Consider the following 461,373-nt stretch of genomic DNA (forward strand, 5'->3'; position numbering starts at 1 on the left):
GCAGATGACTTATTCTAATACTCGCCCTGATTTTGAATGGCTAAATGAAGATAGCCGCTTATTTTTACAACGTGGTTACTTACTTGAAGGAACAACCGCATTAGAGCGTATTCGTTTTATCGCTGAACATGCGGAGCATAAACTCGGTATCGAAGGTTATGCGGATAAATTCTATCACTATATGGCACGTGGTTATTTCTCACTTTCTTCTCCGATTTGGTCGAATTTCGGTTTAGATCGTGGTTTACCTATTTCTTGTTTTGGGAGCTATATCGGGGACTCAATCCACGAAATTATGGTGACGACCGCTGAAGTGGGGATGATGAGTAAAATCGGTGGCGGTACGTCTGCTTATTTCGGTGATATTCGTCCACGTGGTTCAGCAATTAAAAATAACGGTAAATCAGACGGTTCATTCAACTTTAGTAAATTGTTTGATACGGTGATTGACGTTATTTCTCAAGGTACGTCACGTAAAGGCCAATTTGCCGGTTATATCGATATTGAACACGGCGATATTGACGAATGGTTAGATATTCATACCGAAGGTAACCCAATCCAATTAATGTATTACGGCGTATGTGTCGGTCATGATTGGTTAGAATCAATGAAAGCGGGTGACCCGTATAAACGTCAACTTTGGGCAAAACTTTTACAACGTAAAACCGAAACAGGTATTCCTTATTTATTCTTTAAAGATAATGCGAATGCTGGTCGCCCGGACGTGTATAAAGATAAAAATATGACGGTACACGCATCAAACTTATGTACCGAAATTATGCTTCCGTCTAATTCTGACGAGAGTTTCGTTTGTCGCTTGTCTTCAATGAACTTACTCTATTTTGATGAGTGGAAGGATACGGATGCACCTGAAGTGTTAACTTACTTCTTAGATGTGGTCATGAGTGAGTTTATCGAGAAAAGCCAAAATATGCCGTTCTTAGAACGAGCAAATCGCTTTGCAACTCGCCATCGTGCATTAGGTTTAGGTGTTTTAGGCTGGCATAGCTATTTACAAGCAAATAACATTGCGTTTGATAGCTTTCAAGCAATGCAAAAAAACAATTTAATCTTTAAAACGTTACAAGAGAAAACCTTAAAAGCATCACAAGAGTTAGCAAAACGCTTTGGTGAACCGGAAATTTTAAAAGGCTACGGTCGCCGTAATACGACTTTAATGAGTATTGCACCGACGAAATCAAGTAGCTTTATTTTAGGTAGCGTATCACCATCGGTTGAACCGTTTAAATCTAACTACTATGTGAAAGATTTAGCGAAAATCAAAACTGTGTATAAAAACCCGTTCTTAGAGAAATTACTCCAAGAAAAAGGTTTAGATACGGAAGAAATTTGGGAATCGATTTTACACAATGACGGTTCTGTACAGCACTTGGAACAATTAACCTACGAAGAAAAAGAAGTGTTCAAAACTTTCTCTGAAATCAGTCAGTTAAGCGTGATTCAGCAAGCGGCACAACGTCAGAAATATATCGACCAAGGTCAAAGTATTAATATCATGGTTCACCCGGCAACACCGGCTCGTGACTTAAACCAATTGTACTTAACTGCAGAAGAACTCGGTTTAAAATCAATTTATTACCAATACTCAATGAGTGCGGCACAAGTGTTTAACCGTAACTTATTAAGTTGTTCTAGCTGTGAAGGTTAATTAAAATCTAGTAAACACCACCGTAAGGTGGTGTTTTTATATCTGTAATATTTCTCGGAAATTACACCGCTTATTGTTTTATATATTGTTATTTTGCGTAAATTTGTGTAATCTTTGTGCAACCATATATAAAATATCAATAACAGTTAAGGAGACAATATGGCTTTAAACTTAGCAACATATGGGGTGATAGACCTACATTTGCATTTAGATGGTTCTTTATCACCACAATGGATGATTGAATGGGTCGCTAAACAGCAAATTCAACTCCCATCCTGTGATCCTAAAACCCTACTTCCTTTTATTTCTGTCCCGAAAGATTGTAGCGATTTAAATCAATATTTACGTTGTTTTGAACTACCAATTTCTTTATTACAAACGCCCGAATCTTTAGCTTCATCCGTGACTGATTTATTACAAAGATTGGATCAAATAGGGTTGCTTTATGCTGAGATTCGTTTTGCACCGCAATTTCATACCCGAAAAGATATGAATCAAGAGCAAGCAGTACAAGCAAGACTCAAAGGTTTACAGGACGGTTTAGCAAAAACACGTTTGTTTAAAGCGAATTTAATTTTGTGTTGTATGCGAGCGGCGGATAATCAGGCGGAAAATTTAGAAACTGTACGCTTAGCCTATAAATATCTAAGTAAAGGTGAAGCCGGAGTAGTGGCAGTAGATTTAGCTGGGGCGGAAGGGTTGTATCCAACGGAAAAGTTTGCAGTAGAATTTAGTTATGCGAATCAATTAGGTGTGCCGTTTACTCTTCATGCGGGAGAAGCCGCCGGTGCGGAAAGTGTCGAGCAAGCACTTAACTTCGGTGCATCGCGTATTGGACATGGTATTCGCTCAATTCAGTCAGAAAGAGTGATGTGTAAATTAATTAATACTCGAACACCGCTAGAAATGTGTCCATGTAGTAATTTGCAAACTAAAACGGTTCAGCATTTGAAAGATTATCCGCTACGTACTTTTTTGAAGCGTAGTGTGGTAGCAACGCTAAATAGCGACAATATGACGGTTTCGCAAACCAATGTGAAAAATGAATTTCAATTATTGGAAAGCGATTATCAACTTACCAAAGAAGAAGCACAGCAACTTTTATGTAATGCGATAGAAGCGGCTTTTCTTTCTAAGCAAGATAAAACAGCTTTATTGAACGAAATTCAACAACGTTATCCTGCATTACTCTAGCTTCGCAAGCGGTTACATTTGGCTGAAAAGTTACAAAAAAAGCACGAGTTGAATAACTCGTGCTTTTTCTATGTTAGTTAGTAGTAAGAATGTTCACCGTGTTGGTGTTCAGTCACGTCTTTTACACCAGCCAGTTCATCAGGGAACATCGCTAGTAATTGTTTTTCGATCCCTTCTTTTAAGGTGACATCTACCATTGAGCAACCGTTACAACCACCGCCAAATTGCAGAATTGCATATTTGTCTTCAGTCACTTCAATTAACGTTACTCGACCACCATGGCTGGCTAATTGCGGATTAACTTGAGTTTGAATTACATAATCTAAACGCTCAATAAAAGGTGCATCATCTGCCACTTTACGCATTTTTGCATTCGGGGCTTTTAACGTTAATTGAGAGCCCATTGGATCCGTTACGTAATCAATTTCCGCTTCATCTAAGAACGGTAAACTGATTTCATCCACAAAAGCAGAAAAACCGTTATATTCAAATTGTGTATCAGTTTCTTCAACGGCATTCGGCGGACAATAAGATACACCACATTCAGCATTAGGTGTGCCAGGATTGACGACGAAAATTCGGATATTGGTATTTTCTTCTTGTTGTTCTAAAAGACGGCGAAAATGAGCTTGTGCCGCATCGGAAATCGAGATATGAATTGTGTCTTGTTGTTCCATTATTACTTTCCAAATTGATTATTAAATTGACTAAATTTATCAAGTATTCTACGCCTTACTCGCTGTTTTTTCTAGCCAAATATTTTACAAATCTAAATTGTTACGAAGTTTGCAAAAAGTTCAGAAAATTGTACCGCTTATGCGAGTAAAGCGTTTAACTCTTAAGAGTTATTTGTTAAAAGTTTGTGCAATAAATATTGATTTATTTCAAATTTTCAAGGGCTAAGGGACAAAAAAATGGTCTTCTTATGGATATTTGACTGCTTTTTAAGTTAAAATAGCTCGTTTATTTTAGTTTGTGAAAAAAACAAATTAAATCAGATTTGAGAACTTTATGTAACGTGAGAAATAGGTGGGGGAATTCGTTTATTTCTGTATCGGTTACGGCTCAAGAGAAGCGATTGCGATTTTTCGCAATCATATTTTTAACCCAACAAAAGTAGTGCAAATAATATGATTACAATCAAAAAAGGCTTGGATTTACCTATCGCAGGTACACCAGCACAAGTAATCCATAACGGCAATACCGTTAATGAAGTTGCGATGCTTGGCGAAGAATATGTGGGTATGCGTCCTTCGATGAAAGTTCGTGAAGGCGATTCGGTAAAAAAAGGTCAGGTTCTTTTTGAAGATAAAAAGAATCCGGGCGTAGTATTTACTGCTCCTGCAAGTGGTACTGTGGTTGCGATTAACCGTGGTGAAAAACGTGTTCTTCAGTCAGTCGTGATTAAAGTTGAGGGTGATGAGCAAATTACCTTTGACTGCTATGAAGCTACGCAATTAGCGTCTTTATCAGCAGAACAAGTGAAACAAAATCTTATTGCGTCAGGCTTGTGGACTGCATTCCGTACTCGTCCGTTCAGTAAGGTCCCTGCGGTAGATGCAATTCCGTCATCAATTTTCGTTAATGCAATGGACACAAATCCGTTAGCAAGCAGATCCGGAAGTTGTTTTAAAAGAATACGAAACTGATTTTAAATTCGGTTTAACGGTTTTAACTCGTTTATTTGACGGTCAAAAACCAGTATATCTATGTAAAGATGCGGACAGTAATATTCCATTAAGTCCAGCGATTGAAGGAATTACGATTAAATCATTTAGTGGTGTTCACCCTGCTGGTTTAGTTGGTACACATATTCACTTTATCGATCCAGTTGGTGCAACCAAACAAGTTTGGCACTTAAATTATCAAGATGTAATTGCTATCGGTAAATTATTTACTACTGGTGAATTATTTACTGACCGTATTATTTCTCTTGCAGGCCCGCAAGTGAAAAATCCTCGTTTAGTGCGTACTCGTCTTGGTGCAAATCTTTCTCAATTAACTGCGAACGAGTTAAATTCAGGTGAAAATCGTGTGATTTCAGGTTCGGTCTTAAGCGGTGCAACGGCAACCGGTCCGGTTGATTATTTAGGTCGCTATGCGTTACAAGTTTCCGTACTTGCTGAAGGTCGTGAGAAAGAGTTTATTGGTTGGATTATGCCGGGTTCGGATAAATTCTCTATTACTCGTACCGTGTTAGGTCACTTTAGTAAAAAACTATTTAACTTCACGACAGCTGTTCATGGCGGTGAGAGAGCGATGGTTCCAATCGGTGCCTATGAACGTGTAATGCCGTTAGATATTATTCCTACGTTATTACTTCGTGATTTAGCCGCTGGCGATACCGATTCTGCACAAAACTTAGGTTGCTTAGAGCTAGATGAAGAAGATTTAGCATTATGTACTTATGTTTGCCCGGGTAAAAATAACTACGGTCCGATGTTACGTCTTTGCGTTAGAGAAGATCGAGAAGGAAGGTTAAGAAAATGGGTTTAAAAAATCTTTTTGAAAAGATGGAACCTGCGTTTCACAAAGGTGGAAAATATGAGAAATGGTATACGCTTTTTGAAGCAACATATACCATTCTTTATACACCGGGTACGGTAACTCGTAAAGATTCACACGTACGTGATGCGTTAGATTCTAAACGTATGATGATTATCGTATGGTTAGCATTATTCCCAGCAATGTTCTGGGGGATGTATAACGTTGGTCATCAAGCATTATTAGCTACGAATCATTTAGGTACATTAGCCGATACGATTGCAAATAACTGGCATTATGGCTTTGCTGATGCGTTAGGCGCAACCTTAACCGCTGATGCAGGTTGGGGCAGTAAAATGTTCCTTGGTGCAACTTATTTCCTTCCAATCTACTTAACGATTTTCTTAGTAGGTGGTTTCTGGGAAGTTGTATTTGCAATGGTGCGTAAACATGAAATTAATGAAGGTTTCTTCGTTACTTCTATTTTATTAGCATTAATTGTTCCTCCAACATTACCATTATGGCAAGCAAGACTTGTCGCAACATTCGGTGTTGTGGTTGCAAAAGAGGTATTCGGTGGCGTAGGTAAAAACTTTATGAACCCGGCATTAGCGGGTCGTGCGTTTTTATTCTTTGCATATCCAGGTCAAATTTCTGGTGATTTAGTGTGGACGGCAAGAGACGGATTCTCTGGTGCGACAGCACTTTCACAATGGGCACAAGGCGGACAAGGTGCGTTAAAACACGTTGTAACCGGTCAAGAAATTACTTGGATGGATGCCTTCTTAGGTAATATTCCAGGAACAATCGGTGAAGTTTCAACACTTATGTTAATCATTGGTGCCGCAATTATCGTATTCACTCGCATTGCTTCATGGCGAATTATTGCCGGTGTAATGGTTGGTATGGTCGCGACTGCGACTGTATTTAATCTAATCGGTTCAAACACAAACCCTCTATTCTCAATGCCATGGCATTGGCACTTAGTGTTAGGTGGTTTCGCATTAGGTATGTTCTTTATGGCAACAGACCCTGTATCAGCGGCATTTACTAATAAAGGTAAATGGTGGTACGGTGCGTTAATCGGTGTGATGTGTGTTGTTATCCGTGTAGCAAACCCGGCATATCCGGAAGGTATGATGTTAGCAATTTTATTCGCTAACTTATTTGCTCCGATCTTCGACTATTTAGTCGTTCAAGGCAACATCAAACGTAGAAAAGCGAAGGCGGCATAAAAATGGCTAAATTTAATAAAGATAGCGTAAGCGGTACTTTAACCGTTGTTGTGTTATTAAGTTTAATCTGTTCTCTTATTGTAGCGGGTGCGGCAGTATTGCTTAAACCTACGCAAGATATTCAGAAAGTGCTTGATAAACAAAAAAACATCTTACAAGCGGCAGGTTTAATGCAAGAAAATACTAACGTGCAAGAAACCTACGCTAAATTCATTGAGCCGAAAATTGTTGATTTAGCAAGCGGTGATTACGTTGAAGGTGTAACAAACTTTGATGCGAAAGCGTGACGAAAGATCCTGCACAAAATGTAGCGATCAATCCGGCTGATGATAAAGCAAATATCAAAGTACGCGCTAAATATGCGGAAGTTTATTTAGTAAAAGACGAAGCGGGTAAAGTAAGCCAAGTCGTACTTCCTATGTACGGTAACGGTTTATGGTCAATTATGTACGGCTTTGTTGCGGTTCAACCTGATGCGAATACCGTAAATGGTATTACTTACTATGAACAAGGTGAAACTGCGGGTCTTGGCGGCGAAATCGCTAACCCTAACTGGCAGAAAAACTTTGTAGGTAAGAAATTATTCAACGCAAACAATGAAGTGGCATTAACCGTTGGTAAAGGTGCTTCAGCAGATAAAGATCACGGTATTGACGGCTTATCTGGTGCAACATTAACTTCAAACGGTGTTGACGGCTCATTCAAATATTGGTTCGGTGCTAACGGTTTCGGTCCATATTTAGCGAAATTCAAAGCGACAATGGGAGCTAACTAATGGCGAGTAACAATCTTAAAAAGTTATTGTTATCTCCAATCGCGGATAACAACCCGATTGCATTACAGATCTTAGGTATCTGTTCTGCATTAGCGGTAACTACTCAGTTACAAACTGCGGTAGTAATGGCGATTGCAGTAAGTTTAGTTACTGCTTTCTCTAGTATGTTTATTTCAATGATTCGTAACTTTATTCCTAATAGTATTCGTATCATTGTACAAATGGCTATCATTGCATCACTTGTAATCTTAGTTGACCAAATTTTACGTGCGTATGCATATGACTTATCGAAACAGCTTTCTGTATTCGTAGGTCTTATCATTACTAACTGTATCGTAATGGGTCGTGCTGAAGCATTTGCAATGAAATCAGGTCCGGTAGAAAGTTTCGTTGACGGTATTGGTAACGGTTTAGGTTACGGTGCGATGTTAATCATCGTGGCATTTTTCCGTGAATTAATCGGTTCAGGTAAAATCTTCGGTATTACCGTATTAGAAACTGTTCAAAACGGCGGTTGGTATCAAGCAAACGGTTTATTCTTATTAGCGCCAAGTGCGTTCTTCATTATCGGTTTTGTGATTTGGGGAATTCGTACCTGGAAACCAGAGCAAGTGGAGAAATAAGATGGAACATTATTTAAGTCTATTTGTTAAGTCTGTATTCATTGAGAATATGGCACTTTCTTTCTTCCTTGGTATGTGTACATTCCTTGCGGTGTCTAAGAAAGTTTCAACTGCTTTTGGTTTAGGTATTGCGGTAATCGTAGTATTAGGTATTGCGGTACCGGCTAACCAATTAGTTTATACACACGTATTAAAAGACGGCGCACTTGTTGAAGGTGTGGATTTAAGTTTCTTAAACTTCATCACGTTCATCGGTGTGATTGCAACACTTGTTCAAATCTTAGAAATGATTTTGGATAAGTTCTTCCCTGCATTATATAGCGCATTAGGTATCTTCTTACCGTTGATTACCGTAAACTGTGCAATCTTCGGTGGTGTATCATTCATGGTTCAACGTGAATACAACTTCACGGAATCTGTGGTTTATGGTATCGGTGCCGGTACGGGGTGGATGTTAGCAATCGTTGCGCTTGCAGGTTTAACTGAAAAAATGAAATATTCTGATGTTCCGGCAGGTTTACGTGGTTTAGGTATTACCTTTATCACTGTTGGCTTAATGGCGTTAGGCTTCATGTCATTCTCAGGCATTCAATTATAAGGAGCATATCGTGGATAGTAATTTTATTTTCGGTATTATCGCATTTACTGCTCTTGTATTAGTGCTTGCGGTGATCATTCTTTTCGCTAAATCAAAATTAGTCGATTCAGGTGATATTACCATCTCAATCAACAACGATCCGGAAAAAGGCATTACGCTTCCGGCGGGTGGTAAATTACTTGGTGCTTTAGCGAGCAAAGGTATTTTCGTATCATCAGCTTGTGGCGGCTCATGCGGTCAATGTAAAGTACAAGTAAAATCTGGCGGCGGTGAAATTCTTCCAACCGAGTTATCGCACATTTCGAAGAAAGAAGCGAAAGAAGGTTGGCGTTTAGCGTGTCAGGTAAACGTAAAATCTTCAATGGATGTTGAACTTCCGGAAGAAATCTTTGGTGTGAAAAAATGGGAATGTACCGTTATTTCTAACGATAACAAAGCAACCTTCATCAAAGAGCTTAAACTTCAAATTCCTGAAGGTGAAGAAGTACCTTTCCGTGCGGGTGGTTATATCCAAATTGAAGCGGAACCTCATACAGTTAACTATAAAGACTTCGATATTCCGAAAGAGTATCACGAAGACTGGGATAAATTTAACTTATGGCGTTATGTGTCAAAAGTAGATGAGCATATTATTCGTGCTTACTCAATGGCTTCATATCCGGAAGAGAAAGGCATCATTATGCTAAATGTGCGTATTGCAACGCCTCCACCACGTAACCCAGATGTTCCACCGGGTCAAATGTCTTCATATATTTGGTCATTAAAACCGGGTGATAAAGTAACGATTTCTGGTCCGTTCGGTGAATTCTTTGCGAAAGAAACCGACAATGAAATGGTATTTATCGGTGGTGGTGCTGGTATGGCACCAATGCGTTCACATATCTTTGACCAATTAAAACGTTTAAAATCTAAACGTAAAATGTCATTCTGGTATGGTGCTCGTTCTAAACGTGAAATCTTCTATCAAGAAGACTTTGACCAATTAGCGACTGAAAACGATAACTTCGTATGGCATGTAGCACTTTCAGATGCGTTACCGGAAGATAACTGGACAGGTTACACAGGCTTTATTCACAACGTACTTTATGAAAACTATCTGAAAAATCATGAAGCACCGGAAGACTGTGAATACTATATGTGTGGTCCACCAGTAATGAATGCGGCGGTAATCGGTATGCTGAAGAGCTTAGGTGTTGAGGACGAAAACATCTTATTAGATGATTTTGGTGGTTAATACCAAATAGAACACAGGGGGTAAATTCTCCCTGATTTACAAGCGGTGTAATTTGCAAAGTCTTTTGTAAATTACACCGCTTGAAGTGCTTTAAATTGTTAGTGAAAAAGTTTGCTAGTGCAGTCTTTTTCAATAGTAATTTTAATTTATAAGGGCGAGCAGATTGACTTGTTTAAAAATCTTACGTACCAAAATAAAGAGGTTTAATTTGAAACTTAAATCTATTTTAATTTTTGCAATATCGGCAATTTTTTTAACCGCTTGTAACAAAGCTCCGGAGCAGGTTACCTTACAAGGTAAAACAATGGGTACAACTTATACGGTTAAATATATTGATGACGGTAAGTTACAAAATCTTCCCAAATCGGAGGAAGTACAAAAGACGTTAGACACTCTGCTTAAGCAAGTGAATAATGAAATGTCCACTTATCAACCGGATTCGCAGATCAGTCGCTTTAATGCGATGCAAGAAGCAGATAAAGCGGTACAAATTTCACCGGATTTTGCTAAAGTTGTGCGTGAAGCTATCCGATTAAATAAGGTAACCGAAGGGGCATTAGATGTCACGGTTGGTAAGCTAGTAAATTTATGGGGATTTGGTCCGGATAAACGCTTAAATAAGGCACCGAGTGCAAGACAGATTGCCGAGTTTGCCTCGAGTGTCGGAATTGAGAAATTAAGCGTAAGCGATAACGTATTGATGAAATCAGTACCAAACCTTTATTTAGATCTTTCTTCGATCGCAAAAGGTTTTGGTGTAGATAAATTGGCGGAACATTTGGAAAGCCTCGGTTTAGCCAATTATTTGGTGGAAATCGGTGGTGAGTTGCGAGGTAAAGGGAAAAATTTACAGGGTGTTGATTGGCGTATTGCGATTGAGCGACCAACACTAGCACAAGGGCAGGCGGACAGATTACCGTACCGTTACACAATCTAGGTATGGCGACTTCTGGTAATTATCGCAATTATTTCGAAGACGAACAAGGTAATCGCCTTTCACATATTATCAATCCGAAAGAATTACGTCCGGTTAGCCATAAATTAGCTTCGATTACTGTATTTGCCCCGACTACAATGACAGCGGACGGTTTATCAACCGGTTTATTCGTGTTAGGACCGGAAAAAGCACTTGAAGTCGCTGAACGTGAAAAGTTGGCGGTTTTCCTGATCATCAAGAATAGCGAGACATTTGAAACAAAAATGTCGAGCGAATTTGAAAAATTAATTAACCAAAAATAATTGGAGTAAACAATGGAAACATTATTAATTACTTTCGGCTTTTTTATCGCCGTGATTTTTGCAATGTCGATTGGTTTTATCGTAAAAGGAAAAACAATCAAAGGCGACTGTGGCGGTATTACCGCATTAGGTATGAAAAAAATGTGTGACTGCGAAGAGCCTTGCGACAATCTGAAAGCTAAAATGGCAGACGGTACGGCTGATCCTGAAGAAGTGGCACGCTTTAGTAAAGAACCGCAATTTTATGAAGTAAAATAATTTTAAAATCTCCCCCATCCCCTCTTTATTAAAGAGGGGCGTTTTCTTTTAATTGATGATAGCTTTGTTATCTATTTATGTTCAGTTATAGTCCCCCTCTTTTGCAAAGAGGGGTTAGGGAGATTCATAGCAAGCGGTGAAAAGCAAAAATTTTTGATTTTTTCACCGCTTGTATTTTATTTAATATTAACCAATGTGCTTCGCCTTAACCGAAGTTACGGGAGAATTATGACAAATCAAACTCAACTTAGCTCAAAAACTTATGATACTCACTTTGCTAAATTAACCGCTGAGCAATTAGCGGAGAATGCGAAAAAGAAAGTGATTATTGGAATGTCCGGTGGCGTAGATTCATCAGTATCCGCTTTTATTCTGCAACAACAAGGTTATCAAGTTGAAGGCCTGTTTATGAAAAACTGGGAAGAAGACGATGATACTGATTATTGTACCGCGCGGCAGATTTAGCCGATGCTCAAGCGGTGGCGGATAAACTAGGTATGAAACTGCACAAAATCAACTTTGCGGCAGAGTATTGGGATAATGTCTTCGAGCATTTCTTAAACGAATATAAAGCGGGTCGTACACCGAATCCGGATATTCTTTGTAATAAAGAAATCAAATTTAAAGCCTTTTTAGAATATGCGGCGGAAGATTTAGGTGCGGATTATATTGCGACCGGTCATTATGTACGCCGTAGCGGCGATGATAATAATGCTCAATTATTACGTGGTTTAGATGCAAATAAAGATCAAAGTTATTTCCTTTACACACTAAGCCATAAGCAAGTCGGGCAGAGCCTATTCCCTGTAGGTGATATTGAGAAACCGATTGTCCGTCAAATTGCTGAAGATCTTGGCTTAGCGACAGCGAAGAAAAAAGATTCGACCGGTATTTGCTTTATCGGTGAACGTAAATTTAAAGATTTCTTAGCACGTTATTTACCGGCACAACCGGGTGAGATCAGAACGGTGGACGGTAAAGTTGTCGGTCGCCATGACGGTTTAATGTATCACACCCTCGGTCAGCGTAAAGGTTTAGGGATTGGCGGCGTGAAAGGCTTGAGTGAAGATCCGTTTTATGTAGTCGAAAAAGACCTGATTAATAATGTGTTAGTTGTGGCGCAAGGTCATGATAATTCGGCATTACTTTCAAGCGGTTTAATCGCAACTCAGTTACACTGGGTGGACCGTCAGCCGATTCGTGAAAATGTACGTTGTACGGTAAAAACGCGTTATCGTCAAACGGATATCGCGTGTGAAATTCAGCCGATGGATAATGATACGATTCGAGTGATCTTTGATGAACCGCAAATTGCGGTGACACCGGGACAATCAGCGGTCTTCTATCAAGGTGAGGTTTGCTTAGGTGGTGGAGTCATTGAAGAGCAATTAAAGTAAGTCATTATTTACAATAAATAGCGGTCATTTCTTGTTAATTTTTAGCAAAAAATGACCGCTTATTTTTTGATTAACGCAATGTGGCATTAAATTTTTTCGGTACGATTAAAATGGCCGGTATAACGATAATCGCCATCAACCAGAAGACAAAATTTGGATTATCTTGATATAGCATGCCTGATATAAAGGTAAAGATTGCGGTAAACCCACAATTCGATAACGCAAAATATAAGCCCTGTAATTTAGTGATTTTTTCTGGAGCTTGAGCAGAAATATAGCGAATCATTGCATAGTGTGCCATACCAAACGTGATGGCGTGAAATGTTTGTGAGATCGCTAATAAGCTAATTTCAGTGGTTGACGCTAAAATTGACCAGCGAATAATCGCAATCACACTTGCAATGATCATTAAGTGAGAAATACGCCACGATTTAAATAAACGGTTAGAAAATAAGAAAAATAAAATTTCGGCACATACCGCAAAGCCCCATAACAAGTCGCTGGTTTGGGTGGAAATACCGGTCGCTGACCAATGAATCGTACTATAAATATAGTAAGCGACGTGTGAACCAAGAATTAACGAAATCGCTAGCATCATTCGTAATGTAGTTGGTTCTTTAAGAATTTGCCAATAGCTGAGGTTTGATGAAGATTTCTTATCTTGTTGATTTTCAAAGCTAACTTTAGGTGTAAGTAATTGCCCACAACCTAATAAGATAAAGAAACCGAACATAATCCAAATAATCGAGTCTTCTCCCAGCCAGCCGCTTAAATAGCCTGTACTCAATGAACCAACTACAAAAGCGATTGAGCCAAATAAACGGGCTTTGCCGTAATCAATGCCGACTTGTTGTTGCCAAAGCGAAGCGATGCTGTCACCGATAGGCATTGCACCGGCGTTAAAAATATGGAAAAGCATCAACGCAGGGAATAACAACCAAATAGAATCTACCGACCACACAATGAGAATAATCGCAATCAGATTTAATAACGTGAGCACACGTGCGGTTGGAATTAATTGATTGGACGATTTAACCTGTTGTGATGACAGCATTCCGCCGGCAAAACGGAATAGATAGCCGAATGAGGCGAGTAAACCGATCATCTCGGTGCTATAGCCATGATGTTTTAACCATACTGGCATAAATGGTAAGAATACGCCGAAAGCACAAAAGAAACCGAAAAAGTTAAATGCCGACCACTGGAAAGGAGTAGGCCTTATCATAACTGTTGCTCCATTTCTTCTGCTCGGTGAATGGTCGCCCACATCGCTTGATCAACTGTTTTTACTAATGATTGCTGTTCAAATACTGCTAAGGCTTGAGCTGTGGTTCCGCCTTTTGATGTAACGTTCTCTCGTAGTGTGGCAAGCGAAGTACTCGGATTTGCTTCGACTAATTTTGCTTGCGCCTAACGCCGCTTGTTGCACTAGTAAACGTGCATCAGCTTCGCTAAATCCCATTTGTATTGCACTTTGTTGCATTGCTTCCATAAAACGGAAGAAATAGGCAGGGCTGGAACCGGTCACTGCAATAATATGATTGATTTGTTGCTCTTGCTCAACCCAATAGCATTTTCCGACCGCGCCATCAAGCTCTCTGCAAATTGGCAAGCGGTTGAATTTACCGATTTTTTTGCAAATAACCCGGTCATTCCTTCGCCAATCAGCGAGGGCGTATTCGGCATGGTGCGGATGATATTTTTTGCACTCGGTAAAAGCTGTTCTAAACGAGCTACTGAAATCCCCTCTTTGCGACAGAAATCACGGTCTTATTCGAAAAATCTACGTTAGCAAATTCGCCACAAACTTCCGCCATCAGTTGTGGTTTGACTGCTAACACAACGACTTCCGCCTGTTCAACCGCCGCACGATTGGTAAAATTTGTGGCAATTCCGACCGCTTGTAATTCCGCTCGGCGAGCTAAATTGCTTTTATTGCAAGCGATGATTTGCGAGGCAGGATAATGGCTTCTGAGTAAGCCTTGAATGATGGCGTATGCCATATTGCCGGTGCCGATAAAGGCAAGTTTTTGATGATTCATTTTTACCTCATAAAAATCTCCCCCTCCCCCTCTTTGCAAAAGAGGGGAGCTGTTATCCAATCTGCCTGATAATTTTCCCTCTTTAGAAAAGAGGGGGGAGATTTGATTAGAGCCAAAAAGAGAAATCTGTTAGAATTTTACCCATTCTAACACCCTAAAAGGATCCTTAAAAATGTTCTGGTTCAAAAATGTCATGATTTATCGCCTGACTTCGATGCTTTCGTTGGAAAGTCATTCTTTGGAGGAGCAACTTCAACAAACTAAATTTAGCCCTTGTTCGCAAAGCGATATGAGTAAATTCGGTTGGTCGAGTCCGCTTTCCGGGTCGGAATTATTACATTTCTCACAGGGCAAACAGTTTTTATTGGTTTCACATAAAGAAGATAAGCTGTTACCGGCGAATGTGGTTAAAAAAGAAACGGAAGAACGTATTGCCGTTTTAGAAGAAAAAGAAGCCCGTAAGCTCAAGAAAACCGAAAAACAGGCGATCAAAGATGATGTGGTGGCAATGTTGTTGCCTCGAGCATTTAGTAAACATCAATTTACCGCAATTTGGTTGGATTTAGATGCCCAGTTAGTTTATGTCGATGCCGGTTCAAGCAAACGAGCGGAAGATACGCTCGCATTATTGCGTAAAACATTAGGATCGCTACCTGTTGTGCCAATGTCATTTGCTTTATTGCCGAGTGAAGTGATGACGAACTGGATTGCCAAAGGACATACGCCGAATTGGTTGAATTTATTGGAAGAAGCCGAGTTAAAATCCTTTGATACAGACAGCGTGATCCGTTGCAAACGCCAAGATCTGGAAAGCGAAGAGATTGCCCAACATTTACAAGCGGGCAAATTTGTTACCAAACTTGCAATTGATTGGGAGAACCATTTCTCGTGCGTATTGAATGAAGATGCAACCCTTTCCCGTGTTAAATTTGCCGATGAAGTGCGTGAGAAAAATGACGATATTTTAAAGGAAGATATCGCCCAACGTTTTGATGCGGATTTCTTGTTAATGACCGAAGAACTTAAATTATTTACTCAAAAAATGATTGAGGAATTTGGCGGTATTAAAGAACGTATTTAGGAGAAAGCGATGTTAGTCAGTGCAGAAATTTTGGAACAGTATCAGGCTCTTATCTTTGATATGGACGGCACTATTATTGATACGATGCCAAGCCACGCAAAAGCATGGGAAATTACCGGCGAACATTTTGGTTATCAAGTGGATAGCTCGGTAATGTACGAGCTAGGCGGTGCAACCACTTACACCATTGGGCGTGAAATTATGCGGCGTGCGAATATGCCAATGGAGCTTTTGGAAGAAGTGGTACAGATGAAACGTAAAATTGCGATGGATCTCACTTACGAACATTCCTCGTTGCTACCGGCATTTGAGATTATCCAACACTATTCGGGCAAAAAGCCGTTAGCGGTCGGTACAGGCGCTCACCGTGTGCAGGCGTATAAATTACTCGGTAAATTTAACCTACGCCCGTATTTCAACACGATTGTCGATGCGGACGATGTGAAACAACATAAGCCGTCACCAGAAACCTTTTTACTCTGTGCTGAGCGTTTGAGGGTAGAGCCTAAACATTGTCTGGTATTTGAAGATGCTGATCTCGGCATCCAAGCCGCCCTTGCCGGCGGAATGGATGTGTTTGATGTGAGAACGAATGTAATTACACGATCTGAGTAGCTATTTTATATTTCTTAATTAGAATGGCATGTGTTTTTATACAATATTTCTTGATATACTAATCTAAAATTTTATAGTGGGAAAAAGTATGTGGTCTTCATTACCTACCGAGCAGAAAGAGAGATATCAAACATTAATCACAAATTTTGCTAGTTTAAGTGAAGCATTTTCACAAAAAGTAGAAGATGCTAAAAATGAAATTGTTGCACCTATTGTAAATTCGAAATTTCAAGAGACTGCGTTTCAAAAATCTTTTAATGCGATAAGTGAAGATATTGCAAATACATCTTATGATGCGTCCGTAAAATTATCTAATGGAGAAAAGTATTTAGTAGGTATTAAATCTTTCGGTTACGAATCTGGCGATCAGAAAATTGCACAATTTAAAAGTGTGAGTGTGTCTGATGAATGGACTGCATTATTTGAAAAAATTAAAGTGAATGCAAAGGGCAGAGAAAAAGAAGAAGCTGATTCACTTAATAAAGATCTGTATAGGGAATTGGCATTAAAAATTGCGAGTTTAAGAAATAATCGAATTGCATCATCAAAAGCCCAAATTAGAGGGTTTAATGGAGAAAGTATTGATGTTAAAGCTGTTTATCACGTATTAATGACATCTAAAAAAGGGAAAGAACCTACAATTTATGTTGGTGAGGCTTCATATTTACCAATCAACATAGATAATTTAGAAGTCCTTGGTTCAACCACAGCTGGGAATCCTACTAATTTCAAATTTAGAGATGAAAATCATACTTATAAATATACATCTGCAGACAGTCAGCTATTAATGACCTTTGATAACAAAAATATCGTTAAAGAGTCTTGGAATGTTAAGTATATAAAGAACCCTTTTTCTGTATTTGAAAATCTTCATAATTATATTGATACAGAAGAATTATTTTCAGATTCAGTATCTTGGGTTATCTATAATAATAAATATGAGTTAGAAGAAAGTTCAGGGTTTAATGCCTTTGATGGTTCTACTAAGCTACCTAAAAATAAAAGAAAATTAGAAATTAAAAGAATAGAGAGCGAATTTTATGACAAATTACCTGAAAATATTTTAAGTAATATAATAGCTCTGTTAAATGAAATTCTATTAAAAGACTGGTCGCAACAAAAGATTGATATTCAGAAAAGAAAAACATTAAGAAAAAATTTAATTAAATTAGTTGAAGGATCTGGAGAAACGCAACTTTTAACGAGAATTGAAAAATTAGTTTTCCGTTCATCAACAGAAATGTATATTCCTATTCCAGACTCTAAAGAATTTCATAATCAAAGACCTGATTTTTTTGGAGAAAAGGTTGGGACATTCAAAAATAATGGAAAAACATTAGCGTTAGATAAAGAACAAAGAAAATTTAAATTAGAGTTTTTAGCTTCAGGAAATATTATTGAGGCATATATCAATCAAGATCTAGGTAAAGCTATTCAATCTATTCATAATCAAGATATTCTTGGAAAATGGGTTTTATGGGAAGTATTTCAATTACAAGAAAGAGAACTTTTAACAATTCAAAAACTTAATGAAATTGGTATTAATGGTATTCGATTAATTAAATTTAAGGATACAAGCCGAGGAATTGGTCTTGATTTTATTTGGATAGATCCAGAGAATCCGCCAGCTGATGCAATAGGCTGGGTTGCAAAAAATAAGAAAACAGAGGAAAAATAAATGAAATGTGCATCTTTTTTCGCAGGTGTTGGCGGAATTGATTTAGGTTTTCAACAAGCAGGCTTTGAAATTATTTATGCAAATGAAATTGATAAATTTGCAGTAGAAACTTTTAGGGCTAATCATAATATTTTTATGGATCATCGTAGCATCTTAGATGTACCTGCAAATGAGATCCCTGATTTTGATGTAATGTTAGCGGGTTTTCCCTGCCAAGCATTTTCTATTGCTGGATATAGAAAAGGATTTGAGGATAAAGGGCGAGGCGATTTATTTTTTGAATTAGAAAGAATTTTTATCGAAAAACAGCCATCTATTATTTTTTTAGAAAATGTGAAGAATTTAGTAAGCCACGATAATGGTAGAACATTCGCAATTATTAAAGATTCATTGATAAAAAATGGTTATCATATTAAATATCAGGTAATGAATGCGGCTGAATATGGAAATATTCCTCAAAATAGAGAGCGTATTTATATTGTTTGTTTTAAAGATAAAGCTTTATCGGATAAATTTGATTTTCCTGAAAAGATAAAATTAACGAAAACAATTGAAGATATGCTAGAAAATGAAGAAAATATTGAGCCTAAATATTTCTATACTAACAAAACACCATTTTTTAATTCTTTAGTCGAAAGCATTAAAGATGCTAAAACGCTATATCAGTGGAGAAGACAGTATGTTCGAGAGAATAAGAATAACCTCTGTCCAACTCTAACTGCTAATATGGGAACAGGTGGGCATAATGTACCGTTACTAAATGTACAAGGATTACCATCAACAATTCGAAAATTAACACCTAGAGAATGTTTTAATTTTCAAGGTTATCCAAAAGATTTTGTTTTACCTAAAATTAGTAATGCTAATTTATATAAACAGGCTGGTAATAGTGTTGTTGTTCCTGTAATCAGACGTATTGCTGAAAGTATTAAATCTATACTATAGAAGAAGCGGTCAAATTTTTAATAAAATTTGACCGCTTCTTCTATGAATTAAGCCGCTTCTCTATGATAAAAACGCAAGCTGTGTTCTTTTTGGCGGGCAGAGCTGAAGGCGGATACGCGTTTTAAGTAGCCGATCACTCGTGTGCCATAGTCGATATTTTGCGAACCGCATTTTGAACAACTGCATAAGGTGCGTTTATCAATGTGTGCACATTCGTTACAAATGGTGATTTTCACGTTAATACAGAAATAGTTGCGACCGGTTTTTTGCCGCAATATCAAGCAATGAGCGATAGCCCGTTTGAGTTAATGCTTCGTCTAGGTTGAGGTGTAACGCAGAACCGCCATCTAACCACTCAATTAGCTTTTTTCCGTGGAGCAAGAATTTATCCAAAGCATTAGTATTTTCGTCTTCAACCACATAGAAATAGGAATTGTAGCAATCACGAGGCACAAAATAGCCATCTTGTTTATCCCATTTCGCATTTTTCACGCCAAGATTTTCTGCCGGTACAAATTCGGTATTGAATTTCACACCATATTTTTTGGAAGCGGTCTGATTTGCATCAAAAATGACTTTTAAACGGCTTTGTACAAACTGCATATAATCCGGGTTATAACCGACTGTTAGCCCTTGTGATTCGGCGACCTCCGCCATTCCATTAATACCAATCGTGAGGAATTGCTTATCCAAAGAAATAAATCCAGCGTCATAAACCGGTAGCATTCCGGCGGCTAAATATTCTTCCATTAATTTACGATAAGCGTATTGATATTTATGAATTTTGCCAACTTCTTCTTCTAAATTGCGTCCATCTTGCACTAAACGGTTCATATTGATGGTAATGACGTTAATCGAACCGGTCGCCACGCCGCCGGCACCTAATGAATAAGAGAAGGTGTGATCCGAGATTTCATTACGTAAACGGCAACAAGAAGCGAGTGAATCAGGATTATCGGATTGATAGATAAAAAATGAGTTACCTTGCGAAAGCTCTTCTGCCATTTGATCGGCAAATTCGTTGTCTTTGCATTTACCATTTTCGGTTAGCATTGCGCCGTTACTACTGGGAAAGTTAAAATCGCTTTAGTACGTTCTTGGTTAAACCATTTCATAAAGAAAATTTGCAATGCGGCAGTCGTTTCCCAATTCGGGCGTTCAAAATCAGGGAACACAAAATTACCGAACATCGCATCAAAATAGTGTTTATCATAAAGTGAAATATTCCAGAACACGCTTTGGTAACCACGAGCGTGACCGGTTGATTAATACTATAAACCACTTGTTGTAGATGATTTTCGATTTCACTGCGGTGGGTTTCGAGATAGTTATCACCAAAATCTTTACGGGCGAAATAGTCAAAATAGGTTAAAAATTCAACGGTTGCCACAGCACCGGCAAATTGTGAGCTAACTGCAAACACGAAATTCACAAACGAACCACAAAACGAAGCGAGGTGTTTTGGTGCTTTAGATTCGCCACCTAATTTAGTTAAGCCATCACGTAAGAAAGGGTACATTGTTACTGAAACACAATATGGTTTGAGGCTAGTTTCATCGTGTACATAGATTTCGTGTGATTCAATTTGACGTAAGTATTCGCCAGCAAGCTCTTCATCAAATAATTCTGCAATTTTGTTACTCACTTTGGCACGGTTAATTTGCACAAAGAAGTCTTTCATCATTTCATTTTCCATGGTCGCAATATTTTTTTGCGTAACATTGGCATTTGCGTCCATTTTTGAGCCGTCAGTCGCATTTTTGGCGTGTAAATAATGATGAATAAAGTCTAATTTTCCTGTTACTTGATTCGGCGTTAAGCGGATCATAATGATTAAACTCCTTTGAGAAATAAGTGATTAAGATTTTCGCCAGTGCGTAAATCGATAAAACGTTGATTGGTGGTAAGACGGTTTAAACCGCCTCTTTCTGCAACCCATCGACCTGTCTTGAGGTAGGTTAATTGCGAAAGTAGCTCTGCAGAAAGCTCATGTTGCTCCAGTCCAGTATAAAGACAGGTTTTTAAACCTTTCTGTTTACAGTAGCTGAGTAACGGAATAAGTTGTTCGGGTAGCCATTCGCCGCCCATAAAAAGTACGCGACTGATTAAGCTTTGGTATTTATTTAATTGATCGGCGAGGTAATTTTTCGTCAAAATTTGACCGCTTCCGACTTTCCAGCTCTCGGTGCTATGACAGCCTTTACAGCCTAATGGGCAACCGGTAATTAAGAAGGCGAGAGAGGTTTCATTCGGTACTTCTTGCCAAACAATCTGTTCGGAACAGAATCTAAGTTTTTCCATTTGTTATAAAATTGTTACTATATGTTGTGTTTGTTTTGTTATTAAGCACAAGATATTGTGTATTCTAATTGTTGTTTTTGGAAAATAAAATCAAAAAATTTTTAGATGAAGACTTGCAATTTTCTAACTAATGGAAAAATAAAGCAGATAACGGATTGTAAATTTTTCTGACATTCTATTTTGTAAGATTCGTCATAATGAGTGGTAAGGAAGACAATATATACCTAATCTTTTTTATTGTGAGAAAGGCTAAAAAACAGGATAATAGACACCATTTTTATAAATGATTTCTAAAGAATAAGCGGTGGGATTGAGTAAAATTTTTGCAAAATCTTAAATAAAAACAACCGCTTATTTTTATTTTGTCTTTTTATTGTGGATACTATGGTCGATTATATTCTGTTAATTATTAGTACCGCACTTATAAATAACTTTGTGCTTGTGAAGTTTTTAGGGCTTTGTCCGTTTATGGGTGTGTCGAAAAAAGTAGAAACCGCAATCGGTATGGGAATGGCGACAACCTTCGTTCTTACGGTCGCTTCGTTATCGGCATATTTGGTTGAAACTTATGTGCTGATCCCTTTAGAAGCACAATTTTTACGCACTCTCGTATTTATTTTAGTGATTGCAGTCATTGTGCAATTAACAGAAATGATTGTGCATAAAACCAGTCCGACTTTATATCGCTTATTGGGGATTTATTTGCCGTTAATCACGACTAACTGTGCGGTTTTGGGTGTGGCGTTATTAAATGTGAATTTAGCGAATAATCTCGTTGAATCGGTACTTTATGGGTTTGGTGCGGCACTAGGTTTTTCTCTTGTACTTGTCTTATTTGCGGCATTACGTGAGCGTTTAGCGGCGGATGTGCCACGTCCGTTTCAAGGGGCTTCAATCGCTTTAATTACGGCGGGATTAATGTCGCTTGCCTTTATGGGCTTCACCGGTTTGGTAAAAATCTAATGTTAGCATTTCCTATTATTGTTTATATCATTATCGCTATTGCTGTGATCGCCCTCATTTTTGGTGCGATTTTAGGCTATTCGTCAATTAAATTAAAAGTTGAAGCCGATCCTATCGTTGAACGAATTGATTCATTGTTACCGCAAAGCCAGTGTGGCCAATGTGGCTATCCCGGTTGCAAGCCGTATGCAGAAGCGATAGCTAACGGCGATCAAATTACGAAATGTGTGCCGGGCGGTCAACCTTTGGTGGTAAAAATTGCGGATCTGCTCGGTGTAGAAGTACCGGCAATGGACGGTGTCGCAGAACCAGAAGTGAAGGTGGCATTAATCCACGAAGATATGTGTATTGGCTGTACTAAATGTATTCAAGCCTGTCCGGTCGATGCGATTATCGGTACAAATAAAGCGATGCATACGGTTATTCCAGATTTATGTACAGGTTGTGAATTATGTGTTGCACCTTGCCCGACCAATTGTATTGAAATGGTTAAACAGCAGACGACTACGAGAACATGGAATTGGCAATTTGATGAGAATTTAGTGATTCCGGTAGTGAATACAACGGATTTACAGAAAAAACTGGTAATTGGCGGAGGTAAATATGAGTAATGCGATAGACGTATTGGATCGTATTCGCCAAGGAAACCAATCCGGTAAGCTATGGCACTTTCCGGGCGGTATTCACCCGATGCAGAATAAAAAACAATCGAATCAAAAGCCAATTCGCAGTTTGCATTTACCCAAATTTTTCTATGTGCCGGTAGTACAACATTCAGGTTGGGCAGGCGAGCTGTTGGTTAAGGTTGGCGATCATGTATTAAAAGGACAGCCACTCACTAAAGGCGATAATTATCGCCAGTTACCAGTGCATGCACCGACATCAGGAACGGTTATCGGTATTGAGCCTTATGTATCCGCACATCCGTCCGGCTTACCTGAAATTACCGTGATTATTGAAACAGACGGTAAAGATGAATGGATAGAGCGTCAGCCGATTGAAGATTTCTTAACGCTGACAAGCGGTCAAATTATCGAAAAAGTTTACCAATACGGTATCGCAGGTTTAGGCGGTGCGGTGTTCCCAACCGCTTCAAAACTCAGTTTGGCGGATAAGCGTTGCAAAGTATTGATTATCAATGGGGCGGAGTGTGAGCCTTATATTACTTGTGATGATCGTCTAATGCAGGATTATACCCACGAATTTCTCGAAGGGATTCGCATTTTGCGTTATGTGCTACGTCCGGAAGAAGTGGTATTAGCGATTGAGGATAATAAACCGCAAGCGATTAAAGCGATAGAAAAAGCGTTAAAGGGTTCGAACGATATTACACTACGAGTAATTCCGACCATTTATCCCTCCGGTGCAAGTGATCAACTGGTACAAGTCTTAACCGGTTTAGAGATCCCTCAAGGCAAACGTACCATTGAAATGGGTATAGTAATGCACAATGTCGGTACGGCATTTGCGGTTAAACGTGCGGTGATGGATGATGAACCATTAATTGAACGCGTGGTAACATTAACCGGCGATAAAATTCGCAATAAAGGTAACGTGTGGGCAAGACTAGGTACGCCGATTCAACATTTATTGGAGCAGGTAGATTATCAGGCGGATAGCCGTTTTCCAGTCTTTTTAGGCGGACCAATGACCGGTTTTATTTTACCGTCATTGCAAGCGCCGATTACGAAAACCGCAAACTGTATTATTGCCCCGGATCATTTTGAATATGCACCGCCGGAGCCGGAACGTAGCTGTATTCGCTGTTCAAGTTGCTCAGATGCTTGTCCTGTCAGCCTATTGCCGCGAAGCAACTTTATTGGTTTGCTCGTTCGGATGATCATGATAAATCGAAGGAATATCATTTAGATGCTTGTATCGAATGTGGTGTTTGTGCGTATGTTTGCCCGAGTTACATTCCGTTGATTCAATATTTCCGTCAAGAAAAAGCCAAAATAGCGGAAATTGAGGAAAAAGCGAAAAAAGCGGAAGAAGCGAAAATTCGTTTTGAAGCGAGAGAAGCGCGTTTACAAAAAGAAAAAGAGGCTCGGACTGCACGTATTGCACAAGCGGCGGATAAACGCCGAGAAGAAATCGCAAATTCTGCCGGAGAAGATCCGGTGGCGTACGACTCGCTCGTATCAAAGCGAAAAAAGCAGAAACCGAAACACAGGTGGAAGCAGTCCACGCAAAAGCTAATGGTGAGCCGGATAATAGCGAATTAATGGCACAACGTAGAGCAAGACGTTTGGCAAAACAAGCTGAGGCTGTAACTGATGCAGGTGACGAAAATTTATCAATCAATACCGTACAACAGGATAAGCAAACCAATCCTAAGAAAGCGGCAGTTGCGGCGGCGTTAGCTCGTGCAAAAGCGAAAAAAGTGGCACAGCAAGCACCAGCGCAAGCGGTTGAAAATACTGAAGAAGTTGCAACGGCAACAGAAGCGGAAGACCCACGCAAAGCGGCGGTTGCGGCGGCGTTAGCTCGTGCAAGAGCAAAAAAGCGACTCAGCAATCACCAGCGCAAGCGGTCGAAAATACCGAAAAAGTTGCAACCGCAACAGAAGCGGAAGACCCACGTAAAGCGGCGGTTGCGGCGGCGTTAGCTCGTGCAAAAGCGAAAAAAGCGGCACAGCAAGCGGCGAGACAAGCGGTTGAAAATACCGAAAAAGTTGCAACGGCAACAGAAGCGGAAGACCCACGTAAAGCGGCGGTTGCGGCGGCGTTAGCTCGTGCGAAAGCGAAAAAAGCGGCACAGCAAGCACCAGCGCAAGCGGTTGAAAATACTGAAAAAGTTGCAACCGCAACAGAAGCGGAAGACCTACGTAAAGCGACAGTTGAGGCGGCGTTAGCCAGAGCGAAAGCGAAAAAAGCGTACGACGAATCACCAGCGCAAGCGGTTGAAAATACTGAAGAAGTTGCAACGGCAACAGAAGCGGAAGACCCACGCAAAGCGGCGGTTGCGCGGCAATTGCTAGGGCTAAAGCGAAGAAAATGGGATTAGAGTGACCAAATGACGAATTTATTTGACAGTCTATTACCATCGTTGCCTTGGTCATTCTTATTTATTCAAGATTTGATCGGTACTATCGTGTTTGCTGTTTCGGGGGCAATGGCGACTCGTCAGCATAAAATGGATATATTCGGTATGTTCATTTTGGCATTTGTGACTGGCGTTGGTGGCGGTACGTTGCGTGATGTGATGATCGGTAGCACACCTGTATTTTGGATGAAACAACCGATTTATGTACTGATGATTGCTCTGGCAGTTATTCTTACGGCTGTTTTTAAGAATAATATCAGCAAAAAAGAATGGCAAACAGGGTCGCTGATTTTTGATGCGATTGGTTTAGGTGTATTTACCGTAATTGGCGTACAGAAAGGTTTAGATTTCGGTTTGCACCCATTGATAGCTATTGCATTAGGTGGAATGACCGGCTGTTTTGGTGGAGTTATTCGGGATATTTTACGCAATGAAGTCCCCATCGTATTGCAAAAAGAAATTTATGTTACGGCAAGCCTTATTGGCGGTGTGATTTTTGTCTTGTTCTATGCCTCCGGTGTGGAAAGTCGTTGGGTCGATATTGCTACGGTTGGTACGGTGATTGTCATACGCTTATTAGCGATTCGATTTAATTTAAATTTACCGAGAATTTAAACGGAAAGGAATAATTTAATGTTTAAAATGGTCAGTTCTCCCCATACTCATTCGTCCAATTTAACGGCGAAATTTATGCTGTGGGTAATGGTAGCTATGTTACCGGCACTGGGCGTGCAGTGGTATTTCTTCGGTTACGGTGTGTTTATTCAAGTGGTTATTGCAATATCACTGGCGGTGGTGATTGAAATCGCACTTGCAAAATTGCGCCGAAAACCGACCGCTTTTTATGTTTCGGATTTAAGCGGTTTGTTGACTTCGTTGATTTTAGCGATGTCGATTCCGCCTTACGCACCTTATTGGGTTGTTGTGATTGGTGTGATTGTTGCCCTATTACTGGCAAAGCATGTATATGGCGGTTTAGGGCAGAATTTATTTAATCCGGCAATGGTCGCTTATGCGTTATTATTGGTTTCTTTTCCGGTGCAAATGACCGGCTGGCTTGTGCCGATTGATTTATTAAATGAACCGCCGACATTCGGTGACGCAATGTCATTAGTGTTTTCCGGCGTAACCAGTGACGGCTTTAGCGTACATCAATTACTGGGCAGTGTGGATGGTATTGCACAAGCAACGCCGCTCGACAGTGCTAAAACCAGTATGCAGAAATTAGGTGTAGAAGGTGTATTACAATCCCCGATTTTTAGCGGTATGTTCGCAAATGGTTGGTGGCAAATTAATTTAGCCTTTCTTGCCGGCGGTTTATTGCTAATTTATAAACGCATTATTCACTGGCAAATTCCGGTGGCAATGTTGGCGATATTTGCTTTATTAAGTGGACTAACCGATTTATTGTTACCGCATACTCACTTAAATGTTGTTAGTCAACTTGTTAGCGGTGCAATGATGTTTGGGGCTTTCTTTATTGCAACCGATCCGGTTACTGCTTCGATTACACCTCGTGGTAAATTGATTTTTGGCGGCTTAATCGGTTTATTTGTGTATTTAATTCGTTATTACGGCAATTATCCGGATGCAGTAGCATTTTCGGTGTTATTAGCAAATATTTGCGTACCGTTAATCGATCATTACACTCAACCAAGATTATATGGAACCGGAAGATAATGAATACCTCAAAAATTACCGTTAAGTATGCGTTATTATTAGGCGCAATTGCGCTTATTTGCACTGCCGTTTCGACCGGTGTTTATTTACTTACCAAAGGGCGGATTGATGAAGTCACGGCGGCTCAACAACGTCAATTTTTACAAGAGGTTGTGCCAACTCATTATTTTGATAATGATTTACTTGCTACTTGTAAAATAGCGAGGTTAGCTAATGCACCTTATTTAAACCGTATTTATATGGCTAAAAAAGCAGAAAATTTGACCGCTTATGCCATTCAAGCGACAGCTCCAGACGGCTATTCGGGCAATATCGTATTATTAATCGGGATTCAGCCGGATGGTAAGGTACTTGGTGTAAGAACACTAGAACATAAAGAAACACCGGGATTAGGCGATAAAATTGAAACACGTATTTCGGATTGGATTTTGTCCTTTAGTGGCAAGTTATTTAGCCTAGAAAATGAATCGTTATGGGCAGTCAAAAAAGACGGTGGTCAGTTTGATCAATTTACCGGTGCGACCATTACGCCTCGTGCAGTAGTGAATAATGTACGTCAAAGTGCAAAATGGGTGGTGACGGAGCTAGTAAAATCTCCTGAACAATTAGAAACGTTTGCGAGCTGTAAATAAGAAAGAATCGTATGAATACTGAGAATCAAATTCCGGTGACGGAAATCGATACGACAAAACAGGTAGAATCGTCAATTTGGCGTAACTTACTGACTGAAGGCGTATGGAAAAATAACGGTGCTTTAGTGCAGTTATTAGGGCTTTGCCCGTTATTGGCGGTGTCAAGTAATGTGACTAACGCCCTTGGTTTAGGATTAGCGACCTTATTAGTATTGGTTTGTACTAACACAATGGTATCGTTATTTCGTAAATTTACCCCAAATGATATTCGTATCCCGATTTATGTGATGGTTATTGCGACTGTTGTGACGGCAGTACAGCTGTTAATGAATGCTTTTGCTTATCCAGTTTATCAATCGCTTGGGATTTTTATTCCGTTGATTGTGACTAACTGTATCGTCATCGGTCGAGCAGAAGCCTTTGCGTCTAAAAACTCGGTAGCACATTCCGCCTTTGACGGTTTTGCAATGGGACTTGGTATGACGTTCAGTCTGGTCGTATTAGGTGCAATTCGTGAACTGATTGGCAACGGCACCTTATTTGACGGTTTGGATTTATTGCTGGGCGATTGGGCAAAATCTTTACGTATTGATGTGTTACACTTAGATTCCGGTTTATTGTTGGCAATTTTACCTCCCGGTGCTTTTATAGGGCTTGGGGTAATTTTGGCGGTAAAGAATGTGATTGATAAGAAATAGAGAACCGAATGACAGAGCGAATTACAGCCCGACAAGGGTATGAGCATAAATTTTTAACGGAATTTTTGTATCCGAAATATTGGGGCGTATGGTTTGGCGTTCTTGCACTGGTTATTTTGGCTTATGTGCCAGTTCGTCTACGTGATAAATTAGGTGTATGGATTGGTCGAATCGTTGCCAATCATTTAAAACGTAAAGGCAAAAAACAGTATCATCGTGCTGATGTCAATTTGCGTTATTGCTTTCCTGAATGGTCGGAACAAAAACGTGAGGAAGTGATTGAGAAAATGTTTATTACCGTTTCTCAAACAATGCTGGCAATCGGCGAAACCGCATTACGTTCAACTGCATATTTACAAAAACGTTGTGAGTTTAGTGGCTTTGAATATGTGAGAGAAGCTCGAGAAAAGGGTAAAAACGTCATCTTGCTCGTGCCGCATACTTGGTCGATTGATGCCGCAGGCGTTGCGATGTACACCCACGGTTTCCCGATGACCTCAATGTATAATCCGCATCGAAACGCACTTGTCGATTGGCTTTGGAATATTACCCGTGAAAGATTCGGTGGTAAAATGCACACTCGCCAAAACGGTATTAAGAAATTCTTAAATGATGTACGCAAAGGGAATGTCGGTTATTTCCTGCCGGATGAAGATTATGGTGAAGATCTTAGTGTTTATGCCGATTTTTTTGCGACGGAAAAAGCGACTTTACCGGGGCTGAATAAAATGGCAAAAGTGGCGAATGCGGTCGTGATTCCAATGTTTCCGATTTACAATGCGGAACGGGGCGTATATCAAATGGAAATCTTACCAGCATTGGAATTTTCTGGCGATCCGGTGCAATCTGCCCGAGAAATGAATAAAGTGATTGAGTATTTCGTCACGAAAAATCCGGAACAATACGTGTGGATTTTACGTTTACTTAAAACTCGCCGAAATGGTGAGGATATTTATCAGCGTTAACTTATCTCTTTATCTCGTTTTAAGTTCAAACAGGCGGTCAAATTTCGCAAATTTTTTGCAAGATTTGACCGCTTGTCGTTTCTTTGGAAGTCCCCTTCTTTCTTTTTAAACACTTTTTAGTAATTTTTATCAAATCTAATCTTTCGCTCATTTTTACTCCTCATACAACCGCTCAATATTGCTTTCTGTCATTAGTTATTTTCATTTCTTTTATATCTTTTTCATTCTGAATACTTTCTGAATTAATTGTCGCTTTACATAGCTTTTTGTTATCAATTTCTGTGTTTTAAATGATTTTTGAAGACTTTTATTTCGTTTTGTATTTATTTTTATTTTATTTTGATAATTTATTTTCTGTTTTGTGAGATTGATCACGTTTTGTTTTGAAAAATAAATGTATTATTTGCTCCGTTCCTGATTTGGAATGAAATAGATTCTTTTATTTTAAACATTGGAGGTCTTTATGATCGAAGCAATTACCCATGGTGCAGAGTGGTTTATCGGCTTGTTCCAGAAAGGGGGAGAAACACTTGTTGGAATGATGACAGGCATTTTACCGCTACTCATTTCACTATTAGTTGTAATGAACGCTTTAATTAAATTTGTTGGACAGGAACGCATCGAGCGTCTTGCGCAACGCAGTGCCGGCAATCCGATTTCTCGCTATTTAATTTTACCTGTGATAGGGACTTTCGTGTTCTGTAACCCAATGACATTAAGTTTAGGTCGTTTCCTACCAGAACGTTATAAACCAAGTTATTACGCGCGGCGTCTTATAGTTGCCATTCAATGAATGGCTTATTTCCACACATTAACCCCGGAGAATTGTTTGTTTATTTAGGTATTGCAAACGGTTTAACAACATTAGGCCTACCGCTTGGTCCGTTAGCAATTAGCTATTTGTTAGTGGGCATGTTTACTAATTTCTTCCGCGGTTGGATTACAGATTTTACCACAGCATTTTTTGAGAAACGAATGGGGATTGCCTTAGATCGTACGGTGAATTTATCACACTAATCCATTGTTAAAAATAAATTTTCAAAATGAAAATTTTATAAAAGGAACTGATTATGAGTAACAAAGCAATTTATATCGAAAAAGGTAATGGTGGTTGGGGTGGGCCTTTAACTCTCCCTGTGGTGGAAGGAAAAAAAGTGTTGTATATGACCGGCGGTTCTCGTCCGGCGATTGTAAATAAACTCGTGGAATTAACCGGTTGGAAAGCGGTAGACGGTTTTAAAGACGGCGAGCCGCCAGCAGAAGAAATCGGTATTGCAATCATTGATTGCGGTGGCGTATTACGTTGTGGGTTATATCCAAAACGCCGTATTCCGACTATCAATATTCACGCTACGGGGAAATCAGGACCTTTAGCTGAATTTATTGTAGAAGATATTTATGTTTCCGCTGTGAAAGAAAACAACATTCGTTTAGTTGACGCTGACGGCTCAGTAGTCGCTTAAGTTGAAACCGCAAAACCTGAAGTCGCAAAAGCGCAACAAGTGGGGCGAAGGAATACGATTCAACGAAAAAAATTACCGAGCAAAGTGACGGTTTGCTCGCCAAAATCGGAATGGGAATGGGATCGGTTGCCGCTCTGTTTTTCCAAGCTGGGCGAGATACGATCGACACTGTATTAAAAACAATCTTGCCATTTATGGCGTTTGTGTCCGCTTTGATTGGGATCATCATCGCATCTGGTTTAGGCGATTTCATTGCACAGGGCTTGACCCCGTTAGCAAATAGCCCGATTGGTTTGGTCACTCTTGCTTTAATTTGCTCGTTCCCGCTACTTTCGCCGTTCTTAGGACCGGGGGCGGTTATTGCTCAGGTTATCGGGGTATTAGTCGGTACACAAATTGGTTTAGGTAATATTCCGCCGCATTTGGCTCTACCGGCATTATTTGCCATTAACGCACAAGCGGCTTGTGACTTTATTCCGGTTGGGCTTTCAATGGCTGAAGCAAAACAAGATACCGTACGTGTTGGTGTTCCATCAGTATTAGTGAGTCGCTTTTTAACAGGTGCTCCGACAGTATTACTTGCTTGGGCAGTATCTGCATTCATCTATCACTAGAGATTAGACAAGCGGTTAGATTTGCAAAAGAGTTCACAAAATAGACCGCTTGTTTCCATAAAACAGTTTAAAAAACGAAGAGGAATTTTATATGGCGATTATTTATCAAACAACATTTACCAAAATTGGCGATTTTGCCCGTGATGCTTTAGCGGAAAATATGCTGATTACCTTCAAGCAAGGTGCTCCTGCTGATTTAGAAGATTACTGTTTTATTCATAGTCATAATGCAGTATCAGCGAATTTACAGGCAGGCGATATTGTTGAATTTGACGGTGTTGTTTACCCGATTACCGCTGTTGGTGATGTCGCATCAGAGAATCTAGTCGCACTTGGACACGTTACTTTCCGTTTTGATGGAGCTAATGTCGCAGAATATCCCGGAACGATTCATCTTACCGGCGAAATACCTAAAAATTTAGCAGTTAATTCAACCTTAGTTATTAAACGTGCATAAGCACAAATCACGATTTCAAATTAAAAATTTAGAGGATACAAATTATGAGTAGCGTAAAAAAAGTGGCGGTAGTCGTTGGTGGCGGTCAAACATTAGGTGCATTTTTATCTGCGGGTTTAGCTGATGCGGGTTACCGTGTAGTGGTTGCGGATTTAAATGGCGAAAACGCACAAAATATAGCGAATGAGATTAACTCAAAACAAGGTGCCGGTAATGCGATTGGCGTACAAGTTGATGCGACCAATGAAGTGAGCGTTGAGGCTTTGGCTAAAGCAACGGATGAGGCGTTCGGTCGTACTGATGTGCTTGTGTATAGTGCCGGTACGGCAAAAGCTTCTCCAATTTGGGATTTTGATATTAAAGATTTCGATCTTTCAGTAAAAGTAAATTTAACGGGCTATTTCTTAAGTGCGAAACATTTCTCCCGCTTGATGATTCGTGATGGGATCAAAGGTCGTATTATTCAAATTAACTCAAAATCAGGTAAAGTGGGCGACAAATATAACTCAGGTTATAGTGCGGCAAAATTTGGCGGTGTCGGGTTAACGCAGTCGCTTGCTTTAGATTTAGCGGATAAAGGTATTACTGTTCATTCGTTAATGTTAGGCAATCTGCTTAAGTCACCAATGTTCCAATCTCTTATTCCGCAATATGCGAAAAAATTAGGGATTCCGGAAAGTGAAGTGGAGCAAGTTTATATTGATAAAGTGCCACTAAAACGTGGTTGTGATTACCAAGATGTATTGAACGTATTGAAATTCTATGCGAGTGAAGAAGCATCATACTGTACCGGTCAATCAATTAATATTACGGGTGGTCAGGTAATGTTTTAATCGATCAGCGGTTGGATTTTGCCCATTTTTTGCAAAGTTTTGCTAAAATCCGACCGCTTACTTTTTTAAAGGAAATAAAGATGAATTCAACCACAGCACTGATAACCCTTGCAATCGCAATGTGGCTGTTACAAATTTTTTTGGGGTGGCGACAAGTGAATGCGTTTAACCAAGCCTTTATGGAAATTAGTCGCAAAGGCAAAATCACTGTTGGGAGAAATAGTGGTCGATTTAATCCTAAATCTGTGGTGGTACTTGCTTTTGATGATGATAAAAAAGTGATTGATAGCCTTTGTATGAAAGGCTTTTCTGTTTTTGCTCGTCCGCAAAAATTAGTCGAAGTAATCGGATTACATTTAGATGAAATTGTGCCTGAAAAGATATTTCCAACTGACAAGCGTTCACAATTTGCTTTAAAGATAGCACTTTCAACATCGTATAGTGGTTCAAAATAAACGAAATTTTGCAAAAATTTTCATTTTGAAACAGAATTAAACGTGGGATAATAGCGAGGATTTATTGGTATGAATATTACAAGCGTCATTTTTGATATGGACGGCGTGATGATTGACTCTGAACCACAATGGGCGGAAGCTCAAATCATCGAGCTAGCGAAATATGGTGTCACGATTACCGAACAAGATTGCGAAAAATACACTCGGGGGACTCGAGTTGATCAGCTTGCAGATATTTGGATACAGCGTTTTAATTTGAAAGTTGAAAACACAGTATTGGTAGAAGCTATTTTAGACCGTATTTGTTATGCAATAGCTCAAGAAGGCGTTGCAATGGAAGGGCTTTATGAGCTACTGGAGTATTTAAAATTGAAAAAGTTGCGTTTAGCCGTAGCAACCTCTTCGCCAAATCGAGTAATTCAAGCCGTATTTGAGCGTTTAAATATTGCAGACTATTTTGAAATCCAGTGTACCGCTTTCGATGAGAAATATGGTAAACCGCACCCCGCAGTTTATCTTCAAGCAGTAGAAAAATTAGGTGTTCCAAAATACGAATGCTTAGTGATTGAAGACACAGTAACGGGACTAATTGTCGCTAAAGCGGCAAGCCTAACAACATTACTCGTCAATCCAAATTATCAACAAGAGTGTTTTGCCATTGCTGATGGACGTTTTTACTCGTTACTTGATGTGGTTGAGTATTTAAAGCAACTTGAATAAAAATGTATCAAAATGACCGCTTGTTTGGGAGAAAAAAATGAAACCCTATGAAAGACAACAACAAATTTTAACTTATTTAGCTACAAATGGTCGTACGGACGTTGATGTATTATCAGATTACTTCCAGTTGACCGGAGCGACTATTCGCAAAGATTTAACTGCCCTTGAAAACCAAGGTAAAGTATTGCGTACTTACGGTAGTGTAGTATTAGTAAGTGAAGATCGTGTTGATAGTAAACAGGCGGAAGATCGTGAGGATAAGCCTTTAGTGCAAAAGACCGAAATCAATTTGGCACAAAAGCAGTTAATTGGCAAAAAAGCGGTGAGTTTAATTAACGAGGGCGATTCTATTATTTTTGATGCAGGTAGTACGGTTTTACAATTAATTCCTCACTTAACGCATCTGACGAATTTGTCAATTATGACGAATTGTTTAACTATCTTCCGTGAAATTTTAAAGCTGAACAAGTCCTATAATTTATTGATTTCCGGCGGTTCTTACCGTGAAAAATCAGAATCGTTTCACGGCTATTTTGCAGAATTGGCATTTAAAAGCTCCACTTTCGATACGCTGTTTATTGGTACTGATGGTTTTGATTTGGATGTCGGTTTAACCACATTTAATGAAGTATATAAAGTCAGTTCTTTAATGTGTGATGCGGCAAAAAAAGTGGTCGTGTTAGCCGATTCCAGCAAGTTTGGGCGAAAAAGTCCGAATATTGTTTGTGGTTTAGATAAGATTCATACGATTATTACGGATAGCAATTTACCTGAGGAAATGCGAGATCAGATTCGAGCGAAAAATATCGAATTATTGATAGTTTAAGAGGATTTTATGAATTACTTAGAGAGTGCAAAACAAACCCTTGGTAATTATTGCTATGAAATTGACCGCTTGCGACAACGTTTATCAAATGAATTTAATGATGCGATTGAGTTGATTTTAAATTGCGAAGGACGTGTTGTCGTTGCTGGGATTGGTAAATCGGGGCTAGTGGGGCAGAAAATGGTGGCAACACTCGCTTCAACCGGTACGCCTAGTTTTTTCTTACATCCAACGGAAGCGTTTCACGGCGACTTAGGAATGCTAAAGCCGATTGATGTTGTTATTTTGATTTCTAATAGCGGTGAAACAGATGATGTTAATAAGTTGATTCCAAGTCTGAAAAACTTTGGTAATAAGATTATTGCAATGACTGGAAATCCGCTTTCTACGTTAGGTAAGCACGCAGATGTAATTCTTAATATCAATGTAGAGCGTGAAGCTTGTCCAAACAATTTAGCACCTACTAGCTCAGCAATGATCACAATGGCGTTAGGCGATGCGTTGGCAATTGCTTTAATTAACGCACGAGATTTTAAATCTGAAGATTTTGCTCGTTTTCACCCAGGTGGTAGTTTGGGACGTAAGTTACTAAATCGTGTGCGTGATGTGATGAATAGCCAGCTTCCAATCGCGACATTAGACACCTCGTTTACCGATTGTTTATCTATAATGAATGAAGGCAGAATGGGGGTTGCGGTGATTATGCAACATAACAAATTAGAAGGCATTATTACCGATGGCGATATTCGCCGAGCGTTAGCAAAATTTGGTACAGAAACACTGCATAAAACGGCCGGCGAGCTTATGACTCGTAATCCGAAAACGGTGGATGAGAATCTGTTTATCGCCAAAGCGGAAGAATTGATGAAAGCACAACATATTCATTCATTGATAGCAATAAATAAAGAAGGCGAGCCGACAGGTCTGATTGAATTTTCAAGTTAAAAAATAAGGCAAATGTATGTTTGCCTTATTTTTTTAGATAAATCACTATTTTGTTACGGTTGCTTCAATTAATTTTTCTGCTTTAGCTAAGCTGTTTTCAACCGCTTGATATGGCGTATTTGAGTGTGCGACAACTTGTTCCGCACGGTTTAACATCACTTCAACTTCTCCTGTTTTCGGTTCCGTTACTAACACTTTTAAAGGCAACTGTAATGCTAAGCTAGGATCTTTCACCATCAACGGTGTTCCGGCTTTTGGTGTACCGTAAATAATCACGGTTGCCGGTTGCATTTCAAGAGCGGCTGACTTTTGCCGCTTGGTGATCGATTTTAGCGAAGATTGTCATTCCTTTACTTTTCAAGGTGTTTTCTAATGTATCAACTGTTTGTTGAAAACTAAACTTGCTTTTGAATACTGCCGGTTTTAGGTCTGTTTGTGCATTTGCATAACCGGTTACAGAGAATAAAGATGCTAGTAATAGAGCTTTTAATTTCATTGGATTGTCCTCAGTTAAAATAAGCTAATATTAGACTGTAATCTATTATTGCCCTTACACCAAAATTTCACGCTAGGCATTTAGCCAGTTTCGTAACATTTGCTCGCCATACTCAGTAATAAACGATTCGGGGTGGAATTGCACACCATAAATCGGTAAATGCTGATGTTTAAATGCCATTAAGACATTTTGATCACAAACTGCTGTGGCAACAAGCGGTGTATTTTGCAACGATTTTTGCGAAATAGCCCACGAATGATACAAACCGATCTTAAAACGCTCGGGTAAACCGTTAAAAATCGGGTTATTGCTAATTTGAATTAACGGACGTTGTTGCCCGTGTCTGACTTCATTCAAGTTGTATAGCTCGTCGCCAAAAAATTCACACAGCGTCTGATGACCTAAGCACACACCTAAAATCGATTTGGTTTGTTGAAAACGTTCCAACATTTCAAAGGTTTGCGGATAAGCTCTCGGGACATCCGGACCGGGTGAAATCAGAATATGGCTAAAGTTTTCCACCTCATCAAGTACCAATTGTTCCACTAATACCACTTTCATCGGTACGCCGATTTTGCGTAGCAGATCCACCAGATTGAAAGTAAACGAATCGTGGTTATCGATAATTAATAAATTAGTAGCTTTCTTCATTGTTTGTCGCATTGCTATCTTCAATCTTTTCTGCAATTAATGTGAGTTTATTTGTATCAAAATCGTTGGTGAGCATTTCAACTGCCGGCATCGTTTGGCTCGCTTTGGCGGAAAGTTGCTGGAAGCGTTCCACCTTGCCGACTAAGCCTTGGCGACCAACCAATGAGGTTACCGTCTGATTATATTGATTATTGACCGTATTCAGTGTATTGCCCAATTTCGCCAAACGGTCGGCAACGGTACACACTTGATTATAAATTTCGCCCGCTTTTTCACTGATTTCACGTGCTTCGGCATTGCCTCGCTCAATTCGCCATAAATTTGCCACGGTACGCAAAATTGGCATTAAAGTGGTGTAAGACACTAAAATGACATTACGTTCATAACCGTAATTAAACAGTCGCGGATCGTGCTTCATCGCTTCAATATAAGCCGGCTCAATCGGCACGAACATCAACACGAAATCCGGACTTTTCACCCCTTGCAAACTGCTGTAATTCTTTTTCGACAAGCCGTCAATATGTGTACGGAGTGATCTGCAATGCTCATCTAACGCCTGAGTAATTGCAAAATTTTCTTCGGATCTGACCGCTTGATCATAAGCCAGTAATGACACTTTACTATCAATAATTAAGTGTTTTTGATCCGGCAAATGCACCACAAAATCGGGTGCAAAACGCTTGCCTTCCTGATCTCGGAAACTTTCTTGAGCCACATAGTGTTCACCGGCTAATAGCCCTGCCGCCTGTAGTGCCGATTCAAGCTGAACTTCACCCCAATTACCTGCAATTTTATTATTACCTTTCAGTACGTTGGTTAAATTTTGTGCTTCTTCCGACATTGACACACCGATTTGTAGTACCCGTTTCAGTTCAGCTTCTAAACTTGCCGTGCCTTTTAGCGACTCACTATGCACTTCATTTACTCGTTTTTGGAAGCTTTCAATTTGTTCTTTAAACGGTTTTAATAGGGCATCTAATGAAGATTGATTGCTGGCGGTAAAACTTTTGGTTTTTTCTTCCAAAATTTGCTGTGCCAAATGTTGAAACTCAACATTAAGCTGTTGTTTTACCTCGATAAAATTGCGTTGTTGTGCTTCAAAATTCGCTTGTTTTTCTGAAAGTGAGGTTCTCAATTCGGTTAATTCATTTTGCGTCTGGCTAAGCTGGGCGACAAGCGATTGGCTTTCACGTTCTTTATGCGAAAGCGCATTTTGATTAAATTGTAATTGCTCTTCTAAACTTTCCGACTTGGCTTGGAATGCACCGATACGTTCTTTCAGCTCATTGATATAGCGTTCCAATTGCTGTTCTTGTTGTTCCGCTTCTTCAATTTTGCCGTGTAAGCGGTTAATTTGCGCTTCTTTTTCGCTAATTCGTTCAATACCGGCTTGGGCTTGTGTTTTATACTGAATTGCCCATTGTTCGATCTGATTTTTTTCAACGGAAAGTTGCTCAAGTTTTTGGTTAATTTGAGTGAGATCGGCTTGTGCTTTAGCCAAATCTTGCGAAAGTTCAAACGCATCACGTTGGTAGCGTGATTGCAGAAAAAACAGAAAAACAGCGATAACCAGTAACACGGCAATCGCCACATAAAACCATATTTCGTCAATAATCATAAAGGTAAACCTGAATCTAATAGAAAAATATACAGTATTATAGCAATCCGGCGAAAAATGAAAAGTGAAAGAACGTTGCTAAATTGGCGGAAATTCCCCTAGAATAACGGCAATATTCGTCACATTTTGAGTTTATGCAACATTTTATCCAAACCGCCAATCAACTCGGGCAACAGAAAAGCCCGTTTTTCTTTTTAATTGATTTTGAACAGCAAAAACCGATGATTTGCCCGCTAGAACAAGCGGCAAAGCGGCCTATTTTTCGATTTTTTTTGCAAGTCGAATGTTCAGTCGCAAAACGTTCGCAAGCCGTTTGCATTTCAAATCAATCCCATTTCGTTTGAAACTTATCAGCAAGGTTTTGAGCTTGTTCAAAAGGAAATCCAAGCCGGTAACAGCTATTTATTGAATTTGACTTATCCGACTGAAATTCAAACTAATTACAGTTTAGAAGAACTGTTTTTCGCCAGTTCGGCAAAATATAAATTGTGGCTAAAAGGGCAGTTTGTCTGTTTTTCGCCGGAAACGTTTGTGCGGGTTCAGCAAAATAAAATCTACTCTTACCCGATGAAAGGCACGATTAATGCGAATGAGCCTAATGCGGCGGAAAAGCTGATGCAATCGGACAAAGAATTTACCGAACACAATACGATTGTCGATTTGATTCGTAATGATTTGGCGTTAGTTTCACAAAATATTCAGGTGACGAAATATCGTTATTTAGAGAAAGTGAACACTTACCGTGGTGCGATTTACCAAACCAGTTCCGAAATTTGTGGTGAGCTAAATGAAAATTGGCAAGCGAGTATTGGCTCACTGTTAGCAAAATTGTTGCCGGCAGGCTCAATTAGCGGTGCGCCGAAAGAAAAAACCTTAGAGATTATTCAACAAGCGGAAATTGGTCAAAGAGGCTATTACACCGGTATTTTCGGTTATTTTGACGGCGAGAATTTAGAGAGTGCGGTGGCGATTCGTTTTATTGAGCAAAATGGCGAACAACTTCTGTTTCGTAGTGGCGGTGGTATTACCGCAAAAAGCATGTTGAACGATGAATATAACGAGCTATTGGAGAAAGTGTATGTGCCGATTTCCATTGTTTGAAACGATTGCAATTATTGATGGCGAACCGCAAAATTTAGCTTATCATCAGCAACGTTTTGAAAGTGCGATGGAGCAATATTTTAATGTGACATCACAACGACAATTAGCTGAGATAATTTATGTGCCAAATGAATTTCAGCAGGGAAGAGTTCGTTGCCGGATTGATTACAATGCTAATGAATTTCGGCAACAATTTTTCCATTATACGCCACGTAAGATCAATGCTTTCCAATGTATTTATACTGAGGATTTGGATTACCGCTTTAAATATAGCGATCGCAAGCGGTTAGATTCGCTTAAAACGTCGCAAGCGGATGAAGTGATTATTATCAATAATGGCAAAGTGAGTGATTGCACAATTGGAAATTTACTATTTTTAAAACAAGGACAGTGGTTTAGCTCACAAGATTATTTGCTTAAAGGGACGCAATTAACCGCATTAGTTGAGTGTCAGCAGGTATTTTTAACCGACATTTCAGTAGAGGATCTGTCGCAATATGAACGTGTAATGATGGTAAATGCGTTAAATCCGTTTGATCCGGTTCGATCTTTGCCAGTATCGGCGATTAAATTTTAGGATATGGATCGAAAAACAGTAAAAAAACACTTGAAACTGTATAAGTAAACACTATAATAATACACAGTTAATTGACGACAAGCGGTCGTTTTATCGAAAAGTTTGCAAAGGACAAAATTATGGCAACGGACAACAAAAAGAGTCAAAAAAATACAACAGCAGTAAAACAAACAGATCCAGAACAAAAAGAAAAGGCATTAGTCGCCGCGCTTGCTCAAATTGAAAAACAATTTGGTAAAGGTTCCATTATGCGTTTAGGCGATACGCAAGCACTTGATATTGAAGCGGTTTCAACCGGTTCAATCGGTTTGGATGCAACATTAGGTATCGGTGGTTTACCGATGGGACGTATTGTAGAAATCTATGGTCCGGAATCATCAGGTAAAACAACGTTAACGCTTTCTGTCATTGCTCAGGCACAAAAAACCGGAAAAACTTGTGCGTTTATCGATGCGGAACACGCATTAGATCCTGTTTATGCACGTAAATTAGGTGTGGATACCGATGCGTTATTAATTTCACAACCGGATAACGGTGAACAGGCTTTAGAAATCTGTGACGCGTTAGTGCGTTCTGGTGCGGTTGATTTAATTATTGTGGACTCGGTTGTCGCATTAACACCGAAAGCGGAAATTGAAGGCGATATGGGTGATTCTCATATGGGCTTACAAGCGCGTTTAATGTCACAAGCATTACGTAAATTAACAGCAAATATTAAAGCGACTAACTGTTTAGTGGTGTTCATCAACCAAATTCGTATGAAAATTGGTGTGATGTTCGGTAATCCAGAAACGACAACTGGTGGTAACGCACTTAAATTCTATGCTTCGGTACGTTTAGATATTCGCCGTTCAGGTGTGGTAAAAGACGGTGATGAGGTTATCGGTAGCGAAACGAAAGTGAAAATCGTGAAGAATAAAGTTGCTCCGCCATTCCGTGAAGTACAATTTGATATTATGTACGGCGAAGGTATCGCTCGTATGAACGAGTTACTTATCCTTGCGGAGAAAAATGGTTTTATTCAGAAAGCCGGTGCATGGTTCTCTTATGAAGGAACAAAAATCGGTCAAGGTAAAAATAATGCGATTAAATGGTTAAAAGAAAATCCTGAGATTGCAGAAAAAATTGAACAAGAGATTCGACAATTATTAATTGCTAATCCGGAAAAACATTTAGCTTCATCAAGCGATGATGAGTTATCAGAATCAGATGATGTGGAGAGTTTTTCTGATGATTCATTTAATGACGAAGAGTTATAAATAAGATAAAAATGCGGTTTCTGCATCTCAAATGTGGAAACCGCATTTTGTATTTAATAGATAACGATAATGACAAAATATACTGCGACAAATTATCTGCTATATTTGCTTTCTAAGCGTGATTATAGTGAGCAAGAATTAAGGCGTAAGCTCTTACAAAAAGAGTATACTGAAACGGAAATTGATGAAACAATAGAAAAGGCACAATCTAATCATTGGCAAAGTGATGAGCGATTTTGTGCTAGTTTTATCCGTTATCGTTCTCAACAAGGAATTGGTCCTCGCCGTTTGAAGCAAGAATTAAAACTGAAAGGTATTAAAGATTGGTTGATTAGCCAAGAGTTGGATAATGCGGAAACGGATTGGTTTGCATTAGCGGAACAAGTTTTTGAGAAAAAACGACCGCTTGTATGGGATATTAAAGCCAAACAGAAAATGTGGCGTTTTATGCTTAGCAGAGGCTTTTATAATGATCACTTTAGCCATCTAATGGACATAGATTACAATGATGCAGAATATGAATAAGATTACTTTTTTTAGCCGTTTCGAGGCAGATATTTTAGCCGGTAAGAAAACTATTACCATTCGAGATAAATCCGAGTCTGATTTTCAGCCTCAGCAACAACTAGCGGTTTTTACCAATGAAACTGATCGTTTCTTTGCTAATATTCGAGTGATTTCCGTTACACCAATCCATTTTGAGCAATTAAATGAACAGCATGCTAAACAAGAAAATATGTTGTTAGCAGAGCTGAAGCAAGTCATCAGAGAGATTTATCCGAATGACAATGACTTTTTTGTGATTGAGTTTGAATTAATTGAATGAGTATTTTTAAATCTACGAAACAAGTAGAACTTTGTCCTGATTGTGGATCTGCATTACAAATTAAACGAGGGAAACAAGGTTTATTTTTAGGTTGTAGTAGTTATCCGCAATGTGATTATATAAAACCGTTACATCAAACTAACCGTGTAATCAAAGATTTAACAGAAATCTGCCCTGAGTGCGGACATTTGCCGCAATTAAAACAGGGTAATTTTGGCATTTTTATTGGCTGTAGTCATTACCCAGAGTGTCATTTTACTGTACATGATGAGGCGGAAGAACAAGAAGAATTTGATTGCCCAGAGTGCAAAACGCATAAATTAGTCGCTCGGAAAGGACGTTCAGGAAAAACGTTTTATGGCTGTAGCGGGTTTCCTAGTTGTAAGTTTACTTTGGCATCCAAACCTATAGTAAAAACGTGTCCTCAATGCCAGTGTTCAATCGTAACGCTCAAGAAACAGCGTGGAAAATCAATGTATCTTTGTGCAAATAAGTCATGCCAATATCTATTTAGTGAAGAAAATGAATAATTTAGAAAATATTGTTGAGCAATTAAAACAGAATAGAGTGGTTGCTTATCCTACGGAAGCGGTATTTGGTTTAGGCTGTAATCCTAATAGTGAGGCGACCGTACGAGCTTTATTAAAATTAAAAAATCGCCCTGAAGAAAAAGGGCTTATTCTTATCGCTCCCACTAAAGAGCTATTACTTCCGTATATTGATGAGTGCAAATTAACGGCAGAGCATTGGCAAATTTTTGAAACACCTTCCGAGCGTGCGATTACTTGGGTCATGCCGGCTAAAAAAGATGTGCCTCAATATTTGACAGGGCAATTTGATACGATTGCGGTACGTTTATGCCGTGTGCCAGCAGTTATAGAACTGTGTCAGGCAACCGGTTTTGCTTTAACATCGACCAGTTGCAATTTGACTGGACAAGAACCATGCCGAACGGCAGACGAAGTAAAATCACAATTCGGAATGGATTTTCCGGTATTAGACGGTAATACAGGAGGAAAAATCAATCCTTCTGAAATTCGGGATATTTTTACACAACATATTTTTAGACAAGGATAATATGAATCAATATGCGGTTTGGGGAAACCCAATTTCTCAGAGTAAGTCGCCACGTATCCACCAACTTTTTGCGGAGCAAACGGGTAAATATATTAGTTATGTAGCAAAACTAGGTAGCGAACAGCATTTTGAAAATGAGTTACTGAACTTTTTTGCTAATGGTGCAAAAGGTGCGAATATTACTGCTCCGTTTAAGGAGCGTGCATTTGCACTCGCAGATGAATATAGTGAAAGCTGTTTGTTAGCTGAAGCCTGTAATACATTAAAACGTTTGGAAGATGGACGTTTATATGCGGATAATACGGATGGTTTCGGTCTTTGTTCAGATCTAGAGCGTTTAGGTTGGCTAGTGCCTGAGCAACGTGTGCTTATTTTAGGGGCTGGTGGTGCAACCAAAGGTGTGCTTTTCCCTTTATTAGCGGCTAAACAGCAGATTACACTTTATAATCGAACGTTAGAGAAAGCGGTCGATTTAGCGGAAAAATTTGCAAAATATGGACAAATTCAAACCGCTTCACTTGATCAGATTGCTGAACAAAAATTTGATTTGATCATTAATGCAACATCGTTAGGCTTACAGGGTAAATATGTGCCTGTTGCATCACACCTTTTAAAAAATGCGACCGTTTATGATATGCAGTATGCTATAAATATGCAGACACCATTCTTAAATTACGCTCGTGAGTGTGGTGCTGTACGTTATCAAGATGGCTTAGGAATGTTGGTTGGTCAAGCCGGTTTTTCCTTTAAACTTTGGGAAAATGAATTTCCTGATGTTGAAAAAGTGCTTAAACAGTTAAAAATTGAAATGGAAAATGCAAAATAAGAATCTGTAACTTATTATAAAATAAACAGAAATTAGCTGTTTTTATGGCAAAATGTGCAATGTATAGCCAAACAAGCAGATTTATCAACTTTTTTGAAAAAAGTGTTTGACGAGGTTGAATAAAATCAGCATAATACACCCCGTAAACCGATGTGGTGAACGCAAAAATAAATGGCTACATAGCTCAGCTGGTTAGAGCACAACACTCATAATGTTGGGGTCGCAAGTTCGAATCTCGCTGTAGCCACCATTTGCGGGAATGGCGAAATTGGTAGACGCACCAGATTTAGGTTCTGGCGCCGCGAGGTGTGTGGGTTCAAGTCCCTCTTCCCGCACCATTATCGATTTATAAAAAAAATTAGTGTTGGGGTATCGCCAAGCGGTAAGGCACCGGGTTTTGATCTCGGCATCCCTAGGTTCGAATCCTAGTACCCCAGCCATCTAATTATCATATCAAATAAGCTAACATTATGTTAGTTTTTTTCTTTTGGGGTATCGCCAAGCGGTAAGGCACCGGGTTTTGATCTCGGCATCCCTAGGTTCGAATCCTAGTACCCCAGCCATCCTATTAATTATTTCCAATTTATTTTGCCTGATTAAAAATATTTTCTATTTTTGATTTATTCCTAATTATTCTTATTCTCTTCTTTAGATTTAACGAAAAACCCATTAAAATTGGCCCTTATTCTATAAGGAGAAAGTGAATGTTAAATCCAAAGAATTTAGAGTCCTTAGCTCAGCAACTCCATAATGCATTACCCCAACCACTAAAAAATGTCGGTAATGATCTCGAAGAAAAATTCAGACAAATTTTACAAGCCCAATTAGCTAAACTTGATATTGTGACTCGAGAAGAATTTGATGTGCAATCGCAAGTTTTATTACGTACACGTGAAAAGCTCAACGAATTAGAAAAACGATTGAATGAGCTTGAAAATCGTCAATCCGAAAAATAATTTATTTTTAATTTTATCAAGCAAAAGGATAATTCAAATGCAAAATATTAATCCAACGCAAACGGCGACTTGGTCTGCTTTAGAGCAACATAAAGCGGATAACTTAAATATTCCTCAATTATTTGCGGAAGATACAAACCGTTTTGATAAATATCACTTAAATTTTGAAGAACAAATTCTAGTTGATTTTTCTAAAAATGCGATTAATCAAAAAACATTAGAGCTATTACGTCAGTTAGCAAGTGAATGTGGTTTAGCTTCTGCGACTGAAGCAATGTTCTCAGGTCAAAAAATCAATCGTACAGAGAATCGTGCGGTATTACATACCGCATTACGTAATCGTTCAAATACGCCTGTAATGGTTGACGGCAAAGATGTGATGCCGGAAGTAAATGCGGTATTAGCTAAAATGAAAGATTTCTGTGAGCGTATTATTTCTGGCAGTTGGAAAGGCTATACCGGTAAAGCGATTACTGATGTGATTAATATTGGTATCGGCGGTTCGGATTTAGGTCCTTATATGGTAACTGAAGCGTTACGCCCATATAAAAATCATTTGAATATGCACTTTGTGTCAAATGTAGACGGTACGCATATTGCAGAAGTGCTGAAAAAAGTGAATCCTGAAACAACATTAGTCTTAGTTGCCTCAAAAACGTTTACCACTCAAGAAACAATGACCAATGCGTTAACTGCACGTGAGTGGTTATTAGCGGCGACGAAAGATGAATCGGCAGTAGCAAAACATTTTGCGGCATTATCAACGAATGCAAAAGAAGTTGCAAAATTCGGAATTGATACGGCAAATATGTTTGAATTTTGGGACTGGGTAGGCGGTCGTTATTCTTTATGGTCTGCAATTGGACTTTCTATCGCTTTATCATTAGGTTTTGAGAACTTTGAAGCATTGCTTTCGGGCGCTCATGCAATGGACAAACATTTCCGTACTGCACCGATTGAGCAAAATATCCCGACAACATTAGCGTTAATCGGTATTTGGAATAGTAATTTCCTTGGCGCGGAAACGGAAGCATTATTACCTTATGATCAATATTTACATCGTTTTGCGGCATATTTCCAACAAGGGAATATGGAATCAAATGGTAAATTTGTCGGTCGTGACGGCAAGCCGGTAACGCATCAAACCGGTCCGATTGTATGGGGTGAACCGGGTACTAACGGTCAGCACGCTTTTTACCAATTAATTCACCAAGGTACGAAACTAATTCCTTGTGATTTTATTGCTCCGGCACAAACACATAATCCGGTAGGCGATCATCACGCCAAATTGTTATCAAATTTCTTTGCACAAACAGAGGCACTTGCGTTCGGTAAATCAAAAGAAACCGTTGAAGCGGAATTTGTGGCGGCAGGTAAAGATTTAGCAGATGTTGCGGAAATCGTACCGTTTAAAGTATTTACCGGCAATAAACCGACAAACTCAATTTTAGTGCAAAAAATTACACCGTTCACTTTAGGTGCATTAATTGCAATGTATGAACATAAAATCTTTGTACAAGGGGTTATTTTCAATATCTACAGCTTCGACCAATGGGGTGTAGAGTTAGGTAAACAACTCGCAAATCGTATCTTACCAGAGTTACAAAATGCGGAACAAATTACTAGCCACGATAGTTCTACCAATGGTTTAATTAATCAATTTAAAGCATGGCGTTAATGATTTTATCGTGAGTAAATAAGCGGTTGAATTTTGTAAGAAAATTACAAAGTTTGACCGCTTTTTTGTGAATAACAGATTAGAGTATATAAAAATCCCTTCCAAATTTTTGAAAGGGATGATTAATTTAGGTTGGATAATTAACTACTTAATTCAGAATTTTTATTCTACAGATTTTTTCTTTAAGATTGCATATAACTCATCTTTAATGTGAAGTTTTTCTTTTTTCAATACCTCTATTTCATCATTGGTTGCAAGCTCAATATTTGATTCCATATTTTTAATGCGTTGATCTAACTCATTATGTTTATCAAATAAACGAGAAAAGTGAGTATCACTATTTTTTAATTGAGTAATTAATTCACGAAATTCAGGGAACATATACAACTCCTATTATGTCTTAGTTAATCATTTAGGTTTAATTTGATACTACTCTTTTTTATTTCTTTCGCGTTGATTTTGTTTTGATTTTTTGAAGTGGATCACAAAATATTTACATTGACGTTAATAGATGAATTTACTCTCATATCAGCTCAGGTATAATACAGCCTCATTTTGTTTGTAGGGACAATAATAAATGCGTTACAAAGCTCTCTTATCTCTTTTCTTAGCTCTATTAAGTGGAGCCGCTGTCGCTAAGTGGGAAAAAATCAATGATATTGATTACACTTGGGGACCGTTCAAAATTTATAATATTTCCCTCTTTACAGAAACGGGCGAATATAAAGCGGATACACGCCCTATTATGTTAACTTTAAAATATAGTAAACCGGTTGATGGCCGAGATTTTGCGATTTCTGTGGCAAAATCTTGGACGAATTTAGGTATTACGTTACCAGAACAAGATGCAGTGATTGATCGCCTGCGTAAAATTCTGCCTGATATAAAATCTGACGACAAATTAAGTTATATTGCATTGGCAGATAAAGGTTATTTTGTATTAAATAATCAAGTGATTGAGCAGGAGTTTGATCAGGCGTTTAATAATGCGATGCTTGCGATTTGGTTGGATCCTAAAGTGGAATTTAGCCAGAAATTAATTACCAAAAAAATTGCTGGGGCAGAGCAAGAGGTTCATCATTCATTAGATTACCCGCAAAGTTTGGAAGAAGTATCTATTGAGCCTAATAAAGAAAATGTTTCAACAGTTGAATTAAGTGATGATGTTGCACGAACAGATCAAGCTATAGATTCCGAGCAACAATCAACTAAATTAGAATCCACAAAGCCGATAAAATCTATTGGTGTGCCAAGTTTACTTTCGCCAATTACTAAGTCTGTAGAGCAAAGTAAAGCGGTAGAAGCTAAAGTAGCAGAAATGCCAAAAGAAACAGTCAACACTGAGAATAAGCCAAAGGATTTACAGGTAGCTCCACCAGAAAAGCAATCTGAAGTTGCAAAATCAACGGAAATTAAGAACAATGCAGAAGTTAAGACAGACATTCCGGTAGCTAAAAATAACAGTCGCGGATGTAAAAGCGACTGATACGGAGAAAACAGCAAAGCCTCAAAAAGCAGAGGAAGCCGTTAAAGCAAAAGATGAAATTAAAGAGAAAGAGGCGACTACTTCTCCAGATAAACAATCTAAAGAGGAAGTAGAAAATCCAGAAAAAGAGATTATTCCGGAAATGGATCCGACACCGGATTATAAACTTCCACTTTCATAAGCAGAGTATTAAGCGACCGATTGGTCGCTTAATTTTTTTAATGGCCTTAATAAATAATAGTGGCGGACGATGTTGTAGATCTTTAAATTCGTTATGCCATTGCGGTTGTTCCGCCAGCATTGGCTCTTCCACTTGCACGATTTCAAAACCGGCTTGAATCAGCTGATTGCAGATTGTTGCCATGGTGCGATGATAGGTTTTGAATGCTTGTTGGAACCAACTTCTGTCTCGCTCACCCTCATCTCGATAATAATTTAAACGATAAGCAACTTGTTGTTTTTGCTCATTTTTATCCCAACGATAGCCATCTTTATAGCAAGTGACAATCGGGTGTTCTTGGGAAAAAATCAGCGTGCCGCAAGCGGTCATTTTTGCGGAAATTTTTGCAAGTAAATCGGCAAAGTCCTCAATATAATGGAACGCAAACGAGCTGGTGACCACATCAAAATGATCTTCCGGAATTTTATCTAATTGTTCCATTGGCAGGCAATGCAACGAGAAAGCGGTCGATTTTTGCCAATTTTTTGCTAAATCACTTTCCGCCTGTTTTAGCATGAGTTCCGATAAATCCAGACCGATAACTTTACTTGCTCCCAATTCCAAATAATGTGCTAGATGTACGCCGGTACCACAACCCAAATCTAACACTTTTTTCTTGGTAAGATCCGGTAAAAGTGAAAACATAGTAGGCTTTTCCACCACTTCATTCATACTGATTGGGTTTTCACGTAATTGTTGATAACGTTCAAAGAAAATCGGGGTATCGTAAATACTTTTTTTCATTTTATCCTTTTAACCATTCTTGATATGCAGGTAATGCTAACATTTGTTGCAGGTATATCCTCACATTTTCATCAAAATAGTGGGCTAATCCGTAAGTATTAATTCTTGCCGCTACCGGCAATAAAAATGCATCTGCCGCAGTGAAGAATGAACCTGTTAAATATTTGCCACCAAATTGTTGTAAGCCTTGTGCAAAAATCGTGTTTAAGCGTTTGAGCTCATCTTCTAATTGTTGAGGAATTTCCGTGAGCGTAATTTTTTCAAGCGGTCGAAAATCACAAATATTTCGCAAATTCTCAAAACCGGAATGCATCTCGGCACAAACAGAACGAGCCCATGCTCGAGCTTTTTTATCCTTTGGCCAAACTTGCGGATAACTTTCGGCAACGTACTCAATAATCGCCAAACTATCCCAAATTTGTACCTCATTATCATATAAAACAGGAATTTTTGCTGTTGCTGAAAAGGTTGAAAATTGTTGTCGTTGCTCATTTATATCTGCGAGGTAGCGGACAATTTTTGGCTCGAAAGGAATATCCAGCATTTTCAGTAGCATCCAAGGACGAAGCGACCAAGACGATTTAGGCGGATTGATATAAAGCTGATACATAAATTTTCCTATAAAAAAGCCCACAAGCGTGGGCGATATGTTACTGGTATTGGGCGAGTTTTTGCAAGGTCTGATAGGCTTTATCTGTTCTCAGCAAATCTTTGACACGTTGTACGTTAGCTTTTAAATCTCGCTCGCCGAAAGTACGCATGAGCATAGCAGTATTTACTGCAACCGCATCAATATGTGCCGCTTCGCCTTTGCCTTTTAATAAAGCGGTAATTTTTTCCGCATTTTCTGCAGGTTCCCCACCTTTTAACGCCTCAATTGAATGGCGTTGGATACCGAAATCATCCGGTGTTAGTGTGAAATAATGGATCTCGCCTTGTTCAATTTCAGCGACTAACGTTTCGCCGTGTACCGCCACTTCATCTAAACCGGAACCGTACACCACAATCGAATGTTGATGATTTAAGGTGCGTACCGTTTCTGCATAAATTTTTAACACATCCGGTGAATAAACGCCGAGTAATTGGCGTTTAGCGTGTGCCGGATTGACTAACGGCCCCAGAATATTAAATAGTGTGCGAGTTTTCAGCGCTTGGCGTACCGGTACGGCGTGTTTAAAACCGGCGTGGTAAAGCGGTGCAAATAAGAAACAGAGATTATTTTCATCTAACGCTTGGCGTGCGGTTTGGGGTGAAATCGCCACATTAATCCCTAATGCGGATAGTACATCACTTGCGCCGGTTTTACTGGAGACGCTGCGGTACGCCATGTTTTGCTACTTTATAGCCTAAGGTTGCGGCTACAATCGCACTGGCTGTAGAGATATTGATTGTATTTTGCCCGTCGCCACCGGTTCCGACAATATCGGCAAAATCGTAATCGGGAGTTGGGAATACGGTTGCATTTGCAAATGCGGCTTCAACCGCTCCGGCAATTTCCTCAATTGTCTCGCCCCGTACTTTTAACGCAATTAATGCGCCGGCGAGTTGTTCGTTAGAAACATTACCTTGAATTACTTGTTCAAAAAAGTATTGCGATTCTGCTTTTGTGAGCGCTTGGTTCTCAAATAATTGGCTAAGAATGTTGTCGAGTTGCATAGTGTTATCCTGTTTTCGTTATGCTGATAAGCGGTTATTTTTCTAAATTTTTTTGCTTAATGTTGTGTGGAAAGCGACCATTCGACCGATTGTTTTAATAATTTAGTACCTTCTACGGTTAGGATTGATTCAGGGTGAAATTGAAAGCCGCAAATCGGTAATTGTTTGTGGCGAACCGCCATCACGATATTATTAAAGCGAGCATTGATTTCTAATTCATCCGGCAGATTATCCCCCATTAATGAATGGTAACGGGCAACCGGCATCGGGTTATTGATGCCGTGGAACATTGCTTGGTTATCATGTTCAATTTTAGACACTTTGCCGTGTAAAACTATACCGGTATGCACGATACGCCCGCCTAACGCTTCGATAATTGCTTGATGACCCAAACAAATGCCAATCATCGGTACAACGCCTTTGAGCTGTTTAATGATAGCTAACATATTGCCGGCTTCTGCCGGTGTGCCGGGGCCGGGCGAAAGTGCCACAATACAATTTTCAGTAGTTTGTGCTTTGTTTAAAAAATCTTCTAACGGGTAATCATTACGAAAAATCGTCACTTGATGACCTAATTCACGAAATTGATCGACTAAGTTGTAGGTAAACGAGTCAAAATTATCAACAAAAAGAATATGTGCCATAGCTTATCCGTCCTTATTTGGTATTCACTTGTGCGATTGCTTTTAATACGGCTTTCGCTTTATGACGTGTTTCATCCGCTTCCGATTGCGGATCCGAATCCAATACTTCGCCGCAACCGGCTTGTACGTAAGCGATGCCGTTTTGTACGAATGCAGAACGAATCACAATGCAAGTATCTAAATCACCTTGTGAGGTTAAGTAACCGACTGCACCGCCGTAACTGTGGCGTTTTTGTTGTTCTACTTGATAGATTAATTGCATCGCTTTAATTTTTGGCGCACCGGTTAATGTACCCATATTCATACACGCCTGATAAGCATGTAACGCATCTAAATCACTACGTAATGTACCGACCACACGAGAAACAAGGTGCATAATTTGTGAATAGCGATCGATTTGCATCAGCTCCACAACTTTACGTGTACCGGCTTGGCAAACTCGAGCGACATCATTACGAGCCAGATCGACTAACATCAAATGTTCTGCCAATTCTTTTTGATCTAAACGCAATTCCAATTCTAAGCGTGAATCCAATTCCGGATCGATATTGCCATTAGCATCAAATCCACGCGGACGAGAGCCGGCAATCGGATAGATTTCTAATTGACGATTAGCTTGTGAATATTTCAGCGCACTTTCGGGTGATGCACCGAATAAAGTAAAGTTTTCGCCTTGCATAAAGAACATATACGGGCTTGGATTATTGATTTTGAGCTGACGATAAGCGGCTAAAATATTTGGGCAAGGTAAGCTAAAACGGCGTGAAGGCACAATTTGGAACACATCACCGATATGAAGATGATGTTTGAGCTTTTGAACGATTTGCTTAAAGTCTTCGTCTTCAATATTGGTTTTCACTTCATCACTTGCCGTTCTAATCGGTAGGCGTAATTCGCAAGGCTGATATTTTGCAAGAATTTGGCTAAATTCGACCGCTTGTTGCTGTAAACGGCTCTGTTGGGTTTCATCGAAACAGAAAGTATGTAGCACCGATTCCTGTTTTTGGTGGTCAATAAACACTAATTGTTCGGCAAGATAGAAGCTGTAATCATGGCAACTTAAGCCGTCATCTTGTAGTTGAATACCGTCCATCGGAATAAAATGGGCGACCAAATCGTAGCTAAATAAACCGCCTAAATAGATTGGATCTGCTTTATCAGCAAAAAGTTGGCTCACACAACGTAAACCGTCAAACACGGTGCTGATTTTAAGTTTACTATCTTCATCTAAATTTTGGGCAATGGGCGGAAAGGTTGCCGACAAGCGGTCTAATTCCGCTGAAAATTTGCAATTTGGTGCTGGTGATAATTGCTCCAGCGCAGCTTGAATATGGGGAAGTACGGCTTTACCGTTTTCAGTTAACGCTTCAAAAGTGACGGTTTGTGCATCGCAATAAATATGTAAGGCGGATTGGGCGAATAATAGGCTTTTTAAGCTATTTTTACTGTGGATTTCTGCTGAATCTAATAACAACGTATGCGGTTTCTTATCACATAAGTGATAAAACGCTACGGTTGTATCTTCATAATAGGGAAGTTGTGTTTGCTGAGTATAGAGATTCATTTCACGATTCCTTGTTTAAGTTATTTGTGTACTATTAAACTAGTATAAAAGCAATAAGTCAAGCATATTTTTTAAATGTGCAAGATTTGACTAAAACGACAGATTTTATTTAATTGCTTTTGTACAATAGCCATTATTTCTTACCTATTTTCTTATTTACGGGATACATTATGGCAACTCCACAATCCGGCATTACACTAACCCATCGTAAATCAGGCATTTTCATTGAAGCGAATGTGCTAAATATTGAAGCCTTTCGTTCTAGCGTTCATACCATTCAGCATCAATTTCAAGAAATTCAGCAACAGTTTGCAACAGAGACATTAGGGCTTACCCTTGCTTTCGGCAAAACGCTTTGGAGTCAGTTAAAAGCTAATTCCGCTACCGAATTAAAGGATTTTGTCGCATTAGGCAAAGCGGAACGAGAGTATGCGCCGGCAACCCAACATGATTTTTTAGTGCATATTCAATCAAATCGTCCGGATATTAATTTTTCTATTGCTTTAATGGTGGTGGAACAATTAAAAGCGGTGGCGGAAATTGTAGAGGAAACCCATGGTTTTCGTTGGGTGGAAGAGCGTGATTTAACCGGTTTTATTGATGGCACTGAGAATCCGCAAACCGATGAAAAATTGCGTGAAGTTGCTTTAATTGAAGAGGGTGAAGATGCCGGTGGGAGTTATGTATTGAGCCAACGTTATGTTCATCAATTAGCAAAATGGCATAAGATGAACACGGAGCGTCAAGAACAAGTCATTGGCAGAACAAAAGTGGATAGCGTTGAACTTGATGATGTGCCGGAAAATTCTCACGTAGGGCGTGTGGATTTAAAAGAAAACGGCGAAGGTCTAAAAATTCTACGTCACAGTTTACCATACGGCTTAGCGAGTGGTGAGCATGGCCTATATTTCATTGCTTTTGCAAAACATTTACACAATATCGACCAACAGCTTAAAAGTATGTTTGGCGAATTAGACGGTAAAACTGACCGCTTGTTAGGTTTTACCAAGCCGGTTTCCGGTAGTTATTATTTTGCTCCGTCGTTAGAACAATTGGCTATGGTGTGATAATAGATACAAAAGTAGATTATTTTGCGATCTCAATCGTAAAAATAAGCATGGTTTACTGCTTAGAAGTGCTTTTTCTTTTAAGGTTATATCTTCTGATAAATGGAGATATAAATGCTTAATATATTTAAGAAGCCTTTTAATAAAGAAAGCTTAGATTCTTGGTGTAAGATCTTGGACGATATTAGTAAAATTGAGCTTTTGGCAATTCCTGTTGTACTATATAGCCCGAATGGTTTGTTTTATAAATTATTTAATAGCTTCGTGTTTTTATTTTCAATGTATATATGTTTATTTATGGCAGATTTTATACGTAAAAATAAAGAGAATTTGATGGAGGAATAAACAATGGGATTATCAATCGGACTTGTTATTGTTGCTGTGCTTTTATCTACATTTGCTTTTTTTATTGTACGTAGTGTTAAAAAATCTCATCTATAGTGCTCTTTTACTAGATGATTTCTATAACGGCACAATTACTTTAGAGAATATAAGAATGTTGGTGTATAATGCACCAACATTTTTTTCGAAGGATATTACGCTATGAGCCAATTTTTTTATATTCATCCTGATAACCCTCAGGCACGTTTGATTAATCAAGCGGTAGAAATTATTAAAAATGGTGGCGTTATTATTTATCCGACAGATTCAGGTTATGCTTTAGGCTGTGCAATCGGTGAAAAACATGCAATGGATCGCATTGTTGCGATTCGTAAATTGCCTGAAAATCACAATTTTACCTTGGTATGTAGTGATTTGTCAGAGCTTTCTACTTATGCATTAGTCACTAATCAATCTTATCGCTTAATCAAAAATAACACCCCAAATCCTTACACCTTTATTTTACCGGCAACCAAAGACGTACCGCGTAGATTAATGACCAAACGTAAGACGATAGGGATTCGTGTACCGGATAATGCGATCGCTTTGGCATTAATTGCGGCGCTAGGCGAGCCGATTTTATCTTGCTCGCTAATGTTACCTGATACGGAAATTACCGAATCGGATCCGGATGAAATTCGAGAACATTTAGAGCATCGTGTGGATTTAATTATTCACGGCGGCTATTTAGGTCAAGAGCCGACAACTGTGATTGATTTAACCGAAGAGAGTCCTCGAATTATTCGTGAAGGATCGGGCGATATTACGCCTTTTAACTAATTGCATTTTTCCGCTTGTGTATCAGCGGAGAAATCTATATTTCAGACGCTCGTGAGAGCGACAATTTAAGGAATTTTAATGACAACATTTCAAAAAAAATCAACTGATAAACGTTCACCGTCTTTTAAACATTCGCAAGGCGAAAAGCGTTTTGATAAACGTAGCGAAGATAAGCGTACATCATCTAAAAAATTTGATGAACAATCGGAAAGACGTACCCGTCCAACGTCTAAACCATTAGTAAAAAAATCAGTAAAACCGACCGCTTCTGTTATTGAGACAGCAGAGAAAAAAGCGAAAGTAGCGGGTGAAAAATTACAGAAAATTTTAGCACGTGCTGGTCAAGGATCTCGCCGTGAATTGGAAGAAATTATTGCCGCAGGGCGTGTGAGCGTTGACGGTAAAATCGCCAGCTTAGGCGATCGTGTGCAAGTCAGCAGTGCCACTAAAATTCGTATTGACGGTAATTTAATCAGCTTAATTCCGGCACAAAAAGAAATTTGTCGTGTGTTGATGTACTACAAACCGGAAGGTGAATTATGTACTCGTTCAGATCCGGAAGGTCGTGCAACCGTATTTGATCGCTTACCTCGTTTAACCGGTGCACGTTGGATTGCAGTGGGTCGTTTAGATATAAATACTTCCGGTTTATTACTGTTTACTACAGACGGCGAATTAGCGAATCGTTTAATGCACCCGAGCCGTGAAGTAGAGCGTGAATATTCGGTGCGTGTGTTTGGTAATATTGATGAAGCAATGTTGCAACGTTTACGTAAAGGTGTTCAGTTAGAAGACGGCCCGGCAAACTTTAAACAGATTAAAACCGTTGGCGGCACAGGTTTAAATCAATGGTTTGATGTCACTTTAACCGAAGGACGTAACCGTGAAGTACGTCGACTATGGGAATCGCAAGGCGTTGAAGTTAGCCGCTTAATTCGTATTCGTTACGGTAATATCAAATTGGAAAAAGGTTTACCTCGTGGCGGTTGGGAAGAAATGGGCTTAGAGCAAGTAAACTATTTGCGTGAGCTTGTTGGCTTACCGGCGGAAACTGAAACCAAAGTGGATGTAACAAAAAATCGCCGTCGTACTAATGTTAGACAAATTCGTAAGGCGGTAAAACAACATGCTAAATATCGTACAGTAGCATAAAGATAAATAAGAGCGGTCGGTTTAAGAAAATCGACCGTTTTTTCTTTGCGTAATATTTACAATGCAAACAATTTATTTACCTAGAACTATATATACTCCAATTTATTTCTATTAACCTGAATGAGGAGTTCATATATGAAAAAATTGACCAAGTTAGGTTTAGCTGTGTTATCAGGCATTGTATTAAGTGCTTGTAGTAGCGGTGGTGATGGTGGTAACTCGGATACTTCCGCTAATACACCAATCGCAGATAAAGCCTCTCAATCAAACCAATCTTCTAAAACAAATAATTCAAGTGCTACAAAACCTTCGCAAGTAAATAATGCATCTTCTTCAAGTTCCGTTACAGGAAATGCTATTGTGCTTTCTGCTCAAGATGATGAGGTTATTGAAAAACGTGTAGCTATTAGTGGAGCAAACACGGAGATAATTAACGTAGATGGCAAATCAATTCGCGTAAGTTATAAGAGCCAAGGTATTTCTGCCGGTACTTGGTTAAATATGAATGGTTTACATACTTGTTGTGATAAATATAGTGCAGTACGCTTCGGTGTGATCGAAAATCCTGAAGATGAGAGTAGCTATGTGTTCTATAATGGTTTACCAACGGAGTCAATGCCAACAAGCGGAACTGCAACTTACCATGGAGATGCACTTATTACCGGTAGTACAACTCAGTTTGAGAATGAGGATTGGTTAAAAGGGACATCTAAATTTAATGTTGATTTCGGAGCGAAAAAACTAAACGGCTCAATTGATGTGGAAACACTTGAAACTGTCAATATTACAGCAGATATTTCAGGTAATAGCTTTGATGGTAAAGCCCATTCTGATAGCTTCTCAACTCAAGCGAAGGTAGAAGGTAAATTCTATGGCGATAATGCGAAAGAGCTTGGCGGTATGCTTAAAGACGATTCAAAAATTGGTGCTGAAACCTCTTGGGGTGGCGTATTTGGTGCCAGCCAATAATTACTGTTAAATGACAAGCGGTCTAATTTTATGCTTATTTGCAATAATATTGCAAATAGACAAATAAATCAGACCGCTTTATATTTAATGTTTAGTTGAGCTCATTCCTCAAGTACCAGTAGCCCCGGTAATGTTGCGAAACTTTGCGATTTAACCGTATTATGAAAATCATTAAGATAAGCATAATGCTGATCCGATTCTCTAAATGCACCGTAAAGATTGCTGTATAGCCCTTGCTGAGTAATTTTCTTGGCAACCACATAGCCTCGATCCAAATAAGGTTTGACAGCCCAATAAGGTAAAGTCGCTATGCCTCGTTTACTTGCCACTAACTGAATAATTGCGATGGTTAATTCGCTGGTACGGCGTGTCGGATTAATGCCGGCAGGGCGTAATACTTTACGCAATAAATCTAACATATCATCTGGAACCGGATAAGTAATCCAAGTTTCATCAATAAAATCTTCCGCTTCCCACACTTCTTTTTGTGCTAATGGGTGATCTTTAGCACAAATACCAACCATTTCATACGAAAATAGTGGACGGTAAATAATGCCTTCTGTTTCCTCAGCTTCGGCAACAACAGCCCAGTCCGAGCGATGGGTTAAGAGTAGACCGACGGTATCAGTATGGAAACCAGATACAATATCCAATTCGACTAGTGGCCAACTTTGACGGAAAGTATCCATTGCCGGCATCAGCCAGTCAAAGCAAGTATGACATTCGACCGCAATTCTTAATTCCCCAACTTCACCTTGTTTTACTCGAGCAAGATCAAGTTCCGCTTCAACAATTTTAGGCAGAATGTCGTGAGCCAGTTTCACTAAGCGATCACCGGCAGGTGTAAAACGTAGCGGCTGTGTTTTCCGTTCAAATAGAGTTAGTTCATATTGATCTTCTAATAATTTGAGCTGATGAGAAAGTGCAGATTGAGTGAGATGTACTCGTTTTGCGGCTAATGAAACACTACCGCTTTCTTTTAAAGCAACTAATGTTTTTAAGTGGCGTAATTCAAGAAAAATTGGCTTCATCTAAATAATTCATCATATTAAGGAAAATGATGAAATATATTATAGAGGAATGTGCTATATGCCAAGGATAAAATGAGATGGGTCACTAAATAGACTAGAGTAGATGAATACGTGATCTATTTTTGGCTTATATTAGAGTCTTGATAATTTTTTATATTTAAAAATAAATTTTAATTAATATCAAAAATAGGATGTTTTTTTGTATATTCAAGAATAATTATGGTTAAACTATAAGCTGTTTTAGTCAGGAGAAACATTATGTCAGCAGAGAAAAAGCCACCTCAAGTTGAGGTAAAATTAGGATTCAATTGGCAAGGATTGTTAATTTCCGTGCTAGTGGGGGTCGGTATTATATTAATTCCAACACCGGAAGGACTGAGTGAGAAAGCATGGGGAATGTTAGCGTTATTTGTCGCAACTATTGTAGCGATCATTGCCAAAGCGATGCCAATGGGAGCAAGCAACTTTGGTCGCATTAGTTATTAGCGGCATTACCGAATTAACTCCGATTAAAGCAGGTAAAGATGAAGTTGCAATGTTGTCCGGTTTTTCCAATGCAACAATTTGGTTAATCGGGATCGCAATGTTCTTATCGCAAGCGGTGATTAAAACAGGATTAGGCAAACGCGTCGCTCTTTATTTCGTTTCTCGTTTTGGTAAGAAGATGATGGGAGTAGCTTACGGTATAGCTTTAGCTGATTTGGTTATCGGACCAGGAATCCCATCTGCTTCGGCTCGAGGTGGTGGTATTATGTATCCGATTATGAAATCAATCGCGGAAGCATACGATTCTAAACCTGGTCCGACAGCAAAACGTGCTGGTGCATTTCTAGCTTTAGCAGTATCACAAATTGATACCATTGTGTGTACAATGTTTTTAACAGCAATGGCTGGTAACCCTTTGATTGCCGAACTTGCTCGCGGTCAAGGCGTAGAGATTTCATGGATTACTTGGTTTATCGGTGCATTAGTTCCCGGTGTGGTTTGTTTAATCGTTCTGCCGTATTTACTCTATTTGATTTATCCGCCTGAATTAAAAGATACGCCTAAAATGGCGGAGATGGCTCGTCAAGAATTACAAAATATGGGCAAAATGAGTAAAGCGGAATGGATTTTAGCATTAGATTTTGTGTTATTACTGTTCCTCTGGACCGTCGGTGATCTTGCATTTGGTATCCCTGCAACCGTATCCGCTTTTATCGGTTTAGTCATTTTACTCTTATCTAACATTATGAACTGGCAAAATATCATTTCTGAAAAATCAGCGTGGGATACGATGTTCTGGTTTGCAGTGTTAGTGATGATGGCGAATGCGCTAAATAAATATGGTGCAATCACGTGGATTTCTTCGCATATTTCACAATCGGTCGGCGGTTTGGATTGGCCGATTGCATTTGGTATTTTAGTACTGGTTTACTTCTACACCCGCTATTTCTTTGCCTCTGCAATGGCACATATTTCAGCGATGTATCTTGCTTTCCTTGCGCGGCAATCGCAGTCGGCACTCCGCCGATGTTAGCGGCAATCGGTTTAGGTTATACCTCAACTTTATCAATGAGTTTAACTCAATATGCCGGTGGCCCGGGACCTGCATTATTCGGTTCAGGTTACAACACAACAGGGCAATGGTGGGGCGTAAGTTTCATTATTTCGGTTGCTTCGTTAGTTATTTGGTTTACTGTCGGTGGCGTTTGGATGAAGCTACTCGGTTGGTGGTAATTCGATAACTTAAGATGTTATAAATAACTAAGCGGTCAAATTTGTATAAAAAATGCAAATTTGGCCGCTTGTTTTTTATATAGATAACAATTTATTTATTAATATGTTTCATAATTAAATTGAAAATTATGAGTTTGCATAATGTTTGACGTTTCTGCATTATCTAGCTATTGAATTTAACAAGAGAGTTAACGAAATAGCAGGAGTAAAGTATGACAACATTACATATCTTAGGTTTCCCACGTGTAGGGGCAAAACGTGAATTAAAATTTGCACAAGAACGCTACTGGCGTAAAGAATTAGCTGAACAAGATTTATTAGATCTGGCAAAAGCATTACGTGAAAAAAATTGGCAGTATCAGGCACAGGCCGATGCGGATTTTGTCACGGTCGGTGATTTTACGTTTTACGACCACATTTTAGATCTACAAGTAGCAACTGGCGCGATACCGGCTCGTTTTGGTTTTGATAGCCAAAATTTGACCCTTGATCAATATTTCCAATTAGCACGTGGTAATAAAGAGCAGTTTGCGATTGAAATGACCAAATGGTTTGATACTAACTACCACTATCTTGTGCCGGAATTCCAGAAAAACACTCAATTTAAGGCGAATCCTACGCATTATGTGAATCAAATCCGTGAAGCGAAAGTCGCCGGACATCAAGTTAAACCGGTGATTGTCGGCCCGCTAACATTTTTATGGCTAGGTAAAGAAAAAGGTGAAGCCTTTAACCGCTTTGATTTGCTCAAGCAACTTGTGCCGGTTTATTTTGAGATTTTAACCGCACTAGTCGCTGAAGGTGTGGAATGGATCCAAATTGATGAACCGGCATTAGCATTAGATTTACCTCAAGAATGGCTTGCGGCTTATCAAGACGTTTACGCTCAGTTAGCTAAAGTGAATGCGAAGTTATTATTGGCAACTTATTTTGGCTCGGTGGCAGAACACGCCGCTTTATTAAAAGCGTTGCCGGTAGACGGTTTACACCTTGATCTCGTGCGTGCGCCGGAACAACTCAGTGCATTTGAAGATTATCCGAAAGTGCTTTCTGCAGGTGTGATTGACGGGCGTAATATTTGGCGAGCGAATTTAAATCGTGTATTGGATGTGTTGGAGCCATTAAAAGCGAAATTTAATCAGCGTTTATGGGTTGCACCGAGCTGTTCGCTATTGCATACACCTTATGATTTAGCGGTAGAAACGCAATTACAGCAAACTAACCCTGAATTATATCGCTGGTTAGCTTTTACCTTACAAAAAGTGGCAGAGCCGCAGGTTTTAAAACAGGCATTAAATGCGGGGCGAGCAACGGTTGCGGAACAGCTGAATGATAGCCAAATAGCGGCAGATGCACGAGCAAACAGCAAAGTAATTCATAAAACGGAAGTCGCGCAACGTTTAGCTAACTTACCGGCAAATGCGGATAAGCGCCAGTCACCGTTTGCCGAGCGAATTAAATTGCAAAATAAATGGCTAAATTTACCGCTTCTTCCAACTACCAATATCGGTTCTTTCCCGCAAACATTGGAAATTCGTCACGCCCGTGCCGCATTCAAAAAAGGGGAACTATCGCTTGCCGATTATGAAGCGGCAATGCAAAAAGAAATTGAATTTGTGGTACGTAAGCAGGAAGAACTTGATTTAGACGTGTTGGTTCACGGTGAAGCGGAACGTAACGATATGGTGGAATATTTCGGTGAGTTGCTGGACGGTTTTGCTTTCACCAAATTCGGTTGGGTACAAAGCTACGGTTCTCGTTGTGTCAAACCACCGGTAATTTATGGTGACATCACTCGCCCTGAACCGATGACGGTGCGTTGGTCGCAATATGCTCAAAGTCTGACGGATAAAGTGATGAAAGGCATGCTAACCGGCCCGGTGACGATTTTACAATGGTCGTTTGTGCGTAACGATATCCCTCGTTCTACCGTATGTAAGCAAATTGGCGTGGCACTTTCTGACGAAGTATTGGATCTGGAAAAAGCCGGAATTAAAGTGATTCAGATTGACGAACCGGCGATTCGAGAAGGCTTACCGCTTAAACGAGCGGATTGGGATGCCTATTTACAATGGGCGGGAGAAGCGTTCCGTTTAAGTTATATGGGGGTGAAAGATGATACCCAAATCCACACCCATATGTGTTATTCGGAATTTAACGATATCTTACCGGCGATTGCAGGGCTTGATGCGGATGTGATTACGATTGAAACCTCACGTTCGGATATGGAATTACTCACCGCATTTGCCGATTTCAAATATCCGAATGATATCGGCCCAGGCGTGTATGATATTCACAGCCCTCGTGTGCCAACTGCCGGCGAAATCGAACATTTATTACGTAAGGCATTGAAAGTAATACCGAAAGAACGTTTATGGGTGAATCCAGATTGCGGTTTAAAAACGCGTGGTTGGAAAGAAACTGTTGAGCAGTTACAAGTCATGGTTGAGGTCACGAAAAAATTACGTACGGAGTTAGCGGAATAATTGGGATTACATAACGTTTAATTCTTAATAAAAACAAGCGGTTTAATTTGCAAAAAAATGTGTAAATTAGACCGCTTACTTAAATTATTTGTTAGAATGTCGCTACTTATTTCTCTCTTGTTTTGGGCAAGAGGATTTTCTATTTAGGAAAATAAAAATGCGTATTATTTTAACTTCTTTGGTGTTATTTACCGCTTCAGCGGCAAGTTATGCAGAAAAAAGCGAGCCGATTCAAGGGCAATTTGAGAATGGTTTACGTTATACCTTACTTCCATTACATTCGGAAAAAGGACGTATCGAAATCCGAATGAAAGTCAATACCGGAGCGATTGATGAAACCAATGAACAGCTAAGTGCGGCAAATACGCTTAAGTACCTTGTTTTCCGTGGTACAAATGCGCATCCAAACGGTTTAATGACATATCTTAATGAGCAGAAATGGAAGAAAGATAAAAATTATCGTGTGATGACAGATTATGATCATACCACTTATACAATGATTCCTCCGTCAACTTCAAATTTGGATAAAAGTTTTGATTTACTCAGTCAGATGTTATTCCAAGCAAAATTAACCCAAGAAGATTTGGATGATGAGCGTAAATATATCTTGGAAGATTGGCAACAGTCACAAAGTGTCGGTAGTTTGATGAATCAGAAACGTATTTCAGCCGTACGTGCGGATTCTCGTTATGCGGATAGAACCATTATCGGTACGGCGGAAAATATTCAAAGTTTACCGGCAACCCAATTACAGCAGTTTTATCAAACGTGGTATGTACCGAATAATATGCAACTGTTAGTGGTTGGCGATATTGAACCGGAAGCGACAAAACAACAAATTCAACAATATTTTGCCGGTATTACGGCAAAAGAAACACCTAAACGAGATTATTTAGAGCCGGTATTATCAGAGAAATTAGTGATAAATCAGCTTCAAGATGCAAGAAGTAATGTAAGCCAAGTAGCTTATATTTTTCGCTTTGATGAAACTAAACATCGCGTACGTACTAATGAAGCTCGTTATGCACGTTTGATTGATCGTTTGGCACTTTCATCAATAGAGCGACGATTACAATTACAAACGAATAGCTTACCAAAAGGTATATCGGCGATGAGTGTACGTAAATCTGATATTGGTAAAAATACAGCGGCACTAGGCTTTTTTGCAACGGTAGGATCAACCCAGCACGAATTAGGGTTAAAGCAAATTTTTAGTGAAATAGAGAATCTGAAACGCTCTCCTATTACGGAAGAAGAGCTGGCTAAACAAAAAGAAGTTGTTCAGCTTCAAATCGAAAATGCAAAAAAAGATGAAAATGATCGAGATTTTCAACAATGGTTAAAGCTCATGTCAGAAACAGTATTATCTGATAAGCCTTACTTAACACAAAATAAGTTAGCGGAATTACTTGAACCTATGCTTAAAAAAGTATCGGTTGAAGAAGTTAATGAGAGAATCCAGCTGTGGAGTAATGCTAAAGATGGTGTGATCAATTATCAACTGCCAAGAAAAGTACAGGTTAAGCCAATTACGCAAGAAACCGTAAATCTGCTAAAAGCAGAGGTGGAAAAAGTAGAAGTGATGTCACCTGTTACTGCGCCTACTAAAGAAAATAAACAATAGAGAAAAAGAGTAATCAAGAAATTGATTACTCTTATTTTTTATCCTTTTAAACGGAATCGTCCACGGCTATACCGAGTTTTCATTAACGCGAGAATTTGTTCTTTATCACTACTGACTTTCTGATTACTTTGTTTTGCAACGACCAAAGAATGTTGAATCGAATGGGCGTGGGTAATCGCAATCGCAAGGGCATCGGCGCGTCAGCTTGCGGTTTGGACGAAAGTTGAAGCATACGGGTGACCATATCTTGCACTTGGATTTTATCCGCTGAGCCAATGCCGGTTACAGTTTGTTTGACTAAACGAGCGACATATTCAAACACCGGTAAATCGTGGTTTACCGCGCGACAATCGCCGTACCACGAGCTTGCCCGAGTTTGAGAGCGGAGTCGGCATTTTTCGCCATAAACACTTGTTCAATCGCAAACATATCAGGTTGGAATTGGGTGATGATTTCTGTTACGCCGGCATAGATACGTTTTAAGCGAGTCGGTAAATCATCAACGGAAGTGCGAATTGCGCCGCTTCCTAAATATTCTAAATGACGTCCGGTTTGACGAATCACACCATAACCGGTAACTCGTGAACCCGGGTCAATTCCTAAAATAATCGGCATAGCTTATCCAATGAATGAAAACAAGCGGGCAGATTTGCAAAAAATTTTACAAATCCGCCCGCTTATTTAAACGAATCAATCTGTTATTTATTTAATTTTGCAGTTGCAGTTTGATTAACTTCGCAGTTTTTTGCAAGGATTTCATCCGCATTTTTTCCTTTTTTGAATAACATTCCCGCTTCAGTTTTATTAAAGGTTGAAAGTGAGAAGGTGTCATCTAGGTTCCATACGTGCGTTTTTGAGGCAAATGATGCAAAGTCTTTATTTTTCTCATCACGCATTAACTCTTTTACCGCCACATCATTTACCGTTAAAGTTAAACCGGTTGCTTTTTCGCCTTCAAAATCATAGGTTGCTACTACAGTTTTGCTGTTTTGGCATTGATAAACTACGGTTTTAGAAGATGCAGTTAATTTATTTTTTACCGTATTTACTGTGTTTGAAACGCCATTAGATACGGCTGTTGCACCTTCTTTTACCGCATTTGTGGTTGCTGAAGCCGCATTTGATACGCCTTCGCTTACAGTTGAAGCCACATCGCCTGCTGTTGAACAAGCCGCTAAAAGAGTCGCTAAAGATAACGCCGAAGCAAATTTGATTAATTTCATTTTTATATTCCTTATGTTAGGGATAAACATACACGTTTTAAACGCATCCACTAGATGCCAACTTATTGAAGTTAGTTCAATTTAAGTAAAAAAGAAGCCAACCTAAATGGTTGGCTTATGTATTACGATTTATAGTAATGCGACAACTTCGTCACTGATTTCACCATTGTGATATACGTTTTGTACGTCATCACAATCTTCAAGGCGGTTAATTAAATCAAGTAATTTCGGTGCAGTTTCCGCATCGAGTTCAACAGTTGTTGATGGAATCATTGTTACTTCCGCTTCTTGAATTTTAAAGCCCGCCGCTTCAATACCATCACGTACACTACCTAAATCTTCCCAAGCAGTATAGATTTCAAATGAACCGTCCTCTTGTGCTTGAATATCGTCCGCACCTGCTTCGATCGTCGCTTCAGTTAACGCATCTTCATCGCCTGAAGCAATTAAAATTAAACCTTTTTTGCTGAATAAGTAACCAACAGAACCTTCAGTACCTAAGTTACCGCCACATTTAGTGAAGCTTGGACGAACTTGTGAAATGGTACGGTTAGCGTTATCACTTAAACATTCAACCATTACCGCTGTACCACCCGGGCCGTAACCTTCATAGATTTTGGTTTCCATATTGGTGTCATCGCCACCGCCTACACCACGTTCAATTGCTCGGTTGATGGTATCACGTGTCATATTGTTGGATAACGCTTTATCTACTGCAGAACGTAAACGAGGGTTTGCAGAAACATCACCGCCGCCGATTTTTGCCGCAGTAACTAATTCACGAATTAATTTAGTAAAAATTTTACCGCGTTGTGCATCTTGTGCCGCTTTACGGTGTTTAATGTTAGCCCACTTACTATGACCTGCCATTCTGTTGTTTCCTTCTTTTAAATTTATGTTTTGAAAAAGTTCCCCTCTTTAGCAAAGAGGGGTTAGGGGAGATTTGGCAGAATAACCTTGCACTCGTAAGAGAATTTGACATGACTATCAAATCTCCCCCTGCCCCTCTTTTCTAAAGAGGGGAGTTAAATATTTTGCAATTGCCGCCGCATTATTCGGTGATTTTGTTAGCTGGATGGCTTCTTTAACGCTCACCCATTTAAACGCTAAATGTTCACTTAATATCGGTTGTCGTTCTTGCGTTAAGGCAAGTAAAAACCAATGTTCCGAGCAGTGCGTGACATCAGGCGCGTATTTATACCGAAAATGCGGAAAAATCTCAAATTCCACCGATTCGTTACAATCCGTTAGCGTAAGTTTTTCCGCTAAAATATCGATACCGATTTCTTCTTTCACTTCACGAATTGCCGTTTCAAACGGCTGTTCGTTCGGTTCAAGCGAACCGGTCACCGACTGCCAAAATTCGGGATCGTCTTGGCGTTGCGGCATTAAGACTCTTCCCGAATTTTCTGCATAAATCACAACTAAAATGGAGTTAGGATTTTTGTATTTCATCAGCAAAAAATAAGCGATTTTTGACCGCTTGTCTTATTCCGCTTTCTCTTTTTTCACGACCGCAATACCAAGCTCTTCCAATGCTTGTGGGTTTGCAAAACTCGGTGCTTCTGTCATTAAACACGCTGCCGCAGTGGTTTTCGGGAATGCAATCACATCACGGATATTTTCCGTGCCGGTAATAAGCATGGTTAAACGGTCTAAACCGAATGCAAGACCGGCGTGCGGTGGCGTACCGAATTTTAATGCGTCTAATAAGAAACCGAATTTTTCTTGTTGATCTTGTTCGTTAATACCGAGGATACCGAATACGGTTTGTTGCATTTTCGGATCGTAAATACGTACTGAACCGCCGCCTACTTCGTAGCCGTTGATAACCATATCGTAAGCATTCGCAACTGCATTCACCGGATTTGCCGCTAATTCTTCCGGCGTTAAACCTTTCGGAGAAGTGAACGGGTGGTGCATTGCAGAAAGGTTGCCTTCATCGTCTTTTTCAAACATTGGGAAGTCAATAACCCAAAGCGGTTTCCACGCTGAAAGATCGGTTAATGCTAAATCACGACCAACTTTCAGACGTAAAGCACCCATTGAGTCGGTAACGACTTGCCATTTATCCGCACCGAAGAATAAGATATCGCCGCTAGTTGCGTTAGTACGCTCGATTAATGCTTTGAAAACCTCTTCGTTTAAGAATTTTGCTACCGGGCTTTGGATACCTTCCATACCGGCATTTACATCATTGATTTTCGCCCACGCTAAGCCTTTTGCACCATAGATACCGACAAATTGCGTATATTCGTCAATTTGTTTACGAGTAAGCGTTGCACCGTTCGGTACACGAAGCACGGTTACACGACCGTCTGCTGAATTTGCCGGCTCGTTAAATACTTTAAACTCAACGTCTTTTAAAATGTCCGCCACGTCCACTAATTCTAACGGGTTACGCAAATCCGGTTTATCTGAACCGAAACGTTGCATCGCTTCCTGCCATGTCATAATTGGGAATTTGCCTAAATCTACGTTTAAGCGATCCAACCATAAGCCGTGAATCATATTTTCCATTAATTCACGCACTTCTTCAGCGGTTAAGAATGAGGTTTCCACATCGATTTGGGTAAATTCCGGCTGACGATCAGCACGTAAATCTTCATCACGGAAACATTTTACGATTTGGTAGTAGCGGTCAAAACCTGACATCATTAACAACTGTTTGAAAAGTCGCGGTGATTGCGGTAACGCATAGAATTTACCGTTGTGTACACGGCTTGGTACTAAATAGTCACGCGCACCTTCCGGTGTTGCTTTGGTTAGCATTGGTGTTTCGATATCAAGGAAGCCGTTGTCGTCCATATAACGACGTACGAAGCTCGTGATTTTTGCACGTGTTTTAAGTTTTTCCGCCATTTCCGGACGGCGTAAATCAAGATAACGATATTTTAAACGTTGCTCTTCTGTGTTGTTTTGGTTGAAATCAAGCGGTAAAACTTCCGAGTTGTTATACACAATCACATTTTTCACTAACACTTCGATTTCGCCGGTCGCCATCTCTTTGTTGATTTGTGATTCATCGCGTGCAATCACCTCACCTTGAATTTGTACGCACGCTTCTGAACGTAGACCTGATGCAATTTTGAAAATCGCTTCGTCTTTCTCGTCAAAGAAAACTTGCACGATACCTTCACGGTCACGAATTTGCATAAAAATAAAACGACCAAGGTTACGCACACGGTGTACCCAACCGCTTAATGTGACGGTTTGACCAACGTGCGAGCGGTTTAAAGCACCGCAATAATGAGAACGCATCATAAAAATATCCTTAATATATTAAAAAGAGGTTTTCCGCTTTGCTAAATGCGGAGAAAAAATCTTTGGGATTATAGCGGAAAATTGCTGGAAATTGGAGAGAGGAAAAGAAACAAGCGGTCGAATTTACAGATTTTTTTGCAAATTTGACCGCTTGTTAGTACTAAATCAGCATAAATATGCGTGAATAGTCGGAAATTAGAGTAAACCTAAAACTTTTCTGCCATTAATTGAGGCGATATTTGCCATTTCTTCTAAGTTAGTAAAACGGCGACCGGCAGACAATAAGCTAAGTTCTTGCCACATATCGCCTTCACATAACGGAACCATATAATCACAAATATTATCAGTACCGATTGCTACGGTAATACCTTCTGGGATTAATTCATCCGCCGGAGTCAGTGCATTGTGGAATGGCTGTAAATCTTCTTTACGACCGCTATCAATCCACGCCATTGGGCAAGCGATCACCATCATTTGTGAATCACGCATTTTTTGATAGAGCATTTTACGATATTCTTTCGGATGTGCGCCGATAGAGATGCCGTGAATTGCTACCACTCGACCTTGCATACCATGTTCGATTGCTTTGTCACATAATTGTTCGGTTTCTTTTTCTTTCGGGGTATTAAATTGGTCCACGTGTACATGCAACATCTTGCCGAGTGATTTGGCTTTATCCATCAAAATATCCATTGCTTCCATGCCTTTACCGAAATCTAATTCATCACGGTATGGCAAGCCACCAATCATATCTACCATTTCAGAACCGATATCAAACCATTTTTTGGCATTCGGTTCGATAACACCTTTTAACGTTTGATTGGCAAATTTTAAGGTAATATCACTTTTATATACTTCACGTGCTTTATGAGCGACGATAATGGCACGATCTTCACATACACCGTCAATATCAACAAATGTACCGAATGCGGTTACCCCTTGTGAAATCATTAATTCAATCGCTTGTGAAAAACGACGATAATAGTCATCAACGGTTGAGTTACGTTTTACTTCGTCCACTAAATCCCATTTTTGTTGGAGGTTGGCATTTTGGTAAATGGTAATTTTTTCTGGTGTCATGGTAAATGCACGGTCTGCATGAGCGTGAGCATTTACCCAACCGCCTTTTTTAATAATTTCGTCACGGATATGGCTTTTTAGTGTACGAATTAACTGACTCATCTTAAATTATTCCTCTTTACGACTGCTGATTTTTAGACAAAAAAAAGATCTCTATAAGAGATCAATGAAATTTTGAAATACCAAAAAAAGAGCCAAACACCATAATGAAATGATGTTTGGCTAAATGAGTGTTTAAGTATGTTGTAAGGTTTTGCATATGAATTTATCTAGGTCCTTTCTTGGCACTAGGATTGTAGTATAGTCATTTCTTCTTAAAAAGGCAAACGTTTGCTTGTGGTGTTTGCATTATATTTACGCATACCTTACAATTAACACGTTCTCATTGGGGTGCTTTACAAAAGCTGAGAAATTACCCATAGAACCTGATCTGATTAGTATCAGCGTAGGGATTTGAGACGCTTTTTTCTGATTTCTTACAACAGAAGTAAAGTAAGATTTACTCAAATCCTTCTATATTCCGTAAAATTAGAAGGACAATTCATGAAACTGACTAAACTTGCTGTGTTATCAGCATTTTTCACCGCCACCGCTTATGCTCAACAACCGGCATTAACCGTTTATACTTATGATTCATTTGCCTCAGATTGGGGACCTGCACCAAAATTAGAACCGTTGTTTGAACAGCAATGTCAATGTGATGTGAAATTTATGCCGTTTGAAGACGGAATTACGATGTTGAATCGTATTCGTTTAGAAGGCAAGAAAACCAAAGCGGATGTAATGCTCGGCATTGATAATTTCACGATGGCAGAAGCGGAAAAAACCGGTTTGTTTGTTCCGCATGGTTTAACGACAGGCACATTAAATTGGCAAAATAAAACATTTTATCCGTATGATTATAGTGAGTATGCTTTTATTTATGACAAACAGAAATTAGCAAGTCCGCCGACATCATTAAAAGAACTGGTTGAACGTCAAGATTTAAAAGTCATTTATCAAGATCCCCGTACCAGTACTGTTGGACGAGGGTTATTATTTTGGCTAAACACGGTATATAGTGAACAAGCTGAACAGGCATGGAAAACTTTAGCGAAACATACGGTAACTGTCGGCAAAGGTTGGTCGGAAACGTATAGTGCGTTTTTAAAAGGTGAATCGGATTTAGTGTTGAGCTATTCGACTTCTCCGCTTTATCATCAATGGCACGATAAAACCGATAAATATGTAGCGGCACAGTTTAGCGAAGGGCATTTAGTCCAAACAGAAGTAGTCGCGATATTAAATACGAGTAAGCAAAAAGAATTAGCGACTAAATTCCTCGCTTTCTTACAACAGCCGGAAGCACAAAAAGTAATTTCTTACCATAATGTGATGAAACCGTTAGTGGATACAGTGGCTGATCCTGCGTTTAAAGTAATGCCGGAGTATAAAAATTTAGCATTTACGATGCCGAATGCTGAAACGATTAAAGGTTGGTTAGCAACTTGGTCGAAAAGCTGGCAATAAAATAAAGAAGAAGTAAAAATAATTTGAGTAAATTTTAACGGCTGAAGGAATCTTTAGCCGTTTCATTGTCTGCTAAGCGGTAAAAATTGCAAAAATTTTTGCAAATATTCATTGCCAAATAGGGCGACATTTGTTATTTATACGCCCTTTTAAAATTCGTCCCAAATATTTTTATGACACTTTTATACTAAATTGGGGAATGTGCTATCCAACAAGGAGTGAAATTATGGCTCAAGTGGCAAACACCACTTCATTAGGTTTATTAGCTTTAGCAGGCGTAACACCTTACCAACCGAAAAAAGATGAAGAGTATATGAATGATGCTCAGAAAGAGCATTTTCGTAAAATTCTTCGTGCATGGCATGTTCAAATTATGGACGAAGCTGAGCGTACCAAAAATCAAATGCAGGAAGAAGTAGCAAACTTTGCGGACCCTGCCGATCGTGCTACTCAGGAAGAGGAATTTAGCCTTGAGTTAAGAAATCGTGATCGTGAACGTAAATTACTCAAGAAAATTGAGCAAACATTAAATAGTATTTCGGAAGATGAATACGGTTATTGTGAAACATGTGGCGTAGAAATCGGCTTACGCCGTTTAGAAGCTCGCCCGACAGCGGATATGTGTATCGATTGTAAAACACTCGCTGAAATCCGTGAAAAACAAATGGGCCTATAAGCTAATTAAAAAGAGTAAATAGCGGTATAATAATGGACAATCTCGCATTGTCCATTATTTTTATTTTACATGGCTATTTATTTTAATTTACTAGGGGTGGATTATTTTTAACTATATTAAGTCGTTGTTTTCTCGACAAAAAAAAGGAAAAAAACAACCGCTTACAGAACAAAACTTGTCTGAAGTAAAATCGGAAAAACGTGTTAAAGCGGTAGAATCTCAAACAAAATCCAAGCGTTCTGCTCCGACATTGAGTGAGCGACCTCAGCGTTCTTCTCAAAAATCTAAAAAAAATTCAGATGTTCCTTCTCATTTACTGCATAAAAAATTTACGGTAAGTGGTGGTCATTATGATATTACGCCGAAAGATTTTCCTAAAAATGCGTTAGCAATTGTTGAAAAATTACAACGTGCCGGTTTTGAAGCGTATGTGGTTGGTGGTTGTATTCGAGATTTATTACTTGGGCATAAACCCAAAGATTTTGACGTGGCAACCAATGCAAAACCGGAAGAAATTCAAAAAATCTTTGGTCGTCAATGCCGTTTAATCGGACGACGTTTCCGTTTAGCCCATATTGTGTTTGGACGTGATATTTATGAAGTCGCAACTTTCCGAGCGGATCACAGCAATCATAGCAGTGATAAAATCTCGAAAGTGAGCGAAGAAGGTATGCTGTTACGTGACAATGTGTATGGTACATTACGTGAAGACGCACAACGCCGTGATTTCACGGTGAACTCGCTTTATTATGATCCGAAGCATAATCTGATTTTCGATTTCTTTGATGGTATTGCGGATTTGAAAGCCGGTAAGTTACGCTTAATCGGTGATCCGGTGGTACGCTATCAAGAAGATCCGGTACGTATGTTACGTGCAGTTCGCTTTATGGCGAAATTGGATATGTTCTTGGATAAACCGAGCGATGCCCCTATTCGTGAACTTGCCTATTTATTGAAAAATATTCCGGCGGCACGTTTGTTTGATGAATCATTAAAATTGTTGCAATCGGGACAAGGTTTTAAAACCTATCAGTTGATGCGTCAATATGGCTTATTCGAGCAGTTATTCCCGGTGCTTGTTCCTTTTTTCACCGAACACAATGATTCGAATGCAGAGCGTATGCTAAGTAAAGCACTTAACTCAACGGATGAGCGTATTCGTGATAATTTACGGGTTAATCCTGCATTTTTATTTGCGGCCCTTCTTTGGTATCCATTACGTGAGAAAATGGAAGTGCTAAAAAATGAAGGTGGTCTAAACAGCCATGATGCAATGATGTTAGCGGCTAATGATGTATTGGATGAAAGCTGTAAAGCCATTGCCTTACATCGCCGTCATACCTCTGTGATTCGTGATATTTGGGCGTTACAATTTCAGATGACTAAGCGTTCGGGTAAGCGTCCACAGCAGACGCTAGAACACATAAAATTCCGTGCTGGTTTTGATTTATTAGTGATGCGTGCTGAGATTGAAGGTGGTGACTTGGTCGAGCTTTCAGCGTGGTGGCACGAATACCAATTTAGCAATGACGCACAACGTGCGGAAATGTTGAAAGCGGTCAGAAATTTGCCGAATTTTGCCGGCGAAGAAAAGAAAAAACGTCGTCGTAAAATATTTAGAAAGAAAAAGCCGGTGAAGAAAGTCTCGGCAGAGTAAATAGAAAGATGGTGCAAGCGAGAGCTTGTGCCTTTTCTTTTAGTTAGAATAAGTAGAAACGGAAATCATTATGAAAACAGTCTATATCGCTTTAGGGTCGAATTTAGATAATCCGCTGGCACAAGTTAAACAAGCGGTCGAATCTTTAAAAACATTTGCAATCAATTTTGAAATTAGTCCGTTTTATGGCAGTAAGCCGGTCGGACCACAAGATCAGCCGGATTATGTGAATGCGGTGGCAAAATTCGATACCGATTTAACAGCGTTGGAATTGTTGGATAAATTACAAAGTATTGAAAATGCACAAGGGCGAGTACGGATTCGTCGTTGGGGAGAGCGTACGCTAGATTTGGATATTATTTTATACGGCGATGAACAGATTCAAAATGAACGTTTAACCGTACCGCATATCGAAATGAAAAATCGTGAGTTTGTAATTGTACCGATGTATGATCTTAACCCTGATTTGGTACTACCAAGCGGTGAAAAATTAGCGGAAATTTACCAACAATTTAAACATCATCAAATGGTGACGTTCTAATTACAAATGCACGGAATGTTCCGTGCATTTTTTTATGGGAGCTATTCTGCCGGTGTTGCTACCACCGCTTCTGATTTAGCCGCTTTGTTATCTGAGGTTTGCAATACGGCACGAGACTTTTCATCAAATTTCACATCAATACGGTGATCAACCACCACATTCATATTAATCGTGATCCCTTCCGCCGGCGTTTCAAGCTGTACTTTTGGCGTACAAGCGGTCAAATTTAGGCAAAAAATTGCAAAAAGTAGGCTTTTTCTCATTTTCTTTTATCTAGTTGCTGGTAAATAGAATTTTCAAGATTCTGTTCGACATAAGAACCTGAATTGATCATATGCCAAAGGCTAAAGATATTCTCTTTATGATGATAATTAAAGTTAATTTTGGCTTTTTCTTGCTGATTAAGTCGCATTTTTAATTTGGCATCTAACGCCATTTCACCATTTGGTCCAACATTAATCAAGCTACGTAAATCGGTAATTTTCGTATCGTTAAGTAAATAGAGTAATAGTCGCTCGGAATAGCCGCTGGTTTGTGAAATTGCTTTCATTAATTCGGGCTGAATTTTTAAATTCGATTCCACAGCTTGGGTCAGTAAGCCGTCACATACATAACAAGGTTTACCTTCCAACCAAAACGGCAAGGTAGCATTGGCTTTGCCTTTGAGCTCAATTTGCTGATATTGCACCAATTCGAGGATACGTTCGAAATTGATATTTGCCAGCTTTAAATAAGCAATTTGAGTTTGTGGCAAGGCAAATTGCTCAACACTCAGCTCACCGTCTAATAAATTCATTGAAAGCTGTTTGAGCATTAACGGTTTGTGACGGCTATAAGGGTAATGCCCAAACACTTTTACTCGAATATTTTCAATCGGTAAACCGAGATTTAATTGCCCGATTTTTAAGTCGATAGGCTGTTTTAAACCAAAGTCAAATTCATTATCTTGTAAGCGATAAGGCAAATTAAATTCAATCGCTTTTGCTTCGCCATTCGGCATAGAAAGCGAAGCGTTACGAATGGCAAAATGTCCCCCAGCAATAATACCTTTTTCTACACCGGCACTAAAAGCGGTTTCGCCTCGTACCGTTCCACCGGTAATTAACCAATTTTTGCGAAATGGAATGAGTGGTTGAAATACTTTTGCCGGCTGTTCTTGCCAATATAATCGCCCAATAAGCTCACTTGCGGTTTTAGTTAGTTTACGGCGAGCAAATAAGCGAAGTGGCTTAATTTGTTGGGCTTGTAGTTCGCCTTTGAGATTCAGGTTTTCAATTTCACCATTTACCTGTAATTTCGCAGACGGTAATGGAATTTTTCCACCATAGCTAAATTGTATTTCCGGTGATTTTAGCTGGATACCGCCGTCAAGTTGCCATTTTTCATAAGCAAATTTAATTGGCTCCAGTAAACGTAATTCAGTTTTAGGAATATACACGCCTTTCTGGTGAATTTTGCCTAATTCACCACTTAATTTGTGGAGTTGTACTAAATTTTTGTGCCAAGTTCCTTGTCCGCTAATATTGAGTTTGCTGGCTATGGTGTGGATATTTGTATCGCCCCAAACTCGCCATTGCCACAAATCTTGTACTGCATTTTTATCCGCAACGTCTTCAAAAAAGTCTAATTGTCCCATTTTGAAGTTTTTGGCAAAACCGTCTAAATGCAGATTGATGTTTTTAAAATCGGGGCTTTCACCTTTGAATACTGCATGTAAGCGACCATTTACACCATGCTTATTAATCTGAATACCGGCAAGCGGAAAACGTAATTCATGAATTGCCAGTAATCGTTGTTTCCCGACCAAACGTAATAGCGATTTTGGCTGAAATTTAAAACTCAGATGCTCAAATTTACCGCTAAATGCTACCGGTAAAGAACTGTACAGAATGAAATCGTCATATTTCACATTACCGGTAATTTGAAACGGCATATTTAAACTGTCAGCTTGTAATTCACCGTCACGGCTTTCCAATACAATATTTCCTTTACCGGCATTTTTACTTTGCGATAGCAAGTTAAAACGTAAGTAGGTTTTAATCGGATAATAATCACCATTCGCAAAACTGTTTGGCGTGAGTTTTGCATTAATAAAGCCTTGCGGCGGAAAATCTTCCAGCCAATCCCAATAGAATTTACCCTGTTTAATTTCAAGGGTTTGTGAATCAAAACGGAATGGGAAGTTTAAGCGGTTTTTCGGGGCAGTCTCGGAAGCGAAAGCCCAATCGCCGACTAACTGATTTTGTTCATCGGTTTGCCAACTGAGTAGAGAGTCGCCTTCTCGAATTACTTCATTTGCGACGATTTCTTTCGGTAGAATCCAGTGATAATCGCCTTCAAATTGTGATGGAATGGCGAACAAATCTTTCGGATTCACGTGGGCGGAAAACAGTAAATTATGTTTTTCCTTTTCGCTCGGTTGATAGCTTAAATTGCCGGAAAGCGTTTGATTATCAAATTCCGCCGTTAATTCTATCGCTTGTTGACGGATTAAAGCGGTCAATTTTTGCTGAAAAAATGCAAATTTGCTATAACTCAGTGTGCTTAATAATTGTGCTAAGCGTGGATGCAAATCATTAGGTAAATTCAACCAATGTAATGCTTTAATTTCCGCTTCACCCTCGGGCAACAACGCTAAAATTGGCGTAAGAGAGAAGGTAGATGATTCATCAGAGTCGGGTAATTGAGTTAAACATTGATAATCCAGCGTTGCTTTATCGATTGAAACTCGATTTTTACTATGCCAATGCACAGCAAGATTATCGACTGTAATTAAAGGACAATTTTGATAGGTGAGAGCAAATTTTGCTAGATTTGCATTTTCTAAATTCGCTTGAATACCGCCGGCAGGCGTTTGAATTTGCCAACCGTCCGGTAAAAACCAGTTGGTAACTGTAGAAAGTTGCTTACCTGAAAGCAAGGTTGCACTGCTGATAATCAGCAGTGCAACAAAAGTACCGATAACAAGTAAGCTACGTTTTAGCATTAGATCATATTGGTAAATGGATAGAGCATCGCTAATAAGGTAGCTAATGTCCATCCGAGTGGGTTTTTAATTTGTTTTTCGCCTTTGCCGAGTAATAACCAAGCGAGTAAAGCGAAAATCACAAATTGCACGAGAAAATAAACTACATAGGGCAATAACGACATACCCGGCATAATTTGCAATTGTTGGTACAGTACGAATGCACTCCATAAATAATTTAGTACTAAAACGATTAGCGCAAGCTGTACTAATAATTTAAAGAAAACATCAAGACGGCTTTTTGCCAACATCAAATACCAACCGGCAAGTAAAATACCGAATAACAGTTGGGCAAAATTATTGGCGCGCACACCGTTAAATAAAGAGGGAAGTTCAACCCAATAAATCGCTAAATACTGAATCATTCCCACCGCAAGAATACCGAAAGCGCAGTAAATTAAGGTGTTCATCGGTTTTTCATGTGCGTTAAATAACCAATAAAAAATACCGATCATTAATGATGCCACTCCGGCAAGTGCCATCGGATTGTGTTTTGGTGTGAAACCGATTGAATAAACGAAATTGCCAAGCGCAAAAACGATGAAGAATTTTAGTACGAATAACAATCTACCCGTTTGCCCCGGGCAAATTTCTCCTTTCCATAACACAAAAAATGCAATGAGATTTGCAACGAAAAAGGCGAGTAAATACGGCGAGATAAAAATCGCATTTTGTGGAGCAAAATAGTGATTAAGTAACATTTGTACAAACAGCATTAGTACCATTGGTAGTAGTGCGTGTGTGGCAATATCATATTTTTTTTCAGAATCGTGATTGTGCGACATAACTTAAAATTGATAGATAAGTAAAATTGAAAAATGATTTTAGCGTGAAATTATGCCATAATATATGTAGTTTTTTAACTTAAATAAGGAATGAACTATGCGAATTTTACATACCATGTTACGCGTAGGCGATTTGGAGCGTTCGATTAAATTCTATACCGAAGTATTAGGTATGCGCTTACTTCGTACTAGCGAAAACCCTGAATATAAATATTCATTAGCATTTTTAGGCTATGCGGACGAAAGCGAAAGTGCGGTTATTGAATTAACTTATAACTGGGGCGTAGAAAGCTATGAATTAGGTACGGCGTACGGTCATATTGCATTAGGTGTTGACGATATTTATGCAACGATTGAAAGCGTGCGTGCGGCAGGCGGTAAAATTACGCGTGAGCCGGGCCCGGTATTAGGTGGTAAAACAGTAATTGCTTTTGCCGAAGATCCGGACGGTTATAAAATTGAGTTTATTGAAAATAAAAATGCACAGGTCGCATTAGGTAATTAATTTTATTTGCTATAAATAGCCTCCGGCTATTCGTAGTGCAAGCGGTCAAATTTTGAGAGATATTTGCAAATTCTCTTTAAAATCCGACCGCTTTTTCTTTAAGTAGGTGTAAAACCACCTGTAATGAATAGACAATGACAGAACAAGTAACAGACTATAATTTATTAAAAAATCGTTTTCGTGGTTATTTACCGGTAATTATTGATGTGGAAACCGCCGGATTGAATGCACAAACAGACGCTTTGTTGGAACTGGCGACCATCACGGTAAAAATGGATGAGAACGGCTATTTAGTGCCGGATCAAAAATGCCATTTTCATATTCAGCCGTTTGAAGGGGCGAATATCAATCCCGACTCACTGAAATTTAACGGCATTGACATTGATAACCCGTTGCGAGGTGCAGTGTCGGAAAATATTGCGATTCCCGAAATGTTTAAAATGGTACGCCGAGCATTGAAAGATCAGGGTTGTCAGCGTGCGGTTATTGTGGCGCATAATGCGACCTTTGATCAGGCGTTTGTACAAGCGACAGTGAAGCGTATTAACGCAAAGCGTGATCCGTTTCATCCGTTTGCTATGTTTGATACCGCTACACTTGCTGGTTTTATGTACGGACAAACCGTATTAGTCAAAGCCTGCCAAATGGCAAAAATTCCATTTGACGGTAAACAAGCTCACTCAGCTTTATATGATACGGAAAAAACCACAGAATTATTCTGCACAATGGTAAATCGTTTAAAAGATCTCGGTGGTTTTCCGCTCGTGAGTGATAACGTATCAGACGTATAATTTGAATAAAAATAAGCGGTCTATTTTCCTGATTTTTTGAAAAAAGTAAGGAAAATAGACCGCTTGTATATTTCTATCTTGTTTGATTAAGACAACATACCTAATTCATACGCAATAAATAAGAGTGTGAAAGCCGTCAGATAAATTAAGCCGACAATAGATAGCCAGAATAAGCCACCTTTGACTTTATGCTCACCTTTCAATACGAGTGAAAGATTTAATGCGGCAAAAATTGGTGTTGAAACAAATGAACAAATCATCGCAAAAGAAAGCATTTTAGCTACATCGCTCATAAATACCGAAATAATCAGAATTCCGATAGCAGATGTGACCGTCATCCAAATATTTAGGCTTGTCGGAGAACTTTCTTTTCTGTTTAGCAATAAACGTAATGCCTCATTATTCGCTCGAGAGTAACCGTCAATTACAGTAATGGTTGTGCCGAACATACACATAAAAGCAATTAATGCGATCAATAATTTAGACCAATCGCCGATAGCGAAAGCGTACATTTTAATTAATTGTGCAATATATTTCACACCCGCCTGTTCAACCGCTTCGCCTGAACCGTATTGAACTAATGCACCTAACGCTAAGAACACTAAGGCAAGAATTGCCGTGCCGATAAAACCGACGTTAAAATCAAAAATACCGTCTTCATAGCTTACTTTATTTAGACGGCGTTTCGCCACTACCCACATTGAGTTGATTGCAGAAATCTCAATTGGTGCCGGCATCCAACCCATTAATGCTACAATAAAACCAAGTGAAGCTAAATTCCAAGGACTTGGCTCAATAAAATCAGGTGCAACTTGCACACCACCTTTTGATGCGGCAACCACGACTGCAGTTACCGTGGAAACCGTCAGTGCAATCATAATAAATTTAGAAAGCGAGTCTAAGAAGCGATATTTACCTAATAATAAAATACCCCAAGTGATCGCAATAATTATGGTACTCGCAACCGGAATACTTAAGTCAAATTGCACGCCTACTGCTGAAAAGATAAATTTCAAAATAGTCGCTGTTACAATACCTACCGCGGCAGTATTGATCATTGCCGCAATGACATTCAGGATAAAGAAAACCCATAAATAGATTTTGCCTTTTTCTTGATAGCCTTCCAATAACGATTTATTAGAGCCTAAGGTGTATTGCACCCCAAAGCGGAAAAATGGATATTTGAATAAATTCGCTAAAATAATAATTAATGCTAATTGCCAGCCATAAATTGCACCGGCTTGCGTTGAGGCAACAATATGCGAGCCACCTACTGCGCGGATGCCATTAAAATACCCGGTCCTATCGCTCTGAACTTTGATTGCCAGTTTGATGCTGGTTCTATTTGTTGTGTCTGTGTCATTTTTTCTTTCCCTTTATTGTAAAAAATACTATACGTTTTGAAACATTGTATGCTCAAATTCTTAATGGAAACAATCACTTTTTTATGATTAATTTAATTCGTAAAAAAAATGATAAAAATTTTGTAGGCTGAAATGTTTCGGCTAAAGCATAATCATATAAACTTTATAGGTATTTAGTGAGTTATGCTGATCTTTATTTTTTTTATAGAATTTTATAAATTTTAATTAATTTGTGCTAATTGCGGAGATATTGCTCGAATATATTGAAACTGTTAGGATTCACGCTGTTTTATAACAATTAAATGAGATTTATATTTATGCCTAACACAGCACAAAATTTAAGGAATGATCCTAAAAAAGTAGCGATTGCTTCTATGGTGGGAACCGCAATCGAATTTTTTGACTACTATATTTATGCCGCTGCAGCCGGTATTAGTTTTTAATACGCAATTTTTCAAAAGTGGTGATCCCGTTTCGGATGAGTTACTTTCTCTTTCCACTTTGGCATTAGCGTTCTTCGCTCGTCCGATTGGCTCGGCTTTATTTGGTCACTTCGGTGACAAAATTGGTCGTAAGAAAACATTAGTTGCTTCATTGCTATTAATGGGCGGTTCAACCGTTTGTATTGGTTTGTTGCCAACTTATGCGGATATTGGCATTTGGGCTCCAGTGCTTTTATGTTTATGTCGCGTTGGGCAAGGGTTAGGTCTTGGCGGCGAATGGGGCGTAGCTGCGCTTGTCGCAACAGAAAATGCACCTGACGGCAAACGAGCTTGGTATGGTACATTCCCACAATTAGGTGCGCCAATTGGACTGTTTTTAGCGAATGCTCGCATTTTTCCTTGTCAGTTACACCTGGGGAAAAGAAGGGTTGGTTGAATGGGCTTGGCGTATTCCGTTCGTTTCTTCCGTTATTTTAGTCATGGTGGGGTTATGGGTTCGCTTAACATTACATGAAAGCCATGTATTCCGTGAAGCGGAGCAAAAAGGTAAAACTCAAAAAGCACCGGTGAGTGCTGTGTTTAAGCATCATATGAAGCCATTGATTTTAGGCACATTCATTATGACGGCGACTTATGTATTGTTCTATATTATGACTGCTTTTGCACAAGTGTATTCAAGAACGCCGGCAAAACTTTCAGAAGCAGGTCATCCGATGGGATTAGGGATTGAACCAAATACATTCACCGGATTATTGCTATTAAGTGCGATTGTATTTGGTGCTTTTACCAGTATTTCTGGTGTATTAGCAGATAAAATGGGACGCCGTAAATTCTTATTATGGGTAACGTTTGCAATGGGTATTTTTGGTATGGCAATGCCTCTTTTCCTCACAAATGGAACGCCATATAGTGTGTTTGCTTTCCTTGTGATTGGAATGGCTTTAATGGGCTTTACATTTGGTCCAATGGTCGCATTACTCCCAGAGCTTTTCCCGACTGAAGTTCGTTATTCTGGTTCATCGTTAGCCTATAACTTTGCATCAATTATTGGGGCAACAGTAGGCGCAACCTTTGCGATTACTATCAATGCAAATTACGGAATGATTGGGGTGGGCATTTATTTAGCAAGTAATGCACTACTCACTTTCCTTGCATTATTGGCTTCACAAGAAACTAAAGATTTAGATTTAACCAAAGCATAAATTGATTTAAAGCACTAAAAGGCTCCTATATGGAGCCTTTTGTGTTTGGCAATCGGTTTAATTTTGTCGTTTTTTGGCAAAATAAGACTGTGAAGTAGAAGGATTATTAATTGAATCAAGGAAATTGATTAAATTTCTTTTTTGATCGTTAGAAAGCCTTGCCCAATGAAAGTCTAAGCGTTGCTTTAAGGCATCTTGCCGAATAGGAACATATTGTTCTTTATCTGAAAAGGTTAAGTTTTCTGCTTTACTGTCACTAAAAAACCAACTAATCGGTGTGTTTAATATGACTGCAATATTGACTAAATGCGATACATTTATTTTGGTAGCCCCTCGTTCATAACGTGAAAATTGTTGTTGTGAAACACCGATTTGTTCTGCCAGATTTTCTGCTGTTAGCCCCAATTCTTTTCTACGTTGCTGGATCTTTCTTCCGATTAGAAGATCAACTTCAGCCGCTACAAATCTGTTCATAATTTATTTCTCATCAATGATTTACTCAATGAGTGATATTTTTGAGATTTTTACTCTTGTTTTTGAGTCTTTAGAGTTGTATATTTTAATTAATACTCATTTATTGAATTATTTTCTTTCTTAATCAATATCAGTAAGGATCTCTTATGAAAATGTTAAAACTTTCTTTTTTGACTACTTTAGTGCTTACGCTTGTTGCTTGTGGCGGAGGAGGTGGAGGCTCATCTGCAAAAGAGCAAGTGAAAAAGGCAATGAATGAATTGGAACAGAAAATAGAACAAGAAAAGGCATCTTCTCAAAAGACTGTTGAGTCAAAGCCAAATACTGAAAACCAATCGGATCAAACTACACCATCATATCGGGTTTATGATCCTAATAACCCACCTAAAAATAACGCTATTCAGAATACATCTTCAACTCAGCTAGATAATGGGTTATCAGTTGAACAGTTTAAATTTCCTAAAGGGGAGATAAATAACCAAGATATTGAATACGGTAAGATCTCGGGATATAACCGTAATTATTCATTCAATGGAGCGTGGTTAGAGTCAGAGAAAGAACCTACCATTTTAGATGTTGCAGGTAAAAAAATAGCAACCTTAGCTCAAGAGAAAGCGAGTGCTTTAGGTGGATTAACAGGATCTGCTTTAGCTAAGGCATTAGGAGGTGCTTATAATTGGGTTATGAGTCAGGAGAATGATCCTGAACGTCAAATGTTCTATTTTGGTAATGAAACACTTGTTGAGAATATTCCAGTACAAGGAAAAATTACTTATCAAGGTAATGCAACACGTTACGATAATCTTACACAAAGTGTAAAAAATATTGGTACAAGTACTTTAGTTGCGGATTTCGATAATAAGAAAATTTCAGGTGATTTAATAATATCAGGACTTCGCCGTAATATTTCTTTAAAAGAAACAGATATTAAAGGTAATAGTTTTGAAGGACAAGCGGTCACTAACGTTGTGCATAGAGAAGGAGTTTATGAAGGTAAATTCTTCGGACCAAATGCGGAAGAAGTAGCTGGGAAAGCAACATTTGGTATAACAGAGCAAAGAGAAACAAGCGTTAAAAGATCTTAATACTAGCTTTAGTGCGGAACAAGTTAAATAACAAGCGGTTAACTTTCCTTAAATTTTTACAAAAAATCTGAAGAATTTCACCGCTTGTGATAAGAAAAAAGTGCGTATTAAACGCACTTTTTTACTTTATATAATTTGGTGATTAGCCGTTGTATTTTTGGAATACTAAGCAAGAATTTGTACCACCGAAACCAAAGCTGTTAGACATTACAGTGGTTAATGCTTTGTCTTGACGCTCTGTTACGATATTTAAGCCTTCCGCTTGTTCATCTAATGTTTCGATGTTAATACTTGGTGCGATAAAGCCGTTATCTAACATTAATAATGAGTAGATTGCTTCGTGTGCACCTGTCGCACCTAAAGAGTGACCAGTCATTGATTTAGTTGATGAAATCGCTGGTTTTTTATCACCAAATACGTTTTTAATTGCACCTAACTCTTTCACATCACCAACTGGGGTTGATGTACCGTGTACGTTAATGTATTCCACTTCGCTATTGACTGTTGCAAGTGCTTGTTTCATACAACGTTCCGCACCTTCACCGCTTGGTGCAACCATATCATAACCATCAGAAGTTGCACCGTAACCTACGATTTCAGCATAGATTTTTGCACCACGAGCAAGTGCGTGTTCTAATTCTTCAACCACAACAACAGCACCACCGCCTGCGATAACGAAACCATCACGATTTGCGTCATAAGCACGACTTGCTTTTGTTGGCGTGTCATTATATTTGGTTGAAACTGCACCCATTGCATCGAATTCGGTTGCACATTCCCAAGAAAGTTCTTCCGCACCACCGGCAAACACAACGTCTTGTTTACCTAATTGGATTAATTCCATTGCATGACCGATACAGTGAGCTGAAGTTGCACACGCAGAACTGATTGAGTAGTTCACACCGCGGATTTTATATGGTGTTGCTAGACACGCAGACACGCTTGACGCCATTGTTTTGGTTACTGCATAAGGACCAACTGCTTTCACACCACGAGGGCTACGTACTGCATCACAAGCAACTAATTGGCTGTGTGCCGAACCAGTACCAGCACCGATAACGAGACCTGTACGGTCATTTGATACTTGATCTTCCGTTAAACCTGAATCTGCAATCGCTTCTTTCATTGAAAGATAAGCATATGCTCGCAGACATCGCCCATAAAACGATAGACTTTACGATCGATTAGTTCAGCAGGATTTAATTTAATTGTGCCTGCGACTTGGCTACGCATACCAACTTCTGCGAATTCAGGAACAAATTCGATACCTGATTTGCCTTCTTTTAATGAAGCTAAAACTTCCTCTTTATTGTTACCGATACTAGAAATAATACCCAAACCAGTGATAACGACTCTTTTCATTTTGTTTCCTTCATCATAATAAATTAATGAGATATAACATTCAGCTTACACTTTACACTTTTTTATCAAAGTAAGTAGCTAAAACTTGAGTAGTTTACACGATTTTGCTACTTGTCTGAACTGTTTTAATACAAGTTTATATTCTGATCCGAGCTGTTTTTCGGGAATGTTTGTGAGATGTCAAAAGTTATTTTATGGGTAGCTTTACTTTTTTTATCAAAATGTTACATTGATCACACTTTTATGTACGATAAAGGAGTAAGTGTGAAAACGTTACAGTTATCAGCAAGCATGATAAATCTTGATTTATCTGATACTCTTTTTTCAGAACATACCGATTGGTCGGTATTATTATCGCATAGCATTTCACGTGTTGATGTACTTAATGATTTTAGAATTAAGCGTGCTTTAACTGCCAATAATTCACGATTCCAGCACGTTTTTTCCCTTTTACCTCTTCTTATCCATACAAATATCCCGGAATTACCTGCATATACGAAGAATGTGCCGAGCGGTATTGCTCATTTTGCATTATCCGAATATCAGAAGCAGTATCTTTCTGGTATGTCTTTGCCTGTGAGTTGTACTTTAGAGTTTGAAGATAGTCCTGCCTTTGATGCACTTTATTCAATGGGAAGTACCGGTTCAATTACACAAACTAGTCTTTCTGATCTTGATTTATGGTTATGTTATTCTGATCGATTAAATGCGATGGAATATCAACTGATAGAACAGAAATTGGCAAAAATTAAGCAATGGGCAAAAAGTTTTGAGGTTGAGATTAACTTCTATTTAATGAATCCGACTCACTTTAAGGCACATTTATATCATGATGAGTTAAGTGAAGAACATAGTGGATCGGCACAGCATTATTTCCTGTTAGATGAGTTTTATCGCTCTACGATACGTATGGCTGGCAAGCGTTTACTCTGGCAACATTTACCTGATGGCTTATACCAAAAATATTTAGCTTCCGATGCTTTTAATGCAGAAGAATGGATCGATTTTGGGGATTTTTCCTCACTTTCCACCAATGAATTTTTTGGAGCAAGCCTTTGGCGACTTTATAAAGGTATTGACTGTCCTTATAAATCGGCAATCAAAATTTTATTGCTTGAAAGTTATGCGGATACTTATCCGCAAACCAATTTAATATCGAAACAGTTTAAGCAAAAATTATTAGGATCGTCTGCTTGTACATATCATTTTGATCCTTATTTAGCAATGTTGGAACAAGTTACTGATTATCTAACTGAACGAAAAGAAATGTTAAGGCTTTCTCGTTTACGGATGTGCTTTTATGTGAAAGCGAGTGAAGGTGAAAAAACGGAAACTTGGCGAACACAGGTATTGAGAGAATTAATTGATGGTTGGAATTGGAATCTGCAAGAACTGAATTTATTAGATAATCGGCAAAGTTGGAAAATTAAACAAGCGGTTACTCATCAACAAATTATCGTTGAGCAATTGTTGCAAAGTTATCGTAATTTAATTCATTTTGCCCGTAAATTTCATATTGATCCGAGCATTTTAACCAGTGATATAGATACGTTAATGCGTAAGCTTTATTCCGTATTTGAGATCTTACCGGGAAAAGTACCATTGATTAATCCGCAAATTGCCCATAATTTAGCGGAAAATGCGGTCACTTTTATTGAGGTACGAGAAGGTTCTGCAATGCAAGCAGGTTGGTATATGATCAACCAAGCACCGAAAAGCCCTTATGATTCGGTACACCGTTACGTTAGACATGGTAAGAATCTCACTAAATTGGTGGCTTGGGGGTATTTTAACGGCGTGATTACTTCGAATACGCAATTACATCTCGTTAGCCGTAGTCTAGAGCTATCTCGTTTACGCCAGTTTATTACCGATTTACGTTTATCATTTCCAGTTAAAGCACCAGAAATGTCAGATGAAGACTTATTGCATCCGAATGAAATTCGTAATCTTGTTCTCGCTATTAATTTAGTCAATGATCCAACACAAAGATTAGTCAAGACACGGAGAGCTGTTCAGCCAAGCGATTTATTTAATTTCGGTTCTACTCAGCAAAGTTTGGTCGGAAGCGTGAGTATTATTTATCGCAATTTATGGAATGAAATTCGCACTCAGCATTTTGAGGGCGATGATGCTATTTTAAAAGCGTTGAAGCTGATTTCGAATAAAATTTATCGTAGTTCCGCATCTCCGCAATCGGTCAATGTATTCTGTTATAGCCGACATTTAAATAGCGAGCTACGAGATGCTATTGCGGATTTGGTGCATAAATGTATTACGATCCAAACTGGTACTATTTTACCTAAACAACGTTTAGATACTTTGAGAGTCGCCGGAAAAACGTGGCAATTTATTTTTGGTAGACAGAAAGTAGATATTCAGCAAATAGAAGAAAAAGCGGTTGAATTTAAGCAAGATTTTGCTCACACCAACGTGAGGCGACAATCACCGCAGGTGACTTCCAGCTTTCCTAAAACGATAGAGGAATTTGCAAGTGAAGGATTTTTACAGTTCTTTTTTGAGGATAATTCGGATGGGAGCTTTAACGTCTATATTCTTGATGAAAAAAATGCGTTAGAAAGCTATTACAATTGTTTTGGTGCTAAGGAAGATAAAGTAAGAGAAATTAATCGAATACATACGGGAAAATATAATCAGAGTGCCGAATCGGAAAGTTTTAATTTTCCTCAATTTTATCAGCTGATAAAAATGAATGATGAAATACAGATTGTACCGTTTCAAAGCAAACAACATCGAGAATATCTGCAACAATCTCAAGAACGATAGTGATTAATTTATTTTGGAAAGTTTATGTCGATAGATATTGCACATTTAGCAAATTCAGAGTTAGGAAAAATAGTTGCACTCCTCGCAACCAGTATAACGATTGTTCCGCTTTTTAAACGAATTGGTTTGGGCAGCGTACTCGGTTATTTAGTCGCTGGTTGTTTGATCGGCCCTTCCGTATTAGGCTTATTTCAAGATCCACAAGCTATTGTCCATTTAGCCGAATTAGGGGTGGTCATGTTCCTCTTTATTATCGGTTTGGAAATGCACCCTGAATTATTGTGGAGTATGCGTAAAGCGATTTTTGGGCGAGGATTCTTACAAGTTGCCAGTTGCGGTACGTTACTGACGTTTGCTGGTATTTATATTTTGAAACTATCGACAGAGGTTGCTTTTATAGCAGGGGCAGGTTTTGCATTATCTTCTACCGCAATCGTTATGCAAATGTTAGAAGATAAAGGGATTGCTAGTACCTTAAAAGGGCAAAGGATTGTTTCGACATTATTATTTGAAGATTTAGCGATTGTACCGTTATTGGCATCTATTGCATTTTTAGCACCGGAACAGGCAAGCCAAGAACAAACTTCCAGTCTGACCTCGATAGGGATTGCTGTAATCGGCGTTATTATTCTGATTGTCGGTAGTAAATGGGTTATGAATCCATTATTCCGAATGATTTCAAAAGCAAAAGTGCGTGAAATGATGACTGCCGCCGCATTATTAGTGGTATTAGGTGCGGCATTATTAATGGAAATGAGCGGACTTTCTATGGCGATGGGCGCTTTTGTTGCCGGAGTCATTTTATCTGAATCATCTTTTCGTCATCAATTAGAAGCAGATATTGAACCGTTCCGTGGCTTATTGCTTGGCTTATTCTTTATGGGTGTCGGTATGTCGCTCGATCTGAATTTTGTCTTCAATGATTTAGTTTGGCTGTTGAGTATTGTGGCTCTATGCGTTTGCGGTAAGGCGTTGGTCGTGTATTTAGTGGCGAGATTAACTCGCTTAACTCATCAGGAGGCAATGATGCGAATGTCGATTATGGCACACGGCGGTGAGTTTGCCTTTGTATTATTTGCGCTACAGCAGCTAGCAGGTTTATTAGACGAAGATCAGCAAGCAACTTTTACCGCGACCGTCATTGTTTCGATGTTAATTTCGCCTTTAATTGTATTATTAGTGCAACGCTTTATGGCTCGTAAAGTAAGCCAAGAAACCCCGAATATGACCGGTATTGAAATTGCAGAAGATTTGGAAAATAACGTCTTAGTGATCGGGTTTGGGCGTTTTAGCCAAATTGTGTGTCAAACGTTGTTAGCAAGGGGTATTACCGTAACCGTGATCGATTCTAATACTGACCGTATTCGTGCGGCGACCAGTTTCGGTTTTAAGGTTTACTATGGTGACGGTACGCGTTTAGATGTATTAAGAGCAAGTGGTTTAGCCAAAGTAGATTGTGTCGTGTTAGGAATTAACAATCCAGCAAGAAGTGCCTTGATTGTTGAACAAATTAAACAAGAATTTCCATTAACACCAATTTTCGCCCGTACTTATGACCGCCATAGTGCAATTGAGCTGACCAAGTTGCATGTAGATTTTCAAATTAGAGAAACTTTTGAATCGGCATTGTTATTGAGTAAAGCGGCAATGGTTAAACTGGGGATTGATGAAATAGAGGCAAATGAAGTGATTGAAAGTGTTCGTTCACTAGATAAAGCTCGTTTTAAAGAAGAATTGATTTATGGCACTTCAGCTGAGTTGATTCGCAAATATTTCACACCAAAACCGTTTGTTCAGCCACAACAGGAAGCGGAAGCGTTAAATGAACACGCCGCAGAAATTTTGGCAGATGGAGAACAAAATGATAAACCGGCTGAAAGCAATTCGAAGGATGTAACTGTAAATCCTCTCGATTAAAAGTCGTGTTTGATCAAAACTTTTTGTTACAAAGGGCGAGTTAGTCGCCCTTTTCGTTTACATAGCCGTAACAAATCTTTATGATTAATTTTTGTGATTTTAAGCGGTGATTTTTGCAAATATTTTTGCAAGATTATTTTATTTATTGTAGTAGGTTTTTTATGCTCCCTGAATTGGGTTATTTTGCACTAATTTTAGCGGCAACGGTCGCAATCAGCCAAGTGGGATTATCATTGTTGGGTGAGGTTACAAAAAAGGCGGCCTTACTTCAATATAATATGTTATTAAGCTATGTTCAGACTTTGAGTTGTGTACTTTCTTTCGGCGTACTTGCTTATGCTTTTTTAAGCGATGATTTTTCCGTGATTTATGTTGCACAACACTCTAATAGTCAGCTACCTGATTTTTTTAAATTCGCCGCAACGTGGGGAGGGCATGAAGGATCGATGCTATTTTGGTTGGCGGCATTGACACTTTGGACTGGCGTATTTTGCTTATTTTCCGATAAATCGGACCGCTTATTTATTAATAGAACGTTAGCAATGCTAGGGCTAATCAGCCTTGGCTTTATGCTATTTATTCTATTGGTATCGAATCCGTTTGAGCGTAGTTTCCCTCCACCGCCGGAAGGACGTGATCTTAATCCGATGCTACAAGATGTCGGGTTGATCTTTCATCCTCCGTTACTTTATTTAGGCTATGTTGGTCTTGCGATAAGTTTTGCGATGATTGTTGCCGCCTTAATGGAAGGAGTATTAGATGCAGCAATAACGCGTTGGATTCGTCCTTGGACAATGATTTCGTGGGGATTTTTAACCGCTGGTATTATGCTCGGTGCGTGGTGGGCATATTATGAACTCGGCTGGGGAGGCTGGTGGTTCTGGGACCCGGTAGAAAACGCTTCATTAATGCCTTGGTTGTTAGGCACGGCTTTAGTGCATAGTCTGATAGTGAGTGAGCAACGTGGTATTTTTAGTTATTGGACAATTTTACTGGCGATTTTTGCTTTTGCGTTGAGTTTATTAGGCACATTTATTGTTCGTTCCGGCGTATTAACTTCAGTTCACGCTTTTGCGGTTGATCCGGACAGAGGAATGGCATTACTGATTCTTTTTTCAGCCTCAGTTTTATTGCTTTAGCCTTATTTGCTTTCCGTGTAAACCTATGGCAAGGCGAAGTAAAATTTCAATTCTTTTCAAAAGAAACTGCTTTTTTACTCTTAAATGGCTTATTGAGTGTGGCGGCTTGTGCCGTATTACTCGGTACATTTTACCCGATGATTTTTACTGCAATGGATTGGGGATCAATTTCAGTCGGTGCACCTTATTTTAATAATGTGTTTGCACCATTGGCATTGTTACTGATGATCGCAATGGGATTGTCGGTAGTATTACGTTGGAAACAAGTTCCGCTTAAGCAAATTATGTTGAGATTATGGTTAATACCGGTTGCGATTGGTGTTTCTTTGTTACTGGTTCAGCATACAATTTCGCAGACAAAATTGCATCAGATAGAAGTATTACCGACCATTTTTATGAGCCTGGCCGTTTGGATTATTTTGACTCACATTCCATATTCGGCAAAATTATTACAAATTAGGCCGCTTGCAATGCGTTTGGCTCATATCGGTTTTGCCATTTGTGTCATTGGTGCCATGATGAACAGCTATTACGGCGATGAAATCGGCGTGCGTTTAAAACCGCAACAACAAGCGGAATTAGCTGGCTTTACTTTTAAATATGAAGATTATCAAGATGATATCGGAGCCAATTATACGTCTGAGAATGCGATTTTCTCGATCCGTAAATCGGATAAGTTGTTGTCAACAGTAGTCGCAGAACGTCGTTATTATGATATTCGTACAATGACGATGGCAGAAGTGGGCTTATATCATCACGGTTTAGACGATATTTATATTGTGATGGGCGATAAATTCGGCAATCTTGAATATGCGTTCCGCTTACATTATAAACCTTATGTGAGAGCGTTATGGCTAGGTGGAATCATAATGGTTTTAGCCTCTATTTTAGCTTTATTCGGTTATCGTCGTAGATAAAAGAGATTGGTGGAATGAATATGAAAAAAGTTTTTTTGTTTTTACCTTTGTTATTACTGGTTGCATTAGTCGGTTTTTTGACTGTGCCGTTAATGAATAAAGATGCTTTATCACCGACCGAAGATTGGCGAGATAAGCCATTCCCGGAATTTGTCGGAAAAAGTCTGCTGGATCATAATGCACATATTAATAATAACAGTTTGCCAAAAGAGCCTTATATTTTGAATGTTTGGGCAAGTTGGTGTACTTGGTGTATCAAAGAATTTCCGATTTTATTAAAACTAAAAGAGCAAGGTGTGCCGATCGTTGGTTTAACCTATTCCGATCAGTCTAATGATGCGAGAGAAGCGTTGGGGCGTTGGGGTAATCCATTTACGTTAATTATTGATGATTACGAAAAAGGTTTTTTGATTCAAACTTTAAAAGTATCTTCAGCACCTTCCAGTTATTTAATTGATAAACACGGCATTGTTCGTTATCAGCAAAAAGGTTATAACCCTGATTTTGAAAAAGACTTTTTACCTCGTTTGCAGGCGTTACGAGAGGAAAAATAATGATTAAGTTTTTGCAAAAAATGACGTTAATTTTACCGCTTATATTCAGTATGCCTCTTAAGGCGGAAATGGTGGATACCTTTCAATTCCACAATGAAGCTGACCGAGTACGAGCAGTTGCTTTAGCAAAATCCTTACGTTGTCCTCAGTGCCAGAACCAGAATTTAGTCGAATCTAATGCAACAACAGCATATAAATTACGGCTTGAAGTCTATGAGATGGTCAATCAAGGTAAAAGCGATGATGAAATTATCCAAATAATGACGCAGCGTTTTGGACATTTTGTAAATTATAAACCGCCGTTTAATTCGCAAACTTGGGCATTATGGGGTATCCCGCTCGGTTTATGTTTAATGTTACTGAGTGCGATTGTGTGGCGAACTAAAAAGCGTAGATAAAAATGAAAACAAGAGATCAGTTTAATCAACAAAATTATCAGCAAGCGGTTAAATTTGCTGAATCTTATTCAGCGGAACTGAAGCAAGAATATTTAGCAGAAACGCAAGATCGTTATCAATTTGAACAAACGCAAAAGTGTCATCATTTGGAAAATACCACTCAAAAACGACCGCTTGTCATACTGGGGTTGGCGGTACTGTTAGGGGTAGTTACAACTTTAATTTATTGGCAAACAGGTCGTTATCAAATTGTCCGAACCGGTACGCAAATGCACCAAGCATTTCAGGTAAAAACTGCATTGGAAGATAAAGAACAAAAAAATTATCGTTATGTAACCAATTTACAGGAGCGTTTACGAGAAAATCCGAATGATGGTGATTTATGGTATGAATTAGGTCAAGCGTATACACTGAATAATGATTTTGATTCCGCATTAGTTTGTTATGATAATGCTCAAAAAGTATTAGGGGAAAAGGCATCAATACTCGGTGCGATGGCTACTGCCGAATATTATGCTAATCATAAAAAGTTATCGGAAAAAGCACTGCACTGGATTGATAAAGCCTTGAAACTAGATGCTAAAGAGAGCTCAAGTTTACTTTTATTGGCTTCCGATGCTTATGCTAAGAAAAATTACCAACAAGCAATAGATTTTTGGCGTAAAGTGTTAGATAGTGATAATGATGCTATTGATCGTAAAGCGATTATTTATAGTATTCAAACAGCAAAAGAGAGGCTGAATTAGCTGTGTGTAATGAGCAAGATAGCTGGGTTGCCAAATTACCCATTACATTTTTTATTATTTAAGATATTCGTAGATTTTAATCGTATCAGTTAGGCGCTGTTGTGCACTTTGAGATGCTACAAATATTACGGCATTATTTCCTTGTGGTAACTGAACCCAACTAAGCATATGGAAATATGCGGGAGTTAGTGTTCCTGATTTTCCACCAATAAACCATGTATTCTCATATAAATGTTCAAATGAGGATACTACTTCAATAGTTCTAGCGTTTTGACCTCTAATTTGTAGCTGTTTTCTAGGGGTGCTAAATATCTTTACTAATTTCTCATTCTTAGTTGCCTGAATGCAAAGCATAGCTAAATCGTATGCCGTAGAAGTGTTTTGCTTGGATGCTAATCCGGTTGGATTTACAAAATAAGAATTCTGCATACCAAATAATTGTGCTTTTTCATTCATATATGAAATCACGTCAACATTCATATATTCGCTGATAGAACGGGCAACTAATTCAGCAGATGTGTTACTTGAGGGCGACATCATATTATATAGAGCATCTTCTAGTGTAATTAGATCCCCTGCTTTCAGATTATTGCCACTTCCTTTTTTAATGTCGGATTCTATAACTGTCAATTCTGTATCTAATGATATACCGGATTCTAAAGCAATTAATGCTGTAAGTATTTTTGTTGTTGATGCGGGAGGTATCGGCGTATGTAAATTATGTTGTATAAGAATAGGTTGGATATTTCCATTAGAGGATATAGGGATAATAGCCATGGCTTTTGTATTAATATTCTTAAGATAACTAAAGACGCTATTAGTGTTATCCATATCGTTTTCTTTTGGTGGTTGTCCCTTATAGTTATAGTACGCTTCATCAATAATATAGCCCCATAGACGTGATGACGGTATTGTTTGTAAATGCCTAAAATTATTTTCTAATCCTGTAGTATCAAGAATAATATCAAATGATATATCACTACCATCTGTTGCATATATTGTAAATTCTACAATTCCAGTATTTGGTTCTATACGGTACTTTGATTTATTTGCTAATGTTATGTACTTTATTTGTTCACTTTCATGGCCATAAGTATCTTTCTTAACTGCTACAAATCCCCAGCCATTATTGATTCCCGAATTACTACTATCATTAGGTTCATGATAAAAATTTCGTAGATAATATAAATAACCTGATTCAGCATTATTGACCTGAATAAACAAAATATTTTTCTGTAATTTATCAATGGGAATGATTTTATCTATTGACTCCCTTCCCCTATTGTGATAAGAGAATGGAGCTAATTTTCCTTTATTAGCTATTAAAGTGCGATAATTAGACTCTTGTGTAAGATTTTTCGTAATACAAACCATTGTATCTCCAGTACTCATGTGTAAAACTTAGATAACTTATAAGAAAATAAGAATTTCTAGATAGAGGATAGTTGCTTAAATCTAAATAAAAATGAAATTCTTATGTTATTCTAACAATCCTAACAGCTAATGAGAAGAGAGCAATAATTTGCTTTCTTTTTTATCGTCTATGAACTGTTTGATATTCATCACTACTTTCTGGATCACCTTTTTTCCATTCCATTTTTCCATATCTTCCTAATGAATGATCAATTAATCGAATTTGTTCTAATTGAATTTCCCAAATATCTAACGAATCATCCGTATAGGGCTTAAAGGCATTGTTATATATTCTTCTTGCATTTTGAGCGGATTCGCCCTCTAAACAATAAGATTTTCCTGAAAATTGAATGCCTTGTAATAAGGAATGAAAGCGTGTCGGAGTATAAATTGTTCCAGAGATACAAGGATTTTTATATAGGATTTGAGCGTGCTTAGTTTGATTAGATGTGAGGTATATCAGACGATCATATTCCGGATCGAATTTATAAAAGCAAATAAATGACCAAGGCTGATTATTTTCACAGCCAGAGATAGTACATAGATATTTCTTATGGAGAATATTAGTGATACGTCTTTGCATTCGTCCTCCCCAATAATGTAAGTTTAGTCAGTCTTATGTGATTTAATATAGCATAATTTATAATGTTTTATATTGTTTGCAATCAATAATGTTATTTTTTGTTAGTATAATGTCAAAATTTACACTTTTATGGGTTGCTAAACGTAATAAGATAAATATAATTACGAATGGTTTTTATTTGTAATAAATATAAAATATTAATAAATTTAATTAAAAGGAGATCTTATGACCACAAATCGCCAAGACGTACTACAAAATCGTTTAAGGCCTGAAATTCAAGAATTAAAACAAAGTATTCAGACTATTGTGCTTTCAACGGTAGATAAAGCTGGTAAGCCGAATGTGAGTTATGCACCTTTTGTCATTAATAATGGTGAATATCAAGTGCTTATTTCGACGATTGCACGTCATGCTCGTAACTTAATGGAAGTTCCGAAAGTGTCATTAATGTTGATTGATGATGAAGCTAAAAGTCGCCAAATTTTTGCACGTCGCCGTTTAACTTTTGATGCGAGTTCACGTTTAATTGAGCGTGAGGGAGAAGAATGGGAAAGTGGTTTAAAAGCACTAAAAGCTCGCCATGGTGATTTAATTGATGAGCTTGCAAAAATGAAAGATTTTAAATTATTTAGCTTTAAACCTATACAAGGCCTTTTTGTGAAAGGTTTTGGCAAAGCATTTGAAGTAAGTGCCGATGATCTAGTGAATTTTGTTCACTTAGATGAAGGTCATAAAACAGAATAAATATATGACGAAATATTTACTGTGCTAGTTTGATTAGCACAGTTTTTTTATCTCACATAAAGGAGAATGATTGTGATTAAGTTTCGCTTTAATCTGTCTGTTGCAAGCATTGTGTGTTTTACAATACAACATTGCATTAGCAGAAGAACAAATCCAGCTGGATACCATTATCGTTAAAGAGGGCCTTCAGAAACAAAAAATTTCTGAAATCAAAAAATCTGCAAAACAACTTGCTAAACAACAGGTGCAAGATTCTCGAGATCTAGTACGCTATGAAACCGGTGTGACAGTAGTTGAAACAGGACGTATGGGCAGTAGCGGTTATGCAGTACGTGGTGTAGATGAAAACCGTGTTGCCATTACCGTAGATGGTTTACAACAAGCGGAAACACTTTCATCTCAAGGATTTAAAGAATTATTTGAAGGGTACGGTAATTTTAATAATACGCGTAATTCGGTGGAAATTGAAACCTTGAAACAAGCGACAATTCGTAAGGGAGCGGATTCAGTACGAGTTGGAAGCGGTGTTTTAGGTGGTGCAGTGATATTTGAAACTAAAGATGCTCGTGACTTTTTAATAGAAAAAGATTATCACTTCGGCTATAAAACTGGCTATTCAAGTGCAGATAATCAAAAATCAAATTCACTTACATTTGCCGGTCGTTATAAGAACTTTGATCTTTTAGCTTTAAAAACTTGGCGTGACGGACATGAATTAGAGAATTACGATTACAAGACGGCAAACGGTAATTTGCAAGGTAAAGAACGAGAAAAAGCTGATCCTTATGCCATTAAAAAAGATAGCACATTAATTAAACTCGGATATTCTCCCTCAGAGAATCATCGTTTTAGCGTAGTAGCAGATATATATGAAAAGAAAAATCGAGGTCACGACTTTTCTTATACTTTAAAACCGACTACATATATTGATGTTGATGAATATGAATTACGTCATACGAATGATAAGAGTAAGCGTCAAAATTATGCATTTGTGTATGAAAACTTTAGTGCCAATCCATTATGGGATAGTTTAAAACTGACTTATTCTACTCAGAAAATTAAGAACAGAGCGAGAACAGACGATTATTGTGATGGAAAGCATTGCAAAGAAACGGAAAATTTAGCTGGTTTACAGCTAAAAGACGGTAAAGTCGTCGATAGAGATGGTAAGGCACCACAATTAAGTGTTGAACCGTCATCAGGACTAACAATGATCACGGACTCAAAAGGCACTTATACTGAGGGGCTAGAGTTAGTGAACGATTATTGGTTTGATTGTAATGTCTTCGATTGTAACTCACCGATTACCGCTTATAAAAAAAGTTATGATAACTCAATTCGTTTTGGCGAGGTAAAGCTTAATAAGACATATACTAACGAAAAGGGACATAAGTTTGCTACGCTTACTCGTAAACAGGATTTTTATAGTGTTTTGCTTCCAAGTAGTAAAGGTTATACGGAGAATATTTATTCAGAACGAGATTTAGATACTGAAACTAAGCAAATTAATTTAGATTTAACTAAAAATATCTTGTTATTTGGTCAAGAGCATTCTTTTGAATATGGCGGTAGCTATAATCAAACTGAAAAGAAAATGGTGAATCACAGTGGCTTTAGTGCTACGGGAAATACGCAATGGTGGGCAAGACGTTTTTTAGGTGTAAAAACGAATTACTTTAAGAATGGGGAAGAGGAAGCTATTACTTGTAGTAATGCTTCGGGAAGTGATCAGTGGAACGGTTTACTTTGCCCTAATCAAGATACTTTTTCATTTTTAATTCCGGTTGAAGCAAAAAATAGCTCGTTATATTTTACTGATAATGTAAAAGTGAATGACTATTTAAGCTTTGATTTGGGTTATCGTTATGATCACATTCGATATAAGCCTCAATATATTGCCGGTAAAACGGCGAAGATTCCGGATGATATGTTACAAGGTATTTTTGTACCGTTACCGAATAATCCCTCAAATGAGCAGATTCGTCAAAATGCGGAAGAAAATATTAAATATTTCTCACGTAATGTTAAATATCAAAAACACTCTTATTCCTTAGCGGCAACAACGGATCCACTTAGTTTCTTACGCTTACAGATAAAATATGCTAATGGTTTTAGAGCACCGACTTCCGATGAGCTTTATTTTACCTTTAAGCATCCGGATTTTACTGTATTACCGAATGTAAATTTAAAAGCCGAGCGAGCTAAAACAAAAGAAGCAACATTAACGTTACATAGTGATTTAGGTTTTATTACGACCAGTTATTTTAAAACGGATTATGAGAATTTTATTGATTTAAAATATATAGGGTCTAAAAATTTAACGAATGTTTTTAGTGGAAGTGCCACGGCAAGACCTTACCAGATTTACCAAAATATAAACCGTCAAGATGCGAAGGTGAATGGTTTGGAAATTAACTCTAAATTGAATCTCGGTCAGCTATGGCAGATTTTAGATGGGTTTAATGCAAGTTATAAATACACTTATCAAAAAGGTAAGATGGAGGGTAATTTGCCGCTTAATGCGATTCAGCCGAGAACATCTGTGTTTGGTTTAGGTTATGCACATCCGGAAGATAAATTCGGGGTTGATGTGTATGTTACCCGTGTAAGTGCGAAGAAGGCGGAAGATACTTACAATATGTATCATAGCGAAGAAAAGGCAAAAGACAGTTATTTAAAATGGCGTAGCGGTGCTTATACGTTGTTAGATATGATTGCTTATGCGAAACCGTGGAAAAATGTCACGTTACAGGCAGGTGTTTATAATTTACAGAACCGCAAATATCTGACTTGGGAATCGGCTCGTTCGATTCGTCCGTTTGGGACAAGTAACTTGATTAACCAAACGACAGGTAGAGGATCAAACCGCTTCACTGCTTCGGGAAGAAACTTTAAGTTAAGTGCAGAGGTAACATTCTAAGTCTAGTAAATAAAATGCCCGATAAGTCATTACTTATCGGGCATTTTTTGTAATTTGAACCACGGAAAATACCGAATACACAGAATAAATGGATATTAAGTAGTACAACATAAACATCATTTACATGATGCTTGCATGCTATTAGGTTAATAACATGATTTTGTGCTCTTGTTTATGAAATTCTCCCCAAAGAACAAATCGGTAATAAATTTTCCAAATGCTGATGGTGTAAGGTTCAAACGCAATCGACTCTTTGGTACAAACATCTTACTTCACAATTTAATTTCATTGCTTTGTTTGATATCGTGAATGGTTTTTACCTTGTATTCATAGGAGTTAATCTTATCCATAATTCGATAGTGGGTAATTCTCAGCCATGCGTTGGCAATTGAGCCCTTTGAGCGAATGAGCTTCATTGTATTCTTGGTGAGAATCGTCAAAAAGCACCTGTTGTTTGCTCAAATTATGTTTCGCTTTGGTTGGGTTGGACGTTGTTGCAAAAAAGCTTTCAGGTAGTGGTGCATTCGTACTATACTTTTTAATAAAAACGGTATGAAATCAGAAAAACTCATACCGTGTAATTTATAGAGGATTATTTCATCCAACTTACAATTTCTTCGAGCGGTTTACGTGATTTCGGGGCGATTTCACCAGCACGATAGCCGAAGGTTGCCATTACGGATACGCCATATTCATTTGGATCGAAGGCACCGGCTTCAGCAAGAATTTGGTTAACCGCATCATAGTTGAAACCTTCGATTGGGCGACTGTCGATACCAATCATCGCGACACCGCTCATCATATTACCTAATGCGATATAGGTCTGTTTTGAGCACCAGTCGAATAACGCACGCTCATTACCGGCGATTTTAATATCTTCAACGTGGAATTGTTTGTATAACGCTAACGTTTTTTCCATTTCTTCGGCGGTTAAACCACGTTGTTCAAGTGCTTTTTTGAAGTATTCGCTATCGTGACTTGCATTTTTCTTAGCAAGTAACACCACTAAATGGCTTGTCGCGTCCATTTGTGCCGCCATACCCCACGCAACCGGTTTTAATTTGTTACGTAATTCTTGGTTTTGAATTACCACAAATTTCCACGGCTCAGAACCGACCGAACTTGGTGAAAGACGAGCTAATTCTAAAATATAAGCGAAATCTTCATCGCTGATTTTTTTAGATGCGTCATAGTTACGTGTCGCACGACGATATTTAAATGCCGCTAAAACATTTTCTTTTTCAATATTAAACATTGCTTTCCCTTTTTATTTATACGCTTGATGAGTTAGTGCAACGAATAAAGATGCAAGAACTCAATGCGATTTCATAGTTGCTTTCCGAGTAAAATATTTTTGAAGTTTAAGCGATTCCAAGATATAAAATCCAATCACATTTTATTATAAGGAATATAAATGTAATTTATGTTAGATAAGACTATTTTTAGCCGTTTACAACCTTAAAAAATAAGCTACAATCAATAAAATTTATCCCGCATCAGAAGGAAAATACTATGACGGCAACATTTACACAAATTGGTTGGATTGGCTTAGGTCAAATGGGCGTACCGATGGTTAATCGTTTACTGGCGAACAATATCAATGTCAGCGTTTATAACCGAAATGCGGCGAAAAGTGCGGAATTTGCAGAAAAAGGTGCAAAAGTTGCCGGTTCGGTAGAAAAATTAGTTGCAGAAAACCAAGCGATTATTTTGATGGTTTCGGACTATGCGGCGGCAGTAGATATTTTAAATCCGGACGTTTGTGCAACGCCGCAGGGTAAAGTTATCGTGAATATGAGTACGGTTTCCCCAACCGAAAACTTAAAACTAAAAGTATTGGTGGAAGAACACGGCGGTTTATTTGCTGAAGCACCGGTTTCAGGTTCGGTTGTGCCGGCAACAAACGGTACTTTATTAATCCTATTCGGTGGACAAGAAGCTGTATTAAAACCGTTACAACCGGTATTTGACGTACTTGGTCAGCGTACTTTCCATTTTGGTGATGTGGGTAAAGGCTCTGGGGCAAAATTAGTGCTTAATTCATTATTAGGCGTATTCGGTGAAGCCTATGCGGAAGCAATGTTAATGGGTGAACAATTCGGGATTAACTTAAATGATCTTGCCGAAGCGATTGGCGGATCGGCAATGAACTCACCGATGTTCCAAACCAAAAAACCGTTATTATTAGAAAAATCATTCCCTGCGGCATTTATGCTGAAACATGCAAGTAAAGATCTCAATCTCGCTTGCGGAGAATTAGAAAAAGCCGGCTTAACGCTACCAGCGGTTGAAACGGTTGCGGCACAATATCGTGAGGCTGTAAAAGCGGATTTAGGAAGCCAAGATGTTTCAGGTATTTACTTACAATTAGCGAAAAAATAATCAAATTTGTATAAATAAGCGGTCGTAAATAGTTAAAAATTTACGACCGCTTTTTCTATTACATACTCGCTACAACATCCTTCAACAAGCGGTAAGATTTCGCTTGTTTTTGTTCATCGTAGATATAAGTTACCACCATAATTTCATCAATTTCCACGCGTTTAGCTAATTGGGTTAATTGAGCTTTAACCGTTGCTGGCGAGCCGACTAGCGTGCAAGCGGTCATTTGTTCTACCACCGCTTTTTCTTGGTGGTAAATCTGCATTTCACGTAAATCGACCGGTCCAAAGTGTAGCTCGTTTTCCGTGCGGTTAAAGTTTTGCCACACTTCCGCATCATTTGCCATTGGCGGTTGTAAATTCTGTTGTGCGTTGGTCACGACATTGATAAAGAATTGGGTTTGGGTGGTCACCAGACTTTGTGCTTCCGCATCGCTATCCGCCACAATCGCATTCACGCCCATAATTACATAAGGTTTTGCTAAATAGTCGGACGGTTTGAAATAACGGCGATAAATTTCGACCGCTTCCATCATCATTCGTGGGGCAAAGTGAGCGGCAAACGCATAAGGTAAGCCCAGTTCTGCGGCTAAATAAGCACTTTCGGTGCTGGAGCCTAAAATATAGAACGGGATATCTAAACCGGCGGCAGGGTAAGCCGAAACCGGATTAGTATTTTGGAAATAACCTCGCAGTTCGGCAATTTCATCCGGAAATTCGAGATGTTTTGCCCCTCGGCGTAACGCATTAGCGGTACGCATATCGGTGCCGGGCGCTCTGCCTAAGCCAAGTTGGACACGATTTGGATAAAGAGTCGCAAGCGTGCCGTATTGTTCCGCCACAATATAAGGGCTGTGGTTCGGTAACATTACACCGCCTGAACCAACCGCAATTTTTTCAGTATTGGCTAATGCGTGTTGAATCAGCAGGGTGGTCGCCGAGCTGGCTAAGTTTTTCATATTATGGTGTTCGGCAATCCAATAGCGAGCCAAATCCAGTTCTTCCGCCAATTGTGCCAGTTTCACCATAGACTGCATTGCTTGTGCGTAGTCTTGTCCTTCACGCACTGGGACGAGATTTAAAATAGAAAGTTGCATAATGTGATAAATCCGAGTGTGATAAATAAGAAAACGGTGTAAAAAATGCTTCTTTTTACACCGCTTGTATAGACGTTAATTAGAAATAACCACGTTGATATTGTGCCGGCACAAATTCAATACCGCTGTTATTTGACGCATTTTGTGCGTATTGTACATTCAATAACCATTGTGGGTCACGTAATAATGCACGACCAACGCCCACTAGATCCGCATCGCCGATTGCTAACACGTGATCAACCACATTCGCATCGTCTAACATACCGACCGCAATGGTTGGTAAACCGGTCGCTTGTTTTACTGCACGAGCTAGATACACTTGATAACCTGCGTTAAATGGCGGATGTTTGCCTTCGGCTAACACGCCGTCACCGCCGGCACTTACGTGCATACAATCCGCACCGGTCACGCAAAGCGTTTTGCCATTTCCACACCGTAATCCGCATCAAAACCGTCCGCACCGAATTCTTGTGCTGAAATACGTACGATTAACGGCATATCCGCCGGCATTACCGCTTTAGCCGCTTTAATTACCTGCTCACCGAATAAGAAGCGATCTTGACCGTATTCATCGCTACGTTGGTTTGATTTCGGCGATGAGAATTGGTGAATTAAATAGCCGTGTGCGCCGTGAATCTCAATCGCATCAAAACCTGCATCAACTGCACGTCTTACCGAGTCTTGGTAAGATTGAATCACATCTTGAATTTCCGCATTGCTTAATTCACGAGGTGTTTTTAAATTCTGACCTGCATAATCTAATTCACCGTAATGAATTGCTGAAGGGGCAACCACATCATCGCAATCTTGCGCTTTACGACCGGCGTGACCGATTTGCACCGCGATTTTACTGCCGTATTTATGTACGGAATCGACAATCGGTTTAAACGCATCACGCTGTTCATCATTCCATAAACCCAAACACTTAGGCGTAATACGGCCGTTTGGTGCAACGTTAGTCATTTCCACAATGATTAAACCGACACCACCAATCGCACGAGCGGTGTAATGCACAAAATGCCAGTCGTTCGGCATACCGTCTGTTGCCGAATATTGGCACATCGGCGGCATCACGATACGGTTTTTAAGTTCAAGATTTTTGAGTTTGAAAGGTGTTTGTAAATATCTAAATTTTGCCATGGGTCTAATCCTTTATGTCTAAAAAACGAATGGATTTTAATCGGCTGAAGATATAAAATCTAATCACTATTCTTTATACTAAATATAAATATGCGTGATATTAGAACCGTTGATTTAAACTTATTGAAAGCGTTTGATGCACTCTTGCAAGAACGTAACGTAACCAAAGCGGCACAACGTTTATCCGTGACTCAGCCGGCAATGAGTGCAATGCTAAATCGCTTGCGTGATAGCTTTGGTGACCCGTTATTTGTGCGTGTACAACACGGGATTGAACCGACTGCCAGAGCCTTGGCATTAATGCCTTCGGTTAAAACCATTTTGGCGGAAGTGAATCGAATGTTGCGCCCGGTGGAATTTGATCCGCAAACGGCTGAAATGACGATTAAGATCGCTTCTACCGATTATGGTTTGGAAGCGATTGGCACACCTTTTTTAGCCCATTTAAAACAACTTGCACCAAAAATTCGTGTCGCTTTTTTACCGGCACAAGATGTGGATTTGTTAGCCCAATTTGAACAGGCGAGAATTGATATTGCCTTGGTTTCTACCCAACATATTCCGGCGGATTTACACAGCAAACCGTTGCTGACAGAACATTATGTTTGTGTGATGCGAGCAGATCACCCAATGGCAAATCAATCGCTCAATTTAGATAACTTTTGTGAATTGGATTTTGCAATGATGTCCTATGACGGCGGACAATTTTACGGTGTTTGTGATGAGGCATTGGCGAAACTCGGTAAAACTCGCCGTGTATCAGTATCGGTTAATCACTTTTCTTTGCTACCGAATATCTTACGTAGCACAGACGTGGTGGCATTGGTGCCATCACGTTTATCTCATAACCTTAGCGGATTGATTTGCAAAGAGCTTCCGCTTGAAGTACAGGGCTTTGCAATCCAAATGGCGTGGCACGAACGCACCCACCAAGATCCTGCTTATCAATGGATCAGAAATTTGTTGGTGGAGAGCCTGACGAAACCATAATTGACAAACATATTTGCAAAAAATGAGGGAAATTAGACCGCTTGTTATCTTAATTTCCCGCATTATTTAAGCTTGTAAAACAAATTCAACAAATGCTTTTAGCACAGCGGAAGGATGTTTATGAGAGGGGTAAACCAAGTACATTTGATGTTGGTATTTAGGCTCGTTAGGCAGAATTTCAACTAATTGCCCTGATGTAAGATATTGTTCTACACAATAAGGTGGCAAAAAGCCGATAGCACAATCATGCAGTGCATATTCCAAAATCGCTTGAAAATCATTACTAACAAAATAGGTAGGAAGCTCAATATTTTGTTGTAAAAACATTTTTTCGAGTCGTAATCTTCCATTTTCTCCATAACCTGCGAGAGGGAAATGTTGTAATTCTTCCAAGGAATTAGGAGTCCCGAACTTGGCTAAAAATGCAGGGGTGGATACCAATATTTGCCCAACTGCCGTTAATTTTTTGGCGATTACTCGGTCGTCCGATTCTCGATAAAACCGAAAAGCGACATCAACACCGTCAGCAAAAAAGTCGGTAATACGTTCGCTGGCGGTACATTGTATTTGAACATTTGGATAACGCTGTTGGAAGTCTCGAATGATTTTCCACGCAGGAAAATAAGAAGGCGGCGTGGTAATTCTTAGTAGACCGCTGAGTTGTTGTTCATCATGGTGTAGATTACGTTCCGCCTCTAAAATAGCTTCCATATTGAGATAGGTTTGCTCGTAAAATTTTTGACCGGCAACAGTGGGTGTAACGCCGGTTTTAGCTCGCTCAAGAAGCTGAATTCGTAAGTTCTTTTCTAATTCACTGATGTTACGACTTAGGGTAGAAAGAGGCAGTTGTAATTTTTCAGTCGCTTTTGACAAACTGCCCATTTGTACCGCACAAATAAACATTCTAATTGCATTTAAATCCATATCATCCTCTATTAATACCCTTCCATTTTTGGAAGATAAATTCCTATTATAGATTATTCTGTTCAATATATAAAAACATTAAACTAGCCAACCTTAATTCATTTACATTGCTCGGAGAATAGGATGATTGCAGTTTATGCGGTTGCGGTAGTTAAACCGGAACATATTGATACATTTAAAACATTGGTTAATTCATTGGTTGAGGCTTCTCGCCAAGATAAAGGTTGTGTGAGTTACCAAGTTGGTACTGTTGCCGGCAAAGAGAATACTTTTGCTTTTGTTGAACAGTGGCAGTCAATGGCGGATTTAGAAGCTCACACACAACAAGCTCACTTTACGCAAGCGGTTGAAAAATTTGCGGATTTACTTAGCCAACCACTTGATATTAACGTAGTCGAATTATTTTAAGGAGAAGTTTAATGGCAATTTCTAAACAAGAAATTTTAGACGCATTTCATTTCCGTCACGCATGTAAACAATATGATCCGACTAAAAAAATTAGTACGGAAGATTTTGAATTCATTTTAGAAACAGGGCGTTTATCACCAAGTTCATTTGGTTTTGAACCTTGGAAATTTTTGGTCATTGAAAACCGTAAAATTCGTGAACTGATTCGTGACAATGCTTGGGGCGCGCGGATAAAGCAACGGATTGTAGCCATTTTGTCGTGTTCCTTGTTCGCCAAGAAAATACGCTGAAACAAGGTAGCGATTACACCCAATATATTATGAATGATGTATATCATTTACCAAAAGAAGTGGTGGATTTACGTAATACTTTCTACAAAGATTTCACAGAGGAACATATTGCGATTGCGAATAATCCTACTCGCTTTTACGATTGGGCTTGTCGCCAAAGCTATATTGCATTAGCAAATATGATGACTTCTGTCGCAATGATTGGTATCGACAGTACGCCGATCGAAGGTTTCCATGTAGAAGAGATGAATAAAATGCTGGCAGATGCCGGTTTGTTTGATCCAAACCTATTCAAAGTGAGTGTAATGGTCGCTTTTGGTTATCGTGGTATGGAACCATTCCCGAAAGCTCGCCAGCCAATGACTGATGTCGTTGAGTGGGTAAAATAAGTCTCGCTAATCAGGTTATACAAGCGGTGGTAAATTCCTAAAATTTTACCACCGCTTGTTGTTTGTTACTGAATAGCAAAACTACACTATCTCGCATCCCCTTTCGGGCTTACCCCAAAATGTCTTTTATATTCTCGGCTAAACTGACTTGGGCTTTCGTAACCGACTTGGAAAGCAATATTGGCGATATTGCTTTGCTTGGTTTGAATAAGCTTTTGTGCGGTCAGTAGACGATGCGATTTTTGATATTGTAACGGCGACATATTGGTCATTTTTTTAAAATGTAAATGAAAACCTGAAACCGACATTCCCGCCTGTTTCGCTAAATCATCTACCCGTAACGGTTCAGACAAATGTTGCTCGATCCAAAGTGCGGTTTGAGCAATTCGATTTGTGTGGTCGCCTACTTGTACCAATTCTCGTAATTTCTGCCCTTGATCACTTTTTAGCAGGACATAATAAATTTGTTGCTGAATAAGTGGCGCAAGAAAATCTATATCTTCCGGAGTTTTGAGCAAATCAATTAGGCGCTCAAACTGAGCCAGCAAATTTTCTTCCATTTGCCATTGTAAGAAAGCGGTCGATTTTGGCTGATTTTTTGCAATTTTCCTTGGAATATGCGGCACGATACTTGCCACCATTTTTAGGTCGATTTTCATCGTCATCATCAAGTAGGGCTTTTCAGGGCTTGCTTCAACCACTTCCACCGACAACGGCACATTGACAGGGCAAAACATAAAATGCTGATTACTGAATAGCGTACATTGATCGCCAATGCAAATTTTGCGTTCGCCTTGTAAGACGATACAAATACGAGGTTCAAGAATTGTGTTCACCACTGGTGTAGGGCGGTCGGCATGCTGAATCACAAGTCCATCAATCGGCGTTTGCCAAAGTTGGTTTTTCGGTACAAGCGGTAATAATTTATCAATAATTTGCATTTTTGGAGAATTAGGCAAAATTTTTACCGAAATGATATACCGACAATCGTGAAAATTCCACAAAAATAACTTCTCGTTCAATGAATATTTAGAACGGTGCGAAAATGGAAGTGCAAGCGGTCAAATTTGTAAATCATTTTGCGAATTTGACCGCTTGTGCTTAGAATGGCGAAATTTTATTCAACTTTTGGAGCAATGATGAAAAAAACATTACTGGCTATGATGATCGCAACAGCCGCAGTTGGTACAACGGCTTATGCTGAAACGAAAGCGGTGGCAAATCCTGTGGTGGCGAACCTTGAACAAGAAATCAAAAGTTCGGTATTGGTGGACGGCTTAGACGGCGTTTGGGATATGGTTTGGGGGGCTGACGACAAAATTTGGATCACCGAGCGTCAAGGCAAGAACATTGCGACCATTGATCCCAAAACGGGCGAGAAAAAAGTGCTTTACACCTTTGACAAAGCCTTCGCTCAGCCCGTTCATCAGGGTGTATTGGGAATGGCGTTCCACCCCAACTTCTTGAAAGGCAAAGGCGAGGACTATGTTTACGCCTACTACACTTATGCTAAAAATCCAACGGACGGCAAATCAACCGCTGGGCGTATCGTGCGTTTAAGCTATGATGCCAAAGCGGGAACACTCGGTAACGAAACGGTGGTGCTAGATAATTTAACAGGCGGTGATGATCATAACGGTGGGCGTTTGATGTTCGACCAAGCGGGCAAATTATTGGCAACCTTTGGCGATAACGGTTTCAACCAATACGGTAATAGCTGTAAGGAAAACCTCGCTCAAAAATTACCAACCGCTGAGGAAATCAAGCAAGGCAACTTCAGCCATTATCGTGGCAAAATTCTTCGTCTGAATTTGGACGGCTCAATCCCTGACGATAACCCAACAATTAACGGTGTGAAAAGCCACGTTTGGGCGTATGGTTTCCGCAATCCGCAAGGCTTAGTTTGGGTAGGCGACCAACTGTTCAACGTGGATCAAGGTCCGGGCGTGGACGATGAAGTCAATCTCATCGAAAAAGGGGGCAATTACGGCTGGCCGCACATTGCTGGCTACCAAGACAATCAGGCTTATAGCTATGTGAATTACTCTCAAGTGAACAACTGTACTCAAGCCCCGATGTACGATGAAGTGACCGTGCCAGAGGGCGTGAAAGCACAATTCCAAAAAGAAACGGACGTGAAATTAGACAATTTCAAAGAGCCATTAAAAACGTTCTATACCGTGCCGAACAGCTACAATTTCAATGATCCAAAATGCAATGGCGACTATATTTGCTGGCCAACGGTAGCGACTACCAGTATCGCTTATTATCCGAAAGACGGCAAAATCAAGCATTTGCAAAATTCCTTGCTTATCACAGGGGTAAAAACAGGTATTCTCTACCAATTACCGTTAAGTGGCGATGCAAAACAGGTTCAAGGCGAAGTGCTAACCCACTTCCGCACCAGCAACCGCTACCGAATGGTACTAGTGTCGCCTGATAGCTCGAAAATCTATGTTGCTACCGACAGTGCAGGCTACATTATGGGTAAACAGCAACAGCCCGTAAATGAAGTCGAAAACAAAGGGGCAATTCTCGTTTTTGAAGCGAAATAACAATGCTAGAAAAGGAGGGCAATAGTGCCTACCCTACAAAACACAAGCGATCGAAATTCGCAAAAAATTTGCAGATTTTGACCGCCTGTGGCAAAGCTATTGATGTTTTAACTCTTTAAGTGCTTGGCGAATAATCGCATAACTCGCTGAAAGTGAGAGATAAACCATCACAATAGCAACGATAAGATCAGGTAGATTTGAGTGAGTAAGATAAACAAAAAATGAGGCTAAGATAATGATTAAATTACCAATCGCATCATTTCGTGAGCATAGCCATACGCTCATCATATTGCTGTCGCCTTGACGAAAGCGATAGAGTAACCAAGCGGCAAGCATATTTGCCATAAATGCCGCTAATCCCATTCCGCCCATATCGTTATAACTTGGAAGTGAGCCTTCAGCAAATTGGTAAAAGGTTGTAATGAAAACCCACACGCCAACCAATCCCATTGTTATACCTTTAAGAAGACTGGCTTTTGCTCTTATGGAAAGAGACTTACCTAAAACCAAAAGGCTAATCAGATAATTGGCACTATCACCTAAAAAATCCAAACTATCCGCTAATAGTGACACCGAATTTGCTCGCAAGCCGACCAAAATTTCAACTATAAACATTACTGCATTGATCGAAAATACGACCCATAAAATTTTCCGATAAGTGTTGGAAAGCATTGTTTGCTCAACAGCACAATGATTGCAAGCCATAAAAAAAATCCTCTCTAATTGAAAATAGAGCTATACTGTAAAGCCTGTTCTTAGCACAGGGTCAAGAGGGAATTAAGATGAATGATTTTTTTACGGTAAAAGAAGTGAGCAAACAAACGGGGCTTTCACTTGAAACGATTCGCCATTACGAAAAAGTCGCATTAATTTGCCCGCCAAGAGCAGAAAACGGCTATCGCCAATTTAATCAAACCATTATGGAACAGTTAATTTTCATCAGAAATTGCCGAGCATTAGGGTTTTCGCTTGAAGAAATCAAACAAATGCAGGCTTTACAACAGCAACCGCAACAAGATTGCCATAATGTCGATGAGCTTCTCGCCAGCCACATTTTGCAAATTGATGAAAAACTCTCTCAATTACAGCAAATCAAGCAAAAGCTACAAGGCTTGCAAGGATGCAATAACCATAAAATTTCACAATGCAAGGTCATAAACGGCTTAAAAAATAGGTAACTTGCGTGGGCTAAAATGCCCACGTATTCATTTTTTGATGTCCTACCAATCTTTCTGTTCAAATTCTTCCACTAAAAAATCAATGATTTGTCGCACCGCAAGCGGTAATTTTTCTCGGCTTGGATACAAAGCGTAAAGGCTGTATTTGGGGGGTGTCCATTCAGGCAAGACGTTGAGAATTTTACCGCTTGCCAGTAGGTCGTTTAACATATATTTCGGTAACATCGCAATGCCATTATCGGCAAGCACACTATTGAGCAAGGCTGTAGAATCGTTGGTGGTAAATTTACTCGACAAATCAATTTCGGTGGTGCGTTCCCCTTGCGTTAAGTGCCATATTTTCATACTGCTATGGCAAAGCTGATGATGTTGCGACAAGTCGTTGGGTGTGGTTGGCGTGCCGTATTCCGCAAGGTAGGCAGGACTTGCCACTAGCAATGAATGGCACTCCGCCAGCTTTCGGGCAATTAAATTGGGGTCGGGATTATGGGTAATACGAATGGCAAGATCGATACGCTCACTAATTAAATCGACCAAATTATCTGTTAGTTGTAACTGCACATTGAGTTTAGGGTGCTGTTTGATAAAACGGTTAATGCTATTTGCTAAATGCAAACTGCCGAAGGAAACCGAACTCGCCACCCGAATCACACCTCGCAATTCGCCTTTTTGAGCGGAAATTTCTCGTTCCATTTCCACCGCACTTTCGGTAATTTTTCGGCAAAAAACGACCGCTTGCTCTCCAATCTCGGTAAGTACCACTTTGCGTGTGGTGCGTTGGAATAAACGAGCGTTGAGCCAGTCTTCCATTAGGGCAATATAACGGCTGATCATTGATTTAGAGATGTTTAATCGTTCAGCCGTTTGGGTAAAACTGCCCGTTTCAGCCACCGATAGAAAAACATTGATTGCAGTAAGTTTATCCATTTTTTCTTCCATTGTTGCTCATTAAGAAACAATGTTATTCAAAAAATGCCATTTATTCAATTTTTTGTTTCGTTATACTGTGCAACATCAAAACGGCAACGTCATTATTTTTTAATTTAACAGAAGGAAAACGTTATGAAAATCGCAGTAATTGGCGCAACAGGTTTAGTGGGCAATGCAACAGTGCAAGAATTGGCTTCTCGTGGACACGAGGTGGTGGGCTTTGCTCGCAATGTTGAAAAGGTGTTTAAGGCAGAGAACGTTCAAGCCGTGCAAGCGGACGTAAATGCAGAAGATTTTGCAGAAAAATTAGCAGGGTTCGATGCGGTGGTGAGTGCGTTTAATGGCGGTTGGACAAACCCAAATTTGGCCGAAGATACCGAGCGTGGTTCAGCATCTATTTTGAACGCGCCAAAGTGGCTAATGTGCCGTATTTATTGGTGATTGGCGGTGCAGGTAGCCTTTATGTCGCCCCTGATTTACAGTTGGTGGATACACCAAATTTCCCACCTGAAGTGTTCCCAGCGGCAAATGTGGTGCGTAATTTACTTACCGAATTAAAAGGTCGCCGTGATATTAACTGGGCATTTTTATCGCCTGCGGCAATGTTTGCGGTAAACCCGCTTTCGTTTGAAAAAACAGGCAAATATCGCCTAGGCAAAGATGATGTATTGCTCAACGGTGACGGCTCGCCAGCAGATATTTCAGTACCAGATTTAGCCGTGGCAATCGCTGATGACGTGGAACAAAAAGCCCACTTATTTAGCAGATTTACGGTAGCGAACTAAGAAACAGGGCGGAGACGCCCTTTTTTTGTTATAGGAGTAAATAATGGCACTGTTGATTTTTAGCCTAATATGTGGAGGCATTTTTTGGAAAATGCTTAACCATTCGCCCCGCTTACTCCATTTAGGTGAACTATAAAAGATGGAAAACATCCAATTAGACAACACCGTTTTTTATGTTGAAGAAACTCGCTTTGCAACAAATGATTTAGCGGTTAATCAGTACCAACATTTGGCGATGAATTTTTACGATAGAGGGAAACTGTTGAAATATCGCCACGATTGGTACGATCTCTGCCTAACGGTATTTCAATTTGAAGATTGTTCAATGTGGCTTTGGCGGCGAGGTAATCATATCCGCTTAGTCAAAAGCCAAGAACCAATGGAACTTGCTGAATTTGAAAAAAAGATTGCCCCTATCGCTTATAGTTAAATGTCTTCACTAATGACATAACATTTAGAGAATTAGGCAAGTGTTTTAGAGAAATAATCTACCTCCCATCGTCAAATCCCCCCTAAAATAACCGCACTTCTAACGGATAATGCTTAACAGGAGAACATAATGAATTCACTTTTTCAAACTTATACATTAAACAATGGCGTAGAAATTAAAAACCGCTTAGTGGTTGCACCAATGACTCACTTCGGTTCAAACGAAGACGGTACATTAGGCGAGCAAGAACGTACTTTTATTAGCAACCGTGCAGTAGATATGGGGATGTTTATCACAGCGGCTACGTTAGTGGCGAAAAATGGTAAAACCTTTGTAGGACAACCTGAAGCCCTTGACGATAGCCACTTAGACAGCTTGCGTGAAACGGCAAAAGTGTTGCAAGCGCAAGGTACCAAAGCAATTTTACAAATTCATCACGGTGGCGTGAATGCACAAGCAAATTTAACAGACGGACAAGCACTGATTAGTGCCTCAGACCACGCTGAAAGCGGTGCAAAAGCGACAACTGCAGACGAAGTGGTTGAATTAATTCAAGCTTATACCAATGCGACTGAATTGGCGATCCGAGCAGGCTTTGACGGTGTGGAAATTCATGGTGCGAATGGCTATTTGATTCAACAATTCTTCTCTGGCGAATTTAACCGCCGTACAGATGAATGGGGTGGTAGCCTTGAAAAACGCTTACGTTTCCCATTGGCGATTGTGGACTCAGTTATTGCATTAAAAGAGAAATATGCAAAACCTGAATTTATCGTGGGTTACCGTTTCTCACCGGAAGAACCGGGTGAAAACGGCTTAACAATGGCGGATACTTTCGCTTTAATTGAGGCGTTAGTGGAAAAACCATTGCAATACTTGCACGTTTCATTGCACGAATTTGACAAAAAAGCACGTCGTGGTGCAGATACTAACTTAACTCGTATGCAACTTATTCACGAACGCATTAACGGCAAATTGCCATTAATCGGCGTGGGTGGCTTACTTTCAGGCGAACAAATCCGAGCGGCATTCCAAACAGGTTGGGCGGAATTTATCGGCTTAGGTAAAGCGGTAATGGTCAATCCAAACATTGCAACTTTATTGAAAGAAAATCGTGATAGCGAAATCGCAACCGAGCTTGATCCAACTCGTGCCGACCAATACGGCATGCCAGACATTCTTTGGGGCTTATCTCAACAAGGCGGTGCGTGGTTGCCACCTGTGAAAGGTCAAGATTGGAAACCATTAGATATTTAATTTTGATATTAAGAAGGAATAAACAATGAAAATTTTTTACCAAACATCAGCAACAGCAGTGGGCGGTCGTGACGGACATACACGAGTAGATGACGGTTCACTCGGTTTAGATTTAGTTGGTTTCCAAAACGAAAGCGGCAAAGTGGGCGCTAACCCAGAACAACTTTTTGCAATGGGCTATGCGGCGTGCTTTGATAATGCAATTATTCACGTTGCCCCAGCACTAGGCATTAAACCAACTAAACATTCAACGACAGTGGGTGTGGGTATCGGTCAAAAACCAGACGGTGCATTCGGCTTTGAGATCGACATCACCATTACCGTGGAAGGCTTAAGCGTAGAAGAGGCGAAAACCTTAATCGAAAAAGCCCACGCAACTTGCCCATACTCAAATGCAACCCGTGGCAACGTGGACGTGCGTTTACACGTGAATGTAATGCAAACCTTTGATCTATAAGGAAATTACCAATGACAACCTATGTGGTTTTTATTCGTGACGAAATGAAAGATCAAACCGCTTACGATGAGTATTTACAACTAGGCGTGCCAACATTGGCTCCGTACGGTGGCGAGATTTTGGTGGCAAACGGTGAGTGCCAAGCCCTTGAAGGTGCAGAAATTGACGGTTCCGTAGTGTTACGCTTTCCTGATATGGTCGCCGCCCGTGCTTAGTACACCAGCCCTGAATACGAAAAAATCAAATCAATGCGTTTGAATGCCACACTTGGGCGAGCCGTGCTATTGAATGGCGTTGCCTAATTTACTGACAAGCGGTTAGATTTTGCAAAGTTTTGCGGTATTATGTAGCAGTTGCACAAAGATTTAACCGATTGAAAACATTAACATCCCTATTGAAATTTTCCCTCAATAGGGATTTTTATTGCAACTGATGATAGATTTGGGCAAATCGTCTGCTCATTTCTCATCGGACAGCCCCGCTCAAATTGGCACAATTAACGAGCCGATGATAAACGCTTTGCACCGCTTGGCAAGTTTGGCGTGTTCACCTTCTGATGTGGCGATATTAGCCCCGCTCATTCAGCGAGAATTACATTATCATTTGCTAAAAAGTGAAATGGCGGACAGGCTTTATCAAATGGTTGCGGTGGGTGGTAATGTCGCCACAATCGCCCAAGCGATTGCTTTTTTAAAGGCAAATTTTCGGCAAACCTTGACCATAGAAATGCTGGCAAATCAAGTCAATATGAGTGTGCCGAACTTTTATCGCCATTTTCGCCAAGTTACCGCCATTAGTCCCCTGCAATATCAAAAGTCATTGCGATTGACCGAGGCCAGACAACGCATCAAACAAAAACAAGGCACGCTTGCCCAAATCGCTCACGATGTCGGTTATGAAAGTTCCAGTCAGTTTAGCCGTGAATACAAAAGAATGTTTGGGATTAGTCCGAGTGCGGATTTTCAGGTCGCCTGAAAATATTTTGCAAAATTTAAAAAGAAAAACACCGCTTATCATCACGATAAACGGTGTTTTGCTTTACTTTTTCGCCTGTTCCAAAACCGCCCGATAGCCATTCGCTCGTTCTTTAGAAAAATAGTCAATCACGGCAAACGAAGTCCCCAAAATAAGTAACGCCACCGCCCACGCTTTCCATTTCACGCCCACATCAAAATGCAATAACGCCAACGCCACCGCAAAACTAACCACACTAATCGCAATAGACATCGGATACAAATATTGAAAATTCGCTACCCGTTTTAATTCATCGACAACAAATTGCGTTTCGCCCACGGCTTGATAAGTGTCTGCCACGTTTGCCATGGTCTGTATATTGCTATAAATCATCGGCACACCAATCGCCAAAAACAGCACCAAAAGCACCATCATCGGCACAAACAAGGCTTTCGCCCCTGTACTTTGCCCATAAAAATGGCACAGCAAACCAATCAGCCCCAAACAAACGCCCGCCCCCACAATAAACCATGCTTCCAAAATTTCGCCTTGATACCAAGCAATCGTGTGTTGATACATTTTATTATCCTAAAAAGTGAAAGGTTTTGGCATTATTAAAACACCAAAAACCATTGATTTTTAAAAATTACTTGGCACAAAAACCGCCATCAACATTTAAAATCGTTCCTGTCATAAACGGCACATCAGGCGATGCCAAAAACACAATCGCATTAGCAATAGAACTCGTATCGCCCATTTTATTCATCGGGTGAATGCCTGCAATTTTATCTTCTGGATAAACGCCTGCGTTAATAGCATTTTGCAAAATATCGGTTTTAATTGCCCCAGGGGCAACGGCATTGACCCGAATGCCTTGCGTCGCATAATCTAACGACGCACTTTTGGTTAAGCCGACCACTGCGTGTTTGCTTGCCGAATATTGTGAAGTAAATTCAATGCCATTTAAACCTGCAATAGACGCCAAATTGACCACCACGCCACCGCCAGTTTTGAGCATTGCGTCAATGGCGTATTTCATTCCCCAAAATAACCCCATCACATTGACTTCAATCAACTCACGGAAATTTTCGGTAGAATGTTGATGTAATGGTACATTTTCACGCCCTGCAATGCCTGAATTATTGACCATTACATCAATTTTACCAAAATGAGCAACGGCTTGTTCAATCAAGGCTTTGACTTCATTTTCTTGGGTAATGTCTGTTTTGACAAAAATCGCATTCGCCCCCAATGATTTGATTTCATTGACAACTTCTAAACCTTCTTTTTCACGGCGACCGCTGACCACGATATTGTCGCCTAATTTGGCAAATGCCAATGCCGTTTCTTTGCCGATACCCGATGTTGCCCCAGTAATGACGATAGTGCGTTTCATAAAAAATCCTTGTGTGTGTTGAAAATTTAAGATGAGCGTATTGTAGGAGATTTTTATGTGTTAAAATAGCTATAAATTATATTTAAATTTCAGCATATCCATACAAAATATATAGAAAGTATGCTTATAATGAAATTAACCAGCAAATAGTTTAACCAACGAGTAAGCCATGAACAAAACCGACCTACGTGTGATTAAAACACGCGAAACTATGCACCGTGCTTTAATTGATTTGTTACACGAAAAGCCATTTGATGAGATTACCGCCAAAGATGTGATTGAAAAAGCAAGGGTTAATCGCACGACTTTTTACCGTTATTATTCGGGATTGGTTTCTTTAATTGATGAAGTGTTTTTTGATTTTAAACAAAAATTTGCGGATTTGCTCGCTAATGAACATTGTCAAACCGAACAAGTTTTTCAAGATTTTCTCAATTCTCGGCATACCATTTCAGCGTTATGGAAAATCCAATCTCGCCGTTATGGGCTATATGATGATATGCACAAGATGTTGCGAGTTACTTTTGCTGATGAATTGGTTAAGCAAAATATGGTGGGACATTCTTTGCATTATCAATCATTTATTTGTGCCAGTTTGTGTATGGAAAGTTTGCGATATGCGATTTTGCATAATGAAACCATGAGTTTGAAACAGAGTATTGATGATATTAAATCATTGACTGGTTTATTTTGAATTTGTATTTTCAGCCAGCCTGAAAATATTTTGCAAAATCCCCAAACAAAAACACTGCTTGCTTGATATGAATATCAAATTCAAACGGTGTTTTTATTATCCACTACTCAACCCCTTCCCACCATTTTTCAAAATCAGGATTATCATCAAGGTAGAATACTTCGCCGATTTTGGGAGTAAAAAGCGGTAAATTTTCTTGTTGGGCGGATTGGCTTGCTTTCAGGCGAACAAATCCGAGCGGCATTCCAAACAGGTTGGGCGGAATTTATCGGCTTAGGAAAAGCAGTAATGGTTAATCCAAATATTGCAACTTTACTGAAAGAAAATCGTGATAGCGAAATCGAAACAGAGCTTGACCCAACTCGTGCCGACCAATACGGTATGCCAGACATTCTGTGGGGCTTATCTCAACAAGGCGGTGCGTGGTTGCCACCTGTGAAAGGTCAAGACTGGAAACCATTAGATATTTAATCTTTATTTAGAAGGAATACACAATGAAAATTTTTTACAAAACCTCTGCAACATCAGTAGGCGGTCGTGACGGTCGCACACAAGTAGATGACGGTTCACTCGCATTAGATTTAGTCGGCTTCCAAAACGAAAGTGGCAAAGTGGGTGCGAACCCAGAACAGCTTTTCGCAATGGGCTACGCGGCGTGCTTTGACAATGCGATTATCCACATTTTGCCCCAACGCTAGGCATTAAACCGACTAAACACTCAACGACTGTTGGCGTGGGTATCGGTCAAAAACCAGACGGTGCATTCGGCTTTGAGATCGACATCACCATTACCGTGGAAGGCTTAAGCGTAGAAGAGGCGAAAACCTTAATCGAAAAAGCCCACGCAACTTGCCCATACTCAAATGCAACTCGTGGCAACGTGGACGTGCGTTTACACGTGAATGTAATGCAAACCTTTGATCTATAAGGAAATTACCAATGACAGCCTATGTGGTTTTTATTCGTGACGAAATGAAAGATCAAACCGCTTACGACGAGTATTTACAACTAGGCGTGCCGACACTGGCTCCGTATGGTGGCGAGATTTTGGTGGCAAACGGTGAATGTCAAGCCCTTGAGGGGGCGGAAATTGACGGTTCCGTAGTGTTACGCTTTCCTGATATGGTCGCGCCCGTGCTTGGTACACCAGCCCTGAATACGAAAAAATCAAATCAATGCGTTTGAATGCAACACTAGGGCGTGCGGTACTATTAAATGGTATTGCTTAATTCGCTGACAAGCGGTTAGATTTTGCAAAGTTTTACCGCTATTGGAAGAAAGTAATACCGCCTGAGATTGATATTTCAGGCGGTATTTTGTCTATATGGCGAGTAAACAAGCGGTCGAATTTTCGTGAAATTTTGCCAATTTATGAATATCGCTCAAACTTTACAAAAAAATTAGCGACCTAACAAACCGACAGCTTCAACGATTTTGATTAAGCCTTCTGTTTGCTACATCGTTGATAATTTTGCCTTGTTTATTGAAGTAATAAAAATTCATTATGCGTGTTGCGAATTTATTCCCCGTAGGGGCTTTACCCATAAAATCGCCCAAGTGAGTGCCTGTGCATAGCCATTGCACCACAACGATATTGCCTTCTTCGACCATTGCTTCGGCTTGCCATTGAACATCAGGGAAGCTTTGGCGGAATAAATGAACAATCGCCAGATAACCTTTTCCGCCAACCATTGGTTCAGGAGACATTGGTGTATAAAATGGGGCATCGTCAACTACTAACTCACACATTAATGCTTCATCAGCAGTGTTAATGGCAGTTTGAAAACGTTGCATTTGCTCTTTTTGAAAACTCATAATTTCTCCTATGAAATAGTGTCTTTTGAGTTGTGAGAAATTATATCTTATGTAAGATAAATTTATAATAATCTATTTTCTTTAAACACTTTGAAGAAAAACTTATAAATTAAAGCAGGTTATAAGTTATAGAAGTTTTACATTCCCTGTTACTTAAGGAAAAAAATATGATCACGTTACACTATCTAAAACAATCTTGTTCACACCGTATTGTATGGCTACTTGAAGCCTTAGGTTTGGACTACGAACTAAAAATTTATGACCGCTTAGAAGGCACCGGCTTCGCACCGGCAGAACTGAAAGCACAACATCCGCTTGGCAAAGCTCCTGTATTGCAAGACGGCGATTTAGTGTTAGCGGAAGGCAATGCAATTATCCAACACTTGCTCGACCGCTACGACACGGAAAACCGTTTTACCCCAGCACACAAAACGGACGCTTATTCCAATTACGTTTACTGGCTAGCGATTTCAGCGTCAATGTTCTCCGCAAACTTACTGGCGTTAGTGTCGAAGAAAGGTGATTTAGGCGAATTCGCACAATACACCAACGCGCAAGTGGGTTTATATTTCAATCACGTAGAACAATCGCTAGAAGGCAAAACTTGGATCGTAGGCGAACAACTCACCGGTGCAGATTTTGCATTAAGCTTCCCACTGCAATGGGGCTTAAATTATGTGAACAAAGCGGATTATCCAAATATCACCCGTTACCTCGAACAAATCGAAACCCACCCCGCTTATCTCAAAGCGAATGAAAAAACGGCAGGGGAATTGGAGTTGAGTCGATTCTAAAATACAAGTGGTCGTAAATTGTTGGGAGTTTACGACCGCTTGCTATGTTAGTTTTTATTTTACTCATGCTTCCCAAACATTCCTCCATTCATTTCTGACTTAGACGCGTTGTTTAAAATGTTGGGGAAAATCAATCACACTTGTTGTGTTTTACGGTACAGTATTTCCATACTTAATGAGATTAGTAATGCGATGCCACCAAGGATGAACAGAATTCGGTGGTCATTGTGGGTGGCGCTAAATACAGCGGATAAACCATAACCAGCTAATGCCTGAGCAGATGCAAAGAAAATGGTAGCTTTACTCCAGTTTACGTTGCGTAGCCGTGGACAGGAGGTCATTTCAAAAATGCGAGCAAGCATTAATGGCACGATACCTGGTGGAAATGAACCGATGATAACCGTAAGTATCGCCATTACAATGATATTTTCTGTGGCACATAATGCAAAAATAGCTAAAAATTCGACCGCTAGTACCGTGCGTAAAGTTGGTTTTGCACCAACTTTATCGGCGAAATATCCATAAAGTGGTGGCCCAATCATCGAACCGATGCCATATAGGCCCCAAAATAGTGCGCCTGTTCCAGCGCCAAATTGTAAGCCTCGTGCAATGTAATCCACAATAAATACGGCTGGTGCAACAATAAATACAGCCATCAATCCGTATTGTAGGTATAAAATGAGAAAGATAGATTTAGGTTCGGGAGCGTGTTGTTGAACCGATGCTGATATTGGGGAATTACCCACTTCTTGTACTTTTGCTACGGGATCAGGAATATTAAACCAACTCAGCGAGGTTAAAATTGTAGAAAAAATACCCAAGCCAAACCACGTTGTTTTTAGCCCTAAATCAATCAACATTGGCACGATGGTAGCGGAAGCGAAAATTCCTAAGCCAATACCTAAGAAGATTGCACCGCTAGCAAGATTACGGCGTTCTGCAGGTACGTGTGGTGTGATAGTTGCCGCAACTAATACCATAATTGCACCACCTGAAATCCCTGAAATTAATCGCCAAACGAAATACCAAGCAGTTGAAAGCGGGAAGGCGCAAGCAAAAAATGAGAGTGTAACTAACAGCATCATTACACGTAATGTTTGCTTGTTAGAAAAGGCATTTCCCATCGGTCGCCCAGATAACGCACCGATCAAATATCCAGCTAAATTTGCCGCACCTAAATAAGGCGCATCTGAAGCTGAAAACCATTGTTCACTAATTAGCAACGGTAATAGTGGCGTATAAGCAAAACGTGCCAAGCCGATAGAAATCAAACTTGCTGACAGTCCTGCAAAAATAAACCATGCAATGGATTTTTGTGTTTGCATTTTTTCTCCTTATGGCAAGCGGTCTAATTTCGCTATTTTTTTGCAAAAAAAGACCGCTTGTATCTTATTGATTTTCTAAAGGTAAGTATTGCACTGGCACCCAAGAATATCCTTGTTCTTCTTTCACAATATGTCCGATTCCTGGGAATGGAATATGTGCCGCACCTACCCAAAGTTTCCCTTCACTCACCAGTTTTAAAATGCGTTTACGGGTAGCAATCGCCGCTTTTTCATCACTATCTACTTCCATTGAAATATCAGGATTTTTTAACTGAATCGTATGGCTGTGAATAATATCGCCCCATACCAACAATCGATCTTTGCCTGAACCAACTAAATAGCCTGTCATACCTGGTGAATGTCCGAATTCTTGTACAGTTTCAATGCCCTCAATAGGGTTTTCACCTTCATTAAATGTTTTAAATTGTCCTGTTGCTTGATAAGGCGTTACCGCTTGGCGAGCCGAATCAAAGAAAATTTGTACTTCTTTCGGCTGTTGGGTCGCAATTTCTTTGCTTAACCAAAAATCTGCATCTTTTTTCGGCGCGTAAAGTGTTGCATTTGGAAATGCCATTTTACCATCGGTGGTTGCCACACCACAGGCGTGGTCAGAATGTAAGTGCGTAACCACAATGTTTTTCACTTCTTCAGGTTGAACACCTGATGCTTTTAAGTTTTCAACAATATGACCTAACGTATCGCCATAGCATTTTGCGGCCTCCTGCATCAATGAGGGTATAACCTGAAGGTCGCTTGATTAAAAATGCATTAACAGCTGTTTGAATTCCGTCTGCAGTGCGTGGTAAAAACATTTTGTCGAATACCGCTTGCATTTCATCTGCTGAAATGCCGTGGATCCATTTATGTGGCACGTTCACAGGGCCGTCATATAACGCAGTAACTAATAAATCGCCTAATTGCATTCGGTAAAAGCCAGCAACTTGCTGTTCAGCTTGTTGCACGGTAGGTAGTGTGGTTGTTTCTGCGTGTAAAACAGGGGTAAAAGTTGCCATCATTGCGGTTGCAATAAGGGTTTTCATCATTTTATTTAATGTCATTTTTGCTCTCCAAGTTAAAGTTTTGTTTGAATCCATTTCCCCATTTCTTCCACTTCGGGCATTGCCACAAAATGTTCAATAGGATAAATCTTGAAAGTGAAATCACGGTTTTTCGCTAGCATCTGCTTGCCTTGCTCAATCTGCGTGAGCGTAATCAGCAGATCTTGGCTTCCGTGTAGCCATAAAATCGGCGTAAAATATCCGCTGTCTTGCCATTGGTTAGCTAACGGAAGATAGCCTGATAAGCCAACAATACCGCCTAGTGGTTTAGAGTAGGTTGTGCCAGCTAGCAGTGATATGGCACAGCCTTGGGAGAAACCGCTCAAAAAAATCCGTTCGCTTGGAATGCCTTGAGCGATTTGTTCATCGATCAATTTATGTACATAATTGACCGCACATTGAATGCCCTCTTCATCTTCTTCAACGAGAAAATTATCGCCTAGTAAATCGTACCAGCCCGAAACGGGGGCGTTCGCCCATTTGACGAACCACACAGGGGCAGAAGGCAAAACGAATTTTACATTCGGCAACAACTTCGCTAAATACTCGGCAACAGGGCGGAATTGCAAACCGCTGGTGGTTAAGCCGTGTAGGAAAATCACGCAAGTGGTAGGATTTTCAGGATTTTTTGCAGACGGCACAACAAGCGGTTCGCAATGTGGAATAAGAATGTTTGCCATCAGTTACACCCATCAATACCGCACGCTATTCCTGCGGTGATCTCAGATTCGGCTTGCTCGTTCCACGCTTGGTTTAGGGCTTGCAACATATAGTCTGCAGGTTGTGCGCCTGATAAGCCAAATTTGCCGTCAATCACAAGAAAGGGCACGCCTTGAATGCCAATTTGGCGGGCTTCTTGTTCGTCTTGGCGAGCTTCGTTAGCGAATTGGTCAGAGTCCAATAATTTTTCTATCAATTCACGATTAATACCGACATCTTCGCCACATTTCACTAAATTTTTACGTTCCGCAAGAGCCAGATTTTCAGTGAAATAAGCGTACATTAAACGCTCGTTCATCACATCGGCTTTGCCTAAGCTTTCTGCTAATTTGGTCAAACGGTGTGCATCAAAAGTGTTGGTGTTTTGCACCGTTTCGTATTTCATCTCTAAACCAGCCTTTTGGGCTGTGGCTTCTACTTGACGGATAAATGCTTTCGCATCTGCAGATGTTCTACCGTATTTACGTTCAATACGTTGCTGTGTTGTCGTGGTAACTTCATTTGACGCAGTTGGGTCTAGCTCAAAAGCTTTATGTACGATTTCAACGTTCTCAGCGTGGGCAAACTGGCTCAATGTCGCTTCCAAATGGCGTTTACCTACATAGCAAAACGGGCAAGCATAATCAGACCAAATTTCAATTTTCATAATAAATCCTTATTTTCTTAAATCTAAAAATGTAGATATGTATTAGCTTTAAAAAACGCCAAATGACGGCGTTTTCAGTTAAATCGCAACACGAAGAGCGGTTAGAAATCGCTCGATTTTTTCAGCATTGTAGCGGTAATACGTCCACTTGCCTGAACGGCTTATTTCCACTAGCCCTGCTTTTTTCAAACTATTTAAATAACCTGATACTACGGATTGTGCTAAACCTGATTTAATCGTGATTGCTTGCACACACACGCCACCATCAGCCGCAATTGCATCAGCAGTAAATTCTGCCCCACGAAAATACTGCTCGGGCGATTTAATCCAACGTAACATTTGCAAGCGATGTTCATTCGCCAATACTTTAAAAATTTCGACTAATTCCATATTCGCTCCAAAATTTGATGTGAATATTATATCTATAAATTTAGATTTGTAAATGAACTCGTAAAATATTGGGGAAATTTAACCGCTTGTAGAATGGAAATACTGTCTGAAAATACTTCCAGACGACATGAGTTTGACTTTGTGTTCTATCAGCGCTGATTCCTAGAGCCAAATAATGCTCTATTCAAAGTGTGGGGTATGAACTGAAAACCTACAACCACTTAGAAGGCACTAGGCTGTGACTCAGCACACAAAACAGATACTTATTCTAATTACGTTTATTGGTTTGCTATGTTGTACATTAAAAAAACAAAACCGTCCATTACTAATGAACAAAAGCGTTCGATGGTAATGAATGGTTTTATTGATAGGTATTTACAAGCGGTTTAATTTTCTTGAATATTCACACTGGAAATAAGTTAGTGTTCTTGAGTTGAATTAGCTGTTGGATGTATTGATTGCATGTCATCAGAGTAAATTGGAACTACAGTTCCAATTTTTTACTTTTGTTAGTGAATTGGAATTATAACTCCAATTAAAAAAGGAGGGCATTTTACTCCCACTCCCCAAAAGTCTTCCGCCATTCATTTGGGCTGACATGGAAGCGTTGTTTGAAATGTTGGCGGAAATTGACCGCACTTTGAAAGCCGATTTGTTCTGCAATTTGTTCGATAGAGAGTGTGGTGCTTTCTAGTAAATCACGAGCTTTTTGCAAGCGGGTGTCAATCAACCATTGCGCGAAGGATTGTCCTGTGGCTTTACGGAAATGACGAGTAAAGGTGCTACGGCTCATTGACAAACGATTTGCAATTTCGTCAATAAAATAGACCACTTGCAGATTTTTGCGAATGTCGTCCAGCAGTTCGTTGATGTTTTCATCAGGTGTTTTGCGTGGGACGGGCTGTTCGATAAATTGTGCCTGACCACCTTCACGATGAGGCGGCGTAACAAAAAGCCGAGCTAAATGATTAGCTGTTTTTACACCATAAATTTCCCGCACAATCGCCAAACAACAATCCAGCCCAGCCGCTGTGCCGGCGGATGTCATCAAGTTGCCTTGTTGCACATAAAGTGCGTTCAAATCTAACCGCACTTGTGGAAAACGTTGATGGAAATCTGCTTCGCCCATCCAATGGGTTGCCGCCCGTTTGCCATCTAATAAACCTGAATATGCCAAGGCGTAAGTGCCTAAACACAACCCGACAAGCATTGCGCCACGGGCATTTGCTTGTTGCAACGCCGTTTGCAATGTCACCGTTGGTTTTTCATCAAAATCATTCCAAGCGGGGACAATAATAATATCAGCGGTTTCAAGCGACCTTAAATCACTGTCGGCTTGCACTACTGAACCGCCTGAAAGCGAGATTTCAGGTTGTTCCGCCACAATTCTCAAATCAAATAACGGCTCATTTGCCAATCCTGTTGCGGAAAATACCATTTGTGGCACGGCAAAATGAAATAAGCTGAAATGTGGGTAAAGAATAAGGGCGACAGTTTTCACGGTGTTTTCATCTCTTTTTCAAAGCGAAACATTTCATCAAGCGGTGAATTTTGTTCGTTTTTTTGCAAATTTGGCGAATGTGGATCAGGATTTTTCTCGTGATAAAATTCCACAATTTTGAAACCGCATTTATTCACATAAAAATGAATATTGCGTTTTTCAAAATACGGTGTGTGCGTTTCCCATATTTTGGTTTGTGGATAATGTCGTTCAATCGCTTGCCATGCAGTTAGCCCGAAGCCTTTGCTATGCTCATTGGCGGTAACGAAAAACAGATCTAAACAATTACGTTGGGTCTGTTCATCAATTCTCACCACCGCACCGGCTACTGGTTGTCCTTGATATTCAATCTGTAAACTCTGTGCATTATCGGCTTTCATTGTAGCTTCAATTTCTTCTCGACTAATAATTTCTTCATTTTCCGCAAGTTCATCTAACATGGCTTGCTTAAAAGCCCATTGTAATGAGCCGATAAACCATTCTCTCTTTTCTTCTGCTAACGGTTTCAGTTCTAACATTTTCGATCCTAGTTTTAAGATAGATTGCATTCTATTTTACAATAAAAAAACGGTCGCAAAACTTTCTCGTTTTTCGACCGCTTGTGAATTGAAATTTGCGTTAGAACATTGAACGACCGCTTGCCGTTTTTTCCGGTACGGCTTGGATTACGTCCCAGTGTTCTACGATTTTGCCGTTTTCGTCGAAGCGGAAAATATCCACCACCGCTTCGCCTTTATCTTGCGGATTTAACTTGCTATGAACGTGCAACATTACTAAATCGCCTTCCGCTACCACACGTTTGATTTCAGCACGTGATTGCGGATGTTCTTTTAAGAACGGCGCGAATGCGTCCACAAATGCTTTGCCACCGTCGGCTACGGTCGGGTTGTGCTGTAAATATTCTTTGCCGATATATTTGTCTGTGCCTTCTTGTACTTTGTGTTGGTTAAACACTAATTCATAAAACTCAAGAGCGTTCTTCTTATTTTGCTCCGGTGTGGTGTGTGCCATTGTTGCTGTTGTGGCTAAAAGTGCGGTTGAAATTACTGCAGTTTTAAGTAATTTTTTCATATTGATTTTCCTTTGCTTGACTTGAATAGTTTCAAATAATCTGTTGCCATTATATTGAAATAAAAAATGGGAAAAAGGCTGGTTTCTGAATATAATTGTTTTAAAAATTGAAACAATAAGAGTGAAAAGTGGATAGAATTACTGCAATTCAAGTGTTTTTAATGGTGGCGGAAACCGGCAGTTTTACTGCAACGGCAGAACGATTGGATCTTTCACGCCCGAAAGTTACCCGTGCAGTCGCCCTTATGGAAGAATGGTTTAACGCTCGGCTTTTGCAACGCACCACCCGCCACGTTTCACTGACCGATGCTGGCGAACAAGCGGTCGAATATTGCAAAAAAATGACGGAATTAACCTCGGCCATTGAGCAAGATTTTGTAACTAAACAAGGTGAGTTAAGAGGTTCGTTAAGAATTGCTTCAAACGCAAGATTTGGCGGACCCATTTGCTCAATGCGATTCGTACTTTTTTAGCCAAACATCCGAAGCTGAATATTCAACTGATTTTGGCGGATAACACGGTAAATTTAGTTGAAGAGGGAATCGATCTTGCCGTCCGTTTTACTAACAATCCCGATCCAAATGTCGTGGCTCGCCCATTATTCCCTTGCCATTCTTTATTAGTGGCAACGCCTGCTTATTTGGCTCAGCACGGCACAATTCACTCACCGCAAGAATTAGTTAATCATCGTTATTTAGCACACGCAAATGTAAACCGAAAAGAGTGGACATTTATCAAAGACGGACAAGAAACTGTATTAGAACTGACCAGCCAACTCACCATCAACGACAAGGGTGCATTACTTAATTTCACCTTAGCAGACGGTGGCATCGCAATGTTGCCGAAGTATTTTATTGAACAACAGCTCGAAAACAATCAACTACAAATTGTGCTACCCGACTGGCAAATGCCGACTTATCAAGTGTACGCCGTTTATCCCTCCCGCCGCCAACTCTCCCAAGCCATCCGCATGACTTTGTGGATTTTTTAGTGGAAGAATTTGAGGGAAAGGGGGATTGGTAGGGGAAAATTAGCGGAGTTTCATGGATAAGATTTGAAGTGCGGTTGGATTTTTGCAAGTTTTTAGGGAAATTTGACCGCTTGTGAAGAAGGAATGCCGTCTAAAGGTAATTTCTCAGACGGCATTTTATATAGTTAGAACATTAAGCTATTATACACGAACTAAGAAACACCAAGATTCATAGCCGTAGTCTTTAGCATAAAGAACTTTATTAGATTTTCCACGAACTCTACGTTGCGGAGTAAAAATCCATTTAAAGCCTTTAGGAGCGGGTTTATGTTTTTGCGACATAAATTACTTTTCCTATATAAGATCTAAATTGCCATCACTTATTTATAGACAACGTAGTACAATTTAACTAGAATATAGGGCACCGTTTTTCGAAGGTGTTCTTCTTTGTACACATTGTGTATAGCGGATGGAGAACTATACATAGTAATAAATATTGGCGTATTTATTACCACCTAAACCCAATTCTTATGATTGGGTTTTTCATTTTTTGTATTTATTTATTCTTATTTGGGCACATTCATAACTAATCCCAAACATCTCGGCAATATCTCCCACAGATGAACCTTTATAAAGTTCAATATAGTTATCAGGGAGTAGTAGTCGTCCTGCAAATTCATTTGCTTGCCATTCTGCATTACAAAAAATTTTTGTACTCTTTTCTACTGGGCGAGCTAATCCAATGTGTTCCTTATGCATAATGGCATGAGCTATCTCATGAGCGATAGTAAATCTATCTCTGCCATTCCCGTCACATGCCCCATCATAAACGCTTTGTCTTAGTAGAATATCTCCACTAGGAAGCGTTAATCCTAGGATACCTTTCATTTCATGATCGGGGATAATATGATATTTTCCATATTTGATTTCCAGCAATGCTAATACATCAATTGCCCCATCTTTGTTAATTAAGTCAGGATTAGCGGCTCTAATAAATTGAGTTATGCTATCAATTTGCATTTTAGATTTTGGAGGAACCGAAAATCCCTCTTGATAAAAAACTGAATTCACTATTTAACTCCTTTTAATAGGTCTAATAATTGCTGTTTTTTAGATTCATCCAATTCATTAAAATTGCGACAAAACGCTCCAACTAGCATTTGATCTAATGAATTTTGAGGAACATTGATAGTACTGTGTGTTCTTGTTGTATCAATAGACTCATATAAATTTTCTTTCTCTTCGTTAGAAAACTTGTAATTAGCTATGAGTTTGTCTTCTATCCCCTGTGGTATAGGTTTGTTACCATTCTCTACAGATGAAAGAAACGCTGAACTAAATCCGAGAGCATCCGCCATTTGTTTTAATAATATATTGTTGGCGATCCGGTACCCCCTTATAAATTTACCAAAGTTTGTCAATTTCATAGTTCGCTCCTTTGCCTTATCTATGTATTAAATCAGCTATAAACTGAACTGTTAACATATTAACCCTTAGGTTAATTTAAGTCAAGAGGAATTGTATTTAATGCTGGTTACCAAAGCTATACTTTTGTAAATTCATAACATTCTCCTTAAATCTCAACACAATAGCTAATCTTATCCCAAAACCTCCTTAAAAAAACTCTCAAACTCAAACACTGCACCCCGTCAAACGTATTCCCCTCAAACTCATCCATTGTAACCACATATTTCGGGTAGTTATCTTGTATTTTCAGCAAGTTACCAAATTTTCGTTCTAGCGTTTTTTCCTCGTTAATTGTCAGTGTGGCTTGCACATAAATGCGTTCGCCATTTTTTTCTGCAACAAAATCAATTTCTTGGCTGTTTAATCCACCGATTTTAACCTCATAGCCTGCAATTTGCAGATGATTGAAAATGGTGTTTTCCAGTAACTTTCCTCGGTCTTGCACTCGATAGCCGATGAGGGCATTGCGTAAGCCTAAGTCTTCAAAATAGTATTTCTCGCCAATTTCAAAAATACGTTTTCCTTCAATGTCATAGCGTGGCACTTTGTGGATTAAAAAGGCATTGGCAAGGTATTCAGCGTAGTTTTGCACCTGTGTGGTGGAAGTGGTAATTTTTTGTGATTTTAAGAAGTCCGAGATTTTTTTTGCGGAAAACAAGTTACCGATATTACTTGCTAAAAATTGCGTCAATTGTTCCAAAAATTGCACATTACGTAGAGAATAACGATTTACAATATCCCGAATTGCGATAGTGGAATAAATGTTCCGCAAGTATTCAAACACGATATTGTCTTGCGGCAAATCTTTCAAATAAGGTAAACCGCCATATTTTAAAAACAGCGACATGGCTTTGTCGCTGTCTTCTAACTGCATAAATTCTAAAAATTCAAAATAAGAAAGCGGATGTACGTTAATTTCTATCGCCCGTCCGCTTAATGCACCGGCAATATCTCGTGACAGCAAGTGAGCATTGCTACCTGTGCAATATAAATCTAATTCATCATCAAGCAGGAGTGAGCGTAATGCCTGTTCAAAATCTGTGATTTCTTGGATTTCATCAATAAAAATATAATTTTTCTGACCGCGCTTTTTCTGTTCTTGAACAAATGAATTTAGCGTTTCGGCATTTGTGATGTGGCTAAAAGCAAGATCTTCTTTATTGATATAAATGATATGGGCGTTTCTATCCTCAACTTGGATCTCTTGCATAATCTGAAACAGTAAGTAGCTTTTGCCAACACGGCGTTGTCCGGTGAAGACTTTAATTAAGCTTTTACCGATAAATGGACGAACTTTTTCCAGGTATTTTCTACGAAAGATTAAATCTTTTTTCATAACCCTCCCTTAATTTATAATTGATACTATAGTGATAATTTCAAAAAGTTTCAATTATACTTTAAACTTTTTAGATAATTACCAAAAGTTTTATTTATAAATTAAACGGGTAAGTGTATTGAGTTATCAGTAATAGGAAATAAAAAAGCGGTTAAAATTTGCCAACTTTTTGCAAAATTTAACCGCTTGTAAATATTACTCTCTCGCCAAAATCTTCTGGATTTCCGCCATAATTTCTTGGTCTTGTTCGAGAGCGATACGATACATTTCTTCGTTTTTGAAACGCTCGATTTTCGGGTCGTACACTTCTGACATAAGTTTCACGCTATGGCGATCTTTGCCGAAGTACATATTACCGATTTCATGCACTTTATCCGCATCCAAGCCGAGTTCGCGTAACGCTTGTTTGCCGGTACGTAATGCACTGTCAAAAGTTTCTCGCACTTCAATATCTGCACCGGATTGTACCAAGTCGTAAACGTGATAACGGTCATAAGCCCGTGCAATAATTTTAATATGTGGGTTCACGCGCGTGCGTATTTCACGATTTCTAACGCTTGTTGCGGATTATCAATCGCGACAATCAGCATTTGGGCGGTTTGAATGCCTGCCGCTTTAAGTAAATCAGGGTGAGCGCCGTTGCCATAATAACTTTTTACGCCACGTTTTTTCATTGCGGCGATAAGTTTTGGGTTCAGTTCAATAATGGTCGGGTGATAACCTGTCATTTGTAATAGATGATTAACCACTTGTCCGAAGCGGCCCAAGCCGACCAAGATAATCGGGTTTTGCTCTTCAATATGATCATGCGGTTTAATTTCATCAATTTTTTGCAAACGAGGTGCAATAAATTTCTGACTTACAATAATCATTAACGGCGTGAAGACCATCGATAACACCACAATTGCCGTCATATTGGCGTGTACCGTGTCATCAATCACTTTTTGTGCGTGTCTTTGCGCAAACAATACAAACGCAAATTCACCACCTTGTGCCATTACGATTGCACGGTCGTGTGCGTCTAAATTGTTACTGCCAGAAAGGCGAGCGACTAGAAAAATCACCCCACCTTTAATTAGCATCATCAATGCTACACCGAAGATAATCAGCCCTAAGTTATCCCACACCACATTTAAATCGAGCGACATCCCGACCGCAAGGAAAAATAAGCCGAGTAATAAGCCTTTAAATGGGTCGATATCGACTTCTAATTGGTGGCGGAAGCTGGAAGTAGAAAGCAATACGCCGGCGACAAATGCCCCCATTGCCGCTGAAAGTCCGCTCACTTCCATTAATAATGCAGAGCCAAGCACCACGAAAAGTGCCACGGCAGTCATCATTTCTCGGATTTTGGTACGTGCCAGCATTTTAAAGAATGGATTTAGCACCTTGGTGCCGATAATAAATAAGAAAACCATTGCAAACACGGCAATCGCAATTTTTTGCCAAATTGGCGTACTGGTCGTTTCTGAATGAATTGGTGATAAAAAGGTAACGACAGCAAGTAGTGGCACAATCAACATATCTTCAAATAACAGAATAGAAACCATTTTGCGGCCTCGCTCGGAAGTCATTTCCCCCCGTTCGCTTAATACTTGCATCACAATCGCGGTGGAAGTTAACACGAAACCTGCTCGCACTGACAAATGCCACTTGCCATGAATAGCCGAATGCCATCACTAAACCGGTGAGTGCAATCGCCGCACCCACTACCTGAAAGCTACCTAAGCCAAAAATATATTTGCGTAATCCCCATAAATGTGCAGGTCGCATTTCTAATCCGACTAAAAACAGAAACATGACTACGCCGAGTTCGGCAACGTGCAAAATGGTATGCGGATCGCTAAATAAGCCGAAGCCGAAAGGTCCAATGACTAAACCGCCGGCTAAATAACCTAATACTGAACCTAAACCGATACGTTTAAAAATCGGTACGGCAATAATTGCCGCACCAAGCAAAGCCACTACGCTCGTTAGCTGGCTTGCCCCTTCTGCTTGCCATATAACCTCCAAAATTTAGTGTGAAAAACAGTTATAAAAATAACATAAAATATATAAAGGTTTGATAAGAATTGAAAAGTTAGAAAAAGATCAGCTTATCAGCTGGTCTTTGAGAAAAGCTAAAAGCACTTTGGATGAATTATATAATTATTTGTTTAACATCAAATAAAAAAGATCTTAACTTACTTTTTTCTTCTATACTCATGCTTATCTTCTTTATTTAAGGACATAAACTATGAAAACTATTAATGTTGCAATTGCCGGAAGCGGTTATTCCAGCCGTTTGTTTCATGTTCCTTTTCTCAAAAATGATGAACGTTTTTGTATTCAAAAGGTGTATGAAAGAACAACCGAACGTGCAAAGGAATGGTTGCCAAATGTGGATATTGTGCATGAATATCAAGAATTACTTACGCCGAACATTGATTTGATTGTGATTACTACGCCAAATCAGACACATTATGAAATGGTAAAAAGTGCCTTATTAGCCGGTAAACACGTACTGGTTGAAAAACCGTTAGTGGCAAGTTCTATGGAAGCATTAGAACTTGAAATGTTAGCTAGACAGCAAAATGTGGTGTTGTATGTCTATCAAAATCGCCGTTGGGACAGTCATATTGCTACGGCAAAAGCAATTTTAGATAAAAATTTAGTCGGTGAAGTTGTAGATTGTGAAATTCGTTTCGATCGTTATGCGAAAGGTAAAAATCCAAAGGCTTGGAAAGAAGTGGGTGATCGTGGAACAGGATTAGTCTATGACTTAGGTGTACATTTAATTGATCAATCGGTTTATTTATTTGGCAAACCACAAGCGGTATTTGCCGATATTCGTTATCAGCATGACGGAGCTTTAGTAGATGATAACTTTGATATACATCTCTATTACGAAAACGGTTTAAAGGTTGCACTGCAAGCCTCTAAATATGCACGCGAACCAAACCCTGCTCTAGTTTTACACGGTAAAAACGGTTCTTATGTGAAAAAAGGGGTAGATATTCAAGAATCGCTTTTAGATAGAGGTGTACAACCAGTTGGAAATTGGAATGAAGAATCGGAAGCAGAATGGGGTATATTACATACGGAAATTGAAGGGGAGATAATCCGTCAGCCTTATCCAAATGTGCAAGTGAGTTATCAAAAGCTATTTGATGATTTATATCATGCAATTTCTACTGGTGCAGTGCCAGTTGTAAAAGTAGCGGAAGTGACGCTAGTTTTACAGATTATCGAAGCGGCATTTGAAAGTGCGAGCAAAGGACAAAAAATTAACTTATAAGTCGATATGAGTTTAACAAGCGGTTGAATTTGCAAGAAATTTTGCAGATTCGACCGCTTTTTTGTAAGGTTTAATTATATATTGCGACTTATAAAAATCTTTTTTTATTATTAGGTTTTAGGATATTTTATGGAGCATATTACAGTAGAAAACTTGGTGATTGGTTTTGGTAAAGCAGGTAAAACTCTAGCGACGGATTTAGCTAAAGCAGGGCAATCGGTAATTTTGGTGGAACAAAGTGAAGCAATGTATGGCGGCACTTGTATCAATATCGGTTGTATTCCTTCTAAAAAATTATTGGTAGAAGGACAGAAAGGGCAAAATGTATCTGATAAAGTTGCGTTATTTAATCAATCAATGACGGCAAAAAACGGCTTAATTGGTAAATTACGAGTAGCAAACTTTGCAAAATTAGATAGTCTTGAAAACGTGTGTATTATTACCGCTAAAGCGAGTTTTAAAGACGAACATACCGTGTTATTAAACGGTCGTGACGGCGAGTTTGAAGTACGTGCCGATAAAATTTTTATCAATACCGGTGCGAGTTCAAATCGTTTAGCGATTGAAGGTGCGGATGGTGCGAGAATTTATGACAGTACCGGCATTCTATCTTTAACTGAGTGTCCGGATCGTCTTGTGATCGTTGGCGGCGGTTATATTTCATTAGAATTTGCCTTTATGTATCAAGCATTTGGTAGCCAAGTTACTATTTTAGAGAATGGCGATACTTTCTTAGCACGTGAAGATCGTGATATGGCAGAAGCGATGCTTGATGTATTGAATCGTAAAGGTATCCAAGTGCATTTAGCTGTGCAAACGGAACGTTTTGTTGAAAATACAGATTCGACTACCGTAGTCACCAATCAAGGTGAATTTATTGCCGATGCAGTATTAGTGGCGATCGGTCGCCGTGCCAATACGCAAGGTTTAGCACTTGAAAATGCCGGTATTAAGCTAAATGAGCGAGGCGCAATCATTACCGATGAACACTTACGTGTTGCAGGTAAATCACATATTTGGGCGATGGGGGATGTTGCCGGTTCTGCGCAGTTTACCTACATTTCATTAGATGATTACCGCATTGTGCGAGACCAATTATTTGCGGAAGGTAAACGTAGCCGTGATGATCGTGCGGTATTCCCGACAGCGGTATTTACCGAGCCACCGTTTGCGCATATCGGTTTAACCGAAAGTGCGGCACAAAAATCGGGGCACAATGTAATTGTGAAGAAAATGAAAGCCGAAATGATTCCAAAAGCCAAAGTATTGGGTCAAACAGACGGATTGCTGAAAGCCATTATTGATGCGGATACGGACGAAATTTTAGGTGTAACGTTATTCTGTGCGGAAGCGCATGAAATTATCAATCTGTTTAAAATGGCGATGGACTACAACATTCCGGCAAGCTATATCAAAAACCAGATCTTTACCCACCCGACCATTATTGAAGGCTTAAACGATTTATTTGCTTAGTTGGTGAAGAAAGTAAGCCCTCATTTGTAAAATGACTTATATGTTGTTATAAAAATCTGCACTTTAGTTCGTTTTCTTATTAAGCTTAACTATTAAAGTGCAGTTTGTTTTTTTATTCAGTTGCGGTAAAAAACTCAATCACCGCTTTAATTCGCCCTACTTTTTGGCTGTGCTTGCATAAAGTAAAGATATAACGCCCCAAAAGTTTGCCAATGTTTTTCTAATACAGGTATAAACTCTTGCCTATCAGGCTGAATTGCCATAAGTGGTTCAAAAAAACGTCCGATTCCCACCCCTTGTAAAATAGCGGATTTTGCGACCACCAAGCTATTAACGATCATCGGCATTGGCATTTCTATACGAAGATTTTCCCCTTTATCTTGCAATGTTAATGGCATAACACAGTTACTGGTTGCAAAGCGAAAACCAATTAGTTTATGTTGTTGTAAGCCATTGATTGTTTTAGGTAATCCATATTTCTGCTGATAAGTTTTTGAAGCGTAAATGCCTAAACGAAACGGCTCGGTCAGCTTTTTGGCAACCATTTGCTCTTCAACCTGATTCCCAAAACGAAATCCCAAATCAAAGCCTTGTTTCAGAATATCCACTGTGCCGTCATTGATTGAAATTTCCAACTGAATATCTGGAAATTGCTCAGCAAATTCCCCTAATCTCGGTTCGATCAACAACCAGTAAGCGATATGTGGCACGGTCATACGAACCAACCCTTTTGGTTTCTCACTCAAATCTTGCACGGTTTCCACCGCAGTTGAAAGCGATTGCAAGGCATTTTGAGTGCTATCAATTAAACGATGTCCTGCTTCGGTTAATTCCATTCTTCGAGTCGTTCGATTAAGAAGAGGCAAACCAATATGCTTTTCAAGCAGTTTCAGCGACTGACTCACTGAAGGTGATGTCATTTGCAATCTCCGTGCCGCCCCTGAGATAGATCCTTCAGCAACAATAGTATGGAAAATGGTAAGTGCGTTATAGATTGAGCTATTCATTGTGTAGTTTTACCTAAGAATAAATTAAGTATTCATCATCTTATCATTAAAAATCATTAAGTTAAAATAGCCACACTTTCAACGAATAAAGGACAACAAAATGTATATCATCAACATTGCTGTAAATAACAATGTAACCGCAGAACAACAAGAAAAACTTTTTGCTGAACACGTAGAATGGTTCAAAAAATACTTTCAAGCGGGAAAATTTTTAATGCTCGGACCATTCAAAGATCAAGCTAATGCTGGCGTGATTTTTGCTCACACTGACAGCCGTGCGGAGTTGGATCAAATTTTAGCGGAAGATTGTTACTACCCAAACTTAGCCAGCTATGACATCCGTGAATTTGAACCGAAATTAATTGCCGCAAATATTAGTGAATTTGCAGGAAAATAAGGATCTCAACATGAAAAATGTGCTTATCGTTTCAGGACACCCTGATTTAACAACCTCTATCGCTAACCAAGTGATTTTAGATGAAACGGCAAAATTATTGCCGAATGCGGAAATCCGAAAATTAGATCAACTATTTAAAAATGGTACGTTTGATATTGCCGCTGAACAGGCGGCGATACTCAATGCCGATATTATCGTGTTCCAGTTCCCATTCTCGTGGTTCAGTTTTTCTGGCGTAATGAAATTATGGTTAGACGAGGTGTTTGAACACGGTTTCGCTCACGGTTCAACCGCCAAATTAGCGGGCAAAAAATTGATTATCTCCACTACCACAGGTGCGCCATCAGCACTTTATCAAAAAGACGGTTTTTTTGAGCATACAATGGAAGAGCTTGCGCCGCAGTTTGAAATGATGGCAAAACTCTGCAACCTTGATTATGTAGGTTTTATCTACACTAACGGCATCGGCTACACCAGCCGTGAAAATCAAGAAAAAATTAATGCCCAAAAACAAGAAGCGAAAAAACACGCAGAGCGTGTGAACAGCTTAATTAGGAGTTTGCAATAATGAAAAGATTACTTACCACTTTTTTATTGGGAGTATCGACAATGAGTAATGCTGATCAAAAAATGAGTCTATTTGAACTAACGGTTAAACCAGAACAACAGCAAGCGATTGATGCGGTGGGTAAAATAAATCTTGGCACGTCAATTCAAACTGAAGCCGGCACGCTGGCAATGTTCCATACTGTGAAAAAAGATGAGCCAAGCAAAAATGTGATTTTGGAACTTTACCAAGATAAAGTCGCTTATCAAGCACATACTAACGCATCACATTTCAAACAGTTTGTTGAAGTTGCTAAAACTGCAGTAACTGGTCGTAAAGTCATGCCACTAGATTCGCAAATTTTATTGGAAAAACAACCGCTTACAGCATTTGAAAACGGTGATTATCTCATCAATTTAGCTGAAGTGAGCGTAAAACCGGCACAAAATGAAGCTTTTAAAGCGATAGTGTTAGACGAGATGCAACAGTCGATGGCAAAAGAAAATGGCGTGATTTTAATGTACGCGCCACACTCAAAGATCAGCCGAATGCGTGGCGTTTTTTTGAAATTTATGCGAATGAAACCGCTTACCAACAGCACCGTAATACACCGCACTTTCAAGCCTATTTAAAGCAAACTCAAGCAATGATCGAACGTAAAAATGTCACATCTTTAGTGGGTAAAACACTAGCGAGTAAAGGTCTGTTTAAGTAAAAATTGACAATTTTTGTTTTCCGAAAATAGTCGTTAAAGTGCTTGATCTCCGCACCCAACTCGCCTACATTTATAAATCTTTGTATATAAATAATACAAATGGTAAAAAAATGGGGAAATTTAACCGCTTGCAATAAATAATTATTGAATAATTTTGCATATTTATGCAAAATATCTCTATTCAGATGTACAGGACATCTTTTAATAAGATTAAAGAAGCGAAAAGGAACACAATATGGCACTTTGGGGTGGACGTTTTAAACAAGAAGCTGATGCAAAATTCAAATTTTTTAATGACTCATTACGTTTTGACTATCGTTTAGCATTACAAGATATTGACGGTTCAATCGGTTGGGCGAAAGCGATTACTTCGGTTGGCATTTTAACCGAGCAAGAACACCAACAATTAGTGGTAGCGTTAAAAGAATTACGTGCGGAAATCGAGCCGAATATTGCGATTATTTTACGTGATGATGCGGAAGATATTCATAGCTGGGTTGAATCAAAACTGATCGAAAAAGTCGGTGATTTAGGTAAAAAACTCCACACCGGTCGTAGCCGTAACGACCAAGTTGCGGTGGATATGAAAATGTGGTGTAAGGTTCAGGCGGTCGTATTGCAAGAGCGTATCCGTAACTTACAGCACAAATTGGTCGAAACCGCCGAAGCCAATCAAAATGCGATGATGCCGGGCTACACCCATTTACAACGTGCACAGCCGATTACGTTTGCTCACTGGTGTATGGCGTATTACGAAATGTTAGAACGTGATTTCAGCCGTTTAACCGATGCTTATAAACGGATGCACTCTTGTCCGTTAGGTTCAGGCGCATTAGCCGGCACGGCGTATTCAATCGATCGTGATGTACTTGCGCAGGATCTCGGTTTTGCGATCGGTACACGTAACAGTTTGGATTCGGTTTCGGATCGTGACCACGTGTTGGAACTACTTTCAACAGCCTCGATCAGTATGGTGCATTTATCACGTTTTGCTGAAGATCTCATTTTCTTCAATAGCGGTGAATCGGCATTCTTGGAATTATCGGATCGTGTCACCTCTGGTTCTTCATTAATGCCGCAAAAGAAAAATCCGGATGCGTGTGAGTTAATTCGTGGTAAATCGGGACGTGTTTTCGGCGCATTATCAGGCTTGCTCACCACCTTAAAAGGTTTACCGCTTGCTTATAACAAAGATATGCAAGAAGATAAAGAAGGCATTTTTGATGCGATGGAAACTTGGCAGGCTTGCTTAGAGATTGGTGCGTTAGTGCTGGAAGATATCAATGTAAACGTAGAACGTACTCGTGAAGCTGACGCGGCAAGGTTATTCGAATGCGACCGAGCTTGCGGATTATTTAGTGGCGAAGGGTATTCCATTCCGTGAAGCGCATCATATTGTAGGTGAAGCGGTAGTCTATGCGATCAGCAAACGTGAACCGTTAGAAGCATTAAGCGTGACGGAATTTAAACAGTTCCACCCAGTGATCGATGAAGACGTTTACCCGATTCTTTCGTTAGAATCCTGTTTAGAAAAACGTAGTGCGAAAGGTGGGGTAAACCCGGAACGTGTCCGTGAAGCGATTGAAGCGGCTAAAGTAAATTTGGGTGCTTAACTACAATTCATACTCTATAAAAGCGGTCTGATTTTGTAGGAAATTTCGGTATTATATAGCAGTTGCATAAAGAACGAGATTCAACCTTAACCGCAGTAAAATTTTCGATGCTCTTAATGTTAAAATAGGGTTAAGGGCATTTTAGCCTGCCAACTTTTTCGTAATTTTAATATACAGTATAAGATCATATTTACCCTTGCACATAAGATTCGTGAAAGCTTGACTGTTTAACGTGAGCTTTTTAAGATTCAGGCGACACACCATATTGGTGGCACTTATGTGCATTCTGCTAAACGTCCAAAGAATAAGAAAGTAGGACGTATGGATGCTCAAGGCCAATACCAATCTAATATGTGGTATTGAGCATGCTTGAGTGTTATTTAGAATAAGACACTTCTTTCTAATCCGCGGTTAGTTGGAGCAAAGAGAACTATCGCATTTCCAATTTTCTCTGAGAATACGGATAGGGTGAAAAAATTAGTTTAAGCGTATATTAAGCCAATCAATAATCTTACCGAAAGATATTTCACAAGCTTTAAAGGAACGTATTACGGAGAAATCCACAAGATGGATAATGTTTATCTTGATAGCTATGCGAATGAAGCCGCTTATTGTGAAGATACTCGGAAGTTAAGAGAATTTAACTATTTTGTCTACTGTGTTTGCTACTAAACAAGTAAAATTAAAAGGGCTAAGTATCTGTACAATCAGAACTTAGTCCTTTAATTAAGCTAATCTAATTTTGGGGTAAAACCCTTTGATTGTACTAAAGTGAGTTAAAGAAAATCACTAGAATAATAATCGGGATCACAAATTTTACATAATTAAACCAAATTGTGGTAAAGGTTTTGCCTGCTCCCAATTCGGTTTTTGCTTCATCTTTCAGAACAAATCCCACGAAAATAGCACTACCTAAAGCAGTTAGAATGAATAATATATTACCACTAATATAATCAAATGCATCAAAAATACTTTTATCCATAATGCGGATATTCTGCCAAATATTATCTCCTAGTACCGATGGAATATTTCCGATGATAAAAATGGTTGCTAATGTTACCGCAATTGCTTTTTTACGGCTCATCTTAGTTTTTTCTTGTAAAGCAGTAATAATTACTTCATAAATAGTTAATGAGGTTGTGAGTGCCGCCACAACTAATAAGCTAAAGAATATGATCGCAAAAACAGTTCCGCCCCACATATTAGAGAATACAATTGGTAAACTTTGGAATACTAATGTCGGTCCTGAATTTGGTGCAACACCGAAACTAAATAAGGATGGGAAAATCATAAAACCGGCAAGTACAGCTATGAGTGTATTCATAATACCGGTAATAGTAGCTGTTTTAACTAGATTTTCATTCTTATCAAGATAACTTGAAAGAGTGATAAGCACACCAAAGCCTAAACTTAATGCAAAGAATACTTGTCCTAATACGAAAACAAAAAGTTTTGGTGTGATTTTTGAAAAATCAGGCATTAAATAAAAAGAGATACCTTCAGCGACTCCCGGTAGTGTGACATTACGAATTACCATGATAAGTAAGAAGACAAAAAGTAAAGGCATAAGGTATTTCACGGAACGTTCAATACCATCCACAATGCCTTTAACTAAAATAAAATAGTTAACTAATACAAAAATTGAGGTATAACCAATAATTGCTAAAGGACTATTTTGGATACTTTCTTTGTAATATGAAGCAGTAGTTTCAACGCTGATCGGACTAGAGAGATCTAAAGAACCGCTTACTAAGCTACCGATATAATTAAGTACCCAGCCACCTAATACCATATAGTATGCCAAAATGCCAAAAGCACCGAGCGACCCCATATAACCTAAAATTTTCCAGCTGGAATGAATCGGCTTACCATTGGCAGTCCCCCTAAAGGCATCAATCGCATTTACTTTAATACGGCGTCCGATAACATTTTCAACTAAGATCATTGGGATACCAATTACGATCATAGCCACACAGAAAAGAAAGACATAAGCACCACCGCCGTTTTCTCCTACAAGGTAAGGAAAACGCCAAGTTGCTCCAAAACCGACAGTTGCACCGGCAACGGTCATTACATAAGCCAATCGGTTTGACCAAGATTGGCGTTCTACAGGTTTGTTTGCCATTATTACTCCTAAGTCAGGCTGTTATCCGCTGATATGTAAGCGGTTAAATTTTTAGAAATGTTTGTAAATTAAGAGAAAAGTGCGAATAGTTCGTTAACTTTGATACGAGAGTTAGCATTTTGTCCGATAGAACGTTGAACTTTAATTTTTTTTATTTTCGCACCTTGGTATATTTTCCGAGTGAAAACCGTATCATGGTTTGAAATGAGTACAGGTATATTATTTTGTTGTGCTTGTTTGGCTAATTGTGCCAATTTCTCTTGTTGAGAAAGGCTAAATCCACCTCCAGCATAATGAGTAAAATTACTTTCTTGTTGCAGAGGTGCATAAGGCGGATCACAATATACAATATAATTGTCCGGATTCTGGTTTAAGTAGGCAAATACGTGTTCAAAGTCGGCACAAATAAATTCGGCTTTCTGTGCTTTTTCCGCAAAAAATCGTAATTCATTCTCGGGGAAATAATGTGTTTTATAAGCACCGAAAGGCACGTTATATTCGTGTTTTTGGTTATAGCGACAAAGTCCATTAAAACCGAAGCGGTTTAAGTAAAGGAATAGCACGGAGCGTCTAAATGGATCCGATGAGGTATTAAATTCCTGACGGCGAGCGTAATAAAAATGAGCCGTATTGGCTTCGGGTGTCAGAAAAAGTGTACGAACCGCTTGAATATAATGTTCCACATTATGTTTAATGGTATTAAATAAGTTAATTAAATCAGGATTGATATCGGCAAGCAAATAGCGTTCATAATCCGTATTAAGAAATACGGAGCCAGCTCCTACAAAGGGCTCAACGAAACAAGCCCCCTGAGCAGGCTGAGGGGGCAAATATTTACGAATTTCAGTGGTTAGGCGATATTTTCCTCCTGCCCACTTTAAAAAAGCTCTTCTATTACTCATTAAAACTAATGTTGGGTAAATCGTTCAATCGCAGACAGAACTTGTTGCTCTGATGCGTGAGCACTGACATAAGCATTTCCTAACGATTTCAGTAAGATTAGACGTAATTGTCCACCTAATACTTTTTTATCTCGCCACATATAAGGGAGATATTGGTTAGGTTCCATATTATCTGGAGATATTGTCGGTAATACGGCTTGTGCAAGCAATTTTTCTAAACGAGCTACATCTTGTTCGGATAAGTCGCCTAAAATACGAGATAATTCCGCCGCTTCTAACATACCTACAGATACGGCCTCACCATGTAACCAGTTACCGTATCCCATATGAGCTTCAATCGCGTGACCAAATGTATGCCCTAAATTAAGTAAAGCACGGTCACTTTTTTCTGTTTCATCGCGAGCTACAACATCTGCTTTTAGCTGACAACAGCGTTGAATACAATATTCTAATGCACTTTGCTCTAATGCTACTAGATTATGAATGTGTTGTTCTAACCATTCAAAGAATTGAATATTGAAAATCGCCCCGTATTTGATCACTTCAGCAAGACCGGCACTCACTTCACGTTTTGGTAATGTCTGTAAAGTATTCGTATCAATAATAACGGTAGCTGGTTGGTAAAATGCACCGATCATATTTTTACCGAGAGGATGATTAACCGCTGTTTTACCGCCTACAGAGGAATCCACTTGAGCTAATAACGTCGTCGGTATTTGAATAAAACGGATACCACGTTGATATGAGGTCGCAGACATAACCGGCAACATCGCCGATAACACCACCGCCTAATGCGATAAGTGTGGTATCTCTGTTATGATTTTTTTCTAATAAAGCGGTAAAAATCATATTCAGAGAGTCTAAGGTTTTATATTTTTCTCCGTCAGGAATCAGCACATAATCAACGCTACAACCGAGTCTTTTCAGTGTATCTTGAACAGCGGCAAGATAATGTTCGGCAATTGTCGGATTAGATACAATCATAACTTTATCGCCTGAGGTTAACGGGGCATAGCTTTTCGGATCCGTTAATAAACCTGAGCCAATAATAATCGGATAACGACGTTCTTTTAATTCAACATTTACTTGTAACATTTCTTGCCTCTCTCATTACTGTAAGTTATCAATCAACTCAATAATATGAGTTGCAACAACTTTTGCACTTTGTTCATCTGTATGTAATGTAATATCAGCAATTTCTTCATACAAAGGATTGCGAATTTGTGCCAATTCTTCCAATGTTTGACGAGGATTTTCTGTTTGAAGTAACGGACGTTTTTTATCTCTCTGCGTTCTTTCAAATTGTTTGTCAACAGTGGTTTCTAAATAGATAACAATACCTCGTGCCGATAATACATTGCGGTTTTCTTTTGAAAGAACTGAACCGCCGCCAGTGGAAAGCACGATCCCCTGATTTTGCGTTAATTCATTGATAATACGCTCTTCACGCTTACGAAATCCTGCTTCACCTTCAACATCAAAAATCCAATCAATATCAGCACCGGCACGTTCTTCAATTACGTTATCAGAATCAATAAATTCCATACCTAACATCTGTGCAAGTTGACGTCCAATGGTGCTTTTACCAGCACCCATAGGCCCTACAAGGAAAATATTACGTTTTTCTGCCATTTTTATTTCTTCTTAATATTCTAAATTTATATAACTATCAATTTGTGGAAAGAAAACGACCGCTGGTGCTTAATTGCTTTATTTTTAGCAATAGCAAGCGGTCTGCTTTACGAAAAATGTTGCAAGAGTGCTTTTTCGGTTGAGTAAAATCGTATTAAATACCACAAATTGCCCAAAGATAATTAGGTAAGATTATCGCAAGAAATCATACCTAATTTCAACCTTATAGGGAAAGAAACCCTAAAATTTTATAAATTATTTTTAGAATAATTCAAAGCTCCCCGGAGAATTTAGTAACTCTTTTGGCGGTAGTCCCAATCGTTGCTCTAAATGCGGTTTTGAGCCTGGTTTTGTTTCTTGCAGTACTTTATAGGCTTTTTCCACAATATATTTTTTAGTTGGTTCAGTTCCTTTAATAAAGTACTCAGTTAAATTGTTACCAAGAAAACCACTGCTAGCGTCAATTTTTACTTCAATAATATTAGGTGGGGTGGCAATGATACGATCCTTTTTATCTGCAAGAGCGACCTTCATATATTTAGTCCAAGCGGGCATTGCAGTTTTGGCACCTGCTTCTCTTTTACCTAAATCTCGTTTATTGTCATCAAAACCGACATATACGGTTGTAACAATATTTGCTCCAAAACCGGCATACCAAGTGATTTTAGCATTATTTGTCGTACCGGTTTTACCTCCAATATCTTTACGATTTTTAAATTCGGATGCCAAAGCTTTACTGGTTCCATTCCAGCTTTGCCCTGGCTCGCCGTAAATCGCACTATTTAACATACTACGCATTAAGAATGCTAATTCTCCGCTAATGACTCTTGGTGCATATCGTACTTCAGTGCTGTTCTGAGCGGCTTCAGTCATTAAACTTGGCACATTCGCTTTGACAGAAGATTTGATTTCAGGCTCTCCTTCACTTTCTGCTGGACTATCATCACTTTCGTTATTGTCTTCAGCATCTTGAGCAGAAATAGCTTGAATTTGTGCTTCATCATGAATTTTTACACCGTCAAAATAATCTGGTTCAGGATATTTCACTGGCAGATTGCATTCTAAACAAGCGATAGCAGGATTTGCTTTAAATAGTTCATTGCCTTGATTATCTAAAATACGCTCAATGATATAAGGCTCAATTAAATATCCACCATTGTCAAAAACGGCATAGCCTCTTGCCATCTCTAATGGTGTGAATGATGCGGCACCTAATGCAAGAGCTTCAGTTGCAACAAATTGATCTCTATTGAATCCGAAACGTTCTAGATATTCGGCAACATAATCTACCCCAGCCATTTGTAATGCTCGGATTGCAACCATATTTTTAGATTTACCTAATGCGACGCGTAAACGTAATGGACCTTCATAGCGGTTATCCGCATTTTTAGGTGTCCAAGGTTTTTGCCCACGTTTGGTTATTGTGATTGGCGAATCACTTAATGTGGTCGAAAGGCTTAAACCTTTATTCATTGCCGCGAAGATAAATAAACGGTTTAATCGATGAACCGACTTGTACGAGAGATTGAGTAGCTCGGTTAAAGCGGCTTTGTTCAAAGCTAAAGCCACCGACAATTGCCTCGATTGCACCGTTATCACTATTTAACGAAACTAAGGCAGAATTGACTTCCGGAATTTGACCGAGAATCCATTCTTTTCCATTTTTAGCTTTACGAATCCAGATTTGCTCACCTACGTTAAGTTTAATTTGTCGCCCGAAAACTGCATTAGATTTAGGTAATTCGTCCTTATCTCCGTTTGGTAATAAAATTGTATAACCATTTTTAGCGATACCAATAATTACAGCTCCGGTAAAGGGATCTGAATTTGGTAATTTGCTCAAATGCTCAATAATTTTTTCATCATCCCAAGCGGTTTTTCCGGTCCAAAGTTTATCAGCACCACGCCAACCGTGGCGTATATCATAATTAATAAGATTTTCTTTCAATGCATCCTGTGCCGCTTTTTGGTCGGTAGAGAGGACGGTCGCATATACTTTAAAGCCTTTATTATAGGTCGCATCTTCGCCATAACGTCTTACCATTTCTTGACGAATCATTTCGGTAACATAATCGGCTCTAAATTCTAACGCAGTACCGTAAAATGTCGCTTTAACTTCCTCAGTTTTCGCTTGTTCGTATTGCTGTTGAGTAATTTTTTTAACTTCCAACATTCGACCTAATACGACATTACGGCGGTTTTCCGCACGTTTTACCGAATAAAGAGGGTTCATTGTGGAAGGTGCTTTTGGTAAACCAGCGATGATTGCTATCTCTCCCAAGGTTAATTGGTCAAGATTTTTACCAAAATAAGTCTTCGGCTAGCTGCTGCAACGCCGTGAGAACGATAGCCTAAATAAATTTTATTTAGGTAAAGTTCAAGAATTTCATCTTTGCTCAGCACTTTTTCGATTTCTAAAGCAAGAATAGCTTCTTTTAATTTACGTTCAAGATTACGCTCAGGTGTTAAGAAAAAGTTACGAGCTAATTGCTGAGTTATTGTACTTGCACCCTGAGTATCCCCTTGGCTAGAACGCCAAATCGCACGTGCGATCCCTTTGGGATCAATGCCTTTGTGTTCATAAAAACGGACATCTTCGGTTGCAATGATGGCATCGATCAATGTTTGGGGAATATCAGCCAATTTAACTGGAATACGACGTTGTTCGCCTACTTCACCAATCAACTTGCCGTCAGCAGTAAAGATTTGCATAGGTTGCTCGCAATTCCACCGTTTTTAAACTGGATACATCGGGTAAACTTTCTTTGATATGAATATAAGTAATACCTGCGGCTACACCACCTAAAATCAGCAGTGAAAGTAAAGCACTAAGTATTATTTTTGCGATCTTCATCGAAAAATTCTCTTTTGGTAAATGACGAAATTGAAGCTTATCGCCAAGATATAAACACAATTAAAAAATTAAAAAGTAAGTATAAGACAAAAATCGCAAAAAAACCGCTTAAAAATTGCATAAAGTCGATTCAAAGGAACAAAATTGTGAAAAAATTCACCAAAATGATGAAAAAAACAACGAGAAATTGTTTGGTTGGGGTTAGTGAGAATCAGGCTTATCGCTGTTTCTGTTTTGATAATGAATATAAGAGAATGTGCTATTGGCAAAGCATAATAGAGAATAACTCTTTTTCATTACCGAAAGCGGTCGAATTTCCGTCTAATCCTGTCTTTGTTCGTTCTGTTCCTTTTCAATATATTTGGCGAAAATATCTTTTTTTACCGATACGTTATGACCAAACGATGATTTATCGCCAACTTTTACAAGTGCTACAACAAGAATTACCGCTTTCGCTTGAAGAGGTTTATTTTGATTACCAGCTTTTTCCTCTTGAAAAAGAAGGGTTGGTTAAAGTGATTGTTTATGCGTTACGTAAGAGTTATGCCCATACATTGATGATTCGGGCTGATACCATTCTAGATTGTGAGCTTTATTGCTTTGTTCGAGGTTTTAATGCGCTTTCCTCATCCGATTTGGCTCAAGAAAATCGAATTTATGCTTTAACGGATAGAACTTTTAGACTTACCGGTAAAGAAATTGAATTTAATACGGATCTTACCTTAGCAAATTGTCGTTTGGAGCAACTGGAATTAGACGACTCAATCAAAGATCCGTTTTTATATGTGACCGCATTAGGGGCAAGTTTATGGAATGGAAAGGGATAAATTTAACAGATTATCGAGCGAAGCAATGGAAGCAAAACATCTATAAAAAGGGGATTTATCTATTTCTGATAGCTATCGTTGCAGTCACTTTAGCAATTTACTTGCAATTAACCGTTTTACAAATAAATCAACAAAATAGACCGCTTGTCAACCAAGTTGCATATCTTAAAAAAGAATTAGTACATTTAAACGGAAAATTGGCACGATCTCGAAGTTCTCCTCCTATAAATATAGGACGAATATTTACGGAGGAGCATATTGCTAAATATTTGACGCTTTTACAAGATTTGCCATTACCGCAAGGTGGTATAGAAGAAGTCATTTTTGAATATAACGAGATGCCAACGATGAAAATAGTCGGTATTTTTAGCCATTCGGATCAATTTGAAAGGCTGGAAAAATATCTTTCCGAGCAAAAAGTATTTGGTTTTGAATTAGTTAACTTTCAGATAAATGATCAACATCAACTTGAATTTAGTTTTAATATTACCTTAAGGGAGTAAATTATGTTTTCACTTAATAGGCTTTATTTATTACCAAATAGTTATATTTTCCGTCTTTTATCTTTTCTACAACTCTATTTTAGAGCGGTTTGTTTAAGCGTATTTATATCAATAGTAAGCTATCCCTCTTATCAATACATTTCCCAATCTTCATATCAAAAAGAATTATTAGCTACAGTACAACAATTATCTCAAGATACTACACAAAAGCAGAAGCTATATCAAAGTCTTAGCCAACATCAGAATCATTTGAAAGAGAAAGAACAATACGTGAGCCAACTTAACCAGCAATTACAAAGCATCTTCAATGCTTATCAAGTAAAACTGGAACAAATGCAATGGAATTTAGAACAGGGAAAATCCATTTACTTTTCGTTAAATCATCAAGTATCAATTATCTTTAAGCTCATTAGAAAGCTATCGAAATTGAAGCCATTAAAATTTAGAGAAATTCATTTAATCAAATTGGAACAGGAGAAGCAGTTGCAACTACGGGCGAGTGTTATTGTTACGGAGGATAAAGGTGAATAAGTATCTTTTAAGTTTCTTATTTTTCTCATCTGTGAGTAGTGCTGATCCGTTTTACGGTGAACAATTAGAAGATAAAAATTCGGTATTTTCAGCAGAGAAGAATATTGCAGCTTCTTCCGACAATTTAACCGCTTGTCCAGCACCTTCACCAAGAAATAATCGCTATTTACCTTCCAAATTAACCCAATTGAAATTTATCGGCGTACTCAAAAAACAAGATAAATATAAAGCGATTTTTATGGATTCGCAAAAGCAACTGTTTGATCTGCAAGTTAATGATTGGTTAGTCGATGAACATATTCAGATTATAGATATTGATTTAAAATCAATAAGTTATATAGATTGGCAAACAGAGAAAAATTGTCAATCTCCGACTTCTATTACCTTAAAGTTATAGGAGGAAAATATGAAAAGAATGATTTTGTTACTCTTTTTTATGTTTTCATCGGCTTACGTATATGCTTTTTCTATCTCGTTGAGGAATGCACCGACTTCAGAAATCCTGAGTTATTTGGCGGAAGAATACAGCAAAAATATTGTGTTAAGCGACAATATTGAAACGAATACCACGTTAAGAATTGAAAATAGTGATTTTGATAGTGTGTTAAAAAGTATCACTCGATCAAATAAGTTGACCAGTGCGTATGAAAACCAAATCTATTTTATTGGTCATAAAAAAGACGATAAGGATCCTAACAGGGGATTAAATCCGGAATTATTAAAACCTAAATTGATTACTAAAACTATTAAGTTAGATTATGCCAAAGCAACGGAAGTGATTGAATCTTTAACTAAAGGTAGCGGTAATTTTTTATCAGAAAACGGTTATTTACATTTTGATGATCGCAGTAATAGCTTAATTATTAAAGATAGCCCGGAATCAATGAAAAATATCGTAAAATTAATTAGAAATTTAGACAAACCGACCGAACAAATTGCGATTGAAGCGAGAATAGTCACAATAAGCAGTGAGAATTTGCAAGAACTTGGGGTACGTTGGGGAATGTTTTCGCCGACAAATGGACATCATAAAATTGCCGGTTCTCTTGAAGTGAATGGATTACCGGATACTAACCATTTAAACGTCAATTTTCCGGTAAATAACGCCGCTTCTATTGCGTTACAGGTGGCTAAAATTAATGGACGCGTACTTGATTTGGAATTAACCGCTTTAGAACAAGAAAACGATGTAGAAATTATTGCCAGCCCACGTTTACTGACTACCAATAAAAAACCGGCAAGTATTAAACAGGGAACTGAAATTCCATATGTACTTTATAACCGTAAAGATGAAGTGAAAAATATCGAATTTAAAGAAGCCGTTTTAGGGCTACAAGTCACGCCGCATATTTCAAATGATAAGCAAATTTTGCTCGATCTAGTTGTGACACAAAATTCGCCAAATTCAACCAGTTCGACCGTGCATGGTTTAGTCACGATTGATAAACAGGAATTAAATACGCAAGTATTCGCTCAACATGGTGAAACCATTGTACTTGGCGGTATTTTTCAGCATTTAACCGCAAAAGGTGAGGATAGAGTGCCAATTTTAGGTTCAATTCCGTTTCTTAAAAAATTATTTAGTCATTCCAGTAACAGAGTTAGTAAGCGTGAGTTAGTCATTTTCGTTACACCTTATATTGTTAAAAGTGGAAAACAGAAAATTTCCTCTCATTCTTCACATAAATTACCGCCAAAATAAGATAAATTGTGTTAAAATCTCTCGCTTAAATCGCAATAAGTTGTTTATTGATTGCGTACGAATTTTTGTGTGGCGGTTTATTTAAATGCCGCCATTTTGCTCTTTATGATAAACGCAGAGGTTTTATGAAAGTTTCTCCACGTCGCCGTGCCAGAGAGTGTGCGGTTCAGGCTCTTTATTCTTGGTATGTATCGCAAAATAGTGTAGAAGAAGTTGAATTATCATTTGTCACAGACCAAGATATGAATGGTGTTGATTTGCCTTATTTCCGTAAATTATTACGCGGTACGGTTTTATATATAGAAGCGATTGATGGCGTACTTCGTCCGTTTTTAGATCGTGCGGAAGATGAGGTTGATCCGATTGAACGTACTATTTTACGTCTTTCGGCATACGAATTAAAATATGAACTTGATGTACCTTATAAAGTGGTGATTAATGAAGGTATTGAAGTGGCGAAAGTATTCGGTTCAGACGATAGCCATAAATATATTAACGGTATTTTAGATAAATTAGCACCGGCTTTAGGTCGTAAATAATTGAAGGATAAGAAGAAGGTGAGCGTAAGGTTCACCTTCTTTTTTGTTATATAGCGGAGGAAAAATGACGGAATTTGAAGTCATTGCACAATATTTTAAACGTAATAAGGTACGTTCGGACGTGGATTTATCAATAGGCGATGATTGTGCGGTTACGACTTTAAAACCGAATGAGCGTTTAGCCATTACTACCGATACATTGGTATCGGGAACGCATTTTCTTCCGTCCATTTCTGTCGCGGATTTAGCTTATAAAACATTGGCGGTTAATTTAAGTGATTTAGCCGCAATGGGTGCAACTCCCGCTTGGGTTTCTTTAGCTTTAACGCTTCCGAAAATTGATCACCAATGGCTTGCTGAGTTCAGTCACAGTTTATTTGCTGTGTTAGATCGCTATCAGGTAGATTTGATCGGCGATGATACTACCGGTGGTACTTTCGCTAACGCTTACAGCACAAGGTATTTTACCGAAAGATCAAGGATTGTTTCGACATCAAGCACAAGTCGGTGATTGGATTTTTGTTTCCGGCAGTTTAGGGGATAGTGCGACCGGTTTATCGCTGTTGTTGAATAATTGCAAAATTTCGGACGAATCCGACTGCTATTTAGTACGACGCCATTTACGACCTACGCCAAGAGTGGAATTAGGACTGGCACTACGAGCATTTTCCCGTTGTGCAATCGATATTTCAGACGGCTTATTAGCGGATCTAGGGCATATTTTAGATCGTAGCCAAGTTGGGGCTGAAATTGAATTGAATAATATACCGCTTTCTAGCCATTTAATGGCTAAATATAGTGAACAAGAAGCACTTCATTTCGCTTTAACCGGTGGGGAAGATTATGAGTTATGTTTTACCGTATCGGATGACAAGCGGTCGGAAATGGAACAAATTTTACGTTCTCAAGGGATTAAAGTGAGCTGTATCGGTAGGATCATTTCGGCGGCAAGCGGTCTGATTTTACGCCAAAATGGTAAACAAGTACCGTTACCGGCTCAAGTTGGTTTTGATCATTTTAAATCAGTATAAAACGATGAAAAATTTTAATTTAAAAAATCCGATTCATTTACTTGCTTGTGGTTTTGGTTCAGGCTTATTAAAGCCGGCACCGGGAACTTGGGGGGCGCTTGCCGGTGTATTGATTGCTATTTTATTGTGGAATTTGACCACGAGTGCTTTATTCTTTATTGGTTTAACTCTTGTGAGCTTTATTGCCGGTTGCCATATTTGTGAGCAAACCAGTCGCGATCTAAATGTACATGATGACGGGCGTATCGTTTGGGATGAAATTGTGGCAATTTTTCTGATGTTTGCATTTTTGCCTGAATACAATTGGTTAGCTTATCTACTAACGTTTATTTGTTTTCGTTTCTTTGATGTATTAAAACCTTATCCGATTCGTTATTTTGATGAAAAATTAGAAACTGGTTTAGGTATTATGTTTGACGATATTCTTGCCGCAATTTATGCACTAACTGCTTTACATTTAATTTATTGTTTTATTTAGGAGAGTATATGCTTACCATTCTGTTGGTTCATCTAGCAGGCTTAGCCAGTCCCGGTCCTGACTTTTTTTATGTAGTACGCCAATCTGCAAGTCATTCAACTAAGGCGGGCATTTTAGCGGCGATCGGGATTTCATTAGGGATCATCTTTTGGGCGAGTTTTGCTATTTTTGGTTTGGCTTGGTTGAGTAATACGATTGGTACAATGTTCCAATTTTTGATTATGGCGATTGGTGGCATATATTTATTTTATATCGGTTCACTTATGGTGAGGGTTACAAAAAATGCAACCTTTACGAATGAGCCAACGAATCTTAGAGAGTTAGATAATGTGACTGAAATTAAAAAAGGCTTATTGATCAATATTTTTAATGCAAAGGCAGGTGTTTATTTTACGAGTGTGGTATCTGCATTCCTTGCTCAATTTATTCAAACCTCTGATCTATTTCTTTTATTATTTTTGTTTGTATTTTCAACGCTAATTTATTTTGTATTAGTTGCATTGTTATTTTCTCGCCGACCGGTACAAGAATTTTATACAAAATATAGTCGCTATATTGATAATGTTGCCGGTATGATTTTTATTGTATTCGGTATGATTTTAATTTTTGATGGAATAAAAGGGCTAATAAGCTAACAAAGCTCCAAAGTAAAACAGGCTTACGTTTTTGCGTAAGCCTGTTTTTTTAGTTTCAATCTTAAACGATATGCGTTTGATACCATTGATTCAACACGATACCAGCACTTACCGCTACATTTAGGCCGCTGTTTAACGGGTTTTCAAAAGAAAGCTGTACGGTGGTATCTTCCGGATACTCAGCGTCTTGTGCCGGAATTTCACTTAATACGAATACTGTTTTTGTAGCTAATTTCGTTTTTGCCAGTGATCTTGCTTGTTTATTGCGGGTTAAATGGATGATTTGATAGCCGGCGTTACGTAATTGCGTCAGTGCGATTTGTTTATGTTTAGTTTCGAGCGGACGAACAAATTCTAAACCACCTTCAGCAACACGTCTTTGCAGCGCTTGAATTAAGCGTATCGGCACTTTCTACAATTACACCGCTTACACCATAGAACGCACAAGTACGAATAATACCGCCTACGTTTTGTGCATTGTTCACTGCATCCAGTAAGACTAAACAATCACGTTTACGCGGCACTTGTAAATAACCTTCTAATGAGAACGGCACGGCTTTTTTGACTAATAAACAGACATCGCCGTGGTGTTCTGTGCCGGTGACACGTTCCATTTCGGCACGATCTACCACGTGGTAAGCTTTTTTGTGTTCGGCTAAGTAGCTAAGCATATCGCCTAACTTTTTTGCACCTTCTACAGTTGCCCATAAACGCACAATCGCATCCGGTCGTTGTTTAAACAATGCAAGGCAAGCATTTTCGCCGTATACTTTCATTTCTTCCGCACGGTTTTTCTTAATTTTTTCTGGTGCACGAGGAGAAAGCGGGCCGGTTTTTTTCTCTTTAATTGTGCTATTGCCCCCTTTTACGCTAATTTGTACATTACCTTCGCCGCTAGCTTTTTTTGCGCTTGTCGGGTAAAGCACTTCACGAGCTTCTTGGCGATCTTTACGCTCAAAGCGGGCTTTGTCGCCAGCGAATTTAGGTTTGTCAAAACGAGGTTTATCTTCGAATCGGTTTGAAGAACGATCATTACGCTGTTCGCGGCGATTTGAGTGATGTTCATCGTTAAAGCGGTTTGATTTTGTTTGGAATTTGTTATCTCGGCGCTCATCAACGGTTTGAAAGCGAGGTTTATTTTCATTAAATTTTGGTTTCATTCTATCGTTCCTTAGGGAAAATTTCGGGCTATTATAGTTTATTCGCATAGTAAAATATCGCTTTTTTGCAAAAAATTTTGAGAATCAGACCGCTTGTTATTTCTTTATTTATCGAGTTTATTTATAATCAGTCGTCTTTTTATGTTCTTTAAAATCTGGTGGAATTATGAACCCAATGTTAAACATTGCTATTCGTCTTGCACGAAAAGCAGGCAATATTATTGCTAAAGGCTATGAGCAAGCCGCGAGTGAAATCGAAGTGGCTCAAAAAGGTACAAATGATTACGTAACGGCAATTGATAAAGCGGCGGAAGCGGCGATTATCGAAGTGATCCGTAAATCTTATCCTGATCACGCTATTGTTGGCGAAGAATCAGGTATTTTGGCAGGCGAAAATGAAAATGTGCAATGGGTGATTGATCCATTAGATGGCACAACTAACTTCGTGAAACGCTTACCTCATTTTGCAGTTTCGATTGCGGTACGTGAAAATGGCCGTACAACGGTAGGGGTTGTTTACGATCCAATCCGTAATGAGCTTTTCACTGCTGTACGTGGTGAAGGTGCAAAACTCAATGAATTTCGTTTACGTGTAGAAACAGATCGCCGTGATTTAAACGGTACTGTACTTGCGACCGGTTTCCCTTTCAAAGCGACTAAACATCGCCCTGCGCACTTAAATATGCTCGAAGGCTTAATGAATAACGGTGTGGCGGATTTCCGCCGTACTGGTTCTGCGCACTTGATTTGGCTTATGTGGCGGCAAATCGTGTGGATGGTTACTTTGAAATCGGCTTAAAACCGTGGGATTGTCTTGCAGGCGATTTAATCGCACGTGAAGCGGGTGCAATCGTCACAAACTTTGTTGGCGGTACGGATTACTTAAAATCAGGTAATGTTGTTGCAGGTCAGGCTCGTGTGGTAAAAGAGATCTTAAATACGATTCAGCCGACATTAACCGAAGATCTTAAAAATTAATTCAAAATTTAAACCAGAGATGACACGGGTAAAGCAAATAAGCGGTGAAATTCTCCAATTATTTTGTAATATCCGTGTTAATTCTTTCCTTTGTGGTTAAATTAAATAAGAAAACACTATGCAAAACAAATATCCTCTGTTAAGTCAAATCAACTCTCCGGAAGATTTGCGTTTGCTTGCAAAAGAGCAATTACAGCCTGTGGCAGATGAGCTTCGTGCTTATTTACTGGAATCGGTTAGCCAAACAAGCGGTCATTTAGCCTCCGGTTTAGGGGTGGTAGAGCTTACGGTAGCTTTGCATTATGTTTATCAAACACCTTTTGACCAACTCATTTGGGACGTTGGTCATCAGGCATATCCGCATAAAATTCTGACCGGTCGTCGTGACCAAATGCATACCATTCGTCAAAAGAACGGTATTCATCCTTTCCCTTGGCGTGAAGAAAGCCTCTATGATGTGTTAAGTGTCGGTCATTCCTCTACTTCAATTAGTGCCGGTGTCGGTATTGCCGTAGCGGCGGAAAAAGAAAATGCCGGACGTAAAACCGTATGTGTGATCGGCGATGGTGCAATTACTGCCGGTATGGCATTTGAAGCGATGAACCATGCAGGTGCGATGCATACGGATATGTTAGTCATTTTAAATGACAATGAGATGTCAATTTCCGAGAATGTCGGTGCATTAAATAATCACTTAGCACGAATTTTCTCTGGTTCAATCTATACGACCGTGCGTGACGGCAGTAAAAAAGTCTTGGATAAAGTCCCGACCATTAAAAACTTCATGAAGAAAAGTGAAGAGCATATGAAAGGGGTGATCTCGCCGGAAAGTACCTTGTTTGAAGAGCTGGGTTTTAACTATATCGGCCCGGTTGACGGTCATAATATTGATGAGCTGGTCAAAACGCTTAGCAATATGCGTGAGCTAAAAGGCCCGCAGTTCTTACATATTCGTACCAAAAAAGGTAAAGGCTATGAGCCGGCGGAAAATGATCCGATTGGCTATCACGGCGTGCCTAAATTTGACCCGACTTGTGGACAATTACCGAAATCAAAAACGATTCCAACTTATTCGGATATTTTTGGTAATTGGCTATGTGAAATGGCGGAGCAAGATAGCAAATTAATCGGGATCACACCGGCAATGCGTGAAGGTTCGGGCATGGTGGAGTTTTCAAAACGTTTCCCAGAACAATATTTTGATGTTGCGATTGCCGAACAACATGCGGTGACTTTTGGTGCCGGTTTGGCGATTGCCGGTTATAAACCGGTGGTGGCAATCTATTCAAGTTTCTTGCAACGTGCTTACGATCAGCTGATTCACGATGTCGCTATTCAAAATTTACCGGTGATTTTTGCGATTGACCGTGCTGGGATTGTCGGTGCGGACGGGCAAACTCACCAAGGTGCATTTGATGTGAGCTTTATGCGTTGTATTCCGAATATGACGATTATGTGTCCATCAGACGAAAATGAAATGCGTCAAATGCTTTATACGGCTTATCGTATGAATACACCGGTAGCGGTACGTTACCCAAGAGGTAATGCGAAGGGTGTGGCGTTAGAACCGATGCAAGCACTTGAAGTCGGCAAAGGCAAGCTGATTCAGCAAGGGCAAAAAGTGGCAATTTTAAACTTTGGACCATTGCTAAATGAAGCACGTATCGTGGCAGAAAAGCATAATTACACGCTGGTAGATATGCGTTTTGTGAAACCGATTGATGAACAATTAGTAGCGGAGTTAGCGGATTTTCATGAGTTATTAGTGACTTTGGAAGAAAATGCGATTCAGGGTGGAGCTGGTAGTGCAGTGAATGAATACTTGCAAAAAATCGGTAAAATTCGACCGCTTGTGATGCTTGGTATTCCTGATTTCTTCGTGCCGCAAGCAACTCAGGCGGAAAGCTATACGGATTTAGGCTTAGATGCGACAGGCATTGAGCAGAAAATTCAAGCAATAGTAAATCAATAAGGAAAAAGCTCATCTTAGCAGATGAGCTTTTTTACTATTTACGATTATCATTCGCTTGTTGCAATAAGATTCTGCTTTCTTTTAAGAATTGCTCTGAATAATCACCAAACCAATGATGGACCTCTTCAAATGCCTGAATAAAACCGGCTTTATCATTGTTTTTAAAGAACAATAAGCTGGTTGTAAAAGTGTCTTTCAGTGATTCGATTACCGCGAGATTTTCCGGTTTATCCGAAATAATGTCTGCATATAAGCCACCGTCTTGAGCGAATAAACGTCCTATCATGGCTAATTCTAAACGATAAATCGGTGAAGAAAGAGCCAACAGCTGTGAGAGTTTTACTGATTGACGAGATAAATGTAGACCAAAAGTAAACGTTGAGAAGTGACGCAAAGCTTGAATATAAGTCATTGCGTGATCATGCTCGTGGGCATCAATCACTTCGATTTTTGCTCCCCAGATTTTGATTTGTTCAATCAACCATTCATATTTTTCAGAAAAACGTCCGTGACAGCAGGCAACTAATTGTTTTGCCATTGAAGCGATATCCGGCCCAAACATTGGGTGTAAACCAACCACCGGACCGCTGTGAATTTCTAACATTTTTTCAAGCGGTTGAGCTTTTACTGAGGTCAAATCCGCTAGAATCATATTTTCAGTTAGGAACGGCTGTAAACGCTCAATCGTGTCTAACGTTTTGTTAATTGGCACGCAGACAATTACTAAATCACTACCGCTAAGAATTTGCTCCGCATTGTCCCAATCTTTGTCGCCCAATGTTTCGACTTGGTAACCGGAAAGCCCAAGAAAACGAGCAAATAATCCACCTAATTTACCTTTACCGCCAACAATTACGATTTTATTGATATTTGGGTTAGTTGTTTTGAAGCCGTGCTTATTCTCATTTGCATAAGATTCACGCATGACACGTCTTAATACGTCTTCAATCAAGTCAGCAGGCACACCTTGCTTTTCCGCTTCCTCTCGGCGAGCGGCAATCATTGCGGTTTCACGTTCCGGTGCGTATACAGGAATACCGTGTTCTGATTTTACTTTTCCTACTTCGGCGACTAATTTTAATCGCTCGGCAAACAGCTGGATTAATTGCTGATCAACTCGGTCGATTTTTTCTCGTAAAGGATTTAATGGGGTCATTGATTGTTCCTTCATTCTGTCAGGATAGGTCCTTAAACAAGCGGTCAAATTTGCATAAAATTTTGCAAAATTGACCGCTTCTTCTATTTATCTAGATCCGACTAAATTATTTTACTGTCTTAATTTTTCAGCAAAATTTGTTAATACGTCTTCGGTTGTTTGCCAGTCGATACAAGCATCGGTAATCGATATGCCGTATTTCATTGCACTAAACGGCTGATCTGATGATTGATTACCGGCATTTAAGTGGCTTTCGATCATTAAACCGATAATTGAACTGTTACCATTTAATAATTGTTCTAAGGCATTTTCCGCTACCAATGGTTGACGGCGATAATCTTTATTGGAGTTACCGTGGCTACAGTCAATCATAATTGCTTCTGGTAATCCTGCTTTACGTAATGCTAATTCACATTCTTCCACATATTGCTTTTCAAAGTTTGGCGTTTTACCGCCTCGTAAAATGACATGACCATCTGAGTTACCTTTGGTGTGTAATAGGTTTACTTGACCTTTTTGGTTGATACCGATAAAGCTATGGCTTTGGGTCGCAGATTGTAACGCATTGATTGCCACTGCTAAACCGCCATCCGTACCGTTTTTAAAGCCGACTGCCATTGATAAGCCAGAAGCGAGTTCACGGTGTGTTTGTGATTCGGTTGTACGAGCACCGATCGCAGACCAACTAAACAGATCCGCTAAATACTGTGGCGTCATTGGATCCAATGCTTCAGTTGCAAGTGGTAAACCTAATTCAGCGAGTTCTAGGCATAGTTTACGTCCGACACGTAAACCCGTTTCAACATCAAAAGTCCCATCAATTTTCGGATCGTTGATTAAGCCTTTCCAACCTACGGTTGTACGTGGTTTTTCAAAATAAACACGCATCACGATATAAAGTTTATCTGAAACGGTGTCGGCTAATGCTTTTAATTTTTTTCCATATTCGATAGCCGCAACCGGATCGTGAATAGAGCAGGGACCGATAACAATCAGTTTGCGTGGATCACGTTTATGAATAATATTTGAGATTTCACGACGTGATGTTTCAATTTGTTTACGCAGATGTTCTGGTAATGGAAATTCTGCTTTAAGTTCAGCCGGTGTGAGTAATACTTTTTCGTCAGTAATATTTACATTATGTAAGCTATCTTGGTTAACTACGGTGTTCATTTTTGTTTCCTGTATGTGTAAAAAAAATAATACAGTGCTACTTTACAATTTTACAGCCAGAGTTTCAACTATTTTTTTCTTCACTTCGTCAACAGTAATGCGTTCCATTAATTTTTCGCCTGATTTACTTCTTGCTTTAGTTGCCCAAGGTAACTCATTCCATGGTTTTCCATAATAATCAAGAATAGCTTGATCATACGCTGATACAACGTTGTGTTGATCATTATAAGGCGCTGTACGGCGAGGATTATGAATTGCATATAAGCCGATAACAGGTGTCGATTGTGTGGTTGCAATATGTCTTTGCCCCTGTATCGGGAGAGATAACTAAGTCAACTTGTTTAATTAAGGCGACAAGTTGTTTTAGGCTGGTTTTTCCTGCAATATTGATACAATTCGGTGCAAGTTGTTGAATTTTATTGGCGGTTTCCATTTCATAAGCAGAAGGAGAACCGGCAATGATTACATTAATATTTTGAGCGATAAGCCATTGAGCGATTTCTGCATTAGGTTCTGCACCCCAATCTTTTTCTTTTTTACTGGAACAAGGCGAAAGTAAGACATTTTTCTTAGTTTTATCAATAAAAGCGACACTGTAATCAAGATCGGGTTGGCTTAAAGGCGACGACCAACGAGGGGTTAAATCCGTTACGCCTATTGCTTTAGCAAACATCATTTGCCCATCCAATACATGTGGAGAAGATGTCATTTCCACTTTTTCATTAGTAAAAAGCCACTGCATTTCACGTGCACGATCTCGATTAAAACCGATTTTTTTAGTCGCTTTAATGCCTAATGAAATCATTGAGGCTCGAAAAGCGGTTTGCATATTTAACAGGAAATCGAACCGCTTATCGGCCAGTGTTTTCCAAAGTGTAAATATTCCTTTCCAGCCGGTTTTTTTATCATAAGGAATCAGTTCGACATTTTCCAAACCTTGCATCAGCATAGCTTCGGTTTTGCCGATTATCCAGCTGATCTTAGCATTGGGATATTGGCGTTGAATCGCCTGCACGACAGCAAGAGTATGGCATACGTCACCAATAGCGGAGAGGCGTAAAATACAGATATTAAGCGGTTGTTTTTTCATTAAAATTTGCAAATCAGAGTTATTGATGAATATAACAAAAACCCACGCATTGGCGTGGGCTTTTTAGGATGAATTTAGTGATTATTCAACTGTTAAGATACGGCAAGTATTTGTACCGCCTTCTTTTAATTCATCGCCGTGTGTTAATAACACAACATCACCGGACATTAAATAACCTTTCTCTTTTAATAATGCAAGTGCTTTTTTCGCACCATCGATCGTACGACTTTCTTCATCGTAGAATACCGGTGTTACACCGCGGTAAAGCGCAGAAAGATTTAATGCTTTTTGGTTACGAGATAATGCGTAAATCGGTAAACCTGAGCTGATACGACTCATTAATTTAGCGGTTTCACCTGAGTGAGTTAATGCGATAATTGCAGAAACGCCTTCTAAGTGGTTTGCTGTGTACATTGCTGACATTGCAACCGCTTCATCAATACTTGCAAATTTGCCTTCCATACGGTGACGAGAAATATTGATACTTGGCATTGTTTCAGCACCTAAACATACTTCAGCCATTGATTTAACGGTTTCGATAGGATAATCACCGTTTGCCGTTTCGCCTGAAAGCATTACCGCATCCGTACCGTCTAATACTGCGTTTGCAACGTCCATAACCTCTGCACGTGTCGGCATAGGTTTTTTGATCATTGATTCCATCATTTGCGTTGCAGTAATCACTACGCGGTTTAATTTACGTGCACGACGAATTAAACGTTTTTGTACGCCAACTAATGTCGCATCACCGATTTCAACACCTAAGTCACCACGTGCAACCATTACGACATCAGAACCTAAAATAATATCTTCCATTGCTTCTTCAGTTGCAACGGTTTCAGCACGTTCTACTTTTGCAACAATTTTCGCATTTAAACCGGCTTCTTGTGCTAATTGACGAGCATAGTGTAGGTCCGCACTTGATTGTGGGAATGATACTGCAAGATAGTCAACACCGATTTTCGCCGCTAATTTGATGTCTTCTTTATCTTTGTCTGTTAATGCAGGTGCAGATAAACCGCCACCTAATTTATTGATACCTTTATTGTTTGATAACGGACCGCCAACAGTAACTTCAGTATGAACTTTTACACCTTCAACAGAAAGTACTTTTAATTGAACGTTACCGTCATCTAATAAAAGAATATCGCCCGGTACTACATCGTTTGGTAAGTTTTTGTAGTCTAAACCAACCGCATCTTGGTGGCCTTCACCACGTGGTAAATCAGCGTCTAATGTGAATTTGTCACCGATGTTTAAGAAAATTTTACCATCTTTGAAAGTTGATACACGGATTTTAGGACCTTGTAAGTCACCTAAGATTGCAACTGTTTTTCCTAATTTTGCCGCAATTTCACGTACTTTATTTGCACGTTCAATGTGATCTTCCGGTACACCGTGAGAGAAGTTCATACGAACCATGTTCGCACCAGCGACAATAATTTTTTCTAAGTTATTGCCACGGTCTGTAGCAGGTCCCATAGTACAAACAATTTTAGTTCTTCTGAGTTTTCTTGACATTGATAGACTCCGTAATGGTAGATTTATTTGAAAATTAAAAATTCTTTTATAGACGCTATTGTAACGCCTAAAACGTGAAGTATTATACGCTTAAATCGTGTTGGTTTAAATACAGTAATGAGGTTTTACAATGAATATTTGGGTTATGCGACATGGCGAAGCCGGTTTTAATGCGTTAACGGATAGTGAACGCTCTTTAACTGAAAATGGGCGGAAAATGGCTCTAGAGCAAGGTATTTGGCTTGCTGAACGGCTAATGGCAACTGAGCGAAAATTAGATAAAGTTATAGTGAGTCCTTTTATTCGTGCGAAACAAACCTTTGAATATTTGTTACAAGGTGTCGCTAAGATTGATGTAAATCAAGAGATGTGCATAAAACGTCATTTAGAAATTTGGGATGGCATTACCCCAGAGGGTAATTTAGAAAATGTATTGAATTATTTAGATTTTTTACGTGCAGAAGGTGCAACAAATATATTAATGATTTCCCATTTACCTCTTGTATATGATTTAGTCTCAAATTTAACGATGCATCAAGATTCGGTACATTTTTATCCAGCAGTCATCGCGGAGTTAGAGTGGACAACAAACCTAGGGAAAATTACTTTGGTCAAAAAACTGTAAGACCTCTCATTTTGGCAAAAATCTTTAAGAATTTTAAATTTTTTAACAATTGTCGAATAAATAGACTTCCATATTTAGGAAAAAGTGCGTATCATACGCACCTCAAAATCAGCTTAGGCTGACAAAGATTGATGAAAGAGTACGGTTTTTTAGCCGTACTTTTTATTTGGATTTTCGTCTTGTTAAATTTGTTTTAAATTTAATCACTTATAGGGAAAAGTAATGCGTATTGGACAATATGAATTTAAAAACCGTATTTTCCTTGCGCCTATGGCAGGTATTACCGATCAGCCTTTTCGCCGTTTGTGTAGTAAACTTGGAGCAGGTTTAACTTTTTCAGAGATGATGTCCGCAAATCCTGATGTATGGCATACGGAAAAATCTCGATTGAGACTTGCTCATCATGAAGAGATTGGCGTAAATGCAGTACAAATTGCAGGATCTGATCCGACTGAAATGGCGATGGCGGCAAAAGTAAATGTCGAGTATGGTGCTCAAATTATTGATATTAATATGGGATGCCCAGCAAAAAAGGTAAACAAAAAAATGGCAGGCTCTGCTTTATTACGTGAACCGGATTTAGTTGCTCGTATTTTAGATGCTGTTGTTAGTGCTGTTGATGTTCCTGTAACATTAAAAATTAGAACGGGGTGGGATCAAGAGAATAGAAATTGCTTAGCGATTGCACAGATTGCGGAAAAAGCTGGGATCTCAGCATTAACCATACATGGTCGTACGAGAGCTTGCTTATTTGAAGGGCAAGCCGAATATGACAGTATTAAAGCAGTAAAGCAGGCAATATCTATTCCGGTTATTGCTAATGGCGATATAACTTCTGCAAAAAAAGCAAAATATGTCTTAGATTATACTAACGCAGATGCGGTCATGATTGGTCGAGGCAGTTTTGGTCGCCCTTGGCTTTTTAAGGAAGTTGAACAATTTTTAGAGAACGAGCAAATTGTTGATTTATCTCTTATGGATAAATGCCAACTTATGTTCAAGCATATCGAAGAACTTCATCAATTTTATGGTGAGGAGAAAGGTTACCGTATTGCGAGAAAACATGTAGGTTGGTATATGGATCAATTAGTGCCGGACTCAAATTTTAGACGTACTTTCAATACGTTAGATTCAGCAAAAGAGCAATTAATAGTATTGGAAGATTTCATAGAATCGATTCGTTAGAATCCTTATTTTAGTTGGATAGAGGACAATGTTAGAACAACAACCTGTACAAAACCCATTAACGGTATCAATGTTAAATGCTCAAGCTCAACAAGTGAATAAACCACTTCGTGATAATGTGAAAGCGACATTAAAAAATTATTTATCTCAATTAAACGGTGAAGATCCAACAGAATTATATGAATTAGTATTATCTGAGATCGAACACCCAATGTTGGATATGGTAATGCAATATACACGTGGTAACCAAACCCGTGCGGCAACAATGTTAGGTATTAACCGTGGTACATTACGTAAAAAATTAAAAAAATACGGTATGGGCTAATCTTTAGGGATTTAGGGATTCTTGATAAAAAACCTCACTATTCAGTGAGGTTTTTTTGTTTTCAGATAATAGGCGGTTAATTTACAATATATGAATTTAACCGCCTATTGAATGTTATTGCACTTTGAGTTTTTTGCCTACGGTAATCTTATTGTTCTTGATATCGTTTAGTTTACTCAATTTTTCCGGTGTCGTGTTATAAACTCGAGCAATAGAGTAGAGCGTTTCATCTTGTTGAACAATGTGATATCCGTTTGTAGATTTTTTTGGGTCAGTACGTTTTGAATTTTCATCATTTGTCTGTTTAGATTTACTTTCCGGCTCTTTAGCCTTTTCCTGAGCTGGTTTATCTTTAGATGATTTTTCTGGCTTCTTATCAGATAATTGTTCTTTAGATTTCTCTTTTGGTTCTTGTTTATCTGATAATTTTGCTGTACGAACGGTATCAGATTTTTGAATCTTATCTTCTTCCTTCACCTCTTGATAAACTGTCGTTTTATTACTTCCGTAATGTTTTGAACGGTAATTAACTAATCCATTATAAATTGCTCGAGCAATTTTACGGCGATAAGCCGGATTAGCCAGTTGTTGCTCTTCCGTTGTATTCGATAAAAAGCCTGTTTCCACTAAGATAGAGGTAATATCAGGAGAGCGTAATACACTTAAGCTCGCATGTTGAGGAGCATTTTTCGCCAAGGCAGTAACATTCCCCAAACGGGAAAGGACGCTTTTACCTAACTCATAGCCTGAACGTTGAGAGTGTGAAAACTGGAGATCAAGTACGGTTTGATTGAGATAACGCTCATTATTATTCGATAATACCGAACCGGCTCCGCCTAATAATTCGGATTGTTTTTCATGATCTTCTAGCCATTTACCCATCTCATCACTTGCTCGGCGATTCGAAAGTACCCAAACTGAAGCCCCTTTTTGGCTGGCTGAATTAGGGGAAGAATCTGCATGGATTGATATTAAATAATTAGCACGATTTTTTCTCGCAATTTCAGTACGTTCAGGAAGTTGAATAAAATAATCGCTTTTACGTGTCATTACTGCTTTAAAATTAGGATCAGCATCTAATAACGCCTTTAATTCTTTTGAGATCCCTAATGTCACTTCTTTTTCTTTAATACCCAACGTTTTACCAATCGCACCGGGGTCTTTACCACCATGTCCTGCATCAATCACAACAACAGTTTTCGCATAACTTGTTAGGCTAATGGTTAAGCCAAATAAACTCATAGCGAGATAATTTACTAACTTTTTCATCTTCTTCCTTATTAAGCGGTCTAATTTTCCTGATATTTTGCTAAAATTTGTTTTCCTGTTTCATTTTGAGGGATAAGAGTAAGATTTCGACCTTTATCAGCATAATCGATTTGAACTAGAACATCCGCATCCGGAATCATTCCTTTTCCCTTACCTGCCCATTCCAGTAAACAAAGCGTTTGTGGACGAAAATAATCACGAATCCCCATAAACTCTAATTCTTCAGGATCACTTAATCGATATAAATCAAAGTGATAAAGTGAGAATGGCGGTAAATGATATTCTTCTACTAGCGTATAAGTTGGGCTTTTTACATTCCCCAGATGTCCAAAGGTATGCACAATACTACGTGTTAAGGTAGTTTTCCCTGCACCTAATTCCCCATTTAGATAAATGACTAGTGAATGTTCCGTATTTTGTTGTAAGTAGGATTTTATTGTTTGGGCAAATTGTTGCCCAAACATTAGCATTTGTTCTTCGGTAGGAAAATAAAATGTTACTTGTGACATCTGATTCATTATTTCTCTAAATTGATGAAATGTGTACGATAAAATTTAAGTTCTTCAATAGATTCTCGAATATCATCTAAAGCTAAGTGGGTATTTTTTTTGGTAAATTGCTCAAGAATTTGTGGTTTCCAGCGGCGAGCAAGCTCTTTTAATGTACTCACGTCAAGGTGACGATAATGAAAGTAATCAGCAAGATCCGGCATATATTTATATAAGAAACGTTTATCTTGCGGTACGCTATTACCACAAATCGGTGAAGCACCTTTTGGCACCCATTGTTTTAAAAAATCCAGCGTTTGTAATTCAACTGCACGTTCGGTTAATTTACTCTGTTTAACACGCTCGATTAAGCCGTTCTCAGTATGCGTTTTTATACACCAATCACTCATTTTATTCAGTAATTCATCAGATTGATGTACGGTTAAGACAGGACCTTCCGCAAGAATATTTAGATCTTTATCCGTTATGATAGTTGCTACTTCAATAATTCGTTCTTTTTCAGGATCTAGTCCAGTCATTTCAAGATCGATCCAAATTAAATTTTGACTATCTAATTTACTCATCTTTATTCCTTTTCTTTTAATGCATTTAAAACCGGGTATGGGACAAATTGTGCGATATTTCCTTGATGTCGATAAATTTCTCTGACCATAGTAGAGGACAGATAACGCCATTGTACGGCAGGGGGAAGAAAAATCGTTTCTAAACTCTCGGCCAATTTTTCGTTAAGTTGTGCTAATTGAATTTCATATTCAATATCATCGCTTCCCCGTATACCTCGAATTAACGCTTTTGCTTGATGTTTTACGGCAAAATCTGCAAGTAATCCACTAAATCCGACCGCTTGCACATTACTTAGATGACTACAACTTTGCTGAACTAATGTGGTACGTTCTTCGAGTGAGAAAAACGGTTGCTTACTTGGATTTTTGGCCACAGCGACAATTACCTTACCAAATAATTGTGCTTGCACGTTCAATAATGTCCAAATGTCCGTTGGTAATCGGATCGAAAGTTCCTGCATAGATAACGGTATAACTCATTTTCTGTCCTATATTATGTGTCTAAATAAGGCGAAAGTAGATTGATATGACGTTTCAAAGCACCTTGATTTTCTTTTAATACGTCAAAACCGGCTTGGCTAATTTTTTGTCCGACTTTAGGATTGCTCAGTAGGAAATGTACAGCTTGGGCCAAATCCTGCTCATCACTTTTTACTTCAACTACACCTTTAACATAACGTAATTTAGAGAATATTTCTGGAAAATTAAACGTATGTACACCAGAAATGACAGGAAGTTCAAAAGCAATCGGCTCTAATGGATTATGTCCGCCGTGTTTGACTAAACTTCCGCCAACAAATGCGATTTTAGCCAGTCCATAAAAGAGCATCATTTCTCCCATGGTATCGCCTAACAGCACTTGTGTTTGCGGTTTTAGTGGTAATTTGCTAGTACGTGTAGCATAAATTAATTCAGATTTACTTAATAATTCTTTAACTTGATTAAAGCGTTCAGGATGACGAGGGACTAAAATCAATACCAAATCAGGCCATATTTCGAGTAATTTTTTATGTGCTTCTAAAACGAGTTTTTCTTCCCCATCATGGGTACTACCTGCAACCCAAACTGAGCGAGTAGATAATTTTAATTCTTTTCTAACGCTTTCTACTTTTTGGCGTAGCTCGGGAGTAATTTCTAAATCAAATTTAAGATTTCCGGTATTAATTAAATGTTCTGCCGGAAAACCTAAGTTAAGATAACGCTCTGCACTTACAGCATCTTGAGCCATAATGGATGAAATTTTAGTTAGCATATCTTTTAATCCGGCTTTAATCCAGCCGTAACGTTTTGCTGAACGAGGGGATAATCTTGCATTGGCAATTACAAACGGAATTTTTTTCAGATGTGCTTGATGAATAAGATTTGGCCATAATTCCGTTTCGATCACAATAATTAATTTAGGATCGATAAATTTCAGAAAACGATTGACCGCATCCGGTAAATCGTAAGGCAGATAGAAATGGGATACACTACTGCCAAAAGCCGCTCGCACACGAGCCGAACCGGTAGGAGTAACCGTTGTTACCGTAATTTTAAGTTTTGGATATTTTGTTTGAATCGCTTTGATCAGTGGCGTTGCGGCAATAACTTCTCCGACGGAAGCGGCGTGAATTATCACTCCTTTAGCTTTTGGTTTTGCATTTTCATTATAATAGCCGTAACGTTCTAAAAGTCTACGGCGATAAGCCGGTTGCTTATAACCCCGTTTCCACATCATTAATAAAATAAACGGTTGGATAATGTAGCTTAAAATAGTATAGAAAAAACGTAACACTATTGTGTCTCCGTAAGCGGTTTATTTAAGGTCGCTTTTTGTAAGCCTAAGAAAATTACGGTTGTAATAAAATAAAACATAGCACCCGAATTATGCGATAAAAATGCTTGAGTCAAAAAATAACTCATCATTAATAAAATATGGGTAATCCCCAATACCCCCCATAAATGAGGGAGAGAACTTGGTTCTGATTGTTTTAAGCGAGTCCAGAATAAAGCCAGCGGCACGAATAAAGTCGCAAGTAATGCGATAAGCCCTATGATGCCTCTAGTTGAAGCATCATGTAGATATTGATTATGTGCATGACCAAAACTTGCGGCATATTCAGAGATTTTTCCTTCAGAAAAATGCTGTTTGCGCATTTCTTTCACACCTTGGAGTCCCCAACCGAAGATAGGTTTTTCTTGAATACCAAGAACAGCACTTTTCCACATATCAAAACGAGCACCGACTGAGGTACTTTTATTTGAACCATCGACGTAAGCCATAATATCACTTTGTGCATCAAGGTAACGTTTGTGAATTGTCTCACTAGTAAAAATGCCGCCGGTAAGCGTAATTAATAATACGCCTGAGATAAGCCATTTTGATAGTGATTTACGGTTAAGCCAAAAGATAATGAATAGTACGAACGGTACACCAACCCATGCTCCTCTTGCAGTAGTGAGAAAGCTGGCAATAATAGCAAATAATGCTGCAATTAGGCTGAAATACATGGCGAAACGCTTTTTTTGTGTATAAAAATAAAATAATGTGCAGAATGAAAACATTGCTAATGACATGGCGATGTCTCCAGCTTGAATATGCATAACTTTGGGAAACGGTCTGATAAAGTTAAACCCAAATACTTGGACCATACTCGTAATACCGATACCAATTCCAGCAATTAAGATCGCATAAACAATCCATAGTTGTTTGAGCTGGTGTTTATAAAATATCGCTAAAATAGGTAAGGCTAATAAAGCTCGAGCGACAAGCTCTAATTCGCTACTTTTTCCTTTATGTACAATAAACGATATGACGAAGAGTAAGAAATAACAGATAAAAGTGATAATTAGCCATTTATCGGATTTTACTAAATGATAGGAGTTATTTTTTATGTCCGATACGAGTAATGCTATGCCGGATAATGCTAATAAGATAGGGATAAGACTGTAACTAAGTTTAAATTGAAGTATTAAAATAAAAAACAAAGCAATTAGTCCCGAATAGATTTGGCTTTTATTATTTTTAATTTTCTCTAGCATAAGAGTCCCACATAAAAAAGTGTAATGAAAATGAAATATTATACTGAAAAATTAAGAATATACGGAAGCAAAAGCAAGATCTTTTAATTAAATTCACAAATTAGATAAAAATAGACATAAAAAAACCCCTCATTCCAGAGGGGCAAAACTTATTATGGAGTCATACTTCTTTGAGTATTGAACAAAATTATATGTATTCAACATTCAAATTCAATAACAAACGTGTAACATTTACATACTTCTGATTAATTTTGTGAAGTCGATCACGCTTTATGCGGATTTCTTGTATTAGAGTCTATAAGATTACGCATTAAAAGGGCATAATCCAAATCGATATCCGCCGGTACGTCTAAAAAGACAAAATGCCCATCACCAAGCCCCGCTTCCACTTGTTCGTTTTTACGGTTTAGCATACGTTCGATTTTAAATACGATATTACCTTTTGGCGTCATCATTTCTACCGAATCCCCCACAAGGAATTTATTTTTTACCGCCACTTCAGCCATACCTTCGGCGTTACGCTTACCGGTAAATTCACCGACAAATTGCTGGCGTTCAGAAATTGAGTAGCCATATTCATAGTTTTGGTATTCATCATGCGTATGACGGCGTAAGAAACCTTCGGTATAACCACGGTGTGCAAGTGACTCTAAAGTATCCATTAATGATTCATCAAACGGTTTACCTGCCGCCGCATCGTCAATCGCTTTACGGTAAACTTGAGCAGTACGTGCACAGTAGTAGAATGACTTAGTACGTCCCTCAATTTTAAGTGAGTGAACCCCCATTTGGGTTAATCTTTCTACGTGTTGTACGGCACGTAAGTCTTTGGAGTTCATAAAGTAAGTACCGTGTTCATCTTCAAATGCGGTCATTTGTTCGTCCGGACGGTTTGGCTCAGTATATAAGAATACTTTATCCGTATGTGAACCTTCGCCTAATGTCGGCGCAATATTTTTCACTTCAATTTCCGGCTCATAACGTTGAACGGCAGATTGCGGCACGATATTACCGACTTCATCGGTTGTGCCTTCTTCCATTTTGTATTCCCAACGGCAAGCGTTGGTACAAGTACCTTGGTTCGGGTCACGTTTATTGATATAACCGGATAATAGGCGACGACCTGAATATGCCATACAAAGTGCACCGTGTACGAAGATTTCAAGCTCGATATCCGGCACTTGCTGGCGGATTTCTTCGATTTCTTCCAATGATAATTCACGTGAAAGAATGACACGAGTAAGTCCCATCTGTTTCCAGAATTTTACCGTCGCCCAGTTTACCGCATTCGCTTGTACCGAAAGATGAATATCGATTTCCGGGAAGTTTTCACGTACTAACATAATTAAACCAGGATCGGACATGATCAACGCATCCGGTTTCATATCCACCACAACTTTTAGATCTTTGATAAAGGTTTTAAGTTTTGAGTTGTGCGGCGCGATATTCACCACCACATAGAATTTTTTGCCTAAGCTATGTGCTTCATCAATCGCAATTTGTAAATTAGCGTGGTTAAATTCATTGTTACGGACACGTAAACTATAGCGAGGTTGACCGGCATAAACGGCATCTGCACCATAAGCAAAAGCATAGCGCATATTTTTTAAGGTGCCGGCAGGCGAAAGTAATTCGGGTTTAGGGTATTTTAATTCGGACATAGGTTTATTCTCTTCTGATAACAAGTCAGGACCTCCCACAAGTGGAAGGCGTAAAAGTGTCTATTTTCCAAGAAATATCGCTTTCTAGCAAGCAATAGATAGATTAGAATGCGACTTTTTGTGCTTAATTCATTTCGTTGAAATGTGGGAAAATTATGAAAAAATTTAAATGGCTAGTTGTAGCGACAGTTTTGGCATTTTCGAGTATGGCTTTTTCAAAGGGAGTTATGATGGAAATGTTCCAAATGAAAAAACAGTTAAATGTATTGCAAGATGCGGAGACAACGGAACAATTCCAAACTTCTATCGCGGCATTTTTACAGCAAGCTGAAAAAGCGAAAGAGAAGATGCCGGCTAGTCTGGACGGTGATCAAGAACGTTTTGTTGGTTATCAAGCGGCAATGCAACAAGTAATTGATGTTGCGAAGCAAGCAGATAAGCAAGCTCAGCAAGGGAATTTAGTGCAAGCAAAACAGATGCTGGAAGTACTTAATGATATGAAGCAAAAGTATCATTCAGAATATAAGTAAAAATAGGAAGCGGTTGGGTTTTAGTGTTTATAACAAAAAATATTAAAATTTGACCGCTTATTTTTTATCCTGGCTCATTTTTTGGGGAATTATGGAACACACTTCATCATTAACTAAAGTCTTAGTCGCTACGGCTTCAATCATTATCATTCTTGCCGGTGTAAAAATGGCGGGCGAAATTATTATTCCGTTTTTACTTTCGTTATTTATTGCGATTATTTGTTCGCCGATTATTAAATTTATGACGAATCGCCGTATACCATTAGGTATTGCAATCAGTCTGTTATTAGGCTTGATTATTTTGGTGTTCTTTTTTATTGCCGGTATGGTTAATAGTGCAATTCAGGAATTTACCGCATCAATTCCACAATACAAAGTATTACTCACTGAGCGTTTAGATACGATATTCGCTTTGATTAAAGCCTATAATTTACCAGTTAGCGTGACCCAAGAAGACATAATTAGTAAATTTGATCCAAGCGTGGTAATGAATTTTGTTAGCCGTTTGTTATTGAGCTTTTCCGGCGTAGTGTCGAATATTTTTGTACTCTTTCTTGTCGTCATTTTTATGTTATTTGAATCACCAATGGCGAAATATAAATTGGCGTTAGCACTAAGCCCCGATGATGATTTATCAAATGAAGAATATTATCTTAATCAAGTCCTAGACGGCGTAATCGGCTATTTAGGGGTGAAAACCGTCGTGAGTGCCTTGACCGGCATTTCAATTTGGATTTTACTGGTTATGCTTGATGTACAATATGCCGTACTTTGGGCAACACTTGCATTTTTACTTAATTATATTCCTAATATCGGTTCATTTTTAGCTGGGATTCCAATAGTGTTGCAAGCTCTCTTGTTAAATGGTTTCTCGATAGGTATCGGCGTATTGGCCGGAGTCGTCGGTATAAATATGCTGTTTGGTAATGTGTTAGAGCCGAGAATGATGGGAAAACGTTTGGGATTATCAACATTGGTGGTATTTCTTTCCTTATTATTTTGGGGCTGGTTACTCGGCACGGTCGGTATGTTATTGTCCGTACCATTGACGATGGCATTAAAAATTGCATTAGAATCCAGTCAATCGACCCGCCGTTATGCAATATTGCTGGGAGATGTTTCAGAAATCTCTCGGATTAATAACCATAATGATTAGCAGAAGAAAGCGACCGTTATTAATGATAGCGGTCGTTTTTTTATTATATTGTGTAACCTATAATCAAAAAGCAAACGTTTGCGTAAAAATGTATTTCAGAACTATTGACGATTATTAAAGAATATGTAGAATTCAATTTATTCTTTTTTATAAAAGATACGTTCGGATGAAGGTAGCTGGAGAAGAGTGAAAACTCTACCGACGAGGTAAAATCTTTCAGGTGCTAGCGATAGCGAGGACAGTTACTGGACGAACCCTTGGAGAGATCCAATCCATATCAATGGAAAATGGACGCCGAAGGCGCAAGTACGTAAGTATGAAACGCTCAGGCAAAAGGACAGGGGAGAAAAGTGCACCTATTTTTCTATAGGTGGTTTTTTGTCATTTTTTTAGCAAAATTTAACCGCTATAGTCTGCTTTTCTTTCCTTGTAATCAAATTTTACGAGGAACCAACAAATGTCATTTGACGCAATTCTTAATCAAATCAATAGCCTTATTTGGGGCGCCCCTCTTTTAATTTTACTTTCCGGTGTCGGTTTATATTTAACTTTCGCTTTAAAAGGGATTCAATTTAGCCAGTTAGGTAGAGCATTTATCTATATGTTTAAACCTGAAAAAGGAGAGGGACAATCGGGAGATATCTCTGCTTTTGCGGCACTTTCTACTGCACTTGCCGCAACAATCGGTACCGGTAATATTGTCGGTGTGGCAACCGCTATTCACTCAGGCGGGCCGGGTGCATTATTTTGGATGTGGCTGATTGCGTTATTCGGTATGGCGACCAAATATGCGGAAGGCTTATTAGCGATTAAATTCCGTGGTCGTGATAAAGACGGTTTTATTGCCGGTGGTCCAATGTATTATATCGAAATGGGGATGGGTAAAAAGTGGAAATGGTTGGCAAAAGCCTTCGCTTTCTTCGGTGTATTGGTTGCATTATTAGGGATCGGTACATTCCCACAAGTAAATGGGATTACTCACTCATTAGAATCGACCTTTGATGTGCCGGTTGTATTTAGCTCAATTATTTTAACTTTAGTAGTCACTTCGATTGTGTTAGGTGGGGTTAAACGCATCTCTAAAATCGCAACGATTGTCGTTCCATTTATGGCTGTCGCTTATGTGATTGCTTCGGTCAGCGTGTTAATTATGAATGCGGAAAAAGTGCCGGATGCGATTGTATTAATTGTGCATGCGGCATTTGATCCGGAAGCGGCATTAGGCGGTGCATTCGGCTTCACGGTGATGCAAGCGATTCAATTAGGGGTTGCACGTGGTATTTTCTCGAATGAATCAGGCTTAGGTTCTGCACCGATTGCCGCTACAGCAGCCGCAAACTAAAGAGCCGGTGCGTCAAGGTTTAATTTCAATGACGGGTACTTTCTTAGATACGATTATTGTATGTACTATGACCGGTTTAGTTATTGTGTTAACTGGAGCTTGGACCGGTGAAGCTAAAGGTGCAGAATTAACCAATTTAGCATTTAACCAGGGTTTAGAAAGTTCGTTCGGTGCCGTGGTTGTGACGATCGGTTTAATTTTCTTCGCATTTACGACGATTTTAGGTTGGTGTTATTACGGTGAACGTTGCTTCGTTTATTTAACGAATGGTAAAACGCAAGGCATTAAATTCTATCGTTTACTATTTATTTTATTGATTGCATCTGCACCGTTCTTACAATTAAATACAATTTGGACAATTGCGGATATCGTAAATGGCTTAATGGCATTTCCAAATCTGATTGCATTGATCGCATTACGTAAAGTGATTATTGAAGAAACTAAAAATTATTTCTTCCGTTTAAAAAACGGCGAACTTGAATAAGGCTTACGCCGAGTGATTGAAAATCTGTTAAAGTGTAGGGTAAAACCTACACTTTTTTATTTTTATATGAAATTTAGCTATTTTTTAATTTTTTTATCTTTTAATTTATTGTTTACATCGAGTGTTTATGCTGATTCAAATGAAGGAATACGTTGTAAAGTGGTTGGTATCGCCGATGGCGATACATTGACGTGTTTGCATAAACGTACACAACTTAAAGTTCGTTTATTATATATAGATGCACCGGAATCAGCCCAACCTTACGGCAAGAAAGCGAAACAAGCTTTAGCAAATTTAGTGTTTAAACAACAAGTGACATTACATAATAGCGGTTATGATCGCTATCAGCGTGTTTTAGCAGTCGTTTATGACGAACAGGATCGTAATATCAATTTGTTATTGGTCAAAAAAGGTATGGCGTGGGCGTACCGTGAAACGCAACCAATTTATGAGCAGACGATGCTAAAAGCAAAAAAAGCGGAGATAGGCTTATGGCAAGATAAATCGCCTATTGACCCGGCAGAATGGCGAAAGGTACATAGTCATGACAAGCGGTCTGATTGGGGCTGGAATTGGCAAGATATTTGGAAAAAACGACCGCTTGCTAAAGCAGAGGCGATTGATTGTAGTCAGACCTTACATTGTAGCGATTTTAGTGATTACCAAAATGCAAAACGTTATTTTGACCAATGCGGTTCCAAAACAATGGATGGTAATCACGACGGTATTCCTTGTAATAAATTGTATCGAGAGGCAAAGCATTAATGAATATGCAACAAACGGAAGCATTTAGAGCTCAGTTTCCTTTTTTTAAGCAACAAGCCGCATGGACCTATCTGGATTCAGCGACAACCGCCTTAAAACCTCAAGTATTGATTGATAGCACTACAGAATTTTATACCTCGGCAGGTTCGGTGCATCGCGACCAATATGATCTTGCTCAAAGCCAAGCTTATGAACGAGCAAGAGATTTAGTTGCCGCTCGTTTTAATGTGGAATCTCGTAATGCCGTTATTTGGACAAGTGGTACAACTCATGCGATTAACTTAGTGGCATATGGTTTAGAGCATTTAGTACAAGCTGATGATGAGATCATCATCTCGGTTGCTGAACATCATGCGAATTTTATTCCATGGCAACAGTTAGCACAGCGTAAGCAAGCGAAATTAATCGTTTTGCCATTAGACACAAATTTTCAGTTAAATCCGACCGCTTTACAGAAAAATATTTCTGAAAGAACTAAAATTATTGCCTTGAATTTAGTGTCAAATGTTACTGGTGTACGCCAGCCTATTGAGCAACTCATTCCAATCATTCGCCAACATTCAAATGCAAAGATTTTATTAGATTGTGCCCAAGCAGTCTGTTGTGAAAAGGTTGATGTACAACAACTGGGTGCGGATTTTTATGCTTTTTCCGCACATAAAATGTATGGGCCGACCGGAGTCGGCGTATTAACTGGCAAATTGCAAAGTTTAGAGCAAATCCGACCGCTATTTTTCGGTGGTAAAATGCTGAATGATGTATCAGAATCCTCGCTTTCTGTTGCTGATTTACCTTATCGATTAGAGGCTGGTACTCCGAATATTGCGGGGATTATTGGCTTTGGTACTGTTTTAGCATGGTTGAAACAATGGGATTTTGATGCTTTAAATCAGTCAGTAAGTAACTTGGCAGAAACGGCTTACAAGCGATTAAAAAATTATAAAAATATTCAAGTTTTTTCACAACAAGGCTGTTCTACAATCAGTTTTACCTTTGTGGGGATTCATCATGCCGATATTGCGGCAGTCATGGCAGAGAGTAAGATTGCTTTACGGGCAGGGGAACATTGTGCTAAACCCTATTTAACTTATTTAAAACAAAGCGGTACGCTGAGAATTTCCTTAGCTCATTATAACAATAGTGTAGATTTGGAACGATTGTTTAATGCCTTGGATTTAGCCCTAGATATTTTAGTGGATTAGATCAAAAAAAATTTAAATTTTGCTAGAACGAATACCCTAAATAAGGTAATCTTCACGCCAATTTCCGATTTATTTTACAATTTTAAATTTATAGCAAAAGGTGTCTAAAATGACTAAACAAATCAAAAAAATTGCCGTGTTAACGAGTGGTGGTGATGCACCGGGTATGAACAGCGCGATTCGTGGTGTGGTGCGTCTTGCATTAAACGAAGGCTTAGAAGTATATGGTGTACAAGACGGTTATTACGGTTTATATAACGATAAAGTGATCAAACTTGATCGTCGTTCTGTATCTGAAACGATTAACCGTGGCGGTACGTTTTTAGGCTCGGCACGTTTCCCTCAATTTAAAGATCCGGAAGTGCGTAAACAATCCGTTGAAACATTGAAAAAATATGAAATTGACGCATTAGTGGTTATCGGCGGTGACGGCTCTTATATGGGAGCTAAACTGTTAACCGAAGAATTTGGCTATCCGTGTATCGGTATCCCGGGAACGATTGATAATGATATCGTTGGTACGGATTACACAATCGGTTATCAAACTGCATTAGAAACGGCAGTAGAAGCGATTGACCGTTTACGTGATACTTCTACTTCACATCAACGTATTTCTATCGTAGAAATTATGGGACGTCATTGTGGTGATTTAACCATTAGTGCGGCATTAGCAAGTGGTTGTGAATACATTATCGTGCCAGAAAAAGGTTTAGATAAAGAATCATTAATGCGTAATATTGAAGACGGTTTTAGCAAAGGTAAACGTCACGCAATTATTGCGATTACTGAATTAATGACGGATGTTCAAGCATTAGCTAAAGAAATTGAAGCACGCTTCGGTCATGAAACTCGTGCAACGGTATTAGGTCATATTCAACGTGGTGGTGCGCCTTGTCCGTTCGACCGTATTTTAGCATCTCGTATGGGCGTATATGCAGTAGACTTATTATTACAAGGTTACGGTGGTCGTTGTATCGGTATTAAAAACGAGAATTTAGTGCATCACGATATTATTGATGCAATTACTAATATGCGTCGTCCGTTCAAAGAAGAGCTATTTGAGGCGGCTAGAAAATTATTCTAATTTTTCTTAGAATACAAAGGCGACTATTTTAGTCGCCTTTTGTTTTAAGTGAGGATACTATGCTGAAAGATAAACCGGTTATATCAAATCAACACGGAGCGTTAGTGATGGCATTTGTGCCGTTCTTATATGCCGGTTTTAAAAGCGGTTTTAGCTTGCAATATTTTTGGTTTGCCCTTTCTTGGCTGTTTCTTTACCTTTTCTCTTATCCTTATCTTTCGTTATTTAGCAAAAAACCGACCGCTCGTAATAAAAAATGGGCAATGATTTATTTTGTTCTAAGCCTTGGTTTCGCCTTACCGGTGATTATGGATAAGCCGAATATTTTGCAATTTTTACTGATTATTTTACCGCTTGGATTAGTACAGACTTATTATGCAAAGCAAAAAGACGAACGTCATCTTAATAACGATCTTGCTGGTATATTGACCTTTGGTGTGATTGGTATGGCAAGCGGGTATTTAATGAGTATGGAATATGACTGGGCAATCTTGATTCATCCGACTTTATTCTTTGTTGCCACAACCTTTTATGTAAAAAGTATGGTCAGAGAGAGGAAGAATCCGCTATTTATGGAATTGAGCTTAGGCTTGCATTTATTATTAGCAATGATTTATTGGTGGTTGGGGTATCACTGGTTGTATTTTGCCTATTTAATTGGATTTATGCGAGCGGCACTTGTGCCAAGTTTCGGCTTAAACGTCAAACAGATTGGCATGTTAGAATTTATAACGGTATTTATATTCTTTATTTGCTTGATTCACTCACCATAAAAGAAAAAGTCTGTAACTGTTCAAGGCTACAGACTTTTTTATTAATAGTCTAAATCGTCTTTATATAACTGATAATCCGCTTTTAACGCCTCAATTAACTCCACAAAATCGTCCGGCAACGGAGCGTGCCATTCCATTAATTCGCCGGTAATCGGATGTTCTAAACGTAGCATAGTTGCGTGTAATGCTTGGCGTTGAAAGCCTCGTAGTACAGCTAAAAATGCTTCGCTAGCGCCTTTGGGCGGACGAGGACGACCGCCATAGAGTTGGTCACCTAATAATGGGTGAGCGATATGTGCCATATGCACACGAATTTGGTGTGTTCGTCCGGTTTCCAAACGCAAACGTAAGCGAGTATAGTTGCGGAAACGTTCCATAATACGATAATGGGTTACTGCCGGTTTACCCATAGGGTGTACCGCCATTGCGGTACGTTTAGTTGGATGACGAGCCATCGGTTCATCCACTTTACCGCCTTGTGTCATTACACCACTTGCTACCGCTTCATATTCACGTGTAATACGGCGTTTTTGTAATGCAGTCACTAAATGGGTTTGTGCTGGAATATTTTTGGCAACAACCATTAAACCGGTTGTGTCTTTATCCAAACGATGCACGATACCCGCACGCGGTACTTCCGCAATCGGCGGATAGTAGTGTAATAACGCATTCAATACCGTACCGTCCGGATTCCCTGCTCCGGGGTGGACGACTAAATCTTTCGGTTTATTGATGACGATAATATCATCATCTTCATATACAATATTTAGAGGGATATCTTGTGGTTCAAAACGGATCTCTTCTTCGATCTCCGCTTGGATTTCTACGCTTTCGCCACCGAAAACCTTTTCACGTGCTTTATTGACGATAATTCCGTTTACTTTTACTAAATCATTCTCGATCCAAACTTTAATACGAGAACGGGAATAGTCCGGAAAGAGTTGAGCAAGTGCTTGGTCAAGACGACAGCCTAATAAATCGGCAGTAACTTCTGCCGTTAAGGTCATTTGTTGAGTCATTAAATATAAATTCCAATATTTGTTTGTTGCTTATTTAGCGATGTTCTATAAAATAAGACTATTTGTATGAACTTAGCAAAATGCCATTGGTCAAACATAACCATTGTACATTAACTTTTCATTGCACACACTTTTTATAGGTAAAATAATATGCGTAAATTTACTTCTCTTGCTTCTTTAGTCTTAGCTGGGCTTTTAGTCGTAGGTTGTTCTAGTGCGAATAAAGAATTAGAAGAATCATCCGCACAGGATCTCTATACTAAAGGGCAAACCTATTTACAAGACGGTGATTATAATTCAGCAATCCGTTACTTAGATGCTGTTGGTACTAAAGGTGGTCAACAAAGCTCATTTGGCGAACAAACGCAATTAAGTTTAATTTATGCAAATTATAAAATCGGTGAATATTACAAAGCATTAGATGCGGCGGAACGTTTTGTACGTGCTTATCCGAATAGTTCAAGTATGGATTATGTTTATTACTTAGCAGGTTTAAGCAACGCACGTTTAGGTGATAACTTTATTCAAGATTTCTTTGGGGTCAATCGTGCTTCTCGTGCATTAGATAGTGTACGTAATGCGTATGGCAGTTTCCAGACAATTGTTCAACATTACCCACAAAGCCAATATGCCCGTGATGCTCAGAATTGGATGGGATATTTGATTAATCGTATGGCAGAACACGAATTAGCAATCGTGAAATTCTACGATGAGCGAGATGCTTATGTCGCAGTGGTAAATCGCGTAGAAGAAATGATGCGTTTTTATCCAGAAAGTAAGCCAACCTATGAGGCTTTAACCTATATGCAAAAAGCCTATGAGCAAATGGGCGTAAAAGATTCAGCAGAGAAAGTTGCCGGATTAATTGAAGCCAATAAAGATAAAACTTTCCCTGAAATTAATAAGCCTGAATACAGTGAACAATTCTAATTGCTTGATTTTATTGAAAGTTTAGCAAGTTTAGGGGCGTTATTTTTGAATAATGCCCCTTTCCCATTTCATAAGTAAGACGAAAATATGCGAATTTTAGGTATTGAAACTTCCTGTGACGAAACGGGAGTAGCAATTTATGATGAACATAAAGGTTTAATCGCAAACCAACTTTATAGCCAAATTGAAATGCACGCAGATTACGGCGGTGTCGTGCCGGAGCTGGCTTCACGAGATCATATACGTAAAACATTACCGCTGATTCAAGAAGCATTGAAAGAAGCGAATTTAACCGCAGATGATATTGACGGTGTTGCCTATACGGCAGGTCCGGGCTTAGTTGGAGCATTGCTAGTTGGCTCTACGATTGCTCGTTCGCTTGCTTATGCGTGGAACGTGCCGGCGCTTGGTGTACATCATATGGAAGGTCATTTGATGGCGCCGATGTTGGAAGACAATCCGCCAGAATTCCCATTTGTAGCGTTATTAATTTCTGGTGGACATACGCAGCTAGTCAAAGTAGATGGCGTTGGACAGTATGAAATTCTCGGCGAATCAATTGATGATGCGGCAGGCGAAGCCTTTGATAAAACCGGTAAATTACTTGGTTTAGATTATCCAGCAGGTGTTGCTGTATCGCAATTAGCTGAGAAAGGTACACCGAATCGTTTTGTTTTCCCTCGTCCAATGACGGACAGACCGGGGCTTGATTTCAGCTTTTCAGGCCTAAAAACCTTTGCCGCAAATACGATTAATGCCCATTTAAATGAGAGCGGACAGTTGGACGAACAAACTCGCTGTGATATTGCTCATGCTTTCCAACAAGCAGTGGTGGATACGATTATCATCAAATGCAAACGAGCTTTACAGCAAACCGGTTATACACGTCTTGTGATGGCTGGCGGTGTGAGTGCGAATAAACAATTACGTGCCGATTTAGCTGAAATGATGAAAAATTTAAAAGGAGAGGTATACTATCCTCGCCCACAATTCTGTACCGATAATGGTGCAATGATTGCTTACACCGGTTTTCTACGTTTAAAAAACGGCGAAACTACCGATTTGAGTGTGAGTGTTAAACCTCGCTGGCCAATGACTGAATTACCAAAAATCGGGTAAGGTTATGTTAGAAAAAATTGAGCGTTTAATTGTTGAAATAAATAAGTCGCATTTAGCTTTTTCGGAAGATTATTTTGAAACGGGTAAAGTTGCCAAAGTAAACTTAAAACATACGCTTGCTAAAGTGCCAACAGAGCATATTTTATCTTACCGTTTAAATTTACGCGAATCGATCAATGATTATTTATTCCGTGCGGATTTATACGATATTCCTTATTTTTATCGAGTAAAAGCCTCAGAATCTATTTTAGATAAAATCAAACGTATCCAGTTAATAGCATTATGAATGACATATTTGGTGCGAGAATAATCGTTTCTAGTGAAGAAATCGCAGAGATTATGGAACGTTTAGATGAGTGGAAAGATAAATATGGCTTAAAAAATTGGTATTTGAGAGATAAAGAAGAATATCTAGGCATTCATATTTACTTTAAAAATGCCAGTAACTTTTATTATCCTTGGGAACTACAAGTTTGGGATAAAAAAGATGCGGAGAAAAATATCCAAAGCCATATTAAATATAAACGTAATTTTGTAAATAATATTTAGTAACATATTGAGATTAAATGAGGAAAAAAATGAACGTAGCAGAATTTCACCAAAAAGTTGAACAAGTCTGGCAACAAATCGAAGAAAAAATTGATGACGAAGGTTTAAGTGTCGATACTGAAATTCAAGGTGCAGTTTGCACTCTTACCTTTGATGATGAATCGCAAATTATCATCAATAAACAAGAAGCAATGTTAGAGCTATGGCTTGCGAGCAAATTAGGTGGTTTCCATTTTGCTTTCCATGATGGTGAATGGGTTACTGCAGAAGGGCGTACTTTTTGGAGTCACCTTGAAGAAGCCTTTGCTCGCCATGGCGAACAAGTTAGTTTCTAATCAATAAATGAATAGCGGTCGTGTTTGTAAAAATTTTTGCAAATTTGACCGCTTGTCTATTTCTTTTTAGCTTATCTTATTGGAATCACAATGCAATTATCTCAACCTGCCGCCAAAGATGTGTTAAATAATGTCTTCGGTTATCAATCTTTTCGTCATGGACAGCAAGAAGTGATTGATTCGGTATTAGCAGGAAAAGATTGCCTTGTGATTATGACCACCGGTGGCGGTAAGTCACTTTGTTATCAAGTGCCGGCACTTTGTTTAGACGGCATCACTTTGGTTATTTCTCCACTGATTTCTTTGATGAAAGATCAGGTTGATCAGTCGCTTACCAATGGTATCGAAGCCGGTTTCTTAAATTCCAGCCAAACTTTTGAAGAACAGCAACAAGTCGAACAGAAGGCTCTTTCCGGTCAGTTAAAATTGCTTTATCTTTCGCCGGAAAAAGTGATGACTCAAGGCTTTTTCCATTTTATTTCGCTATGCAAAATTAGTCTGATTGCGGTGGATGAAGCACATTGTGTTTCGCAGTGGGGACATGATTTTCGTCCGGAATACACCTTACTCGGCAATTTGCGTGATACCTTTCCGAATGTACCGCTGATGGCATTGACGGCAACCGCAGATCCAACGACCCGTCACGATATTCTACAACACCTACGCTTAACCGATCCGCATACTTATCTGGGCAGTTTTGATCGCCCGAATATTCGCTATACAGTGCAAGAAAAATTTAAGCCGATGGAACAGCTAGCTAAATTTATCAGTAAGCAACAGGGCAAGAGCGGTATTGTTTATTGCAACAGCCGTAAAAAAGTTGAAGAAATTACTGAAAAACTGGCGGCGCGTAAGATTTCAGTAATGGGCTATCACGCCGGAATGTCGGTTCAGCAGCGTGAAACGGTTCAAAATGCGTTTCAGCGAGATAATATTCAAGTTGTGGTGGCGACCATTGCTTTTGGTATGGGAATTAATAAATCAAATGTCCGTTTTGTGGTGCATTTTGATTTACCCCGCAGTATTGAGTCTTACTACCAAGAAACTGGAAGAGCCGGGCGTGATGACTTGCCGTCAGAAGCGGTGTTATTTTATGATCCGGCTGATTACGCGTGGTCGCAAAAAGTGTTATTGGAAGAACCGGAAAGTGAACAACGAGATATAAAACAACATAAATTACAAGCGATTGGTGCGTTTGCAGAATCGCAAACCTGTCGCCGCTTAGTATTGCTGAATTATTTTGGTGAATCACGCCAAGAACCTTGTAAAAATTGCGATATTTGTTTAGATCCGCCTCGTAAATATGACGGCACATTAGATGCACAAAAAGTGATGTCAGTTATTTATCGTACTGGGCAAACTTTTGGTGCACATCATGTGATTGGTGTATTACGAGGTTTAAATAATCAAAAAATTCGCCAATTTAATCATGATCAGCTTTCGGTGTACGGTATTGGCAAAGAACAAAGCCAAGATTACTGGCTGAGTATTATTCGTCAATTAATTCATTTGGGGTTAATTCGTCAAAATATCGTGAATCATTCGGCGTTACAACTTACGGAAGAAGCTCGTCCGGTGTTACGCTCGGAAAAAAAGCTCGAATTAGCGATGCCTCGTCTGACATTCTCGGCTACGGCTTACGTGCAGAAACAGGCTTCTGTTCGTTATGATAAAGACTTATTTGCTCGCTTACGTTTCTTACGTAAGCAAATCGCCGATAAAGAAAATATCCCGCCTTATGTGGTGTTCAATGATGCAACTTTGCAAGAAATGGCAGAATTTTTACCGCTTAGTGAGGTGGAAATGTTGGATATTAATGGTGTCGGAGAACGGAAACTGGAGCGTTTCGGCGGTGCATTTTTAAGTTTGATTCGAGAACATTGCAACAATCGTCAATAAATCGGAAAGCGGTTAAATTTACTGATTTTTTGCAAAATTTAACCGCTTGCTTAACTTATTAGCCCAGCCACTTTTCAACTAATTCAGCATTAGTTTCTTTGTGAACCCACATACTGCCTAATTCCGGTTGAGGGAATTTTGTATGGTTATAGCCGACAAACTGGCTAAAATCAAAAGCCGCGTGCGGATAGCCGTTTAGTAATAAAAACGCTTGATAGCCGTTTTCCGACCAGCAGATTTCTAAGCGGCGAGGTTCCGTTAAGGTTTTCTCATCAATATCCGATTTGCTATAGACAAATAAGCTGTCTACCACAGGATTTTCTGTCTGGTGTAAATCCATCGCATAAAAATAGCCGGTTTCGCCATCATCCTCAAACATTACGACGAGATGTTCGTGTTGTGTAGAATGGGCTCCGTTACGGTAGCCCTGACCAATAAGTAATTGGTCAGTTAAAACAGAATATAACATTGTTTTTCCCTTTTAATTGAATTTCTTATTTTAGTTTTTAGATGATTGAATACAAAAATGCCACAGAAATTTCTGTGGCATTTATTACTAATCAAATAAGATTATGCTTGACCTTTAACTTCTTTTAAACCGTTAAATGGTGCAGGTGTACCTGCTGCCGCTAATGCTTCTTCGATACGGATTAATTGGTTGTATTTAGCAACACGGTCTGAACGGCTCATAGAACCTGTTTTGATTTGACCTGCGGCTGTACCAACCGCTAAATCAGCGATAGTTGCATCTTCAGTTTCACCAGAACGGTGTGAGATAACTGCTGTGTAACCAGCATCTTTAGCCATTTTGATTGTCGCTAAAGTTTCAGTTAAAGAACCAATTTGGTTAAATTTGATTAAGATTGAGTTTGCGATACCTTTTTCGATACCTTCTTTTAAGATTTTGGTGTTAGTTACGAATAGGTCGTCACCAACTAATTGGATTTTACCACCTAAAACTTTAGTTTGGTATGCAAAACCTTCCCAGTCAGATTCGTCTTGACCGTCTTCAATTGATTTGATTGGGTATTCGTTACATAAACCTTCTAAGTAGTGAGTAAATTCTTGAGAAGTGAAAGATTTACCTTCACCTTTCATTTCGTATAAACCGTTTTCTTTGTTATAGAACTCAGAAGATGCACAGTCCATTGCTAAAGTTACGTCTTTACCTAAAACATAACCTGCTTTTTCAACTGCTTCTTTGATACATGCTAATGCATCTGCATTTGATGCTAAGTTTGGTGCGAAACCACCTTCATCACCTACTGCAGTATTTAAACCTTTAGCTTTTAATACTTTCGCTAAGTTATGGAATACTTCAGCACCGATACGAAGTGCTTCTTTTAATGTTGATGCACCAACCGGTTGAATCATAAATTCTTGGATATCAACGTTGTTATCAGCGTGTTCACCACCGTTGATGATGTTCATCATTGGTAATGGCATTGAGTATACGCCCGGAGTACCGTTTAATTCAGCGATGTAAGCATATAATGGTAAACCTTTAGATGCTTCGCTGCTTTAGCTGTTGCTAAAGAAACCGCTAAGATTGCGTTTGCACCGAATTTAGATTTGTTATCTGTACCGTCTAAATCGATCATGATTTGGTCGATTTCAGCTTGAGCAGAACCGTCTTTACCTAAGATAGCTTGTGCAATTTCGTTGTTTACTGCAGAAACAGCTTTTAATACACCTTTACCTAAGAAACGTGATTTGTCACCGTCACGTAATTCTAATGCTTCACGAGAACCTGTTGACGCACCAGATGGAGCGTACGCTAAACCAACGAAGCCACCTTCTAAGTGAACTTCCGCTTCAACTGTTGGGTTACCACGTGAGTCGATGATTTCACGACCAATTACTTTAACGATTTTAGCCATTGTTAATATCCTCTAATTGAGAGTTAATGAAAAAAAGAATAGTGATATAGTAAAGACATTTTACGCATTTGTCTTGTAAAAAAGTGAGTTAGCTCACAAAATCTCATAGTTCTTTGATCGAATACGGATAAATGAAACTAAAGTCATTCAATTATACCTAGATTTTGTAAAAAAGATAAACGTCTACCGAAATTAAGGTAGGGAAATAATTATTTTTTCACTAAAAATGTTAGCACTTCATAATGTGATGTATGTGGAAACATATCGAATAATTGCACCTTTTGGAGTGAATAATTGCTTAATACTTCAAAATCTTTAACCATAGTTTGGGCATTACAGCTGGAATAAATGAGATAGGGCGAACCTAATTGATTTAAAAATTCTGCAAGCGATTTGCCGATACCACGGCGAGGTGGATTAACAATCACTAGATCCGGTGTTACACCTTTCTCATTTAGTGCAAATTGTGCTGAGTCAAGCGAAGCGAATATCACATTTTTAAGTTGTAATTGCTCAGCTGATTTCATTGCACTGGCGATCGCTGAAGCAGAAATTTCAATACCGGTTAAGTGTACATTTTCATTCTTCTCTTGTAGCGTTTTGGCACAATGTAAACCAAAGCCTCCAACACCGCAGAAAAGATCCCAAAATTGTTGGATCGGTAAATCTTTTATCCAGTTTTGTGCAGTTGCATAAAGTTGACTAGCGACATTCGGATTGGTTTGGAAAAAGCCCTGCGGACGAATAAATAACGGAATATGGTTAAAATTTTCTTCGAGCGTGGTTTTTTCTGTGAGAAAGATTTCGGTCTCACCTTCTAAAATTGCCGCATGTTGTGGTTGGATATTTAAGCTAACCACAGAATCTTCCGGCGACTTAGCTAATAAATTTGGTAATTCACGTTCAACAAGCGGTCTTTTTTGTTCACTTCTTAATACAAAACGTAACATAACGGATCGGTTATATTGGCTTTGCGTGATCAAAATATACTTCAATTCGCCTTTCTTTTTTGAGATGTTATAAGGTACGAGTCCGGCTCGGGCGATAAAATCTTTAAGAATCGGAAAAAGCACTTCAAATTCAGTCGGATAGAGCGGACAATTACATAGATCAATGCCACTTTGTGGATCGGTTTGATCTTTTAAAATGCCTAAAATCGGACGTTCGACACTACCGGAAATTACCATTTTCGCTTTATTACGAAACTGTTTTTGTGAAGATTGAACAGGCGGTAAGATGTTAGTGAAATTTTGCAAAATAAAGGGCGAAATTAACCGCTTAAGATCGGCTTCTTTATCCATAAGTCGCGTAGAATACGGTTTTTCTAACCATTGGCATGAAACACAATGTTGCTGTTGAAAATGGGGGCAGTTTAGTATCATTTGTACAAAGAATAACGGAAAGTGATATAGGTTTGTTAGGGCATATCATGTTATGCCCTAAGTTGATGCTGACTAACAGTGTTGTGCTTTATATTCCAGCCATTCGTTTTGTAATGCGATTAAGCGTTGTTGTGCTTGCTGATAACGAGGGCTAGATTCAAGTTCTCGCCAACTTACCGTTTTATGCTTCATTAAGGAAATATGGCGTTCAGTTTGGGCTTTAGTCGGTTGATATTTTAAGCCGTCTAATACTTGAATCACACCTTCCGGCTCATTACAAAGTAGTAATAAATCACAACCTGCGTGAATTGCTTTCTCCGATCTTTCGACAAAATTACCCATAAAACCGGCACCTTTCATGCCTAAATCATCGGAAAAAATCACACCATTAAAATTCAGCTGACTACGTAATACTTGCTTTAACCAATATTCAGAACCACTTGCCGGTTGACTGTCACATTGCGTATAAATTACGTGAGCCGGCATAATTGCAGACAGTTTACCTTTGGCAATAAGTCGCTTAAACGGCAAAATATCGTGCTTGAAAATAGACTCTTTTGGACGATCATCAAACGGTGTTTCCAGATGCGAATCAGCTAAGACGTGTCCGTGACCGGGGAAGTGTTTACCGGTTGTCGCCATCCCCATTTCTCTCATACCATCAATAAAGGCTTCGGCGATCGGCAAAATCATATCCGGATTTTCGCCGAATGAACGATCGCCAATGGCTTTACATTGATGACCTAAATCCAAAACTGGAGCAAAACTTAAATCAATATCTAAGGCGAACATTTCAGCGACCATTAACCAACCGGTCTGCTGAGCTAAAGCGGTCGATTCTTGCGGATTTTTTGCAAGTGTATGAAACGCTTGCATTGCCGGCAATTTAGTAAAGCCTTCACGGAAACGTTGCACTCGGCCACCTTCTTGATCAACAGTAATCAATAACGGTTTTTTTACCCGTTGGCGAATCGATTTTACTAAGGCTTCTAACTGAGCTTTATCGTGAAAATTACGGCTAAATAAAATTAAACCGGAGATAAGCGGATGTTCAAGGATTTCCACTTCTTCTTGGTTTAATTCCTTATCTTTAATATCAACAAGTAACATATGTGATCCTAATAAAACGCCCTCAAATGAGGGCGTGTAAACTATTTTTGATGTTTCGCTTGGTTTTTACGCATTTTTATATTGAGCAATTCAACGACAACCGAGAAGCCCATCGCAGTATAAACCGCTGATTTTGGAATATGGATATTAAAGCCTTCGCCAACTAATACCACACCGATTAAAATTAAGAATGCTAATGCGAGATTTTTGATCGTCGGATTATTATCCACAAAGTCACCAATTGCTTTAGCCGCTAGCATCATAACGCCAACTGCAATAATAATGGCAATAACCATTACTGGAATATCATCAGCCATTGCAACGGCAGTAATTACTGAGTCTAGCGAGAAGACCACATCAAAAATCGCAATTTGTACTAAGATCATCAAAAAGCTGGCTTTTTTGACTGAATCCTCTTTTTCTTCATGTGATTCAGTCGCGATAGATTCTTTTAATTCCATTGCACTTTTCACAATAAGAAAGATACCGCCGAGTAACAAAATTAAATCACGACCAGAAATTGGCATTCCTGCAATGGAGAAAAGCGGATCAACTAATTTCATCATCCAAGCAAGCGAAAGTAATAACAGGATACGTGTTCCCATTGCTAATGCTAAACCAATAATACGAGCTGATTGGCGTTGATGAATAGGTAAACGTGAAACTAAAATACTGATAACAATAATGTTATCGATACCTAATACGATTTCAAGCCCGGTAAGGGTTAAGAGGGCAACCCACGCTTCGGGGCTAGCAATCCAATCAAACATAAGATGTCCTTCAAAACGAGAGAAAAATTATAGGCTCTTGCCTATATTTAAAAGGTGCTAATCATAGCGATACTTGTCCCAAAATTAAAGGGGCGAACGTAAAAAATTCTGTAAAATTTCAGCAGTAAATTGTTTACGTAAATAGAAACCTAGCGGTAAAGATTGAACACGTTCTCCATGCTGATTTATTGCGGTAGTCAATGAACGGCTATTTCTTCCTTTCGGGCGTAATTGCATTACTTCGCCAAGTGTGGCATTAATCTCATTTAAGCGCCCGAAAATAATGTATTCCATTAATTCTTCCCAATCGTTTTTAAGCTGTTGTTCTTGCTCAAATGAAGGTATCCATAAAATTGGTTGCCCAATATGACGTTCTGCAACTGGGATTTGTCTTTCTCCCTGTACTGGGATCCATAACACTTTTTGTAATTTATGACGAACGTGTGAAGTTTGCCAAGTAATGCCAGTATTTTGCGTCAGCGGTGCTAAACTGACGAAAGTGGTTTCAAGTGGAAAACCTTTATGATTGATGGGAATCGTTTTTAGTTCGATTCCTAAGTGGGCAAAATCTTGCTCTGGTTTACTGCCGGCTTTTGCACCTAAAGCTGTTTCGATTAATTGTCCGACCCAACCTTTATCTCTACGAAGATCAGATGGAACATTAACATTTAATTGTTTTGCGATTTCACCAAGCGTAAAACCGGCAAGCCAGTTCGCTTTTTCGAGCAATTCGGATTCGGAATGTGAGAAGGTAGACAATTGCATAAGGCGATAAAAGAGATTTAGGAGAATAATGTAACTTTATTCTCCTAATATAATTGAGATTTACATCCATGCATTATTACGAATTACGCCCACGGCAATGCCTTCAATTTCGATATATTCAATGCGAGGATCAACAATAATGGGTTCTAATTCATCATTTTCAGGATGAAGATAGATGAGATCACCTTTTTTCTCTAAACGTTTTACCGTAACTTCATCATCAACACGAGCAACCACAACTTGACCGTTACGAGCAAAATTTGTTTTATGCACAGCAAGTAAATCACCGTCTAAGATACCGATTTTTTCCATCGAGTTGCCATTTACTTTTAGTAGATAGTCGGCATTTGGATTAAACATTGCACCGTTTACTGGATAATGGCTTTCAACATGTTCAATCGCCATAATCGGTGTACCAGTTGCTACTTTACCAATTAAAGGTAATCCATCATCATTTGTCGCTTCTTCTTCATTGTCAATTAAAATACGAATGCCTCGAGAAGTACCAGAAAGCATTTCAATATAACCTTTACGTGCTAGCGCTTTTAAATGTTCTTCTGCGGCATTGGGTGATTTGAAACCAATTTCACGTGCAATTTCAACTCGTGTAGGAGGCATTCCAGTTGTTTCGATATGATGTTTGACGAAATCAAAAATTTCTTGCTGACGAGCAGTTAAGTGTTTACGTGACATTTTTTCCTCGCTGTCTTTATATACAGATTTTTTGTTATTATATACAGTAATTTGAAATTTGTAACTAGATAAATTCATAAATATTCCTTAAATTTATGCTAAACTATAAATTGAGTACACTTAGGTGGCGTAAACCATAACAATTCTAAGGATATAACAATGTCTAGCCTCTTAAATCTTTATCGTAAAGTGTTAAATATCCCACTTTCTTTATTAGTGAAATCTCGTTCTATTCCAACTGATCCTATCAAAGAACTCGGTTTAAATTTAGAGCAACCGATTCTTTATGTATTACCCTACACTTCTCAAACAGATTTATTAATTCTTCAAAAAAACTGTTTAGCTCTGAACTTACCTGATCCATTACAAAATAACGAAGTAGGCGGTCAATCATTGCCTCGCTACGTCTTTTTAGATGAAGGACGACGTTTCTTTAAATCGAAAGGTGCTAAAAGTGAGACGGAATCCATTTTTTATCGTTATTTAGATTTACATCGTACTCATCAAGATTTAGATGTGCAATTAGTGCCAGCATCGGTGCTTTGGGGAAGATCTCCGGGTAAAGAATCTGAACCGCATTTACGTTTAATGAGTAATTTCCAACGTATTATTTCGATGATTTGGTTTGGACGAGATAACTTTGTACGTTTTTCTCAAGCACTATCATTACGCTATATGGTAGAAGAACACGGTGCTGATGAGGGGATCGCTCAAAAACTTGCTCGTGTTGCTAAAATGCACTTTGCAAAACAACGCTATTCCGCAATGGGGCCTCGTTTACCTGATCGTCAGGCAATGTTTAATAAAATTATTCAATCGCCTGCTATTGAGATGGCAATAGAGGAAGAAGCTAAATCTAAAAAGATTTCGCTTGAAAAAGCTCGTCAAGAAGCGGAAAAAATGGTGAATGAAATTGTTGCTGATGTGAGTCATGAAAGTTTACGTGTGGCAGATAGAGTGCTAAGTTGGTTATGGAATAAGCTCTATCAAGGCATTAACGTTCAGAATGGCGATAGAGTACGTAAATTGGCATTAGAAGGACACGAAATTGTTTATGTTCCGTGCCACCGTAGCCATATGGACTACCTGTTACTCTCATATCTACTATATCACCAAGGTTTAGTGCCGCCACATATTGCGGCTGGGATCAATTTGAATTTCTTTCCGGCAGGCCCGATTTTCCGGAGTTGGGGAGCGTTTTTTATTCGCCGTACATTCAAAGGAAACCGCCTATATTCAACGATTTTCCGTGAATATTTAGCGGAGCTTTTTTACCGAGGATATTCGGTTGAATATTTTATTGAAGGCGGTCGTTCTCGTACTGGTCGTTTGCTTGAGCCGAAAACCGGGATGATGTCAATGACTTTACAAGCATTGCAACGAGGATTAACTCGCCCAATTAGTATTGTGCCGGTTTATATTGGTTACGAACACGTCTTGGAAGTTGATACTTATGCAAAAGAACTCCGTGGTGCGGAAAAAGAAAAAGAAAATGCCGGTTTAGTATTGCGTGTGATTAAAAAATTGAAAAACTTAGGGCAATGTTATGTGAATTTTGCAGAGCCGATTCAAGTAAATAACTATTTAAATCAACACTTTCCGGAATGGAAAGATACGCATACGGAAGATAGTCGTCCGAAATGGTTAAATGAAGCGGTTGATGCGGTAGCTCATCAAGTTATGATTAATATTAATAAAGCCGCGCAATTAATGCGAAAAATCTGATTGGTTCGATACTACTTGCTTCTCGCCAAAGAGCGTTAACTCGCGAACAATTAATTGAGCAGGTTAATAGCTATTTGCAATTATTTAAAAATGTGAGTTATTCATCAGATGTGATTGTTCCAAGTGAAAGTGCAGATGATATGCTTGAGCATGTGCTTACGTTACCTCGTTCAGGTGTAATTAGTGAGAAAGATAGCTTCGGAGAAATCATTCGTTTAGATCGAGAATCTGCGGTGCTGATGACTTATTATCGTAATAATATTCAACATTTATTTGTATTACCGTCATTGGTGGCAAGCATTATTTTACATCACGAATCAGTTTCTAAAGATCTGATTATCAAAACAGTAAATCGCATTTATCCGTTCTTAAAAGCGGAATTATTCCTACATTTTGAGGACAGTGAAATTCGTGGACAAGTTGAAGCGATTCTTAATGAATTTGCTACACAGCGTATTGTGAAATATGAAAGTGACGTGTTACAAATCAATCGTTCGCGTGTTAGAACATTACAGCTACATGCGGCCGGCATACGTGAGATTTTGCAACGTTATTACATCAGTTTGAGTATTTTATTGGAGCGTCCGGAAATCAGCCGTATTGAATTAGAGAAAGAAAGTCGTCTGATTGCACAACGATTATCTATTTTACATGGTATCAATGCACCGGAATTTTTCGATAAAGCACTATTTTCAACGTTTAGTAGTTGTTTGAAAGAACAAGGTTATTTTGATGCAGATGGAAACTGTATTCTTGAGAAGGCTAAAGAAGCGGAAGATATTTTAAGGGCATTAATCTCCGTTGAAATTCAGCTCACTATTCAAGGTGCAATGGAAAAAGTCGAAGACATTGACACCGCAGAAATAAAAGCGGTAGAAACGGAAAAAACGGAATAGATTTTCCGGGCTTAGATATATAAGCGGTAAGATTTTACAAAATTTTCACAAAATCTTACCGCTTTATTATATAATTCACGCAAACGTTTGCTTTAACTTTTAGAGGAAGAAAAAATGACCGTAATTGGTACGCCATTAAGACCGAATGCGACAAAAGTAATGATGCTTGGCTCAGGTGAGTTAGGTAAAGAAGTTGTAATTGAACTACAACGCCTAGGCGTAGAAGTGATTGCAGTGGATCGCTATGAAAATGCGCCGGCACAACAGGTAGCTCATCGAGCTTATACAATTTCAATGTTGGATGGTAAGGCGTTACGTGCATTGGTGGAACAAGAAAAGCCAGATTTTATTGTGCCAGAAGTTGAAGCGATTGCAACGGCGACACTCGTTGAGTTAGAGCAAGAAGGTTACAACGTTGTACCAACAGCAAAAGCAACGCAGTTAACGATGAACCGTGAAGGTATTCGCCGTTTAGCGACAGAAGAACTTGGTTTAAAAACCTCGCCTTATCGCTTTGTAGATAATTTGAAAGATTTTAAACAAGCGATTGCCGAGATTGGTATTCCGTGTGTGGTTAAACCGATTATGTCATCGTCCGGTCACGGACAATCAGTGATTAAATCCGAAGATCAGATTCAGCAGGCATGGGATTATTCACAAGAAGGTGGACGTGCTGGTGGCGGACGAGTGATTGTGGAAGGTTTTATCAAATTTGATTATGAAATCACGCAATTAACCGTGCGTCATGTAAATGGTACATCTTTCTTAGCACCAATCGGGCATCGCCAAGAAGATGGCGATTATCGTGAATCTTGGCGTGCGCAAGCGATGTCTGAACTTGCATTAAAACGTGCGCAAGAAACCGCAGAGCGCATTACAACAGCATTAGGCGGTCGTGGTATTTTCGGTGTGGAATTGTTTGTGTGTGGCGATGAAATTATCTTTAATGAAGTTTCGCCTCGTCCACACGATACGGGAATGGTCACCATGGCTTCGCAAGAGCTTTCTCAGTTTGCCTTACACGCTCGTGCGATTTTAGGCTTACCGATTCCGGAAATTTATCAAATTAGCCCGGCGACTTCCAAAGCGATTGTAGTGGAAGGTAAGTCGAATAACGTGACTTTCGGCAATCTTGATAAAGTGTTGGAAGAAATCGGTACCAATATTCGTTTATTCGGCAAAGGCGAAGTAAATGGTCACCGCCGTTTAGGCGTCATCTTAGCTCGCGATGAAAATACCGAAAAAGCCTTAGCCAAGGCTGAACGAGCCTATGCGAAATTAGCGGTACAGCTTTAATTCATTAAATAATAAGCGGTTGAATTTGCAGATTTTTTTGCAAATTTAACCGCTTGTTTTGTTATTCGAACTCCAGTTCTACGGCATTTTCACCGAGTAGAGTTTTGAGCTGGTCGAGCATTTCATCTTTCGGGGTAATTCGCCATTCTACACCGCTTCGCAATAAGGCTCTGCCTTCAGGACTCTGGTAGTAGAAATGTAACGGTAACGTCCCTTCTTTATTCGGTTCGATGATTTCTCGTAATTCTTTTACAAATTGCGGTGTGAGCTGTTCTTGACTAATCGCTAAAGCAAGGCTTTTCGCATAGCGGTACGCGAGCTTCGTCTAAAGTAGCTATTTCTCGCACCGACATTTTTAACCCACCGCTAAAATCATCGAACTGTACCGAACCGGTAGCGATCACAATACGATCTTTCTCTAAAAGATGACCGTAAGTTTCGAGTGCTTCCGAGAATAGTGTCATATCTAATTTACCAGAACGATCTTCAATGGTAGCAATGCCAAGACGGCTACCTCGTTTAGTTACGGCGATACGTGACCCCATAATAATACCGGCAACGGTGACCACTTGCCCACGGCGTGTTGGTTGTAGTTCATTTAGACGTACTGGTGCATAGTGTGATAACTCTTTTAAGAATCGTCCGATTGGGTGACCGCTTAAATATAAACCGAGTGTGGTACGTTCGCCTTCTAAAATGGTTTGTTCCGACCATTTCGGCGTATTCGCATAGGCATTTTGCACTTCTTCCGGCGTTTCAGTTAGCACACCGAACATATCACTTTGTCCGAGTGCTTCCATTTTGCTATGTTGGTCAGAAGCTTTTAGTGCATCTTCTAAATTTTTCATCAATGCAAGACGATGCGGGCCTAATTTATCGAAAGCGCCCGACATAATTAAGCCTTCAAAGGTACGGCGATTGATTTTTTTCAGATCGACTCGAGCGGTCAAATCAAATAAATCTTTAAAGATACCATCTTTTTCACGTGCTTCTAAAATCGCTTCAACCGGGCCTTCACCCACACCTTTAATTGCGCCTAAACCGTACACGATCTCGCCTTTTTCATTAACCGAAAAACGGTGTTTACCACTGTTTACATCAGGCGGAACAACGGTTAAGCCCATATTGATACATTCATCATAGAAACCAACGATTTTGTCGGTATTATCCATCTCCGAAGTCATTACCGCCGCCATAAATTCAGCTGGGTAGTGTGCTTTCAGCCATAATGTTTGGTAAGAAACCAACGCATAAGCGGCAGAGTGCGATTTGTTAAAACCATAACCGGCGAATTTTTCCACCAAGTCAAAGATTTTCATCGCAAGATCGCCATCAACACCTTGTTTGATCGCCCCTTTTTCGAAGATTTCACGCTGTGTCGCCATTTCCTCCGGTTTTTTCTTACCCATTGCACGGCGTAATAAGTCCGCACCACCTAAGGTATAGCCGGCAAGCACCTGTGCGATTTGCATTACCTGCTCTTGGTAAACAATAACGCCATAGGTCGGTTCCAAAATCGGTTTAAGCGATTCGTGCTGATATTGTGCATCAGGGTAAGAAACTTCTTCATGACCATGTTTACGGTCTATAAAGTTTTGTACCATGCCTGATTCAAGCGGGCCGGGACGGAATAATGCCACTAACGCGATAATATCTTCAAAACAGTCGGGCTTCAGACGTGAAATCAGATCTTTCATTCCTCGTGACTCTAGCTGGAATACCGCCGTTGTTTTCGAAGCGAGTAACAGATCAAACGATTTCTTATCATCCAACGGAATACTTTCGATACGTACCGGCTCTTTGCCTTCTCGAGCTAAACGCTGGTTAATCATCTCCAACGCCCATTTAATAATAGTGAGTGTCCGTAAGCCTAAGAAGTCAAATTTTACTAAACCGGCATATTCCACATCGTTTTTATCGAAGTGAGTCACCGGATGCAACCCTTCCGAATCGCAATAAAGCGGTGAGAAATCGGTAATAGCGGTTGGGGCGATTACCACACCACCGGCGTGTTTACCGGCATTTCGGGTTACGCCTTCCAATTTACGTGCCATATCAATCAAGTCTTTCACTTCTTCATCGGCTTCGTAAAGTTCCGGCAATTTCGGCTCGGCATCAAACGCTTTTGCTAATGTCATACCCGGATCGGGCGGAATCAGCTTAGAAATACGATCGACAAAATTATATGGATGACCAAGCACACGGCCTACATCTCGGATTACCGCTTTTGCCGCCATCGTACCGAAGGTAATGATCTGCGAAACCGCTTGACGACCGTAAGTATCGGCAACATGTTCAATCACACGATCTCGCCCATCCATACAGAAATCGACATCGAAATCAGGCATTGAAACACGTTCCGGATTTAAGAAACGCTCAAAGAGCAAGTCGAAGGCAAGCGGGTCTAAATCGGTAATTTTTAACGCATACGCTACTAAAGAACCTGCACCGGAACCACGTCCCGGACCAACTGGAATATCGTTATCTTTCGACCACTGAATAAATTCCATTACGATCAGGAAGTAGCCGGGGAAGCCCATTTGGTTAATAACATCCAGCTCGACTTGCAAACGTTCATCATAAACAGATCGCTTGTTTTTACGTTCTTCCGGATCCGGGAACAGAAATGCCAAACGTTCTTCCAAACCTTCACGTGATTTTTTCACTAAAAAATCTTCGGTGGAAAGATCGCCGGTTGGAAAATTCGGTAAGAAATATTCGCCTAAACGTACGGTTACATTGCATCGCATTGCAATTTGTATCGTATTTTCGACCGCTTGCGGTAAATCGGCAAACAAGGCACACATTTCTTGTTCGCTACGGAAATATTGTTGCGGTGAATATTTTTTCGGACGTTTCGGATCATCCAAGGTGTAGCTGTCGTGGATTGCCACACGAATTTCGTGCGCATCAAAATCGTCTTCTTTCAAGAACACCACGTCATTTACCGCAACTAACGGTAATTGGTGTTTTTGTGAAAAAGGCACCGCTTGTTGAATATAGCGTTCTTCATCCGTACGACTGGTACGACAAAGAGAAAGATAGTAATGATTCGGAAAATATTGCTGGTAAAAGCTAATTAATTCGTCCGCTTCCGCTTCATTTTCTTTGAGTAATGCTTTGCCAACATCGCCGTTGCGTCCGCCGGAAAGCACGATGATGCCCTCATTTAACTCGGCAAGCCACGCCTTTTCAACTAGCGGAAATTCGACATAACCTTGTTGATAAGCTTTTGAAAGTAAAAGGGTAATATTGTGATAACCGGTGTTGTTTTTTGCCAACAAAGTTAATTCAAAGAAGTCTTCGCTGTCCGGTTCGGGACGCACGAAAATATCCGCACCGATAATTGGTTTTAATCCGGAACCTAACGCTTCGCCATAAAATTTTACCAATCCGCAAAAGTTGCTGAAATCGGTTAATGCCATTGCCACCATATTGTTGGCAACCGCCGTTTTGACTAACGGTTTTACTTTAGCCAAACCGTTAATCATAGAGAAATCACTATGGACTTTAAGATGAACGAAACGTTGTTGAGTCATTACGATATTACGATTGAGATAGAAATAGAAACTTAACCTATGTCAGGTTACACAACTCAGTTTTGAAACTGAAAGATATATGTAGAGAGAGCCACAGAGTGGCTCAACTGGCTCGAAGAGCCTCATAACCACGTACGGCTCGCACGTGGTAAAGCGGTTAATTTTTTGCAAAATTTTGCAGAAATTTAACCGCTTGTATTATGGATTAATCACGTTTTTTGGTCAGTAACCACCAAACGATGCTTAAACAGATTAAACTCGGTATTAACGCACCGATAGCAACCGGTATCCATGAAAAGACGAGCGTCATATTGCCAAACACGATGTTGGATACATAGAACACAAAGCCTGCAATGATACCGATAAATAATTTGGTTCCCATTGCACTACTACGGAGCGGTCCAAAGACAAACGAGATTGCAAGTAACATCATTACTGCCATTGAAATAGGCTGATATACTTTACGCCAAAATGCAATTTGGAAGCGTTTGGAATCTTGTCCGGTTTCTTTCAAGAAGCCGACATAATCGGATAAACCCGAAATAGACAGTGATTCTGGCTTGAGCGATACAATGCCTAATTTACTTGGCGTGATCGTTGTTTGCCATTCTTTTCTATCTTGTCGCGACTGCTGAACACTATTTTCTGCTAATGTTGAGGTCCGTACTTGTTGTAATGCCCAATTTCCATTATCAAAAGTCGCATCATTCGCCTGAGTAATAGATTTTAATATTTTGTTTTCAAAGTGATAAATCGAAATATTATTCAGTTTACGTTCGTTTTCAATATGACGAATATAAATAAAATCATTACCGTCTTTCGCCCAAAAACCACCTTTTGTTGCCAGCATTGAGCCACCACTTTGTGCAATGGAACGCATATTACGAGCATATTGTTCGGTTTGTGGAATCCCCCATTCGCTAACAAACATCGTTAGGATAATAAGCGGAATTGCGGTTTTCATTACGGCTAATCCGATACGAAAGCGAGAAAAACCGGAAGATTGCATTACCACCAATTCACTACGGCTGGCAAGATTGCCTAAGCCTAATAAGCCACCGATTAGGACGACAACTGGAATAAACTCTTTAATATCGCTCGGTAACATTAAAAGTGAATAGTAAGTGGCAGTTAAAGCATCATAGGAACCTTTACCGACATCTTTAAATTCTTCGACTAACTTAATGATAAATACTAAACCACTCGACATTAACAACACAGCAAACATCATCACAATAATAGTTTTGCCGATATAACGTTCAAGAATATTCATACCAAATAAATTCATTTACGCCACCGCCTTATGACGACCGAAAGAATAACGAATAGCAGACATCCATTTTGTATCCCAAAAATTCATCACTAATGCCAATACTAAAAACGCAATAGAAACTAACGGCATTAATAACGTCGCATCTAACTTACCGGAAGCACCAGAAGATTTAAGTGAGCTTTGTAATAAGAAATAAATCAGATACAACAATACCGCCGGAATCACTTTGGCAAAACGACCCTGACGAGGATTTACGCTACTCATCGGTACGGCTAAGAGAGCCATTAATGGCACAGCAAAAATGAGTGCGAAACGCCATTGTAATTCGGCTTTTGCTTCATTGGATTTATCAGTTATTAACTTATGAAAATCCGCGCGTTGCACTAACTTTTCATTTGAATCCACATCTTGATAACCAAGATAGGCTTGGTAATTTTCAAAGTGAGATACTCTAAAATCAACAACGTCCGCTGTCCCTTCATAACGGGTACTATTTTCAAGAGTAAGAATTTGATCGCCGTTTGGTAAACCTTGTAATTGACCGGATTCCGCAACTACTACGGAAGGGCGATTTTTCTTTTGTTGATCCGGTTGGAATACATAAATATCGTTTAATTTATTTTGCTCGTTATTAATATTTTCGATAAATAGCACATAGCCACCGGCACTCATAAATTGTCCGGCGGATAAAGCGGAAAAACGAGGATTGGACTTCGCCTCTGCTAACATTTCGCTTTGTTTATTAATCGCCCAAGGAGTAAGCCAAAACACGTTATAAACGGCTAATGCGGTAGTAAAAATTGATAGGAATAGTGCAACTTTTGTTAATAACCCTTGACCGATACCGCACGCTCGCATCACGGTAATTTCACTCTCAGCATAAAAGCGTCCAAGGGTCAGTAGTAGTGCGACAAACAGAGAAAGTGGTAACATAAATTGAGCTAAAGCAGGCATACCTAGTCCTAATAAACTCAGTACTAAGTCGGTCGGTACTTTTCCGCTGACGGCAGAATTTAGCACGGTAATCAGTCGCTGACTAAAAAACATTAATAACAAAATAAATAAGATCGCCAATTGGCTTTTGAAGATCTCTTTCGTTAAATATCGACTTAAAATCACGATAACACTCTCATTGAGGTAATGTTAACCGTTAATACGGTTTAACTAGAAATAGGGTAAACGGTATGCTTTGACTAATTATTATCAGTAAGAAAACACATTTTTGTGAATGTTTGCGAAACCGCACGAATATTTGCAAAAAATTAGTAAAAATAGACCGCTTATAAAAGTCGTTAATCATACCTTTTTTACATCAAAAAATCACGAAAGGATTTTTACTGGCGGTAAATTAATAAGCCCCGAAGTTTAATCTGACCCCCAAAAGTTAGACGGTTTAATTTAAGGACTGAGTTCTGTATTGTACAGGGCTGAGTCCTTTTAATTTCACTTGAATACGCTCATTGTTGTAATAATGAATGTACGCATGAATCACTTTCTCAAGTTGTTCGAACGTGTCAAATCGCTTACCAAAGTAACATTCCGTTTTCAATCGTCCAAAGAAACTTTCCATTGCCCCATTATCCAAGCAATTCCCTTTTCTCGACATACTTTGTCTAATATGATGTTTTCTCAGCATGTCTTGATAGCCTGCCATCTGATATTGCCAGCCTTGGTCGGAATGTAAAATCGGTTTAGCGTCCTGAGGCAGTTTTGCGACCGCTTGCTTTATCATTCGCATGACTTGCTCAAAGTTCGGGCTTCTTGCTAAATTATGGGCAATAATTTCACTATTAAATAAGTCCTTAAGCGATATTTCTTCTGCTTAATCACTGCATTTTTATCGATTTTAAGCGGTAAGTGATAAAAGAAAGTACTGCGTTTTAAACCAGTCAAAGAGAGGAGGATTTCTAAGGGAAAATTCACCCGCAACGTTTTCACGATGGTCGCTTTTGCCGCATTTTTTGTTGGTTGAACTCCCGCAACTTTTTTAGGTAAGCGACCTCCGCTTCCAACTCTAAAATACGATAACGTAAGCGTTCTTCTTCAGTTTTAGGTGGAGGAGGCATTTTCGGGTATTTGGGTTTCATTGTCGGACGACCTTTAGGTTTGGGTAATAAGCCGTTTATACCTTGTTTTTCAAAGGCTTGCAACCATTGGCTAATCGAACCTGAATTGGCAATGCCAAAATGAAGGGAGGCACTTTCTGCAGAAAATTGCCCTTTTTTGACCGCTTGTATGACGGTTAATTTGAATTCGGGGGAGTATTTTTGCTTCTTACCCAGTACAGCTAACCCATTGATTCCATTATGATTAAATTGAGCAATCCACCGAGTTAAGGTTTTCTTGGATAATTGAAAATGTCGTTGAGTGAATGAATAGTTTTTGTCATTTTGAAGATAAAACTCGATGACTTGTTGTTTGAATTGTTGATTATATTTAGTCATAAAAAATCTGCACCTTAATTCGTTGGAGGTTTAGTCCAACTTTTGGGGTGCAGATCAAGTTCGGGGCTTTCTGCTATTTAGATTTTGCTACTGATTTTCTTAAAAGTAGTTTTTTACCTTGCCCATCTATAATTACAATTTCCATTGGCGGGGTACGTTCTTTATGCACAATGGCAATTAAATTATCATGTTGTGCAATATCTTCAAATTTCCCTGTTACTTGTAACGCTTTGACATTTACGTTATCTGCAAACATTAAGAAAGTACCTAAAGGCGTTACTCGGATATTTTGTAAACCTAATTGTTCTTTACTCGTAATTTTGTATTGAGGAGCTTTATTTTTCGATTTAGCAATTGTTTCCTTATTAGTAACTAAATCAATAATGCTCTGTAGTTTTTGCGCACTCTCACTATCTTGCTCAGTTGGCTGTTCTGTTGCTGTTGAAACAGTTGTTAAAGCCTGTTCTTCATCAGTAGAAAAAACCGCTTCCCCAATAAATTGTTCAGCACTTGATTCTTGAGCAACCAGAGGTTCCCCCCTTTATTTGATGCGACTAAAAATAAACGTGAACCAATTTTTTCAAAGCGAATATCTGCATTTGGTAATTGCGATTCCAGTTGTTGAGTAAGTGATTTAATTGTCACTTCGCCGTTGTTTGGAATAGATACTGAACGTGTGGTGTCTAATTCATAAGTAATAAAGCCGACTTTTAAACGTTGGGCTAATTGCTGTAGTAATTCACCCGCTTGTCCTTCGTAAGCAATACGGAGTTTTGCCTGTTCGTAGCGGTTAAATAACTTATTGTCATCTGCTAATGCCGGTGCATTGACGAATAAGCATACGAGGCTGGTAAGAAAAGTTTTATTCATTAATTTTTTCATTGTAAGTTCCATTTATGATTTTATGGGCTAATTATGACAATTTATTTGTTGATAAATTCATCATAAATAATAACTTATTTAGTATAAAACAACGCAGTCTGAAAAGGCAAAGGGCTTAAAAGTATGCATAAATGAGTTGTATTTGGTTTGTTTTATAAAAATTTCAGATAACTAACCCTATGAATCTTTTATGGTATTTTACAGAAACTTCTTATTTTATTCAAAATAAGGTGATTTTTCGATGAAGTTTGCATTTTTACTATTTTCTACTTGTAATTTTAGGATTAAATCGGTAGTTTTATTTCATTATGATTAAGTCGGAGTCGGCTTAGATTTAACCTCGAAGCACAGGAGCTAATAATGGAATTTAGTGTTAAAAACGGTAGTGTTGAAAAACAGCGTACAGCGTGTTTAGTTGTCGGTGTCTATGAGCCTCGACGTTTATCGGGGGCGGCGGAGCAACTGGATAAATTAAGTGAAGGCTATATTAGTGCTTTATTACGCCGTGGTGATTTAGACGGTAAAGCAGGGCAAACCTTGCTATTACATAATGTGCCGAATGTGCCTGCCGATAGAGTTTTATTAGTCGGTTGCGGAAAAGAAAGAGAATTGACTGAACGTCAATATAAGCAAATTATTCAAAAAATGGTGCAAACCATTAATGAAACCGGTTCAATGGAAGTGGTCTGTTTTTTAACCGAATTACATGTTAAAGCTCGTTCAAATTATTGGAACGTCCGTTTTGCGATTGAAGCGATTCAAGAGAGTTTATATGCCTATAATGATTTCAAGAGCATTAAACCGGAAGTACGTCGCGAGTTACGCCGTGTGATTTTCAATGTCGCTAATCGTAAAGATTTATTAGAGGCAGAAAGAGCGTTGGAACATGGAAAAGCAATCGCAACTGGTGTTGCCTTTGCAAAAAATGTCGCAAATTGTCCACCTAATGTATGTAATCCGGCTTATCTTGCTGAATTAGCGAAAGGATTAGCGAGTGAGTATGAAACGATTAAAACTACTGTGCTTGATGAAGCGGAAATGGAACAATTAGGTATGGGTGCTTATTTAGCTGTATCTCGAGGCTCGCATAATCCTGCATATTTATCGGTCATTGAATACCGTAATCACCCGAATCCAGATGCGAAACCAATCGTTTTAGTAGGTAAGGGACTGACGTTTGACTCCGGCGGTATTTCAATTAAGCCGTCTGAAGCGATGGATGAAATGAAATACGATATGGGCGGAGCCGCTTCGGTTTACGGGACAATGAAAGCGTTGGCGGAAATGAAATTACCGCTAAATGTTATCGGTGTTTTAGCCGGTTGCGAAAATATGCCGGACGGCAATGCATATCGACCGGGTGATATTCTGACAACGATGAATGGCTTAACCGTTGAGGTATTGAATACCGATGCGGAAGGTCGCTTAGTTTTATGTGATACATTAACTTATGTAGAACGTTTTGAACCGGAATTAGTGATTGATGTGGCGACTTTAACCGGCGCTTGTATGATTGCACTTGGCGCACACAACAGCGGCTTAATGTCGACCAGTAATGTTCTAGCAAATGATTTATTAAATGCGGCGGAACAAGCGGATGATAAAGTATGGCGTTTACCGTTAGGCGAAGAATATCAAGAACAGCTTAAATCGAATTTTGCTGATCTCGCTAATATTGGCGGACGTTTAGGCGGTGCAATTACAGCCGGTCAGTTCTTATCGAACTTTACCAAAAAATATACTTGGGCGCATTTAGATATTGCCGGTACAGCTTGGAAATCCGGTGCGGCAAAAGGCGCAACCGGCAGACCTGTTTCATTATTTAGTCAATTTTTAATTAATAAAGCGAGTAATTAGGTTAAGCGGTTAATTTTACTCAATAATTTACAAGCCCTCAGGTAGTGATACCTGAGGGCTTTATTATAAACAAACTTATTCAATACCAACCAATTTATGTGTTTGTAAACTCAATTGCCATTTGGGTTTATTCGCTCGTTGATTCAAAATACCGAGTTGGGTAATGGTTTCCAATAAATTCATTTTGCCATCCACTTCGCAAGGAGAAAGGTAGTAATGTTCAGCGGTAATTTGTGTTTCGATTTGTTCACAAAAACCTTGTACATCGCCTTTATCCATTACGATACGGACTTCGTTGGCAAACGAAATACATTCTCTCAAATATTTTTCTTGATACATCAGTTTCGGGCTAGTAGCGATATAATCAATCTGTTTCGGTACGGCTTTTAAGCCGTTTGTTTCAATTGCTAGCCAATAACCTTCTGCTTTAAACACATCGAGCAATACGCTTAAATTGGCATACATAGTAGGCTCACCGCCGGTAATGATAATACTCTTAGCGGAATAAGATTTTACTCGTTCAAGAATTTTCGCCACGCTCCATTTTTCGTATTCGTTATAGTTGGTATCGCACCACGGGCAAGCAAGATTACATTTGCCTAAACGCACGAAAATACAGGGTAAGCCAGTATTAAAGCCTTCACCTTGCAGGCTTTCAAAGATTTCGACAATCGGGAAAGTCGTTGTCGTAAAAATAGTATTTGTCATAATTTCTACAAATCTCCCCTTACCCCTCTTTACTAAAGAGGGGGAAATCGAGGTTAAGATTTATGCTCTATATTTATTTAGATGGGAATGTTTAACGAGAATATTCACAATATGAGGTTGGTGTTTCCCAAAGACGAATTAAACTGACCGGTAAACCGACTTTTTCCAGCTTTTCAAACATATATTTCGCCATTTCTTCCGCTGTCGTACGGCTTGGAATACCGTAAACTTTAGAGTTTAAATCGATTAACAGTTTGGCAACTTGACTTTCTCTGTCGCTATTTAAATCGTAGATATAGGCGTGATCCATTGGGTCTAAGATTTCATGTTTTACCACCGATTTTAAATCGGAATAATCCATCACCATGCCCCGTTTCGCTCCATCAGAAACTAAGTTACCGCTCACTTCCACCTGAAGTTTATAAGTATGTCCGTGTAAGTTTTGGCATTTGCCGTCGTGCCCATCGAGCATATGTGCCATATCGAAACTAAATTCTTTTGCAATTTTAAACATTTTTGACCGCTTGTTTTAGGTTATGACCTAGCACGAAACCTCGTACTAGGTTAAAGATAAGTCAGCCACGTTGTGGCTAGAATAAGATAATGTTTACTGATTATTTTTTTCAGCAAGGTACTCGTTAAGCCCTTTTTCACGTAATACGCAAACTTGGACAAGTGTGACAACCGCCTTCCACACCTAAATAGCAAGTATGGGTATGCTGTCTGATATAGTCGAACGCACCAAGTTTATCGGCTAATGCCCATGTCTGTTTTTTAGTCAGGTACATCAGCGGTGTGCGAATGTTGAAGTTATAATCCATTGCTAGATTTAAGGTGACATTCATTGATTTCACGAACACATCTCGGCAGTCAGGATAGCCGCTAAAGTCAGTTTCGCATACACCGGTAAAAATAGTTTGGATACCTTGTCCTTTGGCATAAATAGCGGTGTAGAGTAAAAACAGTGCATTACGACCGTCAACAAAGGTATTCGGCGTATTGCCTTCTTGCTTAATTTCACGTTCTTCCATCATTGCGTTGGATGTGATAGCTTTGATCACGGAAGTATCAATCAGCGTTTGTTTAACGCCGAGATCTTTGGCGATCCAAGTCGCTTTTTCCAGCTCGATTGCGTGGCGTTGTCCATATTGAAAGGTAACCACTTCAACATTTTCCACGCCAAATTCTTGAATGGCTTGGAAAAGGCAGGTGGTTGAGTCTTGACCGCCGGAAAAAATCACGACGGCTTTTGAGGTTGAATTCATTTTGTATCCTTAGTTTTGGTTTCAAAGAGAATCTTTGGCGTGGGAGGTTTTCGAACCACGAGAAAGAATAAGCGGTCTGAATTTGCAATTTTTTTGCAAAAATAGACCGCTTTTAAGACGATATTATAATGATTTTTGTTGGAATCGCCATTTTCTTTGCAATTCTTTCTAATTTCTTAATATTTGATTCTTCCGCAAACGTTTGCTTGTGCTATAATCCACCTGTTTTTTGTTATCACTCAGTTTGTCGAGGTTAAATTGTGAGCAATACACAACTCAGTTATAAAGATGCCGGCGTGGATATTCACGCAGGTAATGAATTAGTCGAACGTATTAAAGGCGATGTAAAACGTACTCGTCGTCCTGAAGTTATGGGCGGTTTAGGTGGTTTCGGTGCATTATGTGCGTTACCGACCAAATATAAAGAGCCTATTTTAGTATCAGGAACCGATGGTGTTGGTACTAAATTACGTTTAGCGATTGACCTCAACAAACACGACACCATCGGTCAAGATTTAGTCGCAATGTGTGTAAATGATTTAGTGGTACAAGGTGCAGAACCTTTATTCTTCTTAGATTATTATGCAACCGGTAAATTAGAAGTTGATGTTGCGGCAGACGTAATTAAAGGTATCGCAGACGGCTGTGAAATTTCTGGCTGTGCATTAGTCGGTGGCGAAACGGCAGAAATGCCGGGTATGTACCACGAGGGGGACTACGATTTAGCCGGTTTCTGTGTCGGTGTTGTAGAAAAATCTGAAATTATTGACGGTTCTGCTGTAAAAGCCGGCGATATATTAATCGCATTAGGCTCAAGCGGCCCACACTCAAACGGTTATTCATTAATCCGTAAAGTGATTGAAGTTAGCGGTGCAAATCCGGCAACAGATACTTTAGACGGTAAATTATTAAGCGAGCATTTACTCGCACCAACCAAAATCTACGTAAAATCCGTACTTCAATTAATTAAACAAGCCGATGTTCACGCAATCGCTCACTTAACCGGTGGTGGTTTCTGGGAAAATATTCCACGTGTGCTTCCTGCAACCACAAAAGCAGTCATTGATGAAAAATCATGGGAATGGCCGGCGGCATTTAAATGGTTACAAGAAAAAGGCAATATCAGCCGTTATGAAATGTATCGTACTTTCAACTGTGGTGTTGGTATGGTCATCGCTTTACCGGAAAAAGATGTTGAAACTGCATTAGCCGTATTAAAACAAGCAGGCGAAAATGCTTGGGTAATCGGTAAAATTGAAAACTTAGGTGATGGTTCAGAGCAAGTTGAAATTATCTAGTTTACAAAAAAATTAAAAAATCAAACCGCTTGTGGCTTAGGCCATAAGCGGTTTTTTTTGTGAAAAATGTGAAGTGTGTCACAGATTTTTATTGATTATATTAAATATAGGAAAAAGTCCTAGATTTTATAGAATTTGTTCTCAGGCTTTTTATACTAAGAAAGCATAGGATTGCACGCATTAATAATCTATGAGTAATGAGGTTCCTATGCTTGATTTTTTAAAAGAGGTGAGAAAACCGACCCTAGACTTACCGGTTGAAGAACGCAGAAAAATGTGGTTTAAGCCGTTTATGCAATCATATTTAGTTGTGTTTGTTGGGTATATGGCAATGTATTTGATTCGTAAGAATTTTAATGTTGCACAAAATGACTTAATTGAAACATACGGCTTAACTAAAACCCAATTAGGTATGATTGGATTAGGTTTTTCTATTACGTATGGTATCGGTAAAACGGTGGTTTCTTATTATGCGGATGGCAAAAATACTAAACAATTTGTACCGTTTATGCTGATTCTTTCCGCTATTTGTATGCTTGGCTTTAGTATGAGCTTAGGTGGCGGTAGTGTTGCATTATTCTTAATGATTTCATTTTATGCCTTAAGCGGTTTCTTCCAAAGTACCGGTGGTTCATCAAGTTATTCTACAATTACAAAATGGACCCCAAGTAAAAAACGCGGTACTTACTTAGGCTTTTGGAATTTATCGCATAATGTAGGCGGTGCAAGTTGCCGGTGTCGCATTATTCGGTGCGAATGTGTTATTTGACGGACACGTTATCGGTATGTTCGTATTCCCTTCCATTATTGCATTAATTGTCGGTTTTGTCGGTTTACGTTATGGTAATGATTCTCCGGAAGCCTATGGTTTAGGTAAAGCTGAAGAATTATTCGATGAACCTGAAAGTGAAGAAGATTTAGCGGCAGAAAAAAATAATCTGACAAAATGGCAGATCTTTGTGCAGTTTATTTTGAAAAATAAAGTGATTTGGTTACTTTGCTTTGCGAATATTTTCCTTTACATTGTGCGAATTGGTATCGATCAATGGTCACCGGTATACGCATATCAAGAATTAGGTTTTACCAAAGAAGCGGCAACATCCGGTTTTGTGTTGTTTGAAGTTGGAGCGTTAGTCGGTACATTCTTATGGGGATACTTGTCGGATCTTGCGAATGGTCGTCGTGGTTTAACAGCGATTGTGGCATTAGTTCTGATTGTATTTATGCTAGAGTTTTATCAATTCGCTACAAACGAATATATGTATCTTTTAGCATTATTTGTGTTAGGCTTCTTAGTATTCGGTCCCCAGCTTCTTATCGGCGTAGCGACAGTCGGATTTGTACCGAAAAAAGCAATTGCCGTGGCGGACGGTGTAAAAGGTACATTTGCGTATCTTATCGGTGATAGCTTTGCTAAATTAGGTTTAGGTATGATTGCGGACGGTACGCCAATCTTTGGCTTAACCGGTTGGTCAGGTACATTTGTCGCACTAGATATTTCAGTTATGATCTGTATCGGTTTACTTGCTTTTGTTGCACTTGCGGAAGAACGTAAAATCCGTAGAAATAAAGCAAAAGCGTAAGATATATAAGTCATGAAGGCTATCTGAAAAGATAGCCTTTTTTGTTTTATAATATGCTTAAAATAAGGAGAAAATATGATTAAAGTTGTTTTGATTGATGATCACGTTATCGTCCGTTCCGGATTTTCACAATTATTATCATTAGAACAAGATATTCAAGTCGTGGGGGAATTTTCTTCTGCTCAAGAGGCTCGTCTGAAATTACCCGGTATTAAACCGGATGTGTGTATTTTGGATATTTCAATGCCGGATGAAAATGGTATGGAGCTTTTAAAAGATATTCCTTCGGCGATTCATTGTATTATGTTAAGTGTGAATGACTCTGCTGTTATTGTCCGTAAGGCATTAGAGTTGGGGGCAAAAGGCTATCTCAGTAAGCGGTGTAATCCTTCTGAACTTATACAAGCAGTGAGAACAGTTTATGCCGGTGGCGTATATTTAATGCCGGAATTAACTTCTAAGTTAGTGTCAAATAAATTCACTCTAACAGGGAATTTGACTAAGCGAGAATATGAAATTTGTGAGTTATTGATCTTGGGATTGGATACAAAAGAAATTGCAGAAAAATTATCTTTGAGTGTAAAAACGATTTATGTTCATAGAGATAATGCAATGAGTAAATTAAATGTGAAGAATAATGTAGAACTGGCTAAATTATTCTATCAGCAAGGGTAAGCAGATGATCGCTGTTTTTAGTGGGATTTTCATATTTTTTAGTTATTTATGTTTATGGGTGATTTCCGATTATTTATTAATAGATCCCATTTTAGCACTGTTATTCTTGCCATTTGCTTTTAGAGTTGGACTGACTTTACACACAAATATACGTTATTGGTGGGTCGGTTATCTTTCCGAATGGATATTTTTGTACTTTATTTTTAAATCTTACTCAAATATCAGTATTTTTATCCTTTATATTTTAAGCGTGATTTCTATCCCTATCGTTTGGCGTTTTCAGAAAATTTATGTCGGAAAGCAATGGCAGAAGTTTATCGTTCAGGCTTGTTTAACCTTGGTGATTAGCTCATGTAATTTAATTCTTATTGTATTTACACCTTTTCAATTTTCTTCCGTTTTTTTAGTCAGTTTGGTTGGTTGCGTCCTTATGTTACCGGCTTGCACGCTTATTTATGATTATGTCTTTAATAAGTCTTGGATTCCGCTGACCGCGAATCATATTAAAAAACCGATAAGGCTTCGTATGGGATATATCTTTATATATTCTATGCTGTTTATTTTAAATATCATTATTCAATCTTTAATGCCCGGCGAATTTACTCGTTTTGCGATTTTTTGCTTGGCGATTCCAATCGTTTTACTTGCCTTTCACTATGGGTGGCAAGGGGCTTTACTCGGTACCTTATTAAATAGTGTTGCTTTAATCGCGACGACGCATAGCTTTTCTTATGTGGAAATTACTGATTTATTATTATTGATACTGATGCAGACCGTTACGGGGATTTTTCTCGGCTTATCAGTGCAATATCAGAAAGAGTTAAATAGCTATCTATCTATCGAGTTAGAGAGAAATAAGTTATTAACCAAAAAACTTATCAATACGGAAGAAGAAATCCGTAAAGATATCTCTAGGGAATTGCATGATGAAATCGGACAAAATATAACCGCGATTAGAATGCAATCCAGTATCCTAAAAAAATTAGAGTCATCACCAAATTCACAAAGATGTGCAGATATGATCGAGCATTTATCTTTAAATATTTATGATACGACAAAAGGGATTTTAAATCGTATACGTCCTAAATTATTAGATGATCTAGATCTTTATCAAGCGATACAAAATCTGTTTATCGAATTAGATATGGGTAAACAAAATATAAGTACGCATTTAATCTTTGAAAATAAGTTAAAGCACAAGTTAGATCATGTGTTAGAAATTACCATATATAGATTATGCCAAGAAGGTTTGAATAATGCGATGAAGTATTCTCAGGCATCAGAAGTGAGAATCATCATTTTGATTGATCAAGAGATTAAATTATCTATCCATGATAACGGAATCGGATTTGATCCGATGAGCGTTGTTCACGGATTCGGATTAAAAGGTATGAAAGAGAGAGTCGAAATTTTAGACGGGAGCTTTAAAGTGATTTCTCAATCAACAACGGAAAATGAAAGTCAATCAGGTACATCTATTTTTATCACATTGCCTTTGATCTCATAGGGAAAAGAAATGGAAAGATTAAACAATATAGATAATTCGTACCGCCATTGGCGTATTCAGTTAATGATAGCGATGTATATTGGTTATGCCGGATTTTATTTGACGCGTAAAACATTTAATTATGTAACCCCCTCTTTAATTAATGATTTACAGATAGATAAAAATGATATTGGATTGATTTCTACATTATTTTATTTAACCTACGGTATCTCTAAATTTATATTTGGCATTGTGTCAGATCGGGCTAATCCTCGCTATTTTATGTCGATCGGCTTAATTATCACCGGGATAACAAATATTTTATTTGGATTGAGCAGTTCATTAATTGTCCTTACATTATTAGTCATTATAAATGCTTGCTTTCAAGGATGGGGCTGGCCACCGTGTGCGAAGCTCTTAATGATGTGGTATTCTCGTAAAGAAAGAGGCGTTTGGTGGTCTATTTGGAATACCGCGCATAATTTCGGTGGAGCATTAGTTCCGCTTATCGTTGGATTTTTAGCGTTACACTATAGTTGGCGAATCGGCTTTTTTACGGTGGGAGCTTTAGGTGTTTTTATCGGTCTTTTTCTGTTTATTCGTTTAAGAAATACGCCGGAATCAATGGGGTTACCCTCAATCGGCAAGTGGCGAAATGATCAGTTAGAATTAATTCATGAAGAGGAAGAAAAGGCCCTTTCATGGAAATTGATTTTAGGCCGTTATGTTTTTTGTAATAAATATATTTGGCTTTTAGCATTAAGTTATACATTAGTCTATGTTGTTCGTACCGCCATTAATGACTGGGGGAATATCTATCTCACAGAAAAATATCATTATGATTTAATGTCGGCGAATAGTGCGATAACATTATTTGAGATTGGTGGTTTTGTCGGTTCTCTAGCCGCCGGTTGGGGATCGGATAAATTATTTTTAAGTAATCGAAGTCCTATGGCATTAATTTTTTCAGTGGGCATCTTTTTCTCGATTACCGCATTATGGCTAATGCCAAAAGAAAATTATTTACTGCAGTCAATCTTATTCTTTGCAATCGGTTTCTTTGTCTTTGGACCACAAATGCTAATTGGTATGTCCGCAACAGAATGTTCTCATAAACTTTCTCCCGGAGCGGCAACCGGTTTCGTAGGCTTATTTGCTTATTTAGGTGCGGCATTAGCCGGCTATCCTTTGGCACTAGTCTTAGAGAATTTCCAATGGAGTGGCTTTTTTACCGTTGTGGTGTGCTGTAGTTTAGGCATCTCTTTACTCTTACTTCCGTTTTTAGTAGTGAAACGGGATATTCTTGATTAATTATTAAACATTTATTTATGCGTATTTTTATTCTCCTTTATTTTCTTGTGATCAACATCATTAGTTTTTATCTGATGTATGCCGATAAACAAAAATCTGTTAATAAAGCGTGGCGGATTCCCGAGTCAAATTTATTTTTCCTATGTTTTGCCGGTGGATTTATCGGAACGTTTCTCGCAATGAAGTATATTCGCCATAAAACTAAACATTGGCAATTTCATGTCGCCGTGATTGTTTCTGGTTTATTTTGGGTAATCGGTTTACCGGCGTGTTACTACTTCCTCATTTTTAATCATTAGAATTTCTAATCCGAAACCTTAATTTATATCCTATAAGCGATTAGATGAAATGTGATTTAGATCACATTTCTTTTTAGATTAAATCGCTATGATCTCTCTCGGATTTTAATTTTATTATTTTTATTTTTGAGGTGAGTATATGAGTAACGTACGTGTTGAAGTGGATTTATTAGGCGAAAGAGAAGTGCCTGCTGATGCGTATTGGGGAATCCACACATTAAGAGCAGTTGAGAATTTTAATATCTCAAATAACACTATTTCTGATGTACCGGAATTTGTTCGCGGTATGGTGATGGTTAAAAAAGCGACTGCCTTAGCAAACGGCGAATTAGGTGCAATTCCGAAAAAAATCGCAAAAGCTATTGTAGAGGCTTGTGACGAAATTTTAGTTAAAGGTCGCTGTATGGATCAGTTCCCGTCAGATGTCTATCAAGGTGGGGCGGGTACATCAGTAAATATGAATACCAATGAAGTGGTGGCGAATTTAGCGTTAGAATTGCTCGGGCATCAAAAAGGCGAATATAGCGTGATTAATCCAATGGATCACGTGAATGCAAGCCAATCAACCAATGATGCGTACCCAACCGGTTTCCGTATTGCAGTCTATAACAGCATTTTACATTTAATTAAACAAGTACATTACTTACAACAAGGTTTTGAAGCGAAAGCGGAAGAATTTAAAGGCATTTTAAAAATGGGTCGTACTCAATTACAAGATGCCGTACCAATGACAGTTGGTCAAGAATTTAAGGCTTTTGCGGTACTATTAGAAGAAGAAGTGCGTAATTTAAAACGTACTGCTGAATTATTATTAGAAGTCAACTTAGGTGCAACGGCAATCGGTACCGGTTTAAATACCCCAGAAGGCTATTCTCAATTAGTGGTTAAACATTTAGCAGAAGTAACCGGATTACCATGCGTATTATCAGAGAACTTAATTGAAGCGACTTCAGACTGCGGTGCCTATGTAATGGTACACGGTGCGTTAAAACGTACGGCGGTTAAACTTTCAAAAGTATGTAACGACTTACGTTTACTTTCATCAGGCCCACGTGCTGGTTTAAATGAAATTAACTTACCTGAATTACAAGCTGGATCTTCAATTATGCCGGCGAAAGTAAACCCAGTAGTGCCAGAAGTTGTGAACCAAGTTTGCTTTAAAGTAATTGGTAATGATACGACAGTTACCTTTGCGACAGAAGCTGGTCAATTACAATTAAACGTAATGGAACCGGTAATCGGTCAAGCGATGTTTGAATCTATCGACATTCTTGCCAACGCTTGCGTGAATTTACGTGATAAATGTATTGATGGCATCACCGTTAATAAAGAAATCTGTGAAAACTTCGTGTTTAACTCAATCGGTATCGTGACTTATCTCAATCCGTTTATCGGCCACCATAACGGGGATATCGTGGGTAAAATCTGTGCAACAACCGGCAGAGGCGTGCGTGAAGTGGTATTAGAACGCGGTTTACTCACCGAAGCGCAATTAGATGATATTCTTTCAGTTGAAAACTTAATGAACCCGACTTATAAAGCGGCGAAATTTACTGAAGAAGAGTAATTAAATAAATAGACAAGCGGTTGAAATTGCAAGATTTTCTGTAAATTCAACCGCTTGTTTTTATCTTAATATTTCAATAATTATTGAAATATAAAAATAGCACAGTATAATTCCCAATATGAATACAGAACACGCAAGCCAAGTATTTGGTACACTCAATTCGCCGATTAGGTTACAAATTTTTCAGATGCTTGCCGCTCAAGGCAGTAAAGGAATGATTGCTGGAGAATTGGCTAAGCAGTTGAATATTGCGCCGAATAACCTTTCTTTTCATCTAAAAACATTGGCTACCGCCGGCTTAATTCATAGCCGACAAGCGGGTAGATTTGTGCATTATTATGCAAATTTAGCACTTATGATGGAACTAGTAGCTTTTTTAACTACGAATTGTTGTAAAGAAAGTGATGATCCGAATTGCAAATTTTGTGGGTGAAATGCTCACAAAATTTTTTACCTGAATATTTCAATAGGTATTGAAATATTGGAGAAAATATGGAAAAAGTGACAATTTATCATAATCCAAAATGTGGTACATCTCGTAATACATTAGCGTTAATCCGCCACTTAGGCATTGAACCTACGATCATTCACTACCTTGAAACACCTCCCGATGAGGCTACACTACGAAACTTAATTTCAGCAATGGGGATCTGTGTGCGAGATCTACTTCGGATGAATGTAGCTCCCTATGAAACATTAAATTTAGGTCGTATGGAATTGAGCGATGACGAACTAATTGCGGCGATGCTTGCTGAACCGATTTTAATAAATCGTCCGATTGTTATCACAAGCAAAGGTGTTCAACTTTGTCGTCCGTCTGAAAAATTTTTGGAAATCTCACCGGTTTCCTTGGATAAACCTTTTATTAAAGAAGATGGTGGAGTGATTGAGTTATAAGGAAGAAATATATGGGAATTTTTGAACGATTTTTAACCCTTTGGGTTGCTTTGGCAATTACAGCCGGAGTTGCATTAGGTGTAGCATTTCCGCAAGCGGTCGAAAAAGTGGCATTATTGGAAATCGCACATATTAATTTACCGGTAGCGGTATTAATTTGGTTGATGATTTACCCAATGATGATCCAAATCGACTGGTCGGCAATCAAAGATGTAGGTAAAAAGCCGAAAGGTTTAGCAATGACGATCGTGGTAAATTGGTTAATTAAGCCATTTACAATGGCATTAATCGGTTGGCTATTTTTCCGCTTTTTGTTTGCTTCATGGGTTGAGCCGCAAACGGCTCAGGAATATATCGCAGGTATGATCTTACTTGGTGTTGCACCTTGTACTGCAATGGTTTTCGTTTGGTCTCAATTAGTAAAAGGGGATCCGAATTATACGTTGGTGCAAGTATCAGTAAATGACATTATTATGATTTTTGCTTTTGCACCGATCGCCGGTTTTCTATTAGGAGTGAGTGATATTACGATTCCTTGGGAAACATTGCTATATAGCACGCTACTTTATGTGGTATTGCCGTTAATAGCAGGTAGTGTCACTCGCAAAATTTTGCTGAAATCCAACCGCTCTATTTCTCAATTCGGCAACAAATTAAAGCCGTTTTCAATGATGGGGCTGATCTTAACCGTAGTGTTATTATTTGCATTCCAAGCGGAAACAATCTTAGCCAATCCACTGATTATTGTACTGATTGCAATACCGTTATTGGTTCAGACATACGGTATTTTCTTTCTTAGCCATTTAGTGTCGAAATGGTTAAATTTACCAAAAGAAATTGCCGCACCAGCTTGTTTAATCGGTACTAGTAATTTCTTTGAATTAGCGGTGGCTGTTGCAATTTCGCTGTTTGGTTTACATTCTGGTGCTTGCTTTAGCAACGGTAATTGGTGTGTTAGTTGAAGTGCCGGTTATGCTGTCGTTAGTCTGGTGGATTAATCATCATAACGACTAAAAGAAAAGCGGTCGAATTTGCAAAATTTTCTGCAAACTCGACCGCTTATTTATGGAAGACTAGCTGTTGCTAATGCTTAATTGGTCATTTTGATAGTCCACCACAACAGGGCTATTCGGTAATAATTTGCCGCTTAAGATCTGTTGTGCAAGCGGATTTTCAAGCTCTTGCTGAATTGCACGTTTGAGCGGTCTTGCACCGAATAACGGGTCAAAGCCGGCTTTGCCGATATGGTCTAATGTTGCATCGGTAACTGTTACTTCGTAACCGCGTTCCGCAAGGCGAGCAATTAAACGTTGTAATTGGATACGAGCAATCGAACGAATATGCTCTTGACCAAGTGGGTGGAATACAACAGTTTCATCAATACGGTTGATAAATTCCGGACGGAAATGTTGTCCTACCACTGACATTACCACTTCTTTCATTCCAGCATAATCTAATTCCGGATTTTCCTGGATTAAATGTGAACCTAAGTTTGAGGTCATAATCACCACCGTATTGCGGAAATCTACCGTACGACCTTGACCATCGGTTAAACGACCGTCATCCAACACTTGAAGCAAGATATTAAACACATCAGGATGAGCTTTTTCTACCTCATCAAGTAACACAACAGAATATGGACGGCGGCGAACCGCTTCTGTCAAATAACCGCCTTCTTCATAACCGACATAGCCCGGAGGTGCGCCGACTAAACGAGAAACGCTATGTTTTTCCATAAATTCCGACATATCGATACGTACCATTGCATCAGGATCGTCGAAGAGGAAATTCGCCAAGGTTTTGCAAAGTTCGGTTTTACCGACCCCAGTCGGACCGAGGAATAAGAACGAACCAATCGGGCGATTCGGATCCGACAATCCGGCACGACTACGGCGAATTGCATTTGCCACTGCTTCCACCGCTTCATTTTGCCCAATTACACGGCTGTGTAACACTTCTTCCATACGCAACAGTTTTTCTTTCTCGCCTTCCATCATTTTGGAAACCGGAATACCGGTCGCTTTTGAAAGCACTTCTGCAATTTCTTCATCGGTGACTTTGGTACGAAGTAGCTGATTCTCTCCGCCTTCTTCCTCTCGTTTTACCGCTTCGTGTAATTGTTTTTCTAGTGCTGGAATTTTACCGTATTGCAATTCGGACATTTTCTCGAAGTTACTTTCACGGCGAGCCTGGTCCATTTCAATACGGGCATTTTCTAACTCAGTTTTGATATGTTGCGTACCGAGTAGAGCAGATTTTTCCGCTTTCCAGACTTCTTCCAATTCAGAATATTCACGCTCACGAGCGGTCAATTCTTCATCTAATTTTGCAAGACGTTGACGGCTTGCTTCATCTTCCTCTTTTTGTAACGCTTGGCGTTCCAATTTTAGCTGAATGATACGGCGTTCAAGTTTATCAAGCGGTTCTGGTTTTGAATCAATTTCCATACGTAAACTTGATGTTGCTTCATCAATTAAATCAATCGCTTTATCTGGTAATTGGCGATCACTAATATAACGGTGTGAAAGTGTTGCTGCCGCTACAATCGCCGGGTCGGTAATTTGTACGTGGTGGTGGATTTCGTAACGTTCTTTTAAACCACGTAAAATTGCAATCGTATCTTCTACAGTCGGTTCATCCACTAATACTTTTTGGAAACGACGTTCAAGTGCCGCATCTTTTTCGATATATTGGCGATACTCATCTAGTGTAGTTGCCCCAACGCAATGTAATTCGCCACGAGCAAGTGACGGTTTGAGCAAGTTACCGGCATCCATTGCACCGTCTGTTTTACCTGCGCCGACCATGGTGTGAATTTCATCAATAAATAAGATAACCTGACCTTCTTCTTTGGATAATTCATTGAGTACCGCTTTTAGACGTTCTTCAAATTCACCACGATATTTTGCACCGGCAATTAATGCACCCATATCGAGAGAAAGCACACGTTTATTTTTTAAACCTTCCGGCACTTCGCCGTTGACAATACGCTGTGCCAAGCCTTCTACGATCGCAGTTTTACCAACGCCCGGTTCACCGATTAATACCGGGTTGTTTTTTGTACGGCGTTGTAAAACTTGTACTGCACGGCGGATTTCTTCATCACGACCTATCACCGGATCTAATTTACCTGCTTTGGCACGTTCGGTAAGATCGATAGTATATTTTTGTAGTGCTTGTCTGGTTTCTTCTGCGTTTTGATTATTCACGGTTTCTCCTCCTCGAATTTGGCTGATTGCTGCGTTTACTTTCTCTTTAGTCAAGCCAAATTGTTTTAATAATTTACCTAAATCGCCGTTATCATCCAGTGCGGCAAGTACGAATAATTCCGATGAAATAAAGCTATCACCGAATTGTTGTGCCAATTTATCACATTGATTTAACAGGCGAATCAGTTGTTGTGACGGCTGTGTCGTACCGCCGGACACGGTCGGTAAGCGGTTTAAAATCGCTTCTAATTCACTCAAAATACGTTGCGGTTGCACATTGAGAGCAGTAAATAGCGGAGCGATAGAGCCGTCTTGTTGTTTGACTAACGCATAAAGTAAATGTGCTGGTTCAATGTAGTTATTATCTTTTCCGATGGCTAACGATTGTGCTTCTGCAAGGGCTTCTTGCAGTTTGGTCGTAAATTTTTCGAAATTCATATGTTTACTCCTAAATTTCATTAATCTGTATCGAGCAAGATTTATACTTGCTTCAACGCTGTAATAAATGGAGCTAGTCGAATTTATTTCAAGTGAAAATGTGAAAAAGATCACAAAAAAGGAATAAATACCCAGTTATAGGTATTACTTTGTGTTTTTTTTGATTCTTGTCAATAAAACTTATCAGAACTGTTCTTAAAATGTTATCAAGGTAACAGATTAGTTACCTTTTTATTTTCAATCACAACAAATTAGAGGTCAAAATGAAAAAAACAGTATTAGCGGCAGTATTAGGTAGTGTGTTATTAGCCGGTTCGGCAATGGCACATCAAGCGGGCGATGTGATTTTCCGTGCCGGTGCGATTACAGTAGATGCAAACTCTAGCTCAACGACAAAAACAGCAGTAGATGTAGATTTAAAAGTAAAAAATAATACTCAATTAGGTTTAACCGGTACTTATATGTTTACGGATAATATCGGTGTGGAATTATTAGTCGCAACGCCATTCTCACATAAAATCCATGCAAATGTACCAGCACTTGGTTTAGGTCTAGGACGTGTAGCCATTGTTAAACAACTTCCACCAAGTTTATATGCTCAATATTACTTTGGTGATGCAAATTCAACATTCCGCCCGTATGTTGGTGCAGGTCTAAACTACACTCGTTTTTATCACGCAAAATCAACACATTCAGCCGTTACTGATCTCAAAGTGAAAAAACACTCTTTTGGTCCAGTAGCGAATGTGGGTGTAGACGTGAAATTAACTGATAATATTTATTTTAATGCGGCAAAGATGGTATACACGCATTAAAACAACAGCGAATTTCAAAGCGTTAAATTTAGATCACGAAGTGAAATTAAAATTAGATCCAGTTGTTTATTTTGCTGGTTTCGGGGTTAGATTCTAGTAGAACGATAATTGGAAACAGAAGGGAGCTTTTAAAGCTCCCTTTTTCGTGGTAAGAAATGAGTCAAAAATAACCGCTTGTTAAGCACAAAAATGTAGGATCATTTTGGTGAGTAATTCTCGGGTCGGCTCAATAAATTTCGTTTCTAAAAATTCATCCGGTTGATGAGCTTGCTCAATGGAGCCGGGACCTAAAACGAGAGTCGGGCAGAGTTGCTGAATAAAAGGTGCTTCGGTGCAATAGTTTACCGCATCGCATTTTTCGCCTAACAGCTTTTCAACCACTTGTACTACTTGTGCGGAATGTTCACACTCATAACCGGGAATACCGTCGTGCAAATGGCGAATTTCAATTAGATCGCCGTATTGTTCCAACATTGGTTTTAGATTTTCGTTTACCATTGCATATAAATCTTCAACCGGCAGATTTGGCAATGGGCGCATATCGAATTGCAATTCACAACACGCACAAATACGATTAATTGCATCGCCGCCGTGGATATTGCCGAAGTTCATTGTTGGATATGGCACTTTAAACAGATCATTATGATATTTTTCACGTAGCTGATTACGCATATTCATCAGATAACCAGTCGCTTGGTGCATTAATTCAATCGCATTAATACCACGATCCGGATCACTTGAGTGACCGCTTTTTCCGGTAATTCTGACCGCTTCACCGACATGACCTTTATGCGCTCGAATCGGTTTTAAAGAAGTTGGTTCGCCAATAATCGCACAATCAGGGCGAATATGCGTATGTTGAGCAAAGGTTCTCGCACCAAGCATCGTGGTTTCTTCATCGGCAGTCGCTAGAATACGTAACGGCTTAGTCAGTTTGCTTAAATCAATTTGGCTAAGCACATCGACAATAAAAGCAAAAAAGCCTTTCATATCCGCTGTACCTAAACCGTAGAATTTACCGTCTTGTTCGGTTAACGCAAATGGATTAAATGTCCATTTCCCTTCGTCAAATGGCACGGTGTCGGTATGACCGGCTAACAATAGACCGCCTTCGCCTTCGCCGTAAGTGGCTAATAAATTATATTTATCACGACTGCCTTCCACTCGGATAATCTCGGTTTTAAATCCGAAATCGGCAAGCCATGTTGCCAGTAATTCGATAAGTTGTTTGTTAGATTGATCTTCCGCCGCTTCTAAACTGGAAATAGTCGGCACGCAATTAAATTGCGGTAACGTTCGATAAATTTTGTGTTTGCCATAATACTTTCTCTTTTTATTTACGTTTTAACATTGCTAGACCGGCGAGGATTTCCCAAATCATAATTGCATAGATAGCTATTCGCTCAAGTATCGGTGTTAGTATATTTGGGAAAAAGATTGTTATGAGTACGCAAAATACTCCGATTGTACCGGCTTGCATACTAAAACGGCGTAACCAAATAAGTTTCGGTTTAACAATATCAATTCCTGCCATAATAATTGCCAAGTTACCGAATAAATAGGTCAGACTTGCCCCTAAATTTTGCAAACCGCCGGCAGTCATTTTGCCTTGTGATGAAGGTATTAAACTCATACCAATCGTGAAGAAAACCGCAAAAATCAGTGCTAATAACCAATATTTACGGCGAGATAATTGTAGTAGTACAGCAAGATATGCAATGGCAAAGCCTAGACCTTGAAGACTGAATACCGCATTCATCACTTGATATAACGGTGAGAACGTATTGGTTTTGCCATCAATTACAGCACCAAACGGAAGCAATAATTCTAGTACAGTATGGCGAGGGTAGGTAATCAATGATGACTCGCTGAATAATGCGGCTACAAATTCCGCAAAAATATAGAATACCCCCATAAACGAAAGCAGAACAGAGAGTAAAATCACGATAGAACGTGCACTGCCTCGAATAATCGGGTGCATTAAAAATGGATAAAAGGCAACGCCGAATGACCCGTTGCTGAAAAAATTTTGTAGTTGATGAGAAATATCAACAATTTTATTTGCAAAAAATTTTAGAAACGCAACCGCTTGCTTAACCAATGTTGTTTTCATACGAATGCCTAAAGTTAATGTATAAGAAGAGAATAAATTGCACCGATAAAGAGCAGGCTAATAAGTAACAATAAACCTTTTTCTAAAGCATTTAAGTTAAGTTTTTCGCCATTTTGTTTACGTGAATAGAAAAAGAGCAAGATGCCCGGCACGTATAATACTACTGATAATAATAAGTAATCTAACCCAGCGGCATACACAATCCATAAACCATAAATTGATGCCATTGCACCGGTTAATTTGATATACCATGCTTCATTTTGTTTCATCGCTACTTTGAATAAATAAGCACCGACTAAGAAATAAGGCACTAAAATCATTGTAGTCGAAAGTTGAATCAACATACTATAACCTTTGCCGGTAAACAGCACCAAAAGTAAGCTAATTTGAATAGTAATATTAGTTAACCATAAGCCAGCAATAGGTGTGCCGTTGATATTCGTACGGTTTAATAATTTCGGAAATACTTTGGTTTTTGCCGCTTGGTAAGGGATTTCCGATGAAAACATTGTCCAGCTCATATAAGAAGCCAGTACGGAAACAATTAGGCAAAGCGTAATAATAATCTTACCGCTTGCCCCAATCATATGTTCCATTAAACCTGCCATAGACGGGTTCGGCATTTGTGCGATCACTTCACGAGGCAAAATACCGAGTGAAAGCACAGTAATCGCAACATATAACACTAATGTAATTAAAATTCCTAAAATGGTTGCTAAGCCAACATCACTTTTCTTTTTTGCATGTGCCGAAAGCACCGAAGCCCCTTCTACACCGACAAAGACCCAAAGGGTAATCAACATGGTATTTTTTACTTGTGTTAACGTATTTTTTTCTAGCGTGGCTCCGCTGAAATCTTGTACAAATTGTTCAGGGGAGAAGAACCAAATTGCCAAGCCGATAAATAAGAAGAGCGGTAAAGTTTTAACAATTGTCGCAACTAAATTCACAAAGGCGGCTTCTCGGATACCTCGTGCAATCAGATGATGAATTAACCAGACAATCAGAGATGCACCTAAAATCGAAGCGACGGTATTACCTTGCCCAAAAATAGTATAGTTTTCGCTATCAATAAAAGTCCCCACGCCTTCAAAAGCCACGACTAAATAGCCAACAGCGCCGATCGCCGTACAAAGCCAATACCCCCAAGCGGCTAATCCACCGACTAAATCCCCAAAACCTTCTCGAGCGTAAGTATATACGCCACCTTCCAATTCCGGTTTAATACGAGATAGAAAGAAGAAAGATAAGCCTAAAAAAATGATACCAATACCAGTAATTAACCAACCGATTAATAATGCTTTCGCACCAGATACTTCCGCCATATTTTGCGGAAGGCTAAAAATGCCTGAGCCGATCATTGAGCTAAGTACCAAAGCAGTTAATGAAAAAAGACCGATTTTGCCTTTTGACATAAAATGTCCTTCTTATAATTGTTATTCACACAAACTGCATAATTTAGCATAAAAATAAAAAATCCCCTAATGTAGAAAACACAAGGGGATGATGAATGTTAGCTCCAATCAACGTTGGTAAAACTATTATAAACTGCCCAAATAAATAAGAGTCCGATTAAGAGTAATAAGATTTTTTCAAATGTTGTTAAATTTAAGGCTTTACCTTGATGTTGATAACGTGAGTAAAGGAATAAAGCAATGCCCGGTACATAGAGGAGTACCGATAATAATAAGTAATCTAACCCTGCCGCATAAACAATCCATAAACCGTAAATTGATGCGATAAAACCGGTCAGTTTGATATACCACGCTGAATTTTGTTGGAATGACAATTTCAATAAATATGCACCGATTAAGAAATAAGGAACAAGAATCATTGAAGTTGAAATTAATAATAATGCGTTATAACTTTTTCCGGTTAAAAGCACTAAAAATAAACAGAATTGAACAACAAAACCGGTAAACCAAAGTGAATTAATCGGCACTTCATTTGCGTTTAATTTATCTAAAATTTTCGGGAACGCACCGTTTTTCGCACCACGATAAGGCACTTCAGCCGAATACATTGTCCAGCTTACATAAGAAGCAAGCACCGACACAATTAAGCAAAAAGTAATTAAAATCTTACCGCTTGAGCCGATCATGCTTTCCAATAAACCCGCCATTGACGGGTTTGACATCTCCGCAATGGTTTCACGCGGTAAAATGCCGAGTGAAAGCACGGTAATTGCAATGTATAAAACCAAAGCAATTAAAATACCGAAAACAGTGGCTAAACCGACATCGCTTTTCTTTTTCGCATGCGCAGATAATACCGACGCACCTTCCACACCGGTAAATACCCAAAGGGTAATTAACATCGTGTTTTTAACTTGTTCCGAAACGCTGTTATTCAGTGTTGTACCTTGCAAATCTTGATTAAAGGTTTCGCTTTTAAAATACCAAATCGCTAAACCGATAAATAGTACGAGCGGGAACACTTTCACAAACGTTGCAACCAAGTTTACCGTTGCCGCTTCTTTTACGCCACTTGCTACTAAAGCGTGAACTAACCACACGATAATTGAAGCGCCGATAAAAGAAGCAAGTGTATTACCTTGCCCGAAAATAATTTTGGATTCCGTGTCGGTAAATGAACCAATCCCTTCGAATGCCACCACTAAATAGCCGACAATCCCGATCGTCGCACACAGCCAGTAACCCCAAGCGGATAAAAAACCGACAAGATCACCGAATCCCTCTCGTGCATAAGTATAAATACCGCCGTCTAAATCCGGACGCAGACGAGAAATAAAGAAGAAAGAAAGCCCAAGGAAAATAATTCCGATACCGGTAATGATCCAACCGAGAATTAACGCCTCACCGCCGGCGACTGCCGCCATATTTTGCGGTAGGCTGAAAATCCCGGAACCAATCATCGAACTGAGAACCAGTGCGGTTAAAGAAAGTAACCCAATTTTTTTGTTTGACATAATTGCCCTTATTTTGATGTTGTGTTTGATACAAGCGGTTAAATTTTGCGGATGTTTTGCAAAAAATTGCCAATTTTGACCGCTTATTCGGTTATTTTAAATGTTTCGCTAGTGTGTTGATGTATTCGATGCCGATACCGCAACAGCCGCCGACAATGGTTGCGCCTTGTGCCGTCCATTTTTGCGCCCACGCAAGATAGGCTTCAGGATCTAAATCTTTACGCACTTCGTCTAAACCGTCATTGGCGGTTGCATCTTTCGGTTGCGGAGCAAAGGCATTTGCATACGCACCGGTTTGGATATGTGTCGCATTTTTTTCTTTTAGAATAGATTGAGTTATTGCAAGTGCTTGCTCGATCACTTCAGGCTGGCGACAGTTAAATAAAATCGCATCAACGCCTAATTCCACCATTTTTTCAATCGCAAGAGCTACTGGCTCGCCGGAACGTAGTTGCGGCTCTTGTGTCGGTTCATCATCGGTTAAGGTAAACGAAACCCAAAGCGGGCGATTATCTTTTGGCAATAACGGCTTAATCGAAGTCGGTTCAATAATCGCACTTTGCGTTTCACATAACCAAATATCCACATAAGGCGCAAGCCCGTCAATAATCGGTTGAGCGATTTCCGCAAAACGATTCGCTTGAATCAAATCGGCACGGTAAGAGCCGAACATCGGTGGTAATGAACCGGCAATTTTTGCAGATTTTCCGCTATTTTTAACCGCTTGTTTTGCCAAACGACCGGCTAAATCGGCAAGCATTTTACCGTCTGCGCTAAAGCGCTGTTCGCCAATATGGAATGGCACAACCGCATAGCTGTTGGTCGTAATCACTTCTGCGCCGTTTGCGATAAAATCTTCGTGGACTTGTTGCACCGCAGACGGTTTTTCATAAAGCGATAAAGCCGACCATTCAGGTTGTTTGAAAGGTGCGTTTAAACGCATTAACTCACGGCTCATACCGCCGTCTAAAATTGTGATTGCCATATATTGCCCCATAAAATCATTTAGAAGTAAAGTTGAAAAATAGTTTGCCTTAGATGCTCAAAAAATATATTATAGACGTCTAGATGGAAAAACTTCCAAAAGAATTTAATATAAGCGGTCGAATTTTGCAAATATTTTGTGATTTTTGACCGCTTGTAAATTTTAGTGAGGGAGCAACGCTCCTGCCTATATAAAGGTATAACCAAAGGATAATTACAATGGCGATTAATTTATTTACTTCAGAATCAGTATCAGAAGGACATCCGGATAAAATTGCGGACCAAATCTCGGATGCGGTGTTAGATGAAATTTTAAAACAAGACCCGAAAGCGCGTGTGGCGTGTGAAACTTATGTAAAAACCGGTATGGCATTGGTCGGCGGTGAAATCACCACTTCTGCGTGGGTGGATATCGAAAACTTAACCCGTCAAGTGATTTGCGACATCGGCTATACCCATTCGGATATGGGCTTTGATGCACATTCTTGTGCGGTATTAAATGCGATTGGTAAACAATCTCCGGATATTAACCAAGGTGTTGACCGTGCGGATCCGTTAGAGCAAGGTGCGGGCGACCAAGGTATTATGTTCGGTTATGCAACCAATGAAACCGATGTATTAATGCCGGCACCGATTACATACGCCCATCGTTTAATGGAACAACAAGCGAAAGTACGTAAATCTGGCAAATTAGACTGGTTACGTCCGGATGCGAAAAGCCAATTAACCTTCGCTTATGAAAATAACAAAATCGTAGGGATTGATGCGGTGGTGCTTTCAACCCAACACGCTGAACACGTTTCACAAAAAGATTTAGTGGAAGGTGTGATGGAAGAAATCATCAAGCCGGTATTGCCAAGCGAATGGTTAAGCCAAAACACCAAATACTTCATTAACCCGACTGGTCGTTTCGTGATTGGCGGTCCAATGGGTGACTGTGGTTTAACCGGCCGTAAAATTATCGTAGATACTTACGGTGGTGCGACTCGTCACGGTGGCGGTGCATTCTCTGGTAAAGACCCATCAAAAGTTGACCGTTCGGCGACGATACGCAAGACGTTATGTAGCAAAAAATATCGTGGCGGCAGGTTTAGCGGATCGTTGTGAAATCCAGCTTTCTTATGCAATCGGTGTGGCGGATCCGACATCAATTATGGTGGAAACGTTCGGCACAGGTAAAGTTTCAAATGAAACATTAGTGAAATTAATCTACCAAAACTTTGATTTACGTCCATACGGCTTAATCAAAATGTTAGATTTAATCCGTCCGATTTACCGTGAAACAGCAACTTACGGTCACTTTGGTCGTGAACATTTCCCATGGGAACAAACAGATAAAGCGGAAGCATTACGTGCTGGTGCAGGTTTATAATTAAGTTGAAATAGCTTAGCCATATAGAGCGGTTGAATTTACAGAGAAATGTGTACGTTCAACCGCTTGTTTTTTAATTCGGTATTATTACGCAAACGTTTGCCTAAAAGGCTGTAAAAGCGTATAATTCGCCCCAATTTTTTAGTTTGAGGCATTTATGCAAAATTTACGTTATCCTGTCGATTCTAAACCGCCTTTCGGTTTAACCCTTTTACTCGCAAGACACAACATCTTTTAGCCGCACTTGGTGGAATTATTGCCGTGCCGCTTGTTATCGGAAATGTATTAAAACTTCCAACACCGGATACCATTGTATTGGTTAATGCGGCGTTATTGGTTTCAGGGATTGTGACGATTATTCAATGTAGAGGCGTTGGCCCTATTGGTTTGCGTTTACCGAGCGTGATGGGAACGAGCTTTACTTTCGTAGCGAGCACTTGCGATTGGTTTTAGCGAACATGGTGTTGCCGGCATTATGGGCGCTTCGTTAGTCGGCTCATTAGTGATGATTATCGGTAGCTTCTTTATGCCATATGTCCGTAAATTATTCCCACCAGTCGTGACCGGCGTAGTGGTAATGATGATCGGTCTGAGTTTAATTCCTGTCGCAGTAGACTGGTTCGCCGGCGGTCAAAAAGGCGATGCACATTATTCGGATCCGGCAAATCTTGCAATGGCGACTTTTGTACTTGTGCTGGTTGTGATCTTAGTACAATGGGGTAAAGGTATTTTCTCAGCGGCGGCGATTGTGATCGGTATGATGGTCGGTTATGTAGTGGCGTTAGCATTAGGTTGGATCAACTTTGATGCGGTTAAAAATGCAGAAACTTTTGCCATTCCGCGACCGTTGCATTTCGGATTAGCTTTTCCAATTTCAGGTATTATCGGGATGTCGATTGCTTATTTAGTGACGATTGTTGAATCAAGCGGTAACTTTTTAGCATTAGGTAATGCAACACAAACCGAAATCACCGGTAAGCATTTACGTGGCGGTGTATTATGTGACGGTTTAGGCTCTGCATTTGCGGCAATTATGTCGACTACGCCATTCTCATCGTTTGCACAAAATATCGGTGTCATTTCGTTGACCGGTGTGGCAAGTCGCTATGTAGTAACGGTTATGGGCGTATTACTGGTTTTAGCCGGTGTATTTCCTTGGTTTGGCGCATTAATCGTTTCGATTCCTAGCCCTGTTTTAGGTGGTGCGGGCTTAATGATGTTTGCGATGATTATTGTCGCTGGTATCCAAATGTTGGATAAAGTAGAACGTTCAAAACGTAATGGTTTAATTATTGCGATTTCAATCGGTTGCGGTTTAGCGGTGACGACTCGTCCTGAATTATTAGATAAATTACCGAGCTTCTTTAAAGAGGTATTCGGTTCAGGCATTACGGTCGGATCACTACTTGCATTAGTGCTAAATCTGATTCTTCCTGAGGATAAGGAATAAATAATTAGTGCAATTGGAAAAACTTACTTGAAATTGGGTAAGTGAAGCCTTATCTTACGAAATAACTTAACGCCACGGTCAAGTGGCGTTTTCTTTTTAGATTATCAATTAAGGAAACAAATTATGACATTACAAGTTACTGACGCAACTTTTGAACAAGAAGTTTTAAAATCAGATGTACCTGTATTATTAGACTTTTGGGCACCATGGTGTGGTCCTTGCCGTATGGTTGCACCAATTTTAGACGAATTATCAGAAGAGTTTGCAGGTCGTGCGAAAATCGCTAAAGTAAATGTGGATGAGAACCAACAAATCCCAGCACAGTTTGGTATTCGTTCAATCCCAACTTTAATCCTTTTCAAAAATGGTGAAGTGGTTGCAACACAAGTTGGTGCATTACCAAAATCACAATTAAGTGCATTTGTTGAACAAGTGCTTTAATCTTTAATTTTCTAAATCGGGCGAGTTAATTCTCGCCCTTTTTATTTGCAAAAAAATTGTTAAAAAAGACCGCTATTTGCTATATAAAGCCTAGCAAAATCAAGTACAAATAGGTACAATCGACAAGCTACGTTATTTTTAATAGACGTACAGAAATTTTTTATTTTGGAGAAATTTATGTCGTGGAATGAATCAGGCAACCAGCAAGATCCGTGGGGTAAACCGGGTCAAAAAAAGCCTGAGCAACAAGGGCAAGGTTCGCAACAAGAACCGAATCAACAGAATAATCGCCAAGAGCCGCCGGATTTAGAGGAGGCTTTTAGCTCGTTACTAAAAAAAATGGGTGGTGGTAAAAAAGGAAATCAATCGGGAAATTCGCAGAATTTCGGTAAATTCCTACCGCTTACAGCCATTTTAGCCGCTATCGTTTGGGGTGCATCCGGATTTTATACCGTTCAAGAGGCGGAAAGAGGGGTTGTGACTCGTTTCGGGAAATTGCACCAAATCGTAATGCCGGGATTAAACTGGAAACCGACTTTTATTGATGAAGTGATTCCGGTCAATATTGAGCGTGTATCAGAATTAAAAACCGGCGGTTCAATGCTGACACAAGACGAAAATATGGTTCAGGTTGAAATGACAGTTCAATACCGTGTTGAAGATCCGGCTAAATATAAATTTAGCGTGCGTGATGCGGATGATAGCTTAAAACAAGCGACAGACAGTGCATTACGTTATGTGATCGGTCATATGTCAATGGACGATATTTTAACTACCGGTCGTGCAACGGTGCGTGAGAAAACTTGGCAAACTCTCCGTGATATTATTAAAACCTATGATATGGGGTTATTGGTTACGGACGTAAACTTCCAATCTGCTCGCCCACCAGAAGAAGTAAAAGATGCGTTTGATGATGCTATTAAAGCACAAGAAGACGAACAGCGTTTAATTCGTGAAGCGGAAGCCTATGCTCGTGGGCGTGAACCGATTGCACGTGGTCAGGCACAACGTATCGTTGAACAAGCGACGGCTTATAAAGATCAAATCGTGTTAGAAGCAAAAGGTGAAGTAGAACGTTTTTCTAAACTTTTACCGGAATATAAAGTCGCACCGAAAGTAATGCGTGAGCGTTTATATATCGAAACCATGGAAAAAGTGATGAAAAATACGCCGAAAGTGATTATGGACGGCAATGGTAATAATTTAAACGTACTTCCAATGGATAAATTATTGGCTAAACCAACAGTATCTGAGCCAGTGAAACAAGCGACACCAATTATTGTTCAGCAACCGCAAGTCATGCAACAACCAGTACAAACTTCTGTGCCAAATACACAACAAAATAAAGAGCCGGTACGTAAGGGGAGATTTTAAAAATGCGTAAATTCTTATTACCTATTTTATCTCTCATTGCTTTTGCGGTGATTTCTTGTATTACGATAGTACCAGAAGGTTATCGTGGAATTATGTTACGTTTTAATAAAGTACACCGTGATTCAGACCAAAAAGTAGTGGTTTATGCACCGGGTTTACACTTTAAAGCACCGTTTATTGATAGCTTAAAAGTATTGGATGCACGTATTCAAATTTTAGACGGTCAAGAAGATCGCTTTGTCACGGTTGAGAAAAAAGACTTATTAGTTGATTCTTACGTAAAATGGCGTATCAGCGATTTCGGTCAATTTTATACCGCAACCGGTGGTGATGCACAACGTGCTTCGGATCTTTTAAAACGTAAAGTGGGCGACCGTTTACGTTCTGAAATTGGTTCTCGTACGATTAAAGATATCGTATCGGGTTCTCGTGGCGAATTGATGGCCGGCGCACAAAAAGCATTAAATGACGGTGATGACGGTGCTGAGAAACTTGGTATCGAAGTGGTTGACGTACGTGTGAAACAGATCAACCTACCGAATGAAGTTTCATCTTCAATTTATCAACGTATGCGTGCGGAACGTCTCGCAGTTGCAAGTGAACACCGTTCGCAAGGCGAAGAAAAAGCTGAAATTATTCGTGCCGAAGTCGATAAGAAAGTCGTGCTTATTGAAGCACAAGCGAAGAAAACTGCTGAAACTTTACGCGGTGAAGGCGATGCACAAGCGGCAAAAATTTATGCAGACGCATTCAGCCAAGAGCCAGAGTTTTATAGCTTCGTTCGTAGCTTAAAGGCATACGAAAACAGCTTTGCAAAAGATCAAAGCAATATGATGCTACTTAAATCGGACAGCGAGTTTTTCCGTTTTATGAAAGCACCGACAAAATAATTGTATCTATAAGACCCGATCTATATCGGGTCTTTGATTTTTTTATTTCGCTCTGAAAACAACGTATTACAAGCGGTAGGATTTAGCCGTTTTGGGGTAAATTTCTTAGAATATTTAACCGCTTGTTATTGGTGTGTTTGGAGTGAAGATACCAATTCAATTCAAAACTAACTAAAGAGGCAATTCCTATGGGTAAAAGTGTTGCTATTCTCGGCGCTCAGTGGGGCGATGAAGGGAAAGGTAAAATCGTAGATTTATTAACAGACCGTGTAAAATATGTGGTTCGTTATCAAGGTGGTCACAATGCGGGCCATACCTTAATTATCAATGGTGAAAAAACTGTTCTTCGTCTTATTCCGAGCGGTATTTTACGTGATAATGTCACCTGCTTAATTGGTAACGGTGTAGTGCTTTCTCCGGAAGCTCTAATGAAAGAGATGGGTGAATTAGAAGCACGTGGAATTAACGTTCGTGAGCGTTTAAAAATTTCAGAAGCTTGCCCATTAATTCTTCCTTACCATGTTGCAATGGATCACGCGCGTGAAGCGGCATTAGGCAAAAATAAAATCGGTACAACCGGTCGTGGTATCGGCCCGGCATACGAAGATAAAGTTGCTCGCCGTGGTTTACGTGTAAGTGATTTATTTGACAAAGAAGCATTTGCTGAAAAATTAAAAGATATTTTGGATTACTACAACTTCCAATTAGTACATTACTATAAAGTTGAGCCGGTAGATTTCCAAAAAACTTTAGACGATGTATTTGCGGTAGCTGACGTGATTAAAGGTATGGTTGCGGACGTAACAACTTTACTTCACGAAGCACGTAAAGAAGGCGTGAATATCTTATTTGAAGGTGCGCAAGGCACAATGTTAGATATCGACCACGGTACATACCCGTTTGTAACTAGTTCAAATACTACTGCAGGTGGTGTTGCAACCGGTTCAGGTTTTGGTCCTCGTAATCTTGACTATGTATTAGGTATCATCAAAGCATACTGTACTCGTGTGGGGAGTGGCCCATTCACTACGGAATTATTTGATGAAGTGGGGGCGGAAATTGCACGTAAAGGTAATGAGTTTGGTGCAGTAACCGGTCGTCCACGCCGTTGTGGTTGGTTTGATGCGGTAGCAGTACGCCGTGCAGTACAAATTAACTCGATTTCTGGCTTCTGTATGACAAAATTAGATGTATTAGATGGCTTTAAAGAGTTAAAAATCTGTACCGCATACAAAATGCCAAATGGTGAAATCGTAGAATACGCACCGATGGCGACCAAAGATTGGGAAGGTGTTGAGCCGATTTACGAAACAATGCCGGGCTGGTCTGAAAACACCTTCCGTGTCACTAAACGTGAAGAGTTACCACAAGCGGCGTTAGATTACATCAAACGTATTGAAGAGCTTGTTGGCGTGCCGGTTGATATTCTTTCAACTGGTCCGGATCGTGTGGAAACAATGATCTTACGTGACCCATTTGCGGCGTAATTTCGTTTAAATTTTAAGTTGTTTTCTTACCACGGAAAACACGGAGTTCACGGAATTTTCTGTGTATTCTGTGCTTTCCGTGGTAATTGTTTTTTTGATACTTGTCTGAAAAGCAGTTAAATTTGCAAATTTTTAGCGAAATTTAACCGCTTGTTTGGGCAACTTATTTTCCGTAGTGAAACCGAAAAATGAAATTTATTATTAAACTTTTCCCTGAAATTATGATTAAAAGCGATTCGGTTCGTAAACGCTTTATCAAAATTCTGACCTCAAATATCCGCAATGTTTTATTGCGTGAAACTGAAAATGTGGCGGTTATTCGTAACTGGGACTTCATTGAAGTGCGAGCCAAAGTGGTGGAAGAAGCTCCGATGGTATTGGAATTACTGAAACGTACGCCGGGTATTCACCACATTTTAGAAGTGGAAGAAATGCCTTTTGTTACCATGCACGATATTTTTGAAAATACATTGGCAAAAGTACGTGATGAATTGGAAGGTAAAACGTTCTGCGTGCGTGTACGCCGTAAAGGTAAGCATGAATTTCGTTCGTTAGATGTAGAAAAATATGTGGGTGGCGGTTTAAATCAACATATTGAATCGGCTCGGGTAAAATTAACTAAGCCGGATGTAACCGTGCGTATTGATATTGACGGCGATAAAATGTTGCTAATCAATGCTCGTCACGAGGGTTTAGGCGGTTATCCGATAGGAACGCAAGAAGATGTGTTATCGCTTATTTCCGGTGGCTTTGATTCGGGCGTATCGAGTTATATGCTGATTCGTCGTGGCTCGCGTGTACATTACTGCTTCTTTAATTTAGGCGGTGCGGCGCATGAAATCGGTGTAAAACAAATGGCATACCATATTTGGAGCCGTTACAGCACTTCACACAAAGTCCGTTTTGTGGCGATTAATTTTGAAAATGTGGTTGGCGAAATTTTAGAGAAAGTCGATAACGGTCAAATGGGCGTGGTGTTAAAACGTATGATGGTGCGTGCCGCAAGTAAAATCGCCGAGCGTTTCGATATTCAAGCGATCGTAACCGGTGAAGCGTTAGGTCAGGTTTCAAGCCAAACTTTAACCAATTTACGTTTAATCGATAAAGCGTCCGATACATTGGTATTACGTCCGTTAATCACCCACGATAAAGAACAAATTATCGCTATGGCAAAAGAAATCGGCACCGATGATATTGCGAAATCCATGCCGGAATTTTGTGGCGTTATCTCGAAAAATCCGACCGTGAAAGCGATTGAAAGCAAAATTGTGGAAGAGGAAGGGCATTTCAATTTTGAAGTGTTGGAACAAGCGGTAACAAACGCACAGTTCCTCGATATTCGTGAGATTGCTCAACAAACGGAACAAGAAGTTGTGTCGGTTGAAACGACTTCTGAATTAACCGAAAACGATATTATTTTAGATATTCGTAGCCCGGAAGAAACTGATGAAGCTCCGTTTAGTTTGGACAGTGTAGAAGTAAAATTAATGCCGTTCTATAAACTTTCAAGCCAGTTCGCTTCGTTGGATCAATCGAAAAACTACTTACTTTACTGCCAACGTGGGGTAATGAGCAAATTACAAGCGCTTTATCTCAAAGAGAATGGCTTTAGTAATGTAAAAGTGTTCCGACACTAATTATTTTAGCAACTTTAAAAGCGGTCATTTTTTGCAAAAAATTTGTAAAATTTGACCGCTTTTTCATTATTTATATTTTCCAATTTAGCAAAACTTATTTAATTTCTCGTTGCTTTTTTATCAAAAATAAATCCGTAAAATCCCCCCTCAACGAAACGCACAAAAGTGCCAACTCATACGGAGAATAAGAAAATGATGAATCCCAAATATGCCCCTTTGTTTACCCCTTATACGCTCAACAACGGCGTAGAGATCAAAAACCGCCTGACGGTTGCACCGCTGACCATTTACGACTCTGGCGAAGACGGCGAGATGACAGAAGCTGGTTGCCATTTTTGGCAAAATCGTTTTGAGGGCTTTGGCTTGTTTATTATGCCGTTTACCAACGTTCACCCAAGTGGTATTGGTTTTGAAAGCCCAAATGCTTTTGATGAACGCCACTTACCTACCTTGCGTGAATATGCGGAAATCGCCCACGCACAAGGAGCAAAAGCGGTGGTACAGATTGCTCATTCAGGCAGTCGTGCCGAGCGTTCGATGACCCAAGGACACGATGTGATCGCCCCAACTAGCGATCTGTACGGACGTTTTCGCTCGATGACAGAACAGGAAGTGTGGGAAATGGTGGATAGTTTCGCCTATCTTGCAGAATTAGTGATGAAAGCAGGCTTTGATGGTGTGGAAATTCACGGTGCAAATGGTTGGCTTATTCAACAATTTATGTCGGCGACAACCAATCTTCGCACGGATTACTGGGGCGGAAATTTGGAAAAACGAATGCGTTTTCCGCTAGCGATTGTGGATAAAATTGATGAAATGCGTAAAAAATATAACCGCCCTGATTTCATCATTGGTTATCGTTTCTCGCCAGAAGAACCTGGTGAAGATGGCATTACGATGAAAGAAACGCTCGCATTAGTGGACGCATTATTGGAAAAACCGTTGCAATATCTGCACATTTCATTGTGGGATTTCTACAAAAAAGTTCGCCGTGGGGCTGATAGCAATCTTACCCGAGTGCAAGTGGTACACGACCGTATCAATGGACGAATGCCGTTCTTTGCCTCGGGCAATCTCTACACCGCAGACGATATGCTTAATGCCTACCAAACAGGCTGGGTGGAAAGTGTTTCAATCGGTAAAAGCATTATGCTCAACCCGAATCTAGTGGAACTGATCCAGACTGGACGAGAAGCAGAAATTGAAAGCACCTTCGACTGGGAAAAAGCAGATTACTACCGCTACACCCCAGCAATGCTACAAGGCACAATGGCTGGCACGGATTTCTTCCCACCGTCAAAACAAAATGGTGTGAGATATAGAACCAATCATTTTTAAATGAAGGAATGCCGTCTAACAGTTTTTTCAGACGGCATTAGCTCATCAATGTTATCTAGATATTGCTAAATCTAAAACAAAAATATCTATTCGTTGTTTCAATTCTGCAGGTATTTGTTTTTGAATATTTAGGTACAATTCTTCTGCGCTATTTATGCCATGATTTTTTCTATTAGCAACTGTTTCATTAGTACCAAACCATAATACCAAGTAAATACCTTGTCCTTCGGCATCAGGATGGATGGTATATAAACGATCTAATTGGTGAGCAAATGCTGAATACAGCTGTGGATGCCATTGTCCTTTAACTTCAACAGGTAGAATTTTTCTTTTACCATTAATGAGTTTAGAAAAAACAATATCGCACCGATTATCATCTTTCATATAGCCTTCACGAATAGGAATTACTTGTCTATTTTCAAGACGTAATCTTAAACGCTCTGCAATACGTTGGGTCGCAGTATTTTCATCAACTCTATTGGCAATATTCATTTCTCCATTATAAAAAATTGATTTTGTAGAAATATCATGTCCATCTAAATCATTTTGGTAAGTTTGAAGCTCTTCTAATATAACTGCACGTAAATTTTCAACGCTAATGATTTCATCTTTATCTAACAAATTTACAATTTGCTCAGCCGTTGGGGCTTGGAAATTTTGAATTGCTGACTTACGTAAATAATTAAATCGGATACTCTTTAAATCAGTATAAAATTTTGTATAGCGAACATCCTGTAATAAACGATCTATAACTGGTATAGGGTTATCTTCATTACTTCCTTCTAATTTATAAATTAGCCCACTTAAAAAACGATACGCTTTTTCTGAAGGTGGACTATCTGAACCATGCATACTAGGCAAATGAACTTCTTGCCATTTTTTAATAAAGGTATTCAAAATTAACTCTATTTTTATAGGAGAAAGAGTTATCCATTCTGAATAATCTCCAAAAGTGCCAAAATGATCTTCTAAAATAAAAATGCTATTATCATCTTTAATTAGTTCCTGCCAAAAAGGTTCATAATCTTTATCTAATAAATAAAAAGCATGAGCAAACCAGAAATATCTTTTAGATTTTAGCTCTGTATCTTCTTCTGCAGGAATTATATTCCGTAATTTCTCACACTGTTGCTGAACTATCTCTTTTAGTTCTTCACGATTACCAAATTGAATAGCTAGTTGCAATAGTTCTTTTTGTCTTTGCAAAATTCATATTAGGGAATTTTTTCAGCCATTCTAAAGGGAGTGTACTCTGTAAAAATTTAAATGTTTCATCACGTGCTAGCCAATCTACTAGTGTATTTTTACACTCTACACAGGCTAATTGTGGCTCAATATATTTACGTAGAAATTTCTCAGCATCTGCAGGATTAGAGAATAAGCATCTATCTACTTCTTGCTTTAGTATCTCTCTATCATCAGAATTCATTCCTGCCCAATAAGTAGAAAAACCAGCTCGTAATGCGACTAATGTATCTACCGATACAGAATTTAGTGAACTATTGCGTTTTAAAATTTCTAAACAAGCAACATATAATATAGGTTCAATGTTTAATATTTCAGATTTACAGCGCAATTCTGCTAGTTTAGCTAGGCTTGGGATATCTGGTTCAATATAATCCAAACAGTTATACATAGCATTTCTCACTAGTTGCTCATCACCAAATTTTTCTAAAATTTTATCAGGCTTTTGTAAGATAGTTCGAGAGAATGCCAGAAGAGCATTCCAATGCCTTCCACTTTCTATTAATTGTCTATTTTCTTGAATATATTGAATATCTTTATTACGACTATTTCTTTGTCTATTATTATATTCTCTAGCTCTCTTTTTACGATTGTATCTTAAAATATTTTTTCTATAATATTTTTCATGTTCTATATTATTTCTATACCAGATACGTAAAAATTCAGGTTTTTGTAATGCTTGCATACGCATATACTGACGTAATGAGTTAGAAATTTTTTCTTTACTATAAAAATTATGTCTAACCATAAAATAAGACCATAATTCTGTATTATTAGTATTAAAAGCCAAATCAATAATATATTTAAGATCTTGAGGTTGAAAATTCAAACCAGAATGAGTGTGCCATTCAAAGCTATAAACTTTAGTTTCATGAATAGCTTTATGATCAAATTTATTCTCAAATGCAATTTTTATAATAGCTTGTCTTAAAGTATCATGTTCAGATAAGATTTTTACTGATAGACTATCTTCTTTTCTCACACCATTTTGAAAATAGAGGTTTTTCACCCATTTCCAAATTTGTTCTGGCTCCCAAGGCTCCTGAGACAGTTCAAAATAACGATCTAATAGCATACTGATAATCTTACTGATACCAACTCGACATTGGCAATCATACTTCTCTTGGCAAGTGCAGAATAAATTAGCAGATAGCTCATTAAGTAGAGATATAACCAAATCTAAACGCAATGTTTTAATAAATAATTTAATAAAGAAACGTTCTCCAATAACTCGCTCAATACGGTGATCTGTAGGATACAATTCTGCACAAATTCTTAAAAATTCAATATAGTCAATTAGTTGAAATTCATTATCAGATTTGAGCATTATGTCAGTCGCGATAGAAAGTGAAGTATTATCTCCAGCTTTAATTAAATATTTCCAAGTTTTCTGATGATTATAATCTTCAATTTTTGTTAAACATTTTCCTGCCAATGTACGTATATATCTATCTTTATATTCAAAGCTAGTATTACAAATGATATTGGTTAATTCTTCTGTTAATTTTGAAACTATAGGAGAATCTTTTAATATTTCTAATAAAAGGCTTTGTAAATCCCCATCTGTGGTGCCTAAAGATAATAAATTTTTCAGTTCATCGAGCAATTCATCGGTAAAAAATCCTGAAACACTAAAATTTCTCCATCTATCACTACGGCGAAAATATGGATCTTCTTGATTTAATTTTTTTAATTTCAATAGTAATTTTCTTTTTGAACTAGGCAATAGTAAGGCGGGATCTCCGTTCGACAAAATTGCATAAGGATCTAAATCAATTAACGTATCTTGAATGTGTTGATTTTCTGACAATACAGCCATCCAAGCGAACAAACCACGTAACTCATCGCGTACAATATTATTTGGTGCAATAATAGATAAGATTTTACCTAGCGATAATGGATTAGTCGCTGAAGTCAATTTCTTAGCAAGATAATTACCAGCACAATATTCTGCAACAATTCTATGAACAGGGCGATGTTGTTCTGTCCCATCAGCAGGAAGAAAAAATTGCGTAGATAAAATTTGTTTAATGTTTATATCTGAATTTAAAGTAGCAATATGTGGATAGAAACGATTAGATGCTAAATCACTTAAACTTACGCCTTCTGAGCCTGATAACATTAATTTAGTAAACACATCTTCAGATAATTCAATTTTCTTGAGTGCAGGCAATATATTGTTACCCAAAGAGTAACTACTATTAGTTTCTTTTGCTAATCCCTCAATAGCTAGCTTAAATGCATAATAACGATTTTCAAAACATTGATTATTTTCTACATAAGACTTTGCGAACAATTGTAAAAATAAAGGATTAGATAATAAAGGAGTTAATTCAATATTAGCCGCTTCTAAAAATTGTTCTGCATTTTGTTGTGGGTAATAATGTAAGAAAAGATCTTTTTGCTCTTTTTTCTCAAAAGGTTTTAAATAAACTAATAATGGTTCTTCACCAAATAGCTCTTTGCAATGATGTGTATAACCTTCAGACCATTCACTAGAACGGCTAGATAAAATAATTCTTTCTGCTGAGGTATTTTTAGCCATTGTGAGTGCTTTTATTACCGTTGGTGGCTCAATTTTTACTAATTCGTCAAAACCATCAATGACAAGCGAGGAACATTTTCCTTCATTTGAATGAATGAAGATATTTGCAGTATTTTTAGTGACACCTATTTGTTCTGCCAAACTATCTAATAAATAACTTTTCCCAGCACCAGGTTCCGCAAGAACAATAATTATCTTATTCTCAACTAAAAGCAGTTCAGATTCATTAAATTCTTGATTATTAGTTGTGTGTAAAATTCTAGAAAGATAAAATTTTGAATCCATAATATATTACTCCCCCAACAAAAACGCCCCAATATGCTGATGCACTATGCCATCTATATTTTCCTGCCAAAAATCGTCCATCGTAATCACATATTTCGGGTGGTTATCAGTAATGGCTTGCAGGGGCGAAAATTCTCGTTGGACAGTTTGTTCGCTTTCTAGTTTGTAGGCAACTTGAATATAGAGTTTTTCATTCTGTTTTTGGGCGACAAAATCAATTTCTTTTGTGCCGAGTTTGCCGATGTAAACCTGATAACCACGGCGTTTGAGTTCAAGATAAACTAAATTTTCCAAAATGCCTGCTATCAGACTGGTACGAAAGCCCATAGTGGCATAGAGCAAAGAGACATCGCCCAAATAGAATTTTTCTTGGGTTTTCAGAATTTCTTTACCTTTCACATCAAAGCGTTCTACTCGGTGCAAAATAAACGCACTTTCTAAGGCTTTCAAATAGTTATAAACGGTGTTTAAGTCCACTTTACGTTGTTGGCTTTTGAAATAATCGGCGACATTTTTGCCCGAAAATGTGTTGCCGATGTTGTCAAACGCATATTTCACAATCCGCTCTAACAGCTCCACATCACGGATTTTATGGCGTTGCACGGTATCGCGTAAAATCACGGACGCATAAATATCTTGCACGATTTTATAGGCAACTTCTTGCGGATAGTCCGCTGTATGCACCATTGGAAAGCCACCTTTTTGCAAATATTCATTGAAAAGTGCGGTGGAATTTGCAAGATTTTGGTGTGAATAGCCCGCTTTAAAATCCAAAAATTCCTTGTAGGAAAGTGTGAAAATCGGGATTTCCACATAACGTCCCGCAAGATAAGTAGAAAGCTCGGACGACAACAAGTGCGAATTAGAACCTGTGATGTACAAATCCAAATGGAAATCCACCATAAACGCATTGACCGCCTTTTCCCAATCAGCCACTTCCTGAATTTCATCAAGCAACAGATAGTATTTCTCGGCAGTTTGAATTTTTTCTTTCACGAAGGCATAGAGCTTATCAGCGGTTTTGTACTCGCTAAATGCAAAGCTCTCAAAGTTGATATGAATAATTTGTTGTGCATTAACACCTTGGGTAATCAGTTCCGCTTGCAGTAACTTCATTACCGTTGATTTGCCTGAACGGCGAATGCCTGTAATCACTTTGATTAAGGGGGTATTGATAAAAGGTTTGAGCTGTTGGAGGTAATTTGGACGGTTAATCATAGCAAAATCTTTTTGGTTATACTCTAAATTACTACTGATTTTACTATCTTATTTTGGTTATAACCATAAAAAGTTTTGATTTTTTGGTTTTTTAGGCGGTGTTTTGCTCATATATTTTCCAAATAAGCAAAACTCATTTAACTCCCCATTGCTTTTTCATCAAAAATAAATCCCTATAATTGACCGTACTTAAATTATTTTAGGACAAGAAAATGAAAGAACTTAATATCGCCACTCAATCAGGTACGGTATTGCACGGTGTGCTGTTCCCTGCTGAAACCCAAGCGAAAACGGTGGTTATTGCGATTACAGGCATTCACGGTAACTTTTATTCCAATCCGTTTTATTACAACATTGGGGAAACCTTGAGTAAGGCGGGGGTGGATTTTCTTTATGCACAAACTCGCAATGCGTTCGGCAAAATGCAAGAAGTGAACGCCTTAACCAACGAACCTGAAATTATCGGGTCGTTCAATGAAGATTTTGCAAAAACCATTGAAGATTTGACCGCTTACCTTGATTTTGCCGAACAGCAAGGCTATGAAAATATCGTGCTGGCAGGACATTCGCTTGGGGCGAACAAAGTTATCTATTATTTGAGTGAAACGCAAGATCCACGAGTGAGCAAATTTCTGCTACTCAGCCCCGCTAATGTTACCCATTTAACCAATTTTGTCGGTGAGCCTGAGCGTGCCTACATTCGCCAAATGGTCGAAAAGGGTCAAGGGCAAAAATTACTCCCTTTTGAGCTATTTGGTTGGTTACCCGCCACAGCGGATACCGCCTATCAATGGCTGTATAGCCCGTTGCTGAATAATGTCCACGTGGAAACAGATGGCGATTTTTCTCAAGTGGAAAAAATTTCTCATTCAGGGGCTTTGTTAATCGGTACGCTTGACCGTTTTACTTACGGCGATCCAAGTGGTTTTTTAGGCAATATCAATGCTCACTTCACAAATAGCCAAGCAAACGAGCTGATTTTTATCTCAAACACAGGACATACTTATCAGCAAAAAGAGCAAGAACTGGCGGATAAAATCCGTGATCTGCTGACAACTTGGGGGATTTAATGCCATTTCTATTTTTAAAGACGAACGTCGCTATTTCGCCAGAACAAGAAGTTAAGCTAAAAACCGCTTTCGGCAAGGCGATTGCGTTAGTGCCAAATAAGTCGGAGGCGGTGTTGATGATGGAATTGCAAGACAACGCCCAAATGTGGCTTCGTGGCGGTCAGCCACCAATGGCGTTTATCAAGTTGAGTTTGTTCGCCAACCCACAACATTTGGGCTACCCTGAATTGACGGCGATGCTCACGCAACAAGTGGCAGAAATTTTGCCCATTCCGCCCGAAAATGTGTATATCCAATTTGACAACATTCAGGCGTGGGGCGTGAATGGGTTTTATCTTGAGTAACAAAATATGCTGAAAATAACTGTCTTTACCGATCCGATGATGGGGCTTTCCTACGAAAGCGAGCCGTTTTTACGCCAGTTGGAAACGCATTTTCCCAATCAACTTCAATTTGCTTATGTAATGGGCGGTTTGGTGCGAAATGTCGCTGACTGGTCACGCCGAATGAAACCCTAACCGAATACAATGCCCGTCTTGCTCGCATTTACGAGGCGGAACAGGCAATTTCAGGCTTGCCGATTTCAATGCCGAATCTCAATTTGTTTACCGCTGAACGCTCCTCGTCCCTGCCGTTAAATTTGGCATACAAAGCGGCACAGTTGGCGGAGAGTTGCAAAGCGGACGCTTTTTTATACCGCTTGCGATACGCCACCATTGTCGAAGTTCGTCCAACCAATGATTTAAACGAGATTTTAGAGGTTGTGCGAGCGATTGGCATTGATGAGTCGCTGTTTTTACGCCATTTTCAAGACGGTTCAGCCCAAGCGGAATTAGAGCAGGATTTTGCCTTGAAAGAACGCTTAGGCGTGCGTGGCTTGCCTGCCTATCTATTTGAATTTGAAGGGAAAAAGCTATTGGCAAATGGCGTGCTGAATTTTGCTCAATTTACGCAAATTATCCGCCAAATTTCAGACGGCAAATTGCAACCTCAAGCCCCCAAATTCACTCAAGAAACACTCTCGGCACTACTCGCTAAGCACCCCGTGATTTCACTCATTGAGTTGCAATATGCTTTCAATGCAAGTGAAGCCGAAGTGCGGTTAATGTTGGCAGATTTTTTGGCAAAGGGCGAAGTGAAATGGATGAACAGCCCAGCTTTTATTTGCACGGATTTAACCGTTTTATATTGCAACAATAAGCGGTAAAATTTTTGCTAAATTTTGCAAAAGAGAACACAAAATGGACAGAATCCAAACCTTACAAGTTTTTACTCATGTGGTAGAAACCGGCAGTTTTTCTAAAGCGGCAGATCAGCTAAATTTGCACGTTTCAGCGGTGTCCAAAGCAGTAAAGTATTTGGAAAATCAGCTTGGTTTACGCCTGCTTAACCGCACTACTCGTAGCCTAAAATTAACCACAGAAGGCGATGCCTTTTATGAAAAAGCCCAATTTTTATTAGCCGAGTTGGAAGAAACATTTCAGGATTTATCAGGCGTGAGCCAGCAGGCAAAAGGCAAGTTACGCATTGAAATGCCGACTGCGGTAGCCCCTTTTGTGATGGCAAAACTGCCTGAATTTCAACGCCAATATCCAGAAATTCAGCTGGTGCTGACAGCCAGTGATCAGTTGAGCAACTTGATTGATGATGGTTTAGATTGTACCCTTCGCTTAGGCGAGCTAGCTGATGCCGGTTATATTGCCCGTCGTTTAACTAATGTGGCAATGATAACTTGTGCATCATCAAGCTATCTGGCTCAACATGGCACGCCTGAAACTTTGTCTGATTTAGCTCAACACCGAGCAGTACATTATGTTTCAGGTCAGCAAGGAAAAATTATGGCATGGCAATTTCTGACCTCATCAGGAGAAGTTGAACGATTAAAAAATACCCATACTACACAAGTAAATGACTCAAATGCCCTATTATTTGCGGCTCTTTCAGGGCTTGGTATTGTGCAAATGCCAGATTTGATGCTTCGCCCTTATTTAGAACGTGGCGAGCTTGTGCCGATTTTAACAGAGTTACAAACCCCAACCCGTCCGCTTTGGATTATTTACCCTCAACGTCAATTTATTCCAAAGCGTTTGGCGGTGTTTATTGAATGGTTAATGGCATTAGCGTGGAATGTTCAATAGGTAACTAAGACCGTCCGCTTTTGGTACTACTTTTATGAGGCTTATTTTCTTTTTTACATAAAATTTTGCAATAAAAGTGATTATTTTGATTTCTTAAGATTTAATTAAGATTTTCTTGATTTAATGCGTGTCATCGAAAGGGCATTGGGCTTTTCGAACCAAACATAACATTTAACAAGGATCTTAATCTATGAAAAAATTGTTTACATTTACCGCTGTTTTGACAGCATCTTTACCGGCAATCGCAGGTTTCCAAGATAATACTCAGGCTATTAATTCTAATCAGGTTACTGTTATTAAAAGTGTGGCTAAAGCGAAAACAGCAAATGAAGATATGCCTGTGCGACTAACTGGTTATATTACTCGCCAAGTGGATAGCGATGAATTTTATTTTAAAGATGCTAGTGGCGAAATTAAAATTGATGTTGAGGATCATGCTTGGAATGGTCAGAATGTGACACCTAAACATAAAATTACTATTGAAGGTAAGGTCGATAGAAATGATGCAGGCAGAGCAGACATTGATGTTTATCGTATCAAAAAACACTAATATCTAAAGAGGATTTTTATATGAAGAAAATAATGACTTTAGCAACAATTTTAACTGCAACGGTATTAACAGCGTGTTCTAAAAATGCTCCGCAAAATCAAGTATTTGGTGAGGCAACAAATACGGTTGCTACGGTGCAACAACTTTCATCTTTAGCGGACGATAGTCGTGTGACTTTAGAAGGAACTTTATTAAGTCGTATTGATGACGATGAATATAAATTCCAAGATAGTACCGGCACCATTAAAGTGGAAATCGACAATCACGTTTGGAACGGCTTAAATGTCACACCTAATGATAAAATTCGTATCCAAGGTAAATTCGATAAAGAAACCTTTGATTCAAGTATCGATGTATATAGCGTTGAAAAAGTACAATAATTCTATTTAAGCATCTCAAGCGGTCTGTTTTGGCAAGAATTTTGCTAAAATAGACCGCTTTTTGTTTATACAAGGGAAGTGCTATGCGAATTTTATTGATTGAAGATGATAAATTAATCGGTGAAGGTTTAAAATTGGGACTCACTAAGCAAAATTTTGTCGTAGACTGGTTTCAAGACGGTAAATTAGGCTTTGATGCCCTGTTTTCCGCGGAATATGATGCGGTGGTATTAGATCTTTCTTTACCAAAAATGGACGGATTAGCGATTTTAAAAAGCTGGCGGAAAGAGAACCAAGATATTCCTGTTCTGATTTTAACCGCTAGAGATACGCTCGATGAACGAATTTTAGGTTTTAATGCCGGTGCAGATGATTATTTATGCAAGCCTTTTGCTTTAATGGAAGTCGTGGTGAGATTACAGGCGTTAGTTCGTCGCTGTTATCAGCAAAGTTCAGCTGAAATTATTGTTGGAAATTTGCGTCTAGATACGAATACTCATAGTGTTACATTGGGTGAAAATCCTATCATGTTAACCGCTAAAGAATTTCAATTGTTACAACTGTTTGTGAGTAATAAGGATAGAGTGTTAGCTCGTTCAACGATTGAAGAAAAGTTATATAGCTGGGATAGTGATGTAGGAAGTAATACATTAGAAGTTTATATCCATAATTTGCGTAAAAAATTAGGTAAAAATTGGATTAAAACCGTTCACGGAATTGGTTATCGTTTAGGCTCTGATGAAAATGACTAAGATCTTGAAAACACATAGTTTACTCTATAGGCTGATTGTAACTTTATCTGGCATATCATTTCTGATTTGGGTCATTTCAGCAATGATAGAATGGCGAACTTTACATAAAGAAATCAATGCGTTATTTGATTCCCAACAGGTATTTTTTGCCGAACGTTTGGCTTCGTCTAATATTGCCGAAGGTTTTCATTCTATCCAACAAAAAGCAGATTTCTATCAAGCAGATGTGGATGATGATGCGTTAGCTTTCGCCATTTTTACGGAAAAAGGCGAACAAATCATTAACGACGGTAGGGATGGACAATTTTTTACGTTTCAACCCGTTGATGGTTTTCAAACAATACATTTAGTGGAAGAAGATGATGAATTAACTGGTGAATCCGATGTTGATTTATGGCGAATTTATTGGCTTAAAGATAAGGATATTTATGTCGCTGTCGGTCAAGAAGTTGATTATCGAAATGAGCTAATCAATAAAACGATCCTTTCACAGTCGTGGAGTTGGCTATTTGGTTTTCCGATGACGATTTTAGCTATTTTATGGATTATTCATCGAGAATTTGCTTCGTTGAAACGTTTAGAGCGTGAAATTGCTTTGCGAAAACCAGACGAATTAAAAGTGATTAGTACGGAGAATTTACCTAGTGAAATTATTCCACTTATCAATAATCTCAACCATTATTTTGAGCGGACGCAGACGATGTTTAATCGTGAGCGACGTTTTACTTCAGATGCGGCACATGAATTGCGTAGTCCATTAGCCGGTTTAAGGGTTCAAACCGAAATTGCTCAAATGACAATAGATGATCCGATTGAACATCAAAAGGCATTATCTAATATCACGAATAGTACCGATCGTATTGCTCAATTAATAGAGCAATTATTAACCCTTTCTCGTTTAGAAAATTTAGAGCGACTCGATAAACTGGAACGGATTCATTGGCGATCTTTAATTGAAAATAGTGTGGTTCAACTTTATTCGCAAGCAGAAGAGAATCGGTCGGAAATTATTGTGAATTTGCAAAGTGAACCTCAAAATCAGCTGGGAAAACCATTGTTATTAAATCTTATTCTACGTAATTTATTGGATAATGCGATCAGCTATACACAAGTAGGTAGCCATATTTATTTGACGTTAACTGCTGAGAATTTAATTGTGGAAGATGATGGGCAAGGCGTCAGTGATGAAGATCTTGTTAAACTAGGACAACCTTTTTATCGACCGGTTGATCGTCCAGTTCAATCGGATAAAGATGAAAAAGGGAGCGGTTTAGGCATTTCTATTATTAAACGAATTGTTGAATTACATGGTTTTTCAATGCGACTGACACGAAGTAAAATGGGCGGTTTGAAAGTGGAAATTCTGTTTTAGTTTAGATAGTAGAATCAAAAGACGAAGTGATTAACTTCGTCTTTTTAACATTTATTGAGCAATTAGCGTTTTGATTAAGTCAATGGCTTGTTGAATCTGTGCTGAAGATAATTTTCCTTCCGCAACAAACTGAACCTTTCCGTTTTTATCTAGCACGACCACAAAACTGTCTTTTGCTTTAAGTCCCCAAGCATTTTTGACGCTACTGCTTTGATCTAGCACCACTTGGCTATGTGGATTTTCTCGTTTGCCGTCTTCCGCACTGCTTTTAACAAATGAGCCGGTGGCAACAATAGCATCATCCGCATTAATAATAGATGTTGTTTGATATTTGCTACGGTCAAAATTTGTCGCTTTAATCGCATTAATTAATGCTTCGTTTTTTTCTTTTGCTGAACTTCTACCAGCGAAATGATGTACAACTCGAACTTTCCCGATAAGGCTATTGCTTGACCATGACTTATAAGAAATCTCTTTACCTTTATTAAGGATTTCTCCATCTTTAGCTACGCTTACTGATGGTAATGCTACATTCAGTTGAACATTATGTGCAAAAGCTGTATTAGCTAAAAACAATCCAGAAATGATTGCTAATTGAGTGATTTTTTTCATTCTTTTTTCCTTTAATGAATTGAATTATGAAAAATAGTTACAATATTGCAATACTACTGTAAAAGTAAGCATATCGCATTAAAATTTTCTTCTCGTGAAATGTGTGATTTTATGCTATTTTAATCACCAATTTTTCCGTGTATGCGGAAATTTTATCTTTTAAACACTAACTTATTGATTTTAAGGAGCTTTTATGCAACAAGGTGGCGGATTAGAAATGATCGTAATTTTAGCGGTTTTCGGTCTTATTTTTTACTTTATGATTTATCGTCCACAAGCGAAACGCCAAAAACAACAACGTGATTTACTTTCTAACCTTGCAAAAGGCGATGAAGTATTAACAAATGGTGGTTTAATCGGTCGTATTACCAAAGTAAGTGCGGAAAACGAAAATATCGTTATTGCCTTAAACGATACAACTGAAGTTGTTATTTCTCGTAACTATGTTGTTGCGGTATTACCTAAAGGTCAAATGAAAGCCCTTTCTTAATTTTCCTATAATATTAGGGGACTAATTGTGTTAAATCGTTTCCCATTATGGAAGAATCTGATGATTGTCTGTGTGATTCTCATCGGTGGCTTATACGCTCTTCCTAATCTATATGGCGAAGACCCCTCAGTACAAATTTCTGGTACAAGAGGTCAAGTCGCTACGAGCGATACGCTCGCTCAGGTTCAGGGAACTTTGTCATCAATGAATATCACCCCAAAATCAGCCGTTCTTGAGAACGGCTCGATTTTAGTGCGTTTACAAAATGATGATGAACAACTTCCTGCCAAAGAAAAAATTTCCGAAGTATTAGGCGATAAATTTTCTGTTGCATTAAATCTTGCACCGGCAACGCCGAGCTGGTTAACCGATATCGGCGGCACCCGATGAAGCGAGGTCTAGACTTACGTGGTGGTGTCCGTTTCTTAATGGAAGTGGATATGAATACGGCGTTGGCTAAACAGCAAGAAAACTTGCAAGATAGTTTACGTTCAGAGTTTCGTAAAGAAAAACTTCAATATAAAGCGGTTAAAAAAGGTGAGAATTTTGCCACTATCGTTGAATTTGCCGATAGCGATACGGCAGATAAAGCATCTCGTTACGTACGCCGTGTACATACGACATTAGAAGCGAATTTCCTGACACCGACAGAAGTTTCATTTAGCCCATCAGAAGCAGGATTAGCGACATCTCGTGATACAGCTATCGAACAAAACTTGTCTATTTTACGCAAACGTGTTGAAGAATTAGGTGTATCAGAACCGACTATTCAACGCCAAGGTGCTGATCGTATCGTGGTTGAATTACCGGGTGTGCAAGATACTGCACGTGCTAAAGAACTTTTAGGGGCTACAGCGACTTTAGAGTTCCGCTTAGTTAATGCGGAAGCGAGTCCTGAATCTGCCGCTCGAGGTATTGTACCTGCCGATTCAGAATTAAAATTCAGCCGTGATGGCGGAGCTGTAGTATTACGCCGTAAACCGTCTTTAGGTGGTGAACATATTATTGATGCGACATCAGGTAAAGATGAACGTGGTTTACCGCAAGTAAGCATTAATCTTGATGCGGAAGGCGGTAATATGATGTCTGAAATCACGAAGAGTGCGGTCGGTAAACCGATGGCGACACTTTATAGCGAGTTTAAAGACTCCGGTCGTAAAGATGCAAATGGTAAAGTGATTTTAGAAAAACACGAAGAAGTGATTAATGTGGCAACCATTAACTCACGTCTTGGTAGCCAATTCCAAATTACCGGTATCAATTCACCGGCTGAAGCACAAAACCTAGCGGTGCTTTTACGTTCAGGTGCATTAATTGCACCAATTGTCATCGTAGAAGAACGTACTATTGGTGCTTCATTAGGTGCGGATAATGTTGCTAAAGGTATGGAAGCCGGGATGTATGGCTTGGTGTTAACCATTTTATTCTGTTTAATTTATTATAAAGTGTTTGGGCTATTTGTCTATGGCAGCATTAACAGTAAATATGGTGTTAACTATCGGTTTGATGTCATTAATTGGTGCAACACTTACTATGCCAGGGATCGCTGGTATTGTACTTGCAGTCGGTATGTCAGTTGATGCGAACGTATTAATTTATGAGCGTATCAAAGAAGAATTACGTAATGGTCGCTCGGCACAACAAGCCATTCACGAAGGTTATAACGGTGCATTTACTTCAATCTTCGACTCAAACTTGACGACGGTATTAACCTCTTTAGTGTTATATGCGGTGGGGACAGGTCCGGTAAAAGGCTTTGCGATTACCCTTGCTTTAGGGGTAATTATCTCAATGTTTACCGCAATTACCGGTACACGTATGCTTGTTAACTGGGTATATGGTGGTAATAAACGTGTGAAAAAACTTTGGATTTAAGGTGGAATAAATGGCAATTATGCAAAAAGAAAAAGATGCGTCAGAAATCAAACTGCCGTATAAGCTCATTCCATTTATGAAATATCGTTATGTCGGTTTCGTATTTTCATTAATCGTTACTGCATTATGTATTTTCTCTATCGTTACCAAAGGCTTTAACTGGGGCTTAGATTTTACCGGTGGTACGGTAATTGAAACGTCATTCTCACAACCTGCCGATTTAGGTAAAGTTCGTGGTTTATTGGAACAAAACGGTTATGGTAATGCGTTAGTACAAACAACTGGTAGCCAAAAAGAGCTAATGATCCGTTTACCAGCCTCTGCCGGTGATATGTCATTAGGTAACAAGATTATGGCTTTGGTACACAAAGATCTTGATGCTGGTGCAACGATTAAAAGCGTGGAATTTGTAGGTCCTAATGTAGGGGAAGAGCTAACTCAAGGTGCAATTTGGGCAACGCTTGCGACACTTGGTATGTTATTGCTTTATGTTGGTACACGTTTTGAAATTCGTTTAGCGATTGGCGGTGTACTCGCGTTATTCCACGATGTGTTAGTGACTATCGGTATTTTCTCATTCTTACAGATTGAGATTGATTTAACTTTTGTGGCGGCAATTCTTTCTGTGGTAGGTTATTCATTGAATGACTCTATCGTTGTATTTGACCGTGTACGTGAGAATTTTAGTAAAATTCGTCGTGTAACCTCAAAAGAAGTGATTGATATTTCATTAAGTCAAACCTTATCAAGAACATTAATGACATCCGTTACTACACTATTTGTGGTAGTTGCATTATTTTGGTTTGGTGGCCCAACAATTCACAGCTTCTCTCTTGCATTATTAATTGGTATCGGTTTCGGTACTTATTCATCGATTTATATTGCGATTGGTGTGGCACTACAACTTGGTTTAAACCGTGAACATATGGTGAAACCAGTTGTAGAAAAAGAAGGTGCAGATCAAGCATTTATTGATCGCTAGTAGATAAATATGAAAAGGGCAGAATTAATAATCTGTCCTTTCTTATATTTGGAGATAAGCCTAAAAATAGGCTAGCAAATTTTGCAACTTGCAACCACAGAATACACGGACTTCACAGAACTTTTGTGAAGTCTTTTTTTTTAAAAGAGATTTGTAAATTTTAAAAAAATCATACCGCTTATTTATTTCGATTTATGCAACCGTTTGCTTATTGCGTCCGACTTCTGTAAAATTCGCCCCTTAAAATTTTTATTTCGTTATTTGAGGTTTTCATTTTATGTCTTTGTTTAAGTTTGAAGAACGTGGCACCAATACCCGCCAAGAAATTATTGCGGGCTTAACCACATTCTTAGCAATGGTGTATTCGGTGATTGTCGTACCGGGTATGTTAAGCCAAGCAGGTTTTCCGGCTGAATCGGTATTTATCGCAACCTGTTTAGTGTCGGGTTTAGGTTCAATTCTAATCGGCTTATGGGCAAATGCACCAATGGCGATTGGCTGTGCGATTTCTTTAACCGCATTTACCGCATTCAGTTTAGTGCTTGGTCAAGGAATCTCAATTCCGGTTGCACTCGGTGCAATTTTCTTAATGGGGATATTATTTACTCTTATTTCGGTAACTGGGATCCGTGCGTGGATTTTACGTAACCTACCGGCAAGCATTGCACACGGTGCTGGTATCGGTATCGGTTTATTTTTACTGTTAATCGCCGCGAACGGCGTGGGCTTAGTGGTTGGCAATCAAGCGGGTTTACCGGTAAAAATGGGTGATTTTACCTCATTCCCAGTCATTATGGCATTACTTGGCTTAGCGGCAATTATCGGTTTAGAGCGTTTAAAAGTTAAAGGCGACATTTTATGGGTGATTATTGCGATCACAATCATCAGCTTAGTGTTTGATCCGAACGTAAAATATGCCGGCTTCTTCAAAATGCCTAGCTTCGGAGAAAATTCTCAATTCTTAAATCTTGATGTGATGGGTGCATTAAATACTGCAATTTTACCTGTTGTATTTGCATTGGTGATGACTGCTATCTTTGACGCAACCGGTACAATTCGTGCGGTAGCGGGTCAAGCGAATTTATTAGATCAAGACGGTCAAATTATTAACGGTGATAAAGCCTTAACGTCAGACTCATTAGGTTCTGTACTTTCAGGATTATTCGGTACTGCCCCAGCGGCGGTTTATATTGAATCAGCGGCAGGTACGGCGGTGGGCGGTAAAACCGGTTTAACCGCAGTCGTTGTCGGTATCGGTTTCTTATTAATGTTATTTTTCCAACCGCTTGCGTTTTTAGTACCGGGTTATGCAACGGCACCAGCATTAATGTACGTCGGTTTATTAATGTTAAGTAATGTATCAAAACTAGACTTCGATGATTTTGTCGGTGCAATGTCAGGCTTGGTGTGTGCGGTATTTATCGTATTAACTGCTAATATCGTCACCGGTATTATGCTTGGCTTTGCGGCGTTAGTGATCGGTCGTATTATTTCGGGCGAATTTAAAAAACTCAACGTCGGTACGGTAATCATTGCGATTGCGTTAGTGGCTTTCTACGCATTTGAATTAGCCATTTAATCCACAAAAAGACCGCTTGTAAGCCGGTAATAAGGCAGACAAGCGGTCTAATTCTTTTAAAAATTTGCAAATCAAACTGCTTTAATAATTCTGCGGTTTCAAATACTGGTAATCCCATCACTCCAGTAAAACTGCCTGATAATCGCTCAACAAACACTCCTCCAAATTGCTGAATACCATAAGCACCGGCTTTATCCATCGGCTCATCGGTTGCAATATAAGCATAAATTTCAGCATCACTTAATGATCTAAAACTCACTTCACTAGTATGCAGACATTCAATTTGCTTACCTTGATAACTAATGCAAACAGCGGTAAATACTTGGTGTGTTCTGCCCGATAACATTTTCAGCATTATAAAAGCATCTTGCTCGTCTTTCGGTTTACCGAGAATTTTGCCGTCAACTGAAACAGTCGTATCCGCCGTCAAGATCGGGTGTTCTGCAAGATTTTCCGCCATTCTGACCGCTTGTGCCGCTTGGTTCTTTTGTTTCGCAATCCGTAAGCAGTATTCATCTGCTTTTTCCCCAATTTGCGGCGATTCATCAATTTCACTCGATAAACGAAGCAAATCCAAGCCTAAATTTTGTAACAATTCCCAGCGACGCGGGCTATTTGATGCAAGGTAAATCTGTTTATTTTTCATTAGCGTCTGTCCTTTTCTAAATTTATTACATAACATTTTATTATATAAAATAGGTATTTATATGCATAAAATGTTAAAAAATCTTTGCATTTAAGGGAGTTTAACCTTTATTATTCAACAAAATAGATTACTCTCTATAAGGAACTTATAATATGTCAAAATTTCAAATTCATACGATTGAAACTGCACCGGAAGCAAGACAAGAAGCATTAAAAGCAGTACAACAAGCCAACGGTTTTATTCCAAATTTAATCGGTGTATTAGCTAATGCTCCAACTGCGTTAGAAACTTATCGTACGGTAGGTGGCATTAACGGCCGTAATAGCTTAACACCGCTTGAACGTGAAGTAGTACAAATTACGGCGGCAGTAGTAAACGGTTGTGGATTCTGTGTTGCCGGTCATACTAAAATTTCTTTAAAAGCATTAAATGCACCAAAAGAAATTGTTGATCAAATTCGTGCAACCGCACGTATTTCAGATCCGAAATTAGATACATTAGCTCGCTTCACGCTTGCGGTAATGCTACAGAAAGCAAAATTAACGGAAGCACAATTAAATGAGTTTTTTGTCGCCGGCTATAACCAACAAAATGCGATTGATGTGATTTTAGGCGTGAGCTTAGCGACATTATGTAACTACGTAAATAACATTGCCGAAACACCAATCAACCCTGAATTACAAGATTTTGCTTAATATATTCATTTTCTTATTTTAGAAAAGCGGTTTGTTTTTGTATAAAAATTCAAAAGCAGACCGCTTTTTTTATTCTTTATATTGCCTTGAAGCAAGCTATTTTTGGGGTGAGTGATAATGTTGAGTGTCTTTATGTGTAATCATAGGCATTTACTTGATGATTAACGCTATTTTTGCATATCTTCAAACCTTAAAAAAGGATAGAATCCTATCGTTCTTATTTTATGAGTAAAGCGTATGAAATCAGAAAAACGATTTTTTAAATGTATTGCGATTGTTGGTAAGCCTCGCCATGATATTGCATTAGAAACGCATTTGGCGGTATATAATTGGCTAAAGGATCGTCGTTATGAGGTGTTAGTCGAAAAAAACATTGCCCATCAACTTAGTTTACCTGACGGAAAGAGTTTAGATGAGATTGGCAAACAAGCTAATTTGGTTATTGTGATTGGTGGTGACGGCAATATGCTTGGTATGGCTCGTCAATTGGCAAAATATAAAGTGCCGTTAATAGGTATTAATCGGGGAAATCTTGGCTTTTTGACAGATATTGCCCCTCATTCTACTTTTGAACAGCTTTATAATTGTATTGAGAGAGGTGAATTTGTGATTGAAGAACGTTTCTTGTTAGAGGCTCGTATTGAACGAAACGGTAAGATTATCGCTTCTAATAATGCCCTCAATGAAGTGGTTGTTCACCCAACTCAGGTGGCTCGTATTATTGAATTTGAAGTTTACATTGATGGAAAATTTGCATTCTCACAACGTTCGGACGGATTAATTATTAGTACACCGACCGGCTCAACCGCTTACTCACTGTCTGCTGGTGGACCGATTTTAACACCGAATATGAATGCAATCGCACTTGTTCCAATGCACCCTCATACGCTTTCTTCCCGTCCGTTAGTGATTGATGGCGATAGTCAGATTTCATTACGCTTTGCCCAATATAACCAACCAAGCTTAGAGGTGAGTTGTGATGGACAATATGATCTGCCGTTTACACCAGAAGATCGTATTATTGTGACGAAAAGTCCGGATACTTTACATTTATTACATTTAAGTGATTACAATTATTTTACGGTACTAGGTTCAAAATTAGGTTGGTCGAGCAAATTATTTTAGTCTAAAAAAAGACTATCCGAATAGGTAATAAGTGTGTAAAATGCGACTAAATTTTCAAAGCAAACGTTTGCGTAGGCAAAAATATCGCATTTCTAACTAAACTAAAGAGAGGAAAGCACCAATGTTTAGCACAAATATGAACATCAAAAGTTATGACGCTGAGTTATGGGCGGCGATTGAAGGCGAAAATCGTCGTCAGGAAGAGCATATTGAATTGATTGCATCTGAAAACTATGCAAGTCCGCGAGTAATGGAAGCACAAGGCTCACAATTTACTAATAAATATGCAGAAGGCTATCCGGGTAAGCGTTATTACGGTGGTTGTGAATATGCAGACATTGTTGAGCAATTAGCGATTGATCGTGCAAAACAATTATTCGGTGCGGATTATGTAAACGTACAGCCTCATTCTGGCTCACAAGCTAATGCGGCGGTATATATGGCATTATTACAGCCACATGATACGATTTTAGGTATGAGCCTTGCACATGGCGGACACTTAACACATGGCGCATCAGTAAGTTTCTCCGGTAAAATTTATAATGCGGTACAATACGGGATTACAGATGAAGGTTTAATTGATTATGAAGATGTTCGTCAAAAAGCATTAGAATGTAAACCGAAAATGATCGTTGCAGGTTTTTCGGCTTATTCTCAAGTAATCGATTGGGCTAAAATGCGTAAGATCGCCGATGAAGTGGGAGCTTATTTATTTGTAGATATGGCCCACGTAGCGGGTTTAATTGCCGCTGGCGTTTATCCGAATCCACTTCCACATGCTCACGTTGTGACAACTACCACACATAAAACCTTAGGCGGTCCTCGTGGCGGATTAATTCTTTCTGCTTGTGGAGATGAAGACATTTATAAAAAACTGCAATCAGCGGTATTCCCAGCAGGACAAGGCGGTCCATTAGTACATATTATTGCGGCGAAAGCGGTTTGTTTTAAAGAAGCTCTTGAACCGGAATATAAAATCTATCAGCAAAATGTTGTGAAAAATGCAAAAGCGATGGTGGAAGTATTCAAACAACGCGGTTATGAAGTAATTTCAAATGGTACGGAAAACCATCTTTTCCTGGTGAGCTTTGTTAAACAAGGTTTAACCGGTAAAGCGACGGATGCGGCATTGGGTCAGGCAAATATCACAGTGAATAAAAACTCGGTGCCGAATGATCCACAAAAGCCGTTTGTTACTTCAGGGATTCGTGTCGGTACACCTTCAGTGACTCGTCGTGGTTTTAACGAAAATGATGTGCGTGAACTTGCCGGTTGGATGTGTGACGTTTTAGACAGTATCGGCAAAGATAATCATGAACAAGTGATTACGGAAACGAAAGCAAAAGTATTAGCAATTTGCCAACGTTTACCAGTATATCCAAAATAAGAATATCATAATCATTTAAAGATCAAGCGGTCAGATTTTTGCAAAATTTTGTAGGAATCTGACCGCTTATTTGCATTTTGTGATAGAATCTACTCGTTTTACTATTCACCCAAGGTTGGGGTGATGTAAAACCAAATTGTCAAAAAAGATTCAAATCAGACCGCTTGTCAGCGGTTTTTATTTTTTAATCAACAAGTCACCTCTCGTATGGGTGACCACTGTAACAAGGATATAAAAATGCCTATTATCACTTTACCAGACGGCTCACAACGCCAATTCGATAATCCCGTTTCTGTAATGGAAGTTGCACAATCAATCGGTGCAGGCTTAGCGAAAGCCACGATTGCCGGTCGTGTAAACGGCGAACGCCGTGATGCGTGTGACATCATTTCTGAAGATAGCTCACTTGAAATTATTACCGCAAAAGATGAAGACGGTTTAGAGATCATTCGTCACTCATGTGCACACTTATTAGGTCATGCGATCAAACAATTATTCCCAGATGTAAAAATGGCGATTGGTCCAACAATCGACAATGGCTTCTATTATGATGTGGATTTAGATCGCTCGCTCACACAAGAAGATTTAGATGCGATTGAAAAGCGTATGCTTGAGCTGGCTAAAACCAACTATGACGTGGTGAAAAAACGCGTGAGCTGGCAAGAAGCGCGTGATACGTTTGAAAAACGTGGCGAACCGTACAAAATGGCGATCTTAGATGAAAATATCGAACGCACTGCAACGCCTGCGTTATATCATCACGAAGAATATATTGATATGTGTCGTGGTCCGCACGTACCAAATATGCGTTTCTGCCACCATTTCAAATTACAAAAAGTTGCAGGCGCATACTGGCGTGGCGACAGTAAAAACAAAATGTTGCAACGTATTTACGGCACTGCTTGGGCAGATAAAAAACAATTAGCGGAATACTTAACTCGTTTAGAAGAAGGCGCAAAACGTGACCACCGCCGTATCGGTAAAGCGTTAGATTTATACCATATGCAAGAAGAAGCACCGGGTATGGTGTTCTGGCACAATGACGGTTGGACGATTTTCCGTGAGCTCGAAACTTTCGTACGTACTAAATTAAAAGAGTACGATTACCAAGAAGTAAAAGGTCCGTTTATGATGGACAGAGTGCTTTGGGAGCGTACTGGTCACTGGCAAAATTATGCGGATTTAATGTTCACTACGCAATCTGAAAACCGTGAATATGCAATCAAACCGATGAACTGCCCGGGGCACGTTCAAATCTTCAATCAAGGTTTAAAATCATACCGTGACTTACCAATCCGTATGGCGGAATTCGGTTCATGCCACCGTAACGAGCCATCTGGTTCATTACATGGCTTAATGCGTGTACGTGGTTTTACTCAAGATGATGCACATATTTTCTGTACCGAAGATCAAATTGAAAGCGAAGTAACCAGCTGTATCCGTATGGTTTACGACATTTACAGCACTTTTGGTTTCAGCAACATTCAAGTGAAACTTTCAACCCGTCCTGAAAACCGTATCGGTGATGATGTGATGTGGGATCGTGCAGAAGACGGCTTAGCAAAAGCTTTAACGGCAAACGGTTTAAGCTATGAAATCCAAGAAGGCGAAGGCGCATTCTACGGTCCGAAAATTGAGTTTGCATTACGTGACTGTTTAGATCGTGAATGGCAATGCGGTACAATTCAATTAGACTTCGCATTACCGGGTCGTTTAGATGCGTCTTATGTGGCGGAAGATAACGGTCGCCGTACACCGGTTATGATTCACCGTGCGATTTTAGGTTCTATCGAACGCTTTATCGGTATTATTACCGAAGAATACGCTGGCTTCTTCCCAACGTGGTTAGCACCGACTCAAGCGGTGGTAATGAACATTACCGATAGCCAAGCGGACTATGTACAGAAAGTAACGAAAGCATTATCGGATGCGGGTATCCGTGCGAAATCAGACTTACGTAATGAAAAAGTCGGCTTTAAAGTACGTGAACACACCTTACGTCGAGTACCTTATATGCTTGTGTGCGGCGATAAAGAAATCGAAGCAGGCAAAGTATCGGTACGTACCCGTAAAGGTGCAGATTTAGGCACATTCACGATTGAAGAATTTGTTGAAATCCTTAAAAACCAAGTGAAAGCTCGTGAACTTAAATTATTAGGCGAAGAGTAATTTCATTATTTGTAAAAGGGCGGTCAAATTTGACCGCTTTTTTTATATCTATCAAAAGCTAAAATCCTGTTAGATTATTTATGTCTGTGGAATATTTATTTTTGAGCGTATTGTTATGTTATTTATTGTAAATTTAGGTTTGTGTTTTTAGGTAAAATAAATATAATTAAGAATCATTCTTATTAAAAGGAGATTCATATATGAGAAAAATAAATAAACAAATCTTATTATGCAGTTCTATTACGCTCTTATTTCAAGCGGAAGCCCATGCTTCGGTATCGGAACAGTTAGATATGATAGATGTCATTGGGGAAACTGAAATAAATATTCGAGAGAAAAAAGTGGGAGAAACAAAGATCTCTGCTAAAACCATTAAAAAGCGACAGGTGGCGGACGGTAAAGATTTAGTTCGCTATGAAACCGGCGTCACTGTAGTCGAAAATGGACGTTTTGGAAATAGCGGTTTTGCGATTCGTGGTGTGGATGAAAATCGAGTAGGGATAATGATTGATGGTCTGCGTCAGGCAGAAACGTTATCTTCGCAAGGATTTAAAGAATTATTTGAAGGATATGGAAATTTTAATAATACGAGAAATGGTATCGAAATAGAAAATACGAAAATGGCAACCATCACAAAAGGGGCTGATTCAATTAAATCAGGGAGTGGTGCATTAGGTGGTTCGGTACTGTTTGAAACCAAAGATGCTCGAGATTATTTGATTAATAAAGATTACTATTTGAGTATGAAAAAAGGTTATCAAAGTATGAATAACCAAGATATGTACTCAATGACGGCGGCAGGTAGATATAAGGGGATTGATGCTTTAGTGGTACATACTAAGCGTAATGGGCATGAAACAGAAAATTTTAGCTATAAAAATGAGGACGATCAGCTTGTAGGGAAAGCAAGAGAGAAAACCGATCCTTATCATATTAAGCGTGAAAGTACGCTAGTCAAATTAGCATATCAACCGAATGAAAATCATCGTTTCGGTGTGGTTTATGATTCCTCTAAGTTAGCTTCAAAAGGGAAAGATCTATCCTATACATTAAGACCTACACAATATTCAAAAGACGAACGTTATGGAGAACGTTTAACGAATGATAAATCCAACCGAAAAAATATTCAGTTTACCTATGAAAACTTTGTACCTACATCGTTATGGGATTATGCCAAAATATCATTTTCATCACAAAAAATTACGAATAATGCTCGTACGGATGAATATTGTTTTTCCTCAAAATGTAAACAAGTCGCAAATCCTAAGCGACTCCATTTTGAAAATAAAGATGGCGTTAATATGATCGTTGACGGTAATGGACAAGCAATTAGCGGTAAAGGCGAAACTCAAGGTTGGTCGACTGAGAGTGTGTATTTTGATGCCTCGGGAAATAAACTCAGTTCGCTTGGCGATTATAGAGAATATCGAGTTAATAATATTTATATTGATTGTAGTAAGCAAGATTGTTCGAAACCTTACCGTGTATTTTTGAAAAAAGATAAAGAATATGAGGATAAATATACTTTCGTTGATAGAACACTCAAGATTGAGACGATTAATGGTAAGAAATATGGTTCAGTGATTCCTCAAACAGGTCTGAAATACGGTTGGTTGACAACAGAAGAAGAACTCTTTTTTGTTTTACCTCATTCTGCAGGATACAGCCGTAATGATTATAACGATAGGGATTTAAATACGGATACACGGCAAATTAATTTAGATTTTGACAAAGCATTTTCTTTATGGGGCTTTGAACATAGTGTGAAATATGGCGGAGTTTATAGCCAAACCAAGAAAAATATGTTGAATAAAGATGGTTATATCGGCGGCAATATACAATGGTGGGCGAATGATTTCTTTTGTGGCGAATCAAATAACGATTATCCGGTAACTTATACACCTCGTCCTGATCAGTGGGCGACAACTGGTAACTGTACGGGGGAATATCGTTATAAAATAAATGGACGTTATAGCTATTTATTACCGGTAAACAACCAAAATCAGACTTTTCATTTTGGGGATAATGTCAAGATAACGGATTGGCTAGGATTTGATCTGAATTATCGTTATGACAGAGAAAAGCAGAAACCAGCGTATGACGATAAAATCCCAGTACCAAAAGGTATGATTGCCGGTATTTTTGTGCCATTGCCGGGAAATGCTTATGGACCTAATGCGGATTGTGGTTATAACACGGAATGTATGAATCAGAATTTGCAACAAAATTTATCTCATCTCTTACAGAATAAGTCTTATAAACATCATTCTTATAGCTTAGGGGTAAATTTAGATCCGACAGATTGGTTACGTTTACAATTTAAATATTCAAATGGATTTAGAGCACCGACGTCAGATGAAATTTATATGACCTTCAAGCATCCGAGTTTTTCGATTAGTCCGAATACGCGTTTAAATAAAGAAGTTGCAAAGACGAAAGAAGTTGCGATGACGTGGTATAAAGACCAAAGTTTTTTAACATTTAATTTATTCCGAACTGATTATAAAGATTTTATTGATTTGGTGTTTATGGGCGAAAAATTTGTTGATATCGGTAGTGCGATAAAATATCCATTTTACCAAAATCAAAATTTAGATTATGCCCGAGTTCAAGGCTTTGAAATCAATTCTCGTTTTTCATTAGGCGATTTTTATCAAGCATTACAAGGTTTTCATTTGGGGTATAAATTGACACATCAAAAAGGACGTATAAATGGCCATCGCCCAATGAATGTTATTCAACCGACAACATCTGTATATTCTTTGGGGTATTCCGGATTAGATGATAAATACGGCGTTGATTTTTTTCTTACGGATGTTTCAGCTAAGAAAGCGGCAGATACCTACAATATGTATTGGGAAAATCAGAGTAAAGATTCCGATTTTCTGGTTAAAGGTGAGCGTGTAAAAGATAGTTATATTCCTTGGCGTAATAAACATTACACGGTGTTAGATATGATTGCTTATAGTAAGCCTTTGAAAAATCTCACGATAACATTCGGCGTCTATAATATGCTAAATCAGAGATATATTACTTGGGATTCTGCACGTTCGATTCGTCCTTTAGGTACGATTAATAGAATTGATCATAATACTGGTGCTGGCTTTAGACGATTTTATGCACCGGGTAGAAATTTTCGTTTTACGACAGAGTTAACTTTCTAACAGATAATTTCTGTGATTATTACGCTTAATATTGATTATTTTTTCGTTCGCTATTGCATAACTTGGCAATATCTTTTAGAATCCGGACGTTTGTGTTTCAATTAATTTCAATTGAAGGACTTGAGAGATTTTAATCTTCTGCTCAGCAGTCGATTTCAGAGTAAAACTTACAATTACAAGAAGGAATAATACTATTAAACCTGTAAAACGTGTTCAGTCAAATCGCGCACATCGTCTTAATGATGAAATTCGTGGCGTGAAGGAAGTTCGCCTAACTGATGAAAATGGCGAACAAGTTGGTATCGTATCAATTCAAGATGCTTTGGCGAGAGCGGAAGAAGCTGAATTAGATTTAGTTGAAATCAGCCCTAATGCAGAACCGCCGGTTTGTCGTATTATGAACTACGGTAAGTTCATCTACGAAAAAGAAAAAGTCGCGAAAGAGCAAAAGAAAAAGCAGAAAGTCGTACAAATTAAGGAAATTAAATTCCGTCCGGGTACAGACGATGGCGATTATCAAATTAAGTTACGCAAACATTTTACGTTTCTTAGAAGACGGCGATAAAGTTAAAATTACCGTTCGTTTCCGTGGTCGTGAAATGGCTCACCAAGATATCGGTTTAGACGTTTTAGATCGTGTTAAAGCAGATACGGCTGAAGTGGCAGTAGTTGAATCAGCACCGGGTAAACTTGAAGGTCGCCAAGCGGTAATGGTTATTGCACCGAAGAAAAAATAATTTATTCTTGCATAAAACGGGCGGTTCCTATAAAATCCGTCCGTTTTCTCTTTTGTAAAAAAGAGAAACAAAAGCGATCTACAGGCACATTTCGCGACCTGATTTGCTTTTTAAGTCGCAAAGCTTATGAGCGGTAACGCTCTTTCGAGATAATTAGTGCTTTCCAAGTAGAAATATGATTAGTGATAATTGCATTTTTCGCCTAATTATTGTGTATTATGTAAAACAATGCGGAGTTTATAAAACAATGCCTAAAATTAAAACAGTACGTGGTGTTGCTAAGCGTTTCAAGAAAACAGCTTCAGGCGGTTTCAAACGTAAACAATCTCACTTACGTCATATTTTGACTAAGAAAACCACTAAACGTAAACGTCACTTACGCCACAAATCAATGGTAGCGAAAGCAGACCAAGTATTAGTAGTAGCGTGCTTACCATACGCATAAGCGTTGAGTCAAGTTAAAACGTACTTTAGTGAATTTTAGTTAATTATATACATTAGGAGATTTAATAATGGCTCGTGTAAAACGTGGTGTTATTGCAAGAGCACGCCATAAGAAAGTTCTTAAGGTCGCTAAAGGTTATTATGGTGCGCGTTCACGTGTTTATCGCGTTGCGTTCCAAGCTGTAATTAAAGCTGGTCAATATGCTTACCGTGACCGTCGTCAACGTAAACGTCAATTCCGTCAATTATGGATTGCACGTATCAACAATGAAGACGTCAAAACGGTTTATCTTACAGCAAATTCATCAATGGCTTGAAAAAAGCTTCTGTTGAAATCGACCGTAAGATTTTAGCTGACATCGCTGTATTCGATAAAGTTGCATTCGCGACTTTAGTTGAAAAAGCAAAATCTGCTCTTTAATTTTAAAGAATAGAGATTAGGACGCCTTCTGGCGTCCTTTTTTATATAATGCGAAAATTAATCATTATTCGAGGGCATTCCGGAGCGGGAAAATCAACGTTTGCTAAGCAAAAAATAGTGGAATTTAAGCAAGATTTCCCGAGAGGTAAAGTTTTTCATATTGAAAACGATCAATTTTTATATGAAAACGGCGAATATATTTGGACGAAAGAAAGATTCCAAGCCGCCAAAGTATTGGCAGAACATAAATTAGCATTGGCTTGGCAGTTTGCAGAAACGTATTTGCAAATGCCGATTTTAATTATAATAAGTAATGTGAATATTAGTTTGCAAGCGGTTGAAAAATATCAAAATATTGCAAATGCTTTACAGATGAAAACCGAAAAGTATCGATTGATGAATTTCTTTAAGAATCAGCATAATGTTGATGTATATACGGTATTGAATATGTATTTAGCGTTAGAACAGCAACCGTTAGCAGATGAAATTCTCATTAAGCCGATAAAGAAAATGCCCTATTTTATGCGTATAATATTAGAAAAAATGCGTAAGCGTAGGGATAAAAAAGACAGATAAGTAGTCTAATGTTCACTTATTTTTACAAAAAGGAAATAGTAATGAAAAAATTAGTTTTATTGGCATTGCCTTTGGTCGTAACAGCCTGTTCTACACCGGTACAACAGAGTACAGTACCAATGGATATGCAAGCAGTTGCAGAGTATCAACAACGTGTGGCAAGTGGGAATACCGTTTCGGAAAAACAAAAGCAACGTGTTGCTCAGCAGATTGAACCAGATGAGCCGCTTAATCAAAGCGATAAGCGTCCGAAAGTAGTCAGACAGGTTGTAAGAGAGCCAGTGATTTATCCAAGCATTGGCATTGGTTACGGTTATCACAGACATCGTCATCATTGGTAATAAAAAAGACCGCTTATGATCTGACCCCAAAAAGTTAGACTATTATTTAAGGGATTGAGTACGGTATTGCACTGGACTCAATCCTTTCAGTTTTAGTTGAATTCGTTCATTATTGTAATAGTCGATGTAATCACGAATCGTCAGTTCCAATTCCACATAGGTTTTAAACTCCCTTCCGTAGTAGCATTCGGTTTTCATCGCTTGAAAAAACTCTCCATCGCCCTTTTATCAAGGCAATTCCCTTTTCTCGCCATACTTTGCACTATCCCATTGTTTTTTAACAGGTTCTGGTAACAAATTTGTTGATATTGCCACCCTTGGTCAGAGTGCAAAATCGGTGTCGCCCCCTTCGGCAATTTGGCGATTACCCCTTCCAACATTCGCACCGTTTGGAGGAAGCTTGGGCTTCGACTCAAGTCGTAACTGATGATTTCGTTGTTAAATTGGTCTTTTATCGGTGACAAATAGAGCTTGCCCTCGCCACACTTGAACTCGGTCACATCCGTCAGCTATTTCTCGTTTGGCTGTGTTGCAGTGAAGTTTCTTGCTAAACGATTTGGGGCGATTTTTACCACTTTGCCACGATAGAATGCAAATTTTTGGTTATCATTACCACACTTAAACAAAGTTATAAGGTTATTTTTATGAACAAAATCTTTAAAACCAAGCAAAACCGTTTAGGTCAATCTGTTGTGACTTCTGAATTAGCAAGGATATTGCGTTAAAGCAACCGTATTAACTAAATCTGCGGCATTAAGGCAAGCTATTCGTGCGGTAGAGAAATCAACAACGACAGAAAATATTGCTTTAAAAACAAGCACAGTTGCAGGCGAGGTGAAAAATGTATCGGATAATGCTAACATAACAGCAAAAAACGCAAACACCAAAGCAGACAATGCAGAAAAACAAGCAAGTGAAGCAGATAAACAGGCTCAAACGGCTTTCGATACAGCAAGTATCGCTAACAACACAGCGAAATATGCAGAAATCAATGCACGCCAAACAACCACAACCGCAACAGAGGCAGAACTTTAGCAGAAAAATCAGTGCAAACGGCAACACAAGTAAACGAAAAGGCTAAAATTGCCGAAAGTCAAGCAAGCGTAGCGGTGAAAGCGACTGAGGACTTAACCGTTAAAGTTGAAACTAACGCCCAAAACATTGAGATTGTGAAAACCAATGTTGGCACGGTAAACAACAAAGTGACTTCGCTTGAAGAGCGTATAGTGCAAGCTCAAACAGCTAATGTGGCTCGCAATACGCAAAATATTCAGCGAAATGCTCAAAATATCGAGCGCAATAGCCACCGTATTGATAGCCTTGAAAACCTAGTTAAGAAAGACCGCCAACAGTCTTGTGCGGGCGTAGCTGGTGCAATCGCTTTAACGCAAATCTCGCCAGTACAAGGTAAGAAATTTACCGTTGGTGCAGGTGTTGGTACATATCGTGGCGAAAGAGCAGTTGCTGTCGGTGTGAAATATGCTCCAACCAACGACACCATTTTCAGCTTAGGCGGGAGTGCTGATAGCAGAGGTGGCGTAGGTGCTGGTGCGAGGGGAGTTTTGGATTTTAGTCTTAACTAAGGTAATCAAACAGCAAGATAGGTGACTTATAGCCAAGTGTCTTGCTGTTTTTTTTTGATTTTTAGCGTAGCATGATTTAATTATATAAATTCATAACCATCGAGCTTTAATTTATCATTTTTTAAACTATCGATAAAATTAAAAAACTCTTTAACACTCATAAGAATAGGATAGTTATCATTTATCCATAATTTACTATCTTCAGAGTCAATCCATTCCACATCGGCAGTTATACCGATAGAGACAAATTTTTTAACCCAAGTTAAGTCATGATTTAATTCAAGTTTATTTTTTTCAACAAAATCTTTTATAGACAATATACTATCAATTTTCTCTTTTATGATTTCATTTCTTTTATTTACTGTTTTTGGTGTGCCTTTTATAAAATCAATGGGTTTCTCAATGCTTTTACAGTCACACAGTATTAAGTTATCTCTAATTCGGATAGCTATGTCTGTTTCCCTGTATTTATCATTTTGAGTATTTTTGATATATTTTATGTCAAGTATTTCAACGCCAGTTTCTTTCACTTTTTCTTTTATATATTTTTCAAACAAACCTCCTCTTTCGGCATGATTTTCTCGCAATCCAAAAAATATATTGGATAGAATGTACTCCAAATGCCCTATATCACAATAAATTAAATTATTACAGGTGACTAATATAGGTAAAGGACCATATGACCAAAGTGAGATATTTTCCCTTTTAAAATTGGAAAGAGTCAAATCAGAAAGTATAGTTTTTATATCCTTTTTAGATAGGATTTGATACGATTTATTATTTAAGTCATTATTATAATCACTAAGTGTATTGACCATGTTATCAATTGTTCCTTCTTCTGTAATAAAATACCCTCTTTGTAAAGTTCCATACATATGGACTCTATTATCATTATCGTCAGTTGCTCTATTGGATATATAATAAAAAGAAAGTAATTGAATTACTGTCAAATATGAATCTAATGTATAGCCATATTTTTTTAAGAAAGGTTCTTTCAAAATGTTAACAGCAGATAAAATTGACTTTATATTCAACAGGTTTGGAAGAAAATTGGGTGCAAAATCATCACTCAAAAGTTCAGGGAATACATCCCTATTGTAATTGTAGTGGCAACTAAAAATAATATCCTCATTTATATTTTTAACATCATGATAACTAATAATGCCTTTTGAAAATGAGCTGTATGTTTGAGGTATTTCTGATCTTTTGTCATAAGATAAAATCAACCTGTTTAAACTATTGTCTCTTATCTCTTTTGGTTCTCCATTTTCATCTATGTATAATTTTGCTCCTTTACTTACAGCCCTCATTTTTGCCATTATTTTCCAATAGTAATAAGAATAACATTCTAATACATATATATCTTCATGATTTTTATGTGAATAATTTTTTAACATATATGTTTTCTCATATCGATGATATAGCTCTTTTATTTGTTTATTACTTACTCCTTTCTTCTTAAGATCTTTATAGAATAAGCCACCTAAAACCATTTTATGATTCATATCACTTCCTTTGGCTATATCTATTCCGCATTCAATTTTCCCGTATTTATAAAAAGCAGTTTCTATCGTACATCTTATGTGACTTAAAACTGTTGGATTTACGAATTCGTCATCATTTGTAATACTTCCTACTCCAACTCTACGATATAAATGAAACCAATAAAGAATAGAGTGCTTAGATATTATATTTTTCATTTTCTCTTCTAACATAGGAAGAATTGAGTTAAGAAAATCCCAAGATTCGGTTGAATCAAAACTATTTTTAAAGTTATTAATGGTAATTTCTTTTATTTGACTTCGAATTTCCTGTTTGGTGTTTTCTATTTTGTTCTGAAATAATGAATCATATTTTTTATGCACATTTAAGAAAGTATATTGATAATACTCTATTACTGTTTTTTCGATCATAATTATTAACCTGTGAAACTATATAAAACAATTAAACGTCTAATCGTTTTCGAGAATTAGACTCTTCTTTAAATCTGTTATAAGCGTAAAAGAAGTCAGGAATGATCTGACCCCAAAAAGTTAGACTACTATTTCAAGGATTGAGTACGGTATTGCACTGGACTCAGTCCTTTTAATTTTAGTTGGATTCTCGCATTATTGTAATACTCAATATAACTGTGAATTGTCCGCTCTAGCTCGGCATAGGTTTTGAACGCCTTGCCGTAGTAACATTCGGTCTTGAGTCTTGCAAAAAAACTTTCCATAGCCCCATTATCGAGGCAATTTCCTTTTCTCGACATACTTTGCACTATCCCATTGATGTTTAGCAGGTTTTGGTAGCCAATCTTGCTGATATTGCCAGCCTTGGTCTGAGTGCAAAATCGGTGTCTCCCTTTTGGGCAACTTGGCGATAGCCCCTTCCAACATTCGCACTGTTTGGAGAAAATTTGGGATTCGGCTCAAGTCGTAACTAATGATTTCGTTGTTAAATTGCTCTTTTATCGGTGACAAGTAAAGTTTACCCTCGCCACATTTGAACTCGGTTACGTCCGTCAGCTATTTCTCGTTTGGGCGTGTTGCCGTGAAGTTTCTTGCCAAGTGATTTAGGGCGATTTTCCCCACTTCACCACAATAGGAACGATATTTCTTCCGATTACATATCCCTTTTAAATCAAGCTGTTGCATTATTTTCTGCACTTTTTTGTGATTGACAATCTTGCCTTGATTTTTTAACGCCGCCGTCACTCGCCGATAGCCGTAAATCCTGTGGTGTTTGTGGTAAATCGCGGTAATTCTCTCGCAAAGTTTTGCATTTTTATCACTTTTTCGACTCAAATGATAAAAGAACAAACTGCGAGGTAAGTCCGCTAGTTGAAGCAAAATCTCTAGCGGAAATACCTTTCTCAACGCTTGGACACTTTCCGCAACCGCTCTTCTTCCACCCGAATTATCTCGTCCAACTTTTTTAGGTAGGCATTCTCCGCACGCAAACGTAAGTTTTCAAGCTCTAATTCTTCGAGCCGATTGGTTGGTTTTGGAGGTATTGGGGCGTATTTAGGGGCGTTTGTTTGTCATTGTTTTTCGTCCTTTTGGCTTGGGTTCAAACCCTTTTATACTATCTTTCACTACTGCTTTCAACCATTGAGTGATGACGCCGGAATTTGATATACCAAAGCGAAGACAGGCTTGTCGTGCAGAGTACTCGCCATTTTTGACCGATTGTATTACCTGCCATTTGAACTCCGGCGAGTAAGTTTGCTTGGTATGCAACACGGCTAAAACGTTCGAGCCTGAATGGCGAAATTGAACAATCCAGCGGTAGAGCGTTGCTCTTTTTAGTTCAAACTTGCGAAGTGTTAGGGAAAGATTCTCGTGGTGGGTGAAGTAAAAATCGACTACCTGCTGTTTGAAATGTTGATTGTATTTAGTCATAAAAAAATCTGCACCTTAATCCGTTGGCGGTTTAGTCCAACTTTTGGGGTGCAGATCATTAAGTCAGAGCTTTTTCACTATGCTAATTTGCGATATCTTTGCGGAAAGAAACCATTAATTGGTCGATTTTAAAATTTTCGGTATCAATAATTTCAAATTTGTATTGATCATAAAGGACAAAATCGGTTTTCTTCGGAATTTTACGTAGCATATACATCATAAAACCGCCGATAGTTTCGTAGTTTTCCGCATTAGGGAAACTTTCGATTTCTAACGCTCTCATCACGTCTTCCAGCGGCGTAGCACCGTCAATTAACCACGAATCTTCATCTCGGCGAACAATCTGTTCTTCTTCGGTTGAAACCAATTCACCCATCACGATACTCATTACGTCATTGAGAGTCAGAATCCCCACCACTAATGCGTATTCGTTTACGATAACGGCAAAATCTTCACCGGCGGATTTAAATAGCTCTAATACTTCGTAAAGTGATAACGTATCCGGAATAAAAAGCGATTTTTTCAGTAGTTTTGCATCTGTTAGCGATACGTTATCGTTTTTGAGATATTGGGTAAGTAGATCGTGCGTTTCGATATAACCTAAAATTTTATCTAATCCGTCATCACAGATCAGCACTTTGGAATAGGGATCTTCGCCCAGTGTTTCCAACACCTTTTCTCGATTATCGGTGCGATTTAAAAATACGATATGCTCGCGTGTAGTCATAGTAGAAGTTACACGACGTTCCTGCATTTCAAACACATTTTCGATTAAGTAATGCTCTTGTGCTTTTAAAATACCGGCTTTAGCTCCCGCATCAACCACCGCAACAATATCTTCGGAAGTCATGTTGTCTTGGCGTACGGTAGAAACGTGAAATAATTTAAATAATGTGTTGGCAATCCAATCGAAAAAAAGCACAAGCGGTTTAAATAATGCGATAAAAAACATCATAATACCAATGGTGCGCACCGCAATTTTTTCCGGATAGGTCATTGCCAAACGTTTCGGCATTAAATCTGCAAAAAGCACAAACGCCGAGGTAACAATGATAAACGCAATCCAAGAAGCGGCACTATCAACCCATTCCGCTTGCGTATATTTTGCAAGTAATTCACTGAAGTAGGGGTTGATTGCACTTTCACCGACTACACCACCAAGGATCGCGACCATATTTAAACCGATTTGTACCACGGTAATAAAACGTCCCGGCTGTTCTTGGAGCTTTAAAACTTTTTCGGCACGGAGGTCGCCCTCGTTAATCATTGCCTGTAATTTCAGCTTTCTTGCACCGGCAAGAGAGATTTCTGAAGACGAGATAATCGCACTGGCAATAATCAGTAATAAGATAATCAAACTTGCTTCAAATAAGCTCATAAAATCCTCTGTTTGATAAGTTATGATGTATAAAATTATAGCATTAAATATTTTTTATATGCTCAGTATTGCAAATTTTTGCCCAAAATTGACCGCTTGTCGGTGAGCTTTGGATACAGAAAGATTCGCCTTGATATTTAAATTTTAGCTGGTAAGCATGTAAGTACACCCGATCCGCCGCTGTACCAGTATAAAGTTGATCGCCTAAAATCGGGCTACCTAAGCTTTTCATTGCCACCCTTAATTGATGCGTTTTACCGGTTTTTGGTTGCAAAATAAAATGGCGTAAATTTGGCTCAAGCGAATGCGAAACAAATTGAGTCACGGCAGGATTCTGTTTGCTATGGCACAGTTTCCATGCGCCGTTACGGCTTTTTTGCATATCACCGCTAATTTTACCCTGTTTCTTTTTCGGTTTTTGATCGCTTAATGCCCAATAGGTTTTTTCGATTTTATGCTGTTCAAATAAGTGATAAAAGTGCACGGCGACTTGTTTGTTCAAAGCGAAAATTAATAAGCCGGACGTAACTTTATCTAAGCGATGTACCAGCCAAACTTGTTCCACTTGTAATTGTTCGGCGAGTTTTTCGGTTAATCCGACCGCTTCCTCGTCTTTGTGCACACTCATCCCGACGGGTTTATCAATCACAACAAAGTCGTGATGTTGGAAGCAAATAGTCAATTTTTCAGTCATTTTTTGCTATACTCCGATAAATTTTGTCTATTTTAACAGGGAATTGAATATGGCACTCAACATTTATTTAGTCCGCCACGGGAAAACCGTTTGGAATTTAGAAGGGCGTTTGCAAGGCTCAGGTGATTCACCTTTGGTTGAAGAAGGTATTGAAGGGGCGAAAAAAGCGGGGAGAGCGTTAAAAGAGGTTAAATTTTCCGCCGCTTATTCCAGTATGCAAAAACGTGCGCAAGATACCGCAAATTATATTTTGGCGGAAAATAACGAGAAGAATATTCCGCACTTTCACCATTTCGGTTTAAATGAGTTTGATTTTGGGCTTTGGGAAGGCACTAAATCGGTCGATTTATACTCAATTGATGAATATTGGACGATGAAAAAAACACCGGCAGAATATCGTGCGGAAACGAATGGCGGTGAAACTTATGAAGATCTTTATAATCGAGTGATTAAAGTGTTTAATCAAATTGCTCAGTTGCACCAAAATAATGAAAACGTATTAATTGTTGCACATGGTATGACATTAACTGTTCTCACAGCGGTATTACGAGGCTTGCATTGGTCGGAATGTCGTGACGAAACTAAACACTGTTTTGTGATTAACACCGCTATTAACCGAGCAGTTGTTGAGAATGGTAAGGCTGAATTAGTTGAGTTTAACCGTGTGGAACATTTGGCCTAGACTTGCAAAAAAATCCAAAAATTAGACCGCTTCTTTGCGTTGTTCAAATCAGCGGTCTTACTATTTTTTTATTGGGTTTCAAACCAACTTTCTAAAATTAAGCAGGCGGAAATCGAATCTACTTTATCTTTTTTTAAGGCTTTGTAGCCACCTCGTTCAAAAATTTCCGCTTTCGCGGACACAGTTGTAAGGCGTTCGTCTTGTAACTCAACCGGCAAATTAAAGCGTCCGTTTAAACGATTCGCAAATTTTTTCGCTCTTTGGGTCAGCGTACGCTCGCGCCGTCCATATTGAGCGGTAAACCGACTACTAAGCGTTCCGGTTGCCATTCTTTGATCACTTTTTCAATTTGATCCCAGTTAGGAATCCCATCTTGTGCTTTAAAAGAGGGAAGTCCTTGTGCTGTGCCGGTAATATCTTGTCCGACCGCACAACCGATGCTATAAGTACCGAAATCGAATGCGAGAATTGTTCTTGCCATATTATCCTTTTGCAAAAAATGATTTATTTTTGACCGCTACTTAAGCCGTCATTAGGCTCTACCAGCACGGGCTAACACACCGGAAATACCGAGCATTTCATTTGCTTCTACCCAACGCTCTAAATAACCAGTTTCGAATAAGGTTTTGTCGTTCGCTTCAGAAATCAACCAGTAATTACGTGCGATTTCTTGTTCGAGTTGTTCTGGTTTCCACGTAGCGCAACCTAAACAGACAATAAATTTTTCCGGTGCTTCCGGTTTACCGAGGCTGTCTAGTACATCGCCGGAAGTTGTGAGCAAAATATCATCAGTCACTCGGTAACTATGTAAAAATTCTTGCTCAGTTTTAGTATGAATAATAAATCCGCGATCTTGATTGATCGGTCCACCGCTTAAGACCATTTGATCTTTATGATAATTACGTTGACTTGCCATTTGGAAATCCATACGGGTAATCAATTCCAATACGGATAAGTCGGTTGGGGTATTAATCACTAAGCCCATCGCACCGTTACTGTTATGTTCGCAAATATAAATCACGGTACGATCAAAGTAATCATCATCAATTTCCGGCGTTGCAATCAAAAATTTGCCTTGTAAATTTTCTAACATTAAATATCTCCAAAACAAACTTGTAGGGCGGTAATGGTCGCAAGTGAGGCGGTTTCTGTACGCAGGACGCGTTTGCCAAGTAAAACTTCGGTGAAGCCTTCAGTTTCGGTCATTGCGATTTCTTCAGCAGATAATCCGCCTTCCGAGCCGATTAATAAACGTACACCGGCTTCAGGCACATTTGGTAACTGGCGAATGGTGTATTTCGCACGAGGATGAAGATTTAATTTCAGCATATCATCTTGTTCTTTACACCAGTCAGTTAACTTCATAATCGGGCGAATTTCAGGAATTTCATTACGCCCGCATTGCTCGCAAGCGGCAATCGCAATTTTTTGCCATTGTTGTAATTTTTTGTCTTGGCGTTCATCATTCAGTTTAACTCCGCAACGTTCAGACCAAAGCGGCGTAATGGTTTTTACGCCTAATTCAACCGATTTTTGAATAGTAAATTCCATTCGATCGCCACGAGAAATCACTTGTCCTAAATGGATCGGCAAATTGGATTCACGATTATCCAATTCACTGCCATCAATTTTGGCAATAATTTGTTTTTTTCCGACCGCTTGTAATGTTGCGTGGAAAATATGGTTTGAGCCATCAAATAAAATAATTTGCTCGCCTTCTGTCATACGTAACACACGGCCGACGTGATTCGGCGCATCTTCACTTAAAATACAACTGGTTTGACTCGCTAATAATTCGGGATGGTAAATTCTTGGGATACGCATAAGTTATTATTTAATGGATAAAGCGATCTGATTTCAGTACGATTTACAAATAATCTAGGCAATCAGACCGCTTTATATTGTTAAACTATTTAAATTGATGAATTGCAGTGGCGACTTCATTATCATTATAGATAGCTTTAACGACATCATCATAGGCTTGAGCTAATACTTTCTTAATATCATCGTTATCTGTTGTGACAGATGCACCTTCATAACCTCGAGTCGCGTTAAAGTTTTTACTAAAATTGCCTTTAGGGCCTTTAACTGCAACTTCGACACCGACTTCAGCATTAACTTTATAGAGTAAATTACCTTGTTCTACGGTAGCGAAGAATTTACGAACGCTTACGATAACATTTGCATTTGCCGCACCTTGTACAATTTGGAAACCCTTCGCATTTAAATCTTGTTGAACTGCTTGTTGGAACATTAAACCAACTTCTGGGCTAGAGGTTAAACGAGTAACTTGACCACTTTTAGTATAAGCGGCAACTTCACGAGAAGTTCGTAAATCTTGAGTCATCACACTTACCGCGACGGTTTGGTTATTTGTATTAAACGTAGCTGTCGGACTTGGTGTTGTGAATGTTAATACATTAGATTGAGACTGGCGACCGGTTAATACTGCCGTTGCAAGTGTTGTTGCAACAAGTAAGGCTTTTTTTGAGAATTTCATAAGATATCCTTTTAATTGATAAGAAATAATGGATAATGCGTATCTGAATAGTAACGCGAGTAAATCGTTATTAATTATTACTTATCAACTCTGAATTAGCAATTCATAAGGAATAAAAATGTCGGTAGAAAATACAATTAGAGAGAAATTAACGGCACAATTTCAGCCTCATGTTCTTAACATTGAAAATGAAAGCCATATGCATAGCTCAGGACGTGGATCTGAATCGCATTTTAAAGTCACGATCGTGACCTCTCATTTTGATAATATGAGAACAGTAGCTCGTCATAGAGCAATTTATAGCTGTCTTGCTTATGAATTGGAACAGGGTGTACATGCTCTTGCTTTACATACTTATACACTTTCGGAATGGGATGAAATAAATGGTGTTGTACCAAAATCGCCAAATTGTACAGGTGTGGGACAGTAAGATATTTTAGTGTGATAATTAATTTAATTTGCAAATAAAATACTTGATTAGAGTAAGAAAAATCGGTATAGTTCCCACATCTTTCAAATATACTTTAATGTATATTGTTAATAGTTCGGTGAGATGTCCGAGTGGTTGAAGGAGCACGCCTGGAAAGCGTGTATATGCGAAAGTGTATCGGGGGTTCGAATCCCCCCTCTCACCGCCATTATTAATCAGAAAGATTCCTTACTGTTTTCATAGATATTTCCTTGGTTAAGTTAAAGTAATTAATTACTTTTTTCCTTATTGGTTTAGTCCCCGAAAGTTTTTTCGGGGATTTTTTTATATCTTCCGTTTGGTTACGAGAGTTTGAAGGATAGCAAGCGGTATAAATTAAATGATTGTTTGCATAACGCTAAGATTTACATTTCATTTCTTAAAGATTCAAAAAAAGGGCTAACATTAGTTAGCCCTTTGTGCATTTCATCAATCATCAATAAGGATTTGAACGGTTTATTTTCCGTAATACGCCTTAGTCATTAGTTCTTCCATATCAGCAACCATTGCAAGACGTGGATTTGCCGGTGTACATTGGTCTTCAAAGGCATTTAATGCAAGCTCACGACGAGCCGCTAAGAACTCTTGTTCATCAATACCTTGCTCACGTAACGACATTTTCACGCCACAACGTACTGCTAAATCGTGTACGGCTTTTGCATAAGATTCCACCGCTTCTTCCGGTGTTGCCGCAGGTAAACCTAAAATACGAGCGATGTCTTGGAAACGTTTATCTGCAACATAGTTAGTGTATTTCGGCCAAGTTGCCACTTTAGTAGGGCGAGTACCATTATAACGAATCACGTGTGGTAATAAAATCGCATTGGTACGACCGTGAATGGTGTGGAATTTACCACCGATTTTATGCGCCATTGAGTGACAAATACCTAAGAACGCATTCGCAAATGCCATACCCGCCATGGTTGATGCGTTGTGCATTTTCTCACGCGCAACTTCATCAAATTCTTTTACTGATTTTTCTAAGTTTTCGAATACCAGTTTAATTGCTTGTAATGCTAAACCGTCAGTGTAGTCGTTGGCAAGAATTGAAGTATAAGCCTCGGTTGCATGGGTTAATACGTCTAAACCTGTATCCGCCGCAACGTGAGCCGGTACTGACATTACTAACGCAGGGTCAACAATTGCAATGGTTGGAGTTAATGAGTAGTCTGCTAACGGATATTTAATATCGCCATCAGTAATTACCGCAAATGGAGTAACTTCAGAACCTGTACCTGATGTGGTTGGAATGCCGACAAATTTCGCTTTACGACCTAATTGTGGGAATTTGAACGCACGTTTGCGGATATCCATAAATTTTTGAACTAAATCACGGAAATCCACTTCCGGTTGTTCATAGAATAACCACATTACTTTTGCCGCATCCATTGGTGAACCGCCACCTAATGCAATAATGGTATCCGGTTGGAAGCTACGCATAAGTTCTGTACCGCGTTGCACGGTTTGTAAACTTGGATTCGGTTCAACATCGGTAAATAATTGAATCATTACGTGATTACGACGTTGACGTAATTGCTCGGTAATTCTATCGACAAAACCAAGTTCTACCATTGAACGGTCGGTAACAATCATCACTTTCTCCGCATCTTTCATTGATTTAAGATATTGGATTGAATCACGCTCAAAATAGATTTTTGATGGCACTTTAAACCATTGCATATTATTTCTCCGTCTGCCCACACGTTTAATATTAATTAAGTTCACTGCACTTACGTTGTTGCCTACGGAGTTTTTACCGTAAGAACCACAACCTAATGTGAGGGACGGTAGGAATGAGTTATATACGTCACCGATACCACCGAATGTTGACGGAGAGTTCCAAATCACACGAATCGCTTTAACACGTTCACCGAATGTTTTGGCTAATTCGGCATTTTGGGTGTGAATTGCCGCAGAGTGACCTAAACCGTGGAAATTTACCATGGCTTCAGCAAGTTCTAAACCGTGTTCGGTTGAATTTGATTTTAATAATGCTAAAACCGGTGAAAGTTTTTCACGAGTTAGTGGTTCACCTTCGCCAACAAATGCACATTCTGCTAATAAAATATTGGTTTTTTCCGGTACGTTAAAACCGGCTTGTTCAGCAATCCAAGTCGCCGGTTTACCTACAACCGCCGCATTTAGTTTTGCACCAGCACAGTTTTCGTCTTTCGCTTTATCTACACCGAAAATGAATTTTTCTAAAAGCGCTTTCTCTTTTTTATTCACGAGATAAACGCCGTAAGATTGCATTTCTTTAACAAAATCAGCGTAAATTTCTTTATCGACAATAGTCGCTTGTTCAGATGCACAAATCATACCGTTGTCAAACGATTTTGACATCACAATGTCATAAACAGCTTGCTCTAATTTTGCCGTTTTTTCTACATAAGCTGGTACGTTACCTGCCCCAACGCCTAATGCCGGTTTACCACAAGAATATCTTGCTTCAACCATTGAATTACCACCGGTCGCTAGAATAGTTGCGATCCCCGGATGTTTCATTAATGCTGATGTGCCTTCCATTGATGGTGTTTTAATCCATTGCACGCAGTTTTTGGAGCACCGGCGGCAATAGTCGCATCATAAACAACTTGTGCGGCATGAGCTGATGATTGTTGAGCGGAAGGGTGGAAAGCAAAAACGATAGGATTACGGGTTTTGAGAGCGATTAACGCTTTGAATATGGTGGTTGAGGTTGGGTTCGTTGTTGGTGTGATACCGCATACGACACCAACTGGGTCTGCGATTTCAGTAATACCGGTGACATCATCCTCACTTATTACGCCAGCTGTTTTTAAGTGGCGCATATTATTGACTACGTATTCGCAAGCAAATAAGTTTTTAGTTGCTTTGTCTTCAAATACACCTCGACCGGTTTCTTCATAAGCATGCATTGCCAGAATACCGTGCTTATCTAGTGCCGCAACAGAGGCTTTCGCCACAATGTAATCGACTTGCTCTTGATTTAGCTGGCGAAATTCTTCGAGAGCTTTTAAACCGTTTTCAACAAGCTCGTTTACTTCAGTTTGAGCATCATATGGTTGTGCATTTTTTGCATTGTTAGCCATAGTTTGGTTCCTCTAAAAATTAAAAATCTAAAATTTTTTAACTGATGAAATTATTACTCGAAAAGGAGTAAATTGCATATAAATTTATAACTCTTTAGAGGTGTTTTTGATCTATATCAAATTTTATTTTTTGTAATAATTATCAGAAATAACAACATAAACCTTTGATTAACAATATACTAACTTTACACAGAAATTTTGGCAGTTGACTCTAATTAATGGTAGGATAACAGTATTTATATAACGACAACTGAATTAATGAAATTTCCTATGAAAGACGTATTACGTATTGCAACACGCCAAAGTCCATTAGCATTATGGCAAGCAAATTTTGTAAAAAGCGAATTAGAAAAACGATTTCCGGAACTGACGGTCGAATTAGTAACGATGGTCACTAAAGGTGATGTGATTTTGGATACGCCGTTAGCTAAAATCGGTGGTAAAGGTTTATTTGTCAAAGAATTAGAATTAGCACTGTTAGAAAATCGTGCGGATCTTGCCGTTCACTCAATGAAAGATGTGCCGATGACGTTTCCGGAAGGTTTAGGATTAGCGGTGATTTGTGAGCGAGAAGATCCTCGTGATGCGTTTGTTTCAAATAAATATCAAAATTTAGATGAGTTACCAGCTGGAGCGGTTGTAGGGACATCAAGTTTACGTCGTCAATGTCAATTAATGGCAAAATATCCGCATTTGGAAGTGAAATCTTTGCGTGGTAATGTTGGAACGCGTTTATCTAAATTGGATAATGGCGAATATGATGCGATTATTCTTGCGTCCGCCGGTTTAATTCGTTTGGAAATGGCGGAACGTATTCGTAGTTTTATTGCCGTTGAACAATCATTACCTGTCGCCGGTCAAGGTGCAGTTGGAATTGAAACGCGAGTGAATGATGAGCGAGTGTTAAATTATCTTGCAAGTTTAAACCATAATCCGACCGCTTGTTGTGTAATGGCAGAGCGAGCGATGAATACACGTTTACAAGGTGGATGCCAAGTTCCTATCGGTGGTTTTGCAACATTAAATGGCAATGAGATTACCTTAAATGCTTTGGTTGGATCTCTTGACGGTTCAACAATTATTCGAGCTTCCGGTGTTGCTACAATCGAACAGGCTGAACAGCTTGGGATTAACGTGGCGGAGCAATTACTTGCTCAAGGTGCGGATAAAATTCTCGAAGAAGTATATAAAGACGCATAAAAATGAATGTGTTAATTACTCGTCCGGATCACCGGGGACAAGAATTGCTGGAAATGTTGACTCAGCATCAAATTTTTGCGATTCATCAACCGCTGTTTACGCTAGAAGCAGGAGCAGAATTGCCTTTGCTTCCATCAGTAATGGCCCGACTGAATAGTGGTGATTATGTGTTTGCTGTATCAAAACAAGCAATTGATTTCGTTTCAGACACATTAGAACAAACCGGTTTTCATTATCGTAGTGATTTAAAATATTTTGCCGTTGGCAAACAATCGGCTCAATATTTTTCATCTCGTAGTGAACAACCTGTGCATTACCCGATTATTTCTGAAAATAGCGAGGGATTACTCTTATTAGATGAAATGCAAGATTTAAGCGGTAAAAATCTATTAATCTTGCGTGCTGAAACAGGACGTGATTTGTTGGCGGAAACAGCGATTTCTCGAGGTGCTGACGTTCAGTGTTTAGAATGTTACCGTCGCAAATATGTAGAAGAAAATCTTGCAGAAAAAATGAGTTTATGTAAGAGAGCCGGTGTTGATACGATAGTGGTAACAAGCGGTGAAATTTTAAAAACTTTATACGAGCAAACCGCAGAAGATGATCGTGCTTGGTTAGTTGAGTGTAATTTGATTGTAGTGAGTACACGTATTGCAAGTATGGCGTATCAATTAGGCTGGCATCAAAATAAGGTTCTGCTTTCAGAGAGAGCGGATAATAATAGTTTATTAGAAAGCATATTAAAATTTATCGGCAAATTTAACTAAGGTGGGAAGTATGTCAAAGAATAAGCAGATTATTGAACAAACTGAAGAGGTAGTTGAAACGGCTATATCTGAGGTGGAACAAGAAGCAACACCAACCGAAAAAGAGGATGTTGTAAAAAATCCTGAAAAAGAAACCGCTTCTCAATCGAGTAAAGAGGATGTCAAAGTGGAACAGAAAACGGATGAAAAAACCGTCATTGTGCAAAAATCTGGTGGTAAAGCTATTGGATTATTAGCGTTATTGGTTGCAATCGCTGTGGGTGGAGCCGGTCATTATATGGCAAATAAAAAATTTGCTGAGGTAGAACAGCAAATGGCTAAAATTGCCGGGCAACCTAGTTCGGTAACACCAACAGATATGCCTAATTTTGATGCAGAAAAAGCACAGCTTGCTGAATTAGCAACATCATATCAAAAAGCCTTAGAGCGTATTAGTCAGTTAGAGCAGGAACAAGCAACTTATACCAACCAAATTAATGGGCTAAAAACGCAGTTACAGAAAGTAAGTGGTGTGCCCCAATCTGAATCGGTGGTTTGGAAATTATCGGATGCGGATTTCTTATTAAATAATGCATTGCGTAAACTAGTATTAGATAACGATATTGATACGGCGAAAAATCTGTTATTAGAGGCTGATGCAGTATTGGCACAAGTTTCTAATACAGAAGTAGCCAATGTTCGTAGTGCAATCAAAAGCGATTTAGCTCAGATTGCTAATGTGAATAAAGTTGATCAAAATAACTTAATGCAACGTCTGACAACACTTGCTAATCGCTTAGATGATTTACCAATGATTGCGAATGAAGCAATCGAAGAAAATGAAATGGCAAGCGGTGAAGTAAGTGATTCAATTCAAGACTGGCAAAAAAATATTGAGAAAAGTGCGAGTTCTTTCTTAGATCATTTTATTCGTGTGAGCGATCGTAATAAAGCGGATGAAAAAGCATTTGTAGCTCCGAATCAAGAAGTTTATTTACGTGAGAATATTCGCCTACGTTTACAAATTGCGATTTTAGCAATTCCTCGTCAACAAAATGAGCTTTATAAACAATCGTTAGATGCAGTAAGCACTTGGATTAGAAGTTATTTTGAAACCCAAAATGAAAATGTTAAAAATTTCCTTAAAGAGTTAGATGATTTGAGTGAACAATCCGTTTATATTGATGCACCTAATCGTCTGAAAAGTATTGAATTACTGGATCATCTCTTAAATAAAGCTCCGCAAACAGTTGAAAAGATTGAAATTAAAGCGGAAAAAGAATTGACCCAGCCGATAGTTCCGGAAGTAAAAAATGAGCCGGTAGAATCAGCTCCGCAACAGCCTGCTCAGCCTCAAACTGAACAGGTGACGCCAGTTGCACCGCAAGGAGAATAAGATATGTTTAGAGTTCTTTTTTTAATGCTGTTATTACTGGTAAGCTTAGTTGTCGGTCCTTATATTGCCGGTAGTCAGGGCTATGTACGTATTGAAACGGATACGAAAGTCGTCGAAATGAGCCTGGTGATGCTAGTGGTTTTCTTTATTATCGCAATGTCAGCCGTTTATTCCGTTGAAGTATTGATTAGCCGTTTTTGTCGCCTAAGTAAAGGATCATATAATTGGTTCTTTAATCGTAAACATAAAAAAGCTCAGCAAGAAACCTTAGAAGGATTAATGAAAATGAGCGAAGGCGATTATTCTAAGGCTGAAAAATTATTTAGTAAAAATGCTAAACACGCAGATGAGCCTGTTCTCAATTTAATTAAAGCGGCAGAAGTCGCTCAGCAAGGTGGTGATGAGTTTGCCGCCAATAAATATTTAATTGAGGCAGGAGAATTGGCAGGACCAAATAATGTTGCGGTAGAATTGGCTCGTACTCGTATTTTAGTTCAGCAGAATAAATTACCGGCGGCACGTAGTGCAATTGATAGTTTAATCGAATTAGCACCGCATAATATGGAAGTGCTTCGTTTAGCGATTAATATTTATAAAGACTCTAAAGCCTATAATGCGTTAGACAGCGTATTGGAAAATATTGGTCAACGTAGCTTCTTGTCTACAGAGGAATATGATGAGTTAACGCATTTTGTTGATGACGGTTTACTTGATGAAAAAATGAATGAGGAAGGTCAAGACGGATTATTAACGTGGTGGGAAAATCAACCGAGCCGTCGCCGTAAATCAATTTATGTCCGTACTGGTTTAATCAAACGATTAATTGATACCGATGATCATGATTCTGCACAAGAAATTGCACTTGAAACCGTGAAAAAATATGAAGATGATGTACTTGTACCACTTCTTGAGCAGTTAACCCGTTTACAAGTTTCAGAGAACAGTAAATTAGTCAAAGTGCTTGCGAAAAGAGCGGATAAGGCAGATGTCCACTATTCTGATGATTATGCAAGAGCATTGGGATATATCTATACGCGAGAGGGTTTATTTGATAAAGCTAAAGCGTATTTTGTGCAATTACTTGAACATCAAGAATGTGTAGCAAATGACCGTATTATGGCATTACACGTTGCAGAGCAGACACAAGATACCGCATTAATTGAGCGTATTCGTGCGATTAATCTGAAAGAAGTCAATATGGATAAGAAAGAGGAAGTTCAGACTGTAGGTGAAGTAATACCAACCGTTTAATTTCTCTAACATATAAATAAAAGCCGTTTATTAAGGATTAGATAAACGGCTTTTTTATGCATACGATTAGTGTTTTTTACTAAATACTTTCATTAACGGCAAAATGATTAGGCAACAAATTGTGCCGATAATAATACCTACCACAAAATCAACGAGGCTTGCGAATTGTGCCGGAATACCTAAGTGTTCAACAAAATGATGAATTTCGGCAATATTGTGCGAGAAAATACCGCCACCAACTAAGAACATCGCAATTGTCCCAATAACCGAAAGTGATTTCATAAACCATGGCATAATCACAAGTAGAGCTTTACCGATAGATTGCGATAAGCCGCTTTTCTTCTGCATTAACCATAAACCGATATCATCCAGTTTTACAATTAATCCAACCAAACCATATACAAAAACAGTGATCCCGATCCCGATACTTGAAAGAGAAAGAATTTTGATCATCGTTGATGATTCTTGTAATACACCTAATGCGATAATAATAATTTCTGCTGATAAGATAAAATCAGTACGGATTGCACCTTTGATTTTGTCTTGTTCAGAAACTTGTTCTTCTGTGTCGGAGTGATGATCATTTTTGTGTAGGAATTTATGTAATAATTTTTCTACTCCCTCAAAACATAGATAAGCACCGCCAATCATCAATAAAGGAAGAATGGCTTGTGGTAAATAAATGGATAAGAGTAGGGCAAGCGGAATTAAGATAACTTTATTGATAAACGAGCCTTTGGCTACGCCCCAAACGATAGGTAATTCACGTTCGGGGCTAATATTTTTTCCGCTAACTTGATTTGCATTCAGTGCCAAATCGTCTCCGATTACGCCGGCAGTTTTCTTGGCGGCAACTTTAGTCATGACAGATACGTCATCCAGAACTGCCGCAATATCATCTAATAGTGTAAATAATGAGCTAAATGCCATTGAGATACTTTCCTTAAAAATAAAAGTTATATAAAAAAACCGAGCTAAATAGCTCGGCTCTTCTGATTTCAATTCGAAATTAGCGACGTAAACCTAAACGTGCGATAGTTTCTGAATATTTAGCAAGATCAGTACGTTTTAAGTAGTCTAATAATTTACGACGACGTGAAACCATACGTAATAAACCGCGACGACCGTGGTGATCTTTTTTATGCTCAGCAAAGTGTGCTTGTAAGTGGTTAATTTGAGCTGTTAATAATGCGATTTGAACTTCTGATGAACCAGTATCTTTTGCATCACGACCAAATTCAGCAACGATTTTTGCTTTTGCTTCTACGCTTAGAGACATTTTAATATCCTTTTTCGTTAAGGGTTGATAATACATCCATAGCCGATCTCTAACTCAGCTAGGACAGGAGTGGCGAATTTTAAAGATAAAGCGGTTAAATTTCAACTAAAATTTGCAAAATTAAAGCGAAGAATGACCGCTTGGTTTTAAATATTCTTCTCTATTTGGATCAACTGTTTTTGATTTTCGAATCATGGGTTCAATGGTTGAGCCTTGTACCAAGATAGAGAACATGACTACGGCATAAGTCATGACTAAAATAAGATCTTTGACATCAATATCGCCAGCAAATGCGACTTTACTTGGAATAGACAATGCCATTGCTAATGCCAATCCGCCACGTAATCCGCCCCAGCTCATAATTTTAAGAGTGTAAGGGTTATAGGTACGGAATTGTTGCATCAGTTTGAATGGAATCCATAAACTGAAATAACGTGCGGCTAAGCAAACTGGAATAGCGACAATCATCAAAATGACGCCGTAAATATCAAAATCGACCAATAATAATGCGAAACCAATGAGGAAAAACAGTAAAGAATTGAGGAAGTGATCAATCATTTCCCAGAAATGGTCTAAATAACGTTGGCTTTGTTCTGAAAAACCCGAATGACGAGTCCAGTTTCCCATCATAATACCGGCTACCACCATTGCTAATGCACCGGATACGTGTAATACGTTACTGGCAAACATAAAACCGGCAGTCGGAATGGTTAAGGTAATCAAAATCTCCATTGAACCGTCATCAGTAGATGAAATTAAAATATGGGCGATAAAACCTAATACAAAGCCGAATAAAATACCTCCAATCGCTTCGTGCATAAACAGGCCCATAATACCTGAGAAAGTTGCTTCTTGACCGCCAAATGCCACAGCAAAGACGGTCACAAAAATCACTAAACCGACCCCGTCATTAAATAACGATTCGCCTTCTACTTGCATTGATAAGCGTTTGGGTGCACGTAAGTTTTTGATGATTGCTAAAACAGCAATCGGGTCGGTAGGTGAAATTAATGCACCGAATACGACGCAGTAAATGAAATCAATCGGTAAGCCGATAAGGTAACTAATTGCATAAATTAAACCGGCGATAAAAAAGGTAGAAGCGAGTGTTGAAAAGAGAGCGAAAGTGGTAATTTCCCATTTTTGATCTTTAAGAATCGGCAGTTTTACGCCTAATGAGCCGGCGAATAATAAGAAACCTAAAATCCCGTTCAGTAAGAAACTTTTAAAGTCAATTTGCTCCATCACTTCTTTGGCAATTGTATCGATATGAAATAAACCTAAAGAACCTAAAATCCAAACTAGCAGAGAACAGACCATCGCAGCCGGTAATGGCTATAGTTGATTGTACTTTGGCACTAATTTTACTTGTAATAAACCCGAGTAAAATTGACAGAGCCGAGAGGAAACAAAGATATGCATAAATTCCCATTGGGTAATCCTGTCGAAAAGAAAATAAAATAAAAGAGAAACTTGCGATAAAGCAAGTACAGGAGGGCGGAAATTAAAACAAGTTTCCTGATTAATGTAAAGAGGTAGATGAGAATCTATCAAGTCTAACTTACTTGGTAAGCGGTGCTTTTTTACTGGATTTTTGCTTGTAATTATTAAAATTACACATTTGAGAATTAACCGATTTACAGTATAATCGGCATAATTTTTTCAATAAACTTCATTAGGAATTTATCAATGATTGAAAATATGCACGAACGGACAAAAGGTCCTGTGTTTAAAATTATTTTTGCCCTAATTTCTGTATCCTTTGTGATTACTGGTATCGGTACAGGATTAGTCGGCGGAGATACATCGGCAGTAAAAGTGAATGGTACGGAAATTAGCCAACAGGCTTTCAATACTGCAAAAAATCGTCAACAAAGTGTGTTAAATGCACAAATGGGCGAGCGTTTTTGGGATTTACTGGATACACCTGAATATGCAAAGCAGTTTAACCAATCCGTACTAAACGGTTTGATTGATGATGAATTATTACGTCAATATGCAAAAGAATTAAAATTAGGTATTAGTGCTGATCAAATTAAAAGTGAAATTGTACATAGCCAAGCATTTCAACAAGACGGTAAATTCAGTAATGATTTATACCAACACACATTGAGAAGTAACGGACTGACGGCAGACGGTTATGCGGCGATTGTTAATGAAGCGATGCTATTCTCACAAATCCAAGAGGGAATTATTGGGAGTAATTTTACTGTTCCGGCACAAAACGAATTATTAGCGAAATTGTTATTACAAAAACGTGAAGTGCGTTTAGCTAACTATTCCGTTGCAAAAGAAGCGGAAAATCAGACCGCTTCAAGTGATGAATTACAGAAATATTATGAAGCCCATAAAGCAGAATTAATCGAACCGGAAAAATTGACGGTTGAATATGTTGCTTTAACGCCGGCTGACGTAGCAAAGAATGTGCAAGTGAATGATGAGCAAATTACGACTTATTATGAAAAAAATAAGGCGGACTATGCAACAAAAGGTGAAGCTCGTGTTGCTCATATTCAATTAGCCAATGAAACTGAGGCAAAAGCTGTAGCGGAAGCGCTTCAAAAAGGAGAGGATTTTGCTACATTAGCAAAAAGTAAATCAACCGATAAATTATCTGCGACACAAGGCGGTGATTTAGGTTGGGCGAAAGCCGGTACCTTCCCTAAAGCGTTTGAAGGCGCGTACGCAACGTTACAAGCCGGTCAGGTTAGTGCGGTTGTGAATGTGGATGGTGCATATCACATCATTAAAGTATTAGAGCGTAAAGGCGAAAAAGTGATTCCGCTTGAGCAAGTGAAAGATCAGATTGCAAAAACCATTCGCCAAGAATTATTGTTAACTGAATATTCTAATATTGCTCGTGAAATGGCGAACAAATCGTTTGAAAATAACGGCAGTTTAGAAGCGGTGGCTCAAGCCGGCGGCGTAAAAGTGCAAAAAACAGCACAATTTACTCAGCAAAATTTACCGGCGGAGCTTAATCATGAAAAAGTGGTCAAAGCCTTATTTAGCGGTGAGTTACGTCAAAACGGTCAAAATTCTGATGCGTTGGATATTGGTACAGAACACGAACCAAAAACGATATTTGTACGTGTAAGTGATTACCAAGCTGAACGAGTTAAAAGTTTTGACGAAGCGAAAAGTGAGCTAGACCTTGCAGTAAAACAGCAGAAAGCAGAACAAGTGCTTCGTACTAAAGCGGAACAACAAGTTAAAGCATTAAATGAAGGTAAATCTGTTGATGTGACTTTTGGTAATCCGCAAACATTAGTTTTTGTACAAGCTGAAAACGATAACCCAGCATTAGCTCAAACTGTTTTTGCTATGTCGAAACCGACTGATAAAGCGGTTTACCAAGTGGCTCAAAATCAGCAAGGTGATGTGATTATTGTTGCATTGGATAAAGTTACAGATGGTAATGTTGATGAGTTTAAGTCATTAGCAAGCCAGTTTAATCAAGCGGAACAGCTTTTATTACGTAATGATTTATTAAAAGACTTACGTGCAAAAGCGAAGATTGAGATTAATGATGATTTTATGGGACAAGCAGAATCATCAAGCCATTAATTTCAATGAATGATAAAATAAGAGAAACGCCTAAAGCCTAAGTTTTAGGCGTTTTTATTTTGTCTTATTTATCTTACTCTATATAATGGCAGATAATTTTATTTATAAAGGTTGGCGTTAGTGGAACTCAATATTAATTTTGCGATTTATTTGCAATTTTTCATTGGATTATTTGCGATAGTAAATCCATTCGGTTCATTGCCGATTTTCTTTAGTATGACTACGCACCAATATGAAGCAGAAAGAAATCATACCAGCTTAATTACTTCGGTTTCGATTGGTATCATTTTGTTAGTCAGTCTGTTTTTTGGAAAATTGATTTTAGATGCGTTTAGTATCTCGTTAGATTCTTTCCGTGTGGCAGGCGGTTTTCTGATTGTAAGTATTGCAATGACGATGATCAGCGGAAAATTAGGGGAACATAAACAAAATAAAGAAGAAAAAAATGCTGATGTGAGTGAATACGAAAATATTGGCGTTGTTCCTTTAGCAATGCCGATTATGGCAGGGCCGGGAGCTATTGGTTCTACGATTGTTTGGGGAACACGTTACAACCATATTACAGATTATATCGGTTTTAGTATTGCGATTATTGTCTTTGCGATAGTGTGTTATACCTTATTCCGTTTTTCCGCACCGTTAGTTAAAAAATTAGGTAAAACGGGTTCAAATGTGGTTACTCGTATTATGGGATTAATTCTGATGGCTCTCGGTATTGAAATTATTGTTGCAGGATTAGGGAATTTATTCCCCGGTCTTACTTCAATTCACTAGCAGGAGGAATAATGCCATCTTGTAAACAAGCGGTTAAATTCTTGAGAAATCTTACCAGCGTGCTCATCGGTTTTATGCTGTTAAGTTGCGACCAAAATTTACCGGTAAAACAAGTTAATGTAGTTAAGAATGAAGTATTACCTGAAATTGATCGTACCATTTTAAAACGTGCAATTTATACTAATAGATTTCAGTTAGATCCACATTTTGCCTATTCCGCGCAGATAGTGTGCCTCTCAGGGATATGCTTGTCGGGTTAGTGGCATATAATCAAAAAGGAGCTGTACAACCGGCGGTCGCGAAGACTTGGTTTACTGATAATCATAAAGATTGGTTGTTTATTTTAGATGAAAATGCCAAATGGTCGAACGGGGCCGCTGTAACGGCACAAGATTTTGTATTAAGTTGGCAACGCTTGGTAGAGCCTAAAAACGGTTCGCCGTTAGCGCCTTATTTAGCTTATATGCAACTGAATAATGCTAAAGAAATCGTAGCCGGCGAAAAATCTGTGGACGAATTGGGTATTAAAGCACTAAACAATTCCACACTACAAATTCAATTAAATAAACCGAATCCGATGTTGCCTAAAATGTTGGCTCATATTGCATTATTACCGACGTTTCAAGGTAAAGCACCGGATGGGAAGCAATTAGTCACAAACGGTGATTATTATTTAATGGCAAATACAGATAAAATGTTGGCTTTGCAAGCGGTCAAAAATAATATGGACTTTGTAAAAGTGGAATATCATCGTATTTCGGTATTACAATCAATTAAACCCTTTGATGTCATTGAAAATCCACTAGAAGGGCGAGAGCATAACATTTGGGAATTTCCACGTTTATGTACCTATTATTATGAGTTTAATTTAGCCGATCCCCAGTTAAGTCGTAAGGAAGTTCGCCAAGCAATTAAAACGATGATTTTATCCACTCGTATTGCTCAACAGTATGGTTTAGCCAATCTTTCAGTCTTACCCCCAAATATGCTGAAACCGACTCAGCGTCAATGGCATCCATTAGTGATAGAACCCTTACTGAAACAAGCCGGCATTAGTTCGACTAATCCGTTAAAATTGACGTTAACTTACGATGAACAACATAAACATGCGGAGATTGCGAATCAAATCATTCGTACATTAGGAGAGTCAGATCTTATTAAGATTCAGCCTCAAGCGGTAAATTGGCAACAATTATTAACTTTGCGAGATAAAAAACAGTATCAGATGAGTCGAGCTGGTTGGTGTGCGGATTATTCTGATCCGTTACCGTTTTTATTACATTTCCATTCAAAAAGTGTAGATAACAAAAGTAATTATCATAATCCGCAAGTGGATCAACAGTTAGAACAATTACAAAATCAGAATTTAACCGAGCAAACAAGAACAGAGCTTATTCAAAGTATCGTTCAACAAATTGATGATGATGTTGCGGTACTTCCGATGTTTCAGTATTATCGCCGCGTGGCATTAGATCCCTCCGTTTTAGGTATTGATCTAAATAATGATAGTGAAGTAATTTATAGTAAACATTTATATCGAATGAAACCTAAGGATTAATCGATGAATCAACTTAACGAACAGCAATTAAGTGAAATTAAATTTGTTTTACAAAATTTCACTCACCCAACATTGCAAAAAGATTTAATCGCGCTGAATGCGTTTAAGAAAGCGGAATTAGGTGCAGGTATTTTACGCTTAGAATTGACGATGCCATTTGCTTGGAACAGCGGTTTTGAAGTATTAAAAGCGGGAACGGAAGCAAAACTGAAACAAATTAGCGGTGCAAATGAGGTCAAATGGATTTTAAATTATCAGATTGCAACCTTAAAACGTGCGAATAATCACCCAGCAGTAAACGGTGTCAAAAATATTATTGCGGTGACTTCAGGCAAAGGCGGTGTAGGTAAATCGACTACCTCAGTCAATCTTGCCTTAGCATTAAAAGCACAGGGGGCAAAAGTCGGTATTTTAGATGCAGATATTTACGGGCCTTCTATTCCTCATATGTTAGGTGCTCAGGATCAACGCCCGACATCTCCGGATAATAAACATATTACACCGGTTGAAGTTTATGGGATTCAATCGAATTCAATCGGCTATTTAATGGCGGAAGATAATGCAACCATTTGGCGTGGGCCAATGGCAAGTTCAGCATTAAGCCAATTATTGAATGAAACATGGTGGACAGAACTGGATTATCTTGTGATTGATATGCCGCCGGGTACGGGTGATATTCAGCTTACCCTTTCTCAACAAATTCCAGTAACCGGTGCGGTAGTGGTTACGACGCCACAGGATATTGCATTATTAGATGCGGTAAAAGGGATTTCAATGTTCCAAAAAGTTTCTGTACCGGTATTGGGTGTGATTGAAAATATGAGCGTACATATCTGCCAAAATTGCGGTCACCACGAAGATATTTTCGGCACCGGTGGTGCGGATAAAGTGGCGAAAAAATACGGTACGCAAGTGTTAGGACAAATGCCGTTGCATATTCGTTTACGTCAGGATTTGGATGCTGGCACGCCAACGGTTGTCGCCGCACCGGAACACGAAACTAGCCAAGCATACATTGAATTAGCGGCAAAAGTTGCTTCGGAATTATATTGGCAAGGCTCAGTTATTCCGTCTGAAATTATGATCCGTGAAGTGAAATAATCGATAGATAGAACAAAAAGTTGATAATAATTATATTTTATAATCGTTACCAACTTTTTGTCTACTATACCTCTTTTTAATTTAAAGAGGCTATATTCCGAGTTTAAGATATTCGGTAAATATCTTGTTAAACTTGACCGCTTGTTTTCAATTTTTCGGCAACAATTCCCAAAACGCTCTAATAATCGGTTCTTGTAGCCTTTTTTCTTGTACACAAATTCCCAGTTCAAACGGCGATATCGGCTCAGGCAATTTCAAATAAGAAATTTGGTTATTCATCGGGCTGTGTTTAATCGCCACATCCGGTAACAATGCCACACCGCATCCTAATGCGACCATCGGCACAATCGCTTCATGCCCTGCAACCGTGGCATAAATTTTCGGTTCTTTAATTTTTAATTCTTTAAACCAACGATCGATTCGCTTTCTAACCGGCCCGTCAAGCGGCAAAATAAACGGCATATTTTGCCAATCAATCGGCGACTGTTGCAAACATTGTGTTGCCGCACACGCCACTCGTGGTGCAATAACTGACAGATGAATATCATCAATATAATGAAATACAATACTATTCGGCAGATGCTCCGGCTTACCGGTGAGTGATATATCTGCTTCAAAGGAATGAACCGTATGCACAGCTTGAGCCGGGTCGCCGGTACTTAGTTTGATCTCCACTTTCGGATATGCTTGACGGAACTGCTCTAGAATTTGTGGTAAATGGCTATAAGCCGCCGTTACCGAACAAAACACTTTTAATTCGCCTTCTAACTGACCTTGTGCTGGTGAAAGCTGATGCTGTAATTGTCGCCAATCAGACCAACTTTGTTTTGCAAACACCAAAAACTTTTCACCCGCTTCTGTTAAATGAACCTGTCGGTTATCTCGGATAAATAACGGTCGCCCTAACTCTTGTTCAATTCGTTGAATATGGCGAGAAAGAGTCGAAGCCGTCATATAGTTTTTTTCCGCATGACACGAATAAAACTTTTTGTTTGAGTAATATCTAAAAACAGTTTAAGGGATTGAAATTCCATCTAATTTTTCTTTTTTAGGATTAACTAATACAGCTTTGTTGGGTTCTTCAATTTCTAAGTATCCACTATCTCCACTTAATAAAGATGTATATACGACACCTTTTTTACAATCTGAGATTGGCATATCAAATCCCATTGTATTAATCATAAAAGTAGCGATTTGTTGATGGAATAATCTTTGACATTGATCAAAACTACTCATATTTTCGATAACATCTCTATTTTGAGTATAAATAAATGAAGGTACAAGATATTGTGGCTCATCCATAGTTCCTTGATTATAAGTTTTTTCTGTAACAAGTTGACCATGATCGGAAGTATAGATTAATAGATAATCATCTTTATTTCTACTTGCTAAATAGTCATATATTTTCTTTATAAATTGGTCAGTATTATATATAGTGCTATCATAATTATCTAAATAAGTACCATTTTTGAAAATCTTTTCATCTTCTGATAAATATTCTCCATAATTTGTATGAGAACCTCTTTGTTGCAATACTATAAAATTATTCCCTTTATCTAAATCAATATCTTTAAGTAATGGGATTAGACGGTGATCATTCATCCCTCTTGAAACATCTTCTCCTAGTTGGGTTGGCATAATTTTGTTTTGCATCCAATTTTTGCCCATTAAATTAATTAAGCTCATTTCTTTTTCAGGCTGAGATGTATAAAAATACGTTTCATACCCTTGTTTTATTGCTAAATTAAAAATATTCGTATCTCCTTTCATTATTTGTTCTATACCATTCGGATATGGAATTGCACTAAATAATGCGGGAACGGAAAGTGCAGTTAAAACACCAGCACTATAAGTTTCTTTTAATAATAAATTCTTATTTGGATTATTTTTAGCAAGCTCAGTCAAAAAAGGCATTGTATTACGATGATAACCAAAATAATTAACATGTTTAGCAGACAAACTTTCCCCCACAATTAAAATAATATTTTTTACTTTAGGCTGAGAAACGATTTCTGGCATGGGATAGCTATATTTCGGCAGATCACTTAAATTTAACAGATCATAAGGAAGTATCTTTCCTAAAAATATACTTACAGAATAAAAATGGGATTTAATTCTTGAGTGAGCCAGATTAGTTGTTACATTTTCTGAGCTTGAAAAAAATGAACGAACAATTATAAATAAGAAAATCAGAGAGAATAAGACATCAAAATAAATGATTCCTTTTTTGTTTTTACGATCGTTATGTCTAAAAAATAATATGGATAGGAATATAAAAGATTCAATTAATGCATAAATTAAGGCTGGTAGAACTTTATCCACCATACCAAAACCAGCATGCGTAACCTCGGTAACCTCTTTAAACATTAAAAGGTAATTAATGCTGTTAATCCAATTTTGATATACTTCATAGTGAATGTTATTAGCGATTACACCAAAACAAAATAGAAAAGTAAGTAAAATTCTTGTGATTTTCCATTTTGAAAAATACAAGCATAAAACAAATAAAAAGAAAATAAGGTAGTTTTCGAAATATTTCTCTAATGGATTGATATCAAATAATTTTCTAAAAAATATCTCGCTACACAAAAAGATTAAAGGAAATCCAAATAAAATTAGTATTGTTTTTAGTGTTATATTATTTTTAATCATTAAATACTCCTTTTAATTAAATAGTTATATATGACTTATATATAAAAAAACCCTGTCAAAAACAGGGTTCTTCTTACTTCCAATAAATTATTTTGTGCTTGGGATTGAGAAACGTTTGTTGAAACGTTCAACACGACCACCAGTATCAACAACACGTTGTTTACCAGTATAGAATGGGTGACAGTTACCGCACACATCAAGATTTAAGTTTTTACCCACTGTTGAGCGAGTTTTGATTACGTTACCACATGAACATGTTGCAGTAATTTCTGTATATTCTGGGTGAATACCTTGTTTCATTGGAAAACCTCTAATGAAGCCATATCGCCACTTATCTTGTTATACATTCGTATATCCGCTGATAAGTACCATATGTGAATAAATAATATGCCGAGCATTTGCTCGACGCCAAAAAGAGCCAGTATTCTATGGTATTTGGCAATTAAGATCAATACTCAGCCTAATCAATTAACATAATTTTCCACAAAAATATCCTCATTATATAACTTAATCAAAACAAATCATTTTCAATCAGTTTTTTCTCATATTTTGTGAAGAAGATCACAGATTTTCCTAGAGATTTTTTGAGTATTACTTCAAAAATAGTGTAAAATTAATTCCATTAACTAATCTATCTATTTCATAGAGTATTTGTCATTTTCTTGTCTAGGAGTAAACACATGGCAGAACGTAAAGTATTAGCGAATGCAATTCGCTTTTTAAGTATGGATGCAGTACAAAAAGCTAACTCTGGTCACCCTGGTGCCCCAATGGGTATGGCAGATATCGCTGAGGTATTATGGCGCGACTTTTTAAAGCACAATCCAACTAATCCTAAGTGGGCTGATCGCGACCGTTTCGTACTTTCAAACGGCCATGGTTCAATGTTAATTTATAGCTTATTACATTTAACAGGCTATGATCTTTCAATTGAAGATTTAAAACAATTCCGTCAATTACATTCTAAAACCCCAGGTCACCCTGAATATGGTTATGCTCCGGGCGTTGAAACCACAACAGGCCCATTAGGTCAAGGTATCACTAATGCGGTGGGTATGGCGATTGCAGAAAAAACATTAGCCGCACAATTTAACCGTGAAGGCCACCAAATTGTTGACCACTACACTTATGCATTCTTAGGTGATGGCTGTTTAATGGAAGGTATTTCGCATGAAGCCTGTTCATTAGCCGGTACTTTAGGCTTAGGTAAATTAATCGCTTTCTACGATGACAATAATATTTCAATCGATGGTCATGTAGACGGTTGGTTCTCCGATGATACCGCACAACGCTTTGAAGCTTATGGCTGGCAAGTTATCCGAAATGTAGACGGTCATGATGCGGAACAAATCAAATTTGCGATTGAAAATGCAAAAGTGGAAACAGATCGCCCAACATTAATCATCTGTAAAACTATCATCGGTTACGGTTCTCCAAATAAATCAGCATCACACGACTGCCACGGCGCACCATTAGGTAACGATGAAATCGCATTAACTCGCCAAGCGCTTAACTGGGAATACGCTCCATTTGAAATTCCAGCAGAAATCTATGCAGATTGGGATGCTAAAGCACAAGGTGCGGTAGTAGAAAAAGAATGGAATGCGAAATTTGCGGCTTATGAAGCAAGATACCCTGAATTAGCGGCAGAATTTAAACGCCGTATGGCTGGCGATTTACCAGCGAACTGGGAAGCAGAAAGCAAAGCATTTATCGAAAAATTACAAGCAAATCCGGCGCGATCGCAAGCCGTAAAGCATCACAAAATGCAATTGAAGCTTATGCGCATATCTTACCGGAATTCTTAGGTGGCTCTGCAGACTTAGCAAGTTCTAACTTAACATTATGGTCTGGTTCAAAACCAATCCGTGCAGATCATAACGTGGATGGTAACTACATTAACTATGGTGTGCGTGAATTCGGTATGTCTGCAATTATGAACGGTATTGCATTACACGGTGGTTTTATTCCTTACGGTGCAACCTTCTTAATGTTCTATGAATATGCGCACAACGCAGTTCGTATGGCGACATTAATGAAACAACGTTCATTATTCGTTTATACTCATGACTCTATCGGCTTAGGCGAAGACGGTCCAACTCACCAACCGGTAGAACAAACCGCATCATTACGCTATATTCCAAATTTAGAAACGTGGCGTCCGGCTGACCAAGTAGAATCTGCGGTAGCATGGAAAGCGACGGTTGAACGTAAAGACGGTCCAAGTGCATTAATTTTCACTCGCCAAAATCTTGCTCAACAAGAACGTACTGCTGAACAATTAGCAAATGTAGCTCGTGGTGGTTATATCTTACGTGAATGTTGTGAAAAAGGCGGTTGCCCTGATTTAATCCTGATCGCAACCGGTTCTGAAGTTGATTTAGCGATGAAAGCAACTGAAGTATTAGATGCAGAAGGAACAAAAGTTCGTGTAGTTTCAATGCCAAGTACGAACGTGTTTGATAAACAAGATGCGGCATATCGTGAATCTGTATTACCAAGCTCAGTAACAAAACGCGTGGCAATCGAAGCTCAATTATCTGACTTCTGGTACAAATACGTTGGCTTAGAAGGCCGTATCGTAGGTATGAATCGCTTTGGTGAGTCTGCACCTGCTTCCGAGCTATTTAAACTATTTGGTTTTACGGTTGAAAATGTTGTAGCGAAAGCGAAAGAAATTCTATAATTTCCATAAACTAAACAAAAGGCGAGAAAATAACATTCTCGCCTTTTTCTATTCAGCAACTAAGCGGTCAAATTTACAAAATTTTTTACCAAAATAACCGCTTATCTCTTTATAACTGTTCTGCTTGTTCTAAAATTTTCTGTTGTTCTAAAGCAAGTTTTTCCAAACGGCGTTGCTCACGACGCAGTTCATCCTCTGCTTCCCAAACATCATAAGCCTGTACAATCTTCGCCACTACCGGATGACGAACAATATCTTGGCTATCAAAATAATTAAAACTTAAATCAGGTACATCTTTCAACACTTCCATTGCGTGTCTTAGACCTGATTTTTGACTACGAGGTAAATCAACTTGGGTAATATCTCCCGTAATAACGGCTTTTGAATTAAAACCGATACGAGTCAGGAACATTTTCATCTGCTCTGTCGTAGTATTTTGGCTTTCATCTAAAATAATAAACGCATCATTTAGAGTACGCCCACGCATATAAGCAAGCGGTGCAATTTCAATCACATTACGTTCCATCAATTTTTGTGCTTTTTCAAAACCTAACATTTCAAATAAAGCGTCATATAATGGTCTTAGATACGGTTCGATTTTCTGCCCGAGATCACCGGGTAAAAAACCGAGTTTTTCGCCGGCTTCAACCGCCGGACGAGTAAGTAAAATGCGGCGAATCTCTTGACGTTCAAGTGATTCTACTGCGGCAGCAACGGCAAGAAATGTTTTTCCTGTACCGGCTGGTCCAATACCGAAACTAATATCGTGACTAAGAATATTTCTTAAATAAGCTTGCTGATGTTCGCCTCTTGGCTTAATCACGCCTCGCTTCGTTTTGATTGAAATTTCTCCTTGTCCTCCAACATTCCATTGATTTTGAAGTAACATTCGGCTTTCTTGAATCGCTAAATGAATATCTTCTAAATCCAATTCTTTGATTTTACCTTTAATGGGTGCGGTATCAATGTAAAGCTGTTTTAAGAGCTTTACTGCATTTTGAATTAATGTTGCTGAATAATGGTTTTCGTCATCGGCTTGAATTGAAAAAGAGAAACCATTACGAGCAATAGTGAGATTAAAACTTTTCTCAATTAAAGTTAAATGTTCATCAAATGCACCACAAAGCGATTGTAAACGTGCGTTGTCTTGAGGTTCTAAGGTTAAGAGAATTTCGTTCAAAATAACTTGGTCCTATTCGTTTTCGCCAAAATTTTCCGGTATGTTTTGTAGCAATTTTGCCCAAATTGCACTACTCGATTGACGATGCTTGCATCATTAATTCTGACGCTTTCGTATGATTTTTTTCGATACAGGCATTCAATAATTCTCGATAAAAAGCTAATGTTAATTGACGATACGCCGCATCAGAGAAAAAGATACTTGCCACCTGATGGTACATACCTTTAAAGCTATTGAGGATAAGTGCATATACCGGTTTGTTTGCCGTAAAAGTAAATTGTCTAAATAATGTATAGTCAAAAGAAGCAAATGCCTCTGCGGTATCTTGTAAATTATCTAACTGAGAAAAGAAGCTGATACATTCTTCCGGCTTTAACTTAATCGCTTCTGGGATATAGGCTTCAGCCATACGAGTACGTAACGAAACAACATTAGAAATAATCACTGGTAAATATGATTTATCTAATTTGATGATTGTACTAATGATATTAGGTCCGGCAGTTTCCCATACATTATTGACTCGTGTAGGTTTACCGTGTTGAATATGTAACCAGCCATCACGAGCTAATCGTTGTAGCACTTCTCGTAATGTGGTTCTTGTTACGCCGATTTTATCGGCAAGTTCTCGTTCTGCTGGGAGATCTGTACCTGCTGGGAAGGTATTGTTCCAAATACTGCGTACGATATACTCTTCCGCCAATGTCGCCGGACTTTGAGCTTTTAAAATATAAGAACTATCCATGCAATCCCCTGTACTCATCCATTAAAATCATTAAAAATAAAAAAAAGAAGTGATTTTTATCTAAAATCAAAAAAAATCTCATCAAAATATGCGATAAAAGCTATTATCCTTTAATCGAAACTGGATTACAATTCACAACAGTTATTTATTTTTAATGGAGGTTTTTTTAATGAATAGCTCAAACGCTATATTCAAAAGCTTTTTAGGTAAAGCACCTGAGTGGTATAAAATTTGTATTATCGCTTTTTTAGTGATCAATCCTCTTATCTACTTCTTCATTAGTCCATTTGTTGCCGGTTGGACACTTGTTGCCGAGTTTATCTTTACTTTATCAATGGCATTAAAATGTTATCCGTTACAACCAGGCGGTTTATTGGCGATTGAGGCAGTTGTTATCGGTATGACAAGCCCTCACCATGTAAAAGAAGAAATTATGGCAAATTTTGAGGTAATTTTGCTGTTAATGTTTATGGTTGCCGGTATCTATTTTATGAAGCAACTGCTTTTATATGTATTCACAAAATTACTGATTTCCATTCATTCTAAAAAAGTCTTATCTCTTGCTTTCTGTTTAAGCGCCACATTCCTTTCCGCATTCTTAGACGCCTTAACTGTTATTGCCGTTATTATCAGTGTCGGTACCGGTTTCTATGGGGTATATCATAAAGTTGCTTCGGGTAACAGTTTTGAAGATTCAACTGATATTAGTAATGACGATAAAATTATTACTAACAAACAAATTTTAGAGCAATTCCGTGCTTTTTTACGCAGTTTATTAATGCACGTCGCGGTCGGTAGTGCATTAGGTGGTGTGATGACAATGGTCGGTGAACCGCAAAACTTAATTATTGCCGGTCAAGCAGAATGGGGATTTGTGGAATTTTTATTACGTGTGTTACCTGTTAGCTTACCGGTATTAGTTTGTGGTGTAATTACTTGTTTGTTATTAGAACATTTCAAACTATTTGACTACGGTGCTAAATTACCTCGTCGTGTATGGGGTGTGCTTGCTCGTTACAATCTATTGAAAGAGCAACGTATGACTCAACAAGATCGTGTAAAAATGGGTATTCAAGCGTTAGCCGGCATTTGGTTAATTGTTGGACTTGCATTACATCTTGCCGATGTAGGGATTATCGGTTTAACCATCATTATTCTTTGTACGGCATTTTGTGGTATTACTGATGAACATGCTATTGGTCGTTCATTCCAAGAACCAATGCCGTTTACCGCTTTAATCGTTGTATTCTTTACTGTAGTCGCTGTTATTGTCGATTTAAAATTATTTGAACCAATTATCAGTTTTGTTCTTTCTGCCGATCCGCATTCACAGTTAGGTCTTTTCTACGTATTTAACGGTTTACTCTCAATGATTTCAGATAACGTATTCGTTGGTACGGTGTATATTAATGAAGCGAAAAGTGCATTAACATCAGGTGTTATCAGCCGTGAACAATTCGATTTAATTGCAGTCGCGATCAATACCGGTACAAACTTACCTTCTGTTGCCACACCAAATGGACAGGTCGCATTCTTATTCTTATTGACTTCTCCTTTCGCACCGCTAATCCGACTTTCATACGGTAAAATGTTATATATGGCATTACCATATACGATTGTGCTTTCAATTATTGGTTTTATCTCGTTAGAATTTTTACTTCCAACTTTAACAGAGATGATGACACATTGGGGCTGGATTATTAGTCGCTAATTATAAAACTCTCCCCTTTTGGGGAGATTTTTTTACGAAAACCGAGCAAAATCAGGTACAATGTCTAAAGTATTCAGATTAAAGGAACTATTATGCTCAGTTATTTCAAACAACTCTCTCTAAATCGTACGGCATGGTTATTCCTTGCTTTTATTGCTTTCGCTCTTGAAGCTAGCGGTATTTATTTTCAATATGGCCTAGGATTAGTTCCTTGTGTTATGTGTGTTTATGAACGCCTTGCAATTTTAGGACTAATCATTGCCGGTTTATTCGGTGCAGTTTCTCCCCGTTTTTTTCTTACTCGCTGGATTGCTTTACTAATTTGGGGCTTTAGTGCCGTTAAAGGACTGGCATTAGCTATCAAACATCATGATTATCAAGCTAATCCTTCCCCATGGAACCAATGTGAATTTAAACCGGAATTTCCGCAAACAATGCCGTTTGATCAATGGTTCCCAAGTATTTTCGCTCCCGGTCCGGTGAATTGTAGTGAGAAACAATGGGAAATGCTTGGCTTAGGCATGCCGGAATGGCTTATCGTTGCTTTCGCAATCTTCGCATTTGCTTTTGTTATCGTGCTAATCAGTCAATTCAAACGTACTAAACCACAATATCGTAGCGTATTCAGATAATCTACAAGCGGTCGAATTTTTGCAAAATTTTGCGGAAATCCGACCGCTTTTTCATAACTACAATAAGGAAACACAATGTCAAATTTCTCTCAACTTGAAACAAAATTGGTCCATGCCGGACGTAAATCTCGTTATACTCAAGGTGCTGTTAATCCTGTTGTTCAGCGTGCTTCTTCTTTAGTGTTTGACTCTGTGGCACAAAAAAAGAATGCTACTCGCAATCGCTATAAAGGCGAATTATTTTACGGTAGACGAGGTACGCTTACTCATTTTGCCCTACAAGATGCGATGTGTGAATTAGAAGGTGGAGCTGGCTGTTACCTTTATCCATGCGGAGCGGCGGCCGTGACTAACTCAATCTTAGCTTTTGTTGCTCAAGGTGATCACGTCCTAATGACTGGTGCGGCTTATGAGCCGACCCAAGATTTTTGTAACGTTATCTTAAAAAATATTGGCGTAAGCACTACGTATTACGATCCACTCATTGGCGAAGGGATTCGTGCGTTAATTCAGCCGAATACTAAAGTTCTATTTTTAGAATCGCCAAGCTCACTGACAATGGAAGTACCGGATATCCCGACTTTGGTTCGGGTCGCTCGTGAAATAAATCCGGATATCGTGATTATGATCGATAATACTTGGGCAGGCGGTGTCCTTTTTCCTGCGCTTGAATTTGGGATTGATATTTCGATTCAAGCCGGTACGAAATATTTAGTTGGTCACTCTGATGTGATGATTGGTACAGCGGTATCTAATGCACGTTGTTGGGATCAGCTCCGTGAACGTTCATATTTAATGGGGCAAATGGTGGATGCGGATTCCGCTTATACTACAGCAAGAGGCTTACGCACGCTTGGTATTCGTTTGAAAGAACACCAAGAACGTTCAATTCAAGTGGCACAATGGTTGGCACAACGTCCGGAAGTGAAAGCAGTCTTCCACCCAGCTTTACCAAGTCGCCCGGGATACGAGTTTTTCAAACGAGATTTTAAAGGGGCAAGCGGTCTGTTTTCATTTGAACTTAACCAAAAGTTAAACGATGAACAATTAGCTGACTTTTTAGATCATTTTGAATTATTTACTATGGCATATTCTTGGGGCGGTTTTGAATCCCTTATTCTTGCTAACCAACCTGAAGAAATTGCTCGCATCCGTCCGGCAATCGAAAGAAAACTTAGCGGTACACTGATTCGTATTCACGTCGGTTTAGAAGCGGTTGAAGATCTGATTACCGACTTAGAAGCCGGTTTTGAACGTTTGAAATAGGCTTTATGGGAGATTAAATTTGCAGAGTAATTTGTAATGTAAAAACAGCTACTGTTATGAGATAGGTCTGATAATTGATTGAAAAATAAGTGAAAAGTAATGCCTCCCCACAGAGTTAGATGCCATCCAAACGGTGAACTATACGATATGCTATGCATTTCTAAATTTCAGCCCTAGTAGGGCTGAAGTATGCTTAATCTAGTACGGTTTTGCCGTGTTAGGATTTCGGGAGTGTTTCAAAGAAGCAAAACTAGCTAAGTAATGCTTCAAGTCGCTCTTGGCAGTCCAGCCATTCCATTTCAATTTCTTCAACGGCTTTTTTCGCTTCGATTTGCTTCGCGAGTGTTTTGGTAAGTTGTGCTTTATTTTCCATTTCATAGATCTCGCTTGAAGCCAGTAGTGCTTCGAGCTGATTTAGCTTTTCACTCGCTTTTTCAAGATCTTTCTCTAACTGTGTGATCTTTTTGCGTAATGGTGCGGTTTGTTGGCGTAACTCCGCCTCTAAACGTTTCTGCTCCTTGCGATTTGCGGCGCTATTATCTGCTTTTTCCTCTGCGCAAGCGGTCGAATTTCCTGAATTTTTTGCTGTTTCAAGTGCATTTTGCTCGTTCAGCCATTTTTGGTAATCCTCTAGATCACCTTTAAACTCTTCGACTTTTTTATCATGTACTAGATAAAATTCATTCACCGTACTGCGCAATAAATGACGATCGTGCGAAACCACTACTAGCGAACCTTCATAATAAGTGAGTGCATCGGTGAGTGCCTGACGCATTTCCAAGTCTAAATGGTTGGTCGGTTCGTCCAACAACAGTAAATTTGGGCGTTGCCATACAATTAACGCTAACACTAAACGGGCTTTTTCTCCACCGGAAAACGAGCCGACATTTTGTTTCACTTTGTCGCCTTTAAAATCAAAGCCTCCCAAATAATTACGTACTTCTTGTTCGGTTAGTTCCGGTGCAATTTTCTGTAAATGCCATAACGGGCTTTCATCAAAGCGTAACGTATCCACTTGATGTTGAGCGAAATAACCTAATTGTACACCTTTAGCTAATTGGATATGTCCGGTTTGCGGAGCTAATTCGCCGGCGAGTAATTTAATCAGCGTGGATTTACCCGCGCCATTTCGCCCGAGTAAACCGATACGTGAGCCGGGCACTAAATTTAACTTAACCGATTCTAAAATGGTTTTGTCACCATAACCAGCACTGGCTTTTTCCATCATTAATAACGGGCTTGGCAAAGCGAGCGGCGGACGGAATTCAAATTCAAATGGGCTATCCGCATAAGCCGGCGCAATCAGTTCCATTTTTTCCAACGCTTTGATACGACTTTGTGCCTGCTTCGCTTTGGTTGCTTTAGCCTTAAAGCGATCGATAAAGCTCTGTAAATGTGCAACTTTTCGCTGTTGTTGTGCATAAGCGGCATTTTGTTGCGAGATTTTGGTTGCGCGCTGAATTTCAAACGAGGTGTAGTTACCGGTGTAATCATTCAACTGTTGATTTTCGATATGAATCACGCGATCAATAATCGGATCAAGAAAATCTCGGTCGTGGGAAATCAGCAATAATGTGCCACGATAATTGGTCAGCCATTTTTCCAGCCAAATCACCGCATCTAAATCCAAGTGGTTAGTTGGTTCATCGAGTAGCGACAAATCAGAACGGCAGATCAAGGCTTGCGCCAAATTCAAACGCATACGCCAACCGCCTGAAAATGATTTCACCGGTAAAGAGAGTTGTTCGTTAGAGAAGCCCAAACCGTTTAACAAGGTTGTTGCTCGGGCTTGAATTGTCCATGCGTCAATTGTATCCAGTTGAGTGTGAATGAGAGCAATTTGATTGCCATTGTTTTCTTGATTAGCTTTCTCTAATTGGCTCATTAAACCGGTATATTCGCGATCGCCTTGGATCACATAATCCAATGCGGAAATTTCAAGTGCCGGTGTTTCTTGATTTACCCAAGAAATCGCCCAGTTTTTCGGTAGAGAAACATCGCCGCCTTCCGGTTGTAATTCGCCTTTCACTAAAGCGAAAAGTGAGGATTTGCCACAACCGTTTTTGCCGACCAATCCAACTTTTTGACCGGTATGAATGGTGACGGATGTATTTTCTAAAAGGACGGATTGTCCACGTTTTAAGATAAGATCTGTGAAAAAAATCATTATAAGTGCTTGGTTTATGTTAAAATTTTGCCGTTATTCTAACATAAATAGAGGAAGCTATGTTTGATTCATTAGCAGTACAATTTGTTGTATTGTGGGCGGTAATTGACCCTATCGGTTCAATTCCGGTGTATTTGGCGAAAACGATCGGTTTGCCAATCGAAGATCGTCGTAAAATTGCACGTAATGCGGTGGTGATTTCTGCTGGTATTTTAATGTTTTTCTTAGTCGGCGGGCAGATGTTGCTGGAAGCAATGCAGATTCCGCTATCGGCATTCCAAAGCGCCGGCGGCTTAGTATTATTACTGTTTGCGTTAACAATGATTTTTGGTGAGAGTAAACCGGAACAAGAGATGAAAATAAAAGCCAGTATTAGTGAGCTGGCGGTTTACCCTTTAGCCGTGCCATCTATTGCTTCACCGGGAGCGATGATGGCAATCGTATTACTTACCGATAACCACCGTTTTAGTATTACCGATCAAGTGGTTACGGCAGGTATTATGCTGTCGGTATTGGCGATTACCTACTTATTTTTACTGGCGGCAAATCGCATTCAACACTTTATTGGTAATGCGGGAGCGGCGATCATTAGCCGTGTCATGGGTTTAATTTTAGCGTCAGTTGCGATTAATAATTTATTAGTCGGAGTGCGAGATTTCTTTATTCAAGTGAGTTAAATAACTGAGGATTTTATGGCATTACGTACTTTGTCGGAAGCATTACAAGAAATGCTAAACCGCTTACCAACAGCATCAAAAACAGAAACATTAACACTGGCAGAGTGTGCGAATCGTATTTTAGCAGAAGATATTTTTTCCCCGATTAATGTACCAAGTTTCGATAATTCGGCAATGGATGGCTATGCGTTTCGTTTAGCTGATCTTGCGCAGTTTGAATGTTTAACCGTTGCCGGTAAATCTTTTGCCGGTAATCCGTTTAATGGCGAAGTGAAAGCCGGCGAATGTGTTCGCATTATGACCGGTGCGATGGTGCCGGCAGACTGTAATGTAGTGGTAATGCAAGAAGAAGCGGAAGTAGAGACACTTACAAGCGGTCAAATTTTAGTGAAATTTTGCAAAATGCCGAAGCTTGGACAAAACATTCGCCGAATTGGTGAAGACGTAAAACAAGGCGCATTGGTATTGGCAAAAGGTAGCTTATTAAACGTAACCACTTTGCCGTTATTAGCTTCGTTAGGCATTGTGCAAGTGCCGGTATTTAGCCGTTTAAAAGTTGCGATTCTTTCCACCGGTGATGAATTAACTTCGGTCGGTCAGCCGCTAGAACAAGGCAAAATTTATGATACGAACCGTTTTGCGGTGCGTTTAATGTTAGAAAAACTGAATTGTGAGATTTTAGATTTTGGCATTTTACCGGACGATCCGGCAGTGTTCGAACAAACATTTAATCAAGCGCGGCAGCAAGCGGACGTATTAATTACCAGCGCGGCGTGTCGGTCGGTGAAGCAGATTTCACCAAAGATGTGTTAGAAAAACTGGGCGAAATCGGCTTTTGGAAAATTGCGATGAAACCTGGCAAACCGTTTGCTTTCGGTAAATTGCAACACGCTTGGTTCTTCGGTTTACCGGGTAATCCGGTTTCCGCTTTAGTCACCTTTTACCAATTAGTGCAACCAGCGTTAGCCAAATTAGCTGGTATGAATGCGGAGCGTATTGCAAATCTTACCCAAAATTTAACCGCTATTGCGGAGATGAATTTGAAAAAAGCAGTTGGTCGCCAAGATTTCCAACGTGGTTTCTATTATGTTAATCAACAAGGTGAAGTAGCAGTGCGTCCGGTCGGTTCGCAAGGTTCTCATCTGTTTAGTGCATTTTATGAAAGTAATTGTTTTATTGTGTTGGAGACGGAACGAGGCAATGTGAATGCCGGTGAAAAAGTGACGATTCAGCCGTTTAACAGTTTATTGAGATAGTGAGTGAATATGGAACTTAGCGATCAGGAAATGTTGCGCTATAACCGTCAAATTATTTTAAAAAGTGTTGATTTTGACGGACAAGAAAAGTTAAAAGCAAGTCGCGTATTGATTGTCGGGCTGGGCGGTTTGGGTTGTAGTGCGGCACAATATCTTGCTTCCGCTGGTGTTGGACATTTGATCTTGGTGGATTTTGATGAAGTATCATTATCCAATTTACAGCGCCAAATTTTGCATACGGATGCCAATATCGGACAACCGAAAGTAGAGTCGGCAAAAGCGCGTTTAAGCCAAATCAATCCGCATATTCAGCTTGAAGCGATTAATAAACAATGTAGCGATGCCGAATTTGCCGAGTTGATTGAGCGAGTGGATTTAGTGTTGGATTGCACCGATAACGTGACGGTACGTAATCAGTTAAATTTGCAATGTTTTGCGCAAAAACGACCGCTTGTTTCCGGCTCAGCGATTCGTTTTGAAGGACAAATTTCAATCTTTACCTATGCGGAAAATGAGCCTTGTTATAACTGTTTGAGTCAATTATTCGGTGACGGCACTTTAAGTTGTGTGGAAGCTGGTGTGATTGCACCAATCGTTGGTGTGGTGGGGAGCTTACAAGCGTTGGAAGCAATTAAATTATTGCTGAATATCGGTAAAAGTTTATCCGGAAAATTATTGATGGTTGACGGATTACATTTTTCAGTAAGAGAAATGACCTTGCCAAAACTTAAAGATTGTGAAATTTGTTGTCAATAAATTGCTAACATTCAAGATGTGCAAAGAATTGACAAGTTAGGTTATAGTGTTTGACGCTAAAACGGTTTAGCGATACCATGGCTCCCGTTTTGTTCCTCCTTAGTTCAGTCGGTAGAACGGTGGACTGTTAATCCATATGTCGCAGGTTCGAGTCCCGCAGGAGGAGCCAACTAATTTCCTTTAGTTTTGCTTTTGTTCTTGTTTTATTTGTCTCCTTTTATAAAACAGTGATTCATACCTCCAGAATTAGAACAAAAGAATTTGCCCCGTAGGTTTTCTATGGGGTTTCTTTTTTTCTAGCTCTTGTCCAAATATTTTCAAGTCTTCAATATTTCCACCACAGAATTCCTCAACTATAAAACCGATCGATTTTGAGTTTATTCTGTGGCGAAGAGTCAATTATTTGGTAAATAACGAAATCGATTCCAAATGTCCGGTATGTGGAAACATATCGATCATGGCCGCTTTTTGCAGTTTATAGCCGGCTTGAATCAGTTTCTCCGCATCTCGTACTAAGGTGGCGGGGTTGCAGGAAACATAAACGATCGTTTTGGGATTCAATGTAGCTAAGTGATCCAAGCAAAAAAATGCACCGTTACGCGCTGGATCTAATAATACTTTGTTGAATGGCTCATTTGCCCACGTTTTATCGGCAAAAGGTTCATCTAGGTTGGTTTGGTAAAATGCTACGTTTTTTAGACCGCTTGTAGCTTGATTCTGCTTGGCCTGTTCAACCATCGGTTGCACGCCTTCCACGCCGACGACAAAGCCGGCTTGTTTGGCGATGGGTAAGGTAAAATTGCCCATACCGCAGAATAAATCCAATACGCGATCTTGTGCGGAAAGATTGAGCCATTCCAATGCTTTATCCACCATTTTTTCATTTAAGTTACCATTCACTTGAATGAAATCACGAATCGAAAAGCCTAGTTTAACACCATGAATTTGATAGTACGGTGCTTCGCCACATAAGTGAACAATGTCATTTTCAGCGGTCATCACAAACAGCGAAAGTGAATATTGTTCGGCAAATTGTTGCAAATTTTGGCTATCTTGCGAGTGTAATTGCCCTACGTTACGCACCAGCATCGCAATGGTATTATCCGCTTGAACCAGTTCAATATGCCCAAGTGCCTTTTTGTTCTGCCAAGTGTTAAATAGGCTTTGCAACGGTTTGATAAGCTGAGAAAGTGGCTCGACCAAAACTTCACACTGCTCAAGCAGTATGATTTGATTTGAATTTTGCATTCTAAAACCAATCGCTAACTGATTAGTTTGTGAGGCAATGCTGAGTTTTGCGCGCGGCGATAGCCTTTATCATTACCGACAATCATCGGTTGAAAATCAATTGGCTGTGATTGCAATTTTTGTAAGCGTTGGAAAAGTGCTCGCTGTTTTGCTTCACGCTGTAAATTCAGCGGAATATGTTGCATTTGGCGTACGCCACACTTACCGTAGAGCTCGCAACTCGGCTGTTGGCGTTCGGTGGATGGCTTTAAAATTTTAACCGCTTTCGCTCGCCCGTATTGGCGTTTTTCTTCCAATATACGGATTTCAACTTGTTCGTTAGGTAAGGCATTTTCGATAAACCACGTTTTACCGGCGATTTTCGCCACGCCTAAGCCTTGGTAATCAAGCGATTGAATAGTAACCGGCGGACAAGCGGTCGTTTTTGCTGATTTTTTTGCGTGCTGTTTTGCGGCTTTTTCAGAGTAGAACAGTGCCATTTTTAGTGTAAAATCAAATTCGTAAAGTTAGTTATTATATATGAAAAAGGGGGGAAAGATGATTTCGAATGTTTGGACCGAACGTTTTTTGGCGGATAAAAAACGTGAACAAGACCACCGTTCACCATTTCAGCGAGATCGCGCAAGAATTTTGCATTCCGAAGCCTTTCGTTGCCTGCAAGCTAAAACGCAGATTCACGCAGTCGGTGAAGATGATTTCTATCGTACACGTTTGACCCACTCGCTTGAGGTGGCTCAGATCGGCAGTAGTATTCGTGCCAAATTATTGCAAGATAAACAAGCCTTTCAAGCGGTCGTTTCTGATCAAAAATTTGCAAATTTAGCCGAAAATCTGACTGCTCTATTACCGTCTCGTAGTTTGATTGAATCACTTTGTTTTGCTCACGACATCGGACATCCTCCATTCGGACATGGCGGCGAGATGGCACTCAATTATAAAATGCGTACGCATGGCGGTTTTGAAGGTAACGCCCAGTCATTTAGGATTGTGACCCAACTTGAACCTTATACACCGCAACACGGTATGAACCTCACGCGTAGAACCTTGTTAGGCATTATTAAATATCCGGCACTGCTTGAAGAAACCGAACCGCAAGCACGCCCGCAATTTGCTGAGTCACCTTATATCAACCTGCACCAATTTAAAACCTGTAAAGGCATATTTAGCGATGATCAAACCTTTTTCGATTGGGTATTAGCACCGTTAAGCGAGCAAGATCGTAAGTTACTACGTACGATAAGTTTCAGTAAGGATCCGCTTGAACCGCATAAAACGCAATATAAATCGCTGGATTGCGGCATTATGGAACTTGCCGATGATATTGCATACGGCGTACACGATTTGGAAGATGCGATTGCCGGCGGTATGGTCACGCCACAATCATGGCAACAGGCAGAGCAACAATTAGCACAATGTTCTTCTAGTTGGATTCAAACGATTTTACCGACCCTTAGCCAGAAATTATTTTCACAACATCGTTATGAACGGAAAGATGTGATCGGAGCGTTAGTCAATTATTTTGTGACCAATGTCCAATGGCGTGAGCGACCGGGTTTTGATGAGCCATTATTACGTTTTAATGCTTATTTACCGGATGATGTGAAATGTGTGCTGGAAATTTTAAAACGCTTTGTATATCAATATGTGATTTGTGATGTGAAGACGCAAAGAGTGGAATACAAAGGTCAGCGAATTTTAATGGCATTATTCGATATGTTAAGTACTGATCCGGAGCGTTTATTACCACAAAATGTTGCTTTACGTTGGCAACAGGCTGAAGTGGCAAAACGCCCTCGGGTGATTTGCGATTATCTAGCTAGTATGTCGGATGGACAAGCCTTTAAACTTTATCAAAGTTTATAATCGCTTGCTTGTTTTACAGATAAAATTTAGATTGTTTATTCATTAGCCGCTTTATTTATAAAGCGGTTTTTTTCATAGAAAATTTGCAAATTTTCCGAATAATCCGACCGCTTAAAGTCTGAAATTTGCTAGAATAGACGTTAATTTATAAGTAGGAGAAATAATTAAAAAATGTTCGTAATAGGGCAACGCTGGATCAGCGAATCAGAAAATAATTTAGGTTTAGGGATTGTGACGGCAAGTGACAATCGTACTGTTACCATTCAATTCCCGGCGGCAGAGGAAGAGCGTATTTATGCACTTTCGGTTGCACCTTTAACACGTGTGCAATTTCAAAAAGGTGATCGCATTAATAGTGTGGAAGGTTGGCAGTTAGATGTCGAAGAGGTTGTTGAGAACCAAGGGGTTATAATCTATTTAGGTAAACGAACGGATTCCGGTGAAGAAACCGTATTACCTGAAATGCAGTTAGACCATAAAGTGAGCTTCAGCAAGCCACAAGACCGTTTATTTTCAGCACAGATTGATCGTTCCGACCGTTTTGCCTTACGTTATCGGGCATTACAACATCAACAAGCACAATTTCAATCGCCGTTACGTGGAATGCGAGGCATTCGTGCGAGCTTAATTCCGCACCAATTACATATTGCTAAAGAAGTCGGACAGCGTGTTGCACCTCGTGTGTTATTAGCGGATGAAGTCGGTTTAGGTAAAACCATTGAAGCAGGGATGATTTTACAGCAACAGCTTTTCTCAGGTAGAGTTGAGCGTGTATTAGTGCTTGTGCCGGAAAGTTTGCAACATCAATGGCTAGTTGAAATGTTACGCCGTTTCAACTTGAAATTCTCATTATTTGATGAAGAACGTTGTGCCGATTTTGATAAAGCGGATGAAGACGGTAATGATGTCAGCGAAAATCCGTTTGATAGCGAAGCGTTAGTGATCGCTTCAATCGACTGGTTAGAAAGTTCACCGAATCGAGCTAAACAAGTATTGGCAAGCAATTGGGATATGCTGATCGTGGATGAAGCACATCACTTAGCATGGTCGGAAAACGAACCGAGTGTTGGTTATCAATTTGTTGAGCAGTTATCAAAACAAACTCCATCAGTATTGCTTCTCACTGCAACGCCTGAGCAATTAGGACAAGAAAGCCATTTTGCCCGTTTAGCATTATTGGATTCAGATCGTTTCTATGATTACCACAGCTTTGTTGCCGAACAAAAAGATTACAAACCGGTAGCGGATGCGGTCGCGACTTTATTGAATGATAAACCGTTAAGTCATGACGAACAAAATAGCATTGCCGAATTACTGAGCGAGAAAGATACTGAACCGATGTTTAAGGTGATTAATAGCGAAAAATCGAAAGAAAATGACCGCTTGCAAGTGCGTCAAGAATTGATTCGTGAGCTGATTGACCGCCACGGTACTAGCCGAGTGTTATTCCGTAATACTCGTCAAGGTGTGAAAGGTTTCCCACATCGTGTTTATCATCAAATTACCTTGGAAATGCCGAGTCAATATACCAATGCGTTAAAAGTGATGGGGATGATGGGCGGTGTAACCAAAGATGATCAGCTTTATCCGGAACGTTTATTCCAACGTATGAATCCGGCGGCAAAATGGGCGGATTTTGACCCTCGTATCGAATGGTTGATTACTTTCTTGAAAAATCATCGTGACGAGAAAATTTTAGTCATTTGTAAGCAAGCGGATACAGCGATTGCACTTGAGCAAATTTTACGTGAACGTGAAGCGATTCGTTCGGCGGTGTTCCACGAAAAAATGTCGATTGTAGAACGAGACAGAGCTTCCGCTTATTTCGCACAAATGGAAGAGGGCGCTCAGGTCTTGATCAGTTCAAGTATCGGATCGGAAGGGCGTAACTTCCAGTTTGCCAGCAATTTAGTGTTGTTCAATTTACCGGATAATCCGGACTTATTGGAACAAAGTATCGGACGTTTAGACCGTATCGGTCAGAAAAATGATATTCAGATTCACGTACCGTGCTTTGAAAATTCAATGCAGATGATATTGGCGACTTGGTATCATCAAGGTCTAAATGCGTTTGAAGAAACTTGCCCGATGGGCACAGCATTATTCCGTGAATTCGGCGAAGAGTTGGAAATCTTCCTGAAGAACCCGCAAGCGGTCGGATTTGACGAATTTCTTGCAAAAACCTTTAAGCGCCAACAACAGTTGAAAGCGGAATTAGAGCAAGGTCGAGATCGTTTACTTGAGCTAAATTCAAATGGCGGTGAAGTGGCACAGGAACTCGCTGAAGCGATTGCGAAAGAAGACAATAACCCGCATTTAGTCAATTTTGCTTTGAGTTTATTTGATGTTATCGGCTTAGAGCAGGAAGATTTAGGTGAGCAATCTATCGTGATTAGCCCGACCGGTCATATGCTTGTACCAGATTTCCCGGGCATTGCGGAAGACGGTACGACAGTCACCTTTGATCGTCAGCTTGCCTTAATGCGAGAAGATGTTGAGTTTTTAACCTGGGATCACCCAATGATTCGTAACGGTATTGATTTGATTACTTCCGGCGATATCGGTAAATCGGCAATTTCGTTACTGATTAATAAAAACTTACCGGCAGGTACTTTATTGCTTGAAGCAATTTATATGGTGGAAACACAAGCACCGAAAGGTTTGAATCTGACTCGTTTCTTACCGCCAACACCGGTACGTATCCTATTAGATAATAAAGGTAACGATATGGCGGCTCAGGTGTCGTTTGCAGGGCTTGAGAAGCAGTTAAAACCGGTGAATAAACAAATGGCAAATAAAATTGCGAAAATGGCACAAGCGGATATTAAAAAATTAATTAGTATCAGCGAGCAAAAAATCGCAGTCAAATTACCGGAATTGATTGAAAAAGCCAGCCAAGAAGCGGATAGTATCTTAAGTGCGGAATTACAGCGTTTAACCTCGTTACAAGCAGTAAATAAAAACATTCGTGCCGATGAAATTGAAGCATTGGAACAACAGCGTGTCGAATCGCTGAATCAAATTGCATTAGCGAATTGGCGTTTAGATAGCTTACGTGTCATTGTAAGTAATAAAGAATAGGGTATTTATCACGGAATAGACCGAAACCACGACAAGCGGGAATTTGCAGAAAAAAGCTCAAAATTCACCGCTTGTTTCTTGTATTCGTCCATTCCGTGTTTTTTATGGTAAGAAACATGGCATTAATTGAATATCATCCCCCACTTGAACCGTTTTTAACGGAAGTTTATCGTGATAATCATATTTTAGTGATTAATAAACCGAGTGGGTTGCTTTCCGTACCGGGCAATCGTCCGGAATATTATGATAGTGCAATGACGCGTGTGCGGCAGAAATACGGCTTTACCGAACCAGCACACCGTTTGGATATGGCAACCAGCGGCATTCTGTTGTTTGCACTCAGCAAAGCGGCAGAAAAAGAGTTGAAGCGTCAGTTTCGTGACAGAGAACCGAAAAAGCACTATATCGCTTTATTATGGGGAAAATTAGGCGAGAAGGTCGGCGATACCGGCGAAATGAATTTTCCACTGATTTGTGATTGGGAAAATCGCCCTCGTCAGAAAATTTGTTACGAACGAGGCAAAAAGGCGGTTACGCATTACGAAGTATTGGCACATTTGCCGAATAATACCACTCGAGTGAAGCTTACCCCGATTACCGGCCGTTCACATCAGCTAAGAGTGCATTCGCTTGCGTTAGGACATCCGATTCTCGGTGATAAATTTTATGCTAATCCATTAGCTAAAAGTTTAGCACCTAGATTGTGTTTACATGCAGAAAGTCTAACGATTACGCATCCGATTACAGGAGAAGTTATGACATTTATCGCTCATCCGGAATTTTAAGAATATTTAAATAATTATATTTTTCTTTACACATGTTGAATAATGATTTACAATGTTGGCGTTTTATAACAAATTACTTTGTTATAGAGCAAGTCATCATCCAAATGACTTAGAAAATTTTATTCATTCCTAATATTGGCTAGGTTAAAACCTAGCCTTTTTTATATATTGTTGTTGGCAATATAAATAAATTATTGATGTCCTACACTAAATTAAGAGATATTTAAATTTATATAACGATATGGTATTTTATATAAAATAAAATTATGAAATATAAAGGGAACTTTCTAAAGAAATGGCTTGCAGTTTATTGTGATTAGCTTAGACTGATTACAGTTAATTCGGCAAGGTTATATCTATTATTAAGATAAAGATTGTCAAATAACTAAGAAAATTTTATTCATTATATTTTGGGCTAGATAATTTATCTAGCCCGTTTTTTATACATAAATAAAAATTTATTTTATAGATTATAAATAATGTTTAATTTTTATGTTCTTATTTTAAGCAATTAAACTTTTGTAGTAATGCCAATCAAAATATTGTCCCGGATCGATTTTTCTTTCGGGAGCAATATCACAATGACCTGTAATTCTTTGTGAAGTAATGTCGGGGTAAGCTTGCATCAATTCTTTAGTTAATTGTGCTAATGATTGATATTGTGCTTCGGTAAACGGTTGATTATTGTCGCCTTCCAATTCAATCCCTATCGAATATTCATTACATTTATCCCTTCCATTAAATTCAGAAAGTCCGGCATGCCATGCCATATCGTTGAAATTTACGTATTGGGTAATTTTGCCCTCTCGATTAATTAAGCAATGTGCCGAAACACGTAACTCTTTGATTTCTTCAAAATAAGGATGAGTGGTCGGATCTAACTTTCCTTGAAAAAAATCGTCGATAAAATTCCCACCGAATTGTTCTGGTGGCAAGCTGATATAGTGAATAACCAGTAATGAAATATCATTTTCTTGAGGTCGCGGATTAAAATGTGGAGATGGAACTTGTCGTTGGTAAATTAATTTACCGTTTTGAATAGTAAGATTCATATTATGCCTTATAAGATGCCAGATGATTTTCGCTGAAATTACGATGACATTTCTGTGTTTTCCGTGCTATTCCGTGTTAAAATCAACGAATTAACTTATTGAAAAAAGAGAAATTTATGCTTAGTTATCGCCATAGCTTCCACGCAGGCAACCACGCCGATGTTGTGAAACATATTGTCCAACTTTTGATTTTACAATCATTAAAACAGAAAGATAAGGGATTTCTTTATCTCGATACCCATTCCGGTGTCGGGCGTTATAGCTTATTGAGTGCGGAGTCGGAGAAAACCGGCGAATATTTGGAAGGTGTTGCTCGTTTATGGGAGCGTACGGATTTACCGGAAGAAGTAGCGCTATACATTAATGAACTGAAAAAAATTAATAAAGGCGATAAGCTACGTTATTACGCAGGTTCTCCGTTGTTGGCGGTTAATCAGTTACGTCCACAAGACCGTGCAATTTTAACCGAGCTACACCCGAACGATTTTCCATTATTACGTCAAGAATTTGCCAAGAAAGCGAATGTGGTGACTAAACGTGAAAACGGTTTTCAGCAATTAAAATCCGCATTACCGCCGAAAGAACGCCGTGGTTTTGTGTTAATCGATCCGCCGTATGAATTAAAAGAAGATTACGAATTGGTGGTTAAGGCGATTGAAGAAGGTTATAAACGTTTTGCGACAGGTATTTATGCGATTTGGTATCCGGTCGTGTTGCGTCAGCATACTAAACGTATCGTGCGAGGCTTAGCTGACACAGGAATCCGTAAGATTTTACAAATTGAATTAGCGGTACGACCGGATTCAGATCAACGAGGTATGACCGCAAGCGGTATGATTGTGATTAATCCGCCTTGGCAATTAGAAAGCCAGATGAAAAAAGTGCTGTCGTATCTTGCCGAAGTATTGGTTCCGGAAGGAACGGCATCTTGGACAGTAAGTTGGATTACGCCGGAATAGTTTGATTAGCCACAGATAACATTGATGAACGGAAGTTTCCGTGAAATCCGTGTTATCTGTGGTTTTTTTATATAAGGAAACAACATGGAACAATATAAACACGATTTTATTGAATTTGCATTAAGCCGTAATGTTTTAAAATTTGGTGAATTTACTCTAAAATCGGGTAGAAAAAGCCCGTACTTTTTTAATGCAGGCTTATTTAACACTGGCAGAGATCTTGCCAAACTGGGTGAGTTTTATGCACAAGCAATCCAAGCAAGCGGTCTAAATTTTGATGTGCTTTTCGGACCAGCTTATAAAGGTATCCCGATTGCAACTACGGTTGCCGTTGCGTTAGTAAACCAATTTGATGTGGATAAACCTTGCTGTTTTAACCGTAAAGAAGCGAAAGATCACGGCGAAGGCGGTAATCTTATCGGTTCGCCGTTAAAAGGCAGAATCTTATTGGTTGATGATGTGATTACTGCCGGCACAGCAATTCGTGAGTCAATGGAAATTATTAATGCAAACCAAGCGGAATTAGCCGGTGTATTGATTGCGTTAAACCGTAAAGAAAAAGGCAGAGGTGAACTTTCTGCGATTCAAGAAGTTGAACGTGATTACTGCTGTCAAGTTTTCTCAATTGTTGATTTTGATGATTTACTACAATTTATTGAAAAATCGGAACAATATGCACCGTATTTAGCGGCAATGAAGGCATATCGTGAGCAATATGGTGTATAGATGTTAAAAGTGATTATGAATCTATTTCATACAAGATAGAAAAACTTTCACATTAATTTAAATCATTTTTCTTGAGTGAGGCATTTTGTTCGCTTAGGATAAGGACAAAACATTACATTAACGGAGTAGCAAATTATGGTGGTAAAAAATTTACCTTTTCACGCTGATACTGTGGGTTCATATTTAAGAACAGATGCATGGAAAAAAGCACACGCGACTTACAAAGCTGGCACAATTTCTCTTGAAGCACGTGATGCGATTGTTGAAGAAGAAGTAAAAAAATTGGTACAGGCGCAATTAGATGCGGGTATTCAAGTAGTAACGGACGGAGAATTCCATCGTTCTTGGTGGCATATCGATTTCTTAGAAAACTTGAACGGAATCGAAGGTTATGTGCCTGAAAAAGCCTATGCTTTCAAAGGTGTCGAAGTACGTCCGTATAACACGCGTTGTCTGCGGTAAAGTATCTTGGAATCCAAACCATCCATTCCTTGAACATTTCAAAAAATTCAATGCGATTGTTGCGGGCAGAGCAGTAGCAAAATTCACCATTCCAAGTCCGAACCAATTAATGTATCCGGCACAATGGGATCACGGTATCTACGCAACTCGTGAAGAATTTGCTAAAGATGTGCAAGCAGGCTTATAAAGATGCAATTAAAGCATTTTATGATGCAGGTTGCCGTTACTTACAAATTGATGACGTGTATTGGGGTTCACTCTGTAATAATTATCAGCAACCAACTTTTGAGGCGGATAAAGCACAAGCGGTTGCTAATATTCAAGCGATTTTAGCGGACAAGCCGGCAGATTTAACGGTCACCACTCACGTTTGCCGTGGTAACTATAAATCTTCTTATTTATTAGAAGGTGCTTACGACCCAATCGCTGACGGTTTATTCGGTCAAACCAATTATGACGGTTACTTCTTAGAATATGATGATGAGCGTTCTGGCGGTTTTGAGCCATTAAAACACTTTGCGAATAATAAAGGTCGTGTGGTGTTAGGTTTAGTGAGTTCAAAATTCCCGGAATTGGAAGACAAAGAAGTGATCAAAGCACGTATTGCGGAAGCGACGAAATATGTACCGCTTGAGCAACTTTGCTTAAGTCCGCAATGTGGTTTCGCTTCAACTGAAGAAGGTAATGTGATGACCGAAGCACAACAATGGGCGAAAGTACGTCACGTAGAAGAAATTGCGAAAGAAGTATGGGGCGAAGATTAATTCTTCATTTGCGGCTTTTTAAGTAAAAATGACCGCTTGTCAGTAATTACAAGCGGTTATTTTTTTATCTATTTTGCATAGCTTTTAAATCCAATTTAATTGGTGTAAAAGTAGTAATCCTAAACTTGCAGTAAACATTGATCCAATAGTTGTTATGCCGATTAAGTTTGTCGCTCCTGTTCCGCTTCCGCCATAAGCTCGTACCATAGCATAAGTTGCCGCCGCAGTCGGTGTGCTGGCTGTAATGAATAAAATACCTAATTGCATCGGATTAAGAACAAAGAACCATTTTCCTAGGATAAATAAGAAAATAGGCGTTAAGATTAAACGTGAAAATGAAGCATATATTACAACTCTATTTAATTCATTTTCTTCTGCACTTTGGCGACGGAATTGACTTAAGGCTTTAAAATCTAACGTTGCACCAATACAAATTAACGCCATTGGTAAGGTGATATTTGAAAGCGATTGTGCGGTTTGCATTAGCGGCTTAGGAATTGGAATTTGCAGATAATTTACGATAATCCCAAGTACAATGGCTTGAATGAGCGGATTCTTGGTTACTGCCAAGGCTAATTTAAAGGCATTAGGTTTTTGATCACTTAATGAGTTTAAAATAGTAATAACACTCAGGACATTAAATAAAATCACGAGTGATGCGGTATAAATAGAAGCACTAGCAAGCCCTGTTTCGCCATAGGCATTAATCGTTAATGCCAAGCCTAAAATTGCCGCATTAGAACGAAAAACACCTTGCGTGAAAATGCAACGATAGCCTCGTTCCCGAATATATTTGGTCGCCCACCATTCTGCAATAAAATAGAGTATTAATGTTCCGCTCAAGCCAGCAAAAATTAAGTTAAGATCTTTGGAATAATCTAACGGACTTTTTAAAACATTTAAAAACAGCATTGTAGGGAGGGCAAAATTGAACATCACTTTTGAGGCGGTGTTACAAAAGGCATCATCTACAAATTTACGACGACGTAAAAAAATACCCAATAGCATCAACAGAATGGTCGGTAGCATTACCCCTATACTAAATTGCAAAGATTCAAAAAACATAATCTAGCTCCCGAGTAAAAAATAAGCGGTCAAATTTGCAAAATTTTTTACAAATTTAACCGCTTGTCATTAAAGCCCCGCTTTAAGGCTGGCTTCAATAAATTTGTCTAAATCACCGTCAAGCACCGCTTGGGTATTGCGGTTTTCAACACCGGTACGTAAATCTTTAATACGTGAATCATCTAATACGTATGAACGAATTTGGTCGCCCCAACCAATGTCTGATTTACTTTCTTCCATCGCTTGTTTTTCCGCATTCTTCTTCATCATTTCCATCTCGTATAATTTTGCTTTAAGTCGCTTCATACATTGATCTTTGTTTTGGTGTTGCGAACGACCGTTCTGACATTGCACCACAATACCGGATGGAATATGGGTAATACGTACCGCCGATTCGGTTTTATTAACGTGCTGACCACCCGCACCGGACGCACGGTACACATCAATACGTAAATCCGCTGGATTGATCTCGATATCAATATCGTCATCGATTTCCGGATAAACGAAGGCGGCGAAGAAATGAAGTATGACGGCGGTTATTCGAATCAAATGGCGATTTACGCACTAAACGGTGAATACCGGTTTCGGTACGCAACCAGCCGAATGCATATTCGCCGGTAATTTTAACAGTTGCCGATTTTAAACCGGCAACATCACCGTCCGATACCTCGATTAACTCGGTCTTAAAGCCTTTGCTTTCCGCCCAACGTAAATACATACGCAGTAACATTTCCGTCCAGTCTTGCGCTTCGGTACCGCCAGAACCTGCTTGTAAATCGACATAACAATCCGCCGCATCGTGCTGACCGCTAAACATACGTTGAAACTCAAGTTTGGCTAATTTTTCTTCTAATTCGTTGGCTTCAGCTTGTGCTTCGTTAAACGTATCTTCATCTTCCGCTTCTACAGCTAATTCAATTAAGCCTTCAACATCTTCCACACCTTGATCTAGCGTACGAATGGTATTAACCACCATTTCTAACGCAGAGCGTTCTTTTCCTAACGCTTGGGCTTTTTCCGGCGTATTCCAAATTTCCGGCTGTTCTAATTCGGCATTAACTTCTTCTAAACGCTCGACTTTGGCATCAAAGTCAAAGATACCCCCGAAGTACATTGGTACGCTCGGTTAAATCGGCTAATTGAGTTTTAATTGGATTTAGTTCAAACATTATTTTTCCCTCTGTTAAATTTAATCGAGAATTATAGCTCAAGCGGTCATTTTTTGGGGAGGTTTTGCAAAAAATTGCTCAAATTTAACCGCTTGCCATTGTTATAATAAATAAAAACAAAGGAATAAATTATGCCTAAGCGTCCCCAAAATATTCATAATACCCTTTTCCAATTGGAAATCTTGCGTCGTATTCCAAAGGGAAAAGGGCGTTACATTACTGCAAAGCAATTACATACTCAATTAGAAGAACTTGGTTTCGATAAAGATATTCGTACCGTACAGAGAACATTAAATATTTTATGTGAACATTTTGATATTGAAAAAGATGATCGTGATATTCAGCATGCTTACCGTTGGAAAGAACACGCGAAAGGACTGGCAATTTCTACGTTAACTGCTCACGAATCTTTATTATTAATGTTGGCTGAGGAACATTTAAAGAATCTATTACCGGCGAATTTAATGAAATCCCTTAAGCCGTTTTTTGATGAAGCCCGTTATCAAAAACAATTTGGTAAAGAAACGCTTGAATATAAATGGTTGGATAAAGTCAGTAGCGCACCGACCAGCCAGCCATTACTTCCTGCGAAAGTTTCTCCTGATATTTTTGAAGCAGTCAGTTCGGCATTATTTGAAAATAAATTGCTGAATGTTGAATATCAAAATCAGCACGGTAAGAAAAATAAAGCACAAGTGATGCCACTTGCTTTGGTTCAACAAGGTGGTGCAATGTATTTGGTTGTGCAATATGAGGGTTTTGAAAATTATCGTCATCTTGCTTTACATCGTATTAAAAAAGCGACAGTTTCGACTTTCAGTTTTGAATATCCGAAAGATTTCAACCTTAAACACTATCAAGAACAGGGTAATTTCGGTTTTGGTGACGGTAGTATGGTCAAGCTGACTTTCTCTATTTCTCATTCGGCAGGTTTTCATTTAACTGAAACACCGCTTTCCAAAGATCAGCAAATTTTGCAAGAAACCGACGCGTTTTACCGAATCCAAGCCACTGTTCCTGACAATGAAATGCTGACTTGGTGGATTCGTAAATTTGGGGAGGATATTTGGGATATTGAGAGAGAAGTAATTTCAGAATAATTGAGAATAAATCAAGCGGTAAGATTTACAATAAATCTTACCGCTTAACTTTAGCTTTTCAACATATGCATTATCAATCTAATTAAGATTTCTTTCTGCTTCGGATCGGATTCGGCAACTAATAATGTCAGTGCCGCAAGCCCGGTATCATTAATAATCGGCATATTGTTTTGATTAAATAAGCGTTGATTTCTATGTAAAAAATCAATAAATAAAAAAGCACCGCTTCGTTTATTACCGTTAGCAAACGGGTGATTTTTGACTACAAAATAGAGTAAATGTGCGCTTTTGCCTCAATGCTTGGATAAGCCGCTTCACCGAATACGGTTTGTTCAAGATTACCTAAAATAGCGGAAAGTCCGTTATAATTATTGCTTTAATTCGTGTAATGCTTGTTTAGTTTGTTCAATGGTGGGTAATTTCCCTCCGACTTGAACTTTAGGTTCGATTAGCAATCCCTCATCATATTGTTGCAACCATAAAAACGTATGAGTATAGCGACTGACAATATCGATCAACCCCCGCCCGCTTTCAATCGTTAATTCCGAAGAGTTTGCTGTTTTTTGAATTAAGGCTAAGGCTTGTTCCAATTCATAGGCATTTTGTTGCAAACGTTTTTGATTAATGGCATAGCCTTTCGTTAAATAATCTTTTAAACGAGTGGTCGCCCAAATACGGAATTGAGTGGCGGATTTGGATTTTACACGATAGCCAACAGAAATAATGGCATCAAGATTATAGTGTTTGACTTGTCTGGTAACTTTACGATTACCCTCCAATCGAACTACCGAGAAATCCTTGGTAGTTCGAATTTCTTCTAGTTCTTTCTCCTTAAAAATATTCTTTAAATGTAAACTGATATTATCTGTTGAGGTTTCAAAAATCTTCGCCATTTGAGCTTGTGAAAGCCAAACTGTTTCATTTTCAAAGAGAACTTCAACTTGCATTGAGCCGTCTTCGGCTTGATAGATTTCGATTGGATTTGTCATATCTTTCTCCTTTTATTGACATCATTACCTTAGTGGAATATGCGGAAAAATATTTGAATAGTTTTGCTATGTAGATCGAAAATTTACAAAAATTCAGTGATTCTGCTCAGTTATTAAAGGTGTGTTATTTGAGAGGGTAATTGATATTGCGACATAATGTGTCACATATTTTGTAAGAGTGTTTTAAGTGGAAAGCGACATATATTGTCGTAATATTATTTATTATTACTGATGTGAAATCAGCAAAAGGAGCCGTTTTATGAGTAGCGAATATAATTTAAATCCACCAACTGTATCCCTTTTTTCTGAAAAACTTTTACTTAAGATTTTATGTGAACATAATGGCTTTAATCGCTTTTTTCGTTCCCATGGTTGGAGTGATGATACATTAGCTTATGCGTTAGGTTTGAATAATGAATGGGATAATCAAGAAAGTATTTCGAGAGTGAAATTACTTCTACAAAAACGTTATCAAGAAATTAAAAAATGCCCTTTCTCCGTGCCGAGTGAGTTAGAAATTGCTTATCAAAATATTAATAAATTAACGCAATATATTGAGTTGAATGAAGTTGAAAAAGCGATTTTTACGTTAGTTTTTCATTTAAAACATGAAGAGATCATTGAAAATGGATTTAATTTTTTAGGTTCGGTAAATATTACTTCTGCAATTGGCTGGATCAGTAAATTATGTTCACTAGATAAATCAGCGGTTAAATTAGCGCTTGCAAAAAATCAAAAATTAAAAACCTACGGGTTAATTGAGCAATCTCGTCATAATACTGATCTTGAAGGTTATTTAGAATGGGGAGACACATTAGATTTTGATGAATTTCTTAATGAACCGTTAACGGAAAAAAGTCTATTAGCTCGTTGCTTAATTCCGGCGTCAGAGCCACATTTGACATTAGCTGATTTTGAACATATTCAATCCATGCAACAAATTATGCTGAATTATCTCCGACAAGCGGTAGATACGCATAAAAAAGGTGTAAATATTTTACTTCACGGCTTACCGGGAACGGGTAAAACAGAATTTGCAACTTTATTAGGTAAGTTACTTCAAATTGATACCTATATGCTACATTTCTCAGATAGCGATGGCGAAACGTTAAATGCGAAGACTCGTCTGAATAGCTGTGTATTAGCACAAAAATTATTAACGGATCGCAGTGGTATGATCATTTTTGATGAGATTGAAGATGTGTTTTCAGCTGGCTTATTTGAACGTTCAGTTGCACAATCGAATAAAGCGTGGGTAAACCATTTTTTAGAAAATAATAATGTACCTATGATTTGGATTTCAAATGATATCAATAGTATGGACAACGCCTATTTACGCCGTTTTGATATTATTTTTGAAATGCCTGATTTACCTTATAAGCAGAAAGAACATTTAATTCGTAACTTAGCCGGAGAACAGTTATCTGAACGTTATATTCAGCATTTTGCGAAAATTCCAGCCTTATCTCCGGCAATATTAGAACGGACATTAAAAGTCGTTACCAGCCTTGAACCTAATAGTCCAGTAGCCTTTGCCGAACAGACCAGAACGCTATTCAATCAAACGTTGCAGGCACAAGGTTTTAAGAAAATCGAACCGCTTACTGAAAGCCTACAAGCAGACTATTCTTTGGATTTCGTTTCGTGTAAAGCGGATATTTATAAAATCAGTAAAGGATTAAAACAAACAAAATGCGGACGAATTTGCTGTTATGGTGTACCGGGAACAGGTAAGACTGCATGGGCAAAATGGTTGGCACAAGAGCTTGAAATGCACTGCTTGTATTACAAGGATCTGATTTATTGGATATGTATGTAGGAGGAACGGAGCAAAAAATTGCAATGCTTTTGAACGAGCAAGAAATGAGAATATGTTACTGATTTTAGATGAGGTGGATAGTTTTCTGTTTACTCGACAAAGCGGACAACGTAGTTGGGAGCATAGCCAAGTCAATGAAATGCTCACACAAATTGAAAAATTTGAAGGTTTAATGGTGGTTTCAACCAATTTGCTTGATGAGCTTGATCCGGCAAAGACTTCGCCGTTTCGATTTAAAATTACAGTTTGATTACCTCAAACCGCAAACAAAGTGTTGCATTAGCTAAAATTCAAGCGGCTAAATTTGAATTGAATTTTACAGAAAATGTTCAGCAAAAAATTGAACGACTTCCTATGTTAACACAAGGTGATTTTGCCGCTGTGGCTCGCCGTCATCGTTTTGCTCCTTTTGAAAATGAGAATGAATGGATTGATGCATTGGAAGATGAATGTCGCCTTAAACAGGGAAAAGTACCTAGAAGAATTGGTTTTTAAGTTCGTTTATTGCGATTTTTAACAGTTTATTTTTGTTAAGCGACATAATTTGTCGCTGGCTTATAAAAAATGGAAATAAAACAGGAGTAAAAATGAAAAACGATCTTGATTATGCGATTTCTTTGTTAGCCAAAGCAGATGGAATCTTAATTACGGCGGGTGCTGGAATGAGCACAGATTCAGGGTTACCTGATTTCCGTAGTTCAGGCGGATTATGGAATGCTTATCCGCCCTTAGAAAAATTTCATCTCTCTTTTATGCAAATCGCAACGCCAAAAGCATACATTGAACGACCCGATTTATCTTATTGGTTTTGGGGGCATCGTTTGAATCAATATCGCCAAACACCACCACACGAGGGATATGCGATTTTAAAATCTTGGGCAGAAAAAATGCCGAATGGCTATTTTGTTTATACCAGCAATGTTGATGGTGCTTTTCAAAAGGCAGGCTTTTCAGATGAACGAGTGTATGAAATTCACGGCACAATTTTTCGTACGCAATGCTTTTATAACTGTAATGATGAAAGTTGGGTAACGGATTTTCAACCAATCACAGATGATCAGCAATGCCGAGTATTAAATAAAACACCAATTTGTCCCCATTGTGGGGAAATGGCTCGCCAAAACGTATTAATGTTTGATGATTATTTCTTTTGTGAGAAACATTATGCACCGAAAGAAATTGCATTACAGAATTGGTTAAAGCAAGTAAATAATTTAGTGGTTGTTGAGCTCGGTGCTGGGAAAACGATTCCTACTGTCCGTAGATTTTCAGAAAGCACCGCCAAAGCTAAAAAAGCAGGTTTTATTCGGATTAATAAGTTAGATTCGGGAGTCCCTAAAATGCATTTTTTAAGTTTAGAAATGAATATTCTCGAAGCATTAAAAACGCTTAATGCAATGTGGGAAGTAAGGCGATAGATAAGCGGTGAAATTTTGCAGAAAATTTGTAAAATTTCACCGCTTATTTTTTATGACACAAATTGTCGCTTTATGGTTTATTGTATTCTTTGAAAGGAATAAAAGGAGCAAAAAATGCAAAAACCAATTTTATATATTGATATGGATAATGTACTGGTCGATTTTAAATCAGGTATTGAACAATTATCTGATGAAATTCGACAACAATATGCAGGTCGATTAGATGAAGTGCCTAATATTTTTTCACTCATGAAGCCAATGAATGGTGCAATAGAAGCCGTAGAACACTTAAAAGAACACTACGACATTTACGTATTATCTACTGCTCCGTGGGAAAACCCTAGTGCGTGGTCGGATAAATTAAATTGGATTAAAACTTATTTTGGTGATGTATTTTATAAACGTTTAATTTTAAGTCATCATAAAAACTTAAATGCAGGTGAGTATTTGATTGATGATAGAACGGCAAACGGCGCTGGTTATTTTAAAGGAACGCTTTTGCAGTTCGGTAAAGAATATGCAAATTGGCAAGCTATCACAGATTATTTATTATCAGAAGCTAAATTATATAAAAATATCGAGGTTAAGTTAGCTAAAAATTTGGCATTAATGAATCAAATTTGGTCACTACATTCAAAAGACGAAAAAGTTTTTATTTACCCAAATGGGGAACGTAATTTATCTACGGAACAAAGTAAACGTCCTGAACATTCCGCATTTAATTTATCTACATTTTTACAAGAGAAAATGGCTTGTTTACGTTATGAAATTCATACTCAAGAGGGAGTGGTTTATTGTTTAATTAATCATAAACGTTATAAAACATTTGAACAGATTGTAAATAAGTGGCAAAAAATGTATTCACGAGAATTTATTGAATATGCTAAAGATAATACGTCATTTTTAAATTCATTAAGTTTATTTGCTGATTTTAAAAAATGTTCCTTTATTCAACTAGAAAAAGTAGAAAAATGTTTTGTGAGTTATCCTACTACTGGGCGAGGACTTGAGTATAAGCGTAAAATAGATGAGGTTATTCAAGGTAATCTTAAAAATTTGAAGGAGTAAATAATGAATAAAAATTTACCGAAAGTGGTAGTTCTAACGGGAGCAGGGATTTCAGCGGAATCAGGGATTGAAACTTTCCGAGCTAGCACCGGATTATGGGAAAATCATAAAGTAGATGATGTTGCAACACCTGAAGGCTTTATGCGTAATCCTAAATTAGTGCAGCGTTTTTATAATGCACGTCGGGCAAGGTTATTTGATGCAGATGTGCAACCTAATGCCGCACATTTAGCCTTAGCAGAATTAGAAGAAAAGCTAGGCGATAATTTCTTATTAGTTACGCAAAATGTAGATAATTTACACGAACGTGCAGGCAGTAAACGTGTTGTACATATGCACGGAGAACTGCTTAAAGTACGTTGTGTAAGAAAGGGAACGGTATATGGCTGGCAAGAAGATATTACGGATGAGAGCCTGTGCCAATGCCGCCAGCCTCCTCAAAAATTGCGCCCACATATCGTTTGGTTTGGGGAAATGCCACTACAAATGAATCGTATTGAAGATGCTTTATGGGAATGTGATTACTTTATCTCGATTGGTACTTCCGGTAATGTTTATCCGGCAACAGGCTTTGTGAATATTGCGGATCGAGCCGGTGCTGTGACGGTGGAGCTGAATTTAGAACCGAGTGAAAAACATTCCTCATTTCATTATAGCCATCAGGGAAAAGCAACTGAAATTGTGCCAAAGTTTGTGAGAGAATTATTGGATAAATATGTTTAATATTTATTTTACCCAACAATCCAAAATTAGATTAATTTCGTCAAGTTCAAGATTTAAGCCTGATTGTATATCGATAAGGACAGCATTGACTTGACTGGAATATCTAAATTTAGCCTGTTCGATAAATTTATTTATAATTAATTCTACTCTATTTTTCCCAGATGCAGATTCGATTATGAAAAATGCGTTATCCGCTCCTCGAAGGATTGAGCAAACATCTTGAATATCAATATTAATTAACCCCGGGCAGGACATTATATTCGGTAGGTGTGAAAATTGAATTAATCTTTGTTCAAGATGACTTTTCGCTTCTTGCTCAGCTAATTGATAAATTTCACATTCTTTCTGTAAGTCAAAATGTACTATGCAACTGTGATCAGTATGGAGTTTTTTTGTACGTGCAATAATTTGAGCATTTTCTTGTAAATATTGGGCGACAATCACTACAAGCGTGTTATGGCTTGTTTGAATCAATGCTTGAGCAATATTAAAGTCTTCTTCATTATCAATATCAACATAGATCAGTAAGAAATCGACACCTTTGAGTAATTCTATCGCTTTTTGTTGCTGTTCTGCCGAGGTTACAAGTAATTTATGATGTGCCATCACTTTACTTAAACGCTGTTCATTGTGATCAATGGCAATATAAAACACATTTTCAGCTGGCTTTTTTATCATTTTCTGAATAAGTTTGCCGCCTGATTCGTCAATACCGATAAGGCGAATAATTAGATTATTTGGTTCTTGTATTGGAACAAACATATTTCCTCCAGGGTAAGTTATGATTTATAGATACTGATGTGAAACGGGCGTTTAGCAGTAAGTCCTAGATAATGCTCAATACGTTGAATAATGAGATCATTTTGTGTTTGAATTGCACTTTCCATTGTGATTGTGTCTGCCAGCCTTAATAAATCATTGTTATTAAACAGCTCACAAATATCACAAGCGGTTGCTAATTTCTGTTTGGCGAAATAGACCAATCGGCTACGTTTATTACCCTCAAAATAAAAAGGCGTGACGATAAATGCCAAAACTTGACAGCCCTATGCTTTGGCCAAACGAGCTATTTCCGGAGCAATACCCGTACCATTTCCTCCGCCTAAACCACAAAATAAAACGATAATATCTTGTTCGGTGACTGCCTCAATAAGTTGCGGTGTACTTATCTTCACAGATTCTTGAGCAAGTAATGGATCAGGTCCACAACCAATGGGAGAATTGCCTATATGTGGCGTATTAAACGATGATTTACGCAGAGAAATCAGATTGGTATTGATTAATAGATAATCCTGTTCGGGTAAAACATTTGCCACTTCCATTAAGATATTTTGTCCGGCACTGCCAATACCGATAAAGCGAATCTTACTTTCAGGCGTAACGGTAATACGATTATTTCTCGGTGTAATTAAGGAGGGTTTTAGGGTGATGATCGGATAACGTTTTCTATATTTTTTAGGCAATATTGTCACTTTGGGCGATTGACTAGATTTAGGTTGTGAAACGGTTTTAGTTTGTGAGTTTTTTTGCTGAAAACTTTTAAAGAAAGAACAAATTTTACGAAACATATTCAGTGACCTATATAACCAAAATGTAATTTATCAGCCGTTATCGTAAAAGAACAATGCGACATTTCGTGTCGTTTTGAATCACGGCGATTATTTTTATAAAAAATCACTCAAATCTGACCGCTTGTTGGCGTACAATAACAAAATTCAGAAATAGATTACGAGGTATAAAATGGCGGAAGAACCGATTCGTTTGACGCAATACAGTCACGGTGCCGGTTGAGGCTGTAAAATTTCTCCTAAGGTGTTAGGGACTATTTTACAAAGTCAGCTGGACAAATTTGTTGATCCGAATTTATTAGTGGGTAATGAGACCGCCGATGATGCCGCTGTTTATGATATCGGTAATGGCATTGGTATTATCAGTACCACAGACTTCTTTATGCCGATTGTGGATGATCCGTTCGATTTCGGGCGTATTGCGGCGACAAATGCGTTAAGTGATGTATTTGCGATGGGTGGTAAGCCGATTATGGCGATTGCCATTTTAGGTTTCCCGGTAAACAAGTTACCGGCGGAAGTGGCCCAAAAAATTGTGGAAGGTGGGCGTTTTGCTTGTCAGCAAGCTGGGATTGCCTTAGCCGGCGGTCATTCGATTGATTCGCCTGAGCCGATTTTTGGGCTGGCAGTAACCGGTATGGTTAGCACTGAACAAGTGAAAAAGAATGCTTCGGCAGAAGTCGGTTGTGAACTGTTTTTGACTAAACCGCTCGGTATCGGTGTACTGACAACTGCTGAGAAAAAAGGTTTATTAAAAGCGGAACATCAGAATCTTGCACGTGATGTGATGTGTCAGATTAATTTGATTGGCGCAAAATTTTCACAATTAGCAGAGGTGACGGCAATGACGGATGTAACCGGTTTCGGCTTATTAGGGCATTTGAGTGAAATTTGCCAAGGCTCTAATGTACGTGCCGAAGTGAATTTTGCTGAAATCCATACGCTTGATGGTGTGAAAGAGTATATCGCTCAAGGTGCAGTACCGGGTGGAACAAATCGTAACTTTGATAGTTATGGGCATCTGATTTCAGCCATGATCGATGAGCAAAAGGCGATTTTGTGTGATCCGCAAACATCAGGCGGTTTATTAATTGCAGTACGTCCGCAAGCGGTTGAAAAGGTACAACAAATTGCCAAACAAGCCAATGTGTCTTTATTTAGGGTGGGGCGTTTACTTGAAGCGAACGATGCGAAGCCGTTAATTGAGGTCATTTAAGCGGAAAAGTGAGGAATGAATATGCATAAACCGAATATCACGTTAGCCTGTGTGGTGCATTGCAAAGGTAAATTTTTATTTGTGGAAGAACTCGAATACGGTAAACGAACCTTAAACCAACCGGCAGGGCATTTGGAAGCCAATGAAACGTTGTTGGAAGGGGCGAGTAGAGAGTTATTTGAGGAAACAGGGATTCGTGCCGAAGCCCAACGCTTAATTAAGATTTATCAATGGCACGCACCTCGTTCACAAACCGATTATTTACGTTTTGTATTTGCGGTTGAGTTAGACGATTTTGCGACGATTTCACCGCAAGATAGCGATATTACCCAAGGGTTTTGGCTGAGTTTGGAAGAGTTTAAGCATTTTATTCAGCAAGAGGGACAAGGCGAACGTAATCCATTAGTTAGTCAGTCAATCGAAGATTATTTGAGTGGTGAAAGCTATCCGCTTGATGTGTTGCGTGTGTTTGAATAAGAGGTGGAAATGGGCGAACAATTTGATGTGGCCATTGTCGGCGGAGCGATAACCGGTTCGGTGTTGGCATTGGCGTTAAGCGACTTATCACAACATAAGATGCGGATTGCAATTGTTGAAAAACAGTTGCCTAATTATGCACAACAAGGTGGTTTTGATGCTCGTTGTATCGCTTTAGCACAAGGCAGTTTGCAAAAAATTGCCCAAATTCGAGCGCTTGTTGGTGGGGATCTTGCCGAACAAATTCAGCAAATTGCGACACCGATTCAGCAGATTCAAGTATCGGATCTCGGACATTTCGGTAAAACGATATTAAAAGCGAGTGAACTAAATTTAGCACAATTAGGCGTTGTGGTTGAACTTGCGAAATTAGGCAAAATTTTAACCGCTTGTATTGAGCGACAACCGAATATTCATTGGTTTTGTCCGAATCAAATTGTTCATTTCGAACGTTCACAAACTGAAGTTTTGCTTACGTTACAAAATGGTGAACAAATTTGTACACAATTGATCATTGTCGCAGATGGGATTCAATCCAAAATTGCTCGGCAGTGTGGCGTTGAAACGGAGCTATTAAAGGATTATCAACAATCGGCTTTGATTGCAAATATCGAAATCAGCGAACCGCATCAAGGACAGGCTTTTGAGCGTTTTACGATGCAAGGGCCGTTAGCCTTATTGCCGTTAAGTGATAATCGAATGTCATTAGTTTGGTGTGTGAAACAGGCGGAAGATTTGCTGAGCCTTGCCGATGAAGATTTTCTTTCACAATTACAACAGCAATTTGGTTGGAAATTAGGGAAATTTGTGAGAGTCAGCAAGCGGTTTGTTTATCCGCTCACTTCGCAAAAAGCACAATCACATATTCATCACCGTTTGGCGATAGTCGGTAATGCCGCACAATTATTGCATCCGGTTGCCGGACAAGGTTTTAATCTTGGAATGCGAGATCTGTTTACCCTTGCACAACTGTTGGCAAAAGCCTTTGAACAAGGAAAAGATTTGGGCGAATTTGCATTGCTAAATCAATTCGAACAATGTAGAAAACAGGACCAAGCACAAATTATCGGATTAACAAGCGGTCTGGTTTCATTATTTTCTTGCGATTTTTTACCGTTACAAGCGGTTAGAAATTTAGGATTACTTGCGATTTCACATAGCAAGTTATTGCGAGAAAATATTGCAAATAAAGCGTTAGGCTGGCAATAGAAGTGAAAGGACGCTTAGCGTCCTTTTGTTTATAACTGATATTTCTTCATTAATTTTAATTTTTCATACGAGATTTCATTACCTAATTGGGTAATCATTTTCCCTTTATCTTGCACCGCTTGTGCTAATGCCTCATTCGGTTGAGATTCCAATTTAATCATATCTCTGAAGGTTTCTTGGCTTAATTGCAAAGCTCTTAATCCAATATTTTTAATGGGAAGAATTTCATTATTTTGGATATCCAAATAGTCTAAAGAGGCCTGAATAGTATCGACTTCTTCTAAATAATGCCGCATTGCCTCAATTCGGGCATGAGAATTTTTGGCAGTTTCTAACCCATACATTGCAAATGCGGTCGCTTGAATATAATCATTACCGTAAACTTCATCCCAATGATGAAAGCGTTGAAAATCAGCTTGTGGAGAATGGTTTTCTTGCATTGAGGTACAGGCAGTAAGACTTGAAAAAATAAAAAAAGAAAGTATCGTTTTTATTATGTTGTACATTTTGGGCGGCATTAATTTAATGTAAAAAGGCTAGGCAGAAGCCTAGCCGGTAAATATTATTTTTGTGGAGCTGGAGCTGGAGCTGGAGCTGGAGCTGGAGCTGGAGCTGGAGCTGGAGCTGGAGCTGGAGCTGGAGCTGGAGCTGGAGCTGGAGCTGGAGCTGGAGCTGGAGCTGGAGCTGGAGCTGGAGCTGGAGCTGGAGCTGGAGCTGGAGCTGGAGCTGGAGCTGGAGCTGGAGCTGGAGCTGGAGCTGGAGCTGGGCCATATTTAGCGGTTAATTCAGCTTCAATTTTTTGACCTTCTGTTGCAATCTTATCTAATTGAGCTTGTAATTCACTAAATGCTTTATGGGCTTCAGGAGTTGGATTTTTTGCAAGTTTATCATTTTCAGCAATCATTTTTGCACCTAATGCCATTGCTTCAAGTGCTTTATCTTTTAGTGCATTTACTTGTACATCCTTGATATCTAAAGTCGCGGCACTTTTTTGAATATTCTCAATTTGAGCAAGCACGGCTTTATTCATTGTATCTTGAATAAGTGCTGCATCTTTTGCTTTTTCGCCTAATTTTTCGATTTCTGCATTAATTGCATCACCGATAGATTTTTCTTGCACTTGTTGCCATTCTTGGAATTTTTTGTAATCTTCCGCACCGGTATCTACGACTTTTTCAACCGGTTTTGTCGCTTCCGATTGTGTTTGAGTTGCTGGGGTTTGTGCCGCCGGTTCAGCAGACTTATTAGCCGGCTTATCACAAGCGGTTAAAAACAAAGCAAATAATGCTGTGGCACTAATTTTTGTGAATTTTGTCATTTCATTACCTATTTATGTGGAAAAAGGCTAGTACCTTTTCGGCACTAACCTTGAGTTATTTTAGCTTAGATTAGCAAAATTATTTTTCAAATTTTGCTTTTAAATCAGCTTGTAATTTTTGAAGTTCTTGAGCGACTTGCGTTAATTGTTGAGCTTTAGCTTGGATAGCTTGTTGTGCGGCTTGAGCTTCATTAGCCGGTGTCGACATTACTTTTACTTGTTCGGTTAATACTTCATTCGATAAGCCTAAAACCGCTTTAGTTTTATCTTTTAATGCTTTAATTTCTTCACTTTTTACGTCAATCGCATCTAAACTTTTGAGTGTTTCTTGAACTTTACTTGCGAAGTTACTTAATAGGGCTTCAATGGCTTTCGGATCTTTTTGTTGTTGTCCCATTACTTCTGCTAATTGTTTTTGGAACTCAGCTTGAGCAGTTGCTTGAGTTTTCTCTTGCATTTGGTACCACTCTTGGAATTTTTTATAATCAGCAACAGGATCTGCTTTGTTACATGCTGTTACGCTGAATGCTAAAAGTGCTACTGCACCAAGTGTTGCTAATTTTTTCATTAGTATTCCTTAAAAATAAGATTAAAGTTCCCTTAAAGGGAGGTTGTTGATTGTACCAATAATAGACCGTTACTGAAAAGAGTAGTTCAGTAAAAACTTGTATACCGTAGTTATTCGGCTAAAAAACAAACACTCAAGTTAAACGCCAACAGCTTGAGCTAAGAAAAATTTTTTCAACGGCGGTAATTGATCAGTTACCGATAACCCGATATCCCTAATAAATTTTTTGAGCGGATGATTACCGTTAAACAGTTGTTTTAATCCTTCCATTGCTGTTAATAATTTAATAGCTTCGGCTTTACGGATTCTTTCAAAGCGACGTAAATTGCGATATTCACCAATATCATTACCTGCTACCGCATGCTGTTTGATTTCTTCTGCTAATGTCATAGCATCTGCAAATCCTAAATTCACCCCTAGTCCGGCAAGCGGATGAATAGTATGAGCCGCATCACCAATTAATGCGATTCGAGATTGAGCGAAATCACGGGCATAACGAGCAACAAGTGGGTAAATGGCTCTTTCACTTTGTACTTCAACCAAACCCAAACGGTTGTCAAAAGCGATGGTTAACGCCTGATTGAATTGTCGCTCATCACACTCTTGTAATTGTTGGGCTTTATCTGGTGGTAAAGACCATACGATAGAACAGCAGTGTTGGTCTGGTAATGGTAAAAATGCCAAAATACTCTCGGGAGAGAAAATTTGTCGTGCCGTATATTGATGCGATTCTACCGTTTTAACATTACATACTAACGCAGTTTGCTCATAATCCTTGCTCGTTAGCGGAATATGAGTTTGTTTTCGTAACCAAGAATGTGCGCCGTCTGCACCGATCACTAATTTTGCACTAATCATTTCAGCATTTTCTAAGGTTAGAAACGCACCAGTTTCACTAATACCGATTGTTTGAGGAGAGCTTAAAATGATTTCGACATTATTTTGTTGACTAACCTTTTGCCATAGTGCTGTTTGGATTTGCTTATTTTCAATAATAAATCCAAGCTGGTCGAGTGCTAATTGTTGAATGGCAGGATCATTATTATCAAATTCAATGCTAGCAAAACTATCCTGTTCCCATACCGACATTTTTTGGTAAGGCGATAAACGTTCAGATGGAATAAGTTGAAATGCACCGATCTGTTTAAGCATTTTCTCGCTAGTGGCATTGATTGCACTGACACGATTTGAGAATGTATGATCGATTTTCGGAATATGTCGCTCAATAATTTTAATTTGAAGATCGGTATCGGCTAGTAATGCGGCGAGAGCAAGCCCAACCATTCCGCCACCAATAATGACAATATCTGCTGATTTCATATAAGTATCGTATATAAATGATAAGCGGTCATATTTAGACATAAATCAGCAAAAATTTATGTAAACTTGACCGCATGTTAATTAGTTTGTTTTCTTATGATGCTTTTCCAAACTACGATGACGAATTTGTACATCTTTATCTCTACTTTGGAAATATTTTGCTAACTGTTCCGCAATAAATACGGAACGGTGCTTACCACCGGTACAACCGATGGCAATCGTGAGGTAACTACGATTGTTTTTTTCTAACATTGGCGACCACATTTCCAAATAACTACGAGTTTGGTAGATAAAATTATGTACTTCGGTTTGGCGTTCTAAGAAATCAATGACAGGTTGCTCCAAACCGGTCATTGGACGTAATTCTGGATTCCAATGTGGGTTCGGTAAGAAACGTACATCAAATACATAATCCGCATCAGCTGGCAACCCATATTTAAAACCGAAGGATTCAAATACGATTTTAAGGGCTTTATCACTGGATCCTCTTAAAATACCGCGTAAATTTTCAGCTAACTCGTGCGAAGAAATATTCGTGGTATCAATAATGTAATTGGCGTGTTGAAAAAGAGGCTCCAATAACGTGCTTTCTAAATCAATCGCACTTTCCAATGAAAGATCTTTCGTTGAGAGAGGATGTAAACGACGAGTGTCACTATAACGACGAATAAGTGTGTTACGATCACAATCAAGAAAAATAATTTTAGTATTAATCGTGAGTTTTGATAATGTAGCAAGTAATTCTTCTAGTCTTTGAGGATTTTCCGGTAAATTCCTAATATCTAAACTAACAACAGCTGAACGCCCTGAACTGGAAAGAAACTCAGCTAATTGAGGAATAAGCGGTAAAGGGAGATTATCTACGCAATGATAACCGACATCTTCTAAAGCTCTTAATGCAACAGACTTTCCCGAACCGGATCGTCCGCTAATAATAACTAATTCCATAGCTTTCCTCTAAAATAAAATACATCAAGATTATGATACTTGACTTTCAATATGAGTATCGGCATAAACCAATAATTGCCAAATATCTTCAATATTATCTGCTGAACGTAATTGTTTAGCTAATGTTTTATCGCTTAATTTATATGCAATTTCTTGCAAGCCGTTTTTGTATTGTTCGCAACAATTTTCCGGAATCATAATGGCATAAATGAGATCGACTTCTTTATTATCGCTCGCTTCGTAATCAATCGGTGTTTCAAGCTGGATAAAAGCGGCTATCGGCTTTTCGATCTCGGATGTAGAATAAGGAAATTTAGCGTGAGGAAGAGCGATACCGTTATTGATGCTGGTAGAACCCAATTTCTCACGTTTAAATAAATTACTGAAACATTCAATTGGACAGACACAGTCTTCTTCAGAACTAGGGTTTGTTTTATTTAATGATTCCGCAATAATTTTACCGGCTAATTCAAGCACTCTTTTTTTACTTGAAACAAGCACGCCCTGACGGATTCTATCAGGTGTTAGAAATTCAGTTAATTTCATATGACTATTATTTGGATAAGTAAAAATTTACTTATCCATATAGATTAAAAGTTAAAGTTTAAACTGATCGCCTAAGTAAACACGTTTTACATCAGGATTATTTAATACTTCTGCTGGTGTTCCGCTTGCGATCATTTGACCGTCGCCAACGATATAGGCACGTTCACAAACATCAAGCGTTTCACGTACATTATGGTCAGTAATTAATACACCTAAACCACGTTCTTTTAAATTAACGATGATTTTTTTAATATCAATCACAGATATGGGGTCAACCCCAGCAAAAGGCTCATCCAACAGAATAAATTGTGGGTTTGCCGCTAATGCTCGGGCGATTTCAACACGGCGACGTTCACCGCCTGAAAGTGATTGACCTAGGCTATTACGAATATGCTCGATATGAAATTCACTAATTAATTCATCAGCACGTGCTTTGCGTTGTTGGTTATTTAAATCCTTACGCACTTGTAAAACCGCCATAAGGTTATCATAAACACTTAAACGGCGGAAAATGGAGGCTTCTTGAGGAAGATAACCAATTCCTTGTTTTGCTCGGTCGTGCATCGGTAAGGTACTCATATCTTGCTCATCAATACGAATTTTACCTTGATCGTGACGAACTAAACCGACCACCATATAGAAGGTGGTCGTTTTGCCTGCTCCGTTCGGGCCAAGTAAGCCGACAATTTCTCCTGCTTTCACATTTAAACTGACATCTTTTACTACTTGGCGATTTTTATAGCTTTTTGCTAAATGTTCTGCATAAAGCGTTGGCATTGACTTACCTATTTTTTCTTATTGTTTAATTCATTTGGAATTAACACGGTTCTTACACGTGATTTATTTCCGCTCGTTGCTTTTAATTGTTGCTTTTTGACATCATAAGTAATTTTACTTGCTTTAATAAAACTACCTTGCTGTTTTAATTCTGCGTTGCCGATTAGGGTTAAGAACTCAGAATTTAAATCATAATGAACATTGTTGCCTTTGCCGTTAACTGGTTTACCGTCATCAAGCGTTTGTTGGAAAGTCACCGGTGAACCTGTTGCGTCAAGTGTTTCTTTTTTACCTTCTTGACGTACAATTGTTACTTGATTCGCAGTAACTTTAATTGAACCTTGAGTAATGACAACATTATCGGTAAAAACAACCACATTACTATTCATATCGAGAGACTGGTCGCCCGAATCAATATTGATTGGTTGGTCTGTATCGCCTTTGAGTGCATGAGCAGAAATACTTGCACCGAGTAAAGTCGTAAGAACGACGGTTTTCATTAAAAATTTCATTATATGTCCTTAGGAGATCGAAATCTCTAATCCTTATTTTCGTTAGATTGTTGAATAATTGTCGGTTCAAGATAGGTTTTTACGTCTTTAGTAATCGTAGCAACTTGTTGTTTTAAATTACCTTTTAAACCTGTACCGCTTGTGGTAAAGCCTAAGCCGACAGATTTCACAACACTATCGGTAAATACATCTTGGGTATTTAAATCAACCGATAATTTATCTGTTTCAATTTTCTGTAAACGAGAGGTTGACTCAAGTGCTTGTAATTTCACATTACCTGTTAGGTTTAATATCTTTTCTTTGGTAATTTCTGCATGATCAGCACTGACTTTCCATTGTTTAAGTGCTGTTTTGCTATCAAATAAGTCTACAAACGGCTTTAAAAATTCCGTTCTCTCGGTTGATTCATAACGTTTTATTTCATCGGCTTGGGCGAAATATTGCGGATTTCCTTTTATATCATATACCGATGTACTCATTTTATTGCCGGTATAGTCAGGGTTTCCTTCTTTTTTAATTAATTGATCTAAGCCATCATTCTCTGGCTTCTGCTGGCTGAAATACCAACCGCTCAGAGCGACGACTATTATTAATAGAATGATATTTAGTCGAATATTCATAAATGTTTAAATAGAGTAAAAACAATTTCTGATCTTAACATAATTTTTAAATAGGATATAGCAACCGAAAGTGAGAAATCTCGTAAGAATGCGTAAACTTTTCTATAAAAAAGACCGCTTACTATTGTAGGTAAGCGGTCTTTTTTACTGGTTTTTTAGCAATATTAGCCGGTATTACGCATACCTGCGGCAATACCGGTAATCGTGATCATAAGAGCTTGTTCTAAAGCCGGATCTCTGATTTCTCCTTGGCTACGTAAACGTTGTAATAACTCGACTTGTAATAAGTTGAGTGGGTCGGTATAAACATTACGTAATGCAATTGATTCAGCAATCCAAGGTAAATCCGCCATTAATTGCCCATCGTGAGAAAGCGATAGCACAGTTTGAATGTCCGCCGCTAATTGCGTGCGAAGCTCTTTACCCAAGCGGTGTAATTCTTTTGCTACCAAACGTTGATCGTAATGTTCAGCAAGCCATAAATCTGCTTTTGAGAATACCATTTCCAGCATACCGATACGGGTAGAGAAGAATGGCCATTCTTTACACATTTCTTTAAGGGTGGCTTCATCGCCCTGTTCAATCATTTGACGAAGTGTCGCACCGGCACCGAGCCAAGCCGGTAACATCAGGCGGTTTTGCATCCAAGCGAAAATCCATGGAATTGCACGTAGACTCTCGACACCACCGTTTGGATTACGTTTTGCCGGACGAGAGCCAAGCGGTAATTTGCCTAATTCTTGCTCCGGTGTTGCACTACGGAAATACGGGACAAAATCCGGCTCGCCACGAACAACGCCGCGATAAATTCCACATGAAATATCAGCACCTTTATCCATAATATCTCGCCATGCTTGTTTTGGTTCCGGCGGCGGTAATAAGTTAGCCTCTAAAATTGCACTTGCATAGAGATTTAACGTTTCTACCGCAACGGCTGGTAAACCGAGTTTGAAACGAATCATTTCGCCCTGTTCGGTTACACGTAAACCGGATTTTAATGAGCGAGGCGGTTGAGATAATAATGCGGCATGTGCCGGTGCACCACCGCGACCAACCGTACCGCCACGACCATGGAATAAGACTAATTCGATATGATATTTTTCCGCTAAATTGACCAATGCTTCTTGTGAACGATATTGCGCCCAACTTGCGGCTAACATACCAGCATCTTTCGCTGAGTCTGAATAGCCGATCATCACCATTTGATAGTTATTGATCACGCCACGATACCAGCCGATATTAAATAAATCGGTCATTACTTTTTCACTATGATCCAAGTCGTCTAATGTTTCAAACAGCGGTGCAACTGGTACGGTATATTTACAGCCGGCTTCTTTCAATAATAAATGTACTGCTAGTACGTCAGAAGCCTCACGTGCCATAGAAATCACATAGGTGGAAATTGTTCCTTCAGGTTGTTGAGCAACCACTTTACAGGTATCTAAAATTTCTTGTGTTTCAGGGCTCGGTGTCCAGTTGGTCGGCACTAAAGGACGGCGAGAGCTTAATTCACGCACTAAGAAGGCTTGTTTGTCGTCTTCAGTCCATTGTGCATAATCGCCTAAACCGATATAGCGAGTAATTTCAGAAATCGCCATTTCGTGACGGGTACTTTCTTGGCGAATATCTAGACGAGATAAGCCTAAGCCAAAGCAACGAATACGGCGTAAGCAGTCTAACAAACCACCGTTTGCAATAATACGCATTCCACAAGCGTGTAATGACCGGTAGCAGTCATAAAGCGGTTCCCATAAGTCATTGTCACAAGTGATAATTTCGTTTGGATCAATCGTAGTTACTTTGCCTTCAATCAGTTCGCCAAAGTAAGTTTGTGTTTTCTGTAATTTTGCACGTAACCCTTTCACTACAACACGATACGGTTCGATATGATCACCATATTTTGCACGAAATTCAGGCGTACACTGTACAATGGAAAGTTCTTCAGCTAAATCACTGACATCATTTAGAAATAATTCTGCCGCTTTCCAACGGTTCATTCGTAAGACTTTTTGAGTAATTTCTGCGGTAACAAATGGGTTTCCGTCACGGTCACCCCCCATCCAAGAAGAGAAACGTACCGGAGCAAGCGCTACATCGTGTTGTACACCAAAATGCTTTTCCAGTTGGAAATTCAGTTCACGGCAAAAATCAGGTACGGCTTTCCATAAGCTGTTTTCAATAATTGCCATACCCCATTTAGCCTCATCAACCGGGGTTGGGCGAGCAAGACGAATCTCATTGGTATGCCAAGCAAGTGCAATCAATTGCATTAAACGGCGTTTAAGTTTGGTTTGTTCCGCATCGGTTAAATCATCGTGTTCTAATTGACCTAAACATTTATTGATTTCAACGTGTTTATGTACTAATGAACGGCGGGTAACTTCAGTCGGGTGTGCGGTTAATACTAGTTCAACCAATAATTTCTCAACGGTTTTAATGACGGTTTCAACCGGTGTATTTTGTGCTTTTAAACGAGCGAATAACGCATCTAACGAACGGTTGCCTAATGAGGCATCTTGATGGTGACGTGAGATAGTTTGATATTGTTCGGCAATATTGGTGAGGTTTAAGAATTGGCTAAAGGCACGTGCAACCGGCAATACATTTTCAGTTGAGATATTTGCCAATTTATCTAGTAATTGTTCACGTGCTTTTTCATTGCCGGCACGAGAATCTCTTGAAAGGACACGAATACTTTCGATGAGTTCTAAAATGTCATTCCCTTGGGCTTCACGGATGGTTTCACCTAAAAAATCACCAAGCATATGGATGTTGTTACGCATAGCGGAGTATGGCTGATTCATAATTTTTTCCTATATATAGCATAAATTTAATTAGGGGTAGATATACCTAAAAATAGTCAAAATAGCAATAAGGAATTAATTAATTTTGTGAAATAATGATAAAACGCAATAAATAATGGCATTTATTTTAAATAAAAAATAAAGCGGTTAATTTTTCTAAGTTTTTGCAAAAACAAAAGAAAATTTAACCGCTTACTACGATTTGTGTAAGTTTACCAACTTCCGCCTGCACCGCCACCGCCGGAAGAACCTCCACCAAAGCTGTCACCGCTACCTCGGCTTCCTCCTCCGAAACCTCCGCCAAATCCGCCGGAAGAACCGCTACCAAAGCCACCACCGAATCCACCGCTACGACGAGATGAATTGATGATAATTCTGCCTAATTGATCCGCGGCACTCGGGCTAATATATTGCGTATTTCTGCCCGGTCGGAAAATTAAGAAAATCACAATACCGGCAACAAGGAAGAACAGTAAACCATCAATTTGCTCTAAAGATTCTTCGCCTGCGTTTTCGCCATAACTATCATAAGCCGCATATTCGCCGTTAATTGCCGCCATAATCGCCGATAAACCACTAGCAATCCCTTCCGCATATAAGTTTTGTTTGAAGTACGGCGTAATGTTATGACGAATAATGGTTGAAGCAATCGCATCAGGCAATACACCTTCTAAGCCTCTGCCGGTTGCAATAAACAGTTTTCGATCGTTTTTGGCAATTAGTAATAATATACCGTTATTCTCATTATTTTTAGTGCGACCGATGCCCCATTTATTAAATAAGTTATGTGAATAACTTGCAACATCTTCGCCATTAGTTGACGGCACAATGACCACAATAATTTGCGAACTGGTTTTCGTACGGTTAGCAATTAATGCATCTTCTAAAGTTCGCCATTCTTGTTGGGTTAATGTTTTGGTGTAATCGGTCACATAATAAAATGGATTCGGCGCAGTAGGGTAGCTATCCACAGCAGAGGCTTTTAATGTGAAAAATGCCAACAGGATAAACCAAACCGGCTTAAAGAACGCTTTTATCATTTAATTACCACCTCATTTGACAATTCATTCATATCATTATCACGACGAGGGAAATAAGTAGCTAATTGCACTTCCACTTGTTTAATACCTTCGCAGATCGCTTGAGTGTAATTCGCTTGTTGGCATTGTTGTTTCATCGCATCATAGACCGATTGCCAAAAAACTTGACCGACTTTTTCATGAATAGCTTTATCGCCGACAATCGCTAAATTGTGCGGTTTGAACGAGAGGTAAATTAGTACGCCGTTACGCTCTGCCGTTTCTCGCATCTTTAATTCATCGAAAAGTTGATTGGCACGAGCCATTGCATCGGTTTTTCCTTTGACTTTACGCTCGATTACCACACGTAATTCGGCAGAAGTTTGTTGTTCTAAATGTGAAATTGCCTGTTCGATCCGCTGGGTATCGACAGGCAATTTATTCGAAAGAAAAGAAAATAATTTCATAGAGTTATCACTAAATTCACAAAAAACACGGAATATTTTTAAGTATTCCGTGTTTTGTGTAAGAAATTAATTAAAGTTTACTGTTGGTGCTCTTTCTGAGCCTGCTTCAGCTTTGAATTGTGGTTTAGCTTTAAAGCCCATAATCATCGCGCGATTTTGGTTGGGAACTCACGCACTTGTTTGTTGTATTCTTTCACCGCGGCGTTGAAGTTATTACGCTCAACATTGATACGGTTTTCCGTACCTTCTAACTGCGCTTGAAGATTTAAGAAACCTTCGTGCGCTTTTAATTCAGGGTATTTTTCAACTGAAACTAATAAGCGAGAAAGCGCTGAATTTACGCCTTGTTGCGCTTCTTGGAATTTCGCCATTTGTTCTTCAGTGGCATTGTTTGGATCAATGGTTACCGCTGTCGCTTTGGCTCGAGCTTCAATCACAGAGGTTAAGGTTTCTTTTTCAAAGTTTGCTTGACCTTTTACTGTGTTGACTAAGTTAGGGATTAAATCCGCACGACGTTGGTAAGCTGATTCCACATTACCCCAAACTGAGTTGATATCTTCTTCCGCACGCATTAAGTCGTTATATTTCGTTAAAGAGAAACCGCCGACTGCAAGTACGGCAATCACTAAGATCCAAAAAATTTTCTTCATATTAAAAAGTCCTATTTAAGGTTAAAAAAACGGGCGGATTTTATAAGCAAGCGGTCGAATTTCCTAGCAAACTTACAAAAGTTTTCAGAAAAAATGATATGTGTTAGATAAAAAAACGGAGCTTTTTAGCTCCGTTTTTGTTTATTGTAAAAGAATTATTCTGATGCTTTTTGTTTGATTGCCGAGTAAACCACACCAGTTACTACTGAACCGATAGCAATTGTCGCTAAATACATTAACGGTTGTGATACGAATGGGATCACAAATAAACCGCCGTGTGGTGCTTGGAGTGTAATTGCAAATGCCATTGAGATTGCACCAGCGGTTGCACCACCTAATACTGAACTAATAATGACACGCACCGGATCTGCCGCAACAAACGGTAATGCACCTTCAGAAATAAAGCATAAGCCTAATACGAATGACGCTTTACCTGCATCACGTTGGTTAGTCGTAAATTTGTTACGTGCGATTAACGTTGCAATCGCCATTCCGATAGGTGGAACCATACCGGTCGCCATAACTGCCGCCATTGGCGTATATTGTTGTGAAGCAATTAAACCGACACCGAACGTATATGCCGCTTTATTTACCGGACCGCCCATATCGATACACATCATTGCACCTAGAATTGCACCTAAGATAATCGCATTTGCTTGACCCATTGAATTTAACCATGCAACTAAAGCATCCATGATGCCTTTTACCGGTGGATTGATGAGGTAAATCATCGCTAAACCGACAATTGCAGAACCTAACAACGGTAGAATTAAAATTGGTTTAAGCGAAGTTAAACTTGCCGGTAATTGAATCACACCGTTTAAGAATTTCACGGTATAACCCGCAAGGAAACCGGCTACGATACCGCCTAAAATCCCCGCACCAGCTGTGGTTGCTAACATACCGCCGATTAAACCGACCGCTAATCCCGGACGGTCTGCGATAGAAAATGCGACATAACCGGCAAATACTGCGATCATTAAGTGGAATGCCGCACCACCACCGATATCCATTAACGCTTTCGGTAAGCCGCCTGCGATGGTTTCATCTTTGAACGCTTCAATACCGAACATAAATGAAATCGCAATTAATAAACCACCGGCAACCACTAACGGTAACATATGCGAAACGCCGGTCATTAAATGTTTATATAAACCTTTTTTCTCACCGCTTGCTGAGCCTTCAGCTTGTTGTGCGACCGTTGTGCCACCTTGATAAACGGTTGCTTGTGCAAACGCTTTTTCAAATTCTTGTGCGGTTTTCTTCAACGCTAAACCGGTTGAGGTACGGTACATCGGTTTACCTTTGAATTTGTCTAAATCCACGTCAATATCCGCCGCCACGAAAACTAAGTCTGCCGCAATTTCTTCCGCAGAAATCGGGTTACCCGCACCAACCTGACCACGGGTTTCAACTTTAACGTTCCAACCTTGTGCTTTAGCGTAGTTTTCGATAGCTTCCGCAGACATAAAAGTATGTGCAACGCCAGTCGGGCAAGCGGTTACTGCTACGATGTTTTTTACACCTGAATTTGATGCGCTAGAAACGGTTGCATTTGCAAAAGTTTTTGCATTTTCGACCGCTTGTTTAAGAGTCGTTTCCGGTTGAGTAAAGGCTTGGTCTAAATTCACTACCGCACCTTGTTTGCCGGCGCAATAGTCGGAATTTCATCGTTAAATAACACGACAAAATCAGCTTGTTCAGCGTTTACAACTTGATGACCTTGTTGCTTGGTCGCCGCTGATAATACTTCATTCACGAGGAAAGCTCGGGCTTTACCCAGTGATTGAGGGAATGCAAAGGAAATATTCATTTTGAGATCCTTATAAGTTTGAGAGAATTTTATTTCTCCCCCTCTTTAGCAAAGAGGGGCTGGGGGAGATTTAGCAGAAATAACTTTATACTCATATGAGAATTTGACTCTATAATCAAATCTCCCCTAACCCCTCTTTTCTAAAGAGGGGGATTTACTTACAAATTATTAATGTAATTGAGTTAATTTCACTTGGGACACAATTTCATCTAGGGCATTTCGGTTGCTGATACCGACATTGCTTTGTGATACTGCTAATGCTGATGTACCGCTTGCGAAAGCGAGGGTTTTCGCTTTATCCCAACCTTGAGCAAGCCCATAAATTAAGCCTGCCACCATCGAATCACCGGCACCGACCGTACTCACAACATTTTGGCGGCGAGGCGGTTGAGCTTGAACCACGCCTTCGCTGTTAAGCCATACGGAACCGTCTGCGCCCATTGAAATAATCACGTTCTCAATACCGCCGGCACGCAATTCTTGTGCCGCAATCACTTCTTCTAAGCTGTTTAACGGACGATTCGCCCAAACTTCTAACTCACGGCGATTCGGTTTTACTAACCACGGATGGGCTTTTAAACCTTCGGTTAATGCCGCATTGCCGCTGTCTAATACCACTTTTAAGCCTTGTTGGTGAAGTGATTCCAGCCATTGTGAGAACTGTTGTGCCGTTACACCACGAGGGAGTGAACCGCATACCGCCACCAAATCAAACGCTTTTGCCCATTGTTGTGATTGAGCGGTAAAGTTTGCCCAATCTTCAGCGCTAATTTCAAAACCTAAGAAGTTTAAGTCGGTTACGTCCGCTTCGGTTTCGGTAATTTTTACGTTAATACGGGTTTTACCGTCAATACGATAGAATTGATCGTCCACACCGTTTTGTTTAAATGATTGAACGAAATCGCCTTGATTTTCAGCGCCTAAAAAACCGGTAACTGCTAATTTAACGCCGAGATCCGCTAATACTTTCGCTACATTGATGCCTTTACCAGCAGGGTATAAACCTAATGTTTCAACAGTATTTACTTCCCCCACTTCAATTCGTTGAAGGCGGCCGACTAAATCGAATGCCGGATTTAAGGTTACGGTTGCAATTCGTAATTGTTGTGTCATTGTTTGTTCCTTGTTACTCGCCTAAACCCGATGCAATCGCCGCACCGATACCGTCAATTGCTTTTTGAGCGTCATCACCGGTTGCAACGAAACGTAAGCGATGACCTTTTACTACACCTAATGCCACAATTTTCATTAGGCTTTTCGCACTAACTAATTGGCTGTCTCGATCTAAGTTTTGTACAACGATAGTCGCATTATATTTTTTTACTTCGTTGACTAACACCGCACTTGGGCGAGCATGTAAGCCATGTTCGTTTTGAATCACGAATGTACCTTCTACTTGGCCTTCTACCGCAGGTTCAGAAGCAGTCGGATTTGCAGAATTTTTTGCAGATTCAACCGCTTGCGGTTGTGCTGCGCCTTCAATCGTATCTTCAACCGTTGGTACAAATGACACGCTTTCGCCTAAGCCTTCTACGAATGCTTTTGCCAACGCTTCGATCGCTTGTTGAGCGTCTTCACCTTCCGCCACAAAACGTAAGCGGTGTGCTTGGCTTGCACCTAACGCCACCACTTTCATTGTGCTTTTCGCATTCGCCGGTGCAGTACCGCGATCTAAGTTCTCAACAGTGACTTTTGCGCAAACGGTTTTAAAGTTTGCACTAATACCGCACTTGGACGAGCGTGTAAGCCGTTGTCGTTACGTACGGTGAAAGTACCGATAACCTGACCCGCGACCGGTTGCTCGGAAGCGGTCGGATTTGCAGAATTTTTTGCAGATTCAATCGCTTGCGGTTGTGCTACGCCTTCAATCGTATCTTCAACCGCCGGTACGAATGAAACGCTTTCGCCTAAACCTTCTACGAATGCTTTTGCTAATGCTTCGATCGCTTGTTGAGCGTCTTCGCCTTCCGCCACAAAACGTAAGCGGTGTGCTTGGCTTGCGCCTAATGCCACTACTTTCATTGTGCTTTTTGCATTCGCCGGTGCAGTACCGCGATCTAAGTTTTCTACCGTTACTTTTGCCGCAAACGGTTTTAAGGTTTGCACTAATACCGCACTTGGACGAGCGTGTAAGCCGTTGTCGTTACGCACAGTAAAGGTACCGATTACTTGACCAGCAATATTCTGAGTGGAAACGGTTGAATTTTGTCCTCTATTTGCAATATTTTCCCCATTGAATAAAGCAATAATTTGAGCAAGAGACGCTGTGCTAAATTGAGTTCTCACTTCACTATTTAATAAACGGCTTAAGTATGTTTGAAGTGCATTATCCGTTGCGGAAGCCGTTACTAAAGTTTGACCGGCTGTGTTACGAGCAACGGCAATACCATTTGCCTGATTACCTTTTGCTGAATCGGCAAGATAAACTTGATTACCGAGATTAAGCGGCATATTTGCAACAACGTCACTAATAAATGCTTGAGTAACATACGCTTTTTCTTGGAGCTTACCGGCATTAATCGCCGAAAGTGTCACTAAACTTGGCGTATCTACATTTAAGGAAATTAATGACTCATCTAATACAGCTAGTGATTTTTTACCGCTTAACACACGAATAAATTCTTCAATATCTTGTGTTTTTGCTAACACTTCAGCGGCATCTTCATCGCTTAATACGGTCGTTAATTGGCGTAAGAGAGTAAGATGTTCGTCTGATTTCGCCGCAATACCGATCGCTACGTAGGCTTTATTGTCTTCACCCCATTCGACACCTTGAGGAAATTGATAGATTTGTACGCCGGTTTCTTTTACTAAGTGACGGGTATCTAATGTGCCGTGCGGAATCGCAATGCCATTACCTAAAAAGGTTGAGGTTTGGGTTTCACGAGCTAACATTCCTGCTTCGTAACCTTCCGCTACATTACCATTTGCCACTAAACCTGCCGCGACTAATTTAATTGCTTCTTCTTTACTGTTTACAGAAGCATTTAAACAGATATTTTGTGCCGATAAATTGAGCATCTTAACTCCTTATTTGGATTTAATTTAGAAAATAAAAATATTATGGAATATTGTACTCGAATATTTGCTAAATCGTTCTAGCAAACCTAAAAAAATGTCAAAAAATGTGATCTGGTTCGCATTTTTGCAGGGAAAACTATGACTTTAATCACAAAAATCAATACTGATTCAGCGGAATTATAAAGCCGGTGTTATAATGCAAACGTTTTCGTAAAAAAGAACAATAATTTAGTTTCTGAAAAAATGTAGGGGGAGAGTATGAGTAGTTATATGTATTCGAAACAGGATTTAATTTTTATAGAGCAACTTTCCCAAGCCTATTGTAAAGACCCTTTTTCCTACCTCGGGTTACATCAAGTAAATGATACATCCGTTATCCGAGTATTTTTACCTGAGGCTACCTCAGTTACTATCATTGATAGAGAAGGTAAAGTATTAGCAGAAACACAAAAAATTGATGACTGTGGTTTATTCATTGCGACATTAGCTACTCAATATCCTTCTTTAAATTACCGTTTACGGGTTGGTTACTCGTTAGCGGAAATTGAAATGGAAGATCCTTATCGTTTTACATCTTCTCTTTTACCTTTGGATAATTGGTTATTATCCGAAGGTACATATCTTCGTCCTTATGAAAAACTAGGTGCACATTTAGAAAGCCAAGAAGGGATTTCCGGCGTACATTTTAGTGTATGGGCCCCGAATGCTCGCCGTGTGTCCGTTGTGGGCGATTTTAATTATTGGGACGGACGTTTGAATCCGATGCGTTTTCACTCGGAAAGTGGCATTTGGGATATTTTCTTACCAAATGTTGAGAAAGGGGCACTTTATAAATTTGAAATTTTAGACAGCAATGGTGCGATTCGTCTGAAATCGGACCCTTACGCATTTGCTTCTCAATTCCGCCCGGATACCGCTTCGGTCGTGACCGGTTTACCGGAAAAAATGGCGATACCAGATAATTTACGTCGAACGAATGAAGCGGATCAGCCGATTTCTATATATGAAGTTCATCTTGGATCATGGCGTCGTAATCTTGAAAATAACTATTGGTTGAATTACGAAGAAATCGCTAATGAACTGATTCCTTATGTAAAAGATATGGGATTTACGCATATCGAATTATTGCCAATTACGGAATATCCGTTTGACGGCTCTTGGGGCTATCAACCGACCGGTCTTTATTCTCCGACTAGTCGATTTGGTTCTCCGGAAGATTTACGTACTTTTATTCGTAAAGCTCATGAGGCAGGAATCAATGTCATTCTTGACTGGGTTGTCGGACATTTCCCAACTGATTCGCACGGATTAGCACAATTTGACGGTTCGCATTTATACGAGCATCAAGATCCAAGAGAAGGCTATCATCAAGATTGGAATACCTTAATTTTTAATTATGGTCGTCATGAAGTGCTTAATTATCTTTCTGGAAATGCCTTGTATTGGACCGAGCGATTCGGCATTGACGGATTGCGTGTTGATGCGGTGTCTTCAATGATTTATCGCGATTATTCCCGTAAAGACGGGGAATGGATTCCGAATCAATATGGTGGACGAGAAAATTTAGAAGCATTGGATTTCCTACGTAAAACAAATCAAATGTTAGAAAAAGAAGGCAACGATGCGGTTGTAATTGCGGAAGAGTCCACTTCATTTGCCGGCATTACGCATAGTCCAGCGGAAAACGGCGTCGGTTTCGACTATAAATGGAACATGGGTTGGATGAACGATACCTTACGTTATATGTCGCTTGATCCGATTTATCGTCAGTATCATCACGATTGGATGACATTCGGCATGATGTATCAATACAGTGAAAAATTTATATTACCGCTTTCACATGATGAGGTTGTACACGGTAAAGGATCGTTACTTGGCAAAATGTCAGGTGATTGTTGGCAAAAATTTGCGAATTTACGTGCTTATTACGGCTATATGTGGGGTTATCCGGGTAAAAAATTACTGTTTATGGGGAATGAGTTTGCCCAAGGTCGTGAATGGAATTACAACGAAAGCCTGGATTGGTTCTTATTAGGCGAACAAGGCGGTGGTTGGCATAAAGGTGTGTTGAATTGGGTGCGAGATTTGAACCGAGTTTATAAACAATATCCGGCACTTTATCAGTTAGATTATGACCCTCAAGGTTTTGAATGGTTAGTCGTTGATGATTGGCAACAATCCATCTTTGCCTTTGAGCGTAAAGCTAAAGAAGGGGAAAGTATCATTGTGGTCAGTAACTTTACCCCGATTGTTCGTCATAATTACCGTATCGGCGTGAATCAAGAAGGAACATATACCGAGATTTTAAATTCGGATGCGGCTTATTACGAAGGTAGCAATGTGGGGAATTATGGTGAAATTAAATGTGAAAAAATCGCCTCACACGGTAAAGATTTTTCGATTGAGCTTTCCATTCCACCGTTATCAACGATTTTTATCCGTTGTCAGCCTAACGTGAAAAAAGAGAAGGCGGCTAATATAACAAAAGCGAAAGGTGTTACTTATGTAAAAGCATCGAAAACGCTTAAAAAATCGAAAACAGAGAAAAAACAATATAAAAATAAGAAGTAAGCAATGAGAGTAACAGCGGGTAGCCCAATGCCATTAGGTGCGAAAGCGGTCGAAAATGGTACAAACTTTGCAATATTTTCGGAAAATGCGACCGCTATTGAGCTTTGTATTTTTGATAATTGCCAAGAATTACGTTTTCCGATGCGCGTACTGCTGATATATGGCATTTATTTGTCGAAAATGTCGGAGCCGGTACGCGTTACGGTTTCCGTGTTAGCGGTTTGACGGATGAGAAAAACGGGGCGTTATTTAATCCGCAAAAGGTGTTATTAGATCCGTATGCTAAACAAATTATCGGGAATCCTTCGGCTAAAACTGAAGATGAATTGCAATATTTTCAGTGGGATGATCCTCGTGATAATGCTCATTTAGCCCCTAAGTCCGTTGTAGTAAATGAAGATAACTTTGATTGGCAAAATGAGAAAAGACCGAATTACCCTTGGTCAGAAACCATTATTTATGAATTGCATATAAAAGGATTTAGCCAATTAAATCATAAAATTCCACCGAATTTACGTGGTACTTATGCCGGTTTAGCTCATCCTGAATCTATCGCTCATTTAAAGCGTTTAGGTGTCACGACAATCGAATTACAACCGATTAGTCGCTATATAGATGAAGTGCATTTGCAAAAAATGGGTAAGACGAATTACTGGGGATATAGTGTTATCGGGCATTTTGCTGTTGAGCCTCGTTTAGCAAGTAATCAAGAGGATCCAATTTGTGAATTTAAGCATTTAGTCAAAATGCTCCACCAAAATGGTTTTGAGGTCATTTTAGATGTAGTTTACAACCATACGGCAGAAGGCGGAAAAGACGGGTTTATGTTGTGTCAAAGAGGCATTGATAACCCAAATTATTATTGGTTGGACGAGCAAGGCGAATATCAAAATTGGACCGGTTGTGGTAATGCTCTTAATCTGACCCATCCACAAGTTTGTCAATGGGCGGTAGATAGTTTGGTGCATTGGGTAAATGAATGTCATATAGATGGCTTCCGTTTTGATTTGGCAACGACACTTGGTCGAACACCAAATTTTGATATAGCGACCCCATTTTTTGAAAAAATTAAACAAACACCGGAATTACAACATATTAAATTCATTGCGGAGCCTTGGGATATTGGTCCTAATGGCTACCAAGTCGGTGGATTTCCGCCGCAATTTGCCGAATGGAATGATAAATATCGTACGACAATGCGAGATTTTTTCTTGTGCGAAAGCGGTAATTTGAGTGAATTTGCACGGCGTTTAGCCGGGAGTGATGACCTATATTGGCAATATTCTCCGGCAAAAAGTATTAATTATTTTGCTTCTCATGACGGTTTTACGTTACAAGATCTCGTGAGTTATAACAACAAACATAATGAAGCAAATGGTGAGTGTAATCGTGATGGCGAGAGTCATAATCATAGCAATAATCACGGTGTTGAAGGAGAAACGGATAACGAATTTGTAAATATTTTGCGAGATCAAACCGCTTGTAGTCTATTAGCTACGCTATTTTTATCAAATGGTGTGCCAATGTTACTTGCCGGCGATGAGTTGGGTCATTCTCAAAAAGGCAATAATAACGGTTATTGCCAAGATAATGAAACAACTTGGATTGATTGGCAAAATGTGAACGAATCAAGAATAGAATATGTAGCGAAATGGATTGCATTACGTAAGCAAATTGCTTTGCTTTCTCATCAAAATCATTGGTGGACGAAAAACGATGTTCAATGGTTTTCTCCGCAAGGAACATTGATGGAAGTGGCAGATTGGCATAATAAGCAATTAAAAGCGTTACAAATTCTGTTACAAGATCATTGGTTGATTTTAATCAATGCCAAGAAAACCACCCAGCAATATGTTTTACCTGATGGAAAATGGCATATTTGTATCGGTAAAAATATTGCAACTCTAGTAGCAAATACGCAATCGATTGCTTTGCAATTGGAACACATGGGCGTATGTGTGCTTCAGAGAAAATTAGGCCTATTAGCCTAGGAGAAAATTATGCTTACACAAGAAAAAAATGATCTGACAAAAACAGGTCTTGATATTACTAATGATACATTAGTGCTTATCTTAGCGGGTGGTCGTGGTTCTCGTCTTTATGAATTAACCGATAAACGGGCAAAGCCTGCCGTGTATTTTGGTGGTTGTCGTCGTATTATTGACTTTGCATTATCAAACTGCATTAACTCTAATTTATTAAAAGTCGGTGTGATTACCCAGTATGCGGCACACTCGTTACTTCGCCATTTACAACGCGGATGGTCTTTCCTTCCGTATGAACGTAACCAATATATTGATATGTTACCGGCTCGTCAGCAATTGGATGAGAATACTTGGTATCGTGGTACAGCGGATGCGGTTTATCAAAATATGGCGATTATGAAATCGCATTATCGTCCTAGATATGTCGTGATTTTAGCTGGCGACCATATCTATAAAATGGATTATACCCAGATGTTGCGTGACCACGTAGAAAGTGGTGCTAAATGTACGGTTGGTTGTATCGAAGTGCCACGTGAGCAAGCAACAGAATTTGGTGTAATGGCAGTAAACGATAAATTAAAAGTCAAAGAATTTGTCGAGAAACCGGCGAATCCGCCAGCAATGCCGGGTAGACCTGATTCATCGCTTGCCTCAATGGGTATTTATGTATTTGATGCAGATTATCTCTATAAAATGTTAGAACAAGAGGCATCATCGCCGGGTACATCACACGATTTTGGTAAAGATATTATTCCGAAAGCGGTAGAAGAGGGCGTATTATACGCACATCCGTTTGAGCGCTCTTGCAAAGGTAGAAATGCAAGTGGGGCAATTTATTGGCGTGATGTTGGTACGATTGATAGTTATTGGTCGGCTCATATGGATCTCGTTTCAGAACAGCCACAATTAGATTTATATGATGAATCTTGGCCGATTCACGGTCGCCCACAACAAACTGCGCCGGCACGTTTTTACTATAATAAACAAAGACAACGTACTTTAGATAACTCGTTAATTGCCGGTGGTTGTGTGATTACCGATGCTGAAATCAGTAATTCAGTATTATTTAATCGTGTACACGTTGAAGCCGAAGCAATCATTGAGCATAGTGTTATTCTTCCACAAGTCACGATTGGTAAAAACTGTGTGATTAAACGTGCAGTGATTGACCGTCACTGCGTTATTCCTGATGGCTTACAAATTGGGGTAAATGCAGAAGATGATGCGAAACGCTTCCGTGTAAGTAAAGGCGGAATCGTGTTAGTTACGCGAGGTATGTTGGATGCTTTACAAAAGCAACAATCTGAAGCGGAATTAAATCAATCTATTTAGATAATGTTTATGGATCAAGGACGTACATTGTACGTCCTTTAACCGTTTCTATAAGCGGTCGGATTTTTTTATTTTTTACAATCAATGAAATGGCAATTAGATGAAAATTTTACATATTTGCTCAGAAATGTATCCGTTAATTAAAACGGGCGGATTAGCCGATGTGATGGGAGCATTACCTTATGCACTACAAACAGCAGGCAATGATGTTCGAGTGTTGCTTCCTCTGTATCCCCAAGTGGCGGAAAAAATCGGAGAAACTAATGAAGTGGCGACAATTGGCACATTTGCCGGTTTAGTAACGATTCGTTTTACTTATTTTAATGGTTTAGGTGTGTATGTGATTGATGCACCGCATTTATTTCAGCGTTCGGGAAATCCATACCATGATTCGGGCTATGCAGATTATCCGGATAACTATAAACGTTTTGCGCTTTTAGGCTATTTAGGTGCACAAATTTCTGAGGGATTGGATAAATGGTGGGGTAAAGCAGATATTCTACATGCTCACGATTGGCAAGGCGGTTTAGCCTGTGCTTACCTGAAAAGTTGGAATAGTCCGGTAAAAAGTGTATTTACTATTCATAACATTGCGTATCCAGGACGATTCCATTCATATCATCTGCACGAATTAGGTTTACCTTGGCATTTCTTCCAAGCCGAAGGTTTAGAGTTTTATGGTGAGATTTCATATCTTAAAGCCGGATTATATTTTGCAGATAAAATTACAACAGTAAGCCCAACTTATGCGTTGGAAATTACCGAAGAAATCGCTGGTGGCGGTATGCACGGTTTATTACAAACTCGTAAAGCACAAGGTCGATTACATGGTGTATTGAACGGGGTAGATGATGCTGTTTGGAATCCGGAAACAGATACGAATATTGTTGCGACCTATAAACCGAGTTATATGCACGGAAAAGCGAAAAATAAAGTGGAATTACAGAGAATGTTCCACCTACCGGAAGATAAAGATGCAATGTTGATGGTAATGGTGACTCGTTTAACCGAGCAAAAAGGTGCGGATTTTCTGCTTGATCGTATTGATGATGTGATGACTCAACCCGTACAACTTATTGTGTTAGGTAGTGGATCGCCTCATTTAGAGTACTTATTAAATGAAGCTCGTAGTCGCTATCCTGAACAAATTGGGATCTATATCGGCTATAACGAAGCACTTTCTCATCAAATTATTGCCGGTGGCGATGTGATTCTAGTGCCTAGCCGTTTTGAACCATGCGGTTTAACCCAGCTTTACGGCTTAAAATATGGTACCTTACCTCTTGTCCGTCGTACGGGGGGATTAGCCGATACTGTTGTAGATAGTCATAAAGAAACGATAGAACAAAGAACGGCTACCGGTTTTGTATTTAATTATCCGAGTAGTGATGATTTCTTAGAGGCTTTCCAGCGAGCAGTAAACTTGTGGCAAAAACAAAAATTATGGTCAAGTGTACGCCAAAATGCGTTAGCCCAAGATTTTGGATGGGCGAGAGTCAGCGCTTCATATCAAGCTATTTATCAAGAAATTGTATAACGAATTTAATTTATTATTAGGAGTCGCAAATGGGCAATAAGGTTTTAAGTCCGGAGAATATTCAACAAGTTAAAGATGCTATTTTATATAAGATGGTGTTTGCTCTAGGGGTAGAGCCTCGTGATGCAAGTAAACGTAACTGGCTTAATGCCGCATTACGCGTTGTGCGTGATCTATCTACTGAATCTTGGTTGCAGACACGCCGTAGCCAAATGGCAAATGGCGACCGTCGTGTATATTATCTTTCAATGGAATTCTTAATGGGGAGAACCTTCTCAAATGCAATGATCGCAGAAGGTGTCTATGAACTGATTGATGCAACATTAAAAGAACTTGGTCAAAATTTAGAAGAGATTATTAACGAAGAGGGTGATCCGGGATTAGGTAACGGCGGTTTAGGACGTTTAGCCGCTTGTTATATGGACAGTCTTGCCGCAATGAAAATTCCGGCTATTGGTTATGGTATCCGTTATGAATATGGTATGTTCCGTCAAGAAATTCGTAATGGCGAACAAGTTGAACAGCCGGATCAATGGTTGGAAAATGAGTTTGTATGGCCATATTTACGCTCAAGTAAACGTTTCCCGATTCGTTTTGGCGGACGTGTATGGAATGAAGGCTCGAAAGTTGTATGGCAAGCAGATGAAGAAATTGTTGCTCAAGCACACGATCAACTGATTCCGGGTTATGAAACAACCTCAACTAATAGCTTACGTTTATGGTCGGCACACGCTTCGGGAAAAGGTTTCGGTTTAGCAGATTTCAACCGTGGCGATTATTTTTCAGCAATGAGTCGCCAGAATCTTTCAGAGAACGTTTCTCGTGTGCTTTATCCTGACGATTCAACTTATAATGGACGTGAATTACGTTTACGCCAAGAATATTTCCTCTGTTCCGCTTCGGTGCAAGATATTATTCGCCGTCATGAAGCAGAGTGTGGTTCTTGTATTAATCTAGCGGATAAAGTCGCGATTCACTTAAATGATACTCATCCAACACTTGCCGTACCGGAGCTAATGCGTATTCTGATTGATGAGAAAGGCTATAGTTGGGATCAAGCGTGGAATATGACTCGCAAAATTTTCTACTATACTAACCACACCTTAATGAGCGAAGCATTGGAAACTTGGCCGGTGGAAATGTTAGGGCGTATTTTACCGCGTCACCTAGGTATTATTTTTGAAATCAACGAATGGTTCTTAAATGAAGTACGTGAGAAATTCCCGGGTGAAGAAGATTTAGTACAACGTGTGTCACTGATTGATGAACAGGGTGATCGCCGAGTGCGTATGGCGTGGGTGGCGGTTGTGGCTTCAAGCAAAGTAAACGGTGTGGCAAAAATCCACTCGGATTTAATGGTGGAATCCATTTTTGCCAACTTTGCTCGTATTTATCCGGATCGTTTCACCAATGTCACCAATGGGGTAACCCCTCGCCGTTGGATTAAAATTGCCAACCCGGGTTTAGCCAATATTTTAGATAAACGTATCGGGAAAAATTGGCTAACCGATCTCAGCGAATTAGAGAAATTTAATGTCTTTGTAGACGATGCGGATGTTCAAGCTGAAATTGCCGCAGTGAAATATGAGAATAAACGTAAATTAGCGGATTATGTTGAGAAAAATTTAGGTATCAAACTCAATCCGGAAGCGATTTTTGATGTACAGGTTAAACGTATTCACAAATATAAACGCCAACAGTTAAACGTATTACATATTATTACGTTATATAACCGTATCTTAAAAAATCCGAATGCGGATTGGACACCACGAGTGTTTATCTTTGCCGGTAAAGCGGCAAGTGCTTATTATGCGGCGAAGAAAGTCATTCGTTTGATTAACGATGTTGCAAATGTCATCAATAATGATGAACGAGTACGTGATTTGATCAAGGTGGTATTTATTCCAAATTATGGCGTATCACTGGCGCAGATGATCATTCCGGCGCTGGATGTGTCCGAACAAATTTCATTGGCGGGTACTGAGGCATCAGGTACGTCTAATATGAAGTTTGCCTTAAACGGTGCGCTAACTATCGGGACGTTAGACGGCGCGAATGTAGAAATTTTAGATCACGTCGGTAAAGAAAATATCTTTATTTTCGGTAATACCGTAGAACAGGTGGAAGAGCTGCGTCGTAATGGTTATTCGCCGTATCATTATTATGAAACGGACGGTGAATTAAATGAGGCGGTTTCGCAAATCTTAAACGGTAAATTCTCCCCGGATGATCCGTATCGTTATCAAGATCTGATTCTAAATTCAGGTGACTATTACCAAGCCTGTGCGGATTTCCGTAGCTATGTTGAAGCGCAAGAACGAGTTGCGTACGCTTATCGCAATAAGAAAGCTTGGACGCGTTCGGCAATTATCAATATTGCCAATATGGGCTATTTCTCATCAGATCGCTCGGTATTAGATTACGCACGAGATATCTGGCATATAGAGCCAATGGATGAGGTGCAATTAAAAGAAAATACTGATTTGGCGAGTATTATTGAAAGCTCAAGTAAGCTATTGATTATTCGTTAATAATATGGACAAGCGGTCTGTTTCTTGCAAAACTTTGCTGAAATTTGACTGCTTGTAAGTGCTAAAAAAGCCGTTTGTTTTGAACAAACGGCTTTCTTTTTAGTCTCGCTTAAATAATTTCATTCGGTGTGAAGAAGTATGCGATTTCACGTTTTGCCGATTGCTCGGAATCTGAACCGTGAACCGAATTCTCACGACCGCTGATAGCGTAGAGCGCTCGAATCGTGCCGGCTTTACGTTGTTCCGGGTTAGTTGCACCCATTAATTCACGGTAGTGAGCGATAGCGTTTTCACCTTCAAGTACCACCGCAACAATCGGTGCCGAAATCATAAATTCGACTAACGGCGCAAAAAATTCCTTACCTTGGTGTTCGGCATAGAAGCCTTCCGCTTGTGCTTGGGTGAGTTGTACTTTTTTGAGTGCTTTAATGGTTAAGCCCGCTTCTTCTAAATGGCTAAGAATTTTACCGATTAAATTACGTTTTGTTGCATCGGGTTTAATTAAACAAAGCGTTTGTTGGATCATTGTTTCTCCTTAATTCGCAAAAAAAGCGGTGAATCTCACCGCTTGTTGTTGCTTTTATTTTACTTGCATACCCGGGCGGATACCTTCATCAGCTGAAAGTAAGAATAAGTCTGCACCGCCGGTGCCAGCTGATAAGATCATACCTTCCGATACACCGAATTTCATTTTACGTGGAGCAAGGTTTGCTACCATAATCACAAAACGGCCGACTAATTCTTCCGGATTGTTATAAGCCGCTTTAATACCTGATAACACTTGACGTTGGTGATCACCTAAATCTAATTGGAATTTTAATAATTTGTTTGATTCCGGTACGGCTTCACAGCTAATCACTTTTGCCACACGTAAATCTAATTTTGCGAAATCATCAATTGTGATTTCCGGCGCGATAGGCTCAACAGCCGTATTTTCGGTATTTTCCACTTTTTGTTTTCCTTTTTTATCTTCTGCTTTATTTTGCTCTGCAAACAGCGCCTTAGTTTCTTCAATCACCGCATCAATTTGTTTTTTCTCAAGACGAGAGAACAATGATTTAAACGGTGCGACATTTTTACCTAATAATGGTTGGCGAATGTTGTTCCACGTTAATTCTGCTTGTAAGAAGGCTTCAGCACGTTCCGCTAACTGTGGCAACACCGGTTTTAAGTAACTCATTAACACACGGAATAATTCAATACCCATTGAACAAACCGATTGTAATTCCGCTTCACGCCCTTCTTGTTTTGCGATCACCCAAGGCGCTTTATCATCGACATATTTATTCGCTTTATCACAAAGATCCATAATTAAACGAATCGCTTTGTTAAATTCACGATTTTCATAATGTGTTGCGATTTGTTCCGATTGTGCAATAAATTCTGCGAAAAGCGCTTCGTCTTCTAATTTATCAGCCAGTTTGCCTTCAAAACGTTTTGCAATAAAACTTGCATTACGTGAAGCAAGGTTCACTAGTTTATTAACGATATCGCTGTTTACACGTTGTACGAAATCTTCAAGGCTTAAATCTAAGTCTTCAATACGCTCGTTCAGTTTTGCCGCATAGTAATAACGTAAACATTCCGGATCGATATGTTTTAAATAGGTACTTGCTTGAATAAAGGTACCGCGTGATTTTGACATTTTCACACCATCAACCGTGACATAACCGTGTGCAAATACATTGGTCGGTTTACGTAATTCACAACCGTCTAACATCGCCGGCCAGAAAAGGCTGTGGAAGTAAACGATATCTTTACCGATAAAGTGATAAAGCTCGGTTTCCGAGTCTTTTTTCCAAAACTCATCAAAGTTTAAGCCGCGATCACATAAATTTTTGAATGACGCCATATAGCCGATAGGCGCATCCAACCATACGTAGAAGAATTTATTTTCCGCATCCGGAATCGGGAAACCGAAATAAGGCGCATCACGGCTGATGTCCCATTGCTGTAAACCGCTTTCGAACCATTCTTGCATTTTATTCGCGATTTCCGATTGTAATGAACCTGAACGCGTCCATTCTTTTAACATACCTTCAAAACTTGGCAAATCGAAGAAAAAGTGTTCAGATTCTTTTACGATTGGCGTTGCACCAGACACGGCAGAACGAGGATTGATAAGATCCATCGGGCTGTAAGTTGATGCACACACTTCACAGTTATCACCATATTGATCTTCCGCTTTACATTTCGGACAAGTACCTTTTACAAAACGATCCGGAAGAAACATTTGTTTTTCAGGGTCGAATAACTGAGAAATTACACGACTTTTGATAAAACCGTTAGCACGTAATTTTTTATACATTTCGGTAGTAATTTCACGGTTTTCTTCACTATGAGTCGAATGATAGTTATCGAAACTGATATTGAAGCCTTTGAAATCTGCGATGTGATCGGTTTTGGCTTTTTCAATTAATTGTTCAGGGGTAATACCTTGTTTTGTCGCATTAAGCATAATCGGCGTACCGTGTGCATCGTCTGCACAGACAAAGTGGATTTCATTACCACGCATACGCTGGAAGCGTACCCAAATATCCGCTTGGATATGTTCAAGCATATGGCCTAAATGGATTGCACCGTTTGCATAAGGCAAAGCACAAGTGACCAGCATTTTTCTTTTTTGGTTTGACATTCGTAATTCTCGTAAGTAAAAATCTGCTATGGATTTTATTCCATTTCATCTAAAAATTTACTGGAAATTGTAGCCGAAAAGCGATGATTTTTCCAGTACAGGCATATTGAGTATGTGTGAAGTTTTATTCGTTATAAAGTGCCATATAAAGATTTTGTTCAAAATTGACTAAAGCGGCTCGTTTAGTTTTACTTTCAAGTTCTCCGGTTGAATAACCATTCACAAATTGTACAAAAGCGATTCGTTCACCACGAGCATTTTTCATAAAACCGGCGAGATTATATACGCCTTTTAATGAGCCTGTTTTGGCAATCAGATTTTTAGCGAACGGTTCTATGGCGATAGAACCTCGTCCAGAAAGCGTACCGTCTACACCTGCTATCGGAAAAGTATCGAATAATTGCAAGTTTTGCTCGTTTTTAGCGATATATTCTAATGCTTGTAACATTGTTGTCGCACTGACTTGATTATGGCGAGATAACCCCGAACCGTCTACAACGACACTATTATCGAATTTTATGCCAGCTTTGCTTTTTAGCAATGATCTCACTACATGGCTAGCTAACGGAAAAGATGCTGGACGATTTTGCTGTTTATAAGCAATTGTACGAAATAGACTATCAGCAATTTGGTTATCAGATTTCTTCATCATTTTCTTGAGAAGCTCCGGTAACGGTGCAGACCAATGTTCAGCTAATAATGTCCCGTTTTGTGCATTGAGTGGTTCTTGAATTTTTCCTTCAAAGGCGATACCAAGGCGTTTCAAATTTGCCTTGATGAGATTCGCCCCATATATCGCCGGATCTTGAACTGCAAAACTGAGTCCGAAAGGTTCTGTTTGACGAGCCATACAACCTTTAATTTGGTAGCGATTATTATCATTCACAACCACATCCAGCTGGCAATAAGCGGCTTCAGATTTATCTACAATATATGCTGAGCTAAAAACTTGTACCGGATAAGCACTAGGAATATTTACTTTTGCAAGATCTCCGACTTTTTGATTAGCATCTAAATTGACGTAAAAGCAATTATTATCAACATTTACTGCGGCAGGCGGTGCATTAAAACACATGGTTAAATCATTCCAAATCCAGCCGGCGCTTTATCGTGACTGGCAAACACCGCCGTATCTAAAATTAAATTACCTTCAATTTTAGTGATACCTTGCTTTTTTAACTCGTTAATTAATTGATAAAGTTGACCGCTTGTTAAGTCCGGATCGCCACTAAATTTAGCAATCAAATCGCCTTTTAACATGCCATTCTCCACTTTACCATTTGTAAGTAGTGCAGTTTGAAAACGGAAATCTGGTGGTAAGGCTAATTTGGTCGCTAAAGCGGTAAAGACTTTTTGAGTGCTAGCAGGCAACATAAAAATATCACTCTGATATTGAGTAAGAATTTGGTCGGTATCAAGATTCTTTGCAATAAAAGCAGTAGATGCACCGGGTGGTAAATAACTTACCAGTTGAGAAGGATTAATTTCAGCTATCGCAACAGAGGAAAGTAAGATGCTAGATAAGGTTATTTTAGAAATTAAGGAACGGGCGGATTTAAACAACATATAAATTCGGGAGTTGATATTTTTAACAAGACGTTGAATAATAGCCCTTTCACTTATATTCGTAAACCTTAAAATTTTTATAAAAGGATAAATAATGAAACAAATTCCAATGACGGTGCGTGGAGCAGAGTTGCTTCGTGAAGAATTAGAATTTTTAAAAAATGTTCGCCGCCCACAAATTATTGATGCGATTGCGGAAGCACGTGAACACGGTGATTTAAAAGAAAATGCGGAATACCACGCAAGCACGTGAACAGCAAGGTTTCTGTGAAGGTCGTATTCAAGAAATCGAAGGTAAATTAGGGAATGCGCAAGTTATTGATGTGACGAAAATGGCAAATAACGGCAAAGTGATTTTCGGTGCAACTGTTAGTTTGGTCAATGCAGATACAGATGAAGAAGTGACTTATCGTATTGTCGGCGATGATGAAGCAAATATTAAAGAAGGCTTAATTTCAGTAAACTCACCGATTGCTCGCGGCTTAGTCGGCAAAGAAGTAGACGATTCGGTAAGTATTGTAACACCAGGCGGTAAAGTTGAATTTGACATTATTAATGTAGAATATATTTAACTAAATTCCGTATAAAGTTAAGCGGTCATTTTTCTTCAAAATTTTGTAAAAAATGGAAGAGAAATGACCGCTTTTTATGTTTATTGGAATAAATGATGATGTTTGACTAATTCTTCTCGGGTAAGGGTAAATACACCTAGTCCGCCATTTTTAAATTCGAGCCAATGGAATGGTACACTAGGGAATTGTTCAATCAAATGTACCATGCTGTTACCGACTTCACATACCAATACCCCGTTATCGATAAGATAATTCGGTGCTTCGGCAAGAATACGTTTAGTAATATCTAAACCGTCAATGCCTGAACCTAATGCTAACTCCGGTTCATGGTGAAATTCGTGAGGCATATCGTCCAAATCTTCTTGATCAACATACGGTGGATTAGTCACGATTAAATCATATTTATCTTGTGGAATATCATTAAATAAGTCCGAACTGATCGGGAATACACGATGTGCAACTTGATGGCGTTCAATATTAATTTGTGCGACATCTAAAGCATCAAGCGATAAATCGACTGCGTCGACTTCCGCATTAGGGAATTGTTTGGCACAAGCAATGGCAATACAACCGCTACCGGTACACATATCTAAAATACGTTTCGGTTCATTTTTTAATAAACCTTTAAAGCCGTTGGTAATTAATTCTCCAATCGGCGAACGAGGGACAATAACACGTTCGTCCACATAATATTCCTCTCCACAGAACCACGCAGAATTGGTTAAATACGCAACCGGTTTACGCATACCTAAACGCTGTTGAACCATTTCGATAACACGTTCTTTCTCGATACGAGTTAGATTGGACGAATACATTGCTTCCGGCACGTCAATTGGCAAATTTAATGCACTAAGTACAAGTTGATGGGCTTCATCCCAAGGGTTATCTAACCCATGACCATAATAGAGATCAGAAGCATTGAAATAGCTATACGCCCAACGCATCATATCTTGAATCGTTTTTAAATCATCAGCAACAGATGATTCGATAATTTCTTCTAATAATTCTAAGTTATGTTCAAACATAATTGTCCCTTTAAAAAATAATGAAAAATTGCTCTATTTTATACCGATATGTTTTTTTGTGCTAGAATCCGGCAAAATTAAAGGAAAATAAAATGAGAATAACTCAGCTTATCGAACTAGACCAAAAACACATTTGGCATCCTTATTCTTCCATTACTCATCCTATTCCTGTTTATCCGGTAGAACGAGCGGACGGCGTGATCATTACCCTAAAGGACGGTCGTAAACTGATTGACGGAATGTCTTCATGGTGGGTCGCATTACATGGCTATAACCATCCTCGTTTAAATCAGGCGACAACCGAACAATTAAGTAAAATGAGCCACATTATGTTTGGTGGTTTAACCCATGAGCCAGCCGTCAAACTTTCGCAAAAATTATTGGAAATCTTACCGCCTAAGCTGAATAAAATTTTCTTTGCAGATAGCGGTTCGGTAGCGGTTGAAGTCGCCATGAAGATGGCATTGCAATATGCCCAAGCAAGCGGTCAAAAAAATGCTAAAAAACGCACTAAATTTGCTACGATTCGCTCCGGTTATCATGGCGATACTTGGCATGCGATGTCGGTTTGCGATCCTGTTACCGGTATGCACGGTCTATTCAATTCCAGTTTACCGGTGCAATATTTTCTGCCGCAACCGAGTGTGAAATTCGGAGAAGTTTGGCGAGATGAAGCGATTTTGCCACTGCAAGAGTTATTTGAACAACATGGCGATGAGATTGCCGCATTAATTCTCGAACCTGTTGTGCAGGGTGCAGGTGGGATGTATTTCTATTCGCCGGTGTATTTACAAAAGGCGAGAGAATTATGCGACCGTTTCGGGATTCTGTTAATTTTCGATGAAATTGCCACTGGCTTCGGGCGGACCGGCAAATTATTTGCATTGGAACACGCTGAGGTGGTACCGGATATTATTTGTTTGGGCAAAGCACTCACAGGCGGTTATTTGACTTTATCGGCAACCATCACGACAGAAAAAGTTGCAACGGTTATTTGTGAAGGAGAAGCAAAATGTTTTATGCACGGTCCAACATTTATGGCGAATCCGATTGCCTGTGCGATTGCTTATGAATCGATTAATTTATTATTAGAAAGTGATTGGCAAGCCAATATTCAACGTATTGAACGGCAATTAATAGATGAACTCACCCCGGCGAAACAATTTAAATCGGTAGCGGAAGTACGAGTATTAGGCGCAATCGGTGTATTAGAAATGCAACAACCGGTTGATTTGGTATCACTACAAAAATTATTTGTCGAACACGGCATTTGGGTTCGCCCTTTCGGCAAACTGGTTTACATTATGCCGCCGTTTATTATTAGTCAGGCGGAATTAACCCAACTCACTAGCGCCTTATTACAAGTATTAAAAATAGCTTATAACGAATAAAAACGTAATACATTTGATTGGAGGTTTTATGAATGTATTCGAACAAAAGTTAGCGGAATTAACGCAAGCTGGTTTAAAGCGAGCGTTGCCGCCGATTCAACACGATGGCAAGTGGATTCTTGCCGATAATCGCAGAATGTTAAATTTTTCCTCAAATGATTATTTGGGGCTAGCTTCAGACCAGCATTTACAGCGTCAATTTTTGCAAAAAATCAGTGAAAATGAACCGCTTGTTACTCCACTTACCTCATCTTCTTCTCGTCTGCTGACCGGTAATTTCCCGATTTACCAAGATTTTGAACAGCTGATTGCCAACCGTTTTAAGCGAGAAGCGGCTTTGTTATTTAACAGCGGTTATCATGCCAATATCGGTATTCTGCCGGCGTTAGCGGATAAAAATACCCTTATTCTTGCCGATAAATTGGTACACGCCAGTTTGATTGACGGTATCCGTTTAGCCGGTGTGTCTTTTTATCGCTATCAACATAATAACCTCGAACATTTAAGCCAATTACTCAGCAAATATGCCACTCAGTTTGAGCGGATTATCATTGTGACCGAAAGTATTTTTAGTATGGACGGTAATGTTGCACCTTTGGTTGAACTCGTGGCGTTAAAAAAAGCCTTTGCCAACCAATGTCACATTATGTTGTATGTGGATGAGGCACATGCAATCGGGGCATACGGAGAACAGGGCTTAGGTATGGCGGAAGTGCTGGGCTGTATTGGAGAAATCGATTTTTTAGTTGGCACTTTCGGCAAAGCATTGGCTTCGATGGGAGCTTATTTGGTGTGCGATCAAGTGATTAAAGATTACTTAATTAACACGATGCGTCCATTGATTTTTTCGACCGCATTACCGCCGCTAAATGTTGCATGGACGGCATTTTTATTTGAGCAGTTAGCCGAATTTCACCATAAACGACAGCATTTAGCGCGACTCAGTGAGAAGCTAAAACAAGCGGTACAGCAGAAAAATAGTTATCCGTTACAAACGCAAAGTTGCATTGTTCCGTTTGTCGTGGGAGAAAACGAACAAGCGGTGCAAAAAGCCAAAACATTGCAACAACAAGGTTTTTATTGCTTGCCGATTCGCCCGCCGACAGTACCGAAAGGTACGGCTCGTATCCGCCTATCATTAACCGCTGATTTAACCACAGAAGAATTAGATCGCTTAATTGCTTGTTTATAAGGAGAAAAAGTGAAAACAAAATTGATTTCAACTCAACAAGCCAATTTGATTATTTATTTTGCCGGTTGGGGTACGCCGGCATCGGTTGTCTCACATTTAGCGTTGCCGAACGGTTATGACTTATTGATTTGTTATGATTACCAAGATTTAGATTTTCCGACTTTTGATTTTAGCCGTTACCAAACCGTCCGATTAGTAGCGTGGTCGATGGGCGTTTGGGGGGCGGAAAAGGTATTGCCGGAGATTAATTTAGCTTCTGCGACTGCGATTAACGGTACGCCTTTTCCTAAACACGATGAATGGGGCATTCCGCTACAGATATTCAATGGTACATTACAAACATTAAATGCAGAAAATCGCTTGAAGTTTGAACGCCGAATGTGTGGCGATAAACAGTTGTTAAATGCTTACCTCGCATTACCTGAACAGCGTTCCCTTACCGAAATTCATCATGAACTTGAGGTATTGAATACGGCAATCGAGGCAAATCTTGTTACGCCGAAGCTACATTGGACGAATGTCATTATTGGCGAGAAAGATCGTATTTTTTCGGCACAAAATCAGCTAGCTTTTTGGCAAGATAAAAATGTGCGTATGACACAAATGCCTAAAGGTGAGCATTATCTCTGGCAACATTTTTCTGAGTGGGAGCAATTATGGCAAAGTTAGATAAGCCATTGATTGCACAACGTTTTGCCACCCATATCACGGAATATGACGAGCATGCGATCGCTCAACAACAGATTAATCGACAATTGGTAAATTTGCTCGCCAAAACGAACAAACAATGTTTTCGGCGAGTGTTAGAAATCGGTTGTGGCACGGGTGATTTAACTCAGCATTTAGTACGTGAATATCAAGTGGAACATTTGGTCGTCAATGATCTGAGTAATGTCTATCAAGATTGCGTCTTGCAAAAAATTGGTGAAAATCGACCGCTTATTTCCTTTGAGTTTGTAGCCGGTGATGCAGAACATTTAGCTTTTGAAGGGCAATTTGATTTGATCAGTTCTGCGTCCGCAGTACAGTGGTTTGAACAACCGCAAACTTTTGTTTCGCAAGTCGCGAATCTGTTACAGTCGAATGGTATTTTGCTATTTAATAGTTTTACAACGGAAAATTTAGCGGAAATTCGTCAACTAACGGGTGTTGGGCTGACTTATCCAAGCCAAGCAGATTGGCATGCTTGGTTAAGTAAAGACTTTAGCCAGTTACAGATTACGCAACAGCAGATTCGTTTAACCTTTGCTTCACCGCTTGCCGTGTTGCAACATCTGCGGAAAACGGGGGTAACGGCAATTAGTACGCAAACCTGGACACGCAAAAGGCTGATGGCATTTAGTGAACAATATCAAGCTCAATTTAGCTGTGAACAAGGTGTTTATTTGACTTATGCGCCGATTTTTATTTTGGGAGTGAAAAAATAATGGGCAAAATCATTTTCGTATCGGGCATTGATACCGACATTGGCAAAACGGTTGCCACCGGATTTTATGCTAAACGTTTGATAGAACGAGGCTACTCGGTGATTACACAAAAAATGATTCAAACCGGCTGTGAGGGAATTTCCAGTGATATTCTACAACACCGCCAAATGCAAAATATGCCGTTAACTCAAGAGGATAAAGACGGTATTACTTGTCCTTATCTTTTTCATTACCCTTGTTCGCCACATTTGGCGCGGAAATGGAAAATACCGTGATTGATACGCATAAAATTGCCGAAGCCAGCCAATTGTTAGCCGAAAAATATGATTATGTTTTATTAGAGGGCGCAGGTGGTTTGGCTGTGCCTTATGATAACCAACATACCACACTTGATTATATTGCGGAGCAAAGCAATTACCGCTGATTTTAGTCACTTCTGGCAGATTAGGTTCGATTAATCACACCTTGCTCAGTTTAATGGCGTGCCAACAAAAACAGATTCCATTAGTCAGTTTGATCTATAATAGTTATCCGCAAACGGATGAAATTATTCAGCAAAGTACGCTAAACTATTTAAGAGAATATATTGAATGCAATTTCCCGGAAGCGGAATTTTTAGTAATGGACAAACAAGAATGTTAGATAACGAAGATTTTGCACTTTTCCAAGAAGCGGTAAAAGGCACGAAAAAAATTAAACAGGATACTTTTGTACCGAAAACAGCACCTCGTAAAAAAGTTAACGAGCTGAGAGAACTACAAGAACAAAAAGACACGGAATTTTTCTTCTCGGATGAATATGAGCCGTTATTACGAGAAGAAAATGAGAAAATCAAATATTTGCGTGCGGACATTGACCCGTATATTTTGAAACAATTACGCCGTGGTGATTTTCAACCGGAGCTTTTTTAGATTTGCACGGTTTAACCCGTGAACAAGCGAAAAAAGAATTAGCGGCACTAATTTTGGCATGTGAGAGAGAACAGGTTTATTGTGCCAGCATTATGACCGGTTTTGGTACACGTACTTTGAAAGATCAAATCCCTCGCTGGTTGGTGCAACACCCTAAAATCATTGCTTTACACCAAGCACCAAGAGAGTGGGGGGGCGATGCGACAATTTTGATTTTGGTAGAACAAATCGAAAGTCCGGAAAGACGTTTATTTGAACGTAAATAACTCATGACAAGCGGTCGTATTTTTGCAAAATTTTGCACAGATTCGACCGATTGATCTATCTATCTGATTCGGAAATTTGTAGAATGTAACCCTTTATTTATAAAGGAGAATTTTTATGTTAGAACTTGTGATCGCTATTTTGTGTAGCGTATCGGTTGGTGTGCTGATTAAGGTTGCACGCCAAAAGCAAATTTCCATTGATCAAAGTATCGCAGTGAACTATATCGTCACGACTTCGATGACCTATTTTTTACTGAATCCTGATTTTAAAGGGCAAACCGTGGTCGATATTGTGGCGAATAGCCCTTCGTCTTATTTGTTTTTTGCCTTAGGTTTCTTATTACCGACTATTTTCCTGATTCAAGCCAAATCGCTTGAGTTTGCCGGTATTATCCGTACCGATGCGGCACAACGTCTTTCACTGTTTTTACCGATTTTGGCGGCATTTACCATTTTCGGCGAACAAATTACCCAAAATAAATTAATCGCTCTTGTGTTAGCTTTTGTTGCACTTGGTTGCTTACTTTGGAAAACCCATCACGGTATGGGTAAAGGCGGTAAAATTGCGATTATTAGCCTTGCTTGTGTGTGGTTAGGTTATGGCATGACTGATACGCTATTTAAACAAATTGCTAAATCAGGTTCGGCTTTCCCAGTAACGTTGTTTATCGCCTTTGTTTTTGCCGGTTGTTTAATGTTTGCTTATTTATTACTGAAGCGTACGCAATGGCACGTACCGAGTGTGGTTGTCGGCTTAGTGTTAGGCGTATTGAATTTCTGTAATATTTTATTCTACATTAAAGCACACCAAGTGATGAAAGATGACCCGACTTTAGTGTTTACCGGTATGAACCTCGGTGTGATTTGTTTAGGGACATTTATCGGTGCATTAGTATTTAAAGAAAAAATCAATAAAATTAATTACTTAGGTGTCTTTATTGCAATTATTGCGATTATTTGCTTATTTTATTGGAAATAATCCGATTTGAATCAATAATCGAAATTACCCAATAATGCGGTTTGAGCTATAATAAATCCTCTCCATTAGCTGATGGAGAGGATTTTTACGTTTTAAGGGGAGAAGAATGAAACTAATCAAGCAATGTAGTCAAAATTATGTGAATTGGGTGCTACGCTTAGGTCGGGCAAAGGCGGCTTTACTGGGCTTTTTTGTTTTGGCATTTTTTGCGATTATCGTCCAGGGTGCATTAACCTATTTATTCACCGGCGAAATTCAAACGCGTGATATTTTACGTTCGATTTCTTTCGGTCTGATTTCCGCCCCTTTTGTGATTTATTTTTTCAATTTAATCGTTGTTAAACTGGAAAAATCACGTATTCAGCTAGAACAAAGTATTTATGATCTCGGTGTGTTGCGTGAGCAGGATGCGCATTTAAATGCCACACTTGAAAAAAATAACCGAGACAAAAGCGTATTAATGGCAACCATTAGCCATGAATTACGTACACCGCTCAATGGCATTATCGGCTTAAGCCGAATTCTGTTAGAGGGAGAGCTAACTCAGCAACAACGAGAATATTTAAAAACAATTAATATTAGTGCGGTCTCATTAGGGCATATTTTTAGCGATATTATTGATTTAGAGAAAATTGATAGTCGCCGTATTGAGTTATTCAATAAGGAAGTTGAGTTTTCTCAATTGATCAGTGATATCAGTAATTTTGCCAATTTAATGGCGGATCAACGTAAAATTAAATTCCATATCAGCTATTCGGATAATTTACCGAATTTCATTTTGGTCGATAACGCTCGTTTAAGTCAGGTATTGTGGAATTTAGTCAGCAATGCGGTGAAATTTACCCCAGCAGGTGGTGATATTTACCTTGATGTGCAACGAGTAGATGACGACCATTTTAGTTTTAGCCTACGAGATACAGGTATCGGCATTCCGAAAAACGAACAGCGCAAAGTGTTTGCAATGTTCTATCAAGCGGAAAACTCACAAGAGAAAAAGGCACAGGGCAGTGGTATCGGTTTAGCTATCTCAAAACGTATTGCTAAGCTAATGGGCGGCGATCTCACCCTTGAAAGTGAAGAAGGCAAAGGCTCAACCTTTACCTTAACGATTCAAGCGGATACGGTTGAAGCGAAAAAAGCAGTTAAAATCAATGATCATGCACTCAAAGTCTTGTTAGTTGAAGATATTGAAGTGAATGTGGTGGTTGCCCGTGCGATGTTAGAAAAATTCGGCTGTGATGTTGATGTGGCGATGACCGGAGATGAGGCGTTCGAGTTATTCGAGCAGAACAGTTACGACCTTATTTTACTTGATATTCAATTACCGGATATGACTGGCTTTGATATTGCAAGACAATTGCGTGAGCGCTATGAAAACGAAGAAGTGGATTACCTGCCGCTTTTAGTTGCGCTAACTGCCAATATTATGCAAACCAAACAAGAATATCAGCAACAAGGTATGGATGATGTATTGCGTAAACCGCTTTCGTTAGAAGCGTTATCCGAATGTTTGAATCATTACTTTAATAGCGATTTTATGGAAAAAACCGGTGAAATTAGACCGCTTGTAGAAATGGAAGAAACGCTAAATTTACCTTATGATCGTAAAATCTTATCCGAATTAATCGAAGTAATGGGCGCAAAAGCCGTATTAGCGAATTTTGAGTTATTTGCGAAACTTATGCCTACATATCTGGATAACTTACAGCAATATCTTACCGAATGGTTAGCGACCGATTCCGCAGAAATGCGTAAAAACACGGCGGATGAAGCTCATAAGATCAAAGGAGCGCTTGCTTCAGTCAGCTTAAAACGCTTGCAAGAAATTGCTCAGTATGCCCAAACCGATAACGGTGAAATTTGGGAAGAGCATATTGCGCAATGGGTGTTCCAAATTGCGCGACAATGGCAAGCGGATTTAGCTTTAGCGGAGCATTGGGTAAAAGAAAATTACTGATGTGATTTCGTCAAGAAAATGGGGGATTGGATTTATTATCCGTTTCCCCATTTTTTATGTTTAGGGTTGACGAATTCAATGCCTTTATCTTTAAAATCAATCCCTTCCAATTCCAATAAATAGCGTTTTGCCGGCAAGCCGCCACCGAAGCCGGTCAGCGTTTGGCTTTTTCCTAATACTCTGTGACAAGGCACGATAATCGAAATCGGGTTGCGACCTACCGCTCCACCGACAGCACGCATTGCATTCGGTTTACCAAGCTGTTGAGCGATTTCACCATAGCTTGTCGTTTTGCCATAAGGAATGGTTAATAAAATCTTCCATACGGATTTTTGGAATTCCGTACCTTGTGGCGCCAGAAAATCCAAATGCTGGAATTCCAATTTCTCACCGGCAAAATAGCGGTCTAAAATGTGGCGTGTTTTGCAAAAAATGTCAAAAATTTGACCGCTTGCTTCAGTAGCAATTTGCCATTTTTGAGCATCAGTAGTGAGTTGCTCTTGTTCAAACTCAATACCGAGGAGTCCGTTATCATTAGCAATCAATAGCGACTTTCCGACAGGTGAGTGGTAATATTGATAGTGAATATTGGATGGCATATTTTACTCCGTTTCCAAATAAAAAAGGCCTGTAATCAGTTTACACGCCTTCTAAACATTCGTAATTACCTATTTTGAGTTAGATATTAGAATTTGTAGTTAAGATTTAAGCCGTAGAGGTTACCGCGAGCTTTAATTTTAAATGCCGTTCCTTTTTCGTCAAAGCTATTTGCCGTACCACGTAAGAACGCATAACCGGCATCAACCGAAAGTGCCGGTGTTACACGATATGTTGCACCCACTGAATACCACATACGGTTTGTATCCGGAATAGAAATTGACGGATGATTGGTGCTTGCATTTTCATCATAAGCAATACCTGCACGTAATGTTAATGGCTCGGATACATCATAAGATACGCCTAGCGCATAACGACTCGTATCAGAGAAATCTTCTTGTTTATGCAAGTAATGCTCGCCTTTTGTACCGTAAGCATCTAATGTTTTTAAACGACTCCATTCAGTACGTTTCCAACTATATTGAACTGCTAAGCGATCGGTTAATTTATGGAAACCTGATAACTCCCAATATGCTGGTAAGTTTAGAGTAAGTTTACCGGGTAATTCTTGACCTGATGTAGGGAAAGCTACGAGTGATGATCCCGTTAATGGAGAAACGCCATTGCTATAATGTCCTTTGAATTTTACGTCTACAGGCGAATGATAAGCTAAACCCCAACGATGATTTTCGTTTAACTCATAAGTTAAACCAGCATTCCAACCTAATGACCATTCATCGCCTGAAACACGAGCTACTTCAGTTGAACGTTTGTAAGATGATAAAGTATTTGCAACAAGTTTATATTGCCCTGTCGCCATTGTCGCTTGTTGGTTCCCTGTTACTTTAGCAAGTTGTTCATAACGTTGTGAAGCAAGTTCAGCTTCTTTTGCTTTTTGTTCAACCAAGGTCGCGTTATCACCTAAATGACGAATAAACTCTGCTTTTGAATAAACAACATTTAAACCAGCACCAATACTAAAACCGTGGCCTAATTTATATGCACCACTGAAGTTAAAGTTATGTGCTTGTAATTCGGTATTACCGCCTAATGATCCCGCTGCAAAATCAGTTGGATATTTTGTTTTTAAACCATAATTGACGTTATAGCCTAAACCTAATGAGAAATCATCATTTACTGGTAATACAAAATACATATTAGGAATAGGAGCGGTTGGTACGACATTACCTGCATAGGCTTGATTACCGTTTTGTGTTGTACCACGGACACTTAAATCGGTATCGACAAGAACACCACCTGCTGAAATTTCAGGACGTTTGAATTTTGTCATTAACGCCGGGTTATTTGCAACTACTGAGGCATTATCTACAACGGCGCTGTTACCAGCATAAGCCATACCTAGCCCTGAAGTTGAAACTTCAGCTAGTTGGAATAAAGATGCGGAAGCACTACTTGCTGATAAAGTAATGAGAGAGGCAAGTAAAGTTTTGTTAAATTTGTTATTCATTAGGTGTCCTTTTTAAAAGAAAATAACCATTAGGTAAGAACGGTTTCAGTGAACATGTGTTCATATTTTTGGGGTTGCTAAAATGAAAAGCGTGATTCTACGTAGGGAATCTAAAGCAAGCAAGCCTATTTACTTAAAAAAGAATGAGTTCCGACCAGTGAACACCTGTTCATTTTTATTCATATATTTCTACTGAGTGAAGTTTAAAATGTTTCGTTATATATATGTATAAATTGTATTTCTCTGAAGTTTGGCTCTCATCTATATTTTAAGTGAATCAAAAATCATTTATAATTATAGGGATTTTAGGTTAAAAAAGATGCAAACTATTCCTCTGTGTTATCAAGCATAAATATTTGTATTTCTGATCATTTATAAAACCTTTCAGTGTGATAAGTGTAAGATTCTTGACTAAAATAGTCGGGTATATCAAAATTCACACATAGATTGATTACTTTTCTTTGTTAAAAGAGGGCAAACTATGAAATTAACGTCAAGAGGGCGTTATGCGGTAACAGCAATCTTAGATATTGCGTTACATGGAAAATCTTTACCGGTAAGTCTTGCCGATATTTCTGAACGTCAAGCGATTTCTTTGTCGTATTTGGAACAATTATTTGCCCAATTACGTCGCGAAGGGATTGTACATAGTGTGCGTGGACCGGGTGGCGGTTACCAATTAGGTAAGCGACCGGAAGACATTAGCGTAGGTATGATCATTGCGGCGGTGAATGAAAACCTTGATGTCACTAAATGTAAAGGTAGTGGTAACTGTAGTAAAAACTCACAGTGCTTAACGCACCATTTATGGGAACGCTTAGAAGACCAAATCGGTGTATTTTTAAATACGATTACTTTGGCAGAGCTTGTTGAAGAACACTCGGATCACGATTGTGAAAAAGAGCATTGCCACGATCATTTACACAAACACTAATTGCAAAAAATTCAATAAAAATGACCGCTTATTTCAAGCGAGTTAGGAGTAACAATGTCAGTTAAATTACCTATCTATTTAGATTATGCCGCAACCACTCCAATGGATGAACGTGTTGCGCAAAAAATGATGCAATATATGACCAAAGACGGCATCTTTGGTAACCCGGCTTCACGTTCACACAAATTCGGTTGGGAAGCGGAAGAAGCGGTAGATGTTGCACGTAACCATATTGCGGATTTAATCGGTGCAGACAGCCGTGAAATCGTATTTACTTCAGGTGCGACAGAGTCTGATAACTTAGCGATTAAAGGTGCTGCACACTTCTATCAAACTAAAGGTAAACATATCATTACCGTTAAAACTGAACATAAAGCAGTATTAGATACTTGTCGTCAGTTAGAACGTGAAGGTTTTGAAGTTACTTACTTAGATCCTGAAGAAGATGGTATTTTAGATTTAGCAAAATTAGAAGCGGCAATCCGTCCAGATACGATTTTAATTTCTGTGATGCACGTAAACAATGAAATGGGTGTTATTCAAGACATCAAAGCAATCGGTGAAATTTGCCGTGCGAAGAAAATTATTTTCCACGTGGATGCAACTCAATCAGTTGGTAAAGTTCCAGTAAACGTGCAAGAGTTAAAAGTAGACTTAATGTCTTTCTCAAGCCATAAATTATACGGACCAAAAGGTATCGGTGGTTTATATGTATGTCGTAAACCGCGTGTACGTATTGAAGCAATTATTCACGGTGGTGGTCACGAGCGTGGTATGCGTTCAGGTACATTACCTGTACACCAAATTGTGGGTATGGGCGAAGCGTATCGTATCGCGAAAGAAGAAATGGCAACTGAAATGCCTCGTTTACGTGCTTTACGTGACCGTTTATACAATGGCTTTAAAGATATTGAAGAAGTGTATGTAAACGGTTCAATGGAAGAAGGCAAACGTGTAGATTCAAACTTAAATATCAGCTTCAACTTCGTTGAAGGTGAGTCATTAATGATGGCGTTACGTGATATTGCAGTTTCATCAGGTTCAGCGTGTACCTCAGCAAGTTTAGAGCCTTCATACGTATTACGTGCCATCGGCCGTGACGATGAATTAGCGCACAGCTCAATTCGTTTCACTTTAGGTCGTTGGACAACAGAAGAAGAAATCGACTACACCATCGAGCTTGTGAAAAAAGCAATCGTAAAACTTCGTGAACTTTCTCCACTTTGGGAAATGTTTAAAGAAGGTGTGGATTTATCAAAAATCGAGTGGAATCACCATTAATCATTAGCCTCCCCCTTTAGAAAAGGGGGATTGAGGGGGATTTGATAAGCGGTTAAATATTTGACTTTATTTACAAATCTCCCTAATAACCCCTCTTTACTAAAGAGGGGGAATATTTAACAAAAGGAATACAAAATGGCATACAGCGAAAAAGTAATTGACCATTACGAGAACCCACGTAACGTAGGGACATTTGATAAAGAAGCGGCGGATATCGGTACCGGTATGGTAGGTGCACCGGCTTGTGGTGATATTTTACGCTTACAAATTAAAGTGAACGATCAGGGTATTATCGAAGATGCACGTTTTAAAGCGTACGGTTGTGGTTCTGCAATCGCATCAAGTTCTTTAATTACCGAATGGGTTAAAGGTAAATCTTTAGAAGAAGCGGGTGCTATTAAAAACAGCGATATCGCAGAAGAATTAGAACTACCACCGGTAAAAGTTCACTGCTCAATTCTTGCAGAAGACGCAATCAAAGCGGCGATTGCCGATTATAAAGAAAAACAAGCTAAGTAATATTTAACTTTGGATGACACGGAAAGCACGAAAACAAGCGGTTATTTTTTCGCAAAATTTTGCGAAATCAACGTTTTCGGGTATTTCCGTGTTTTCCGTGGTAAAGATCGTTTTCATTTAACAGATTAAAAAGGATAACTTATGGCAATTACATTGACAGAAACAGCAACAAATCGAGTTCGTACATTCTTAGAAAACCGTGGTAAAGGTATCGGTTTACGTTTAGGAGTGAAAACATCGGGCTGTTCGGGACTGGCTTATGTGCTTGAGTTTGTTGATGTGTTAAATGAGGATGATCAAGTGTTTGAGCAACACGGTGTAAAAGTGATCGTGGATGAAAAAAGCCTTGCCTATTTAGACGGCACCGAATTGGATTTCGTGAAAGAAGGCTTAAACGAAGGCTTTAAATATAACAATCCGAATGTAAAAGATTCTTGCGGTTGCGGTGAAAGTTTTAACGTATAGAGGAAAATCATGAATAATCCTTTTGCACTATTTGATTTACCGGTTCAATTTGAATTAGATAATGCTTTGCTTTCCGAACGTTATCTGGCATTACAAAAACAGCTTCATCCGGATAATTTTGCCAGCGCTCTTCAGCGGAACAATTAGCGACAGTACAAAAGTCGGCAGATGTGAATGCGGCATTGCAGACGTTAAAAGATCCGATTTTACGAGCGGAAGCGATAATTGAAATTCATACCGGTGAAGCAAAAAATCTCGAAGAAAAAAGTATGCGAGATATCGAGTTCTTAATGCAACAAATGGAATGGCACGAGAAGCTCGAAACGATTGAACACCGTAATGATGAAGACGAATTAACCGCCTTCTTAAAGCAAATTAAAACCGAACAAAAATCCGTTTTACAGCAATTGCAACAAACGCTTGAAGCGCAACAATGGCAACAAGCTAATGGGCTGACAGATCGCCTACGCTATTTTAAAAAGCTGATTATTCAAATCGAAAAAGTCGAAGAAAAATTCTTCGAGATGTAGTGGTATCAGCCGGATACAAGCGGTCGGATTTTAAGAGAATTTTGCAAATGTCTTTACCCTATATTTTGTTGGCATTAGTCGCCGGTTCCGCACTAGCAAGCCAAGCGGCAATCAATAGCCGATTAGCGCAAGCAATGCTCGGACAGCCGTTAGTGGCGGCGACAATTTCGTTTGCAACGGGGACAATTGCGTTACTGCTATTTTGTTTTTGGAAAACGGATTTAAGCGGTGCGTTACAACAACTTCCGTCACAGCCGTTTTGGAAATTGCTCGGTGGAATTTTAGGCGCCGGTTTCGTCTTTACCACGGTGTTTTTAGCCCCAAAAATCGGCATTACCAATATGCTGTTTTTTATTATTGTCGGGCAGTTGGTCACAGGAGCGATTATCGATCATTTCGGTTTGTTTGGTATGGCGGTTCGACCTTTCCAATTAAATCAATTAATCGGGTTATTAACGGTTGCTTGTGGTTTAGGGATTTATTTCTTAGCCCGAAAATAAGCGGTCGAATTTTAAGGAAATTTTGCAATGAAAGCATTAGAAGAATTATTAGATAAGCAATCAGCGTGGCTCATTTTAAGAGATTGGTTTACGCAAGCAAAAAATCATTATGAAATTTTAGCGAGCTATCCGGAAGATGCCGGTGCGGCACTGGTTGGAATGCGGCTTTCAACGCGTTCGCCAATGGGTGCAATCGTGTATGAAACCGGTGGCATTTTTATTGATCACGGCTGGTTGCGCATTTTAGGTTCCGGCAATGAAAAGCTACCGAGAGGCTTATTCGACTGGAATTTCGGTAAAACGTTTAAACAGTCAGGCGAACAACCGAGCCATTTATTAGTGGCGGATGATGCTATCGGCGGTTATTTTGCGATTAATGCCGGTGGCTTAGGTGACAAACTCGGGCAAGTTTACTATCACAATCCGAAAACCAAAAAATGGGAACCGTTAAATTTAGGTTATTCGGAATTTCTCGGCTGGGCATTAGCCGGTGATTTAGCTGATTTTTATAAAGACTTACGTTGGGAAAACTGGCAAGCGGATATTGCGAATTTACAAGGTCATCAAGTATTAGAATTAGAAAGTAAAATCGCCGTACCGATCGAACGCCATTACCAAGGCGTATTTGCACCGGAAAATATGGGATACTCCGTAGCATAATTTTATCACTCTCTCCCACAAGAGGAGAGAGTGTAGTAAGTGCTCGTTTTTGAATTAGATCTTGAGCAGAATTTGGTAGAGTCAGAACATAATATTATACAAAGAGAGATAAAAAATAATGGCATTACTTCAAATTGCTGAGCCGGGGCAGACGGTCGCACCACATCAGCATCGTTTAGCAATCGGTATTGACCTTGGCACAACCAATTCATTGGTGGCAAGTGTACGTAGCGGGCAAACGCAGGTGTTGTTAGATGATCAGGAACGAGCGTTAGTTCCATCCGTCGTCCACTACGGTGAACAACAAAAAATCGTTGGGGTTGAAGCATTTGCGCAAGCAAGTATTGACCCTCAGAATACGGTAATTTCGGCGAAACGTTTAATCGGTCGCTCACTAGCAGACGTACAAACACGTTATCCGGATTTGCCTTATAAATTTATCGCCAGTGATAACGGCTTACCGTTAATTCAGACTAAACAAGGTAATAAAAGTCCGGTTGAGGTATCAGCGGATATTTTAAGCCATTTAAATCGCTTTGCCGAACAACGTTTAGGCGGAGAATTATCCGGTGTAGTTATCACTGTACCGGCGTATTTTGATGACGCACAACGTCAAAGCACCAAAGATGCGGCGCGTCTTGCCGGTTTAAATGTATTACGTTTATTAAATGAACCAACGGCGCTAGCGATTGCTTATGGGTTGGATAGCGGACAAGAAGGCGTTATCGCAGTATATGATTTAGGCGGCGGTACTTTCGATATTTCGATTTTGCGTTTAAGTCGAGGTGTGTTTGAAGTGTTGGCGACCGGTGGTGATACCGCACTTGGCGGCGATGATTTCGACCATTTGCTAGCCGATTGGATTGCGGAACAGGCAAATTACAAACCGCAGAATGCCAATGAACAACGTGAATTATTAACGCTAGCTACCCAAACTAAAGTGGTGCTTTCACAAGCGGTCGAAACTGAAGTGAAATTTGCAAATTGGCAAGGTACGGTAAGCCGTGCGCAATTTAACGAGTTAATTCAGCCATTAGTTAAACGTTCATTGATGACTTGCCGCCGAGCGTTAAAAGATGCCGGTGTGGAGGTCGAAGAAGTTCGTGAAGTGGTAATGGTTGGCGGTTCAACCCGTGTGCCGTTTGTGCGTGAGCAAGTCGGCGAATTTTTCGAGAAGAATCCGTTAACCTCAATTGATCCGGATAAAGTTGTGGCATTAGGTGCGCGATTCAGGCGGATATCCTAGTGGGTAATAAACCGGATAGCGAAATGTCGCTGTTAGATGTGGTACCGCTTTCACTTGGTATCGAAACGATGGGTGGTTTAGTTGAGAAAATTATTCCGCGTAACACGACGATTCCGGTTGCACGTGCGCAAGAATTTACTACGGCGAAAGACGGTCAAACCGCAATGAGCGTACACGTGTTACAAGGCGAACGTGAGTTAGTCGAAGATTGTCGTTCACTTGGTCGCTTTACGTTACGAGGCATTCCGCCGATGGTTGCCGGTGCGGCGACAATTCGTGTTACTTATCAAGTGGATGCGGATGGTTTGCTCAGTGTTACGGCAATGGAAAAATCGACCAAAGTACAGGCTTCGATTCAAATTAAGCCGTCTTACGGTTTAACCGATGAAGAAGTCACGCAAATGATTAAATCTTCAATGACCAATGCCAAAGAAGATATGGAAGCTCGTCAACTTGCTGAACAGCGTGTTGAAGCAGATAGAACGATTGATACGGTAATTTCGGCATTGCAACAAGACGGTGCGGAAGTATTAAGCGTTGAAGAGTTTAAGTTAATTGAAGCGGAAATCGCAAAACTGATTCAATTAAAACAAGGTACGGATCGACAAGCAATTGCCCAAGGGGTAAAAGATTTAGATCTCGCAACACAAACATTTGTCGCGAAGCGAATGAATTTATCAATCCAAAAAGCATTAGCGGGTAAAGCCGTTGATGAAATTATTTAATTAGTGCCCTTCTGTGAAAAGAGGGGAAGAGTCAAATAAAAGAGGATATTATGCCAAAAGTTGTTTTTCTTCCGCATGAAGAGTTCTGTCCGGAAGGTATGGTGATTGAAGCGCAAACCGGCGACAATTTATTAGAGTTAGCGCACAATGCGGGTGTAGAAATTCACCATGCTTGTGACGGTTCTTGTGCGTGTACGACTTGCCATGTGGTTATTCGTGAAGGGTTTGATTCATTAAATGAAACAACCGATCAAGAAGAAGATATGCTAGATAAAGCATGGGGTCTGGAAATGGATAGCCGTTTAAGTTGCCAATGTGTAGTTGGCGAAGAAGACTTAGTGGTAGAGATTCCGAAATATAACTTAAATCACGCAAATGAGGCGGCACACTAATGAAATGGTCTGATACACGCATGATTGCGGAAAATCTGTATGATATGAATCCGGATTTGGATCCGACGACAGTTCGTTTTACCGATATGCATAAATGGATCTGCGAAATGGAAGATTTTGATGATGATCCGGAAGCGTCAAACGAACATATTTTAGAAGCGATTTTAACCATTTGGTTAGAAGAATACGAATAAGTATTCAAATAAGAAATCAAAAAAGAAATGGAAAAGGCAGAGCGAAGTCATTGCACTGCCTTTTTTATATCTAAAATTCAATCACTAGAATTTCACATTGACGGCAAAGGTAAAGTTACGTCCGATTTGCGGCACGTAAGGTAAGAATGAGTTATGAATATAGATTTGTTCATTCAATACGTTATTTGCTCGTAACGAGAAGGTGTAATCGACATTTTTGATAATGCGATTGTAATCAATCCCTAAATTCAGTAAGTTATAGCCTTGCGTTTTATTTTCCGTTACTTTACGAGCGACCATCGGTAAATTATTATTCACGTAGTTTTTAATTTCGCAGTCACTATCATCTCTAGTACATCCTTTCGGTGTATGCAATCTTGGTTTAATCGCAATGGTTGAAGTTGAAACACGTTTTTGAGTAAATACACGGATATATTCAACATTGGCAGACCAGTTCTGATTGAAATAACCTTGCCAACGGAAACCTAAACGGATTGGCGGAACACGAGGTGCGTTAGTTGCTGGGCGTTTAAGTTTATCTGTACCGATTTTACCCGGATAAGTGATTACACAGTATTCAGGCTCATTTTCAATATCTTTTTGGGTGCAATCCGGATCTAAGCTAACTTCCGGCGGTGCGATTAATTCCGCTTGGTTGCTAAAGCTTACACATCGGCTTAAATCGCCACCGTTTAATAAACAAGGGCTATCAATACTGCTTTCATCTAAGATCGGCTCTTTATCATAGAAATTTTTACCAATCACCGGCGATAATTTTCCAATACGTCCACGCACAATATCACCGAATAATGTGATGCTGTGATCAGGATGGAATTGGTAAGTCACTTCTGCTTCTAATCCGTAGAATTTGGCGGTAGTTTGATTATAACGGCGTAAGTAAAGATTACCTTCTTTCTCTACGTTTTCATTGAAAATATAGTTGTCGAAATCACTGTAATAACCGCTGGTTTTATAAAATAGCTTATCTCCGGTGTGTCTAAAGGCTAATTCATAGTTATCCGATTTTTCTTTGGTTAAATCTTTATTGCCATGCTCAAAAGAACTGGTTGCAAGGTGTTTACCCTGATAATAGAGTTCCATTGGCGATGGAATACGTTCGTTATGCGAATAGCTAAACGACACACGATTTTCCGGCGTAAAATCCCAAGAAGCTGTCGCAAGATAAGAAAGTGCATTTTGCGTATATGGGGTTAAATCCGGTTTAATCGGTGAATATTCCTGAGGTCTTGACGGATCTTTTTGGAAATTATTCAGCGCATGATCTAGTAGTTTTTGCTCATAATGTACCGGTGTTCTTTGTTTTTCATAACGAACTGCAGTATCTAAACTAAATTTACCCAAATTAAATTGTTCCAAGCCAAATAAACTGATGCTTTTATTGGTATGCGGTACAAGTAAATAAGGGCGATAACTGTTCACGTTATTATGTAATGCTTTGCTATAGGCTTCAGGTGATTCAAAATAACTTGGTAGCAATACTTCGCCAGCGCTGGCTTTTTGTGTCTGATATTGTAAACCGAACATTCCTTTAAAATGTTTGGTCGGCGTATGATAAAGTTCTAAGCGACTGTTAAATCCTTTATTTTTAAAAATCGCATTTTCACTTCCTTTATCAACGGTTGGATCACGTTCAATACTTTTTGGATTGTTTGCACTTTGCGGATTACCCGGATCGCGTTCATCGTGGTAATAATCGGCAAAAGTCAGACTCAATTTCGCTTTATCTAACCAGTTAAACGGTTGTAATAATTCTCCACGCACATCATATCGCTTGGTATTCATCAAAATATAAGGGCTATCGTGCAGGTGATTAACTAATATCCCAGTTGGGTTGTCTTCACTAGGTTCATTGTGATTATGCAGACAATGAGTATGCGGATTATCATAAATATCTTCATCACCCATTAAATGCGGATAAATAGAGAGGTAATAACGTCCGGAACCATACCACTGCGTGAAATGTTCTTTATCGCTGTTGCAATGAATATGCCCCGGAATACTATAGCGGTCTTTTCGTCGGCTGTAAGATGCGCCTAAATAGCCCTTGTCGTGAATATAAGAAAGTCCGATAGTACCGACATTCGATTTATTATCACTGCCGGGTAAGTAATGTAATTGTTCTGATTCCGCTTGGAATTTCGGCACACGATAGTTATCCGCATTACGTTTTAATCCTTCAATACGTAGAGCAAAATGATTACCCAGCCCTAAAGTAATACCGGCAGTATTCACCACTTCTTTGCTAGATGTGTTATAGCGAGTTAGTGCTTCTCCTTCCAAATTAGGTAAGAGCGCACCCACAGGCATTTGAGTTGGGATTCGCCCGTCTACCATATTTACTACGCCGGCTGGTGAGCTGTGCTATATAAAAGCGTATTTGCTCCTCGAACAATTTCCACTTGGCTAGCGAGTAAAGTATCGGCAACAACCACATGATCGGGAGAGAGAGAGGACATATCAATCACATCCGTACCGTTTTGCAGAATTTTAACGCGTACACCGTCTTGTCCTCGAATAATCGGCTTACTCGCACCGCCGCCAAATGGATTGGAATGTATACCTAATTCGCCGGCTAAAGCGTTACCTAAAGTTGCCGACCGATGTTTTAACTGTGATTTATCAACGACCTGATCGCTGATATTATCGGCATTATTGAGAATAGAATCTCCCAATTTGCCTTGTGCATTAACCTTCACTTCCTCTAATTCAATACGTTCTTCTGCCTGAGCTGTTAGGCTTAATAACGTAAAGAGAGCCACTGTAATGGCATTTTTTTTCATGGTTGTCCCCTTTTATATGAATAATAAGAATAATTAAAAAGGGGAGTATTATAGAATGAATAAACCATAAAAAAAATAGTGGAAATACAAAAAAATCCATTAAATTTTTATGGTTTATGTGGATTGAGAGGAAAAATATAATGTTTCGGCTATTTTTTCTTTAGTGTCGCGATCGCATTTGCCCGACGTTTATTCAGTTCATCTCTAATCGCTTGCTTTTCATAACCATCCGCAATCACTTGTTGTACATCTACTTGATTCGCCGCTTCGAAATAACGCTTAGCAAGTTCCGCTTGCGGATACTCTCTCTCTTCAAAGCCTAATCTGCCGCGTGCGTCCGCCTCACAAGCGAGTAAAAAATCAAAAAAACGTTGCGGTTTACGCCATACATCAAGCGCATTAAATACTTTCAATACGGTTTCCGAACGTAACTCCGCCATTTTATGGCAGTGTGTGTGATATTCGGTGACCAAAATGGCGAAGTCTTTGATATCTGTCGGTACTTTTAAGTGATTGGATAGCTCACGAGCCGGTTTGATACCTTTTACTTCGTGCCCGTAATGATGTGGGAGAATGTCTTTTTCGGTTAACCCTTTGCCTAAATCGTGGCAAAGCGCGGCCCATAACAAAGCGGTCGGATTTTCCGCATTTTTTGCAAGTCGTTTGGCTTGTTCCATCACCAATAAAGTATGAATACCACAATCAATTTCAGGGTGATGTTTCTCTGGTTGAGGCACTCCGAATAAGCGGTCTAATTCCGGAAATAATACGGCTAACGCACCGATTTCTCGTAATACTTCAAAATAGATTTGCGGATTATCAGTCGCAAATGCTTTTTGGGTTTCCAACCAAACACGCTCCGCGGTTAAGTGAGCCAATTCACCGCAAGCGGTCATTTCCTGCATTAACTTTACTGTTTCAGGCGCGATTTTAAAGCCGAGCGAATGGAAACGGGCGACAAAGCGAGCCACTCTTAAAACCCGCAGTGGATCTTCACTAAATGCCGGTGAAATATGACGAAGCAGACGATTTGCTAAATCTTGTTTACCACCGTATGGGTCAAAAATTTGACCGCTTGCATCTTGGGCAATCGCATTAATGGTTAAATCTCGACGGATTAAATCTTGTTCGAGCGTGACATCCGGCGAAAAATCGCAGAGAAAGCCGTTATAGCCGACCCCGTTTTTATGTTCTTGGCGAGCTAGTGCATATTCTTCTTTGGTTTTTGGATGTAAAAAAACGGGGAAGTCATTGCCGACTTGCTGATAGCCTTGTGCTAGCAGTTGTTCGGGCGTTGCACCAACCACCAGATAATCCCGATCTTTTACCGGTAAGTTTAATAACTGATCACGGATTGCACCGCCAACGAGATAAATTTGCATAGTTTTGTTACTTTTATGAAAGATGATTCCATTTTGCAGAATGATAAAAAAATTTGACCGCTTGTGTTGAGTGCAAGCGGTCAAATTTCTAACTTATTTTGCGATTATGCAACGGTTACTGATTCAATTACTACATCTTCAACCGGTACATCTTGGTGGAAGCCTTTGTTGCCTGTTTTCACGCCTTTGATTTTATCAACCACGTCCATACCTTCAACCACTTCACCGAATACCGCATAGCCCCATTCTTGCACCACTTCACGACCAAACATTTCTTTTGAACGGTAATCTAAGAAAGTATTGTCCGCTACGTTGATAAAGAACTGTGAGCTTGCTGAATGTGGATCAGAAGTACGTGCCATGGCAAGTGTGCCGCGTTTGTTGCTTAAACGATTGTTCGCTTCGTTTTGAATCGGCACTTTGGTTGCTTTTTCAATTAAGCCTGAAGTCATACCGCCGCCTTGAATCATAAAACCATCGATAACACGGTGGAAAATCGTACCGTTATAAAAGCCTTCTTTGCAGTAATCTTCAAAGTTTTTTGCGGTTACCGGTGCTTTTTCAAAGTTAAGTTCGATTTTAATGTCACCGAAATTCGTATGTAATGTAATCATTTAGATTTCCTTATAAAAGAGAAAGGGAAGTTTGGTGCGTTATTATTAAAAAGTTTACGGGAAATTGCAAAAAAATCTCAAAATTAGACCGCTTATTCGCTATACTTCTCAACATTGCGATAACAAATCAGTACAGAGGATACTATGCTCAAAATTTATAACACTTTAAAACGTGAAAAAGAAGAATTTAAACCAATTAACCCGAACCAAGTTGGTATGTATGTCTGCGGCGTTACGGTTTACGATCTCTGTCACTTTGGGCATGGACGTACTTTTGTTTCATTTGACGTGATTGCACGTTATTTACGTTATTTAGGCTATAACTTGCGTTATGTGCGTAACATTACCGATGTGGACGATAAAATCATCAAACGTGCATTAGAAAATAACGAAACTTGCGATCAATTAGTCGATCGTATGATTGCCGAAATGCATAAAGATTTTGATGATCTGAATATTCTTCGCCCGGATGTTGAGCCTCGTGCGACCAAACATATCCCGGAAATTGTAGCGATGGTGGAAAAACTGATCGCAAACGGCCATGCTTACGTAGCGGCGGATGGCGATGTGATGTTTGATGTGGAAAGTTTCAAAAAATACGGTGCGTTATCTCGCCAAAATTTAGAACAATTACAAGCGGGCGCACGTGTTGAAATTAAATCGGTGAAGAAAAATCCGATGGATTTCGTGTTATGGAAAATGTCGAAAGAAGGCGAGCCGAGTTGGCAAAGTCCGTGGGGCAACGGTCGCCCGGGTTGGCATATCGAATGTTCGGCAATGAACAGCAAAGAATTAGGTGAACATTTTGATATTCACGGTGGTGGCTCAGATTTAATGTTCCCTCACCACGAAAATGAAATTGCACAATCTTGCTGTGCCCATGGCGGCGATTATGTAAATTACTGGTTACATACCGGTATGCTAACGATTGACGATGAGAAAATGTCAAAATCGCTCGGCAATTTCTTCACGATTCGCACCATGTTAGAAAAATATGAATCGGAAACTTTACGTTATTTCTTCTTAACCGCGCACTATCGTAGCTTACTAAATTACAGCCTAGATAATTTAGATTTAGCACGCTCGGCGTTAGAACGTTTATACACTTCATTACGTGGTTGCGATTTATCGGTTGAAGTTGCTGGTGGCGAACAATACGTCGAAGCGTTTAAAGCGGCAATGGACGATGATTTCAATACGCCGGGCGCATTAGCAGTGTTATTTGAAATCGCACGTGAAGTGAATAAACTCAAAACCGAAGATATGGCGAAAGCGAACGGTTTAGCGGTGTGTTTAAAAGAATTAGTCGCTGTATTAGGTTTACTTTATCAAGATCCGGAAGCGTTTTTACAAGGCGATGCGAACAATGATGAAGTTGCGGAAATTGAAGCGTTAATTAAACAGCGTAACGAAGCAAAAGCCGCGAAAAATTGGGCGGTAGCCGATGAAGTACGCGATAAACTAAAAGCAATGAATATCGTGCTGGAAGACACACCAAACGGCACAACATGGCGTAAGGCGTAAGCATTAAGCGATAAAACAACAAGCGGTTGAATTTGTAAAAAATTTTGCAAATTCAATCGCTTTTTTCGTTCTTAGAATGATTAATTGCTTTTTTATTCTTTTTTAATATAAAAAAACTGGTTTAGTGAATTGACATAGCAATCTAGACGTCTAAAATAATAAACTGGCTTTTTAATTTATAGTGTGGAATATATAGGTATGATTCAGCTGAAAAATATCAGCAAACAGTTTGAGGTAAAGGGTAAAAAGATTACCGCCTTAGACAATGTAAACCTTGAGGTGCCGAAGGGGACGATTTACGGCGTTATTGGGGCGAGTGGTGCGGGCAAAAGTACGCTTATTCGCTGTGTGAATTTACTTGAACGTCCAACGATCGGTAGTGTGATTGTGGACGGGCAGGATTTGACCGCAATGTCGGAAAAAGAACTAATTTTAGCTCGCCGTAATATTGCGATGATTTTCCAGCATTTTAATTTGTTGGCGTCACATACGGTATATGAAAATATCGCATTACCGTTAACGTTAAGCAATACACCGAAAGAGCAAATTGAGAAAAAAGTTAATGAATTGATTGAATTAGTCGGCTTAACCGAACGTAAAGATGTTTATCCGAGCAATTTATCCGGCGGTCAGAAGCAACGTGTGGCAATCGCCCGTGCGTTAGCAAGTGATCCGCACGTTTTATTGTGTGATGAAGCGACAAGTGCGTTAGATCCGGCGACAACCCAATCGATTTTACAATTATTAAAAGACATTAATAAGCGTTTAGGCTTAACTATTTTATTGATTACCCATGAAATGGAAGTGGTGAAACGTATTTGTGATCGAGTGGCGGTGATCGATAAAGGTCAATTAATTGAAACCGGTTCGGTCAGTGAGATTTTCTCTAATCCGAAAACGGAATTGGCACAGAAATTTATTCAATCGACATTCCATTACGAATTACCGGCGGAATATACCGAGCAAGCTTTCTGAACATCCAACGCCCAACGGGAAACCAATTATTAAATTTGAATTTACCGGTCGTTCGGTGGATGCACCGTTACTTTCTATGGCATCGAAAAAATTCGGCATCGATTTCAGTATTTTAATGTCTCAGATTGATTATGCTGGTGGGGTCAAATTCGGCTTTGTGATTGCGGAAGTTACCGGCAATAACGATTCGATTGCGGAAGCAAAATTCTATTTAATGGATAATAATGTAAAAGTGGAGGTGTTAGGTTATGTGGGATAGTTTTATGCAAGAACTCACACCTCAAATGTGGGGCTTAGTCGGTACTTCAACGCTTGAAACGCTCTATATGGGCTTTGCGGCGACGCTACTTGCCGTGGTAGTCGGTTTACCAATCGGCTTCTTAGCATTCTTAACCGGCAAAGGTGAGATTTTAGAAAACCCGCGTTTACATCAGGTATTAGATGTTGTTATCAATATCGGTCGTTCTGTTCCGTTTATTATTTTGTTAGTGGTGTTGTTACCTTTTACCCGTTTATTGGTAGGGACAACGCTAGGTACAACGGCGCGATTGTGCCGTTAAGTGTCTCGGCAATTCCGTTTTTTGCGCGTTTAACTTCAAATGCGTTATTAGAAATTCCAGCAGGTTTAACCGAAGCGGCTAAATCAATGGGAGCAACCAATTGGCAGGTGGTTCGTAAATTCTATTTACCGGAATCACTTCCGATTTTAATCAACGGTATCACGTTAACCTTAGTGGCTTTAATTGGCTACTCAGCAATGGCGGGTGCAGTTGGCGGTGGTGGTTTGGGTAACCTTGCCATCAGTTACGGTGAACACCGTAACATGGTCTATGTAAAATGGATCTCAACAATTATTATTGTAGCGATTGTAATGGTCAGCCAAAAAATCGGCGATAACCTTGCAAAACGTTACGATCATCGTTAAACACAACATTAAAAAGGAGTTTTCCTATGAATTTCAAGAAAGTATTAGGCGTGGCGTTAGTGTCTGCTTTAGCATTAACCGGCTGTAACGAAGAGAAGAAAGCGGATGCAGCGGCACAAGCCACTTCAAAAATTAAAGTTGGCGTGATGTCTGGCCCGGAACATACTGTGGCGGAAAAAGCGGCACAAGTGGCGAAACAAAAATACGGTTTAGAAGTGGAATTCGTATTATTCAATGACTATGCGTTACCAAATACGGCGGTAAGTAAAGGCGATTTAGACGCAAACGCTTTCCAACACAAACCGTATTTAGATAAAGATAGCCAATCAAAAGGCTTAACTAACCTTGAAATTGTTGGTAATACTTTCGTATTCCCTCTTGCAGGTTATTCTAAAAAAATTAAAAACGTATCAGAGTTAGCAGAAGGTGCAGTGGTTGCAGTACCTAATGACCCTTCAAACCTTGCTCGTGCATTAATTCTTTTAGAGAAACAAGGTTTAATCAAATTAAAAGACAACACAAATTTATTCTCAACGACGTTAGATATTGTTGAAAATCCGAAAAAATTAAATATCAAAGAAGTGGATACTTCGGTAGCGGCAAAAGCATTAGATGATGTGGATTTAGCGGTGGTAAACAATACTTACGCAGGTCAGGTCGGTTTAAGTGCGAATGATGGTATTTTTGTAGAAGATAAAGATTCTCCGTATGTAAATATCATTGTGGCACGTAAAGATAACAAAGATAGCGAAGCAGTGAAAAACTTTGTGAAATCGTTCCAAACTGAAGAAGTGTTTGGCGAAGCACAAAAACACTTTAAAGACGGTGTCGTGAAAGGTTGGTAATCATTAACTGATTCCGAAAATTGTTAAACAAGCGGTAAAATTTATCTAAAATTTTGCAAAAGTAGCAGAGAATTTTACCGCTTCTTTTTATCTAAATTGAGAGGTTTATCCTATGAATATTAAGAAATTATTTGGTTTAGCCGTTGTTTCAGCTTTGGCATTAACCGGTTGTAAAGAAGAGAAAGCGACAGATACTACAAAAGTAGAAGCAAGAACATTAACGGTTGGTGTGATGCAAGGGCCTGAAGCACAAGTTAATGAAGTAGCAAGACGTATTGCTAAAGAAAAATATAACTTAGATGTGAAGTTGGTTGAATTTAGTGAATATACTCAACCGAATTACGCATTAAGCCATGGTGATTTAGATGTGAATGCTTTCCAGTCAGTACCATTCTTTGAGCGTGAAATGAAAGAGAAAGGCTATAAATTTGTTGCACAAGCGAATACGTTTGTGTTCCCTATTGCCGGTTATTCAAAAACGTTAAAAGCAATTGGTGACTTAAAAGAAGGTGCAAAAATTGCGATCTCAAATGAACTAAGTACAGTAGGTCGTTCATTACTGTTATTACAAGCCAACGGCGTGATTAAATTAAAAGATCCGACAAATCTTTATGCAACTGAAATCGACATTGTTGAAAATCCGAAAAAAGTGAAAATCACGCAAGTGGATACGGCATTATTAACACGTGCATTAGATGATGTAGATCTTGCCATCATTAATAATAACTATGCAGGTCAAGCAGGTTTAACACCGGAAAAAGACGGTGTGATTGTGGAAGCGAAAGATTCTCCGTATGTGAATTTGATCGTTTCTCGTGAAGACAACAAAGACAATCCAGCAATTAAAGACTTTGTTAAAGCCTTCCAAACCGAAGAAGTGTATCAAGAAGCACTTAAACACTTCCCAGGCGGTATTGTAAAAGGCTGGTAATCGATTGATAAAAATAAACCACGAATTTGCGTTCGTGGTTTATTTTTTGCGTCAGTTCAATACAGACTAACTTCGTAACCCTTTTTTAATCATCGGCTCAAAGAAATCATAGTCAACCAGAAAGGCATCGTGTCCGAAATTAGAGTGAAATTCATAGTAATCCACTTTTACACCTGCGGTTTCTAATCGTTGTTTACTTTTTTGTACGTCAATTTGCTTGAATAATTGATCGCTAGTTACCGCCACTAAGGTATAATTCGCTTTAATACGCTGTAAGGCTTCTTGTTCATTTGCATAGCCAAGTGCAGGATCATATAGATCTAATGCTCTTAATAAACGTAAATAGCTGTTAGCATCAAAACGATCGAGAAATTTCATACCTTGATAACTTAAATAGGATTCAACTTGGAAATAATCTCCCCAAATCTCACTTTGTTGCTTCATTTCTCTTCCAAATGCTCGCGCTAGTTGTACATCTGTTCGGTAAGTGAGCATCCCTAACATTCGTGCTATTTTTAAGCCATTATCCGGCGGTGTTCCGTCATAATAATCACCATGATTAAAATGTGGGTCATTAATAATTGCTTGACGCATAACGTGGTTGAATCCGATGGCTTCAGCACTAAATGTTAGTGAAGAACAAAGATTAACGATATTATCGACAAAATCAGGATAACTAATGCCCCATTGGGTTGCTTGCATTCCTCCGAAAGAACCACCGACTACGGCATGTAAATGAGAAATATCTAATGTATCAAGTAAGGCTTTTTGTACTTGAACAATATCTTGTACAGTAATGACTGGGAATTGACTGCCATATGGCTTACCAGTGCTAGGCGAGATGGAAGATGGGCCTGTTGTTCCTTTACAGCCACCGAGTACATTTGAACAAATAAAAAAATAACGGTTTGTATCAAATGCTAATCCTTCCCCTATAAAATCTTGCCACCAACCTTGCTCCGGTGAATTTTTATAAGGTTCCGCATCACCGGTTAGGGCATGACAAATAAGTACGACATTGCTCTTATCCTCATTTAGTGTACCGTAAGTTTGGTAAGCCACTTCAATGGGAGAAATCTCACCTCCAAGTGCAAGTGTCAGAGGTTGTTCTTTAAAAAGAGTCATACTATATGCCATCGTTTGTCCTAGATTTGCAAAATTTTATAAAAAATAAACCGCTTTATCTTTTTATGCGTATAGACGTCTAAACGCCTAAAAATATGTATAAAGTAATCGCCTAGAGAGTCTTTGTCAAGAAATTTTAGCCGTCTAAACGTCTAGAGTTCTAGTTGTTAAGTTAGGCTTGCAATTTTCATTGGCTCAGTTATGCTAGTTAAGTTGAACATTTACTCAAATGTATAGTCTATATACGACAGCTTTATCATACGGAATAATATGGAACTTATGCAAACGACAGAAACCGCGGTATACATAACACCTCTATGGAAGAGGTGCGTAGCGTTCTGTTTCCGTACTAGCTTATTATTCGGTTGGAGTATATTTATCATTGGGTTTTTATTGGTCGTGATTGATTGTGCTACCGGTTGGTATGTGAAAGATCGTATTTATACGGATATTAATAAGCTACCAAAGCATAAATATGCAATGGTACTCGGTACGGCAAAGTTTTATACAAAAGGTATACCAAATCTCTATTATAAATATCGTTTAGATGCGCGGTTGATTTAATTAATAAAGGAAAAGTATCACAACTCTTAGTCAGCGGTGATAATAAAACGCCCTATTATAATGAGCCTAAAGTAATGTCTAATGATCTATACCAGATGGGCGTACCGAAAGCGATTGTTCAACAGGACTTTGCTGGATATAGAACTTTAGATTCGGTTGTGAGAGCGACCAAAGTCTATAGAATAGAACCTTTTGTGATCGTTTCTCAACAATTTCACTGTGAAAGAGCATTATTTATTGCTAAATATCATAATATTAATGCGGTTTGTTTTGTCGCTAAATATCCGGAAGGACATATCAAAGTAAGATTGAGAGAGCTTTTGGCTAGAATTGGTATGATTTGGGATTTCCTAATTTGGACAAAACCGGAAACTTTTGAAGATGTAAAATCAAAATAAAATGCAACCTAATTAGGTTGCATTTTTTGTCTACAAATCCTAGCAAAATGTTTAGCTTTCACGTTTTACGATAAAAGCGACAAGCTCTTGTAGTGCGGTAGTATCAAATGGTAATTGTTCAAGTGAATCTAATGCGATTTGGTATAATTCTTGTGCTTTTTGTTTTGCACCTTCTAACCCCAGTAGTTTTGGATAAGTGCTTTTATGCAAGTTTTCGTCTGAACCTACCGTTTTACCAATTTTATCGGTTTCACCAATGACATCTAAAATATCATCTTGCACTTGGAACGCTAATCCAATTGCTTGTGCATAGCGTTCAAGCGGTTGTTTTACGGCTAAATTTTGCGAATGAGCGGATAAATTAAAGCCCATCAATACGGAAGCAATAATTAATGCACCGGTTTTATTACGATGAATTAATTCTAATTCAGCTAAATTGACCGCTTTATCTTCAGCAAGCAAATCGAGGCTTTGCCCTAAACACATGCCTCTTGCACCAGCGGCTTGAGCAAGTGCTTGAATTTGGCGGACTTTTTGCGAATCGGTTAATGATTCGTCTTGGGCGATCAGTTCAAAAGCAAAACTTTGTAACGCATCGCCGGCAAGAATAGCGGTTGCTTCATCAAAAGCAATATGACAGGTTGGTTTACCTCGGCGAAGTTTATCGTCATCCATTGCCGGTAAATCATCATGTACTAATGAATAAGCGTGGATCGCTTCCATTGCGGCGGCACTGTGATCAAGCTGTTCAAGCGATACACCGAGCGTTCTGCCGGTGGCATAAATCAGGAATGGACGAACACGTTTTCCACCCAACAATACGGCGTAAGACATTGCATCAATCAAAGCGGAGTCATAGGCTTGATATGTTTTTAATTGGGTACTTAAAAAATGATTGATGCGTTGTTGAATAACGCTAAGATCAGTTGAAAGAGAGTAGCTCATTGTTATTTTTATTCGTAATCGGAAAGTTCAGATTGGTCGTTTTTATTGAGTAAAATTTGAATGCGTTGCTCCACTTTTTGTAAGCGCTCTTGTCCTTGTTGGACAAGTTTCACCGCGACTTCAAATTCATTGAGTGCTTCTTCTAAAGGCAATTCGCCCGTTTCTAAGTGGCTGACAATTGCTTCTAATTCCTTAAGAGTTGATTCAAAATCTTGGGTGGGTTTTTTAGCCATATTTCAATTACCTAATTTAGGGCGATAAATGCGATAAGTTTATCGCCTCCCTTCTTTATTTGCAAATTCCTTTTACTTTTTAACCGCTTTTAGGTATGGTGCGAACGTATTTATACAAGCGGTAAATTTACAGGAATTTTTACTAATGAAAGTGACACAACTTAACCTTTATCCGATTAAATCAACGGCGACTTATCGTGTCGAACAAGCCTTTGTCGAGCCTAAAGGGCTAAACTTTGATCGAGAATTTATGATTACCGAAGCCGACGGTAAATTTATAACTGCCCGTAAAGATGCGGAGTTATACAACTTGTCTGTGTTTCCAATTGCGACGGGAGTCGTCATTTGCCATACAAGCGCTCAAAAATGTGTGGTACTTTACCAAGATTTCCAACGCGTGCAAACTAGCGAAGTATGGGGAACACATTTCGATTCGCTTGTGGCAACAGCCGAAGTAAATCAATGGTTAAGTGACATTTTCGGGCGAGCAGTGCAATTACGTTGGTTAGGAAGAAAAAGCCAACGTGAAGTGGCAAACTTTGCTCAACATCCGTTAAGTTTTGCCGATAGCAATCCAGTTTCACTGATGTCGGAAACATCACTTGAACAAGTTAAGCAGTGGTCGCCGGTTGAGATTTCGATGGAACGTTTTCGTCCGAATATTGTGATCGATGGAAATATTGCTTTTGAAGAAGAACAGTGGGAACAAGTACAAATCGGTGAGGTCATATTCACGAAGTCAGCGTTATGCACCCGTTGTATAATGATTACCCGTGATTTAACCACACTTGAACTCGACCCGAACGTTGAGCCTTTCCGAATACTTAAACAAATGCATACCAATGAAAAAGGTAAGCCGGTTTTTGGTATTCATTTAGTGCCTCAAAATAGCGGCGTAATTCGCTTAGGCGATCAAGTCTTAATAAAATCTTAATAATCATTCGATACTATTTGTACAGCTGATTATCAGTTCGTGCTTTATTTTAAATTTAAAAGGAGAAATTATGGAACAACGTCGTTCTGTGTTGTTCCCAATACTGTTTTTTGTTGGGATCAATCTACTCATACTGTCTTTATCTCGCCTCGGGCTCGGCTTGTGGCAAGCTGATCGCGTTTCCGCCGTTGATGGTTGGTTACCGCTTTTCTTACAAGGTATTCGCATTGATATTTCCGCCCTTTGTTGGTTATTTGGTGTACCGGCACTATTTACCGCACTTTTCTTAAATAACAATATATTAGGTAATGTATGGCGTATCATTTTACGTATCTGGCTCACCGCCGGTTCAGTCTTTATTCTGTTTATGGAAGCGACGACGCCAAACTTTATTGAAACCTTCGATTTACGTCCCAACCGACTGTTTATCGAATATTTAGTACACCCAAAAGAAGTGTTTACTATGCTGATTAATGGGCATTTAACCACGGTTATTATTAGCTCATTATTAGCATTGATTTCGTTAGTGGTGTATTGGAAATTGTCTGGTTGGGCGACTAACAATCTTCGTTTTCCGAATTGGAAATTCCGTCCATTAATCGCTTTATTGGTTGCCACGTTAGTATTTATCGGTGGACGTTCATCTTTCGCTCATCGTGGTATAAACCCAGCAATGGTGGCATTTTCTAGTGATCCGTTAATTAACTCATTAGTGTTAAACTCAGGTTATTCTGTGTTGTATGCGATACAACAATTAAAAGATGAAGATAAATCTTCTGAGCAATACGGCAAGATGTCCGTAGAAGAAATGTTTACTTTGATTAAACAGGCGAGAGGCAGAACGGATGCTGAATATATTTCAACGGAAATTCCGACTTTAACTTATAACCAAGCGACCTATCAAGGCAAGCCGAAAAATATCGTGATTATTTTAGAAGAAAGCTTAGGTGCGCAGTTTGTCGGAACGCTTGGTGGCAAACCGCTTACCCCAAATTTTGACAGTTTGGCAAAAGAAGGTTGGTTATTTGAGAATTTATATGCCACCGGAACTCGCTCCGTGCGGGGTATTGAAGCGGTTACTACCGGATTTACGCCGACACCGGCACGTGCGGTGGTAAAATTAACTAAGAGCCAGACTAATTTCTTTAGCATTGCCGAGCTGTTACGCCGTCAAGGCTATGACACTAGCTTTATCTATGGCGGAGAAAAACATTTCGACAATATGGCGAGCTTTTTCTATGGTAACGGCTTTACCCGCATTATTGATGAAAAAGATTATAAAAATCCGAAATTTAAAGCGACTTGGGGTATGAGTGACGAAGATCTGTTTGATAAAGCGAATGAAACTTTCACTCAGTTACACAAAGAAGGTAAACCGTTTTTCAGCTTAGTGTTTAGCTCAAGTAATCATGATCCGTTTGAATTTCCAGACGGTAAAATTGAGTTATATGAACAGCCGAAACAAACTCGAAATAATGCGGCTAAATATGCTGATTTTGCGATTGGGCATTTCTTCGAGTTAGCTAAAAAATCAGCTTATTGGCAAGATACGATTTTCTTAGTAATTGCCGATCACGATTCTCGTGCGGTTGGTGAACATTTGGTACCGATTCAACATTTCCATATTCCGGCATTATTTATCGGTGAGGGCATTGAAGCAAAACGTGATAACCGTTTAGTCAGCCAAATTGATATGCCGGCGACTTTACTTTCACTTGCCGGTGTGAGTGGAGAATATCCTATGTTGGGTTATGATTTAACTAAAGATGTAAATCCGAATCGAGCCTTTATGCAATATGATGCAACACAAGCGATGATGAAAGGTGATGGATCGGTAGTGGTGATGCGTCCAAATACACCGATTCAAGGTTTTATTTACAATAAAGCGGATCACAGTTTGAAAGAGCAGGAACAGCCGGAAGCAATGAAGAAAGAAGCGTTAGCGCATGCGGCTGCTCAGCGGCGATTTATATAAACAGCTATATAAATTACCGAAGCTAGAAAAATAATAGTTTTACTTCAGTAACAAGCGGTTAAATTTTACAATAAATTTGCATAAGGTAAATTTTAATTGGAATTTAACCGCTTGTTATTTTGCATAGAGTGAGAATGTAACAGAGAAATAAGAATGATTTTGGGGAGGATAGAAAAGGGTGGGGCATTACCAGCAACCCTCGGCACACAGAAATTTCAACCCAAGTCGCTTTCTTCCGAACCTGACTAAGTAAGCTGAACACCGTTGCGAGGAACCAATAACGCCCCATTGGATTATGTATTTGCAAAAATACATAAGGATTCCTATTATAAGCAATTTTTATGCTAAAACAAGAATTTATTTAGAATGAAATGTACAAGTGGTTAGAATATTAGCAAATATATTCCCTATGCTTTTACTAAAAGTACAACGGCTTCACAAGCAATGCCTTCTCCACGTCCGGTAAAACCGAGTTTCTCAGTGGTTGTCGCTTTTACATTGACTTGCGTTACATCACATTGTAAATCATCTGCGATAGTTTGACGCATTTGATCAATATAGGGACGCATTTTAGGTGCTTGTGCAATAATTGTCACATCGACATTACCGACTTTATAGCCCTGAAGACGTACTTGGCGATAGGCTTCAATTAATAATTTACGACTGTCTGCATTTTTGTATTGCATATCCGTATCGGGGAAGAGCTTCCCAATATCTCCCAAAGCAACAGCACCTAATAGTGCATCGGTAAGTGCATGTAAAGCAACATCCCCGTCACTATGTGCAATAAAGCCAGTATGGTAAGGTACTTCTACACCACAAATCATAAGAGGGCGATCTTGACCAAATGCATGTACGTCAAAACCATGTCCAATTCGTATCATTCTTTTTTCTCCGAATAATGAGTTAAATAAAATTCAGCTAAAGCTAAATCCTCAGGACGAGTAATTTTTAAATTATCGCTTCTGCCGGTAATCAATAAAGGCTGATAACCGTAATATTCCATGGCGGAAGCCTCATCGGTAATGGTTAAACCTTTTTCAAAGGAATTGATAAGTGCTCGCTTTAAGTAAATCGAGAGGAAAAATTGCGGCGTTAATGCGTGCCAAAGCGTTGAACGATCTTCGGTATGTATGATTTTATTTCCATTCGCTCTTTTCATTGTGTCGATAGCAGGCACAGCAAGGATTGCACCATGTCTATCTTCAACTTGTAATAATTTCTCTAAATCGGACCGCTGTAAACAAGGACGAGCAAGATCATGGACTAATACCCAAGCATCATTTTCAATGACTTGTAAGGCATTAAAAACGGAGTCTGCACGTGTTTCACCACCAAATACAATTTGTATTTTAGGATGTTTTAAAAGAGGAATTTCAGGATAAAAGGTATCTTGTTTTGAAACGGCAATAATAATTTTATCAATCTGAACGTGATGTAAAAATATTTCAACCGTGTGTTCTAAAATTGTTTTATTTTGTAATTTTAAATATTGTTTGGGTAGGGGCGAATTCATTCGACTTCCAACACCGGATGCTGGAATAACCGCAATAATTTTACGCATCATTAGTGTCGTTCCTTTTATTTTAATTACGGGGGACGATTCGATAGAACGTTTCGTTACTTTTTACCATTTCACGTTCTAGTCTAGCGCGTTCTTCTAGTGCATTTACACCGTTTTTTAAATCATTAATTTCAGCAAGGATAAGATTATTTCTTGTTTCCAATTTTGCATTTTGGTCTTTTAGTGCTTCTACAGAGGTTTGAGCAGTTTGGTAGTCATTCCAACCGTTTTTCCCGAACCAAAAACTATATTGAAAAAAAGCAACTAAAAAGGCAAAAAAGATAATAAGTATACGCATCGGTTTTCTCTAAATGATGTCAATCAAATGGTCTAATTTTACCTTTTTTTTGTAAAAAGAAAAATGAATCTGGAGAATAACCTTCTAATGCCTGAAAAATGAGCGATAAACAACATTTTTAAGAAAATTAATCAGAGAAATCCTCCGAATTTTTCTAAAAATTTGAAGTAGTTAACATTTTTTTTATAAAGAATTCGTTAGAATACGCTCAGTTTTTAGATTTTAACTTTTATTATTTAAATGAGGTGATTCTATGTTAAGTCGTATTGAACAAGAACTAGCACAATTAGGTATTACTAACGTCAAAGAGATTGTACGTAACCCAAGTTATGAGCAATTATTTGAAGAAGAGCTAAAACCTGAGTTAGAAGGCTTTGAAAAAGGTCGCCTAACAACTTCCGGTGCGGTAGCAGTAGATACAGGTATCTTCACAGGTCGTTCTCCGAAAGATAAATACATTGTATATGATGAAACATCAAAAGATAATGTTTGGTGGACATCAGATGCGGTAAAAAATGATAATAAACCAATGAGCCAAGCAACTTGGCAAAGTTTGAAAGAGATCGTCACTCAAGAACTTTCAAATAAACGTCTATTTGTGGTTGATGCTTTCTGTGGGGCAAGTCCTAGCCACCGTGTTGCAGTACGTATTATTACTGAAGTGGCATGGCAAGCACACTTTGTAAAAAATATGTTTATTCGTCCAAGTGAAGCAGAATTAGCTAATTTCTCACCGGATTTTGTGGTAATGAATGGTTCAAAAGTAACTAATCCGAACTGGAAAGAGCAAGGTCTAAATTCTGAAAACTTCGTTGCATTTAACCTTACTGAGAAAATCCAACTTATCGGTGGTACTTGGTACGGCGGTGAGATGAAAAAAGGCTTATTCTCTTTAATGAACTACTGGTTACCACTTAAAGGTGTGGCTTCAATGCACTGTTCTGCTAACGTGGGTAAAGATGGTGATGTTGCAGTATTCTTTGGTTTATCCGGTACAGGTAAAACAACACTTTCAACCGATCCAAAACGTAAATTAATCGGTGATGATGAACACGGTTGGGATGAGGAAGGCGTATTTAACTATGAAGGTGGTTGCTATGCAAAAACAATTCATCTTTCAGAAGAAAATGAACCGGATATTTACCGTGCAATCCGTCGTGATGCGTTATTAGAAAATGTAGTGGTACGTGAAGACGGTTCAGTAGACTTTGATGATAAATCAAAAACAGAAAATACTCGTGTATCTTACCCGATTTATCATATTGATAACATCGTTGAACCGGTATCAAAAGCAGGTCATGCGCAAAAAGTAATTTTCTTAACGGCTGACGCATTTGGTGTATTACCTCCGGTATCAAAATTAACGCCGGAACAAACCAAGTATTATTTCTTATCAGGTTTTACTGCAAAATTAGCTGGTACAGAGCGTGGTATTACTGAACCAACACCGACTTTCTCAGCGTGTTTCGGTGCGACTTTCTTATCACTTCACCCAACTAAATATGCTGAAGTGCTAGTAAAACGTATGGAAGCGACAGGTTCTCAAGCATACTTAGTCAATACAGGTTGGAACGGTACGGGTAAACGTATTTCTATCAAAGATACCCGCGGTATTATTGATGCGATCTTAGACGGTTCAATTGAAAAAGCTGAAACTAAAGAGTTACCAATCTTTAATGTTGCAGTACCAACAGCATTACCGAACGTAGATCCAGCAATCCTTGATCCTCGTGATACTTATGCAGATAAAGCTCAATGGCAAGCTAAAGCGGAAGATTTAGCGAGTCGCTTTGTGAAAAACTTTGAAAAATATACAACTAATGATGAAGGTAAAGCATTAGTTGAGGCTGGTCCAAGACTCTAATATAAGTTCCAGTTGATATATGATGTAAAGGGCTAAGTAATTAGCCCTTTATTTTTGACTTTTGATTAGATTTTCTTATGAATGTCATTAAATAAAAATAAACCCGAAATAACTTCGGGTTTTGTTGTTTTAAATTCTGTTGAATTTATGCTTTCGCTTTTTTGGATTTACGCCATTTCCATATCAAATAAACAGCAATAACACCTAAACCAGCAAAAATAATATGTTGCCCATTTTTGACTTGTTCGTGTAGCCAATCAAGATTTTGTGCACCATAATCACCTAAATAGACCCAAATCGGTACAGAAATAATTGCGGCACAGAAGTCCACCAACACAAAGCGAGTATAGCTTACTCGGCGTGTAATTCCTGATACTAAATAAACGACCGCACGTAATCCCGGTAAAAAGCGAGCTAAAAATAATAGACGGTTGCCTTGTTTTTCAAAACGCTCTTGTACCATTTGATAACGTTCTTCCGTTACAATATTACGAATTAATGGAAATTGACGGATTTTTTCCCCATAGATACGACCTAGCCAGTACATTGTACTATCGCCGATAAGTACGCCCAACATACTGACAACTAACATCCAATGCACATTGGTGTAACCTAATCCAGAGATAACGCCTCCAGACACAAGGGTAATATCTTCAGGAATTGGTACACCAAAACCACAAGCTAATAAAACTAAAAATACAGCCCAGTAGCCATAACTACTGAAAAAGCTGATTAAAAATTCCATTTTTACTCCTTAAAATAACTATTTTTGATTTAAATTACGTACCGAACGGCGTAAAACAAGCTCAGGATGAAACTCAATAGTCTGTGGTTGATACAGAGTTTTATCCGTTTTAATACGTTCCAATAATAAATTCAATGCCGTTACACCTAAACGAGATTTAGATTGATGAACAGTGGTTAATGGTGGCGAATAGAAACGTGATGAGTGAATATTATCATATCCTATGATAGAAATATCTTGCGGTACATATAATCCTCTTTCACTTAATGCGGAAATCGCACCGAGTGCAATCGTATCACTAAAACAGAAAATTGCAGTAGGTAATTTTTCTAAACGTAAAAGATTATTGACTTGTTCAAAGCCACTTTCCGGTTCAAAATCGCCTTCAAAAATCCATTCGTCATGTACAGGTAAATTTGCTTCTTCCATTGCTTTTAAGAAACCTTCAAAACGTTCTTTAGCGGTAGTTTTGTTTAAATGGCCTGCAATAACACCGATTTTCTTATGCCCATTCTCTATCAAATGACGAGTAGCTAAATAACCACCTTCGTAGCTATTATCTAAAATACGATCACTATGTTCGTCGGTTTTTCCCCAATCCATTACGACCATAGGAATATTGGTACCGTTAAATAGTTCTAATGAATCTCGTGTGTATTCGGAGCACATAACTAAAACACCATCAACACGCTTTTTAATTAACATATCTAAATGGTTTTGAATTTTTTCCGGTTCATTTTGCGTATTACATAAGAAAAGGGAATAACCTTGCTGATAACAATGTTCTTCAACAGCTAATACAATCTCGGCAAAATAAGGTGCTTCACTTGTTGTGATAATCATACCGATTGATTTTGTTGTATTCACTTTTAAGCTACGAGCTACAGCACTAGGAGAGTAATTTAATTGTTGTATGGCATCCCAAACGGATTTAGTGGTGTCTTCTGCTACAAAACGAGTTTTATTAATGACATGTGAAACGGTGGTGGTTGATACGCCGGCGAGTTTAGCAACGTCTTTAATTGTAGCCATAATTTTGTTCTCTTTTGATATAAAAATAAATCGTTATTATAGCCAAAATTACGCACTAAAAGGGGAATTTATTTTAATAAATATTTTAAAATAAATAGGTATTATAGATTAAGATATCGATAGATATATAACGTAATTTAATTTGTAATCTTAGGAAGATTTTATTAACAAAATAATAAATGGAAAAATAAGATGGTGCCTAGGGTCGGACTCGAACCGACACGTTTATTCAACGGCGGATTTTGAATCCGTCGCGTCTACCAATTTCGCCACCCAGGCAAGGATGAATTTAGTGAATTTCTCAGAACTGAGTATGGAGAGAATTATAGGAGAATTAGACCGCTTACGCAAGGAATAAAAAGCAAGCGAGTATTATTTGGCGTAAAAATCAACATTAATTTTTAGTATAAAGACGAAGTTATTCACATAATCTGTGGATAACTTCGTGAACAACATTGCTTAAAAGTCGGTAACATTTTGATTTATCAAAAGAAAAATGAGTTTGGTTAAATTCGGTTGTATTTTAATCACTCAATTCAATGATCTCACTCACTATTTTTCCTTGTGAAAGTCTAGTCGTGATTTGAGTGCCAATTTCAAGATTATTTGTGGAACACAAAATTTCTCCCTGAGCAGTCTGTGTGACAGAATAGCCTCTTGCTAGAATTTTCAGTGGGCTTAAGCCGTCTATTTTCGTACAAAGCTCTTGGAATTTTTGTTGTTCTTTCGTTAATTTCTTTTCAATCGCAAACTGAAGCTGTTGAGCTAATTGTGCATATTGCTGATTTTTCTTTTCTACATAGTGCGGTAATGGATTACGTTTTACTTGCTCAGTAATATGTTTCCACTGGTGTTGTTTTCGGATTAACGTTTGTTCTATCGCTTGAGTCAAACGATATTTTATCTGCTTTAATTGTATTTGTTGTTGCTGTAACTGACGCTGTGGGTGTTGATTAGTTAAGCGTAGTAACAATTGTTCGAGTTTTTGCTTTTCGGTCAAATAAGTTTTATGTATCGCACTGTCTAAACGATAACTAAATTGAGCTAATCGTTGTTGTCGCATTTGTATTTGGCGAGCAGGATGCTGTGCATTTAAACGTAATTTTAAATGTTCGAATTGCGTTTGTTTATCTGTCCACAAGCGGTCAAAAGCGAGACTTAATTTGTCAAATTGATGTTGTAACTGACGAATTAACTCTTGTTGATCTCGGCTAACCAATTCCGCTGCGGCAGAAGGGGTTGGAGCTCTTAGATCTGCGACAAAATCGGCAATCGTCACATCGGTTTCGTGTCCTACCGCACTAATAATCGGAATATCTGAACGGAAAATGGCGTGAGCGACAGCTTCTTCATTAAAACACCATAAATCCTCCAGTGATCCACCGCCTCGTCCAACAATTAATACATCACATTCTCGGCGACGATTGGCTAAATCAATCGTATTTACAATATCTTGTATCGCTTCTTTACCTTGTACTAGCGTCGGATAAATAATAATAGCTAAGCTCGGATCACGGCGTTTCAGAATATTTAGAATATCTTGTAATGCCGCACCGCTTGAAGAGGTAATAATACCGACTCGCTTAGCAAAAGGCGGAATGGCTTTTTTCTTTTCTTGTGCAAAAAGTCCTTCGGCGGCTAGTTTCATTTTTAATTGTTCAAATTGCTGTTGTAACAAACCGTCACCAGCAGGTTGCATACTTTCAATAATGATCTGATAGTCACCACGTGGCTCATATAAACTGACGCTGGCACGTACCAGTACTTGCATGCCATTTTGTGGGCGAAAAGTGACGCGTTGGTTTTTCATTCTAAACATTGCACCACGCACTTGGGCATTTTCGTCTTTAAGCGTAAGATACCAATGTCCTGAAACAGGTTGGCTAAAATTGGAAATTTCACCGGTTAGCCAAACTTGGCCTAATTCCATTTCAAGTAAATTGCGTACTGAATAGTTAAGTTGCGTGATAGTAAGAATATTGTTCATATCTAGAAAGTTGCCGAGTTTTTTTGGGAAAGTTTACTGGTAAAAGAAGATAAGGTGCAAGCGGTAAATTTTCATTTATTTTTTGCAGATACGAAAAAGCCCTCGATATTATCGAGGGCTAGGAATTCTGGTTGCGGGGGCCGGATTTGAACCGACGACCTTCGGGTTATGAGCCCGACGAGCTACCAAGTCGCTCCACCCCGCGTCTGTATGTGGTGTATAATACTCGGTTTTAGCCGCATTGCAAGCATAATTTCTGGAAATGAGTTTATTTGACTGAATTTGAAACAGAAATAGTATAAAGTATCACAAATTAAGGCTATGTAAAGGATAAAAATTTAGTATCGTTTTAATCTGAATTTTGATACGCTAGTCTCTTTTCTATCAATCTTTAATCAATCATTACTTAAGGTCTTTTATGAATTGGAAAGCATATAAAACGTGGGCAAAAGTCACAGCGGTTGCACTTTTAGTTGCAAGTTGTTCTTCAGATAAAGTCAACAAAGGGCAGAGTGATTATCAAGCCGAACATGCTAAGTTTGGTGCGGTGTATAAAGGTCGTCAATATATTTCGCATAATTTTGTCAGCACTCCGACAGTAGCGGCAAATGGCTCTATTGTTAATTTCCAAGACTTTTTAAAACAATTAAATAATGTACGTGCGTATGCTGATGGTATTACTGGGCGTTATGCAGGTACTTACGGTAAAGTGTCATCTTGGATTGCTTCAGGTGGTAAGGTATCAGATTTAGCTCGTTACAATATTCATGCACTACAAATGCGTGGCGAAGACGGTTTCCAAAATGTGTTAATGACCGGTTATTATTCTCCGGTTATTCACGCACGACGTACACCACAAGGTCAATATCAGCATCCGATTTATGCGATGCCAAGTCAGAAACGTTTTACCCGTTCACAAATTTATGACGGTGCATTAGAAGGTAAAGGTTTAGAACTGGCTTACAGCGATTCAATGTTAGATAACTTCTTACTTGGCGTGCAGGGGAGCGGTTATGTGGATTTTGGTGACGGTCGTTTAAATTATTTTGCGTATGCCGGTCAAAATGGCTTTAAATATGCGAGTGTTGGTCGTTTGTTAGTTGAAGACGGTGAAATTCCAAAAGAGAAGATGTCTATTCAAGCGATTCGTGAATGGGGAGAGCGTAATCCAAATCGTGTACAAGGGTTATTAGAACGTAACCCGTCTTATGTTTTCTTTAAAAATGATCCGACTGGTCAAGTAAAAGGTTCGGCAGGCGTACCGTTAGTCGCATTAGCGTCAGTTGCTTCAGATAAAAGTCTTGTGCCGTCAGGCGGCGTGTTATTGGTTGAAACGCCATTAATCGATCGTGCCGGTAACTGGACAGGTAAACACGAATTACGTTTAATGGTAGCATTAGATGTTGGCGGTGCGGTAAAAGGTCATCACTTTGACTTATACCAAGGTATCGGTGATGAGGCAGGTCATAAAGCCGGCTTAATGAAGCACTACGGACGTGTTTGGGTATTAAATTAATTTTCGACATAAGTAATAAGCGGTTTGGTTTGCCAAGTTTGTTGTAAATAACATAGCAAAACAGACCGCTTATTTTTTAGATACAACCACCGCAAGAACCGCAACGCCAATCCTCTTTATTTACCGCTTGATAAAAATAGCGAATAATTTCTTCTTCTAATGGCACATCTTGTTCGATAAACCAATCACTTAACCATTCAATATTTTCCACAATCCAATCGTCTTCATCCAAGCCTTCTAAGTAAAGCTCATCATCCGGATCTATATAGTTATAAATCCCTTTGGTACCCATATCTTTATCTTGACGTGCTTTGGGTAGAGCAAGTTCTCTACCATTATAATGAATAATCCAATGACCTAGGCACATAACTTGTTGTTTACGGCTCCAAGCGACAGTAAAAGGGTTTGACATAATTTGTACTCCATTCGTTTTTGTAAATTCTAAAACTGACGGAAATAGGGGGATATACAACAAATGGGGTAAATGAGATCGAATTTGATTTAGTTCAAAAGATAAAGCTCCAATAATTTGGAGCTTCACAGGGGATTTTAATTTAGGCGTTGGCTAAAATTACCGCACGTTTCGGTGCAGGATAGCCTTCAATCGTTTTACTATGATCATTTGGATCGAGGAAATCGACCAAACTTTCATTTTCTAACCAGTCCGTTTTACGTTGTTCTTCAAGTGTGGTAACGGCTTGATCAACACAACGCACATTTTTGAAACCAACTTTTTCCAGCCAGTTAATCAGGCAATCTATTGACGGAATAAAATAAACGTTTTTCATCTTTGCATAACGATCAGCTGGCACAAGACAAGTATTTACATCGCCATCAATCACTAGCGTTTCTAATACCAATTCACCGCCTTTCACCAGTTGTGCTTTAAGTCGCGAAAGATGATCTAACGGCGATTTACGGTGATAAAGCACACCCATTGAGAACACCGTATCAAAAGCGACTAATGCTTGCATTTGCTCAATCCCAAGTGGGATTAAATTCGCACGGCGGTCATTGCCGAGTAATTTACGAACCACTTCAAATTGGCAAAGAAATAATTCGGTTGGATCAATCCCAACGACCATTTTTGCCCCTTCTCCGACCATACGCCACATATGGTAACCGCTACCACAACCGACATCTAAAATAGTACGGTCTTTCAGCGGAGCAAGGTGCGGAAGGACACGATCCCATTTAAAATCAGAACGCCATTCGGTATCAATATGGATGCCATGCAAATGATAAGGGCCTTTACGCCAAGGCATCAGCTGTTTTAAATGATGCGTAAGCTGTTTGGTTTTACCAACGGAAAGCGGTGCGTGCGGAATAGATTCCACCTTATCTTTCAAATTAATATAAGCGGTCGAATTTGGCATAAAATCGATAATTTTTGCCCATTTGGCATAATCACCGTGCGTAGTTTTTTCCCATTGTTTTAATTGTAAAGGCAAGGTTTCCAGCCAAGCAGAAAGATTCGTTGTAGCGATTTGTTGATAAAAAGGACGAAAGTCAATCATAGCAATTTTTTGTCAGTAAAAATAAAGCTGACATTCTAGCAAAATTTGCAAAAAAATCTAAAAATTTAACCGCTTGATTTAGATAGTAAATTTGAGATGGATTGGATTACTTGGTTCTAAGTTATATAAAGTTAAGTTCAAACATTTGTAATTGTGTAAAAGAGGAATGTTCATACATCCTCTTTTAGTATTTTACTTTTGATATCCGCTTAATAATGCTTGCCAATTTTGTTCACTAAATCGAATATTTAAGCGTATTTGCTCTTTTTTAAAGGAGCGTAGCAAACGGGCTAAGTTTTCCGATTTCCAATCATTAGTTTGTGAAATACCACATTTATCGAAATCAATTAAGAAAAATTGACCGCTTGTTGGCTCAAGCAAAATATTATGGATATTCAAATCCGAATGATGTACTTGATGATCGTGTAATTGGCGAATCAGTTTACCGATTTGCTGATATTGCGTGTCAGAAAGCGTGTGAGTTTGGAGATATTTACTCAAATCTTGCGTTCCTTCAATTTTTTCCAGCATGATGTCAGCACGATACCAACAACAGTTTTTTTCTACTTTTAATGCAACAGGGCGGGGGACGGGTAAATGCCATTCGTGCAATTTTTCCAATAAGGAAAATTCTTGAAACGCTCGGGTGTTTTCCAACCCATTAAATAGATACTGATCTTTGACGATTTTACCGAACAGCCCACCTCGATAGTAATGACGAAGCACCACATTTACACCCAGTTCGGCTTGTGTGTTTAGAAACCAAGTAATGCCTCTGCCTTTGGATGAACCCAACAAGCGGTCTGAATCGGCAAAATATTTGCAATTAAGTAGCGTTTTTAAAGTTTCTATTTGTGAATGTGGCACAAGATGAGTATTAAAATGGTAAAAAGTCATATGATTTATTGGAATGAGTTATTATTGAGATAAATTTTAGTGCTATTTTTTTTGATGTCAATTTGTTAAAATTTCAGCCTTAATTTTTAGAGGATCCCCAATGAGTATTATCTCCGCAGAAGCCCAAAAAGTGCGTGAAGCCTTAATTGCGAAAGGCATTGAAACCCCAACCATTCAATTAACTAAAGATAAAGATTCCCGTCGAGCAGAAATTCAACAGCATATGCGTTCGGTGTTGGAATTACTTGGTTTAGATTTACAAGATGATAGTTTGGAAGAGACCCCGCACCGCTTAGCGAAGATGTATGTGGATGAAATTTTTAGCGGTTTGGATTATGCGACTTTTCCTAAAATAACCAATATTGAAAATCGTATGAAAGTTAGTGAAATGGTGTTGGTGGATGAGATTACTCTGACTTCCACTTGTGAACACCATTTTGTCACAATTGATGGTAAAGTGGCGGTAGCGTATTACCCGAAAAAATGGGTGATTGGTTTATCTAAAATTAATCGTGTCGTACAATTTTTTGCACAACGTCCTCAAGTGCAAGAGCGTTTTACCGAACAAATTTTGACTGCGTTCCAAACGATTTTAGAAACCGAAGATGTGGCGGTTTTTGTTAAAGCAACGCATTTTTGTGTGAAATGCCGTGGCGTTAAGGATACCAATAGTTATACGGTGACTTCCGCATTCGGTGGTGTTTTCTTGGAAGATCGAGAAACGCGTAAAGAATTTTTAAATTTAATCAATAAATAATCAGGTGGGCGAAAGCCCACTTTTGCTATATGAAGCAATAAAGATCGTAACAAGCGGTCAGAAATAAGAGAAATTTTACAAATGAAAATAGCGTTAGGCATTGAATATGACGGTAGCCGTTATTTCGGCTGGCGGCGTCAAGACGAAGTAGAAAGCGTGCAACAAAAGTTGGAAAAGGCATTATCGGTTGTTGCTAATGAATCTATAGAGGTTTTTTGTGCTGGTCGAACTGATTCCGGCGTACATGGTACGGGGCAAGTGGTACATTTTGAAACGGAGGCAATGCGCCCGTTGCAAAGTTGGTGTTTCGGTACTAATGCGAATTTGCCGGATGATATTGCGGTGAAATGGGCAGTAGAGGTCAGCGAAGATTTTCACGCCCGTTTTAGCGCCACGGCAAGACGTTATCGCTACATCATTTTTAATAACAAACTGCGTTCGGCAATTTTGCCGAAAGGTGTGTCACATTATCATCATGAATTAGATCATCAAAAGATGCACGAAGCCGGTCAGTTCTTACTGGGCGAGAATGATTTTAGTTCATTCCGTCGTCGCAAAATGCCAATCGCATACGCCTTGGCGTAATATTCATCACCTGAATGTGAGCCGATTAGGTAATTATATTATAGTGGATATTCAAGCCAATGCTTTTGTGCATCATATGGTTCGAAATATTGTTGGCGACCTGATTGAAGTCGGACAGGGTAAACAGCCGGTAGAATGGATTAAATGGCTATTGGAACAACGAGATCGGACTTTAGCGTCACCAACCGCAAAAGCAGAAGGACTCTATTTGGTGGATGTACATTATCCGGAGCATTTCGGTATTCCTAAAACGGCATTAGGTCCACTTTTCCTCGAACCATAGCAAATAGACATATAACAAACAAGCGGTTATTTTTAATCAGGATTTTGCAAAATCTTGAGAAAAATAACCGCTTTTTATGCTTTGAGAGCGTTATTCTACTTGGAATAGGAACGGATTTAAGCCGCTACGAGCTAATCCTTTTTGTTCCATTTCAGCATCTAATACTAAGGTTGCTAAATCATCGGCAACCGGTTCTACATGCGGATCTTTTTCTTGATAAAGCACTTTTAGATAGCTCTCACAATCGCCACAACTTTCTGCTTTCACCGCCGCTTCTACGCTATCAATACTCCAATAATCCAATTTACCGCTTTGGTCACAAACCGAACATTGTGAACGAGTCATATTCCATTCGCTTTCACATAATGCACAATGTAAATAACGAAGCCCTTGTGTGTCGCCAAAATGCACTACACTTGCAACTGGTGCCGAATCACATACTGGGCAAGTATGGCGTTCACCGACTTCAGTTTGCGTGTTACGTGGTAATTGTTGTGCAAGTTGTGTCCAGTAAAGGGATAATGTTGCCCATAGGAAAACGGCTTTATCTGCTCCTACGATTTCAAAACGTTCGTTAAGCAAATCATCAGCAAAGGCTTCTAATTCGGAAACGGACGATTTTTCTAGCAGTTCGATTGTCGCTAGCATTGTGTCGTTTGCATAAGGTTTAAATTTATCGATTAATGCGAGTAAGATTTCTCGCCATTCCTCGCTTCTTTGGAAAGTCTTGGCATTTAAAGGTTTTTGACCATTTGTTGTTTGAACGCAAGCGGTAAGTTTTTCCGCATAATTTGCAATCGGACGATTTTCCAATAAGTCGAGTTGAACCTCGGAAAGATTCGTCGCAAATTCTAAATAATCGCCGAAAGGGTTATTTTCTGCTAAATCTCTTAATCGTTTTGCTCGGCGAAAATAGAGATTCTTTGGGTTGGCAAAGAGCAGAGGGGGATTTTGAAATGAACTTGCGGCTTGTTTAATTTCATTTTCAGGTAAAATTCTAATACTCATATTATTTTCTCTCGTTAAATCTTGCTAAATTCCCTTAAAAAAGAAATTTAGCAAGCATTTAAAAATAAAGTGCGGTAACTTACCGCACTTTAGATAACTTAGGGATAGAATCAGTTATTTTTTGACCTGATTTTCAATTTCAGGAAGAACTTCTTCTTTAAACCATTTCGGGTGATGTTTTTTCGCCCAGCGAACCGTTACCCAACCTTCAACCATTCCGGTAATTGAACCTTTCACCCAGAATGCCATATACATATGTACAAGAATACCGGTAAATAATGCAAAGGCACTTGCAGAGTGAAGCAAGATTGCAATACGTAATGTAGTAATTGAGAAGTTAGCAGAGAAATATTTTCTCCACATAATAATACCTGTAATTAAGAGGGTGAACATCGCTAAAATCAAGGTCCAGAATAACATTTTCTGACCGAGATTATATTTACCGTTATAAGCAACGGCATGTTCGTTACCTTTTAATACTTCAACAATCCCTTTTGCCCAACGAATATCGTTTTTCTCCGGAATATTATGATGCCAATAGATAAATGCCATAATAATAAACGCAGTAAACATCACGATACCGGTAAATGGATGGACAGCACGAGCCAGTTGCGGTGTACCTAAGATCTCAGTTAACCATGCAAAATCCGGGAAGAAAAATGCTACGCCGGTAAACATGGTTAAGAAGAATGAGATAACTAAGAACCAGTGGCTCACACGGGCAAGCGGTTTATGACGAACGATTTTCGTATCATTCGTAATCTCTAATTTCTTACTCATGTTTATCTCCTTCCTCATGATGATCTTCCACGTCTTCTTCAACGTTCGGACCAATCGTTACATAGTGGGCAACTTCAGCGAGGGCAAGACCACCCATTGCGATCGCCGCAACCGGTTTTAAGACATCTTTCCAAAGCGTAATAGTCGGATCAATACTTGGATCTTTCGGTAAGCCTGAATATAACTCTGGTTTATCGGCATGATGTAATACGTACATTACGTGCGTACCACCCACACCTTCAGGGTTATAAACACCAGCATTTTCGTAGCCACGGCTTTTCAGTTCCGCAACACGTTGTTCGCCATAATGAAGCATCTCTTCTTTGGAACCGAAACGAATTGCACCAGTCGGACACGTTTTTACACACGCCGGCTCTTGGCCTACATTTACACGGTCAACGCAAAGGGTACATTTATATACACGGTTATCTTTATCGTTCATACGTGGAATATTGAACGGACAACCGGCAATACAGTAACCGCAACCGATACATTTATCGGATTGGAAATCAACAATACCATTTGCATATTGAATGATTGCACCCGGAGCAGGGCAGGCTTTTAAACAGCCCGGTTCTGCACAGTGCATACAACCGTCTTTACGGATTAACCATTCTAAGCGATCATTTTCTTCCACTTCATTGAACTTCATAACCGTCCATTGCTCGGCATTTAGATCAATCGGGTTATCGTAAACACCTACACATTCTTGTGGAGCAGTACGGAGGTCATTCCATTCGGAACAACCTACCTGACACGCTTTACAACCGATACACGTTGAGACATCGATAAGTTTAGCGACTTCTACTACACCACCGGTACGAGCCTGAGGTGGTGGCGTAACAAATGAAGTGGCTGAGATTTTAATAATGTTTTGGTCTTGAACTGCTGACATTATGCCACCTCCGACACTTTCTCAATGTTAACAAGGAACGTTTTGTATTCCGGTGTTTGCGTATTCGCATCACCGACACGACCGGTTAAACTATTTGCTAAGTAACCTTTTTTACCCACAGTTGCAAAGCCACCGTGAATTGGAATACCTACAGTATGGATAGTTTTTCCGTCTGCTTCGACAGAACGTACACGTTTCGTGACCACAACTTTAGCTTTAATAAAGCCACGTTTTGAACTCACTTTAACAGTATCACCGTTTGCAATACCTTTTTCTTTTGCTAATGCTTCACCGATTTCAACAAATGGTTCAGGTTGTGCAATAACATTTAGCATTGATTGTTTAGTCCAGAAGTGGAAATGTTCCGTTAAACGGTAAGTTGTGCCGACATAAGGGAATTCATCTGCTGTACCGAAACTTGCTTTATCGCTTTCCAAAATACGAGTCACCGGATTTTGTACCACATTCGGGTGAAGTGGATTCGTACCAATTGGACTTTCAATTGGTTCATAGTGTTCAGGGAACGGGCCATCGACTAATTTATCGATTGCAAATAAACGACTTACCCCTTCCGGTTGCATAATGAATGGACTTACATTACTATTTGGCGGTGCAGTTCCGAAGTCTGCCACATCAATATAGTTCCAGTTTTTACCATTCCATTTTACAAGCTGGCGTTTCGGATTCCACGGTTTACCGGATGGATCGGCACTCGCACGGTTATAAACGATACGACGGTTTGCCGGCCATGCAAATGCCCAACCTAACGTATTACCTAAACCTGATGGGTCAGAATTATCACGGTTTGCCATTTGGTTACCTTTTGGTGTCCATTGACCGGTATAGATCCAGTTACCTGAAGACGTTGTTCCATCATTGCGAAGTTGTGCGAATGAAGATAGTAATTCGCCTTTTTTCACTAAAACTTGACCGCTTGTTGGATCAATGATGTCTTCTAAGGCATAACCGTTAATTTCTTTCGCTAACTCATCAGCTTTTGGTTCTGCTGGATTTGCATAGTTCCAAGCCATTGCCTCAATCGTATCAATCGATTTACCGCCTTCATGGTGATACATTTCTAACATCACTTCACGAATTTCTGAAAGAATATCCACATCCGGTTTTGCTTCTTTTGGTGGTTCAGCCGCTTTCCAGTGCCATTGTAACCAACGACCTGAGTTTGCAATCGAACCGTCTTCTTCCGCAAAACATACGGTTGGTAAACGGAATACTTCCGTTTGAATGTCTGCCGGATTGACATCATTCATCTCACCATGGTTTTGCCAGAAGTTAGATGTATCTGTTTCTAACGGATCTAAAATGACAAGGAATTTTAGCTTGCTTAAACCTTTACGGACTTTATTCGAATCCGGATAAGATGCAATCGGGTTATAACCTTGGCAGATATAACCGTTAACTTTTCCCTCTACCATCATATTGATGTATTGCATTGGGTCGAGTTTTTTCGGTAACTGTTTTGGTAAATTATGGAAACCGTATTCATTTTCAGCAGTTGCTTTGTCGCCATAGAATGATTTAAGCAAACTGACTAAGAATTTCGGTGTGTTTTGCCAATAGTTTACCTGACCTTCAGCCGTTGTTTTCGGTGTAATACGTTTTAAAAACGCATCTAATGACGCATCGTTTTCTGTCGGAAGCGGCATATAACCGGTTAACATTGATGGGAATAACCCCATATCTGTAGAACCCTGTACGTTTGAGTGTCCGCGTAATGCATTTACACCGCCACCAGCCATACCGATATTACCAAGTAGTAATTGGATAATTGCCATTGAACGGATATTTTGTGTACCGACAGAGTGCTGTGTCCAACCTAACGCATATAAGAAGGTAGTTGTACGCTCAGGCGTTGCAGTTGAAGCGATAGTTTCCGCAAATTCTAAGAAGGCTTTTTGCTTCGTACCGCAGATACGTTCTACCATTTCCGGTGTGTAACGTTCAACGTGTGCTTTTAATAAATTAATAACACAACGAGGATCTTGGAATGTTAAATCACGTTTCGGCTGACCGTTTTCATCAAGTTGATAAGACCAAGTTGATTTATCGTATTGGCGAGTTTCCGCATCGTAGCCGGAGAATAAACCGTCTTCAAATTTGAAGCCTTCGTTTACTAAGAAACTTGCGTTGGTATAGTGTTTAACGTATTCGTGTTGAATTTTATCGTTCGCTAACAAGTAACGGATCACACCTAATAACATTGCGATATCGGTACCCGAACGAATCGGTGTATAGAAATCTGCAACAGATGCCGTACGGTTAAAGCGTGGATCAACCACCATTAACTTCGCACCGTTTTGTTTTTTCGCTTCGATTGCCCAGCGGAAACCGACAGGGTGTGCTTCAGCGGCATTACCGCCCATTACGACCACGACGTCCGCATTTTTGATATCAACCCAGTGATTTGTCATGGCACCGCGACCAAATGTTGGAGCAAGACTTGCTACCGTTGGTCCGTGTCAGGTACTCGCTTGGTTGTCTAAATAGAGCATACCGAGAGAACGACCCCACTTATGCGTGAGGTAACAGGTTTCGTTACTTGCGGCAGAGGCACATAACATACCTGTGGTGAGCCAACGGTTTACCGGTGTACCGGCTTCGTTGGTTGCTTGGAAGTTCGCATCACGGTCTTCTTTCAACAGTTTTGCAATTTTATGAATAGCATCATGCCATGAAATGCGTTCCCATTTATCAGAACCCGGAGCGCGATATTCTGGATATTGTAAACGGTTTGGACTGTTCACAAAATCTAAAACACCTGCACCTTTAGGGCATAACGCACCACGACTTACCGGATGATCCGGATCACCTTCAACGTGGAATAATTTACCACGTGAATTCATTGCACCGTCACCCATGCTGTACATCAGCATACCGCGACCTACGGCGCAATATGTGCAAGATTGGCGAGTTTCTTTTGCACGCAAAAGTTTATACTCACGAGGGGTCGCTAATGCGGTTGCCGGTGCAAAACCTAACATTGCCGCAGAAGTACCTGCCATACCACCTGCACAGATCTTAAAGAACTTACGTCTAGAGACCTGCATAATCACTCCTAATTAAACATTAATAAGATAATTAATGTGAATGTAAATAACTCAGAATCTTTAACTGTAACATACACTTAAAGTAAAAGTTATTATTGACCTTTATAGATAATAAGCTATACCCAATCGTAAGTAAAAACAGCTTTATTTGCACTTAATTTGATATAGCTTAAATATTCGGTATAACACACTTGGATTTAAAAACTCGAGTGTATATTTTGCAAGAATTTAACAACTTTTATGCTGGAATTGCAAGTAAAACAATCTTTTTTGTTAAAAAAATGTTAAGTGAATTGAGAGTGATTCTTATTAGACTAATTTTAGTTGGTATATAAAGTAGAATCTAACTTTTAAGGTTTAAATCCCCTTAAAAAATTGTAGAATAGTTGAGCCTAATTTTAGGCTCAATAGTTCCTAATACAAATGAGAATATAGATGTTTAGCACTATAAAAAAAGAGGCAATAAAATGCCAAACCAATATCACGCCATTTAGTTTATCTACAATTCAAGACGATTTAATCAATGAAGTACCTGTTGCACTTGTTTATAACGGTATTTCTCACGCGGTAATGATGACAACACCGCAAGATTTGGAAGATTTTGCATTAGGCTTCTCATTGGCAGAAGGTATTTTAACCGATAAAAAAGAATTGTACGGATTGGATGTGATTGAGCAATGTAATGGCATTGAAGTACAAATGGAGATTGCTACCCGCCAATTTGTTGCACTAAAAGAAAAACGTCGTTCAATGACTGGTAGAACTGGTTGTGGTATTTGTGGAGTAGAGCAGTTAGAGCAAGTCAGTCAAAGTTGTCAATTTTTACAAAAAAATAACCGCCTGCAAGCGGTTAACCCACAGGTATTTGATGATTGCTTGCAACAACTTGAGCAAGCCCAACAACTGGCACAGCAAACAGGTGCAAGCCATGCGGCGACATTTTTTCTCCACAAGGCGAATTACTCGCCATTCGAGAAGATGTCGGCAGACACGTTGCACTAGATAAACTGATCGGTTGGTATGCGAAAGCAGGAGAACCGCTTGGTTTTGTATTTGTGACTAGCCGTGCCAGTTTTGAAATGGTACAGAAATGTTTGGCGGTCGGTATCGAAATGTTATGTGCAATTTCAGCAACAACAGCTTTAGCGGTTCAAATTGCTCAAGAAAATGATTTTACGTTGAGTGCATTTACTCGTAAAGGTAAAGCAACAATCTATTCCGGTCAAAAACGCTTGTGGTTGGAGAATGAATAGTATGGAGATTGCTCTATTATTAGCCGAGAAAATTACCCAGTTAACTATTATTGTATTACTCGGTTATTTATTGGTGAAGCTGAAATTGCTGACTTCGGAACAAAGCTACCCAATTTCGGTTATCGGGCTTTATATTATTAGTCCATCAGTATTGATCTCCGCTTTTCAAATTGAATATTCGGATGCGATTCTACATGGTTTATATCTGTCCTTTGGTTTAGCAATTCTGTTAAGTGGGTTACTCATTTTAATTAGTAAAATTTTAAAACCGATTTTTAAATTAGATAACCTAGAATATGCTACTGCGATCTATTCTAATTCAGGGAATTTGATTATTCCGTTAGTCGCTTCGTTGTTTGGCAATGAATGGGTCATTTATACGACCGGTTTTATGGTCGTACAAAATTTCTTGTTTTGGTCACATTTGCGAATGTTATTGTGCGGTAGAGGTAATGTATCCTTGAAAAAGATATTTACCAATATCAATATTATTGCCATTTTTATCGGTATGTTATTGTTTCTGTTACAAATTAAGTTACCGAGTGTGATTGCGGGAACATTAGCTTGGCTCGGCGATATGATTGGACCGATGGCGATGTTAGTCGCAGGAATGTTAATTGCTTCGATTCCACTAAAAGAAATTATGACGGATAAACGCATTTATTTGGTCGCTTTTTTACGTTTGATTTTTATTCCGCTAATTATATTAGTGATGATCAAAACATTCGATTTTGGTAGCCTCGTAGCAGAACATGGTGCAACCATTGTGATGATTAGTTTTTTAGCAACGATCAGTCCTTCGGCGACAACCGTAACGCAAATGGCGGTGGTATATAAACAAGACGCAAGAAAAGCCAGTGCGATTTATGGCGTAACCACTTTACTTTGCGTATTCACTATGCCGCTGATTATTGCCCTATACCAATGGCTATAAGCGAAAGCAAGCGGTTTGTTTTGTAAGGTATGTTGATATTGTATATCGTTATACGACGATGAATATTAAATCTAGTAGTCTTGTTTATAAATTAGTCTTTTTAATTATTAATGTGATGAAGTTCACATTATTAGCATAATAAAAAAGGGAAAAACGTTTTCCCATATTTTTTCTTTTTCTACCTCTTTATAGTCGAATCTCCATATCAATCTTAGGAGGTTATTATGCTTTCAATTATTGCTTTGTTTATAGTATTTGCAACTGGGTATTTCATTATTAAGAAATATAATACACAGGCTATTCTTTTATTTTCAGGTTTATTAATGATTTGTATCGGTATTATTGGAGAGAGTTCGCAATTTTTACCGAAAGGAACGCTATCTTCAGGAGTCGCAGTCATTGATTTATTTCTAGTCATTAAAGCTCTTAGTGCGAAATCTGTAGCAGAAATTGGTTTAATTATTATGGCTACAGGAGGATTTGCCAAATATATGGGGCATATTGGAGTCGCGAATGCATTAGTGAAAGTTGCGATAAAACCCTTATCTTACATAAGAAATCCTTATATTTTATTAGGTTTAACCTATATTGTTGGACAAGTTCTAAATGTTTTTATTCCAAGTGCAGTTGGCTTAGCTATGTTGCTATTAATTGCTCTTTACCCTGTTTTAGTTTCGATAGGGTGTACACCAGCTTCTGTTGCCGCAGTATTAGCAACAAGTGCTTGTTTAGATTTAGGACCTGCTTCGGGTGCATCTAATAAAGTCGCTGAAATCATTGGTATAGATCTTGCTAGCTATTTTATTGATCATCAACTAATGGTGGGAATTATTACTGCAATAGTAATCGCTATATTGCATATGGTTACACAGAAGTTTTTTGATAGAAGAGACCAATTAAATGGTGTTGAATATAAATTAGACATAAATAAAGAGGAACAACGAGCCATACCAATATATTTCGCTATTTTGCCTATCTTACCTCTTGCCCTATTACTCACTTTTAGTAAATTCTTGGTTACATCCATCAAAATAGATGTTGTGACAGCAATGTTTTTGTCTCTTGCTGTAGCAATGTTATTTGACTTTATTTACTCTAGAGATGGTAAGAAAGTCGTCGCTTCATTAAAAGTTTATTTACAAGGTATGGGAGATGTATTTGCTAGTGTTGTGTCTCTGATTATTGCAAGACAAGTATTTGTTGTTGGTTTAGAAACTATAGGATTTATCGATGGGCTAATGCATTTATCGGAACATTTTGGATTAAATTCATCGATGATGATCGTATTACTTGTTTCTATTATTGGTATTGTAACTTTATTATCTGGTTCGGGTAATGCAGCTTTCTTTAGCCTTGGAAGCCTGGCACCTACAGCGACCACTAATTTAGGTATTTCTACGGCTACATTAGCAATGCCAATGCAACTATCAGCGGGTATTTTCCGATCTTTCTCACCAGTGTCGGGTGTAGTACTAGCTTGTGCTGGCGTTGCCAATATCTCTCCGATTGAATTAGTAAAACGCACTACGATTCCAATGGTAGGCGGTTTATTGGCAACCATTATTTCATCAATTATTTTAGGTTAAGGAGAAGAATATGAATATCCATTCTGCGATTTCCGTTTTTGATACATATATGTATTCTCCACTCTTTACTCAAACTGAAATGAAGAAAATTTGGTCGGAAGAGTACCAAATAAAATGTTGGTTACAATTTGAAAAAACTGTTGCTAAGGTACAAGCAAAATTAGGAATCATTCCGTATGAAGCTGTGCCGGCAATTCAACTTGCTTGTGATAACTTAATAATTGATTGGTTACGTCTCTCGGAAGAAACGCAAGTCGTTGGGATGCCGATTAAGCCAATTATCGATCAAATTACTGATAATGGAGATGAACTAGTAAAAAAATATTTACATTGGGGATGTACTACACAGGATTTGTTGGATAGTTCTTTAGCTATACGGTTACGGGAAAGCTTGATTCTCATTCGAAATCAATTAATTAATTTAGGAGAACAATTAGAAGATTCTATACTGAAACATCAGCATACTGTTATGGTTGCCAGAACAAATGCTATAGATGCTTCCGCAACTACTTGGGGATTACAAGTAAGTTCTTATTTAAATGAAATCTGTAGACATATCATTCGCCTAGATCAACTCTATCCAAGAGTTATTGTAGGTATGTACGGTGGGGCTGTTGGCAATTTGGCTTCGGTCGGAGATTTAGGGATGGAAGTCAGAAACCAGTTGTGTATAGAGTTAGGATTAGCTGTTCCAAAAGGTTTAAATAATGCTAGTCAGGATCAAAATGTTGAAGTAATACAGTTTTTCGCTCTTATTCATGGTACGTTATGTCGTATAGCAAATGATATTGAAATAATGTGTAGAACACCTATTTATGAAGCTTCTGAGGGACAGAAAGGTGGAGGTTCAAGCACGATGCCACACAAAACTAATCCGCGTGATTGTAATATGTTACAAACTCTTTCACGTATGGGATGGATGTATGCTTCGGGAGCCCCAAATATGTTAGATCAGCAAGACGTGCGCTCAGCTTCAATGCGTATGTTAAGTTGGAATATGATGCCGGAAGCCTGTTTAGCTATATCAACTGCGTTATGTCGAGCAGAACAACTATTTAAAAATTTAATTATCAATACTGACCGAATGAGAGAAAATTTTAATGCCTCTTATTATTTTATTATGTCAGAATCAGTTATGATGACATTAGCTGATAAAATAGGACGTCAATCTGCTTATAAATTAATGCAAAAAGTCTTATCTGGTAATAATAAACTTCAATCAATGATGGATTTATTGTTATGTAACCAAGAGATCAATAAAGTTTTAAGTGCAGATGAAATAATGAGTGCTTGTGAGCCTATGAATTATTTAGGTTGTAATGATCAATTAATTCAAGAAAGCCTAGTTAGTTTTAATCAGCTTAAGAAGTAATACTAGAGTCCACTTTATACAAAGTGTAAAGAGAAGATAATGAGAAAAATTAATGCACTAACATTGCAAGATTATCATGAACTAGCAGAGAAACTAGATAAATTGACCGATGCTGAATTACGTTTAACTCATTATCTTCAATCACATTTTAGTGAATTGATGTATTGTAGTATTACTGACATCGCAATAAATGCAAATGTAAGTAAAGCGACTATTGGTCGTTATTTGAATAAATTGGGATTTACCGGTTATTCCTCTTTTAAAAAGAGCATAGAATTAGGACTAAAACCTAATCAATTACGTGCACCTATAACAATTCATCATCAAAAAGAGGCTAGTGAGTTTTTTAGCACGGAAAATTTGGCGAAAAAATTCAGTTGTAATATTCAGCAATTATTAACAACTTTTCTTGTTCAATTAAACTTGAATGATCTGGATATGTTAATTCACCTGCTGACTAATAAAAATAAGCGGATATTTGTCGTTGGTCCATCTTCTTCATTTGCCATGGCAAAACATTTTTCGACTTTGATAAAATATTTTCGTGATGATGTGGTATGTCTTTCACTTGATACTAGTGAATTACCAAAAGAGATGTTACATGTAAATGAGAATGATGCCCTTATTATTTTCTCTTATTACCGTTTTAATAATGTAGCGATAGAAATTGGGAAATGGTTTAAACGGAAAAATGCAACAATTGTATTAGTGACTAATTCACACTCCAATCCTTATGGAAAATTTACTGATATTCAATTTGTTTTACCTAGTGATGCCAATGCAATTTTTCAAAGTAGAATTATAGGATTTTATTTTGTAGAACTCGTGCTACACCTATGTTATGAAAAGTCGGAAGGCGAAGGAAACTTTCAAGCATTAGAAGAATTGTTCCAGTATTTTCATACTTTTTCAGGAAGTAACTAATATATTAAGTTTTTTTAATTCTTAAAAATGTTAGTAACAAAATACTATATTAAATGGTAGCGATGGATAGCCATTTTATGGAAAATATGCAAGCAAGCGAATATATGAGAAAAGAGTTGTTAAAGATTATTTAGTATAACTTTAACGACTCTTTTTATTTCAAACGTTATTTATGCTTAGATTAGAAAATATTTTCCTAAAACAGACCGCTTGTTTATGGCTTTTCAGTTGTTACTGACCTAAGTCGCCGGTGCCGAACATAATGGCGAATAGTGCCATTTGCAATTCCGCTTCCGAAACCTCTCTCCCGTTGAGCATCACTTTGCCGTTTTCAATTGCTAATGCCATTTTAATCTTTTCAGCATCTACGCTAGCTAATCCTGAGCTTTGAGCATAATGAGTCAATTCTTGTACAAGTGCTTTCGCATTTTCTTCCGCTGTTCCGGCTTGATGCTCCGGATAAAGCGTTAACCACTGTTTAGCCACTTCTTCACTTGCGCCTAAGTTTAGATTAACGTTTAGATTTGACGGTTTAAAGATTTTAAGCGTATCTTGGATAGATTCCGCTTGCGACATCTGTAACATATCAAATTTATCTAAATCCAGATTGAGTGAAAGCGTATTTTTCCCTTTCGCATTTTCAAGCGAAAATTCATTGATTTTTAATTTTGGCGATTGAGTCACTAATGCCATAACAATCGCTTGAATCTGTTGCTGAACTTCAGGTGATTCGCTTTCCAATTTATCTGAAAGTACCCTCAAATCGTTAAATGCTTTTGCATCAACCTCCATTGAAATATCCGTTTGGATCTTACCTAAGTCAGCGGTTTTATTGTTCTCAGCTAGATCCGCTTTTACCGAAAAATTACCAGAACTTAACAGTCGCCCATTCTCAATTTTACTGTTACCTTTAGAGATAAACTCATTGAGATTGACTGTTTGATTATTCTCGGCAAAGAGTGCTAGCTTTTTAAATGAAAGGTGATAGTCACCAATGCCTTGTAAGGTTGGATATTGCTTATCTTTGACATAATTCGCATCGTAATTTAAGTCAGTAATTTCAATTTTTTCGTGGTTTTGTTCAGGGTTAGCATCGGCATTTTTGAATCTAATTAAATCCGCAGTGAATTTCTGTTTGCCGAAACCACTATAATCACCTTCAAAGTGAATTTTTGAGGTTTCAACCTTATCCGTTTTGACCGGATTCAGTGTTGCATTCCCTGCAACCTCACCGGAATAGTTTACATCGGTTACGGCTGTGAGTACGTCATTATTGGCAAAATAGGTTTTAATTTTTTCATCAACTGCCGAAATATGCGTTTCTCCACTTAATAACATCGGCATCAAATTGCCTTTCATTAAGCGATTAAGCGGAATTGGACCATGATAAACTTTGTCATTGCCTTTAAAGGTTAACGTTGCATCACTTTCTTTAATATTAACTTGATATTGAACCTCTGAACTGAAAATCCCTTTAGTCAATTTCACATCACTAATATTGGCATCAATGCTATAAATATTAAGTGATTTTAAATGATGATTAGCTTGTTCAAGTAGCTGTGGATAGCGTTGTTCAATTTGGTTGCCCGTATACCACGCACCACCGGTTGTCATTGCGGCTAAAGCAACAATAATAGAAACTGCAACGGTTGATTTTTTCATTAGTTAATCCTTAAGTAGTGAAAGAAATAATGTATAGATTCTAATAAAAAAACAGGTCTTTGTAAAAGACTAGTTTTTTAGTCAACTATTTTAGTTTTCAGCTTGTTGTATCAACCATTCGCAAGGTTCAAATCGCTTACCGAATTGCTTACGATGAAGCTGTAATTGACGTACAATTTCTTTTGCACCGATTTTCTCTATATAAGCATAGATACCACCACGGAATGCTGGAAATCCCGTACCGAGTACAGAAGCAACATTCCCTTCATCCGTAGATGAAATAACGTTATCTTGCAAGCACCAAGTCGCTTCATTAATCATTCGCAAAACACAACGGCGTGCAATTTGTTCAGATTCCAAATCATTACGAGCAATGGTTTCCATCACGTGGTAAATACTTTTATCTTCCTGTAAGCGTTCGCCGAAACGGTCATACATATAAAATCCCCGTTTATTTTTACAGCCTTTGCGTTCGTTTCTGACTAATAGATCAACGCTATCCGGTAAATTAAATCGGGAGCCTAATTCACGGACTAATGCTGGATTAGATTTAACCAATACGTCCAGCCCCATTTCATCGATCATCGCCAGAGGGCCTAACTTAAAGCCAAATTCTTGTAACGAGCGGTCGATAAATTCAATTGATTCACCGTCAATTAAACATTGAATTGCTTCAAGTAATAATGGCGTCAAGATTCGATTAATGAAAAAACCTTGTTTATCTGCAACTAAGAACGGTACTTTTCCTTGCTGAATAGCAAAATGAATCGCTGTTGCAATCGTATGTTCGCTGGTTGTGGTATGCGGTATAATTTCCACTATTTTTTGTTTAGTCACCGGACTAAAGTAATGTAGGCCAATGACATTTTCCGGACGTAGCGCATGAGTAGCAATATCTTTAATAGCTAAGGTCGAGGTATTTGTCGCAAAAATGGTATGTTTACTATAATAATTTTCACTCTCTAATAACATTCGTTGCTTAAGTGCGAGATCCTCATATACTGCTTCAATTACGAAATCAGTTGATTTGGCCGCCACTAAACGTTCGCCACCAGTAATGAGATTCATTCTTTGGAGCATTTCGCCGTGATTTAATTGATTGTTATCTACGGCTTTTTGCATTAATTCAAAGCTGGTCCGTAATGCTTTACGAATTTCAGAGGGATGAATGTCCTTAATACGCACCGGAACTTTAGCATTATTGGCGGTTAAATAAGCAATACTGGCTCCCATATAACCTGAACCTAAAATACTTACTTGAGTGATATCGCGAACGTTACCACGAATACGATATTTATCTTTCATTGCTCGTTCGGTTTTCTTTAATTCAATTAATACTTTTGAGCTTTCCGTATTAAATAATTCCACAAAGGCTTGCTGTTCAAGAATTAAACCTTGTTTAAAATGCGGCTCTTTAAGTAATTCGATCAATTTAGCGACCGCAGGGTAGTTACCGAATGTGTCAAGCCAAATTAAGTTTTCGGTACGATCTAAAAACTTGTTACGGAATAATTTGTTGCCCTCTAATTGTTTACGCCACTTTTTGAAGAGGGTAAGCGGTCGTTTATGATCGGTTTTTTGTATTTTACCGCTATGTAATAATTGGTAAGCCGTTGCCAGTAATTTTGTATTAGGCACTAGTTGATCCACTAATCCTAAAGATTTTGCGGCTGTCGCATCAATTTTTTTACCGGATAACAATAAAGGTGTCGCATTTTGTAAACCAATCAAACGAGGTAAACGTTGCGTTCCTCCGGCAAAGGGTAAAAGCCCTGAGCGGACTTGTGGCATTGCAAATTGAGTATGTGGCTCATCGCTGGCAATTCGATAATCGCAGGCTAAAGCAAGTTCTAAACCGACACTAAAGCAATTACCATCAATCGCCGCAATAATCGGTAATTTAAGCGTATTGAGTTCTCGCATGATAGCTTGAGCATTTTGTGAAAAGGCGAATAACTGTTCATCCGTTTTTTGTTTGAGAATACTGGGTTTTAAGCCTTGGATAAAATTATTCTGACGAGCGGAAATCAGAATTGCACCTTGAGCTTGTTGGTAAATAAGCGTACCGATTACATCACGTAATTGCTCTGCAAAGTTTTCGGTTAACCAGTTGGCATCATTATCAGCGGAATGGATACGAATGATGGCAATTCGATTATCATCCACTTCCACCTGAAACATTGGCGGTTGAATTAATTGTTCTGTCATAATCTATCCTTATTCGCTTTCTAGTACCATTGTCGCCCCTAATCCACCTAAACCGCTTGAGGCAACTAATGAAATACCGCCGCCTTTACGTTTAAGTGCATAGAGTGATTGAATAACCGTACGTAGGCTGGTTACTGCACGAGGATTACCAAAAGCAATAGAACCGCCCAAATGATTGAATTTGTCCATATCAATTTTACCTAAACAAGCGGTACGATTTAGCTGATTTTTAGCAAAGTCATTTGATTCAAATAAACGGATATTCGCCAAGATTTGGCTAGCGGATGATTCGTGAATATCAATATAATCCATATCTTGTAAACTTAATTCTGCTCGATCTAAAGCCTGTGAGCTGGCAATTGTCGCACCGGCAAACATATCTTGCCAAATATCATTACCGGTAATCGCATAGCTACGAATATAGCCTAAAGGCGTTAAGCTGAGTGCTTTTGCTTTCGACTCATTCATCAGTAATACGGTCAGCTGCTCCGTCCATCGGTTGTGGCATATTAGCTTCAGTGACTGTGGCATATTCTTTATTCACAATTGGTGAGAATCGTTGATAATAGCTTTCTCTAGTCGCGCGGAAATTAAGGTATCTGATACCACAAAATCTTTATAAGGACGAGGAAATGACGGCATCACTTCTTCTTTTAACAGTCCAATTTTCCACGCATCGGACGCTCTTTGATTGGAAAGACGAGCATATTCGTCTTGTTCTGCACGGCTAATATTATAATCTTGTGCCATCTGTTCCGACACTTCGGCTACTGACATTTGGGTAGTAAAATCTCTTAAATTCACACCGTGAGGTTTCAGATCTTTCCACGAAAAATGACGAAAACGGCGGTATTTTTCCTCAAGCGATCCTGTGGCAAAAATAGATTTCAAATTATAAATCACGCGAGGGCTAAGGCTTAACGGTGCATTTGAAATGGAATCCGCACCACCGGCAATGCCGGCATTAATTGAGCCGCTGACAATACTGCCAGCAACATTGGCAATCGCTTGCAAGCCGGATAAACACGAACTACTGATACTATAAGACTGTAATTTAGGTATATTCAGTGCCAAGGCGATTTCTCTTGCTGGATTAGGAATATCGGGCTGTTGAATAACTTGTCCGAAAACAAGCTGTTCGATTTCATTGTGTTCAATTGCCGTACGGCTGAGTAATTCATTGGTTACAATTGTGCCAAGACTAGTCGCATAAGCGTCTTTAAACCCAGTATCTTTACGAGCAAAAGGGGTTCTCAGTCCGGATACAATTGCAACACGCTCACCTTTTGTGGTCAGTAAGTGCTGATTCGGCATTATTTATCCTTATCGGGAGGGGATTAGAATTGTAAAGGCGATATTGTAACACCGTTAGTTTGAAAATAAATAACGGATATGTAACGCTAAAGAGGGAATTAATAAGAGAGGAAGGGGATGGATAAACACAAGCGGTCGCATTAACACTTTTCTTTGCAACAAAATAGGGAAATTTGACCGCTTTCTGAGGATAGAACTATTCGGTTTTATCTTTAAATTCACATAAATCTTCGATAATACAAGACCCACAACGAGGTTTTCGGGCTATACAGGTATAACGTCCGTGTAGAATTAGCCAATGGTGAACATCGACTTTAAATTCTGGCGGTACGACTTTGAGCAGTTTTTCTTCCACTTTGACCACATCTTTTCCCGGTGCAAATCCAGTACGGTTTGATACACGGAAAATATGCGTATCCACCGCAATGGTCGGATGACCGAATGCTGTATTCAGCACAACGTTTGCCGTTTTTCGCCCAACGCCGGCAAGTGCTTCTAAGGTCGCTCGATTTTCTGGCACTTCACCGTTATGTTTTTCAATCAGATCTCGGCAAGTTTTAATAATATTTTCCGCTTTACTGTTAAATAACCCAATGGTTTTAATATACTCTTTTAAACCATTCACGCCTAAATCTAAAATAGCTTGCGGTGTATTGGCAATTGGAAATAGTTTATCCGTTGCTTTATTGACCCCTTTATCGGTTGCTTGAGCGGAAAGAATTACCGCAATCAATAACTCAAACGGATTACTGTAATTCAATTCGGTAGTTGGATGGGGATTTTCATTACGTAAACGGGTTAATATTTCAATTCGTTTTGCTTGATTCATTTAGATTCCTAGAAAAGATAAAAATCCTTGTTCATATAACATTTTGACAACCATTAAAAATGACATCGTCACGAGCATTGGGCGAATCAATTTCTTACCTTTGGTCACCACCATTCTTGCACCTAAAGTACCACCGATAAATTGACCAATCATCATAATAAACCCAATTTTCCATAAAACTGCACCACCTAATATAAAAAAGATAAGTGCGGCAAAGTTAGAAGTAAAGTTTAACACTTTGGCGTGGGCGACTGCTTTCGGTAAATTAAAGCCAAGTAATAAGATAAATGCTAGTGTAAAAAACGAACCGGTGGCTGGTCCGAACATTCCGTCATAAAAACCGATGCCGGCGGCACTAAAAGCAAATAGCGGGAAGCTGATGCGTTGTTTTCTATCTTCATCACCGACATTCGGGCTAAATAAAAAATAAATACCGATAATTAACACTAAAAATGGTAATAACATTTTTAATGAATTGACATCAATCATTTGTATGAAGATTGTACCGCAAGCCGCACCGATAAAGGTCAATAGAATCAATAGGGAAATTTGTCTGAGATTAACTGCTTTTTGGCGAATAAAATATAATGATGCAGAAAATGAACCGCCACAGGCTTGTAATTTATTTGTGCCAAGTGCCATCGTCGGCGGTATACCGGCTGAAAGTAAAGCTGGAATAGTCAGTAAACCGCCACCACCGGCAATCGCATCAATAAAGCCGGCAACCGTTGCAATGCCGAATAACATAGCTAAAACATCAAACGAAAGTTCCATAAAAATCCTTTTATTTTAATAAATAACCATTTCATCGATATGCACCGCAACTGAACCAAATTCATAACCAAGCAAGGATTCAATCTCTGCGGATTTTTTTCCTTTAATCCGAATTAACGCATCGCTGTTATAACGAGCGAGTCCTAATGCGAGTGCTTTACCTTCTTGGTTAAAAATTTTAACCACTTCGCCACGGCTAAATACGCCATTAATTTCAGAAACACCGACAGGTAGTAATGATTTATGTTGTAACAATGCGGCTTCCGCGCCTTTATCTACCACAAGTGAACCGACTTGCGGTGCGGCGAATAACCATTGTTTACGTCCCTCCAAGCGGTCGGATTGTACTAAAAATTTACTACCAATCGCTTCACCGTTGGCTAGCTCCACTAATACATTTTCACGAGAACCGGAGGCGATGATTGTTTCAACGCCCGAACGTGTCGCAATATCGGTCGCAGTAATTTTGGTACTCATACCACCGGTACCAAGACCGGTTACGCTACCACCGGCCATTTGGCGAATTTCAGGGGTAATTTTTTCGACCACGGAAAGTAATTTTGCTTGTGGATTTGAACGGGGATCTGCATCAAATAAGCCCTCTTGATCCGTGAGTAAATAAAGCTGATCCGCATGAGCTAAAATGGCAACAAGTGCAGAAAGATTGTCATTATCGCCAACTTTAAATTCTTCGGTGGCTACTGTGTCATTTTCATTGATTACAGGAATAATTTTTTGTTCCAATAACGCATTAAGCGTATCTCTCGCATTTAAAAAACGCTCACGATCATCAATATCAGCACGAGTTAATAAAATTTGCCCGATATGAATCCCATAAATATCAAATAAATTTTCCCAAGTACGGATTAATTGGCTTTGTCCTACAGCGACAAGCATTTGTTTATAAGCTAGCGTTTTGGGTAATTCGGGATGACCTAAATAATCTCTACCGGTCGCAGTACCTCCGGATGTCACGACAATCACGCGATGATGTTGATGCAGTTGGGCGATTTGTTTGACTAATTCCAGCATATAAGGGCGACTTAAACTTTTTCCGCCGTGAGTCAGTGTGCTAGTTCCAAATTTAATTACAATTGTTTTTTGCATAGTCTTATCCCGATAAAAATTTAGCACAAAAGTATCACTTTTATCTGTTAAAATCACGCCTATTTTATTAAAAGGGAAGAAAAAATGAAGATAAGTTTAATTGTTGCTAGAACCTTAAATCACGTTATCGGCAAAGATAACCAAATGCCGTGGAGTTTACCGGTAGATTTAGCTTGGTTTCGCCAAAATACGTTAGGTAAGCCGGTCATTATGGGACGTAAAACCTATGAATCTATCGGGCGACTTTTACCGAAACGCCCAAATATTATTTTGAGTCGTTCCGGATTCTGTGTAGAAGGTGCTTATATGGCGGAAAATTTTACACAAGCGATTGAATTAGCCAAAACTTTTGCAAATACGGATGAAATTATGGTAATCGGCGGCGGAGAATTATTTAAGCAGACTATACCTGAAGCAAGCAAACTTTACTTAACAGAGATTCAAGCGGAAATAGAGGGCGATACTACCTTTGAATTTGATGAATCAAATTGGCGATTATCGGTAGAAAGATGGTCGGAAATTGATGAGCAAAACGCATATCGTTGCCATTTTATGATCTTAGAAAGGGTATGATTGTTCATTTTATAAGCTATTAATCGATCTTTACAAAACGCAAACCTTTGCATTTTTAGACCTTAAACACAAAGTAAAAAAGAAAGCGTACAATAAGTTCAATCATTTTAATAAAGGAGTAAATATGGATTACGTTGAACTTTTAGGCTATGCGGCAATGGGATTTGTCGGTTTATCTTTTGTATTAAAAGATGTGGTTAAACTTCGTTTGATTAATGCGATTGGCTGTGTGTTATTCGTTATTTACGGCTTTTTTATCGGCTCAATTCCTGTCATCGCAATGAATTTTTTTGTTGCGATGCTTAATTTCTACTTTGTGGCAAAAAATTGGAATAAACCATTAGAAGTTAATTCGTAAGATTTTATGTGAAACAGACCGCTTGTAAGCGGTCTGTTTTTGTATTAAAAGTTACCAAGAATATCAAGTGCATCACTTAATTTTTTCACAGTAAACACTTCCATACCTTTAATCGGCTTTTTAGGCACATTTCCGTGAGGAATAATCGCACGTTTAAATCCATGTTTTGTCGCTTCGCTGATTCGTTCTTGACCGCTAGGAACTGGACGGATTTCTCCGGCTAATCCGACTTCGCCGAAAACGACAAGATCCTGTGGTAATGAACGATTCCTAAAACTGGAAATTAATGCCAATATTAATGCTAAATCTGCACTGGTTTCTGTGACTTTGACTCCTCCGACGACATTCACAAACACATCTTGATCCGACATTTGTAATCCGCCATGACGATGTAAGACGGCAAGTAATAAGGACAAACGGTTATGATCTAATCCGACTGCAACACGGCGAGGATTCGCTAACATAGAATGATCAACTAACGCTTGAATTTCGACTAATAGAGGACGAGTACCCTCCCAAAGTACCATCACGGAACTACCGGGTGTTTGTTCTTCACTACGGCTAAGGAAAATAGCAGAAGGATTTTTTACTTCTCTTAATCCTTGCTCCGTCATTGCAAATACACCTAATTCATTGACTGCACCGAAACGGTTCTTTTGGTCGCGTAAAGTACGAAAACGAGAATCCGATTCTCCTTCTAATAAAATAGAGGCATCAATGCAGTGTTCCAACACTTTAGGACCGGCAAGCGTACCGTCTTTTGTAACGTGTCCAACCATAATAATCGCCACTTGGCGAGTTTTTGCATAACGAGTTAAAAACGAAGCACATTCTCGCACTTGAGAAACACTACCAGGGGAAGATTGAATATCGGCAAGGTGCATGACCTGAATTGAGTCAATCACCATAATTTTCGGCTTTTCTTGATCGGCAATATTACAGATATGTTCAACAGAGGTTTCTGATAACATCTTCAGATTTTCGGTCGGCAATCCTAAGCGATTGGCACGCATCGCAACTTGCTGTAATGACTCCTCGCCGGTCACATAAAGTGTCGGTAAATCTTTAGATAAACCGCACATAACTTGCAAAAGTAGAGTGGATTTACCAGCACCAGGGTGACCGCCGATTAATATTGCCGATCCGGGAACGACACCGCCACCGAGGACACGATCCAACTCATTAAAACCGCTACTGAAACGAGGGACTTCCTGTAAACTGATTTCAGATAAAGTTTGAACTTTTCCTGAGGTTTCTCCGGCATATCCGCTAAAACGATCGCCCTTACTTGTTTCTTTACTAGAAATTAAGCGAATTTCACTAATGGTATTCCAAGACTTACATTCTTTGCATTGCCCCATCCAGCGAGAATATTCTGCGCCGCAATCATTACATACATAAGCTGTTTTTGGTGCTTTTGCCATTTTGACCTCTAAATTGATGAAAATAGCCTAATCATAACAAAATATACTGACTAAATGAACAGTTATAAAGATATTGTTTTTGCGATGAGGATCGCAAAAGTTATTTTGTTCGCTAGTGATAGCTAATGAAATATTGCAGACTGTTTAGGCGTAATCATACGCAGAAATATTGAGATAATAAGGAACATTGTATGCAAAAAATCAGATTAATTAGACCGCTTGCTAAGGCTTTTACATTAATTGAATTAATGATCGTTATCGCGATTATTGCCATTCTTGCCACCATTGCGATCCCTTCCTATAACAGTTATACCCAAAAAGCCGCACTTTCGGAATTACTTTCCGCTTCATCTTCTTATAAAACTGATGTTGAAATTTGTGTGTATAACACCGGAGATATTAATGCCTGTAACAGCGGACAAAATGGGATTAAAAAGGATAGTGATCTTAAAAATTCAAAATATTTGAAATCGGTATCGGTAACAAATGGAGAAATAAAAGTGGTTGGGCAAGGGAGCTTGGAGAATTACAGCTATACACTAAAACCGAGTAAAAATGGACAAACTATCACGTGGGAAACGCAATGTAGTGGTGATGATACGAGTTTATTCCCGACAAACTTCTGTTCATAGCGTTAATGGATAAGGAGGAAACCAAATGCCATATTCAGTTTGTGATGTTAATAGCCAACAGGCGTTTGAAATTTCCGATGAACTTTGGCAAAAGAATTCTAATGAACGTCATATTTTATTACGTTATCTCGCTGTACCGGTTCAGGAGAATCAACACACTTTATGGTTGGCAATAGATGATATGAAAAATTTAAGTGCTTGTGAAATTTTTGCATTTATTGCACATAAACAAATTGAGCCGGTATTGGTTTCCTCCGATGAATTAAAATATCTTCTAAGTCAACTAATGCCGGAACAACATTCTGTTTATGAAGAAACCGAGTTACCTTACCAATCTTTAGTCGCATCGGAAAATTTAGACGTGAATGATCCGATTATCCGGAGTTTAGATAATCTTTTTAAATATAGTTTAAAACATAATGTATCAGATATTCATATTGAACCGCAAAAAGAAAAGATCATCATTAGATTACGTATTGATGGTGTTCTTTATCATTATAAATCGCTCTCAAGACAACTTTCTGAGCGAGTTATTTCCAGAATTAAGTTATTGGCGAAATTAGATATTAGTGAATCTCGCCTACCACAAGACGGGCAATTTAGCTTTAAAACAGCATTATCTGAAACACTCGATTTTCGGGTATCAAGTTTACCGACACATTGGGGAGAGAAGATTGTTTTACGTTTACAAAAAAATAAACCGACGCATTTTGATTTTCTTACGTTAGGTTTTTTAGCGGAGCAGAAAGCAAAGTTATTGAAAGCATTACAACAACCGCAAGGATTAATTTTAGTGACTGGACCTACTGGTAGCGGCAAAAGTATTACTTTATATAGTGCATTAAATTATTTAAATGACAGTTCCAGACATATTATGACTGCAGAAGATCCAGTAGAAATTGAAATCGAAGGGATCATTCAAACTCAAGTCAATTCGGCGATAGGGTTGGATTTTAGTCGTTTATTAAGAACTTTTTTACGCCAAGATCCTGATGTGATTATGTTGGGCGAAATTAGGGATAGAGAAAGTGCGGAAATTGCACTACGTGCGGCACAAACCGGACATTTAGTGCTTTCAACGTTACATACGAATGATGCACCTTCCGCAATAGAACGTTTATTACAGCTAGGCATAAAAGAATATGAGATACGTAATGCATTGCTATTAGTGATTGCTCAGCGTTTAGTCCGAAAATTGTGTTGTAAATGTGCCGGCAATGGTTGTAAGACGTGTTATCAAGGCTATAAAGGGCGTGAAGGCATTTATCAAATTTTAGCCAAAAATGGTGAGATATTTGATAAAAACACAGCTGATTTGGACTTTAAAACGTTACATCAAAGTGCGGAGCAAAAAGTCCAAGCGGGTATTACCTCGTTAGTTGAAGTAAAAAGAGTATTAGGCGATGCAGAAGCATAAAGTGTATGAATTTCGCTGGAAAGCAATAAACAAATTTCAGCAATCGCAAAGAGGATGTTTTCTTGCGGAAACACTGGAAGAGGTTGAAAATAAACTTCTTAAAAAAGGTTATACGAATATTCGTATTCAACGTAATTTTGTCTTTTCGACAAAGCCTTCCTCAGAAAGTATTACACAAGTCATCAATCAACTAGCACTATTACTAAATGCCGCAATTCCTCTGAAACAATCCCTTTGTATGGTTCAGGAAAATAGTGGCAATGTTAGACTTTATTTATGGCTTCGTGAGTTAATTGGATTAATTGAGTCGGGATATTCCTTATCAAAGGGGTTAGATAAACTTAAACTTTATTTAGTAAAAAATGAAATACAACTTATTAATATTGGCGAAAAAAGCGGACAATTAGGCGTGATATTGGCCAATATTGCACAAAGTCGTTCTCAAGCAGAAAAGTTACATAAAAAAGTAAAAAAGATAATGTTTTATCCATTAATGACATTAAGTATTTCCCTAATATTGTCTATCGGAATGTTGTTATTTATTGTCCCTCAATTTATTGAATTATATAGCGATAAAGAAAAAGTTCTTCCTTTGCTTACATCCATTCTATTTTCACTATCTGCTTTTTTGCAAACTTATGGGTTATTGATAGCATTTGCCTTTGTAGTGTTAGGTACTATGTTTATTTGGTTTGCTAAAAACAGTACATTTTTAACCGCTTTTAAATGGCGAATGTTCAGTTTATTGCCGGTATTTAATCAGATTATTACAAATTCGAGAATTGTTTTTTTTAGTCAAAATTTAGCGTTAATGTTAAAAAATCATATGCGGTTGGAAATTGCATTAAATGCGTTCCTTTCTGCTCAAACACAAGATATTCAGTTAAAAAAAGAGATAAATATGATGTTAACTTTTTTACGACAAGGCTATAAATTGTCTGACTGTTTAAATCCAACAGTATTTCAGAGCCAAGTGATTCAAATGATCGCAGTAGCTGAACGAAGTGGTAGTTTGATTCAGATGCTTGAGCATATAGGAGAAATATATCAACAGAAATTGGATTATCAAATTGATCTACTTTCTCAAATGATTGAGCCTATCTTAATGATGATGATTGGTTTAGTAATAGGCACGATTTTAATTGGCCTATATTTACCTATTTTCGATATGGGAGGCTTGGCAGGGTAAATATGGACGGGTTCAGACAATATTTTATGCTTATCTTTGCCTTGAGTTTTGCTTGGTGGTGTAAACAAGCTATCCCAAAGTTTGCTGATAAAATTAATCGTCAGGTGTATGACGAATATTATTCATTATTAGACACTCGTTATTGTTATCACGATTTTCGTCATTCTTCGAGATTACAACCTAAAATAACCGCATGGGGAAACCTGTTTTATGGCATATTTCCTTTAATTGTTTGGTGGATTTCTGATCCGATACTTGTATTGTTGTTTATGATATTAGTTTTTTTGTCCGTGTTGGACTATTGCTATTACTTAACGGATATTCAATATATTGCAAGTATCTTTATATTGTCCATATTGTTCTCATTAGATGAACCGCATCAAATAAGTTTATTATTTTGTTGTGTCTTTTTTAGTGTGATTGGCTTTTTTACTCAAAAACTTTTAAAAAAGGAGATACTAGGCGGCGGTGATAGTTGCTTATTTATTGCTTTATCGCCCTTGTTTACAGTAGATGAACTATTTGGTCTATTATTGTTTTCTTCTCTTTTCGGCATGGGATTTATGCTTATATATCGCTTATGTACGCAAAAAACTCTGCGAAAGTTAGCGTTTATTCCGTTTATTAGCATTTCGACATTTTTTATGATTATTGATAAAATAAACACTTGATTTGATGTGTAAGGAAAATATATGGCATTGGTAGTAGGGCTAACCGGTGGAATTGGAAGCGGCAAAACAACGATTGCTAATCTATTTTTAGAATATAACGTACCTATTATTGATGCGGATATTATCGCTCGCCAAGTGGTTGAGAAAGGCTCGCTACTTTTGTCTAAAATTGTCGAGCATTTTGGGCGTAATATTTTAACAGATAATGAATTAGATCGTGCGAAGTTACGCCAAATTGTTTTTGCGAATGAACAAGAAAAAGTATGGTTAAATAACTTGCTACATCCAGCAATTCGTCAAGAAATGTTACGTCAAATTAAAGCCTGTTCAGCCCCTTATTTACTGTTTGTTGTACCGTTATTAATTGAAAATCAATTAACGACATTATGTGATCGTATTTTAGTGATTGATGTTGAGCCGTCAATTCAGTTGGAGCGAGCAACTAAACGAGATCAAAGTAAAATAGATACGATTAAAAATATTATGTCTTCGCAAGTAAGCCGTGCAGAGCGGCTTCGTTATGCTGATGATGTGATTGAAAATAATTTACCACTGGAACAAGGACTTGAGAAAATAAAAGCACAGGTTTCCGCGTTACATCACTATTATTTAAATTTAGCAAAAAGTTATTAAAGGAAAGCAAATGTCAGAAACCGTAGTTAATTGTCCTACTTGCAATAAAGAGGTTATTTGGAAGCCTGAAAGTAAATATCGCCCGTTTTGTAGTGAGCGTTGCCAATTGATTGATTTAGGCGAGTGGGCGAATGAAGAAAAGCGTATCGCAGCGGTAGAAAATGATGTAATGACGTCTGATTTAGAGGGACATTATTTGTAAAATGCTTAGTGACAAATCTATCTAAAAATTAAACCGCTTGTAGCTTGAGGCTACAAGCGGTTTATATTTAAATATCTTCTTTCTCATCATAACCGTCGTAGTTTAGATCTTCGTCGGCTAAAGAAGCACAGCCGTATTGTTCTAATTTATTTTTAGTAAAGTTTGAACGGATAGCAGAACTGCGATTATTTAAACTGATGACACCGATAGTTGCATGATTACATTGGTGTTTATTTACAAAGACTAAGTTATAACCTGACTCACGAATATAGCCGGTTTTATTGATCGTCGCATCAAACATTTCTTCTCGCACCAAGGCACTCGTATTTTGCATAAATACATTACGTTTTCCTGCACGAATATAGGCGACTTTGGTATTTGAAAGCTCTTGAATTTTTGCGTTATTGAGAGAATATTTCGCCAGTTTAACTAAATCCATCGCACTGGAAATATTTGCACTTGATAAACCAGAGCTATCGTGAAAACGTGTGGAACGCATACCTAATTGTTGAGCTTTTTGGTTCATTTTTTGGATGAATTGTACACGGCTCATACCCGCAGAACGAGAAAGTGCGTGAGTCGCATAATTATCCGAATGAACTAACATTGCTTTTAATAATTCGTCACAAGCAATCGGTGTATGTTTAGGTAATTTAGTACCTGTACCTTTAATATAATCAAAATCTTGATCGGAAATTGAGGCACTACAATTTTTATTTTTATTATTTTCTAAGAAAACATTTGCAGTCATTAATTTAGTGACCGAGGCAATAGGTTGCACATTATTTGCTGAACGGCTTTCTAAAATTCGGTCATGAGTAAAATCATAGACTACATAAGATTGAGCAATAGCCAAAGAGGGGGAGAATAAAAATAAAGGGAATAGTTTTTTTAGCATATTAATTAATTTAAGCTACTTCAGTTAAAAAGACCTGTTATTCTAACAGGCTTTTTTTATCCTTACTATCAATTAAACAATTCTTATGAATACCAAATGTTCTTTACAAAAGGAATAATAGTTTTAAGGGCTTCGTCAATAGAGATTAATCCCAAATTCATTTGTTGCGTTTTTTCCTTCGCTTCAGGCGGCATAAAGGCTAAGTGTTTACCTTCTTCATTGATTGGACGCCAACGGCGAGGCAATGCAGATAAACGGCTTGGATAAAAACCGATAGTTGCGACATTTAATGCACCGGCAATATGCAAAGGTCCGGTTGAACCAGCAATAAATAGATCGGCACAAGCAATCGAACAGGCAAAATCTTGTAAACCGTCATTCTTATCATACACAACTGCTTGAGTCGCCGTAATTTGTTCTGCTAATTGATGAGCTTTTTTGCTTTCGCCTTTACCGGCAGTCAGTACAATTTCACAATTGGTTTCTTTGGCAATACAGTTCAGCATTTTGGCATATTGTTCAATGGATAAACTGGTTGCTGAACCACCGGTGGACGCATGTACAAAAAGCCATTTACAAGCGGTCGAAATTTGCAGATTTTTTGCTAATTTTGCTTTTTGTTGTGCAATTTGCTCTTCGCTGAATTGTAAGTAAGGTGGCTGAGGTTCAACTGTTGCAATATGGTGTTTTTGTAGAAAAGCACGAGCCAAATCGAGATTATATTCGCTTTCCGCTTTTGCCGATTGCGAACGGCGTTGCGTTAAACGTTGGTTATATAGAAATTGAAAAACTTTAGTCGCCGGAGCAAGGCGGTGTTTAATGCCACTTTTCCAAGTCAATTTCGCATTATACCAATCGGAAACAAAACTGATTACTGCATCAAATTCTGAATTTTTAACCGCTTGTAAAACACGCTGAAATTCAGCTTTATCTTTTTTATTCGGGGTGTCGATAATCACGTGATCAATTGAAGGGCATAGTTCAGCGAGCGGTGCGGTATAGCTCGGCACTAATGCGGTAATTTCTACATTCGGCATAGCTTGTTTTAGCATCGCAAATGCCGGAAAACAAACCATAAAATCACCGATTTTGTCATTGCGAATAACGAGAATCTTTTTCATGTTTACCAACCTTTAAAACAAATTAGGCACTATTTTAGCATTTTCTAAGCAGAATTTTTGGTAAAAAATTATGGAAATTTAACCGCTTGTTTATCTCTTGTTATAGCATTGTTTAACGCTAAAAAATTTCTGCCGAAATTTTAGATGTAATTTTTATAGAATTGGACTAGAATAGATGGAATGGCACAAATGCAACCGTTTGCGTCAGTTTTACTTATATTTAAAAATTTATAGGAATTCGTATGTCAGCAACAATTTTAGAATCTCTCCCGTTAGGTCAAAAAGTAGGTATCGCATTTTCCGGTGGTTTAGATACGTCAGCCGCATTACTTTGGATGCGTAAAAAAGGTGCAGTGCCTTATGCTTATACTGCAAATTTAGGTCAACCGGATGAAGACGACTATAATGCAATTCCGAGAAAAGCGATGGAATACGGTGCGGAAAATGCTCGCTTAATCGACTGTCGAGCTCAATTAGCACACGAAGGGATCGCGCGATTCAATGTGGTGCTTTCCATATTTCAACCGGTGGTATTCCATATTTCAATACAACGCCACTTGGTCGTGCGGTAACCGGTACAATGCTTGTTGCGGCAATGAAAGAAGATGATGTAAATATCTGGGGTGACGGTTCAACTTTTAAAGGTAATGATATTGAGCGTTTCTACCGTTACGGCTTATTGACCAATCCAAAATTAAAAATCTATAAACCTTGGTTAGATCAACTTTTCATTGATGAGCTTGGCGGTCGTTTTGAAATGTCTCAATTCTTAATCGCTAACGGTTTTGACTATAAAATGTCGGTAGAAAAAGCATACTCAACAGACTCAAATATGTTAGGTGCGACTCACGAAGCAAAAGACTTAGAAGAATTAAGCACTGGTATGAAAATTGTGAAACCGATTATGGGTGTAGCATTCTGGGACGAAAATGTAGAAATTAAACCTGAAACCGTTTCTGTAACTTTTGAAGAAGGTGTGCCGGTAGCATTAAACGGTAAACGTATCGAAGATGCGGTTGAATTAATTTTAGAAGCAAACCGTATCGGTGGTCGCCACGGTTTAGGTATGTCGGATCAAATCGAAAACCGTATTATTGAAGCAAAATCTCGCGGTATCTATGAAGCACCAGGGATGGCGTTATTACATATCGCTTATGAGCGTTTAGTAACCGGTATCCATAACGAAGACACAATCGAACAATATCGTATCAACGGTTTACGTTTAGGTCGCTTATTATACCAAGGTCGTTGGTTCGATCCACAAGCGTTAATGTTACGTGAAACAGCACAACGTTGGGTGGCGAAAGCGATTACCGGTACAGTCACTTTAGAATTACGTCGTGGTAATGACTTCACTATTTTAAATACTGAATCACCAAACTTAACTTACGAAGCAGAACGTTTAAGTATGGAAAAAGTAGAAGATGCACCGTTCACACCTGCGGATCGTATCGGTCAATTAACCATGCGTAACTTAGATATCGTGGATACACGCGGTAAATTAGGCATCTATACTGAGACAGGTTTATTATCTGTTCAAAACAACGTATTACCACAACTTGGTCAAAAGTAATCTTGATCTAAATAGCAAGAAAACTTAGAATCAACCAAAAGCCCCAATAGTTTACGCTTTGGGGCTTTAATTTTTTCATTAGTTTTTAAATTAAGCGGTCAAAAATTAAGAATTTTTTGCAAATGAAATTAGTTGAAATATTTACGGACGGATCGTGCTTGGGCAATCCCGGCAAAGGTGGGATTGGCATTGTGTTGCGTTACAACGGACACGAGAAGCAAGTTAGCAAAGGCTACTTTCAGACGACTAATAACCGGATGGAATTACGTGCGGTGATTGAAGGGTTGGCAATGTTGAAAGAGCCTTGCCAAGTGCAGTTAAATTCAGATAGCCAATATATGAAAGATGGCATCACTAAATGGATTTTTAACTGGAAGAAAAATAACTGGAAAACGGCAAATGGTAAGCCGGTTAAAAATAAAGATTTGTGGATAATGCTAGATCAAGAGATTCAGCGTCACAAAATTGAGTGGGCTTGGGTAAAAGGCCATTCGGGTCATCGTGAAAATGAAATTTGCGATGAGTTGGCTAAAGCCGGTGCAAATAACCCTACATTAGATGATGTAGGGTATAATGCGGATTAGCCAAAGAGGCAATCGGTCAAATTTTTCAAAATTTTTGCAAATTTGAACCGCTTGTAAATTTTTTAGCATATATTATGCGTTTTTTATGAAGTTTGCTCTACGCAAACGTTTTCTTTTTTTGTAGAATATAGGTTCTTAGCCTTTAGAGGTTTTTATGGTTGACATTATTATCATCGGATTAATTGCATTTTCTATCTTGGTCAGTCTTTGGCGAGGTTTTATAAGTGAAGTGCTTTCACTTGCCGGTTGGGTCGTAGCATTCTTTGTTGCTAGCGGTTTTTATCCTTATCTTAGTGGTTACTTAACACAGGTTAATTCGGTATATCTACAAAATTCGGAATATTTACGTAATGGGGTTGCCGCTGTTCTTTTCATTATTACGTTGATTATTTGTGGTGTAATTACGACACTTTTAAGCAAACTTGTTGATACAACAGGATTATCTGCAACGGATAGAGTATTGGGTGGTGCATTTGGTGCATTGCGTGGTATTTTGATTGTTGCGGCAGTTTTATTCTTCTTAGATACTTTCTCATCTGCAAGCCAAACGGAATTATGGAAAGAGTCTCAACTCATTCCACACTTTGACTTTATTGTGAAATGGTTCTTTGAACAACTACAAGCTAATTCCAGCTTTTTAAATTCGACTAAATAGAGAGGTTTTTGATATGTGCGGCATTGTCGGCATTATTGGGGGATCGCCGGTTAACCAGGCGATTTATGATGGTCTAACATTACTTCAACATCGCGGGCAAGATGCCGCAGGTATCGTCACAATTGATGATGAAAACCGCTTCCGCTTACGTAAAGCTAATGGCTTAGTAAGTGACGTGTTTCGTCAAGAGCATATGCTTAGATTACAAGGTAATGCGGGTATTGGTCATGTTCGCTATCCGACAGCAGGTTCATCCAGTGTTTCAGAAGCACAACCTTTCTATGTAAACTCACCTTTTGGCTTAACTTTAGTTCACAATGGTAACTTAACCAATAATGCTGAATTAAAAGAACGCTTATTCAAAGAAGCTCGCCGCCACGTGAATACCAATTCGGATTCAGAATCACTATTGAATATTTTTGCACACTATTTAGATCAATATCCGACCGCCCATTTAACGCCAGAAAATATCTTTGAAACGGTACGTAAAACCAATGAAGTGATTCGTGGTGCTTATGCGTGTATCGCCATGATTATCGGTCATGGAATGGTGGCATTCCGTGATCCGTTTGGTATTCGTCCATTAGTATTAGGTAAACGTGTTGTGGAAGGTAAAACAGAATACATGTTTGCTTCCGAAAGCGTTGCTTTAGATATTGTTGGTTTTGAATTTGTACGTGACGTAAACCCGGGTGAAGCGGTTTACATTACTTTTGAGGGTGAGTTACATTCGGCAATTTGTGCGGATAATCCGAAATTAAACCCTTGTATTTTTGAATACGTTTATTTTGCTCGTCCAGATTCCGTAATTGATGGCGTATCTGTTTATGGTGCTCGCGTGCATATGGGCGAGTTATTGGGTGAAAAAATTAAACGTGAATGGGGTAGAATGGTTGATGAAATTGATGTGGTTATTCCAATCCCTGAAACCTCAAATGATATTGCCGTACGTATTGCAAATGTCTTATATAAACCTTATCGTCAAGGCTTTGTGAAAAACCGTTATGTGGCACGCACCTTCATTATGCCGGGACAAGCACAACGTAAAAGCTCAGTACGCCGTAAATTAAATGCGATTGCAAGCGAGTTTAAGGGCAAAAATGTTTTATTAGTTGATGACTCTATTGTACGTGGTACGACATCTGAGCAGATTGTTGAAATGGCACGTCGCCGGTGCAAAAAAAGTTTACTTTGCGTCTGTCGCACCGGAAATTCGTTACCCGAACGTATATGGTATTGATATGCCAACTTGTGAAGAACTTGTGGCGTATGATCGCTCTGTTGAGGAAGTGGCGGAAATGATTGGCGTAGATAAGTTGATTTTCCAAGATCTTGAAGCACTTTATAAAGCGGTGCAAACAGAGAATCCGGCAATTCATAATTTTGATGCTTCTGTATTTACCGGCGAATATATTACTGGTGATGTTGATAAATCTTATCTTGATGCCATTGCCTGCGCACGTAACGACAAAGCGAAAGCCAAAGCGGCAAAACAGGCAACCAATTTAGAAATTCATAACGAAAACTAAATTCAAGCATAAAAATACAGCCCTTGAATCTGAGAAGATTCAAGGGCTTTTTGTTGTATGATCGTTTACTTATATACTTGTGGTATTGAGGATTCAATCCGTTGTTTAATCTGAGCATAGATTGGCTTGAAGTCTTCGCAACGAGATTTGTCAACATTAGCTTTTTGGTGATTGTATTTCTCATGCATTTGTTCGAAATAGTGGCGTGAGCCTTTGTCTTTTTCAATGAGTTGTGTATTTTGTTCGCCAATCAGGTCTTTTAATAAGTTTTGTTGAAAATAGAACATCGTCATATTTTCTGACACAGACCAATTATCGTAAATTTTCTGGTAATCAGATTTAGCTAATCCGGGAAATATACATTGTTCAATGTTATTTAACTGACGAATTAAGATTTTTACATCTGTTTCGGAAATTTTATATTTAGCTTGTTCTGGAGCGGCGGTCAAATTTTCAGTAGTATTTGCAAAAGCAGTATGACACAAAGTTGTACAGAGTAATGTAAATAAAATTTTTCGCATAATGTTATTCCTATCTTTAATTGGAATAGCATAGCATAAATCTTTTATTTCGCACAAAAAATAAACCCTCCGAAGAGGGCTTATTTTAGTGGAAATCGTTATACGATACCTTGTTCTAACATTGCTGTCGCCACTTTTTTGAAGCCCGCAATATTTGCACCATTTACATAGTTCACATAACCGTCTGATTCTGTACCGTTTTCCACACAGTTTTGGTGAATCGCTGTCATAATATTGAATAGACGTTGATCAACTTCTTCACGAGTCCAAGATAAACGAATTGCGTTTTGGCTCATTTCTAAACCTGAAGTTGCTACACCACCAGCATTTGTCGCTTTACCCGGTGCGTAAAGGATTTTCGCCGCGATAAATACTTCCACTCCTTCAAGTGTAGTCGGCATATTTGCGCCTTCAGCCACACAGAAACAACCGTTTTTCACTAATTCTTTTGCCGCTTCGCCGTCTAACTCGTTTTGTGTTGCACACGGAAGCGCAATATCACATTTCACGCCCCATGGTTTTTGACCTTCAAAGTATTGGATGCCTTGTTCTTTCGCATATACTGATAAACGTTCACGACGTTCATTTTTCAACACTAATAAATCCGCTAATTGTTTTTCTGTCATACCTGATTCAGGGAATAACACATAACCATTTGAGTCTGAGACAGTTAAGACTTTCGCTCCTTTTTGAATCGCTTTTTCAGCCGCGTATTGTGCTACGTTACCGGAACCTGAGATAACTACACGTTTACCTTCAAAGCCTTGACCTTTGGTGGCTAGCATTGCATCTGCAAAGTAAACTGTACCATAACCAGTTGCTTCTGGACGAATTAAGCTACCGCCCCAAGTTAAACTTTTACCGGTTAATACTGAGGTAAATTCATTACGTAATTTTTTATATTGACCGTACATATAGCCGATTTCTCGACCGCCAACACCGATGTCGCCTGCCGGTACGTCAGTATCTGCACCGATATGGCGAGATAATTCAGTCATAAATGCTTGGCAGAAACGCATAACTTCTGCGTCTGATTTGCCTTTTGGATCGAAGTCCGAACCACCTTTACCACCACCCATTGGTAATGTCGTTAAGGCATTTTTGAATACTTGTTCAAATGCAAGGAATTTTAAAACACCTAAGTCAACGGTTGGATGGAAACGAATACCGCCTTTATAAGGACCAATCGCAGAGTTCATTTGCACACGGTAACCACGGTTTACTTGCACTTGACCTTTATCATCAACCCAAGTTACACGGAACGTAATAACACGTTCAGGCTCAACAATACGTTCTAAAATACCTTGTTGAGTATATTGTGGATTTTTCGCAAGGAAGGGTGCTAATGAACCGAAAACTTCTTCTACCGCTTGGTGGAATGGAGCTTGGTTAGGATCACGTTGTTTGATTTTTTGGAACAATGCGTTTAAGTCGCTCATAAAGTACTCCTGTTGTGTTTAAATTTTTGTAAGAAATGCGTTGTGTTTTGCTATGTCTTGGAGTCTATCAAGCAATTTTAAATTTGAAAAGTGTTAATTAAAAAAAATAATCAAATAAATTACAAAAATTTGTTTAGGAGTTTATTTATTAATCTAATTATGGATGTTTATATCTATTTTTTAGAGAGAAAATGCATAAATATAGATAAAAATTAAAAAAATATATAAGAGTATACAAAAAGTAATGAAGTGAGCTTGGATTAGAAAAATTAATGATTGCGTGTAAAAGAAAACCCACAAAAATGTGGGTCATTATATTTATTCAGCTAAAGTTGTTTCAATCGGTTTATCCAATTTAATATCGCTGACTAAACCTTTAGAATTAAAATAAACGAATAGAGTATGTTGAATAGGATCGTTATAACCTTCACGCTTGATGTAAACATAACTCCAACGATCTTGATTAAAGCTGTCTTTTAACATCGGCGTACCTAGCAAATATTGCACCTGAGCTTTGTTCATACCAACTTTAATTTGGTCAATCTTTTCTTGCTCTAGGTAGTTACCTTGTGGAACATCAATACGATATACAACTTTTTTCACTGTAGAACAAGAGGTTACGCCTACAGCAAGCAATGCGATAGCTAAAAGAGATTTCATTTTCATAATGTTTATTGACCTTTAAATTGTTCAAAATGATTGGATAGATAATACCCAAACTGATAAAATTTTTCCATTATTTATTGCGTTCTAATTGGTCACGCAAATTCGCTGGTAATCCTTTGATTGTCAAAGTATCGTTTAGTTCATCCCAAATTAAACGTTCGCCGAGTAATTCCGCATTAAAGCTAATTGTTACTCCCTTTCCTGAGCCTGAATATTTGGTTAAGGTTTTCAAGGCATTACGAACCGGTGGAATATTTTCTTCGAGTCCGTATTCTTGTTCTTGAGTAAATTGTGCGAAATTAACCTCATTAAGTGTTGGCAGTGCTTCAGATAATTCACTTAAGGCGATTTCTTCACCGCTGTTAATTTGCCCTTTACAGTATTCAAATACTTGCTTTTTGACTTCGCGTATTTGCGGGGCAGATAATTCCCCTTGATCACAATAGTCACTTACTGCTTGTAACAGTGTTTGATTCTGTAGTTGAGGGTTAAAACCCTCTTCCGCACTCAGGAAATCCATAAAGAAATCCGCAATTTTGCGTCCGACTCGTCCTTTAATAAAGGTGAGATAGCGGTTTGATTGTGCATTGATTTTTAATTCTGTCAGATTGATACGGCAAGCGATATCATACTGAGTAATATCCAAATATTCGGTGCGTTTTATGTCTAATTGATCGTCCACTAACATTGAAGTACGGCTATCAATCAATGCGATAAATAAATAATCCGTTGCCAAAAAGTTATAACGACAAAGGATAAAGGTTCCACCTGATGCAAAAGGATATTTCGCTAATTCACTCGAGAGCATTTTGGCACTACTATGACTGAACGGCAGAAAATCGGTTTCTTGTTCTAATAAGCGATTAAGTTGCTGAGCAAAAATAGATTCATTTTTAAATACGCCGTAAGCCTTTGCTTTACTTTGATAGGCTTGGTGAGCCGCAACATCATTTGTTCAACTTCGGGGCTAATGGCAAGCAGGTTATCGCGAAGCACCGTATTTAATTCTGGTGTTTCGCCTTCGGTTTGATGAATCTGATGAAGGACAATTTCAGTAACATTAATGCTCATACTATTTCTCTTGAGATTAGGGGTAGAAATAAAAGGTGGGAGATATTATCATTAAACGTACTATTTTTCATTATCAAAAGAAGGAATACATTATGACTAAAGTTATTCACACAGAAAAAGCACCTGCAAGCAATTGGTCCATACGTACAAGCGGTTGATTTAGGTAATCTTGTTTTAACCTCAGGACAAATTCCAGTTAATCCGCAAACAGGCGAGATTCCAACAGATATTACTCAGCAGGCACGTCAATCATTAGAAAATGTAAAAGCAATTGTTGAACAAGCCGGTTTAAGCGTAGCGGATATTGTTAAAACAACCGTTTTTGTAAAAGACTTGAATGATTTCGCAACTGTTAATGCTGAATATGAAGCGTTTTTCCGTGAAAATAATCATCCGGCATTTCCGGCTCGTTCTTGCGTTGAAGTTGCTCGTTTACCAAAAGATGTTGGTTTAGAGATTGAAGCGATTGCGGTACGCAAATAAGCGGTCATTTTTAGAGAAAATTTTGCAATGAAGAACATTACGCCAAATTGGTATGCGCCTGAGCATATTCGTGCCTTTACTACCGTCAGAACAGGCGGCGTCAGCCAAGTGCCTTTTGATAGTTTTAATTTAGGTGATCATGTCGGCGATAATCCTAAGGATGTACAACAAAATCGCCAGTTATTGGTAGAGCAGTTCGGTTTACCGCATTTTCCACTCTTTTTAACGCAAACACACAGCACTCGAGTGATTCGCCTACCGTATGACGGCGATAATTTGGAAGCAGATGCGGTTTATACCGATCAACTGAATCAGGTTTGCTTAGTGATGACGGCAGATTGTTTGCCGGTACTTTTCTATAGTAAAGATGGAAAAGAAGTGGTCGCTACTCATGCCGGATGGCGTGGTTTATGCGATGGCGTATTAGAAAATACGGTTGCTGAATTTGCTTGTTCTCCAACGGAGATTTGTGCATGGTTAGGGCCTGCAATTGGTCCAACTAAATTCCAAGTCGGCAAAGAAGTGATTGAGCAGTTCTGTGCTTTTGATCCGCAAGCGGAACAGGCATTTATTGCGGACCCGACAACAAGCGGTAAATTTTTAGGAAATCTTTACCAAATTGCTCAACAGCGATTGAATAAACTTGGTATTACCGAAATTTTCGGTGGAGAGCATTGTACTTTTACCGAACAAGAACGCTTTTTCTCTTACCGAAGAGATAAGCAGACCGGACGTATGGCAAGTCTCATTTGGCGTGCGGAATAAAGCGTAATTTATTACATAGTATGCTTTTTATGCAGGTGTTCGTCTAATGCTAGACGAATACCTAAAATTTACCTATAATCCAATCTCATTTCTTAATCCCCCCTTAGCTCAGTCGGTTAGAGCAGGCGACTCATAATCGCTTGGTCACTGGTTCAAGTCCGGTAGGGGGGACCAGCTTAACTTTTCCACTCTTTCGTATTCTTACTCTTAAGCCTTGATTTTACTGACTTTTATTTCTTTTTCTACATTGTGTTTTTGTACGTGTAACTACAAAATTTAGTTATATTTCTTTATTGGCTTAATGTGACTGGTAGTATTAATGTATCAAGCACAAAACTTAGTGGCAAATCAATCACCGCCGGAATACTTAAGATTCCTCCATTTTGGATCGCTTTAAAATCGGTGCTGACACCTACATACACGGAGTAATCGCCTTCGGTGAGGCTTATGATAGTGCCGCAAGCGGTCAAATTTTGGCTAAAAATTACAATTGCGACAAATTTTAGAAAGCATGTCTTCATATAGTTCCTCAAATTCTTGATTATTCTAGCCTAAATTTCACAAATTCCCACCCGATAGGTTAAATTTTAAGGTAGAATATTTAACTTTGATTCATAATAATAAGAGGATTTTATATGCAAACTTACAACATTGCTGTTTTAGCTGGGGATGGTATTGGCCCTGAAATTATGGCTCAAGCGATCAAAGTGCTTGAAGCAACACAACAAAAATTTGGTTTTAAATTAAATTTTAATCATTTTAATATCGGTGGTGCGGCAATTGATGCACAGGGTAAAGCACTACCGGAAAATACTTTAAAAGGCTGTGAAGAAGCCGATGCGATTCTGTTTGGTTCAGTAGGTGGGCCTAAATGGGTAAATTTACCGCCGGATGAGCAAACCTGAGCGTGGTTCATTACTTCCATTACGTAAACATTTTAAATTATTCTGTAACTTACGCCCGGCCACTTTATATAAAGGTTTAGAGAAATTCTGTCCATTACGTGCAGATATTGCGGCGAAAGGCTTCGATATGGTTGTGGTACGTGAGTTAACTGGTGGGATTTATTTTGGTCAGCCGAAAGGGCGTGAAGGCGAAGGGGCACAAACCAAAGCATTTGATACGGAAGTGTATTATAAATATGAGATTGAGCGTATTGCTCGTGTCGCTTTTGAATCGGCAATGAAACGCAACAAAAAAGTGACATCTATTGATAAAGCAAACGTATTACAAAGCTCGATTTTATGGCGTGAAACAGTAAGTGAAATTGCTAAAGAATATCCGGAAGTAACACTTGAACATATGTATATTGATAATGCAACAATGCAATTAATCAAAGCGCCGGAAACCTTTGATATCTTATTATGCTCGAATATTTTCGGCGATATCATTTCGGATGAGGCGGCAATGATTACCGGTTCGATGGGAATGCTTCCGTCTGCAAGTTTAAATGAAGATGGTTTCGGTTTATATGAGCCAGCAGGCGGTTCGGCACCAGATATCGCAGGTAAAAATATTGCGAATCCAATCGCACAAATTTTATCGGCGACGATGATGTTACGTTATAGCTTTAACTTAAATGAGGCGGCGGATGCGATTGAAGCGACAATTCAAAAAGCGTTAGCGGACGGTTATCGTACTGGTGATTTAGCGGACGAAAATACACCGGTTTCTACCAGTGAAATGGGTGATATTATTGCAAGAAATATTTTAGCTTAAAATAGCAGATTATTTTGCATAAACAAGCGGTCGAAATGTGAAGAATTTTTGCAAATCTTTTTCAAATTTCGACCGCTTTTCTTTATGTTTAATGTATGAAATGATATTTAATTTATAAAATTAATTAACCATCAATTTCTTCACCTGTTTCATCCCATTTAAAGTTGAGAGCGATAGAGTTTAAGCAGAAACGTAAACCTGTCGGCGGAGGCCCATCATTAAATACGTGCCCCATATGCGAATCGCAGTTGCCACAACGAATTTCGGTACGATGGCGACCTAAACTGTAATCATCTAAATAACGTAATGCATCGTCTGAAACGGCTTCATAGAAACTCGGCCACCCACAACCAGCATCAAATTTAGTATCAGAACGGAATAGTGCATTGTGGCAACGAGCACAACGGTAGGTTCCAATACGCTCCTCATGTAAGAATTTACCAGTAAATGGCATTTCAGTCCCATGATTAATCAGAATCTCAACTTGTTCTTCCGTTAGTTCATCAATATCTTTAATCATATTCACTCCTAAGATAGAAATTTTTCTCCAATTCTACCGTTTTTTTACCACTTTAGCGTTACAAATTTTAAAATTTTGACATAGATCACAAAAAATTTATCTGTTATATTTGTTTCGGTTCTTTTAGTTGTAAGTCATACTGGAGTATGTGTTATAATTCAGGCACTTCTTAAAGCATTAGAAGAACAATTTTGTTTAACTTTAATATAGGTAGAAAAATCTATGGCAATTAAAATTGGTATTAACGGCTTCGGTCGTATCGGTCGTATCGTGTTCCGTGCGGCTCAACTTCGTGATGATATCGAAGTTGTAGGTATCAACGACTTAATCGACGTTGATTATATGGCATATATGTTAAAATACGACTCAACTCACGGCCGTTTCAATGGTACTGTTGAAGTTAAAGATGGTCAATTAGTTGTTAACGGTAAAGCAATCCGCGTAACAGCTGAACGTGATCCAGCTAACTTAAAATGGGATGAAATCGGTGTTGATATCGCAGTTGAAGCAACAGGTTTATTCTTAGATGACGCTACAGCACGTAAACACATTACTGCAGGTGCGAAAAAAGTGGTATTAACTGGTCCATCTAAAGATGCAACTCCTATGTTCGTTAACGGTGTAAACTTCGATGCGTATGCTGGTCAAGATATCGTTTCTAACGCTTCTTGTACAACTAACTGTTTAGCACCATTAGCTAAAGTAATCCACAACAAATTTGGTATCAAAGAAGGTTTAATGACTACAGTTCATGCAACAACTGCGACACAAAAAACTGTAGACGGTCCATCAGCTAAAGACTGGCGTGGTGGTCGTGGTGCTTCACAAAACATCATTCCTTCATCAACAGGTGCGGCGAAAGCAGTAGGTAAAGTATTACCAGCATTAAACGGTAAATTAACCGGTATGGCTTTCCGTGTTCCAACAGCAAACGTTTCTGTTGTTGACTTAACTGTTAACTTAGAAAAACCAGCTACATACGAAGAAATCTGTGCAGAAATCAAACGTGCTTCAGAAAATGAAATGAAAGGCGTTTTAGGTTATACAGAAGATGCAGTAGTATCTACAGACTTCAATGGTGCAGTGGAAACTTCAGTATTTGATGCTAAAGCAGGTATCGCATTAACAGATACTTTCGTTAAATTAGTATCTTGGTACGATAACGAAACTGGTTATTCAAACAAAGTATTAGACTTAGTAGCTCACGTTTATAACTACAAAGGCTAATTTTTAAATAAGTTTTATCTTAAACGCCATTCATTTTGAATGGCGTTTTTTTGTTTTAAAATTTCTTAATATAAAAACCGCGATATTTTTTGTTTATTAAAATTATTCATTGAAGTATAGGGGGCTTTTTTGTTATATTTAGCCGTAATTTTTTGCTCCGTGGTGAGCATTATTTTTTTATAGTTGCAAATTCCCAAATTCAATGGATTCCCTTATATGTTTAAAAAATTTCTAGGATTGTTCTCTAACGATCTTTCTATCGATCTCGGTACTGCAAACACATTAGTTTATGTGAAAGGTCAAGGTATTGTACTTGATGAACCATCGGTTGTTGCTGTGCGTCAAGATCGTATTGGTTCTTTAAAAAGTATTGTCTGCGGTAGGTTCTGATGCTAAATTAATGCTTGGGCGTACACCAAAAAGTATTACTGCGATTCGCCCAATGAAAGACGGCGTTATCGCTGATTTCTTTGTAACAGAGAAAATGTTACAACACTTTATTAAACAAGTGCATAGTAATAATTTTATGCGTCCTAGCCCTCGCGTGTTAGTTTGTGTTCCGGCAGGTGCAACGCAAGTAGAACGTCGTGCAATTAAAGAATCTGCAATTGGTGCGGGTGCTCGTGAAGTTTATTTGATTGAGGAACCAATGGCAATTGCGATCGGTGCAGGTTTACCAGTACATGAAGCGACAGGTTCGATGGTCATTGATATCGGTGGCGGTACGACAGAAGTTGCTGTACTTTCTTTAAATGGTATTGTTTATTCAACATCTGTGCGTATCGGCGGTGATAAATTAGATGAAGCGATTGTCGCTTATGTACGTCGTCATTTTGGTTCAGCAATCGGTGAGGCAACTGCAGAACGCATTAAGAAAGAAATCGCCATGGCGATTATTCGTGATGAAGATGAAATTCGTACGATGGAAGTTCACGGTCATAACCTTGCTGAAGGTGCACCACGTACGTTTGAATTAAATTCCAAACATGTTTTAGAAGCAATTGAACAGCCGTTAAATGGTATTGTGGAAGCGGTTAAATCTGTATTAGAGCAATGCCCTCCAGAACTTGCGGCAGACATTTTTGAGCGTGGTATGGTATTAACTGGTGGTGGTGCATTATTACAAAACTTAGATGTATTACTTTCAGAAGCAACCGGCGTAACGGTAATTGTGGCAGAAGAGCCTTTAACTTGTGTTGCTCGTGGTGGAGGTAAAGCACTAGATATGATCGATATGCACGGTGGCGACGTATTTAGTAGCGATGACTAGTTCTCCATTTTATTGATATAAATAATAATGGGTAATGGCATACAATATGTCCATTATCCATTATTTTCTTATCGGTCCCCAGTCATTTACCTATCAAAATAGTAAACAATGAAACCAATTTTTGCTAAAGCCCCATCATTAGGTGTACGCCTATTTCTTGCTATTGTTATTTCTATCACACTCATTGCTTTTGATGGTAGAAGTTCTGCGATTATTCAATTCCGTAATATGCTTGAAACGGCGATTAGCGGTTTATATTACTTTGCAAATACTCCCCGTTCCGTCTTAGATGGCGTCAGTAACAATTTTATTGATAATAATAAATTACAACTGGAAAACCGTGTTTTAAAAGAGCAGTTACGTGAAAAAAATGCTGATTTATTGCTGTTAGATCAACTTAAAGTGGAAAATCAACGTTTACGATTATTATTGAGTTCTCCGTTGCGTCAAGATGAGTACAAAAAGATTGGTGAAGTTTTAACGGCAGAAATGGATGCATATCGTCAACAGGTAATTATCAATCGAGGTAAGAATGACGGAGCTTTTGTCGGGCGACCGATTATTGATGAGCGAGGTGTGGTAGGGCAAGTTATCTCTGTAGGAGAAAACAGTAGCCGAGTATTATTGATTACCGATGTTACGCATGCGGTGCCAATTCAAGTGCTTCGGAATGATGTTCGAGGTATCGCAAACGGAACAGGGCATAATGACGAAATTTTCATCGATAATTTACCTCGTTCGGTTGATGTGGTGAAAGGGGATGTTTTAGTGACTTCCGGTTTAGGTGGACGTTTTCCCGAAGGCTATCCGGTTGCTATTGTTGAGGCTGTAACAAATGATACGCAAAGTCAATTTGCCAGAATTATTGCTCGTCCGTTAGCCTCATTTGATCGCTTAAGATATTTACTTCTATTATGGCCAACTTCGGAAGAGCTTCGTAAGGCACAGAGTTTGTCGCCTCAACAAGTTCGTGATGTGGTTGAAGAACGTCGTAATAGTTTGAATCCTCTTGATCGTTTAAAAGAGAAGAAAAAAGAAGAGGTTAAAGAAGATACTAAAGAAGAAATACTTGAGAATACGGATGAGCCGATTAATCCTGCAACTCAGCCGGAAACGGACAGTGATGAGCATCATCATACAGAACAAGGAGCAGAGTAATGCGAACAAATCCACTTTTTCAGATTTTGGTATTATTATTTATTTTTACCGTTGCATTTGTTTTGGAAATAATGCCTTGGCCGTTAGGGTTACAAGGGTTACGCCCAACTTGGGTTGTGTTGGTGTTGATTTATTGGGCATTGGCATTACCGAATAAAATCAGTGTTGGTACAGCATTCTTAGCTGGTATTGTGTGGGATCTTATTTTAGGTTCAATTTTAGGGATTCACGCATTAGTTTTATCCATTGCTATTTATTTTGTGGCAAAACATCATTTAATTTTGCGTAATTTATCGCTCTGGTTACAAGCCATTTTAGTGATGTTGTATATTGTTGTAATCCGTCTCTTAATTTTCTTTGTTGAATTAGTCTTACATAGTGCTGAATTTAATTCGCAAGAAATTCTCGGTGCTATTATTAGCGGTATTCTATGGCCTTGGATTTTTTTATTGATGCGTCAAATTCGCCGTCAATTAAGATTACGTTAAACTATGAATAGCTTATCTTTTGATTTCTCGTCAGATTTCCAACCCTTACCTGCTAGAATGCGTCCTCGTACTCTAGCAGAGTATGTCGGTCAATCTCATCTGATTGGTGAAGGGAAACCGTTACGCAGAGCAATTGAAGCCGGACATTCTCATTCAATGATCTTTTGGGGACCGCCTGGAACAGGTAAAACAACATTAGCTGAAATTGTTGCTTATCATTTTGATGCTGAAGTAGAACGTCTTTCGGCGGTAACAAGTGGTGTGAAAGAAATCCGTGAAGCGATTGAACGAGCAAAATTAAATCGTCAAACCGGTAGACGAACTTTACTCTTTGTGGATGAGGTTCATCGTTTTAATAAAAGTCAGCAAGACGCTTTTTTGCCTCATATTGAAGATGGCACGATAATTTTCATCGGTGCAACAACTGAAAACCCATCCTTTGAATTAAACAATGCGTTACTTTCCCGAACTAGAATCTATATTCTCAAACCCTTGAAAGCGGTCGAAATTTGTCAAGTTTTAGCCAATGCCTTACAAGATAAAGAACGTGGTCTTGGGACAGAAAATTATCATATCGAAGATAATGTGATTGAATTACTTGCTGATTATGTTAATGGCGATGCACGTTTTGCGTTGAATTGCTTAGAGCTGATGAGCGATATGGCAACGGATTCCGCACAAGGAAAATTACTGAATAAAGATTTACTTGTTGAAGTTTTAGGGGAACGTCAAGCCCGTTTTGATAAAGGTGGTGATCGTTATTATGATCTGATTTCGGCATTACATAAGTCTGTTCGAGGTTCTTCTCCGGATGGTGCACTTTATTGGTATGCACGTATTTTAACAGCCGGTGGTGATCCGCTTTACGTTGCACGTCGATTATTAGCTATAGCGTCGGAAGATATTGGCAACGCAGATCCTAGAGCGATGCAAATTGCATTAAACGCCTGGGATTGTTATACCCGTGTCGGAGCTTATGAAGGGGAGCGTGCGATAGCACAAGCGGTCATTTATTTGGCGGTTGCACCGAAAAGTAATGCGGTATATAACGCATTTAATCAAGCAAAACAGTTAGCCAAAGAAGCTAAAGATTATGATGTTCCTGAACATTTACGCAATGCTCCGACCAAGTTAATGAAATCTTTGGGTTATGGTGAAGAATATCGTTATGCTCATCTTGAACCGAATGCTTACGCAACTGGCGAGAATTATTTTCCTCCAGAATTGAAGGATACAGTTTTTTATCAGCCGACCGAAAGAGGAATGGAAAAACAGATCAAAGAGAAAATGCAATGGCTGAAATCACAAGATGAAGCCAGTACAGTACAACGTTACAAGCGGTGATATTTTCGCGAATTTTGCAAAAAATAGCCCGCTTATATGAGAGAAATATTGCGTTCGGAATCACAAAGATATGTTTGAAATTTTATTTCCGGCTTGGTTAGCCGGGTTATTACTGGTATTCATTACAGCACCGCTGGGTGCTTTTGTGGTATGGCGTAAAATGGCATATTTTGGCGATACCCTTTCACATTCTGCCTTACTCGGCGTCGCCTTAGGGATTTTTTTACAAATTGATCCTTATATTGCCGTGATTCTTATGACATTAATTTTGGCAATGCTTTTGGTTTGGTTGGAGCATAAAACCAGTTATTCACTGGATACTGTCTTAGGCATTATTGCTCATTGTAGCCTTTCGCTGGGTGTGATTACGATTAGTTTATTGGACAATGTAAGAGTAGATCTGATGTCCTATTTATTTGGTGATCTATTGGCGATTGATTTTAATGATGTCGTATTTATTGGTATCGGCACATTATTTATTGGTAGCATACTGGCTTTTTTCTGGAAAAACTTACTTTCAATAACGATTAGTCCGGAATTAGCTCAAATTGAAGGATTAAATGTTGCACGTTTACGCTTATTACTGATGTTGTTAACTGCTTTAACAATCGCATTAAGTATGAAATTTGTCGGTGCTTTAATCATTACGTCTTTGCTGATTATCCCTTCTGCAATAGCTCGTCGTTTTTCTCGAACGCCAGAAGCGATGGTTGGTTATGCTATTTTCTTTAGCATTTTGGCTGTAAGTGGTGGGTTATTATTTTCTGCTTGGAAAGATACGCCGGCAGGTCCTTCGGTGGTTGTATGTGCTGGTACTATTTTCTTATTTTCTCTCTGTAGAAAAGAAAGGGTATAGCGAATGCTGGTATCAATGGGAATATATAGACATAAATAATGACTATAAGCTATAAAATTTTTGATCTAGTTCTATTGAATTATTTATAAGATTTGTGAAAATAGCTTTGGTGATAACCGAAAGGTTAATTTTTAATAATTTTCAACTTTATCTAACAAAGAATAAACTTTATGTGTCAATTACTCGGAATGAATTGCAATACCCCAACAGATATCACTTTTTCCTTTGAAGGATTTCGTCGCCGTGCCGGTTTAACCGACCATCATACCGATGGTTTTGGTATCGCCTTTTTTGAAGGTAAGGGCGTGAGGATTTTTCGAGATAATCGTCCGGGGGCTTCATCTCCTATGGCAGATTTAGTCAGCGAGTATCGTATTAAATCCTATAATGTTATTTCGCATATTCGTAAGGCAACCCGAGGAGATATCAATTTAGAAAATACCCATCCGTTTATTCGTGAATTATGGGGTGAAAACTGGGTGTTTGCTCATAATGGTACGGTGGAAGGTGTCGGTGTTTGTGAAGAATGTCATTATCAACCGATTGGTTCAACCGATTCGGAAGCGACATTTTGTTGCTTGGTTTCTCAATTAAGGGAACGCTTTTTGAAGAAACCGAGTGAGAAAGAGATTTTTGATGCGGTGGTTGAGATTACGTCCGAAATGGCCACTCACGGCGTATTCAATTTTATTCTTTCTAATGGTCACTGGATGATTGCACGTTGTTCAACGAATTTATATTATGTGACGCGAAAAGCACCGTTTAGTACTGCTTTACGTGATGATGATGTCGAAATTGATTTTAGTAAATACACAACCCCTAATGATAAAGTCACGATTATTACCACTCAACCGCTTACGAAAAATGAACAGTGGATAAAAATGCAGAATGGTGGTTATGTTTTTTTCAAAAACGGTGATTTAATTGAAGAAATTAAAGGAACTTTACCTGCACAAACCCACGTTTAGTGTATGCTCGAAAAACTAGGCATAGTTGATAGAATCAATCAACTATGCCTTTTGCTTAGATATTTTTATCTTGTAATCGGATTTACTTTCGCTACCTGTAATTTACGGTAAGCATCAAGTAATTTCTGATGTGCGGTCATATTTTCAAGCGATTCATCCGATGCGGTTAAACCGTGGAACGGGTTACCGCCTTGGATTGCGCCCCAAGCAGATTCAACCGCTTGTTTACCGTACATTTTCTCAAATACCATACGGTATTGTTCCGCATCACGTTCTTTGTCTAAGAATAATTCAATCGATTGAATTAAGCGACGGTAATAATTATTACGTTCCGCTGAGAATACGCTCGCATTCATATTTGCTGTCCAGTTTGCCCAGTCTAACGCTTGCTCTAAGTTGCCTAACGCTAAATGCAGCATCGATTTAAGCTCACCGATACGTAAAGTTTGCATTGCAGAACCTTTTTCTGCCACTAAACCGATAAACTCACGCACACGAGTTAAATCATCAATACCTTGTTCATCTAATTCATCAAGAAGTTCTTGATAAGTTTCACGATCGTGATGGAAATGTGGCAGATCTAACAAGATTTCACGCCAATCCATACCCATATTGTTATTCGCATAAACTAAATCGTCACTTGGATAAATGTTCGACATACCCGGCGCAAGAATACGACAAGCGTACACACCCAAATGCTCATAATCCATAATATAAACAGGTTGCTCGTGTTTATTAAAGATTGCCATCATATTGGCAAACTCTTGCTCGGTTGTACCTGAGAAATCCCAATGAACGAAGTCATAATCTGCATCTTTCTTGAAAAGATCCCAAGAAATTAGACCGCTTGAATCAATAAAGTGCGTTTCAAGGTTAGCGTGATCCGCAACATCTTCATTATTAAATGAAGGCGGAGCAAACACATCTAAATCTTTTAAGCTACGACCTTGTAATAACTCGGTTACTGTACGCTCGAATGCGACTTGGAAATTCGGGTGTGCACCGAATGAAGCGAAACAAGTCCCGTTATTCGGATTTAACAAAATCACACAAATAACTGGAAATTCACCGCCTAATGATGCGTCATAGCATAAAATCGGGAAGCCTTCTTGTTCGAGTTTTTCGATAGATGCTTTGATTGTCGGATAACCGTCAATCACGCTTTGTGGAATTTCTGGCAAGCTGATTGCTTCAGTGATAATACGGTTTTTCACAAAACGTTCGAATACTTCCGACAAACCCTGTACACGTGCTTCGTTTTTTGTATTACCGGCAGACATACCGTTTGAAACAAATAAGTTAGCGATAATACTTTGCGGAATATAGACAGTTTGGTTATCCGATTGGCGTACATAAGGTAAGGTTACAATCCCACGATCGTAATTTCCGGATTGAAGATCAACTAATAATTCCGGCGTAAGCTCACCATTCGGATCGAAATATTCCCATAAATAATCGTCCATCATATCCGCTGGCGGTAATACGTCATCTTCGATTGGGAACCATTTCTCAGTCGGATAATGCACAAATTCACTATTCGCAATTTCTTGACCTAAATAAAAATCCGCCCAGAAATAGTTGGTTGATAAACGCTCGAAATACTCACCTAATGCAGAAGCAAGCGCCGCTTTTTTGCTTGCACCTTTACCATTCGAGAAGCATTGTGGGCAATCTGCATCACGAATATGCACTGACCACACATTCGGCACCGGGTTTAACCAAGACGCTTCTTCAATGTTAAAGCCTAAAGTTTTTAATTTATGTTGAAAGGTAGAAATGCTGTCCTCAAGCGCAAGATCTTTACCGGTAATAAAAGTTTGTTCTGACATTGTAATAC

At 38.9% G+C, this 461,373-nt stretch carries 357 protein-coding genes, 9 tRNA genes, 1 other RNA gene, 89 pseudogenes and 2 riboswitches (1 of these 458 running past the window's edge); of the genes and pseudogenes, 269 read left to right on the forward strand and 187 right to left on the reverse strand.

Annotated features, from left to right (window positions below; translation table 11 throughout):
* The 3 genes from NYR89_RS00560 to add all read left to right on the forward strand — a co-directional run.
* Positions 1–18: the final stretch of a ribonucleotide-diphosphate reductase subunit beta gene (locus NYR89_RS00560; RefSeq protein WP_279445896.1), read on the forward strand. The gene continues 963 nt to the left of window position 1, outside the view; the window shows 18 of its 981 coding nt (coding positions 964–981); its start codon lies beyond the left edge, outside the window; the stop codon is at positions 16–18.
* The gene (locus NYR89_RS00565) at positions 5–1,669 is read left to right on the forward strand and encodes a ribonucleoside-diphosphate reductase subunit alpha (protein WP_279445897.1); all 1,665 of its coding nucleotides are present in this window, start codon (positions 5–7) and stop codon (positions 1,667–1,669) included. The genes NYR89_RS00560 and NYR89_RS00565 overlap by 14 nt, the downstream gene beginning before the upstream one ends.
* Positions 1,670–1,828: 159 nt before the next feature.
* Positions 1,829–2,863 carry an adenosine deaminase gene (gene add, locus NYR89_RS00570; protein ID WP_279445898.1) on the forward strand — a complete coding sequence of 345 codons (1,035 nt, stop codon included), beginning with the start codon at positions 1,829–1,831 and terminating at the stop codon, positions 2,861–2,863.
* 77 nt (positions 2,864–2,940) lie between these two features.
* On the opposite strand, the gene nfuA is transcribed toward add, so the two are convergent.
* Positions 2,941–3,540: a Fe-S biogenesis protein NfuA gene (nfuA, locus tag NYR89_RS00575; protein WP_279445899.1), complete on the reverse strand. Its 600-nt coding sequence runs from the start codon at positions 3,538–3,540 to the stop codon at positions 2,941–2,943.
* Between the two features lie 453 nt (positions 3,541–3,993).
* On the opposite strand from nfuA, the pseudogene NYR89_RS00580 reads away from it, so the two are divergent.
* The 9 genes and pseudogenes from NYR89_RS00580 (at position 3,994) to mnmA (ending at position 12,706) form a co-directional block, all read left to right on the forward strand.
* Positions 3,994–5,345: pseudogene (locus NYR89_RS00580) on the forward strand (Na(+)-translocating NADH-quinone reductase subunit A).
* Between the two features lie 4 nt (positions 5,346–5,349).
* Entirely contained in the window at positions 5,350–6,582 is a 1,233-nt protein-coding gene (locus NYR89_RS00585; RefSeq protein ID WP_279445900.1) for an NADH:ubiquinone reductase (Na(+)-transporting) subunit B, read from the forward strand.
* A 2-nt stretch (positions 6,583–6,584) separates the two neighbouring features.
* Positions 6,585–7,357 (forward strand): annotated as a pseudogene (locus tag NYR89_RS00590) (Na(+)-translocating NADH-quinone reductase subunit C).
* Positions 7,357–7,980, forward strand: a complete 624-nt coding sequence (locus NYR89_RS00595) for an NADH:ubiquinone reductase (Na(+)-transporting) subunit D (RefSeq protein WP_005624087.1) — start codon at positions 7,357–7,359, stop codon at positions 7,978–7,980. Before NYR89_RS00590 ends, NYR89_RS00595 begins: the two are co-directional and overlap by 1 nt.
* Position 7,981: 1 nt before the next feature.
* Positions 7,982–8,578 carry an NADH:ubiquinone reductase (Na(+)-transporting) subunit E gene (gene nqrE, locus NYR89_RS00600; RefSeq protein ID WP_279445901.1) on the forward strand — a complete coding sequence of 199 codons (597 nt, stop codon included), beginning with the start codon at positions 7,982–7,984 and terminating at the stop codon, positions 8,576–8,578.
* Positions 8,579–8,588: 10 nt separating this feature from the next.
* A complete protein-coding gene (gene nqrF / locus NYR89_RS00605; protein ID WP_279445902.1) occupies positions 8,589–9,812 on the forward strand; it encodes an NADH:ubiquinone reductase (Na(+)-transporting) subunit F in 1,224 nt (407 codons plus the stop codon).
* Positions 9,813–10,020: 208 nt separating this feature from the next.
* Positions 10,021–11,051: pseudogene (locus NYR89_RS00610) on the forward strand (FAD:protein FMN transferase).
* Positions 11,052–11,063: 12 nt separating this feature from the next.
* Positions 11,064–11,309: a (Na+)-NQR maturation NqrM gene (nqrM, locus tag NYR89_RS00615; RefSeq protein ID WP_279445903.1), complete on the forward strand. Its 246-nt coding sequence runs from the start codon at positions 11,064–11,066 to the stop codon at positions 11,307–11,309.
* A 228-nt stretch (positions 11,310–11,537) separates the two neighbouring features.
* A pseudogene (gene mnmA / locus NYR89_RS00620) lies at positions 11,538–12,706 on the forward strand (tRNA 2-thiouridine(34) synthase MnmA).
* Between the two features lie 70 nt (positions 12,707–12,776).
* Here the strand turns inward: mnmA and NYR89_RS00625 are convergent.
* Positions 12,777–13,931: a 3-phenylpropionate MFS transporter gene (locus NYR89_RS00625; protein ID WP_279445904.1), complete on the reverse strand. Its 1,155-nt coding sequence runs from the start codon at positions 13,929–13,931 to the stop codon at positions 12,777–12,779.
* Positions 13,928–14,748: pseudogene (proC, locus tag NYR89_RS00630) on the reverse strand (pyrroline-5-carboxylate reductase). Before proC ends, NYR89_RS00625 begins: the two are co-directional and overlap by 4 nt.
* Positions 14,749–14,920: 172 nt before the next feature.
* Between proC and rdgC the strand changes: the two are divergent.
* The 4 genes from rdgC to NYR89_RS00650 all read left to right on the forward strand — a co-directional run bounded on the left by rdgC (position 14,921) and on the right by NYR89_RS00650 (position 19,067).
* Entirely contained in the window at positions 14,921–15,829 is a 909-nt protein-coding gene (rdgC, locus tag NYR89_RS00635) for a recombination-associated protein RdgC (RefSeq protein ID WP_279445905.1), read from the forward strand.
* 9 nt (positions 15,830–15,838) lie between these two features.
* Positions 15,839–16,444, forward strand: coding sequence for a beta-phosphoglucomutase family hydrolase (locus tag NYR89_RS00640; RefSeq protein WP_279445906.1), 606 nt, complete (start codon positions 15,839–15,841; stop codon positions 16,442–16,444).
* Positions 16,445–16,532: 88 nt separating this feature from the next.
* Entirely contained in the window at positions 16,533–18,122 is a 1,590-nt protein-coding gene (locus NYR89_RS00645; RefSeq protein WP_279445907.1) for a hypothetical protein, read from the forward strand.
* Positions 18,123–19,067, forward strand: coding sequence for a DNA cytosine methyltransferase (locus tag NYR89_RS00650; RefSeq protein ID WP_279445908.1), 945 nt, complete (start codon positions 18,123–18,125; stop codon positions 19,065–19,067).
* A 47-nt stretch (positions 19,068–19,114) separates the two neighbouring features.
* Here the strand turns inward: NYR89_RS00650 and nrdD are convergent.
* Together nrdD and nrdG are read right to left on the reverse strand one after the other, a co-directional pair.
* Positions 19,115–20,895: pseudogene (nrdD, locus tag NYR89_RS00655) on the reverse strand (anaerobic ribonucleoside-triphosphate reductase).
* A 5-nt stretch (positions 20,896–20,900) separates the two neighbouring features.
* Positions 20,901–21,368 carry an anaerobic ribonucleoside-triphosphate reductase activating protein gene (gene nrdG, locus NYR89_RS00660; RefSeq protein WP_279445909.1) on the reverse strand — a complete coding sequence of 156 codons (468 nt, stop codon included), beginning with the start codon at positions 21,366–21,368 and terminating at the stop codon, positions 20,901–20,903.
* Between the two features lie 384 nt (positions 21,369–21,752).
* Between nrdG and rsxA the strand changes: the two genes are divergently transcribed.
* The 16 genes and pseudogenes from rsxA (at position 21,753) to NYR89_RS00740 (ending at position 35,664) form a co-directional block, all read left to right on the forward strand.
* Positions 21,753–22,331 carry an electron transport complex subunit RsxA gene (rsxA, locus tag NYR89_RS00665; RefSeq protein ID WP_279445910.1) on the forward strand — a complete coding sequence of 193 codons (579 nt, stop codon included), beginning with the start codon at positions 21,753–21,755 and terminating at the stop codon, positions 22,329–22,331.
* Positions 22,331–22,942, forward strand: coding sequence for an electron transport complex subunit RsxB (gene rsxB, locus NYR89_RS00670; RefSeq protein ID WP_279445911.1), 612 nt, complete (start codon positions 22,331–22,333; stop codon positions 22,940–22,942). Before rsxA ends, rsxB begins: the two co-directional genes overlap by 1 nt.
* Positions 22,935–25,342, forward strand: a pseudogene (gene rsxC, locus NYR89_RS00675) (electron transport complex subunit RsxC). The gene rsxB and the pseudogene rsxC overlap by 8 nt, the downstream one beginning before the upstream one ends.
* A gap of 4 nt (positions 25,343–25,346) precedes the next feature.
* Positions 25,347–25,991 (forward strand): trimeric intracellular cation channel family protein, encoded by a 645-nt coding sequence (locus tag NYR89_RS00680; RefSeq protein WP_279445912.1) that lies wholly within the window; start codon positions 25,347–25,349, stop codon positions 25,989–25,991.
* Positions 25,992–26,009: 18 nt separating this feature from the next.
* Positions 26,010–27,056, forward strand: coding sequence for an electron transport complex subunit RsxD (gene rsxD, locus NYR89_RS00685; protein ID WP_279445913.1), 1,047 nt, complete (start codon positions 26,010–26,012; stop codon positions 27,054–27,056).
* Positions 27,056–27,688 carry an electron transport complex subunit RsxG gene (gene rsxG / locus NYR89_RS00690; RefSeq protein ID WP_279445914.1) on the forward strand — a complete coding sequence of 211 codons (633 nt, stop codon included), beginning with the start codon at positions 27,056–27,058 and terminating at the stop codon, positions 27,686–27,688. Before rsxD ends, rsxG begins: the two co-directional genes overlap by 1 nt.
* Positions 27,689–27,699: 11 nt before the next feature.
* Entirely contained in the window at positions 27,700–28,386 is a 687-nt protein-coding gene (locus tag NYR89_RS00695) for an electron transport complex subunit E (RefSeq protein ID WP_279445915.1), read from the forward strand.
* 8 nt (positions 28,387–28,394) lie between these two features.
* Positions 28,395–29,351, forward strand: a complete 957-nt coding sequence (lpxM, locus tag NYR89_RS00700; protein WP_279445916.1) for a lauroyl-Kdo(2)-lipid IV(A) myristoyltransferase — start codon at positions 28,395–28,397, stop codon at positions 29,349–29,351.
* A gap of 463 nt (positions 29,352–29,814) precedes the next feature.
* Positions 29,815–30,368 (forward strand): annotated as a pseudogene (srlA, locus tag NYR89_RS00705) (PTS glucitol/sorbitol transporter subunit IIC).
* Between the two features lie 53 nt (positions 30,369–30,421).
* Positions 30,422–31,428, forward strand: a pseudogene (gene srlE / locus NYR89_RS00710) (PTS glucitol/sorbitol transporter subunit IIB).
* Positions 31,429–31,519: 91 nt separating this feature from the next.
* The gene (gene srlB, locus NYR89_RS00715; RefSeq protein ID WP_279445917.1) at positions 31,520–31,885 is read left to right on the forward strand and encodes a PTS glucitol/sorbitol transporter subunit IIA; all 366 of its coding nucleotides are present in this window, start codon (positions 31,520–31,522) and stop codon (positions 31,883–31,885) included.
* A gap of 44 nt (positions 31,886–31,929) precedes the next feature.
* Complete coding sequence (gene srlD, locus NYR89_RS00720; protein ID WP_279445918.1) at positions 31,930–32,718, forward strand: sorbitol-6-phosphate dehydrogenase; 789 nt, start codon at positions 31,930–31,932, stop codon at positions 32,716–32,718.
* An 80-nt stretch (positions 32,719–32,798) separates the two neighbouring features.
* Entirely contained in the window at positions 32,799–33,173 is a 375-nt protein-coding gene (gene gutM, locus NYR89_RS00725) for a transcriptional regulator GutM (protein WP_279445919.1), read from the forward strand.
* A 69-nt stretch (positions 33,174–33,242) separates the two neighbouring features.
* Positions 33,243–33,893: an HAD-IA family hydrolase gene (locus tag NYR89_RS00730; protein WP_279445920.1), complete on the forward strand. Its 651-nt coding sequence runs from the start codon at positions 33,243–33,245 to the stop codon at positions 33,891–33,893.
* A gap of 37 nt (positions 33,894–33,930) precedes the next feature.
* Positions 33,931–34,719 carry a glucitol operon DNA-binding transcriptional repressor SrlR gene (gene srlR, locus NYR89_RS00735; protein ID WP_279445921.1) on the forward strand — a complete coding sequence of 263 codons (789 nt, stop codon included), beginning with the start codon at positions 33,931–33,933 and terminating at the stop codon, positions 34,717–34,719.
* Between the two features lie 9 nt (positions 34,720–34,728).
* A complete protein-coding gene (locus tag NYR89_RS00740; protein ID WP_279445922.1) occupies positions 34,729–35,664 on the forward strand; it encodes a KpsF/GutQ family sugar-phosphate isomerase in 936 nt (311 codons plus the stop codon).
* 45 nt (positions 35,665–35,709) lie between these two features.
* Here NYR89_RS00740 and NYR89_RS00745 read toward each other — a convergent pair.
* The 3 genes and pseudogenes from NYR89_RS00745 to NYR89_RS00755 all read right to left on the reverse strand — a co-directional run bounded on the left by NYR89_RS00745 (position 35,710) and on the right by NYR89_RS00755 (position 38,429).
* Positions 35,710–36,160, reverse strand: a pseudogene (locus NYR89_RS00745) (DUF302 domain-containing protein).
* A 72-nt stretch (positions 36,161–36,232) separates the two neighbouring features.
* Positions 36,233–36,823 (reverse strand): anthranilate synthase component II, encoded by a 591-nt coding sequence (locus NYR89_RS00750; protein ID WP_279445923.1) that lies wholly within the window; start codon positions 36,821–36,823, stop codon positions 36,233–36,235.
* Positions 36,795–38,429 (reverse strand): DNA recombination protein RmuC, encoded by a 1,635-nt coding sequence (locus tag NYR89_RS00755; protein WP_279445924.1) that lies wholly within the window; start codon positions 38,427–38,429, stop codon positions 36,795–36,797. The genes NYR89_RS00750 and NYR89_RS00755 overlap by 29 nt, the downstream gene beginning before the upstream one ends.
* 134 nt (positions 38,430–38,563) lie before the next feature.
* Between NYR89_RS00755 and NYR89_RS00760 the strand changes: the two are divergent.
* The 14 genes and pseudogenes from NYR89_RS00760 to pgi all read left to right on the forward strand — a co-directional run bounded on the left by NYR89_RS00760 (position 38,564) and on the right by pgi (position 46,729).
* Positions 38,564–39,530: pseudogene (locus NYR89_RS00760) on the forward strand (aminodeoxychorismate synthase component I).
* Complete coding sequence (locus NYR89_RS00765) at positions 39,508–40,107, forward strand: aminotransferase class IV family protein (RefSeq protein WP_279445925.1); 600 nt, start codon at positions 39,508–39,510, stop codon at positions 40,105–40,107. Before NYR89_RS00760 ends, NYR89_RS00765 begins: the two are co-directional and overlap by 23 nt.
* A gap of 119 nt (positions 40,108–40,226) precedes the next feature.
* The gene (gene recA / locus NYR89_RS00770) at positions 40,227–41,366 is read left to right on the forward strand and encodes a recombinase RecA (RefSeq protein ID WP_279445926.1); all 1,140 of its coding nucleotides are present in this window, start codon (positions 40,227–40,229) and stop codon (positions 41,364–41,366) included.
* 69 nt (positions 41,367–41,435) lie between these two features.
* The gene (gene recX / locus NYR89_RS00775; protein WP_279445927.1) at positions 41,436–41,891 is read left to right on the forward strand and encodes a recombination regulator RecX; all 456 of its coding nucleotides are present in this window, start codon (positions 41,436–41,438) and stop codon (positions 41,889–41,891) included.
* A complete protein-coding gene (gene yqfB / locus NYR89_RS00780) occupies positions 41,884–42,192 on the forward strand; it encodes a N(4)-acetylcytidine aminohydrolase (RefSeq protein WP_279445929.1) in 309 nt (102 codons plus the stop codon). Before recX ends, yqfB begins: the two co-directional genes overlap by 8 nt.
* Positions 42,189–42,722, forward strand: a complete 534-nt coding sequence (locus NYR89_RS00785) for a DNA topoisomerase family protein (protein WP_279445930.1) — start codon at positions 42,189–42,191, stop codon at positions 42,720–42,722. The genes yqfB and NYR89_RS00785 overlap by 4 nt, the downstream gene beginning before the upstream one ends.
* The gene (tsaC, locus tag NYR89_RS00790; RefSeq protein ID WP_279445931.1) at positions 42,715–43,269 is read left to right on the forward strand and encodes an L-threonylcarbamoyladenylate synthase type 1 TsaC; all 555 of its coding nucleotides are present in this window, start codon (positions 42,715–42,717) and stop codon (positions 43,267–43,269) included. The genes NYR89_RS00785 and tsaC overlap by 8 nt, the downstream gene beginning before the upstream one ends.
* 1 nt (position 43,270) lies before the next feature.
* Positions 43,271–44,095 (forward strand): shikimate dehydrogenase, encoded by an 825-nt coding sequence (aroE, locus tag NYR89_RS00795; RefSeq protein WP_279445932.1) that lies wholly within the window; start codon positions 43,271–43,273, stop codon positions 44,093–44,095.
* A gap of 173 nt (positions 44,096–44,268) precedes the next feature.
* Positions 44,269–44,345, forward strand: a tRNA-Met gene (locus NYR89_RS00800).
* A gap of 3 nt (positions 44,346–44,348) precedes the next feature.
* Positions 44,349–44,433 (forward strand) — tRNA-Leu (locus tag NYR89_RS00805).
* Positions 44,434–44,460: 27 nt separating this feature from the next.
* Positions 44,461–44,535, forward strand: a tRNA-Gln gene (locus NYR89_RS00810).
* 48 nt (positions 44,536–44,583) lie between these two features.
* Positions 44,584–44,658 (forward strand) — tRNA-Gln (locus NYR89_RS00815).
* Positions 44,659–44,799: 141 nt separating this feature from the next.
* Positions 44,800–45,051: a ubiquinone biosynthesis accessory factor UbiK gene (ubiK, locus tag NYR89_RS00820; RefSeq protein ID WP_279445933.1), complete on the forward strand. Its 252-nt coding sequence runs from the start codon at positions 44,800–44,802 to the stop codon at positions 45,049–45,051.
* A gap of 37 nt (positions 45,052–45,088) precedes the next feature.
* Positions 45,089–46,729 carry a glucose-6-phosphate isomerase gene (gene pgi, locus NYR89_RS00825; RefSeq protein ID WP_279445934.1) on the forward strand — a complete coding sequence of 547 codons (1,641 nt, stop codon included), beginning with the start codon at positions 45,089–45,091 and terminating at the stop codon, positions 46,727–46,729.
* 162 nt (positions 46,730–46,891) lie between these two features.
* Here pgi and NYR89_RS00830 read toward each other — a convergent pair whose 3' ends face one another.
* The gene (locus NYR89_RS00830; RefSeq protein ID WP_279445935.1) at positions 46,892–47,110 is read right to left on the reverse strand and encodes an HP1242/YdcH family protein; all 219 of its coding nucleotides are present in this window, start codon (positions 47,108–47,110) and stop codon (positions 46,892–46,894) included.
* A gap of 196 nt (positions 47,111–47,306) precedes the next feature.
* Here NYR89_RS00830 and NYR89_RS00835 point away from each other — a divergent pair.
* Positions 47,307–48,396 (forward strand): annotated as a pseudogene (locus NYR89_RS00835) (chalcone isomerase family protein).
* Here the strand turns inward: NYR89_RS00835 and NYR89_RS00840 are convergent.
* The 5 genes and pseudogenes from NYR89_RS00840 to NYR89_RS00860 form a co-directional block, all read right to left on the reverse strand.
* Positions 48,391–49,179 carry a class I SAM-dependent methyltransferase gene (locus NYR89_RS00840; RefSeq protein WP_279445937.1) on the reverse strand — a complete coding sequence of 263 codons (789 nt, stop codon included), beginning with the start codon at positions 49,177–49,179 and terminating at the stop codon, positions 48,391–48,393. The pseudogene NYR89_RS00835 and the gene NYR89_RS00840 overlap by 6 nt on opposite strands.
* 1 nt (position 49,180) lies before the next feature.
* Positions 49,181–49,789 (reverse strand): glutathione S-transferase family protein, encoded by a 609-nt coding sequence (locus NYR89_RS00845; RefSeq protein ID WP_279445938.1) that lies wholly within the window; start codon positions 49,787–49,789, stop codon positions 49,181–49,183.
* Between the two features lie 40 nt (positions 49,790–49,829).
* Positions 49,830–50,835, reverse strand: a pseudogene (gene trpD, locus NYR89_RS00850) (anthranilate phosphoribosyltransferase).
* A gap of 56 nt (positions 50,836–50,891) precedes the next feature.
* Positions 50,892–51,479 carry an aminodeoxychorismate/anthranilate synthase component II gene (locus NYR89_RS00855; protein WP_279445939.1) on the reverse strand — a complete coding sequence of 196 codons (588 nt, stop codon included), beginning with the start codon at positions 51,477–51,479 and terminating at the stop codon, positions 50,892–50,894.
* Positions 51,480–51,492: 13 nt separating this feature from the next.
* The gene (locus NYR89_RS00860) at positions 51,493–53,043 is read right to left on the reverse strand and encodes an anthranilate synthase component 1 (protein WP_279445940.1); all 1,551 of its coding nucleotides are present in this window, start codon (positions 53,041–53,043) and stop codon (positions 51,493–51,495) included.
* A 170-nt stretch (positions 53,044–53,213) separates the two neighbouring features.
* On the opposite strand from NYR89_RS00860, the gene NYR89_RS00865 reads away from it, so the two are divergent.
* The 4 genes from NYR89_RS00865 (at position 53,214) to NYR89_RS00880 (ending at position 57,392) form a co-directional block, all read left to right on the forward strand.
* Positions 53,214–54,110 (forward strand): Dyp-type peroxidase, encoded by an 897-nt coding sequence (locus NYR89_RS00865; RefSeq protein ID WP_279445941.1) that lies wholly within the window; start codon positions 53,214–53,216, stop codon positions 54,108–54,110.
* Between the two features lie 543 nt (positions 54,111–54,653).
* The gene (locus tag NYR89_RS00870; RefSeq protein ID WP_005598073.1) at positions 54,654–55,271 is read left to right on the forward strand and encodes an L-threonylcarbamoyladenylate synthase; all 618 of its coding nucleotides are present in this window, start codon (positions 54,654–54,656) and stop codon (positions 55,269–55,271) included.
* 78 nt (positions 55,272–55,349) lie between these two features.
* On the forward strand, positions 55,350–56,423 hold the full coding sequence (rluB, locus tag NYR89_RS00875; protein ID WP_279445942.1) for a 23S rRNA pseudouridine(2605) synthase RluB: 1,074 nt from the start codon (positions 55,350–55,352) through the stop codon (positions 56,421–56,423).
* Positions 56,424–56,558: 135 nt separating this feature from the next.
* Positions 56,559–57,392 (forward strand): Slam-dependent surface lipoprotein, encoded by an 834-nt coding sequence (locus NYR89_RS00880; protein ID WP_279445944.1) that lies wholly within the window; start codon positions 56,559–56,561, stop codon positions 57,390–57,392.
* Positions 57,393–57,493: 101 nt separating this feature from the next.
* Here the strand turns inward: NYR89_RS00880 and NYR89_RS00885 are convergent, their stop codons facing one another.
* A complete protein-coding gene (locus NYR89_RS00885) occupies positions 57,494–58,423 on the reverse strand; it encodes a LysR family transcriptional regulator (protein WP_279445945.1) in 930 nt (309 codons plus the stop codon).
* A gap of 258 nt (positions 58,424–58,681) precedes the next feature.
* On the opposite strand from NYR89_RS00885, the pseudogene NYR89_RS00890 reads away from it, so the two are divergent.
* The 3 genes and pseudogenes from NYR89_RS00890 to NYR89_RS00900 all read left to right on the forward strand — a co-directional run bounded on the left by NYR89_RS00890 (position 58,682) and on the right by NYR89_RS00900 (position 64,252).
* A pseudogene (locus NYR89_RS00890) lies at positions 58,682–60,142 on the forward strand (DASS family sodium-coupled anion symporter).
* A gap of 212 nt (positions 60,143–60,354) precedes the next feature.
* Positions 60,355–62,628, forward strand: a complete 2,274-nt coding sequence (metE, locus tag NYR89_RS00895) for a 5-methyltetrahydropteroyltriglutamate--homocysteine S-methyltransferase (protein ID WP_279445946.1) — start codon at positions 60,355–60,357, stop codon at positions 62,626–62,628.
* A gap of 157 nt (positions 62,629–62,785) precedes the next feature.
* Positions 62,786–64,252 carry a M16 family metallopeptidase gene (locus tag NYR89_RS00900; RefSeq protein WP_279445947.1) on the forward strand — a complete coding sequence of 489 codons (1,467 nt, stop codon included), beginning with the start codon at positions 62,786–62,788 and terminating at the stop codon, positions 64,250–64,252.
* A 38-nt stretch (positions 64,253–64,290) separates the two neighbouring features.
* Here the strand turns inward: NYR89_RS00900 and ruvC are convergent.
* The 6 genes and pseudogenes from ruvC to NYR89_RS00930 form a co-directional block, all read right to left on the reverse strand.
* A pseudogene (gene ruvC / locus NYR89_RS00905) lies at positions 64,291–64,867 on the reverse strand (crossover junction endodeoxyribonuclease RuvC).
* 83 nt (positions 64,868–64,950) lie between these two features.
* Complete coding sequence (locus NYR89_RS00910) at positions 64,951–65,475, reverse strand: hypothetical protein (protein WP_279445948.1); 525 nt, start codon at positions 65,473–65,475, stop codon at positions 64,951–64,953.
* Between the two features lie 129 nt (positions 65,476–65,604).
* Positions 65,605–66,345, reverse strand: coding sequence for a YebC/PmpR family DNA-binding transcriptional regulator (locus NYR89_RS00915; protein WP_279445949.1), 741 nt, complete (start codon positions 66,343–66,345; stop codon positions 65,605–65,607).
* A gap of 117 nt (positions 66,346–66,462) precedes the next feature.
* The gene (nudB, locus tag NYR89_RS00920; RefSeq protein WP_279445950.1) at positions 66,463–66,930 is read right to left on the reverse strand and encodes a dihydroneopterin triphosphate diphosphatase; all 468 of its coding nucleotides are present in this window, start codon (positions 66,928–66,930) and stop codon (positions 66,463–66,465) included.
* A gap of 33 nt (positions 66,931–66,963) precedes the next feature.
* Positions 66,964–68,739, reverse strand: coding sequence for an aspartate--tRNA ligase (aspS, locus tag NYR89_RS00925; RefSeq protein WP_279445952.1), 1,776 nt, complete (start codon positions 68,737–68,739; stop codon positions 66,964–66,966).
* Between the two features lie 195 nt (positions 68,740–68,934).
* On the reverse strand, positions 68,935–69,921 hold the full coding sequence (locus NYR89_RS00930; RefSeq protein ID WP_279445953.1) for an amidohydrolase family protein: 987 nt from the start codon (positions 69,919–69,921) through the stop codon (positions 68,935–68,937).
* Positions 69,922–70,195: 274 nt separating this feature from the next.
* A riboswitch (TPP riboswitch) is annotated at positions 70,196–70,289 on the forward strand.
* A gap of 73 nt (positions 70,290–70,362) precedes the next feature.
* Here NYR89_RS00930 and thiB point away from each other — a divergent pair.
* From thiB to folK, 4 genes are all read left to right on the forward strand, one after another.
* Positions 70,363–71,328, forward strand: a complete 966-nt coding sequence (thiB, locus tag NYR89_RS00935) for a thiamine ABC transporter substrate binding subunit (RefSeq protein ID WP_279445954.1) — start codon at positions 70,363–70,365, stop codon at positions 71,326–71,328.
* Positions 71,329–71,554: 226 nt separating this feature from the next.
* Positions 71,555–72,004: an RNA polymerase-binding protein DksA gene (dksA, locus tag NYR89_RS00940; RefSeq protein ID WP_279445955.1), complete on the forward strand. Its 450-nt coding sequence runs from the start codon at positions 71,555–71,557 to the stop codon at positions 72,002–72,004.
* A gap of 124 nt (positions 72,005–72,128) precedes the next feature.
* Positions 72,129–73,661, forward strand: a complete 1,533-nt coding sequence (gene pcnB, locus NYR89_RS00945; protein WP_279445956.1) for a polynucleotide adenylyltransferase PcnB — start codon at positions 72,129–72,131, stop codon at positions 73,659–73,661.
* A gap of 70 nt (positions 73,662–73,731) precedes the next feature.
* On the forward strand, positions 73,732–74,202 hold the full coding sequence (gene folK / locus NYR89_RS00950) for a 2-amino-4-hydroxy-6-hydroxymethyldihydropteridine diphosphokinase (RefSeq protein ID WP_279445957.1): 471 nt from the start codon (positions 73,732–73,734) through the stop codon (positions 74,200–74,202).
* 41 nt (positions 74,203–74,243) lie between these two features.
* Here the strand turns inward: folK and NYR89_RS00955 are convergent, their stop codons facing one another.
* The 3 genes from NYR89_RS00955 to NYR89_RS00965 are packed head-to-tail and all read right to left on the reverse strand — an operon-like array spanning position 74,244 to position 78,012.
* Positions 74,244–74,465 carry a YnbE family lipoprotein gene (locus NYR89_RS00955; protein ID WP_014991014.1) on the reverse strand — a complete coding sequence of 74 codons (222 nt, stop codon included), beginning with the start codon at positions 74,463–74,465 and terminating at the stop codon, positions 74,244–74,246.
* A complete protein-coding gene (locus NYR89_RS00960) occupies positions 74,462–77,188 on the reverse strand; it encodes a YdbH family protein (protein ID WP_279445958.1) in 2,727 nt (908 codons plus the stop codon). The genes NYR89_RS00955 and NYR89_RS00960 overlap by 4 nt, the downstream gene beginning before the upstream one ends.
* Positions 77,188–78,012 carry a hypothetical protein gene (locus NYR89_RS00965; RefSeq protein WP_279445959.1) on the reverse strand — a complete coding sequence of 275 codons (825 nt, stop codon included), beginning with the start codon at positions 78,010–78,012 and terminating at the stop codon, positions 77,188–77,190. Before NYR89_RS00965 ends, NYR89_RS00960 begins: the two co-directional genes overlap by 1 nt.
* A 97-nt stretch (positions 78,013–78,109) precedes the next feature.
* On the opposite strand from NYR89_RS00965, the gene gloA reads away from it, so the two are divergent.
* Positions 78,110–78,517 (forward strand): lactoylglutathione lyase, encoded by a 408-nt coding sequence (gene gloA / locus NYR89_RS00970; protein WP_279445960.1) that lies wholly within the window; start codon positions 78,110–78,112, stop codon positions 78,515–78,517.
* A gap of 134 nt (positions 78,518–78,651) precedes the next feature.
* Positions 78,652–79,308, forward strand: a complete 657-nt coding sequence (rnt, locus tag NYR89_RS00975) for a ribonuclease T (protein ID WP_279445961.1) — start codon at positions 78,652–78,654, stop codon at positions 79,306–79,308.
* 86 nt (positions 79,309–79,394) lie between these two features.
* On the opposite strand, the pseudogene NYR89_RS00980 reads toward rnt, so the two are convergent.
* Positions 79,395–80,671, reverse strand: a pseudogene (locus tag NYR89_RS00980) (NRAMP family divalent metal transporter).
* A 318-nt stretch (positions 80,672–80,989) separates the two neighbouring features.
* On the opposite strand from NYR89_RS00980, the pseudogene NYR89_RS00985 reads away from it, so the two are divergent.
* Positions 80,990–82,317: pseudogene (locus tag NYR89_RS00985) on the forward strand (MFS transporter).
* 57 nt (positions 82,318–82,374) lie between these two features.
* Here NYR89_RS00985 and NYR89_RS00990 read toward each other — a convergent pair.
* Positions 82,375–82,791 carry a helix-turn-helix domain-containing protein gene (locus NYR89_RS00990; protein WP_279445963.1) on the reverse strand — a complete coding sequence of 139 codons (417 nt, stop codon included), beginning with the start codon at positions 82,789–82,791 and terminating at the stop codon, positions 82,375–82,377.
* A 146-nt stretch (positions 82,792–82,937) separates the two neighbouring features.
* Here NYR89_RS00990 and NYR89_RS00995 point away from each other — a divergent pair, with 146 nt between their 5' ends.
* Complete coding sequence (locus tag NYR89_RS00995) at positions 82,938–83,876, forward strand: Slam-dependent surface lipoprotein (RefSeq protein WP_279445964.1); 939 nt, start codon at positions 82,938–82,940, stop codon at positions 83,874–83,876.
* A 142-nt stretch (positions 83,877–84,018) separates the two neighbouring features.
* Here NYR89_RS00995 and fabB read toward each other — a convergent pair.
* Positions 84,019–85,238: pseudogene (fabB, locus tag NYR89_RS01000) on the reverse strand (beta-ketoacyl-ACP synthase I).
* A gap of 264 nt (positions 85,239–85,502) precedes the next feature.
* Here fabB and NYR89_RS01005 point away from each other — a divergent pair.
* The 6 genes and pseudogenes from NYR89_RS01005 (at position 85,503) to NYR89_RS01030 (ending at position 93,696) form a co-directional block, all read left to right on the forward strand.
* Positions 85,503–88,025, forward strand: coding sequence for a class I adenylate cyclase (locus NYR89_RS01005; RefSeq protein ID WP_279445965.1), 2,523 nt, complete (start codon positions 85,503–85,505; stop codon positions 88,023–88,025).
* 24 nt (positions 88,026–88,049) lie between these two features.
* Positions 88,050–89,942 (forward strand): monovalent cation:proton antiporter-2 (CPA2) family protein, encoded by a 1,893-nt coding sequence (locus NYR89_RS01010; protein WP_279445966.1) that lies wholly within the window; start codon positions 88,050–88,052, stop codon positions 89,940–89,942.
* Positions 89,943–90,103: 161 nt separating this feature from the next.
* Positions 90,104–91,998: pseudogene (gene nrfE / locus NYR89_RS01015) on the forward strand (heme lyase NrfEFG subunit NrfE).
* Positions 91,999–92,018: 20 nt separating this feature from the next.
* On the forward strand, positions 92,019–92,552 hold the full coding sequence (locus NYR89_RS01020) for a redoxin family protein (protein ID WP_279445967.1): 534 nt from the start codon (positions 92,019–92,021) through the stop codon (positions 92,550–92,552).
* Positions 92,552–92,950 carry a heme lyase NrfEFG subunit NrfF gene (gene nrfF, locus NYR89_RS01025; protein ID WP_279445968.1) on the forward strand — a complete coding sequence of 133 codons (399 nt, stop codon included), beginning with the start codon at positions 92,552–92,554 and terminating at the stop codon, positions 92,948–92,950. Before NYR89_RS01020 ends, nrfF begins: the two co-directional genes overlap by 1 nt.
* Before the next feature lie 2 nt (positions 92,951–92,952).
* Complete coding sequence (locus tag NYR89_RS01030; protein ID WP_279445969.1) at positions 92,953–93,696, forward strand: TPR domain-containing protein; 744 nt, start codon at positions 92,953–92,955, stop codon at positions 93,694–93,696.
* A 54-nt stretch (positions 93,697–93,750) separates the two neighbouring features.
* Here NYR89_RS01030 and NYR89_RS01035 read toward each other — a convergent pair whose 3' ends face one another.
* Positions 93,751–95,070, reverse strand: coding sequence for a D-alanyl-D-alanine carboxypeptidase family protein (locus NYR89_RS01035; RefSeq protein WP_279445970.1), 1,320 nt, complete (start codon positions 95,068–95,070; stop codon positions 93,751–93,753).
* Positions 95,071–95,230: 160 nt separating this feature from the next.
* Positions 95,231–95,692, reverse strand: coding sequence for a pyridoxamine 5'-phosphate oxidase family protein (locus NYR89_RS01040; protein ID WP_279445971.1), 462 nt, complete (start codon positions 95,690–95,692; stop codon positions 95,231–95,233).
* Between the two features lie 225 nt (positions 95,693–95,917).
* Between NYR89_RS01040 and hutZ the strand changes: the two genes are divergently transcribed.
* Both hutZ and NYR89_RS01050 read left to right on the forward strand, forming a co-directional pair.
* Complete coding sequence (gene hutZ, locus NYR89_RS01045) at positions 95,918–96,436, forward strand: heme utilization protein HutZ (RefSeq protein ID WP_279445972.1); 519 nt, start codon at positions 95,918–95,920, stop codon at positions 96,434–96,436.
* Between the two features lie 109 nt (positions 96,437–96,545).
* Complete coding sequence (locus NYR89_RS01050; protein ID WP_423848239.1) at positions 96,546–99,356, forward strand: TonB-dependent hemoglobin/transferrin/lactoferrin family receptor; 2,811 nt, start codon at positions 96,546–96,548, stop codon at positions 99,354–99,356.
* A 592-nt stretch (positions 99,357–99,948) separates the two neighbouring features.
* Here the strand turns inward: NYR89_RS01050 and NYR89_RS01055 are convergent.
* On the reverse strand, positions 99,949–100,611 hold the full coding sequence (locus tag NYR89_RS01055; protein ID WP_279445973.1) for an NAD(P)H-dependent oxidoreductase: 663 nt from the start codon (positions 100,609–100,611) through the stop codon (positions 99,949–99,951).
* Between the two features lie 233 nt (positions 100,612–100,844).
* Between NYR89_RS01055 and NYR89_RS01060 the strand changes: the two genes are divergently transcribed.
* Positions 100,845–101,738 carry an NAD(P)-dependent oxidoreductase gene (locus NYR89_RS01060; protein ID WP_341536366.1) on the forward strand — a complete coding sequence of 298 codons (894 nt, stop codon included), beginning with the start codon at positions 100,845–100,847 and terminating at the stop codon, positions 101,736–101,738.
* 58 nt (positions 101,739–101,796) lie between these two features.
* Here NYR89_RS01060 and NYR89_RS01065 read toward each other — a convergent pair whose 3' ends face one another.
* Both NYR89_RS01065 and NYR89_RS01070 read right to left on the reverse strand, forming a co-directional pair.
* Complete coding sequence (locus tag NYR89_RS01065) at positions 101,797–102,834, reverse strand: LLM class flavin-dependent oxidoreductase (protein WP_279445974.1); 1,038 nt, start codon at positions 102,832–102,834, stop codon at positions 101,797–101,799.
* Between the two features lie 79 nt (positions 102,835–102,913).
* A pseudogene (locus NYR89_RS01070) lies at positions 102,914–103,974 on the reverse strand (NADH:flavin oxidoreductase/NADH oxidase).
* Between the two features lie 90 nt (positions 103,975–104,064).
* Here NYR89_RS01070 and NYR89_RS01075 point away from each other — a divergent pair.
* A complete protein-coding gene (locus tag NYR89_RS01075; RefSeq protein WP_279445975.1) occupies positions 104,065–104,964 on the forward strand; it encodes a LysR family transcriptional regulator in 900 nt (299 codons plus the stop codon).
* Positions 104,965–105,030: 66 nt separating this feature from the next.
* On the opposite strand, the gene NYR89_RS01080 is transcribed toward NYR89_RS01075, so the two are convergent.
* A complete protein-coding gene (locus NYR89_RS01080; protein WP_279445976.1) occupies positions 105,031–105,888 on the reverse strand; it encodes a LysR family transcriptional regulator in 858 nt (285 codons plus the stop codon).
* 123 nt (positions 105,889–106,011) lie between these two features.
* On the opposite strand from NYR89_RS01080, the gene NYR89_RS01085 reads away from it, so the two are divergent.
* Positions 106,012–106,296 carry a putative quinol monooxygenase gene (locus NYR89_RS01085; RefSeq protein ID WP_279445977.1) on the forward strand — a complete coding sequence of 95 codons (285 nt, stop codon included), beginning with the start codon at positions 106,012–106,014 and terminating at the stop codon, positions 106,294–106,296.
* An 11-nt stretch (positions 106,297–106,307) separates the two neighbouring features.
* A pseudogene (locus tag NYR89_RS01090) lies at positions 106,308–106,975 on the forward strand (NAD(P)H-dependent oxidoreductase).
* Positions 106,976–107,061: 86 nt separating this feature from the next.
* Here NYR89_RS01090 and NYR89_RS01095 read toward each other — a convergent pair.
* Positions 107,062–107,916, reverse strand: coding sequence for an AraC family transcriptional regulator (locus NYR89_RS01095; RefSeq protein ID WP_279446622.1), 855 nt, complete (start codon positions 107,914–107,916; stop codon positions 107,062–107,064).
* A gap of 198 nt (positions 107,917–108,114) precedes the next feature.
* Between NYR89_RS01095 and NYR89_RS01100 the strand changes: the two genes are divergently transcribed.
* Entirely contained in the window at positions 108,115–109,530 is a 1,416-nt protein-coding gene (locus NYR89_RS01100) for a glucose/sorbosone family PQQ-dependent dehydrogenase (RefSeq protein WP_279445978.1), read from the forward strand.
* Between the two features lie 96 nt (positions 109,531–109,626).
* On the opposite strand, the gene NYR89_RS01105 is transcribed toward NYR89_RS01100, so the two are convergent.
* Positions 109,627–110,235, reverse strand: a complete 609-nt coding sequence (locus NYR89_RS01105; RefSeq protein ID WP_279436857.1) for a cation diffusion facilitator family transporter — start codon at positions 110,233–110,235, stop codon at positions 109,627–109,629.
* Positions 110,236–110,312: 77 nt separating this feature from the next.
* Here NYR89_RS01105 and NYR89_RS01110 point away from each other — a divergent pair, with 77 nt between their 5' ends.
* A complete protein-coding gene (locus tag NYR89_RS01110) occupies positions 110,313–110,708 on the forward strand; it encodes a MerR family DNA-binding protein (RefSeq protein WP_279445980.1) in 396 nt (131 codons plus the stop codon).
* A gap of 42 nt (positions 110,709–110,750) precedes the next feature.
* Here the strand turns inward: NYR89_RS01110 and NYR89_RS01115 are convergent, their stop codons facing one another.
* A complete protein-coding gene (locus NYR89_RS01115) occupies positions 110,751–111,635 on the reverse strand; it encodes a LysR family transcriptional regulator (RefSeq protein ID WP_279445981.1) in 885 nt (294 codons plus the stop codon).
* Between the two features lie 135 nt (positions 111,636–111,770).
* Between NYR89_RS01115 and NYR89_RS01120 the strand changes: the two genes are divergently transcribed.
* The 7 genes from NYR89_RS01120 to NYR89_RS01150 all read left to right on the forward strand — a co-directional run bounded on the left by NYR89_RS01120 (position 111,771) and on the right by NYR89_RS01150 (position 115,542).
* Positions 111,771–112,079 carry an NAD(P)-dependent oxidoreductase gene (locus tag NYR89_RS01120; protein ID WP_279445982.1) on the forward strand — a complete coding sequence of 103 codons (309 nt, stop codon included), beginning with the start codon at positions 111,771–111,773 and terminating at the stop codon, positions 112,077–112,079.
* Positions 112,052–112,423 carry an NAD(P)-dependent oxidoreductase gene (locus NYR89_RS01125; protein ID WP_279445983.1) on the forward strand — a complete coding sequence of 124 codons (372 nt, stop codon included), beginning with the start codon at positions 112,052–112,054 and terminating at the stop codon, positions 112,421–112,423. Before NYR89_RS01120 ends, NYR89_RS01125 begins: the two co-directional genes overlap by 28 nt.
* A gap of 139 nt (positions 112,424–112,562) precedes the next feature.
* Positions 112,563–112,853, forward strand: coding sequence for a hypothetical protein (locus tag NYR89_RS01130; RefSeq protein WP_279445984.1), 291 nt, complete (start codon positions 112,563–112,565; stop codon positions 112,851–112,853).
* Between the two features lie 129 nt (positions 112,854–112,982).
* A complete protein-coding gene (locus tag NYR89_RS01135) occupies positions 112,983–114,110 on the forward strand; it encodes an NADH-dependent flavin oxidoreductase (protein ID WP_279445985.1) in 1,128 nt (375 codons plus the stop codon).
* Positions 114,111–114,135: 25 nt separating this feature from the next.
* Positions 114,136–114,567, forward strand: a complete 432-nt coding sequence (locus NYR89_RS01140) for an organic hydroperoxide resistance protein (RefSeq protein ID WP_279445986.1) — start codon at positions 114,136–114,138, stop codon at positions 114,565–114,567.
* Positions 114,568–114,578: 11 nt separating this feature from the next.
* Complete coding sequence (locus tag NYR89_RS01145) at positions 114,579–114,782, forward strand: DUF1330 domain-containing protein (protein ID WP_279445987.1); 204 nt, start codon at positions 114,579–114,581, stop codon at positions 114,780–114,782.
* Positions 114,783–114,999: 217 nt separating this feature from the next.
* A complete protein-coding gene (locus NYR89_RS01150) occupies positions 115,000–115,542 on the forward strand; it encodes an AraC family transcriptional regulator (protein ID WP_279446623.1) in 543 nt (180 codons plus the stop codon).
* Positions 115,543–115,605: 63 nt separating this feature from the next.
* Here the strand turns inward: NYR89_RS01150 and NYR89_RS01155 are convergent, their stop codons facing one another.
* Both NYR89_RS01155 and NYR89_RS01160 read right to left on the reverse strand, forming a co-directional pair.
* Complete coding sequence (locus NYR89_RS01155; protein ID WP_078254514.1) at positions 115,606–116,100, reverse strand: hypothetical protein; 495 nt, start codon at positions 116,098–116,100, stop codon at positions 115,606–115,608.
* A gap of 67 nt (positions 116,101–116,167) precedes the next feature.
* A complete protein-coding gene (locus NYR89_RS01160; RefSeq protein WP_015431529.1) occupies positions 116,168–116,917 on the reverse strand; it encodes an SDR family NAD(P)-dependent oxidoreductase in 750 nt (249 codons plus the stop codon).
* A gap of 169 nt (positions 116,918–117,086) precedes the next feature.
* Here NYR89_RS01160 and NYR89_RS01165 point away from each other — a divergent pair, with 169 nt between their 5' ends.
* From NYR89_RS01165 to NYR89_RS01185, 4 genes and pseudogenes are all read left to right on the forward strand, one after another.
* A complete protein-coding gene (locus NYR89_RS01165; RefSeq protein WP_279443008.1) occupies positions 117,087–117,611 on the forward strand; it encodes a TetR/AcrR family transcriptional regulator in 525 nt (174 codons plus the stop codon).
* A gap of 195 nt (positions 117,612–117,806) precedes the next feature.
* Positions 117,807–118,082 (forward strand): annotated as a pseudogene (locus NYR89_RS01170) (NADH-dependent flavin oxidoreductase); the annotation flags it as partial.
* Between the two features lie 23 nt (positions 118,083–118,105).
* Positions 118,106–118,539 (forward strand): annotated as a pseudogene (locus NYR89_RS10915) (organic hydroperoxide resistance protein).
* Between the two features lie 44 nt (positions 118,540–118,583).
* Positions 118,584–118,840 (forward strand): annotated as a pseudogene (locus NYR89_RS01185) (DUF1330 domain-containing protein).
* 196 nt (positions 118,841–119,036) lie between these two features.
* Here the strand turns inward: NYR89_RS01185 and NYR89_RS01190 are convergent.
* Entirely contained in the window at positions 119,037–119,426 is a 390-nt protein-coding gene (locus tag NYR89_RS01190; RefSeq protein ID WP_279445993.1) for an ester cyclase, read from the reverse strand.
* A 167-nt stretch (positions 119,427–119,593) separates the two neighbouring features.
* Between NYR89_RS01190 and NYR89_RS01195 the strand changes: the two genes are divergently transcribed.
* Positions 119,594–120,220, forward strand: a complete 627-nt coding sequence (locus NYR89_RS01195) for a glutathione S-transferase family protein (RefSeq protein WP_279445994.1) — start codon at positions 119,594–119,596, stop codon at positions 120,218–120,220.
* A 134-nt stretch (positions 120,221–120,354) separates the two neighbouring features.
* On the opposite strand, the gene NYR89_RS01200 is transcribed toward NYR89_RS01195, so the two are convergent.
* From NYR89_RS01200 to NYR89_RS01240, 9 genes are all read right to left on the reverse strand, one after another.
* On the reverse strand, positions 120,355–121,545 hold the full coding sequence (locus NYR89_RS01200) for a YbfB/YjiJ family MFS transporter (RefSeq protein ID WP_279445995.1): 1,191 nt from the start codon (positions 121,543–121,545) through the stop codon (positions 120,355–120,357).
* A gap of 64 nt (positions 121,546–121,609) precedes the next feature.
* Positions 121,610–122,272, reverse strand: coding sequence for an MBL fold metallo-hydrolase (locus tag NYR89_RS01205; RefSeq protein ID WP_279445996.1), 663 nt, complete (start codon positions 122,270–122,272; stop codon positions 121,610–121,612).
* Positions 122,223–122,603: an MBL fold metallo-hydrolase gene (locus NYR89_RS01210; RefSeq protein ID WP_279445997.1), complete on the reverse strand. Its 381-nt coding sequence runs from the start codon at positions 122,601–122,603 to the stop codon at positions 122,223–122,225. The genes NYR89_RS01205 and NYR89_RS01210 overlap by 50 nt, the downstream gene beginning before the upstream one ends.
* Before the next feature lie 14 nt (positions 122,604–122,617).
* Entirely contained in the window at positions 122,618–123,283 is a 666-nt protein-coding gene (locus tag NYR89_RS01215) for an alpha/beta hydrolase (protein ID WP_279445998.1), read from the reverse strand.
* A complete protein-coding gene (locus tag NYR89_RS01220) occupies positions 123,283–123,969 on the reverse strand; it encodes a DsbA family oxidoreductase (RefSeq protein ID WP_279446000.1) in 687 nt (228 codons plus the stop codon). Before NYR89_RS01220 ends, NYR89_RS01215 begins: the two co-directional genes overlap by 1 nt.
* 78 nt (positions 123,970–124,047) lie before the next feature.
* Positions 124,048–124,359 (reverse strand): ArsR/SmtB family transcription factor, encoded by a 312-nt coding sequence (locus NYR89_RS01225; RefSeq protein WP_279446001.1) that lies wholly within the window; start codon positions 124,357–124,359, stop codon positions 124,048–124,050.
* Between the two features lie 553 nt (positions 124,360–124,912).
* A complete protein-coding gene (locus NYR89_RS01230) occupies positions 124,913–125,860 on the reverse strand; it encodes a GlxA family transcriptional regulator (RefSeq protein WP_279446002.1) in 948 nt (315 codons plus the stop codon).
* Positions 125,857–126,378: a GNAT family N-acetyltransferase gene (locus NYR89_RS01235; RefSeq protein WP_279446003.1), complete on the reverse strand. Its 522-nt coding sequence runs from the start codon at positions 126,376–126,378 to the stop codon at positions 125,857–125,859. The genes NYR89_RS01230 and NYR89_RS01235 overlap by 4 nt, the downstream gene beginning before the upstream one ends.
* 100 nt (positions 126,379–126,478) lie before the next feature.
* Complete coding sequence (locus NYR89_RS01240) at positions 126,479–126,931, reverse strand: nuclear transport factor 2 family protein (protein WP_279446004.1); 453 nt, start codon at positions 126,929–126,931, stop codon at positions 126,479–126,481.
* Positions 126,932–127,059: 128 nt separating this feature from the next.
* Between NYR89_RS01240 and NYR89_RS01245 the strand changes: the two are divergent.
* A pseudogene (locus NYR89_RS01245) lies at positions 127,060–127,954 on the forward strand (LysR family transcriptional regulator).
* 148 nt (positions 127,955–128,102) lie between these two features.
* On the opposite strand, the gene NYR89_RS01250 reads toward NYR89_RS01245, so the two are convergent.
* From NYR89_RS01250 to NYR89_RS01270, 5 genes and pseudogenes are all read right to left on the reverse strand, one after another.
* Positions 128,103–128,243 (reverse strand): hypothetical protein, encoded by a 141-nt coding sequence (locus tag NYR89_RS01250; protein ID WP_279446005.1) that lies wholly within the window; start codon positions 128,241–128,243, stop codon positions 128,103–128,105.
* 201 nt (positions 128,244–128,444) lie between these two features.
* Positions 128,445–128,972: an ImmA/IrrE family metallo-endopeptidase gene (locus NYR89_RS01255; protein WP_279446006.1), complete on the reverse strand. Its 528-nt coding sequence runs from the start codon at positions 128,970–128,972 to the stop codon at positions 128,445–128,447.
* Positions 128,972–129,328 (reverse strand): helix-turn-helix transcriptional regulator, encoded by a 357-nt coding sequence (locus tag NYR89_RS01260; RefSeq protein WP_279446007.1) that lies wholly within the window; start codon positions 129,326–129,328, stop codon positions 128,972–128,974. The genes NYR89_RS01255 and NYR89_RS01260 overlap by 1 nt, the downstream gene beginning before the upstream one ends.
* A 146-nt stretch (positions 129,329–129,474) precedes the next feature.
* Positions 129,475–130,704, reverse strand: a complete 1,230-nt coding sequence (locus NYR89_RS01265; RefSeq protein WP_279446008.1) for an ATP-binding protein — start codon at positions 130,702–130,704, stop codon at positions 129,475–129,477.
* 195 nt (positions 130,705–130,899) lie between these two features.
* Positions 130,900–132,708, reverse strand: a pseudogene (locus tag NYR89_RS01270) (monovalent cation:proton antiporter-2 (CPA2) family protein).
* Between the two features lie 232 nt (positions 132,709–132,940).
* Here NYR89_RS01270 and NYR89_RS01275 point away from each other — a divergent pair.
* Both NYR89_RS01275 and NYR89_RS01280 read left to right on the forward strand, forming a co-directional pair.
* Positions 132,941–133,981, forward strand: coding sequence for a Gfo/Idh/MocA family oxidoreductase (locus tag NYR89_RS01275; RefSeq protein ID WP_279446009.1), 1,041 nt, complete (start codon positions 132,941–132,943; stop codon positions 133,979–133,981).
* A gap of 129 nt (positions 133,982–134,110) precedes the next feature.
* On the forward strand, positions 134,111–135,454 hold the full coding sequence (locus tag NYR89_RS01280; protein ID WP_279446010.1) for an FAD-dependent oxidoreductase: 1,344 nt from the start codon (positions 134,111–134,113) through the stop codon (positions 135,452–135,454).
* A gap of 146 nt (positions 135,455–135,600) precedes the next feature.
* On the opposite strand, the gene NYR89_RS01285 is transcribed toward NYR89_RS01280, so the two are convergent.
* Positions 135,601–136,461, reverse strand: a complete 861-nt coding sequence (locus NYR89_RS01285) for a LysR family transcriptional regulator (protein WP_341536360.1) — start codon at positions 136,459–136,461, stop codon at positions 135,601–135,603.
* 100 nt (positions 136,462–136,561) lie between these two features.
* Here NYR89_RS01285 and NYR89_RS01290 point away from each other — a divergent pair, with 100 nt between their 5' ends.
* The 6 genes and pseudogenes from NYR89_RS01290 to NYR89_RS10940 all read left to right on the forward strand — a co-directional run.
* Positions 136,562–136,858, forward strand: a complete 297-nt coding sequence (locus tag NYR89_RS01290) for a YciI family protein (RefSeq protein ID WP_279446011.1) — start codon at positions 136,562–136,564, stop codon at positions 136,856–136,858.
* A 10-nt stretch (positions 136,859–136,868) separates the two neighbouring features.
* A complete protein-coding gene (locus NYR89_RS01295; protein WP_279446012.1) occupies positions 136,869–137,426 on the forward strand; it encodes an NAD(P)H-dependent oxidoreductase in 558 nt (185 codons plus the stop codon).
* Positions 137,426–138,037 (forward strand): putative quinol monooxygenase, encoded by a 612-nt coding sequence (locus NYR89_RS01300; protein ID WP_279446013.1) that lies wholly within the window; start codon positions 137,426–137,428, stop codon positions 138,035–138,037. Before NYR89_RS01295 ends, NYR89_RS01300 begins: the two co-directional genes overlap by 1 nt.
* Positions 137,974–138,120 carry a putative quinol monooxygenase gene (locus NYR89_RS01305; RefSeq protein WP_279446624.1) on the forward strand — a complete coding sequence of 49 codons (147 nt, stop codon included), beginning with the start codon at positions 137,974–137,976 and terminating at the stop codon, positions 138,118–138,120. Before NYR89_RS01300 ends, NYR89_RS01305 begins: the two co-directional genes overlap by 64 nt.
* Before the next feature lie 235 nt (positions 138,121–138,355).
* Positions 138,356–139,733 (forward strand): annotated as a pseudogene (argH, locus tag NYR89_RS01310) (argininosuccinate lyase).
* A gap of 123 nt (positions 139,734–139,856) precedes the next feature.
* A pseudogene (locus NYR89_RS10940) lies at positions 139,857–140,384 on the forward strand (IS1595 family transposase); the annotation flags it as partial.
* Positions 140,385–140,499: 115 nt separating this feature from the next.
* Here the strand turns inward: NYR89_RS10940 and NYR89_RS01320 are convergent.
* The 5 genes and pseudogenes from NYR89_RS01320 to NYR89_RS01340 form a co-directional block, all read right to left on the reverse strand.
* On the reverse strand, positions 140,500–141,858 hold the full coding sequence (locus NYR89_RS01320; RefSeq protein WP_279446014.1) for a sodium-dependent transporter: 1,359 nt from the start codon (positions 141,856–141,858) through the stop codon (positions 140,500–140,502).
* 68 nt (positions 141,859–141,926) lie between these two features.
* Positions 141,927–142,760, reverse strand: a complete 834-nt coding sequence (locus NYR89_RS01325; RefSeq protein ID WP_279446015.1) for a Dam family site-specific DNA-(adenine-N6)-methyltransferase — start codon at positions 142,758–142,760, stop codon at positions 141,927–141,929.
* A gap of 5 nt (positions 142,761–142,765) precedes the next feature.
* A pseudogene (aroB, locus tag NYR89_RS01330) lies at positions 142,766–143,855 on the reverse strand (3-dehydroquinate synthase).
* Positions 143,856–143,870: 15 nt separating this feature from the next.
* Entirely contained in the window at positions 143,871–144,392 is a 522-nt protein-coding gene (gene aroK / locus NYR89_RS01335; RefSeq protein ID WP_279446016.1) for a shikimate kinase AroK, read from the reverse strand.
* A 261-nt stretch (positions 144,393–144,653) separates the two neighbouring features.
* Positions 144,654–147,246 (reverse strand): annotated as a pseudogene (locus NYR89_RS01340) (penicillin-binding protein 1A).
* Positions 147,247–147,392: 146 nt separating this feature from the next.
* Between NYR89_RS01340 and NYR89_RS01345 the strand changes: the two are divergent.
* The 9 genes and pseudogenes from NYR89_RS01345 to NYR89_RS01385 all read left to right on the forward strand — a co-directional run bounded on the left by NYR89_RS01345 (position 147,393) and on the right by NYR89_RS01385 (position 153,492).
* Positions 147,393–148,073: a pilus assembly protein PilM gene (locus NYR89_RS01345; RefSeq protein ID WP_279446017.1), complete on the forward strand. Its 681-nt coding sequence runs from the start codon at positions 147,393–147,395 to the stop codon at positions 148,071–148,073.
* Positions 148,055–148,576 (forward strand): hypothetical protein, encoded by a 522-nt coding sequence (locus tag NYR89_RS01350; protein ID WP_279446018.1) that lies wholly within the window; start codon positions 148,055–148,057, stop codon positions 148,574–148,576. Before NYR89_RS01345 ends, NYR89_RS01350 begins: the two co-directional genes overlap by 19 nt.
* Positions 148,577–148,579: 3 nt before the next feature.
* Entirely contained in the window at positions 148,580–149,107 is a 528-nt protein-coding gene (locus NYR89_RS01355; RefSeq protein WP_279446019.1) for a chromosome segregation protein, read from the forward strand.
* On the forward strand, positions 149,100–149,504 hold the full coding sequence (locus tag NYR89_RS01360; RefSeq protein WP_279446020.1) for a hypothetical protein: 405 nt from the start codon (positions 149,100–149,102) through the stop codon (positions 149,502–149,504). The genes NYR89_RS01355 and NYR89_RS01360 overlap by 8 nt, the downstream gene beginning before the upstream one ends.
* A 9-nt stretch (positions 149,505–149,513) precedes the next feature.
* The gene (gene pilQ / locus NYR89_RS01365) at positions 149,514–150,809 is read left to right on the forward strand and encodes a type IV pilus secretin PilQ (protein ID WP_279446021.1); all 1,296 of its coding nucleotides are present in this window, start codon (positions 149,514–149,516) and stop codon (positions 150,807–150,809) included.
* A 125-nt stretch (positions 150,810–150,934) separates the two neighbouring features.
* A complete protein-coding gene (gene nusB / locus NYR89_RS01370; protein ID WP_279446022.1) occupies positions 150,935–151,348 on the forward strand; it encodes a transcription antitermination factor NusB in 414 nt (137 codons plus the stop codon).
* Positions 151,349–151,412: 64 nt separating this feature from the next.
* A pseudogene (gene thiL / locus NYR89_RS01375) lies at positions 151,413–152,379 on the forward strand (thiamine-phosphate kinase).
* Between the two features lie 4 nt (positions 152,380–152,383).
* Positions 152,384–152,857: a phosphatidylglycerophosphatase A family protein gene (locus NYR89_RS01380; RefSeq protein ID WP_279446023.1), complete on the forward strand. Its 474-nt coding sequence runs from the start codon at positions 152,384–152,386 to the stop codon at positions 152,855–152,857.
* An 8-nt stretch (positions 152,858–152,865) separates the two neighbouring features.
* On the forward strand, positions 152,866–153,492 hold the full coding sequence (locus NYR89_RS01385; RefSeq protein ID WP_279446024.1) for a LysE family transporter: 627 nt from the start codon (positions 152,866–152,868) through the stop codon (positions 153,490–153,492).
* A 61-nt stretch (positions 153,493–153,553) separates the two neighbouring features.
* Here NYR89_RS01385 and NYR89_RS01390 read toward each other — a convergent pair.
* Positions 153,554–154,652, reverse strand: a pseudogene (locus NYR89_RS01390) (TrmH family RNA methyltransferase).
* Positions 154,653–154,818: 166 nt separating this feature from the next.
* On the opposite strand from NYR89_RS01390, the pseudogene suhB reads away from it, so the two are divergent.
* Both suhB and dxs read left to right on the forward strand, forming a co-directional pair.
* Positions 154,819–155,630, forward strand: a pseudogene (suhB, locus tag NYR89_RS01395) (inositol-1-monophosphatase).
* A gap of 118 nt (positions 155,631–155,748) precedes the next feature.
* A complete protein-coding gene (dxs, locus tag NYR89_RS01400; protein WP_279446025.1) occupies positions 155,749–157,602 on the forward strand; it encodes a 1-deoxy-D-xylulose-5-phosphate synthase in 1,854 nt (617 codons plus the stop codon).
* Positions 157,603–157,636: 34 nt separating this feature from the next.
* On the opposite strand, the gene tyrA is transcribed toward dxs, so the two are convergent.
* From tyrA to pyk, 4 genes and pseudogenes are all read right to left on the reverse strand, one after another.
* On the reverse strand, positions 157,637–158,758 hold the full coding sequence (gene tyrA, locus NYR89_RS01405; RefSeq protein ID WP_279446026.1) for a bifunctional chorismate mutase/prephenate dehydrogenase: 1,122 nt from the start codon (positions 158,756–158,758) through the stop codon (positions 157,637–157,639).
* A gap of 111 nt (positions 158,759–158,869) precedes the next feature.
* The gene (locus NYR89_RS01410) at positions 158,870–159,931 is read right to left on the reverse strand and encodes a 3-deoxy-7-phosphoheptulonate synthase (RefSeq protein WP_279446027.1); all 1,062 of its coding nucleotides are present in this window, start codon (positions 159,929–159,931) and stop codon (positions 158,870–158,872) included.
* A gap of 42 nt (positions 159,932–159,973) precedes the next feature.
* A pseudogene (locus tag NYR89_RS01415) lies at positions 159,974–161,021 on the reverse strand (glycosyltransferase family 9 protein).
* A gap of 81 nt (positions 161,022–161,102) precedes the next feature.
* Positions 161,103–162,542: a pyruvate kinase gene (pyk, locus tag NYR89_RS01420; RefSeq protein ID WP_279446029.1), complete on the reverse strand. Its 1,440-nt coding sequence runs from the start codon at positions 162,540–162,542 to the stop codon at positions 161,103–161,105.
* 130 nt (positions 162,543–162,672) lie between these two features.
* Between pyk and sixA the strand changes: the two genes are divergently transcribed.
* The 3 genes from sixA (at position 162,673) to fis (ending at position 164,677) form a co-directional block, all read left to right on the forward strand.
* A complete protein-coding gene (gene sixA / locus NYR89_RS01425; protein ID WP_279446030.1) occupies positions 162,673–163,167 on the forward strand; it encodes a phosphohistidine phosphatase SixA in 495 nt (164 codons plus the stop codon).
* 222 nt (positions 163,168–163,389) lie between these two features.
* A complete protein-coding gene (gene dusB / locus NYR89_RS01430; protein ID WP_279446031.1) occupies positions 163,390–164,352 on the forward strand; it encodes a tRNA dihydrouridine synthase DusB in 963 nt (320 codons plus the stop codon).
* Positions 164,353–164,380: 28 nt separating this feature from the next.
* Positions 164,381–164,677 (forward strand): DNA-binding transcriptional regulator Fis, encoded by a 297-nt coding sequence (gene fis / locus NYR89_RS01435; RefSeq protein ID WP_279446032.1) that lies wholly within the window; start codon positions 164,381–164,383, stop codon positions 164,675–164,677.
* Positions 164,678–164,791: 114 nt separating this feature from the next.
* Here fis and NYR89_RS01440 read toward each other — a convergent pair whose 3' ends face one another.
* The 7 genes and pseudogenes from NYR89_RS01440 to trhP all read right to left on the reverse strand — a co-directional run bounded on the left by NYR89_RS01440 (position 164,792) and on the right by trhP (position 171,700).
* Entirely contained in the window at positions 164,792–165,946 is a 1,155-nt protein-coding gene (locus tag NYR89_RS01440) for an N-acetylmuramoyl-L-alanine amidase (RefSeq protein ID WP_279446033.1), read from the reverse strand.
* A 20-nt stretch (positions 165,947–165,966) separates the two neighbouring features.
* Complete coding sequence (gene tsaE, locus NYR89_RS01445; RefSeq protein WP_279446034.1) at positions 165,967–166,455, reverse strand: tRNA (adenosine(37)-N6)-threonylcarbamoyltransferase complex ATPase subunit type 1 TsaE; 489 nt, start codon at positions 166,453–166,455, stop codon at positions 165,967–165,969.
* 8 nt (positions 166,456–166,463) lie between these two features.
* Positions 166,464–167,018 (reverse strand): oligoribonuclease, encoded by a 555-nt coding sequence (gene orn, locus NYR89_RS01450; protein ID WP_279446035.1) that lies wholly within the window; start codon positions 167,016–167,018, stop codon positions 166,464–166,466.
* Between the two features lie 2 nt (positions 167,019–167,020).
* Positions 167,021–167,498 (reverse strand): annotated as a pseudogene (gene coaD, locus NYR89_RS01455) (pantetheine-phosphate adenylyltransferase).
* A gap of 13 nt (positions 167,499–167,511) precedes the next feature.
* Positions 167,512–168,792: a lipid IV(A) 3-deoxy-D-manno-octulosonic acid transferase gene (gene waaA, locus NYR89_RS01460; protein WP_279446036.1), complete on the reverse strand. Its 1,281-nt coding sequence runs from the start codon at positions 168,790–168,792 to the stop codon at positions 167,512–167,514.
* The gene (locus tag NYR89_RS01465) at positions 168,792–170,039 is read right to left on the reverse strand and encodes an O-antigen ligase family protein (protein ID WP_279446037.1); all 1,248 of its coding nucleotides are present in this window, start codon (positions 170,037–170,039) and stop codon (positions 168,792–168,794) included. The genes waaA and NYR89_RS01465 overlap by 1 nt, the downstream gene beginning before the upstream one ends.
* Before the next feature lie 263 nt (positions 170,040–170,302).
* Entirely contained in the window at positions 170,303–171,700 is a 1,398-nt protein-coding gene (gene trhP / locus NYR89_RS01470; RefSeq protein ID WP_279446038.1) for a prephenate-dependent tRNA uridine(34) hydroxylase TrhP, read from the reverse strand.
* Between the two features lie 155 nt (positions 171,701–171,855).
* On the opposite strand from trhP, the gene NYR89_RS01475 reads away from it, so the two are divergent.
* From NYR89_RS01475 to NYR89_RS01505, 7 genes and pseudogenes are all read left to right on the forward strand, one after another.
* Positions 171,856–172,230, forward strand: coding sequence for a cytochrome b562 (locus tag NYR89_RS01475; RefSeq protein WP_279446039.1), 375 nt, complete (start codon positions 171,856–171,858; stop codon positions 172,228–172,230).
* A 91-nt stretch (positions 172,231–172,321) separates the two neighbouring features.
* Positions 172,322–173,386: an AI-2E family transporter gene (locus NYR89_RS01480; RefSeq protein WP_279446040.1), complete on the forward strand. Its 1,065-nt coding sequence runs from the start codon at positions 172,322–172,324 to the stop codon at positions 173,384–173,386.
* Between the two features lie 247 nt (positions 173,387–173,633).
* Positions 173,634–173,737, forward strand: a riboswitch (glycine riboswitch).
* A 106-nt stretch (positions 173,738–173,843) separates the two neighbouring features.
* Positions 173,844–175,212: pseudogene (locus NYR89_RS01485) on the forward strand (alanine/glycine:cation symporter family protein).
* Between the two features lie 66 nt (positions 175,213–175,278).
* Positions 175,279–175,977 (forward strand): thermonuclease family protein, encoded by a 699-nt coding sequence (locus NYR89_RS01490; RefSeq protein ID WP_279446042.1) that lies wholly within the window; start codon positions 175,279–175,281, stop codon positions 175,975–175,977.
* Positions 175,977–177,179 (forward strand): aminotransferase class V-fold PLP-dependent enzyme, encoded by a 1,203-nt coding sequence (locus NYR89_RS01495; RefSeq protein WP_279446043.1) that lies wholly within the window; start codon positions 175,977–175,979, stop codon positions 177,177–177,179. The genes NYR89_RS01490 and NYR89_RS01495 overlap by 1 nt, the downstream gene beginning before the upstream one ends.
* Before the next feature lie 109 nt (positions 177,180–177,288).
* Entirely contained in the window at positions 177,289–178,263 is a 975-nt protein-coding gene (gene pfkA, locus NYR89_RS01500) for a 6-phosphofructokinase (RefSeq protein ID WP_279446044.1), read from the forward strand.
* A 59-nt stretch (positions 178,264–178,322) separates the two neighbouring features.
* Positions 178,323–179,036, forward strand: a complete 714-nt coding sequence (locus NYR89_RS01505) for a YwiC-like family protein (RefSeq protein WP_279446045.1) — start codon at positions 178,323–178,325, stop codon at positions 179,034–179,036.
* A gap of 41 nt (positions 179,037–179,077) precedes the next feature.
* Here the strand turns inward: NYR89_RS01505 and rluD are convergent, their stop codons facing one another.
* Positions 179,078–180,055: a 23S rRNA pseudouridine(1911/1915/1917) synthase RluD gene (gene rluD / locus NYR89_RS01510; RefSeq protein WP_279446046.1), complete on the reverse strand. Its 978-nt coding sequence runs from the start codon at positions 180,053–180,055 to the stop codon at positions 179,078–179,080.
* A 150-nt stretch (positions 180,056–180,205) separates the two neighbouring features.
* Between rluD and NYR89_RS01515 the strand changes: the two genes are divergently transcribed.
* From NYR89_RS01515 to recQ, 6 genes are all read left to right on the forward strand, one after another.
* Complete coding sequence (locus NYR89_RS01515) at positions 180,206–180,985, forward strand: outer membrane protein assembly factor BamD (protein WP_279446047.1); 780 nt, start codon at positions 180,206–180,208, stop codon at positions 180,983–180,985.
* Between the two features lie 87 nt (positions 180,986–181,072).
* A complete protein-coding gene (gene tsaD, locus NYR89_RS01520; protein WP_279446048.1) occupies positions 181,073–182,104 on the forward strand; it encodes a tRNA (adenosine(37)-N6)-threonylcarbamoyltransferase complex transferase subunit TsaD in 1,032 nt (343 codons plus the stop codon).
* Positions 182,105–182,108: 4 nt separating this feature from the next.
* Positions 182,109–182,390 (forward strand): hypothetical protein, encoded by a 282-nt coding sequence (locus NYR89_RS01525; RefSeq protein ID WP_279446049.1) that lies wholly within the window; start codon positions 182,109–182,111, stop codon positions 182,388–182,390.
* Between the two features lie 53 nt (positions 182,391–182,443).
* On the forward strand, positions 182,444–182,653 hold the full coding sequence (locus NYR89_RS01530) for a hypothetical protein (protein ID WP_341536361.1): 210 nt from the start codon (positions 182,444–182,446) through the stop codon (positions 182,651–182,653).
* Between the two features lie 29 nt (positions 182,654–182,682).
* The gene (cyaY, locus tag NYR89_RS01535; protein ID WP_279446052.1) at positions 182,683–182,988 is read left to right on the forward strand and encodes an iron donor protein CyaY; all 306 of its coding nucleotides are present in this window, start codon (positions 182,683–182,685) and stop codon (positions 182,986–182,988) included.
* 90 nt (positions 182,989–183,078) lie between these two features.
* The gene (recQ, locus tag NYR89_RS01540; RefSeq protein WP_279446053.1) at positions 183,079–184,887 is read left to right on the forward strand and encodes an ATP-dependent DNA helicase RecQ; all 1,809 of its coding nucleotides are present in this window, start codon (positions 183,079–183,081) and stop codon (positions 184,885–184,887) included.
* Between the two features lie 58 nt (positions 184,888–184,945).
* On the opposite strand, the gene NYR89_RS01545 is transcribed toward recQ, so the two are convergent.
* From NYR89_RS01545 to lexA, 7 genes and pseudogenes are all read right to left on the reverse strand, one after another.
* Positions 184,946–185,356, reverse strand: coding sequence for a DUF2251 domain-containing protein (locus NYR89_RS01545; protein WP_279446054.1), 411 nt, complete (start codon positions 185,354–185,356; stop codon positions 184,946–184,948).
* Between the two features lie 101 nt (positions 185,357–185,457).
* A pseudogene (gene eno / locus NYR89_RS01550) lies at positions 185,458–186,767 on the reverse strand (phosphopyruvate hydratase).
* A gap of 209 nt (positions 186,768–186,976) precedes the next feature.
* A complete protein-coding gene (gene rlmC, locus NYR89_RS01555; protein ID WP_279446055.1) occupies positions 186,977–188,149 on the reverse strand; it encodes a 23S rRNA (uracil(747)-C(5))-methyltransferase RlmC in 1,173 nt (390 codons plus the stop codon).
* A gap of 72 nt (positions 188,150–188,221) precedes the next feature.
* Positions 188,222–189,259 (reverse strand): beta-N-acetylhexosaminidase, encoded by a 1,038-nt coding sequence (gene nagZ, locus NYR89_RS01560; RefSeq protein ID WP_279446056.1) that lies wholly within the window; start codon positions 189,257–189,259, stop codon positions 188,222–188,224.
* Positions 189,260–189,300: 41 nt separating this feature from the next.
* Positions 189,301–190,029, reverse strand: a complete 729-nt coding sequence (locus tag NYR89_RS01565; protein WP_279446057.1) for a TerC family protein — start codon at positions 190,027–190,029, stop codon at positions 189,301–189,303.
* An 84-nt stretch (positions 190,030–190,113) separates the two neighbouring features.
* Positions 190,114–190,794: a DNA mismatch repair endonuclease MutH gene (gene mutH / locus NYR89_RS01570; protein WP_279446059.1), complete on the reverse strand. Its 681-nt coding sequence runs from the start codon at positions 190,792–190,794 to the stop codon at positions 190,114–190,116.
* Positions 190,795–190,854: 60 nt separating this feature from the next.
* Positions 190,855–191,487 (reverse strand): transcriptional repressor LexA, encoded by a 633-nt coding sequence (lexA, locus tag NYR89_RS01575; RefSeq protein WP_279446061.1) that lies wholly within the window; start codon positions 191,485–191,487, stop codon positions 190,855–190,857.
* A 159-nt stretch (positions 191,488–191,646) separates the two neighbouring features.
* Here lexA and plsB point away from each other — a divergent pair.
* Positions 191,647–194,108: pseudogene (plsB, locus tag NYR89_RS01580) on the forward strand (glycerol-3-phosphate 1-O-acyltransferase PlsB).
* Between the two features lie 114 nt (positions 194,109–194,222).
* The gene (gene purT / locus NYR89_RS01585; RefSeq protein WP_279446062.1) at positions 194,223–195,404 is read left to right on the forward strand and encodes a formate-dependent phosphoribosylglycinamide formyltransferase; all 1,182 of its coding nucleotides are present in this window, start codon (positions 194,223–194,225) and stop codon (positions 195,402–195,404) included.
* A gap of 61 nt (positions 195,405–195,465) precedes the next feature.
* Here purT and dnaE read toward each other — a convergent pair.
* From dnaE to NYR89_RS01615, 6 genes and pseudogenes are all read right to left on the reverse strand, one after another.
* Positions 195,466–198,943 (reverse strand): annotated as a pseudogene (gene dnaE, locus NYR89_RS01590) (DNA polymerase III subunit alpha).
* A gap of 205 nt (positions 198,944–199,148) precedes the next feature.
* Positions 199,149–200,231, reverse strand: a complete 1,083-nt coding sequence (lptG, locus tag NYR89_RS01595; protein ID WP_279446063.1) for an LPS export ABC transporter permease LptG — start codon at positions 200,229–200,231, stop codon at positions 199,149–199,151.
* Positions 200,232–201,335, reverse strand: a complete 1,104-nt coding sequence (gene lptF / locus NYR89_RS01600; protein ID WP_279446064.1) for an LPS export ABC transporter permease LptF — start codon at positions 201,333–201,335, stop codon at positions 200,232–200,234.
* Between the two features lie 274 nt (positions 201,336–201,609).
* A pseudogene (locus NYR89_RS01605) lies at positions 201,610–202,660 on the reverse strand (IS3 family transposase).
* A gap of 73 nt (positions 202,661–202,733) precedes the next feature.
* A complete protein-coding gene (locus NYR89_RS01610) occupies positions 202,734–202,916 on the reverse strand; it encodes a hypothetical protein (protein ID WP_279446065.1) in 183 nt (60 codons plus the stop codon).
* 197 nt (positions 202,917–203,113) lie between these two features.
* Positions 203,114–203,542 carry a hypothetical protein gene (locus NYR89_RS01615; protein ID WP_279446066.1) on the reverse strand — a complete coding sequence of 143 codons (429 nt, stop codon included), beginning with the start codon at positions 203,540–203,542 and terminating at the stop codon, positions 203,114–203,116.
* A 360-nt stretch (positions 203,543–203,902) separates the two neighbouring features.
* Between NYR89_RS01615 and pepA the strand changes: the two genes are divergently transcribed.
* A complete protein-coding gene (gene pepA, locus NYR89_RS01620; RefSeq protein ID WP_279446067.1) occupies positions 203,903–205,399 on the forward strand; it encodes a leucyl aminopeptidase in 1,497 nt (498 codons plus the stop codon).
* Between the two features lie 75 nt (positions 205,400–205,474).
* Here the strand turns inward: pepA and NYR89_RS01625 are convergent, their stop codons facing one another.
* From NYR89_RS01625 to queC, 3 genes and pseudogenes are all read right to left on the reverse strand, one after another.
* The gene (locus NYR89_RS01625; protein ID WP_279446068.1) at positions 205,475–206,107 is read right to left on the reverse strand and encodes a 7-carboxy-7-deazaguanine synthase QueE; all 633 of its coding nucleotides are present in this window, start codon (positions 206,105–206,107) and stop codon (positions 205,475–205,477) included.
* 91 nt (positions 206,108–206,198) lie between these two features.
* Positions 206,199–206,621: a 6-carboxytetrahydropterin synthase QueD gene (gene queD / locus NYR89_RS01630; RefSeq protein ID WP_279446069.1), complete on the reverse strand. Its 423-nt coding sequence runs from the start codon at positions 206,619–206,621 to the stop codon at positions 206,199–206,201.
* 93 nt (positions 206,622–206,714) lie between these two features.
* A pseudogene (queC, locus tag NYR89_RS01635) lies at positions 206,715–207,372 on the reverse strand (7-cyano-7-deazaguanine synthase QueC).
* Between the two features lie 260 nt (positions 207,373–207,632).
* Here queC and purM point away from each other — a divergent pair.
* The 10 genes and pseudogenes from purM (at position 207,633) to arsB (ending at position 217,502) form a co-directional block, all read left to right on the forward strand.
* Positions 207,633–208,670 (forward strand): phosphoribosylformylglycinamidine cyclo-ligase, encoded by a 1,038-nt coding sequence (purM, locus tag NYR89_RS01640; protein WP_279446070.1) that lies wholly within the window; start codon positions 207,633–207,635, stop codon positions 208,668–208,670.
* A gap of 208 nt (positions 208,671–208,878) precedes the next feature.
* Positions 208,879–210,253, forward strand: a pseudogene (gene uhpT / locus NYR89_RS01645) (hexose-6-phosphate:phosphate antiporter).
* Positions 210,254–210,328: 75 nt separating this feature from the next.
* Entirely contained in the window at positions 210,329–210,928 is a 600-nt protein-coding gene (locus NYR89_RS01650) for a response regulator (RefSeq protein WP_279446071.1), read from the forward strand.
* 4 nt (positions 210,929–210,932) lie between these two features.
* A complete protein-coding gene (gene uhpB / locus NYR89_RS01655) occupies positions 210,933–212,435 on the forward strand; it encodes a signal transduction histidine-protein kinase/phosphatase UhpB (RefSeq protein ID WP_279446072.1) in 1,503 nt (500 codons plus the stop codon).
* A gap of 9 nt (positions 212,436–212,444) precedes the next feature.
* Complete coding sequence (gene uhpC / locus NYR89_RS01660; RefSeq protein ID WP_279446073.1) at positions 212,445–213,725, forward strand: MFS transporter family glucose-6-phosphate receptor UhpC; 1,281 nt, start codon at positions 212,445–212,447, stop codon at positions 213,723–213,725.
* Positions 213,726–213,742: 17 nt separating this feature from the next.
* On the forward strand, positions 213,743–214,024 hold the full coding sequence (locus NYR89_RS01665) for a DUF1294 domain-containing protein (protein ID WP_279446074.1): 282 nt from the start codon (positions 213,743–213,745) through the stop codon (positions 214,022–214,024).
* 139 nt (positions 214,025–214,163) lie between these two features.
* Positions 214,164–215,591 carry an aspartate ammonia-lyase gene (aspA, locus tag NYR89_RS01670; RefSeq protein ID WP_279446075.1) on the forward strand — a complete coding sequence of 476 codons (1,428 nt, stop codon included), beginning with the start codon at positions 214,164–214,166 and terminating at the stop codon, positions 215,589–215,591.
* Between the two features lie 118 nt (positions 215,592–215,709).
* A complete protein-coding gene (locus NYR89_RS01675; protein ID WP_279446076.1) occupies positions 215,710–216,024 on the forward strand; it encodes an ArsR/SmtB family transcription factor in 315 nt (104 codons plus the stop codon).
* A 59-nt stretch (positions 216,025–216,083) separates the two neighbouring features.
* On the forward strand, positions 216,084–216,488 hold the full coding sequence (arsC, locus tag NYR89_RS01680; RefSeq protein ID WP_279446077.1) for an arsenate reductase (glutaredoxin): 405 nt from the start codon (positions 216,084–216,086) through the stop codon (positions 216,486–216,488).
* A gap of 11 nt (positions 216,489–216,499) precedes the next feature.
* Positions 216,500–217,502 (forward strand): annotated as a pseudogene (arsB, locus tag NYR89_RS01685) (ACR3 family arsenite efflux transporter).
* Between the two features lie 59 nt (positions 217,503–217,561).
* Here the strand turns inward: arsB and clpB are convergent.
* Entirely contained in the window at positions 217,562–220,135 is a 2,574-nt protein-coding gene (gene clpB / locus NYR89_RS01690; protein ID WP_279446078.1) for an ATP-dependent chaperone ClpB, read from the reverse strand.
* A gap of 263 nt (positions 220,136–220,398) precedes the next feature.
* Here clpB and NYR89_RS01695 point away from each other — a divergent pair.
* A pseudogene (locus NYR89_RS01695) lies at positions 220,399–221,047 on the forward strand (OmpW/AlkL family protein).
* A gap of 80 nt (positions 221,048–221,127) precedes the next feature.
* Here the strand turns inward: NYR89_RS01695 and argE are convergent.
* The 5 genes and pseudogenes from argE to NYR89_RS01720 all read right to left on the reverse strand — a co-directional run bounded on the left by argE (position 221,128) and on the right by NYR89_RS01720 (position 226,977).
* Positions 221,128–222,269: pseudogene (gene argE / locus NYR89_RS01700) on the reverse strand (acetylornithine deacetylase).
* 14 nt (positions 222,270–222,283) lie between these two features.
* Positions 222,284–223,063 carry a permease gene (locus NYR89_RS01705; protein ID WP_279446079.1) on the reverse strand — a complete coding sequence of 260 codons (780 nt, stop codon included), beginning with the start codon at positions 223,061–223,063 and terminating at the stop codon, positions 222,284–222,286.
* Between the two features lie 14 nt (positions 223,064–223,077).
* Positions 223,078–224,478, reverse strand: a complete 1,401-nt coding sequence (locus NYR89_RS01710; protein ID WP_279446080.1) for a basic amino acid/polyamine antiporter — start codon at positions 224,476–224,478, stop codon at positions 223,078–223,080.
* Positions 224,479–224,576: 98 nt separating this feature from the next.
* Positions 224,577–225,992 carry a basic amino acid/polyamine antiporter gene (locus tag NYR89_RS01715; protein WP_279446081.1) on the reverse strand — a complete coding sequence of 472 codons (1,416 nt, stop codon included), beginning with the start codon at positions 225,990–225,992 and terminating at the stop codon, positions 224,577–224,579.
* A 91-nt stretch (positions 225,993–226,083) separates the two neighbouring features.
* A complete protein-coding gene (locus NYR89_RS01720) occupies positions 226,084–226,977 on the reverse strand; it encodes a homocysteine S-methyltransferase family protein (protein ID WP_279446082.1) in 894 nt (297 codons plus the stop codon).
* A 218-nt stretch (positions 226,978–227,195) separates the two neighbouring features.
* On the opposite strand from NYR89_RS01720, the pseudogene metK reads away from it, so the two are divergent.
* The 8 genes and pseudogenes from metK to NYR89_RS01760 all read left to right on the forward strand — a co-directional run bounded on the left by metK (position 227,196) and on the right by NYR89_RS01760 (position 236,965).
* A pseudogene (gene metK, locus NYR89_RS01725) lies at positions 227,196–228,348 on the forward strand (methionine adenosyltransferase).
* Between the two features lie 157 nt (positions 228,349–228,505).
* A pseudogene (locus tag NYR89_RS01730) lies at positions 228,506–229,798 on the forward strand (uracil-xanthine permease family protein).
* A gap of 123 nt (positions 229,799–229,921) precedes the next feature.
* Entirely contained in the window at positions 229,922–230,239 is a 318-nt protein-coding gene (gene trxA, locus NYR89_RS01735) for a thioredoxin (RefSeq protein WP_279446083.1), read from the forward strand.
* Between the two features lie 177 nt (positions 230,240–230,416).
* Positions 230,417–231,613, forward strand: a complete 1,197-nt coding sequence (gene hflK, locus NYR89_RS01740; protein ID WP_279446084.1) for an FtsH protease activity modulator HflK — start codon at positions 230,417–230,419, stop codon at positions 231,611–231,613.
* Positions 231,614–231,615: 2 nt separating this feature from the next.
* Complete coding sequence (gene hflC, locus NYR89_RS01745) at positions 231,616–232,503, forward strand: protease modulator HflC (protein WP_279446085.1); 888 nt, start codon at positions 231,616–231,618, stop codon at positions 232,501–232,503.
* A 188-nt stretch (positions 232,504–232,691) separates the two neighbouring features.
* On the forward strand, positions 232,692–233,990 hold the full coding sequence (gene purA, locus NYR89_RS01750) for an adenylosuccinate synthase (RefSeq protein WP_279446086.1): 1,299 nt from the start codon (positions 232,692–232,694) through the stop codon (positions 233,988–233,990).
* 188 nt (positions 233,991–234,178) lie between these two features.
* Positions 234,179–235,627, forward strand: a complete 1,449-nt coding sequence (gene thiI, locus NYR89_RS01755) for a tRNA uracil 4-sulfurtransferase ThiI (protein WP_279446087.1) — start codon at positions 234,179–234,181, stop codon at positions 235,625–235,627.
* A 195-nt stretch (positions 235,628–235,822) separates the two neighbouring features.
* A complete protein-coding gene (locus NYR89_RS01760) occupies positions 235,823–236,965 on the forward strand; it encodes an NADH-dependent flavin oxidoreductase (RefSeq protein ID WP_423848443.1) in 1,143 nt (380 codons plus the stop codon).
* Positions 236,966–237,016: 51 nt separating this feature from the next.
* Here NYR89_RS01760 and NYR89_RS01765 read toward each other — a convergent pair whose 3' ends face one another.
* Genes NYR89_RS01765 through NYR89_RS01775 form a run of 3 tightly spaced genes read right to left on the reverse strand, consistent with a single transcriptional unit; the run spans position 237,017 to position 242,258 of the window.
* Positions 237,017–238,150 carry a hypothetical protein gene (locus tag NYR89_RS01765; RefSeq protein ID WP_279446089.1) on the reverse strand — a complete coding sequence of 378 codons (1,134 nt, stop codon included), beginning with the start codon at positions 238,148–238,150 and terminating at the stop codon, positions 237,017–237,019.
* Positions 238,125–241,040, reverse strand: coding sequence for an NACHT domain-containing protein (locus tag NYR89_RS01770; RefSeq protein WP_279446090.1), 2,916 nt, complete (start codon positions 241,038–241,040; stop codon positions 238,125–238,127). The genes NYR89_RS01765 and NYR89_RS01770 overlap by 26 nt, the downstream gene beginning before the upstream one ends.
* Before the next feature lie 6 nt (positions 241,041–241,046).
* Positions 241,047–242,258 (reverse strand): ATP-binding protein, encoded by a 1,212-nt coding sequence (locus NYR89_RS01775; RefSeq protein ID WP_279446091.1) that lies wholly within the window; start codon positions 242,256–242,258, stop codon positions 241,047–241,049.
* Positions 242,259–242,470: 212 nt separating this feature from the next.
* On the opposite strand from NYR89_RS01775, the gene NYR89_RS01780 reads away from it, so the two are divergent.
* The 9 genes from NYR89_RS01780 (at position 242,471) to NYR89_RS01820 (ending at position 248,520) form a co-directional block, all read left to right on the forward strand.
* The gene (locus tag NYR89_RS01780) at positions 242,471–243,328 is read left to right on the forward strand and encodes a DUF1749 domain-containing protein (RefSeq protein WP_279446092.1); all 858 of its coding nucleotides are present in this window, start codon (positions 242,471–242,473) and stop codon (positions 243,326–243,328) included.
* A complete protein-coding gene (locus tag NYR89_RS01785) occupies positions 243,328–243,672 on the forward strand; it encodes a phenylpyruvate tautomerase MIF-related protein (RefSeq protein ID WP_279446093.1) in 345 nt (114 codons plus the stop codon). The genes NYR89_RS01780 and NYR89_RS01785 overlap by 1 nt, the downstream gene beginning before the upstream one ends.
* 6 nt (positions 243,673–243,678) lie before the next feature.
* On the forward strand, positions 243,679–243,846 hold the full coding sequence (locus NYR89_RS01790; protein ID WP_279446094.1) for a thioredoxin domain-containing protein: 168 nt from the start codon (positions 243,679–243,681) through the stop codon (positions 243,844–243,846).
* A 68-nt stretch (positions 243,847–243,914) separates the two neighbouring features.
* On the forward strand, positions 243,915–244,535 hold the full coding sequence (locus NYR89_RS01795) for a DsbA family protein (RefSeq protein WP_341536362.1): 621 nt from the start codon (positions 243,915–243,917) through the stop codon (positions 244,533–244,535).
* A gap of 34 nt (positions 244,536–244,569) precedes the next feature.
* Positions 244,570–245,466 (forward strand): LysR family transcriptional regulator, encoded by an 897-nt coding sequence (locus NYR89_RS01800; protein WP_279446096.1) that lies wholly within the window; start codon positions 244,570–244,572, stop codon positions 245,464–245,466.
* A gap of 190 nt (positions 245,467–245,656) precedes the next feature.
* Positions 245,657–246,016 carry a YgiW/YdeI family stress tolerance OB fold protein gene (locus NYR89_RS01805; RefSeq protein WP_279446097.1) on the forward strand — a complete coding sequence of 120 codons (360 nt, stop codon included), beginning with the start codon at positions 245,657–245,659 and terminating at the stop codon, positions 246,014–246,016.
* A gap of 20 nt (positions 246,017–246,036) precedes the next feature.
* Positions 246,037–246,396 (forward strand): YgiW/YdeI family stress tolerance OB fold protein, encoded by a 360-nt coding sequence (locus NYR89_RS01810; protein WP_279446098.1) that lies wholly within the window; start codon positions 246,037–246,039, stop codon positions 246,394–246,396.
* Positions 246,397–246,479: 83 nt separating this feature from the next.
* Positions 246,480–247,148 (forward strand): response regulator, encoded by a 669-nt coding sequence (locus NYR89_RS01815; RefSeq protein WP_279446099.1) that lies wholly within the window; start codon positions 246,480–246,482, stop codon positions 247,146–247,148.
* Positions 247,141–248,520: an ATP-binding protein gene (locus tag NYR89_RS01820; protein ID WP_279446100.1), complete on the forward strand. Its 1,380-nt coding sequence runs from the start codon at positions 247,141–247,143 to the stop codon at positions 248,518–248,520. The genes NYR89_RS01815 and NYR89_RS01820 overlap by 8 nt, the downstream gene beginning before the upstream one ends.
* Positions 248,521–248,571: 51 nt before the next feature.
* Here the strand turns inward: NYR89_RS01820 and NYR89_RS01825 are convergent, their stop codons facing one another.
* Positions 248,572–249,132 (reverse strand): YtfJ family protein, encoded by a 561-nt coding sequence (locus NYR89_RS01825; RefSeq protein WP_279446101.1) that lies wholly within the window; start codon positions 249,130–249,132, stop codon positions 248,572–248,574.
* A gap of 193 nt (positions 249,133–249,325) precedes the next feature.
* Between NYR89_RS01825 and yajC the strand changes: the two genes are divergently transcribed.
* The 4 genes and pseudogenes from yajC to NYR89_RS01845 all read left to right on the forward strand — a co-directional run bounded on the left by yajC (position 249,326) and on the right by NYR89_RS01845 (position 254,058).
* On the forward strand, positions 249,326–249,622 hold the full coding sequence (yajC, locus tag NYR89_RS01830; RefSeq protein ID WP_005597904.1) for a preprotein translocase subunit YajC: 297 nt from the start codon (positions 249,326–249,328) through the stop codon (positions 249,620–249,622).
* 27 nt (positions 249,623–249,649) lie between these two features.
* Positions 249,650–251,497: pseudogene (gene secD, locus NYR89_RS01835) on the forward strand (protein translocase subunit SecD).
* Positions 251,498–251,507: 10 nt separating this feature from the next.
* Positions 251,508–252,479: a protein translocase subunit SecF gene (gene secF / locus NYR89_RS01840; RefSeq protein ID WP_279446102.1), complete on the forward strand. Its 972-nt coding sequence runs from the start codon at positions 251,508–251,510 to the stop codon at positions 252,477–252,479.
* 277 nt (positions 252,480–252,756) lie between these two features.
* The gene (locus NYR89_RS01845; RefSeq protein WP_279446103.1) at positions 252,757–254,058 is read left to right on the forward strand and encodes an NCS2 family permease; all 1,302 of its coding nucleotides are present in this window, start codon (positions 252,757–252,759) and stop codon (positions 254,056–254,058) included.
* Positions 254,059–254,116: 58 nt separating this feature from the next.
* On the opposite strand, the pseudogene NYR89_RS01850 reads toward NYR89_RS01845, so the two are convergent.
* Positions 254,117–254,704 (reverse strand): annotated as a pseudogene (locus NYR89_RS01850) (Maf family protein); the annotation flags it as partial.
* A 152-nt stretch (positions 254,705–254,856) separates the two neighbouring features.
* On the opposite strand from NYR89_RS01850, the gene NYR89_RS01855 reads away from it, so the two are divergent.
* From NYR89_RS01855 to NYR89_RS01905, 11 genes and pseudogenes are all read left to right on the forward strand, one after another.
* Positions 254,857–255,399 (forward strand): carboxymuconolactone decarboxylase family protein, encoded by a 543-nt coding sequence (locus NYR89_RS01855; RefSeq protein WP_279446104.1) that lies wholly within the window; start codon positions 254,857–254,859, stop codon positions 255,397–255,399.
* 237 nt (positions 255,400–255,636) lie between these two features.
* Positions 255,637–256,524 carry an NAD(+) kinase gene (locus NYR89_RS01860; protein ID WP_279446105.1) on the forward strand — a complete coding sequence of 296 codons (888 nt, stop codon included), beginning with the start codon at positions 255,637–255,639 and terminating at the stop codon, positions 256,522–256,524.
* Positions 256,525–256,645: 121 nt separating this feature from the next.
* Entirely contained in the window at positions 256,646–257,911 is a 1,266-nt protein-coding gene (gene glyA / locus NYR89_RS01865) for a serine hydroxymethyltransferase (RefSeq protein WP_279446106.1), read from the forward strand.
* Between the two features lie 237 nt (positions 257,912–258,148).
* Complete coding sequence (thrS, locus tag NYR89_RS01870) at positions 258,149–260,080, forward strand: threonine--tRNA ligase (RefSeq protein WP_279446107.1); 1,932 nt, start codon at positions 258,149–258,151, stop codon at positions 260,078–260,080.
* Positions 260,081–260,280: 200 nt separating this feature from the next.
* Complete coding sequence (locus tag NYR89_RS01875) at positions 260,281–263,244, forward strand: TonB-dependent receptor domain-containing protein (protein ID WP_279446108.1); 2,964 nt, start codon at positions 260,281–260,283, stop codon at positions 263,242–263,244.
* A gap of 256 nt (positions 263,245–263,500) precedes the next feature.
* Positions 263,501–263,809: a translation initiation factor IF-3 gene (gene infC, locus NYR89_RS01880; protein WP_279446109.1), complete on the forward strand. Its 309-nt coding sequence runs from the start codon at positions 263,501–263,503 to the stop codon at positions 263,807–263,809.
* A pseudogene (gene infC / locus NYR89_RS01885) lies at positions 263,730–263,981 on the forward strand (translation initiation factor IF-3); the annotation flags it as partial. The gene infC (NYR89_RS01880) and the pseudogene infC (NYR89_RS01885), both read left to right, overlap by 80 nt.
* Positions 263,982–264,228: 247 nt before the next feature.
* Positions 264,229–264,426, forward strand: coding sequence for a 50S ribosomal protein L35 (gene rpmI / locus NYR89_RS01890; protein WP_279446110.1), 198 nt, complete (start codon positions 264,229–264,231; stop codon positions 264,424–264,426).
* Positions 264,427–264,493: 67 nt separating this feature from the next.
* Positions 264,494–264,846 (forward strand): annotated as a pseudogene (rplT, locus tag NYR89_RS01895) (50S ribosomal protein L20).
* Positions 264,847–264,894: 48 nt separating this feature from the next.
* Positions 264,895–265,422 (forward strand): recombinase RecA, encoded by a 528-nt coding sequence (locus NYR89_RS01900; protein WP_341536363.1) that lies wholly within the window; start codon positions 264,895–264,897, stop codon positions 265,420–265,422.
* Positions 265,423–265,463: 41 nt separating this feature from the next.
* Positions 265,464–265,763: a hypothetical protein gene (locus tag NYR89_RS01905; RefSeq protein WP_279446112.1), complete on the forward strand. Its 300-nt coding sequence runs from the start codon at positions 265,464–265,466 to the stop codon at positions 265,761–265,763.
* 42 nt (positions 265,764–265,805) lie between these two features.
* Here the strand turns inward: NYR89_RS01905 and NYR89_RS01910 are convergent.
* Positions 265,806–266,365 (reverse strand): annotated as a pseudogene (locus NYR89_RS01910) (IS3 family transposase); the annotation flags it as partial.
* A 232-nt stretch (positions 266,366–266,597) separates the two neighbouring features.
* On the opposite strand from NYR89_RS01910, the gene NYR89_RS01915 reads away from it, so the two are divergent.
* Both NYR89_RS01915 and NYR89_RS01920 read left to right on the forward strand, forming a co-directional pair.
* Positions 266,598–266,798, forward strand: coding sequence for a hypothetical protein (locus NYR89_RS01915; RefSeq protein ID WP_279446113.1), 201 nt, complete (start codon positions 266,598–266,600; stop codon positions 266,796–266,798).
* A gap of 11 nt (positions 266,799–266,809) precedes the next feature.
* The gene (locus tag NYR89_RS01920) at positions 266,810–267,346 is read left to right on the forward strand and encodes a YadA C-terminal domain-containing protein (RefSeq protein ID WP_279446114.1); all 537 of its coding nucleotides are present in this window, start codon (positions 266,810–266,812) and stop codon (positions 267,344–267,346) included.
* Between the two features lie 80 nt (positions 267,347–267,426).
* On the opposite strand, the gene NYR89_RS01925 is transcribed toward NYR89_RS01920, so the two are convergent.
* From NYR89_RS01925 to NYR89_RS01940, 4 genes and pseudogenes are all read right to left on the reverse strand, one after another.
* Positions 267,427–269,259, reverse strand: coding sequence for a hypothetical protein (locus NYR89_RS01925; protein ID WP_279446115.1), 1,833 nt, complete (start codon positions 269,257–269,259; stop codon positions 267,427–267,429).
* Positions 269,260–269,387: 128 nt separating this feature from the next.
* A pseudogene (locus NYR89_RS01930) lies at positions 269,388–270,732 on the reverse strand (IS3 family transposase).
* Between the two features lie 82 nt (positions 270,733–270,814).
* Complete coding sequence (gene paeA / locus NYR89_RS01935) at positions 270,815–272,110, reverse strand: polyamine export protein PaeA (protein WP_279446116.1); 1,296 nt, start codon at positions 272,108–272,110, stop codon at positions 270,815–270,817.
* 43 nt (positions 272,111–272,153) lie between these two features.
* Positions 272,154–272,804 (reverse strand): TIGR01621 family pseudouridine synthase, encoded by a 651-nt coding sequence (locus NYR89_RS01940; protein ID WP_279446117.1) that lies wholly within the window; start codon positions 272,802–272,804, stop codon positions 272,154–272,156.
* 49 nt (positions 272,805–272,853) lie between these two features.
* Here NYR89_RS01940 and NYR89_RS01945 point away from each other — a divergent pair, with 49 nt between their 5' ends.
* A complete protein-coding gene (locus NYR89_RS01945; protein WP_279446118.1) occupies positions 272,854–273,486 on the forward strand; it encodes a histidine phosphatase family protein in 633 nt (210 codons plus the stop codon).
* 68 nt (positions 273,487–273,554) lie between these two features.
* Here NYR89_RS01945 and ruvX read toward each other — a convergent pair.
* From ruvX to NYR89_RS01965, 4 genes and pseudogenes are all read right to left on the reverse strand, one after another.
* Positions 273,555–273,967 (reverse strand): annotated as a pseudogene (gene ruvX, locus NYR89_RS01950) (Holliday junction resolvase RuvX).
* Between the two features lie 51 nt (positions 273,968–274,018).
* On the reverse strand, positions 274,019–274,579 hold the full coding sequence (locus tag NYR89_RS01955; RefSeq protein ID WP_279446119.1) for a YqgE/AlgH family protein: 561 nt from the start codon (positions 274,577–274,579) through the stop codon (positions 274,019–274,021).
* Positions 274,579–275,310, reverse strand: a complete 732-nt coding sequence (gene rsmE / locus NYR89_RS01960; RefSeq protein ID WP_279446120.1) for a 16S rRNA (uracil(1498)-N(3))-methyltransferase — start codon at positions 275,308–275,310, stop codon at positions 274,579–274,581. Before rsmE ends, NYR89_RS01955 begins: the two co-directional genes overlap by 1 nt.
* A gap of 85 nt (positions 275,311–275,395) precedes the next feature.
* Positions 275,396–275,986, reverse strand: a complete 591-nt coding sequence (locus tag NYR89_RS01965; protein ID WP_279446121.1) for a YajG family lipoprotein — start codon at positions 275,984–275,986, stop codon at positions 275,396–275,398.
* 118 nt (positions 275,987–276,104) lie between these two features.
* Between NYR89_RS01965 and NYR89_RS01970 the strand changes: the two genes are divergently transcribed.
* Together NYR89_RS01970 and NYR89_RS01975 are read left to right on the forward strand one after the other, a co-directional pair.
* On the forward strand, positions 276,105–276,416 hold the full coding sequence (locus tag NYR89_RS01970; RefSeq protein WP_279446122.1) for a BolA family protein: 312 nt from the start codon (positions 276,105–276,107) through the stop codon (positions 276,414–276,416).
* A gap of 117 nt (positions 276,417–276,533) precedes the next feature.
* Positions 276,534–276,624, forward strand: a tRNA-Ser gene (locus NYR89_RS01975).
* Between the two features lie 350 nt (positions 276,625–276,974).
* Here the strand turns inward: NYR89_RS01975 and adhE are convergent.
* Positions 276,975–279,526 (reverse strand): annotated as a pseudogene (adhE, locus tag NYR89_RS01980) (bifunctional acetaldehyde-CoA/alcohol dehydrogenase); the annotation flags it as partial.
* Between the two features lie 270 nt (positions 279,527–279,796).
* Between adhE and hemC the strand changes: the two are divergent.
* Genes hemC through NYR89_RS02000 form a run of 4 tightly spaced genes read left to right on the forward strand, consistent with a single transcriptional unit; the run spans position 279,797 to position 284,119 of the window.
* The gene (hemC, locus tag NYR89_RS01985; protein WP_279446626.1) at positions 279,797–280,726 is read left to right on the forward strand and encodes a hydroxymethylbilane synthase; all 930 of its coding nucleotides are present in this window, start codon (positions 279,797–279,799) and stop codon (positions 280,724–280,726) included.
* A gap of 2 nt (positions 280,727–280,728) precedes the next feature.
* Positions 280,729–281,493, forward strand: a complete 765-nt coding sequence (locus NYR89_RS01990; RefSeq protein ID WP_279446123.1) for a uroporphyrinogen-III synthase — start codon at positions 280,729–280,731, stop codon at positions 281,491–281,493.
* 10 nt (positions 281,494–281,503) lie between these two features.
* Positions 281,504–282,868 carry a uroporphyrinogen-III C-methyltransferase gene (locus NYR89_RS01995; protein ID WP_279446124.1) on the forward strand — a complete coding sequence of 455 codons (1,365 nt, stop codon included), beginning with the start codon at positions 281,504–281,506 and terminating at the stop codon, positions 282,866–282,868.
* 3 nt (positions 282,869–282,871) lie between these two features.
* A complete protein-coding gene (locus NYR89_RS02000) occupies positions 282,872–284,119 on the forward strand; it encodes a heme biosynthesis protein HemY (RefSeq protein WP_279446126.1) in 1,248 nt (415 codons plus the stop codon).
* 66 nt (positions 284,120–284,185) lie between these two features.
* Here the strand turns inward: NYR89_RS02000 and NYR89_RS02005 are convergent, their stop codons facing one another.
* The 3 genes and pseudogenes from NYR89_RS02005 to NYR89_RS02015 all read right to left on the reverse strand — a co-directional run bounded on the left by NYR89_RS02005 (position 284,186) and on the right by NYR89_RS02015 (position 286,830).
* Positions 284,186–285,049, reverse strand: a complete 864-nt coding sequence (locus tag NYR89_RS02005; RefSeq protein WP_279446127.1) for a DUF808 domain-containing protein — start codon at positions 285,047–285,049, stop codon at positions 284,186–284,188.
* 79 nt (positions 285,050–285,128) lie between these two features.
* Positions 285,129–285,398, reverse strand: a complete 270-nt coding sequence (rpsO, locus tag NYR89_RS02010; protein WP_005597777.1) for a 30S ribosomal protein S15 — start codon at positions 285,396–285,398, stop codon at positions 285,129–285,131.
* 120 nt (positions 285,399–285,518) lie between these two features.
* Positions 285,519–286,830: pseudogene (locus tag NYR89_RS02015) on the reverse strand (cation:proton antiporter).
* 257 nt (positions 286,831–287,087) lie between these two features.
* Between NYR89_RS02015 and ppiD the strand changes: the two are divergent.
* The 4 genes and pseudogenes from ppiD (at position 287,088) to apbC (ending at position 292,398) form a co-directional block, all read left to right on the forward strand.
* Entirely contained in the window at positions 287,088–288,965 is a 1,878-nt protein-coding gene (gene ppiD / locus NYR89_RS02020) for a peptidylprolyl isomerase (RefSeq protein ID WP_279446129.1), read from the forward strand.
* 120 nt (positions 288,966–289,085) lie between these two features.
* Positions 289,086–289,739, forward strand: coding sequence for a YchE family NAAT transporter (locus tag NYR89_RS02025; RefSeq protein WP_279446131.1), 654 nt, complete (start codon positions 289,086–289,088; stop codon positions 289,737–289,739).
* An 11-nt stretch (positions 289,740–289,750) separates the two neighbouring features.
* A pseudogene (locus NYR89_RS02035) lies at positions 289,751–291,297 on the forward strand (peptide ABC transporter substrate-binding protein).
* A gap of 3 nt (positions 291,298–291,300) precedes the next feature.
* The gene (gene apbC, locus NYR89_RS02040) at positions 291,301–292,398 is read left to right on the forward strand and encodes an iron-sulfur cluster carrier protein ApbC (protein WP_279446134.1); all 1,098 of its coding nucleotides are present in this window, start codon (positions 291,301–291,303) and stop codon (positions 292,396–292,398) included.
* Between the two features lie 147 nt (positions 292,399–292,545).
* Here the strand turns inward: apbC and ilvY are convergent.
* The 3 genes and pseudogenes from ilvY to rpmE all read right to left on the reverse strand — a co-directional run bounded on the left by ilvY (position 292,546) and on the right by rpmE (position 295,350).
* Positions 292,546–293,432, reverse strand: a pseudogene (gene ilvY, locus NYR89_RS02045) (HTH-type transcriptional activator IlvY).
* On the reverse strand, positions 293,413–295,050 hold the full coding sequence (locus tag NYR89_RS02050) for a phosphoethanolamine transferase (protein ID WP_279446135.1): 1,638 nt from the start codon (positions 295,048–295,050) through the stop codon (positions 293,413–293,415). Before NYR89_RS02050 ends, ilvY begins: the two are co-directional and overlap by 20 nt.
* An 87-nt stretch (positions 295,051–295,137) precedes the next feature.
* The gene (gene rpmE, locus NYR89_RS02055) at positions 295,138–295,350 is read right to left on the reverse strand and encodes a 50S ribosomal protein L31 (RefSeq protein WP_005597698.1); all 213 of its coding nucleotides are present in this window, start codon (positions 295,348–295,350) and stop codon (positions 295,138–295,140) included.
* A 380-nt stretch (positions 295,351–295,730) separates the two neighbouring features.
* On the opposite strand from rpmE, the pseudogene tkt reads away from it, so the two are divergent.
* Positions 295,731–297,736: pseudogene (gene tkt / locus NYR89_RS02060) on the forward strand (transketolase).
* A 109-nt stretch (positions 297,737–297,845) separates the two neighbouring features.
* Here the strand turns inward: tkt and NYR89_RS02065 are convergent.
* Positions 297,846–298,916, reverse strand: coding sequence for a PhoH family protein (locus NYR89_RS02065; protein WP_279446136.1), 1,071 nt, complete (start codon positions 298,914–298,916; stop codon positions 297,846–297,848).
* Positions 298,917–298,928: 12 nt separating this feature from the next.
* Positions 298,929–299,658, reverse strand: a pseudogene (fadR, locus tag NYR89_RS02070) (fatty acid metabolism transcriptional regulator FadR).
* A gap of 169 nt (positions 299,659–299,827) precedes the next feature.
* Here fadR and nhaB point away from each other — a divergent pair.
* The 3 genes from nhaB to metC all read left to right on the forward strand — a co-directional run bounded on the left by nhaB (position 299,828) and on the right by metC (position 303,267).
* Positions 299,828–301,369 (forward strand): sodium/proton antiporter NhaB, encoded by a 1,542-nt coding sequence (gene nhaB, locus NYR89_RS02075; protein WP_279446137.1) that lies wholly within the window; start codon positions 299,828–299,830, stop codon positions 301,367–301,369.
* A gap of 92 nt (positions 301,370–301,461) precedes the next feature.
* Complete coding sequence (dsbB, locus tag NYR89_RS02080; protein ID WP_279446138.1) at positions 301,462–302,001, forward strand: disulfide bond formation protein DsbB; 540 nt, start codon at positions 301,462–301,464, stop codon at positions 301,999–302,001.
* A gap of 75 nt (positions 302,002–302,076) precedes the next feature.
* On the forward strand, positions 302,077–303,267 hold the full coding sequence (gene metC / locus NYR89_RS02085) for a cystathionine beta-lyase (RefSeq protein ID WP_279446139.1): 1,191 nt from the start codon (positions 302,077–302,079) through the stop codon (positions 303,265–303,267).
* Positions 303,268–303,517: 250 nt separating this feature from the next.
* On the opposite strand, the gene NYR89_RS02090 is transcribed toward metC, so the two are convergent.
* Positions 303,518–305,434, reverse strand: coding sequence for an ABC transporter ATP-binding protein (locus NYR89_RS02090; protein WP_279446140.1), 1,917 nt, complete (start codon positions 305,432–305,434; stop codon positions 303,518–303,520).
* A gap of 59 nt (positions 305,435–305,493) precedes the next feature.
* Here NYR89_RS02090 and NYR89_RS02095 point away from each other — a divergent pair, with 59 nt between their 5' ends.
* The 4 genes and pseudogenes from NYR89_RS02095 (at position 305,494) to NYR89_RS02110 (ending at position 308,292) form a co-directional block, all read left to right on the forward strand.
* Complete coding sequence (locus NYR89_RS02095; protein WP_279446141.1) at positions 305,494–306,111, forward strand: MarC family protein; 618 nt, start codon at positions 305,494–305,496, stop codon at positions 306,109–306,111.
* 15 nt (positions 306,112–306,126) lie between these two features.
* Positions 306,127–307,367, forward strand: a pseudogene (gene moeA, locus NYR89_RS02100) (molybdopterin molybdotransferase MoeA).
* A gap of 9 nt (positions 307,368–307,376) precedes the next feature.
* Positions 307,377–308,123 carry a molybdopterin-synthase adenylyltransferase MoeB gene (gene moeB / locus NYR89_RS02105; RefSeq protein WP_279446142.1) on the forward strand — a complete coding sequence of 249 codons (747 nt, stop codon included), beginning with the start codon at positions 307,377–307,379 and terminating at the stop codon, positions 308,121–308,123.
* A gap of 93 nt (positions 308,124–308,216) precedes the next feature.
* A tRNA-Asn gene (locus NYR89_RS02110) sits at positions 308,217–308,292 on the forward strand.
* Positions 308,293–308,522: 230 nt separating this feature from the next.
* Here the strand turns inward: NYR89_RS02110 and rlmD are convergent.
* A pseudogene (gene rlmD, locus NYR89_RS02115) lies at positions 308,523–309,850 on the reverse strand (23S rRNA (uracil(1939)-C(5))-methyltransferase RlmD).
* Positions 309,851–309,908: 58 nt separating this feature from the next.
* Between rlmD and NYR89_RS02120 the strand changes: the two are divergent.
* From NYR89_RS02120 to rluA, 3 genes are all read left to right on the forward strand, one after another.
* Positions 309,909–311,234, forward strand: coding sequence for an anti-phage deoxyguanosine triphosphatase (locus tag NYR89_RS02120; RefSeq protein ID WP_279446143.1), 1,326 nt, complete (start codon positions 309,909–309,911; stop codon positions 311,232–311,234).
* Positions 311,235–311,405: 171 nt separating this feature from the next.
* Positions 311,406–314,315 (forward strand): RNA polymerase-associated protein RapA, encoded by a 2,910-nt coding sequence (gene rapA, locus NYR89_RS02125; protein WP_279446144.1) that lies wholly within the window; start codon positions 311,406–311,408, stop codon positions 314,313–314,315.
* Between the two features lie 116 nt (positions 314,316–314,431).
* Positions 314,432–315,100: a bifunctional tRNA pseudouridine(32) synthase/23S rRNA pseudouridine(746) synthase RluA gene (gene rluA, locus NYR89_RS02130; protein WP_279446145.1), complete on the forward strand. Its 669-nt coding sequence runs from the start codon at positions 314,432–314,434 to the stop codon at positions 315,098–315,100.
* A 503-nt stretch (positions 315,101–315,603) separates the two neighbouring features.
* Here the strand turns inward: rluA and ampD are convergent.
* Positions 315,604–316,152 (reverse strand): 1,6-anhydro-N-acetylmuramyl-L-alanine amidase AmpD, encoded by a 549-nt coding sequence (ampD, locus tag NYR89_RS02135; protein WP_279446146.1) that lies wholly within the window; start codon positions 316,150–316,152, stop codon positions 315,604–315,606.
* Between the two features lie 116 nt (positions 316,153–316,268).
* Between ampD and NYR89_RS02140 the strand changes: the two genes are divergently transcribed.
* From NYR89_RS02140 to NYR89_RS02150, 3 genes and pseudogenes are all read left to right on the forward strand, one after another.
* Positions 316,269–317,111 (forward strand): 23S rRNA (adenine(2030)-N(6))-methyltransferase RlmJ, encoded by an 843-nt coding sequence (locus NYR89_RS02140; RefSeq protein WP_279446147.1) that lies wholly within the window; start codon positions 316,269–316,271, stop codon positions 317,109–317,111.
* Between the two features lie 84 nt (positions 317,112–317,195).
* Positions 317,196–317,837, forward strand: coding sequence for an orotate phosphoribosyltransferase (pyrE, locus tag NYR89_RS02145; RefSeq protein WP_279446148.1), 642 nt, complete (start codon positions 317,196–317,198; stop codon positions 317,835–317,837).
* A gap of 135 nt (positions 317,838–317,972) precedes the next feature.
* Positions 317,973–319,063: pseudogene (locus NYR89_RS02150) on the forward strand (5-methyltetrahydropteroyltriglutamate--homocysteine S-methyltransferase).
* Positions 319,064–319,147: 84 nt separating this feature from the next.
* Here NYR89_RS02150 and NYR89_RS02155 read toward each other — a convergent pair.
* Together NYR89_RS02155 and prfB are read right to left on the reverse strand one after the other, a co-directional pair.
* Entirely contained in the window at positions 319,148–320,128 is a 981-nt protein-coding gene (locus tag NYR89_RS02155) for an AEC family transporter (protein WP_279446149.1), read from the reverse strand.
* A 69-nt stretch (positions 320,129–320,197) separates the two neighbouring features.
* A pseudogene (gene prfB / locus NYR89_RS02160) lies at positions 320,198–321,297 on the reverse strand (peptide chain release factor 2).
* Positions 321,298–321,428: 131 nt separating this feature from the next.
* Here prfB and NYR89_RS02165 point away from each other — a divergent pair.
* Complete coding sequence (locus NYR89_RS02165) at positions 321,429–322,397, forward strand: helix-turn-helix transcriptional regulator (protein WP_279446150.1); 969 nt, start codon at positions 321,429–321,431, stop codon at positions 322,395–322,397.
* 50 nt (positions 322,398–322,447) lie between these two features.
* Here the strand turns inward: NYR89_RS02165 and NYR89_RS02170 are convergent.
* A pseudogene (locus NYR89_RS02170) lies at positions 322,448–323,386 on the reverse strand (virulence RhuM family protein/type II toxin-antitoxin system death-on-curing family toxin).
* A 259-nt stretch (positions 323,387–323,645) separates the two neighbouring features.
* Here NYR89_RS02170 and NYR89_RS02175 point away from each other — a divergent pair.
* From NYR89_RS02175 to cobB, 4 genes and pseudogenes are all read left to right on the forward strand, one after another.
* A pseudogene (locus tag NYR89_RS02175) lies at positions 323,646–325,700 on the forward strand (ATP-binding protein).
* A 92-nt stretch (positions 325,701–325,792) separates the two neighbouring features.
* Entirely contained in the window at positions 325,793–326,623 is an 831-nt protein-coding gene (locus NYR89_RS02180) for an SIR2 family NAD-dependent protein deacylase (protein ID WP_279446151.1), read from the forward strand.
* Between the two features lie 114 nt (positions 326,624–326,737).
* Positions 326,738–327,691 carry a 5' nucleotidase, NT5C type gene (locus NYR89_RS02185; RefSeq protein ID WP_279446152.1) on the forward strand — a complete coding sequence of 318 codons (954 nt, stop codon included), beginning with the start codon at positions 326,738–326,740 and terminating at the stop codon, positions 327,689–327,691.
* Between the two features lie 3 nt (positions 327,692–327,694).
* Entirely contained in the window at positions 327,695–328,414 is a 720-nt protein-coding gene (cobB, locus tag NYR89_RS02190; protein WP_279446153.1) for a Sir2 family NAD+-dependent deacetylase, read from the forward strand.
* A 3-nt stretch (positions 328,415–328,417) separates the two neighbouring features.
* Here the strand turns inward: cobB and NYR89_RS02195 are convergent, their stop codons facing one another.
* From NYR89_RS02195 to NYR89_RS02205, 3 genes are read right to left on the reverse strand one after another with little or no spacing between them, the layout of a single operon-like run.
* Entirely contained in the window at positions 328,418–329,176 is a 759-nt protein-coding gene (locus tag NYR89_RS02195) for an FtsZ/tubulin family protein (RefSeq protein WP_279446154.1), read from the reverse strand.
* Between the two features lie 17 nt (positions 329,177–329,193).
* Positions 329,194–329,448, reverse strand: a complete 255-nt coding sequence (locus tag NYR89_RS02200; protein WP_279446155.1) for a hypothetical protein — start codon at positions 329,446–329,448, stop codon at positions 329,194–329,196.
* A gap of 12 nt (positions 329,449–329,460) precedes the next feature.
* Positions 329,461–329,982: a hypothetical protein gene (locus tag NYR89_RS02205; RefSeq protein WP_279446156.1), complete on the reverse strand. Its 522-nt coding sequence runs from the start codon at positions 329,980–329,982 to the stop codon at positions 329,461–329,463.
* Between the two features lie 172 nt (positions 329,983–330,154).
* Between NYR89_RS02205 and selD the strand changes: the two genes are divergently transcribed.
* From selD to ubiH, 3 genes are read left to right on the forward strand one after another with little or no spacing between them, the layout of a single operon-like run.
* Positions 330,155–331,198: a selenide, water dikinase SelD gene (gene selD, locus NYR89_RS02210; RefSeq protein ID WP_279446157.1), complete on the forward strand. Its 1,044-nt coding sequence runs from the start codon at positions 330,155–330,157 to the stop codon at positions 331,196–331,198.
* Between the two features lie 21 nt (positions 331,199–331,219).
* Positions 331,220–331,675, forward strand: coding sequence for an NUDIX hydrolase (locus NYR89_RS02215; RefSeq protein ID WP_279446159.1), 456 nt, complete (start codon positions 331,220–331,222; stop codon positions 331,673–331,675).
* 9 nt (positions 331,676–331,684) lie between these two features.
* On the forward strand, positions 331,685–332,884 hold the full coding sequence (gene ubiH, locus NYR89_RS02220) for a 2-octaprenyl-6-methoxyphenyl hydroxylase (RefSeq protein ID WP_279446160.1): 1,200 nt from the start codon (positions 331,685–331,687) through the stop codon (positions 332,882–332,884).
* A gap of 29 nt (positions 332,885–332,913) precedes the next feature.
* Here ubiH and NYR89_RS02225 read toward each other — a convergent pair whose 3' ends face one another.
* From NYR89_RS02225 to fruB, 16 genes and pseudogenes are all read right to left on the reverse strand, one after another.
* Complete coding sequence (locus NYR89_RS02225) at positions 332,914–333,390, reverse strand: DNA repair protein (RefSeq protein WP_341536364.1); 477 nt, start codon at positions 333,388–333,390, stop codon at positions 332,914–332,916.
* A gap of 56 nt (positions 333,391–333,446) precedes the next feature.
* Positions 333,447–334,202: a lipoprotein Hlp gene (locus NYR89_RS02230; RefSeq protein WP_279446162.1), complete on the reverse strand. Its 756-nt coding sequence runs from the start codon at positions 334,200–334,202 to the stop codon at positions 333,447–333,449.
* 79 nt (positions 334,203–334,281) lie between these two features.
* Positions 334,282–334,770, reverse strand: a complete 489-nt coding sequence (locus tag NYR89_RS02235; RefSeq protein WP_279446163.1) for a hypothetical protein — start codon at positions 334,768–334,770, stop codon at positions 334,282–334,284.
* 138 nt (positions 334,771–334,908) lie between these two features.
* On the reverse strand, positions 334,909–336,090 hold the full coding sequence (locus NYR89_RS02240) for an FAD-dependent monooxygenase (RefSeq protein ID WP_279446164.1): 1,182 nt from the start codon (positions 336,088–336,090) through the stop codon (positions 334,909–334,911).
* A gap of 81 nt (positions 336,091–336,171) precedes the next feature.
* Complete coding sequence (gene rapZ / locus NYR89_RS02245; protein WP_279446165.1) at positions 336,172–337,038, reverse strand: RNase adapter RapZ; 867 nt, start codon at positions 337,036–337,038, stop codon at positions 336,172–336,174.
* A 30-nt stretch (positions 337,039–337,068) separates the two neighbouring features.
* Positions 337,069–337,584 carry a PTS sugar transporter subunit IIA gene (locus NYR89_RS02250; protein WP_279446166.1) on the reverse strand — a complete coding sequence of 172 codons (516 nt, stop codon included), beginning with the start codon at positions 337,582–337,584 and terminating at the stop codon, positions 337,069–337,071.
* A 51-nt stretch (positions 337,585–337,635) separates the two neighbouring features.
* Positions 337,636–338,361 carry an LPS export ABC transporter ATP-binding protein gene (lptB, locus tag NYR89_RS02255; RefSeq protein WP_279446167.1) on the reverse strand — a complete coding sequence of 242 codons (726 nt, stop codon included), beginning with the start codon at positions 338,359–338,361 and terminating at the stop codon, positions 337,636–337,638.
* Between the two features lie 8 nt (positions 338,362–338,369).
* Positions 338,370–338,873, reverse strand: coding sequence for a lipopolysaccharide transport periplasmic protein LptA (gene lptA / locus NYR89_RS02260; protein WP_279446168.1), 504 nt, complete (start codon positions 338,871–338,873; stop codon positions 338,370–338,372).
* 26 nt (positions 338,874–338,899) lie between these two features.
* Complete coding sequence (lptC, locus tag NYR89_RS02265; protein ID WP_279446169.1) at positions 338,900–339,493, reverse strand: LPS export ABC transporter periplasmic protein LptC; 594 nt, start codon at positions 339,491–339,493, stop codon at positions 338,900–338,902.
* Between the two features lie 164 nt (positions 339,494–339,657).
* Entirely contained in the window at positions 339,658–342,297 is a 2,640-nt protein-coding gene (gene ppc, locus NYR89_RS02270; protein ID WP_279446170.1) for a phosphoenolpyruvate carboxylase, read from the reverse strand.
* A gap of 212 nt (positions 342,298–342,509) precedes the next feature.
* Positions 342,510–343,337: a TPM domain-containing protein gene (locus NYR89_RS02275; protein WP_279446171.1), complete on the reverse strand. Its 828-nt coding sequence runs from the start codon at positions 343,335–343,337 to the stop codon at positions 342,510–342,512.
* Positions 343,334–343,783, reverse strand: a complete 450-nt coding sequence (locus NYR89_RS02280) for a TPM domain-containing protein (RefSeq protein ID WP_279446172.1) — start codon at positions 343,781–343,783, stop codon at positions 343,334–343,336. Before NYR89_RS02280 ends, NYR89_RS02275 begins: the two co-directional genes overlap by 4 nt.
* Positions 343,784–343,849: 66 nt before the next feature.
* Positions 343,850–344,433: pseudogene (locus NYR89_RS02285) on the reverse strand (LemA family protein).
* A gap of 155 nt (positions 344,434–344,588) precedes the next feature.
* Positions 344,589–346,246: pseudogene (locus NYR89_RS02290) on the reverse strand (fructose-specific PTS transporter subunit EIIC).
* Between the two features lie 168 nt (positions 346,247–346,414).
* On the reverse strand, positions 346,415–347,359 hold the full coding sequence (fruK, locus tag NYR89_RS02295; RefSeq protein WP_279446173.1) for a 1-phosphofructokinase: 945 nt from the start codon (positions 347,357–347,359) through the stop codon (positions 346,415–346,417).
* Positions 347,360–347,372: 13 nt separating this feature from the next.
* A pseudogene (gene fruB, locus NYR89_RS02300) lies at positions 347,373–349,267 on the reverse strand (fused PTS fructose transporter subunit IIA/HPr protein).
* A 258-nt stretch (positions 349,268–349,525) separates the two neighbouring features.
* Between fruB and glgB the strand changes: the two are divergent.
* The 5 genes and pseudogenes from glgB (at position 349,526) to NYR89_RS02325 (ending at position 359,223) form a co-directional block, all read left to right on the forward strand.
* Entirely contained in the window at positions 349,526–351,838 is a 2,313-nt protein-coding gene (glgB, locus tag NYR89_RS02305) for a 1,4-alpha-glucan branching protein GlgB (protein WP_279446174.1), read from the forward strand.
* A 3-nt stretch (positions 351,839–351,841) separates the two neighbouring features.
* A pseudogene (gene glgX / locus NYR89_RS02310) lies at positions 351,842–353,829 on the forward strand (glycogen debranching protein GlgX).
* A 9-nt stretch (positions 353,830–353,838) separates the two neighbouring features.
* On the forward strand, positions 353,839–355,155 hold the full coding sequence (gene glgC, locus NYR89_RS02315; RefSeq protein ID WP_279446175.1) for a glucose-1-phosphate adenylyltransferase: 1,317 nt from the start codon (positions 353,839–353,841) through the stop codon (positions 355,153–355,155).
* Between the two features lie 100 nt (positions 355,156–355,255).
* On the forward strand, positions 355,256–356,692 hold the full coding sequence (gene glgA / locus NYR89_RS02320; protein ID WP_279446177.1) for a glycogen synthase GlgA: 1,437 nt from the start codon (positions 355,256–355,258) through the stop codon (positions 356,690–356,692).
* Positions 356,693–356,721: 29 nt separating this feature from the next.
* Positions 356,722–359,223, forward strand: coding sequence for a glycogen/starch/alpha-glucan phosphorylase (locus NYR89_RS02325; protein WP_279446178.1), 2,502 nt, complete (start codon positions 356,722–356,724; stop codon positions 359,221–359,223).
* A 109-nt stretch (positions 359,224–359,332) separates the two neighbouring features.
* On the opposite strand, the gene ndk is transcribed toward NYR89_RS02325, so the two are convergent.
* The 3 genes and pseudogenes from ndk to dacB all read right to left on the reverse strand — a co-directional run bounded on the left by ndk (position 359,333) and on the right by dacB (position 363,424).
* Positions 359,333–359,749, reverse strand: a complete 417-nt coding sequence (gene ndk / locus NYR89_RS02330; protein WP_279446179.1) for a nucleoside-diphosphate kinase — start codon at positions 359,747–359,749, stop codon at positions 359,333–359,335.
* Positions 359,750–359,803: 54 nt separating this feature from the next.
* Entirely contained in the window at positions 359,804–361,858 is a 2,055-nt protein-coding gene (metG, locus tag NYR89_RS02335) for a methionine--tRNA ligase (RefSeq protein ID WP_279446180.1), read from the reverse strand.
* Positions 361,859–361,982: 124 nt separating this feature from the next.
* Positions 361,983–363,424, reverse strand: a pseudogene (gene dacB / locus NYR89_RS02340) (serine-type D-Ala-D-Ala carboxypeptidase).
* Between the two features lie 94 nt (positions 363,425–363,518).
* On the opposite strand from dacB, the pseudogene greA reads away from it, so the two are divergent.
* Positions 363,519–363,996 (forward strand): annotated as a pseudogene (greA, locus tag NYR89_RS02345) (transcription elongation factor GreA).
* An 80-nt stretch (positions 363,997–364,076) separates the two neighbouring features.
* On the opposite strand, the gene prmB reads toward greA, so the two are convergent.
* A complete protein-coding gene (gene prmB / locus NYR89_RS02350) occupies positions 364,077–365,021 on the reverse strand; it encodes a 50S ribosomal protein L3 N(5)-glutamine methyltransferase (RefSeq protein ID WP_279446181.1) in 945 nt (314 codons plus the stop codon).
* 92 nt (positions 365,022–365,113) lie between these two features.
* On the opposite strand from prmB, the gene bioA reads away from it, so the two are divergent.
* From bioA to NYR89_RS02390, 8 genes and pseudogenes are all read left to right on the forward strand, one after another.
* On the forward strand, positions 365,114–366,412 hold the full coding sequence (gene bioA, locus NYR89_RS02355) for an adenosylmethionine--8-amino-7-oxononanoate transaminase (protein ID WP_279446182.1): 1,299 nt from the start codon (positions 365,114–365,116) through the stop codon (positions 366,410–366,412).
* Between the two features lie 28 nt (positions 366,413–366,440).
* Entirely contained in the window at positions 366,441–367,604 is a 1,164-nt protein-coding gene (locus tag NYR89_RS02360; protein ID WP_279446183.1) for an 8-amino-7-oxononanoate synthase, read from the forward strand.
* A 9-nt stretch (positions 367,605–367,613) separates the two neighbouring features.
* On the forward strand, positions 367,614–368,273 hold the full coding sequence (locus NYR89_RS02365) for a DUF452 family protein (RefSeq protein ID WP_279446184.1): 660 nt from the start codon (positions 367,614–367,616) through the stop codon (positions 368,271–368,273).
* A complete protein-coding gene (gene bioC, locus NYR89_RS02370; RefSeq protein ID WP_279446185.1) occupies positions 368,261–369,031 on the forward strand; it encodes a malonyl-ACP O-methyltransferase BioC in 771 nt (256 codons plus the stop codon). Before NYR89_RS02365 ends, bioC begins: the two co-directional genes overlap by 13 nt.
* A pseudogene (gene bioD / locus NYR89_RS02375) lies at positions 369,031–369,673 on the forward strand (dethiobiotin synthase). Before bioC ends, bioD begins: the two are co-directional and overlap by 1 nt.
* Positions 369,667–370,208: pseudogene (smrB, locus tag NYR89_RS02380) on the forward strand (endonuclease SmrB). Before bioD ends, smrB begins: the two co-directional pseudogenes overlap by 7 nt.
* A gap of 115 nt (positions 370,209–370,323) precedes the next feature.
* Positions 370,324–371,187, forward strand: a complete 864-nt coding sequence (locus NYR89_RS02385; RefSeq protein WP_279446186.1) for an EamA/RhaT family transporter — start codon at positions 370,324–370,326, stop codon at positions 371,185–371,187.
* 106 nt (positions 371,188–371,293) lie between these two features.
* On the forward strand, positions 371,294–373,144 hold the full coding sequence (locus NYR89_RS02390; protein WP_279446187.1) for an ATP-binding protein: 1,851 nt from the start codon (positions 371,294–371,296) through the stop codon (positions 373,142–373,144).
* A 35-nt stretch (positions 373,145–373,179) separates the two neighbouring features.
* Here NYR89_RS02390 and NYR89_RS02395 read toward each other — a convergent pair whose 3' ends face one another.
* On the reverse strand, positions 373,180–373,743 hold the full coding sequence (locus NYR89_RS02395; protein ID WP_279446188.1) for a methylated-DNA--[protein]-cysteine S-methyltransferase: 564 nt from the start codon (positions 373,741–373,743) through the stop codon (positions 373,180–373,182).
* An 86-nt stretch (positions 373,744–373,829) separates the two neighbouring features.
* Positions 373,830–375,209, reverse strand: a complete 1,380-nt coding sequence (locus NYR89_RS02400) for a porin (RefSeq protein ID WP_279446189.1) — start codon at positions 375,207–375,209, stop codon at positions 373,830–373,832.
* 481 nt (positions 375,210–375,690) lie between these two features.
* Here NYR89_RS02400 and NYR89_RS02405 point away from each other — a divergent pair, with 481 nt between their 5' ends.
* The 10 genes and pseudogenes from NYR89_RS02405 to iscX all read left to right on the forward strand — a co-directional run bounded on the left by NYR89_RS02405 (position 375,691) and on the right by iscX (position 382,655).
* Positions 375,691–376,143 (forward strand): Rrf2 family transcriptional regulator, encoded by a 453-nt coding sequence (locus tag NYR89_RS02405; protein WP_279446190.1) that lies wholly within the window; start codon positions 375,691–375,693, stop codon positions 376,141–376,143.
* A gap of 54 nt (positions 376,144–376,197) precedes the next feature.
* Positions 376,198–377,424 carry an IscS subfamily cysteine desulfurase gene (locus tag NYR89_RS02410; protein ID WP_005612282.1) on the forward strand — a complete coding sequence of 409 codons (1,227 nt, stop codon included), beginning with the start codon at positions 376,198–376,200 and terminating at the stop codon, positions 377,422–377,424.
* 135 nt (positions 377,425–377,559) lie between these two features.
* Positions 377,560–377,943, forward strand: a complete 384-nt coding sequence (gene iscU, locus NYR89_RS02415; RefSeq protein WP_005597611.1) for a Fe-S cluster assembly scaffold IscU — start codon at positions 377,560–377,562, stop codon at positions 377,941–377,943.
* A gap of 141 nt (positions 377,944–378,084) precedes the next feature.
* On the forward strand, positions 378,085–378,408 hold the full coding sequence (iscA, locus tag NYR89_RS02420; RefSeq protein ID WP_279446191.1) for an iron-sulfur cluster assembly protein IscA: 324 nt from the start codon (positions 378,085–378,087) through the stop codon (positions 378,406–378,408).
* Positions 378,409–378,417: 9 nt separating this feature from the next.
* Positions 378,418–378,938 (forward strand): annotated as a pseudogene (gene hscB, locus NYR89_RS02425) (Fe-S protein assembly co-chaperone HscB).
* 47 nt (positions 378,939–378,985) lie between these two features.
* Positions 378,986–379,438: a DMT family transporter gene (locus NYR89_RS02430; protein WP_039196395.1), complete on the forward strand. Its 453-nt coding sequence runs from the start codon at positions 378,986–378,988 to the stop codon at positions 379,436–379,438.
* Between the two features lie 27 nt (positions 379,439–379,465).
* Positions 379,466–380,098 (forward strand): DUF2625 family protein, encoded by a 633-nt coding sequence (locus tag NYR89_RS02435; protein ID WP_279446192.1) that lies wholly within the window; start codon positions 379,466–379,468, stop codon positions 380,096–380,098.
* A gap of 118 nt (positions 380,099–380,216) precedes the next feature.
* A pseudogene (gene hscA / locus NYR89_RS02440) lies at positions 380,217–382,069 on the forward strand (Fe-S protein assembly chaperone HscA).
* A 50-nt stretch (positions 382,070–382,119) separates the two neighbouring features.
* The gene (gene fdx, locus NYR89_RS02445) at positions 382,120–382,461 is read left to right on the forward strand and encodes an ISC system 2Fe-2S type ferredoxin (RefSeq protein ID WP_005623313.1); all 342 of its coding nucleotides are present in this window, start codon (positions 382,120–382,122) and stop codon (positions 382,459–382,461) included.
* A complete protein-coding gene (iscX, locus tag NYR89_RS02450; protein ID WP_018651770.1) occupies positions 382,461–382,655 on the forward strand; it encodes a Fe-S cluster assembly protein IscX in 195 nt (64 codons plus the stop codon). Before fdx ends, iscX begins: the two co-directional genes overlap by 1 nt.
* 84 nt (positions 382,656–382,739) lie before the next feature.
* On the opposite strand, the gene NYR89_RS02455 is transcribed toward iscX, so the two are convergent.
* The 4 genes from NYR89_RS02455 to NYR89_RS02470 form a co-directional block, all read right to left on the reverse strand.
* Positions 382,740–385,010, reverse strand: a complete 2,271-nt coding sequence (locus tag NYR89_RS02455) for a TonB-dependent receptor domain-containing protein (protein WP_279446193.1) — start codon at positions 385,008–385,010, stop codon at positions 382,740–382,742.
* Between the two features lie 5 nt (positions 385,011–385,015).
* On the reverse strand, positions 385,016–385,456 hold the full coding sequence (locus NYR89_RS02460; protein ID WP_279446194.1) for a TonB-dependent receptor plug domain-containing protein: 441 nt from the start codon (positions 385,454–385,456) through the stop codon (positions 385,016–385,018).
* Positions 385,457–385,605: 149 nt separating this feature from the next.
* Positions 385,606–386,838 (reverse strand): multifunctional CCA addition/repair protein, encoded by a 1,233-nt coding sequence (locus NYR89_RS02465; protein ID WP_279446195.1) that lies wholly within the window; start codon positions 386,836–386,838, stop codon positions 385,606–385,608.
* Between the two features lie 104 nt (positions 386,839–386,942).
* Entirely contained in the window at positions 386,943–387,452 is a 510-nt protein-coding gene (locus tag NYR89_RS02470) for a peptidylprolyl isomerase (protein WP_279446196.1), read from the reverse strand.
* A 144-nt stretch (positions 387,453–387,596) separates the two neighbouring features.
* On the opposite strand from NYR89_RS02470, the gene cysS reads away from it, so the two are divergent.
* The 5 genes and pseudogenes from cysS (at position 387,597) to NYR89_RS02495 (ending at position 392,652) form a co-directional block, all read left to right on the forward strand.
* On the forward strand, positions 387,597–388,976 hold the full coding sequence (gene cysS / locus NYR89_RS02475; protein WP_279446197.1) for a cysteine--tRNA ligase: 1,380 nt from the start codon (positions 387,597–387,599) through the stop codon (positions 388,974–388,976).
* Positions 388,977–389,174: 198 nt separating this feature from the next.
* A pseudogene (metN, locus tag NYR89_RS02480) lies at positions 389,175–390,210 on the forward strand (methionine ABC transporter ATP-binding protein MetN).
* Positions 390,200–390,876, forward strand: a pseudogene (locus NYR89_RS02485) (methionine ABC transporter permease). The pseudogenes metN and NYR89_RS02485 overlap by 11 nt, the downstream one beginning before the upstream one ends.
* A 26-nt stretch (positions 390,877–390,902) precedes the next feature.
* Positions 390,903–391,721, forward strand: coding sequence for a MetQ/NlpA family lipoprotein (locus tag NYR89_RS02490; protein WP_279446198.1), 819 nt, complete (start codon positions 390,903–390,905; stop codon positions 391,719–391,721).
* A gap of 112 nt (positions 391,722–391,833) precedes the next feature.
* Positions 391,834–392,652, forward strand: coding sequence for a MetQ/NlpA family ABC transporter substrate-binding protein (locus NYR89_RS02495; protein ID WP_279446199.1), 819 nt, complete (start codon positions 391,834–391,836; stop codon positions 392,650–392,652).
* A 66-nt stretch (positions 392,653–392,718) separates the two neighbouring features.
* Here NYR89_RS02495 and metX read toward each other — a convergent pair whose 3' ends face one another.
* Positions 392,719–393,789 (reverse strand): homoserine O-acetyltransferase MetX, encoded by a 1,071-nt coding sequence (gene metX, locus NYR89_RS02500; protein ID WP_279446200.1) that lies wholly within the window; start codon positions 393,787–393,789, stop codon positions 392,719–392,721.
* 258 nt (positions 393,790–394,047) lie between these two features.
* Here metX and NYR89_RS02505 point away from each other — a divergent pair.
* Positions 394,048–394,739, forward strand: a pseudogene (locus tag NYR89_RS02505) (SanA/YdcF family protein).
* Positions 394,740–394,790: 51 nt separating this feature from the next.
* On the opposite strand, the gene ispA reads toward NYR89_RS02505, so the two are convergent.
* Together ispA and xseB are read right to left on the reverse strand one after the other, a co-directional pair.
* Entirely contained in the window at positions 394,791–395,684 is an 894-nt protein-coding gene (gene ispA / locus NYR89_RS02510) for a (2E,6E)-farnesyl diphosphate synthase (RefSeq protein ID WP_279446201.1), read from the reverse strand.
* Between the two features lie 8 nt (positions 395,685–395,692).
* Complete coding sequence (gene xseB, locus NYR89_RS02515; protein ID WP_279446202.1) at positions 395,693–395,917, reverse strand: exodeoxyribonuclease VII small subunit; 225 nt, start codon at positions 395,915–395,917, stop codon at positions 395,693–395,695.
* 145 nt (positions 395,918–396,062) lie between these two features.
* On the opposite strand from xseB, the gene NYR89_RS02520 reads away from it, so the two are divergent.
* Positions 396,063–396,851: an MOSC domain-containing protein gene (locus NYR89_RS02520; protein WP_279446203.1), complete on the forward strand. Its 789-nt coding sequence runs from the start codon at positions 396,063–396,065 to the stop codon at positions 396,849–396,851.
* Positions 396,852–396,921: 70 nt separating this feature from the next.
* Positions 396,922–398,860: pseudogene (locus tag NYR89_RS02525) on the forward strand (LTA synthase family protein).
* Positions 398,861–399,009: 149 nt separating this feature from the next.
* On the opposite strand, the gene ffs reads toward NYR89_RS02525, so the two are convergent.
* The 4 genes from ffs to ftsB all read right to left on the reverse strand — a co-directional run bounded on the left by ffs (position 399,010) and on the right by ftsB (position 400,688).
* An RNA gene (gene ffs, locus NYR89_RS02530) (signal recognition particle sRNA small type) lies at positions 399,010–399,107 on the reverse strand.
* Between the two features lie 126 nt (positions 399,108–399,233).
* Positions 399,234–399,710: a 2-C-methyl-D-erythritol 2,4-cyclodiphosphate synthase gene (gene ispF, locus NYR89_RS02535; protein ID WP_279446204.1), complete on the reverse strand. Its 477-nt coding sequence runs from the start codon at positions 399,708–399,710 to the stop codon at positions 399,234–399,236.
* Positions 399,707–400,393, reverse strand: a complete 687-nt coding sequence (ispD, locus tag NYR89_RS02540) for a 2-C-methyl-D-erythritol 4-phosphate cytidylyltransferase (protein WP_279446205.1) — start codon at positions 400,391–400,393, stop codon at positions 399,707–399,709. The genes ispF and ispD overlap by 4 nt, the downstream gene beginning before the upstream one ends.
* Positions 400,394–400,412: 19 nt before the next feature.
* Positions 400,413–400,688, reverse strand: coding sequence for a cell division protein FtsB (ftsB, locus tag NYR89_RS02545; RefSeq protein WP_279446206.1), 276 nt, complete (start codon positions 400,686–400,688; stop codon positions 400,413–400,415).
* Positions 400,689–400,941: 253 nt separating this feature from the next.
* On the opposite strand from ftsB, the gene pckA reads away from it, so the two are divergent.
* Complete coding sequence (gene pckA / locus NYR89_RS02550; RefSeq protein ID WP_279446207.1) at positions 400,942–402,552, forward strand: phosphoenolpyruvate carboxykinase (ATP); 1,611 nt, start codon at positions 400,942–400,944, stop codon at positions 402,550–402,552.
* A 145-nt stretch (positions 402,553–402,697) separates the two neighbouring features.
* Here pckA and NYR89_RS02555 read toward each other — a convergent pair whose 3' ends face one another.
* The 5 genes from NYR89_RS02555 to NYR89_RS02575 all read right to left on the reverse strand — a co-directional run bounded on the left by NYR89_RS02555 (position 402,698) and on the right by NYR89_RS02575 (position 406,521).
* The gene (locus NYR89_RS02555; protein ID WP_279446208.1) at positions 402,698–403,297 is read right to left on the reverse strand and encodes a DedA family protein; all 600 of its coding nucleotides are present in this window, start codon (positions 403,295–403,297) and stop codon (positions 402,698–402,700) included.
* Between the two features lie 18 nt (positions 403,298–403,315).
* Positions 403,316–404,329: an HTH-type transcriptional repressor PurR gene (purR, locus tag NYR89_RS02560; protein ID WP_279446209.1), complete on the reverse strand. Its 1,014-nt coding sequence runs from the start codon at positions 404,327–404,329 to the stop codon at positions 403,316–403,318.
* 193 nt (positions 404,330–404,522) lie between these two features.
* Positions 404,523–404,608, reverse strand: a tRNA-Leu gene (locus NYR89_RS02565).
* Positions 404,609–404,852: 244 nt separating this feature from the next.
* Positions 404,853–406,316 (reverse strand): exodeoxyribonuclease VII large subunit, encoded by a 1,464-nt coding sequence (xseA, locus tag NYR89_RS02570; protein ID WP_279446210.1) that lies wholly within the window; start codon positions 406,314–406,316, stop codon positions 404,853–404,855.
* 128 nt (positions 406,317–406,444) lie between these two features.
* Positions 406,445–406,521: transfer RNA gene (locus NYR89_RS02575), tRNA-Met, on the reverse strand.
* Positions 406,522–406,734: 213 nt separating this feature from the next.
* Between NYR89_RS02575 and mltA the strand changes: the two genes are divergently transcribed.
* The gene (mltA, locus tag NYR89_RS02580) at positions 406,735–407,832 is read left to right on the forward strand and encodes a murein transglycosylase A (RefSeq protein ID WP_279446211.1); all 1,098 of its coding nucleotides are present in this window, start codon (positions 406,735–406,737) and stop codon (positions 407,830–407,832) included.
* A gap of 76 nt (positions 407,833–407,908) precedes the next feature.
* Here mltA and NYR89_RS02585 read toward each other — a convergent pair whose 3' ends face one another.
* The 3 genes from NYR89_RS02585 to NYR89_RS02595 form a co-directional block, all read right to left on the reverse strand.
* A complete protein-coding gene (locus NYR89_RS02585; RefSeq protein ID WP_279446212.1) occupies positions 407,909–408,244 on the reverse strand; it encodes a hypothetical protein in 336 nt (111 codons plus the stop codon).
* Positions 408,245–408,386: 142 nt separating this feature from the next.
* The gene (gene cmoB / locus NYR89_RS02590; RefSeq protein WP_279446213.1) at positions 408,387–409,349 is read right to left on the reverse strand and encodes a tRNA 5-methoxyuridine(34)/uridine 5-oxyacetic acid(34) synthase CmoB; all 963 of its coding nucleotides are present in this window, start codon (positions 409,347–409,349) and stop codon (positions 408,387–408,389) included.
* Between the two features lie 192 nt (positions 409,350–409,541).
* Positions 409,542–410,246 carry a 3-deoxy-D-manno-octulosonic acid kinase gene (locus NYR89_RS02595; protein ID WP_279446214.1) on the reverse strand — a complete coding sequence of 235 codons (705 nt, stop codon included), beginning with the start codon at positions 410,244–410,246 and terminating at the stop codon, positions 409,542–409,544.
* A gap of 100 nt (positions 410,247–410,346) precedes the next feature.
* Here NYR89_RS02595 and folE point away from each other — a divergent pair, with 100 nt between their 5' ends.
* Both folE and truA read left to right on the forward strand, forming a co-directional pair.
* On the forward strand, positions 410,347–411,003 hold the full coding sequence (folE, locus tag NYR89_RS02600) for a GTP cyclohydrolase I FolE (RefSeq protein WP_279446215.1): 657 nt from the start codon (positions 410,347–410,349) through the stop codon (positions 411,001–411,003).
* An 81-nt stretch (positions 411,004–411,084) separates the two neighbouring features.
* Positions 411,085–411,871 (forward strand): annotated as a pseudogene (gene truA, locus NYR89_RS02605) (tRNA pseudouridine(38-40) synthase TruA).
* Between the two features lie 90 nt (positions 411,872–411,961).
* Here the strand turns inward: truA and fdhE are convergent.
* The 4 genes from fdhE to fdnG form a co-directional block, all read right to left on the reverse strand.
* On the reverse strand, positions 411,962–412,879 hold the full coding sequence (gene fdhE, locus NYR89_RS02610) for a formate dehydrogenase accessory protein FdhE (RefSeq protein WP_279446216.1): 918 nt from the start codon (positions 412,877–412,879) through the stop codon (positions 411,962–411,964).
* Between the two features lie 114 nt (positions 412,880–412,993).
* Complete coding sequence (locus NYR89_RS02615) at positions 412,994–413,659, reverse strand: formate dehydrogenase subunit gamma (protein ID WP_279446217.1); 666 nt, start codon at positions 413,657–413,659, stop codon at positions 412,994–412,996.
* Entirely contained in the window at positions 413,652–414,554 is a 903-nt protein-coding gene (gene fdxH / locus NYR89_RS02620) for a formate dehydrogenase subunit beta (RefSeq protein WP_279446218.1), read from the reverse strand. The genes NYR89_RS02615 and fdxH overlap by 8 nt, the downstream gene beginning before the upstream one ends.
* Entirely contained in the window at positions 414,554–417,619 is a 3,066-nt protein-coding gene (gene fdnG, locus NYR89_RS02625; RefSeq protein ID WP_279446219.1) for a formate dehydrogenase-N subunit alpha, read from the reverse strand. Before fdnG ends, fdxH begins: the two co-directional genes overlap by 1 nt.
* Before the next feature lie 435 nt (positions 417,620–418,054).
* Here fdnG and fdhD point away from each other — a divergent pair.
* The 5 genes and pseudogenes from fdhD (at position 418,055) to NYR89_RS02650 (ending at position 423,688) form a co-directional block, all read left to right on the forward strand.
* Positions 418,055–418,872, forward strand: a pseudogene (gene fdhD, locus NYR89_RS02630) (formate dehydrogenase accessory sulfurtransferase FdhD).
* A gap of 1 nt (position 418,873) precedes the next feature.
* Positions 418,874–419,806 (forward strand): AEC family transporter, encoded by a 933-nt coding sequence (locus NYR89_RS02635; RefSeq protein ID WP_279446220.1) that lies wholly within the window; start codon positions 418,874–418,876, stop codon positions 419,804–419,806.
* 224 nt (positions 419,807–420,030) lie between these two features.
* On the forward strand, positions 420,031–421,392 hold the full coding sequence (gene dcuC / locus NYR89_RS02640) for a C4-dicarboxylate transporter DcuC (protein ID WP_279446221.1): 1,362 nt from the start codon (positions 420,031–420,033) through the stop codon (positions 421,390–421,392).
* A 10-nt stretch (positions 421,393–421,402) separates the two neighbouring features.
* Positions 421,403–422,764 (forward strand): class-II fumarase/aspartase family protein, encoded by a 1,362-nt coding sequence (locus tag NYR89_RS02645; protein ID WP_197718029.1) that lies wholly within the window; start codon positions 421,403–421,405, stop codon positions 422,762–422,764.
* 39 nt (positions 422,765–422,803) lie between these two features.
* Positions 422,804–423,688 carry a MurR/RpiR family transcriptional regulator gene (locus NYR89_RS02650; RefSeq protein WP_115589798.1) on the forward strand — a complete coding sequence of 295 codons (885 nt, stop codon included), beginning with the start codon at positions 422,804–422,806 and terminating at the stop codon, positions 423,686–423,688.
* A gap of 231 nt (positions 423,689–423,919) precedes the next feature.
* On the opposite strand, the gene NYR89_RS02655 is transcribed toward NYR89_RS02650, so the two are convergent.
* The 6 genes and pseudogenes from NYR89_RS02655 to proB form a co-directional block, all read right to left on the reverse strand.
* Positions 423,920–425,350 carry a YdgA family protein gene (locus NYR89_RS02655; RefSeq protein WP_279446224.1) on the reverse strand — a complete coding sequence of 477 codons (1,431 nt, stop codon included), beginning with the start codon at positions 425,348–425,350 and terminating at the stop codon, positions 423,920–423,922.
* A gap of 90 nt (positions 425,351–425,440) precedes the next feature.
* Positions 425,441–427,558 (reverse strand): 3-hydroxyacyl-CoA dehydrogenase NAD-binding domain-containing protein, encoded by a 2,118-nt coding sequence (locus NYR89_RS02660; RefSeq protein ID WP_279446225.1) that lies wholly within the window; start codon positions 427,556–427,558, stop codon positions 425,441–425,443.
* Between the two features lie 9 nt (positions 427,559–427,567).
* Positions 427,568–428,872, reverse strand: a pseudogene (locus tag NYR89_RS02665) (acetyl-CoA C-acyltransferase).
* Positions 428,873–429,068: 196 nt separating this feature from the next.
* Positions 429,069–429,701: an endonuclease III gene (gene nth / locus NYR89_RS02670; protein ID WP_279446226.1), complete on the reverse strand. Its 633-nt coding sequence runs from the start codon at positions 429,699–429,701 to the stop codon at positions 429,069–429,071.
* Positions 429,702–430,475, reverse strand: coding sequence for a TSUP family transporter (locus tag NYR89_RS02675; protein WP_279446227.1), 774 nt, complete (start codon positions 430,473–430,475; stop codon positions 429,702–429,704).
* 15 nt (positions 430,476–430,490) lie between these two features.
* Complete coding sequence (proB, locus tag NYR89_RS02680) at positions 430,491–431,582, reverse strand: glutamate 5-kinase (protein ID WP_279446228.1); 1,092 nt, start codon at positions 431,580–431,582, stop codon at positions 430,491–430,493.
* 84 nt (positions 431,583–431,666) lie between these two features.
* On the opposite strand from proB, the gene folA reads away from it, so the two are divergent.
* Positions 431,667–432,155 (forward strand): type 3 dihydrofolate reductase, encoded by a 489-nt coding sequence (gene folA, locus NYR89_RS02685; protein ID WP_279446229.1) that lies wholly within the window; start codon positions 431,667–431,669, stop codon positions 432,153–432,155.
* Positions 432,156–432,279: 124 nt separating this feature from the next.
* Entirely contained in the window at positions 432,280–432,513 is a 234-nt protein-coding gene (locus NYR89_RS02690) for a YgjV family protein (protein ID WP_279446230.1), read from the forward strand.
* A gap of 44 nt (positions 432,514–432,557) precedes the next feature.
* Here NYR89_RS02690 and radA read toward each other — a convergent pair whose 3' ends face one another.
* Positions 432,558–433,937: a DNA repair protein RadA gene (gene radA, locus NYR89_RS02695; RefSeq protein ID WP_279446231.1), complete on the reverse strand. Its 1,380-nt coding sequence runs from the start codon at positions 433,935–433,937 to the stop codon at positions 432,558–432,560.
* Positions 433,938–434,128: 191 nt separating this feature from the next.
* On the opposite strand from radA, the gene NYR89_RS02700 reads away from it, so the two are divergent.
* Genes NYR89_RS02700 through yacG form a run of 6 tightly spaced genes read left to right on the forward strand, consistent with a single transcriptional unit; the run spans position 434,129 to position 438,681 of the window.
* Positions 434,129–434,569 carry a prepilin-type N-terminal cleavage/methylation domain-containing protein gene (locus NYR89_RS02700; protein ID WP_279446232.1) on the forward strand — a complete coding sequence of 147 codons (441 nt, stop codon included), beginning with the start codon at positions 434,129–434,131 and terminating at the stop codon, positions 434,567–434,569.
* Between the two features lie 25 nt (positions 434,570–434,594).
* On the forward strand, positions 434,595–435,986 hold the full coding sequence (locus tag NYR89_RS02705; RefSeq protein WP_279446233.1) for a GspE/PulE family protein: 1,392 nt from the start codon (positions 434,595–434,597) through the stop codon (positions 435,984–435,986).
* Positions 435,973–437,175, forward strand: coding sequence for a type II secretion system F family protein (locus NYR89_RS02710; protein WP_279446234.1), 1,203 nt, complete (start codon positions 435,973–435,975; stop codon positions 437,173–437,175). The genes NYR89_RS02705 and NYR89_RS02710 overlap by 14 nt, the downstream gene beginning before the upstream one ends.
* A 2-nt stretch (positions 437,176–437,177) precedes the next feature.
* Positions 437,178–437,846: a prepilin peptidase gene (locus tag NYR89_RS02715; protein ID WP_279446235.1), complete on the forward strand. Its 669-nt coding sequence runs from the start codon at positions 437,178–437,180 to the stop codon at positions 437,844–437,846.
* Positions 437,847–437,867: 21 nt separating this feature from the next.
* Positions 437,868–438,479, forward strand: a complete 612-nt coding sequence (gene coaE / locus NYR89_RS02720) for a dephospho-CoA kinase (RefSeq protein WP_423848327.1) — start codon at positions 437,868–437,870, stop codon at positions 438,477–438,479.
* A 10-nt stretch (positions 438,480–438,489) separates the two neighbouring features.
* Positions 438,490–438,681: a DNA gyrase inhibitor YacG gene (gene yacG / locus NYR89_RS02725; protein WP_279446236.1), complete on the forward strand. Its 192-nt coding sequence runs from the start codon at positions 438,490–438,492 to the stop codon at positions 438,679–438,681.
* 67 nt (positions 438,682–438,748) lie between these two features.
* On the opposite strand, the gene NYR89_RS02730 is transcribed toward yacG, so the two are convergent.
* Both NYR89_RS02730 and NYR89_RS02735 read right to left on the reverse strand, forming a co-directional pair.
* Entirely contained in the window at positions 438,749–439,579 is an 831-nt protein-coding gene (locus tag NYR89_RS02730) for a D-alanyl-D-alanine carboxypeptidase family protein (protein WP_279446237.1), read from the reverse strand.
* An 83-nt stretch (positions 439,580–439,662) separates the two neighbouring features.
* Positions 439,663–440,700 (reverse strand): glycosyltransferase family 9 protein, encoded by a 1,038-nt coding sequence (locus NYR89_RS02735; protein WP_279446238.1) that lies wholly within the window; start codon positions 440,698–440,700, stop codon positions 439,663–439,665.
* 242 nt (positions 440,701–440,942) lie between these two features.
* On the opposite strand from NYR89_RS02735, the pseudogene argG reads away from it, so the two are divergent.
* The 4 genes and pseudogenes from argG (at position 440,943) to purF (ending at position 445,041) form a co-directional block, all read left to right on the forward strand.
* Positions 440,943–442,273: pseudogene (argG, locus tag NYR89_RS02740) on the forward strand (argininosuccinate synthase).
* Positions 442,274–442,395: 122 nt separating this feature from the next.
* Positions 442,396–442,857: a ribonuclease HI gene (gene rnhA, locus NYR89_RS02745; RefSeq protein WP_279446239.1), complete on the forward strand. Its 462-nt coding sequence runs from the start codon at positions 442,396–442,398 to the stop codon at positions 442,855–442,857.
* 154 nt (positions 442,858–443,011) lie between these two features.
* Positions 443,012–443,512, forward strand: coding sequence for a CvpA family protein (locus tag NYR89_RS02750; RefSeq protein ID WP_279446240.1), 501 nt, complete (start codon positions 443,012–443,014; stop codon positions 443,510–443,512).
* A 13-nt stretch (positions 443,513–443,525) separates the two neighbouring features.
* Positions 443,526–445,041 (forward strand): annotated as a pseudogene (gene purF, locus NYR89_RS02755) (amidophosphoribosyltransferase).
* Between the two features lie 65 nt (positions 445,042–445,106).
* Here the strand turns inward: purF and NYR89_RS02760 are convergent.
* From NYR89_RS02760 to yejK, 4 genes and pseudogenes are all read right to left on the reverse strand, one after another.
* Positions 445,107–445,565 (reverse strand): DUF5358 family protein, encoded by a 459-nt coding sequence (locus tag NYR89_RS02760; RefSeq protein WP_279446627.1) that lies wholly within the window; start codon positions 445,563–445,565, stop codon positions 445,107–445,109.
* A gap of 95 nt (positions 445,566–445,660) precedes the next feature.
* Positions 445,661–447,001: an NADP-specific glutamate dehydrogenase gene (gdhA, locus tag NYR89_RS02765; protein ID WP_279446241.1), complete on the reverse strand. Its 1,341-nt coding sequence runs from the start codon at positions 446,999–447,001 to the stop codon at positions 445,661–445,663.
* A gap of 318 nt (positions 447,002–447,319) precedes the next feature.
* Positions 447,320–447,667: an outer membrane protein assembly factor BamE gene (gene bamE / locus NYR89_RS02770; protein ID WP_279446242.1), complete on the reverse strand. Its 348-nt coding sequence runs from the start codon at positions 447,665–447,667 to the stop codon at positions 447,320–447,322.
* Positions 447,668–447,737: 70 nt separating this feature from the next.
* Positions 447,738–448,738: pseudogene (gene yejK, locus NYR89_RS02775) on the reverse strand (nucleoid-associated protein YejK).
* 92 nt (positions 448,739–448,830) lie between these two features.
* Between yejK and NYR89_RS02780 the strand changes: the two are divergent.
* The 3 genes and pseudogenes from NYR89_RS02780 (at position 448,831) to NYR89_RS02790 (ending at position 450,160) form a co-directional block, all read left to right on the forward strand.
* Positions 448,831–449,221: pseudogene (locus tag NYR89_RS02780) on the forward strand (RidA family protein).
* 27 nt (positions 449,222–449,248) lie between these two features.
* Positions 449,249–449,986, forward strand: coding sequence for a peptidoglycan editing factor PgeF (pgeF, locus tag NYR89_RS02785; protein ID WP_279446243.1), 738 nt, complete (start codon positions 449,249–449,251; stop codon positions 449,984–449,986).
* Positions 449,987–450,083: 97 nt separating this feature from the next.
* Positions 450,084–450,160, forward strand: a tRNA-Ile gene (locus NYR89_RS02790).
* A gap of 116 nt (positions 450,161–450,276) precedes the next feature.
* Here the strand turns inward: NYR89_RS02790 and NYR89_RS02795 are convergent.
* Positions 450,277–450,507 carry a YceK/YidQ family lipoprotein gene (locus NYR89_RS02795; protein ID WP_279446244.1) on the reverse strand — a complete coding sequence of 77 codons (231 nt, stop codon included), beginning with the start codon at positions 450,505–450,507 and terminating at the stop codon, positions 450,277–450,279.
* Between the two features lie 114 nt (positions 450,508–450,621).
* On the opposite strand from NYR89_RS02795, the pseudogene leuB reads away from it, so the two are divergent.
* Positions 450,622–451,705: pseudogene (gene leuB / locus NYR89_RS02800) on the forward strand (3-isopropylmalate dehydrogenase).
* A 124-nt stretch (positions 451,706–451,829) separates the two neighbouring features.
* Here the strand turns inward: leuB and msrB are convergent.
* Positions 451,830–452,225 (reverse strand): peptide-methionine (R)-S-oxide reductase MsrB, encoded by a 396-nt coding sequence (gene msrB / locus NYR89_RS02805; protein WP_018652265.1) that lies wholly within the window; start codon positions 452,223–452,225, stop codon positions 451,830–451,832.
* Positions 452,226–452,447: 222 nt separating this feature from the next.
* Here msrB and gap point away from each other — a divergent pair, with 222 nt between their 5' ends.
* From gap to NYR89_RS02840, 7 genes and pseudogenes are all read left to right on the forward strand, one after another.
* Positions 452,448–453,452 (forward strand): type I glyceraldehyde-3-phosphate dehydrogenase, encoded by a 1,005-nt coding sequence (gap, locus tag NYR89_RS02810; RefSeq protein ID WP_014991331.1) that lies wholly within the window; start codon positions 452,448–452,450, stop codon positions 453,450–453,452.
* Between the two features lie 216 nt (positions 453,453–453,668).
* Positions 453,669–454,722 (forward strand): annotated as a pseudogene (locus tag NYR89_RS02815) (rod shape-determining protein).
* A gap of 108 nt (positions 454,723–454,830) precedes the next feature.
* Entirely contained in the window at positions 454,831–455,880 is a 1,050-nt protein-coding gene (gene mreC, locus NYR89_RS02820) for a rod shape-determining protein MreC (protein WP_279446245.1), read from the forward strand.
* Entirely contained in the window at positions 455,880–456,368 is a 489-nt protein-coding gene (gene mreD, locus NYR89_RS02825) for a rod shape-determining protein MreD (protein WP_279446246.1), read from the forward strand. The genes mreC and mreD overlap by 1 nt, the downstream gene beginning before the upstream one ends.
* A 3-nt stretch (positions 456,369–456,371) precedes the next feature.
* The gene (locus NYR89_RS02830) at positions 456,372–457,712 is read left to right on the forward strand and encodes a replication-associated recombination protein A (protein ID WP_279446247.1); all 1,341 of its coding nucleotides are present in this window, start codon (positions 456,372–456,374) and stop codon (positions 457,710–457,712) included.
* 70 nt (positions 457,713–457,782) lie between these two features.
* Positions 457,783–458,568: a zinc ABC transporter permease subunit ZnuB gene (gene znuB / locus NYR89_RS02835; RefSeq protein ID WP_279446248.1), complete on the forward strand. Its 786-nt coding sequence runs from the start codon at positions 457,783–457,785 to the stop codon at positions 458,566–458,568.
* Positions 458,569–458,738: 170 nt separating this feature from the next.
* Entirely contained in the window at positions 458,739–459,536 is a 798-nt protein-coding gene (locus tag NYR89_RS02840) for a class II glutamine amidotransferase (protein WP_279446249.1), read from the forward strand.
* Between the two features lie 65 nt (positions 459,537–459,601).
* On the opposite strand, the gene ycaO is transcribed toward NYR89_RS02840, so the two are convergent.
* Positions 459,602–461,365, reverse strand: coding sequence for a 30S ribosomal protein S12 methylthiotransferase accessory factor YcaO (ycaO, locus tag NYR89_RS02845; protein WP_279446250.1), 1,764 nt, complete (start codon positions 461,363–461,365; stop codon positions 459,602–459,604).
* Positions 461,366–461,373 lie beyond the last annotated feature (8 nt).

This window comes from Actinobacillus arthritidis (assembly GCF_029774155.1).
Taxonomy (GTDB): domain Bacteria; phylum Pseudomonadota; class Gammaproteobacteria; order Enterobacterales; family Pasteurellaceae; genus Actinobacillus; species Actinobacillus arthritidis.

Bases quoted from the DNA above. Each gene is read 5' to 3' on its own strand.
- NYR89_RS01650 (WP_279446071.1), top strand. From the start codon at position 210,329: ATGATTAAAGTTGTTTTGATTGATGATCACGTTATCGTCCGTTCCGGA.
- sixA (WP_279446030.1), top strand. From the start codon at position 162,673: ATGAATATTTGGGTTATGCGACATGGCGAAGCCGGTTTTAATGCGTTA.
- glyA (WP_279446106.1), top strand. From the start codon at position 256,646: ATGTTTAGCACAAATATGAACATCAAAAGTTATGACGCTGAGTTATGG.
- bamE (WP_279446242.1), bottom strand. From the start codon at position 447,667: ATGAAAATGAAATCTCTTTTAGCTATCGCATTGCTTGCTGTAGGCGTA.
- NYR89_RS01940 (WP_279446117.1), bottom strand. From the start codon at position 272,804: ATGACTGAAAAATTGACTATTTGCTTCCAACATCACGACTTTGTTGTG.
- recX (WP_279445927.1), top strand. From the start codon at position 41,436: ATGACAAAATATACTGCGACAAATTATCTGCTATATTTGCTTTCTAAG.
- thiB (WP_279445954.1), top strand. From the start codon at position 70,363: ATGAAACTGACTAAACTTGCTGTGTTATCAGCATTTTTCACCGCCACC.
- NYR89_RS02240 (WP_279446164.1), bottom strand. From the start codon at position 336,090: ATGAAATCAGCAGATATTGTCATTATTGGTGGCGGAATGGTTGGGCTT.
- dusB (WP_279446031.1), top strand. From the start codon at position 163,390: ATGCGTATTGGACAATATGAATTTAAAAACCGTATTTTCCTTGCGCCT.
- NYR89_RS02360 (WP_279446183.1), top strand. From the start codon at position 366,441: ATGAATGTATTCGAACAAAAGTTAGCGGAATTAACGCAAGCTGGTTTA.
- NYR89_RS00960 (WP_279445958.1), bottom strand. From the start codon at position 77,188: ATGCTAAAACGTAGCTTACTTGTTATCGGTACTTTTGTTGCACTGCTG.
- NYR89_RS02005 (WP_279446127.1), bottom strand. From the start codon at position 285,049: ATGGCATTTAGCTCATTATTTACACTATTAGATGATATTGCGGCAGTT.
- moeB (WP_279446142.1), top strand. From the start codon at position 307,377: ATGGAACTTAGCGATCAGGAAATGTTGCGCTATAACCGTCAAATTATT.
- NYR89_RS01140 (WP_279445986.1), top strand. From the start codon at position 114,136: ATGAAAATTTTTTACCAAACATCAGCAACAGCAGTGGGCGGTCGTGAC.
- NYR89_RS01215 (WP_279445998.1), bottom strand. From the start codon at position 123,283: ATGGCAAACATTCTTATTCCACATTGCGAACCGCTTGTTGTGCCGTCT.
- NYR89_RS02185 (WP_279446152.1), top strand. From the start codon at position 326,738: ATGCAAAAACCAATTTTATATATTGATATGGATAATGTACTGGTCGAT.
- ubiH (WP_279446160.1), top strand. From the start codon at position 331,685: ATGGGCGAACAATTTGATGTGGCCATTGTCGGCGGAGCGATAACCGGT.
- NYR89_RS02000 (WP_279446126.1), top strand. From the start codon at position 282,872: ATGTTTAGAGTTCTTTTTTTAATGCTGTTATTACTGGTAAGCTTAGTT.
- NYR89_RS01530 (WP_341536361.1), top strand. From the start codon at position 182,444: ATGGAACGTTTAGATGAGTGGAAAGATAAATATGGCTTAAAAAATTGG.
- NYR89_RS01825 (WP_279446101.1), bottom strand. From the start codon at position 249,132: ATGAAAAAAATCACTCAATTAGCAATCATTTCTGGATTGTTTTTAGCT.
- rluA (WP_279446145.1), top strand. From the start codon at position 314,432: ATGGCATTAATTGAATATCATCCCCCACTTGAACCGTTTTTAACGGAA.
- NYR89_RS01715 (WP_279446081.1), bottom strand. From the start codon at position 225,992: ATGTCAAACAAAAAAATTGGGTTACTTTCTTTAACCGCACTGGTTCTC.
- NYR89_RS02795 (WP_279446244.1), bottom strand. From the start codon at position 450,507: ATGAAGACATGCTTTCTAAAATTTGTCGCAATTGTAATTTTTAGCCAA.
- nrdG (WP_279445909.1), bottom strand. From the start codon at position 21,368: ATGGAAAAACTTAGATTCTGTTCCGAACAGATTGTTTGGCAAGAAGTA.
- bioC (WP_279446185.1), top strand. From the start codon at position 368,261: ATGGCAAAGTTAGATAAGCCATTGATTGCACAACGTTTTGCCACCCAT.
- recA (WP_279445926.1), top strand. From the start codon at position 40,227: ATGGCAACGGACAACAAAAAGAGTCAAAAAAATACAACAGCAGTAAAA.
- NYR89_RS01100 (WP_279445978.1), top strand. From the start codon at position 108,115: ATGAAAAAAACATTACTGGCTATGATGATCGCAACAGCCGCAGTTGGT.
- NYR89_RS00840 (WP_279445937.1), bottom strand. From the start codon at position 49,179: ATGAAAAAAAGTATTTACGATACCCCGATTTTCTTTGAACGTTATCAA.
- rpsO (WP_005597777.1), bottom strand. From the start codon at position 285,398: ATGTCTCTAAGCGTAGAAGCAAAAGCAAAAATCGTTGCTGAATTTGGT.
- trxA (WP_279446083.1), top strand. From the start codon at position 229,922: ATGACATTACAAGTTACTGACGCAACTTTTGAACAAGAAGTTTTAAAA.
- NYR89_RS02735 (WP_279446238.1), bottom strand. From the start codon at position 440,700: ATGAAAAAGATTCTCGTTATTCGCAATGACAAAATCGGTGATTTTATG.
- mltA (WP_279446211.1), top strand. From the start codon at position 406,735: ATGAATTGGAAAGCATATAAAACGTGGGCAAAAGTCACAGCGGTTGCA.
- NYR89_RS00955 (WP_014991014.1), bottom strand. From the start codon at position 74,465: ATGAGAAAAAGCCTACTTTTTGCAATTTTTTGCCTAAATTTGACCGCT.
- NYR89_RS01160 (WP_015431529.1), bottom strand. From the start codon at position 116,917: ATGAAACGCACTATCGTCATTACTGGGGCAACATCGGGTATCGGCAAA.
- aroK (WP_279446016.1), bottom strand. From the start codon at position 144,392: ATGGCAGAAAAACGTAATATTTTCCTTGTAGGGCCTATGGGTGCTGGT.
- NYR89_RS01110 (WP_279445980.1), top strand. From the start codon at position 110,313: ATGAATGATTTTTTTACGGTAAAAGAAGTGAGCAAACAAACGGGGCTT.
- NYR89_RS01795 (WP_341536362.1), top strand. From the start codon at position 243,915: ATGCCGAATCTCAATTTGTTTACCGCTGAACGCTCCTCGTCCCTGCCG.
- lpxM (WP_279445916.1), top strand. From the start codon at position 28,395: ATGACAGAGCGAATTACAGCCCGACAAGGGTATGAGCATAAATTTTTA.
- NYR89_RS01800 (WP_279446096.1), top strand. From the start codon at position 244,570: ATGGACAGAATCCAAACCTTACAAGTTTTTACTCATGTGGTAGAAACC.
- rlmC (WP_279446055.1), bottom strand. From the start codon at position 188,149: ATGATACTAAACTGCCCCCATTTTCAACAGCAACATTGTGTTTCATGC.
- rdgC (WP_279445905.1), top strand. From the start codon at position 14,921: ATGTTCTGGTTCAAAAATGTCATGATTTATCGCCTGACTTCGATGCTT.
- NYR89_RS01130 (WP_279445984.1), top strand. From the start codon at position 112,563: ATGGAAAACATCCAATTAGACAACACCGTTTTTTATGTTGAAGAAACT.
- gutM (WP_279445919.1), top strand. From the start codon at position 32,799: ATGAATTCAACCACAGCACTGATAACCCTTGCAATCGCAATGTGGCTG.
- NYR89_RS00930 (WP_279445953.1), bottom strand. From the start codon at position 69,921: ATGAGTCAGTTAATTCGTACACTAAAAAGCCATATCCGTGACGAAATT.
- NYR89_RS00845 (WP_279445938.1), bottom strand. From the start codon at position 49,789: ATGTATCAGCTTTATATCAATCCGCCTAAATCGTCTTGGTCGCTTCGT.
- hflC (WP_279446085.1), top strand. From the start codon at position 231,616: ATGCGTAAATTCTTATTACCTATTTTATCTCTCATTGCTTTTGCGGTG.
- ppiD (WP_279446129.1), top strand. From the start codon at position 287,088: ATGATTGAAAATATGCACGAACGGACAAAAGGTCCTGTGTTTAAAATT.
- NYR89_RS02455 (WP_279446193.1), bottom strand. From the start codon at position 385,010: ATGGTAGACGGGCGAATCCCAACTCAAATGCCTGTGGGTGCGCTCTTA.
- NYR89_RS00625 (WP_279445904.1), bottom strand. From the start codon at position 13,931: ATGATAAGGCCTACTCCTTTCCAGTGGTCGGCATTTAACTTTTTCGGT.
- hflK (WP_279446084.1), top strand. From the start codon at position 230,417: ATGTCGTGGAATGAATCAGGCAACCAGCAAGATCCGTGGGGTAAACCG.
- NYR89_RS01300 (WP_279446013.1), top strand. From the start codon at position 137,426: ATGAAAAGATTACTTACCACTTTTTTATTGGGAGTATCGACAATGAGT.
- NYR89_RS01210 (WP_279445997.1), bottom strand. From the start codon at position 122,603: ATGACATTAAATAAAATGATGAAAACCCTTATTGCAACCGCAATGATG.
- lptB (WP_279446167.1), bottom strand. From the start codon at position 338,361: ATGCCAACGCTTTATGCAGAACATTTAGCAAAAAGCTATAAAAATCGC.
- NYR89_RS01410 (WP_279446027.1), bottom strand. From the start codon at position 159,931: ATGAACACCGTAGTTAACCAAGATAGCTTACATAATGTAAATATTACT.
- NYR89_RS01900 (WP_341536363.1), top strand. From the start codon at position 264,895: ATGCGAAAATTAATCATTATTCGAGGGCATTCCGGAGCGGGAAAATCA.
- NYR89_RS01760 (WP_423848443.1), top strand. From the start codon at position 235,823: ATGAATCCCAAATATGCCCCTTTGTTTACCCCTTATACGCTCAACAAC.
- NYR89_RS00765 (WP_279445925.1), top strand. From the start codon at position 39,508: ATGTGCCGATTTCCATTGTTTGAAACGATTGCAATTATTGATGGCGAA.
- rnt (WP_279445961.1), top strand. From the start codon at position 78,652: ATGACAGAACAAGTAACAGACTATAATTTATTAAAAAATCGTTTTCGT.
- NYR89_RS02385 (WP_279446186.1), top strand. From the start codon at position 370,324: ATGTTAGAACTTGTGATCGCTATTTTGTGTAGCGTATCGGTTGGTGTG.
- msrB (WP_018652265.1), bottom strand. From the start codon at position 452,225: ATGATTAAAGATATTGATGAACTAACGGAAGAACAAGTTGAGATTCTG.
- tsaD (WP_279446048.1), top strand. From the start codon at position 181,073: ATGCGAATTTTAGGTATTGAAACTTCCTGTGACGAAACGGGAGTAGCA.
- NYR89_RS00990 (WP_279445963.1), bottom strand. From the start codon at position 82,791: ATGAACAGATTTGTAGCGGCTGAAGTTGATCTTCTAATCGGAAGAAAG.
- NYR89_RS00860 (WP_279445940.1), bottom strand. From the start codon at position 53,043: ATGAATCTCTATACTCAGCAAACACAACTTCCCTATTATGAAGATACA.
- NYR89_RS01770 (WP_279446090.1), bottom strand. From the start codon at position 241,040: ATGGATTCAAAATTTTATCTTTCTAGAATTTTACACACAACTAATAAT.
- pfkA (WP_279446044.1), top strand. From the start codon at position 177,289: ATGACTAAACAAATCAAAAAAATTGCCGTGTTAACGAGTGGTGGTGAT.
- cysS (WP_279446197.1), top strand. From the start codon at position 387,597: ATGCTCAAAATTTATAACACTTTAAAACGTGAAAAAGAAGAATTTAAA.
- NYR89_RS02395 (WP_279446188.1), bottom strand. From the start codon at position 373,743: ATGCCATCCAATATTCACTATCAATATTACCACTCACCTGTCGGAAAG.
- radA (WP_279446231.1), bottom strand. From the start codon at position 433,937: ATGGCAAAAGCACCAAAAACAGCTTATGTATGTAATGATTGCGGCGCA.
- NYR89_RS01010 (WP_279445966.1), top strand. From the start codon at position 88,050: ATGTCGATAGATATTGCACATTTAGCAAATTCAGAGTTAGGAAAAATA.
- tyrA (WP_279446026.1), bottom strand. From the start codon at position 158,758: ATGACCCCATTAAATCCTTTACGAGAAAAAATCGACCGAGTTGATCAG.
- NYR89_RS00915 (WP_279445949.1), bottom strand. From the start codon at position 66,345: ATGGCAGGTCATAGTAAGTGGGCTAACATTAAACACCGTAAAGCGGCA.
- NYR89_RS02595 (WP_279446214.1), bottom strand. From the start codon at position 410,246: ATGACTTTTTACCATTTTAATACTCATCTTGTGCCACATTCACAAATA.
- NYR89_RS02410 (WP_005612282.1), top strand. From the start codon at position 376,198: ATGTCAGTTAAATTACCTATCTATTTAGATTATGCCGCAACCACTCCA.
- NYR89_RS02495 (WP_279446199.1), top strand. From the start codon at position 391,834: ATGAATATTAAGAAATTATTTGGTTTAGCCGTTGTTTCAGCTTTGGCA.
- pgi (WP_279445934.1), top strand. From the start codon at position 45,089: ATGCAAAATATTAATCCAACGCAAACGGCGACTTGGTCTGCTTTAGAG.
- rpmE (WP_005597698.1), bottom strand. From the start codon at position 295,350: ATGAAACAAGGTATTCACCCAGAATATACAGAAATTACTGCAACATGT.
- NYR89_RS01665 (WP_279446074.1), top strand. From the start codon at position 213,743: ATGCGTATTTTTATTCTCCTTTATTTTCTTGTGATCAACATCATTAGT.
- NYR89_RS01105 (WP_279436857.1), bottom strand. From the start codon at position 110,235: ATGGCTTGCAATCATTGTGCTGTTGAGCAAACAATGCTTTCCAACACT.
- NYR89_RS00830 (WP_279445935.1), bottom strand. From the start codon at position 47,110: ATGTTCCCTGAATTTCGTGAATTAATTACTCAATTAAAAAATAGTGAT.
- add (WP_279445898.1), top strand. From the start codon at position 1,829: ATGGCTTTAAACTTAGCAACATATGGGGTGATAGACCTACATTTGCAT.
- NYR89_RS02090 (WP_279446140.1), bottom strand. From the start codon at position 305,434: ATGATTTTTTTCACAGATCTTATCTTAAAACGTGGACAATCCGTCCTT.
- NYR89_RS01925 (WP_279446115.1), bottom strand. From the start codon at position 269,259: ATGATCGAAAAAACAGTAATAGAGTATTATCAATATACTTTCTTAAAT.
- NYR89_RS02555 (WP_279446208.1), bottom strand. From the start codon at position 403,297: ATGGAATTTTTAATCAGCTTTTTCAGTAGTTATGGCTACTGGGCTGTA.
- NYR89_RS00565 (WP_279445897.1), top strand. From the start codon at position 5: ATGACTTATTCTAATACTCGCCCTGATTTTGAATGGCTAAATGAAGAT.
- NYR89_RS02095 (WP_279446141.1), top strand. From the start codon at position 305,494: ATGTTTGATTCATTAGCAGTACAATTTGTTGTATTGTGGGCGGTAATT.
- NYR89_RS02660 (WP_279446225.1), bottom strand. From the start codon at position 427,558: ATGACAGAACAATTAATTCAACCGCCAATGTTTCAGGTGGAAGTGGAT.
- NYR89_RS01625 (WP_279446068.1), bottom strand. From the start codon at position 206,107: ATGACAAATACTATTTTTACGACAACGACTTTCCCGATTGTCGAAATC.
- mreC (WP_279446245.1), top strand. From the start codon at position 454,831: ATGAAACCAATTTTTGCTAAAGCCCCATCATTAGGTGTACGCCTATTT.
- NYR89_RS02675 (WP_279446227.1), bottom strand. From the start codon at position 430,475: ATGGAACTTTCGTTTGATGTTTTAGCTATGTTATTCGGCATTGCAACG.
- NYR89_RS01815 (WP_279446099.1), top strand. From the start codon at position 246,480: ATGCGAATTTTATTGATTGAAGATGATAAATTAATCGGTGAAGGTTTA.
- nhaB (WP_279446137.1), top strand. From the start codon at position 299,828: ATGAATAGCTCAAACGCTATATTCAAAAGCTTTTTAGGTAAAGCACCT.
- gap (WP_014991331.1), top strand. From the start codon at position 452,448: ATGGCAATTAAAATTGGTATTAACGGCTTCGGTCGTATCGGTCGTATC.
- rluD (WP_279446046.1), bottom strand. From the start codon at position 180,055: ATGACTCAACAAATGACCTTAACGGCAGAAGTTACTGCCGATTTATTA.
- NYR89_RS00870 (WP_005598073.1), top strand. From the start codon at position 54,654: ATGAGCCAATTTTTTTATATTCATCCTGATAACCCTCAGGCACGTTTG.
- nagZ (WP_279446056.1), bottom strand. From the start codon at position 189,259: ATGTTACTTGTTGATATTAAAGATAAGGAATTAAACCAAGAAGAAGTG.
- NYR89_RS01260 (WP_279446007.1), bottom strand. From the start codon at position 129,328: ATGAAATTGACAAACTTTGGTAAATTTATAAGGGGGTACCGGATCGCC.
- NYR89_RS02400 (WP_279446189.1), bottom strand. From the start codon at position 375,209: ATGAATAACAAATTTAACAAAACTTTACTTGCCTCTCTCATTACTTTA.
- paeA (WP_279446116.1), bottom strand. From the start codon at position 272,110: ATGAGCTTATTTGAAGCAAGTTTGATTATCTTATTACTGATTATTGCC.
- ispD (WP_279446205.1), bottom strand. From the start codon at position 400,393: ATGATGCGTAAAATTATTGCGGTTATTCCAGCATCCGGTGTTGGAAGT.
- NYR89_RS00730 (WP_279445920.1), top strand. From the start codon at position 33,243: ATGAATATTACAAGCGTCATTTTTGATATGGACGGCGTGATGATTGAC.
- NYR89_RS01845 (WP_279446103.1), top strand. From the start codon at position 252,757: ATGTCTTTGTTTAAGTTTGAAGAACGTGGCACCAATACCCGCCAAGAA.
- NYR89_RS00885 (WP_279445945.1), bottom strand. From the start codon at position 58,423: ATGAAGCCAATTTTTCTTGAATTACGCCACTTAAAAACATTAGTTGCT.
- rapA (WP_279446144.1), top strand. From the start codon at position 311,406: ATGTTCGTAATAGGGCAACGCTGGATCAGCGAATCAGAAAATAATTTA.
- uhpB (WP_279446072.1), top strand. From the start codon at position 210,933: ATGATCGCTGTTTTTAGTGGGATTTTCATATTTTTTAGTTATTTATGT.
- fdx (WP_005623313.1), top strand. From the start codon at position 382,120: ATGCCAAAAGTTGTTTTTCTTCCGCATGAAGAGTTCTGTCCGGAAGGT.
- iscU (WP_005597611.1), top strand. From the start codon at position 377,560: ATGGCATACAGCGAAAAAGTAATTGACCATTACGAGAACCCACGTAAC.
- NYR89_RS01020 (WP_279445967.1), top strand. From the start codon at position 92,019: ATGAAAAAAGTTTTTTTGTTTTTACCTTTGTTATTACTGGTTGCATTA.
- NYR89_RS00755 (WP_279445924.1), bottom strand. From the start codon at position 38,429: ATGATTATTGACGAAATATGGTTTTATGTGGCGATTGCCGTGTTACTG.
- NYR89_RS02460 (WP_279446194.1), bottom strand. From the start codon at position 385,456: ATGAAAAAAAATGCCATTACAGTGGCTCTCTTTACGTTATTAAGCCTA.
- NYR89_RS02655 (WP_279446224.1), bottom strand. From the start codon at position 425,350: ATGAAAAAATCAACCGTTGCAGTTTCTATTATTGTTGCTTTAGCCGCA.
- hutZ (WP_279445972.1), top strand. From the start codon at position 95,918: ATGACCACAAATCGCCAAGACGTACTACAAAATCGTTTAAGGCCTGAA.
- pilQ (WP_279446021.1), top strand. From the start codon at position 149,514: ATGAAAAGAATGATTTTGTTACTCTTTTTTATGTTTTCATCGGCTTAC.
- NYR89_RS01285 (WP_341536360.1), bottom strand. From the start codon at position 136,461: ATGAATAGCTCAATCTATAACGCACTTACCATTTTCCATACTATTGTT.
- NYR89_RS02275 (WP_279446171.1), bottom strand. From the start codon at position 343,337: ATGATAAAAGCGTTCTTTAAGCCGGTTTGGTTTATCCTGTTGGCATTT.
- NYR89_RS01200 (WP_279445995.1), bottom strand. From the start codon at position 121,545: ATGCAAACACAAAAATCCATTGCATGGTTTATTTTTGCAGGACTGTCA.
- NYR89_RS01290 (WP_279446011.1), top strand. From the start codon at position 136,562: ATGTATATCATCAACATTGCTGTAAATAACAATGTAACCGCAGAACAA.
- NYR89_RS00750 (WP_279445923.1), bottom strand. From the start codon at position 36,823: ATGCGACAAACAATGAAGAAAGCTACTAATTTATTAATTATCGATAAC.
- rsxD (WP_279445913.1), top strand. From the start codon at position 26,010: ATGTTTAAAATGGTCAGTTCTCCCCATACTCATTCGTCCAATTTAACG.
- srlB (WP_279445917.1), top strand. From the start codon at position 31,520: ATGGCGATTATTTATCAAACAACATTTACCAAAATTGGCGATTTTGCC.
- bioA (WP_279446182.1), top strand. From the start codon at position 365,114: ATGAGAATAACTCAGCTTATCGAACTAGACCAAAAACACATTTGGCAT.
- NYR89_RS00645 (WP_279445907.1), top strand. From the start codon at position 16,533: ATGTGGTCTTCATTACCTACCGAGCAGAAAGAGAGATATCAAACATTA.
- rapZ (WP_279446165.1), bottom strand. From the start codon at position 337,038: ATGGAATTAGTTATTATTAGCGGACGATCCGGTTCGGGAAAGTCTGTT.
- NYR89_RS01265 (WP_279446008.1), bottom strand. From the start codon at position 130,704: ATGAAAAAAGATTTAATCTTTCGTAGAAAATACCTGGAAAAAGTTCGT.
- NYR89_RS01195 (WP_279445994.1), top strand. From the start codon at position 119,594: ATGATCACGTTACACTATCTAAAACAATCTTGTTCACACCGTATTGTA.
- NYR89_RS01055 (WP_279445973.1), bottom strand. From the start codon at position 100,611: ATGTTTAATATTGAAAAAGAAAATGTTTTAGCGGCATTTAAATATCGT.
- NYR89_RS01280 (WP_279446010.1), top strand. From the start codon at position 134,111: ATGGAGCATATTACAGTAGAAAACTTGGTGATTGGTTTTGGTAAAGCA.
- ispA (WP_279446201.1), bottom strand. From the start codon at position 395,684: ATGAGCTACTCTCTTTCAACTGATCTTAGCGTTATTCAACAACGCATC.
- nrfF (WP_279445968.1), top strand. From the start codon at position 92,552: ATGATTAAGTTTTTGCAAAAAATGACGTTAATTTTACCGCTTATATTC.
- yqfB (WP_279445929.1), top strand. From the start codon at position 41,884: ATGAATAAGATTACTTTTTTTAGCCGTTTCGAGGCAGATATTTTAGCC.
- NYR89_RS00595 (WP_005624087.1), top strand. From the start codon at position 7,357: ATGGCGAGTAACAATCTTAAAAAGTTATTGTTATCTCCAATCGCGGAT.
- thrS (WP_279446107.1), top strand. From the start codon at position 258,149: ATGCCTATTATCACTTTACCAGACGGCTCACAACGCCAATTCGATAAT.
- NYR89_RS02225 (WP_341536364.1), bottom strand. From the start codon at position 333,390: ATGTACAACATAATAAAAACGATACTTTCTTTTTTTATTTTTTCAAGT.
- NYR89_RS01790 (WP_279446094.1), top strand. From the start codon at position 243,679: ATGCTGAAAATAACTGTCTTTACCGATCCGATGATGGGGCTTTCCTAC.
- cobB (WP_279446153.1), top strand. From the start codon at position 327,695: ATGAATAAAAATTTACCGAAAGTGGTAGTTCTAACGGGAGCAGGGATT.
- NYR89_RS01120 (WP_279445982.1), top strand. From the start codon at position 111,771: ATGAAAATCGCAGTAATTGGCGCAACAGGTTTAGTGGGCAATGCAACA.
- NYR89_RS01565 (WP_279446057.1), bottom strand. From the start codon at position 190,029: ATGTTTGATTGGATTGCTAGCCCCGAAGCGTGGGTTGCCCTCTTAACC.
- yacG (WP_279446236.1), top strand. From the start codon at position 438,490: ATGTCAGAAACCGTAGTTAATTGTCCTACTTGCAATAAAGAGGTTATT.
- folA (WP_279446229.1), top strand. From the start codon at position 431,667: ATGAAGATAAGTTTAATTGTTGCTAGAACCTTAAATCACGTTATCGGC.
- dcuC (WP_279446221.1), top strand. From the start codon at position 420,031: ATGCTTTCAATTATTGCTTTGTTTATAGTATTTGCAACTGGGTATTTC.
- NYR89_RS01080 (WP_279445976.1), bottom strand. From the start codon at position 105,888: ATGGATTTAAATGCAATTAGAATGTTTATTTGTGCGGTACAAATGGGC.
- NYR89_RS02635 (WP_279446220.1), top strand. From the start codon at position 418,874: ATGGAGATTGCTCTATTATTAGCCGAGAAAATTACCCAGTTAACTATT.
- NYR89_RS00585 (WP_279445900.1), top strand. From the start codon at position 5,350: ATGGGTTTAAAAAATCTTTTTGAAAAGATGGAACCTGCGTTTCACAAA.
- mreD (WP_279446246.1), top strand. From the start codon at position 455,880: ATGCGAACAAATCCACTTTTTCAGATTTTGGTATTATTATTTATTTTT.
- NYR89_RS00965 (WP_279445959.1), bottom strand. From the start codon at position 78,012: ATGTCGCACAATCACGATTCTGAAAAAAAATATGATATTGCCACACAC.
- fdhE (WP_279446216.1), bottom strand. From the start codon at position 412,879: ATGAGTATTAGAATTTTACCTGAAAATGAAATTAAACAAGCCGCAAGT.
- NYR89_RS01440 (WP_279446033.1), bottom strand. From the start codon at position 165,946: ATGAAAAAGTTAGTAAATTATCTCGCTATGAGTTTATTTGGCTTAACC.
- ppc (WP_279446170.1), bottom strand. From the start codon at position 342,297: ATGAATCAGCCATACTCCGCTATGCGTAACAACATCCATATGCTTGGT.
- NYR89_RS01030 (WP_279445969.1), top strand. From the start codon at position 92,953: ATGAAAACAAGAGATCAGTTTAATCAACAAAATTATCAGCAAGCGGTT.
- gdhA (WP_279446241.1), bottom strand. From the start codon at position 447,001: ATGAGCGACTTAAACGCATTGTTCCAAAAAATCAAACAACGTGATCCT.
- NYR89_RS00650 (WP_279445908.1), top strand. From the start codon at position 18,123: ATGAAATGTGCATCTTTTTTCGCAGGTGTTGGCGGAATTGATTTAGGT.
- metC (WP_279446139.1), top strand. From the start codon at position 302,077: ATGTCAAATTTCTCTCAACTTGAAACAAAATTGGTCCATGCCGGACGT.
- lexA (WP_279446061.1), bottom strand. From the start codon at position 191,487: ATGTCACGTAAACACTTAACTGCTCGTCAGCAAGAAATTTTTGATTTC.
- aroE (WP_279445932.1), top strand. From the start codon at position 43,271: ATGAATCAATATGCGGTTTGGGGAAACCCAATTTCTCAGAGTAAGTCG.
- NYR89_RS02325 (WP_279446178.1), top strand. From the start codon at position 356,722: ATGGGCAATAAGGTTTTAAGTCCGGAGAATATTCAACAAGTTAAAGAT.
- NYR89_RS02650 (WP_115589798.1), top strand. From the start codon at position 422,804: ATGAGAAAAATTAATGCACTAACATTGCAAGATTATCATGAACTAGCA.
- NYR89_RS01860 (WP_279446105.1), top strand. From the start codon at position 255,637: ATGAAATCAGAAAAACGATTTTTTAAATGTATTGCGATTGTTGGTAAG.
- NYR89_RS02645 (WP_197718029.1), top strand. From the start codon at position 421,403: ATGAATATCCATTCTGCGATTTCCGTTTTTGATACATATATGTATTCT.
- NYR89_RS02700 (WP_279446232.1), top strand. From the start codon at position 434,129: ATGCAAAAAATCAGATTAATTAGACCGCTTGCTAAGGCTTTTACATTA.
- NYR89_RS00695 (WP_279445915.1), top strand. From the start codon at position 27,700: ATGAATACTGAGAATCAAATTCCGGTGACGGAAATCGATACGACAAAA.
- NYR89_RS01495 (WP_279446043.1), top strand. From the start codon at position 175,977: ATGAATATGCAACAAACGGAAGCATTTAGAGCTCAGTTTCCTTTTTTT.
- clpB (WP_279446078.1), bottom strand. From the start codon at position 220,135: ATGAATTTCGAAAAATTTACGACCAAACTGCAAGAAGCCCTTGCAGAA.
- znuB (WP_279446248.1), top strand. From the start codon at position 457,783: ATGTTTGAAATTTTATTTCCGGCTTGGTTAGCCGGGTTATTACTGGTA.
- NYR89_RS01095 (WP_279446622.1), bottom strand. From the start codon at position 107,916: ATGCAAATTATTGATAAATTATTACCGCTTGTACCGAAAAACCAACTT.
- glgB (WP_279446174.1), top strand. From the start codon at position 349,526: ATGAGTAGTTATATGTATTCGAAACAGGATTTAATTTTTATAGAGCAA.
- NYR89_RS01780 (WP_279446092.1), top strand. From the start codon at position 242,471: ATGAAAGAACTTAATATCGCCACTCAATCAGGTACGGTATTGCACGGT.
- ubiK (WP_279445933.1), top strand. From the start codon at position 44,800: ATGTTAAATCCAAAGAATTTAGAGTCCTTAGCTCAGCAACTCCATAAT.
- NYR89_RS02490 (WP_279446198.1), top strand. From the start codon at position 390,903: ATGAATTTCAAGAAAGTATTAGGCGTGGCGTTAGTGTCTGCTTTAGCA.
- NYR89_RS00785 (WP_279445930.1), top strand. From the start codon at position 42,189: ATGAGTATTTTTAAATCTACGAAACAAGTAGAACTTTGTCCTGATTGT.
- NYR89_RS02205 (WP_279446156.1), bottom strand. From the start codon at position 329,982: ATGTTTCGTAAAATTTGTTCTTTCTTTAAAAGTTTTCAGCAAAAAAAC.
- NYR89_RS02715 (WP_279446235.1), top strand. From the start codon at position 437,178: ATGGACGGGTTCAGACAATATTTTATGCTTATCTTTGCCTTGAGTTTT.
- NYR89_RS01810 (WP_279446098.1), top strand. From the start codon at position 246,037: ATGAAGAAAATAATGACTTTAGCAACAATTTTAACTGCAACGGTATTA.
- NYR89_RS01970 (WP_279446122.1), top strand. From the start codon at position 276,105: ATGTCGGTAGAAAATACAATTAGAGAGAAATTAACGGCACAATTTCAG.
- NYR89_RS01035 (WP_279445970.1), bottom strand. From the start codon at position 95,070: ATGGTTTGTATTACGAAAAATCTTACACAAGAGTCTAATTATCGCACT.
- NYR89_RS02280 (WP_279446172.1), bottom strand. From the start codon at position 343,783: ATGAAATTATTTTCTTTTCTTTCGAATAAATTGCCTGTCGATACCCAG.
- NYR89_RS02195 (WP_279446154.1), bottom strand. From the start codon at position 329,176: ATGTTTGTTCCAATACAAGAACCAAATAATCTAATTATTCGCCTTATC.
- tsaC (WP_279445931.1), top strand. From the start codon at position 42,715: ATGAATAATTTAGAAAATATTGTTGAGCAATTAAAACAGAATAGAGTG.
- NYR89_RS02470 (WP_279446196.1), bottom strand. From the start codon at position 387,452: ATGATTACATTACATACGAATTTCGGTGACATTAAAATCGAACTTAAC.
- NYR89_RS02235 (WP_279446163.1), bottom strand. From the start codon at position 334,770: ATGAAAAAATTAGCAACACTTGGTGCAGTAGCACTTTTAGCATTCAGC.
- arsC (WP_279446077.1), top strand. From the start codon at position 216,084: ATGGAAAAAGTGACAATTTATCATAATCCAAAATGTGGTACATCTCGT.
- NYR89_RS01545 (WP_279446054.1), bottom strand. From the start codon at position 185,356: ATGTTATATTCTGTTTTAACTGACCAATTACTTATTGGTCAGGGCTAC.
- orn (WP_279446035.1), bottom strand. From the start codon at position 167,018: ATGAGTAAATTAGATAGTCAAAATTTAATTTGGATCGATCTTGAAATG.
- trhP (WP_279446038.1), bottom strand. From the start codon at position 171,700: ATGTCCGAATTAAAATACCCTAAACCCGAATTACTTTCGCCTGCCGGC.
- NYR89_RS00995 (WP_279445964.1), top strand. From the start codon at position 82,938: ATGAAAATGTTAAAACTTTCTTTTTTGACTACTTTAGTGCTTACGCTT.
- NYR89_RS02120 (WP_279446143.1), top strand. From the start codon at position 309,909: ATGATTTCGAATGTTTGGACCGAACGTTTTTTGGCGGATAAAAAACGT.
- coaE (WP_423848327.1), top strand. From the start codon at position 437,868: ATGGCATTGGTAGTAGGGCTAACCGGTGGAATTGGAAGCGGCAAAACA.
- NYR89_RS02250 (WP_279446166.1), bottom strand. From the start codon at position 337,584: ATGAAATTAACTGAATTTCTAACACCTGATAGAATCCGTCAGGGCGTG.
- rsxA (WP_279445910.1), top strand. From the start codon at position 21,753: ATGGTCGATTATATTCTGTTAATTATTAGTACCGCACTTATAAATAAC.
- NYR89_RS01220 (WP_279446000.1), bottom strand. From the start codon at position 123,969: ATGAAAATTGAAATTTGGTCTGATTATGCTTGCCCGTTTTGCTATGTA.
- NYR89_RS02830 (WP_279446247.1), top strand. From the start codon at position 456,372: ATGAATAGCTTATCTTTTGATTTCTCGTCAGATTTCCAACCCTTACCT.
- NYR89_RS01275 (WP_279446009.1), top strand. From the start codon at position 132,941: ATGAAAACTATTAATGTTGCAATTGCCGGAAGCGGTTATTCCAGCCGT.
- NYR89_RS01855 (WP_279446104.1), top strand. From the start codon at position 254,857: ATGTCAAAATTTCAAATTCATACGATTGAAACTGCACCGGAAGCAAGA.
- NYR89_RS01325 (WP_279446015.1), bottom strand. From the start codon at position 142,760: ATGAGTAATAGAAGAGCTTTTTTAAAGTGGGCAGGAGGAAAATATCGC.
- apbC (WP_279446134.1), top strand. From the start codon at position 291,301: ATGAATCAACTTAACGAACAGCAATTAAGTGAAATTAAATTTGTTTTA.
- NYR89_RS00880 (WP_279445944.1), top strand. From the start codon at position 56,559: ATGAAAAAATTGACCAAGTTAGGTTTAGCTGTGTTATCAGGCATTGTA.
- ycaO (WP_279446250.1), bottom strand. From the start codon at position 461,365: ATGTCAGAACAAACTTTTATTACCGGTAAAGATCTTGCGCTTGAGGAC.
- NYR89_RS01465 (WP_279446037.1), bottom strand. From the start codon at position 170,039: ATGCTAGAGAAAATTAAAAATAATAAAAGCCAAATCTATTCGGGACTA.
- NYR89_RS01225 (WP_279446001.1), bottom strand. From the start codon at position 124,359: ATGGAATTAGTCGAAATTTTTAAAGTATTGGCGAATGAACATCGCTTG.
- NYR89_RS01610 (WP_279446065.1), bottom strand. From the start codon at position 202,916: ATGTTTGCAGATAACGTAAATGTCAAAGCGTTACAAGTAACAGGGAAA.
- purA (WP_279446086.1), top strand. From the start codon at position 232,692: ATGGGTAAAAGTGTTGCTATTCTCGGCGCTCAGTGGGGCGATGAAGGG.
- NYR89_RS01995 (WP_279446124.1), top strand. From the start codon at position 281,504: ATGTCAAAGAATAAGCAGATTATTGAACAAACTGAAGAGGTAGTTGAA.
- NYR89_RS01615 (WP_279446066.1), bottom strand. From the start codon at position 203,542: ATGAAAAAATTAATGAATAAAACTTTTCTTACCAGCCTCGTATGCTTA.
- NYR89_RS00680 (WP_279445912.1), top strand. From the start codon at position 25,347: ATGACGAATTTATTTGACAGTCTATTACCATCGTTGCCTTGGTCATTC.
- folK (WP_279445957.1), top strand. From the start codon at position 73,732: ATGAAAACAGTCTATATCGCTTTAGGGTCGAATTTAGATAATCCGCTG.
- NYR89_RS01820 (WP_279446100.1), top strand. From the start codon at position 247,141: ATGACTAAGATCTTGAAAACACATAGTTTACTCTATAGGCTGATTGTA.
- uhpC (WP_279446073.1), top strand. From the start codon at position 212,445: ATGGAAAGATTAAACAATATAGATAATTCGTACCGCCATTGGCGTATT.
- NYR89_RS02750 (WP_279446240.1), top strand. From the start codon at position 443,012: ATGGTTGACATTATTATCATCGGATTAATTGCATTTTCTATCTTGGTC.
- pyk (WP_279446029.1), bottom strand. From the start codon at position 162,542: ATGTCAAGAAAACTCAGAAGAACTAAAATTGTTTGTACTATGGGACCT.
- NYR89_RS01135 (WP_279445985.1), top strand. From the start codon at position 112,983: ATGAATTCACTTTTTCAAACTTATACATTAAACAATGGCGTAGAAATT.
- NYR89_RS01075 (WP_279445975.1), top strand. From the start codon at position 104,065: ATGCGTGATATTAGAACCGTTGATTTAAACTTATTGAAAGCGTTTGAT.
- NYR89_RS01480 (WP_279446040.1), top strand. From the start codon at position 172,322: ATGGAACACACTTCATCATTAACTAAAGTCTTAGTCGCTACGGCTTCA.
- fruK (WP_279446173.1), bottom strand. From the start codon at position 347,359: ATGACACAACAATTACGAATTGCAACCGTAACCTTAAATCCGGCATTC.
- proB (WP_279446228.1), bottom strand. From the start codon at position 431,582: ATGCAAAAAACAATTGTAATTAAATTTGGAACTAGCACACTGACTCAC.
- NYR89_RS01355 (WP_279446019.1), top strand. From the start codon at position 148,580: ATGTTTTCACTTAATAGGCTTTATTTATTACCAAATAGTTATATTTTC.
- NYR89_RS02230 (WP_279446162.1), bottom strand. From the start codon at position 334,202: ATGACAAAATTCACAAAAATTAGTGCCACAGCATTATTTGCTTTGTTT.
- xseB (WP_279446202.1), bottom strand. From the start codon at position 395,917: ATGGCTAAAAAACCCACCCAAGATTTTGAATCAACTCTTAAGGAATTA.
- NYR89_RS02405 (WP_279446190.1), top strand. From the start codon at position 375,691: ATGAAATTAACGTCAAGAGGGCGTTATGCGGTAACAGCAATCTTAGAT.
- aspS (WP_279445952.1), bottom strand. From the start codon at position 68,739: ATGATGCGTTCTCATTATTGCGGTGCTTTAAACCGCTCGCACGTTGGT.
- rnhA (WP_279446239.1), top strand. From the start codon at position 442,396: ATGAAATTAGTTGAAATATTTACGGACGGATCGTGCTTGGGCAATCCC.
- NYR89_RS02730 (WP_279446237.1), bottom strand. From the start codon at position 439,579: ATGCTAAAAAAACTATTCCCTTTATTTTTATTCTCCCCCTCTTTGGCT.
- NYR89_RS02215 (WP_279446159.1), top strand. From the start codon at position 331,220: ATGCATAAACCGAATATCACGTTAGCCTGTGTGGTGCATTGCAAAGGT.
- NYR89_RS01065 (WP_279445974.1), bottom strand. From the start codon at position 102,834: ATGCAACTTTCTATTTTAAATCTCGTCCCAGTGCGTGAAGGACAAGAC.
- dsbB (WP_279446138.1), top strand. From the start codon at position 301,462: ATGCTCAGTTATTTCAAACAACTCTCTCTAAATCGTACGGCATGGTTA.
- glgA (WP_279446177.1), top strand. From the start codon at position 355,256: ATGAAAATTTTACATATTTGCTCAGAAATGTATCCGTTAATTAAAACG.
- nusB (WP_279446022.1), top strand. From the start codon at position 150,935: ATGAAAGTTTCTCCACGTCGCCGTGCCAGAGAGTGTGCGGTTCAGGCT.
- NYR89_RS01475 (WP_279446039.1), top strand. From the start codon at position 171,856: ATGAAAAAATTTAAATGGCTAGTTGTAGCGACAGTTTTGGCATTTTCG.
- pepA (WP_279446067.1), top strand. From the start codon at position 203,903: ATGGAATTTAGTGTTAAAAACGGTAGTGTTGAAAAACAGCGTACAGCG.
- pgeF (WP_279446243.1), top strand. From the start codon at position 449,249: ATGAAGAACATTACGCCAAATTGGTATGCGCCTGAGCATATTCGTGCC.
- NYR89_RS01150 (WP_279446623.1), top strand. From the start codon at position 115,000: ATGATAGATTTGGGCAAATCGTCTGCTCATTTCTCATCGGACAGCCCC.
- NYR89_RS00740 (WP_279445922.1), top strand. From the start codon at position 34,729: ATGAATTACTTAGAGAGTGCAAAACAAACCCTTGGTAATTATTGCTAT.
- NYR89_RS02155 (WP_279446149.1), bottom strand. From the start codon at position 320,128: ATGTTTTTTGAATCTTTGCAATTTAGTATAGGGGTAATGCTACCGACC.
- nqrM (WP_279445903.1), top strand. From the start codon at position 11,064: ATGGAAACATTATTAATTACTTTCGGCTTTTTTATCGCCGTGATTTTT.
- NYR89_RS02465 (WP_279446195.1), bottom strand. From the start codon at position 386,838: ATGCAAATTTATCTCGTTGGCGGTGCAATCCGTGATCAGTTATTAAAC.
- NYR89_RS02840 (WP_279446249.1), top strand. From the start codon at position 458,739: ATGTGTCAATTACTCGGAATGAATTGCAATACCCCAACAGATATCACT.
- purT (WP_279446062.1), top strand. From the start codon at position 194,223: ATGACCGTAATTGGTACGCCATTAAGACCGAATGCGACAAAAGTAATG.
- metG (WP_279446180.1), bottom strand. From the start codon at position 361,858: ATGTCAAACCAAAAAAGAAAAATGCTGGTCACTTGTGCTTTGCCTTAT.
- NYR89_RS01295 (WP_279446012.1), top strand. From the start codon at position 136,869: ATGAAAAATGTGCTTATCGTTTCAGGACACCCTGATTTAACAACCTCT.
- tsaE (WP_279446034.1), bottom strand. From the start codon at position 166,455: ATGTCACAAGTAACATTTTATTTTCCTACCGAAGAACAAATGCTAATG.
- nfuA (WP_279445899.1), bottom strand. From the start codon at position 3,540: ATGGAACAACAAGACACAATTCATATCTCGATTTCCGATGCGGCACAA.
- cmoB (WP_279446213.1), bottom strand. From the start codon at position 409,349: ATGATTGACTTTCGTCCTTTTTATCAACAAATCGCTACAACGAATCTT.
- aspA (WP_279446075.1), top strand. From the start codon at position 214,164: ATGAGTAACGTACGTGTTGAAGTGGATTTATTAGGCGAAAGAGAAGTG.
- yajC (WP_005597904.1), top strand. From the start codon at position 249,326: ATGCAACAAGGTGGCGGATTAGAAATGATCGTAATTTTAGCGGTTTTC.
- NYR89_RS01250 (WP_279446005.1), bottom strand. From the start codon at position 128,243: ATGTCGCAAAAACATAAACCCGCTCCTAAAGGCTTTAAATGGATTTTT.
- lptC (WP_279446169.1), bottom strand. From the start codon at position 339,493: ATGAATATTCGACTAAATATCATTCTATTAATAATAGTCGTCGCTCTG.
- secF (WP_279446102.1), top strand. From the start codon at position 251,508: ATGGCAATTATGCAAAAAGAAAAAGATGCGTCAGAAATCAAACTGCCG.
- thiI (WP_279446087.1), top strand. From the start codon at position 234,179: ATGAAATTTATTATTAAACTTTTCCCTGAAATTATGATTAAAAGCGAT.
- NYR89_RS01705 (WP_279446079.1), bottom strand. From the start codon at position 223,063: ATGAAAACAACATTGGTTAAGCAAGCGGTTGCGTTTCTAAAATTTTTT.
- purR (WP_279446209.1), bottom strand. From the start codon at position 404,329: ATGGCTACAATTAAAGACGTTGCTAAACTCGCCGGCGTATCAACCACC.
- xseA (WP_279446210.1), bottom strand. From the start codon at position 406,316: ATGAACAATATTCTTACTATCACGCAACTTAACTATTCAGTACGCAAT.
- cyaY (WP_279446052.1), top strand. From the start codon at position 182,683: ATGAACGTAGCAGAATTTCACCAAAAAGTTGAACAAGTCTGGCAACAA.
- NYR89_RS02705 (WP_279446233.1), top strand. From the start codon at position 434,595: ATGCCATATTCAGTTTGTGATGTTAATAGCCAACAGGCGTTTGAAATT.
- NYR89_RS01805 (WP_279446097.1), top strand. From the start codon at position 245,657: ATGAAAAAATTGTTTACATTTACCGCTGTTTTGACAGCATCTTTACCG.
- NYR89_RS01945 (WP_279446118.1), top strand. From the start codon at position 272,854: ATGGCACTCAACATTTATTTAGTCCGCCACGGGAAAACCGTTTGGAAT.
- NYR89_RS01115 (WP_279445981.1), bottom strand. From the start codon at position 111,635: ATGGATAAACTTACTGCAATCAATGTTTTTCTATCGGTGGCTGAAACG.
- NYR89_RS01155 (WP_078254514.1), bottom strand. From the start codon at position 116,100: ATGTATCAACACACGATTGCTTGGTATCAAGGCGAAATTTTGGAAGCA.
- NYR89_RS02710 (WP_279446234.1), top strand. From the start codon at position 435,973: ATGCAGAAGCATAAAGTGTATGAATTTCGCTGGAAAGCAATAAACAAA.
- pyrE (WP_279446148.1), top strand. From the start codon at position 317,196: ATGGAACAATATAAACACGATTTTATTGAATTTGCATTAAGCCGTAAT.
- NYR89_RS01710 (WP_279446080.1), bottom strand. From the start codon at position 224,478: ATGTCAAAAGGCAAAATCGGTCTTTTTTCATTAACTGCTTTGGTACTT.
- dksA (WP_279445955.1), top strand. From the start codon at position 71,555: ATGGCTCAAGTGGCAAACACCACTTCATTAGGTTTATTAGCTTTAGCA.
- NYR89_RS02615 (WP_279446217.1), bottom strand. From the start codon at position 413,659: ATGAGTAAGAAATTAGAGATTACGAATGATACGAAAATCGTTCGTCAT.
- NYR89_RS01165 (WP_279443008.1), top strand. From the start codon at position 117,087: ATGAACAAAACCGACCTACGTGTGATTAAAACACGCGAAACTATGCAC.
- rsxG (WP_279445914.1), top strand. From the start codon at position 27,056: ATGAATACCTCAAAAATTACCGTTAAGTATGCGTTATTATTAGGCGCA.
- ndk (WP_279446179.1), bottom strand. From the start codon at position 359,749: ATGATCCAACAAACGCTTTGTTTAATTAAACCCGATGCAACAAAACGT.
- recQ (WP_279446053.1), top strand. From the start codon at position 183,079: ATGCAATTATCTCAACCTGCCGCCAAAGATGTGTTAAATAATGTCTTC.
- srlR (WP_279445921.1), top strand. From the start codon at position 33,931: ATGAAACCCTATGAAAGACAACAACAAATTTTAACTTATTTAGCTACA.
- NYR89_RS00910 (WP_279445948.1), bottom strand. From the start codon at position 65,475: ATGAAATTAATCAAATTTGCTTCGGCGTTATCTTTAGCGACTCTTTTA.
- rpmI (WP_279446110.1), top strand. From the start codon at position 264,229: ATGCCTAAAATTAAAACAGTACGTGGTGTTGCTAAGCGTTTCAAGAAA.
- NYR89_RS01775 (WP_279446091.1), bottom strand. From the start codon at position 242,258: ATGATTAACCGTCCAAATTACCTCCAACAGCTCAAACCTTTTATCAAT.
- NYR89_RS01240 (WP_279446004.1), bottom strand. From the start codon at position 126,931: ATGAAAAAATTACTTAAAACTGCAGTAATTTCAACCGCACTTTTAGCC.
- NYR89_RS02390 (WP_279446187.1), top strand. From the start codon at position 371,294: ATGAAACTAATCAAGCAATGTAGTCAAAATTATGTGAATTGGGTGCTA.
- metX (WP_279446200.1), bottom strand. From the start codon at position 393,789: ATGGCATATAGTATGACTCTTTTTAAAGAACAACCTCTGACACTTGCA.
- glgC (WP_279446175.1), top strand. From the start codon at position 353,839: ATGCTTACACAAGAAAAAAATGATCTGACAAAAACAGGTCTTGATATT.
- NYR89_RS01965 (WP_279446121.1), bottom strand. From the start codon at position 275,986: ATGAAATTCTCAAAAAAAGCCTTACTTGTTGCAACAACACTTGCAACG.
- NYR89_RS02165 (WP_279446150.1), top strand. From the start codon at position 321,429: ATGCCTAAGCGTCCCCAAAATATTCATAATACCCTTTTCCAATTGGAA.
- srlD (WP_279445918.1), top strand. From the start codon at position 31,930: ATGAGTAGCGTAAAAAAAGTGGCGGTAGTCGTTGGTGGCGGTCAAACA.
- NYR89_RS01350 (WP_279446018.1), top strand. From the start codon at position 148,055: ATGGAATGGAAAGGGATAAATTTAACAGATTATCGAGCGAAGCAATGG.
- folE (WP_279446215.1), top strand. From the start codon at position 410,347: ATGAGTATTATCTCCGCAGAAGCCCAAAAAGTGCGTGAAGCCTTAATT.
- fis (WP_279446032.1), top strand. From the start codon at position 164,381: ATGTTAGAACAACAACCTGTACAAAACCCATTAACGGTATCAATGTTA.
- mutH (WP_279446059.1), bottom strand. From the start codon at position 190,794: ATGCAATTGTCTACCTTCTCACATTCCGAATCCGAATTGCTCGAAAAA.
- NYR89_RS01675 (WP_279446076.1), top strand. From the start codon at position 215,710: ATGAATACAGAACACGCAAGCCAAGTATTTGGTACACTCAATTCGCCG.
- lptG (WP_279446063.1), bottom strand. From the start codon at position 200,231: ATGAATTTATTTGGTATGAATATTCTTGAACGTTATATCGGCAAAACT.
- nth (WP_279446226.1), bottom strand. From the start codon at position 429,701: ATGAATCAAGCAAAACGAATTGAAATATTAACCCGTTTACGTAATGAA.
- NYR89_RS01380 (WP_279446023.1), top strand. From the start codon at position 152,384: ATGAAAAATTTTAATTTAAAAAATCCGATTCATTTACTTGCTTGTGGT.
- NYR89_RS00640 (WP_279445906.1), top strand. From the start codon at position 15,839: ATGTTAGTCAGTGCAGAAATTTTGGAACAGTATCAGGCTCTTATCTTT.
- NYR89_RS01040 (WP_279445971.1), bottom strand. From the start codon at position 95,692: ATGCAAAGACGTATCACTAATATTCTCCATAAGAAATATCTATGTACT.
- NYR89_RS02180 (WP_279446151.1), top strand. From the start codon at position 325,793: ATGAAAAACGATCTTGATTATGCGATTTCTTTGTTAGCCAAAGCAGAT.
- prmB (WP_279446181.1), bottom strand. From the start codon at position 365,021: ATGTTTGAACATAACTTAGAATTATTAGAAGAAATTATCGAATCATCT.
- NYR89_RS00865 (WP_279445941.1), top strand. From the start codon at position 53,214: ATGGCAACTCCACAATCCGGCATTACACTAACCCATCGTAAATCAGGC.
- dxs (WP_279446025.1), top strand. From the start codon at position 155,749: ATGCAAAACAAATATCCTCTGTTAAGTCAAATCAACTCTCCGGAAGAT.
- metE (WP_279445946.1), top strand. From the start codon at position 60,355: ATGACAACATTACATATCTTAGGTTTCCCACGTGTAGGGGCAAAACGT.
- NYR89_RS02585 (WP_279446212.1), bottom strand. From the start codon at position 408,244: ATGTCAAACCCTTTTACTGTCGCTTGGAGCCGTAAACAACAAGTTATG.
- NYR89_RS01875 (WP_279446108.1), top strand. From the start codon at position 260,281: ATGAGAAAAATAAATAAACAAATCTTATTATGCAGTTCTATTACGCTC.
- ampD (WP_279446146.1), bottom strand. From the start codon at position 316,152: ATGAATCTTACTATTCAAAACGGTAAATTAATTTACCAACGACAAGTT.
- NYR89_RS01190 (WP_279445993.1), bottom strand. From the start codon at position 119,426: ATGAGTTTTCAAAAAGAGCAAATGCAACGTTTTCAAACTGCCATTAAC.
- NYR89_RS01145 (WP_279445987.1), top strand. From the start codon at position 114,579: ATGACAACCTATGTGGTTTTTATTCGTGACGAAATGAAAGATCAAACC.
- nqrE (WP_279445901.1), top strand. From the start codon at position 7,982: ATGGAACATTATTTAAGTCTATTTGTTAAGTCTGTATTCATTGAGAAT.
- iscA (WP_279446191.1), top strand. From the start codon at position 378,085: ATGGCAATTACATTGACAGAAACAGCAACAAATCGAGTTCGTACATTC.
- iscX (WP_018651770.1), top strand. From the start codon at position 382,461: ATGAAATGGTCTGATACACGCATGATTGCGGAAAATCTGTATGATATG.
- fdxH (WP_279446218.1), bottom strand. From the start codon at position 414,554: ATGTCAGCAGTTCAAGACCAAAACATTATTAAAATCTCAGCCACTTCA.
- NYR89_RS02050 (WP_279446135.1), bottom strand. From the start codon at position 295,050: ATGATTAAAAATAATATAACACTAAAAACAATACTAATTTTATTTGGA.
- NYR89_RS02430 (WP_039196395.1), top strand. From the start codon at position 378,986: ATGTCTTTACCCTATATTTTGTTGGCATTAGTCGCCGGTTCCGCACTA.
- NYR89_RS02690 (WP_279446230.1), top strand. From the start codon at position 432,280: ATGGATTACGTTGAACTTTTAGGCTATGCGGCAATGGGATTTGTCGGT.
- NYR89_RS02140 (WP_279446147.1), top strand. From the start codon at position 316,269: ATGCTTAGTTATCGCCATAGCTTCCACGCAGGCAACCACGCCGATGTT.
- NYR89_RS01955 (WP_279446119.1), bottom strand. From the start codon at position 274,579: ATGTTAGAAAATTTACAAGGCAAATTTTTGATTGCAACGCCGGAAATT.
- ispF (WP_279446204.1), bottom strand. From the start codon at position 399,710: ATGATACGAATTGGACATGGTTTTGACGTACATGCATTTGGTCAAGAT.
- NYR89_RS01785 (WP_279446093.1), top strand. From the start codon at position 243,328: ATGCCATTTCTATTTTTAAAGACGAACGTCGCTATTTCGCCAGAACAA.
- queD (WP_279446069.1), bottom strand. From the start codon at position 206,621: ATGTTTAAAATTGCAAAAGAATTTAGTTTCGATATGGCACATATGCTC.
- NYR89_RS00900 (WP_279445947.1), top strand. From the start codon at position 62,786: ATGCGTATTATTTTAACTTCTTTGGTGTTATTTACCGCTTCAGCGGCA.
- rluB (WP_279445942.1), top strand. From the start codon at position 55,350: ATGACAACATTTCAAAAAAAATCAACTGATAAACGTTCACCGTCTTTT.
- NYR89_RS01505 (WP_279446045.1), top strand. From the start codon at position 178,323: ATGCTGAAAGATAAACCGGTTATATCAAATCAACACGGAGCGTTAGTG.
- NYR89_RS02435 (WP_279446192.1), top strand. From the start codon at position 379,466: ATGAAAGCATTAGAAGAATTATTAGATAAGCAATCAGCGTGGCTCATT.
- gloA (WP_279445960.1), top strand. From the start codon at position 78,110: ATGCGAATTTTACATACCATGTTACGCGTAGGCGATTTGGAGCGTTCG.
- rsxB (WP_279445911.1), top strand. From the start codon at position 22,331: ATGTTAGCATTTCCTATTATTGTTTATATCATTATCGCTATTGCTGTG.
- hemC (WP_279446626.1), top strand. From the start codon at position 279,797: ATGAAAGACGTATTACGTATTGCAACACGCCAAAGTCCATTAGCATTA.
- NYR89_RS00855 (WP_279445939.1), bottom strand. From the start codon at position 51,479: ATGGCACATATTCTTTTTGTTGATAATTTTGACTCGTTTACCTACAAC.
- NYR89_RS01720 (WP_279446082.1), bottom strand. From the start codon at position 226,977: ATGGCAATCACAATTTTAGACGGCGGTATGAGCCGTGAGTTAATGCGT.
- nudB (WP_279445950.1), bottom strand. From the start codon at position 66,930: ATGAAATACAAAAATCCTAACTCCATTTTAGTTGTGATTTATGCAGAA.
- NYR89_RS01385 (WP_279446024.1), top strand. From the start codon at position 152,866: ATGCTTACCATTCTGTTGGTTCATCTAGCAGGCTTAGCCAGTCCCGGT.
- NYR89_RS01320 (WP_279446014.1), bottom strand. From the start codon at position 141,858: ATGGCAAACAAACCTGTAGAACGCCAATCTTGGTCAAACCGATTGGCT.
- NYR89_RS01525 (WP_279446049.1), top strand. From the start codon at position 182,109: ATGTTAGAAAAAATTGAGCGTTTAATTGTTGAAATAAATAAGTCGCAT.
- lptA (WP_279446168.1), bottom strand. From the start codon at position 338,873: ATGAAATTTTTAATGAAAACCGTCGTTCTTACGACTTTACTCGGTGCA.
- NYR89_RS02520 (WP_279446203.1), top strand. From the start codon at position 396,063: ATGAAAGTGACACAACTTAACCTTTATCCGATTAAATCAACGGCGACT.
- NYR89_RS01490 (WP_279446042.1), top strand. From the start codon at position 175,279: ATGAAATTTAGCTATTTTTTAATTTTTTTATCTTTTAATTTATTGTTT.
- pckA (WP_279446207.1), top strand. From the start codon at position 400,942: ATGTTAAGTCGTATTGAACAAGAACTAGCACAATTAGGTATTACTAAC.
- ftsB (WP_279446206.1), bottom strand. From the start codon at position 400,688: ATGCGTATACTTATTATCTTTTTTGCCTTTTTAGTTGCTTTTTTTCAA.
- NYR89_RS01235 (WP_279446003.1), bottom strand. From the start codon at position 126,378: ATGTTAGAACTGAAACCGTTAGCAGAAGAAAAGAGAGAATGGTTTATC.
- NYR89_RS01905 (WP_279446112.1), top strand. From the start codon at position 265,464: ATGAAAAAATTAGTTTTATTGGCATTGCCTTTGGTCGTAACAGCCTGT.
- NYR89_RS01205 (WP_279445996.1), bottom strand. From the start codon at position 122,272: ATGCAGGAGGCCGCAAAATGCTATGGCGATACGTTAGGTCATATTGTT.
- rsmE (WP_279446120.1), bottom strand. From the start codon at position 275,310: ATGCGTATCCCAAGAATTTACCATCCCGAATTATTAGCGAGTCAAACC.
- NYR89_RS01515 (WP_279446047.1), top strand. From the start codon at position 180,206: ATGCGTAAATTTACTTCTCTTGCTTCTTTAGTCTTAGCTGGGCTTTTA.
- NYR89_RS01085 (WP_279445977.1), top strand. From the start codon at position 106,012: ATGATTGCAGTTTATGCGGTTGCGGTAGTTAAACCGGAACATATTGAT.
- NYR89_RS01990 (WP_279446123.1), top strand. From the start codon at position 280,729: ATGAATGTGTTAATTACTCGTCCGGATCACCGGGGACAAGAATTGCTG.